The organism is Flavobacterium mesophilum, from assembly GCF_039581405.1.
Lineage (GTDB): Bacteria > Bacteroidota > Bacteroidia > Flavobacteriales > Flavobacteriaceae > Flavobacterium.
Map to the genome: position 1 here is coordinate 288356 of NZ_JBCPXZ010000002.1, position 461373 is coordinate 749728.

Genomic DNA, 461373 nt, shown 5'->3' on the forward strand with positions numbered 1-461373 from the left:
CAAAACATTGTTTTCATGCAGAATTGTATCCGCATCAGATGAAACTGGGCCATTGGCACCTTCCACAATAATTTTGGCACGAATAGCTGCCGCATTTTGTTGCGTAATAACATCTTCTTTTGCAGCCGGAATCAAAACATCAACATCCAAAAGCAATAATTCTTCATGTTTTATGGCAACCGAATTTGGATATCCTTTTATGCTTTTGTTATTTAAATTATAATACAAAATCAATTCAGGAATATTCAGCCCTTCAGGATTATAAAAAGCTTCATTAACATCACTTACAGCCACAATTTTTAATCCTTTTTCAAATAAAAACAAAGCCGAATGCAGGCCAACATTTCCAAAACCTTGAATCGCAACCGTTGATCTGGCAGGTCTCAATTTTAATTTTTGAAGCGCCAATAAAGTGATGATGCTCACGCCTCTCCCTGTTGCTTCTACTCTGCCTAATGATCCGCCAGAATGCAAATGCTTTCCGGTAACTACGGCATGAATTGTTTTGCCATGAACTATTGAAAATTCATCCATCAACCAGCCCATTTCATCTGGACCAGTTCCCATATCTGGAGCCGGAACATCTTTTTCAGGACCAAAAATATCGGATAATGCTTTTGTGTAAGCTCTTGTTATTCTTTCTAATTCGGTTTTAGAAAGTGTTTTTGGGTCACAAATAATACCGCCTTTTGCTCCTCCAAAGGGAATTCCCGTCACAGCCGATTTCCAAGTCATCCACGCCGCTAAAGCTTTCACTTCGTCAAGATTTACGGCGGTATCGTATCGAATTCCTCCTTTTGAAGGTCCTAATGCCGTGTTATGAATTACGCGATATCCTTCAAAATTTTGTTGTTTTCCATTGTCTAATGTTATTGAAAAATTCACCACAATTTGTTTTTCAGGACGCTGCAGTTTCAGCCTTATAGATTCTTCTAAATTTAAAATATCGGCTGCTATATTAAAACGATCAATCATCGATTGAAACGGATTCTGTTTTATAATTTCTGAACTCATCTTTTTAAGTTTTAAAATGTTAGTTTTTGATTTGGGGCATCAAATTAAATTCTCGTGAAATAAAATCGGCAGTAGCTGCAGGTACAACACGGAATTTTCATCAAGCAACAAGGCATCATAATATTAGTGTTTCGATTTGATCTCATATTTATGGTTATTAACAGTTCTAAAAAAAAGCCTTTCATTGGTGCATGAAAGGCTAAAAAAAAAAAATAACTAACAAGTACTTTCTCTATTAACGCCATTTCATCGCATAGTTTGACATGCAGCACATCGTCAAGCTGCACATAAAAGCGATGATATTTAGACTATAGTTTTTCATTGTTGAAGCAAATTTATAAATATATTTTATAAATTCTATCGAATTAGTAGAGTTAATTTCAAAAAATTTTGAAATTATTTTTAAAACACTTGTAAATTAAGGATTTACGGATTAAAAAAAATTAGCTTAATTGCGATAAAACAATAAAAATAATCGCGATTAAAGCCAAAGCAATACCCAGAAAGTTGATTTTTGATAATTTTTCTTTGAAAAAAAGTAGACCAACGACACTTCCTAATACTATTACCCCCATATTCATTCCGGCAAAAACTGTCGATGGATTTTCGGCGAAAGCTTTATGCGCTTTTAAATAAAATAAGATGTTTCCGAAATTAAATATCCCAACCAAAGCTCCAAAAAGAATATTTTTTGATTGAAGTTTTACCTTTTTCAGCACCACATCATAAACAACAATCATCAAAGAAACGGCCAAAGAAATATCAAAAACCATAAATAAAGAAGTTGTGTATGGTAAAGCGGTAAAAAGCGCAATTTGCTTAAAAAGAATATCGATAATTCCGAAACCTAGAAATACTGCCACAGGATAAATCCATTTGTTTTGATCATTTGAAGTTTGCTTTTTCAAAATCAACAATAGTGCTATAAACCCGATTATCAATCCAATGACTTTATAAGAATTAAATTCTTCTTTAAAAATAAGCCAAGCAGCGATTATAGGAATAAAAAGCGACAAACGTTGTGCAGCATCGGTCTTTACGATTCCCATGTGCTTAATTGACGAAAATAGAAACAAAAAAACAATTGGCAACAAAACGCCAACCGCTGCGTAAATACCCCAAGGCGCATCTGTATGAACAACAGTTAAATCCGGACTAAAAGTTAAGTAACAAAGCAATAATGCTGTTACATAATTGAATGTAATAATCTGAATTGCATTAGCTTTATAATTGCGTGTTATTTTGAAGATTACTCCAACAGTGACACTGCACAAAATACTTAAAATAAGAAATAGCATAGAGATAAATTTGGAAAACAAAAATACGATTAAAAAAAGAAACCCGACACGTTTTTGAAACCTGTCGGGTTTAAAGTTTAAAATCTTTAAAAACTATAATTTACTAATATAACTTCCGTACATATCTTTAAATTGATGTCCAGTTGCAAATCGATCTTTGCTTAATTTTTTATATTCTACCAATGCCCATAAGACAAATTCTTTTACGAAGTAAAGATCTTTTTTATCTAATTGTGGCTGATACTTTTTCAATAAAACATCCAAAGGTGCAACTTCATCTAAAATCGCTTTATATTCTTTGTCTGATGCATCATCAAGTAATTCAAATCCGCTTTCTGCAAAAAACCATTCGATCAAATCAGAATATGGCGTTTTTTCTCCTGGCTTTTCTAATTTCTCAATTTTAGGGAAATAATTTGGAAATAAAGTTCGGATTGCTGAGCCAATTAAATATTGCGCCACAACAGCTGCTCCCTCTTGCTCTCCTTCGTAAACCAACTCTACTTTACCTGTGATTGCTGGAATAATTCCCATAAAGTCAGACAAACGTAAAACTGTTTTATCAGCTCCTGATTTTAAAGCGCGACGTTCTGCGGTACTTATCAAGTTCTCAAAAGCCGTGATACTCATTCTGGCACTTACACCACTTTTGTTGTCGATATATTCACTTTCACGAGCTTCAAAACTAATTTGTTCTAAAATATCTCTTGCCAAACTTGGCACATAAACCACTTCGCTTTGACTTTCGTCTAATTTTGCTTCTTGTTCTGTAATTGTTCTTGCAATTTCAACATTTTCAGGATAATGCGTCAAAATCTGAGAACCAATTCTGTCTTTTAAAGGTGTTACAATACTTCCACGATTTGTATAATCTTCTGGATTTGCTGTAAAAACGAATTGCATATCCAATGGCATTCTCAATTTAAATCCGCGGATTTGAATGTCGCCTTCTTGCAAAATATTAAATAAGGCAACTTGAATTCTAGCTTGTAAATCTGGCAATTCATTGATTACGAAAATGCAACGGTTTGCTCTCGGAATCATTCCGAAGTGAATTACGCGATCATCAGCATACGATAATTTCAAATTTGCTGCTTTTATAGGGTCAACATCTCCAATTAAATCGGCAACCGTAACATCTGGAGTGGCTAATTTTTCGAAGAAGCGTTCATTTCTATGCAACCAAGAAATGGGTGTTTCATCGCCTTTTTCAGCGATTAAATCTTTAGCAAAACGCGAAATCGGATTCAAGGGATCATCATTAATTTCTGACCCCGCCACAAACGGAATATATTCATCCAGCAATTCAACCATTTTACGCGCCAAACGCGTTTTTGCCTGTCCGCGAAGTCCTAGTAAATTAATGTTATGACGAGAAAGAATGGCGCGTTCTAATTCTGGAATTACCGTATTTTCAAATCCGTGGACACCTTCAAAAACCGGTTTTCCAGATTTGATTTTCTCACGAAGATTGTTACGTAATTCGTCTTTAATGCTTGTACTTTTATATCCAGAGGCTTTTAACTGACCTAATGTTTTTATATTGTTTATTTCCATTTTATTGAAATATATAATTTTGAATTGATTTTGTTTTTGATGTTGATACCAATATTGTGTCATCTCTGTGTGTTAGACGCACAGCAGTGCGTCTCTACGATATGCGTTGCGTTTATTCAGGCGCAAAGAAACCTTAGCATCTTGGAACCTTAGCAACTTAGAACCTTTTTTTAACGAACTCGTTTCTTCCTATTCGTTTCATAATCCTCAAAAATCATTTCACCAAGACCTTTCAATCCTGTATAAAATGCTTTTCCTTGATTTGCTTCTGTAAAATGATTCACAAAACGTTGTAAATAAGGATCATTAGCAATCATAAAAGTCGTAATCGGGATATGGAGTTTTCTGGCTTGTTGCGCTTGCGTATAACATTTGTCTACAATATATTGATCAAGGCCATTACTGTTCATATAATAGGAACCGTCACGCTCGCGCACGCAACTTGGTTTTCCATCGGTAATCATAAAAATTTGCTTGTTGGTATTCCGTTTTCTGCGTAAAATATCCATTGCAAGTTGAAGTCCGGCAACCGTATTGGTGTGATATGGGCCAACTTGCAAATAAGGCAAATCTTTAATTGGAATCGTCCAAGCATCATTTCCGAAAACCAAGATATCAAGCGTATCTTTTGGATAACGCGTTGTTATTAATTCTGCCAAAGCCATTGCGACTTTTTTGGCCGGAGTGATTCGGTCCTCACCATACAAAATCATACTGTGGCTTATGTCGATCATCAAAACCGTACTCATCTGCGCTTTGTATTGCGTTTCTTCAACAACCAAATCATTTTCGGTAAGCATAAAACTCTCAACGCCATTATTGATTTGAGCATTTCGAAGGCTTTCTGTCAATGAAATTCTTTCTAAACCATCGCCAAAATTAAACTCACGGAATTCCCCCGTATGTTCATCGCCATTTCCGGCATGTTTTGTTTTGTGGTTTCCGTTTCCGGAACGTTTTAAATTTCCGAAAATTTGGTCTAAAGCTTGCTGACGAATCGCTCTTTCTGTTTTTGCCGTGATGCCAAAACCATTTGAGCCGTCTTCTTTAACTTCGTCTTTTATGTAACCTTTCTTTTTTAAATCTTCGATAAAATCATCGATAGTGTAGTTCTCGTCGGTCAGTTTATATTCTTTGTCCAACTCACGAAGCCAGCTGATTGCTTCATCAAAATCCCCCGAAGTATGGGTGATCAGCTCTTTAAAAATGCCAAATAGTTTCTCAAACGGAGACTGAAATGGGGCTTCGTACGACTTAAAATAAAAACCTTTTTTAAATTCGTTTTTCATAATTTTAAAATTACGGTTTTTTAGAATTACGAAAAACGAATCGTTTATTAATTTTTAGTTAAAATATTCAACCAAAATCAAGGGCTAACAGTGTTAGATATAATAATTATTCAAACTTTCCGTCAACGTAATACCATGCATCATTTTCAAATTTAAAAGTCGAAAATTCGTAATGCGTTTGCGGTTTTTGATTGGCGTCTAAAAAATAAGCTTTGAATTCTACTGTATTTTCAGCAAAACTCAAAATTTCTAATTTCTGCCATTTATTTGCCGTCGCCCATTTCAGAATTTCAGCTTTTGAGTAATATTTTCTTTCAGAAATATAAGTGGTTTCCAAAAGATAGTCAGCATTATGCGTCGCGTATGCCGAATATCGCGAACGCATCAAAGCCAATGCTGATGGTGCTTTTTGATTATGCTGAAGATACAATCCGCAACAATTTTCAAAAAGCAATCCTGTGTCGCAAAAACATCTATGACTCGTCATCGACTGCTTCTTCTCCATTTATTTTTACATGAAGCTGATTCAGCAATACTTGATATCTGCTGATTTCCCTTACTTCTTCATCTTCTTCAGCAAAATCAATCATTTCGTCTAAAGTTTCGCTAACTTCAAGCAATTTGTTATTTGCTTCTCTGTCGTTTTTTGCCGCAATTAAATCAATGATTTCTTGCACTCTTGGTTTTAATTCTTCGAATTTACTATTCATTTGTTTTTTTTGTTTCAGGTTTCAGGTTTCAAGTTTCACGTTTCACGTTCGTCGCGTCAACTTGCAACCTGAAACTTGAAACTATATTTTACTCTTCGTTTTTACTTTCGTTGAACTTTTTCATTATTTCTTTAAGCTTTTCTTTGCGCGAAAGCTCAGCTTGTTTTGCTTTTGCTTGGGCTTTGTGCAATTTATCATTGTGCTTTTTGATGTTCCTTTCGTTATTGCGTCCCATATATTTCTCTTTTAATTTCTTCTAAACTTTTTTCTGTAAAAATCAATTCGGTTATGATTTGCTTTCTTAAATCATCAATATCATCATAATCGAAATGTTTTGCCCAAGAGGTAAGTTGTTGCAGATTCCGAACTTGTTTTAATCTTTTTTGGGTTTCAAAACTCGTTCTTAAAATCGCTTTTCCATCATATTCCGGATTATTTTTATGCTGGTAATTCGCTAAATTTTTATCAAAATAAGCCTCAATATAATAGAGTTTCTCTTCGGCGTTATCAGGATAAAATTCGTTCCATTTTGCAAAACCAATTTTCGTTTTCGATTCGGTTTCCGGATCAAGTGCAATCAAGCGCCATTTGCTGTTTGCCAATCTTCCCCAATGGTTCGAAACTCGGTACATTCCCTCTTCTGTATAATAATAAGCGCTTCCAGCTTTGCTTTCGAATTGCTTTTTCAAACCTTCAATTTTATCTGAAAGCACTTCATGAAAAGCACAAAATGTATTTTTAAAAGAATTTGGATGTGGTTTAAAATTTTTCTGCATGTGCAAATATACTCAGATTACCGCGAACTCCCTAAACCAGACCTAAATTGCTTACCTTTGCACTTTAATTATTAAATAAAAAATCATGTCTAAAGATTCACAACAAAAAATGCCGCAAAAAGGAGTTTTTACCGGTATTATCGAAAAAGATGAAAACAACAATTATTTCTGCGGAGAATATCTTTTAGACTATAAAATGGTTCAGAGCAATTTTAAGGTTGGTGATTGGGTTACGATTAAATCTGTAATCGAAAACCCAAGCGACATCAGCTTCAAGCAATATCCTAAAAAATCAAGAAACTTCGATAAGGCGAATCATAAACCAGAATAATTTAGTTTGTTTCACGTTGCTTTTTGGGCTGTTTTTTAACCGCAAAGTGCGCAAAGGTTTACACAAAGCACGCAAATATTTTTCTGCAATAAACTTAATAAAAATGCAAAAGTTCGCAAAGCTGTATAAACACAAAGCTTTGCGAACTTTTTATTTAGCATTCTTAGACTTCCAATTAAAAAGTCTTTGCGTGCTTTGCGGTAAAAAAACATCCCAGTTAACGTTTTAATAAAGTAACTTTTCTGAATATTTTTTGGATGAAAACGGAAAACTTAAAAAAAAGTGTACCTTTGCAAAAAATTTGTCGATTTGAACTAATTAATATCGATTTCAAACTAATAGACAAGTAGTTACCTTTTATTTATGAAAAAAATAGTTGAATACCGTAAGTTACTAAACGTAGAGAAAACTGCAGAGTTAAAAGATTTAAAAACAATTTATCGTAATGCGATGAAAGAATCTCATCCTGATAAATTTGTTGGAAACGAAGCTGGTTTAAAAGAGGCAGAAGAAAAAAGCAAAACGATCATTGAAGCTTACCACTTTTTAGTAAGTATTCACCCTGATACTATCAAACTTAATTTACCTGAATACACAGAAACAATTTCAACTTGCTCTATCACAGATTTCAAATTTGTTGAAGGCCGTTTAATTATTGATTTCTCAAACGGAAGTGTTTACGAATACATCAGTGTACCAAAAGCAACTTATGTGAAAATGGTAAATGCAGATTCTCCAGCTAGATTTGCAAAAAGACATATCTTGAACGCTTTTACTTGGAGAAAGAAAACAAACCAAGAATAGTTTTTACATCAAAAATATACCTAGAAGCACTCTTACAACAGAGTGCTTTTTTTATGCCCAAAAAATGCTAAATTGTTTATTTTCATTCAAAATAAAGAGACAATTAATAGTTTCAAATCATATAAAACCACCAAAACACTTGATTTTAGGGGCTTTAAGACCTAAAAAACTATAACAAAATTTTAGGTTACAAAATTCTTGATGTTCTATATTTTTAAATACTTTTGTTGCACAAATCAATTAACTAATTAATTTTTATAATGAAAAAAATATTTTTTTTACTTACAGCTTCTGTAGCAATTATTTCATGCAGCAAAGTTAAAGACGGAGAGTATCTAATTACAGGAACTGCAACAGGAATTGCAAACGGAAAAACAATCATTCTTCAAGGTCAAGATCCAGTTACAAAAATGACTGTTGCTCTAGATACAGTAAAAGTTGAAAACGGAAAATTTGAAATAAAAGGAAAAGTAGCTGAACCAGCTTTCCATACTTTAATTCTTCAAGATGCTAATGCTCCAATTCCATTTATCTTAGAAACTGGAGAAATTGCAATTGCAATCGATAAAGACAGCATCCACAAATCTAAAATCTCTGGAACTTACAACAACGAAGAGTTTGTAAAATTCCAAGAAGAACTTAACAAAACTTCTAAGAGATTAATGGATTTCCAAAAAAACAACACTGCTAAAATGCAACAAGCTCAACAAGCTCAAGATACAGCAACTATCAACAGCTTGATGAAACAATATATGGAAATTCAAACTGAGGTTCAAAATGACACAAAAAAGAAATATGTTACTTATGCTGAATCTCACCCAAAATCATTCATTTCTGCGTTAATCGTAAAAGGAATGTCTGAAGACCCAACTGCTGATGCTAAAAAAGTGGAAAGCATTTATAACTCTTTAGATGAGTCAGTAAAAAATACTACTCCTGGAAAAGAAGCAAAAACAAAAATTGGTCAAGCAAAATTACCAACTGTAGGTGCATCAGCATCTCCAGTAGGTAGCGCTAAATGAAGAGCAGATTTTTCGGCTCCTAATCCAGAAGGAAAAATGGTTTCGCTTAAAGAAAGTTTAGGCAAAGTGACCATCGTTGATTTTTGGGCTTCATGGTGCGGACCATGCCGCAAAGAAAATCCAAATGTAGTTGCGATTTACAAAGAATTGCATTCAAAAGGATTAAACATTGTTGGTGTATCATTAGATAAAGAAGCGAGCAAGTGGAAAGAAGCTATCGCAAAAGATGGATTAACTTGGACACATGTTTCAAACTTGAAATTTTGGGACGAACCAATTGCAGCGCAATATCATGTTGAATCAATTCCTGCAACTTTTATTCTTGATGCATCAGGAAAAGTAGTAGCTCAGGATTTAAGAGGTCCAGAATTGAGAGCAAAAATTATAGAGCTTTTGGCTAAATAATTCCAAATACTTAGAATAAAAAAATCTCCCTAGTGGAGATTTTTTTTTGCACAACATCTAAATTTTAAATCCAACATTTTTTAAGCTAAAAAAAAATTGGATATAATTTCTTCAAAAGATTTATTTTTTCATCAATAAAAGCAGTGGTTGACGACTTTTTCAAATCGCAAATCAGAGCTGAAATTCACAAATTCAACGAAAGAATATTCTTATTTTTTGAAATAAATAAAAAAAACTTCAAAATAGATGTTTTTTATTTTATTCAATTCCAATGAATTAAAAAATAACTTTAAAATAACTTAAAATTTCCTGCTTTTTTTGTTTGGAAATGTAGAAAGAGTTCCTATCTTTGCCACCGCTTAGAACAACAAAGCACAACAATGCTGAGATCGGGGAGATACTCAAGCGGCCAACGAGGGCAGACTGTAAATCTGCTGTGTGAACTTCGCAGGTTCGAATCCTGCTCTCCCCACAAAAAAGGTAAAGCCTGCAAATCGTAAGATTCGCAGGCTTTTTTGTTTTACTACACTTTTCTTTTTTTAAAACTGCACAAAAAATTATGAAAGAACTTTTTGTTTGTTTTTCACCTAACGATAAACTTTGGTTTATCTCTTAATTTTTAATTAGTACTTTTTCATGGAAGAATGGCCATTTTCTGATTCAGCATGAATTTGATGCTTTTCAGATTTCCCAAAGTATCTTTTTTAACCTCCAGTGGATTGCCTTCTATTTTCTGATAAAGCAAGCGTTCTTTTTTCGAAAGTAATTCCAATGTTTCAAATGAGATTAATTTTCCTGGAATAACAGCACCAATCCAATTTGGGTCTGGCTTTTGGTTCCATGTTATTCGTATAAGCTTCTCGCCTATCCTCATAACAGAATCATTATCCGTAATTCTTTCAATGGCTTTTTGATTTCCGTACAGCACAGATGTGGTCTGTTTTTTAGTATTGATCGAAGAATTAATAACCATCAAACCGGCTACCTTATCTTTTAATTGATCTGGTAAAGAAGCCTCTTCGTTATGAACATTTTGATTTGTTTTATCGGAACATCCTAAAAGGAAAAACAAAGAAATAAGTGTTGTAAAATAATATATTGCTTTCATGTTATTGTTGTATTGGAAGAGTAAATACGTAATCATTTTTTTTCATGGGCTGGTGGCAGTTCATGCATTCTATTACAAAATCAGCCCTTTTCCCATACGGAATTAATTCTGTGGTTTTGAATCGTGCAAATCCCCAGCCATAGGTTTTCTCATACTTCTGATCGTCTTTAATCATATATTCAACTTGCTTAAAAGCTCCCTGGGAAATATTCCCATCTACATCCTCAATTTCATCATACGCCGCTTTTGCTAAAATAGTTCCGTTTGGCCACGGATTTGTTTTTTTATCTTTTATGGCTTTAACTGCAATGTCATTCCCATAAATAATACGCATTGTTCCGTTGTCGAGGCGCTGGGTTGTACTTACTACAGCCCATTTTTTATAATCATCGATATAACCAATTCCGTTAATTGTTTGTGGATTTTTTGTTACGCTTTGCTTTTCCTTTAATGCATTAGTTTGATCTTTTAGAGCATTAATTTTTGCAGTATCTTGAGGAATATTATTCACTCTTAAACTCCAAATGTATTTTTTAAGTACATTCAGATCTTCCTGAGATATTTTCGCTTTTAGATGCACCATCGTATAACTGCTCAACGGCATTGCTCCTTGTGCAATTTGATTGACAGATTCCCAAAGTTTTGCTTTCTGGTCTGCAGGAGCTAATTTGTCCCATTCTGAAAAATTAAGCCCTTGCCTTCCATCTTTGACGTGCTGTGCCACGAGCCAATAAGCTGGAGCAATTTTATCATACCAGGTCAATTGGGTTTCGTTGGAATGGCAATCGTAACAAGAATTTTTAAGAATCGTCTGGACTTCATGCGGCACTTTTAGCTCTCCTGTTACAGGTGGATTTGTAATTTCCGGACGTACGAATTGCATTCCAATTAATAATGCGAGTACAATTACAAGCAAAATTAAAAATGTTTTTTTCCTGTTCTTTTTTTGTTTTTCCATACTGCTTTTTTTAAATCAATTTTATCTTTTTCTAAAAATGAACTTCATTTCTACTTAAGAAAATCAGGAACTAAAAAATATAAATTGTGGTGTTCTGAAATTTTCTAACACAAAGGAAAGCCTGCAGGGCTATTAAGATTAAAGAAAAAAGTGCGAAAGGGAAAAAAAGAACTTAAAAGGGAATAAAAAATAGTTGAACGAATATCGACACATCTTAAAAAAGTCTAATGAATCAATTCTTTTTAATTTTAAAAAATATCTTCTGTAGAATCACCCTTTTCAAATCAGATTATTACTTAAATTTGACTTGCCTATTCAAAAATTTCCCATGAAAAAAGACAAGCTTTATCTTTTTACATTTTTATCATTAGTTCTAATTGTATACATCTGTGGTTATTTCAGCATGAATTATTTGGTCGATTTAAGTACCGAACAGTTTCTGAAAATCCAGATTGAATCCAGTAAAAGAGAAGCCAAAGAAATGGCCAATCTGGTTTCTTATCAAGCACAGCAAATTAATAATCCGAAAGTAATTATTGATAATGTTCAGAAAAGCATTGAAAAAACAGATATGCAAACTGGATTTATATGCATGTTTGACCATATGGGAAAAGAAGTGTGTCATCCAAATCCGGAAAAAATTGGCAGAATGGCCGGCCCCGACGAATCCTATATTTCTAAAACAAATAATGAAATCGATCCTAAGGATTTTTACTCTTATTTAAAAAACAAAACAGAAGGCGGTGGCATCCGAAACTTTAACGATCCAAAGCGAGAATCCGAAATCATTTATTTATATCCTGTAAAAAATACCGAATGGATTATTGCTTCGCATGCCAACCTAAAGAACATCAATGAGCAGGTCAATAATCTGAAGCTTTATTTTATTCTCGTTTATATCGCAACCGGAACACTGATTATTTTATTGTCCTTTTTTATGATTCGCCTTTTCGGAAGCCGTTATGAAAGAAAACTGGAAACTAAAAATGAAGATCTTTTTAATAAAGTGGTAAGCTTGTCCAAACTAAATTATGAGTTAACGAATTACAAATCGAAATTAGAATCTGATTCAACTTTTAAAACTCAGGAAAATGAAACTTCTTCAACAGGCAAAAAGAGGATCTTGACGCATTTGAAAAGCGAAATTGTGACGCTGGAGATTGAGCAAATTGCCTATATCTACATGGAAAATACCATTACCTATGTAAAAGACATAAATGGCAAAACTTCAACCAGCAACAGCAGTTTGGAAGAACTTTTTAGCGAATTAGACAGTACTGTTTTTTTCAGAGCAAACAGACAATTTATTTTATCCATCAAAGCCATTACGAAGATTTTAAAATATGGCAATAATCAGCTGAAAATTGAAGTTGAACCTAAATCTGCAATTGACATTATTATCAGTAAAAATAAAGCCGCTGAATTTAAAGGTTGGCTGAACAGATAATTCCACACGTTGAAGATCGATTGTAAATCGTGGCACTCCCGTTTTTGAAAATTAAAAATGCAGGAAATATGCGGTTTAAAACCTTTTCTAATGCTGCTCCCCCACAAAAATCCTAATCAAATGATTAGGATTTTTTCTGCACTAAATTCAATGATCATAAAAAAACCTGCTTATACAATTTAGCAGGTTTTATATTCAAGCAAGTTAACTCTAGCTCCATTCTGGAAACTGAATTCGATTTAAGTCAAGCTTTTCAATTTCTTTCATATCGGGATTGTCAAGCTTGAAATTAAATATATCTAGATTTTCTACAATATGTGCTTTTTGCGAAGATCTCGGAATAGCGATAATACCGCAGTGATTTAATTTATTTCTTTTTAAAATACACGATCTCATGTAACCTTAAAAAAAAACAATCGTCTCAAATTAGACAACCATCAAAACTATCAAAAGATGAGAACAGTTTATTACATCGCATTTCTATTATTTTTTTTCGGAATTCCGATTTATGCTCAAAATAAAATTTTGATTGATTCAAAACCATCTACAATTTTTATTGAGCAAAGTGACACTAAACAAATCCTAAATTTTGATTTTTTACTTTCAAATCAATCAACAGATACACTGACTTTAGAACGTATTAAAGTTTTGGTTTTTGATAATCAAAATCATTTGATTCACACAAAATTTCTTGATAATAATGGAACTGCTCCCAGTATTTTATTGCTACCTACTCGTAACTGGAATGGCAAGGAAAGCCATTTGGTATTTAATCCTTTTTCATAATTTGATAATTCATTGACTTTGGCGAAATTAGAATTCGAATGGATTTTCAGTGATCCGAAAGAGAATGAAACTATTGTAAAAACTATTATTATACCTAAAAAATATCAACAAAAAATAAATTATAAATTGCCATTAAAAGGTCGAGTGCTTGTGCATGATGCGCATGATTATAATTCACATCATAGAAGATTCGACTATAATTTCGAGCCTATCAAATTGCTGGATTTAAAATCAAATTTCATGCGTTATGCTTATGATTTTGTAATACTTGATTCTAGCAACAATCAATTTAAAAACAACGGAGAAAACAATTCTGATTATTTTGGTTATGGAAATTTAGTCTATGCAACTGCTGATGGAAAAATAATATATGCGACAGGCGATCACAAAGACGATAAAAACTTTAACATCCCTAAGCTTAAAGAAAACCCTTTGGAACTATACGGAAACTGCATTGCAATTGAGCATAAAGATGGTTCAGTTAGTATTTATGGACATTTAAAAGAAAATAGTTTAAAGTGCAAAAAGGGCGATTTGGTAAAAGCTGGACAGGAAATTGCACAAATTGGTGTTTCGGGCAGCTCTTTTTTTCCACATCTTCATTTTGAGATTAGAACTGATATAACTAATGCCGCTGAAGGCCTTCCATCCTATTTTTCGAATATTAATCTAGTAATTGGAAAAACATTTCAAAAAGTAAAATCTGGCTTGGCTGAGTCGGGAAACATTATTGAAACCAAGTAATATCAAGACGCTTATGGAACAGCAATGTCTGGAAAAATTATTTATTATTTAGGGCTGTGTTTTTTTAAGAGAAAACAGAACTGAGCAAACCATTGATTTTGCGATTAGGATTTTTTTTAAAACTTAATGATATTAAAAAAACCTGCTAATCTAATTTTAGCAGGTTTTTTTATTTAATAGCAATCCATTTCTAACGAAAAGGATTTTATATTCAAACTAACTCTAGCTCCACTCTGGAAATTGCGTTTTATTTAAGTCAAGCTTTTCAATTTCTTTCATATCAGCATTGTCAAGCTTGAAATCAAATATATCTAGATTTTCTACAATATGTGCTTTTTGCGAAGATCTCGGAATAGCAACAATACCACGTTGAAAATGCCATCTCAGACTTATTTGCGCAGTAGTCTTGCCGTGTTTTTTAGCAATTTGAGTCAATACTTCATTTGTAAAAAGACCGTTGCGACCTTCTGCAAAAGGCGCCCATGCTTGCATTTGTATATTATGCTGTTTTAATACACTATAATCATTTGTTTGTTGAAAATAAGCATGTGTCTCAATTTGATTTATCACAGGTTTTATCTGAGCATAAGACAGCAAATCTGCCACTTGAGCAGGATCGAAGTTACTTATTCCAATAGCTTTAATTTTTCCGGCTTTATAAAGTTCTTCCATTGCTTTCCAAGATCCTTTCACATCGCCTCTTGGGCGATGTATCAAGTATAAATCAAGATAATCAAGCCCTAGCTTTCTCAAAGTCTCTTCAAAGCCTTTTTTAGCGTTTTCATAACCAGCATCGTCAACCCATAGTTTTGAAGTTACAAAAAGTTTTTTTCTGTCAATTCCGCTTTGTTTTATTCCCTTGCCTACCGCTTCTTCATTTCCATACACTTTTGCAGTGTCAACAAGACGATACCCAGAAGCTAAAGCATCTGCGACTGATCGCTGACATACTTCGCCACTAAGTCCATATGTGCCAAATCCTAGCATTGGCATTTTTAGACCGTTATTCAGCTTAACATCTGGAATATTTGAATCATTTTTATCGATAACATCATTTGCGAATAATTCAGGCATACCAAACGCGCCTAAATAAATTCCGGCTGCCGCAAATTTTACAGTGGTTTGTAAAAATCTGCGTCGGTTGATTTCATTTTTTTGGTTTTGAGAATTCATATCTTTTTGTTTATTAGTCAATTCATAAGAATCAATTAATAAAAGTATATATTATATTTTAAATAAAATACATAATTAAAGACTACGCTCAAAAACTTTATTATTTATAGCATTACGTTTATTTCAATCTAATCTTGTCGCACTAAAAGCGCTTATTTGAAGTGTTCCAAAATCAAAGATTTACACGAAAAAAAAGAGATATCAAAAAAAACATTTTTTTGCTTTTTAATATCTCTACTTAATTATAATTCGTTTTCTAAATATTGACGTTGTTACTAAATGAATTAAAGACTGCGTCAAAAAGATTTTAATTAGTTTTTTCTACATTAAAAAAAACAGCCCTTTATAAAAATTCTGAAATTGAGTTTGAAAAATAGCACTGTTTGCAAAGCTCTTTTCTTGATTTTGTTCCGAATTGCCTGTGAGATGTTGATTTAACTCATTTATAATTTCAGGCCTTGTTTTTGAATTATCTAATACAATCAAGTTGCTAACTTCATCCAAAAAGGACAGACTACTGTATAATTGTTTATTGAAGAGACAAACTAAAACATTTCTCCCTTTTTTATCCAATTTTAAAAAATCCAATAATTCTTTTTTTTCATAAACAACAAAAATGGAACGGTCGTATTTTTTTAATTCATTTTCATTTTTAAGCAAGAACGATTCTTCCGAAAAATCAAATTTATTCTTGAATTGCCTTTTGAACATTTTTAAAAAGACCCCTTTATTATCGTGATTTATTTGGAGTCAAAGTTCCAACACCAACTTGCGAATAAGCTGAAATAGATCCTAAAACAACAAATAAAGGAAGTAATCTATTTTTCATAACTATAATTATTATGTATTTAATTATTTTATAAGGTCTTAAAATTCAAACACCTAGATTTGAAAGTGCAAAGTTCCTCTGAAAGTAGATTTTTTTTTGCCCGTAAAAGTTTTAAAACTTATAGATTAAGGCATAAATCATTTTTAAACACAAAGCGTTAATTTTCAAAACATTATAAGCATTAATAATTACTAGTTTATTTTATAAGATGATACACAGATATATAAAAGCATTTACTTTTATGATAAATAAAAGTTCTAGACAATAAAAGAATTCTTGTGATAGAGTTATCCTTTGGAGCGAAAAAACTATTTTATACCATTAAAAAAGCCAGAAAAATAATTTCTGGCTTTTTTAACTTCTAAATGAATTTTAAAACTTATTCTTTTTGATCTACGAAAACATAAAGTTTCTGAACTTTACCGTTTTCAATCACGAATAAATCCATACCGCTAACAACAGCCGGATTTTCTTTTGAACCAAACTGCCAAAACAATCGAACTATATTATGATTAGTTTCAACAGATTTTGCTGTAAACCTGAAATCAGGATTTTTTGTCTGAAGCTCTACAATAAATTTACTGATATCCTCAATTCCATTTGCGATAAAATGACGGTCTACCATTTCTATATTAGGTGCATAAACTTGATTCAATAAAGCTTTACGTTTTGCCTCATCTTTTTCATTCCAAATTTTAAGATGATTATCTACTATAGCTGTATTCTTTTTAGAATCTAAATCATCGGCAGAAGCTTTTTTAACTGTTGCATTTTTTGGAGACCATAATATTGTTTTAGGATTTGACTTTTCATATCCTTTTCCATTTGGATATGAAACCAATTCCATTTTAGAACCCCAAGGCGTTTCAAAATAAACCCAAGTTTCTCCCGCTGTATCACCAGAAGGCATTGTAAAAGGTTCTCCTAAAATTTTGACACCTTTACTTTTTAAATATTCTACTGAAGCATTTATATCATTTACATAAAAAGCGATGTGCGATGCTCCAATATCATCAGTATTAGGATGTGTTTTACTTCCTTTGTTATCTGCATATTCGAATACTTCAATACTTGCTCCATTTCCAGCATTGATCATTTTTATAGTAACAGCTCCGGTATTAGGATTTATATGATTTAATTTTTTCCAATCAGCGTCAAGCGGAATTGGCCCTAACTGTGTTACTGGTGTAAAACCAAGTACATCATTAAAAAATGTTACCGCTTTATTGAGATTAGGAACATTGATTCCGACATGATCAATTCCCACGATTCCTACACTATTTTGTGCAATTGTTTTTTCTGAAGCAGAAAAAAGTATTAATAAATTAAGCATCGCTGCCGCTGAAGTTTGAACTTTTTTATTTGATTTTTTATGAGTTGTTTTCATGACTATATTTATTATTGTTATTGTTATTGTTATTGTTTAAAATTAATTAGTGTAAGCTGCTACCCATTTAGCTTTAATATTTGCGCGAGCTTCAATAAATTCTTTATCAGTTCCTTGAGCAATGGCATCAAGCGGAAAACGAAGTGGTCTTTCCCCTTTTTTCATACTTACCAATTCTAGAATACCATCAGCAATAGTTTGCGGGTTCATATCGAACTGAGCCATTTTACCAAATAATGCAGTTCCTAAAGCATTGAATTTTTCTGTTGCTCCTTCGCCGTATTCTTCAATAATTGCTGTTTTATCAGCATGAATACCAGCTTTAGAACCATTGTTCATTTCTGTTGGATAAACTCCTGGCTGAATACTTACGTTTTCAATTCCGTAATCTGCAAGTTCATCTTGTAAGCCTTCTGTAAAACTTTCTACCACTAATTTTGATGCGATATACGGAACCATAAAAGGCAATGTGTGGCCGCTTGCTCCCGTTGTAATGTTAATTACAAGTCCGTTTCTCTCTTTTCTCATTGAAGGAAGCACCGCTTGATACATACGAAGAACACTGTAAACGTTTACATCGAACATTCTACGAACCTGATCAATTGAATATCCTTCTAAAAGACCAAAACCGCTTACTGCTGCATTATTAATTAAGACGTCAATTTTTCCGTATTTAATTAATACCTTTTCGATTGCTTTGCTAACTGATGCATCATCTGTAACATCGATATCAACTACTTCAATATTTTCAATTGCTCCTAACTCTTTCGCTGCAGCGGCATTTTTATCGTTTGTGTTGCGCATTCCTGCAATTACTGAATGCCCAGCATTTGCTAATGTGATTGCTGTTAATTTTCCAAAGCCTGTACTTGTTCCTGTAATAAAAATTGTTTTTGACATGATTCTACTATTTAAATGTTTATAATGTTTGTTTCTTTTGAACATTACAAAGTTGCGACGAATGCAAAACCTGTACATTGATTAGAAATAAGTAAAAACTTGATCTAGATCAAGAGTTTGAAGAAGGCATAAAAAAAAGGAGCTTTAAAAGCTCCTTAATATATTATTTCTTTGCCGTCTGTTTTCGAATGCGGCTTAGTGTTTCTGGTGTCATGCCCAAGTATGAGGCAATCATAGTCTGTGGAATTCGAGAAGCAAATCCCGGATATTTATTTACAAAGTTTAAATACTTTTCTTCTGCGGTTAAAGTCAATGAAGCCTGAATTCGGTTTTGAGCTGCTATAAAACTTCTTTGCAGAATATTATTCACCATATTATTTAAAGCCGGAATTTCTCTGCACAGCAATTCAAAATTTTCATGAGTAAACAAAACAAGTTCTGTATCTTCAATGGCATCAATATTAAAACGAGAAGGCTGTTGCATCATTAAGCTTTCGCGATCTCCTGTCCACCAATTTTCGATGCTAAAACTGTTTACGTGTTCGCTTCCTTTTTCGTCAACCGTATAAGTTCGAACACAGCCTTGAGTAATAAAAGCATCATATTTCCATACATCTCCTTCTTGAAGCAGATATTGTCTTTTACGAAGTTTTTTAATAATTGCAAATGATTGAATACGTTCTGATTCTGCTTGAGTCAGTTCCGTTTTTTCTTCTAGATACTTTTGGAATATTTCATACATAGGATGTAAAATTATACAAAAGACCGTGGAAGAGCAAATTTTTGAAGGTCTATAAAATTCTCAGAATTTACAAAGAACCCGCTTTCACAAAAGTCTGCCAGCCACGCATGGTATCAATAAAGCGTTCGCTTAATCCGCCTTGACGAAGATAATCTGCCATTACAGGCAATTGTGGACTATCATATAATGGATTTGCTTTTACTTGCAACGGAAAATCTCGTTGCAAAATAGCGGCACGAGCGATAAGCACAAAATCACAGCCTTCATCTAGAAGTTCTCCTGCGCGTTGTGCACTCATAATTTTTCCTGCTGCGCCTAAACGTACACCTTTACGAGGAAGTTCAGTAAAAACGCTTAACATGGTTTTTCCTTTAAAAGTTCCTTCGCGAACTATTTGGGCAGAATCCCAAAGGGCCAAATCTAAATAATCAATTAATTCTCTATCAAAAATATCGGCGGTAACTTCTCGTAGTTCTTCTAAAAGCAATCCATAACGCTCGATAGACAATCGCCAGCCAATTTGAAAATCAGGGCCGCAAGCTTTTCGAATACCTTCAATAACTTCAATAGTAAAGCGAGCACGATTTTCCAGATTTCCTCCATATTTATCTGTTCGATCATTCAAATTTGGAGACATAAATTCTGAAAGAATCCATCCAAAAGCGCCATGTACTGAAATTCCATTAAATCCTGCCAGTTGTGCCCTTTTTGCGGCGTTAATAAAACTATCCCGAATTCGCTCTACTTCTTCGGTCGTAATTGCTTTAATTCCTTCTACCGTTTTACTTGATGCCGGAGCCGGCATTCCTCCAATAGAAGGTTTTGCACGATGTCCTGCATGATGAAGTTGTACTGCTGATAACGCTCCTCCATCGCGAATAACATCTGCCATTTTTATTAAACCATTCAAATGATCGTCGCTATGGATACCCAATTGTCGTTCAAACGCTATACCGCCCGCTTCGACAGTTGCAGCACTTGTTTGAATTAACCCATACCCGCCTTGAGCAAGTTGTTCCATCCAAAATTGGTCATATATAGATGCGGTGCCATCAAAATCACTTTGCTGACTGGTTAATGGTGCCAGCATAAAACGGTTTCTCATTGCAGGACCATGAAGCAATGTCAGCGGTTTAAATAAATCGGAAACAGCCATTTGTTTAATTTTTTTAAATTTTACTTATTTGAATTATTATTGGATGCAAAGTTGTTCCGATTATCATTGTTGAAAAATGGATGATTTTTACTTTATGATGGACGTTTTGTTATTTGACGAAGAAATTGATATGAAGAAAAAATTCTCCATTATAAAGTAAATTTCATCCATTCTCTAGCGCTCATTACTGCCAGATCTTTGCTTTGTTAATAAAAACAATTCAAAATGAAAAAAACAGCTATTATCATTCTTTCTGATCCGAAAGCGGGTTCAGAAGAAGCAATTGGACGTGTATTTAATGCTTTAGCATCGGCATATGAATTCAAACACGAAGGCGACGATGTAAAAATTATTTTTCAAGGAACAGGTATAAGATGGCCAGAACAACTTGAAAAACCTGAGCATCCTGTTAATGCACTTTATAAAGAAGTAAAAGATCATGTTCATGGTCTTTCTAAAGGATGCGTTGCTGTATTTGGTACCGAAATATCTGGCTATGATTTATTAAACGACAATGCAGTTCCGGGAACGCCTGGTTTGCCGAGTTTTGTTAATCTTAGAAAAGAAGGTTACGATATTTTGATCTTCTAAATCATCTTTAACTGTCCTCTTGTTTTCGGAGAGGACAGTTTTTTGCATTTTATTCAAGAAAAAACAGTCCTGAAAAATGCTTGTTTTTTTGAGTAATTTAGCTTCATCAATATTCCATAAATCAAAAAGAAATTATGCACAAGAATTTTCAATATTACATGCATCAATGTTTGGATCTTGCCAAAACGGCTCTAAAAGCGGGCAATCCTCCTGTAGGAGCGTTGATTGTTTTAGATGAAAAAGTGATTGGCACTGGTATTGAATCGGGCAGATCAACTGGAGACATTACCAATCATGCTGAAATTCTAGCTGTACGTGATGCAGTAAAAAATGGATATTCAGACAAACTGCATCTTGCTCGTATGTACACTACTCACGAACCGTGCATAATGTGCTCGTATATGATTCGTCATCATAAAATCTCCGAAATTATTTATGGCACATCAGTTCCTTATGTAGGCGGTCATACTTCAAAATATACTATTTTATTGGCTGAAGATGTTCCAAAATGGGGAAATAAACCAAAAATAACTGGCGATGTGTGTGTTGAAGAATGCGATGAGCTAAACGCTCAGTTTTTACAATTATTAAGCAAACTTTAGGTAATTATGTTATCGCAGTCCGTATATACGCTCGTTAATCAACAAAACGGAAACTTGTCTTTTAAAGTTTTTGAATTTGACAACAGCAGTTATTTTGATCATATTCAGCGAAATAACTATTTCACTTTAATCATTATTACATCGGGAGAAGGATTGGCCAAAGTTGATCTTTGTGAATATTCGTTTAAAGAAAACACAATGTTTGCTTTTTATCCATATCAACCTTTTATGTTGGCTTCAGAAGGGCCGCTGACTGGGATTTCGATTCAGTTTCATAATGATTTTTTCTGCATATACAGACATCATAAAGAAATTGCATCAAACGGAATTTTATTCAATAATATTTATCAGCAACCTTTTATTCTTCTTAACCAAAGCAATAAAGAAATATTGATGAATATCGTAAAAGAAATTGTTACCGAATTAAAAATGGAAGCTTTACGAAAAGATGAAGTTTTGGTTTCGTATCTAAAGATATTCCTAGTTCTCGCAACTCGAATAAAACTTGACCAACAATCCATTAAATTAGTAAATGCAAATGACAAGCAACTTTTGATGATCCAAAATTTAAGAAATGCAATTGAAGATAATTTTAGAACAAAGCATTCGGCGAGCGAATATGCTGATATGTTGCATGTAACACCTGTTGTTTTGGCTCGCGCCGCAAAAAATCATTTCAACATGACACTTTCGGATTTGATAACAGAAAGAATTATTGTTGAAGCCAAAAGAGAACTGTATTTAACGAATAAAACAGTCAAAGAAATTGCCTATGAACTTGGTTATGATGATGAATATTATTTCAGCAGAGTTTTTAAAGGCAAAACGGATATTTCTCCACAACTTTACAGAGAAACCATTGGCTTTAATAGAGGAGCTTCCTAATTTAGATTTTATAAAGATTCAAAAAAATTAAAAGCTCTTTTTTCAGCATAGGAATACGTGGAATCACGAAGCGGAAATGCGCAATGCCCGCCATATTTTGGTGTTTCCAAATAAACATATCTACTATTCTTGGCAATCGCTCTAGGATAACATCTTTCACCCAAAAAAGGATCGTCAAGCGAATTGATAATTAAAACCGGAGTGGTAATATTTGGAAGTGAAAATTCTGGAGAAACACGCTCATAATAATCCTCACGGCTAGCAAAACCATGAAGTGGCGCTGTAAAATATTGATCGACTTCATCAAAAGACGAGATTTTATCAATTTGATCTCGGTTTACAAAATCAGGAAATTGAGCTGCCTTGTGTTTCAGTTTTCTTTTAATATCAATGGTGAAATTCTTTAGATACACGCGGTTAAAACCTTGTTTAAGTACTTCGGCACTTGTTGCAATATGCGTTGGCACTGAAATTGAAACTCCAGCTTTTATACGATCATCTACTTTTGTCCAGCCTAAATAATTTAAAAGCTGTACGCCACCCATTGAATATCCAATCAAATAAACTTCTTTAAATCCTTTCTTCAAAGCAAATTGTACGACCTCATCAAGATCGTCAACAGCTCCGTGATGATACAATCTTGGCAATCGGTTCATTTCGCCACCACAAGTTCGATTATTCCATGCAAAAATGGAAAAACCTTTATTTTGGAAATAAGCCGCGCAACTATTATTATAAGTCCTACGTGAATCGCCTTCTAAACCATGGCATAAAATCACTGCCTTTTTTGAATCATTTATAATAAAATCGATATTGATAAAATCGCCATCCTTCAATTCAAGCTTCTCTCTAGTATATTCTGGAACCTCAAATTTTTTAAACAAAGCGGCATAAATAGTCGAAACATGCCTATTGCGATGAATAACAGAAGGAGAATTATATTCTGATTGCTCAATTATTGGCATAATAATAAGTTTTGTGGTACTTACTACAAATCTAAGAAATCAATCAATATGTAGTGTATTACTGTCATTTTTTATTTTGTTAATTTAAAAAATGATAATCCAAAAATTAAGAAACAGCTTTTTTGGGGTAGAATTTATTGTTTTTCAAAATAAAGATAATTGGAACCACTGCCATCACGCAATCGGACTTGTGAATTATTAAATTCAAACAGTTTCCAATTCTCGTTCAGTTTTTTAAGCGGATCTGAATTAAAATTCACTTTTAGTTCTCTAACATTATTTTGCAAACTAGTTTCCCATTGACCTGTTTCTGAAGTTGATCCTTTTGTAGCCACTACAGTTTGATCACTTTTAAAAACAAATGAATAACCAGTATATAAAGAAGTTTTTTCTGAATCACTGAAAAAGTACGGTATTTTCCAAGTTCCTTTTGTTATCGCAGCAACAAAATCAAGAGTTACAATATTATTCTCGGGACAATAATCAATTGCATATTTTATTGCATTTTCGAAATCTAGATTATTTGAAATTGTTTTTGTCTGATTATTATAATCAACTATAGAAATTGGATATTTTAAAGAAATATACTGACTCGCATTCAGATTTTTTATGAAATTAAAAAAAGCCTGGTCACTTATAATTGATGTCGAACTTGCGATCTGGTTTGCCGAATTATAGCTATTAATAGTGATAGGATAATTGATATTCAAACCGTTAATCTTTGATAAAAGATCTGGATATTGGTTCCAATAATCGATTAAAGAATTAAAATCGGCTTCATTGGGAATATTTTTCTCGATGTAATTATAATACACCATCGTCACTGGAAAATTAATCTTTACAATATCAGCATCAGAATTGCTTGCATTGATATTATCAATTACCTTTTGATAATCTGCTGCACTGTTTATAGCAATTTGCGTGTTATTGACCGTAACGGTGTAAGGCGGTTTTATGGTACAATAAGTTGACCCATCGATTACATTATCCTGAACCGTTGGCACCATTGCAACTCTTTGCAAATAAGAGGTTAGCGGAGATGAATTTGTAATTGTTCCCTGCGCAGTATTAGTCTGTTCATCCATTTCATTTTGACATGACACTAGGAATAAAACAGCAACTATCGATAAATATTTTTTAAAAGGGAACATACTCATATTTTTACAAATGTAATAAAATTTAAGAAACTGTTTTTCAATAAATTCGGCAGTACAATTTTCAATTTTCATTTATAAAGCACAAATATTACTCGAAAATAACATTCTTGATACCTATATAACAATCAGCTTCTCTTTTACCCTACTTAATGTAAAAACAAATACTTTTGTACTGTACCAAATTGAAATTCTAAATGCCAACTCAAAACGAATCAAACACTTGCGATGAAATTATTTTCTCGTCTTTCTTTAAAAGCCACATTAAAGCGCTTAGAAATTTTCTTTTTTACAAATTTGGCAATATCGATCAAGCAGATGATCTAGCGCAGGAAGCATTTGTAAAACTTTGGCAAAATTGCGCATCGGTGCCACTTGAAAAAGCAAAATCATACATTTATACCATTGCTAACAACAGCAGTCTCAATCAAATTGCGCATCAAAAAGTGGTTTTGAAATATGAGAAAAATTTCAATGGTTCAGATAAAACCAATGAAAGTCCAGAATATCTTTTAGAAGAAAAACAATTTCAATCTAAACTTTTGAAAGCTATTGAAAACTTGAATGAAAAACAGCGTATCGCTTTTTTGATGCATCGAATTGATGGAAAAAAATACAGCGAAATTGCGCAGGATTTAAACATCAGTGTGAAGGCTGTCGAAAAACGAATTCATCTAGCTTTATTAAGCTTGCGCAAAGAAATTGATTTATAAAAGTAGGGTAAACTTAGTTCCAATTGTTTTAATTATAGAATACAAGAAAATGAAAAAGAATCGCTTATTAGCAAAATGGCTTAACAATGATTTGTCTCAGGACGAGTTAGCAGCATTTGAAGCAAGTCCCGATTTTGAAAAATATCAAAAAATTAAAGATTATACAGATCATTTGGCAATGGATGATTTGGATGAAAATGCTATGCTTTCTACTATTCTGAAACAGAAAAAAGCAACTCCGAAAGTGGTTCCATCGTACAAAAAATGGGCGTTTCGAGCAGCCGCTATATTTGTTTTAGCCTTAGGAGTTACATTTGCTTTTAATTTTTTCATGCCTGAAACACATGCAGCTGGTTTTGCAGAGAAAACTTCTTTTACATTACCTGACAATTCTGAAGTGGTACTAAATTCAGGTTCTGAAATAAATTATAAAAAATGGAACTGGGATAGCCATCGAAGCCTTGACTTAAATGGAGAAGCTTATTTTAGAGTTTCTAAAGGAAGACGCTTCGAAGTGCACACACGTTTGGGAAAAGTTACGGTTTTAGGAACGCAATTTAACGTCAAAGCCAGAAAAAATAGATTTGATGTCGTGTGTTATGAAGGACGAGTAAAAGTAAATTACGCTAATACTCAAATAGTTTTGACGCATGGACAAAGTGTTAGTTTTGAAAATCAAAAACAAACCAACATCAGCGTAAATGCATTAAAACCGGAATGGATTGACAATCAAATGTGCTTTTATAAAGAAAATATTCGAAGCTTGTTAGACGAGGTTGAAAGACAATACAACATCAATATAGAATTAAACGCAAAAGACACAACATCATTATTCACAGGAAAATTACCGGCAAAAGACTTAAATATAGCTTTGCAAATTATTAGTACAACTTATCACTTAGAGGCTAAAAAAGTATCAACGAATAAAATAATTTTTGACGAAAAATAAATGGTGCTCCCCAAACAATTTCGTTTTTTGTTTTTTTACTTTTTTTTGGTCCTCACTCTTTGTGCGCAGGGCCAAGGGAAAGTTATGCCCTTTAAAAAAATCATATTCGAAATTGAGCAACAACACCAAGTCAGCTTTAATTATACCGAAGACAATATTGCAGGTCTAGAATTAGTGCCTCCACAAAAAACACTTTCTTTAGAACAAAAACTGGAATATCTTTCTAAAAACACTACTCTTTCTTTTGAAAATATTGGAAATAAATTCATCAATATTTACAAGAAAAATGAAGAATCGCGAATGGTTTGTGGTTATGTTTTTTCTAGTATAGATAAAAAACCTATCGAAAACGCCAATATAAATTTACCCAATAAAACACAAACAAGAACCGATTCAAACGGTTATTTTGAATTCAAAAAAGAAGAAGCAAATACATTTACGATAAGCCACATTGGTTTCGGAACAAAAAAGATTGCTACATCAAATGCTGATTCTAAAAATTGTCTCAAACTTTTTTTAGAGCCCGAAATCACAGAACTTCACGAAATTAAAACCAATGCTATTTTGGCTTCGGGGATTTCGAAAAATGTTGATGGCTCATTCGAAATCAAACCCAAAAAATTTGGAATTCTTCCTGGACTTATTGAGCCAGATGCTTTGCAGACCATGCAACAAATTCCAGGCGTAAACAGTATCGACGAAAGTGTTTCCAGCATCAATGTTCGTGGCGGAACTCATGATCAAAATTTATTCTTGTGGAATGGAATCCGAATGTTTCAAACGGGGCATTTTTTTGGATTAATTTCTGTTTTTAATCCCAATTTGGCACATACGATTTCAATTTATAAAAACGGAAGTTCTGCTTTTTATGGCGAAAGTGTCTCAAGCGTTGTAGCTATTTCCTCAACTCCCGAAACTGCTGAGAAAAACTCTTTTAGCGCCGGAATAAATATGATTAATGCTGATATTTATGCCAAATATAATCTTTCGAAAAAAAGCTATATCGAAATTTCAGCACGCAAATCTATTACTGATTTTGTCGAAACGCCAACCTACAAAGAATATTTCAATAAAGTATTTCAAAACACTACCATTACTGATTTCTCAGATAAACAAAACGTCGATTATCATAGCGATAAAAAATTTGGTTTTTATGATGCAACACTAAAATTTGCTCAAAAAATAGGCAACAAAGATCAAATCATACTGGATTTAATTACGATTAAAGATAATTTAGAGGTTTATCAAAGCGCTACCGTATATGATATTTTCAGATCAGAAAACAACACTTTGCGTCAGCAAAATTATGGCGGAAATTTGGCTTGGAAACGAAACTGGAATCGTTTTAATACCACTAAAATTAATGTTTATAATTCGGCCTACGAACTTTTAGCAAATCAAAACACAACTTTTGGAAATCAAATTGTTATACAGGAAAACAAAGTCAACAATAACGGAATCAATTTAGAAAACAACCACATTATCAATTCTAAATTCATTCTAAATGATGGCTATCAGTTTAACGAGATTGGGGTTACGAATCTTGAAGATGTTACCAATCCTGATTTCTACCGAAAAGTAAAAGATGTTTTAAGAACACATGCTTTGATTTTGGAAGGAAAATACAATGACACGATTTCTAGAGTTTATTTTAAAGCAGGAACCCGACTTAATTATATCGAAAAATTCAAAAAATTCATCGCAGAACCTCGTATTCAATTCAGCTATGGTATTACGAAAGATCTAAATTTAGAATTGTTGGGCGAATTGAAAAGTCAAAATTTGCAACAAATCATTGAATTGCAAAAAGATTATTTCGGAATTGAAAAAAGACGTTGGATTATTTCAAATGACTCCACAATCCCGATCCAAAAAAGCAGACAGCTATCTTTAAATTTATCTTACGAAAAAAAAGGCTGGCTGTTTGATATCGAAAATTTTTATAAAAGAGTTTCAGGAATTACAACTTCCAGTCAAGGTTTTCAGAATCAATTGGAATTCGTAAAAACAACAGGAGATTATGAAATCTGGGGCGCAGAAATGCTCGTTCAGAAAAAAATGAATCACTTTTTGACTTGGTTAAGTTATACGTATAATCATAATAATTATCATTTTATTAATTATGAATATCCTGTGTTCCCAAATAATTTTGAAGTCATGCATACGGCAACTTGGGCAGGAATTTATGAAAAAAACAATTTCAAAATCGCGTTAGGAACAAAATGGACTTCGGGCCGACCAAAAACTTCTCCTGACGATTCTCAAATTGACAACGCAAATCCGGTATTGATTTATAACAAACCTAATAGTAGCAATTTACACACTTTTGCACAGGTTAATTTTTCTTCAACTTATAAATGGGAAACCGATTCCGGAATTCAATACAAATTAGGAGTTTCTATTTTAAATGTCCTAAACAGAAAAAATGAAATCAGCGAATATTATAGAATAAGTTCGTTGACAAATTCTATTGAAGAAGTAGAAACATTTTCGCTTCAAAGAACTCCAAATGTGAGCTTTAGGGTTTCATTTTAATCTTCTTCTTACAAGGCCTGTCTAGAACCTTTGTAATTTTTTTACTTTTTTTTCAAAAAATATCAATTTTTAAGGTAGGGTAATTTCCTGCAATGCTGTTTTACTATTGAATCTTATCAAAATAGTAAAACATGAACCCCTTAAAAAACTTGAAATTATATCCTCTCGGCTATTTTTCGTGCGACAGTTCATAACTCCAGACCATTGAACAAAATGTCCTACAAAATCAAGCCTAAGCCTTGATGCAAAAATTTAAACCAAAAAAACTTTACCAATCAGTAAAGTACAATTTTTCCATTTTAACATAACTTAAATCAAAACAGCAATGAAATTAAGACCAATTAAATTCGCGACAACTATTCTGGCAATCTCAGCATTTTTTTTAAGCTGCAGCAGTGATAATGGTAATGATACAACTACACCTACTCCAACACCAACTCCAGTAACAACAACAGAAATTAATCTTTCAACAAGTGCTACGTTAGGATCTTATCTTTCAGATAAAAGCGGAAGATCGTTGTATTTTTTCGCAACCGATGCAAACGGACAATCTTCATGTACAGGAGGATGCGAGGCTTTTTGGCCTGTATTTTTTGTAGATAATTTAACCACTGAGAAATTAGGAGCTGGATTGACATTATCAGATTTTGCAACAATAACTACTTCTTCGGGTAAAAAACAATTAACCTATAAAGGCTGGCCTTTATATTATTACGCACCAATGTCTGCTGGTGATGGCTATGGCGGTGGTGGCGTAAATACAATCGAAGCTGCAGGAAAAACAACAGGAGACGGAGTTGATGGAACATGGTTTATTGCAAAACCAGATTATTCAATCATGATTGTAAGAAGCCAACTTGTTGGTCATGACGGAAAAAATTACAAACCAGATTATACTGTAGGCGATGGCGCAACTACCTATTTTACAGATGCAAAAGGGTTGACACTATATACTTTCAAAAGCGACAATTTCAAGAAAAATAATTTTACAAAAGCAGATTTTTCGAATAATGCTGTTTGGCCAATTTATGAAACTGACAAAATTGTTGTGCCTTCTATTCTTGACAAATCAAAATTTAGTTCAATCACTGTTTTTGGAAAAGTACAGCTGACTTATAACGGCTGGCCTCTTTATTACTTTGGACAAGATGCTGGCGTGAGAGGCGCTAATAAAGGAATTAGTTTTCCAAGCCCAGGAATTTGGCCTGTTCCTGTAAAAGATATACCACTTGCCATATAAACTAGTACGCCAAGAAATGAATAAAAAAATCAAAATAATTGTCTCGATAGTTTTAGCAATTGGCCTAATCACTTTTTTCGGTTATAACTATGTTATGCATGGTGGCGCAAGGAATTTAGCAAATGAAGAAACAGATTTCACTGTAAGCTCTGCATCAATTACAACCGAATTTATGGACGATTTAGATGCCGCTAATAAAAAATACCTTGAAAATGCAGTAGCAATAAAAGGAAAAATTACGGCAATAAACGCAAAAGAAATAATTCTAGACAATACCATTATCTGCAATTTTAAAAATCAAGATTTATCTATTAAAGAGGGACAAATCGTGACTGTAAAAGGAAGAATTATTGGGTATGATGATTTGATGGGTGAAGTAAAACTAGATCAATGTTTTATAATCAAAAATTAATTAAATGAACGTAAAGTTATTTTTATCCCTGGCATTTTTTCTTTCGGTCATCGGCCATGTATCGGCGCAAGATGATTTGCTGAAAGAATTAGATACTATAAAACCAAAGGAAAAACAGACCGAAACTCTAGCATTCAAAGGATTGCAAATCTGTAACATGCAATCCACAAAACTGACTGCAAAAGGTGAATGGTATGTTTTGATTTCGCATCGTTTTGGCGATTTGACTCAAGGTTTTGAGAATTTCTTTGGTTTAGATGATGCTTATACTAAACTGGGCGCAATTTACGGTGTAACAGATTGGCTTTCAGTTGGAGCATCTAGACAAACTAATAATAAAATTTATGAATTGACATTAAAATACAGATTGAAAACACAGGAAATCGACGGTTTTCCTGTGACAATCGTGGGGTATAATACCATGGATATCAACACGAATTTAAGTACGGATCAATATCCGTACTTAAAATTCAATAATCGATTGGCCTTTACAACCCAGTTGCTAGTGTCAAGACAGTTTTCAGACAAGATTTCACTTGAAGTAAACCCGATTTACATTCATAAAAATCTATACGATGAAACTACTGAACGAAAAGATCAGTTTGTAATGGGATTTGGTGGAAGATATAAATTCACAAAACGATTGAGTATGAATCTTGAATACGCGCCCCGAATAAATGCTCCAGAAAATGATGTCTATCATAACTTGGTTTCGTTAGGATTGGATATTGATACTGGAGGGCATATTTTTCAAATGGTGTTCTCAAACTGCCAAACTATGAATGATGTTTATGTATTTTCTAATGCAACTGGAAAATGGAACGGAGGCAGCATTTACTTCGGATTTAATCTCTACAGAGTTTTTTAAAACTAAAACAAAATTCTATGAAAAAAATAAAAATTTGTCTGATAGTGATTTCCAGCATCTTCATTATCTCTTGTGAATCTAATACGTATAGTGAAATAAGTCCGCCAGCCGGAAACCCAACTTATGTAGCAAACATCGAACATATTATGGAACACAATTGTCTTAGTTGTCATTCTGGAACAGCATCTCAATACCCTAATCTAGAAACCTATGAAGGAGTAAAAAATGCATGCACCAATGCCAATTTAATCTGCAGAATAGAATCAAACAATTGTGGCGAAAGAATGCCTCAAGGAGGAAGTTTGCCTCAAAGTGATATCGATATGATAAAACTTTGGGCAGCAAACGGATTTATAAAAGAATAAGTTAATACGATGAAAAAAATAGCATTCTTGGCAGTATTTATTTTTGTGGGAAACATCGTTTTCTCTCAAAAAGTTATGACCCGAACCGGACAAGTAAAATTTGAAGCATCAGTACCTTCTTTTGAGCCTGTTGCGGCCACAAACAATTCGGTTTCAGCAATTCTTGACAAATCAACTGGAGAATTTGCTGTGCTCGCATTGATAAAAGCGTTCAAATTTGAAATTCCGTTAATGGAAGAACATTTTAATGAAAATTATATGGAGTCATCCGTATATCCAAAAGCAACTTTTAAAGGGAAAATCATAAATTTTGATGCTTCGAAATTAAGCATCTCAAAAAAATATGATGTAGAAGGCGATCTGACCATACATGGTATCACAAAAAAGATTAAAACTAAAATCAGTGTGGTCTTAAAAGAAGGAAAAGTATCTCTCTCAAACAATTTTATCGTTAAAGTACAAGACTATAACATAAAAATACCAAGTCTTGTAAAAAGCAAAGTTTCAGAAAATGTAAACATTGCTCTGGACCTTATTCTTGATGAAAAATAAACTTTTTTTAATCCTAAAACTATACAATTATGAAATCTCTATTTAATTATTCAGCAGTCTTGCTGTTATTATTTATTGGAGTTTCCTGCTCTAGTAATGATGACAATTCAAGCCCTCCTGCTCCAATTATTGTAACGTTCAATGCTACTATGAATGGTGCAAATGAAGTTCCTGCAAATGCTTCAACGGCAACAGGAACAGCTACTTTGAGTTATAATAAAACTACAAAAATCTTTACGGTTACTGTAACGTATTCTGGTTTAACACCAACTATGGGGCATATTCATATGGGAGCCGCTGGAACTAACGGTCCTGTAATTTTCCCTTTCTCTAGTTTAGCATCTCCTATTAGCTACACTAGTGCAGCTTTGACAACTGCTCAGGAAACGGATCTTCTTTCAAATAATTATTATGTAAACTTACACTCTGAAGCTTTTTCAGGAGGCGAAATAAGAGGACAACTCATTACCGATAATCCAGCAGGAAGCGGTGGCGGAAGTGGCGGTGGCGGAGGTTATTAATCGCTCTTTATTGCAATTTATGTTAATTATAAAAGCCTTACTGTTTAGATAGTAAGGCTTTTGTATTTGAATTTATTTTTTTTCAAAGATGGCTTTTATTGTAACTGTGTTTCTAATAATTGTTGCAACATGTTAAGTTCATCATCATCATTTGATTGTTCATTATGATAAACCAACTTTCCTGCAGTATCAATTAAAAAATACTGCGGCATACTACGTACTTCTAAAAGATCTTGAATTCGATTTCCATGAATGTAAATTGGAGAATCCAAAGTTTGTAACCAAGGTAATTCATATTTTTTCAAAGAATTTGACCACCCCTCAATACTTGTTTCTAATGAAATCGAAATCAGCTGTAGCCCTCTAGATTTATATTTTTCATTAAGCATTTTTAATGTTGGAAATTTTTTTATGCACGGCGCGCAACCACTTCCCCAAAAACAAAGAAGCACATATTTTTCACTTTTACAAAATGATGATAATTCATAATTCTCTCCTTTATCAGTCGTAAAAGAGAAATCGGGCAAAACATGACCTACTGTAAGTGAAATCTTTTTATTAATATACTCATTGATTGTTTTACCTAAATCAGTTTCTTTCACATTATTGTCCAATTTATCGTAAATAGTTTTAAGGTTTTCAATCGTAATGGGGTGAAAACCATTTACTATTTCTTTATTAAACATGTATAATGAAAAATAAGAATTAGGAAACGATTCAATAAATTTTATTTTTTTAACCAATAGTTTTTTCCTCAAATCTGAAACAATTGTCCACAGTGAATCCTGATTGTATCCTTTTGTATAACTACGTTTAACATCATAATAAATATTAAAGGCAGTTTTGGCACTATCTTTACTTGGCTTTGTCAAACGTTTATATTCTTCTTGTTCTTTACTAAAAAGAACATTAGAAAAACGAAACTCGTTTAAGCTATCATCATCTTTATTTAGTTTTAAGATATCAATTTTCATATCCTTCGCACCAATAAACAGAAAAATACTTCCTAGATAAACATTGTCTTTTTCAACACTTAAATGAACTGGCTCATATTCTTTTTTTATCTCACCATGAAAATAAAATTTCCCATTTTTCTCTTTTACATTAATAGGTGCAAAAGAAGAATCATCAGAAGAAAGCCTTATATCTGCTCCTTTATATTGAGAAAAAATTGTTCCTGATATCGAAAATTTTTGTTGCGCAATTAAGGGCATACAAAAAAACAGCATCAAAATAATTATTGTTTTTACTTTCATAATTAAAACCCTAGAGTTAAAAAATCGCTTTACTACTTCATCAGCATTATTTATCAGTTAAATCAAAAACCAAAAACGAGTTAACTTTTACATCAACTCGTTTCTGTTTCTAGCTTTCTTTGGGGCATCAAGCTACTTTTTCATTTTATTTCTCAAATTTTACCTTGAGACAAATAGATTTAAATTTTACTTTCATCTGCAACAGCATCTTCCCATTTGTCCCAAACTTTAACACCTGCATCGTAACCATCATAACCGTAATTTTGGCTTAACTGTCCTTTAATGTTAGGCTCGATTGCAAGTCTGTATGGAATTGGCCAATAGTTGTTGCGCTTGTCCATAGTATAGAATTTTACACCTGGTTTAAGAGAAATACCATTTGGATATTTGTTGTAAAGCGTGTAATGAACAATACGTTGCCACCAATAGCTTCCTCCAGTTGCATCTTTCCCAGATTGTTTGTCCCAATTTGCGACACTATAAGTATTACCCCATTCATCAGGTTTTCCACTCATAGCCAAACAGTGCGAAATACGTTTTAACTCCACATTTCTCCATTCTTCCATGTAAAGCTCTCTTCCTCTTTCTGCGCAAATATCTCCAATTGTTACAGTAGTATACATTTGTGTTGCTTTTGCTCTTGCTCTTACAACGTTCACGTCTTGAGCTGCTCCAGTAACATTCCCTTGATAAAAACGAGCTTCGGCACGTAATAAATATGTTTCAGCTAAACGATAAATGTACATATGCGCACTTGCTCCAGCTGTTGCTCCCTGAAAATCATTTGCTGCTGGATTAGCTTCGGCAACAACATCATGATAAAAGATTTTATAATGTGGAAAATCAAACCAATCACGAATAGAATCTTGTGCTAACAGTTTTCCTGTTGCATCTTTCATTCTGAAATTTTGTCCAGCCCATGTCGCACTTCCACCAGCGCCAGGAGCATATTTAAGATCTTCCATATTAACCCAGTTACCTACAGCACTGTTATGTCTAAGATCTTGTTTGTCTTCAACACCATTCACAACCCACATAGGATGTTGCGAATAATAAGAACCACTGATTGTTCCGATACCACGCCCTATTGCTCTTTGGTAATCATATTTTGCATTGTAATTCGTTTTGTCACTCAATGGGAAACGTGGTGCTGCTGTTTTACCATCAGGAGTAATTAAGTTAGCATCGTTCCAGTTTGGTCCGAAAATTCTCATCGAAGCAAATGCTAAAAATGACTGTGCTCCTCCATTTGGTGCTACTAAAATCGCTTCAGTATTAGCCGTGATTACTTTGTTTTCTGGTCTGTGTAAATCCCAAATAACGTTTCTTGTAATTGGCCATGCAGTCGGATTTCCTCCTGGATCAAAAATTCCTAAATTACCTTGTACCAAAGAGTAACCTGATCCATTAATTAAAAGATTAGCTTGTGCCTCAGCATCAGCAAATCTACCAGATGCCAAATAACATTTTATCAATAATTGACGACATGCTCCTTTGCTCACCATACCTACATATCCAATTTTTGATTGCTCTGGAACCCATTGTACAGCTTTCTCCATATCTGCTGTAATCATTTGTATAATGGCTTCTTTTTTAGTAGAGTAATAACTCTGCTTTGGAACTTCCAAAATTTTAGTAATCAATGGTATGTCACCAAATTCATAAACCAGATTAAGGTAGCGATATGCTCTATGGAAATAAGCTTGACCGATATATTTGTTTTTCACTTCCTCAGACAAACTTTTTACACTACCAATATACGTTAATACCGTATTTGCATTCTTGATACCTGTATAAGCTTCTGTCCAAAGGAATCCAAGATAAATCGATTCTCCACTTGGGTCTCTCCTAAAATCTCCAGTAGGAACAATTGTAGCCGCATAATCAGCAATATTGCTTCCTGTATCTGTTTTTCCATATTGCGCCATATCTGAGAAAAGATATTCTGTCCCAATAGGCACACTTACACCTGAAAAACCGTAGTGAATATAGTTATTACGCAACTGTTTATCACATAATGCTAAAGTTGCCTGCAAACCTGCTTCTGTAGAAAATGTCGTTTCTGGCTCATAAAACGAAAGCGGATCAGATTCTAGAAAATCTTTTGAACAAGAACTAGCTAAAACCGCCAATACAGCAATAGGCACCAGTCTTGTAATTTTATTTTTTATATATTTTTTCATTGTTGAATAATTTTAAAGTTGGAAATTAAAACCTAAATTAAACTGTCTTGTAGCCAATCCTCCTGTTTCTGGATCTCCAAAATATTTCCATTCTTTAGAAGCAGACCATGTTGCAGCATTTTGTACTGAAGCATAAATCTTTATATTCTTAATGTGTGCACGATCTAGAAGATCTCTTGGAAGCGTATAAGCTATAGAAATGTTGTCTAAACGAACAAAACTACGGTCATATAATCTTCCTGGTGCAACTGGAGTTCCTGCTGGCCCTTTAGCATCAAGACGCGCCCATTGATTTGTTGGGTTGTCAAGTGTCCAATACGGATTTACATATGGATTGAAGTTGAATTTATACAAACTGGCATCATTGAAAGTGTTCATATAAATTGAACTAAGTGATTTTCCTCCTGCATAAGAATACATACTGATACCTAAATCCCAATTTTTGTAGATCTTGAAATCATTACGCATCGACCATTGAACCGGAGGATTTGAATTTCCTAAAAACTGTTTATCTTTTTCATTATAAACCGCTTTTTTGTAAGCAACACCATCTGCATCTACTGCATCGATATCATCTGCTGTATAGCTGTTTTGAACTTTTGGATCTCCAGGGCGTTGTCCATATCTTTGAGCTTCTTTCCACTCATCTTTTTGCCAAATTCCAGTTACTTTATAATCCCAAATTTGAGAAATCGGTCTTCCGATAAACCATCCATTAGCTGAATCATCACCTTCTTTTTTCCCAATAACATTACCATTTGCATCTTTAATATCTACCATGTTGCCATATAATGAAATGATTTTATTTTCGTTATAAGACACTCCTAATGAAGTACGCCATTCAAAGTTTGGTTTTTTAATATTCAGTGTGCTAATGCTCAATTCAAAACCTTTATTTTGCACCTCTCCAAGGTTGGTTGCAATTGATGAAAATCCAGTGAAACCAGGTAATGATTGGCTCATAATCATATCATGAGTAGATGCTTTGTAAAAATCTAAAGTAGCAGTGATGCGATCATGCAAGAAACCTAAGTCAAGACCAATATTATTTGATGTCGTTTTTTCCCATTCCAAATTAGGATTTGCCATACGATCAAGCGCTAAATACTTAAGCTCAAGTGCTTTTCCTGATGGATCTAAATACCCCATCGTTCCAGTATTTACTAAGTTTGCTAAAGAAATGTACGGATCAGCAAGTGATCTGTTTCCGTTTTTACCCCAAGACAAACGTAATTTACCAGTACTCATAGCATCCCATGTAAACCAGTTTTCATTTTTAAAGGTCCAAGCCACCCCAAAAGAAGGGAAAACTGCATAAGGGTTTGAAGCTCCAAATGCCGAATATCCATCACGACGTACAGTTGCTGTCAACATATAACGGTTATCATATGAGTAGAAAAGTCTTCCCATTAATGCATCTGCAGTTTCATGTGAGTCATAAGATCTAATTGCACTGTTTGCCATTGTTGCTGTGTTCACAAGATGGAAACCTAAAGCATCTGAAGGCTGAATGTTATAAGCATCCATTCCATCTGACCAATAACGACGTTCTTCAGCTTCCTGAACAAAAGTTGCAACGATATGATGTTTTTCTGCAATTGTATAATCCCAAGCTAATGTATTATTCAAGTTGTAATCAAATCTTATAGCACTATTTCTATTTGCTCCTGTAGTAGCTGCAGGCCAGTTTGGATTCTGCGTTGATCTGAAATAACGATCGTGGAAAAATTGATAACGAGGAGCAATGTTAAATGAATACGTAATTCCCAAAGGCAATGTTACCTTTGTATTGAAAATCGCATTTAACGTTGTATATCCTGTCTCTTTTTCAATAAATTGACGCTCGTAGTAGTAATTATAATTCTGCCCAGAAACGTTTTTACCCATTGGTTGTCTTTCATAATTACCATTTGCATCTATAAAAGTTCCGAATGGACTGGTTCTCATCATATTATTATCACCAGCATTTGTGCCTAAAGACGGCGTAACATCTCCATCTGTTCGATCTTGAAAATTAACGTTTGCTCCAAAGTCAAGCCAATCCGTAATTTTAGCATCAACTTTCATATTAGAACGAGCTGATTTGTAATCATTACCCACAATAGCTCCTTCTGAAGTTAAATACCCAAAAGACATGTAATAGTTAACCTTGTCGCCTGCTCCTGAAATACTTAAATTATTGTCATGATTAATCCCTGTTCTAAAAGAACTGTCGCTCCAATCATGCGTTTTGTCCGCTAAGAAATTCGCCATTAACGAAGGATCAAAATTCAATCCTAAACGTGTTCCCCATACTTCTTTACTGCTTTTTCCTACTGTTTGAGAAGCTGGCTGATACGCTAACCATTGTGCTTCGGTAATACCCCATTTTGCTAAATCATTTGGATTTGAAAAATAGCCCGGTTTGCCATTAGCAACTGTTCCCGCTATCCAAGCTTCGTATTGCTTAGTAGTAGGGTTTACACCGTAAGTTTGAGCAGTTTCCCAATCTTCACGATATTTTAAGTATCCTTCTGGAGAATACACACCGCGATAAGCGCTCTTGTTGCTAATTGTTGTGTTTGTAGTAAAACTAACAATTGGCTTACCCGTTTTTCCTTTTTTAGTAGAAATAAGAATAACCCCTGCAGCCGCTCTCGATCCATAAACAGACGCTGCCGAAGCATCTTTTAAAATATCAAGCTGTTGAATATCATCAGGATTGATTTCTGATAGCTCACCATAAAACTGCATTCCGTCTAAAATGATAAGCGGTGAATTATGACTTCCTCCTGTATAAACAGAAGTCTGTCCTCGAATTTGGATACTTCCTCCTCCTTTTGCAGAAGGGTCGTAACCTACTCGCACACCAGGCGTACCTCTTAATACATCTTGAACTGTCTGCGGATTTTGATTTGCCAATCTATCAGGTGTTACCTGAACAATTGCTCCCGTTAAGTCCTTTTTCTTCATTTTACCATAACCCACTACTACAACTTCTTCTAATGAGGTAGTAGCTTTTTTCATTTTTACAGTAATTGAAGCTTCTCCTTTTACGGCAACCTCTGCTGTGACATAGCCTAAATAAGACACAACGATAACTGCATTGTCGTTATCAACCTTTAAAGTAAACTTTCCATCAAAATCTGTTGAAGTACCATTTTTACTCCCTTTTTCTAAAACCGAAACTCCCGGCATCGGCATACCGCTTTCGTCAATAACTATTCCCTTGATGCTTTTTTGTGGAACCACATCGCGAGACTCAGTTGAATTCTTTGCACTAACGGCGTAACCTTGAACTTGAGATAAAGAAAACAATACACAAAGCATCAACATTTTCTTTTTCAAATTAAATCCAGATACACCACTAGGACTTTTTTTAATCCTAATAAAATTTGTCATTTTTGGTTAGTAATTTGTTGGTTAATTAATTAGTTAGTTTGAAAAAATCATTGCATCGACAACACAATCGATAAAATGATTTTACAAAGGCAAATTTGATTAATTAATGGTTTTCACAGGGAGCAATAAAATCCGATTTTGGGTATACTAAAGTCTCGGATCCATATTTTACAAGTGTTTTGTAACCAAAAAATGACATTATTCTAAAATATGATGGAAAAAATTATGGAAGCAATAATTATGATTTTTGAAATTTGAATTTTTGAATTTCTGTTTCTCAAATAATTAATTAGTGATTTATTGTATTATTTTGATATAAAATAAGAATGCATTTTTTATCTATCACAAATTTTTGGTTTCGAATTCCGTATCCATTTAGTTGAAGAAAAAAGAAAGAGAAACATGAAGAGAAAAGAGAAGAAAACAAACAAATTGACGACACTATCTTCTTGACTTTTAAAAATAAAGATAGTTTTACCTCTGAAAGACCTATTGATTCTATTCGTTCAAAAATATTAGGTCAAATTTACAAATCAACATTTAGGCAAACTCAATAATAAATAAACCCTGTAAATTATACTATTTACAGGGTTAAATGTTGATGTGCTTAATTTACTTCAATTAAACACAATATTAAATTTTTAATTTCAAAAAGAGTTACTTTCTGCAACTATAGATTTTGTTTTTATGCTATAAAACGTTTAATGGAGCTATAAAACCAGCTGCCAAAAGCCCTGTCGTGTAGTCCTGCACACCAAAAGTAGACTCTGCATAATTGGTATAATTGTATTTTCTTGCCGTATAAGCCAAGTAGAATTTTAAATTCATATCCTTGAAAGGCATATATTGCACAGTCGGAATCAAACCATAACTGGTTGATAATTTTGAAGGAGCATTTGGATCTGGATTGTCTTTCCAGCCGTGATTACTGTTCATTACTGTTAAAAGCAAATTTATTTTTGGTGTCACCAAATATTCAGCTCTAACCCAGTTTTCAAGATATATTGCTTTTTGTGCCGCGTAAGGATATTGACTGCTAATAATGCTTGATACAATACCTAAGCGATCCAAGCCTTCATTTCGATATTGAAAATCATAGTAGATAACTAATTTATCATTTGGCTTAAATTTATTTCCCAGCGCTATATAATTCATGTGCGCACCTTGAGCTTCATTAAAAAAACTGTAACTGTAGGTTGTTTCAAATTTACCATCAAAAAACTTACCTCTCCAGTTTGCTACTGCAGCCAAAGGAAATTCAGAAGGATTGATATTTGGCGGTGCACTTGCTCCATATTGTTCTTCATAAGTTTTGGTTCTAGAATTCAGAACTTGAACAGTAAAAGAGTGATTACCGTTTTCCAAAGTATGCGATATTCCGGCTCCAACCAAAAAGTTGTCTGCATATTCAATTACATCATTATAGGTCAAAATATCAATTGGGTTAAAGTCGAATTCATATCCCCCCCAATCAGCGCACAACTTACCCAAAGTAAAATTAGTACGTGGGGATAAATCAATTCTAAGAAAAGCCAAATCAACTGCCCTGCTTATATTATCAAGATTACCTGGTACTGGCTCTCTTGTATATCTGTTACGGAATCTGAAATACACTTTGTCATGAATTTTCCCTTTAATCTCAAATCGGAGTTGATCTACATTAAAATGTGATATGTCATGGTTTCCATCTGTAAAATAACTATTGTAAGCCATTCTACTGTTAAAGATAACGTCAACATTTTTAAGAAGCGATTGTTTTGAAACTGGAAGTAAAGGAGTAATCGAATCTAAGTTAACGGTATTACCTTCATTGGTCTGCTTCTTCATTGGGTTTGCTTGTCCAATCGCTGCAATTGGAAAAAAAGCAATTATTACATAAATATAGTATTTTTTCATGCTGAGGGTTTTTAAGTAATAAAAAATTTTGCTGTATTTATTTGTTACTAAGATTGTATGTGAGGGTAGTATTCAGTTAATATCAATAGGTATAACTAAATAAGTGCGATAGTTGCAACATCTGTAAAAATCTGCAATACATATTCGAGTTGCCAAAATGATAATCACTTCTTGGCTCTAAATCTATTTATTGTAAAATGTGAGGGTGACGAATAATAAAAATAAAAGTATCTTTTTTCCTTCCATATTATTATAGATTTGATTAAACATTATTTCACCAGTGCTTAACTATTATAATTTGGGACTTCAAAAAACAGGTAAGTCAATATTTCTAACCGTACTGAAGCATTTATTTTTTTTGAAATATTCTAAATATTAATTTCTTAAGTTCAAAATTAATTGCAATACAAATATACTATTTTTTCTATTAATTTTTTCTAAATAAAAAACACATTGTATTGATTTTTAAACACTTAAGAAATATTATCAAATCTTAATATGACGTTGCTTAAATTTATTGGCAAGAAGCCTATAGTACAAGTAACAATAAATGAAAAAACCGTAGTAAATGTAAATTTTAATTAAAATAACTCGCTCAACAGGAATAGCTAAATAGGTTTCATTTTATAAAATGAAACCTATTTACAAAACAAAAAAATCCAAATCCCAGTTTCCCGGAATTTGGATTTTTAAATATTGGATTCTAAAAAAATCTAGTCTAAAACAAAACTTACACTTACATTAGCTGTAATTTCGATTTCTCCGATTGCTAAAGTTTCATTTGAAGCTCCCATTGAATCTGCAGATTCTTTCATTCGCATTGCAGCATACATCGGTTGCGGACGATAAATTTGTGAATTATCTGTAATTGTAAAAGCTTTTCCAACTTTTTGACCTAATACAGAAACATAATCATCTGCTTTTGCTTTAGCATCTTTCATTGCTAACTTTCTAGCTTCGATTTGCAATTGTGCTTCTTTAGAAGATTCAAAAGTTACTTTATCAATTCTGTTGATTCCTTGTTGCACCAAACCTTCCATTAGCTCATCATATTTAGATAAATCTCTTACAATGATTTCTACAGTTTGCGTAGCATTATAACTCGTTTTCTTTTTCTCATAATCGTACTGAGGATTCAAGGCAACTTGTTTTGTTTTGAAATCTGCTGTTGGGATATTCATCTTTTTGATGAATTTTAAAACAGCATCCATTTTTTCGTCATTTTGTTTTTTGACGTCCTTAGCATTATTCCCTTTTGTTTCCACCGTAGCTGAAACACAAACTTGATCAGGTGCTACTTTTACTTTTCCTTCCCCGTTAACATTGATAAGAGGTATTTGTTTGATTTCTTGGCCGTAAGACATAGTCATAAACATGATTGTTAAAAATAATACTAGTTTTTTCATTTTTGTTATATTTTAAATTATTGATAAGGGCATTCCAAAAGTTGTGCCAACCTTACAATTTTCCCAATTTTGCCATTCCAAAAAGTATAATAATTGGAATTGCCAATAAAACAACCATTAAAGTATTATCCGAAAACAAACTCGGCATTTTTATTAAAGTGATCAAATAACCGCCTATAGCACCTCCAAAGTGTGCTGTATGCCCAATATTGTCATTTTTGGCTTTCATTCCGTAGATTGAATACAATAAATATAAAATTCCAAAAAGATATGCCGGCATCGGAATTACAAAGAATATTCCTAATGTCATGCCTGGATATAATAAAATAGCCGAATACAAAATTCCCGTCACAGCGCCAGATGCACCAACTGCACGATAACTATAATCATTTTTATGAAATAGCATCGTAAGCAGGTTTCCAAAAATCAAACTTCCAAAATAAATCATCGCAAAAGAAATAACTCCAAGACTATCTGTCACCACTGGAGCAAAAATCCAAAGTGTATACATATTAAGAACTAAATGCATAATGTCAACATGCAAAAATCCAGATGAGAGCATTCTTATTTGTTCTCCTGAACGAATACTTCCAATATGAAATTCGTATTTTCTGAAAAAGGCATAATCATTAAAACCTTTATAGCTTATAAGAACATTAGCAACTATAATTCCAATTAAAATGGTATTCATAAAAAATATTTATTGTGAATGGTAAATATAGTCATTCCGCCTTAAACCAAAATATCGGCATCTAATCATTTTTACTTTATATTTGTAAAAAAAAATTACATGCAATTTCTTGTCTATATATTAGCCTATCCATTGCTTTGGCTTATCTCTATACTTCCATTTCGCTTATTTTACTTGTTTTCAGATTTCGTCTATTTTCTGGTATATCACGTTATTGGCTATCGTCGAAAAGTAGTTCGCGAGAACCTGGCTTTGGCTTTGCCTCATTTAAATGATCAAGAAAGAAAGGTTATTGAGAAAAAATTCTACAGTCATATGTGTGATATGTTTTTGGAAATGATCAAAACCATGAGTATTTCGCCAGAAGAAATGGAAAGAAGATTTCAGGTGACTAATCTTGATTTGGTTTTGGATTATGCTAAAAGAGGAAAAAGCGTAATTTTAGTAACTTCTCACTATGCTAGTTATGAATGGCTAATGACAATCAACCTGAAAATTGGTTTTCAAGGAGTTGCTGTTTACAAAAAATTAGCAAATCCATATTTTGACAAACTAGTCCGAAAAATTCGTTCGAAATATAAAACTGAAATGATCGAAACCAGAAAAGCAATTCCAACAATGGCGCAAAATCAGCGTAACGGAACTTTAAGCATGTACGGTTTGGCAAGTGATCAATCTCCCAAATTAGACCGTATTTTTCATTCGATGAAATTTATGGGCGTTGAAGTTCCCGTACACACAGGAGCCGAAATGTTGGCAAAAAAATATAATTTGAGCGTCATATTTGCAGACGTTCAGAAAACGGGAAGAGGCTATTATGAGACAACTTTTGTTCCGATTGCTGACAACCCAAAAGATTATCCTGATTTTAAAATCACAGAAATGTATTTAAAAGAGGTTGAAAGACAAATTCTTGAAAAACCTGAATATTATTTATGGACACACAAACGATGGAAACATCGAGTTCAATCCTAAATTTCAATAAAAATTTTAAAGTCCAAAAAGAAGAAATACTTTTTGGACTTTTTTATTTATTGAAAGTTGAGCAAAACACAAAAACTAGATTTTAAGGCATCGAAATAGATTTTTGATGTGTTTTTGTAATGATTTTTCTTGGATTCAAACAAATGCATATTTAGACAAACAATATACATTTGAAGCTGACTAAAAACGATCCAAAAACCACTACAAAATTAATATCCATGATCAAAAAATTACTTTTTACCTTTTTAATCATTTGTTTTTCGAAATCTGTTTTCGCACAAAAAAGTCCTAAACGAGGTATTGCCTACGGACAAAATAGTACCGCTGATTTAATGGCTCTAAAACCGGGAATTTCATGGTGGTACAATTGGGGAAGGGTTCCAGAAAATGATACAAATGCAAATTATGCCTCTATTGGTATAGAATACGTGCCAATGGCTTGGGGAAAATTAAGCGACAGTGAAGTACAAACTTTTATTGACAATATAAAACCAGGTGCAAAATACTTGCTTGCATTTAATGAGCCCAATTTTACTGATGGTGCTCGTTTAACGCCTCAAGAAGCTGTTAATGCATGGGCAAACGTAGAAAAAATTGCTGCAGCAAAAAACCTAGAAATTGTGAGTGCGTCTCCTGCATACAATGGTCCAAACAATTATGGAGGATACAGCGATCCGGTTGCTTGGCACAATCAATTTTTCCTTTTATGTCCAGATTGCAAAGTTGATTATATCGCGTTCCATACTTATGACGCCACGGCAAGTTCAGTAGTTGGAGTTACAGGGAATCTGAAAACATTTAACCGCCCGATTTGGGTTACCGAATTCGCAAACCGAGTGATTCAAAGCGAAGCTGATAAAATCACTTTTATGCGAAATGTAGTGAGCAGTTTTGAAAATGATCCTGACATCTATAGATATTCTTGGTTTACAGGCCGTGTTCCTCAAGATTGGACTGATATGCAAGAAGGACAATTATTAAGCCCGACGAGTGGTGTTTTAAAACCAATTGGTACGGCATATATCAACGAAAGTTATACCACAAAAAAAATGGACGTTCCGGGAAAAGTCCCTGCAAACAAACATTACCGAAGAAAAGGAACCGGACTACAGGCTTCAGGTGACGTTGGTGGCGGAGAACATGTATCGTCTATTCAAGTGGGCGACTGGAACGAATTTCTATTAAATGTTGCAGATGCTGGAACTTACAATATAACCTTTAGAGTAGCTGCACCTGTCAATAATGGAAAATTCGATATTCTTGTAAATGAAGCTGTCGTAAAAACAGATGAAACTTTTCCTGCAACAGGCGACTGGCAAACTTTTACCAATAAAGATGTAAATGGAGTTTATTTGCCAAAAGGCGAAGTTTATATGAAAATCAAATTCAAATCGGATGGAATGAATTTCAATTATATGAATTTTTCATTGGCGAATCTTGGTGTAAACGATCCTATTGCTGAAAAAGATTTCTTTACGATTTACCCGAATCCAGTTAAAAATCAATCTACGCTTCATATCAAATCGACTACTACAGAATCATTGACTTTAAAAATAATTGATATGAACGGAAAAGTATGTTTCGAATCTAAAGATTACTTTACGAATGAAGACATTAAAATTGGCGAAAAACTTGCTACGGGAGTTTATATCGTAAATGCTTCTTACGGAAATATTCAAAAATCAGTTAAAATCATCAAAAACTAAATAAAATTAACCCAAAAAAAGCCTCTCTTGAAATTTCAAAAGAGGCTTTTTTGTATTAAAATTGACAGCTTACAATCCTGCAATTACTTTTATTTCATCAATAATTCGAAGCGCTAATTTATCAGCTGCTTCTTGCGAAGCTGATTCAGTATAAATACGAATAATTGGCTCAGTGTTAGATTTTCTTAAATGAACCCATTCTTCGGCAAAATCAATTTTCACGCCATCAATTGTCGAAATATCTTCGTTTTTATACTTCTCTGTCATTTGAGTCAAAATTGCATCAACATCAATTTGTGGCGTCAATTCAATTTTGTTTTTACTCATGTAATATTCTGGATAAGAAGCTCTCAATGCAGAAACTGGCATTTTTTTATTTGCTAAATGCGTTAAAAACAAAGCAACTCCAACCAAACTATCTCTTCCATAATGCAATTCTGGGTAGATAATTCCACCGTTTCCTTCTCCACCAATAACGGCATTATTTTTCTTCATTAATTCAACTACATTCACCTCTCCTACTGCGCTTGCCTCATAACTTCCACCGTGCGCTTTAGTAACATCACGCAAAGCACGAGAAGATGACATATTCGAAACCGTGTTTCCTGGAGTTTTGCTCAAAACATAATCTGCGCAAGCAACTAAAGTATATTCTTCACCAAACATTTCACCATCTTCGCTAATAAAAGCTAGACGATCCACATCTGGGTCAACCACAATTCCAAAATCAGCTTTTTCTTTTACAACCAATTCTGAAATATCAGTTAAATGTTCTTTTAAAGGTTCTGGATTGTGAGGAAAATGTCCGTTTGGCTCGCAGTACAATTCTATTACTTCAACGCCCATTAATTTTAGAAGTTTCGGAATAATAATTCCGCCTGAAGAATTCACACCATCAACAACCACTTTAAACTTAGCTTCTTTAACCGCTTCAGCATCAACTAAAGGCAGATTTAAAACTTCATCGATGTGAATATCCATATAAGCGTCATTTGAAATAATTTCGCCTAAACTATCTACATCAGAAAAATCAAAAGCCTCTGCTTCTGCAATTTCAAGAATTTTTGCACCATCGGCACCACTTAAAAATTCGCCTTTTTCATTCAATAATTTTAAGGCATTCCATTGTTTTGGATTGTGAGAAGCCGTTAAAATTATTCCACCATCAGCCTTTTCAAGAGGAACAGCAACTTCTACAGTTGGCGTTGTTGAAAGCCCAAGATCAATTACATCGATTCCTAATCCAATTAAAGTATTTACTACTAGATTATGAATCATTGGCCCAGAAATTCTAGCATCACGGCCAATTACAACAGTTAATTTTTCTTTTGAGGTATTATTTTTTAGAAATGTTCCGTATGCCGATGCAAATTTCACAGCATCAACAGGAGTCAAGTTATCACCAACTTTCCCTCCAATTGTTCCGCGAATTCCGGATATCGATTTTATTAAAGTCATTTTTGCGAGTTAAGGTTATTTTTTACAAATATAAAAAAGTTACTAAGCTTCTGAGGCACTAAGTTGCTAAGATTTTTAAATAACCCTAAAATAACGTGCATTCGCATTTCTTAAATTTTATAACAAATTGATTTAAAAAAGTTTTTATACATTTACTAAATAACTTAGTTTCTAAGCAACTTAGAACCTTAGCATCTTAAAAAAAATGAATTTCCTTGCCCATATATATCTTTCAGGTGATAATGATTTAATAAAAATTGGCAATTTTATGGCCGATGGAATCCGTGGAAAGCAATTTGAAATTTTTCCCGAAGATGTCCAAAAAGGAATTCTTTTGCATCGCTTTATAGACACTTATACCGATTCGCATGATATTTTCAGGCAAAGCACAAAGCGTTTGCACGAAAAATACCATCATTATGCGGGTGTGATTGTTGATATTGTTTACGATCATTTTTTAGCCAAAAACTGGACAAAATATTCTGATGAAAATCTGGAAAGCTTTATCAATAGATTCTATAAATCTTTAGGCGATAATTATTCCATTTTAACTGAAAAAACACAAGGTTTGATGCCGTATATGATTGAACGAAATTGGCTCTTAAGTTATAGGACTGTCGAAGGAATCCATCAAATACTGACACAAATGGACCGCAGATCTAAAAACGTTTCCAAAATGCAATACGCAAGCGAAGAACTAAAAGAATTTTATAACGAATTTGAAGAAGAATTCACTTTGTTTTTTGAAGATCTTCGTTTAAATGCACATCAAAAATTAATCTCACTATAAAACCAAACCGTTTTAATACGACACTCCAATTATGAAAAAAATTTCGTTTTTATTCTTTTTTATATCCATTTACGGTTTTAGTCAGCAAGCAGTTCATCCAACAGGATTTACAGCTTCAAAAGCTATGGTTGTTTCTGCTCGAGAAGAAGCATCAAAAATTGGTGCCGAAATCATGAAAAAAGGTGGAAACGCATTTGATGCTATGGTTGCTACTGAGCTTGCCTTGGCCGTTGCTTATCCATATGCAGGAAATCTTGGCGGAGGCGGATTTATGGTATATCGAAAAGCAAATGGCGAAGTAGGAAGTCTGGATTATCGTGAAAAAGCGCCTCTGGCTGCTTCAAAAAATATGTTTCTGGATAAAGATGGGAATGTAATAAAAGGAAAAAGTACGGAAACAGCTTTGGCAATTGGCGTTCCAGGAACTATTGCTGGTGTTTTTGCAGTGCATAAAAAACTAGGTTCATTGCCAATGTCTGAAATTCTAAAACCTGTAATTGCACTTGCTGAAAGAGGTGTTATTGTCACCAAAAAACAACAAAAACAACTTGAAAACTATCATGATGCCATTGTGAAAGCCAATGGTCCGAATACACTAATGGCCAAAGCATTCAAAGAAAATGATACCATAAAATATCCTGCCCTTGCCAATACTTTGAAAAGAATCCTGAAAAATGGAAGAGATGAATTTTACAAAGGCAAAACAGCTCAAATTCTTGTTGATTATTTAAAGGAAAAAGGCGGAATTGTAACACTAAAAGATTTGGCGCTTTATGAAGCAAAATGGAGAAAACCACTTCAGTTTGATTATAAAGATTTAAAAATAACCTCAATGGCACCACCCAGCAGTGGCGGAATATGTTTGGCACAAATCATGAAAATGGTTGCACCGTTTTATCTTTCAAAAATGGGACATAATTCCGAACAATCCATTCAGGTTATTGTAGAAGCCGAAAGAAGAGCTTATGCTGATAGAAGCCAATTCTTAGGCGATCCTGATTTTGTAAAAATTCCGATTAATGGACTTTTGGCTGATAGCTATTTAAAAGAAAGAATGTCAAATTTTGATTCTCAGAAAGCAACTTTATCATCAGATATAAAAGAAGGAAAAGTGACTTATAGTGAAAGTACCGAAACCACTCACTACTCCATCGTGGATGCGCAAGGAAATGCGGTTGCTGCAACAACCACTATAAATGACGGATTTGGATCAAAATATTATTGTGATGAATTGGGCTTTTTCTTAAACAATGAAATGGACGATTTTAGTGCAAAACCGGGATCTCCAAATATGTTTGGACTAGTTGGAAATGAAGCGAACAGCATTGCACCACAAAAAAGAATGCTAAGTTCGATGACGCCAACTATAGTCGAAAAAAACGGAAAACTTTATATGGTTGTTGGTTCACCAGGTGGTTCTACAATTATAACATCAGTTTTACAAACTATTTTAAATGTTTACGAGTATAATTTGAGCATGCAAGAAGCTGTAAATGCACCGCGTTTTCACCATCAATGGCTGCCAGACTTAATTACTTTTGAACCTAAAGCTTTTAGTGACAAAACATTATCAAATTTAAAAGCAAAGGGATATTTGATTAGTGAAAATACAACTCCTGTAATTGGAAAAGTGGATGCGATTTTGGTTCTTCCTAACAATACGCTCGAAGGAGGTGCCGATTTTCGTGGCGATGACAAGGCCGCTGGATTTTAAACACAAAATATTTACATTAAAAAATAATACAAAATTGAATGTTTAGAGCTAAATTTGCAATCCCCCGTAACTTTGTAGCAAAATTATGATAAAACGACTTTTTCGAAAATTAGAAAGCATTATTGCCTTAGCCCAATCTTTATTGACGCCAAAGCAGTTCATTTTTTTGTCGAGTGTATTAGTCGGTATTTCATGTGCATTTGCTGTAATTGTTTTAAAGACATTTGCGCACAGTGTTTTTTCATTTGCAACTTATATCAACGGGATTCTAAAATTGAGTTTCATCAACAGTATCTTGCCCATAATTGGTATTGTATTGACTGTTTTTGTTATTAAAAAGGTTTTAAACGGAACGATTCAAAAAGGAACCTCACAGATTTTATATGCAGTTGCCAAAAAAGCAAGTATAATTCCGAAAAAACAAATGTATGCGCAGATTGTCACAAGCTCTTTAACCGTAGGTTTAGGAGGTTCTGCCGGATTAGAAAGCCCAATTGTAATTACTGGAGCCGCTTTTGGATCAAATTATGCCCAAAATTACAAACTAGCATACAAAGACCGAACTTTATTAATTGGTTGCGGTGTTGCCGCCGGAATTGCCGCCGCTTTTAATGCTCCAATTGCGGGAGTTCTTTTTGCCATCGAAGTTTTGTTAGTCGATGTAAGTATTTCTGCTTTTACGCCTATCATGATTTCTGCTGCTACAGGTGCGTTAGTTTCTGCGATTGTTTTAGACGAAACGATTCTTCTCTCTTTTAAAAAACAGGAACTATTCAATTATCATAATATTCCATTTTATGTCTTTTTAGGTGTTTTAACCGGTTTTGCGGCGGTATATTATGCCCGTAATTTTCAGCGTGTGGAGCATTATTTTGCTAAAATGGAAATCGGCCCATACAAAAAGGCTCTGATTGGTTCATCGCTTTTAGCTCTGCTTATTTTCGTATTCCCAACCCTATTTGGTGAGGGATATGAAAGCATCAAAACTTTATCTGAAAGCGATCCAGGAAAATTATTAGACAATACCTTATTTGCAGATTTCAGAAATAGCCAATGGGTTTTGCTTTTGTTTGTCGGATGCACAATGATGGTAAAAGTCTTCGCTTCGGGGCTTACATTGGGAAGTGGCGGAAATGGAGGTAATTTTGCTCCTTCTCTATTTTTAGGATCTTATTTAGGTTATTTTTTCTCCAAACTAATAAGCCTAACAGGTTTATCAAATTTGCCAATCAGCAACTTTACTATGGTTGGAATGGCTGGTATTTTGAGCGGCTTATTTCACGCGCCATTGACTGCGATATTCCTTATTGCCGAAATTACAGGAGGTTACGGACTGATGATTCCGCTGATGATTGTTTCGTCAATCAGTTTTGCTATATCAAAACGATTTGAAAAATATTCGCTTGACGTAAAAAATCTAGCCAAAAAAGGTCACGCATTTACCAGCAATAAAGATTCTAATATTTTATCGACATTAGATATTGATGCGATTATTCAATGCGATTATCTTACCGTTCATCCCGACGAAAATCTAACCAAGCTGGTTGATTTAATTTCACATTCAAATCAGGTTGTTTTTCCTGTTGTCAACAACGAAAAAGATTTAGTTGGAGTTGTACATTTTAATGACATTCGTGAGATTATTTTTAATTCCTATCGCGTAAAATACACACAAATTAAAGATGTAATGAAAATTCCAGCGGCAACCATATCTTCGTATGACAGCATGGAAATCGTTATGACGAAATTCGAAAATTCGAAATCGGCATTTTTGCCCGTATTACGAAATGAAAAATACTACGGTATCATTTCAAAATCAATCGCTCTTGAAGCGTATAGAATGAAATTGCGTTCTATGACGATTGAATAAGTTTTTTTTTAGTGGCTTTAAATTAGTAGCTATATTCATATAGAATATATGTTATATTTGGTTTTCATTTTGCGACCAAAAAACAACCAAAACAAAACCAAAACCACTAAAAATGAAAAACCTTTTTATTCTTTTCCTTTTTCTTATCGGATTTACTAACGTTAAAGCACAAGAAGCTGAACTTAATGCTAAAAAGCTTTTTGAAGAATTAGCCGATCAAACCTGCAAATGCATTGACTCTATTTCTACTTACAATCGTCCTAAAAATGATATTAATGCAGATATTACTGATTGTATTAATGTGCGAGTTGGAGCTTATCAATTAGGCCAAAAACTAGCCAACTTAGACCTTTCAAAAACAACAGAGGGTTCCGATGGAAAAAAGAATATCAACATTACAGTAAATTACAATCAAGATTCAAAAGAATTTAAAGAAGTTTATTATAAAATTGAGCGCTACTTAATGGGCAACTGCCCTGCTTTGAAAACCAAAATTGCTTCAAATGACAAAGAAAATGACAATTCTGTTTCAAAGAATGAAGAAGCCCTTAAATACTATGAGTTAGGAATTGATGAGTCTAAAAAGGAAAACTTTAAAGGCGCAATCGAATACTATAAAAAAGCAGTAAAAATTGATCCTAATTTTTCTTTTGCATACGACAATATGGGAATTTGCTACAGAAGATTAGAACAATATGACCAAGCTATAGATGCTTACGAAAAATCTCTTAAAATAGATCCAAACGGATTAATGCCATTGCAAAATATTGCAGTTGCTTACTCTTATAAAAAAGAATACAAAAAAGCAGTAAAAGCATATGAGAGATTGGCTAAAATTGAACCAAACAATCCAGAAGTTTTTTACGGGATTGGACAAATGTATGCTTTTCATTTAAATGACCCTGAACAAGGTTTAGATAACATGTGCAAAGCTTATAATATCTATACTAAGGAAAAATCTGCTTACAGAACTGATGCCGAAAAAATAATTCAAATGATTTATGCTCAAATGAAAAAAGACGGTAAAGAAGCTGATTTTGAAAAAATATTAGCTGCAAATAATATTAGCTCAAAATAACTTAAATCATTTTTAAAGAAACAGTCTCAAATAAAAAACGCTAGTTCATACTAGCGTTTTTTGTTACTATTTGTAACATAAACTTTTGCTATCGAGCACTAAAAGAACAAATCAAAGTGGTAACTTTGCGTTTTTGCTCAAAATTATGTTAGACAAAGACAATACTATTGAAGTTCTTGGTGCAAGAGTTCATAATCTAAAAAATATCGACATATCTATTCCGCGTGAAAAACTGGTGGTTATTACGGGTTTATCAGGTTCGGGAAAATCTTCTTTGGCATTTGATACCATTTATGCCGAAGGACAACGTCGTTATGTAGAGACTTTTTCAGCCTATGCTAGACAATTCCTTGGAGGTTTAGAACGTCCAGACGTTGATAAAATCGACGGACTTTCTCCTGTTATTGCGATTGAACAAAAGACAACCAGCAAAAGTCCACGTTCTACTGTTGGAACAATTACTGAAATTTACGATTTCCTTAGACTACTATACGCGCGTGGCGCTGATGCATACAGTTATAATACAGGCGAAAAAATGGTTTCGTATTCTGATGAGCAAATCAAAGATTTGATTATTCAGGATTATAATGGGAAAAGAATCAATATTCTAGCTCCTGTTATTAAAGCCCGAAAAGGTCATTATGCCGAATTATTCCAGCAAATTACCAAACAAGGATTTTTGAAAGTTCGCGTAAACGGCGAAGTTCAGGATTTGGTTGCGGGGATGAAACTGGACCGTTATAAAACACACGATATTGAGATTGTTGTTGATAGAATGGTAATTGAAGATAATCCTGATACGCAAAAAAGATTATCTGAAAGCATTAATACCGCAATGCATCATGGTGAAGATGTCTTGATAATTTTAGATCAAGATTCTAATGAAGTACGTTATTTCAGTAGGAATTTAATGTGTCCGACAACTGGGATTTCTTACCAAAACCCAGAACCGAATTTGTTTTCGTTCAACTCCCCGAAAGGAGCGTGCCCTCATTGCAACGGATTGGGAACGGTACACGAAATCAATGTCAAAAAGATTATTCCGAATCCAAAATTATCGATTAAAGCGGGTGGTTTTGCACCTCTTGGGGAATATAAATCTTCATGGATTTTCAAGCAATTAGAAACCATTGGAGAAAAATTCGGATTTAAAATCACTGATCCAATTGAAAAAATTCCTGAAGAAGCCATGACCATGATTTTGCATGGTGGAAAAGACAAATTTTCAATCAATTCAAAAGATCTTGGTGTAACGAGAGAATATAAAATTGATTTTGAAGGAATTTCGAATTTCATCAAAAATCAATATGACGAAAGTTCTTCAACAACTTTAAAACGTTGGGCAAAAGATTTCATGGACGAAGTTAATTGTCCTGTTTGCGAAGGATCACGCCTTAAAAAAGAAGCTTTGTTTTTTAGAGTGAATGAAAAAAATATCACTGAATTATGTGATATGGATATTTCAGACTTGACAGCTTGGTTTTTAGATTTAGAAAATCATTTGACTGATAAACAGCTTTTAATTGCTTCTGAAGTCGTAAAAGAGATCAAAGACCGTTTGAACTTCTTGATGAATGTCGGTTTGAATTATTTGGCTTTAAGCCGAAGTTCAAAATCGCTTTCTGGTGGTGAAGCGCAACGTATTCGTTTGGCTACTCAAATTGGTTCGCAATTGGTTGGCGTTTTATACATTTTGGATGAGCCAAGTATTGGTTTGCATCAAAGAGATAATGAGAAACTTATTCAGTCTTTGGAGCAATTGCGTGACATCGGAAACTCAGTAATTGTTGTTGAGCACGACAAAGACATGATCGAAACTGCTGATTATGTAATTGACATTGGGCCAAAAGCTGGAAAATACGGAGGTGAAATCATCAGTATTGGAACTCCAAAAGAAACTTTGGCATCTGATACTATTACCGCTCAATATTTGAATGGTAAAATGAAATTTGACATTCCGAAAGAAAGAAGAAAAGGAAATGGCAAATTCTTGAAACTTACAGGAGCAACAGGAAATAACCTTAAAAATGTTTCGATTGAAATTCCGTTAGGTCAAATGACTTGTGTAACGGGAGTTTCAGGAAGTGGAAAATCAACTTTGATCAATGAAACGCTTTATCCAATTTTAAATGCGTATTATTTTAATGGCGTGAAAAAACCACAACCTTATAAAAAGATTGAAGGTTTAGAGCATATAGACAAAGTAATTGATATTGACCAAAGTCCGATTGGTAGAACGCCACGTTCAAACCCAGCAACGTATACAGAAGTTTTCACCGAAATCAGAAATCTATTTACGATGACTTCTGAAAGTATGATTCGTGGTTACAAAGCAGGACGTTTCAGCTTTAATGTAAAAGGAGGACGTTGCGAAACCTGCGAAGGTTCGGGTGTAAGAACCATCGAAATGAACTTTTTGCCAGACGTTTATGTAGAATGCGAAACGTGTCAAGGTAAACGTTTCAACAGAGAAACTTTAGAAATTCGATACAAAGGAAAATCTATTTCGGATGTTTTGGATATGACGGTTGATGAAGCGGTTCCTTTCTTTGAAAATATCCCGAAGATTTACAGAAAAATCAAAACGATTCAAGATGTTGGTTTAGGATATATTACGCTTGGTCAGCAAAGCACAACACTTTCTGGCGGTGAAGCGCAACGTATTAAACTAGCGGGAGAATTGTCTAAAAAAGATACCGGAAATACATTTTATATTCTGGATGAACCAACAACCGGACTGCATTTTGAAGACATTCGTGTGTTAATGGACGTAATCAATAAATTAGTAGATAAAGGAAATACGATTCTAATAATTGAACACAATATGGATGTAATCAAACTTGCTGATTATATTATCGATATTGGTCCTGAAGGAGGAAAAGGCGGTGGACAACTCGTTGCCAAAGGAACTCCTGAAGAAGTTGCACAAAACAAAAAAAGTTATACTGCTAAGTTTTTGAAAAAAGAATTGGAATAAAAAATACATCTTTGTCAAAGTTTAAAACTTTGACAAAGATTAAATTTAACCTCAATCTTTTTTTTACAAACTACCTATCTGATAATGAATCAAAAACCTCTATTTGATTATTATCATAAGATTACTTTTGGATTATAATTCGTGTTTTCTATAACAATTGTCGAAAAAAGTGTTAATTTAGTATCCGCTTTTTTTGAAAAATTCAAAGTTTAAAACAAAAAAATCTTTCAATTAAACCGAATGTTTATTTGAAACCGGGTGTCTAGCCCTGATAGAAGTGGAAATCCTTTTGCGCCGGAGTTCGGCGGAAAAGATTGCAACGGATAGCAGGAACAAGCTCCTTCTTTTTAATACACAAAAACATCAGCTTAAATAAAATAACAAATTAAAATACCTAAAATGAGATTAGAAGATTTTGATAATGATGAAGATAAAGTAATCCAAGACAGTTTAAAACAAAAAACTTGGAATGAAATTAAAACCAATGACAGCTGGGCAATTTTTAAAATTATGTCTGAGTTTGTAAACGGATACGAGAGCATGGGACGTATTGGCCCGTGTGTTTCTATTTTTGGATCGGCGCGAACAAAACCGGATGATAAATATTATCAATTGGCCGAAAAAATCGCTTTTAAAATCAGTAAAGCTGGCTACGGCGTAATTACGGGAGGAGGCCCGGGAATTATGGAAGCTGGAAATAAAGGTGCACATTTAGGTGGTGGAACTTCAGTAGGTTTAAACATCGAATTGCCTTTTGAACAACATTTCAACCCTTATATTGATCATGACAAAAACCTGAATTTCGATTATTTCTTTGTGAGAAAAGTAATGTTCGTTAAATATTCGCAAGGTTTTGTGGTTATGCCAGGAGGTTTTGGAACCTTGGACGAAATGTTTGAAGCAATCACATTGATTCAGACTAAAAAAATTGGAAAATTCCCAATTATATTGGTTGGAGTTGAATTCTGGTCAGGATTGATTGACTGGGTAAAGACTGTTTTGGTCGAAAAAATGCACACTGTTAGTCCTGAAGATTTGAACTTGTTTAAAATTGTTGACACTGAAGATGAAGTTGTCGAGGCTTTGGACAAATTCTACAAGAAATACGATTTAAGTCCGAATTTCTAATTTTCCGCAACATATAAATCATATAAACAATTTAAGCAACCGCCTTATTGCCAACTTAATTTGCTTATAATATGATTAATTTTTAAGAGCTGTTTTTTAAAACAGCTTTTTTTATGCTATTTTTACAAAAATCCGAAACATTTTTATGCACATAACTTAAGGCATATCTATAATTTTACGCCAATATTTGAAACGATTTTATAAAATTATAATCCTATTATTTGTTTTATTGAGCTCAGTAAAACAATATGCACAACATCAATCTAAGATGGAAGTGGCGGTTAATCTCGACCTTAAAACACTTAATATCAGACAAGATATTACGTATTACAACACTTCAAATGATTCTTTGGATTCAATTGTACTAAATGATTGGAACAATGCTTTTTCGGACAAAAACACACCTTTGGCTCGACGTTTTTCAGATGAATTTTATAGAGGCTTTCATGTCGCCAAACCCGAAGAAAGAGGAAATACCACTATTTTGAATCTGACAGATTCTAATGATTTAGCGCTTGAATGGCAAAGAACGGATAAAAACCCAGATTTTATTATCGTAAAACTAAATCGAAAACTTTATCCTGGCGAAAAAATTGATTTGCACCTAATTTATATTTCCAAAATTCCGAGTGCGAAATTTACACATTATGGCTTTGATCAAAATGGCGGAATGATTTTAAAAAACTGGTTTTTAAGCCCTGCTCGATTTGAAAATCACGATTTTGTAAAAAATAATAATTTCAATCTTGATGATATTGCAAATGCTGTGGTTGATTATCAAGTGGAAATAAAACTTCCTGCCAATTATTTCATTAGTACTGATTTGGATTCGGTTTCAAAAGACGATTCAAATTCATCGTATACAAATTATGTTTTTTCTGGAAACAGCAGAACTGATTTTAATGTTTTTATCGAAAAACAAAACACGTTTAGAAGCTATACAAATAATGATTTAGAAATAGTTTCAGATTTGAAAACGAAAAAATTGAACGAAATTCAAAGAGCAATAATCATCAACAGAGTTGCGACTTTTGCCAATGAATTCATCGGGAAATATCCGCATTCAAAAATCGCAGTTTCGCAGGCAGATTATGACCGAAATCCGTTTTACGGACTAAATCAATTGCCTTCATTTATCAGTCCGTTTTCAGATGAATTCATCTTCGAAATCACTTTTTTGAAAACCTATCTGAGCAACTATTTGAAAAACTCTCTTAAACTGGATCCAAGAAAAGACAATTGGATATACGACGGAATTCAGATTTACACCATGATGAAATACATGGAAGAGCATCATTTAGATCAAAAAATGCTGGGAAGGCTTTCAGACATGAAACTCTTTAATAGCTATAATATCACCAATCTGACTTTTAACGAGCAGTACAGTTATTATTATATGCTGATGGCTCGAAAAAATCTAGACCAGCCATTGGGAGATCCAAAAAATACATTGATCAAATTCAACGAACAAATTGCGAGCAAATACCGTGCAGGCTTAAGTTTAAGTTATTTAGATGATTATCTGAATCACAATATTGTACCAGAAAGTGTACAGGAATTTTATACTTTGAATAAAACACAACAAACAAATCGCTATGATTTTGAAAAAATTCTAACCAAAAACAGTACCAAAAAAATTGACTGGTTTTTTAGGACTATTATCGAATCACGAGATATTATCGATTATAAATTCACTGATGTTTCAAGAACAAAAGACAGTGTTCAGTTTTCCATAAAAAACAAAACGGGAGTGTTTGCTCCTATTCCGGTTTACGGAATCAAGAAAAACGAAGTTGTTTTCAAAGAATGGATTGAACCAAAAAGCAATGATTCTGTTTACCATTTTGATCGAAAAAATGCTGATAAAATAGTATTGAATTACGACAACGAAGTTCCAGAATACAACCAGCGAAACAACTGGAAAAATTTGAAAAACATAGCTATAACAAATCGTCCAATCAAGTTCAATTTTGCAAAAGATTTGGAGGATCCTTACTATAATCAGATTTTATACATTCCGACTTTAACTTATAATTATTATGATGGTATAACGCCTGGGATTCGCTTTCATAACAAAACCATATTAGACAAGCCATTCTTATTTGATATCAATCCGGCTTATTCGATAAAAGCGCAAACTATATCAGGTTCTTCGGCATTTTCTTATAATCAATATTATCGAAACAGCACTTTATATAATGTACGCTATTCCATCAGCCAGAATTACTTTCATTACGCGCCAGATGCGACTTATTTACGATTAAACCCAATGGTGCAATTTCGCATCCGCGAAGAAAACTTTAGAGACAATAGAAAGCAACTTATAATGTTTCGCCAAGTAATTGTAAATCGCGAAGCAAGCGAATATATTACCGATAATTCAAAACCAAATTATTCGGTTTTCAATGCCCGATATTCAAACACCAAAACAGAGCTTGTAAATCATTTTAGCTACATGAATGACATTCAGTTTTCTGGAGATTTCGGAAAACTATCTGGAGAAGTAGAATACAGACGTTTATTTGAAAATAATCATAAATTAAATTTACGCTTATACGCAGGAGCATTTCTTTACAATACAACAAATTCAGATTATTTCAGTTTTGGTTTGGACAGACCTACGGATTACTTGTTTGATTACAACCTTTTTGGTAGATCTGAATCTACTGGATTTTTCAGTCAGCAGTTTGTAATGGCTGAAGGTGGATTTAAATCGCAATTAGAACCATCTTACGCCAACCAATGGATGACCACTATGAATGCAAGTTATGCGATTTGGAATTGGGTTGAAGTATATGGCGATATCGGTTTCTTGAAAAATAAACATCAAAAAGAGTTCTTCGCTTACGATAGTGGGATCCGTTTAAATTTGGTTCCAGATTATTTTGAACTCTATTTTCCAGTCTATTCGAACAATGGATGGGAAATTTCTCAAAGTAAATACAACGAAAAAATACGATTTGTTATCACATTTTCACCAAAAACATTAGTCACACTTTTCACTAGAAAATGGTTCTAATCGAATAAATTTTAAACAAAATGTTGAATTATTTTTACATAAATTGATTTTTTATTGCAAATTACATAAATAAAATACGTAGTTTTTTGATTTTAAATACAAATAATTAAATTATATTTACTTTAAAGAATTATGATTATTGATTGTTTTTAAGTAATTTCGCAGTCTCAACATGACCATTAAAGATTATGATAAAAGAAATGAACAATACTACATTGACATTTGAAGATTTCAAAACTGAGGTATTGAACGACTACAAAGTTGCAGTAACTAGCCGTGAATGTAGTCTTTTAGGTCGTAAAGAAGTATTAACAGGAAAAGCCAAATTTGGGATATTTGGAGACGGAAAAGAAGTACCGCAACTTGCGATGGCAAAAGCCTTCAAAAACGGTGATTTTCGTTCTGGATACTACCGCGATCAAACTTTTATGATGGCGATTGGCGAATTGACTCCTAAACAATTCTTTGCTGGTTTATACGGTCACACCGATTTAGATTTTGATCCAATGTCTGCAGGAAGACAAATGGGCGGACACTTTGTAACGCACAGTTTAAACGAAGACGGATCTTGGAAAGATTTAACAAAACAAAAAAATTCAAGTTCAGATATATCACCTACAGCCGGACAAATGCCGAGATTGTTAGGTTTAGCTCAAGCTTCTAAAATTTACAGAAATGTTGACGGAATTACCATCAAAGATAAATTTACAGTAAATGGAAATGAAGTAGCTTGGGGAACTATTGGAAACGCAAGTACTTCTGAAGGTTTGTTTTTTGAAACAATCAACGCTGCTGGAGTTTTACAAGTTCCAATGGTAATGAGTGTTTGGGATGATGAATACGGAATTTCGGTTCACGCTAAACACCAAACTACAAAAGAGAATATTTCTGAAATTTTAAAAGGATATCAACGCGACGAAGATTCTAAAGGTTATGATATTTTCAGAGTAAAAGGTTGGGATTATGCTGAATTAGTTTCAACATATGAAAGAGCTGGAAAAATTGCTCGCGAAGAACATATTCCGGTTTTGATTCACGTAAACGAATTGACACAACCTCAAGGACACTCTACTTCTGGTTCTCATGAGCGTTACAAAAGCGGAGAAAGATTAGCGTGGGAAAGAGATTTTGACTGTATACGTCAAATGCGTTTATGGATGATTGCCATCAACATAGCATCGCCTGAAGAACTTTCTGAAATTGATTTCCAGTTGAAAAATGAAGTTTTACAAGCTAAAAAAGATGCTTGGAATTCATTCATTAATCCGATTATTGATGAGCAAAATGACCTTTTGGCTTTATTGGAACAAATTGCTGAAGCAAGCGTAAACCATAAGGACAAAATCAGAAAATATATTTCAGAATTAAAAGCTATAAAAGCACCGCTTAAAAAGGAAATTTTGGTTTATGCCAGAAAGATTCTTCGTTTTATTGAAGTTCCAAACAGCAAAATGCTTTTATCAAGCTGGATTACTCGATTCATTAATGAGACTCAGGAAAAATTCAGCAGTAATTTACATTCTGATTCAAATAAAAATGTTTTTTCAGTTGAAAAAGTGCTTCCTGAATATGGAGAAAATGCTAAAGCGGATATTGATGGAAGAATGCTTTTGCGCGATAACTTTGATGCTTTGTTTGCCAAATATCCAGAAACTTTAATTTTTGGGGAAGATGTTGGAAACATTGGCGACGTAAACCAAGGTTTAGAAGGCATGCAAGAAAAATACGGAGAACTTCGTGTTGCCGATGTCGGAATTCGTGAAGCTACAATTATTGGCCAAGGAATTGGAATGGCTTTAAGAGGCTTGCGCCCAATTGCTGAAATTCAATATTTAGATTACTTATTATATGCTATCCAAATCATGAGCGATGATTTGGCTACATTACAATATCGAACTGTTGGAAAACAAAAAGCACCACTAATCATTAGAACTCGTGGACACCGTTTAGAAGGTATCTGGCATTCTGGTTCTCCAATGGGAATGATTATCAATGCAATTCGCGGAATTCACGTTTTGGTTCCAAGAGACATGACGCAAGCGGCTGGATTTTACAATACCCTTTTAGAATGTGACGAACCTGCTTTAGTAATCGAATGTTTGAACGGATATAGATTAAAAGAAAAAGCGCCATTGAATTTTGGTGAATTCAAAACGCCAATTGGTGTTGTTGAAACTATGAAAGAAGGTTCAGATATTACCTTAGTTTCTTACGGTTCAACTTTAAGATTAGTGCAGCAAGCAGCAGTAGAATTATTAGATTTAGGAATTGATTGTGAAGTGATCGATATTCAATCATTACTTCCTTTTGATGTGAATAAAGATATTGTTAAAAGTATAGCGAAAACCAATCGTTTGTTAGTAATTGACGAAGATGTTCCTGGAGGAGCTTCAGCATTCATTTTACAGCAAATCTTGGAAGAGCAAGATGCTTACAAATATTTGGACAGCAAACCACAAACACTTGCTGCAAAAGCCCACAGACCAGCATACGGAACTGATGGTGATTATTTCTCTAAACCATCTGCAGAAGATATTTTTGAGAAAGTTTACAGCATGATGAATGAAGTTAATCCTTCTAAATATCCTGCTTTATACTAAGATTCAGATTTTTTTAGATACTAAAAAAGCTCCCAAAAGGGAGCTTTTTTTTTACTATCAAGTTTGTCATTTCGACGAAGGAGAAATCTCAAGAAACTCCGCAACGTAAATCGCCAATCATTGTAGAGCTACTTGTGGAGATCCCTCGTTCCTCGGGATGACAAGATTGTGGAATTCATTCTTTATCAATTGTCAATTATCAATCGTCAATTTAATCAATTAATTAAATATCTTTCAACATAGCCCTGGCCTTCTCCAAGTCCTCAGCCGTATCAATTCCGATTCCAACATGTGTCGTTTCAACCATTTTAATACGTTTTCCGAATTCCAAATAACGTAATTGCTCCAATTTCTCAGATGCTTCCAAAGATTTCATTGGAAGACTGTAAAAATCCAATAAAGCTTGTTTTCTGAAAGCATAAATTCCGATGTGCTGAAAATATCTTACTCCAACATTTTTTTCTCTTGGATACGGAATTACAGAACGAGAAAAATACAAAGCAAACTGCGATTGATCCACCACAACTTTCACATTATTCGGATTGTTGATTTCATCTTCATCTGTGATTTCACGCATCAGCGAAGCCAAATCTATCTTTTTCTCGTAATCACTTTTAAAAACAGATATAACCTGTTCTAAAGGTCCAGCTTCTGTAAAAGGCTCGTCACCCTGAACATTCACCACAATATCAACATCAAGATTCGCAACTGCTTCGGCAATTCTGTCACTTCCGGATTCGTGCTCTTTCATGCTCATAATTGCTTTTCCGCCATTGGAAACAATTTCGTCAAAAATCAAATCAGAATCAGTTACTACAAAAACATCGTCGAACAATTTTGTTGAAACTGCCGCTTCGTAAGTTCGCAGAATTACTGTTTTACCTCCCAAATCCTGCATCAACTTTGCAGGAAAGCGTGTTGAAGCATATCGCGCCGGAATTACCGCTATTATTTTCATTTTTAAGTCTCTTTAAGTAAAACAAATGTAAGTATTCAAAACTTAGATAAAAAACATAATCGAAACAGATCGTTATAAAACTGATTGGCAGTATTTTAAAAAAGATATTATATTTATAAGAAAAAACCACCATGCAAAAACCATTACTTCTGATCTTCTTCATTTTGAATTTCGCTTTTATAAATTCTGCTTTAAGCCAAAACAATACAAATGCGGTCAATGCTTTTTCAAACCGAGTTTTTGAAGGCGAAGGTTATAATCCTTTGCAAGAATTGAAGTGGAAATTCAAAACAGAAGGCAAGATTTTTTCTTCTCCAATTGTCCAAAATAAAACAATTTATATTGGCAGTGAAGACGGTTATTTGTATGCATTAAATGAAAACGGAAATTTAAAATGGAAATTTAAAACAAATGGCGCAATTCACAGTTCACCGACTTTCTTTAACAACATAATCTATTTTGGAAGTTTTGATGGCTATTATTATGCTGCAAACGCTACAAATGGAAAGGAGATTTGGAAATTCAAAACCAATGGTGAACATTGGTATCAAGAAATTGGAATGTGGGGAATGAAACCAAGCGATATGCTCATGAGTGATTTATGGGATTTTTACTTATCAACTCCGGTTATTTACAAAGACAAAAACACTTCTTTAACAATTTTCGGAAGCAGTGATGGAAATATGTACGCAGTTGATTCAAAAAATGGAACTTTAAAATGGTCTTTTAAAACCAAAAAACCAATTCACAGCAGTCCAGTCATAGAAAAGGAAACTTTATTTTTTGGAGGTTGGGATGGAATTTTCTACGCTTTAGATTGTGAGACCGGAAAAGAAAAATGGCGATTTGCAACGGAAATTAAAATGGGATTTACAGGGATCGAAGCCTCGGCTACGGTTTCAAATGGAATCGTTTATTTTGGAGCGAGAGATCCTTATTTATTTGCTTTAAATGCTGAAACAGGAAAATTGGTTTGGAAATACAATGCCGAAAATTCATGGATTTTAAGTTCTGCAGTTATAAAAGATAATACAATTTATGTTGGAACTTCTGACACGTATGCGTTATTGGCGCTTGACGCGAAAACCGGGCAAGAAAAATACCGATTTAAAGGAAATGGATATATCTATTCTTCGCCAGCTATTTCAGGGAATACGGCTTATTTTGGCGATTTTAGTGGTAACTTTTTTGCCTTAAACTTACTTTCAAATGGAAAAGAATCAGCTTTTGTGGGCACGGAAAGCAGAAAAAAATACGCTCCCGAAATTCTGAACAATAATGTAGTGGACTTTAGCTTCACAGCAAAAAATGCCGATTTGTACATTTATGAAAACAACAAAAAAGTAATGGATGAAATTTACAAATTAGGGCCAATTGTTTCATCACCTTTCATAAGCAATAACACCATTTATTTTGGAAGTGCAGATGGCTATTTGTATGCTTATAATTTAAAAGAGAAATAAAAGTATTTAGCGAATCTCTGCGAAAATCTCAATAAATCTCTGTGGAAAAATTATTATACAAAGTCGCAAAGATTTTCACAGAGATTCGCTAAGCTATAATTACACTATTTTTACTGAGGCAAAAAGCTAAACCAAAACTGTAACACGCAGATAAGTTGCGGGAATTGATGTAGAATTGTTGTCATTACTTTTGTTTTGGCTGTTAACTAATCCTTCAAGCTTAGCATACAAATCTGAAGTTTTTCCGTTTTGTTCAGCGGCCTCAAAAGCATTCATCGTTGGGCCATAGTAATTTTTTAATCGATCTAGCCACTCCGAAGGTGGGAATGCCGCTTTAAACGTAAAGGTATCTCTCTCAAAGGAAATATTTTCTTTAGGAACACCCGCATTTGTAAATCTTTCGATTACATTATCCTCAATTCCCCAAAGCATAGGACTTACAAAACCCTCAGGAGGCGGAGGTGTAAATTCAGAACTAATTTTCAAGATTTGTGCAACCAACGTTGGATCTCCCGGTATCCAATTACCCATAATAACTTTACCTCCAGGTCGCGTGACACGAACCATTTCTTTAGCAACATCAAAAGGTTTTGGAGCAAACATTGCTCCAAAAATGCTCATCGTAACATCGTAAGATTGATTTTTCAATTCATTCAAATCGGTTGCGTCGCCTTCTTGAAATACAATATTATCCAGTCCTTCTTTTTTTGCTCGAAGATTACCCGCTTCAACTAAATTTCTTGCTATATCAACACCTAAAACATTGGCCCCTAATTTTGCCGAAGGTATAGCGGTAGTACCATCACCACAGCCGAGATCTAAAACATTAATATTTTCCTTAATTCCAATTTTGGCAACCAATTCCGCACCACTTTCTCTCATAGATTCTGCAATGCGTGTAAAATCGCCTTTTTCCCATAATGCTTTGTTTGGATTCATCTTTGTTTTATCAGTGATTATAGTGCTGATGCCGCACTCTTACCTAATTTGTAAACATCTTCTATCGTTTTTTAATTTATCACCAGTTAATCACAAAAGGCATTTAAAAAACTACTTAAAAAGAAGACACAAATCAAACAATCAACTGATAAACAATTACTTACACAAAAATAAACAAATTTAGATGAAACATTTTAGTATCTCACCAAATTTATTTTTTGATTGGAAAACAAATACTATTACATTATTTTCACTGAAGTCATGCTCAACGAACCTGCCAAAAGTTTGTCATTAAACAGATCTAATTCATCTGTTTTATCTTTTAAGCCAAGAGTATAAAGCAATGGCAAATAATGATCCGGAGTTGGAACTGCCAATTGGACGGCTTTATTTAGTTTTTCAAAATCAATCAAAGGCTGAAAATTTCCATCTAATAAATAATTATTCACCGTTTCTCGAGCTTCAATTGCCCAATCGTAGCCGTAATTGTCTTTATCAAAATTTCTGAAATCAACCATTCGAAGGTTGTGTACGATGTTGCCGCTTCCAATAATTAAAACGCCTTTGTAACGCAAGACTTGTAATTTTTGAGCTAATTCAAAATGATATTGCCCTGATTTTGTGTAATCGATACTCAACTGAATTACCGGAACATCTGCATTTGGATATAAATGCTTTATTACGCTCCATGCGCCATGATCCAATCCCCAATGCTCGTCTAATTCGACCATTACCGGATCTAAAATTTTCTGTGTTTCTACAGCCAATTCCGGACTTCCTTTTGCAGGATATTGCACATCAAAAAGCGCTTGTGGAAAACCTCCAAAATCATGAATGGTTCTCGGCATTTCCATTGAAGTGACTTTTGTTCCTTTAGTAAACCAATGCGCCGAAACGCATAAAATGGCATTTGGCTGTGGCAAAGTTTTAGCCAGATTGCGAAAACCAGTCACAAACTGATTTTCTTCAATGGCATTCATCGGACTGCCGTGTCCTAAAAAAAGAACTGGCATTTTATCGGTATTCGAAAACGTTGATGAAATCGAATGTAAGTCGTTTAATGTTGTCATTGTTTAAGTTTTAAATCACTTAGTAATTGATCATAACTTTTCAAATTAATAGAATCTCTATCGTAAACTTTAATTACAAATGTTGAATCAGAATTTATTATCCAGAATTCATCTCCTGAATGCCCCGGAAATCTTTCTTTAACTTTAGAATCAATCATTCTTTTCATGTATGAAATTATAGATTTTTTATCCAAATCTGTAAGTTTGATTGTTTTCTGAACAGTTACTTTTTCAATGTTTCTCCCTTTTGAGTCTTGATTGTCACAATCAATATCTGTTTTAGTATAATTCAAAAAATAATCTTTATAATTACCTTCTTTAGCAAATATCTCCAAGTCTTCCTGATGACCACCCCATTCTCCACATTCGCTAAAATGAGATCTAATTTTTAAATTAGATTTTACTCCGGAAGCACCCAAAGAAATTGGATCAAAAAAATCGACCGTTTTTTCACTTAGAACAACTTTACTTTCTTCATGTTTTTTACAAAAACTAAAACTAAATAATAAAATGAGTAATAAAATTCTTTTCATTTTCGCTTTTAAATAAAAATCGTAAATATCTGTGACTAAAATTTATTCTTCAAAGCTCTCGTCTTTAAATCCTATCAAATATAGCTTATTTTTAGCACGTGTCATAGCGGTATAAAGCCATCTGATGTAATCGCGATCAATTCCGTCTGGCAAATACGGCTGTTCAATAAAAACCGTATTCCACTGCCCTCCTTGCGATTTGTGACACGTAATTGCATAAGAGAATTTCACTTGTAATCCGTTGAAATATTCGTTTTCCTTAACCTTTTGGAATCTTTTGTATTTCGTTGGCTCATCTTCATAATCCTTCATTACTTCTTCGTACAAACGATTCGATTCTTCGTAAGTTAATGACGGCGATTCGCTTTTAATAGTATCCAAAATCAAAACCGTCTCAAAAGGAATTTGGTTTGGATAATCGACCATTCTGATTTTCACTTTCGCAAAAGTAAATCCGTATAATTCTTTGATTCCAAACATTTCCAAAACTTCAATTATATCGCCATTGGCAATAAAACCAGCTTCATCAGTTTCCTTTAGCCAGAAATAATTGTTTTTGACCACCATCAAAAAATCACCAACCGAAAGTTCGCTTTCCTTGAATAAAATTCGGCTTCTGATTTGTTCGTTATACTGATTTGCTCTTTTGTTTGATCGTACAATAAAAGCAGTGTCTTCAATACTCCAGTTGCTGTATGCTGTATTTATGGCATCTTGAATATCATAACCATCGGTCAAACGAACGATATCTTTGAACTTTTTTACGTTGAATCTAAATTCGGTTATAAAACTTTCTTTCAGCAATTCTCGCAATTCGGTCGCATTGAATAAAATTCCTGAATTCTCTTCCTGACGCATTACTTCGTCTAATTCAATATGTTCAATTTCTTTATCATAATGAACACCCAAAGTCTGAATATCAAGTGCCGGACTAATATCTAAATTTACTGGTGGCAACTGCGCGGTATCTCCTAAAAGAATCATTTTACAATTGCTTCCAGAATAGACATAATTGATCAAATCATCCAGAAGCGAGCCGCTGTCGAGTGTACTGTCTGAAATCATCGAAGCCTCATCGACGATAAAAACAGTGTTTTTATGTTTGTTGACTTGTTTGGTAAAAGCCACTCCTCCACCCGATGATTTCTTTGGGAAATATATTTTTTTATGAATCGTAAAAGCCGATGTATTTGAATAATTCGAAATCACTTTTGCTGCGCGACCCGTTGGCGCAAGCAAAACAACTTTTTTATTGATTTCTGCAAGATTATTTACAATGGTTGAAATCACCGTTGTTTTTCCTGTTCCGGCGTATCCTTTCAGTACAAAAATGGTATCGTTTTTAGGCTCGGTTAGGAAAATTGCGATTTTCTGAAAAAAAATATCTTGTTTGTAGGTAGGCGCAAAAGGAAATCTTTTTTGTAAAACGCTGTAAAACAATGTTGAATTCATAGAGTAAAATTGTCATACAAAGTTCGGCTTTTTTAATGGCAATTTCAAAAAATCAATTTCAAAAATCAATGGCAATGGCAATGTCAAAAAACCAATAGCCAAATTAAATTAAACCATATAAGTGATATAAGTTCATTTAAAATAAACAGCCTGCTTAAATTTGCTTATATCACTTATATGGTTCATTCAATAAAATAATTAATACTAAGATAACGTGTACCTAACTTTTCTTTAAAATTGTTTTTTGAAATTGCAATTATAATTGTTGCTTTTTAATTTGTAAGTTTGTGGTCGCTTAAATTCTTTCTTGATTCAAAAACAGGTAACGAATTGTAAATCAGATATGTCATTACAAAACACTAACATTACTTCTAAAAATTACAAAAAACTTTCTATTCAGGTTTCTCTGACTGGATTTTCATATTGCTGTTTCGATACTTTAAATAATGTCATTACTTCATATAAAGAAATCAAGTTTGACATTTCAAACAAAAGCACAAAAATTGAAGATTTATTCACGGAAGCTTTCAGAAACAATGCTGAATTGAAGGACATTTATGATGAAGTGATGGTAATTCACAACAACAATCTTTCAACTTTTGTTCCGACAGCTTTGTTTGATGAAGACTATCTTGGAAGTTATTTGCAATACACGACAAAAGTTTTTGCAACAGATTTTTTTACATTTGATGAGATTTCAAATTATCAAATGAATTCGGTTTACATTCCGTACGTGAATATCAACAACTTTTTGATTGATAATGTTGGATCTTTTGACTACAAACATGCGAATAGTATTTTGGTCGAAAAAATATTAGACAATTCAAGAAATAACGACGAAAAGAAAATGGTGGTCAATTTTAATCCTGGCCATTTTGAAGTTATTGTGGTTCAAAACCAAAAGCTTCTGTTTTTCAATTCATTTGAATACCAAACCCCTGAAGATTTCATATATTACCTACTATTTACTGCCGAACAATCGAATTTAAATCCGGAAATTTTTCCACTCGAATTATTGGGCACGATAGACAAAAACGATCCGTTTTATGCCATTGCGTATAAATACATTCGTAATATATCCTTTATGGATGTAAGCACTTTACAGCAAAAAAACAGCTTCTCTTTAACAGAAAATCAAAAACATTATATTTTATTCCAATCATGAGAATCATTTCAGGAAAACACAAAGGACGTCGAATTTCTCCCCCAAAAAACCTTCCTGTAAGACCCACAACTGATATGAGCAAAGAGGCATTATTCAATGTCTTAAATAATCATTTTAGTTTTGATAGCTTAAAGGTTTTGGATTTATTTTCAGGTACCGGAAACATCAGTTATGAATTTGCGTCGCGTGGCAGTGCGCCAATAACGTCTGTTGACGGCGATTTTGGATGCGTGAAATTCATCAAACAAGTTTCATCAGAATATGATTTTGATATTGCTGCAACAAAAAGCGATGTTTTCAAGTTTCTTGAGAACTGCAAAACGTCTTATGATATAGTTTTTGCAGATCCTCCTTACGGATTAGATCAAGCCACTTTTGAAAAAATTGTAACCACAGTTTTTGAAAGAGATTTGCTTCATGAAGACGGAATGATGATTATCGAACATTCAAAATATACTAAATTGGATCATTTGAGTAATTTTTCTTTTCAGAAAAGTTATGGAGGTTCTTATTTCAGTTTCTTCGAATTAAACTCAACTGATGATGATGAAGAACTTCCTGGAGATTCTCCAATAAAAATTACAGAAGAAGACGAAGGATAGTCTTTTTTAAATTTCAAACTTTTAAAATCCCAAATTCCAAAATTGGAACTTGGGATTTTCTATTTTTATCGAATTCGGTTTTCATTTTCATCAACCGATTTTTCCTTGTATTTCGAATCTTTTATTTTTCCGAAAGAATAACGAACAGCAATCGAAATCTCGTGTGCATCAACCAAATATCTGGATTTTGAACTTATATTGTTGATGGAAAAACTTTCACTATAAATCGTTTGTTTTAAAACATCATTAAAATTCAAAGTGCAATTCCAATTTTTGCCCAAACTTTTGACAAGTGACATATCGAAAACAAAATTGGCTTTTCTTTCAAAAACGCCATCATTTTGCGCTGTTGTTCCCCAAAAAGAAAAAACATATGTAAAGTTCTTAGGCAGTTTAAAGGAATGATTTGAATAATAATACAAATACGGTTTTGACGAATGCATTAATGCCGAATGGTCTTCAACTTTGCTTTTTACAAAAATCAAAGAATTTGTCGCTGTCCAGAGTTTATACGTAAACGGAAGTGTAAAATCGATTGTAAAACCGGTTTCTCTTTTAAAGTTAATATCAGTAATCGTCAAAACATTGGTTTCATCATTAAATATAAAACTGGGATTTACGGCGTTTTTGGTTTGATAAAAACTCAACTTAATCGATTTGTCTTGATATTGAAAAGTGCTCGCAATTTCATCTGTAAATGCTGGGCCCAACTTAATGCTGCTTCCATATAAAAAATACGGGTTTATATATGTTGCAATTTGGCTCAATGACGAATATTTTGGTCGCACAATATTTTTCGCATAATTTAAACTGACGCTTTTTGTACTGTCAATTGCAAATGAAAACTGTGCTTTCGGAAATAAATTCGTGTAATTTCGATCAATTGAAGGCAGTAAATCTGATTTGTATTTTGCATAAACATTTGTATTTTCTGCTCGCAATCCAACCGAAAAATCAACTTTTTTAATCTTTCCTGAAAACTGAACATAGGCCGCTAAATTTTCTTCTTTGAAATTATAATTCAACACTTCACTTTCATTTTTTTCATAATCAAAAATATCAGAATCTGAATTCGATTTTGCCTTTAAATACAAACCGCCGTATTCTAAATTCATTTCATTTTTGAACTTTTTCTCCAAGTCAATTCGACCCGAGAAAACATCGACATTAAACTTTTGATCTCTGTTTTGCGACAATTCAAATTCGGTTTCATTAAAATCATTCTCCACCAAACTCCATAAATGCTGATTGAAATTAGAATATTGAAAACCAGCAAAAAGTCGCGTATCAATAAATTTTAATTTCTTGGAATAATTCATAAATGCATTGACAAAATTTTTATTACTCGAGTTATTACTCCAAGTAAAAACATGGTTTTCAACATTCTGATTTTTATTAAAAGTAAAAGTATTGATGTCGAAATTATCATCTCTCAGTTTGCCGTTTACATTCACAGAAAAGTAATCTTCGTTATTTATTTTATAAAACAAACCGCCGCCAAAAACATATTCCTTTACATGCGAATTTGCCGTTACATCATAATCGGAAACAATCGACGCTTGCGGAATTTCATAAGCAATACTGTGGTTTTCCCAAGGATTTCGGCGATTATAATTAAAATTAGCTTTCCATTCTAATTTTCCTTTTTTAAAACTTGAATTGAATCCGAGGTAATTATTGAAATGTTTTTTGAAAGAAGCCACTTCTGATATTTCAGTTCTAAAACTGTCTTTTTTGCTAAATTTTCGAGTAATCAAAATTACAGCGCGACCTTCGGCTTCATATTTTGAAGATGGATTCTGAATAATTTCGATTGTTTTAATATCGGCGACAGTCAAAGCATTCAACTCGTTCATTCCCACTTTTTGATTGTCAATATAAATCAACGGATTTCCTTTACCTACAATCGAAATGTTTTCTCTATTTGAACTAACTAAAACTGTCGGCAATTTTGAAAGCAAATCAACTGGATTTGGAATCGTATTGTAAATCGAATTGGCAACATCAACTTTTATATTTCCGTTTGAATTCGTAAAAGTCTTTTTGTTTTGAGTTACAACAACTTCACTCAACTTTTGAGAAATAGAATCTTTTGGTGTTTCATTTTGAGCTTTGGCAAAAAACGAAAAAAGAAAAAGCAAAAGAGCTAGAATTAGTTTCCACGGCATGTAAATGATATTTAAAACAGTTTGACAATGCAGCAAAAGTGCTTTGAAAAACCAGTTCCGAAAGTTAATTGGAGGTTAATGCTAGGTTAATCTCCATTTTGTATCTCAAAAGCAGTATTTTTGAATCTAGAAAATTGCCCAATGATTTTACGGGTAAAACTGATACGCACTGGTTTTTTATTTCTAGTATTAAAAAAAATCCGTTTTACCCCGTTCAGTCCGCGTTATCTGTGAGCCATAATTTCAAAAAAAACATGAAACAAAGAATCAATTTATTAATCGCATTTTCAGTTGTCGCACTTATTGTTTTGACGACTGTGCAATGCTATTTGGTAAAAACAGCTTACGACTATAAAGTGGCCGAGTTTCATACGCAGATAAAAAATGAAATTGCTCAAATAACCCATAATTATAGTGATATCGATTCGGTTTTGGTTGCTAAAAAAGAAGCGCTTTACAAAAGTCTATCAGAAAATTATATTAAGGGAAAAAACAGTCGTTTGGATGTTAAAAATGCTGTTTTAGAAAAGCAATATCAAAGTGCTTTGACCAATCAAATTCAGCGAAAATTTGAACGAGATCTTCCGTATTTCAAAATTGATTTTGCGATTGTCCTTAATAAATTTATTGTGTACAAAAACGCGCAAAAAGCCGATACCATTTTCTCTGAAAAACCTTTTATCGAAAACAAATTATACGGAAATCTGGCCTCGCTTAATCATGCTTTTTTGGTTCGGAATTATGTTGGCACAACAAACGGAACATTTGAAAACCAAGAATATCAATTGTTGACGGAAGATTCGATGTACGTTTCGGTAATCGATTGGGAAATGATTATTTTAAGACGAATGACTTTTATTTTGATTTTGTCCCTGTTTTCGATTCTTACCTTGATTTCACTATTTGTTATTGCAATCAAAGCTTTGATAAAACAGAAAAAAGTAAGCGATGTAAAAACCGATTTCATCAATAATATTACGCACGAACTCAAAACGCCATTAGCAACTTTAGGCATTTCTACAAAAATTTTGGAGCAGAAACATATTCGTGAAAACGATGAAAATTTCAATTCTATTTTAAGTACAATTTCACGCCAAAACAATCGTCTGCAAAGTTTAATCGATCAGGTTATGGCAAACTCTTTGGCAGAAAATGAAATTGAACTTCAAAAAGAAAAAATTGAAGCAGAAGGTTTTCTGCTTTCTATTGTAAATGACTTTAAAATCGCGTTTCCAAAAATCAATCTAAAAACTGATTTTCAGACTCAAAAAACAATTTTGGCTTTGGATAAATTCCATTTGACCACTGCTTTTTTGAATGTTTTAGAAAATGCTGTAAAATACGGTTCAAGCACAATTACGGTCAAAACAAGAATAATTGAAAAACAATTTTCTATAAGTTTTGAAGACGATGGAATTGGCATTGCCAAAAACAAACAAGCATTTCTTTTTGAAAAATTTTATCGCGTAGAACAGGGAAATCTGCATAATACAAAAGGTTTAGGTTTAGGATTGTATTATGTAGATCAAATCGTAAAAGCGCATCAGGGTTCTGTAAACGTTAGCAGCGATTTAGGAAAAGGAACTCAGTTTACTATTTTATTAAACGTTTAATTCCCTTATTTTGAAAAGATTACTTTTAGCCGAAGACGATTTTGATTTTGCAGCGATTTTAAAACAATATCTTGAATTGAACCAATTTGAAGTGGTTTGGGCCGAAAATGGCGAAATAGCTTTGGATTATTTTAAAACCCAAACTTTTGACATTTGTGTTTTTGATGTTATGATGCCAAAATTGGACGGATTTTCATTGGCCGAAAAAATAATCACTATCAATCCTGAAACGCCATTTATTTTTCTAACAGCAAGAAAATTAAAAGAAGACAAAATCATCGGGCTAAAACTTGGAGCCGACGACTATATTGTAAAACCTTTTGAAGTTGATGAACTGGTTTTGCGTTTGCAAAATATCTTGAAAAGAATTGAACAAAAAAGAAGTCTCGAAGGAAATAATATAATCGAAATTGGTTCCTATATTTTTGACAATGAACGATTAACACTCAACAATAAAAACCACGTGCAACAACTTACAGAGAAAGAAGCGGCACTTATTGAGTATTTGTATCTCAACCATAATCAATTATTAAAACGAGATCAAATTTTGATGTCGGTTTGGAAAAAAGACGATTATTTTTCTGGAAGAAGTATGGATGTTTTTATCAGCAGATTGCGAAAATATTTCAATTCAGATCCGAAAATCAAGATTGAAAGCGTTCGAAATATCGGATTAGAATTTAAGATAGAAAAACCTTGATTACTCAAGGTTTTTCTATTTTTATTTGAGAACTATTTTCCAATAACCCAACCTAAAGTAAAGTTACCTATTGGCACTAATACAGTATCAAATTTATCAAAATTCACTCCTGGTCCAACGCTAAATTCAAGATTGAATTTCCCTTTGTAAGTACGTTGCAATCCCCAAAGCGCGCCTAATGTAAAAGAAGGGACATATTCTCCATATTTCTCATTAGTTGAAATTGACTTAAAATTATAGACTGCATTTCCGGCAATAAAATTCCCTGAGTTAAAAGCTGTTCTTTTTCCTTTTGCTGCTCTTTTTTCTAAATTGTAATAATGACGAAATTGCTCATTAATCATTGGTACAAAATAAAAATTTGATTCGTCATAATAGCTATTGTAGCGATAACCTAACCCTAAACTTGCTTCAGAATATAACGTGTTTTTATCTGAAAAACCGTGCTCGTAAACAAAACCCGGAAACAAAATATTGATTTTAAATTGATTTTTTGCAACCGAAACCGCGGCTTCGTCTTGCGCATGAATTGCCGGAATTACAGCAAAAAATAGTAACAGCAAAAAGTAATTTTTCTTCATATAAGTTTTTGATTAGTTGAAACAAAAATACTCTTTAAAGCATACGATACTGTTAAAAAGAAAATTATTTTCTTACAAAAACAATGGTTAAAATCATATAATTCCGCTAAGTAATTGTATAACAATATTTAAGAGTTTCAATAATAAATTTGTTAAAGAACTTTAAAAACTATTAATCATGAACCTAAAAAGATTTTTCGGAGGATTACTTACAGTCCTTGGAATAATAGGACTTATTTATACAGCAATGATCTTTGCAGATACAAGCGGCGGAACTAGAGATATTAAATCGCTAATCATTTATGGCATCTTGGGAATTGTATTTTTTACATCAGGAATTAGCTTGGTGCGAACTACGAAGGATGAATCATAAGATAAAAAGGGACAAAGTTACAAAGTGACAAAGGTTCAAAGTTTTAAATTCTTTGTCGCTTTGTTACTTTGTCGCTTTGTTACTTTGTTACTGTGTTACTTATTCCTGAGAAACAGTATTTAAATTTAGTTCTGTAAAATCTCTTTCGGTTTTAGAGATTATAATCGTTGCTACTGTATTTCCAATCAAGTTGGTAATCGCTCTCGCTTCGCTCATGAATTTGTCTACGCCAAGCAAGAATGCCAAACCTTCAACGGGGATTTTATGAAGTGCTGTCAATGTTGATGCCAAAACAATAAATCCGCTTCCGGTTACACCTGCGGCACCTTTTGACGTAATCATCAAAATTCCGATTACGGATAAAATTTCGAAGAAACTTAGGTGCACATCGTATAATTGTGCTAAAAAGATCACCGACATCGAAAGGTAAATCGAAGTTCCGTCCAGATTAAAAGAATAACCCGTAGGAATCACCAATCCTACAACCGATTTACTACACCCCATTTTTTCCAATTTTACCATAATACTAGGCAAAGCCGCTTCTGAAGATGAAGTTCCAAGAACTAATAAAAGTTCCTCTTTAATATATTTTAGAATCGAAAGAATACTGATTTTATAATATCTCAGAATGCTTCCTAAAACCAGAAAAACAAACAAAGCCATTGTCAAATAAACGCAAAGCATCAATTTCCCTAACGGAATCAAAGTGGCTAAACCAAATTTACCAATCGTATAAGCCATTCCTCCAAAAGCTCCAATTGGTGCCAAATACATCACATATTTTAAACCCGTGAAAACAACATTCGAAAATCGTTCTAAAACCAAAATCGTTTGTTCTCTTTTTTGATAAAAATTCAGCGCGATGCCACACACGATCGCTGCAACTAAAACCTGTAAAGTGAAATTGGAAAGGAAGAATTTCAACCACGAAAAATGTTCTGCAGTTCCAGAAGTGTATTGACTCGCATCTCCAATTTGCAAACCAGCTTTATTAATTTTTCCAGGCTTGAACAAATAGGCAACTGCAACACCAATTGCCAATGCAACTGTCGAAACGACTTCAAAATAGCCTAAAGCTTTAATTCCAATTCGGCCCACTTTTTTAAGATTTCCCATTCCAGAAATCCCCAAAACAATTGTCAGGAAAATAATTGGACCGATAAAAAGTTTGATGATATCAATAAAACCTTCCCCGATTTTTTTCATTTTCACACCATTTTCAGGCGAAAAATGCCCGAGTAAAATTCCAGCAATAATCGCTATCAAAACCCAGAAAGTAAGGTTTGTAATTACAGTCTGAAAAAGACTTTTTTTGATTTTAGGTGTCGAATTTGGAGCAGAAATATTCATGAAATTCAATTAGATAGTTTCACAAATATATAAAAAAAGCAGACCTGTAAGCCGGATTCTGTTCTTGTCTTATTTTGCAACAAAACAATACCTTATCATTTATCTAGATTGTACATTACTGCACAACTCAAGCTACCTACCCTTCAACAACGGACGAGAAGCCCTTAAATGCTGATATACTTGGTATTTCACCGCATAGAGTTTACCTGGTTTCACTACAGCATTACCTGTACATACTTTCTGTTGCACTTGTCCTTGCCTTATTTCTAAGACCGACGGGTGTTACCCGCTATGCTTCTCTATGGTGTCCGGACTTTCCTCCCTCCCGATAAATCGGGACGACGATAAGGCGGTCTGCGGTGCAAAAGTAGCGATTTATGAATGAACAATAAAAATTTTAAATTTTTCAATTTATGAATTTTATCATAACATTTTAATTTTAAAATAGTTATCTTTAAAATTCCATAATTTTTAAATTCAGTTTATCATGAAAAGAATGTATCATTACGCAACTGTTTCAAAAGCTTTAGATCAATTGAATGAGAAAGGATTTACATGTGATTTTAATCGAAATGCTGACGTGATTAAAAAAAATCCTGAGAAATTTGAAATTGTTCATGTGTATCGATACGAGGGGGAATCAGACCCGGGCGATGAGGCAGTTGTATACGGAATTAAATCTACTTCTGGAAAAAAAGGAGTTTATGTTGCTGGCTTTTCAGCCGATTCAGATCAAGAAACCGCAAAGTTTTTATTTGATTTAAGTATTAGGGGAAGATAAATTTAAAATCCAATCCTGAAACTTTAAAATAAAAATTCCAAATTCCAATTATAAAGCTATACAATTGGAATTTGGAATTTTTTATTGGAATCTTTTCAAATTTTAAACCGTTGGTATTTTCAACTTCCAACCCGGCTGAATCAAATCGGGATTTGAAATAATATCTTTATTTGCTTCGAAGATATCTTGCCAGGAAACTCCGTATGCTTTTCCTATTTTGGAAAGGGAATCACCAATTTCAACTGTATATTCTCTTGAAACACCTTCTTCAACTTCAATATTCAGAACAACATCTGCCGATCTATATTCTGGATCGATTTTTTCATAGGCATTCCACAATTTTTCTTTATCTGCAGCAGAATTTGCTTTACCATCAATATATAAAACATGATCTTGCTCTCTAACTTGTAGATTTGTAATTCCTAATTCAGAAGCCAAATCTGTTACTGCTTGGTATTTGTCTTGTAAACTCATGACTTCCTTATTTAACAATTAACTTATTATCTACTTTTTTAGGCTTCAATTCTTGAATGCTTTGCATCAAAGGCTGTAATTTGCCTTTTTCAATTTCTCCCGAAAGCGTCACAACACCCCCAACAACAGTAGCGCTCACGCCATCATAAGCATCTACTACTTTACTGACTGATTTATCCAAATCGGTATCTGAATTAATGATAACAGTCGCTGCAGCTGGTTCTTCATTGGCACTGGCAATCTGGCAAGTGTTTACAACTGATTTAACTCCTTTTGTAGCTTTTACACTTTTTTCAATATTTTTTTTGAAAATTTCGTCCTCGCAAGTTCCAGTAATCGTGGCTACGCCATCATGTACTGCGACGTGTATATTTGGAGTGTCATTAAGTTTTTCTGCTATCGCTTTTTCAATATCTCCGTCGCTTGGCTTGCAAGATGCCAAAGCCACGCAAAGACTTATCCCTAGTAAAACTGATTTAAATTTCATAATAGTTTCATTTAACAATTAACTATCTAAAATTAAACAGATTACAATTCAAAAGATTATATGATGTTGGTGCGGGATTTATATGTTTTCCAGCAAAAAGCCAATTCCGACTTTACTATCTAACAATTAATTTGTTTACAATTTTTTTTTTTGTCAAATCCTTTATTCTTTTAATCAACTCAGGCAATTGCTCTTTCTTAATAGGCCCAGTAAGCTCAACTGTATAATCATAAACTGTAGCATTAACCCCAGCATAATCCATTACTACATTGCCTATTGCTACATTTAATTCATAATCAAATTTAGTATCAACAGGTTTAGGATTACTTTTTTGAGAAGGTGGAGCTGGCGGTAAAGGAATGTGTGATTCTTTATTCTCTTTCTCTTCTTTTGGATGAAAAATTTGGCAGTTGTTTACAACAGATTTGACTCCTTTAATTTTTTCAACTTTGCGCTGTATGTATTGTTTAAAATCTTCATCAGTAGGTTTGCTTGAAATTGTAACTACGCCCTCTTTTACATCAAAATTTACACCTTTGTAAAGTTTAAATTCTTCAGTAATATCGTTCTTAATTTCTGCGTCCGAACGACCACAAGCAACTAACAAAAGAGTGGTCATTCCTAAAAATATATTTTTTAAATTCATATTGCTCTTATTTTTTATTTCGTAATTAATATTCACAATCTTACGGAATCCTTTTTCTTATAATAAAAAAACATTAAAATTTGATATTTCTAAAGTTATTACTCATGCTGTGAAACATCATTATATTGCCAAAGTACATTTATAATTTTCCATTCTCCATTTGTCTTTACAATGTGCATATAATCAATCCATGTGTCAGCGAGTAATTTAACCGATGCTGTTTTAGCAGAAACATCCAAAAGTTTAACCTCTTTTCTTGGATTCTTTGGAAATTTATCGCCTTTTACATTATACGTCTCCGCCAAAATAATCATATTTTCAGCGAAGAATTCTGAGATATAATCTTTCTGTGCCGTTTTATTTCTAAAAACCGAACGTTTCACCATTCTAGGATGCAGTGCACTTTCCATCAACTTCGGATTTGGAGTATGTTGTGCTTCAATGTAGGCCAATGCTACTTTTTTAATTTCTAAAGTATCTTGAGCGGTTTGTGCTTGAATTTTAACGGAACAAAAAACGATTGCAGTAAGTATTAAATATTTTTTCATGTAAAATGATTTTATAATTTATTATAAACCCTTAACTACCAAGCTTCCCATAACGCTGATAATCCGAAAAATAAAGAACTATTTTCTTTCCGTTTTTCTTATAAGGATAAAACAATTCATAATTACCATCATTCGAACGATAGCGTAATTCATCATTGTCTTTTTCGAAAACACTTTTCAAATAATCTCTTTCCTCTTTAGTGGTCTTATGAATAAATTCTCTTTTCTGAGGTTTTATGGTATCTTTTAAACTTCCTTCGAAATAATCATTGAACCCTAAATAAACCGATGAACCTTTCAATGAATCTTTTACGATTACTGTGACGTTAGGGAAATTTGTATCGGTTCGTGACAAGACACGCAAGATATCAGCCGTTTCTTTTATATAACTTTCAGAAAAATTGTAATTAACCAATTTATCGCTATTCACTTTATTAGCGGCAATAATTGATTCAGCCGAATTGATTAGCAATTTTTCTTTTTTAGCAGTTGTTAAATAATCGCCTCCAAAAAGAATTATGGCTATTAACGGAAATATTAAAATCAAAGTCAAAAATTTCAATTTGCTAGATTTAGTATTTACAGGATCCAAATTATGTTTCTCGGCAATTCTAGTCAAATTAAACATCAAATTAATAATTAGAGACCCCACCATCATAGCAAGAATCCCTAAAATGCTTAAATAAAATGTATCGGTCAAATTTTCTCTAAACACTTTCAATCCAAAAACCTGAATTGTGATAAAAGTAAATACCCAATACACTAATAATAGAATTGAAGTAATCCCAATAACATTGCTTAATCTAACGATCTGCTTTGCGTTCATTTTCTCTAAGTTATATTTTTAAAAATGTTCTTTTGCTTTGCAATAAAAATATTACTTTTTTTCTCATTTCAAACAAAAATTATTTTTTCTTTCTACAATTCAACCACTTAAAAATCTTTCAATTTTTAAATTTTTAAATCATTAAATTATACTCTATATTTGCTATCGAATAAAAAAGAATATGGAGCAATTTGTAGTATCGGCACGTAAATATCGCCCGCAGACCTTTAAGGATGTTGTGGGGCAAAAAGCCATTACCAACACTTTGTTGAATGCTATTGAAACCAATCACTTGGCTTCTGCTCTTTTATTCACAGGACCACGTGGAGTTGGTAAAACGACTTGCGCTCGTATCTTGGCTCGAAAAATAAATCAGCCTGGATATGACGATCCTACTGAAGATTTTGCTTTTAACGTTTTTGAGCTAGATGCTGCTTCAAACAACTCGGTTGATGATATTCGTAATCTTATCGATCAAGTTCGTATCCCGCCACAAACTGGACAATATAAAGTATATATCATTGACGAGGTTCATATGTTGTCTTCGGCCGCTTTTAATGCTTTTCTGAAAACATTAGAAGAACCGCCAAAACATGCTATTTTTATTTTAGCAACAACAGAAAAACACAAAATCCTTCCAACGATTTTATCACGTTGTCAAATTTTTGATTTCAAAAGAATCACCGTAAAAGATGCTAAAGAACATTTAGCTGATGTTGCTGAAAGTCAAGGAATCGTTTTTGAAGACGATGCACTGCACATTATCGCTCAAAAAGCTGATGGTGCTATGCGTGATGCATTGTCTATTTTTGACCGTGTGGTTTCGTATTGTGGCACAAACTTGACGCGTCAAGCCGTAACTGAAAACCTAAACGTTTTAGATTACGAAACGTACATTACCGTAACCGATTTGATTCTGGAAAACAAAATTCCAGAGTTATTGATTGCATACAACGATATTCTAGCAAAAGGTTTTGACGGACATCATTTTATTGCTGGTTTGGCTTCTCACTTTAGAGATTTATTGGTAAGCAAAACCCCTTCAACTATTGCATTGCTTGAAGTTGGAGAGCAAGCACAACAAATGTATGGCGTTCAATCGCAAAAATGTTCACAAGACTTTTTACTAAAAGGAATCGATATTGCAAACGACTGTGATTTAAAATATAAATTGAGTCAAAATCAGCGACTTTTAGTTGAATTATGTTTGATGCAATTAGCCTCTATCAACTTTGATGGAGAAAAAAAAAAGTTGAGCAATTCATAATTCCGCCCACTTATTATAAAAACGGAAGCTTTTCTATAGTTGAAGTTATAACTAAAGAAACTCCAAATACAAAATCCCAAATTCCAAGTTCGGAAACAAATAGCAATGTCAATCCAAATGACAATGCAAATACCGTTGTTGCAAATACTCCAAATACAGCTCCAGTTTCTCCTGAACCTCCAAAAGTTCAAACTCCAGAAACACCTAGAGTAGATTTAAGCGCTCCTCCAAAAGTTTCTGCTTTTTCTCTTGCTAGTATCCGCAAGAAAAAGGAAATGGAACAAAGCGGCAAATCGTATGTTAAGCCTACTTCTGTATTGCCTACAGAAGAATTTAACGAGACCGATATGCGCTTGCATTGGAACAAATATGCAGAACGTTTAGGACAAAAAGGCTTGAAGATCATGGAATCTATCTTGCTAATCAATGATCCTGTTTTAGAAGGAACTAGAATCACTTATGAATTGCCAAACGAAGGTTCAAAATTGGAATTTGAGAGCCAGATGAATGCCTTATTAGGACATTTAAAAGGTCATTTGCACAATCATGATATTACAATTGAAGTAATTGTAAATGAAGAAGCACAAACCAAACGAACTTACAACAATCAAGATCGATATAATCGTTTTGTAGAAATCAACCCAAATATTGAGCTTTTGCGTTCAACATTTGGATTGGATTTAAAAGATTAATTTTTTTTGATCGCCACGAATTACACTAATTTTCACTAATTTTTATTGATGTAGAAACTTTAGCAATTCATGTAAATTTGTGTCATTCATGGCAACTCTTTACCTATTTTTAAGTCCGAAATTATAAACTTTATCTAGCCATTTTTTTCTTTTGTTTTCATCCGAACCTTTTATAATTCCGATGTAACTTACTTTTACTGGTTTTATGCCGCAGAATTGCAAGGTTGATTTTTTCAGCTGATTTACGCTTGGTCTTCCGAAAGACAGTCGGTAAAACCAGCCTGGCTGATCTAAAGTTGTGATGATATGCGCTGTTTTGCCTTTCAACAATTTATCCCACCAAATCGAATTTTCTCTATATTGAAAAGCCATTCCCGGCAAAAATAATCTGTCGATAAATCCTTTTGTGATTGCTGGAAGCCCGCCCCACCAAACAGGATGAATCCACACCAAATGATCGGCTCTTTTGATTTTTTCCCACGATTCGAGTAAATCTGGTTCTAATTCGGTTCTTTTTTGGTAACCAAATTGCAGGTTTGGGTTGAACTTTAAATCGGCTATTGTAATGGTTTCTACTTGTGCGCCCGAAGCTATTGCACCCTTTTTATAAGATTCGGCAATTCCGAAATTGAAACTTTCAGCATTTGGATGTCCATTTATAATCAGTATTTTTTTCATATCTAAGTTTTTATCAAAAATACTATTCGCGGTTTTTCTTTTACAGGACAAATGTCTATAAATCAAAATCTTCATTGCGCTAATTTTTTATCTCTCGCAGATTTAGCAGACAATGCAGATTTAGAAAATAACAATAGATTTACACAGATTTTATACGCAAAACACTTTACAGAAAAAATAGTACAACTTGCGTCTTCTATTAACTAACGTTGGTTTTCCCTACATCGCGATGACAAGCGAGCATAAATAAAATCAGCTCAATCTGTCAAATCTGCGAGAGAATAAAAATTCAAACAACAGCTTTTCTAATTCGGCTTAAATGTCTTGGTGTAATTCCTAAATAGGAAGCTAAATATTGAAGCGGAATAAGTTGTATGTATTTTTGATGATTTTGATACAATTCCTCGTAACGTTGAGCGCCAGATAATTTCTGAAAAGAAACCATTCTTTTATGAAGATTGACAAACTCTAATTCGGTTAATTTTCTTCCCGTTTCTTGCCAATTAAAACTAGACTGATACAGCTTTTCTAAAGCTTTTCGATCTAAAATTTGCAGTTCGGTTTCGGCTAAAGCTTGAATATTTTCCTCCGCTTTTTCTTGGGTAATAAAACTGGCGAACGAAGCCATGAATTCATTTTCAAAAGCAAAACAATTAGTGATCTCGTCTCCTCTATGATTGACAAAAAAAGATCTCAAAATTCCTTTTTTAATGAAGACAACTTCATTGCAAACTTGATTTTCAGCCAATAAAAATTCGCCTTTTTTAAGTGTACGAAATGTAATTAGACTGTCTAAGAGATCTAATTCCTCCGAAGAAAAATCTTGAATAGACTGAAAAACAGCTTTCATGAATTAATCGTTAGAATTAAAAACACGTTCAATTCTTTTATCTGGAATCAGCCATAAAAGCGCCACAGTAAAATAAGCAGCACCAGAGATCCATTCATTATAAAAAGAAGAAATAATGCCGATGACGTACAAAACTGCCGAAGCTTTTCCTTTTAAATCTTTGCCTAGTGCTTTTCTCAAAGGTGAATCCTCACCTTCATTGCACATGATTACATATTGCAAAATAACATAAGCAATGGCACAAAGAAGCAAAATAATTCCGTAAAAGGCCATTGATGCTTTTTCAAAATTATGCTCGCCCATCCAACCAGTTGAAACCGGAATCAATGAAAGCCAAAACAACAAATGCAGATTGCTCCAAAGCACTTTTCCGTTTACTTTGGATAAACCATGAAGCAAATAATGGTGATTGTTCCAGTAAATTCCAACATAAATAAAACTCAAAATATAACTCAGAAATTTAGGAATAAGCGGTTTTAAATCGGCAAACTCATGACCTTCGGGAACTTTTATTTCCAAAATCATAATTGTGATAATAATCGCCAAAACACCATCACTAAAGGCTTCAAGTCTCGTTTTATTCATTTATGTTGCTATAAATATATTATTAAAAAAATGCCACGAATTTCACGAATCCACACTAATTTTCCTTAATAACTAAAAAACAATTGGTGTAGATTCGTGTAATTTGTGGCTTAAAAATTTTAGATTTTACCGTAATACATGGCTTTTACAATTCCGTCAGAAAGTCCAATTTTTGGAACATAAATCTGGCGCGCTCCACTCCATTTCATGGCATTCAAATAAATGCGCGTTGCGTGGATGATAACGTCGGCACGGTCAGAGTTCAAACCTAACTCAGCAATTCTTTGCTCATAAGTTAATGAATTTAAGAACGCATATTGTGAATTGATATAAATGTATGAAAGCGGTTTTTCCTGTTGTTTTCCAGACATTTTAAACAATTTATTGATGTTTCCTCCAGATCCAATCAACGTTACTTCATCATAATCTGCGGTATTGGTCTTAATCCATTTTTCGATTTCGTCCCAAACTACATCGCAAACCATATTATTCAACAAACGCACTGTTCCTGCTTTGAATGATCTTGAATTGATCATTTTTCCATCAGAAAACAGCGTAAACTCAGTACTTCCACCACCAACATCTACAAAAAGATAGGTTTCATCTGTTTTTAGTAAATGGTGTAAATCTGTAGAAGCGATAATTGCTGCTTCTTTTTTTCCATCAATAATTTCGATTTTAATGTCGGCTTTCTTTTTAATCAAGGCCACAACCTCTTTGGCATTGTACGCCTCACGCATTGCCGAAGTAGCAAACGCCATATAGCGCTCCACTTTATGTACTTTCATCAAAAGATTGAATGCTTTCATGGCATCAACCATTCGATCTGTATTTTCTTGTGATATTTCTCCAACGGTAAAGGCATCTTGTCCCAAACGAATTGGCACACGGACAAGCGAACTTTTATTAAACTGCGGTTCTTTGCCTTCTTGTTCTACAACATTCGATATCAGGAGCCTCATGGCATTTGAACCGATATCTATTGCTGCAAATTTTCTAATATTAATCATGCTCACTTATGATTTGAAAAAATTGGTTTTAATTAATTTATTTTTTGAGGAACTGCTTCTGCTACCTCAATTTTGTTTTGGTAATACTTATAGGTTTCAAATTGCGCTCTAAATGGGGCATGATGATTTCGAGGCTTGTATTTGTTATCTAATTTATAGGAATGATATCTCACTTTAACATTCCCTTTCCATGCAATATTAAAATTATCAATCAATTCTTTTTTGATTTCCAGATCATAAATTGGACAGGTAACTTCAACTCTTCCATCAAGATTTCGAGTCATAAAATCAGCTGATGAAATATAAACTTCCGTTAAACCTGCATTTCCAAAAATATAAACTCTCGAATGCTCTAAATAATTATCTACAATACTTATTGCTTCAATATTTTCGCTCATTCCTGGAATACCTGGAATCAAAGAACAAATTCCTCTTACTTGAAGCTGAATTTTCACTCCTGCATTGCTGGCTTCATAAAGTTTATCGATCATTTTAAAATCAGACAAGCTATTCATTTTTAATTTGATGTGTGTTTTTCTGCCTGCAAGTGCGTGCAAAATTTCACGATCAATTAATTTGATGAACTTGGTTCTTGTATAATGTGGCGACACAATTAAATGTTTGTATCTGTGCACTCTATAATTGATGTCGAAGAATTCAAATATTTTAGATGTATCCTTTAAAATTCCTTGATGACAGGTAAAAAGCGTAACATCAGTATAAATTTTCGCAGTCGATTCGTTGAAATTCCCAGTAGAAATAAAGCCGTAGCGGCGTGTTTTTCCTTCTTCTGCTCTTTCGATTACACAAATTTTACTGTGGACTTTCAAGCCTTTAATTCCGAAGATAAGTTCAATTCCTTCCGTCTGCATTTGTTCTGCATAAGAAATATTCGAAGCCTCATCAAAACGTGCCTGAAGTTCGATTTGAACTACAACTTTTTTTCCGTTTTTAGCCGCGTTGATCAACGAACTAATAATCTGTGAATTTTTAGCTAAACGATACAAAGTAATTTTGATGCTCGTAACTTTTGGATCTAAAGCAGCTTCACGCAAAAATTTGGTCAAATATGAAAATGATTGATAAGGCGCATGCACCAAATAATCTTTTTTGCTGATTTTCTCTAAAATACTTCCATCTAAACTTAAACCTGGAACTGGCAAAGGCTCATTTGGTTTATATAATAAATCGTAGCGTCCTAAATTTGGGAAATCCATATAATCGCGGCGGTTGTGATATCTTCCACCCGGAATTATACTATCTGTTTCTACAATTTTCATTTTTTCCAAAAAGAATTGTAGTGTATCTTCTTCGATTAAATTATCATAAATAAAACGAACTGGTTCACCAATTCGACGGTCTTTAACAGAAGAAGAAATTTTTTCCAACATACTTTTACTCAAGTCGCTGTCAATATCTAACTGTGCATCACGAGTAATTTTGATCATATGTGCCGAAACACTTTTAAAATCAAATATATTGAAGATGCTTTTTAGTTTATAACGAATTACATCATCAATTAAGATTACATATTGTTTATCATCTTCTGAAGGAAGAACAACAAAACGATTGATGTTTTTTGGGATTTCGATTAAAGCGTATCGAATTTCATCATTTGCCAATTCTAAACGAACAGCCAAATAACCTAAAGTGTCTTTCAAAACTGGAAAAACCGCTAAATCATTCAAAATGATGGTTACCAATTCCGGACTCAACTTTTGCATATAAAAGTCCTTTAAAAAACATTCCTGCTTTTTTGTAATTTGACTTTCATTAATGATAAAGATGTTTTCAGCTTCTAGTTCGGCTTCAATATTTCCAAGAATACGTAAGCTTTCAGACTGTTGCTGAATTACGATTTCGGTAATATCTTTAATTAATTGATGGGCAGAAATTCCGCCTAAATATTTTTCGCCAGAAATACCAGAGAGGCTTAATCTTCGAATGGCTGCGTACCGAACTCTGAAAAACTCATCTAAATTGTTTGAAAAAATTCCAACAAAACGCAGTCTGTCTAAAAGTGGAACCGTGTTGTCTGCAGCTTCTTGAAGCACTCTCGCATTAAACGCTAACCAACTTTTTTCTCTATCGATATATTTCTGTTCGTACACTTTTTTTATTTTAAATCTTTGGGGAAAATTGTTTTATGTGTCTTGCCTTTATTGAGAGTATCCCAGCTCTCTGTGTCAAACTGAAGAGAGACAAAACCTGAAGTTGGGACATTATCTATAAAAACATCCCCAAATTTATTAACAAAATTTGTAATAGCCTCGTTATGTCCAAAAAGAATAACGCTTTCTAAACTATTATCACACGATTTGATAACTTTTTCGAGTTGCTTGTCATCAAAAGTATAAAGATCGTCTTTGTAAACAATGCTTTCGATGGGGTAAGAAATATTTTGAGCAAAAATAAGAGCCGTTTCCGAAGCGCGTGCAGCAGTACTGCTCCATATAATATAAGTTTTCGGTAAGTATTTTGAAATATTTGAAGACACTTCATGCGCATCTAAAATTCCTCTTTTCATTAAGGGCCTGTCAAAATCTTTTAGAGGCGCTTCCCAGCTTGATTTTGCGTGTCGTATTAAAATTAAGTTTTTCATAAAAGACAATATTTAAAAAAATAAATACATAACGAGAAAACTACTTTCTAAGTTCTAATTTACAAAAGAAATTTTAATACTCCTCTATTTTTTATTTCTGTTAACATTCTAAGAAAATTTTAACAAGAATGCAGAATCCTCAAAACTTTAACAATTGAAAAAATTGACTTTTTTATTTTAACAAAAAAGTGTACTTCATCTATTAAAACTGTCACTTCATCGATATTTTGCAAATTTGTAAAATTTTAACTAAATAATTGATTATTAGCAATTTACATAATTTCAAAAAGTACTTTTTTAATCAAAAAAGGAAGAAAATTGAAGATTTAAAATTGTTAAAATCGGCAAAAAAAAGTTTTTTTTTGAGCAATTTTTAGTCAAAAAAAGGTAGTTAAACGAGTTTTTAGGTTAGTCACAGAGAAAAAAATTTAAATACAAAAACTCTAATATAATTTTGATTCTGTTAAAATTTCATAAATACCACAAAACTAAATCTTAAGTTATGAAAAGTAAATCTACTCTTGAAAAAGCGGTGAAATTTGTAGCAAATTGTAAGTCAATTTTTTCTCTGAGAAAAAATATCTTTCAAAAAAACTTATTTTCATTACTGCTTTGTTTAATCACAACCGTTTCATTTGCGCAATCTGGGTCTTGCAAGGCAACTCTTGGAGTTGAAAAAGACAGATACTACAGCAATGCAGGTGATAATGGGGCTTATTTTACACTGGTATTGACCAATACGGGAAATTCCGATGATGTTTATAATTTAAGTGCTTTAAACATAAACTCGAACTGCGCGAATAATGACGGAAGCAGTACATCTCAAAATGTGAATTTGGTTGCCAGTTTTCTGGACAACAGCAATGTACCAATCACATCTATCTCACTTTCGGCAAATCAAACTGCTACTTTTTCAATTCATTTAACGGTGCCGCAAGGTACGGCATACAACAAATGGAATTGCATGCAAATAACTGCTGCATCATCGAATTGCGCTAATTACACAGTAAGCACTGTTGTACATACGATCGTAAATAATCCTTCTGAAAATTAAATATTCGCTGCAAAAATATTTAGTTGTTTTTCAATTTAAATTCCTATAAAATGAAAAAAACATTACACTTTATCCACTTAATAAAAAAAGCCAGCATAACGTTTTGTATGTTACTTTTTTTATTTTCATCAGCCATCGGTTTTGCACAGACGATCACGCCGACAAAAACAGTTACCGTGGCACCAGGAGTTTGCGGAGCATTGGATGTTGAATTAAAAATTCAAGGTTCTAATCCGGTCGCAAGACCTTTGGAAGTTGTTTTAGTTATTGACGTATCAGGAAGTATGGGAGATGGAAATAACCCTAAACCTCTAGCGTATGCGCAAGATGCTGCTATTGATTTTATCAATAAAATGTTTACTGCCGCCAATAACCCGACAGGAAAAAACAAAGTAGGGATTGTGACATACAGTACAACTGCTACAATTAGAAGATATTTGACTAACAGTTCAGGCCAAGCCGATTTAATATCAGTAATAAACGGATTAAGCGCTAATGGAAGTACCAATATCCAAGATGGTTTGGTAAAAGCCAGAGAAGTGTTAGATCCTACTAGAGCCACATACGATTGCGCCACTGCAAGAAGTGTGGTTTTATTAACCGATGGAGTTCCAAATGTAACAGGAACTGGCGGAAATAGCTGTAGCGGTTCTTGCTTGCCAGCTATTCAAACAGCCGCAAATAATATCAAAACGGTTACTGTTTCAGGAACGACTTATAACAATCAGATTTTTTCTGTTGGACTTTTTGGCGCTATCAGCGGAAGTGATCAAACAAATGCTGAAAATGTGCTTAATACAGTTCAGTCAGGAGGTTCTTTCTTTACAGAAACCGGTGCTGATTTGACAGGAATTTATACTCAAATTTTCACTCAATTATCTTGGGTTGCGAAAGCAATAACTGGAACTCCTTTTGAAAAAGAAACCATAGGGGCTAATTTTACAATTGGATCAGTTTCAGTAACCAAAGGGACTACAACAATTACAGGACAAGAAATTGCTTGGAACATTGATTTCTTAAATGTTGAAACCATTACTTTAAAATACCGATTGACTCCAAAACCAAATACGTGTGGCAGTCAACAAGTGAGCACATCTAAACTTTTCTTCCAAAATGCTGTCTGTGCTAATTCATCGCAAGATATTGTTTCACCAATGACCGATGTTCCATGCCCAATTATTACGGTTGCATCGCAAACAAATGTAAAATGCTTTGGAGGAAATGATGGAGCAATCACAATAAATAACCCAACCGGCGGACAAGGTCCATACACTTTCAAATGGACAAAAAACGGTTCCGACTTTGCTACAACACAAAACATATCCAATTTGAGTGCTGGAACATACAAAGTTAGCGCTACAGATAATAATAATTGTGCAACTGGCATTTTAACTATCGAAATAACACAACCTGCTGGAGCTTTAGCCATTGTTGGATCATCTAAAACAGATGTTCTTTGCTACGGCGCTAGTACTGGAAGTGTAACGGCCGGCACAATATCAAACGCAATTGGAACAGTGACTTATTCTTGGAAAAATTCATCCAACGCTGAAGTTGGCACAACTCCTACAGTATCAAATCTGCCTGCTGGATCTTATACTGTAACAATCACAGATTCTTGTTCTAGTAAAACAGATACTGTAACTATTGGACAACCAGTAGCTGCGTTAACTGCTGCCGTAAATACAAAAGTCGATGTAAACTGCAAAGGCGACACCACAGGTTCGGCTACTGCCTCAGCAACTGGCGGAACTGGAGCTTATTCCTATTCTTGGAATACTGTGCCTGTTCAAACTGGAGCAACTGCAACTGGACTTAAAGCTGGAACATACATCGTAACAGTAACTGATGCAAATCTTTGTACGGATACAGAACAGGTAATCATTGACGAACCAACAAATGCTTTAGTTGCCGCAATAGATTCTCATGTAGATGTAAGCTGTAAAGGCGATGCAACTGGTTCTGCAACGGCTTCGGCTTCTGGTGGAACTGCTGGATACTCTTATTCTTGGAATACTGTTCCTGCTCAAAATACAGCTATTGCAAGCGGACTTAAAGTTGGAACATATACTGTAACTGTAACTGACTCTAAAGGATGTACAGACACTGAAACAGTTACAATCGAGGAACCAACAAATGTCTTGACTGCCGCAATTGATTCTCATGTAGATGTTAATTGTAAAGGTGATGCTACTGGTTCTGCAACAGCTTCGGCTACTGGCGGAACTGCTGGATACTCTTATTCTTGGAATACTGTTCCTGTTCAAAATACTGCTACTGCATCAAACCTTGCTTCAGGAACTTATATCGTAACAGTAACGGATTCAAAAGGATGTACTGATACTGAAACAGTGACAATTGGAGAACCAACAAATGCCTTGACTGCCGCAATCGACTCTCATGTAGACGTAAGCTGTAAAGGCGATGCTACTGGTTCTGCAACAGCTTCGGCTTCTGGCGGAACTGCTGGATATTCTTACTCTTGGAATACTGTTCCTGTTCAAAATACTGCTACTGCATCAAATCTTGCTGCAGGAACTTATATCGTGACAGTAACGGATTCTAAAGGATGTACTGATACAGAAACAGTGACAATCGGAGAGCCAACAAATGCCTTGACTGCCGCAATCGACTCTCATATAGACGTAAGCTGTAAAGGAGATGCTACTGGTTCTGCAACAGCTTCGGCTACTGGTGGAACTGCTGGATACTCTTATTCTTGGAATACTGTTCCTGTTCAGACTGGAGCTACTGCATCAAATCTTATTGCAGGAACTTATATCGTGACAGTAACTGATTCTAAAGGATGTACTGATACTGAAACAGTGACAATTAAAGAACCTGAAAATGCTTTGCTTGCTACAATCGATTCTCATGTGGATGTTAGCTGCAAAGGAGATGCTACTGGTTCTGCAACAGCTTCTGCTACCGGCGGAACTGCTGGATACTCTTATTCTTGGAATACTATTCCTGTTCAAAATACTGCTACTGCATCAAATCTTATTGCAGGAACTTATATCGTAACAGTAACTGATTCTAAAGGATGTACTGATACTGAAACAGTAACAATTAAAGAACCTGAAAATGCTTTGCTTGCTGCAATCGATTCTCATGTGGATGTTAGCTGCAAAGGCGATGCTACGGGTTCTGCAACAGCTTCGGCTACTGGCGGAACTGCTGGATACTCTTATTCTTGGAATACTGTTCCTTCTCAAAATACTGCTACTGCATCAAACCTTCCTGCAGGAACTTATATCGTGACAGTGACAGATTCTAAAGGTTGCACTGATACTGAAACAGTAACAATTAAAGAACCTGAAAATGCTTTGCTTGCTGCAATCGACTCTCATGTGGATGTTAGCTGCAAAGGCGATGCTACTGGTTCTGCAACAGCTTCAGCTACTGGCGGAACTGCTGGATACTCTTACTCTTGGAATACTGTTCCTGTTCAAAATACTGCTACTGCATCAAATCTTCCTGCAGGAACTTATATCGTAACAGTGACTGATTCTAAAGGATGTACTGATACTGAAACAGTGACAATTAAAGAGCCGGAAAATGCTTTGCTTGCTGCAATCGACTCTCATGTGGATGTTAGCTGCAAAGGCGATGCAACTGGTTCTGCAACAGCTTCGGCTACCGGTGGAACTGCTGGATACTCTTACTCTTGGAACACTGTTCCTGTTCAAAATACTGCTACTGCATCAAATCTTGTTGCAGGAACTTACATCGTGACAGTGACTGACGCCAAAGGATGTACTGATACTGAAACAGTGACAATTAAAGAACCTGAAAATGCTTTGCTTGCCGCAATTGACTCTCATGTAGACGTAAGCTGCAAAGGCGATGCTACTGGTTCTGCAACAGCTTCGGCTACTGGCGGAACTGCTGGATATTCTTACTCTTGGAATACTGTTCCTGTTCAAAATACTGCTACTGCATCAAATCTTCCTGCTGGAACTTACATCGTGACAGTGACTGATTCTAAAGGATGTACTGATACTGAAACAGTGACAATCGGAGAACCAACAAATGCCTTGACTGCCGCAATCGATTCTCATGTAGACGTAAGCTGCAAAGGCGATGCTACTGGTTCTGCAACAGCTTCAGCTTCTGGCGGAACTGCTGGATACTCTTATTCTTGGAATACTGTTCCTGTTCAAAATACTGCTACTGCATCAAATCTTCCTGCTGGAACTTATATCGTGACAGTAACGGATTCTAAAGGATGTACCGATACTGAAACAGTAACAATCGGAGAACCAACAAATGCCTTGACTGCCGCAATCGACTCTCATGTAGACGTAAGCTGCAAAGGCGATGCTACTGGTTCTGCAACAGCTTCGGCTACTGGCGGAACTGCTGGATATTCTTATTCTTGGAATACTGTTCCTGTTCAAAATACTGCTACTGCATCAAATCTTCCTGCAGGAACTTATATCGTGACAGTTACTGATTCAAAAGGTTGCACTGATACTGAAACAGTGACAATCGGAGAACCAACAAATGCCTTGACTGCCGCAATCGACTCTCATGTAGATGTAAGCTGCAAAGGCGATGCTACTGGTTCTGCAACAGCTTCGGCTACTGGCGGAACTGCTGGATACTCTTATTCTTGGAATACTGTTCCTGCTCAAAATACTGCTACTGCATCTAATCTTCCTGCAGGAACTTATATCGTGACAGTGACTGACGCCAAAGGATGTACTGATACTGAAACAGTGACAATTAAAGAGCCGGAAAATGCTTTGCTTGCCGCAATCGACTCTCATGTAGATGTAAGCTGCAAAGGTGATGCTACTGGTTCTGCAACGGCTTCGGCTACTGGCGGAACAGCAGGATATTCTTATTCTTGGAATACTGTTCCTACTCAAAATACTGCTACTGCATCAAATCTTGCTGCAGGAACTTATATCGTAACAGTGACTGACGCCAAAGGATGTACTGATACTGAAACAGTGACAATTAAAGAGCCGGAAAATGCTTTGCTTGCCACAATCGACTCTCATGTGGATGTAAGCTGCAAAGGCGATGCTACTGGTTCTGCAACAGCTTCGGCTTCTGGCGGAACAGCAGGATATTCTTATTCTTGGAATACTGTTCCTGTTCAAAATACTGCTACTGCATCTAATCTTGTTGCAGGAACCTATATCGTGACAGTGACTGATTCTAAAGGATGTACCGACACTGAAACAGTGACAATTAAAGAGCCGGAAAATGCTTTGCTTGCCGCAATCGACTCTCATGTGGATGTAAGCTGCAAAGGCGATGCTACTGGTTCTGCAACAGCTTCTGCTACTGGCGGAACTGCTGGATACTCTTATTCTTGGAATACTGTTCCTGTTCAAAATACTGCTACTGCAACTAATCTTGTTGCTGGAACTTATATCGTGACAGTGACTGATTCTAAAGGATGTACTGATACTGAAACAGTGACAATCGGAGAACCAACAAATGCCTTGACTGCCGCAATCGACTCTCATGTAGACGTAAGCTGCAAAGGCGATGCTACTGGTTCTGCAACAGCTTCAGCTACTGGCGGAACTGCTGGATACTCTTACTCTTGGAACACTGTTCCTGTTCAAAATACTGCTACTGCATCTAATCTTGCTGCAGGAACTTATATCGTGACAGTTACTGATTCAAAAGGATGTACTGATACTGAAACAGTAACAATCGGTGAGCCAACTGCAGTCTTGATCTGTTCAGTTGTACAGAACAAAGCCGTTTCATCTAACGGACTAAGTGATGGAGAAGCGACTGTTACGCCGCTTGGAGGAAACGGAGGCTACACTTACTTATGGGACAACAACGAGACTACTCAAAAAGCTCTTGCATTAAGCGCAGGTTCTCATTCTGTAACCGTAACAGATTCTAAAGGATGTAAAACAACTTGTACAGTGACCATCACTGAGCCAAATGTTTTGTCATGCAGCATCACTCAGGACGATCCTGCTAAATGCTACGGAGACAGCAATGGTAAAGCGACTGTAGTAGCTGTAGGCGGAAATGGAGAATATACCTACTTATGGGACAACGGCGAAACTACAGCTCAGGCTATTGGATTGACAGCTGGCACTCATCAAGTGACTGTTACCGACAAATTGGGCTACACAACAAAATGCTCAGTTGAGATCGGCCAGCCACAAGCGGCTCTGACTGCCGCAATCGACTCTCATGTAGACGTAAGCTGTAAAGGGGACGCTACCGGTTCTGCAACAGCTTCTGCAACAGGAGGAAATGGAAACTACTCTTATTCTTGGAATACGGTTCCTGTTCAAAATACTGCTACTGCATCAAACCTTGTTGCAGGAACTTACATCGTGACAGTGACTGACGCCAAAGGATGTACTGACACTGAAACAGTGACAATTAAAGAACCTGAAAATGCTTTGCTTGCTGCAATAGACTCTCATGTAGATGTAAGCTGTAAAGGCGATGCTACTGGTTCTGCAACAGCTTCTGCTACTGGTGGAACTGCTGGATACTCTTATTCTTGGAATACTGTTCCTGTTCAAAATACTGCTACTGCAACTAATCTTGTTTCGGGAACTTATATCGTGACAGTGACTGATTCTAAAGGATGTACTGATACCGAAACAGTGACAATTAAAGAGCCGGAAAATGCTTTGCTTGCCGCAATTGATTCTCATGTAGACGTAAGCTGCAAAGGCGATGCTACTGGTTCTGCAACGGCTTCGGCTACTGGCGGAACTGCTGGATACTCTTACTCTTGGAACACTGTTCCTGTTCAAAATACTGCTACTGCAACTAATCTTGTTGCCGGAACTTATATCGTAACAGTAACGGATTCAAAAGGATGTACTGATACTGAAACAGTGACAATCGGTGAGCCAGCAAATCCTCTAACTGCAACAAAATCTCAAATAAATCCTGGTTGTGGCGGTGCTGCTACAGGATCAGCGACAGTTGTTGCTTCTGGTGGAACTGCTCCATATACCTACTCCTGGAATACAAATCCAGAACAAACTACAGCAACAGCTAGCAATCTAGCTTCTGGAAGTTATACTGTGATAATTACTGATGCTAAAGGCTGTAAACACAGCGAATCATTTGAAATTATTGATGGCGATTCTATCTTGCCAGTAATTGATCCGCTACCAGCAACCTCAACAATCAATTGTCCTGAAGAACCTGTATTTGCACAGGCTACGGCATCAGATTTGAATGGTACGATTTCTTCTTTAACTTATGAAGATACAGTTACTCCTGGAAATTGTCCTGGATCATACACTAAAACAAGAACTTGGACTGCCAAAGATGCTTGTGGAAATATTTCACTACCAGTTAGTCAAACAATAATTGTACAAGATATTACAGCGCCAACTTGGACAACGCAAGCAGCTTCTTTAAATAGAAAAGTAGAATGTAGCGATACAGCAGCTTTAGCTTCGGCTCAAGCCTTATTCCCTACTGCTACTGATGCATGTGATAGCGATGTATCTAATATTGTAAAAGTAAGTGGTCAGTTTGTTGCTTCCGAAGGATGCACAAATGCAGGAACTTACACTAACACTTGGACCGTGAAAGATGAATGTGGCAACACTTCTGAAACTTTTACTCAAGTAATTACAATTGAAGACACAACAGCTCCAACTTGGACAACTGCTCCAGAAGCATTGAATGCGACTCTAGAATGTAGTGATACAGCTGGACTTGCTAATGCTCAAGCAATGTTCCCAACGGCTTCTGACTTATGCGATGCTGATGTTTCTAATATCATTAAAGTAAGCGGTCAATTTGTAGCTTCTGAAGGATGCGGAAATTCTGGAACTTATACTAATACTTGGACCGTGAAAGACGATTGTGGAAACACATCAGCTACTTTCACTCAAATAATTACCATTGAGGATAAAACTGCTCCAATTTGGAATACTGTTGCTGGCACTCTAAACGTAACTTTAGAATGTAGCGACACGGTAGGACTTGCGGCAGCTCAAGCGCAGTTCCCAACAGCTTCTGACTTATGCGATACTGATGTTTCTAATATCATTAAAGTTAGTGGTCAGTTTGTAGCTTCTGAAGGATGCGGAAATTCTGGAACTTATACTAATACTTGGACTGTGAAAGATGATTGTGGCAATATATCACTACCTTTCACTCAGGTGATTATCATCCAGGATACTACTGCTCCTACTTGGACAACACAAACTGCTTCTTTAAACACAACTATAGAATGCAGCAATACAGAAGCTTTGGCATCGGCGCAAGCCTTATTCCCAACAGCAACTGACGCATGTGATACCGATGTTTCAAACATTGTAAAAGTAAGCGGTCAGTTTGTAGCTTCTGAAGGATGCTCAAATGCAGGAACTTACACAAATACATGGACTGTAAAAGACGATTGTGGCAATACTTCTGAAACTTTCACTCAAGTAATCACAATCCAAGATACTACTAAACCTGTATTTAACGGTGAACTTCCTTCTGATATTACTGTTTCTTGCGATGCTGTTCCAGAACCAGCCAACATTCAGGCAACTGACAACTGTGGCGGTGGGGACTTACCAATTGTATTGTCTGAAACTAAAAGTGATATCAAAAATGAATGTGGAACTGAATATACGCTAGCTCGCAAATGGACAACAAGTGACTGCAGTGGAAACACCGCTTCATTTACTCAAATCATCACGGTTAGAGATACAACTCCACCAACAGGAACTGCTCCAGCAGATGTAGCAGGATTACAAAGCACTGCTGAAATTCCAACTGGAAGCCCTAGCGATATAACTGACGCGAAAGATAATTGCAGTGGAAATGTAACAATCACAGTAAGCGATTCTAACAATGGAGCCAACGGCTGCGATGGAAACGCTTATATCCTAACTAGAACTTACACCCTTACTGATTGTGCTGGAAACAAAACAGAATTGGTACAAACCTTTACTGTTGACAATAAAGTATCTGTGTCAGGTGTACCAACAAATGTAAGTTGTCTTGATGGAACTGATGGTTCGATTGCTGTAACTAGCAGTCCAGGCGCAACAGTTGTAATTACAAACGCAAATAACGAAGTGGTTGGAAATACTAATTTACCTGCTGGAACTTATACACTTACTGCAACTGCACCTGTAAATGGTGAAGGCCAAGTTTGTACAGCAACAGCAACGGTTACAATTACACAACCAAATTACAAAGTTAAAGTATCTGGACAGGTTATCAATGTTGACACAAACACTCCAATTGCGAATGTTCCGGTTACATTGATTCCTCAAGGCACTACACCTGGTCCAATTTTAATTCGCATTACTAATGTTAATGGAGAGTATTCATTCTCTGGCATGGTTGCAGGAAGTTATTTGGTTCAAGTTCAAGATGCTAATTTAAATAGTGCTTATCAATTATATCCTGTAAATTCAAGCTTGTTCTTTACGACACTTGAAGAATGTAAATTCCAAGTACATGACTTCTTATACGGAAAATCAAAACTTCCAGTTTTAGGAGATTATGTTTGGTATGATACCAATAGCAACGGAATTCAAGATGAATGGTATGATGCCAACAATGACGGCGTTGTAACTAAAAATATTCCTGACAGCAACGGCGCTATTGACTACAGCCAATGGGAATGGCTTGATTTGAATGGCGACGGAAGCTATGTTGGTCCGCAAAATGCTGGTGAATTAAATGCTGGCGGATTTGGAAACGATAAGAGTGCCAATGTTATTGTGGATGGTCCGAATGGATATCACGATGAAGTAATTGTTGGAATTCAAGGTTTCTGGAGAAACAGACCAGACAGCGAAAATCCTTACGGAGAATACAAAGTTAAACTTGTTAAAGATGCGAACTTAGATGCTGTTGCAGCTGCTTTAGGAGCAACTGGATTAGTAAAAGTGTTGCCAAGTGCAAATACGAACAAAAAAGCAACATCTAAAACTGGCAAAATTCAAATGCACACCGTTTGTACCACAACAAGTGCCGATGGATACATAGTAAATGTAACACCAGAAGATTTAGTTCATTTAGATCTTGACTTTGGAGTTAATTGTAAAGAATTGCAAGATATTGTTGCAAATGATGACAATGCAGGACCATTCCCAGGAGTGAATCACACTACGCCAAATGTAATAAACGTGTTGACAAACGACACACTTGAAGGTCAGCCAATAACTGCTTCAGAAGTAGTGATTACAACAGTAACTCCAAATGAATTTTTACAATTGAATCCTGATGGTTCTGTAGATATTCTGCCAAATGCACCAGCAGGTACATTAACAATGGTATATCAAATTTGTGAAGCTGACCAAACTTCAAATTGTGATACTGCAACAGTAACTATTACAATCGAAGCTCCAGTGATGACTGTTACCGCAACTTCAATTTGTGTGAACGATGTTCCGTATCTTGATTATACTGTAACGAATCTAAACTTTACTCCAATAAATGGTGTAACGATTGCATGGGCAGACAGCAATAACAATGTTGTTACTACAATGACAGACTTGCCATTAAGCGGAAGAGTATTATGGCCAGGAGCTATAGTAGATCAAAACGGAAATGGTGTTGATTGGCCGGGATGGGTTTTCCAAGATAATAAATGGATTGAGGCTCCAGACGGATTTGAAAAACTTCGTCCAACAGTTAACATTACGATCTCTGTAAACCCTAGCGAGACAATTACGGTAAATTATCCGCCAGCTGATCCTTATTGTACTTCAAGACCAACATTTGCAATTGTTGCCAATGACGATACTGCAGGACCAATAAACGGAGTAACCGGTGGAACAAATGTGATCAACGTTTACACTAATGATACTTTAAATGGCTCACCAGTAAATCCAAGTGATGTTACTTTGACAACGGTAACGCCAGATCCTAAAGGAGCTCTGACACTAAATCCTGACGGCTCAATAACTGTAGCGCCAAATACGCCAGCAGGAATTTACACATTGACCTATCAAATTTGTGAAAATGCTGACTTTGGAAACTGCGATACAGCAATCGTAACCGTTACAGTAGGCAAAACTCCAATTGTAGCAAACGACGATAGTTTTACAAATATTGGTTGTGGCCGATTTGGATTAATTGGTAATGTATTGAGCAATGATTTATTGAATCAGTCTCCATTAGCGCTTCAATTAGTAAACTTTAGTTTGCTACCACAAGCCACTGATGTAAAAAGTGATCCAAATATTACAGTAGATGCCTCTGGTAACTTAAATGTAACAAGCTCAACAGTACCTGGAACATATACTTATACGTATCAAATTTGTGAAAAACTAAATCCAGACAATTGCGACACTGGTACAATTACTATAACAGTTGCTCCAAGTGCCGTAGTGAATTTGTCAAGTTCAGCTTGTACAGATGACTCAACTCTTGTTGACTTGCTTGCACTCCTACCTTCTGATACTCCAAGAGATGGAACTTGGGTTGACACAAACGGAACAAATGCACTGCAAGGAAATATTTTAAATCCATTTGGCTTAGCACTTGGCAACTATGTATTTGAATACAAAGTAAGAGATGCCAACTGCCCACGAAGCGTAATGCTAAACATGGAAGTTAATGATGATTGTAAAGTACTGGCTTGTGGCGATGTGGTAGTACATAACGCATTCTCTCCAAACGGAGATGGCATAAATGATGTGTTTGTAATTGACAGTATTGACGAATTGACCTGTTATCCAGGAAACACAGTCGAGATCTATAATCGTTGGGGAATATTAGTCTTTGAAACCACTGACTATAATAATACAACGAATGCGTTTGATGGAACTTCACGAGGAAGAACTACTGTTAACAAATCTGAAGGATTGCCAACAGGAACTTACTTCTACATTGTGACTTACAAATCTTTAGACGGTAATAATGTAATTCAATATAACAAAAAAGACGGATACCTCTATCTTTCAAGATAAACCCAGACTGCTAAGGGCTGATATACATATTATATCAGCCCGATACAGCAGCAAATATTAAAAATCCGGGAATTGAAAGAATAATATCGTGGATTTTTTTAGAGGATTTGATTAATAATTCAATAGTAAAATTGAAATAATAAATATCTACTATGAGAACAAAATTATTTTACTTCGTCATTCTGTTTGTAACTATTGCAGGTCACGCGCAGCAAGATGCTCAATATACGCAATACATGTACAACACAATAAACATAAATCCTGCCTACGCAGGTTCTCGTGGAGCCTTAAGCATTTTTGGACTATATCGTACGCAATGGGTTGGTCTTGATGGTGCGCCAGAAACAAGCAGTTTCTCAGTAAATACTCCTATAAACAATAGTAATTTAGGAATTGGAGGTTCGCTTGTTAATGATAAAATTGGTCCAACAAATGAAAACAATATCTCAGTTGATGTTTCGTATACAGTTCAAACATCTGCTAACTTTAAGCTATCATTTGGTATCAAAGGAACAGCCAATATATTCAATCTGGATGTCAGCAAACTAAATCCAGAAATTTCTGGAGATCCACAATTTCAGGATTTGGATAATAAATTCACTCCAAATGTAGGAGCCGGAGTTTATTGGCACTCTGATAAAGCATATGTTGGATTTTCGATTCCAAATTTTATCGAAACCAATCGCTATGATGATAATGATATTGCCATTTTCAAAGACAAAATCAATTATTATTTAATGGCAGGTTATGTATTTGATTTGGATAAATATCAATATATCAGATTCAAACCCGCAATACTTACTAAAATGGTCGAAGGTGCACCACTTCAAGTAGATCTTTCTGCGAATTTCATGTTCATGGATCGATTTGTTGCCGGTGTTGCTTATAGATGGAGCGCTTCATTAAGCGCTATGGTAGGGTTCCAAATCACAGACGGTCTTTATTTAGGTTACGGTTACGATCGCGAAACCACAAACTTGAATAATTACAATTCAGGATCGCATGAGATATTCCTGCGTTATGAATTCTTTACTAAAAATGGTAAAATCACAACTCCTCGTTTCTTCTAAAAATAAGTACTATGAAAAATTATATTTTCCTTTGCCTAACATTTGTAAGCGTTTTTTCATTGGACAGTTATTCACAGCAGTCAAAAGTAAACTCTGGTGATAAAAAATACAATAATTACGCATATATTGATGCAATAAAGACGTATGAAAAAGTAGCAGATAAAGGATATAAGTCTGAAGAAATGTTCAAGAAACTTGGAAATTCTTATTACTTCAATTCAGATTTTGCAGGTGCTGCTAAATGGTATGGTGAGTTGTTTGCAATGAATTCGAACATAGAACCTGAATACTACTACAGATATGCTCAGTCATTAAAATCAATAGGAGAAACTTCAAAAGCAAATAAAATTCTTGATGAATTTGATGCCAAAAACAAAAACGACAATAGAGCAAGACTGTATAAAGAAGATGTAAACTATCTGGATCAAATCAAAGCCAACTCAGGCCGATATAATATCGAAAATGCTGGTATAAACAGTAAATATTCCGACTATGGATCATTTGTTTACAACAACAAATTATATTTTGCATCAGCAAGAGATACCGGAAATTTTTCGCAAAGAAAACACAAATGGACAGGCGAATACTTTACCAATATTTATGATGCCGATGTAGACCCAGCGACTTATACCGCCTCTAAAGTAAACAAATTCAAAAATGCTTTAAACAGTAAATTCAACGAGGCGACTCCAGTATTTTCAAAAGATGGAAAAACGGCTTACTTCACAAGAAACAATTTTGTAGACGGAAAAAAAGGTAAAGATGCAAATAAAATTACTTTAGTAAAATTATACAAAGCCAATCTTGACAGTAAGGGACAATGGACTAATATAGCACCGCTGTCTTTTACCAGTGACAATTATAGTACTGCGCATCCAGCGTTAAGCCCAGATGGGAAAACACTTTATTTTGCTTCCGATATGCCCGGCAGTATTGGACAATCAGACATTTACAAAGTGAGCATCAATGGAGACGGAAGTTTTGGCAATCCTGAAAATTTAGGAAAAACCATCAATACAGAAGGAAAAGAAACGTTTCCGTTTGTAACGGATGACAACGAAATCTATTTTGCTTCAGATGGTCATCCCGGATTGGGAGGTTTAGATGTTTTTGTTGGGGATATCGATAGCGATGGTAGTATTAGCAATATTCAGAATTTGGGTGCCGACGTCAATTCGCCCAAAGATGATTTTGCCTATTTTATAGATTCGAAAAGCAGACTTGGTTACTTTAGTTCCAATAAAGATGGCGGACTCGGCTCAGACGATATCTATAAATTCTTAGAAACCCGAAGGCTGAAATGTATTCAAGAATTGAGCGGTTTAATAACGGATATTGCAACCAATGAAATTTTGCCTGGAGCAAAAGTTACGTTATACGAAAATCAAGTAATCAAAAACACGACAATAGCAGATGCAACAGGATTATATAAATTTCCAGTTGATTGCAAAAAAACCTATAATGTTCGTGCTGAAAACCAAGATTATGAAACAAAAGAAGTCAGCGTAACAATCGACAAGGTTAGCGGAAAAACCGACTTGCCAATTGCCTTAACCAAACGCATGTGTCGTGTAACAGTTGGTGATGATTTAGGAAAATGTTTCGGTATCAAAATGATTTATTTTGATTTGGACAAATCAAACATCAGACCTGAAGCAGCATTGGATCTAGAAAAAATCCTAGCAGTATTAAACGACTATCCAGCCATGAAACTTGATATTCGTTCACATACAGACAGCCGTGCGTCACACCAATACAATGAAGGTTTGTCTGACCGAAGAGCAAAATCTACAATTCAATGGTTGATCAAAAACGGCATCAAAGCCGATCGTTTAACTGGAAAAGGATATGGAGAAACGCAACTTGTAAACAAATGTTCTGATGGCGTTCCTTGTACAGAGGAAGAACACCAAATGAACAGACGAAGCGAATTTATTATTACGGCACTTTAGTTATTAGTTAAGATTATCATATAATTTTTTTGGAAAAAAAAAGCTGTCTATTTCAGGCAGCTTTTTTTATGCAAAAAAAAATCGTCACAGATTAAAAACCTGCAACGATCACTAAAAACCAACCAGTCTTTAAATTAAATCCTTATATTCTAACGAAAATGTTAGTGTAATATTTTTTACCTGTTTTAGCATCAATAGTAACTGCGAGGCCAAAATGAGTATAATTTCCTTCGATATTTTCCTTATGTCCTGGGCTTTCCAACCAAGCTTTTAAAACCGCTTCAGAAGTTTTATAGTTGTAAGCAACATTCTCACCTACTTTTGTTGCACCTAAAACTTTTGTAATATTTTCAGAACGCGCCACAAAATCATTATGGTCAACCACGTTTTTTTCGATCATGTAATTGTTGTGTTCTTCGCATTTTGCAGAAATATGATTGATTGGCTCTAAAGCATTTAGACCAATACTAACGCGGTAATCGTTAATCAATTTCATGGTTTCTAGTTCTGAATCATTGTACGTGTAGTTCGTAATCAGAACTTCTGTTGAAGTAGTGTTTTCTGTTCCCTCTGCAGTATCAGCAGAACATGCGTTCATTGCAAGTAGTATTGCAATGAACGTCATGATGCGCATTATCTTCTTCATAATCATACAGTAGTTTAATGCTTAAAGGTAAATGTTGGGGCAAATCCTTTAAATTTTTATATTTGAATAAATTGTTTCACTTTTCTTACGCCAAACGTATTCAAATTATCGGTAAACTACAAAATTAATCGACGAAATACACTTAAATTTTATTTTAACATATAAATTTCTTACAATTAAGACGATAATCGCTCAATTTTCCATGAAAAATCAGATTGACTTGTATAACGAATTCTGTCATGAAGCCTATTTGGTCTTCCTTGCCAAAATTCTACTTGTAAGGGAGTTACTAAATAACCACCCCAATTTTCAGGTCGCGGAATTTCTTTTCCTTCAAATTCAGCTTCCAGTTTTTTCAAGTTTTCTTCTAAAAAAGCTCTCGAAGGAATAACCTCACTTTGATTTGAAACTATGGCGCCAAGCTTGCTTCCGTCTGGTCGTGAATCAAAATAGCCATCGGAAATATTTTCAGAAGTCTTTTGCGCAATTCCTTTAATAATAACTTGGCGTTCCATTTCCTGCCAAAAGAAAGACAAGCAGACATTTGGATTTGCTTCTATCGCTTTTCCTTTTTCCGAATTATAATTGGTATAAAATACAAATCCTTCTTCAGAGAATTTCTTCAATAAAACCACGCGAGATTTCGGAAAACCATCCAACCCAATTGTCGAAACGGTCATCGCATTGACTTCTCCGCTTCCGCCAAAATCTTCCACTTCATGAAACCAACGATTAAAAAGATTAATCGGATCTTCTGGAATATTACTTTCTAGTAATTCACTTTTCTCGTATGACCTTCTATAATTACTTAAATCATTCATTTTTAAAACTTTTTTAGTTAAAGTCTCTGCTTTGCAATTTTTCAAAAAATATAATTCGGTTTTAGTAAGATTACATTACAAATCCTTCTTTTCATTCATTTCTTTTTCTTTATTTAATGTCAATCCAATTCCAACCAAAACGTTCCAGATAAAAATCTGTTTTCCGATATTTAATGCTTTATCATCAAGATTAGGATAGTAGAAATTAAAAATCAAGCATGCCAATATACTTAATGTTATAATACTTGTAAATGCAATTTTCTTCTTAGCAAAACCAAATTGAAAATTGAACAAAAACGATATTAAAAAACCGCTAATTACACCTAATATTAAATATGGAGTAATATCATTTATCGAATATGTCAACATTTGCATGGCTGAAATCACATTGAGAGAAAAAATCCATAATAATATATATACCAAACTCAACAATAGTTTTTTATAATCCTGAAATTGTTTTGGTGCTAATCTTGGAATTGTTATTGAAATTCCAAACAAAAAACCAGGTAAAATAGTTAAAAGTACTAATGGAGTCAAGGATGAAAAATCTCTAATTAAATAGGAAAAAAAAATAATCGACAATAATGAGATAATTTTTTTCATAAATCTAATTTTTCATTTTTCTGTAAAATAAATTCATTAAGATCATAATTTACAACTCAAAACTCACTCCGTCATCTGCCAAAAGCACATTCGGAAATATTTCTTCGGCTTCTTGTTTAAAACGTTCCAAACCATCATAGCGTGTAGAATAATGACCTAAAACCAATTGTTTTACATTTGCTCTTAGGGCAATTCTTGCTGCTTCTTTTGCTGTTGAATGCAATGTCTTTTGTGCCAATGAAGCCTCCGATTCTAAAAAGGTAGATTCATGATACAAAACATCAACATTTTCAATTATTGGAATTACGGCTTCATGATAAACCGTATCAGAACAAAAAGCATAACTTTTTGGCGGAGCCGGATCAAAAGTCAATTTTTCATTTTTGACAATAGTTCCGTTATCCAATGTAATATCGCCTCCGTTTTTTATTTTCTGATAATAAGCAACGTGAATATCATATTTCTGAACCGCTTCAACATTCAGTTTTCGTTCGTCTGGCTTTTCTTGAAAAAGATAACCATTTGTATAAACTCGATGTTTTAGCGGAATTGTTTTCACAATAACTTTCTTATCTTCAAAAACCACTTCACTTTCCTTCGATTCTAATTCGTGGAAAAACAAATTATAAGTGGTCCATGATTCCGTCAATTTCAACTGAAGCAGAATTAATTCCTTAATTCCTTTCGGGCCGTAAACATGTAAATCGGTGGTTCTTCCCAAAAGAGAAAAAGTCGAAATCGTGCCTATCAATCCATAAAGATGATCGCCATGAAGATGCGAAATAAAAATGTGATTAATCTTTGAGAATTTAATCTTATTCTTTCGAAGCTGCACTTGAGTTCCTTCACCACAGTCAATCAAAAACAATCTGTTTTTAATTTCTAAAACCTGCGCGGTCGGATTTGTAATAGTTCTGGGAGTTGCGGCATAACAGCCAAGTATCGTTAATTTCATTTACTGATTTTAGATTTTAGATTGCAGATTTTAGATTGACAAAACATTTTAGATTTAGCATTCCGAAATCTAAAATCTAAAATCATAAATCTAAAATTAAAATCCGAGGTCTCTTTCTATTTCTTCCATTTCGATAATATCGTGTGCTTCCAAAAGTGACGGAACAACAACTAATTTATCTGAAATAGCATTAAAATCAAGATCGGAAGCCACAATTACAAATGACTTTTTTGATTTTTTTTGAGTTTTTGAAAGCGGAAGAAAAAGTTTTAGATCATTCTCTGTTATCTCTGAATTTGAAGATAAATCGATGATTATATTATGTTTTTCAAAGGTTTTAATTTGTTGCGTTACTTTTTCCAAGAAAGCGTTTACATCTCCTTGTGTATCTTTAATCGTAACGGTATGTCCTTTTTGATCTACTTTCATTTTATAATTTGTGGGGCTTATAATTTATAAAGCTAATGTACGAAGTTTTTTTATTTGTTCAAAGTTTCAAGTTTCAGGTTAAACGTTTGTCAGGCTGAGCGAAGTCGAAGTCTTTGTTTCCATTAAATTATCTCAACATCGAATTTGTTCTATTATTAAAAATTTTAATAAAATCTTCTAATCTTCCTGCACCAGAACAAGTAAAGCAATAGTTTAAAATTGTTACCTCTTTTTTATTTATAATCTCTTTATAAACGTCTTTTTCTGGACATCCATCATAACCACCAACTTTTCTAATCAAGATTGGATTTCCTTCTAAATAAAATGCTAAAGCTATTTGATCGATTTGTTTATTGAGCCAGTTAATTTCAGTTTCATTAAATTTTAATTCCTCTCTAAACTGATAAACACTTTGTAACCAACCAATACTATTCACATTTAATTTGAAAAATCTATTTTCTGGTTTCGAACTTTCGTCAGCTTTAAAATTCTTAGGTGTTCGATTTATTAAATTATTGTAGACTGTATCGATTTTTATTTTATCTAGATCCTGAGCTTTACATATAAAACTAAAGAGTAAGAATGCTATTTTCAGCGTATTTCTCAAAATAAAATGTTACTGTATTTTAGAAGCCAAAAGATAAATAACCGCCATTCTAATCGCCACACCATTTTCAACCTGATTCAAAATCACTGAATGCTCAGAATCAGCAACTTCAGAAGTAATTTCTACTCCTCTATTGATTGGTCCTGGGTGCATGATTACGATTTCTTTGCTTAACGAATCCAAAAGCGGTTTGTCCACTCCGTATTGTTGTGCGTATTCACGTGTTGATGGGAAGAAATTCACATCCATACGCTCATTTTGTACACGAAGCATATTGGCAACATCACACCATTCTAACGCTTTGCGCAAATTTGGTTCAACCGTAACTCCTAATGATTCAATATATCTCGGAATCAGCGTTTTTGGACCGCAAACTTTAACCTCAGCACCTTGCATTTGCAAAGCGTATATATTTGATAAAGCAACTCTCGAATGCAGAATATCACCTACAATCACCACTTTTTTACCTGCTACATCACCCAGTTTTTCTCTGATCGAATAACTGTCCAATAAAGCTTGCGTTGGGTGTTCGTGCGCACCGTCGCCTGCATTTACGATACTTGCTTTGACATTTTTAGATAAAAAATAAGCCGCTCCGGGATTGGAGTGGCGCATTACAACCATATCCACTTTCATCGAAAGGATATTATTTACAGTATCAATCAAGGTCTCCCCTTTTTTAACCGATGACTGCGCTGCAGAAAAACTGATCACATCAGCAGATAAACGTTTCTGCGCTAATTCAAAAGAGAGTTTGGTTCTGGTACTGTTTTCGAAGAAAATATTGGCAATGGTAATATCTCGTAATGAAGGAACTTTTTTAATTGGTCGATTAATGACTTCTTTAAAATGATCTGCCGTTTCAAAAATCAGGTTAATATCATTCTCGTTGATATATTTGATTCCTAATAAATGATTTACGCTTAATTCTTTCATTGTGTGTGTTTATATATGTTTGTTTAATCTGTTTATTTGTTAAATAGTTAATCGTTGGTTTTTCCGATTAAACAATTAACCGGTTAACCGATTAAACTAATTTGTCACCAAGTGAACAACATCTTCACCATCATTTTCTTTCCAGCTCACAATCACTTTTTCGCCATTAATTGCATCTACCTGACGACCGCGATAATCGGGCTGAATTGGCAAATGACGGCTGAAACGTCTGTCGATTAAAACCAGTAATTCGATTTCTGAAGGTCTTCCAAAAGATTGAATGGCTGTTAATGCAGAACGAATGCTTCGGCCAGTAAACAAAACATCATCTATAAAAATGACTTTTTTGTCTTCGACTATAAAATTGATTTGAGTTTTGTTGGCTTCAAGTGGTTTTTCGGTACGACGAAAATCATCTCTAAAAAAAGTGATATCCAAATAACCCAAAGAAATTTCAGGAACTTGGTATTCATTTTCTAGTATTTGTTTTAAACGTTCAGCTAAAAAAACGCCTCTTGGCTGAATTCCCACTAAAATAGTATTTGAAAAATCAAGATGTTTTTCGATTAACTGACAAGCCAAACGGTGAAGTATGATAGTAACTTCTTTTGAATTAAGTAATACTTTCTGGCTCATAATTAATTGTAATGATTGGTCGGGCAAATATACGAAATCAGATTTTATTTGTTGGGATGTTGGGGTTGGAAATATTATTTCCTAAATAATAAAGTTAAGATTGAAAAAAAAGTCATTATGTTTTTCCATAAAATAATTTTCCTTTAAATTTTTATATTTGAAACAACTATTAGATTTATCAATTTTAAACAAAAAACATGTCAGAAGCAAATGATTCCAAGCAACATTATGAAAGCTTAATTTCATTATTTAAATTTTCCCTCGGTTTATTTTCCTTTTTTGGTGTAGCAATTGGTTATCTAGTTTACAGTGACGGAAAAGAAATGAGGCAAGAATTAAAAGACAGAAAAAAAGAACTAGAAGCAAGTGTTGCTGATATGAAATCTGACTTGGTTCAAAAAGAGAAAATCATGCGAGAAGATTGGATAAAACTTTCCTCACAAATTGACAATCAAGTTAAATCTGCAAAACAAGATGCTATATCAGAAATTGCCAGTGTAAAAATCTCATCAACTAATGAAGCTAGACTGGAAGCTAGAAACAAAATTAATGAAGTATTCAGTAATAAAAATTTTGATGATTTTGTAGCAAAGATTGCAAAAGAAAGAATGGAACCACAAATTGTTAATTTAGTTGATAAAAGACTTAGTCAAAATGAAAAAGAAATAATAAATGAAGCAGTTAATGATATAGAAAGTTTAGACAAAAGCAAATTTATTCTAGCAATTAACTACTTATTGACTAGTCGACAAATTAAATTAACAAACAATCAGATTCAAAAAATCATTAATGCCACAAAATCGATTGAAGATGATTATAAAGCCTCGGTAAAAGCAATATTATTATTTCAAAAATCAGAATTGTCAACAGAATTTTTCAAAGAAGAATTAGCGAGTCAAAATAATGCAAATGAAAATTTAGCAATTCAGTATTTTTCATTTAATAAAATTGATTACGATACGTTTGAAGAAATCATTTATAATGTAATGAAAGAAAATCAAAAGTCAGCTATATATCTTAATTCTATAGAAACTAGTAGAACTCTTAATAAAGACTATACATTGAAATTACTTAACTCAAAAATCTTGATTAATTTATATAAAAATCATCCTGCTGAAGAAGTACAGAGTTCAAAAGAAAATATTTATAGAAACTTAAAAAACAACTTTACTGAAGCTGAAATAAAACAAACACTTTTGTTTAAATAAAAAAAAACTTTAAACAAATTATATAAAAAAGCTTCAAAATGTTCCTAAAACCAAAAAACATATTTCTACTAGATAGCTTTGGAGCTTTGCTTACCACTATCCTACTCTATTTTGTCCTCAGAAATTTCATCGAATTTTTCGGCTTATCTAAAGACGTTTTCGAATATCTTTCATTGCTTGCTTTGATTTTTTTCATTTACTCGATTAGCTGTTATTTTTTAGTCAAACAAAATTGGAAATCGTTTTTAAAAGTAATCTGTACTGCTAATATTATTTATTGTGTTTTGACAATTGGGATTATGATTTATTATTGCCGAAACATTTCTGTATTGGGTATTTCTTATTTTCTAGGTGAAATCATTATTATTGCAGGAATTGTATCTTTAGAGATTAAATTGATATCTAAAAAAAAGAAACTTTAAAGATCATCACAATTATGAAAATTCCTAAGCAAATAAAAATTCAAATCACTGATGAACTAGGGAACAATAATCCGATCGAAAACATACTTTTCGGTTTTAAAATTTTTGAAAGTGAAGATAATTATTACACAACATCCTATTTTAAAACAGATAATTCTGGAAGTATAATTATAGACCAAAATGATTTGATTAACAAATCTGAACTCAAATGGGAAATTGATATCGAAAGCTTTCAAAGTATAAAAACTGAAGTTTTTGTACTTGATGCTAATTCTACTAAAAGCGTGAAAGAAGCTTCTAAAAATTATCAAACGATTACTGCCAACAAGGAATCTATAGAAAAATATTTAAAACTATCTGACTTTAATGACGAGACTATCATTGCTGCTACTAAAGCAATAAATAATAGCGCAAAGGAACAAATGGAAATTTACAATCTTTGTAAAGATTCAATAAATGATATAGTTGAAATCCTGACTGAAAAAATTGAAGATGTATGGATAGACAATACTAATAAAATTTACAAATTCATTATATCAAAAAATCAAATCACATAATCCTTAAATCCTAAAACATTCCCCTAAAAATTCTATAAAACATTCCTCTGATTTTTAAGTAATTTTAAGTCGAATTAAAAAACTCAAAATCATGAGAAAAATAATCGTCATAACTATGATTACCATCGATGGCGTCATGCAAGCACCTGGTGGTCCTGGAGAAGATACTTCGGGCGGTTTTGAATATGGAGGTTGGGCAGCGCCATTTGGAGATGAAGAATATGGCAATGTTGTTCAGGAACAAATGAAGCCAGCTGATATTCTTTTAGGCAGAAAAACATTTGATATTTTTGAAGACTATTGGCCCAAACATGCAGAAAACTGGCCGGGAATTAATGAAGTTACTAAATACGCTTTATCCTCCACCAGAAAAAACTCAGATTGGGAAAACTCGGAATTTCTATCTTCTGTAGAGGACATCAAAAAACTTAAAAATTCAGAAGGCGGAGCTATTAAAGTTTGGGGAAGCGCCACGCTTGTCCAGCTTTTGCTTGAGCATGATTTAGTTGATGAAATTGCACTCCTAATTTACCCGATTATTCTTGGCAAAGGGAAAAAACTATTTAACGATAGTGCAACTCCTTCAGGATTTACCTTGACAGAAAGTACCGTTACACCAAGTGGGATAATTGCTGTAAGTTATAAACGCGCGGGAGATGTAAAGACCGGAACTATTGGAGAATAAAAATGAATTTAATACAAGAGTTGAAATCCAAATCCTAAAACATTTCTCAAAAATTCTATAACACTGTTTCCTGATTCTTGAAGTAATTTTAATTACAAACTTTTAAACATCAGAATCATGCAAAATAAAGTACTAAAATTGTTAATGGTATTTGTAATACTGTTTTCATTTACAAGTTGTGAAGTTATAGGAGACATTTTTAAAGCCGGAATGGGATTCGGGATTTTTATCGTCATTTTTATTGCCGCGATAATTATCTGGATTTTTGCCAAAATGTTCGGCAGTAAATAGTGATCAATAAACAATAAAAAAAATCCCAAATTCCAAGTTTAATCTGGAAATTGGGATTTTTTTTATGGTTGTAGAACTTTGTCAAAGTTTGGAATTTGGAATTTCCAATATTGGAATTTAAAATATTAAAGATTGTACATCTTTTTTCTTTGCTCTTGAATTTTTTCATCATCAAGATATTCGTCAAATGTCATGTAACGATCGATCACTCCGTTTGGTGTCAATTCTACAATTCGGTTACCAACAGTTTGCGCAAACTCGTGGTCATGCGTTGTGAAAATTACAGAACCTTTAAAGTTTTTCAGAGAGTTGTTGAAAGCTGTAATAGACTCCAAATCTAAGTGGTTTGTTGGTTCATCAAGCATTAAAACGTTAGCACGCTCCATCATCATTCTAGAAAGCATACAACGTACTTTTTCTCCTCCTGATAAAACTCTAGATGTTTTTAAAGCTTCTTCTCCAGAGAAAATCATTTTCCCTAAGAAACCTCTAATGAAAACCTCATCACGCTCTTCTTCTGTTTTAGCGTACTGACGTAACCAGTCAACTAAAGTTAAATCATTTTCGAAGTATTTGTGGTTTTCAGCTGGCAAATACGCTTGGTTTGTTGTAATTCCCCAATCGAAAGTTCCAGAATCTGCTTTTTGTTCTCCGTTTAAGATTTCGTAGAAAGCAGTTGTTGCACGTGAATCTTTAGAGAAAAGAACGATTTTATCGCCTTTCGCCATATTCAAATCAACATCTTTGAATAATACTTCACCATCTACAGAAGCAGATAAGTTTTGAACATTCAAAATCTGATCTCCAGCCTCACGATCCTGATCGAAGATAATCGCAGGGTAACGACGGCTTGAAGGTTTGATTTCAGCAATGTTTAATTTCGAAATCATTTTTTTACGAGAAGTAGCTTGTTTCGATTTCGCCACGTTTGCACTAAAACGACGAATAAATTCTTCCAACTCTTGTTTCTTCTCTTCTGCTTTTTTGTTTTGCTGTGCACGTTGTTTTGCCGCTAATTGGCTAGACTCGTACCAGAACGTATAGTTTCCTGAATAGTGATTGATTTTTCCGAAATCAATATCAGAAATATGTGTACAAACCGCATCTAAAAAGTGACGGTCGTGAGATACAACGATTACAGTATTTTCGTAGTTTGCTAAGAAGTTTTCTAACCAAGCGATTGTCTCGAAATCCAAATCGTTGGTAGGCTCATCCATAATCAATACATCAGGATTTCCAAAAAGTGCCTGCGCCAAAAGCACACGTACTTTCATTTTTCCTTCCATATCGCTCATTAAAGTATAATGATCTGCTTCTGTGATCCCTAAGTTAGATAACATCGACGCTGCATCAGAATCGGCATTCCATCCGTTCATTTCTTCAAACTGAACTTGAAGTTCTCCAATTCGATCCGCATTGGCATCATTATAATCTAAATAAAGCTCATCCATTTCTTTTTTAACAGCATACAAAACTTTATTTCCCATTAAAACGGTTTCCAAAACTGTATGTTCGTCGAACATGTTGTGGTTCTGGTTTAAAACCGACATACGTTTTCCTGGCTCTAAATGAATATGACCTGAAGTTGGGTCCATATCACCTGAAATGATTTTTAGAAAAGTAGATTTTCCAGCACCATTGGCTCCAATAACTCCGTAGATGTTTCCGTGAGTGAAAGTTGTATTTACTTCATCAAATAAAACTCTTTTACCAAATTGAACTGATAAATTATTGACTGTTAACATGAATGTCTTTTTAATTAATTTGGTGCAAAAGTAGTGAAAAAGGTTCTAAGTTGCAAAGATGCTAAGGTGCTAAGGTTTTTATTTTAACCATATAAGTAATATAAGTTCATTTAAAACTAAACTTACAATTTAAATGCTCTTAAAAATTACTCAAAATTGCAATTTACACCTTCAAAGACTAAACTTATAATCTCTTATATGAACTTATATGGTTTAAAATTTTACAATCTACTTTCTTTCACTAAAGCGACTTCTAAACTTTCAAAATTTGGAAGCACTTTTGAAATAATTCCTTCTTTGTTGATGATAAAATGTGTTGGGAAAGAATTCAGCTGTAAAGCATTATTCATGTATTCTTTCATGTCTGGAATTACAGAATACGACAGTGGTTTTCTCGCTAAAAACGTTTTTAATTGTTCTGGAGAATCTTCGGCTAGACTCATGAAAATAATGTCTTTTCTGTCTTTGTAATCTTCCACTAATTTGTTTACTTGAGGAAATTCTCTTATGCATGGCGTGCAGTGAATGTACCAGCATTTTATTACGATGATTTTTCCTTTCATCGATTCATTGGTAACCAAATTTCCGTTTAAATCTTTAAATGAAAATTGCGGAAAAGCAGTTCCTTCCATCTTGAAGTTTTTATACGCATCAAAACCAATTTGATTGATCGTTGCTTTTATGCTTGTATCGGTTTTTGGCTGAATTTTGAATAGCTTATAAACGTAAATATTCGCTTCTGATTTCAATCGAATTGGAATGAAATTACCATTTGCCAATTGATCCAAAAAAGCTTCTTTTGAAATTTCTTTTGAAGATGAATCTAAAGCGGTAAAATCTCTAGAAAGCATTATTTTTCTGCTTTGATAAACGGACCAATCTGTGAACGTTTTTTGAATTTGGATGGGATCAACTTCCGAATTTCCGAATTTATTTTGGCTGAAGCCTGAAACAAAAAATAAAAATAAAAATGCAATCGTAAGTACCTTCTTCATGAAATGAGTAATAATTTGAATCCAAAATTACTCAAAATTCTAATGACATTAATAGTATTTTTGAATACTATATGATTGCTCTTTCTTTCGTTTTTCACTTTTAAAAATCATTTTAAAACATAGAATTCCTATTTATAAATGGATTAATCAAAATTTCAAAAAGAAGAAATAAAAAAAACTGGCGATAAAATCACCAGGTTCATAATGCGTTTCTTTAGGCAAAAACCAAATAACAAATTACCTAAAGTCGCATTTATTCGAAATAAAAATTAGCTAAAAAATAAATAACCAAACTCAATTTTAACCGTCCCTTCTTTTTATTTCTATATTTTCAATCATTCTTTAGTTTAAAAAGTTCATTACTTTGAATGATTTTTTGTTTCCTGCTTTATCAGTTACCACAACTAAAAACAATTGTTTTGATGAGAAACTTTGATTATAAAGCAGTATCTCTTTATAATTTTGACTATTTCTGTGACTTACTACATTTTGCCCGAAAACGTTGAATACATCCACCTGAGCGATTTCTTCGTTTTCGCTTGCAACAGATAATGCATTGTTTTTAAAACATGCTATCGTTGTCGTGCTTTTTACAGAAATATCTTCAACTGCTAATGTTTTTGCCGCTGACTGCGAAGCAAAATAAGCAGCATATGCATTTGACAATTCAGATGAATTACCACAAGAAGATGCATCCCAGTTTACAGACCAAGTCATCAAACCTCTTAAAGAAGGATATGGTCCGCCTGGTTGCATAGTATATGTTCTTCCTGAAAAAGTAGTTCCTGTTCTTAAATAATTCATAGCACTAATTCCTTCTGTTGGCGTTAGATAACCACTACCTGCTGCACTTGGACAAGCTGGTAACGCAATAAGAACTTTTGAAGCTGGTAAACCGTCAAAATGCATTCCTGTTGAAGCAATGTTGTATCCTTTTATTACCATGTCGGTTAAGGCTGTTACCATGTTTGCTTTTTTAGCTGTACCATAATATTGGCCGTCTAATCCGTTTTCTCCTCCTGTATTATACAATTGTACAGCTAACAAATCCAATTCATTGCGCAAGTTTTGAATAATTGGAAGGAATGAACCAAAAGTATCTGTATAAGTAGTGTATCCTCCTTGTACATATTGTGTTTCTGGCGCTGCAGTTAATAAGAATCCAGGACCATAATATGCTTTTAACTCTTTACAAGCATCAACTATGTTTTTTAATCTTGGATAAGCAGAAATACCTGCGTATGAAATATCTCTTAAATTTCCTGCGTTAAAATTCATCGATCCACCTTCGAAATCTAAATCAACTCCATCAAATTGATATTCATCAATAATTGCTTTTAGACCATTTACAAAAATATTTTTCTGCGATACATTGTCTAAAACAACATGACCATTTTGACCTCCAATCGAAACGATAACAGGAACTCCGCTATCCCTTAAAGCTTTAATATCATTTTTCAGCAATTGTTTATTGAAAACACCATTGGTCAAATATCTATTGTCATTTGTAGTTAATATTGGTGTATAACCATCACGATTAACTGTTTCTACGAAAGAATAATCAACTACGTTAAACTTGCTTCCTACCATTTGAGAAAAATATAAAAATGGAGCAGACGTATTTTCCCAAGAATGTGCATATCCTAAAATAATTTTAGAAGGAAGCGGAATGAATCTATTAGTGCCTATCGTAGCGATTTTAATGGTATTGTTTAATGTTGTTACAGCAGCTCTATTATCGGTTGCTTTGATTACAACTGGATAATCCTGATAAGCAGATGGCGTAAAATTATAAGTATAGGTATTATTTGTACCTGCTGTCATATTAAATGTACCGCCATTTATTGTAATCGTAACACCTGAAACTGATCCGTCACTATCAGTAGCTGTAACCGAAATTGGCACAACTTGGAAAGAATTTTGATACACGGTAGTATTTGAAGGTGCATTCCAAGTAATTACAGGTAATGTATTTGGGCAGTTTGCACCTGAACAATTTAATGTAAAACTGTATGTTTTTGAATCTGTTGTTCCATTTGATGCGGTAGCTGTAACTGTTAAAGTATGAGAAAGCGAAAACTGATTTCCTACTGGTGTCCAAACCGCTGTATAAGTTCCTGAAGAATTGGTAGCACTCAAGCTTTGTCCATCTAAACTAAATACCACAGATGAAATTGTAGTAGCATCCGAAGCACTTAATCCCACACTCGCAACAAAATTAATTGCTGATCCTAAATTTATAGCAATCGCCGAAGCTGTTGGTGCCGTAATGGTAACCACTGGCTTAGTTGCAACTACCGCTTGTCTATTAAAATTATAAATCGTTGGCGTTGTTGGAACTGCAAAATTGGCTAAGTTATTTGGATAATAAGTCACATCACCATTTTCCCATGAATTTAATTTTAAACTTAAAATTTGCGTATAACCTGCTACAACTGAGTTATCAAAAGCGTAATTTCCTGATGCATCTGTTGTTGCCAGAACACTTTTCCAATTATGTGTATTATCTGTCCATGGTAAAACAATTTCCACTTTTGCACCAGAAACTGGAGTTGTTCCGTTTTTAACTGTTCCGCTTATTAAGTTTGTGGCTGCTGCCAATGCCATTTTTGCCGTTGAGCTTGTATTGAAATTGTAAACAGTTGGAGTTGTTGGAACTGGAAAGTTTGCCAAATTGTTTGGGTAATAATTTACCTCTCCATTTGACCATGTATTTAACTTTAAACTGGTAACTGTTGTATAACCATCTGTAACAGAATTATCAAAACTGTATTTTCCTTGTGCATCTGTCGTTGCGATAACGCTTTTCCAGTTGTGTGTATTATCTGTCCAAGGTAAAACTAATTCTACTTTTGCTCCTGCAACAGGAGTTGTTCCATTCTTTACAGTTCCGCTAATTTTACTTGTCGTTGTTACAACATCTTGTGTAAAATTCAATGTTTTATTAGCGTTCAAATTCGAATAAACCGTTGAAGCTGGAGTAAATGTTTGTCCTGTTAAAGCTGCAGTTACCGTATAATTTCCGCCAGAAGCTAAAGTTAGTGAATAAGCGCCCGTTGAATTAGTTGTTGCCGTAACATTTCCTGCTGTAGAAGCTGCTGTAATGGTTACGCCAGAAACTGGAGTTGTTCCGTTTAGCACTGTTCCGCTTACTGTGTAATTTACAACTGCTGTTCCTTGAGTGAAATTCAACGTTTTGTTGGCATCAATTGCATTGTAAACCGTTGAAGCTGGTGTATACGAAAATCCAGATTTTGCAGCTGAAACTGTAAAGTTTAATCCTGCAGTTAAACCTGCAACGCTATAAACTCCGCTTGTATTTGAAACTGCTGTTAAAGTTGTACTTCCAGAAACTGCAGAAACTGTTACGCCAGAAACTGGAGTTGTTCCGTTAAGGACTGTTCCGCTTACAGTATAAGTTGGCTGTGATCCTTGAATTGTTACTCCTGTCTGATTAACTGTAACATTTGTTAAACTAACCGGCACAAAAGTATAAGAAACTTTTGCCGCTGTTAGTGAATAATTTTGTCCAGAAGTTAAGTTGTTGAATGTAAAGTTTCCTGTTTGAGAAACTACTGTTTGAATCACTACATTAGAAGCATTACGCAATTCAACTGTAACATCCGTAACCAAATTGGCTCCATTTTTTACAGAACCCGCAATGCTTACTGTTCCCGGAACAACACTTCCAAAAGAAGCATCAACCTGAGTTAATAATGAATTTGGAATTGCACCTCTCGTATCTTGAGATAATTCCCAGATCATACCTCCAGCTAAGTTTTTAGATTTTATGTATTGTACTTTTAAATCCATTGATTGTTTATCTTCATAAGAGATAAACTCTTTTGTAGTAGCGTTATATAAATAAGGTACTTTAGTCGTATTATCAAAATAACGAACCCATCCTGCAGATACTGCAGATGCTGTTACCATCATTGTATTTGGATCTAAATAAGCATGTGAATTTGTAACAGGATTTCCAACTAAATCACAAATTTCGATACTTCCTGATTTTTCACAAGCTCCAGAACCATCCCAAGTCCCTGTTGGATTTTGCGGATTTGTACAGCCTCCAACAACGTATCTAGGTGCGGAAACAAATAATCCGTTTGTTGAATTTGCGGCAACGTTATCAAATTTTTTCCCATAGAAAGGCAATCCCATGATTAATTTATTTGCAGGGAAACCAACTACGTTTAAATATTGATTGGTTAATTCGTCTAATGATTCTGATTGCGTTGCGCCATACAACGGATCATTTGGATTTCCGCTTGCATACAAAGGAGCATTGTAACAGGTTTTATCATACCAGTTTCCGCCAAAATCATATCCGAAATAGGTAATATAATCACAGTAAGTCGAAATATCTTCTGTCATACCGTATTGCGATCTATTGTTTGGTCCTAAATACTGTTTAGAAACGTTTCTAACATTGTTTCCTGCGGCAATAGTAATAAGTTTATTTGGCATTGCCTGACGCATGGCTTTTAATAAGTACACCAAGTTTTTGTTGTCATCAGGACTGTACTTTTGCGGAGGAACAGGCGCACCGTTTACTATTTCTGTACCGTCGGTTCCGCCCGAAAGAGGATATTCCCAATCGATATCAAAACCGTCAATAAAAGGGTATGTAGTAATGAAGTTTGCCATATCTGCTGCTAAAGCCGCTCTTGCTACAGGACTTGCAGCAATTGGAGAAAGATCTTGTCCTTTTGTCCAGCCTCCAACAGAAATTAAAATTTTTAAATGCGGATACTTTTCTTTTAATTTCATCAAATCATAAAAGTTTCCTTTTACTGGAGCATCCCATGGAATACCTCCTTCCATATGCTCAAAATCAGCATACGTATCTAAACATTTTAACTTTGTATTCTCTGGATGGGCAGGATCATAGGTTGTCCCATAAAAAGAATAATTCAAATGCGTAATTTTGCTTCCATCAATTTTCGGAACGTTGAAATCCCGTGCATAGATAGACCATTGCGCATAATACCCCACTACCTTTTTTCCGTGGGCTGGTTGAGCCAACGCTAGTAAGGGAAACAATAACAAAAAGAGTAATCTGTAATAATGTTTCATAGTTAATTAATATTAGTTAATAGAAAATAAATAATTGGGCCACAGAAGATACTCTTCTGGGTTTCGCTCAACTGCAGATTGGAGCCCCGCGGTCGATTGGAAATAAACTCAAATTACATTCTATAGATAAATATTACTATTTCTGATTCATTCATAATCATTAGTAAATAGCAGTGATTGATATTTATTTATAATTTTTAAAAAAAATTAATCTTAAATACAAATGATAAATTTGGGACTAATCATCAATCTATACTCTAGTTTTGTCATGTTTTATTGTATTCTTTTATTTGGTTTTTAAAGGTTAATAATTATTTTCATGGCTTATATTTTACAATTTGATTTTGTTATGTAGTCGCACTTTGGAATTACAGTCATAATTATCTCTGCCAGAAAATTGCTGGCAGAGATAAATAAATAAAGCACTAAACAAACACTACTAATTCAAACCAAATTTTCATATTAATTTCTTTAAACCTGCATACACTGCCAACTCAACATCGGCGAAATCTTTTGTGTTGCAATCTTCAATTAACTTTTTCAAATCTTCTGCTTTCAAAGTCGATTTGTTGTCAAGAGACAATAAAACCTGCTCTGAAGCATCGCTTAATTTTTTTGCCAAAGGAAGAATCGGCTGTACTAAAGGCGCGTTTGCACTCAGTTGATTTAATCCTTGATTTAAGGCAATCCATTTTGTCAAAAATGCGGTAACTTTCGCTTTGTTTTCTGGAGTTTTATTTGTTGCATATTGTGTTGCAGCTTCATTAAAAGCAACTGCATCTTTAGCATCGGCTGTACATGCATCTGCAAAAAGTGTCAATGGAGAATACATTTGATATTCTGTTCCTCCTTTGTTTCTTGTATATCCCTTTAATGGTTCACAAACATTCGTGAATTCATTTAAAACACTGATATCTTGATTGTTTGCAATATTTCTTAAGATTACTGCTTTATTACGAATATGCGTCAGCCCCACTTCCTCAAGTCTGAATGAAACAACATCTAAGCGTTTGCGCATGTTTGCAACATCAACAATATCTTCTGCAGACCAAAGTCTTTCAGCAATTGCGGCTGTTCTTGGCCAAACTCTTGAATCAATCGTTTCTGGCGATACAAGTTCTGTCCACATTGTTGCTTCACCACCTAAGATTCTTGCTTTTTCTTCGGCAGTCAAATTAGCTCCTTTTGGCATCGGATCATTCAAATAGTGGCTTTCAACTGGATACATCAAATCGATATAATAGCCGTTTGATAATACTGTTTTATATCCTTTTTTAACCGCATCGATTAAAGATTGTCCGGCAGCCATTCCTTCATTGGCTCCTCTCCACGAATGTATAATGGCTTCTTTTGACATATTTTTTGTCAAAATTTCTTCCCATCCCATTAATTGCTTGCCGTGTTTTTTCAACATTGGCACCAACTGCATGGTAAAATAGGTCTGCAATTCATGATTTGTTGCAAGATTGTGCTTCTTTTTGAATTCTTGAATTTTTGGGTTTGCATCCCAGTCTTTCCCTTCATTTTCATCTCCCCCAATATGAAAATAAGCGCCTGGGAATAATGGGCAAACCTCGTCAAAAATCTCACTTAATAATTGATATGTTTTAGGATTTGAAGGATCTAATGTTGGTGAAAAAATACCTGCATTTCTTTCAATTCCATAGGTACTAATTGCCGTACCTTGAATATTTTTTTCGGAAGTTCCACCAGTCACTGTAATCACTTTGCTGCCAATTTCTGGATAAGCAGTAAGTATTGACGATCCATGACCCGGAACATCTATTTCTGGAACTATTAAAATACCGCGTTCATCAGCATATTTTACGATATTTCTAATTTCCTCTTGTGTGTAATACAATCCGTCTGATGCTTTGTCAATCAGTTTCGGGTGTTTTTTCATTTCAATTCTCCATCCTTGGTCATCAACTAAATGCCAGTGAAAAACATTCATTTTCATTGCTGCCAATCCATCGATGTTTCTTTTGATCACATCAATTGGCTGAAAATGTCTTGAAGCATCAATCATTAATCCTCTCCAAGTAAAACGAGGAAAGTCAGAAATCTGTGAATTCGGAAAATAAAATGATGTATTATTGTTTTGCAACATTTGCAATAAAGTTTCAAGGCCATGCAATGCACCTAAATCGCTTGTTGCGTTGATTGTAATTTTGTTTGGTTTGATATCTAAATGATAACTTTCATCTTCATACAAACCAATTTTTCCGCTTTTAGTACAATTGATTTGAAGTTCTGCTGACGGAACCTCATTTAACTTTGTAATAAAACCTTGAGAGAAAAACATACCAGTCCGTCCATCTAAACGACGCAAAAAACGAGTAACTCCTCCAAAAATTCTTGGATTTGGGTTTCCAGTAATATTTACTTTAAAGTTTTTGTTTAAAGTAAAATTGCCTTCGTTTAAAACAACACTTTGAGGCCAAGGCATTAAATTTAGTTGCTCTTTTTGAACTTGAGCACTAGATGTTAAACCTGCAAATAGTAAGACTAATAAATATTTCATTTTATTGTTTTTGGAAAATGTTATCGCAAGGATAACAATAAATTGATAATAAAAACAAAACTCAGAGTGATTTCTATTGAACCTCACTAATCGCTATAAAATCATTCTGAATTCTGTAATTGATTCGGTCACCGAATCTAAATCCTAATAATCAAAGCGTTTAAAAGCTTCAATCGCTTCGTATTCTGCCAAACCTAATTCATCATACAAAACTGCTGTATTTTTATTTCGGTCTTCTGCTCTCACCCAGAATTCTCTCGAGTCATTTCCTTGAAACATAACACGGTCTTTTTGAGACTGGTGATATAAAATAGCATGACGTTTCAACAATACTTCTGATGGGCTTAGCGGAACTGCCATGTCAATTTCATGAATATCCCATTCGTGCCAAGCTCCTCTGTAAAGCCATAACCAGCAATCATCCATATATTTTTCTGGCTTCAGCTCTTTCATTGCGGCGAAAATTGCATTCAAGCAAACCTCATGTGTTCCGTGCGGATCAGCAAGATCTCCCGCTGCAAATACTTGGTGCGGTTTTATTTTGGCAATAATATCTTTTACGATATCAATATCAACTTGACCAAGCGGATTCTTTTTTACCTGTCCTGTTTCATAAAAAGGAAGATCTAAGAAATGCGTATTTTCATCTTTTAAACCAATATATCTTGTTGCTCCATAAGATTCTCTTCTTCTAATAAGCCCTTTCAATTTTCGAACTTCAAGAGAATCAATTTGGTTTTCTGATTTATTGTTTAGAAAATCTATTACTGCTTTGAAATTGATATCTGTTTTACCTTCTCCAACAAAATCGCTAGCTACTTCAGCAAATTTCAGCGCTTCATCATCTGTAACGGCAATGTTGCCAGAAGTTTGGTAAACAACATGAACATCATGGCCCTGTTTTATCAATTTTGAAAAAGTTCCTCCCATAGAAATCACGTCATCATCTGGATGTGGGCTGAAAAGAATAACTCTCTTTTTAGCAGGATTTGCTCTTTCCGGACGATGTGAATCATCTGTATTAGGCTTCCCTCCAGGCCATCCTGTAATGGTGTGCTGTAACACATTGAACATATTGATATTCAAATCATAAGCAGAACCTTCTTGTGCCAAAAGATCTGACATTCCGTTATTGTTGTAATCGCGGTCTGTCAATTTTAATATCGATTGTTTTGTTTTTTGGCATAACCAAACAATCGCCTTGCTTTTTAATTCTTGTGTCCAAATACATTCACCAACAAGCCAAGGCGTTTTGAAACGAGTCAATTCAGACGCTGCTGATTGATCTAAAACAAAAGTAGCGTTTGGATGATTCTGTAAAAATGTAGCAGGAACTTCTGAGCTAATATCACCTTGAACAGTTCTTTTAATAATATCGGCCTTGTTTTGCCCCCATGCCATCAATACAATACGTTTTGATCTCATGATGGTTGAAACTCCCATAGTGATTGCACGTTTTGGAACATTGTCTATACCATTAAAATCTGATGATGCATCGACTCTAGTGATATGGTCCAAAGTAATAATACGTGTTCCCGAATTAACGTGTGAACCCGGCTCATTAAAACCAACGTGACCTGTACGTCCAATTCCCAATAATTGAAAATCAAGACCTCCAGCCTGTTTGATATTCATTTCATAATCAATACAGTATTGATTCAATTCATCGATTGCAACTGTACCATCTGGAATATTGACATTTTCAGGTTTGATATCAATATGATTAAAAAGATGCTGATGCATGAAATAATGATAGCTCTGATTGTTTTCTTTTGACATTGGATAATACTCATCCAAATTAAAAGTGATTACATTACTGAAACTTAGCCCTTCTTCTCTGTGCATTCTTACTAATTCCTCATACACTTTTATTGGCGAAGAACCCGTTGCCAGACCTAGTACGCAAGATTTGTTTTTTTCCTGCTTCGATCTGATTAACTGAGCAATTTCCTGCGCTACAATGATGGACGCTTCGGCAGAGCTTTTGAAGATCTCGTTGTGAATTTTTTCAAATCTTGTCTCTTCAAATTTACCGGCGCTTTTATAACTGATATCAGGTTTTATTTCTAAAGCACTTTTCATTTTTTTCTTTTTTTGGTATGTACAATTTTGGCTTTTAAAATGGTATAAGCAACTCTCGTTACTTATACCACTTTTCAATTACTAACCAAACTTAAATTCTTTTCGTTTTTTATGTTTTCTTAGAATTTATTAACTCCAGTATCCCACCAAAGTCTTGTTGCTCCAGTATCAGGCCCTCCTAAAAGTTGAACCCCTTGTGCATAACCAGTTGGGTTAGAAGTTTTCTCATTTACATAGAAATTCAATCTTCTTACAAATGTTCCAGCAGGAATTTTTCCTCCTGAGAAGTTGTTTGCTGGCAAGAATAATTTTGGATATCCAGTTCTTCTTGTTTCAGCCCAAGCTTCTTGTCCGTCAGGGAAGATTGCGATCCATTTTTGAGTGATAATTTTTTGTAATTTAACTTCATTTGTAGCTGCATCAGACCATTTTACTGTTACTAAATTTTGAGCTGCAATATTGTTAGCTGCATTTAATGGATCTGTAAAGTTTGCAGGCATTGCCGTATCATCAGCAATATAAGCAGAAGCATCACCAGCACCTAATTGAGCAAATGAAACTGCAATTCCAGCTTCGTAGAATGATTTAGCTGATCCACCAACATTCCATCCTTTTAATGCAGCTTCCGCTTTCAAGAAATAAGATTCAGTTGCAGTAAACCAAGGAATCATATTGTTTTCTACGATTGGTCCAACTTTAGAGAATAAATCTGCTTTTGCAGTTCTATAGTTAGCATCTACGATAGTTCCCATTCTGATACCTTGATAAACTCCTCCAGTACCAGTGTGGAAGAAAGTAGCTCTTCTTGGGTCATTGTAACCATTCATGATTGAAGTGATTGCTCCTCCTGCATTAATATCTGCCCAAGGACCTGTGTACGTTTTAACTGGGTGCTCAGCAAGATAAGCCATGTTATCAGCATTCGAAGTGATTACGCCTAAACCAGTCAAAGCTGCTTCTCCTTCAGCTTTTGCTTTTACAGGATCAATGTTAGAAATACGTAATGCTAAACGTAATCTTAAAGAGTTAGCAAATTTCACCCATTTCTGAATATTTCCACCTGCTGTAGTTCCGTCTGTAGCATCGCCTCCAGCAAAAAATGTTGCACTTGCGTCTGCCGCTTTTGGAGTTAAGATATCAATTGCAGTTTTTAACTCCGCAAAAAACTGATCGTAAACTGCTTTTTGAGAATCGTAAGGAGTTGATCCATCAGCGTTTCCAAAACCTGAATATACGATTGGTCCGTAATAATCTGTAGTTTTATGCATTGCATAAACTTTCAAGATAAGTGACCAAGCATAGAATTGAGGATATTTATCTTTAGTTAATTTCTCAAGGTTATAAGCATTAACCATCTCTTTTTGATACTTCTGAACCCATTCAGCACCATTCCATCCATCTAAAAGAGCGTATGTTGAGTTGTTTGCGTTTCCTTCAAAATCGTGTGGAGTTCCCATGTATCCTGAAAAGATATCGGCATTCAAGTTAAATTGAATATCTCCCTGCCAATCATCAGCAACCAAGATATACATTCCTCTTTGCATCGTTTTAAGAGGTGCTTTTACCTGATTAAAATCTTGCTCTAATTGTTCGTTGCTAAAACCACTATCGTTGGTATTTATATCTTCAAAGTCACCTGTACAGCTACTTAATGCAAGCGCTAAAACCGAACCTAATATTAATAATTTATTTTTCATCTGTGAATTTTTATCGTTAATTAAAATCATTTTTATTGATTTATAAGTTTGCCTTTTCTGGGCTTAATTGTTTGCTATTTTTCATTATTTCTTCATTCAATCAACAAACAAGAATCTTATAACAACCAAAAGGTTTTGTCCTTTTATTATAATTATTTTAGAAAGTTAAATTCAAATTAACACCTATACTTCTTGTTGAAGGCATTCCGAAAATATCAACACCTTGTAATCCTTCTCCAGAGCTTAATGTTACGTTTGGATCAAACGGAGCATCTTTGTAGAAGAAAAATAAGTTTTTACCAACAAGAGAAACATTCACTGCATTAAAAATTGTGCTTTTGCTGAAATCAAATGTATATCCTAAAGAAAGCTCTCCTAGTTTGATATTTGTAGCTTTGTACATATACTCTCCAGTTGCACCAGCTCTATCTCCAACTTGGCTATAGTAATCTTGAGCATTCATTGTAGTTACAGCTGTTCCGTCAGGTTTTACAGCATTTACTTTAACACCACCAGCATCTCTTGCATCACCACTAGCTTTAGAAACTCCATAAGAATCAAGCATTGCTTCTGTCATACTCATTACATTACCACCAAATCTTCCATCAATAAGTATATTTAAGAATACTTTTTTGTATTTGAATGAGTTTGAGAAACCTAACATAAAATCAGGATTTGAACTTCCCATGTCAACCCAGTCCGTTTTTTGGATACGTCCAGCGTCATCAAGTAAAATTTGACCTTGTGCGTTTCTTACAATATCTTTTCCTTGAATTGTTCCAAATGGTTGTCCTTCTTTCATCACATATCTGTAACTATTTGGATCTCCATTAGTCAAGATAACTGTATTCACTTCTCCATTTGCACCTGAACCTAAGTCAAGTACTGTATTTTTGTTTGAAGCATAATTCAATCCAAGATCCCAAGAGAATGTATCTGTTTGAACTGCTTTACCAGTTAATGTGATCTCAAAACCTTTATTTTGAATACTTCCTGCATTAAATGCGTAGTTAGTATATCCTGTAGTATTTGGGATTGGAGCTGGAGCAGTGATTAATTGATTTTTAGTTTCATTATGGTAATAAGTAAAATCAAATCCAATTCTGTTGTTCAAGAATCTCCATTCTGTACCAAATTCATAAGAATTTTGCATTTCAGGCTTTAATGAAGTTCCAGGTTGTGGTCCAACAATTGGAGGTGTAACTTGGCCACCTACTAAAGTATTTACTGGTGAAGTTAAGAAAGGAGAAATATCATTACCAACTTGAGCAAATGAACCTCTAACTTTTGCATAACTAATTGCTTCAGGGAATGATACCATTTGACTTAAGATAGCTGATAAACCTACTGAAGGATAAAAGAAACTTAAATTATCTGTATTAACTAAAGTTGATGACCAGTCGTTTCTTCCTGTCAAATCAAGGTAAATCATGTCTTTGTAACCAATAGTAGCACTTGCAAAAACTGACTGAACTTCTTTTTTACCTCCAATAGTATGAGCATTTTTTTCAGCTGATACAAAGTTACCTGTATTAAACCAGTTCGCATTGATTAATCCATTTTTTTGACCAGAATCACTGATGTAAGCATCATTAATTGTAGATTTTGTAATACTTGTACCAAGGTTAGCGCTGAATGAGAAATCATCACTAAATTTTGTATTGATTGTAGCAATCAAATCACCATATAATTGAGAACTTTCACTATCTGAGTAAATGTATCTTCCTGTAGATGGAGCCAAAGTTTCATTTGTTCCAGCGTACATTCTTTTATCAAAAATGTTGTCAAATTTATTATAACCTCCTCTTGCTTTAATACTTAACCACTCATTTGCTTTATAAGTAATAGCAGCAGAACTAATTAATGATTGATTTTTATCAATTGATTGATTTCTATTTAAAATCCATCCTGGATTTTGAATAATATCAGATGTTTGAGAAGGCCATCTTTGAGTCATTAAGTTTCTCGCAGGATCAAATACTTCAAAATTCTTGTAGTAATCATTGAAATCATTTCCTCTTGGGAATAAATAAACACCAGTTAATGGGTTGAAATATAATCCGTTTGTTGGTTTATTTATAATTTTTTGCTCAGCATAAGATATCGAACCGTCAACAGTTACTTTATTATCAAATAATTTAACGCTTTGACGAAGTGCAATGTTATTTTTCTTAAACTCATTTGTTGGGATAATTCCATCAACTTTAGTATTTGCATAAGTAAGACTAGTTGACATTTTATCAGATCCACCGTTTACAGATATAGAGTTGATCATAGTCAAACCTGTGTTGTAAAAATCTTTTACATGATCAGGAGATTTTTTAGGATCACCCCAAGTTTTGTCAGATGATGGAGCCGCTCCATAGTTAGTTTGAAAGTCAGGTAATGAAACCACGTTATCAACAAATACACTCGCGTTATAATTTGCTGTTACTTTTCCTTCTTTTCCTTTTTTAGTTGTTACCAAGATAACACCATTTGCTCCTTGTGAACCATATAAAGCAGCAGCAGAAGCTCCTTTAAGAACTGTCATAGACTCAATATCATCTGGGTTCATCATTGAAATTGCATCACCACCATCTCTGTTACCTCCAGCTGTATCACCAAAAACTTGATTTGCTTGAGCTGAATTAGAGTTCAACATAGGAATTCCATCAATAACATATAACGGCTGGTTATTTGTTGCAGATGAATTACCACGAATTGTTACTTTAACAGCACCACCAGCACCAGCAGAGCTTTTTCCAACAATTAAACCTGCAACTTTTCCAGATAAGCTGTTCATTAAGTTGGCATCTTTAACTCTTGTTACCTCTTCACCTTTTACCTCTTGCGCTGCATAAGTAAGTGTCTTTTTTGATCTTTTAAGACCTAATGAAGTTACAACAACCTCACTTAACGCATTTGTAGATGCTGTCACCATTTTCACATTGATTGTAGCTGCATCTCCAACAACAACGCTTTGTGATTCAAGACCTACATAGCTAAAAACTAAAGTCTGTCCTTTTTGAGCTTCGATTGTGTACAATCCATCAAAATCGGTAGTAGCTCCTTTTTGACTTCCTTGTACCAAAACAGATGCCCCAGGCAACGGCATTCCGTTAGAATCTGTAATCACACCTTTAACATTTTTTACCTGAGCAAGCGAAACTTGCGCCGTAAAAACAATCATAAAGATTAAGAAAATTTTTTTCATGTTTATTTATTTTGTTAGTTATGACGTAAAATTATTCTTAAGGCATTGTTAAAAAAAATAAATTATACAAACAGCCAAAAACTTTAAACAAACGACATAAAACATTCAATAATACGTTTTGCGAAAACGTTTTCAATCCAATATTTTTCTACTTTTTAAGTATTATTCGGTATTATATTCAACAAATAAGCAGATTTACTGATTATTATAAAATTTATTAATCACCTATAAAACAACACTTTAACCAAAATACATCAGCCCAAATGATTTTGTTTTAACAAAACATTAGAATTTGTTCTTATTATTTATAATTGAATAGTAGTAAAAAACAATATAATTTAGTTACCACACAAACCTGTGGTTTTAATTTTCAGTGCCGTTAACTTTTTATGAATAACTTCTAGAAGTGAATAGTCATCAAAAGAATCTTGTGCAAGTTCCCAAATCATAATCCCACCAGTGTTCTCAACTGCATATTCAACCTTTTTTGAAATCGTCGGTTTTCCGTTATAATATATTTTTCCTAATTCATCAAGATCAGCAAATTGTTTTCCTGCTTCAACAATTTGTGCGTACGTCGAACTTGTAACATTGGGAAATGTAAAATTATAGCCATAAAAAGGTACTCCGAGAGTCAATTTTTCGCTCGGAACATTTTGTTGTTTATGCCAAAAATCAATGCCATTTTTAGCAAAATCAAAAGAACTGTGCTGACCCGGGTTATTTGGCGTCCAAGGCCCAGTACTGTCATAGGCCATAATATTTAAAAAATCAAATGCATTCAAAGCTGTTGCGCTGATATTCTCAAAACGAGTATTATTTGGCAAAGCGGCTGTCATTAGTTTTTTGTGCTCAGCCAGACTCTTTTTTAATTCTATAACAAAACCACTGTAGCCAGTTGTTACAGCATCCCATTCGAGATCAACATCAACACCATCTAAATGGTGCAGTTCTACGAAGTTTATTATATTCTGAATTAAAGCTGGTCTGTTTTCTGGCTTATCAATTAATGAAGACCAATTTGACGCTTGTTCTGCCGAAATTACACCGCCACCCAAAGAAATGCTAATTAAAATATTAGGATTAACAGATTTAGCATAATTAATAAGAGCATCAATATCACCTGTAAAAATGATATTTCCGTCTCGATCAGGATTTCCAAAGGCAACATTGAGATGTGTTAATTTGCAAAACTGAATCGAAGTCATTTTGCTAATATTATCCGAAGATAAATACCCCACTACTCTAGCTGTTTTTGGCTTTAGTTCATCAAAATCAGATTCTTTTTGTGAACTACAACTGTAAACTGACGCTAGTGAGGTTATAAAGAAAAGAATGCCTAATAAGGCCTTATTTTTGATCATAATTCTTAATTTAAACAGATTGTTTTTAATTTTAATTAGATTGAAATAATACCTTATTAGGCATAACTCTATAGTATTTAGGATTTTAATTTTAGTTTACATCCCACCAAACTTTGTTTGTCCATTCATTTTTGCCTCCCATTCTTGACAGAGCCTCTTGGAAATTCGCACCATTTTTTTGTGCTTCATCATTAGGATAGTATAAACGTGTTGGAACAACTCCTCCTGTTTCAGAATCTGGATTTGTGATTGGCAACAATTTAGGGAATCCAGTTCTTCTCCAGTTTGAATACGCTTCAATACTATTCAACAAATAAGTTACCCAAAGCTGTGTTGCAATTTGCTCTTTTTCTTTTCCTGCAACCAAAGGCTTATTATTCAAATAAGTATCTATTGCAGATTGAGTTGGCAGTGCAGCACCGTACATTACAAGATGTCTGATACCAGCCTCAACTCCTTTTCTATAATAATCAGAAGCAGCACCTGACACCCAACCTCTATAAGCGGCTTCGGCCAATAACAACTGTGATTCTGAATAACTAACATGCAAAAAAGGAGTTGTTTTTAATTTTAAATAAGGCTGAATTCCTGAAATTGCTGTAGATCCACCTGGCATGTCCCATTGAAAAACACCTGGAGTATTACCAACATAAAGTTCTTCGCCCGGAGCCGGAGCACCTCCCGCTACACCTCCAGTTTTAGGTGTTGCAAGCATCGTTAACCTTGGGTCGCCATTGTTTCTTAAAAAATCGATCATTAATGAACTAAAGTGATCTCCATTTTCATTTCCGATAAAAGCATATGAAAGTCCGTTTCCTCTAAAGTCAAGCGCACCCGGAGTATCATTAAAAGGATAATCCAAACATTTCATGAAACAGTTATCAGCATTGCTTTGGAAAACACCATTTTGAAATGCCGCTTTTGCTTGTTTTTCAGCTTCTGCTGGACTTACTTCTGAAATTCTCATAGCCAAACGCAAACGCAATGTATTAGCTAATTTTTTCCATTTCGACACATCTCCATTATAAAATTGATCGCCTTTTATGGCACCACCTGCATCATTCAATTGTACAAATGCTTCTTCTAATTCTTTAAAGAAGGCATTATAAATATCTTGTTGCTTATCATATTTAGGAGTCACAATTCCTTTAGAGAATCCTAAACCTGCTTCTGAATAAGGAGCATCTCCATATAAATCTGTGATACGTTGTGCAATCATTACTTTCATAATTTTTGCAACGGCATTCATGTTTACAAGAGTTGGATCATTTGAAGTTTTATCAATAATATCAACTGCACTTTTCAATTCGTTAGCATAACCATTTCTCCACAAAGCCGTTGCGTAATCATCATTTTTCTTGAATTTGCTTCCAAACTCAGTTACGTTCCATGCTCCTGCATAATGCTGCACAAATCCTCCAGAATATATTAAGTTGGCTCTCCATTGATAATATCCATCACCAGACAAACACAATTGAGTAAATGTAAGCTGTCCTGCAGGATTTGCAGATAACGCAACCGGATCTTTTTCCAGTTCGTCAAAGTTTTCCGTACAGCCAACCAGCGTAAATATTGCCAGTAGGGCTATTATTTGTTTAAATTTCATAATTTCTTTTTTTAGAATGTAATTTTAAGATTAAAACCATACGATCTTCTGAATGGCAATGAACCATATTCAAAACCTTGTCCATTTCCTGAAGTGTACATAGATTCTGGATCAATGTTTGGCAAGTCTTTATTGAAAGTGAATAAATTTCTTGCGAAAGCCGAAACATAAATTGAGTTGATTTTTGCTCCGCCAAAAACACTTCTTGGGATTTGATACCCTAAACTTACCTCTCTTAATTTCACATAAGAAGCATCATAAATAAATGGCGCTGGTGTATTATTGAAAACCGAATTCCAGTAATCTTGTGGATTTACAGGAGTGGTATTTTTTACATAAACAGGATTAGCTTCTGTTCCAGTGTTTACTACTCCGTTTGCAACATAACCTGCTGTAGGAATCCAAGTTGCTTGGCTAAAGTTTGGATCATTTGCAACTGCTTGTGCTCTTGCTGCGTTGTAAGCATCTCTTCCTTCTGTAGTAACATCAAGAAGTCCTTTTTGTGCCGCAAGTGAGTTTGTCATTGAGTAAACATCCATTCCGAATTTCATATCAATTAAAAATTGAAGTGTAATTCCTTTATAAGAAAAACGGTTTGTTAAACCTGCTGCCCAGTCAGGAAGTCCTTTTCCTAAAGCAACTTTAGTATCTGTATATTCTGGAAGTCCATTTGCACCAACAATCATTTCTCCCGAAGCCGTTTTTTTGAAATCTTTACCAATAATAGTTCCGTATTGCCCTCCTACTTGCGCAACGATTGCGGCACCAGCCCAACGTGCTTCAGAAATAGTGTAAGTATCAATATCTGGATGCAAAGAGATTATTGAGTTTTTGTTTTTTGAAAAGTTCAAATCAATTCCCCATTCAAAATCTTTGTTTTTGATTGGTGTTCCTGATAAAAAGATCTCGATACCCTCATTACGTAATTTACCCGCATTTACAGAAATATACTCATAACCAGAAGTTGCAGAAGATGGCAAATCAATAGTTTGATCTGAAGTATCTTCACGGTAAACTGTAATATCAGCTTTTAATCTGTTTTTGAAGAAAGCTGTTTCAAGTCCAAACTCAACTCCAGTTTTTGATTGATATGTCAAATTAGGATTTGGTGCAGATGTATTTTTGATGTTCACAACACTTCCTCCGTTATAAGACGAATATGTTGTATAATTTAAAGCATTTTTATAAGCTCCCGGCGCATTTGAAACTTGTGCCCAAGATGCTCTGAATTTTCCATAAGAAAAGGCATCGCTTTTAATATCAAATGCATCAGAGAAGATAAAACCTAATGAAGCACCCGGATAAAAAGCATCTTTATTGATTACACTAAACCAGTCATTTCTTCCGGTAAACTCAGCATACAAATATCCTTTATAATCAAATTTAGCAGAACCATAAATTGAATTTGTTCTTGTTCTAGTATCTTGTGGTGCATTTTCAGTTTGATTAGAGAAATTACTGATGTACTCAGTTCCTGGCTCAATAATATTTGTTCCGAATCTAGAACTTTGCTCTCTTCTAAAATCTCTTCTACCTGTTCCTAAAATTCCTGAAAGGGTTAAATCTTCCGCTAATTTTATATCTGAAAAAGTCGCAATCAAGTCGGTATTCATTTCTGAAACCTTGATATCTTCAAGTCCAAGATAACCTGCATCTCTTCCTGGCCAAGTATTTCCCCAAGCCATAAAGTCTTTTGAACCAAAATCATACGTATCCAAACCTGTTCTAAGGGTTAAAGCTGCCCATTTGTTGAATTGATACGTTCCAGTAACATTACCAGTGAAACGATTTTTTCTAGTTGAATTGTGATTTTCATTTACAACCCAATACGGATTCAATGAATACACATTATTGTTCCATGGATACATTGAGTTATCCTTTGGATTCATTGAATTTGCAAGCCAAGCCTGATCAATGTTTGGCGCTAACCCACTTAAAGAATACCCAACGTTGTTTGGAGAATCTCCTAAACCTGGTCTATTATTTGTATTTTCAACCATGTAATTTACATTTGCATCCAAAGTAAATTTCTCTGATTTCATAGTAGCATTCAAACTTGCATTATTTCTTTCCAAACCAGATTCCGGAATTACGTCATCGTTTTTAAGATTGTTGAATCCAAAACGAACCGTAGCATTATCACTTCCTCCAGAAAGCGCAATCCCGTTTGATGTTGTAACTCCTGTTTTAAAGAAATCCTGAATATTGTTGTCAACTTTAGCATATGGTCTCATAGAACCGTCAAATATTTTGACTTGTTGTCCCACAGCATTTGAAAATTTAGGCCCCCATGCACTTGTAGTATATTGATAAACTTCAGTTGGAGCTTTGTTTGGATCTGGCAAAATTCCGTTTGAGCCTGAACCATACTCACTTTGATAATCACTATATTTAGCGTTTACGCGGTCAAAACTAACACCACTTGTCAATTCTACTTGCAGTTTTCCTTTGCTTCCTTTTTTAGTAGTAATTAAAATTACACCATTTAACGCTCTAGAACCATAAAGCGCTGCAGCAGCTGCACCTTTAAGAACTGTCAAACTTTCAATATCATTAGGATTGATGCTTGAAATACCATCTCCGCTATCTCTGCCATCAAACCATTTGCTTGTTGCAGCTTGATCATTTGACAAACCTGTATTATCAATCGGCACACCATCAACAATATAAAGTGGCTGGTTACTCTCACCTATACTTGATATACCTCTAATAATAACCCTTGTACTTCCGCCCACACCTGTTGCAGGAATCGATACATCAACACCGGCAACTCTACCAGAAAGCGCTGTTGTAACATTAGTAGTGATAGCTTTGTTTAATTGTTCTCCTTTGACATCCTGAACTGCATAACCCAATTCTTTCTTTTGTCTCTTGATACCTAATGCTGTAACCACAACTTCCTGCAAGTTTTGAGTATCTGGCGATAATACAACGTTTAGAGTTGTTGATCCTGCCACTGTTACAGCTTTAGTCTTAATTCCAATATACGAAAAAACAAGCACATCGCCTGGAGATGCTTGAATCGTATAGACTCCGTCAAAATCTGATTGGGTTGCCGTTTTTGTACCTTGAATTATTACACTAACTCCTGGCAACGGTAATCCGTTTTCATCGCTTACCAAACCTTTGATAGTTTTCGCCTGTGCACTTGCGAATTGCGAGGCGAGAAAAATCACAAAGATTAATACAAATTGTTTCATTTTTTCATGGTTTTTTTTAGTTATGCGATAAATTTATTGTTAATTTTAACATAAATAAAACATTTTATACAAACAGCAAAAAACTTTAAACAAACGACACAAATCATTCAACATTATGTTTTACGAAAACGTTATTCTCAAAAAATAAAACATCATTTCACTTTTTTTGCAATTTTTTATTCAAAAGAATTGCGTTTTATCCGCCAATTGTTTAAAGTTGCACTATATTTAAACAATTGCCCAAGAAAAGCTAAACCCCAATAAAACAAGTTGAAGGAAATTCAGAAATTAAAGTTTAATATTAAAATTCAAAATCATATTTGGTTTTGGGGCATCTATTTTACTTTAAACTTTTTAAGATGGGGAGCTTACTTCAATGATTATCCTTATGCTTTCAAATCAAATTCGATTGAATTTGCATTAGTTATTCCTTTAGTATATTTTAATCTATTTGTTTTGGTGCCAAGATTTGTACTAAAACAAAAATACATTCTCTATACACTTTTGCTTTTGGCAAGTTTGTTTGTAATGTATTTGTGCAAAACTGCGCTTACCTATTATATAATATCTGAAAATATCTGGCCTGAAGCCAATAGAGAATACCATCCGTTTGAACTCAATCACATTGTAGCAGTTTGTATTGGAGAATTATACGTTTTAGCTATGGCATCTTCAGTATATCTGACTTTAACTTGGCTTCGCGAACGTGAACGAAACAGATCCTTAAGAGAAAATCAATTCAAGATCAAATTAAAATATCTTGAAAATCAAATACAACCGCATTTTTTCTTCAACACCTTGAATAATTTATATGCATTATCTCTAGAATCTTCAGACAAGGTTCCAGATGTTATTATCAAATTATCTAACTTGATGGAATATGTTTTATATGATGTAAAAGGAACCAAGTTTGTTCCTTTAATTAAAGAAATCGATTATATCCAAAATTACATCGAAATCGAGAAGCTCCGATTTGAAAATGTGGAAGTTACGATAAATCTGGAATCAAATGTTGAAGATGTTGTTGTGCCACCGCTAATCTTCATTTCATTAGTCGAAAACGCCTTTAAGCATGGTGGTTTAAACAATCCAAACCTCAAAATTAAGATCAATTGTAAAGTTATTGACAATAAATTGTTAGATTTTGAAATCCTAAATAATTTTGTAATTTCACAAAATCTAAATCTAAAAGGAGGAATTGGATTAATCAATACAAAAAAGAGATTGAAATTAATTTACAAGAATAATTTCAGTTTAAAACAGGCTACAAAACTGAATTACTATATAATCCGTTTGCAAATACCTATTCGTAATGAAGATTAAATGCGTTTTGATCGACGATGAACCATTAGCTATCAAAGTTCTGCAAAATTATTTTACTAATTTTCCAGATTTTGAAGTTGTTGCTACATTCAATAATTCACTTGAGGCACTTGATTTTTTAAACAGCACGCCTGTTGACGCTGTTTTTTTAGACATCAACATGCCAATGATGACTGGATTTGAATTGATTAGCCTCATTGAAAACAAAACCAAAGTAATTATTACAACTGCTTTTAGAGAATTTGCAGCCGAAAGCTATGACTTAGATGTTTTGGATTATTTAGTGAAACCAATTCCGTTGCCACGATTCATAAAGTGCATCAATAAAATCACAACCGAATATAATCTTAAAAACAATATTAAAGTAGAAGCCACAAAAGGCGATTCTCATATTTTTATCAAGGTCGATAAAAAGATGATGAAAATTAATATTGAAGAAATTCTTTTTGTCGAAGGAATGAAAGAATATATAAAAGTGGTTACTCCTGACAAAACCTATATTACACACAAATCGTTAACATCGTTATCAGAAGAATTGCCTGCTGATCGCTTTTTGCGCATACATAAATCGTATGTAATTGCACTAAACAAGGTAAAATCTATTGAAGGAAACCGTATTCAAATACAATCCTACACTATTCCCATCGGCAGAAATTACAGCAAGGACGTCAAAAACAAAATTCTGGAATAAATCTTATCGCATTTTACATTTTCTAACTAAGTTAAAACTAACACATTGTTGAAAAAATGATGTTGTTTGTTTAAATTTAACATTATTTGTGCCTTTTTATTTTTTTTTGCTATTCGTAACAAATATATTTACGGTCTTCAAAAAACACTATAATAAAAAATTAACCTTATTACAATTATGAGTTCAGAAAATGTACAGACCAAGTGGGGACAATTTATCTCATTGATAATCGTGTTCTTCTTTTGGGGTTTTGTTGGTTCTGCCAATGACATCCTGATACCAGTTTTCAAAAAAGTATTTACTTTATCGCAAGTACAGTCACAATTAGTGGCTTGGGCTTTTTACGCAGCCTACTTTGTTGGTGCAGTAATCTTTTTCATAGTATCTCTAAAAAGAGATGTTTTACAACAATTTGGATACAAAAAAACATTAGCTGCCGGATTGCTTCTTTCTGCAGTTGGTTCATTTTTGTTTATTCCTGCAGCTTCATTTGGTAGCTTCCCTTTCTTCTTAACAGCATTGTTTATCGTGGGGCTTGGCTTTTCAATTCAGCAAATTGTTGCTAATCCATTAGCTATTAAAATGGGAGATCCAGCAACTGGAGCGCACCGTTTGACTTTAGCAGGAGGTATCAACTCATTTGGAACAACAATTGGTGCTATTTTACTTGGAATCGCTTTATTTGGAATGGGAAATAACGAAGGCAAGAAAAAAGACCTTCAATCAATTGAAATCGTACAAAATGATTTCACTAAATTAAAAAATGAAATAGCTGAAAACATAAAAGAAATTTCAAACGACAACATCGATTCAAAAGAAGAGACACAAGCCGCTGCTCTTGCATTGACCGAACAAGTAAACAAAGTTGACGCTCAATTAGCTGAAATTTCAAAAAACTTAAACAATTCTTCAGTTTCTGTAAAACCTTATGTTGCACAATACGAAGTAATTGAAAAAGATGTTGCAAAAATCAAATTGCCACTTGAAGTTGTAAAATCTAAATTACATTTAGTAAAATTCCCTTTTACAATCTTAGGATTTGCATTCATTATTGTTGCAATTTTTATGTATTTCTCTAAAATCGAAGATCCTGCTAAAATTGCAGAAGACGAAGTAGTAGAAAGTAAACACAGTAAATTCAGCATTTTTGACTATCCTCAATTATACCTTGGAATGTTAGGAATCTTTATTTATGTTGGAACTGAAGTTACCATCATTAGTAATCTTCCAGCTTTATTAAAAACTAGCGAATTCGGAAGTGTCCTTGAGGATGCTATTGCGCCTTTTATAGCATTATACTGGGGAAGTTTAATGATTGGACGCTGGAATGGTGGTGTAAATGTTTTCAACACTTCTAATCTTGTAAATACAGCTTTAAAATTCATCGTTCCTGCTTTAGCATTTGGAGTAATCATTGGCGCTAATATTTTTGCTGCACATGACGTTTCTTCATTCTATATTTACCCACTTTGGATCTTATTGTTTATCGCAGTAAGTTTTGTAGGAGGTAAAAATGCTGGAAAAACATTGATGCTTTTCGGATTATCAGGAATCACAATGATGATTGCTGGATTAGTTTGGCCAGATCCTTCAATAGCTAAATTCTTCTTTATCTCTGGAGGTTTATTCTTATCTATTATGTGGCCATCAATCTTCGATTTAGCGATTGCAGGTTTAGGAAAAAACACTGGAAAAGCTTCATCTTTCTTGATTATGATGATTCTTGGAGGAGGAGTTATTCCATTAATCCAAGGAAGTATTTGTGACTTAGACGCTACAAATCCAAATGGAATTTTCGGAATGTCATATACACACTTCTCATATGTAGTACCACTTATTGGTTTTGCTTACTTAGCGTTTTATGGTTTCTATTGCCCGAAAATCTTGAAAAAACAAGGCATCAGCCACGTTGAAGGTGGCGGTGGCGGACACTAATATTTAAAAATATCAATATAAAAAAACTCCCATTTGAATAAAATGGGAGTTTTTTTATATATAAATCTTTGAGTCTTTGAACCTCTGAACCTTTGCAACTTTATTTAGCATTAATAATATTACTCAAATTCTTCTTGAAAATCGCTCTATTTTGCTCAGAGATCTTATAAACAACCTCTTTATCAGCATAAACGATAACCTTATCAATATTAGCCGCTAAAAGACCATTGGGATCTTTTATTTTCAAAGTACAGGCCCCATCAAAAAAGCCGTCATCTTCAATTATTTTTCTAGCTTCTATAACAGTTCCATCTGTCAATACTGCCGAAATTTTCATTTCTTTATTTAAAGTCTTTGAATAAAAACCATCCATAACCAGCATTAATCGGTATGAATTTTTCATTTCCGGCCCTTTAAATTCATGGCGTGTAATATTATAACGCAGTCCTTTTGCCAAAACCGGAAATTTTACCGTACAATCCAGCTCATAAGTAGCCACATCGCCTGCATCATTAACACTTGTCAAAACCTTAGCTGCTTGAGCATTTATTGATAAACTAGCAGCAAAAAACGAAACCAGAACCAGAATAATTTTCATAAGCTTTTTTATTTATATGTTTAGATAAAAATAAAAAAAAAATCGCCTTTTTCAACAGAAAAAGACGATTTAATATTTATAAAAGACTGATTATTACTTATTTCCTTTTTCGAAGTCAGCAACAAACTGCGCTAATCCGATATCTGTCAAAGGATGTTTCAATAATCCAGCAATTGCAGATAATGGTCCAGTCATAACATCAGCACCAATTTTTGCACAGTTTACAATATGCATAGTGTGACGTACTGAAGCAGCCAAAATTTGAGTCTCATAACCGTAGTTATCGTAGATTTCTCTAATTTCTTGAATCAAGTTCAAACCATCCGTAGAAACATCATCTAAACGTCCAATAAAAGGAGAAACATAAGTTGCACCTGCTTTAGCAGCTAATAAAGCTTGTCCTGCAGAAAATACAAGAGTTACATTTGTTTTGATTCCTTTATCAGAAAAATATTTTGCAGCCATAACACCTTCTTTTGTCATAGGCAATTTCACTACGATTTGATCGTGTAATTCAGCTAATTCTTCACCTTCTTTGATCATTCCATCGTAATCTAATGCATTTACCTCTGCACTCACATCACCTTCAACAAGATTACAGATATCAACATAATGCTTCAAAATGTTGTTTTTTCCGGTAATTCCTTCTTTTGCCATCAATGATGGATTAGTGGTTACACCATCTAAAACACCTAAAGCCTGCGCTTCTTTAATTTGAGCTAAGTTAGCTGTATCAATAAAAAATTTCATAATCTATATATTTATAATTGTGTGTTGAAAAATTCGGTGCAAAATTACGAAATCAATGCCAATAACAGTTTTAAAATTTAAATCAATTTAACAATTATGTTTGAAATCTTGCTATTTGACTGAATTTTTATGGTTCAAAATGATTATATGTGTCAATAAGAAAATATTTCCCAATAGCAATTGAATATTTAGAATCTATATTTAGCTCCAATTGCCAAATCAATTCGCCATAGATTTTCATAATCATCTTTACCTAGATTATCGGTCCACGTGCTACCATCTGCATATTCATACTTTAGTTTTTTCAAGACCCCTCCTACAAAGCTAACTTGCGGTCCAACTAGAAAATGAGGCGTTATTCTAAAATGATATCCCATTCCGCCAATCATTCCTAAATTTCCACCTGTAATTTTCACCGGAAAGCCTGCTACACCAGATTTATTTTGATACCCCATATATCCTAATGCAATCTCCAGATTAGCTTCACCCACTCTCGCATGCTGATCTTCGGTAAGCAAAAAAGAAGGTCCAATAAACGAAATTGTAATATCATCACTAAAGTCTCCTTGAATAGTGGTTGATCCATCGCCCAAAGTAATTTTCTGATCATAAATTGTTCCTGACGATTTGTACACATTATATTTCACTCCATATCCAGCTTTCCCATCTTTAACATAATAAGCAGTTACGTCATAACTTAAACCAGATTTTAATTTTTTAAAATAATCCTTTTGTTCCGAAGTTAATCCATCAGGTGACGAGGCAACTCTAAAACTCGGACCTACATTTGCCGTCAACAAAAAACCTGATTTTTGAGGACTTTTATAATTAGCCGAATTAGCATAAACAGACTCGTTTTGGGAAATTTTTGAAGCAGAATCCACACGAGCAGAATCTATAGTGATTACAGTTTTATCTAAAAATGTATTCTCATCGATTCTTAAGAGGTCTGCCTTAATTCTGTGGCAAGTACTTCCCATCATATGTGGAAATAAATGTTCCGTAATCAATATTGCATTAGCACCATTTTTTCTTGCCTCAATTTTTGCTTTTTCAAGCATAGTATCAAAATCACAATTAGTTGTAAAACCAGTATCTCCAATATTAGTAGTTCCAATTTTATCAAAATTCGCCGGAAGCTCGGATTTATCATTATAAACAACAACTTTATTCTCTTCGCTTAATTTTTCATGTTTTTCACTGACAGAAGTCCTAATTTTTGGAGAACAAGAACAAAAAGCAATAGATACAAAAAGTAAAAGATATTTCATTTAGGGGTATTTTATAATTTATAGTGATTCATTAACATTTTTTCGTAAACCTTGTCTGGCAGAGCACGTTTCAAAACAATCGAAAACTTCTGCATAAAAACGCCAACTTTATAATGCACGTTGGGCTTTTTGGTTTGTATGATTTTATAAATTGCTTCAGCCATTTCATTTGGATTGCTTCCCGCATCAACATGCTCGTTCATTGTCGCCAATGTATCACCGTAAACTTTCTCGTAAGCCGAACCTTTTATTACTGGAGCATGAAAGCGACCTGCTGCGATGTTGGTAGCAAAATCACCAGGAGCAACATTTGTAATTTCAATTCCAAATTGCTTTACCTCCATTCTCAATCCTTCGGTAATCAATTCCAAAGCACCTTTTGAAGCCGAATAAACGCTTCTGTAAGGCAATCCCATATAAGCCGCGATTGAAGTAATATTAATAATAAGTCCCGATTTCTGTTCGCGCATTTGCGGCAAAACAGCTTTCATAACCTCGATTGGACCAAAAAAATTGGTTTCAAAATTATTTTTGATTTCCTCCATCGGAATTTCCTCCAAAGGTCCCGTAATTCCAACTCCAGCATTGTTGATCACAATATCCAATCTTCCAGAAATTTCTAAAACTTTAGCTACTGCACTTTTTATAGAATCCGAATTTCTAACATCTAAAGCTACAAGCGGAAAAATAGAATTAAGTACTTTTTCTGGATTTCGGCTTGTTCCATAAACGACATAGCCTTTTTTATGCAAAAACTCACCTATTGATTTACCAATCCCTGAAGATCCTCCGGTAATTAAAACGACTTTATTCATTTTTCTATGTTAGATGTTAAATGTTATAAGTTAAACGCATTCTGTCAGCAAAAAGAAAATAAAAAAGTCAAATTCATCTAACTTCTCACTTGTAACTTCTTACTTTACACAGGACCAAAAATAAAAAAAAATCTTCCCGAAGGAAGATTAGATTTATATGAATTCTAAAAAAAGAATTTTTATAACGAAAAAAAAAAAAAAAAAGGCAAGCGACCTACATCGCACCGCTCAACCACGTACCCTTGCTATGTTCCCATCCTGGGGGAGTCTGCAGGAGCTGGTCGTGTAGGACTTGCCGGTGCAAATATACAATCTTTTTATATTTTTGCAAGAGCTTTGTTGCTATAAAAATATCGTCGTATATTGGCTTATTCAAAATTTAAACTATGAAAAAATATAACTTCCTAGCTGTCATTTTATTAGGAATCACATTTATTGGATGTGGAGAAAAAAATAAAGGTGAAAATTCTTTATTTAATATTGATGATGCTGCTTTTCCGGCTCATTTTACCCCAAAAGAAGCAGTTTCAATTGGAGTTTTGAACCCAAAATCAAAAGAAATTGACAGTATTGCCTACTTTGTTAACGACAAAAGAGTGGGAAGTACAAAAGGTGCAGAAAAATTCAAATTTGAATTAAAAGGTCAAAAATTGGGCTACCAATATCTGAAAGCTACTGTTTATTTTGGAGGAGATTCTTCTGACGCTACTAAGAGAATCGAATTAGTTTCGGACATCACACCTAAATTATTAAAATACAAAATCATAAATACTTATCCTCACGATAAAAAATCTTTTACAGAAGGATTGGAGTTTTACAAAGACACTCTTTACGAGAGCACGGGACAAAACGGAACTTCTTACCTAAGAAAATACGATTACAAAACTGGAAAAGTTTTCAAACAAATTGATCTTGACCAAAAATACTTCGGGGAAGGAATCACTTTCATCAATGGTAAATTGTACCAACTGACTTGGCAGGAAAAAACTGGTTTTATATATGATGCGAATACTTTGAAACTAGAAAAAACCTTTACATATGATAAAGATATTGAAGGTTGGGGAATGACAAATGATGGGAAATACATCTACCAAACTGATAAAACAGAAAAAATCTGGAAAATGGATCCCGCAACACAAAAAATGCTAGATTATATCAATGTGTATTCTGGAGCAGATAAAATCAAAGCGATTAATGAATTAGAATGGATTGATGGCAAAATCTACACAAATGTTTGGTTAAAAGATGCTATTGCAGTAGTAAATCCTGAATCTGGTTCAGTTGAAGGAATTCTCGACATGTCAGGTCTAAGAAAATTTATGCCCGAAATCACAAAAGATGATGTTTTAAACGGAATCGCATATAATCCTAAAACGAAAACCATTTTTGTAACCGGTAAAAACTGGACCAAAATGTTTGAAATAACGGTTTCAGAATAAATCAAGCACAAATATTTTACGAATTTCACAAGTTTTCATCTCTTCATAAATGAAAATTTGTGAAATTTGTGTTTTACAACACTATCTAATAATGATTACATTAATAACAAACATACAAGAGTTATTACAGGTTCGCGAAACTTCAATCTACAAAGTTTCTGGTTCTGAAATGGCAATACTTCCATCAATAAAAAATGCTTTTTTAATTCTAAAAGACAATCTTATAGAAGATTTTGGAGCAATGGAAAACCTGCCAAAAATCAATGCCGATAAAATTATCGATGCAACTGGAAAAGTTATTCTTCCTACTTGGTGCGACAGCCACACTCATATTGTATATGCCGGAAACCGCGAACAAGAATTTGTGGATCGCATTAACGGACTTACGTATGAAGAAATTGCAAATCGTGGTGGCGGTATTTTAAATTCGGCTAAAAAGCTGAATGAAACTTCAGAAGAAGAAATCTATGAGCAATCAAAAATTCGTTTAGAAGAAGTAATGCATTTAGGAACCGGGGCCGTTGAGATAAAATCAGGCTATGGACTAACAATTGAAGGTGAACTAAAAATGCTTCGTGTTATTAAAAAATTAGCAGAAAAATATCCCATTACAATTAAAGCTACATTTTTAGGCGCCCACGCTTTTCCTGCACATTACAAAGAAAACAAAGCTGGATATATTGACGAAATCATTACTAAAATGCTTCCGGAAATTGCTAAAAACAATTTAGCCGAATATATTGACATATTCTGCGAAAGCGGTTATTTTTCAGTTGAAGAAACAGAAAAAATCATGCAAGCGGGAATTGATTTCGGCTTAAAGCCAAAAATTCATGTCAATCAATTCAATTCAATTGGTGGCATTCAGTCTGGTATTAAATTTAAAGCACTTTCAGTAGACCATCTTGAAGTAATGAACCCAGAAGATATTGAGGCTTTAAAAGACTCAGAAACAATGCCTGTAGCCTTGCCTTCTTGTTCTTATTTCCTAAGCATTCCATATACGCCAGCGCGCGAAATGATAAAAGCAGGCCTTCCATTGGCATTAGCCACAGATTTTAATCCTGGCTCTACTCCATCTGGAAATATGAATTTTGTTGTGGCTACAGCTTGCATCAAAATGAAAATGACGCCAGAAGAAGCCATCAACGCAGCAACAATCAATGGCGCTTATGCAATGGGACTTTCAGAAACGCACGGAAGTATTACCAAAGGAAAAAAAGCAAATTTAATCCTCACGAAACCAATTTCTTCGTACTACCAAATCCCATACGCTTTTGGAAGCAATTTGATTGAAAGCGTTTTCTTAGAAGGAAAAATTTTAGAATAAAAAATCCATAAAAAAAGGTCTGTGAAAACTCACAGACCTTTAATATCAAAGTGGTATTATTATCCCTGACGGCAATTATCTTAAGCTGAAACTAGTTTTAGAAACTAATTCATCATTATCAAAAACATTGATAAAGTAAGTTCCTTTTGCAAAATCTTTACCTGGAAGATCTTCACTAACCTGTACAGTTTTATTTTCATATTTTACTGTAGTTTTGAAGCTGTAAGTTAAAGAGTTATCACCAAAACTTTCTGTTTTCTTTTCACCTAAAACATTGTTTTTAGCATCGATAACCTGAATATAATATGTTTTATCTCCAGATTTAGCGATTTGGTTTTCAGCGATCGTAAAGCTAACTTTCAAAATGTCTGCACGGCTTGCTTTGTCTGTTTCGATTTGTTTTCCAGAACTTTTCAATTTGTAAGCTGCAGTTTTTGTGTTCAAAATAGATAATTTAGAACCTTTTTCAACAGTTTTAGCAAGCTCTTCGTTTTGACCAACTAATACTTCATTGTATTTTTTAGATTCTCCTAAAACTACAATAGTACTATCTCTTTGAGTAGTCAAAACACCATTTTGTTTTTTCAGCTCATCATTTTCAGCAACTAAAGTTTTCATTTTAGCCTGCATCGCCTGAACTTGAGATTTATATTTAGAAACATCTCCTTTTGATTTATTCAAATCATCCATAAGAGCTACTACTTTATCTCTTTCCTGAATCAATTCATCAGACATTGAAGTATTCTCAGCGATTGCAGCATCATAAGTTGCTTTTAATTCTTGTAAATCCTTCATAACAGATTCTTTTTCTGTCATTGTAGTGGTAAGTTCAGTTTTAACCACTTCTGTATCAGAAGATAATTTAAAAATATACACTAAACTACCAATCAGTAGGACTGCTAAAACCGCTATTACCGCTTTTAGACTTGAGTTGTTGTTCTTTGGGTTTTCCATATTTAATAATTTTCTTTATTAACAAATTTAAGAATTAATATATCGTAATAACGTAAGTTGGGACAATTATATTATTTTTGGACAATATTTTTTTTATATGGAGAAATTAATTCCTTTTACTGTTAATGATTTAGCAAAAGTCACAAATCACCGAAGCGGCGAAATTAAATTCGGCGAGAAAATGATTGTCATCCCGAAAGAGGCTGACATAGTAAAATTTATGACTGAAAGTGAAGCTAAATATGTACTATTAGGAATTCCTGAAGATATTGGTGTGCGCGCAAACTACGGTCGACCAGGAACTGCATCAGCATGGGAAAATGCTATAAAAAGCATTGCCAATATCCAACACAATCGTTTTTCAAAAGGAAGCCAAATCATTGTTTTAGGACAAATCAATGTGGCACAAGAAATGCGCGATGTCGAAAATCTTGATTTTAATGATATCGACGATCGATCAAAACTAAGCCAGCTTGTTGAAAAAATTGACAAAGAAGTTTCTCATATTATTTTTACAATCATAAAAGCAGGAAAAACTCCGATCATCATTGGCGGAGGCCATAATAATGCTTACGGAAATATTAAAGGTTCGGCTCTTGCCAAAGGAAAACCAATCAATGCGATAAACTTTGACGCACACTCTGATTTTAGAATTTTAGAAGGACGTCATAGCGGAAACGGATTTTCATATGCGTATGAAGAAGGCTTCCTGAAAAAATACTTCATTTTCGGACTGCACGAAAATTATACTTCAAAAAGCGTTTTGGATATCATCAAAAAACTAGAAGATCGCGTTCGTTATAATACGTATGATAGTGTCAATATCAGAAAGGAAAAAGATTTCAACCGCGAAATGGCTTTGGCTTTAGGATTTATCCAAAATGATTCTTTCGGAATTGAGATTGATTTAGACGCTATTCCGAATATCGCCAGCAGCGCTATGACGATCAGTGGTTTTTCTGTAGAAGAATTGCGCCAGTTTGTTTCTTTCTTTGGACAACATAAAAATGCCACTTACTTGCATATTTGTGAAGGAGCACCCGATTTAGCCGATTCTCCAAACAACAATTTGATTGGAAAATTAATCGGTTATCTCATCACCGATTTCATCAAAGCAAACAACGAAAAAGAAAGATCAAACTGAACTTCAACGGGCTTAAAACCACACATTTCCCAAATAATACAAGAATCAAATAAAGGATTGACCGAATAAACCTATCTTTGCACTGAATTTTTAGTCATTTTGACTAAATTCTTAACACTTAAGATATGTTATTCGAAGATTTACCACTTTCAAAAAGTATACAAAAAGCCGTATTTGAAGAAGGCTACCTAAATCCTACTCCTATTCAGGAACAATCTATTCCGATCATTTTGTCAGGAAGAGATTTGATTGGTTGCGCACAAACAGGTACAGGAAAAACAGCAGCATTTGCAATCCCTATCATACATCAATTACACCGAATTGTAGGTTCATCAAAAAAAGCCAAACAAATTCGCGCACTTGTCGTGACGCCAACACGTGAACTTGCAGTGCAAATTGGCGAAAGTTTTGACACTTATGGCAAATACACCAATTTAACACAATTAACAATCTTTGGAGGCGTTTCGCAAAATCCACAAGTTGAAACCTTAAAAAAAGGTGTCGATATTTTAGTTGCCACTCCAGGAAGATTGCTTGATTTGCATAAACAAGGATTTCTTGATTTTGACCACTTGCATACTTTAGTTCTGGACGAAGCCGATCAAATGCTGGATATGGGCTTTATAAACGATGTCAAAAAAATTGTAAAGCTTACGCCAAAAAACCGTCAGACTTTATTATTCTCTGCAACGATGCCTATTGCTATTCGTGAATTGGCTGAAATGTTTTTAAAAGATCCTGAAAAAGTGGAAGTTTCGCCTGTGTCATCAACAGCAGAAAATGTAGAACAACGCATTTATTTTGTTGACAAAACCGAAAAAAGAAATTTGCTTTATCATTTGATTAAAGAAGAGAATTTATCAAATGTGCTGGTTTTTTCAAGAACAAAACATGGCGCTGACAATGTTGTAAAAGCACTTCGCAAAAAAGATATTCCAGCAGAAGCTATCCACGGAGATAAATCGCAAAATGCGAGACAACGCGTTTTGGATGCCTTTAAAAATAAAGAAGTCGGCGTTTTAGTTGCTACAGATATTGCGGCGCGCGGAATCGACATTGAACAACTTCCTTATGTAATCAATTTTGACTTGCCAAATATCCCTGAAACATATGTTCACCGAATTGGCCGTACTGGACGTGCCGGAAATGGCGGAATTGCAATTTCATTTTGTGGCAAAGACGAACATCCTTACTGGAAAGATATTCAAAAATTGATAAAAGTAGATGTAAAAACAATTACAGATCACCCATATCAATGGCATTCTGGAAGTCCTGAACCGGGAGAAAAACCTAAAAACTCTAATAGAAGCGGTGGCGCTCACAAATCGAGAAAATCAAATACTTCTAAGAAAAATAAAAAACGCTGGTATTAACCAGCGTTTATTGTTTCATGTATTAAGTAATTTACAATCTTAAAGAGTTTTACCGGCTCAAAAGGCTTGATAATAATATCATTCATTCCTGACGAAAGTGCTTCATCTGTTATTTCATCCTTATCAAAAGCAGTCAACGCCACAATAGGCGTTTTTATGCCTTTTAAACGAATTCTTTTTGTAGTTTCAAAACCATTCATTAAAGGCATGTTTATATCCATTAGAATAAGATCAAAATCTTCTTTTTCTAATATCTCCAAAGCACCGAAGCCATCATCAACTACTTTACAGGTGTAATTATTTTTTTCAATGATCTTTTTTGTAACCATCTGATTGATCAAATTATCTTCGACAACCAAAATTTTAAAGATATCATTTGAGGTCAAATCAACCTCAATATCATCTATAATCTCTTTAGTTCGCTGTGGATCATGCTCAAACGGAATTATAAATGAAAAAGATGTTCCTTGCCCAATATCACTTTCCAGCGTGATACTACTGCCAAAAAGCCCTAGTAATCGTTTTACAATACTCAATCCTAAGCCCGTTCCTTGATAATCTTCTTCTTTTCTACCGACTTGAACAAACTTCTCAAAAATTTTGCCTTGATCCACAGTCGCAATTCCAACTCCGTTATCTTTGATCAAAAAGTCTAAGAAATAATTTTTGCCTTCAATTTTAGCAAGATCGACCTTAACTTCTACTTCTCCATCTTTTGTAAACTTTAAAGCGTTGCTTACTAAGTTCATTAAAATTTGTGCCAATCGTAATTTATCTCCAATTAAATATTCAGGTATATCTGGATCAACGTACACATTAATTTTATTGTTGTTTTTTTGAGATAAAAAAGAAAGAGAATTTTTGATTACTGTTATTTCGTCTGAAATATTAAAAGTCAAATTTTCAAGAACAACTTTGTTTTCTTCAATTTTATTAATCTGTAAAATATCATTTACCAGCGACAATAAATATCTGGCCGAAAATTTAAGCGAACTTAAGTGCTGGCTTCTAGACAACTCCTTATGCTCTTCTAAAAGCATGTTTGTAATTCCGACCACTCCATACAATGGTGTGCGTAATTCATGGCTTATCGTTGAAATAAACTGTGTTTTAAGCAACGAGGCTTCTTCCGCAATTTCTTTGGCTTGCAAAAGCTCGATATTTGCCTTTTTCTTTAAACGGATATTTTTAATTAAAGTAATGATTAACAATAACAAAATCAAAGAAATAATGATAAACAATACTACAATTATTCTCGATTTTTTTAAACTGTGATATTGTTCTATTTTTTCGCTTTCAATTTTATCTATTTGTCTTTTATACTCATCTAATTCGCGATTAAAACCTGCAGTAGACGCTTTTTTTACTTTTTCTTTATTTGTTATTTCATCTTTAATTCGGTTGTAAATAACAAGGTTTTTATACGCATTTTCAAATTCGCCTATACTATTTAAAAATTTTGAATACTCTTGGTGCGCATAGAGCAAATCTGTAATTTCATCACTCGATTTATCGTAAGAGGAAATCGCTTTTAAAAAGAATCTATTTGCCCTTTCGTTATTCTTTTCATGGCCCCAATACATTCCGTTAAGAAAATTTAGCGCAATATCATCTGACTTTCCTTTTAAATCATTTTGATGTTCATTAATGTAATTCAGATAAGGCAAACCTTCACTATAATTTCCAATCTTGAAATAAGACCAAACTATATTCAGATTTGTAATAGCAACTTCTTTAGCATATTTTTTATCCTTGCCAAATTTCAATGATTCTTTATAATACTTAATTCCATCAGTATACATTTTCTTTTCAAAAAAGTACAAATTACCTAGATTGCTGGTAACCATCATTCTCATACTAATAATATTAGAACGTTTTGCGTAGAATAAGGCTTTTTTATAAAAGAAGGCTGCTTTATCAATTTCTCCTAATTCATGAAAATTGATAGCGATTATATTGTAATTTCTTGAAATTAAAGTGTCATTTTTGAGATCAAATGAATATTTCAAGGCCATTCCAGATTTCTCTAAAGATTTTTCGTAGTTGGCATTATCTAAGTAGTCACAGGCCTGTTTTGTTAAATCAGTAATTTTCACCATTGATGCAGCATTGCTCTGAGCCGTCAACTCATAGCAAAATATATTTAGGAAAATTAAAAAAATAGAACAAAATCTATGATAAAGCATAATTTGGGGAATCTTTATTTCGAATATTTATCATTACAATAATACGAAATAAAAGTATTACTTAATTGCTAAAGATTCCATAATCAGTTTTTTATATTTTATGCCATATAATTTTTCGAAAGTCTTTAAAAAAGCTCGCAATGATTCATTTATTTATAAAATAGAATGGGTAGCACATCTCATTATTAAGATTTTTTTTAAAAATTTTCAGCAAAATATTACAAGAAATAAAAAATAATACTATTTTTAACAAAATTAAAGACACAAGCCCCAAGTGTTTTAAGAGATTGGAGCATTAAAATCAAAATTATGTTAGAAAACTTTGAAAAATTCGCAGAAACAGAAAGATTGACAAAAGCGCAACAAAAAGCAATAACAGGTGGCGACGCCCCAGATCAGGAAAGCGACGAAAGCAGAAAAGGAAAAGTAGCAGCAAAATAAATTCTTTTTGCTTTTATTTTCCTTCACTCAAAGAAGCGAATAAAATGAAAAAGCCGAGAAAAATAATTTTCTCGGCTTTTATTTTTTTTCTAAATAACGCTTTATTCGATATTTAAACGCTCTTCTTTATTGCTTTCCCATTGTCCAACAACAGAAGTTGCCAATGCATTTCCTAAAACGTTTGTAGCGCTTCTGAACATATCACAGAAATGATCAATAGGCAAAATCAATGCAATTCCTTCAACAGGGATATCAAACATACCACATGTAGCAGCAACAACCACTAAACTTGCCCTCGGCACACCTGCAATTCCTTTACTTGTAAGCATTAAAACTAAAAGCATTACCATTTGTGTTGGAATATCCAAATGAACTCCATAAAACTGAGCAATGAAGATGCTGGCGAATGTCATATACATCATACTTCCGTCTAAGTTGAATGAATATCCAAGCGGCAACATGAAAGAAACAATTTTATCTTTTACACCAAAATCCTCCAATTCTTCAGTCAATTTTGGAAATACTGCTTCACTACTTGTTGTTCCAAAAGCAATCGCTAATGGTCCAATAATACGTCTTAACAATTCGGTCATTCTTCCTTTTAAGAAAATATAACCTACACCGATCAAGACAACCCACAAAGTACTGATACCAACTAAAAATGATCCGAAGAATTTAAAATACGTTATTACTAATTCTTCAGCGTCTCTAATAGCAAAAACTCCTGCAATGGCACCAAACACTCCAATCGGAGCAAAGTTCATTACATAATTCACCATTTTCAAAACAATATGCGAAGCTTTATCTAACGCATTAATTACTGGCTTCACAGGACTTCCGATAGAAGCCGCCGCTAATCCAAAAAAGATAGAGAATATTACAATCTGAAGGATTTCATTTGTTGCCATTGCCTCAAAAAGACTTTTTGGAACAATATGCTCAACAAAATTCTCAACAGAAAGCGTTTTTGTTTTACCAGTTACTTCTGTCGCAGCCGCCATATCAACATGGTCTAACTTCAAACCTACTCCTGGTTCTAGAACATTTACATAAAATAAACCAATCAACAATGATATAAATGATGCCGTAAAAAACCATCCAAGAGCTTTCCCTCCAACTCTACCAACTGTCTTAATATCTCCAAGCTTGGCAATTCCTACTACCAATGTAGTGAACACTAAAGGCGAGATAATCATTTGCACCAATCTAATAAAGATGGTTGCCAACATTTTAATTTTACTGCTGAAAGATTGCGCTCCTTCAGGAGAAAGTGTTGCGTGCAATATAATTCCCAAAGTCGCACCTAGTACCATTGCAACTATAATCTGGCCTGTTAATCCTGAAAGAAATGATTTTTTTTTAGTTTCTGTAACTTGCATTAATTTGTTTGTTTTAAATTAAAATATTAAGACCCTCACTGTCTTAACTTTTATTAATATGTTTTGTTGATTAAATAAAAATCAGCCAAAACAATTGCGGCCATTGCCTCAACAATTGGCACCGCACGAGGTACAACACAAGGATCATGGCGTCCTTTGCCCGTCATTGGTGTAATATTTCCTTTATTATCTAATGAATCTTGTGTCTGCATGATAGTCGCAACAGGTTTGAAAGCTACTCTAAAGTAAATATCCATTCCGTTGCTGATTCCGCCCTGAATTCCTCCAGAAAGATTTGTTTTTGTAGTTCCGTCAGGATTGTACAAATCATTGTGTTCGCTTCCTTTCATTTCTGATCCAGAAAAACCACTTCCGTATTCAAAACCTTTTACCGCATTTATTGAAAGCATTGCTTTTCCTAATTCGGCATGCAATTTATCAAAAACTGGCTCTCCTAACCCAACAGGAACATTTTGAATCACACATGAAACAACGCCACCAACTGTATCGCCTTGCTTGCGGATATCACGGATATATTCTTCCATAATCGCCGCCGATTTCTCATCTGGACAACGAACAGGATTACTTTCTATTTTCGAAAAATCTAAATCTTGATAAGGCGTATCCAAATGAATTGGGCCTACAGAAGAAACGTAAGCATTAATTTTAATTTCAGGAAGCATTTGTTTTGCGATTGCTCCTGCAACTACACGACTTGCAGTTTCACGTGCAGAACTTCTTCCACCACCTCTGTAATCGCGAAAACCATATTTTTGGTCATATACGTAATCAGCGTGGCTTGGTCTGTAATTATCTTTGATATGAGAATAATCGTCAGATTTTTGATTGGTATTCGGAATGATAAACCCAATTGGAGTTCCAGTAGTTTTTCCTTCAAAAATTCCAGATAGAAACTGAACTGCATCTGGTTCTTTACGTTGTGTTACAATTGCCGATTGCCCCGGTTTTCTGCGAGCCATTTCAACTTCAATTGCTTCAAAATCCAATTGAATTCCTGATGGACAACCATCAATAATACCGCCTAAAGCCTCACCGTGCGACTCGCCAAATGTTGTAATTCTATATAATGTGCCGTAGCTATTTCCTGCCATGTTTTTAGTTTTAGCAAATGTAAGTTTTATGAATTAAATTAAAAAATATAAAATTGTGATTATTAATTTAAGGTTAACGAGTTTAAAAATCATAATTTGTTAAAATTGACCTTTATTTGATAACCTTTTGATAAAATAAATCCAGCATTTCTTTCTTTTATTTGTTAAACTTCAAATCACGAAAAATTGAAAAAGAGAAATGTTGAACTGGTTGTTATTTCAGATGTTCATTTAGGGACTTATGGAAGTCACGCCAAGGAACTAAACAACTATTTATCAAGCATAAAACCTAAAACATTAGTTTTAAACGGAGACATAATTGACGCTTGGCAATTCAGAAAATCCTACTTTCCTAAGTCTCATTTAAGAGTTATTCAACGCATTATCGGAATGGCTTCTAAAGGAACAAAAGTCTATTACATTACCGGAAATCACGATGAAATTCTTCGGAAATTCACCGACATGAATATGGGAAATTTTTCATTAGTCGATAAATTAGTTTTGGAATTAGATGACAAAAAAGCTTGGATTTTTCATGGTGACGTTTTCGATGCTTCGGTGCAACATTCAAAATGGATTGCAAAATTGGGCGGGTTAGGCTACGATTATTTGATTCTTTCCAATCGTTTTGCAAATTGGTGTTTGTCAAAATTAGGGCGCGAACCTTACTCTTTTTCTAAAAAAATAAAAGCCAGTGTTAAAAAGGCAGTAAAATTTATTTCAGATTTTGAAACCACGGCAACCGATTTAGCAATCGAAAAAAAATACGATTATGTAATCTGTGGACATATACATGAGCCAAAAATCATCACTAAGGAAAATCGCCACGGATCTACTTTATATTTAAATTCAGGCGACTGGGTCGAAAATCTGACCGCATTGGAATATCATAAAAAGCGTTGGAAACTTTATTCTTATGCCGAAAGCAATTTTACAGAAGAAGAAAATTTATTTGAAATGGAAGACAATTTGACTTCACAATTATTGATTTCCATCATGGAAAAAAAATAGCTTTCAAACAAGTAATTTTCAGTAAAATAGCCTCTACAAACCCTTCAAACAAAGGTTTATTTCAAAAAAATGTAAATTATATAACAATTTTCAAAAATGTTATACGTTCTCTATTGAGTTGTAGTTATACATTTGAAATAAATTAATTGAATCATTTTTATGAAAAAAATCATTTTATCAGCCCTTATGCTATTAGGTTTAGCATTTACGGCTCATTCACAAGACATTGCAAAAAACGCGTTAGGTTTGCGTTTAGGTGACAATAACGGTTTTGGAGGAGAAGTATCTTATCAAAGAGGTTTAAATCAAAAAAACAGACTTGAATTTGATTTAGGCTGGAGAAACAGTAGCGACGTTGATGCCATTAAAGGTGTTGCTCTTTATCAATGGGTTTGGAATATAGACGGAGGTTTTAACTGGTACGCTGGTGTTGGTGGCGGTTTAGCTGCTTGGGACCACGATTATTACAACAATAACGTAAAATACAATGACAGCGGAACGTATGTTTTTGCTGCAGGAGATATCGGAATCGAATATGGTTTTAAAGAAGTGCCAATCCTATTATCTTTAGATGCAAGACCTGAGATTGGCTCTGGATACTATGACGATGACAACTTCGGATTTGATGTTGGTTTAGGAATCAAATTCAAATTCTAAATAAAAATAAAAAATAATTGTAGAAAAAAACCTGTCGTTTTAATTGCGACAGGTTTTTTTTATGCTTTCAATCGAAAGGCTTCGACTCCGCGCAGCCGGTCATTTAACTTTTCACTTCTAACTTATTACTTTATAATAATCTCTTTTTTAGAGTGAATTTTCACTACCGTATAAGGATATGAAACCACCTGCATTACCATAGCATCTGGCGCTGGGTTATTTTCTTTAACCGTGATAATAATATTCTTATCTGTTTCCTCTACTTTTTCAACACCAATAGAATAACCGCTAGTGTTTTTTTCACCCATATTCAAAATAACATAATTTGAATTGTTGATGTCAGCCTGCTTCATTTTACTGGATAAAAGCGGATCATTTTCAAGCATTTTAATTTCGTTAGGCTCTGTCAAAATTTCAAAAAATTTGATATTTCCTCCTCCATTTGATTGCTCGGTCAAAACTTCATACAAGGCCGTTGAGCCCGAAGTTTTCTTTGCACCACAGGAAATCAAAACAAAAACTGCTAAAACTGAAATTACCTTTTTCATGCTGTAAATTATTTAGATTGGTATCTTACTCTTTATAATCGTCAATTGCTTTTTGATACAGCGCTTCGTATTTTGGAAGTATATTTTTAATATCAAATTTCTTAGCCACTTCCAACGCATTCTTTTTAAACTCTTTCAGCGTAGCATCGTCTTTCAGAATTTTGATTGCATTTGCCGCCATTTCCTCAACATTTCCAACATTGCTCAAATATCCAGAAACTCCATCAAAATTCACCTCAGGCAAACCTCCTGAATTACTAGAAATCACCGGAACACCAAGAGCCATTGCTTCTAAAGCCGCCAAACCAAAACTTTCCGTTTCAGACGGAAGCAAAAACAAATCGGTCATGCACAAAATCTTGTCAATTTCGTTACTGTTCCCAAAGAAAATCACCTTGTCGTAAATCCCTAACTCCATACACAAAACTTCGGCTTTTTCCTTTTCAGGACCATCACCTACCATCATCAATTTAGCCGGCATTTCTTTCTGGATATTATAGAAAATCTTAATGATATCCGGAATACGTTTTACCTTTCTAAAGTTACTAATATGAGTTACAATACGCTCATTTGCTTTCGCCATCACATAACGATGACAAGGCGCTTCAGGATCTTTTACCACTTTATCCAATTCGATAAAATTTGGGATCACCTTAATCTTATTTTTGATTTTGAACAACTTCAAAGTATCATCTTTCAAACTCTGCGAAACTGAAGTCACATAATCCGACTTATTGATACTAAACGTTACCGCAGGTTTATAAAACGGATGATTTCCAACAAGCGTAATATCCGTTCCGTGAAGCGTCGTAATCATCGGAAGATTGATTCCTTCATTTTTTAGCATTTGCTTCGCCATATACCCCGCGTAAGCATGCGGAATTGCGTAATGCACGTGCAAAACTTCAATTTTATACAGTTTCACCATATCGACCAACTTACTCGATAAGGCCAATTCATAAGGTTGGTAATGAAAAAGTGGATATTCCGGAACATTAACTTCGTGATAATGCACATTCGGATTCAAAAGGGCCAATCTAACTGGTTGGCTATAAGTTATAAAATGTATTTCGTGTCCTCGTCTGGCTAATTCAAGACCTAACTCAGTGGCTACTACCCCACTACCGCCAAACGTTGGATAACAAACTATTGCTATTTTCATGTATTAAATTTAATTCTACGAAAATACTCAAAAATCACGTTTAATTGGCCGTTTCATTTGTTAGATTTTTGTAAATATCAGAGATTGCACAGTATTAGACTTTTACGATTCAAAAGACAAAATGCATCATAATTTCTTTTAGGAGCAGAAAAATTTGTTTTCATGAGAAGTATCGTCCCGCTGTCCGCTATATCTTTTATGGTCCCGATAGCTATCGGGACCATAAAAGGATGCCGCTTCCATCGGGGCTAGATGAGATGGTTTTGTTTTCAAAAGAAACCAATCAAAACCGCCATCTTTGTCAAAGTTCAAAACTTTGACAAAGATTCAATCAAAACAATAAACCCGACAGGTTTTAAAAACCTGTCGCGTTTCAAACTTCTAATTTCAGACATGAAACTTGAAACCAGACTATTAAAAAATCAATTTTAAAGCTTAATCAGACGGATGCAAACCCGAAAACATTTCCCCAACAAAATAGTCCAGTACAAAAAATATAATTACCGTTAACACAAAAAGCGATAGTACTATTTTCAATTTTTTATTATTCATTTGCAATAAAGATTAACTAAAAACAACAGTTTAAAACCTGAAACCACAAAAAAAAGGCACGAAACTTAAATTTCATGCCTTTCAAATATACTATAAATTTCTCTTAGAAAAATCTGCTGTGCCAGCTATCGGCCGCAGGAACTTCCCAAGATTCATTAAACTCTTCGATATTATTTACAAGATTATTAAAAACAATCGTATTCTCAGAAACCGATTTATCTTTAACCATCTTTTTAAAATCAATTAACGGTTTGTGTGCAATATGTTCGCCAAGCTTAAAAGTAACATTCATTTTGTCAAGCAAATCAACATTATATTTTTTCTCCAAGCTTTGAATAAATTCAACCGAGCTATCTATAGAACAGCCAGTTGCCGCCTGCACATCTTGATTTACTGCCAATATGATAAAACGGTTGTATTTCAGCAAAAACGAAGCTTCTAAGCTTGTTCCATGCGCTGCCCATTGTTCCACAAAAGCTTTTAAATCAGTTTCAATTTCAGAAAACTCTTCCTCAGAAAATTTTCTGTTCGATTGGTAAATCCAGACTCTAGATTCACCTGGCAAATTTTCAAAAGGTATATACATCTTAAATTTTGTTTTTGTTTGTTTTTGTTCAAGTTTCAAGTTAACAAACCTTAGCCCCTTAGCATCTTAGAAACTTAGAACCTTAATTATTACAGATCTTGCGCATTTGCAATTAACTCTGCGACATCCATTACTTTTACTTCACCTTCCTTATGCGCATGTTTAATTCCATCCGTCAACATGGTATTACAGAAAGGGCAACCAGCTGCGATAATATCCGGTTTCGTTTCTAAAGCATCTTCCGTACGCAAAACGTTTACTTCTTTGTTTCCTGGCTCAGCATCTTTAAACATTTGTGCACCACCAGCTCCACAGCATAATCCATTTGCTTTAGAACGTTTCATTTCAACCAATTCAACATCTAGCTTCTGAATTAAATCTCTCGGTGCTTCGTAAACTTTATTTGCTCTTCCCAAATAACAAGGGTCGTGGAAAGTGATTTTTTTTCCTTTAAACTGACCGCCTTCAACGGTCAATCTTCCTTCATCAATTAATGACTTTAAAAATTCTGTATGGTGAATCACTTCGTAATTTCCACCCAATTCAGGATATTCATTTTTCAAAGTATTAAAACAATGCGGACAAGCCGTAACGATCTTTTTTGCTTCGTATGCATTTAAAACCTCGATATTCATCATGGCTTGCATTTGGAACAAAAATTCATTTCCGGCACGTTTTGCAGGATCTCCAGTACAACTCTCTTCAGTACCTAAAACTGCAAACGAAACATTCGTACGATTTAAAATACGAACAAATGCTTTGGTAATTTTTTTTGCTCTATCATCAAAACTTCCCGCGCAACCTACCCAAAATAAAACTTCTGGTTGTGTTCCTTGGGCTAGCATTTCAGCCATTGTTGGCACTACTAAACTTTCTGACATTTCTCTCTCTTTTGTTTAAAGTTTAAAGTTCAAAGTTTCATGTTTTATTCTGAAATCTGAAATCTTAATTTATTCTGAGAATATTATTAATTCTCGTTTTTCCAATTCAAACGGTCTTGTTGGCTGTATTGCCAAGGCGCACCGTTGTTTTCAATATTAGTCATCATTGCATTTAGTGACATTGGAGCAGCACTTTGTTCCATCACTAAATAACGACGCATGTCCATAATAATAGAAAGCGGACTAATATTTACAGGACATTCTTCAACGCAGGCATTGCATGAAGTACAAGCCCATAGTTCTTCTGGAGTGATATAATCGTTTAAAAGTGATTTGTTGTCTGGAACGAAAACACCCTTATTAGCATCAATATTTTTCCCAACTTCCGTCAAACGATCTCTTGTATCCATCATAATTTTACGAGGAGACAATTTTTTTCCAGTTTGATTTGCCGGGCAAGATGAAGTACATCTTCCGCATTCTGTACATGTATAAGCATTCAAAAGTTGCACCCAGTTCAAATCCTGAACATCGCTTGCTCCAAATTTAGCTGGAGCTGCATTTTCATCAACTGGCGCTGCCGCAAACGGATCTGCATTTGGATCCATCATCAACTTCACTTCTTTTGTAACTGATTCTAGATTATCAAACTGACCCTCTGGTTTCAAATTCGCAAAATACGTATTTGGGAAAGCCAAAAGAATATGCAAATGTTTTGAGAAGTATAAATAATTCATAAAAACCAAAATACCCACGATATGCAACCACCAAAATACTTCGAATAACAATCCAACCAATTCATTTGATGTACCATTAAAAATTGGTGCGATAAACTGGCTTATAGGATAGCTTCCTGCTTTATGAAAATGAGAATATCCTCCTGGAACATTCTGCAAATGCAAATCAGAAGCATTCATTAATAAAAACAGAATCATCAAAACTGTTTCGAAGTACAAAATATAATTCGCATCGCTTTTTGGAAAACCAGTCAAATCCTTGCTTACGAAACGTTTTAAACGAATCACATTTCTTCTGATCCAAAAAGTTACAACCGCAATAATTACAAGTATTGCCAAAATTTCAAATGAGGCAATCAAAACATCATACACTACCCCTAAATAAGGAGCAAAAATTCTATGTGTTCCAAAAAGCCCATCAATAATAATTTCAAGCAATTCGATATTAATAATAACGAAACCAACATATACAAAAACATGAAGGATTCCGGCAACAGGGCGTCTCACCATTTTTGATTGTCCAAGAGCAATCAATGCCATGTTTTTCCAACGAGCTTTAGGATTATCTTTTCTATCTACGTCAACTCCTAAATTAATGTTTCGGATGATTTTTTTTACGCTCGCTGTAAAAAAACCAAAACCTACTACAAGAAGTATGGCGAATAAAATATTATCTAAATAACTCATTTATGATTATTTTTTAGTAGTTGAATTAGTGTCTTCCGTTGGTGCTACATATGGTTTGTTTTTCTTTCCAAAAAGAGAAACATTCACATAACGAGTTGGGTAAAGGCGAAGATCCTGCAACAATAATTCAAGCTCTTTTGAAGTTTTCGCTAAATTATTATACAAAGCATCATCATTTAATATTTTTCCAGCAGTTCCTTTTCCAGAATTTAAATTCGCCATCAATAAATCAACTTTAGCCAAAGTCTGATTTAAATTACGAACTGTTTTTCCTAAATCAGCTTTATTTAAAGAATCAGAAATTTTGCTGAAGTTGCCTGACATTTTATTCAAGTTTGTCACAACTCCATTAATCTGACCTTTATTAGTATCTAAAATAGAGTTAAGACTCCCTCCAGCTTTATGAAACTGCGCCATAGTTTGGCTTAATTCAGCAATAGTCTTCTTTAAATTTTCCTGTGTATTTTTATCTAAAGTATTGTTTAACCCAGTAACCAGATTATCAATATTCACAAGCATTTTCTCTAGTTTTGCCTGAATTGGTTCCAATTTCCCTCCTAAAGATTCTGTCAAACCTAATTCAACAGTTCCTGCTAATGTTTGTCCGTCTTCTGCAGGAGTTTTATCTGCAAAATTTGGTACAATTTTAATTTGTTTTCCAGCAATCAAACTTGGAGAATACAAAGTTGCAGTACTTGTTTTTGAAATTGGAAAATCTGTTTTAAGCTGCAATTCAACTAATAGTTTTCCTGTTGTTTCATTGATTGTAATTTTATTTACTTTACCAATTGCAAGTCCGTTTATGGTAACAGGTGCTGACGGTGCCAAATCCTCAACATTATCATACTCAACAAATAATGTTTTGTAATTTGTAAAAAGATCTCTGCCTTTTAAAAAACTGTAGCCCCAAATAAATAATAAAATTGACGCGATGACTAAAATAGCCGTTTTAATTTCTCTTGTTAGTTTCAAAATTCTAAGTGTTTGTACAAAATTAATATAAATATTCGAACTTGTGACGATTATTTAGTAGCGTCTTGAATACTGATTTTCTCTCCATCTTTAGTTGCAGTTAAAAAAGCCGCGCCATAACCTTTACTCTTAGCTTCTTGCAAATATTTTTTCGCTGCTTCGTAATCTGATGTTTCTTGATAGAAATATTTGTAAATATTATTTTCATAAAGCATCGTCACATTTTTCAAACCTTTAAAATTCTTAGGTTCTAATGGAGTCTTCTTTATACTTGCAATAAGTTGTACTTTATAAAAAGTTCCTTTAACGGCACTTTTCGCAGCAGCTGAAGGCTCAGCTGGCTTAGTTTTTTTTGGTGTCGAAGTATCTTTTGCAGGTCTGACATCAGACATTTCAGGAACTCCATTGCCAAAATATTCACTCTTATAACTTAAGATTGCTTCTGCAATTGCTTTTGCAATATCATTTTGCCCTTCTTCTGAGTTCAAGATATTTCCTTCTGTAGGATTCGAAACAAAACCTGTTTCCACTAATACTCTTGGCATATATGCTTTATGAAGTACCATAAATGGCGCTTGTTTTACACCACCTTGTCTAATTTTTTTTCCAAGTCGGTCAAAATTATCTTCGATTTTTGTTGCCAACGAAATGCTGTTATCCAAATATTCTTCTTGCATTAATGTCATACCAATCATTGATTCAGGAGAATTTGGGTCGTAACCTTCATATTTACGCTTATAATCTTTTTCTAGTGTAATTACCGAGTTCTCTTTTTTCGCTGCTTCAAGATTCGACGCAACTTTACTTAAACCCATTACATATGTTTCTGTTCCGTCAGCTGCTGTATTTTTGTTTGCATTACAGTGAATCGACACGAAAATATTAGAATTGGCTCTGTTTGCGATGTTGGCTCTTTCAACCAAATCAATAAAAACATCTGTTTTACGCGTATAAATCACATCAACATTTGGGCTCGCTTCTAATATTTTTCCAACTTTAAGCACAATTGCCAAAGCAATATTTTTTTCAATTCGGCCACTATAAACAGCTCCGAAGTCATGATCACCGTGTCCGGCATCAAGTGTTACTTTAAAAACATTTGCCTGACTGTAAGCACAAAACGAAATTATAGTTAGAAAAAAACTAAATAATAGCCTAGTTTTGTTAAATATATTCATAAATCTAAAAGTTAATTTTAATAATATGCAACTCCTATAATTTTCACAATTGATTATTTTTGCCAAAAAATTATATGTAAGTTTGACATGTCAAAAAACAAGCCATACTTTTACAAAAATAGCATTTAAACCTTTGCACACAAACTTATTTAATATCGTTTTATTATCATTTCTCCTAACTTTAGGATGTGGTAAAGTATATTCGCAAGATATAAAACCGAAAAAAAAATCGTTACCAACTGTAAAACAAACAGATAAAGCTACAACTGCTAAAACTGATACAGCAAAACCAACAGACAAATCTGCAGCTGTTAAAGTTGATACGGTAAAAATCGACAGTATCAAGCCTGCAAAGACTTTTCTGGATGGCAAAGTAAATTACAAAGCAAAAGATTACGCAGTAATAGACAAAAAAAAGAAACTGCTTACGCTTTATAATGAGGCAGAACTATATTATAAGGATGTAGAATTAAAATCTGGAATCATTGTTTTGGATTACGGCAAGGATGAAGTTTATGCAGGAAGAATAAAGGACTCTGCTGGAGTTCTTATTCAATATCCAAATTTCAAACAGGGATCAAACGAAGTACAGCCTGATTCGATTCGATTTAATTTCAAAACTAAAAAAGCGTTAATTTTTAATTCCCGAACAGAACAAGGCGAATTTAAGATCAAAGCGGCAGTCACGAAAAAAGAAAACGATTCAGTTTACTTTTTAAGAGGCGCACGTTTTACAACATCGACAGATGTAGACAATCCGGAATATTATTTTCAAACCAACAAAGTAAAATTTGTTCCAGGAAAAAAAGTAGTTACAGGCATAACAAACATGGTAATTGCAGACGTTCCTACTCCACTAGCATTGCCATTCGCTTATTTTCCGATGAGCCAAGAAAAAAGTGTTTCAGGTATTATCATTCCTAGTTATAATGATTCAAACACGAGAGGATTTTCTTTGCAAAATATGGGATATTATTTTGCCTTGAGCGACAATTACGACTTAACCGTCTTAGCTGATTATTATACCAATGGAAGTTACGCCCTTCGTTTTGAATCAGCGTATGCCGAAAGGTACAAATACCGAGGCAACCTAAATATTCGTTATGAAAATTTAATTAGCAGCGAAAGAGGCTACCCTGACTATTCAAAACAAAAAATCTACAACATTCAGTGGTCGCACTCTAAAGACACAAAATCAAACCCAAATTCAACGTTTTCTGCTTCGGTGAACATGGGTAGTAGTAAATATTTCAAACAATCTATTAATCAGGCGAATATTGGCTCAAATCTGAACAACACTTTGAGTTCGTCTATTTCATACAACAAAACTTTTAATACAATTCCGCAAGCCCGAATTGCCTTAACAGCTACACATTCGCAAAATACGCAGACCGAAGTTATCAATATGACTTTGCCTTCGCTTCAAGCAAGTATTGACCGTATTTATCCTTTTGTTGGAAAAGATGGCGTGAAAAAAGGTTTTATAAAGAACATCAACTTGCAATACAACTTAAGCGGAAAAAACAGTTTCGTGACAACCGATTCGCTATTCTTTAAACCGCAAATGTTTAAAGATGCTCAAATTGGAATGCAACATACAATCCCATTAAGCACAAACTTTAAGCTGTTCAAATATTTCAGTGCCGGAATGGCGACAAATTACCAAGAAACTTGGGTAACCAAAACCATTCATAAAGATTATGATGATGCACAAAGCAAAGTTGTTACTTCAACCGTAAATGGTTTTGACGCTTTTAGAACGTATAATTTCAGCTCGAATTTAGGAACTACAATTTACGGTACTTTTAATTTTGGCTCCGATAAAAGAATCCAATCTATTCGTCACGTCATGCGCCCATCGATTACGTACGCATACACGCCTAGTTTTGAAAAATACTACGATACTTATGCTGTTGATGCTTCAGGACGAATTACATCACAATACACGCGTTTTGAAGGCGGTGTTTATGGCGCGCCAGGAAAAGAGAATTCAAACATTGTAGGTTTTGCATTAAGCAACACTTTTGAAGCCAAAGTAAGAGATAAAGACAGCACAAAAACAGAACCTAAAAAGATCATGCTGTTGAACAACTTGAACTTCAGCACAAGCTATAATTTCAATGCAGATGGCAAACAAACTCTTGCATGGCAACCGGTACTTGTATCTGGAGGAACGCAATTTTTTGACAATAAAATGAATGTCAATTTCGGAGCTACATTAGACCCTTACGCAATTGACAATTCTGGAGCAAGAATAGATAAATACAACATCGATAACGGAGGAAGTTTGTTCAGAATGACAAGCGCAAACGTTACTTTGAATTATTCATTCTCTAACAAAGGAGGCGAAAAAGAAAAGACCAATTCGCAGAGTCAGCGAAATGGAGGTCGAAATGATGATTTGTTTGGAACTAACACTGACTTGACCGACAGCCGAAACAGTCAATTCGCTAACGAAAAGGATGATGACAAGGATGTTATCAGCGAATTTTTCAATTCAAAAATCCCTTGGGATATGACAATGGCCTATTCGCTTACATATTCGAACGTAAATCGTGAAAATAAAATCTCAGGAAACTCAATCATGATTTCTGCCAATATGGATATTACACCAAAATGGAAAGGCGGGGTTTCGACTGGATATGATTTTGTCCAAAAAGGAGTTACCTTTACTCAATTCCGTTTTGAAAGAGATTTATTAAGCTGGAGAATGGCATTTAACTGGCAACCTCTTGGAACAAATTCTAACTGGAACTTCTTCATCGGAATTAAATCTGGTATGTTGAGTGACATCAAATGGAACAAACGAAGCGTTTCAAATCGATAATTTTTTTTTTAAGTCATAAAGTCAAAAGTCGTAAAGTCGAAGGTTCGCCTTTCAAATTATGTGAAAAGTTTATGACTTATAGCTTATAGCAAAAAAATCAAACTTATACTTTTAATAAAATAATTGATCATGAAAAAAATCATCTTTACCGAAAAAGCTCCGGCTCCAATCGGGCCGTATAACCAAGCCGTTTTATCAGGAAACACCCTTTATGCTTCTGGACAAATTGCGATCAATCCAGCTTCAGGAGAACTTGTAACTGACAACATCAATGACGAAACAAAACAAGTAATGGAGAATATTGCAGCAATTCTAGAAGCTGCAGGCATGACATTTGAAAACGTTGTCAAATCAACGATCTTCATTATGGATATGAATAACTTTGGTGCAATTAATACAGTTTACGGATCTTATTTTAACGAAAAAACCGCTCCAGCACGTGAAACGGTTCAAGTGGCATGTTTGCCAAAAAATGTAAATGTTGAGATTTCTATAATTGCAGTGCAATAGCATCTAATAATAATTGTGCCGTTGCTTCATTTGTTGCCAGCGGCACATTATGCACATCGCAAACACGAATCAGCATATTGATATCGGCTTCATGCGGATGACTTGACAAAGGATCTTTAAAAAAGAAAACCATTTGCGTAATTCCTTCCGCTACTCTACCTGCAATTTGCGCATCACCACCAAGAGGACCAGAAAGCATTCTCTGTGTCTTAAATCCAGCAGCTTCAGCTTTTCCTCCCGTAGTTCCGGTACCAATCAGCCTTATTTTTTCATTGTGCAAAACAGCTTCATTTTTAATCAAAAAATCAATTAAATCAGCTTTTTTACCGTCGTGAGCAATAATTGCAATTTCCATAAATCCAGAACTATTGATTAGCAACATGATAAGCAATTAAACCATCAATTGGTCTTCTTAATACATTTCCTAATTTAAGTTCGTATTTATCGAAAGTTTCTTGCAATTCATCTTTCAAATAAAACGCAATAGAACCAACAAAATGCACAGGAACTTCTTTACAGTTATCAAACTGTTTGATGTAGTTTTTAACGAAAGACTTCATTCCTTTGAAAATAATTTTTCTGCAGAATTCAGTGTCTTTATGTTTGATTAAAAACTTTGCATAAGTTGCTAAATACGCGTTTGGATTTGGTTCTTTATACAATTTGTTTTTAATAAAATCAGGATCAACGTCGTACTCTTTTTCAAGTTCAACAGCCAATTCTTTAGGCATTTTATTAAAATAATATTTTCTGATCAATTCTTTCCCGAAAACATTTCCACTACAATCATCCATTACGATATAACCTAATGACTGAACTTTTTGATGCAATACTTTTCCATCAAAATAGCTGCAGTTAGAACCAGTTCCAAGAATCGAAACAATAGCTTCTTCACCTTTAGGAGTCGTTGCATAAACAGCTGCATAAGTATCTTCCTGAACGTCTACAATTGCGTTAGAAAAATATTCCTGAAAGACTTGTTTTAAATATTCTTTCATTCTGTCTGTTCCACATCCTGCTCCGTAAAAGAACAAATGAGAAGCATTCTTTTTATTTTGTAAAATATCAAAACGGTCATTTAATCTTTCGATGATTTCAGGACCATCAAGAATTTCAGGGTTTAACCCTAAAGTTTGTGTCGTGAATAATACTTTTCCATTATCATCTATTGCAATCCAGTCTGCTTTAGTAGATCCACTATCAACTATTAATTTCATTTTATTTTTTTTGTTTTTGAGTTAGTTTTTCTTCATTTAAATAAAAAGTGTATTTTTTACATTAATTAAAGACGTAACAAAATAAGAAAATCCCGTTACTTTGAGATAACGGGATTTTGCACAAATATATAATATTATTTTAAACCTGCGATATGCACAGATAAATCGATCAATTTGCTAGAGTATCCGTACTCATTATCGTACCAAGATACTAATTTGAAGAACGTTGAGTTCAAACCAATTCCTGCAGTAGCATCAACGATAGATGTTCTTTTGTCAGAAATGAAATCTTGAGAAACAACAGCATCTTCAGTATATCCTAAGATACCTTTTAATTCGTTTTCAGAAGCTTTTTTCAAAACTGCCATAATTTCTTCGTATGAAGTTTCTTTAGCTAGCTTTACAGTTAAATCTACTGTAGAAACGTCAGCAGTAGGAACACGGAAAGCCATACCAGTTAATTTTCCATTTAATGATGGAATAACTTTACCAACTGCTTTTGCAGCACCTGTTGAAGAAGGAATGATATTGATTGCAGCAGCACGTCCACCTCTCCAGTCTTTTCTAGAAGGTCCGTCAGCAGTCATTTGAGTTGAAGTTGTTGCGTGAACAGTAGTCATTAAACCTTCAACGATTCCAAAATTATCATTGATAACTTTAGCTAATGGAGCTAAACAGTTTGTAGTACAAGAAGCGTTAGAAACAACTAAGTCAGAAGCTTTTGCAGTTTCGTGGTTTACTCCCATTACAAACATTGGAGCATCAGCAGATGGAGCAGAAATGATAACTTTTTTAGCTCCTCCTTTTAAGTGTTCGCTTGCAGTTTCGATAGTTGTGAAGATACCAGTACATTCAGCAACTACATCAACATCAACTTCGTTCCATTTTAAGTCAGCTGGATTTCTCTCAGCAGTGATACGGATGTTTCTTCCGTTTACATATAATTTTCCTTCTTTAACTTCAACAGTTCCGTTAAAACGACCGTGAACTGAATCATATTTCAATAAGTAAGCTAAGTGATCTACGTCTAATAAATCATTGATTGCTACAACCTCTACATTATCTCTATTGAAAGACTCTCTAAAAACGATTCTTCCGATACGTCCAAATCCGTTTATTCCTAATTTTACTTTTGACATTTTACTAAATTTTTTGCTTTTGTTTTTATTACACTAATTTAAAAGTCTAATTTCCTCACAATAAACTTTCTTTCCTTTTTAAACTTTTATTTATTAGGTCGACATAATGTCAGACACTCTTAATAATTCTCTATCAATTTCTGATTTTCCTTTAATTGCCTGTTCAAGCGGCGTTAAAACCACTTTATCCTCTTTAAGACCAACCATATAGTTTGATTTCCCTTCTAATAAAGATTCTACAGCTTTTACACCTAAACGGCTCGCCAAAACACGGTCAAAACAAGATGGAGAACCACCACGTTGCATGTGTCCTAAAACAGAAACTCTTACGTCATACTCAGGCAAATTAGCTTCAACGTAATCTTTTAATTCGAATACATTTTTACCAATTTTATCGCCTTCTGCAATAACAACTATACTTGATGATTTTCCTGAAGCTTTACTTTTTTGAAGTGAATCTAGCAATCTGTCTAGACCTAAATCTTCTTCAGGAATAAGGATTTCCTCAGCACCTGCTCCAATACCAGCATTAAGAGCAATATGCCCAGCATCTCTACCCATAACCTCTACAAAAAACAGACGGTTATGTGAACTTGCTGTATCTCTGATTTTATCTATAGAATCTACAACTGTATTTAAAGCTGTATCATAGCCTAAAGTGTGGCTTGTTCCATAAATATCATTATCAATTGTACCTGGAATTCCAATTACTGGAAAATCGTACTCTGAATTAAAAATCAAACCTCCGGTAAAACTTCCGTCACCACCAATCACCACTAGAGCATCAACTCCAGCTTTCAAAAGGTTTTCGTGAGCTTTTTTTCTACCTTCCGGTGTTCTAAAGTCAACAGAACGAGCCGATTTCAAGATCGTTCCTCCTTTATTTACAATATTGTTTACGCTTCGAGGGCCCATTTCTTTAAAATCACCTTCGATCATTCCTTGATACCCTCTATAAATTCCTATGCATTCTATATTATGATAAGCGCATGTTCGAACAACTGATCGTATTGCAGCATTCATTCCTGGCGAGTCTCCTCCTGAGGTAAGAACACCAACTTTTTTTATTGTTTTTGGCATTATTTAAGTATTAAGTTGTAAAATTAGCAAACATTCGGCACTTTTCAGGCTATGTTTATCATAAATTAATAAAATATGTTAAATTCAAACGTTTTCGTTAATAAGTTTTTTGGTAGCAAAAAATTCATTTAAAATAATAAAAGGCACTTATTTTAATTAAATCCTTAAAATTAACAATACATTAATGAAGTGTTACAAAATTGCAAAAGTGCGCTTTGTTTTAAAAAGTTTTTGGACCGCTAAATTTAAGCATAAAAAAAACCATTACGCGAATAATGGTTTATAATTTGATTTTATTTAACAATGTGTTAAAAATCGTCGTTATCAGGAATCAATCCTTGATTGTTGTTTACTGGAGGTGGTGGTTTCTTTTCTTCTTCCTTTTTCTCAGGTTTCTTTTTATTCTTTTCCGCATCCTTTTTATTTGTAAAATTGATGTAATCTGGATTTAAATACGAATCCTGTACATCATCAGACGAACCTTTTTTAATGGTACGCTCCAATTTATGGCTCTTAAATAATTTATTTACCAATTCGCTGAACGTATCAAAATCAACTTCATACGAAATACCCACACCTTGCGTATAACCAATTCCTTGTCCTATATAATTAATGTCGTTTTCTTTATTGAATAATCTAAGATTCATCGAGCCGTCTTCATTAACTCGGTATAAAATTTCAATATCACCAACAATAGCCGATTCATTTACTCCTCCAACTGGCACTCCGACTTTTCCATTGATCGAAATTTTTTCATTAATCTGCGATGAAATATTGGCTACAAATTGTCCATCTGCCTCCTGCCCGATTCGTTTATCTGCAGAAATGAAATTCAAATCAATATTTACTTTATCATTATCCGACTTAATAATACCTCCTAACAAACTTGCAGCAGTTTCAGCAAATGTTCCAGACAAATCGCTTTGATTGAATCCGTCTGGACTCATGAACGATCCTGTTGAAAGCAAATACAAAGCTTGTGTTTGACGTACATCTTTGTCATCGAGCTTATATTGAATTTCCGATTTTAAAACACTGCTCACCGACGGAAACTGAATATCAAAATTAGGATCCGGGCTTGTCAAATCTCCTCTCAAACCGATAACAACCTCTACAGGAACCTTTTTATTAAAAGATGAATTCTCTAATAATACAGCAGGATTTGCTGACGTTCTATAAACGGCTTCCAAATTAAGCTGAGCTTTCATTGGGTTTCCTTCCCAAATAATAGAACCTCCTTTTTTAACCGCGAATTTTTTATCAATTAAACCACCGTATTTAAAGTTATATGTTCCTTCATATGCCTGGAAATCCCCCCACATATTAAATTTACCCAGCGTATTGATTTTAAACAATAAAGATCCATACCCTTTTCCTTTCATTCCATGACCGGAATTTCGGTCTAAGATTACTTCAACTTCAGCATCTGGTGTAATATCAAAATCAAACTCCAATTCAAGGCCGTTATAATTTTTTGTTTTTTCAACAATACCATTAGCCAAATTGTATTTTTCTTTGGGCGTCACAAAATGTATCCAGCTGCTTTCCCCAACACTTTGTGCGTTGCTTATTGGAATTTTGATTTCTGTTCCTTTTTCAGATTTCGCGTCAACTTTAATAAACAATCCTTCTGTCGGGCCTTTGATGCTTGCTGTTCCGTTTATAAATGCAGTTCCAAAATAGGCTGCATCTTCACTGTCTTTGGTGTCAAGTGCCAATAATCTTTTTGAAGTTACCGTTAGATCCAATTTCCAGTCACCAAAATTATGATGCTCAATTGTTCCATTCAGCAAACCTTTTGTTTTGTATTTGGTATCCGTTAACTGATTATTTCTAAACAAGAATTTTTCATCCGTCAAATCAATTACTGTTCGATCACTTAATTCATAATCTGTATTCAAATACGGAATTGTCATTCCTGCTTTTTCGACATAAAGCCTTCCGTTGATTTCTGGTTTTTTCAAATTTCCAACAACAGATGCATTTCCTGAAACGGAACCACGAACATTTGAAATTACTTCACCACCAACAGGTCCCAAAGTAGCTAAATTAAACCCTTCCATTTTCAAATTAATATCCAAAAATGTTTCTTTGTTTTCAATTGCAAAAGTTCCGTTTGCCTTAAATGATTCAGTAAACCCATTTTGAATTGATGAGTTTATAGTAAACTTTCTAAAAGTCTCATCTCCTGAAATATCAAAATTCAATGTTCCCAATTCGGTTTTATTCATATTAAGATGATCAATCTTAATAGAAGCCGTAGGTTGATAAACATTTTTATTTTGCTTATAATTCACATTCCCGTTCAAATTTCCATTAAAAACAAATTTGGAATTATAAGGTGTGATTTTATTGATGTCGACATCTTCAAAATTGAGGACAAGATCTTTATAATCTGTTCCTTTAATAACCCCATTCAAATCAATTTTTTGACTTTCATGCGATAGAACGATATTGTCAAAATTAAAGTTTTTAAAATGCTGGTCTATAATGATCTGATTGTCTTTCTCTGACTTTTCATTCAAATACCATATATAGTCTTTGAACTTCATTTCAGATTTCTTGATCCCTACAATGTTATTTTTGTTTTTATCGATGGTATGAAACAAATCCAGATTGAAATAATCTTCGCCTTTGTCACCACCTTTAAATTCTGAACGCACATACAACGTATCTTTTGCTGTAACATTAATTAAATTAAAATCACGTATTTTATAATAAGGTGTCTTTATACTATCTAATTCAACATAAGCATTATAAAGTGCGTTTTTATTATCAATATTGATACGAATATTATCAAATGTGTTTTTATCCGCAGTAATCTTTTGTGATTTGAATCTGAATTTGAACTCCTGCAAATCGGCATCAATTTTACCGCGCACCACTGTTGACGAATCAATATTAATTTCCGGATAAAGCATTTCGACTACTTTATCATACACATGGAAATTAAAACGCAAAAACTGTCCTTTTCTAACTTTATAAGGTTTGTAATTGGTATACAAACTTCCAACTGAATTCATCACCAATTTATCCAGCTGATCAAAACGGAATTTACCCACAATTTTTCCGTTGACAACATCCGACGAATTAACCATTATGGTTCTAAGTCCTTCAGCATCAAAACTAGAATTGACAGTTACATCATCAAAGGCATATGTATTTTTTGGATTCTTATACACTGCATCCTTAATGAAAATATTTCCTTGAAGATTTTCAATTGAATTTCCTGAAACCTGAACAACAGCATCTCCTGTGAAAGTAGAAATAGAATCTGACACATATTTCAATTTGCGCAAATCGGCGTTTTCTACATTAATATGAAAGTCATATCTATTTTCGCGTTTACTCAAATCAACCAAACCATCAAAAGTCAAACTTAAGTTTGGATCGTTTACCGAAACTTCTCCTTTATAGTAAGGAAGCTTGAAATTTCCATTAATGGTTATATTATTATAGGTGTATTTATTGTAATCCAGTTTTACAATATCTCCTTTTATAATGGTATTCAAATATTTTTCAGTAAAACCAACTCCGTCAACATCAACATCTAAAGTTGTCATACCGATATCTTTTCGGCCTAGCAATGCTCCAACATTAAAGTTGTCCAAAATAATATTGCCCGAATAAGATGCCTTATCAATGAAATCCATATTATTCAAATGCAAATCAGCTTCTCCATTTCCTAAATCTGTCGCCACTTTAAATTTGGCTTCCAAATCAGTTGTCGAAACTTTTGTTTTACCCACAATATTAAACTTCCCAATTCTTTGAAGTTCTTTCGGAAGTCTTTTTCCAAGCACATTTGGCAACAAGACCACCAGATTATCATAACTAGAAGTCAATTTATCGAATTTTCCTTCCATTGAAAATTTCTGCATTTTGTCTCCTAAAAGGTTTTTGAAATTGATATTTCCAACAATTCTCGAACCGTTAGTATCACTCAATCTCAATTTATGCAGATTCAAATTATTTAGCGGTCCATTTAGTTTTGTTCGGATTCTAAAACGCTGATTTTTACCCAATCCGTCATAAAAATAACGAATATCATTTGAAGCAATAGAAGCAGAATCAATAGCCACATCAAACTTTACTTTATCTGTAAAATGCAGAAAATCCTCTACTTTATATCTTAAAATTGCCTGCCCATAAAGCGTTGATCTCTTTGTTTTTATCGCAAGATTTTCAACTTTGATTTGCTTTTTGGTATAACTGAATTTCCCTGCAAAATTAGAAACATACAAACCGCGGTGATCTTGAAATGAAAACCTATGGATATTTGTATTTACATCAGGGCCGTATAATTTAAACTCGCTTATGTACGCGTTTAGTTTAGTAAACTCAAGAAATTTTGGGATTCTTTTGTTTTCATCGACAACAGAGAAAAATCCTTTTGAGATATAGGCATTTCTGGCCGTAAGCAGAAAATGTTTCTTTGATTTTGAAGGTTTTCCGGTTTCAAATAGCTTGACGAATTTATTAATATTGTTTTCGTCTTCATTTTTGTAGGTTTTCAAATTAAAAATCAAACCTGTCAATCGAAGATCACCAAAAATCAAATCGCCATCCATCAATCGTTTAAAACTCAAAATATCGGTCGTAATAATATCAGAAGCAATCATTACTTTTTTATGATGATCTAAAATCAAGACATCTTTAAGTTTTACACCTCCAAAAATATTAATTGCCACTCTGCCCACTGTAATATTCGCATTAAAATCTTCTCTCAAAGATTCTGTGGCATATCTGGCAATTTTTGTTTGTACGACAGGCAAAGACAGTATGATAGCAAGCGCTAACAAAAGTAAGATCAACCCAATTAGGGTTCTGGATACTATTTTCTTTACTTTTTTGATAGCTGCTTTAATTTTAGTTTTCTTTTAAATTTGTTTTGCACAGACAAAGTACGGCAGTTTTTGATAAAAATTCTTTAATTTTGGCTTCTCCTTTTACGATCAAAGAAATCAAAAATTTGATTTGTCAAATATAATTCAAAATTTGTGCCTTTATATGCAAAATTCAGAGGTTTTTATTCTTGCCATTGAAAGTTCCTGCGATGATACTGCGGCTGCCGTTCTACATAACGACAAAGTACTTTCAAATGTTGTTGCCAATCAGTTAATTCACAATCAATATGGCGGTGTAGTTCCAGAATTGGCTTCAAGAGCGCATCAGCAGAACATTGTTCCGGTAATTGACGCAGCACTTCGCAAAGCAAATATACAAAAAGAACAGCTAAGCGCCATTGCTTTTACGCAAGGTCCAGGCTTGATGGGATCACTGTTGGTGGGCGGTTCTTTCAGTAAATCATTATCATTAGCTTTAAATATTCCGCTTATTGCGGTCAATCATATGCATGCTCATATTTTGGCGCATTTTATTGACGAAGATGGCTATGACAAACCTGAATTTCCGTTTTTAGCTTTGACAATCAGTGGAGGACATACGCAAATTGTTAAAGTAAACAGTTTTTTTGATATGGAAATCATTGGCGAAACTACTGATGATGCCGTTGGAGAAGCTTTCGATAAAAGTGCCAAAATCCTTGGGCTTCCTTATCCAGGCGGACCTTTGATTGATAAATATGCCAAAGAAGGAAACCCGAAAGCTTTTCAGTTTACAAAACCAAAAGTTCCCGGATTAGATTTTAGTTTCTCGGGGTTGAAAACAGCAGTTTTATATTTTATTCAGAAAAACAAACAAGAAAACCCAAATTTCATCGAAGAAAACCTGAATGACATTTGTGCTTCTATCCAACATACCATTATTGAAATTTTAATGGATAAACTAAAATTAGCTGTAAAAGAAACCGGAATTACGCAGGTTGCAATTGGCGGAGGAGTTTCAGCAAATTCAGGAATTAGAACTACGTTGAAAGAAAGCGAAGGCAAATACGGCTGGAAAACTTTTATTCCGAAATTCGAATACACTACAGACAACGCCGCAATGATTGGAATTGTGGGTTATCAAAAATATTTATCAAATCGTTTTGAAGACGCTTCTGTTGTTTCAAAAGCGCGAATTCAGTTTTAATTATGCAGTTATTTTTCAATCCCGACATTGACGAAACAACCGAAAGTTTTTCTTTTGATAAAGAAGAAAGCCGTCATATTATAAAGGTTTTACGCAAAAAAGATTCAGATATTCTGCATGTTACAAATGGAAACGGATTATTATTTGAAACCGAAATTACGTTGGCTTCAGACAATAAATGTATCGTGGATGTTCTTTCGATTCAGAAATCGCCTGAACCAAAATTCCGCTTGCATTTGGCTGTTGCTCCAACTAAAATGAATGATCGTTTTGAGTGGTTTTTAGAAAAAGCAACTGAAATTGGCATTCAAGAAATTACGCCTATTTTTTGCGATCGATCTGAAAGAAAAGCGATAAATCCGGAGCGTTTTGAAAAAATCATTCTTTCGGCAATGAAACAATCAAACGAAACATTTTTGCCAAAATTAAACCCTGCGATTTCATTTAAGGATTTCATCAAACAAAAAAATACAGGCTTGCAATTCATAGCGCACTGTGAAGAAACCGATAAAAAATCATTAAAAGAAAGCTTGGCGCCAAATGAAAACGTAACCTTATTAATTGGCCCCGAAGGTGATTTTTCTGAAAAAGAAATTGCATTGGCAATCGAAAATAATTTCAAACCCGTTACGTTAGGAAATACACGTTTACGTACAGAAACCGCAGCTGTTGTGGCTTGCCATAGTGTTGTGTTTTTTAATGAATAAATAAACTAATAGGCAAAGTTTGTCATTTCGACGAAGGAGAAATCACACTCGATTTGACAAAGATTGGCGACAAACTATAAGGAGATTTCTCCTTCGTCGAAATGACAAAACAAACGATAGATGAAAAGATATTTTTACTTATTATTACTTTTTTCGAGTTTCACTTTTTCACAAGAAATTGCTTTGTTGAAATACAGCGGTGGCGGTGACTGGTATGCCAATCCAACTTCATTGCCAAACTTGATTCGTTTTTGTAATTCGAACATCAATACACGCATCAAAGCAAAACCTTCAACAGTTGAACCTAGTAATCCTGACCTTCTTTCCTATCCTTTTGTTCATATGACTGGACACGGAAATGTAGTTTTCAGCGATTCAGATGTAACCAATTTGAGGAATTATTTGACATCTGGCGGTTTTCTTCATATTGACGACAATTACGGAATGGATCAATATATTCGAAAAGAAATAAAAAAAATATTTCCGAATAATGATTTGATTGAAATTCCGGCAAATCATCCTATTTTTCAAAAACCATTTCCTTTCCCAAATGGATTGCCAAAAATTCACGAACATGATGGCACGCGCGCACAAGCATTTGGAATTTTTGTGGAAAACAAATTGGTTCTTTTATATACCTACGAATGTGATTTAGGCGATGGATGGGAAGATCCAGAAGTTCATAACGATCCCGCAAATGTTCGCGACAAAGCTTTAAAAATGGGCGCCAACATTATCAATTATATTTTTACTAATTAAGTGATTAGCAGTTAGTAACTAGTGATTAGTTATTTAGTTGATAAATAATTAAGTCTTTTCACTATTGACTAGTTACTATTCACTAATTACTTTTTACTTTTTACTTTTTACTTTTCACAAACAACAAATGCAACTCACTCATTACGACAATCAATTTGAAAGAAAAACGTTTCCGATAACATTAGTTTGCGATCACATTTACTTTCAACAGAATATTGGTTCTTTATTCAGAATTTCTGAAGCTTTTGGAGTTGAAAACATTATTTTTTTCGGAAAAGACATTCCGCTGACACCTCGCAAAATCAATAAAACTTCACGAAGCACTCATCTTCATGTGGCTCATTCCATAATTGAAGATTTTACTGAACTTCAATCTTTTCTATTGGATAATGATTTTGAAATTATTTCACTTGAAATCACATCTAATAGTAAACCTCTAAAAGAAGTTAGCATTCCAAAAGATAGAAAAATAGCACTCTTAATTGGAAGCGAAATCAACGGAATATCTGAAGAACTTCTAAAACTTTCTCATCAAGTTGTGCACATCAATATGTTTGGAAAAAACAGTAGCATGAATGTTGTCCAAGCTGCAAGTATTGCACTTTATGAGATTACTTCTTTGTAAAAAACACTTTAAAATCGTTTTTTCTTACTTACGTCACAAATTTTACTGATTTAGCAGACACAAAAAACATCGTTAAACTGCAAATAATCAAGACGAAATGCGTTAAAAAAACAAAAAAGAAAGAAAATACTTCATAATAATTTTTGTTAAATTTTTGTAGGAACCAAGCTGTACGGGCTGTTGCAAAATTCTGACAAATAAATCATTATAAAAATTTGGCTACAAAATGATTTTGTTATAAAATTGCGTTATAAATAACCAAATTTAATTTTTTATAACAAAAACCCAAACAATTATGAAAAAGATTTTTATTACCGCAGTTGCAGCGTTAATGCTGTTTTCTTGTCAAAATGACCAAACTGAAGGAGCTAATGCAGATGCAAGTGCTGCAGCACGTCGTTCTTGTGCTTCACAAGACGTATTGGAAGCGCAATTAAAAGCTGACCCAATGCAGGCCATCAGAATGAATCAAATTGAAGCTTTTACAAACGAACAATTGCTTAAAGGTTTTTCAGGCCGTTTAGTAAATGGCAAAATTGAAATTCCTGTTGTTGTAAACGTTTTATACAAAACAACTGCACAAAACATTTCGAATGCACAAATCCAATCTCAAATCGATGTTTTAAACAAAGATTTCAATGCCCTAAACTCAGATTACAACAGCGTTCCGGCTTTATTTGCAGGAGTTAAAGCTAACATCGGAATTACATTTGTACTTGATCAAGTAATCCGAAAATCAACTACCAAAACATCTTGGGGAACAAATGACGCTATGAAAAAAACAGCTCAAGGCGGTATTGCACCAACATCTCCAACTACAAAACTTAACTTATGGTCTTGCGCTATTGGCGGCGGAATTCTTGGTTATGCGCAATTTCCTGGAGGAGCTTCTGCAACTGATGGAGTTGTAATTGATTCTCGTTATTTCGGTTTATCTGGCGCTGCAAATGCTCCATTTAACTTAGGAAGAACAGCAACTCACGAAGTTGGACACTGGATGAATTTACGTCACATTTGGGGAGATGCAACTTGCGGAAGCGATTTAGTATCAGACACTCCAACGCATAATGATGCAAACTACGGTGTACCAGCATATCCACATTATAGCACTTGTTCTGGAACTCCAGTTGAGATGACTATGAATTATATGGATTATGTTGATGACAACGCAATGTATATGTTCTCTACAGGCCAAAAGAACAGAATGATGGCGATTTTTGCTACTGGCGGACCTAGAGCAGCTTTTGCCCAATAATCCAAACAAAATATACAATTAAAGCGAGATTTTTACATCTCGCTTTTTTTATGCCTCATAAATTTTTAAAAGCTTTTTCCTATATTTATGGTCTAAAACTTAACTATGATCACTCCAAAAATCATTTCGAACGGAATTTTAAGAGCCTTGGCAACTATTCTGGCAATTGCTGCCGTTTTGTACTTTTTATATGAAATACAAACTGTAATTGTTTACCTCTGTATTTCATTAATTCTCTGTTTGATCGCAAATCCTTTAGTGCAGTTTTTGAGAAGCAAATTAAAATTCAGCAATTCATTGGCGGCAACCACAACAATTATTCTTTTTATATTATTAATGGTTGGTTTCATTCTTTTGTTTGTCCCTCTAATTATTTCCCAAGCCAATAATTTATCCTTATTAGATACAAATCATTTGCAATCACAATTCATAGAGACAGAAAAAAGTATCGAAAACTATTTCAATATCGAGCATGTTGATTTAAACCAAATGCTGAATGATCCAAAAATCACATCGGCGTTGGATTTTAATTATTTTACAAGCTTTATAAATTCAATTATGAGTTTTATGGCCGATATGGGAATGGGATTAGTTTCTGTTTTCTTTATTACTTTTTTCTTCATTAAAGATCAAGAAGCTTTTAAAATTCAAGCTCGAAGAATTCTTCCCGATACAAACGAAGACAAGATCTTGAATTCAATTACAAAAATAAATCACTTGTTGACACGCTATTTTATTGGTTTGCTTTTGCAATTAACAGTTGTCTTTTTCCTATACCTTATCGTATTGATTATCTTCGGGAATAAAAATGCTTTTGTAATTGCATTTTTATGTGCCATTTTAAACGTAATTCCATACATCGGACCAATTATTGGAACTATTCTCGCAGCTATTTTAACTATGATAAGCTTGATTGGAAAAGATTTTCAGTCAGAAATCTTGCCCACCACTATTTACGTCGTAATTGGTTTCTTGCTGGTTCAAGCCATTGATAATAACATCAGCCAACCTATAATTTCGTCAAAAAGCGTAAATTCGCATCCTCTGGAAATATTCCTGATTACTTTAATCAGTGGAATTACTTTTGGAATTGTCGGAATGATTATCGCAATTCCGGTTTATACGATGCTGAAAGTGATTTTAAAAGAGTTTTTTCCAGACAACAAAATCGTCTCCGTATTAACTGAAAGAATTTAGCTTTGAACACAATTATTTTGCACCAAAACATTCAAGATTTTATATCCAAAAATGTTGGTGCTCCGATTTCAAAACTGGCACTTCAAAAGAATCCTTTTCCTGAAGTAGACTGGATTTTGATTTTAAACCAAATTGAAGCCAAAACAAAAGCTAAAGACAAACTGCCTACTTGGTTTAAAACTGAAAACATTATTTATCCGAGCAAGGTTTCTGTTGAACAAACTTCTTCTGAAAAAACAGCGGCATACAAAGCTTCTTTAATTTCAGGAAAAACTTTAATTGACTTGACTGGCGGTTTTGGAGTTGACGATTATTATTTCTCACAAAAATTTGAATCTGTAACGCATTGTGAAATCAATGCCGATTTATCTGAAATTGTAAAACATAATTTGCAGCAATTAGGGGTCAAAAACTGTTTTTACTACGCCGATGATTCAGCTAATATTTTAAAAGAATCAGACCAAAAATGGGATTGGATTTACATTGACCCTTCTCGAAGAAATGATGCAAAAGGCAAGGTTTTTATGCTAAAAGACTGTTTGCCGAATGTGCCAGATTCTTTGGATTTTTATTTCGAAAAAAGTGATTCTATTTTAATAAAAACAGCTCCACTTTTGGATATTTCTGCAGGTTTATCTGAATTGAAATTTGTAAAAAACATTCACATCATTGCGCTTGAAAACGAAGTGAAAGAATTGCTTTTTGAAATTCACAATAACTATGCAGGAGCAATTACAATTAAAACGGCTAATATCTTAAAAGAAAAAACAGAAATTTTTGAATTTGTTTTAGGTGATGAAACGGAATTTCCTTCTTATGAATTGCCACAAAAATATGTGTATGAACCGAATTCGGCGATTATGAAATCTGGCGGATTTGACGAAGTGAGTTCTTTCTTCAAAATAGACAAACTTCATAAACATTCTCATTTGTATACTTCAGAAGATTTGATTGATTTTCCGGGCAGAACTTTCAAGATCGAAAAAGTGATTCCGTACAGCAAAAATGAGATGAAAACGGAACTTTCAAATCAGCAGGCAAACATCACTACTCGAAATTTTCCTGATACAGTAGAAAACATCCGAAAAAAATGGAAAATAAAAAATGGAGGCAATTTGTATTGTTTTTTTACAACTGATGTAAAAGATAACAAAATAGTTTTAATTTGCACCAAAATAATCTAAACAATGAAACACCTAATTACACTAACTCTTTTTTTATTAACCTTTACTGCATTTGCCCAAAAACCATGTGAATACAGTGTAAATGTAAATGACTCCATTGGGTCTTACAAAGTAACAAACGAATACTTGATCAGTGAAAAAAACTTTGGAGGAAGCTCTAGTTATGTTTTCTTTTCATTGGCGCAAACTGATGGGCTTCCGACACTTAACTTGCAACTAATTCAAAAAAGCAAAGACTTTATAAAAGCAAATTGTTTTGATAAAAATTCACGTGTTTTTTTACAACTTCAAAATGGAAAAGTAGTTACATTAATGCACATTAATCAAGAAAACTGCGGTACTTTAATTCACGATAGTGGTTTTGACAATCGTGTGAATACCGGAATTTTCATGTTTGTGAAAGACAATTACGAAGAGCTTAAAAAATCGCCAGTAACAATGATGCGAATCAAATATTTGACTGATACCGAAGATTATATCGTAAAAAGTGAAATAACATCTGAAATGAATCAAAAAGTGTACAATCCTGATACTTATTTTATTCAGAACATTCGATGCGTTGAATAATTACTCGCATTTCCAGTTTTGATCTGATACTTTATCATTCAAACCTGTTTTTAGATTATAATGCCACCATTCTGAATCAAATGAATTGAAACCGTTTTTGATCATTATTTTTTTCAAAAACTTTCTATTTGCTTTCACTTCTTTTGAAAGTTCAGTGTAATTATGGCTGGCTTCGATTCCGAAAAAATCAAAAGGAGTTCCCATATCAACTTCTTTTCCATTGGCATCAACTAGTGAAATATCAACGGCTCCTCCTCTATTGTGGATGGAGCCTTTTTTTGGGTCAGCCACATATTTTGGGTTCGAAACAATGGCCCACATTCTTTTTTGGATCGATAATGGCCTGTAACAATCATAAAGTTTGATTTTGAAGCCTTTCTTTTTAAAATCATTATTTGCTGCAATTAGCGCTTTGACCGTTTTTATTCTCAAAACACATTCGGCACAATCATAAACTTTTGCTTTTAGAAAATTATCTTCTGTCGCGTATTTCATATCATACACAAAATCTTTATTGAAATCCTTCAAATTGACAAAAGTAGTATCGGGAATTTCTTGTTTTGCAGGACTTTCATAAACTTCATTTTGGGCATTTGAAGAAATATTCCAAAAAAGAAAACCAGCAAAAAACAAGATTTTTACAAATTGCGACATAGCGTTTGAGATTTAAAAAAATGAAATTAAACAATATTTCAAAACTTTCAAATGAGAAATCGCTTTCTTTTTTAAATAAAAAATTGAGGTTTTTTCATTAAATTAGCTAAACAAGACTTTACAAATCAATTAGTTAATTCAAAAGAGATATACTATGAGCAAAAAAAATGAATATTTTTTTATAGTTGCATTGAGTTGTTTTGCAATTGTATCCTGTAAAAAAGAAAATATAAAAAGCGTCCCCACTACTGACTCCACTTCAATAAGAACCGAAGCATTAAAAACAGACAGTACAGTTTTGAATCCAGCTGATTCGCTGTATGCTTTAGTAGATAAAAGTGTAATTGGAACTCAATTCCTAACAAAAAGCGCACTTGCTCCAAGATTAAAAACCTTATTAGGAACCGATTATGATAAAATGGTAAAAAACTGGAATACAGAGACTCCTTTTGAAAAACAAGAAAACATTGTACATGCTTGGGGATGCAAACAGCATGACTGTAATTCCTATTCTTATGACATTTTTATTGATGTAAAAAACAACAAGATCAATGTCTACAAATTTGCAAAATCAAAAATGACGATTTTTAAAGAAGATAATTTCGATATCGAAATCAAAGATGCTTTTTTGAAAGATCTAAACACAAAGAAAAGCAATGCGAATGTTAAAGAAGAATGATTTAGTATTTCAGTCGCAGTTTTCAGTTTACGAACATTTTTTGTTCCGACCGAAAACTGCGACTGAATGCTAAATATTATATTTCTCCGGTCATCAGAATATTCTCTTGAATCCCTTTATCTTTCAACATTCTGAAATGAGAGCGTATCGCATGATAAAATGGATATGATGTATACGGAAGATCGTATTCTTCTGCATAACGCATAATAATTGGTGTGATATAAGGATAATACGTATGCGCAACACCAGGAAACAAATGATGTGCAACGTGATGTGTAAAGCCTCCATATAAAAAGTTCGCCAATTTGCTATTTGTACTGAAATCCTTAGTTACAATCATTTGGTGCGCAGCCCAAGTTGCAGAAAGATTTCCGTTTTCATCCGTTTGCGGGAAATGTGCATCTTCATCAACATGAGTAGATACAAGCGCTACAACTCCAAGAACACTTCCGCATAAATGCATTGCGATCCATCCCCAAAAAACAATATACCAAGGTTGATCCAAAAGAAACATCGGGATAAAAAGTATGTAAATCATATTAATGATTTTGGCTGCAAACAACCTATAAACTTCTCGCGTTGGGATTTTCTCGACAACTTTTTTTACATAATTATTTTTTGTTCCAAAGAAATCCTTAAAATCACGAATATAAATCCAATTCAAACTATAAAGCGGATAAATAAACCACATATAAATATGTTGGTATTTATGATAATTAAATAGCGGACTACTTGGAAAAATCCTAATGATATCGCTTTGTTTGATATCAATATCCCAATCTTGGACATTTGGATAAGCGTGATGAAGATTAATGTGGCGGCGTGACCAAAGCCAATGATTGCTACCAAAAAGCTCCAAAACATACATAAAATACTCATTGTATTTTTGCTTTTTAAACAGCGCTCCGTGCGCAGCATCATGAAACGCATTTATAAAAAGTACGATCATGGTAAAACCGCACAAAATATAAAAGAGAAATAATAACGGAGTACTGTTTCCGAACAGCAAAATACAGGCATAAAATAAAAAAAAGAGAAATACAAGTCCGATAGACTTGATAATGTTAAGCGTATACAATGATGAATTTTGCAAAACAGTTTCGTTTACTTCAGTACGTAACTTTTTAAAAAAATCATCATTACCCGCTTTGACGTAAACTGGGCGTTTTAATTTTTCCATAGGATTTGATTTTGCTGAATTTGTCATACCAAATTTAATAAAAAAAAGTTAAAAGACGCTAAAACAAAGCTTTACAATTCAAAAAAAGTAAGAAAAATCAATTTCTGAAAAAAGGATAAAAAAAGTCCGAATTGTTCGCAAAAAGCACAACAAAAACACATCATTTTTTTTATTCCTGCATTTAAATTCTTAGCAGAAATAAGCCGCAACTTAAAGTTCTTGATTTTTTTAAAGAATTTTAAAAAGCACGTCAAATTTTCACTTTTTCGTATTTTGCTTAAAAGTTATTTGAAAACAATCCATTTTGATAAAAAAAACAACCATGCTAAAATTAAAATGCACTTTGATAGTTTTGTTTCTTTCTTTTTCAGCTTACTGCAAAACTATTATTCATGTAAATCAAGTTGGCTTTGATCCCAAAAGCCCAAAAATTGCTATTATCGAATATTACAAAAATCTTTTAAATTCAACTTTTGATGTTGTAGATGCCGAATCCGGAAAAACAGTTTTTACTTCAAAAATTGGAAAAGCAGAAAGTGTTGACGATTGGAAACTCAGCAAATTTTATTACAAAGCCGATTTTTCATCTTTTCAAAAACCCGGTAATTATAAAATCACTTTCAAAATTGCAGATCAAATTTACACCTCAGCACGTTTTGAAATTGAAGAAAATATATTAGCAAAGAAAACTATTTCTGCTATTGTACATTATTACAATAAACAAAGAGCAAACACGCCAGAAGAACTCGAAGCAGACAAAAATATGTTGCTATTTGGAAGCACAAAAAAAGTGGATGTTCATGGAGGATGGTGCGACGCATCAGGAGATGTAAGCAAATATTTTTCGCATTTGGCCTACGCCAATTTTGTATCGCCACAACAAACGCCATTAGTAACATGGTCGCTTATCAATACATCTGAGACCATTCCAAAAAAACTACAACAATGGAAAATTAAAGATTCACTAGATAATGAAGCGATTTGGGGAGCTGATTATATGATGCGTTGTCTTTCTGACAAAGATTATTTTTATATGATTGTTTTCAGCTATTTCGATAAAAATCCTTCCGCTAGACGAATTGTGGGATTAAAAGCTAATAGTGTTACTACAGATGAATATCAGTCGGCTTTTCGCGAAGGCGCAGGAATGGCAATTGCTTCTCTTGCCAGAATTTCACAATGGAAAAAAAGTGGTGATTTTAGCTCAAAACAATATTTAGAAGGTGCAAAAAGAGCTTACAAACATCTTTTATTAAACAACACAAAATATGATGATGACGGAAAAGAAAACATCATAGATGACTATTGTGCTTTAATGGCTGCAACAGAACTTTGGATTGCAACAAATGAAAATTTCTATCGAGATGAAGCCAGAAAATGGGCACACAATCTTGAAAACCGAATGACAGATAAAGGTTGGTTTAGAAGCAACGACGGAAATCGTCCTTTTTGGCACGCAGCAGATGCTGGTTTACCTGTTGTGGCCTTGACACGTTATTTGAAAAAAGAAAAGGACAAAAAAGAAAGATTAGAAGCAACAACTGTGATCAAAAAAGCATTGGATTATAATTTGTCAGTTACAAATAATACCAACAATCCTTTTGGCTATGCAAGACAGAGTTTTCTATTTAACGGACAAGTAAAAGACGGATTTTTTATTCCGCACGAAAATGAAACTGGCTGGTGGTGGCAAGGCGAAAACGCGCGTTTAGCCTCACTTGCAACTGCCGCAATCGAGGGCGCGAAAGTTACCTCTCTTCAAAAAAATGACAGCACAAAAAAATCACTCGATATTTTCGCTTCACAGCAATTATCTTGGATTTTGGGATGCAACCCTTATTCTGTTTGCTTTTTGTATCAATTTGGAGAAACAAATGTTCCTTACATGCATTCTAATTATGGCCATGGATCTGAAAAAGGGGGAATTTCAAACGGAATTACCGCAAAAGAAGGCAATGCCGATGGATCTGGAATTGATTTTAATATGGATGTTGACGGAAATGACGAATGGCGCTGGACAGAACAATGGATTCCGCATTCAGCATGGTTTTTACAAGCTATAACGGCTATGGTCGAAAATTAAAAAACAGAAACTTAAATGAAAAATTCAATTATAATTGTCGCTTTACTTCTTGCAACCTTTTTATTTCAGACCAATTGCAATGCTCAAAAATCAAAAAAGACAAGATTTAAGGCTTTAGTTTTATATGAAAATGGCGGACATCATTTAGCGTTCACAAAAGCGGCAAAACCTTGGCTGAACAAACTCGCAATTGACAGCAGTTTTACAATTGATTATATTGAAAACACCAAAACAATTAATGAAAAGCTTTTAAAAGAATACCAAGTCTTTATACAGCTTGATTACCCGCCTTACACTTGGAGCGACGAATCGATGCAGGCTTTTCAGAAATACATGAACAGCGGGAAAGGCGGATGGGTAGGTTTGCATCATGCGACCTTGCTTGGAGAATTTGACGGATATCCAATATGGAAATGGTTTTCTGATTTTATGGGCGGAATCAAATTTGTCAATTACATTCCGGATTTTGCGAATGGCAAAGTAACTATTGAAGACAAATCACATCCGGTAACAAAAGGAATTCCATCTGATTTTTGGATAAAAAAAGAGGAATGGTACACTTATGACAAAAGCCCACGGCCGAATGTTCATGTTTTGGCTTCAGTTGACGAATCGACTTATGAGCCCGATTCACAAATAAAAATGGGCGATCATCCTGTGGTTTGGACAAATGATCATTTCAAATCAAGAAATGTTTACATTTTTATGGGACATTCTCCAGAATTATTTGAAAATGAAGCTTACACTACATTACTCAAAAATGCTATTTTTTGGGCTGTTGCCAAAAAATAAAAAACGGCCGATCAATTTGATCGGCCGTTTTTTTGAATTAATAATTAATATCTTTTATTACTTAACAAGTTCAATATCTGACAATTTCCACGTTTTGTCAAACCAAGGCTGTAACGGGCCATACAATCTAAAAATGGTAAACCAGCTTTTCCCAGGAATCGTCTGAATCCAGTTTTTAGAGTTTTGTGGTTTTGAAGGGCCTAAATAAATATCTACAGTTCCATCGGCATTTTTCTCAATATTGGTTTGACTGGACAAACTTGGAAATTGCTGATCCGTCTGAAGCATAGAACGCGTTTGTGGATCGTATAAAACAATAGACCAAAAATCTTTTACAGGAACATTTGCCGGAACATGAAATCGATATGTTTTTCCTCCATCAAACGGAGTTCCTTTTGAATCAAAATTTGTAGAAGCATATTGCGAACCTATTCCTGCCATAGCAACTGCCATTGCAGGCGTATTTACAGTCGCTGCATAGTAGAAAAAAGTTCTCGCATCAAAATTTCTTCCTCCGCCTTTTATCATCCATTCATAACTTCCTCCTATAAAAGGTGTATTCCAATGACGATCAGGATAAATAATACTTCCTTCTAAACGGGAACGAAAATCAATTGAACGCGCTGTCGCATTACCTACGGCAACAGCATCAACTAATATTTTTTTCATTCTTTCATCAGGAGCAAATGGTTTACCTTTTTTAAGTCCAATGGCGTTGAACAATCCCATCATATCTGGACCATATGAATCTATAGGCTCTTCTTGAACAATCTGATTTACTTCTTCAAAAAAAGTATAATCATTAGAATGTATCGTATGCATTTCGTGTCCTGAAACCTCTTTGAACTTTGCTGGATGTGGTTTTCCTGCTTCCGCTAATGGGTAAATCCTCATAATACTTTTAATGCTTTCTACAGCCGCTTTGGTAGAACCATCTTTCATAAATCCTCGTCCTATTACGAGATTTCCATAAGTAGGCGATTTATAAGCATAATATCCTTTCGGAATGTCGCCTTTATAATCGGGAGGCAGAATAAGATATTTTCCTCCTTTTCCTTTATCTGGCCCCGCATTTCCTAAGTCAATAACGTATCGAAACCAAAAGTCATTTACAACCCCCAAAACATTCGGCGGACTTTCAACAACGATTGGTCCATTTTTAAGATCAATCCATGATAAATAATAAATGCTTTCGGTATTTGCTGTCAAAAACAATGATTTCGAATCCATTAAATTCTGAAATAAAGCTATGGTGCCATCAACAGCGCCTTCATCTCTGCATCCTTGTCTTAACGCCACCATTGAAGCCCCAGGAATACCATTTAAGAAAACCTCAATTCCTCTGCTAAAATCAATTTGATCGTACACTTTTTTCGTTGTTTCTTCTGTTGGAATTCCGTCAAAAAAAGTAAGTTCACCTATTCTTGTATTTACAGAATTTGGAGTAATTATACTCTTCGGAATTTCTGTAGTCATTTTATATTTCTGCTGTGCTGCGCCAATAAAAATTACGCATACTGAGAAAACTATACTTAATTTTATTTTTTTGCTTTTCATAAATCCGTGGTGTTAACTAAACTGTTTTTTCAAAATCAATTTACTTCTTCAAAATCTCCCGGTTTCCATGATCCGTTAAATGCGGCAGCTTCTGGACCGTAAATTCGGATGTAAGCAAACCATCCCTTTCCCGGAATCGTTTCAATCCATTGTCCTTCTTTTCCAGCAGGAGCTTTTGGTCCAAAGTATAAATCGACTTCTTTGCCGCTAATTTTATCTTTTAATTCAAATAATGAACGAAGAGCTGCTTTGTTTTGACCTGTAACTACTTGACTTCTTGTCTCGGCATCATAAATTGTAACTGACCAAAACAATTTAGCTGGAACTGGAGTTGGAATAGTTAACTTATAGGTTTTCGCACCATCAACATATTTTCCAGAATTATCTTTAAGACCTAACCAATAAAGTGAACCCGAACCTTCTTTACGTCTAAACATTGCCGGAGAAGCACCAATTGCTTGATAAAACCACGTTTCTCGAGCATCGATATCAACATAATTTTGGGTATCAAAATCTCCATTTTCAGAACGAAGTCCAACCCATTCCCATTGACGATCTTTCCATACTACACGATCCGCTCTTCTATCCGCGAAAGATTGGACACGCATTTGCGCGTTCGCTATTTTTGCTGCTTTTTCAAGTATTGCTTTTAAACGAGCATCTGGATTAAAAGGTTTTCCTTTTACAATACCCAAAACCGCAAGCTCACCATAATAATCGCGATATCCGTCGTAAGAAGGCTCGCTATCAATAACTTGTTTTAAAATCTCCCAATATTTAAACTTTGTTTCATATTCTAAAGGAGTTGTATTTTGCGGTTTTCCCGATAATTCAAGCCAAGTTGGATCTTTCCAGTCAGCAGGTTTATTGAGTGGATAAACTTTAACTGTTTTAAGACGTTCAAGAGCCGCTTTAACATCGCCCGCAACAGGAAGCGAACGCACTCCAACAGTTAAATTATTAGACGAAGAATGCCATACATTATAGCCTACAGGAACAGTTCCTTTATACCCAAAAGGAAGAATCAAATGTTTCCCTCCTTTTCCCGCATCAGGTCCCGGAATTCCCATATCTGCTACCCAACGTTGATTAACATCCATAGCCACTACAATCAGAGGACCAGCTGGAACATCAACAACCATAGGCCCTTTAGATAAATCTAATATAACCGGAGCATAAGGCGTATCTGAATTAAGTGTATATCCTGTTTGTCCCGGTTTTGTATCTAATGTTCCAAATACAGAATTAGCTTTAACTCCTATTTCAAGATTTCCTAAACCAATCGCAGCTCCTGAAACCGTTGGATAGAAAAATTTATAGGTTTGAATGGCACGATTTAAGTCGGCGTCATCGTATGCTTTTTGTATCGTTGCTTCTGTCGGATAACCTCCAACAAACTCATAATCATCTGTTTTTGAAGAAATCGAAGATGTATTTTCAGTCGTTGCATCGCTTTCTTTTTTGCATGCCGTAAATACCAACAACACACAGAGATTCAGAAATACCTTTTTCATAGTATCAAACTTTAGGGTTAATATTTGTTTATTTTTCCCAAAGTTATCTTACTAAGCTATTTTTCTGACAAAAGACAATATCAATTATGTTTCAGATTACAATCTGCAACCATTTTTTTAGAAATGAACGGAGAATTTGGAAGGTTTAGATGAATACTCGAAAAAACACACCAATAAAAAATTTAAAATAAAAAGCTGAATCCCTTGTTCGATTTTGAGGAGAAACCATCTTCAAACTTTTTAATTTCATTTAAAAGATATGTTTCGTATTGACTTCTCATGAAATCCCTGAAAATTTGAATATTATCTTCTTTTCTTGTATCAATTAATGCTTGAATATATTCTTGCTTATCTTCACTATTTACAATTGCCAATGGAAGATCATAAAATGCTTGAATATAATTCATAAACAATCGCGAAGTTCTTCCATTACCATCATAAAAAGGATGGATGCTTACAAGGTTAAAATGTGCATCGAATGACAAATATAACTTTTCATCAACTGTCAAGTTATTATTCATTTTATCATTTGTTAATTTCACCAATTCATTTGTTAATCTTTCTACCTTATCATAATTTGGGAAGTAAGAAACTCCAGCCGTAACGTTGCCTTTTCTAAACATTCCTTTACTAGCATCAACTTCGCCCAAGATAGTACTATAAATTCCTCCTGTACTTTTCATAACATGAGCGTTAATCTCTTTTATTAACTCAGCTGTAATTGGCGCTTTGTTTCTTGCTTTATCAATAATAAAATGGAGTGCTTTAAAATGATCTGTAACCATCAAAGTATCGTTTACAGGCTTTCCTTTTGGAGTTAAACCGTCATCTAACAAAATTTGAGTTTCTAATTCTGTCAAAGTTGACCCTTCGATTTTTGTTGAATGGTGGCTTATCGAAATCAAATTGAATTTCTCATAATGCAATACATCAGTAATTCCTAAACTTTTATATTTTGATATAAGGGATTCCATTGATTCGTGGTATTAGAAAAGTTGAACATAAAAATACAATTCTAAAATCAATTAGCTAAATAACTTATCAAAAATCATTACTAAAATTGAACAAAGATTGCACAAAACAAAAAAGCCACTCAATTTGAGTGGCTTTTCGTGAACGCAGAAGGATTCGAACCTTCGACCGCCTGCTTAGAAGGCAGGTGCTCTATCCAGCTGAGCTATGCGTCCATTTCTTTTTAAACTTATGGCAAAGTTTTGTCGGGGTGGCAGGATTCGAACCTGCGGCCTCCTGCTCCCAAAGCAGGCGCGATAACCGGGCTACGCTACACCCCGAAGGCAAAATTAAGCGGAGAGACAGGGACTCGAACCCTGGCGACGGTTACCCGTCGACAGATTAGCAATCTGCTCCATTACCGCTCTGGCACCTCTCCTTGCTCAAGGAATTGCTTCCCGTTTTGCGGTTGCAAATGTAGAACAACATTCCATATCTCACAAGCTTTTTTTCGCTTTTTTTTATTTTTTTTCAATCTTTTTTTTAAAACACTTCACAATCAAATAAATAGAATTAACAAAAAATTGACCTTAAATTTAAATTCGGCCCTATTCAATACAAAATTTGAAATTATTCAAATAAAGAGTAAATTTGCTTTATTAACTATTATACACAGAAAATGAACAAAAGAGTTGTTATCGTTTCTGCCGTTAGAACACCTATCGGAAGTTTCATGGGAGGGTTATCTACCGTACCTGCACCAAAATTAGGCGCTGCCGCTATTAAAGGCGCCCTTCAAAAAATTAACCTTGACCCAAAATTAGTTGATGAAGTTTTTATGGGGAATGTAATTCAGGCAGGCGTTGGACAAGCTCCAGCACGTCAAGCAGCGCTTTTTGCTGGTTTGTCTGAAGAAGTTGCTGCAACGACAGTAAACAAAGTATGTGCATCTGGAATGAAAGCCGTAATGTTTGCTGCACAAGCAATTGCCTGTGGAGACGCTGAAATTGTTGTAGCGGGCGGAATGGAAAGCATGAGCTTGATTCCTCACTATGTACAAATGCGTGCCGGAAACAAATTTGGCCCTGCAACTATGTTGGACGGAATGCAAAAAGATGGTTTGACAGATGCTTACGATAACAACGCAATGGGAGTTTGCGCTGATTTATGTGCAACTGAATACAACATCAGTCGAGAAGAACAAGACGCATTTGCAATTCAATCTTATGAAAGAAGCGCAAAAGCTTGGGATGCTGGAAAATTCGATAATGAAGTTGTTCCTGTTGAAGTACCTCAAAGACGTGGCGAACCGATTATCTTTTCAAAAGACGAAGAATACACTAATGTTAAATTAGATAAAATCCCTTCTCTTAGCCCAGTTTTCACTAAAGACGGAACTGTAACCGCTGCAAACGCTTCAACAATTAATGACGGAGCTGCCGCTTTAGTTTTAATGTCTGAAGAAAAAGCAAACGCTTTAGGATTAAAACCTCTAGCTTACATAAAAGGCTATGCAGATGCTGCTCAAGAACCAAAATGGTTTACAACAAGTCCAGCAAAAGCATTACCGAAAGCTTTAAACAAAGCAGGAATTTCAATTTCAGATGTTGATTTCTTCGAATTTAACGAAGCTTTCTCTGTAGTTGGATTAGCCAATGCAAAAATATTAAACCTTGATAACGAAAAAGTAAACGTAAACGGTGGTGCTGTTTCTTTAGGACATCCTCTTGGAGCTTCAGGAGCACGTATCATTGTAACTTTGCTTAATGTTTTAGAACAAAACAATGCAAAAACCGGAGCGGCTGCAATTTGCAACGGCGGTGGTGGTGCATCAGCAATTGTTATCGAAAGAGCTTAAAACAATATCACAAAAAATCAGGAGTTATTTACGGCTCCTGATTTTTCAACTTATAAATTTCCTTAAATGTTTGGAATTTGCAATCTAGCCATAGTACCCGTTCGAGCTGAAGCTAGCGACAGGAGTGAAATCGTCACACAACTTTTATTTGGCGAACATATCGAAATTTTAGAACGCTATAATCAGTGGGCTAAAATACGAATTCAGTATGACGATTATGTTGGCTGGGTAGATTCAAAACAATATCAGGAAATCACCAAAGAGCAATTCAATCAGTTGAGCAAAGAGGCGATCATCTTAAATGCCGACTTAATTGATTACATAACAGCTCCAAATAATTTACTGCTTCCCATTCCGCTTGGAGCTTCTTTGTCTTTTTTAAATAACAGCGAAATCAATACATCAAATTTTGATTTTGAAGGAACAAAAACCAGCGGTATCAAACCTAAAAGCGCTCTAATAAATACGGCTTTCATGTATTTAAACGCGCCTTACTTATGGGGTGGAAAAACACCTTTTGGCATTGATTGTTCGGGCTTTACGCAAATGGTTTACAAACTAAATGGCTACAAAATTCACCGTGATGCTTCACAACAAGCGCTTGAAGGCGAGCCTTTGAGTTTTATTGAAGAAAGTGAAGTTGGAGATTTGGCCTTTTTTGATAATGACGAAGGAAATATCATTCACGTTGGAATCATAATGGAAAACAATTACATCATTCACGCAAGTGGAAAAGTTCGTATTGACCGTTTAGATCACACCGGAATTTACAATCCTGAAACAAACAAACATACGCACAAACTTCGTGTGATTAAGAAGATTATCTAAAATGGCTTTTTTTCTCTCGCAGATCGGGCAGATTTATATAAAAAATCCATTTTAAACGGCTTAAATCACTAAAATCTGCGTGAAATAAAATCCAGTTTAAATCCGCATCATCCTTGTGACATCAATCAAGCACTCAATCGAATTGTCTTTCTAAACTCAGACGGACTATTCCCTTTTTGTTTTTTGAAGAACTTATTAAAGTGGCTTTCATCTGTGAAACCAAACTCATACGCAATTTCATTTATACGCTTATCGCTGAATTGCAAACGATGTTCAATCAGTTTCGTTTTGTAATTGCTGATATATTGCTGCATCGTTTCACTCGCATGTTTCTTAAAATAACGCCCTAAATACGTATTCGAAATTCCGAAATAATCACTTATGTATTCCGCTTTAATCTTTTCTGGATAATAAATATTGTTCTGAATATATTGCAGAATATCCATCGCTTTAGCTTCACAACCCATATTTACCTGTTCCGGAAGATATTTAGCAATATTTCTAGCCACAATAATAATCAGCGTATTTACCAATTGCTGAATCAATTCCTTGTTATAAATATCTTTGTCAACATATTCGCGAATAATAGCTTCCACCATCACTTTCACCAGACATTTATCGGCATCATTTTTTAAAATACAACCCGGTTGATGATTTGCATTCTGTAGAATATATTCCAATCGCTGAATATTTTCATTCTGCAGACTCGAATTTTTCAAATAAATATCATTAAATCTCAAAAAGAAAAACTTCGTTTTGGTTTCGATCGTAAAATTATGACAATCCTCAGGAGTCAATAAAAACATATGTCCTGCATCGTATTCAAAAATATTTTTATTGATGCATTGTCTTCCAGTTCCTCCTAAAATATAAACCAATTCGAAAAAATTATGACGATCTCCAACATCTGGGTATTCATTTAGCGTCTCAAAAGAAACTGTAAAAGGCTCATATAAATTTTCTTTTTTCATAATTCCATTTATTTGAAGATGCAAATTTACATAAAAAACACAAATATATACCAAATTAGAATCGTAAAAACGGTATAATTTTGCCTCATCAATTTTAAACGAAAAAAATCATTATCATGGAATATAGAAAATTAGGCAACTCAGAATTGGAATTATCAACCATCACTTACGGTGCTTTTGCCATTGGCGGAACCATGTGGGGCGGAACAGAAAAGAAAGATTCAATCGACTCGATTCACGCTTCAATCGACCACGGCGTAACTACAATTGACACTGCTCCTTTTTACGGATTTGGCTTAAGCGAGGAAATGATTGGAGAAGCTATTAAAAGTCAAGATCGTTCTAAAGTTCAATTACTTACAAAGTTTGGTTTAGTTTGGGACGGAAGCAACAACGGAAAAGGCGATTTCTTTTTCGACGCTGACGATAACGGCAAAAAAGTGCCGATTTACAAATATTCATCAAAAGCAAACGTCATTAAAGAAGTTGAAGAAAGCTTAAAACGTCTTCAAACTGATTATATCGATTTACTGCAAATTCACTGGCCAGATTCGACAACACCAATTTCTGAAACAATGGAAGCTGCAGAAAGTTTAATTCAGCAAGGAAAAATCAGAGCTTTCGGAGTAAGCAATTACAATGTTGCACAAATTCAGGAAGCGCAAAAAACAATTCAAGTAGCTTCAAACCAAGTGGCATACAGCATGTTAAATCGTTCAATCGAAACCGATTTAATTCCGTTTACAGTTGCAGAAAACATCGGAATTATTGCTTACAGCCCGATGGAAAGAGGTTTATTGACCGGGAAATATTTCACAGACAGCAAATTAAAGGAAAATGACCACAGAAATGGTTATTTCGGAAAATTCGATTTGCAACAAGTAAAAACCTTAATCGAAGAATTGAGTTCATTAGCACATTCAAAACACATTTCGATTTCGCAATTGGTTTTACGCTGGACTTCTTTACAAAAAGGAATTGCAATAGTTTTAGCGGGAGCAAGAAACGCAGAACAAGCCATTTCAAATGCCAAAACAATGGATTTCGATTTATCGGCTTCTGAATTGGAGTTTATCAATCAGGCAATTGCTAAAATAAAATAATATAATATTTAAACACATAGAAACATAGATTCGCCTTGTCTACAAAAGCGTTTCACTTGCATAATCACGCATAGCCCACACGATATTGTCATTCCGAGGGACGAGGAATCTTCGTAAGTGGCTCCGTACTGAATGTCGCCAATCTTTGTAGAGTTACTCGTGAAGATTCCTCGTCCCTCGGAATGACAAAATTGTGGAAACTATCTGTTAGAAACTAATTTCTTTCTTACTCCCTTTCCCATAAGGAAAAATCTATGTTCTATGCATTAAAAACAAATCTCAATAATTAAAAATGAAAAAGATATTTATAATTAATGGCGGACAAAAATTCGCACATTCAGGAGGAAAATTCAATAAAACCGTTCAGGATTGGACCGTTGAATTTCTTTCTAAAAACAACAATTACGAAATCAAAACAACTCACGTAGAAGACGAAATCGATCTTCAAAAAGAAGTAGAAAAATTCGTTTGGGCAGATTTAATTATCTATCATACACCTGTTTGGTGGTTTCAATTGCCAAACCTTTTCAAGAAATATATCGATGATGTTTTCACACAAGGACACAACAACGGAATCTACAAAAGCGACGGAAGAAGTCGCGTAAATCCAGACATCAATTACGGAACTGGGGGACTTTTACACGGCCGTAAATATATGCTAACTACAAGCTGGAATGCCCCTGCAACGGCTTTTACACTTCCAGGTGAATTTTTCGAAGAAACTTCTGTTGATGATGGGCCAATGTTTGGTTTCCACAAAATGAATAAATTCACAGGAATGGAAAAAGTAAACGGATTTCATTTTCATGATGTTGAAAAAGGTGCAACACCAGAAAATATTATTACCTTTAAAGAACAGTATACCAAACATTTAGAAGAAACCTTTAAAACTTTATAATTATGATCTCCATTACCGCAATCATTAAAAGTAAAAAAGAAAATCTTATAGAAGTTCAAAATATGATCACACATTTGGTTTCCGAAACGAGAAAAGAAGAAGCCTGTATTCGTTATGATCTGCATACAACCGATAATGTTTTTATTATCTGGGAAGAATGGAAAGATCAAATTGGACTTGATTTACACAACAATCAGCCGTATTTAGTCGATTTTATTTCAAAAAGCGAGACTTTACTTTCTGCTCCTGTCCAGGTTTACAAAACAGCACAAATTTTATAATTAAACCAAATGAAAGCATTATTCACAAATACATACGAATCAGATTTTGTAACAACAGAAACTGAAAAACCAGCTCCTAAAAAAGGAGAAGTCCTAGTAAAAATTCATGCAAGTGGTGTTAACCCAATCGACAATAAAATCAGATTAGGGCTCTCGCCTTATGCTTCACCTATATTGCCTGCCATTTTAGGCACTGATCTTGCCGGAGTAATCGAAGAAATTGGCGAAGGCGTAACCGATTTTATAGTTGGAGATGAAGTTTACGGACTTGCCGGTGGCGTTCTCGGACTTCAAGGAACTTTAGCCGAATACACCGCAGTAGACGCTTCTTTATTAGCAAAAAAACCAAAAAACTTAAGCATGAAAGAAGCTGCAGGAGTCCCTTTAGTTTTACTGACTGCTTGGGAAGGCTTGATCGACCGCGCAAAAGTAAAAGAAGGTGATAAAGTTTTAGTGCACGCTGGTGCAGGTGGTGTTGGCCATATGGTAGTACAACTTGCAAAAATCTTTGGGGCAGAGGTTTACGCTACTGTCTCTTCTCAAAAAGCTGATATTGTAAAATCTTACGGCGCAACTCCTATTGATAAAAACGCAACGGTTGATGAATATGTAAATCAATACACAAACGGAAAAGGTTTTGATATTATTTACGATACTATTGGCGGTCAAGCATTTGATGATTCGCTAAAAGCAATTCACCATTACGGACAAATAAGCAGCTGTTATGCTTTTGGTACACATACATTAGCTCCAGGATCGCTTCGTAATGCAAGCATTCATGGCGTTTTCGTTTTACGTCCTATGATTAGTGGCGAAGGAAGGAAACATCATGGGGAAATCCTTAAACAAACCGCACAATTCATTGAAGAAGGAAAATTAAAACCATTGATTGATCCGAGAAATTTCACTTTAGAAAATGCAATTGACGCTCATAAAGCGGTCAGCGACGGATCATCAAATGGCAAAATTGTTATAGATATAACTTAATTATCGCAAATAATTATTCAGAAAAAAGCTAAATTGCCTCTCATTCAGAAACATAAAACTATGAGTCATTATCATCTTGCCGAAATTAATATTGCCAAAATGAAAGGAGTCGACATCAACGACCCAATAATGAAAGAATTTGTAGACAATATAGACGCTGTAAACACTTTAGCTGAAGAAAGCGAAGGTTTTGTTTGGAGATTAAAAGACGACACAAACGGTTATAACGCGACAAGTTTAAATCCATACAATGACGAACAAATCATTATAAATGTATCAGTCTGGGAAAATATCGAAACATTGGAACATTATATGTACAAAACTTTTCACAGCGAATTTTTAAGACGCCGAAAAGAATGGTTTCAGAAATTCGGAAAAGCGCATACTGCAATGTGGTGGATTCCAAAAGGAGAAATCCCAACAATGGAGGAAGCCGTTGAAAAATTAGATTACTTGCAGAAAAATGGTCCATCAGAATTAGTTTTTGATCTGAGAAACAAATTTCCGACGCCTAAATTCTCAAAGCAAGAAAATGAGTAGCCGTTGGTTTTAACCAACGGATAAAAATAAGCTCCAAAGGCTTTAGCCAAAATCAATGCAGATTTGGCTAAAGCCTTTTTGTATTCCAAGATTAAAACCGTTGGTTAAAACCAACGGCAATTCAATATTTTAAAAAACTTATTTAATTCCTCCAAAAGCTCCGAAACACATGTTTTTGTGTAAAATTTCAACTTTTGAAAAACCTACTTTTTTCATCAAATCCAATTGATAATTCGTAGATCTTGGCGTGTCTTCTTTTTCGATATAATCCAAAACTTTTTGACGATACTCCGCCCCTCCTATTCCTTCCAAATATTCGCCATAACGCTGCCAAGTGTATTCATTCAACAATTCTGTATCCTGTGTGATTAAATCAGAAATCATTAAACAACCACCTGGTTTTAATAATTTGAATAATTTAGTGAAAGTCGTTTCCCAATCGTTATCATCTCTTAAATGATGCAAAACTGCTCCAGCTAAAATAATATCAAAACTTCCTTCTTCTAAAGCTACTTCGCGAATATCGCCTTGCTTTATTTCGACTTTGCCATTTGTTACTGCAGAAACTCTTTCAAAAGCTCGATTCAACATCGGCAAACTCAAATCGACCAAAGTGCAGTTTAAATTCGGTACTTTAGACAACATCATTAAAGTGTAATTTCCTGCTCCACAGCCCACATCTAAAACGTTTTTAGCATTTGGGACAATTCGTTTTGAAGCTTCTGTTATTAATTCTAAAGAAATAGTAGCATCAATTGTAGCCACTTGTCCGGTTTCTAAATTTGAAAATCGTTCGACATCATTGTCGAATCGTTCTTTGATTTCTTCAATAGTTGATTTTTTCATGGTCTTTGTTTTTTTGATTTTTTAATCTCTCGCAGATTAAGCAGATTGAGCGAATCTTTTGCTATTATATGATCGGATATTATTATGATTAAGATGATATTTTATCTAAAATCAATAATCTGCTTTATCTGCCAAATCTGCGAGAGAAATATTTTGTTTTTTCAAAACTACTTCTTTCATAAATACTTTAAAAATACTATTTTTATCAATAAATAATACTTTAAAAGTATCATGGAATTACGTCACCTAAAATATTTTCTGGCAGTAGCCGAAGAACTGAACTTCACCAAAGCTTCAGAAAAACTATTTATTTCGCAACCACCGTTAAGCCGACAAATAGCTGAATTGGAAGAAGAACTTCAAGCAAAACTTTTCATTCGAAATAATAAAAAAGTAGAATTGACCGAAGCTGGAAAATATTTTAAAGAAGAAGTTATGGCCATTTTCCAAAATTTGGAAAGCATTTCTGTCAAAACAAAAAAGATTGCAGAGAATGTTTCGGGCGAATTTAGAATTGCTTATATCAGTTCGATTTATTCTGCTGTTATTTCCGATTTGATAAAACATTTAAAAGCACAATTTCCGTATGTCAATTTCAAACTTTTCGAAATTTCTACCACCAAACAAATCGATGCGTTAGAACAAGGAAAAATCGAAATGGGAATTATCAGATCGCCTATTCATTCACCAAAAATAAAATCGCATTTATGGTTTAAAGATGGATTTTCTTTGGTTTACAATAAAAACGCCTTTCAGATAAAATCAGAAAATGAGATTTTAGAACTGAAAGATGAAACGTTTGTTTTCTTCAATAAAGATTACGCACCACATTATCATGAAGTTTTATTAGAACTTTGTGCTTTTTATGGCTTTACGCCGAAAATTATTCATGAAGCGAACAATATTAATTCTATAGTTCAATTAGTCAAAAACGGGTTGGGAATTTCGATCGTACCGTCAAATATTGCGAAGAATAATCAGGATTTGGAGATTGGTTTTATTGAATTGAAAAAAGTCAATTTATATACAAATGTATCGTTGATTACTTCAAAAGATGATCATTCTGAAATCACACAATCTGCTGTTGATTTTTTATTGCCACAAAGGCGTTAAGACGCAAAGTTTTTTTTGCCACAGATTAAAAGATTTAAAGGATTTGTTTCACGCAGATTTTGCAGATTTTGGCAGATTTTACAGATTTTTATTTTAAATAATCTGCCTGATCTGCTTAAATCTAATAAAATCTGCGTAAAAAAAATCATTTTTAATCTCCTAATCTGTGGCCATAAAAAAAAATCGTTACAATTTAGTACAGAAATCCACATCAGAAAAACAGAACTTTTAAATACCTTAGCAAACTATAATAAAAATTAATACAAAATGGCTGAACAATCTTCAATTCAGTGTCCAAACTGCGGAACTCCTATCGATGTCAATGATGTTTTGAAACATCAATTGGAAGATAGCATCCGTAAAGAATTTCAACAAAAAGCAAACGTACAAAACCGTGAATTAGAGCTTAAAAACGAGCAATTGGAAAAAGCCAAATCCGAATTTGAAGCGAAGAAAAAACAGGAAAACGAACTTTTTGCTGAACGTTTGGAGCGCGAGAAAAAGACAGCTGAAAAAGAAATTTCAGAAAAATTAAAAGCAAAACTGGAAGAAGAAAATAAAGATCGTTTATTATTGATGGAAAAAGAACTCTCTGAAAAATCAGAAAAAATCAGGGAATTGAATAAAATGGAAGGTGAAATCGCAAAATTACAACGCGAAAAACTGGAAATGAAAGAAGCGATTCAAGCCGAAGCCGAAAAGCAATTAAATGCGCAATTGACTTTGGAACGCGAAAAAATCAGAAAACAGGAAGACGATAAAAACGAATTGAAATTCAAAGAACTTCAGAAACAGCTTGAAGAACAAAAAAAGCTGACTGAAGAAATGAAACGCAAACAAGAACAAGGTTCAATGCAACTACAAGGCGAAGTAATGGAATTAGCCATTGAAGAATGGCTAGCCAATAACTTCCCACTTGACAGTATTGACGAAATTAAAAAAGGTGCCAATGGTGCCGATTGTCTTCAAGTGGTAAACACGAGAGAACACCAAAATTGCGGTTCTATTTATTATGAAAGTAAAAGAACAAAAGCGTTTCAGCCTTCTTGGATAGAGAAATTCAAAAACGATATTAGAACCAAAAGGGCTAACATTGGAGTTTTGGTAACCGAAGTTATGCCCTCAGGAATGGACCGAATGGGAATGCGCGACGGAATCTGGATTTGTACATACGAAGAATTTAAAGGTTTAAGTGCCGTTTTGCGTCAGTCTTTAATTCAAATTAATCAAGCGGTTCAAGCGCAGGAAAATAAAGGCGATAAAATGTCGATGTTGTACGATTTCTTAACAAGCAACGAATTCCGTTTGCAGATTGAAGGAATTGTAGAAGGTTTCACTCAAATGCAAAGCGACTTGGATTCTGAGAAAAGAGCCATGCAGAGAATCTGGAAACAACGCGAAAAACAAATCGAAAAAGTAGTTCACAATACTTTAGGAATGTACGGTTCGATTCGTGGAATTGCTGGAAATGCGGTTCAAAGTGTAAAAGCTTTGGAATTGGATTTTATTGAAGGGGAAGAAGAATTGGAAAATGACGAACCTAAAGAATTGTTTGAATAACTATCTACATCAAGTTTGTCATTTCGACGAAGGAGACCCGAGCGATAGCGAACAGGCGAAGCAAATCTCCGTAAGTAGCTCCGTGCAGAATGTTGCCAATCTTTGTAGAGTTTCTTGCGGAGATTTCTCCTTCGTCGAAATGACAAAACTATTTGGAAAACTTGAAACTTTAAACTTTAAACCTGACCCGAGGCTAAAAGCCGAACGGATGAAGTAAACAAAATAAACAAAACCTTTAATCCACCTTCTTAAAAACAATCAATTTCCCCGAAGGATTCGACAAAGTCAATTGATTATTTCCAATAGAATAGGTTGTTGTACTTTGTAAAGCTTTCAAAAATTCTCCTTCTTTATTTCCTTGCGGACAAGCCATTAAAGTAGAAACGACTTTAGTAAAGCGCAAAACATCTTTTTCGAAAAAGATTTGTCCAGTTATAGAATTACATCCGCCGTATCCCATAAATTTATTTTCAGCCGAATTGATCTCGATTCGCGGAAATTCCTTTTGAAAATCGGTTGCAAAAACTTTATAGCCATTTAATTCTTCCAAAACCCAAATATCGTGAAGCCTATAATCGGTCAGATATTTTCCGCATCCGCTTAATTTTTTCGTTTCTAATTCTGAATTATTCTTGATTTCAACCTTTACACTATATGGTGAAATTGCCCCAGACATCGAATCTTGACAATCTAATTGCTGAATTGTAATCGTCGCTGAAGCATTTTCATTACTTACTTTATACATTTTCACGTTGGCATCCATCGCTCTAATCGCATCGACTGCAGGAAAAATGATTTTTTCTTTTCCTGGAATTAATGATGTAAAGACAATCTCCTCATTCCCCATTTTAATTTCCCAAAACGGTTCATTTCCAGTTCCTTTAAAATAATATTTTAAATCTTCTTCCGTCGAAATTGTTGAACTTGTTCCGCTAGATTCTTTGTTTGCTGTTGTCTTACAGCCTATCATTAAAATTGATAATAACAATATTGAAAGTATTTTTTTCATGACATCTCAGTTTAAAAAAGTGTTTCTTTTAAAAAACACCTATAAAATTCTTATGAATTTACGACATTTTTTTGAAACGCTTATTTAGAATCCTTTCAAATTTAAAAAAACTAAGTAGCTAAAAAATCAATCAAAACCCGCACTACGTATAAGATTAAGACAAAATACGTAGTCATCAAAACATATCTACTACTTAAAAAATATCTAGTTTACGTATTTTCATAAGTATAAATACTTATATTTGCGTAGTAATACTTAATTAAAGAAATCATGATTAGAGTAATAGTAGTTGGAAACGGCATGGTTGGTTATAAATTTTGCGAAAAGTTTGTTGCAAAATCAGGACAAGAAAAGTATCAAATCACAGTATTTGGAGAAGAGCCAAGACGCGCTTACGACCGCGTTCACTTAAGCGAGTACTTTGGAGGAAAAACGGCAGACGATCTATCACTGTCAACTACTGAATGGTACGAGCAAAACAATATTATTCTAAACACATCTGAGTTAATTACAGATATTAATCGTGATGTAAAAACAATACATACGCACTTAGGCAAAACACATACGTACGACTACTTAGTTTTAGCAACAGGTTCTTCAGCTTTTGTACCACCAATTGAAGGTGTAGAAAAAGAAGGTGTTTTTGTTTACAGAACCATCGAAGATTTAGATGCAATTATGGCATACGCCAAAAAAATAAAACAAAAAGGTGCTACTGAAGCTGCAGTTTTAGGTGGAGGTTTATTAGGACTAGAAGCTGCGAAAGCAGTTCGCGATTTAGGATTGAATCCGCATGTGGTGGAATTTGCGCCGCGTTTGATGCCGAGACAATTGGATCAAGGCGCGAGCGATATGCTTCAATCTAAAATAGAAGAATTAAACATCGGAATTCATCTTAACAAAGCAACACAATATATTGACGGAAAGGAAAGTATAACAGGAATGATGTTTGCAAACGACGAATTGTTAAAAGTAGACATGTTGGTTATATCTGCTGGAATTAAACCTCGCGACGAACTAGCAAGAGTTTCGGGACTTGAAGTTGGCGTAAGAGGTGGAATTGTGGTAAACAATCAAATGCGAACATCAGATCCTTCTATTTTTGCAATTGGCGAGGCGGCGCTTTACAATCATAACATTTACGGACTTGTTGCGCCAGGTTACGAAATGGCCGATGTAGCTGCCGAGCAAATCTTAAATGGTGATAAAACCATGAGAGAAACCATCGATATGTCAACACAATTGAAATTGATTGGTGTTGAAGTTGCGAGTTTTGGTGATCCTTTCATTGAAAATAATGACGTAACTGCTATTATTTACGAAAACAAATTAAGTGGCGTTTACAAAAGAATCAACGTTACCAAAGATTCAAAAAAATTGTTAGGCGGAATTCTAGTTGGAGATTCTAGCGATTACGGTTCGCTTTTCCAGATTTACATTAACGAAATGGCATTGCCTAAAAATCCAGAAGACTTGATTTTAGGTTCTCGCGACGATTCTGAAGGATCTTCTTTAGGAAGCGTGATGGATTTGCCAGACACAGCTGTAATCTGTTCTTGCGAAAACGTTACTAAAGGTTCTATCTGCTGCAAAATTTTAGATGAATCTTGCGCTACACTTTCTGATGTTGTAAAAGCAACAAAAGCAACTTCTGGTTGTGGAGGCTGTAAACCAATGGTTTCTGATTTAGTAAAAGCAACGCAAAAATCTTTAGGAAAAGAAGTAAAAGAAGTGATTTGCGAGCATTTCAGTTATACACGTCAAGAGTTATTCGATTTGGTAAAAATCAACAAATATGAGAATTTCTACGATGTTTTAGATCATCACGGAAAAGGCGACGGATGCGAAGTGTGCAAACCTGTTGTTGCTTCAATTTTCTCAAGTATTTACAACGATACTGCTAACAAACACGTAACCACTCAAGATACAAACGATCGATTTTTGGCGAATATCCAACGAAATGGAACCTATTCTGTTGTTCCTAGAGTTGCTGGAGGTGAAATTACTGCAGAGAAATTAATCGTAATCGGTGAAGTAGCAAAACAATTCGATTTGTACACTAAAATTACTGGAGCACAAAGAGTTGATTTATTCGGAGCGCATTTAAGTGATTTGCCAAAAATCTGGAAAATCTTAATCGAAAATGGTTTTGAAAGCGGTCATGCTTACGGAAAATCGCTTCGTGCTGTAAAAAGCTGTGTTGGAAATGCATGGTGCCGTTACGGAATGGACGACAGCGCCGGATTTGCAATCGAACTAGAAAACAGATACAAAGGAATTCGTTCTCCTCATAAATTAAAAGGTGGTGTTTCTGCTTGTATTCGCGAATGCGCTGAAGCACGTGGAAAAGATTTCGGATTAATTGCTGTTGAAGGCGGATGGAATCTATATATCTGCGGAAATGGTGGAGCGAATCCAAAACATGCGGTTTTATTGGCTGAGAAAATCGACAAAGAAACTGTAATCAAATATATGGATCGTTTCTTAATGTATTACATCAGAACAGCTGGTCCACTTATTAGAACTTCAACTTGGTTAGAAAAATTAGACGGCGGTTTAGAATATTTGAAACAAGTAATTATCGAAGATAGTTTAGGAATCTGCGAAACTTTAGAAGCTGAAATGCAAACTTTGGTAAACACTTTCGAATGCGAATGGAAACAAGTTTTAGAAAAACCAAGATTATTGAAACGTTTCAGCCATTTTGTAAACTCTGATGAGAAAGATGACAACATCGCTTTTGTACCGTTAAGAGATCAAAAAATGCCAAAAGCTTGGTCATAAACATAAAATTGAACACATAGAGACATAGATTTTGCTCTTTCATAAAAAGGCAATATTTCTCCAAAAACAGAAATAATTTTCTTTTGACAATTCTTTTTTCAAACCTTAAGTCTATGTCTCTATACGTTCAAAATAAAACCATAAAAACAAAAATATTAAACACATAGAATCATAGAATTAACTGCACCTAAAAAAAGGCGTTTCATTTAATTTTCTATTTCTCAAACAAAAAACAAAAAACAAAAAACCTATGCTTCTATGTGTTTCAAAATATAATAAGCTCCAAAAAAAAAGAAAAAAATAATTAAACGTTTGCTGTCCTTCTTACCCTCTTTTTTACTGCGCCATCAAAACTCTCTTGATTGTAAAAAGAGGGCTAAGAAACAGGAACAAAAACTTAATCAAAATGGAAGAAATCTTAAATCAATACGAAACAGTTCACGCGAGCGACGCAACAATTTGGTTCAAAGCTGGTAAAGTAGAAGATTTTCCAACCAACCGAGGCGGCTGCATCAAATACAAAAACAAACAAATTGCGATTTTCAATTTCGCACGCCGTGACGCATGGTACGCTTGCCAAAATGCGTGTCCGCACAAAATGGAAATGGTTCTTTCAAGAGGAATGACAGGTTCTGCAGATGATATTCCGAAAATTGCGTGCCCGATGCATAAAAAAACATTTTCTCTTGTAGATGGTTCAAATTTAAACGGTGAAGATTACAGCATTGCGACTTACCCAGTTAAAATTGTAGAAGACGAAGTTTTTGTTGGGTTTGTTGATTAGACTTTTTTTTTAAGATGTAAAGAAGAAAGAAGCAAGAGACAAGATTTGAAAAACTTTGTGTAATCTTTCTTCTTGTTTCTTGCTTCTCACTTTCGACTTTCCACTTTCCCACTAATTTCCGTATCTTTGAAATCTATTAACCGACCAAAATGACTACACCTTTTCAAAAAGCAAGTGAATGGATTGATGCTGAAAATGCTCAGGATCCAAACATTGAATTAGACCAAAACACCGAATATCCAAAAGAACTATTGTATTCGAACAGGATGTACGAAAAACTAATGCAGTTTGAACCAAATGCATCACAAGAAGTTCAGATTGCTTCAAAAGCACAACACATCTGCCGTTGGAAAGTAGCTCGCGAATCGTACCCAATGGATCGTGTAGGTTATTTAAAATGGCGAGAAGAGCTAAAAAAATTCCACGCAAAAACTACTGCAGGAATATTAGAAAAAGCTGGTTACGACCAAACTTTCATCGATCGTGTTTCTTTCTTAATTGAAAAAAAACTGCTTAAAAAAGATGCCGAAACCCAATTACTAGAAGATGTAATTTGTTTGGTATTTTTAGATTATTACTTAGAACCTTTCGTTCACAAACATGATGAAGAAAAGCTGAAAAACATCATCAAGAAAACTTGGGATAAAATGTCTGACAAAGGACATCAGGAAGCTTTAAAAATCAAATATTCTGAAGAAAACTTAAACCTAATCAAAGCTTCTTTAGGATTGTAAAAAGATATGAAGAAAAGCAATCAGGAAGCTGCAGAAAAAATCACTTTCAAAAATTTACGACGACTGTATTTTTTTGCGCTTCTTACTATTGCCTTAACCATAATTGTTAGCCAGTTTCTGGTTCAATACAATCTGAATCAGCAGTTAAGCGATTCTAAAATCATTAATTTTTCTGGAAAACAGAGAATGTTGAGTCAGAAAATCGTCAAAGAAGTACTGATTTTACATTACGTTTCTGATTCGGCTACAGCCAAAAAAACTTCGCACTTAAAAGAAGTTTTAGAACTGTGGAAGAAAAACCAAAATGCATTAGAAAACGGAAATGACAGCTTAGCTTTCCCACATCAAAAAAGCGAAACGCTCAATAAATTGTATCTTGAAATCAATCCGATTTTCAATAAAATTGCAGAGACAACAGATTCTTTTTTACTGAATTTACAACAGAAAAAATCAGTTTCTGAAAATCAAAAACTGGTTCAAACCATTTTAGAAAACGAAGGCATTTTCCTTTCTAAAATGAATCAGATTGTAACGCAATACGATCTTGAAGCGCACGAAAAAGTAACTGAACAACGCCGAATCGAATATTGGATTTTCGGTTTTACATTACTGGTTCTGCTTTTAGAATTCTTCTTCATTTTCAAACCAACCAACAAGAAAATCGAAAGGTTAATTGCCAAGCTTTTATCTTCTGAAAAGAAAGCTTTAAAATTGGCATACGACACCGAAATCATTAGTGAAATCAAAGAAAACTCGGTAAAAGAATTAAAATCGCTCAACTACGCGATGGAAAATACTTTATTGTATTGCCGAATTTCGCCAGACGGTTCGATCATTCATATCGGAGAAAAATTTGCCAAACTATTAAATTACACTAAGTTTTCATCCAACAAAAAATTCTCTGAAGTTTTAACCGAAGATGAAAAAGAACAAGTCAATTTTGACCGTTTGATTTTCGAAAAACAGCGTAGTGGCTGGCAGGGCGAAATCAAAATCATAAATAAAGACGAAAAAGAAATCTGGCTCGATTTGTCGATGGTTCCTGTAATGATCAAAAAAGATGAACTCGAACTTTTGATTGTCTGCTTCAACATCACAGAACGTAAAAAAGCACAACGTGAAGTCGAACGTTTGAACCTTGAAAACACAACCGAAAAAATCAATCAGCAAAAGATTATTTCAAGTAAAATTGTTGAAAATCAGGAAAACGAACAAAACCGAATTGCCAAAGAAATCCACGACGGAATTGGCCAAATGCTTACGGGTTTAAAGTTTAGTTTAGAAAGCATCAATCTGGATGACCGTGAAAAATCAGAACAAAAAATTGAGTATTTAAAGAAACTTTCTTTGGATATCATTAAAGGCGTGCGAACGGCGACTTTCAACTTAATGCCACCAGAATTAAGCGATCACGGAATCGTTTCGTCTCTTTCAAAACTAACACAGGAACTTTCCAAATTAACTGGAAAAGAAATCCTTTTCTACAACAAAACCGATTTTGATCAGCGTTTAGATTCTTTAATCGAAATCAATATTTATCGCCTTACGCAAGAAGCGATTAACAACGCCATAAAATATGCAGAATCGTCGCATATTATTGTGCAACTTTCACACAGCGACACGCTTTTGAGCGTTATTGTAGACGATAATGGAAAAGGTTTCGACGTGAATTCGGTCCACAAAAAACGCAACAGTGAATCCGGAATGGGACTTTTATTTATGAAGGAAAGAATCCAATACATTAATGGACGCGTGTTTATGAATTCTATTCCTGGCGAGGGAACTAGGATTACTTTTAATATCCCCATTTTGAAATGAGATAATTGAGATAATGTGTCAATTAGATAATTACTTAAAATGACGTTTAAATTAATAAGGGCGAGCCAGCATTAGAAAAAGTGGGCAAACAAACTTTGTCTATATTCGCCCACTTTTTCTAATGCTGTCGGGCTATCCGCGCTACTTCGGTAGCTTGCTCCTATCCCTCTCGCGGGCAAGCGTTTTCAAAAGACGTTTTCGTTTATTTATTTACAAAAACGATCCAAATCAATTGCTTTCAGCTTTAGCTGGAGGTCAGCAAACAAACATTAAAAGGCTTTAGCCAAACTCGCAAATTTGGTTAAAGCCCTTTGTCTTAACTGCAAAACCTCCAGCTAAAGCTGGAGGCAATTGAGAACCTAACTTTGACAAAGTTGAACGCCACAGCTTTTGGAATTTGGAATTTCCAACATTAGAAATTTTAATATTGGAATTTAAAATCAAAAAAAGTACGTATATTAGCGTCTTCTTTATAGATGAATATACGTAAAAATTTAGAATCTAAATTAAGTAAATTATGAGTAATATCATTCGCGTAGTATTAGCAGATGACCATGTTTTTGTTAGAGACGGAATCAAATCTTTACTGGAAAACGAAGCAAACATTGAGGTTGTGGGCGAAGCTATTGACGGTGCAGATGCGCTTGAAGTCGTTGCGTCAACAAAACCTGATTTACTTATAGTAGATATTCGTATGCCTAACTTAACCGGTATTGAGGTAGTAGAAAAACTTAGAAGCGAAAATAACAGTGTAAAAATTATCATGCTTTCGATGCACGAATCGGAGGAATATGTTTTGAAATCTATTAAAGCTGGAGCCGATGGATATCTATTGAAAGGCTCAAGCAAAGAAGAATTCTTAAAAGCATTACATAGTGTTTCTGCTGGAGGAAAATATTTCAGTGGCGACATCTCTTCTATTTTGATTGGGCAATTGACAAATTCATCAACATCATTAGAACCTAAACAAACTTTAGGAGAAGAAATGATGATTACCAAAAGAGAGAAAGAAATACTTACGCTTTTATTATCCGGAAAAGGAAACAAAGAAATTGCGGAAGCTTTAGACATTAGCAAGCGTACGGCCGAAGTTCACCGTTTCAATCTAATGAAAAAACTGAAAGTGAAAAACCTAATGGAGCTTTCTAATAAAGCGACTGAGTATTCGTTAATATGAGAAAACTACTGAAATATTCTTTTATAATTTTCATTCTAAGTATAAAAATATATTCTCAAAACTACTCTGTAGAATATTCCGATTCTATTCCAAAAAAATGGAAATACTTTGAACTAAACCAGATTGAAAAGGCTATTGTAGTTGACCATACTCTAATCCAAGTACTTTGTGGAGCGATGACCTTTGCCTCTGTTACCATTGTCAAAAACAACAAAGGAGAAATCTTTAGGGTTTTGGATTTATGCAATTCAAAAAAATTTGCGCCAAATGAAGACGTGCTTTTATCTCCAGAAAAAACACCTTCATTTAATGTTTATTTCCCCAAGAAATACGTAGTTTCAACAAATGGCAATAAAGTTATTCAAGAAAGCAATTATGATGAAACTATTTCACAAACCACTTGGGCTTCAATTGAAAAAAATACGCATTAAATACGTATAAATACGTAAATATTTTTAAAAAACTGCGTTTTAGCAGGTTTTTACTAAGTTATAGTACTTACTTTTACATAAAAATAATAAGTACTATGAAAAATACAAACTCACTATCGCAATCACACAAAATTTTATTTTTGAACACATTGGCATTTACAGTGTGTTTTGCCTGCTGGACTTTAAACGGGGTTTTAGTAACCTTTTTAGTTGATAACGGAATTTTCCATTGGGATGTAATTCAAGTTGGATGGCTTTTGGGTATTCCAATTTTAACGGGATCAATCATGCGTTTGCCAATCGGAATCTTGACGGATAAATTTGGCGGAAAATATGTTTTTTCACTTTTATTATTGCTTTGTTCAATTCCGCTCTTCCTTCTTCCCTATGCTGACAGTTTCGCCATGTTTGCTTTACTAAGCTTTTTATTCGGAATGGTTGGGACAAGTTTCGCTGTCGGAATTGGTTACACTTCAATCTGGTATCCAAAAGAATGGCAAGGGCGTGCGCTTGGAATCTTCGGAATGGGAAATGCTGGCGCAGCAATTACAACCTTTTTAGCACCTTCATTATTAAACCATTTTTCAATTGACGATCCGCAAAACGGCTGGAAAGTGCTTCCTGTTATTTATGCTATTTCATTAGTAGTAATTGGTGTAGCCTTTTTGATTTTCGCTCAAAATAAAAAAATAGAAAGCAGTGGCAAATCGGTTTCACAAATGCTTACGCCTTTAAAATCAGAAAGAGTTTGGCGTTTTGGAGCTTACTATTTCTTAGTTTTTGGATGCTTTGTAGCCTATTCTCAGTGGTTATTACCGAACTTTATGAACGTTTACCAAACCAGTTTAGTTATGGGAGGTTTATTTGCAACGATGTTCAGTTTACCTTCTGGAGTAATTAGAGCTTTCGGAGGTTACTTATCAGATAAATTTGGGGCTAGAAAAGTGATGTATTGGGTTTTGAGTTCTTCTGTGATTTTGAGCGCTTTGTTATCAATCCCAAAAATGGAAATCACGACTTCTGGACCTGGAATCCTAGCGGCTAAAAAGGGTGTTGTAAACGAAATCAGCAACAAAACCGTAAAGGTTGGCGATAAAGAGTATCCAATTGCACAAAAAATAGCTACCACAAATGAAAGCACTATTTTTCCAACCACTTCAAGCTGGCAAGATGTTGTTGTATCTCACAATCAAAGTGTTGCCAAAAAAGAATTAATTGCAAAAGGTGTTACGGTAATTAAGTTTGATGCCAATATGTGGGTGTTCTTGGTTTTAGTAATTCTAATTGGAATTTCTTGGGGAATTGGAAAAGCGGCAGTTTACAAACATATTCCAGAATATTTCCCGAATGAAGTTGGCGTAGTTGGCGGAATGGTTGGAATGATTGGAGGTTTAGGCGGCTTCTTTGGTCCAATTATCTTCGGATATTTATTGACTGCAACGGGAATTTGGTCAAGCTCATGGATCTTTATTTTAATCTTTTCAACTGTATGTTTAGTTTGGATGCATTACACTATAACACAACTATCTAAGAAAAAAGAAATTAAAATGAAAAAAGTGAAATTAGAGCCTGCATATTAGACTTAGATTAAAAAAAAATTAGAAACCTGATTTTAATCATAAAAGAAAACAGCTTTTTCTTATAAATTTACCTTTTATAAAACCATACCAATTTTATGAAAAAACTTAAACTAATTTTAATACTTATTGTAGGATTAAGCTTTGAAATTCAAGCTCAGGAATTAGATGTAAATCTGCAAATCAGACCGCGTTTTGAATATCGTAATGGCTACAAAACACTTTTACCTTACGGTCAAGAAGGCACCTCGCAAATTTCACAACGTTCTCGTTTAAACTTTAATTACAAACAAGAAGATTTAATTTTAAAATTAACTTTACAAAATACCAGAACTTGGGGCGATGTAGCACCAACAGCAGTTGCTGATAAAAATGGAGTTGCTGTTTTTGAAGCTTGGGCACAATATAATTTTACGGAAAAATGGAGCGCAAGATTAGGACGCCAAGTACTTTCTTATGACAATCAACGTATTTTGGGAGAACAAGATTGGGGTCAGCAAGCACAAAGCCATGATGCGTTAACGTTTACTTTTCATACAGAAACTCAAAAATTAGATTTTGGAGGCGCTTACAATTCAACTGCTGAAAATGTGGTACAGACTCCGTATACAGTTGCTAGTTACAAAGCGTTGCAATATGCTTGGTATCATAATCAATTCAATACTGATTTAGGTTTGAGCTTCTTATTGCTTAACACAGGTTACGAATATGCAAATGCGCAATCAAAATTATTAGTTGATTACAAACAAACTTTTGGGCCGTATTTAACTTATAAAAAAGGTAAAATCGACACTAACTTTTGGTTGTACGGACAAACTGGAAAAAGTACTGATTTGCAAGTAAGTGCCTGGAATGCCGCAGCTAATTTTGGATACAACATAACAGATGCCTTCAAAGCTGGCTTAGGTTATGAGTTTTTATCAGGAAAAGCTACAAATGACGCAAGTACAGTAATTAAATCGTTCAATCCAATTTTTGGAACCAACCACGGATTCAACGGTTACATGGATTATTTTTATGTTGGAAATCACTTAAATAGTGTCGGTTTACAAGACGCTTTCTTAAAATTAAATTACAATGTAAACAAATGGCAGTTTGCTTTAATGCCACATGTATTTTTAGCTGCCGCTGATGTGGTTACGCCTGTAAATGAAAAATTAGATTCCTATTTAGGAACTGAGGTTGACGTTACTTTTGGTTACAATTTCAAAAAAGATATCACAGTAACAGGTGGTTATTCTCAAATGTTCGGTTCAAGTACTTTAGAATTTATTAAAAACGGAGATGCAAACCACACCAATAATTGGGCTTGGTTGATGATTTCTGTGAATCCTAGAATTTTTACTTATAAAAAATAATTTTTCATTAAAATTAACTTCTAAAAATTACCCTTTTCTAAAATCGGAAAAGGGTAATTTTTTTTTTGAGTTACAAAATCGTTTTATATAGTTTAATTATTTATATTTGAATCGATTAAGAACCCCAAATTCTATCCAAATGAAACCATTTTTAAAATTATCTATGCTAACCTTTTTGGTTACCCAATCAGGTATTGCCCAAAAATTCAATGATGCCTTGATTTCGCAAGGCTCAGAAATTAATTTTGCAAAAACGCAAAAGAGAGGCATTAAGAAAAACAACATTGTTTATTATGTTGAAAATGATTTGCAAACCATTTCTGCTTACAAAAGAAAGAAATTGAAATGGCAAACCAATGTTATTTCCATTTGCGGAAATCCTAAAAAAGGAAATCCTGAAATACGATACGTTGGTTATAATGCAGACAAACTACTTATCGTGATGGGAAAACATCATTTTGCAGAAATTGACATTAATTGTGGTACGACAAGACTTGTTGGTTAAGAATAAAAACTATGATTAAAATACAGCTTTAATTTGCCTTTTTTCAGAATTGAGAAAAGGCATTTTTTTTATGCGTATAGACTTTTTTAATCCTTTTTAAGCTAAATTTGATTTTAGGTATTCAAAAAATTAGCAACCTATTTTCTTTTTAAACATAATATGAAATTTAAAAACAGTCTGATTTTAGTTTCCTCTATAATTGTATTTTTCCTGATTGGACTCTTCTATGATATGCAATATAGAATTCTAACACGAACAATTGTTTATAAACTTTCTAATTACAATTTAGATTATTATGGAGGAAAAGAATTTAGATTTTTCGTTCCTGATTTAGGATTTATTTTAACACTCGTCCCTTTAGGCCTATTCTTCACTATCAAACATTTAAAATCAAAAAAAACAGGCTTCATTTCGGTTCTAGCATTTATAGTTTTTTTATTTTTATTTTATCTTATATTTTGTTTTTTAGAATCACAAATTATAAAATATACCACAGTAATTGACAGCAAAGGTATTTATCATTATCACTATAGCAATTTGAATTATAGATTGATAGCTTTTTTTAGCATTGTTTTCTCACTAAGCACAAACTTTTTAATTTTCAAAATTTTAAAAAAGCAAGGTAACTCAATTTCAGAATAATGAAACTCATCGCTTGGAATTGCAATATGGCATTCAGAAAAAAAGCTCAATACATTCAAGCTTTCAATCCTGATATTGCCGTAATTTCAGAGTGTGAAAGTCCTGAAAAACTGAAATTCTCAGGCGACACACAATTACCTTCAGACATTCTTTGGTACGGAGCAAATCCAAACAAAGGAATCGGCGTTTTTTCTTATGGCGATTATCGTTTTCGGCTTTTAGATTGCCATAATCCTGATTTTAAAAATATTCTTCCAATTGCGGTCACGGGTGGGGAAATTGACTTTACAATGTTCGCGATTTGGGCCAATAATCCAGCAGACAAAGATGGCGCTTATGTAACTCAAATTTGGAAGGCGATTAATTATTATGAAGATTTGATTCAAGAAACCAAAACCATTTTAATTGGAGATTTCAACAGCAACTCAATTTGGGACAAACCGCGACGAGAAGGAAATCACACCACAGTAGTAAATAAATTAGCCGAAAAGAAAATTTTCAGCACGTATCATAAATACTTCAATCAAATTCAAGGCAAAGAAGAGCACCCGACTTGGTATTTGTACCGCCATGAAAACAAACCGTATCATCTTGATTATTGTTTTGCTTCAAATGATTTTATTGAGGCTTTAGAAGATGTTGAAATCGGAAGTTATCAAGATTGGACGATGCATAGTGATCATAAACCTTTAATCATTAAATTTACTTTATAATTTGAGGTCTGTAATTTAAAAACATACCGGACCTTCAAATCAATAATACCATATGACGAAACTCGCATCCTTACTATTTATTACGTTTATCATACTATTTACAAGCTGTAAAAAAGAAATTTCAGACCTGGAATTTGAAAAAAACGTAATGACTGAAATTTTTCCCGATTTAATAAATTCAGCCTGTGATGATTATAGACTTTTTAGTTTTCCGCCACCTCTATATGGAAAAATAATATTTGACGATAATGGTAATAAAATTGGGATTGATACAACAAACGCAAAAGCAAATTACGAACGAGAACTATTAGAACGAGAATCTAGAATAGCTCAAATTGAAAAAGATACTTCAAAATTAACTGTTGCTTTTGACCCTATTTTAAAATACGATCGAGAAGATTTAACAGAATATTTTAAAACACATTTTAAAAACGCAAAGGCTTTAATTCCAAAAGAAAAGAAAGACAGTGTATATGTATTTGAATACAAGAACATCAAGCTTCCAAATAAATTTAAATTAAGAGATATTTCGCGATTCCCAAAAGGGAGAGAAATCTGGAAGCCTAAATACCCTTTTGTTTTTAGCGGCGTTGTCTATTTCACAAGAATCCAATTTGATCAAGACAAAAAATTTGGAATTTTAAATGGTAGCTTTACATGTGGCAGACATTGTGGGCAAGGATTCAGAATCTTTATAAAAAAAGTGAACGAAAAATGGATTATAGATGAAATCGAAGGCACTTGGGTTTCTTAAATATTTAATTTTAAAACTTAAACCAACTTAAAAATAATGAACAACACTTGGACTCAAAGATGGAACGACCGTTACAAAACCGAAGAATTTGCATACGGCGAAGAACCCAACAATTACTTAAAAGAACAAATTGAAAAATTAGAAACCGGAGCCATTCTTTTTCCCGCTGAAGGCGAAGGACGAAATGCCGTTTTTGCCGCAAAATTGGGCTGGGAAGTTTCGGCTTTTGACATTAGCGAAGAAGGTAGAAACAAAGCGCTTCTTTTAGCAAAGAACAATACTGTTTCAATCGATTATCAAGTCGGAGAATTGGAAACTCTAGATTTTCAAGAAAACCAATTTGATGCCATTGCTTTAATTTATGCTCATTTTCCTGCGGTAATAAAATCTGAAATACACAAACAGCTAAATCAACTTTTGAGAAAAGGCGGTATAATTATTTTTGAAGCTTTCAGCAAAAAGCATTTGGAATATGTTACCAAAAACGAAAAAGTTGGCGGACCAAAAGACATCGAATCCTTATTTTCAATCGAAGAAATAAAAGCCGATTTTCATAATTATGAAATCATCGAATTAGAAGAAAAAGAAATCGAACTCAACGAAGGTTTATTTCATAACGGAACTGGTTCTGTAATTCGTTTTGTGGGAAGAAAAAAATAAAAAAATCATGAGAAAAAAAATACTACTTCTTTTTCTATTCATATCCATTAAAAGTTTTGCTCAAGATAACCAAAAACTTACGAATAAAGATGTTTATTCTGAAAACGGACTGATTCATAGAGTAAGCAACGATTCTCTTTTTTCAGGCTCGATAGAATATCACAGATGGACGAATGGCATTTTACTCGCAAAAGATGACTTTCAAGATGGATACATAATACTAAACACCCAATATTATGTTAAAGACAAAAAAGGAATTCCTAGCAGAAAAACATATTACTATGAACACCAGTATTTTAAAAAGAAAAAACAAGACAAATTAGATTTTGACGGAAGCATATATTCTTCTATTTATTTTGATGAAAATGGAAACAAAATTTTAGAAGAATATTATTCTGAAGGTAAATTAATTTACAGTTGTCAATATAAAGACGGAAAGAAAAATGGAAAAGAATTCTGTACATCAAAAACTGGAGAAGAATTGAATTTCACTTATGAAAATGGTAAAAAAATCAAATAATTGACTGGTCTTTATGTTCAAAAAATCATTAAAAATATTACTTGGAATAATTGTCATTTCGTTATTCTTAATGTCTTATTTATTAAGTGATTTCAATCCTATTTACAAAAATGAAGAGTTTGTTAATCTTAAATATAAAATAAAAGATGCTCAGAAAGAAGATTTCAAATCAATTATTGACATTCATAATAAAATATTTAAAAAGATAAAAGAATCTGACTGTCCCTGTCAAGATGCTGTGAATAGTATTGGCCCTAGTCCATACAGACATGGATATTCATTAACCAAATCACTATATGACCTAAAAATAAAAAAGGATTTCACTCAAAATGAATGCCTTAAATTTGTTTTAGTAAACTATGATTTTGGATATCGAAAAATTGGAATAAAAACTGCCTCAAAATTTTTCTTTAATAAGAACATTGAAGAACTTAATGAAAAAGAAAAAATAACATTAATTGCAATGCTTAAAAATTCTTCTTTGTATAATCCGATTCGAAATAAAGAAGGGGTAAAAAATCGTGTTTATCTACTTGAAAAAATTTTGCACGATCAAAACAAGTAATATTGAGTATTACGACGTGCAAAACCTTTGAATCTTTGCCCCTAAATCAAAAATATTTATGCTCCATAATCTCAGATCGAAGCGCTGAAACTTCTAAAATCCCAACACGCTTTCCTTCTGTTTTAATCAAAGCTTCTTTTTTGAGACTTGATAAAATACGAATCGCCTGTTCCTCAGTAGTTCCTGCAAAATCTGCGATTTCCTTTCGCGAAAGCTCAATATCAATCAAACCATTCGTTTGTCCGAATTTGCGATGAATATAAAGCAGCAAATCAATCACGCGTTCGCGAACATTCATGTGCGCAATTTTTCGGATATTATTTTCGCTTTTATTCAATTCTTCGGCATAAAATAACATTAGAGCATACGTAAATTCGGGAACGTGCATTAAAATTTCCTGCATCGTTTCGTTGCTGAAATTACACAAAACAGTATCTTCCAGCGCATAAGCACCAATCAAATAACGTTTGCTCGTTCCGAAACCGCGGAAACCTATAATGTCCCCATTCGTAGTTAAACGAACAATCTGTTCCCGACCGTTAATTCCTGTTTTTACCGTTTTGGCTTTTCCCTTGCAAATAAAATAAAGTCCTTGCAAAGGCGCACCTTCGGTAATAAACTGATCCGACTTTTTACAGATTATATTTTGTTTTTTAGAAATGTAATTAGCCATCTGCTCTAAATGCAAGTGTTTCTTGATGAAACAATTCTCATTTGTACAGGAATAACATACTGCTTGTTCTTCTTTCATGAGTTCTAATTTTTAGCAGATTAAAAACTAATTTGTTGTTCCTCATTTATTTTCATCAAAAATAAAAAAATAAATTCAAAAATTAAGTATTAATACGTAAAAATACTTATTTTTGCATAAGTACTTTTCTTAAAGTAAGACCATTCAATAAAAGTAGTACCTCTAAATAGAACACTAAATGCAAACTACGAAGATCAAAACTACCTGTTCCTACTGCGGCGTTGGCTGCGGCATAATCGTAACCAACGATGCCAAAAACGGCGTAATGGTAGAAGGCGACAAAGATCATTCTGTAAACAAAGGAATGTTGTGTTCTAAAGGAATGAACCTGCATTACGTAGTAAACGATACTTCAGACCGAATTTTATATCCAGAAATGCGCGGAAGCAAATCCTATCCGTTGGAACGCGTAAGCTGGGATACCGCTCTTGATCGTGCTGCGGCTGTTTTTTCTTCAATCATAAAAAAGCACGGACCAGACAGCGTTGGATTTTATATTTCTGGACAATGTTTGACTGAGGAATATTATTTAGTTAACAAGCTTGTAAAAGGTTTTTTGAAAACTAATAATATCGACACCAATTCCAGACTTTGCATGAGTTCTGCAGTTGTGGGTTACAAAAAAACTTTCGGAGAAGATTCTGTTCCGATTGCTTACGATGACATTGAATTAGCAGATACATTTCTGATTACAGGAGCAAATCCGGCGTGGTGTCACCCTATTCTTTTCAGAAGATTAGAAAAACACAAAGAGAAAAATCCGAAAACCAAAATAATTTGCATCGATCCAAGACGAACAGATACCGCTGTTTTCTCCGATTTACATTTACAAATTATTCCGGGTTCAGACATTATTTTATATCATGCCATTGCTAGACGTATCATCGAAAAAGGTTATGTCGATCATGATTTCGTTAAAAATCACGCTGAAAATTTCAAAGAATATAAAGATTTAGTCTTAGGAACTTCCCTTGAAAAAGCTTCCAAACTTTGTGGCATCTCTGTTAACGACATTAAACTTGCTGCTGATATTATAGGAAAAGCAAAAGGTTTTATTTCGCTTTGGGCAATGGGATTGAATCAAAGTGCGGTTGGTGTGGATAAAAACACAGCACTGCTGAATTTATCTTTATTAACGGGACAAGTTGGAAAACCGGGTTCTGGACCATTTTCATTAACAGGTCAGCCGAACGCAATGGGCGGACGCGAAGTTGGAGGAATGGCGACACTTTTGGCAGCGCACAAAGACATTGCTAATCCTACGCATCGAAAAGAAGTAGCCGACTTTTGGGGAGTCGACGAAATTTCAGATAAACCCGGTTTAACAGCAACAGAAATGTTTGAAGCTTTAGAATCTGGAAAGATGAAAGCGGTTTGGATTATTTGCACAAATCCGTTAGTGAGTTTGCCCGATTCTAGAAGAGCCGAAAAAGCGCTTCAAAATGCCAAATTTGTAGTTGTTCAAGATATTTCGCATAATGCAGATACAGCCAAATTCGCCGATTTATTATTGCCTGCTGCAGGATGGTTGGAAAAAGAAGGAACGATGACCAATTCTGAGCGTCGTATTTCTTACCTTCCAAAAGGAATCAATGCACCGGGAGAAGCACTTCCGGATATCGAAATCTTGATTCGCTTCGCTAAAAAAATGAATTTCAACGGATTCAATTTCAACAATGCCGAAGAAGTTTACAAAGAGCATTGCGCACTTACCAAAAACACCAACATCGATATTTCATTTTTAAATTATAATCGTTTAAAAAGTGAAGGCACTTTTCAATGGCCAGTTCCAGATTATAATCATCCAGGAACGCCACGGTTATTTACAGATAAAAAATTCTACACGCCTTCTGGAAAAGCGATTTTTAATCTTCCGGTTTCTATTGAAAATACATCAGTGCAGCCAAATGACGAATTCCCTTTTATTTTAACAACTGGGCGAATTCGCGATCAATGGCATACAATGACAAAAACGGGAAAAGTTTCAAGATTATTAACGCATATTCCAAGTCCGGTTTTAGAAATAAATCCGATTGACGCTTATAAAAACGATATCAAAAATGGTGATATTGTTACTGTTACCAGCAAAAATGGAGAAGTTCGCGTAAAAGCAAAAGTCACAGATTCAATCAAAGAAAAAGTTGTTTTCTTGCCAATGCACTGGGGAAAACAACTTGAAAATGATTTGAACAGAACAAATAATCTAACGAATACTGTTGTTGATCCAATTTCAAAAGAACCTGATTTCAAGTTTACAACGGTTTCGATTAAAAAATATGTAAAACCATTTCAGAAAATTGCAATTGTCGGTGCTGGAGCGGCTTCTTTCCGATTCATTCAAAACTATCGTGAATTCAACACAACCGACGAAATTATTGTTTTTTCAAACGAAGTAAATCCGTTTTACAACCGCGTTTTGCTTCCTGAATACATGACGGGAGAATTCAGTTGGGAACAACTTTTAAAAGTCAAAGATGGTGAAGCTTTCAGCAAACTGAAAATTACAATGAAAGCTGGCGTTGCTATTGATAAAATAGACACAAAACTAAAAACGATTAAAGATAGTCAAGGCGACACACATTCCTTCGATTCGCTGATTATGGCAACCGGAAGCCGTCCTTTTGTTCCAGAAAATGCGCAACTTCATCTTCCTGGCCGATTTACGGTTAGAAAAAAAGAAGATGCTGATCGTTTGAAAAAACATCTAGATAGCACCAATCTTCCGCCAGAAGAACAACATGTTGTCATTATTGGTGGTGGATTATTAGGATTAGAATTGGCGGCCGCTTTAAAACATAAAAAAGTAAAAACCACTATCGTTCAGCGTGCTTCTCGTTTGATGGAACGTCAATTAGACCGAATTTCAAGCAAATTACTTGCTGAAGAAGTACAGCTTCGTGATATTCAAATTTATTTTGATAATGAAGTCAGCACCGTTTTCGAAACTGATAATCCTAACGAAATCGAAATTGCTCTAAAAAGCGGTAAAATCATCACGGCAAATGCCATTGTTTATACAATTGGAACTATTCCGAATATCGAAATTGCACGCGAAAGTGGCTTAGCTTGCGGACGCGGTGTGAAAGTGAATCAGTATTTACAGACTTCAAATCCAGATATTTTTGCAATTGGAGAAATAGCCGAATTCAATAATAAACTTTTCGGAATCACATCTGCCGCCGAAGAACAAGCGGATATTTTGGCAAACTTCCTTGCTGGTGATATCAGTAGTTACTATAAAGGTTCAATTTTAATGAATATTCTAAAATTAGAAGATATCAACCTTTGCAGCATTGGCGATATTGAAATCCCAGAAAATGATGATTCGTACGAAGAAATTGTTTTTGCCGATTTGAAAAAACGTTATTACAAAAAATGTATCGTAAAAGACGATCTTTTAGTCGGTGCCATTTTAATGGGCGATAAAAACGAGTTTGCCGAATTCAAAACGATGATTGAAAGCAAAATCGAATTATCAGACAAACGAAATACGCTTTTAAGAGGAAGCTCAAGCGCAAAACCAGTTTTAGGAAAACTGGTATGTTCTTGCAGTCAAGTTGGCGCTGGAAACATCGAGGAAACGATAAAAAGCGGTGTTAACGATTTCACCGAATTATGCAAAAATACAGGCGCAGGTTTAGGTTGCGGAAGCTGTAAAACAGAAGTAAAAGAGATATTGGCGAAGTGTAAATAGTTTTTTTGTTTCAGGTTTCAGGTTGTTGGAACGTGAAACCTGAAACCTGAAACAAAGAAAACCTGAAACTAAACAAAAATGGAACTAACAAGATTAATAGTAAAAGGAGGCGTTATTTCGCCGGGAGAGCTTCGAGAAATTGTGAATATGGCAATGGATCAAGGCTTGGATTCGATTTCGTTTGGATCGAGACAAGACATTATTTTCCCTAAAGGTTTTAAGGATTTTGACAAAGAAGATTTTGGCAAGTTTCACTTTGTTTATCCCGATCAAAAAAGCGGGAACAATATTGTTTCTTCCTATGTTTCGACTGATATTTTCAGAAATACAAATTGGCTTACAGGAAACCGTTTTTTATATGTTTTAGAAGAATTTAAAGAACAGCCAAAACTTAAAGTTAACTTGACCGATCCAAAACAGCAATTGGTTCCTTTGTTCACTGGACATTTGAATTTCATCGCTTCAGAACATGAGGATTACTGGTATTTATACATTCGTCTCCCAAAATGGGAAAAAATGGAAGTTTACCCAGTTTTGATTTACAGCTGGGATTTGGCCAAAATATATTACGAAATCGAAAAAATCGTTGAAGAAGGTTCTGTCGATATCGAAATGCTTTTCACTTTGGTTAGCGAGGCTTTGGACACCAATAACAGAACAATTGATAAACCGTTAAATATTCCATTTTATCCATTCCCATATTATGAAGGAATGAACAGAATGGGAATTGATCAATACTGGCTGGGACTATATTGGAGAAACAATCTTTACGATTTAGATTTCCTGAAAGAAATGTGCGATTTGTGTTTTGAATGCAAAATCGGGAAAATCTGTATTACACCTTGGAAATCATTTATCGTTAAAGGAATTCCGAAAGACAGAAAACTGGAATGGGAAAAATTCTTAGGCAAACGCGGTATCAACGTCCGCCATTCTTTATTGGAATTAAACTGGCATTTACCTGTTGCAATGGAATGGGCTTTGAATCTAAAAACGTTTTTGGTTCGTACGCTTGATCAATTTGACATCAGTACTTACGGATTAAATTTCGGAATTTCAGAATACAATCGCGATGGACATTATTTCACATCGATTGTCATCGAAAAAAATGAACTTCCAGCTGCTTTAGAATCCATCAAAATACGAGATACTTATAATGTATTATTTGCGAAAAACTTCGATCCGAATACGCGTGAATACATTGTGCATTCACAGGATATTGACAAACTGGAGCTTCCAACCATTTTAATTGAACTAAGTCGAAAATATTTCAATGAACTTGGGAATACTTCATCAGAAACAGCTGAGAATCCGCAGAAAAAAGAAAAACCACAAGTCGACATTTACCAATGCCAAGAATGTTTGACACTTTATAATCCAGAATACGGTGATGAAAGTCAAGGAATTCCAAAAGGCATTTTATTCACTGATTTATCTGAAACCTATTGCTGTTCCCTTTGCGAAGCGCCAAAAAGTAATTTCAGGATTTTGGAATTGGTAAAAAATTAATTGATTTCAATATTTATTAGGAGCTATTCCCGCTGTCCTTCCAAATCTTTTGTGTCTCGTTAAAGAAACGAGACACAAAAGGATTTTCCCTCCCATCGGGGCTAGGGCACCTATTTTCAACAGAAGTTCTTCGTTTATCCGTTTTATTATACAGCAAATTCTTCCATTTTTTCATGTAGAATTGTTAAGAGATTTCAGTTTAAAATTTCAGCAAAAACACTAAACAATTAAGCATCAGTAATTTAATTTTAAAAAAAAGAGAAAAGCTTAACATTAGGGAGCTTGTTTTATAATTATCTTTACTTAACTGAAACTTAACAATTTAGTTACATTGTTATTAAAAACTCATCCAAAAGCACATTTATATGGAAAACAAACCAGAAGAAACTACACCTGAGAAAATTGATTCTCCAGCAGTAGAAACCGCAAAAACAGTTGCTGAAAAACCTGCAAGTACTCCTGCTGCAAAAGCACCCGTTCGTAAACCTGCAGCGCCAAAAACGACTACAACTGCAAAACCTGCTGCTTCGACAACAGCAAAACCAGCTACAACTGCCAAACCAGCTGCAGCAAGAACAACTGCTACAAAAGCGCCAGCAAAACCAGCAGCAAAAACACCAGCTCCTACTGCAACAGTAAAACCTGCAGTAAGAAGAACTCCAGCAAAAAAAGTATTAACTCCTGTAGTAAAACCGGCGGCTATTGAGCCAGTACCGGCAGCAAAAGAAGAAGCTTCAACAGAAGTTACTGCTGAAGAAACAGCTAAAACGAAGTCTAACGATAAAAAAGCTAAAAAGGTGAAAGATAAGGAAAAAGATAAGGCTAAAAAGAAAGCAGCAAAACTGAAAGAAAAAGCCAAAAAAGATAAAAAGAAAGAGAAAGCTAAAAAAGCAAAACAAAAAGCTGCCGCTAAGAAAAAAGAAAAAGCTAAAAAAGCGAAAGACAAAGCAAAAGCTAAAAAAATTGCAAAAAAGAAAGCTAAAGCTCAGAAAAAGGCAAAAGCTAAAAAGAAAAAATAATTGAGAAAAGGTTTAACGTTTAGTTAAGCCTTTTTTTGTTACTAAGAGTCATTGCGAGAAACGAAGCAACCACACTAACAATTTATAGATGTTTCTCATTTTTGTCATCCTGACGAAGAAAAAAGATTATCCGCCAATCGCAATCATACTGCGATTGTCAAAGTGAAGCGCAGGATCATCCATTTCAGAAACGCTAACCATTCCTGCACGAACTTTCTTTTTATTTTGAATAGATTCAGAAATCAAATCTGTAATTGATTCTCCATTTCTAAAAGCAGTCAATAAATCGGTTTCTGAATTGGAGAAAAGGCAATTTTTTATTTTTCCGTCAGCCGTCAAGCGGATGCGATTGCAACTGTCACAAAACGGATTAGTAATCGAACTTATGATTCCGAAATCGCCTTGAAAATCTTTTATTTTGTAGTTTCTTGACGTGAAGTTTTTTTCGTCTTCTAGTTTTTGAATTTCATCAGATGAAAAACAGTTTTCAACTAATTCTAAAATCTCTTTCTGTGAAACCATTTTGCTTCTGTCCCATTCGTTTCCTGCAAACGGCATAAACTCGATAAAACGAACAGAAATTGGCAGAAACTGCGTCAGTTTTACAAAATCAACAATTTCGTTATCATTGAAACCTTTCATTAAAACCACATTCACTTTTACATGAAAATCATTATTTAAAAGCAAATGCAAATTATCAATTACTTTCTCAAACTGATTTCTGAGCGTTATAGAATGAAATTTTGAAGAAACCAACGTATCTAAACTCAAATTGATTTTTTTGACGTTAAATCGCTTTAATACGTCTATATGACGGTCAATTAAGATTCCGTTTGTAGTTATAGAAAGTGAAACCTCTAATGCCGCTAATTTTGAAACGATTTCCGGAAAATCTTTTCGAAGCAAAGGTTCTCCTCCTGTTAATCGAATTTTGTCAACACCATTTTTTACGAAAGTTTGGGCAATAGCAAAAATCTCATCGGCCGTCATTAAACTGGCTTTTGGAGATAACGCGATTCCGTCAGCCGGCATGCAATACGTACAACGCAGGTTGCATTTTTCCAGCAGCGAAATGCGCAAATAATTGTGTTTGCGCCCAAAACCATCCTTCAAAATAGTGTTAGAGGCTGTCATGATTTTTTCCTTTTAAAATATGAAAAACGTGCATTACATGCGGAAAAACGGCGTCCATCGATTCTCTTACTCCGTTTGTTGAGCCCGGAAGAGCCAAAACTAACGTTTTTCCTAAAGTTCCTGCAACGCTTCTAGAAAGCATGGCATACGGCATTCTTTGTTGTCCGTAACTGCGTATTGCTTCTTCGATTCCTGGAATTCTGCTTTCTAACAATGGCTCCAAAGCTTCTGGTGTGACATCTCTTGGAGACAATCCTGTTCCACCCGTAAAAATCACTAACTGATTTTCCTTGGCGAAAGCCTTAGTTTTTTCCTGAATAATATCCAATTCATCTGGAATGATTTCGTAATGCGAAGTTTCTACTCCGTATGAATCTAATTTTTCAACAATTGTTTTTCCAGAACGATCTTCCTTATCGCCAGCAAAAATCGAATCAGAACAAACGAAAACTGCAGCTTTAATTACATTCGGGAATCTATTTTTGAAAGACGATTTTCCGCCTTCTTTATTAATTAATTTGATGGTTGAAATCTCGATTTCTTTATCAATCGGTTTCAGCATATCATACATTGTCAGCGCAACAATCGATGCGCCGTGCATGGCTTCAACCTCAACCCCAGTTTTGTAAACGGTTTTTACTTTGAAAATAATATGAATGTCTAAACCTTCAATATTATATTCTACAGCAGTAAATTCAATTGGAAGCGGGTGACAATCCGGAATAGACAAATGCGTGTTTTTAACCGCAAACAGCCCTGCCGTTTTTGCCATTTCCAACACGTTTCCTTTAGGCACTAAATTGTTCACAACGGCATCAATTGTTTCTTGTTTGCTGACTTTGACAATTGCGGTTGCGGTTGCGACTCTTAAAGTGCTTATTTTATGCGTAATATCTACCATTTTAATTTCTTAGGTATTTTGTTTCCAAGTGAAGGTATCGTTTTCAAACATTTCTTTCCCAAAAATAGGCACATCGGTTTTGATCCAGTTTACAATGGCTTCTGTCGCTTCATAAACTTGTTTGCGGCGCGTTGCCGAAACAAAAACGAACAAACAGATTTCGCCTGCTTTTACAACGCCCAAACTGTGGTAAATGTGCATGCAAGTCAAATCAAATTTTGCAAAAGCTTTTTCTCGAATCGCATACAATGCTTCGTTTGCCATGTCCTTATAAGCTGAATAATCAATTGCCACGACTGTATTATCATGAATCACATCAGCACGAACTTGTCCTAAGAAAATATTGTGTGCTCCAATTGTGTGTTTGGATTGATGTTTAGCGATCGATTCTGCTATAAATTCTGGAGAAATCGGTCCTTCTACAAATACATTTTTACTCATTTCTATATTTTTTTCCGCCACGAATTCACGAATTATCACGCCAATAATTTGTGTAATTCACATTTCACGAATTAATCCAATACTTTGCGTATAGATTTTAAAAAATAAAATTCGTGAATTCGTGGCTATTCTTTTTTTCCTCTAATAAATTTCGCATTGCTAAAGCGCCACCAAAAATACTTTTTACATTTTCAAATTGATTTTTCTGAAGCAATTCAACAGCAATTTTACTTCTAATTCCGGATTGACAGAAGACGTAAATAACTTGATTTTTATTTAGATTTTTAATTTCGCCTTCTAAATTTAAAAGCGGAATCTGAATGCTGTTTTTAAATTTTATTTTTGGAGATTCATCTTCATTTCGAACATCCAAAAACAAAATATCCTCATTTTCTATTTCATCCAAAAGAAGCTCAAACTTTATTTCTTCAATTTGATTTTCACCTGAATTATATCTTTTTTCAAAATCTTCTTTAGTTAATTCTAAAGTTGAACTTTTGTCAAAATCATATTTCTGCTGTTCGTTCTTTAGAATATTATAAACCAATATTTTTCCGCTTAAAACTTCTCTAATTCCGAGAATCATTTTAATGACTTCATTGGCTTGAAGCATTCCAATTATTCCAACCGAAACTCCTACTACGCCGGCATCTTCACAATTTAAAGCATTCGAATTTTCATCCGGATATAAACATCTGTATGTTGGACCGTTTTGAAAATTGAAAACCGAAACTTGTCCTTGAAACCTGAAAATCGATCCGTAAACCATTGGTTTATTGGTTATCAAACAAGCATCGTTTATTAAATATTTTATCGAAATATTATCTGTCGCGTCAACAATGATATCATATTTTTCAAATAACGAAATGGCATTTTTTCCAGATAATTTCTCCGAAAAAGCAGTTACTTTTATTTCTGGATTCAAATCTGAAAGCAACAATTTTGCTTCTTCAGCTTTTGATTTTCCAACAGCTGAAGTTTTGTAAATAACTTGACGATGCAAATTCGAAACGTCAATTACATCATCATCCACAATTCCGATTTCGCCAACTCCAGCGCCAGCCAAATAAGGTAAAATTGACGCACCCAAACCTCCTGCTCCAATTACCAAAACTTTTGATTTTGATAATTTTAGCTGGCCTTCTGCTCCTATTTCAGGAAGAATGGTTTGTCGGTTATATCGTGTTGATTCTTTCATTACTCTTACCTTGTTAGGTATAATTTCTAACACATAGAAACATAGTTTTTTGCAAATTAAAAAAGGCGTTTCACTCATTTAAATGCACATAGATTATCTATGTGTGAAACTTGTTTCTTTTATTCTCTTTTTTCAACACAAAAAACTATGTTTCTATGTGTTAAGATATTTTTTCATTTCACATTAACCACCAGCAAATGGTGGCAACAAAGCCACAATATCGGCAGTCTGTAAAGTGTAATCTGAAGCTTTTGAAACAATTTTTTGATTTACTGCAACACTGAAAGTCAGCGATTCAAACTCATATTTTTCGTTTAAATCCTGCAAAAGTTTTTGCAATGACAATTCTTCTGAAAAAGATAATTTTTCGAATTCGCATTTTGTTTTTTCAGCAACAGCTCCAAAATATTTAACCTCAATCATTCTTATAAATTTAAATTCTGAAAAATGAATTCATCATCAAAATGTTCTTGAAAATACTCGGTCAATTTTGATGCGTTTTTCACCACTTCGCCAATTACAATAATTGCCGGTGATGAAATATTTTTTTCGGATACCAATTTAGTAATTGTGTTTATAGTTCCAATCACTTTTTGTTCCGAATTTTTAGTCCCGTTTTGAATAATGGCAATTGGCAAATCATCCGTTCTATTTTCTTGATAAATTGAAATGATTTCGTCCAATTTATGCATTCCCATCAAAATCACCACAGTCGCCGCCGATTTTGATGCCAAATGGATATCTTTTGACAATTCATGATTCGAAGTTGTTCCTGTTATTACCCAAAAACTTTCTGCAATTTTACGTTGTGTCAAACTAATTCCCGCCGAAGCTGGAACACCCAAAGCTGACGAAATTCCCGGAACAACTGCAGTTTCTAAACCAAATTTAACAGCATAATCTATTTCTTCGCTTCCTCTTCCAAAAACAAAAGAGTCACCGCCTTTTAATCGAACCACATGAGCGTAACGATTTGCCATAGAAACAATCAAATCGTTGATTTGATCTTGTGTGTAAGCGTGGCAACCCAAACGTTTTCCAACAAAAACAATTTCTGCCTTTGTTGCATATTCTAATAATTCTTCATTTACTAACGCATCGTACAAAACTACATCGGCACTTTGTAAAGCCTTAATTGCTTTTAGCGTAATCAATTCAACGTCACCTGGACCTGCACCTACAATCGTTAATTTTGGTGTTTTAAAATTTTGCATAATCTTCAAGTTAAATTGATATTCAGATCGTTTAATTCGTCGGCCGAATTAATATTGGTTAAAGGAAAGTTTTCACTTTCTTCAATATTGATGATTTGATGCGGAATATTGGCAAACAAATTCATCATTTTCAAATCGTCGTTATCAATTGCGCCTTTGATAACAGGCAATATTTTTTTAGAATAAATTCCGATTAACGGATGCAATCTGCTTTCAGAAGCAAAAACCGTGATTTCGGCTTCTGTATTATGTTTTGAAATTAATTCTTGCAATAATTCGGTTGAAATCAACGGAATATCACAGCTTAATATCAAATTAAATTCGGTTTCAGAATGTGATAATGCCGTGAAAATTCCGCCTAACGGGCCTTTTTCTGCAATCAAATCTGGAATTTTTTCATATTCCAAATAATCATATTCTTTTGATGCCGTAATCAATTTTATATTATTTGTAATCGGCAAAATCGCCTGAATAATATGCTCAATAAATGGCTTTTCCTGAAACAAAACCAGTCCTTTTTCTGACTGCATTCTGGTGCTTTTTCCTCCGCAAAGAATAAATACTGTTGTTTCCATTTTTCTTTTGTTTATTTCGTCAGTTCGGCTTTCAACCTCGGGTCAGGTTTAAAGTTTCAAGTTGAAATGCGAAAAAATTTTAACCGCAAAGTGCGCTAAGATCTTTTATGCATCGTTAACTTTAATAAGTTCGCAAAGCTGGATCTACAAAACTTTATCAACACAAAGCTTTGCGAACTTTGCTGTTTTCAATACAACCACTTAGCTACAAAACCTTTGCGTACTTTGCGGTTAAATCTCATTTCAAGGAAAAATCAATTTAACGCTTGCCATTAAAATCACTGTTCCTAAAACCATTTTTAATGTTCTGTTCGAAAAAGAACCGCTTCCATAAAATCCGCCTAGCATTCCGCCTATAACTGCAATCGGAACTAAATAAAAACTATCCATCGGGATTGTTTTTCCGCCTAAAAAGAATCCTAGCATTCCGGCAAATGAATTCACAAAAATGAACAAACTCGAAATCGCCGCTGATTCCTTAACCGAAGCCCATCCTAAAAACAATAGAATTGGACTTAAGATTATTCCACCGCCAATTCCCAGCATTCCAGATAATAATCCGATGGCGAAACCAATTGCTAAGGCAAACGGAAGGTTTATTTTTACTTCTTCTTTTTCTTTAAAATTAAATACGCCGAACAATCGCAGCGCTGCAAAAACCAATACAATTCCTAAAACTATTTTATAAATCGCATTGTCTAATGTTACAAAACCTCCAATAAACGCCGCCGGAATTGAAGCAATCGCAAACGGATAAAAGAGCTTTGGCTTGAAATAATTATTTCGATAATAAAACAAAAACGAAATACTCGAAACAAACAAATTCAATAATAAAGCCGATGGTTTCATCACTGAAACCGGAAAAGCAAAAATGCTCATCAAAGCCAAATATCCCGAAGCTCCGCCGTGCCCCACACTTGAATATAAAAATGCAATTACAATTAAGGCAAAACTGAATAATAGTATATTTTCGGAACTTAGGAGATTCATTTTTTGTTTTTTTGTTTTTTTGTTTACTTCGTCTGTTCGGCTTTCAGCCTCGGGTCAGGTTTAAAGTTTCAAGTTTACCGGCTATATGTTTTTATTTATACAGCGATTTTCATCTTTAACCTCAAAATTGTATTCTTTACTCTTTCTTCTATTTTCTAGAAAAGTCTAATCAATTGGCAATAATGTCACTGATTGTCCTTTTACATAATTTTCTATATTCTCTGGAACGATTAGCAAACTGTTTGCAACGGCAAATGTGTTTAGCATTGCGGAGCTTTGACCGTCTAAAACCGTAACAGTTGTTTCGTCGTATTTTGCTTTTAAAAACAATGTTTTTCCAGTGGTGTTCTTAATTGCTGAATTTAATTTTCGAACCACTTTTGGTTTATGAATTTCTAAAAATCCCATTCTGTTTTTCATAGCTGGTGCCACATAAATGTAAAAATTTGTTAGTGACGAAGCCGGATTTCCTGGAAGTGCAAAAACTAACGTTTCATTTTTTTTGCCAAAAAACATTGGTTTTCCCGGTTTTTGGTTGATTTTGTAGAAAAGCTCTTTTACATCATTTTGCAATAAAGCTTCTTTTACAAAATCATAATCTCCAACAGAAATGCCTCCCGAAATCAGAACAATATCATATTTTTTCAAAATCTCTTTTAAAGATTTTTTAGTTGCTTTCAGATTATCTTTTACGCGATAAACTTTCGTTTTTTTAATTCCGATAGTTTGAAGTGCTGCTTCAAGCATAGCCGAGTTACTTTCAAATATTTTTCCTTTTTTCAGTTTTTCTCCCGGTTGAACTAATTCATTCCCAGTAACTAAAATGGCAACTTTGGGTTTCTTATAAACTTCAATTTCTGTAATTCCCAAACAAGCCAAAAATCCAATTGCTGCGGGTGTCATTAAAGTATTGGCTTCAAAAACTACCTCATCTTTCCGAATTTGTTCTCCTATTGGGCGAACATTTGCTAATTTTTCTGGCATTGTGGCAATCAAAATTGAATCTTTATTTGCCATGACATGTTCTTGCATTACCACTGTATCTGCATGATCGGGAACATGAGCACCTGTAAAAATTCTAATCGCTTCTGTTGCTTTTAATTTTATATCCGAATGATCTCCTGCCTGAGAAATCCCCACAATATCATATTGATGTCGAATGCTGTGCGCAAAAGCATATCCATCCATTGCCGACTGACGAAACGGCGGCATATTGATTGGCGAAATCACTTTTTTAGCCAAAACATAGCCTAATGCCTTATTAACCGCAATTCGTTTGGTGGGCATTTTAGTACTATTTGCTTCGATAATCCCTATGGCTTCTTCAACTTTGATCATTTTGGTATATATATTAAAAGCAAAAAATACTTATTACAAATATAAGTACTTTTACTTAGTTTTAATCATTAAAAATCTTAATCTTTAAAAAAATATAAATTTAGCGTAATTAATGCAATTAGATTCAGAAAAAATCAAAATTGCTTTTTCAAATTAAGGATTTCATTTTTTCTTCTTTGGAAAATTTCCTTGTGGAAGGTAATAAAGCCACGAAAATCCGATAAAAAATAGAATTGCCGAAGCTATAAAAGCCGGAATTAAAATTTCTTTATTGTTGTCTAATGCATTATTTAATGAGGCATACAAAAGCCAAATTTGAATACTGACATTTAAAATAAGAATAAATATCAATGTTGAAAGTATGTTGTTCAGTTTATTAGGATTTACTCTGTTCTGACTTCTTCTAAAGGTACTCATAATTCAAAATTTAAATTAGCTTTCTTTTTTCTCAATCAGCGCTTTTACAAAAACAGCATTTTCTTTAAAAAACACTTCCAATTGCGGTAAAGCTCTCGGTGGAGGTCCAGCAATTACATCACCCGTCATAGCATCAAATGAACCTTCGTGGCAAGGACAAAATATAATTCCGGTTCCGGGTTTGTAAAATACAGAACAGGAAAGATGGGTACATTTTTGTTCGTAAGCTCTAAATTCGCCGTTCTCAAGATGGATTAAAATATACGGAATTGTACTTCCTTCCAAAACAAAACCTCGCGTTCCGCCAACAGGAACATCTTCTTTATTGCAGATAAAATGTTCACCTTGAACTTCTTCTTTTGGCAGTAAAAAAGCTTTTGCCGTTACAAAACCGCTTCCAATCATTAAACCGCCAGAAACAAACGTCAAGAATTTAGCAAAATCACGCCGACTGACTTGAGTCGATTCCTGCTTTTTGATTGGAAAATCTTTTTTCCAGTTTTTATTTAAATTATCTTCTTTTGACATGATCCGAATTTAATAGATTCTTAATTCTGTACTGCCTTTTGGCATCATGATATTGACTTTTGTGGTTACTTTTTCTTGTCCAAAAATGAAATTGTTGACTGGAGTGCTATTCGGTCTCATTTCTTCAATTTGTTCTCTGGTTCCAAAAAACAAAGCGCCACTTGGACAAACTGTTGCGCACATTGGCTTTTTACCCACGCTTGTTCGGTCATAGCACATATTGCATTTCATCATCAAATCATAATCTTCATTTTTCTTCGGAACTCCAAAAGGACAAGCCATAACACAATTCGAACAGCCAATACATCTTTCTGTACTTGCAGTGTGAACAATCCCGAATTCATCCTGCGAAATTGCATCTGCCGGACAAACATTCGCACAAACCGGATCTTCGCAATGCATGCAAACCTGAACAGTGGTTTGAATTGTCGATGCACGATCTACATAATTCACGCTGATTAAAGTTTGCTGGCCGTTTGTTTCACATTCGGCGCAAGCCATTTCACATGCTTTACAGCCAATGCAGCGTTGCATATCTACAAAAAATTCTTCGTTCGTATTAAAATTAGTTAAATTCATAATTTCGTTTTTATAGATTAAACACTTGCATAAGCTTCAGATTCTTTAGACGGTGGTGCAATAGTTCCCTGCGGAAATAATTGACAAGCGCAGACTTTGAACTCCGGAATTTTAGAAATTGGGTCCAAAGTTCCCGGTGTCAATTGATTAGCCGATTTATGTCCCGGCCAGTGATACGGAATAAAAACAGTATCTTTTCTAATGGTTTCTACAATATTGGCAGGAAAAATTCCTTCTCCTCTACGCGTTACCACTCGAACTAATTCACGTTGTTTGATGTTGTATTTCGCAGCCATTTCGGGATGTACCTCAACCATTGGTTCTGGAAATTGATCTACTAATTTCCCAATTCTTCGTGTTTGTGTTCCGCTTAAATATTGTGAAACTACGCGTCCGGTTGTCAAAGTAATTGGATATTCATCATCTGTAACTTCGCCTGGAAGTTTATATGGCGCTGGATTAAAATGCGCTTTTCCGTCTGGTGTTTTAAACTTTTTATCTTCCCATAATCTTGGTGTTCCCGGATGATCTTCTGTTGGGCAAGGCCAAAAAACACCCATATTTTCTTCGACTTTTTTATAGGTAATTCCGAAATAATCTGCTGTCCCTCCTTTTGAAGCCACACGTAATTCGTTGAAAATTTCTTCGCTGTTATTGTACGTGAATTTATCTTCTTCGCCTAATCTTTTGGCAATTTCCAATAATATCGAAGTATCGGTTCTAGCTTCACCCGGAGGCGTAACTGCCTGCCTGATGCGAATTACGCGACCTTCTGCCGAAGTTGTTGTTCCTTCCTCTTCTTCTTGTAAAGATCCTGCCAAAACAATATCAGCATGTCTTGCGGTTTCATTTAAAAAGAAATCGATACAGACGTAAAACTCTAATTTTTCTAAAGCGGCACGTACATAATTATTGTTTGGAAGCGAAACCAATGGATTGAAACAAATCGAAATCAAGCCTTTTATTTCGTCTCTATGAATGGCTTCAATTATTTCATAGGCTGTTAATCCTTTATGAGGCAAATCCTCTTCCTTAATTCCCCAAACTTCAGAAATATATTTGCGATGTTCTGGATTTTCGATATCTCTATTTCCTGGCAATTGATCACATTTATGTCCATGTTCCCTTCCTCCTTGACCATTTCCTTGTCCAGTAATGGTTCCGTAGCCACAATATGGTCTTCCAATTCTTCCGGTTGCTAAAACCAGATTAATACAGCCCAAAACATTATCAACACCTTTTGAATGATGTTCGATGCCTCGCGCGTGCAATAAAAAACTTGTTTTTGCCTTTCCCCATAATTCGGCTGCCGCTTTTATTTTATTTTTATCAATTCCGGTCACTTCTTCTGCCCATTCTAAGGTATAGTCTTTTACGGTATCAATCGTTTCCTGAAATCCTGAAGTGTAATTATCAATAAAATCATGATCGAGCATATCGTGGTCAACGAGATATTTTAACATTGCACCATATAAAGCAGAATCTGTTCCGGGTCTTACATCGAGATGAATATCGGCCGTTCGCGCAAGCGGAATCATTCTTGGATCAATCACAATCAATTTTGCACCTCGATCACGAGCTTTCCAAATCCAATGTGTCAGCGTTGGGAAAGTTTCGCTGATGTTTGCTCCAGTAACAATAATTACTTCGGCATATTCTAAATCAGAATAATTGTTTGAAGCTCGGTCTAAACCAAAAGCTTTTTTATTTCCGGCTCCCGCGCTCACCATACAAAGTCTTCCGTTATAATCCAGATTTCTTGTTTTTAATGCAACACGTGCAAATTTTCCAACCAAATAACTTTTTTCATTCGTAAGCGAAACTCCAGATAACATTGAAAATGCATGCTTTCCGTATTTCTCCTGAATTCGTTTTATTTCAGAAATGGTTTTATCCATCGCATTATCCCAGGAAATTTTTTCAAAGCCTTTTCCTTCCACTCTTTGAATTGGATGCAAAAGTCTGTCTGGATGATTGTTTTGCAAATAACGCTGTACTCCTTTTGGGCACAAACGACCTTCGTTAAAAGGAAATTCCATCCATGGCTCAAAACCAACCACTTTATTTTCTTTCACCATTAATTGAATGCCACATTGCATGCCGCAGAAACAACAATGCGTTTTTACAACCTCATCTGGTTCGTCTCTTCCTTCGTAACCGTCAACGGGCGCGTAGTTTTTATGTGGGCCGAATACGTCTATGATTTTCTCTAATGATACGGGTAGTTTTGCCATTTTTTTTGTTGTTTTTGTTTCAAGTTTCAGGTTTCAAGTTGCCACGCGAACGTGAAACTTGAAACCTAAAACTTGAAACTAGTTTTTTTTGACGTTCCTATTCACAACTTGAAACCTGAAACCTGAAACTTTTTAACTAAAATATTATCCAAATAAATTACCGCCTTCTAATCGGGCTTTTAAATGTGCTTGTGCTAAGCGTGATCTTTTTCCTTCAGGGCTTAAATCTAAATGTGACGTTCCATCTTCATGGGTGAAATCGAAACCTAGTTTTTCAGTTACAATTTTTAAATCGTCGATATGCAATTGAGTGGCGAATTCTTCTCCTGTATGCGGGCAGACAGCCATTCCTTTTTTGATTCCTTCTTTTTTGTAAATATGTGCGCCAATTTGTGCCGGACGCTGAATGATATGGAAGAATTTTCCAAACGGAATCCAAATCAAAAACATGATTACGGTTACGGCGTGAATTACGGCAAGAAAATCATACGCAAAACCTTTCATGAATTGATACGAATACGTCAGACATAATCCTGTTACTGAAATCGCAATCAGCAAAATAAGCGGCAACAAATCGCCTTCAAATGTTTGTGTAGCAATCAATCCGGGATTTGTTAATCTTCTTCTTAAATAATAAACCGAACCAATGATTACGAGCCATGATGACCAGTTTAAAGCATGGAAAGTCAAGAACGCTAAAAACGAATCAATTTTAAAATCCATTATAGTGAAGCCGAAGAAATGCGCTTCGTAAATCGAAATGGAATTTGGTGCCAAAGTAAAGTGAATCCATCCAAAAGTAAGCGGAATGGTTATGGCAAAAGCCGACAAACATCCAATTGCAATACAAAAATGTGCAAACCAGCGCCATTTGCTTCTCGGATAAATGAATCTTTGAACTACAATATTCTGTACCGATTCTTTTCCTAAAAACCATAAATGTGAAAATACTTTTCCGCTAAAAAGCAATTGCATGCTTCTTTTAAAATACATCCATGTTGGTGGTCTTTGCAACCAAACTGTGTAGCGATAAACTATTCCGAAAAAAGCAAAAACAGTTCCGAATAAATAGGTAATCAATGCCGCATCAAAGTTTTGCAATTTTCTTGAGCCGTAAAATACAAGTACAATCGTAAGTATCGAAACCGCTGTAGCGACCAGCAAAGCTTTAGTATTAAACGTTTTATTTTTCATCTTAAATTGAATTTAAAGCGTGGTTCTTAATAAAAATTGCTCTAACACATAGAAACATAGCTTTTAAAACTAAAGAAGGCGTTTCACTTATTGCAATACACATAGTAAACTATTTGCAAACTATATTTTACTTTCTGGCATTTTTTTGGTTTAAAAACCTATGCCTCTATGTGTTTAAAAGCGATTTTTTTAATGTTTTCGATCCATATCTTTTGCATATTCTGGCGATTTCTCTTTCATCAAATTCACCACAACGCGATGCATCCAGATTAAGCAAATTAGCGAAACGGCTAAAATGAACATCCACGAACTGGTCCAGAAACCAGTTGAAGTCAAGAGATAACCAAAAATAATCGGGCCAAAAAATCCACCAAGACCTCCAAGCGCACCAACCATTCCGCCCACTACTCCAACTTCATTCGGGAAATAATCTGGGATGTGTTTATAAACTGCGGCAGAACCAATTCCCCACGCAGAACCAATCAGAATAACTAAAACCAAGTAAATCCACATATTGGCTTCAAAATGAATTTGCGTAATTCCTTCGGCCAATAAATCTTTCTTTTGAACTTCTTGATTTTGTTTTACAACCACTTCTTGCCATGAAGTTTTTGAAGGAAGAAATTTGCTGTGTTGGGCATTTTTATCTTCTTGTGTTATCGGATAGGTTTTATCCCCAATCACAACTTTATCTGATGAAACTTCTGTAACTGTTCCCGCTTTTACAGCAGTAATTCCAGAGCCCGATGTCGTGATATCCATTTTAGGAAACATCAATAAAAAACTTAAAACAACCGAAGAACTTAAAACCCAATACATAACTTTTCTCGCACCGAATCGATCTGATAAAAATCCGCCATAAGCTCTAATTACTCCTGAAGGCAAACTGAATATGGCAGCGAAAATTCCACCCATAACCAAAGTCGTATGATATACATTCAAGAAATTAGGCAACAACCATTGTGAGAAAGTCACAAATGAACCAAAAACAAGAAAATAATATAACCCAAAGCGCCAAACTCTGACACTTTTTAATGGTTTGAAAACTTGCTTTAAAGTTTTTGGAGCGGCTTCAATTTTTTTATTTTTTGTAAAAATTAGAAAGACAATTCCCATTGCCAACAAAACACTAGCGTAGATAACTGGAAGCCATTTCCAGCCGTTTTCGGGATCACTTTCTGAAAATTTAGTCAATAATGACGGTGCTAAAAAAGTGGTTAACGCAGCCCCCGAATTTCCCATTCCGAAAATCCCTAATGCTGTTCCCTGCCATTCTTTTGGATAAAATAATGAAGTGTATCCAACTCCGACTGCAAAACTGGTTCCCACCATTCCGAAGAGAAAACTCAAAATCGCAAACGTCCAAAAATTGTAAGCAAATGGAAGTAAAAACAACGGAATAGAACTTAAAATCAATAAACACGAAAAAACAGGTTTTCCTCCAAATTTATCGGTCAAAATCCCCATTGGCAATCGCATTACCGAACCTGTTAAAACTGGGATTCCGAGCAACCAACCAATCTCGACGACACTCCATTCAAAAATACCTCTGTCATTTAAAAAAGTTACTAAAACTCCGTTTAACGTCCAGCAAGCAAAACAAATTATAAATGCTAACGTATTGAAAAAAAGAACGCGATGTGATTGGGAAAGATCAGACATAGAAAAATAGTGTTAGAATTATTACTTAAAAATTTAACCTATAAATCAATATTCCAGAACACAATGAACTGTTGTTTTTCTGGCAAAAACTAAAATTAGGAAAAAATTGATTAAAACACTAATTATAAACAAGATAACCGATAAAAGGTAATTATTAAATAACATTCCGAAGCTATTATAAAATTGAACTAAAAAAGCTTTTGAGAAGTTTTCAAGCTGTTTTTCATTCCTTTACAGGTTTTTCGGAACAGAAAAAAACAGCAATTTAAATGTAAAATACTACAATTTTTATCTTTTAAAGAAAAATCTTTAACATTTTCCTATTCCAATTAAAAAACATAAACAATTAAAATACAATACTTTAAGACCGAATTAAAGACACTAAAAATGAAATCAAGAAGAGTTTTTCAAAAAAAGTCATCTAAATTTTTGGTTTTTATTATATTAAAATTAACTTTGTCTATAGGATTAGTAGAGTTTAAAATTATATTTGAAACTAAAAAAACTATATTTTGAAAACAACCGAAAGCATATCGTATTACATTCTTCCTAAAAAATATACTTATAACACTTTTTGTTATATGTGCTTTTGTTGTTAATTCCTAACAATTACTTATTCGTTTTACCTATTGGTTTTTAAAATCTAGAAAAACGAAATCAAACTTCACCTCAAGATTACTTTTATTGAAAATACAATGATCTGATTGTTGCTTAACCAGCGGCAAAAGGGTTTTGATTATAACTATATTTTTAAAAAGAAAATGACTAACAACTAAAAAAAATCAAGATGAAAAATATGCAAAGCTGTTGCTGTAAATAAAAAAAGCCATTTCTGCGGCAACAGAAATGGCGAGGCTTAAAGAACATTTATCACTAAATCAAGGACACTATAGAGGGTTGAAAATTCAACGCTCAGGGCGCCTTGTTAATTACTTAAACCATTACAAAGAAATGAAAAATAATTTAAAGATATACTCTATATTATTTCTCCTGCTTCTGACGGCGGGAATTAATGCCCAAAATACAACGCCCCTCATTCAATCAAAACTTGACGGAACTGTTGTCGATGCTATTACAAATCAACCGATTATAGGTGCATCAGTAATTATTAAAGGTACAACTCATGGAGTTCAGACTGATGCTGAAGGAAAATTTTATTTTCAAACCGGCCAAAAATTTCCTTATACTTTAATTGTATCCTACATTGGTTATAAAAAAGCCGAAGTAATTGTTGACAAAAACCCAGTAATCATCAACTTAAAAGAGGAACGCCAAGAATTAGATGAGCTTGTAGTTGTTGGTTATGGATCACAGAAAAGAAAAGATATTACAGGTTCTGTTGCATCTGTTCCAAAAGCGAATTTATCTCAAGTTACTTCTTCCGCAGACAACCTCCTTCGTGGTGCAATTCCAGGTGTGGTAGTTACGCAAAGTTCAGGACGTCCTGGCGCATCATCAAGCGTGCGTATTCGCGGAGGAAACTCCATTACCGCTGGTAACGAACCACTTTATGTACTTGACGGAATTTTGATTTACAATGACAACAATAATAGTACTGCAGGTGTCGCAAATGCGGGTGCGACGGTAAACGTGCTTTCGACAATAAATCCAGCTGATATCGAATCGATTGAAGTTTTGAAAGACGCTTCGGCTACCGCAATTTATGGATCTCGTGGTGCAAATGGTGTTGTAATTATTACAACCAAAAAAGGCACAAAAGGTCAGGATAACATTTCGTATCAAGGTTATTTTGGATTCCAAAATGTTTCAAAAAAATTAAACTTAATGAACGCTAGTCAATGGGCAAGCTTGCGTAATGACGTTCAGGCGAGTATTGGTCAAGCTCCTTCTTTTTCTGATGCTCAGATAGAAGCCCTTAAAACTTCTGGTGGATACGATTGGCAATCAGCTGTATTTAGAACAGCTGCTCCTATTCAAAACCATCAATTGACTTTTTCTGGCGGAGATGAACGTTCTCGATACACCATTTCTGCAGGTTATTTTGATCAAGACGGAATTGTAATCGCAACTGATTTTAAACGAATTTCCCTTCGCGCTAATTACGAAAGAAATTATTCTCAGAACTTTAAATTCGGCGTCAATGCAAATTACACCAATTCAATCGCGAACGGAATTGGAACAAATGGCGGCGCAAGTGCAGGAAGACAGCCAAATCCGCTGGTAGTTGCGTTATACCAACCACCAGTAGTTCCGATCAAAAACGAAGATGGAAGCTACAATTTGACCAATAATCCGTATGCCACAGCAGTTAATGGCATTATCCCGAATCCGATTAATGATTTAGAAAACACTACAAACGAAACCAAGATTAACAGAATTTTGACCAGTTTGTTTGGTGAATATAAAATCACTAAAAAATTGACTGCTAAAGTTGCTGTGAGCGGTGACGTAATCGATACAAAACAAAATTATTACGCTCCTTCAACTACAACTTCGGGAGCGGGAGTTAAAGGTTTAGCTTCTGTTGGAGATCGATTGGTAAGTTCTGTTTTAAACGAAAATACGCTGAATTACAATACTAATTTTGGAGATGATCACAAATTCTCAGCTTTAGGAGGTTATACACTTCAATACACAAAAGGTGAGGTTGTAAATGCAGGAGCTCAAACTTTTGTAAATGATGCCAATACCTACAATGCATTGCAAGATGGTGTTCCGGTAAAACCATACAGCGATGCGTTTGAAAGTGTTTTAAAATCTTGGTTGGCAAGAGTCAATTATTCATATAGAGGAAAATACAACTTTACGCTTTCTGGCCGCGCCGATGGTTCATCAAGATTTGGTTCTGAGTCACTTTGGGGTTATTTCCCATCAGCAGGATTTTCTTGGAACATTACCGACGAAGATTTTGCCAAAAACATCAAAGGTGTAACCGAAGCCAAATTAAGAATTACAGCGGGTACAACAGGAAATCAAGAAATTGGAAATTATCTTTCGCTTGCTTCGATGGGGTCTGTAAACTATTCTTTTGGAGGAACTACTTATACAGGATTAGCCCCTACTCGATTAGCAAATCCGGATTTGAAATGGGAAAAAACAAATCAATATAACATTGGTTTAGATTTATCCTTATTGGATAGAAAAATCAATCTTGTTTTTGATGCTTATATCAAACAGACAAAAGATTTATTAATTAATGTTCCGGTACCATTGACTTCAGGATATGCAACTGTTCTTCAAAATATTGGAGGCGTTGAAAATAAAGGTTTTGAAGTTGGTTTGATCACAGAAAACATCAAAACAGAAAATTTTGCTTGGAATTCGAACTTGGTTTTCTCAACCAATAAAAATAAAGTAACTGCCATAGGAAATGGTGTTGACCAATTCTTTCCTGTAGTTCCAAACGGATCTTTATTGCAACAACAACCCGTAATTGTAAAAGTTGGTTTGCCACTTGGAACTTTCTGGGGATACCGAACAAACGGAATTTTCCAAACTCAAGAAGAAGTTAATACACAACCAAAAATCAATAGTTTGGCCAATACTAAAGTTGGAGACAGAAAATATGTTGACACAAATGGTGATGGCGTAATTACAGCATTGGACAAAGGCAATCTTGGATCATCTCAACCAAAATTTGTTGGAAGTTTCAGCAACACCATTTCGTACAATGATTTCGATTTGAATTTCTCTTTCCAAGGCGCTTATGGCGGAAAAGTATTCAATGCTTTGAATCAGCAATTAGAAATTTCAACACTTGGAACTAATGCAGCCGAAACATTAGTGGACAGATGGACTCCAACAAACCCAAGCAATGAAATTCCGAGAGCCTCAAGTTCTCCATTAGGAATTGTTTCAGAGCGTTATGTGGAAGATGCCTCTTTCTTAAGATTAAAATTAATCACTCTTGGTTACACTTTGCCAAAAAGCGTTTCGAAAAAATTGGGAACAAAAAGCGTGAAGTTTTACATCTCAGCCGAAAACTTAATTACATGGACAAAATACACTGGCTATGATCCAGAGGTAAGTTCATACGAACAAAACAATTTATATCCGGGAATTGATTTTGGTTCTTATCCAAACTCAAAAACATTCATCTCGGGCTTGAACGTAACATTCTAAGTAAAAAAATATCACATGAAAAAGATCATTACAACATTCCTTATAAGTGCCGGACTATTGGTATCGTGCACCGATTTAGAGGTAACACCTACTTCTTTTGTAACCGAAGACAATTACTTTAAAACGCAAGATGATGCTGTAGCGAGTGTAACTGCTGTTTATGCTTCATTGAGCTTAGATCCAGGCGAGCAAAGTTTATTCGGGAGAAACCTTTATTTCTTGACCGACATGGCTTCAGATTATGCGGCTGCAGGAGTTTCGGCAACAAATCCTCAAGTTAGAGCATTAAGCAGTTTGACGCACGATGCAACTTCTGATCGCGTTCAAGTGGCATGGAGACAAATTTATGCTGGAATCAACAGAGCCAATGTTTCGATTGATAATGTTCCAAAAGTAGCTGGAACCGAAGCAGTAAAAACAAGATTAGTCAACGAAGCAAAATTCATACGAGGATTACTTTATTTTCAAGCTGTTCGTTTATGGGGCGGTGTTCCAATTGTTTTGCACGAACCAACTTCTATTGATTTAGAAAGCTTAAAATCAAAAAGAAGAACAGTTGACGAAGTTTATGCTCAGATTATTTCAGATTTAAAAGATGCTGAAAGCTTGCCATCTACCTATCCTGCCGCAGATGCTGGGCGTGCAACTTCTGGTGCCGCAAAAGCAATTTTGGCAAAAGTATATTTGACAAGAAAAGATTGGCCAAATGCCATTGCAAAAGCGAGAGAAGTAATCAATGGAGGTTACGGTTATGCTTTGTTTGAAAATTTCCAAGATATTTTCACCAAAACAAAAAAGAACGGAAAAGAGCATATTTTCTCTGTTCAATTTGAGCCGAATCAAGCTGGAAACGGATCAAGCGGAAGTACTTTTCAAGCCACTTCATTTACAGGATTTACTGCTACGGAACCTGCTGATATTATCTCAGACGTTGCGTTGTTCTACGATATTTATGCTGCTGGAGATACTCGAAGAGATGTAACTTATGCCAAACAATTATTAAATCCTGCAACTGGAACTTTATATACTTTTCCGAAACCAATTTTTAGAAAATACTTAGATATAAGCAATTTGGCAACTCCAGCCAATGTTGCCATCAACTTTCCGGTTATACGTTATGCTGACATTTTATTGTCTTTGGCAGAAGCGATAAATGAGCAAGGTGGGCCAACTGCAGAAGCTTATGAATTAATCAATCAAGTTAGAAGAAGAGCTTTTGCAAAACCAATTACAACGCCAGACCCAACAGTAGATTTAATTGGATTGACACAAACCACTTTCAGAGCTGCAATTCAAGAAGAACGCAAAAAAGAATTTGTTCAGGAAGGGCAACGCTGGTACGATTTAGTACGATGGGGAACTTTAGTTACGGAAGTGAAAAAAGTAACGGCTAAAAACTCGGTTTCAGAAAGAAACAATCTATATCCGATTCCGCAAAGCGAAAGAAATATTGATCCAGTTGGATTGCCACAAAATCCTGGATATTAATACCGAATGATATTTAAACACATAGAAACATAGATTTTAAATTATCAAGGAAGGCAAAAGAGAAACCCGTTTCTCCACACATAGTTGCTATGTGAATTGAAATAAGTAAAACGCCTTTTTACCACAAAGAATATCTATGATTCTATGTGTTAAAAATATGAAGCATTATTTAGAACCATATAACTAATAAACTATAGAAAAATGAAAAATTTAAATTTTAATACAGCATTCAAAAGTCCGAAAAAAGGGCTTTTGATTACTGCTATCCTAATTGCACAGTTAGGATTAGCTCAAGAGAAACAAGAATTCAAAGGTACAATTGGTAAAACTTTAGCCGATTCAAAAGAATATTGGCCAGAGCCAGTAACTGCTCCGAAAGGCGCTCCAAATATTGTTTGGATTTTATTAGACGATGTTGGATTTGGAGCTTCAAGTGCTTTTGGAGGTTTGATCAGTACACCAACTTTTGAAAACTTAGCAAATAACGGTTTGCGTTATACTAATTTCCATACAACAGCAATTTGTGCTCCAACTCGTGCTGCTTTATTGACTGGAAGAAATTCGGGAAGAGTTCACGTAAGCGGCTTTTCGCATACTATTTTATCGGCAGGATTTCCAGGTTGGGATGGAAGAATTCCTTCGGATAAAGGAACAATTGCAGAGATTCTTCGTGAGAACGGCTACAATACTTTTGCAGTTGGAAAATATGGCGTTACGCCAGATGAAGAAGCTTCAGATGCCGGTCCGTTTGACAGATGGCCAACCGGAAAAGGTTTCGATCATTTCTACGGATTCTTAGGTTCACAAACCGATCAATACAATCCTGATTTAGTCGAAGATCAAGTTCACATTAAACCAGACGGACGCCATTTGAATGAATTGATTACAGACAAAGCAATCAGCTACATTCAAAAACAACAAAAAGCAGCGCCGGGAAAACCATTTTTCTTGTACTATGCGCCGGGAGCCGTTCACGCACCTCATCAAGTGGCTGAAAAATGGAGTGATCAATACAAAGGCAAATTTGACGAAGGTTATGATGTTTACCGCGAAAAAGTATTGGCAAACCAAAAGAAATTAGGCATATTCCCTCAAAACTCAGTACTTCCAGAACGCAATCCGTTGATTACAGAATGGAAAAAACTTAGTCCAGATCAAAAGAAAGTTTACGCAAGATTCATGGAAGTTTACGCAGGATTCTTGACTTATACGGATTATGAAATTGGAAGAGTAGTGAATTATCTAAAAGAAAGCGGTCAGCTTGACAATACTTTAATATTTGTTGCCATTGGTGATAATGGAGCGAGCAAAGAAGGAACTTTACAAGGAACGATCAACCAAAGTTTGTTTTCTCAAGGAACATCTGACGAGCAAAATCTTCAAAGCAACTTGAACAATATTGGCGAAATTGGAACTGCGAAAGGTTTGAATACCAATTATCCTCTTGGATGGGCGCAGGCAACAAATGTTCCATTCAAAAACTGGAAACAAGACGCACAATCGGAAGGTGGAACTCGTAATCCGTTGATTGTTTTTTATCCAAATGGAATTAAGGACAAGGGGGGCATCAGAAACCAATACAGCCACGTAACGGATCTTTTACCAACAACTTTAGATATTGTTGGAATCAAAGCACCTGAATACATCAAAAATATCAAACAAGATATTATTCAAGGTTCAACTTTCAAAGCTTCTCTAGACAATCCAAAAGCTGCATCATTGCATACAGTTCAATATTACTACATCTTTGGAAACAGAGCTATTTATAAAGATGGATGGAAAGCTGGAGCGGCGCATTTGCCAGATTCATTTGCTGTGAAAAAATCTTTAGGAAGCAACCAAAAACCAGCAGAAAGTAATTTTGATGCTGATGTTTGGGAACTTTACAACCTAAACGAAGATTTCAACGAACGCAATAATCTTGCTGCAAAATATCCTGAAAAATTAGCCGAGCTTAAAAAACTGTTTGATGAACAAGCTAAAGAAAACAATGTTTATCCGTTGATCGACTGGCAGGATGTTTACAATAGAAGAATTCACAATACAGGAGCTGACAAAAACAAAACCGTTTCGGATTTAATCAAACAGGCTACAAAACCTGGAGGAGGTTCAAATTAAGCATCGTCAACCCTATTAAATAAATTTATCAGAGCTATTAAGCAACTTGATGGCTCTGATATTAAATTAAGAAAAGTAAAATTTTAAATTAAATTCTATTAATTCCATAGAATTATTAGTTAATCATTTATTTTTACAATTACACACTCTAAATCAAACCTATATGAAACGAGTAGATTATCAAATCATAGGAAAAAAAATTGTCGTTGGGGCAATTTTGTTTTTAGTCCCACTAGCCATTTTAGCTGGCGGATTAGCAATAATTAATCAATTTTTAAAATAAAAAAAATCATGGCAACAGTACAAAACTCAAAATTAACAAGAGACTTGACGATTAGTTTCTTTATTTATTCTTTGCCGGTGTTGGCAATCTATCTTTATTTTAAATTAAGCAACAATCTGGTTGCCGAATCGCATATCACGATTCCGGCATTTTTAAAATTTGCAGAACCCGCTTTTGCAAACATCAGAACCTGGGGATTAACGGTCTTTATGATTGTATTGGGAATTATCGAATTTGCCGCAGGTTTATATGACGATCAATGGACGGGCGAGGAACGCAAAATTGACATTGTTTCCTTTTTAGCTCCGAAGCTGCTTTTACCTCCAATTATCGCCTTTTTCAGTTTGACAGCTTTACCTTATTTGATTCCGAATTTAGCTAATTCACTTTCATGGGTTCCTTTTTGGGGCGGTTTTTTCTTGATTGCCATTGCCGATGATTTGACGCAATATTGGTATCATAGATTGCACCACCAAGTTCCTTTTTTATGGCGTTTTCATAGAACACATCACTCTGCTCCATACATGGGAATGGCGATGGCTTCTAGACAAAACTTTATTTACACCGTTTTCTTTTCCCAAATTTATTTGACTGCGACATTGACGTATTTAGGTTTAGGACTTCCGGCTCTGTTTGTTTTGGTTATTAAAAGTTTCATCACTTTGGGCGCGCATTCAAGCATTGCTTGGGACAAACCATTCTACAAATACAAAGTTTTACATCCAATTGCGTGGGTCCTAGAAAGATTAATTTCGACTCCGGCAACGCATCATGCTCATCATGCAGATACAAGCGGTGACGGTGTGGGGCATTTCAAAGGGAACTTCGGAAATATGTTCTTCATTTGGGATATCATTTTCGGAACTGGATTAATCACTAGAAAATTTCCAGAATCATACGGAATGAAATCATACAAACAAGAAGAATGGTATGCACAATTTCTTTGGCCAATATTCAAATCTAAAAAAGAAGGAAGCGCTTTGGCCGAGGGTGTTTTATCTGTTCCATCAAAACCAAAAGCCGTCGAAGAAGTACAATCTCCAGTATTAGAGCAAGTTTAGCCTTAGAAAAAGATGAAAAACAAAACTTTCAAAAATAGTTTAACAGCAATTGTATTTCTTATCTCAATTGCTGTTTTTTCGCAAAATAAAAGCGGAAATACTTTGACTTTGGATTCTTTTTATTCGAAAATCCAAACCCAAAAAAATCCGCAGATTATTGATGCGCGAGGTCCCGATGAATTTGCTTTGAATCATATCATTGGCGCAATCAATTTCAACTTAGAATCAACTGATTACAATAAAAAAATTGCTAAATTAGACAAAACAAAACCTGTATTTATTTATTCTATTGGAGCTGGAAGAAGTGTTCAATTAGAAAAAGAATTGCTTAAAATAGGATTTTCAGAAGCCTATAGTTTGGAAGGTGGCATTGCAAATTGGATTGGAAGTGGAAAGCCTTATTTTACTAATTCCAAAAGCAAGTTAACATTAGCTGAATACAACAAAATTGTTACTGAAAATAATACCGTTTTGGTTGACATTGGTTCTGTTTACTGCGGTGCCTGCAAAAAAGTAAAACCAATTTTAGAAACGATAAAAGCTCAATATGGCTCAAATTTAAAAATTGTAGAAATTGATTTGGAAGACAATACTCAAATCATTGCCGATTTAAAAACTATTAAAGTTTTTCCAACATTGCTTCTTTATCAAAAAGGAAAAATCATTCTGAAAAAAGAAGGCTTCGAAAATTTAAAAAATGATGTTGATGTAGCACTTGCTCAAAATAACAACTAAAATTATGGCTTCAAAAAAAATTAAAAAGATCGTTTTACCAATTTTAATTGTTCTTTTACTCTTGGCATTATTTTTATTCTGGCCCATCAATACGAATGGAACTTTAATAAAACCAGATGAAAAATTACTCAAAGGAAAAACAGCATTTTTATCTCAAAAAGACACTTCGACTCTTGAAAAAAAAACGAACATCATTATCCTACTTGCTGATGATTTAGGGAAATATGATATTTCGCTTTATGGCGGAAAAACAACATCAACACCTCAAATCGATTCATTGGCGGCTTCTGGGGTTACTTTTACAGATGGATACGTTTCGGCGCCTATTTGCTCGCCGTCTCGTGCTGGACTGCTTACAGGACGTTATCAAGAACGTTTTGGGCACGAATATCAGCCAGGCGATCGTTATCCCAAAAATAATTTGGAATATTACGGTTTCAAATATTTAATCAATACTGACGGTTGGCGATTAAATCCGAAAATCAATTATCCAAATGCTGCGTCAATCGCTACACAAGGTTTGCCACAATCTGAAATCACTTTTGCTGATTTGGCTAAAAAGGAAGGTTACAGTACGGCCATAATCGGCAAATGGCATTTAGGACACAACAAGGGATTTTTTCCTTTAGACCGTGGTTTCGATTATCATTATGGATTTTATCAAGCATTTTCATTGTATGTTCCCCAAGATGACAATCCAGATATTATCAATCATCACCACACAGATTTTACCGATAAAACCATTTGGGGAAATGGGCGCGTTGGAATTGGACAAATTCGACGAGATACGACAATCATTCAGGAAAAGACCTATTTAACCGAAAAATTTGCTGAAGAAGCAGAAGCTTTCATCGATAAAAATAAAACAAAACCTTTCTTGCTATATGTTCCGTTTAATGCGCCGCACACGCCATTCCAAGTTCGCAAAAAATATTACGATCGTTTTCCGAATGTAAAAGACGAAAACAAACGTGTTTATTTTGCTATGATTAGTGCTTTAGATGATGCCATTGGACGAATCAGGGAAAAAGTCAAAAAAGAAGGTTTGGAAGAAAACACCATCATCATTTTTGCCAGTGACAACGGTGGCGCCGATTATACTTTTGCTACAACCAACGCTCCATTAAAAGGCGGTAAATTCTCACATTTTGAGGGCGGAATCAATGTTCCGTTTGCGCTTTCGTGGAAAGGAAAAATCAAACCTCATACTATTTACAAAACCCCGGTTAGTACTTTGGATATTTTTAGTACAATTGCTGCCGTAACACATTCTGGCTTACCAAAAGATCGCATTTATGATGGCGTTAATTTAATTGATGTTGTAAACAATAAAAAAGAAGCGCACAAAACATTATACTGGCGTTCTGGAGACGCAAAAGCGATCCGAAGCGGTGATTGGAAATTAATCATCAGCGGAAAAACACATGAAGAATGGCTGTATAATTTAGCCAATGACAAATCTGAAACTACAGATTTAGCTTCAAAAAATCCAGCAAAAGTACAAGAACTCAAAACAGCTTTGCAAACTTGGGAAAAAGGTTTGGTTCAACCGCTTTGGCCTAATTTGACTTACTATGAGTTTGATTTTGGAAAGCAAAAATATTTTGTGGACTTGTAGAATTCTTTTAAAATCAATCCCCTCACTAATCAAAACTTAATTTCACCATTCAATAAAATATTCTATTTAAAATATCACATGAAATATCAAAACATCTTAGAAACAATAGGGAATACTCCTCACATTCGATTAAATAACCTTTTCAAGTCACATGAAGTTTGGATTAAATTAGAAAAATCAAATCCGGGATCCAGCATTAAAGATCGAATTGCTTTAGCCATGATTGAAGATGCCGAGCGAAAAGGCCTTATCAATAAAGACACTGTTATTATTGAACCAACTTCTGGAAATACCGGAATCGGACTTTCATTAGTCGCCGCGGTAAAAGGTTACAAAGCCATAATCGTTATGCCTGAATCAATGAGTATCGAACGTCGCAGAATCCTAAATGCTTATGGCGCCGAATTTATTTTGACACCGAGAGAAAAAGGAACTTCTGGAGCTGTCGAAAGAGCAAAAGAATTAGCTTCGACCATAAAAAACTCTTATCTTCCTTCACAATTTACCAATAAGGCAAATGTTGAAATACATGAAAAAACAACAGCTCTAGAAATTTTAGCCGATTTTCCAGATGGTATTGACTATCTAATTACCGGAGTTGGAACTGGTGGGCATATTACAGGAGTTTCCAAAATACTGAAACAACATTTTCCAAATCTGCAGACATTTGCCGTTGAACCAGCTTTGTCTCCTGTTTTAAGTGGTGGTATTCCCTCTCCTCATCCGTTTCAAGGAATTGGGGCAGGTTTTATTCCCGAGGTTTTTAATCGTGAGTATGTAGATCAAATTATAACTATTGACAAAAACGAATCCTACAATTTTACAAAAAGAATCGCCAAAGAAGAAGGAATATTTGCCGGAATCTCAACTGGGGCTGCACTTGCGGCAATTTCCAAAAAACTGAAAAATATTCCCGAAAATGCCGTTATTCTAACCTTCAATTATGATACAGGCGAGAGATATTTATCAGTAGATGAATTGTTTGATTAAAAATTAAAAAAACCGCAATCCTTTCAAAAAAATAATTACTTTTTTTGATATTTTGAGTAATTATACCCCAAGCGACTGTTTTTCTGAACAGTCGCTTTTTTTACGTTAAATTTGACACAAACAGAAATATATTTCACAAATTGTTACAAAAAGTATATTTTTAAGTTTAATTTATGTTAATTCACTTCATTTATCACACAAAACAAAAAGATTTGATTAAAAATTAATCAATTTATTACATCCTTTTTTACAAAATCAGGTTTTTAAAAGCTTAATTGTTACAAATAATACAAAAATAACCAATAATGTTATATTTAATGTTAAAAATAGGCTTTTGCTTAACATTAATTTAAGATATTTGAAAGAACTAATTTAAACACAATAAAAAATGAAAATTAATTTAAAGCATTTTTTGTGGCTGATGCTCGTGTTAAGCGTGCAAATAGCTGTGGCTCAAGGAGGGTCAATTTCTGGTACGGTGACGGACAATAAAGGTGTTCCAATTCCGGGAGTGAATATTGTACTAAAAGGAACAAGTGTTAGTACTCAAACTGATTTTGATGGAAATTTTAAAATTCAAGCGAATGCAGGTGATGTTTTAGTAGCTAGTTATGTTAGTTTCGCTACTGTTGAAGTAAAAGCTTCAAATGCTATGACAATTAAAATGGTGGAAACTCAAAATGAGTTGGAAGCTGTTCTTGTTGTTGGTTACGGTACACAATCAAAAAAGAATTTAACTGATAATATTGCTCGTGTAACTGCAAAAGATATTCAGCAAGTGCCTGTTGCAAACGTGCAGAATGCTTTGGTAGGTAAATTAGCCGGAGTACAGATTACACAAACGAATGGTAAAGTTGAAGGAGGAATGAATATTAGAGTTCGTGGAGCTGCTAGTATTAGTGCGAGCACACAACCTTTATATGTTTTAGATGGTATTCCACTTATCACTGATGACGAGTCTAGCAATGGAGCTCCAACCAATCCATTGTTGACATTAAGTCCAAATGAAATCGAATCGATTGATGTTTTAAAAGATGCCTCTTCTTCTGCAATTTATGGAGCTCGTGGAGCTAACGGAGTTGTAATCATTACCACTAAAAAAGGAAAAGAAGGCAAAGGAAATTTCTCTTTAAACTTCTCTCAAGGTATTAGTGAAGCTACTCACACCAAAAAATTCCTAAATGCAAAACAATATGTAGAATTGTTGCAGGAAGCTGGACGAAATGTAGATGATTTAGAATCTGTAGAAGATGAATTAGAATATTTATCTCAAGGAACTGATTGGAGAAACGGAGAAATTGATACAAACTGGCAAGATATTGCTTTAAGAACTGGTTATACTACTGATGCAGATTTTTCTGTTTCTGGAGGTGATGACAGAACAAAATATTTCTTTTCAGGAGCTTATAATAATACTACAGGTATTGTTGACAGCAATAGCTTAGAAAGAGTAACAGCGAGATCAAATGTTTCTCATAAAGTTTCAGATTTTTTCACAGCTGGAATGAACATTGGTTTTTCTAGATCTCTTATTCACAGAGTTCAAGATGACAATTCATTCTCTACTCCAATGCAAGCGGTGGCTCAAGCTCCAATTTCGCAAGCAAGATTAGAAGACGGCACTCCAAATCCAAATACGGAGTATGTAAACTATTTATTAGCAAAAGACAATACTTCTTGGAAAACTATTATGAGAAGAGTTACAGGAAAAATATTTGGTGAATTAAAACTTGCAAAAGGCTTGAAATTCAACTCCGATTTTGCTTATGACTTATTGACTCAAACCGAAGATTACTGGCAAGGTAAAAATGCTCCTTTCATGGCAACTGACGGAGCGGTTTTTGCAACCTCTGTTAATACAGAAAGCTATATTTTCAGTAATTATTTTACATACGATCATACCTTTGGTGAAAACCATACTATAAATGCGGTTGCGGGTATGGAATTCAATAAATACAACAGAAGATACCAAGATGTAAACAGTATTTATTTTCCAAATGACAGTTTTCATACTGTTAATGGTGGAGCTGAAGTTAATGAAGGACATGGAAGCGAAACTGATTATGCCTTTGTTTCGCAATTTGGTCGTTTCAATTATAGCTTCAAAAACAAATATCTTTTCAAGGCAAGTATCCGTCGTGATGGATCATCTCGTTTTGGAAAAAATGAGCGTTATGCTGTTTTTCCAGCGTTTTCAGCAGGATGGGTGATGTCACAAGAGGAATTCTTAAAAGATAATACTGTTGTAAGTTATTTAAAATTAAAAGCAAGCTGGGGTCAGGTTGGAAATGCTGAAGTTGGTAATTTTGCGTCACGACAATTATATAGCCCTAATTCATACAACTTAAAATCTGGATTGACTTTCAGCCAAGCTGGAAATGATAATTTGACTTGGGAAAAATCTTCTCAAACAGATGTTGGTGTTGAGGTTGGATTCCTAAACAAAATTAATTTAGAAGTCGATTACTACGACAAACGTACAGATGGTCTTCTTTTTGCAAAACCTTTGGCTTTGAGTTCTGGTGCTACATCGATCAATACAAATATTGGAGAAATAAAAAGCAGCGGATTCGAATTTACTTTGAACACAAAAAATATTGAAACAGAAAAATTCAAATGGACTACTAGTTTCAATCTAACAACAAACGAGTCAAAAGTAAAATCGTTGCCAAACAACAATACTGATGTTATTTCAGATTATAACATCAATCGTGTTGGAGAAAACATTTCATCTTTTTATCTAGTAGAATATGCTGGTGTTGATCCAACAAACGGAGACGCTCTATTTGTGAAAAACACAGTAAATGCAGATGGGAGTCTTGACAAAAGCACAACTAACGATTACAGTGAAGCAAAAAGAATTGTAGCTGGAAATCCTTTCCCTACTTTAATGTCGGGATTGACGAATACGATGAATTATAAAAATTTCGATTTTAACTTCACATTTCAAGGAGAATGGGGAGCAAGTATCTATAATTCAGCTGGACAATATCAATCTACAGCTGCTGATTATTTTGACAACCAAACAGCAGATCAGTTAAATCGTTGGCAAAATCCAGGTGATATTACAAATGTGCCTCAAGCACGATTTGGAGGTTCAAATGGAACACAGGAATCTACTCGTTACTTAGACAAAGCAGATTTTATCCGTTTACGTAATGTTACATTAGGGTATTCATTACCTAAAGAAACAGTACAAAAAGCAGGAATGAGCAGTTTAAGAATTTATTTTACAGCTGTAAACTTGCTTACTTTTACAGGTTATGAAGGAACAGATCCAGAAGCAAGAAGAGATGACTCAGGAATTGGGGAAGATTTTTACTCAGCGCCACCTGCAAAAACTATGGCAATTGGAGTAAATATTAATTTTTAAAAATGATCAAAATGAAAGCAAATAAATTAATCTTACTTATAATTTTCGCAGTCTTTTTTACGAGCTGTGAAGACCAACTAAACTTAGATCCTAAGCAGGCTGAAGATGCATCGGTTACATTAAGTACCGAGGGCGGCGTTACCAATGTATTAACAGGAACTTATGCGCTTGCAGCAAATGGAAATGCATATGGCGGACGAGTTTTGCTTTATGCTGATTTACTTGGCGTAACAGGTTCATTAGCTACTACCGACTTAAGATGGCGTGGAAGTTATGCCGAACTTCGTCAAATGTATCTTAAAACAATGCAAGCTAACAACGTAATTATTGAAGGAACATATTCAAGACTTTATTCGATTATCAATGCATCAAATACGGTTATTGAAAACATCGACAAAGTAAAAGATCCAGACAAACAAGCTATTATGATTGGAGAAGCTAACTTTTTAAAATCATTAGCGTATTTTGATTTAGTTCGTTTTTTTGCAAAACCTTATGTAAGCGGACAGCCAAATACACAATTAGGAGTTGTAATTAGACCAAATGCTATTTATGATTTTAGTGTTGATCTTTCAAAAGAAAGAAGCACGGTTGATGAAGTGTACAAAGTAATCATCGATGGATTAAATTTAGCGTATACAAACCTTCCTGCTGAAAATAGTTTTTATGCCGACAAATATTCTGCAAAAGCATTATTAGCAAGAGTTTATCTGCAACAAGGAAATTATGCAGCAGCAAGAGATGCGGCGAACGACGTAATTGAAAACAGCGGCCATACATTATCTCTAAAATACGCTGATGCTTTCAACCACGATGCAGACAAATCAGAAGATGTTTTTGCGATTCAAATTACAAAACAAACAGGATTGAATGATCTGGTGACTTTTTATGCTTCTGAAGGAAATGGAGGCCGTGGTGGAGATTTCACCATTAGAGATGCTTATTTGGAAAAATTCAGTGATCCTGATGATAGAGCTGTTTTTAATTATATAAATGAAGACAACGGTAGACTTTTGACTTCTAAATTTACAGATCAATTTGGTGATGTGCCAATGATTCGTTTAGCCGAAATGTATTTGATTAGAGCTGAAGCGAATTTGCGTTTAGGAACTGCTACTGGAGATACTCCATTAAACGACATCAACCTTATTCGTACAAGAGCAAACGCTGACGAATTGCTAACAGTAACTGTCGATGACATTTTATTAGAGCGTCAATTAGAATTAGGAATGGAAGGATTTTTAATTCACGACATCCGCAGAACAAAACAATCAATCGACATCAGTGCTGATGGCGACGGTTCTGAAATGATTTCGTATGATGCAAACAGATTGGTCTTCCCTATCCCACTAAAAGAAATGGATGCCAACAAAAAAATCACTCAAAATCCAGGTTACGGAAGCTAGTCCTAAACCTTATAAAACAAAAAAACCATTCGTTTAAGCGAATGGTTTTTTTTATTTTATAAATTCAAAGTAAAAAACTCAGAACCTTAGCATCTTAGTATCTCAGAATCTTTTTATCTAAACTCCTTCAAAGATTTCTCAATAATCTCAAGACATTCCTGAATTTGAGCTTCAGTCATTACCAATGGTGGCGCAAATCTAATTTTATTTCCATGAGTTGGTTTTGCCAACAATCCGTTATCTCTGAATTTCAAGCAGATTTCCCAAGCTAAATCAGACTCTTCATCACTATTAATTACAATCGCATTCAAAAGTCCTTTACCGCGAACCAACTTAATCAAATCATTTCTTTCTGCAATTTCGTTTAATCCTTTTCTCAAAATTGCGCCAAGATATTCTGCATTTTCAGCTAGTTTTTCTTCTTTAACAACTTCAAGCGCTGCAATTGCAACCGCTGCCGCAACAGGATTCCCTCCAAAAGTAGATCCGTGTTGTCCAGGCTTGATAACATTCATGATTTCGTTGTTCGTCAAAACTGCTGAAACCGGATAAACACCTCCAGAAATTGCTTTTCCTAAAATCAAAACATCTGGTTGTACATTTTCGTGGTGAACTGCTAAAAGTTTTCCTGTACGCGCAATTCCGGTTTGAACTTCATCCGCAATAAACAAAACATTATGTTTTTCGCACAACGCTTTTGCTTTCGCCAAATAGCCTTCTGACGGAACATACACTCCAGCCTCACCTTGAATTGGCTCTACTAAAAAACCAGCAATATTTTTTGATGATTCTAAAGCTTTTTCAAGAGCTTCAAGATTATCGTATTCAATTTTTATAAATCCGTCTGTAAAAGGTCCGAAGTTTTTACGAGCCGTTTCATCATTCGAAAATGAAATAATCGTAGTCGTTCTTCCATGAAAATTGTTTTCGCACACAATTACTTGCGCTTGATTTTCAGGAATTCCTTTTACTTCATAAGCCCATTTTCTGCATATTTTAAGTGCGGTTTCTACAGCCTCTGCACCAGTATTCATTGGCAGTACTTTATCAAAACCAAAATAATTAGTTACATATTCTTCGTAATTTCCTAGTTTATCATTATAAAAAGCACGCGAAGTAAGCGTCAGTTTTTGCGCCTGATCAATCATTGCTTTTACAATTTTTGGGTGACAATGTCCTTGGTTTACCGCAGAATAAGCCGATAAAAAGTCAAAATATTTTTTTCCATCAACATCCCATACATATACACCTTCTCCTCTTTCTAAAACCACAGGAAGCGGATGATAATTATGAGCTCCGTATTTATTCTCTTTTTCTATCAAAACTTCAGATTTTGATGAAAGTGTATTTTCTGTATGTACCATAATATGTTATTTTTCAAATACAAAAATATTAAAAATTATCAAATACGAGGCATAAAAACGTAATTTAACTCTAAAAAGAAACCAAACAAGTCAAAATTAATTTTCTGAACTTATTTTAAAATCAAATTAAAACACGCTCAAAAAAGTCTAATTTGCTCACTTATTCAAAAAAATGGTTACTTTTATAAATCAAAAAAAGATTTAAACCCAATTTTAAGGAATGGATATTTTAGACGAATTCGACATCAACATATTAAAAGAATTGGAAAAAGACGGAAGAATGGCTTTTTCTGCCATTGCAACCAATTTGAAAATTTCAAATACGATGGTGCATCAGCGTGTAAACCGAATGATCGAGCAAGGTGTCATTGGGGGCATAAAACCTATTATACAAGAAAAAAATATCGGCTTCGACTGGGCTTCTTTCACCGGAATAACTTTAAACAAGGATTCTGATTCTGATCGAATCATCGAAGAAATGAAAAAGATTCCTGAAATTACCGAATGTTATTATGTCACCGGTTCTTTTACACTCTACATCAAAATTGTAGCAAAGAACCACGAGCATATGCGAAAAATCCTTTACGAAAAAATCGACAACATTCCCGGTATTTCAAAAACCGATTCAATTATTGAATTGGGCTGTGCTTTCAAGAGAAACATCTCACTCTAAAATCTATAAGTAAAAATGCGTTTGCAAATACTGCTTCTCCTTGCTTTGTCGTTTTGTAGATCGTTGCTGTTTTCGCAGAATGCAGTTCCGAATCCGTCAAAAAGTGATTTTGCCGGAACACTATCTTTTCTTGCTTCCGATTGGATGGAAGGGCGTGGCGCAACACAAAAAGGCGGTTTTATGGCTTCAGAATATATCGCATCAATGATGAGTTTATATCAACTGAAACCTTATAATTCAAATTCAGATTATTTTCAAGATTTTAAAATTCAAGAACATACCGTCAAAAAAGCAATATTTCAAATAAAAAAAGGAAAAGAATCAATTTCACTTTCACCAGAAACTGATTTTCGAGTAACGCCAATTACAAAATCTCTTCAAGAAGAAGCACAAGTTATTTTTGCGGGCTACGGATTAAGTGTTCCAAACGAGAATTATGACGATTATAAAAATCAAGATGTCAAAAATAAAATTGTCGTAGTTTTAAAAGGTTTTCCGAGTCATAAAGACACAACTTCAATTGTATATCAGAAATTCAAAAAACAATTTCCAGAAGAAAATAATTTAGAAGAAAACAAACTGCAAACTGCCATAAACAAAGGTGCAATTGCATTAATTATCATAGATTCTAAAGAAAATTTCAAGCAAAAGTCAAAAGAAGATGAAGTTTTTCATTCTTTGGAAACAGTTTCAAATTTGTCAATTCCAATTTTCAAAATAAGCAAATCGTCTGCTGAAAAACTTTTCGCGGAAAGTAAAATTTCATTGGAAACATTCGAAAAAAAAGCTGCAAAATTACAGCCTACTTCTACCCTTCTAAAAAATACTAAAATCAATTTTTCTATCGAATTGCAAACTGAAACTTTTCCTGTTCGAAATGTTTTGGGAATGATTCAGGGAAAAGACACCACAAAAATGGTCATTATTGGAGCGCATTATGATCATTTAGGAATCATTAAAGATTCAATTTATAATGGTGCTGATGACAATGCTTCGGGGGCTTCAGGAATGCTGGCTTTGGCAAAAAAATGGTCGGAATCTAAAACAAAACCGCCTTATAATATGATTTTTGCTTCGTGGACAGCCGAAGAAATGGGGCTTTTAGGAAGCGAATATTTTGTTCAGAATTTTGACTTCTCAAAACAAAAAATACTTTTGTCCATCAATATGGACATGATTTCTCGAAGTGCACCGGAAGATAAAGCACATCGAGTTTTGAGCATCGGAACTGAAAAAGAAAATGAAAACCTGCGGAAAATGGCGAGCGAAATCAATGCTAAACTTCAAAATCCGTTTGCTTTGGATTTATGGGAAACCAATGGCCATTCCGGGAGCGATTATGCTTCTTTTACCGCAAAGGGAATTCCAATTATGACTTTTTTCAGCGGTTTTCACGACGATTATCACTCACCAAACGACAAAGCATCAAAAGTAGATTTCGACAAAGTAAAAGACGTGCTTTTTATTGTCAATAATTCACTTTTAAAATTTTTAGAAAATCAGAATAACTAATTCAAATCAATTATGAAAAACCAGTTTCTTTCTAAATTACCGTTTCAAAAATTTGCATTGACTTTATTGCTGATGACAACTTGTTTGCTTCAAGCTCAAAATTCAAAGGGAAAATTATTCATAATTGGTGGAGGTGATCGTTCTGATGATTTGATGAAGCAAGTTTTGGCTGTAGCCGAATTAGGGAAAAAAGATTATATCGTAGTTTTGCCAATGTCGAGCGAAGAACCGGATAGTTCGTTTATTTTCTTCAAAACACAAATGGTAAAATTGACGCAAAATCCAATTGTAATGTTGAATTTCAACAAGGAAACAGCTCAAAACAAAAAACTGACTGATTCTGTTCAAAAAGCAAAATTGATTTTCATAAGCGGAGGCGACCAAAGTCGTTTCATGTCTGTGGTTCACAATACGCCTATCAAAACAGCAATTCAAAAAGCATATGAAAACGGAAGTACGATTTCTGGAACCAGTGCTGGAGCGGCGGTCATGTCTGAAAAAATGATTACTGGAAATCAGAAATTAGAAAAAGAGTATTCGGGAACTTTTGACAATATTCGCTACAATAATCTTGAAACTGCTGAAGGTCTGGGATTATTAAAAACAGCTGTTATTGATCAACATTTTTTAAAAAGAAACAGGTACAACAGATTAATTTCTGCTTTAGTTGAATTTCCAGATTTAACGGGAATCGGCATTGATGAAGCCACAGCAATTATTGTTCGAAATAATGAAGTTGAAGTTGCGGGAGAAAGCGAAGTCATTGTTGTTCGCAATCCAAAAGGAATTCAAAAATCCAAAAAAAACAATCTTGTATCTATCGAAAACCTGCAAATGAGCATTTATACTGCGGGACAAAAATTTAAAATAAAATAAGCATGCACAATTATTCTAAAATACTGAAATCATTCTTTTTCATTTGTTTGAGTTTTCAAATTTCGGCACAAAAAATCAATACAAAAGAAGTTGCCCGATTAGAGAAACTAGCCAAACAAGTGACTATAATTCGAGATAATTGGGGCATCCCACACGTTTATGGAAAAACGGATGCAGATGCTGTTTTTGGATTATTGTATGCACAATGCGAAGATGATTTTAAAAGAATCGAAATGAATTATATCGAAAAACTAGGGCGTCTTTCTGAAATAAAAGGACAATCGGTTTTATATAATGATTTGGAAATTAAACTTTTGATTGACACAAATGAAGCCAAAGCCGATTACAAAAAAGCACCAGAATGGCTAAAAAAACTTTTAAATAGTTATGCTGATGCTATCAACTTCTATTTGTACAAACATCCAGAAGTAAAACCGGCTTTGTTGACACATTTTGAACCTTGGTTTCCATTGCTTTGGACAGACGGAAGTATTGGTGCCATTAGTACCGCTGATCTTTCTACAGCCGAATTGAAAGCTTTTTATTCTGGAAATAATGATAAAGTGGCTTATGTCGAAAGAGAAAAATACGTTCAAACCGGTTCAAACGGATTTGCATTTGCGCCATCTAAAACTTCTGACGGAAATGCTATTTTATATATAAATCCGCATACCACTTTTTACTTCAGACCTGAAGTTCAAATTGCGAGCGAAGAAGGTTTGAATGTTTACGGCGCTGTAACTTGGGGGCAATTCTTTATTTATCAAGGCTTCAATGAAAATTGTGGCTGGATGCATACGTCATCAAATGTAGACGTTGCTGATATGTATGCCGAAAAAATTGTCGATAAAAAAGGCAAATTGTTTTACGAATTTGACAATAAACTTTTGCCTGTAATTGAAAAAGAAATCACCATCAATTATACTGAAAACGGAAAATTGATTCCGAAAAAATTCAAAACCTATTTTACCAACAACGGCCCGATTATGGCGAAGCGTGACGGAAAATGGATCAGCTTGAAATCGAATAACAGATCGATGACCAGTTTGATTCAAAGCTGGGTACGAACAAAATCAAAGAGTTTTGACGATTACAAAAAAGCAATGGATTTGAAGGCAAATACCTCAAACAATACAGTTTATGCAGATAGTAAAGGTAATATTGCTTATTGGCATGGTAATTTTATCCCGATTCGAGATAAAAAATTAAACTGGGCAAAAGTTGTTGACGGCTCAACTTCGGCAACACAATGGAAAGGTCTTCATGATGTAGATGAAACTGTTCATGTTTACAATCCGGCAAACGGCTGGCTTCAAAATTGCAACTCTACTCCATTTTCTGTTGCTGGAGAAAACAGTCCTAAAAAAGCAGACTATATCCCGTACATGGCTCCCGATGGAGAAAATTTCAGAGGCGTTAATGCTGTTCGCATTTTCAGCAAAGGAAGCAATTACACTTTAGATAAAGTAATTGCTGATGGATACGATTCTAAATTATCCATTTTTGAAATCCTGATTCCGAGTTTAGTGGATGTTTTTGAAAAGAATATAAAACCCGAATCACCAGAATATGCATCTCTAAAAGAACCGATTGCAATGCTGAAAAATTGGGATTATTATGCCAAAGAAAATTCGGTTGCAACTACATTAGCAGTAGAATGGGCTTATAAATTAAACCCAATTATTTTAAAAGCTTATGTTGATGAAGGCGAAAAAGATCAAGTTGAAAACACGAAGAATTTTGCAGAAAACGCTACAGTCGAGCAGATGATTCCACAGTTGCAGACTGTATTAAAGGAATTGGAAACAAAATTTGGTACGTGGCAAGTAGCTTGGGGTGAAATTAATCGTTTTCAGCGTTCTAGCGGTGATATTGATTTAAAATATGACGACAACAAACCAAGTTTACCAATTGGTTACGGCCCTGGTTCGTGGGGAAGTTTGCCTTCCTTCAAAAGCAGTTATCAAAATGGATCTAAAAAACGTTACGGCTACAATGGAAACAGTTTTATCTGTGCAGTTGAATTTGGTCCAAAAATAAAAGCAAAATCATTGCTTGCGGGCGGAAATAGTGGCGACGCAAATTCAAAACATTTCACCGATCAAGCCGAAATGTACCAAAAAGGAAAATTTAAAGATGTTTTGTTTTACAAGGACGATGTCATTAAAAATGCCGAAAAAACCTATCATCCGGGAGAATAATTTCGGTTAAAAATCACTTTTCAAAAACCTTGGAAGAACTTTCTTTCGAGGTTTTTTTATAAGAGAATATTTCTGATATTTGTTTAAAATTGTAAAACAAATGAAAAATCCACTTCTCTTTATCTTTGCTACCATACTGTTTTCTAACACTATAAGCGCACAATTAAAATCCGTAAAATATTCCGACGGAAATCAGGCATTAAATGGCTTATCTATAAAAGCTGCTAAAAAAAGCAGTAATAATCCTGGCATCTTATTGCTTCCAGCATGGCTTGGAATCGACACCGCTTCTAAAAAATATGCAGAAGATTTATCGAAATTAGGCTACCATGTTTTTATCGCTGATATTTATGGCGAAGGCAATTATCCTAAAAACACTTCAGAAGCTGGAAAGCAAGCTGGTTTCTACAAAACTAACTATGAAGCTTATCAAAAAAGAATCAATCTTGCCTTACAGGAATTAATTAAATCTGGTGCAAATGCAGACAATATTGTCGTTATCGGCTATTGCTTTGGTGGGACTGGAGTTCTTGAAGCTGCACGTGGACATTTAAATGTAAAAGGAGTTGTTTCGTTTCATGGAGGTTTAGGAAAAGATGCTTCGAGAAAAATAGAACCTATTACAACTAAAGTTTTGGTTTGCCATGGTGCTGATGACCCTTACGTTTCTAAAGATGAAGTTCTTGCTTTTCAACAAGAAATGCGTGATTCAAAAGCCGATTGGCAAATGATTTATTATGCAAATTCTGTTCACTCATTTACAAATCCAGAAGCAGGAAATGACAATTCAAAAGGCGCCGCTTATAATGCTGTAGCCGCAAAAAGATCTTTTGATCATTTGCTTCTTTTCTTGAATGAAGTGCTGAAAAAATAAGCCCAAAACAAACCAAAAAACACCAAATCAACTAAATAAACCAATGTCACACAACAAAATTAGAGAAGACAAAACCTGTTTGAACTGCAGGCATGTAGTCGAGCAAAAGTTTTGTCCAAACTGCGGACAGGAAAACAGCGATACGCGCAAAACTTTCCATCATTTATTTGTTCATTTTTTTGAAGATTTAACGCATTATGAAAATGCATTTTGGAAAACAATCAAAAACTTGCTTGTAAAGCCATCTACTTTAACTAAGGAATATCTTTCTGGAAAAAGGCTTTCTTATCTTGCTCCGGTACGTCTTTATATTTTTATAAGCTTTATTACCTTTTTATTGATTGCAATGTTTCCAAATAAGGTGAGTGAAGAAATAAATAAAAGTGAAAATCAATTTGTTTCGCAAACCTCTAAAAAGGACAAAAAAGACAAAAAAGTAGTCCAGACTTTTGACAGCAAAAGCCATTTTGAGTTAAAATCGATGCGGGAAATCGACTCGATCCAGAAATATGGAAAAGAAGACGAAAAATTATCTGATTTCTCTTATTGGATCTATGAAAAAGCAGTACATGTGACTGAAAAAAACACCAAAAAAGAAATTATAGAAAAATTCATTGAGTCTTTCATTCATAATATTCCGAAAATACTTTTTATTATAATGCCATTTTTTGCCTTTTTTCTATGGATCTTCCACAGCAAAAAAAGATGGTATTATTTTGATCACGGAATTTTCACACTTCATTATTTTTCTTTTTTACTCTTAATATTTCTCATTCTATTTATAATCAACAAAATAGGCGGCATATTTGAAGGAAACGGCCCAATTACAGTAATAGTTAATCTCATCAACTTTGTTGGGATTATTTGGATGTGCTACTATTTTTATCCTGCGCATCACCGATTTTACGGGGAAAGTCGCTTTGTCTCATTTGTTAAAAGTGTTTTCCTCTTTATTATAAATTCGTTTTTTATTCTATTTTTACTGACATTCTATGTTCTTTACATATTCATAAATTTACACTAACAAAAAATGAAAAAAATTGTAATTCTGTTATTAATTGCTTCGGCGTTTTCATGTAAAAATGCGCAGTCTGTTGCTTCAAAAGACAACTCAGACCCAACAAAATACATGAATTCGATCACAGCAAAAGACTTAAAAAAAATGCTTTATGTTGTTGCCTCTGATGAAATGGAAGGTCGCGAAACTGGTTCGAAAGGACAAAAGAAAGCGGGACTTTACATGATCGAGCAATACAAAAAAAATAAAATTTCGTTCCCAAAAGGAGCAACTGATTACTATCAGCATATTCCGGCATCGTTTTTAAATGCAAGACGCAATGAAAACTTGCCAGATTCAGAAAACATTTGGGCTTACATTGAGGGATCAGAAAAACCAAATGAAGTTTTGGTTATTTCAGCTCACTATGACCACGTAGGTATTAAAGACGGAGAAGTATACAATGGAGCTGATGATGATGGTTCTGGAACTGTTGCCGTTATGGAAATCGCAAAAGCTTTCGCAAAAGCTAAAAAAGAAGGACACGGACCAAAACGTTCTATCTTATTCCTTCACGTAACTGGAGAAGAACACGGTTTACACGGATCTCGTTTCTATTCTGAAAATCCATTATTCCCAATTGCCAACACAATTACAGACATCAATATTGATATGATTGGACGTCGTGATGTTGAGCATACCAATACAAATAATTATGTTTATGTAATTGGAGCGGACAGATTATCAAGCGAATTGCACAATACGGTTGTAGCTCAAAATGACAAATACGTGAAAATGAACTTAGATTTCAAATTCAACGATCCTAAAGATCCTAATCATTTTTACGAGCGTTCTGACCATTACAACTTTGCAAAACATGGTATTCCATCTGTTTTCTTCTTCAACGGAGTTCACGCAGATTACCATGGAAAAGACGATACTCCAGAAAAAATTGAGTATGATGCTTTAGCAAAAAGAGCACAATTAGCTTTTGTTGTAGCTTGGGATTTAGCAAATAGAGAAAATAGACCTGTAGTTGATAAGAAATAAGGTTCTAAGTTGCTAAGCTACTAAGATGCTAAGTTTACATACTAAACTTAAATATAATTCATAAAAAAGGGATGAGTAAAACTCATCCCTTTTTTATATTCACTCCTAAGAGAAAACTTAGAATCTTAGCATCTTAGTCCCTTAGTATCTTTTTCCTTTAGTCATTCATCGAAATCAAAAACTCTTCGTTGTTTCTGGTTTTCTTGAAGCGGTCGTTTACGAAGTCCATAGATTCTACCGGGTTCATATCGGATAGATATTTACGCATAATCCACATTCTTTGTAATGTTTTTTCGTCCAATAACAAATCATCACGACGTGTACTTGATGATGTAAGATCGATTGCAGGGAAAATACGTTTATTGGCTATCTTACGATCTAATTGTAATTCCATGTTACCAGTTCCTTTAAACTCTTCGAAGATTACTTCATCCATTTTAGAACCCGTTTCAGTCAATGCAGTTGCGATGATACTTAACGAACCTCCGTTTTCAACATTTCTAGCTGCTCCAAAGAAACGTTTTGGTTTTTGCAATGCATTAGCATCAACACCTCCACTTAATACTTTTCCAGATGCTGGTTGAACTGTATTGTACGCACGCGCTAAACGTGTAATCGAATCCAAAAGAATTACTACATCGTGACCACACTCTACTAAACGTTTTGATTTTTCAAGAACGATATTCGCAATTTTCACGTGTTCTTGTGGTTCTCTGTCAAAAGTTGAAGCGATAACTTCTCCACGAACACTTCTTTGCATATCAGTAACCTCTTCAGGACGTTCATCGATCAACAAAACGATCAAATAAACTTCTGGATGATTTGCAGCGATTGCATTTGCAATATCTTTCAAAAGCATTGTTTTACCCGTTTTAGGCTGTGCAACGATCATTCCACGTTGTCCTTTTCCTATTGGAGAAAACAAATCGATAATACGAGTTGATATAGAACTGCCTTTTTCGGCTAATTTAAATTTTTCTGAAGGGAAAACTGGTGTCAAATGTTCAAAAGAAACTCTATCACGAACAACTTGAGGATCGTGACCATTAATTTTAAGTACACGAACTAAAGGGAAAAACTTTTCGCCTTCTTTAGGAGGACGAACCACTCCTTTTACTGTATCTCCAGTTTTCAAACCAAATAATCTGATCTGTGAAGTTGATAAATAAATATCATCTGGAGAAGCTAAATAATTATAATCTGATGAACGCAAGAAACCGTAACCATCTGGCATCATTTCAAGAACACCTTCACTTTCAATAATTCCGTCAAATTCAAAGTCAGAATCTCTGAAATTATTATTCTTTTTATTTTTATGATTTGGATTTTGATTTCCGTTATTCCCATTTCCGTTACCATTCCCATTTTGGTTTGGATTCTGATTCGGATTTTGGTTAGGGTTTTGATTTTTATTTTGATTCGGATTTACCTTTTTTGCTTGAGGCGTAGCTTCTGTTTTTTCTGCAACAACAGGAGTTTCAGCACTTTCTTCGGCAACCACCTCTTTTTCAGCATTTTTGACTGCTTCTTTTTCCTTTTGCAGCGCTACTTTTTTCTCGTATGCAGACTTATTAAATTTTACAATTTTAGGTTCTTTTTTATCTGCAACAGGTTTTTCCTCATTACTTTCCTGAACTTTAGCCGCAGTTTGATTTTTTGCATTAGCCTGAATTTTTGGTTTTGCAGCTACAGGAATTTCCTTTTTCTCTGGAGTTTCCTCTTCTTTATCAAATTCTAAAACAGGAGCGTTTTTAGGAGCTGCAGTCTTTTTTGCAGGAGCTATCCTCGCTCTTTTTGGTTTTTCATCTGCAATTTCTTTTTCAGCCACAGGAGGTGCTGGCGGCGCTGTAGTCGCTTCTTGGTGTGCTAAAATCTGAGTGATTAAAGTCTCTTTTTTAACACCATTAAACTTTATAGTTTTAGCCAACTTAGCTATTTCTTGAAGCTCAGAAAGCTTCATTTCTTTTAATGCAGAAATATCAAACATGAATGTTCTATGAATTTAATTATTTTAAAGGAAATACTGTAAAAAGTAGGTAGACAAATTTTTTCAATTGACCGCAGTATGAAGTGCTTACGGTATTTTGATGCAATAATACGAATAAATTTTAATCATACAATAGTATTTTAGAAAAAGAAAATATATTTTTGTAAAACAATTTCAAGTTATGTTACAACGAATTCAAACCGTATATTTAATTTTAACCTTTGTTATTACAGGGGTTTTAATGTTTTTTATACCGCTTTGGTCAATAAACGGCAAACCTTTTTACTTTATGCAGGATCAGGTTTACACTGTATTATTAGGATTAAGCACAATGTTGACTATTATCAGCATTATATCATTCAAAAAGAGACAAAATCAGTTTGTGATGAACAGACTGAACATAATATTAAATTTAATTTTATTAGGATTATTTGTATATCGATCACTAAATTTATCTGGAGGGAATGCTACAGCTGCCCCTGAGAAAGGTATTGGGATGTTTCTTCCAATTGTTGCTATCGTGTTATTAGTTTTAGCTAATAAGGCCATCAAAAAGGACGAAGATCTTGTAAAATCTGTAGATCGTTTGAGATAAACCTATAAACTTAATTTTTTGTGCGAAGAAGAACCCGAATTTTTATTCGGGTTTTTTTTATGTCTTATATTATTATAAATCAGGCTTAATGAGTCTATTCTAAAGGTAATCTTCAGGATAAATTTGCATTTTCAAATTCAAATAATCATGAGACCCAAAATAAGGATTCATCTTGCCGATGATCATCAAGTACTTATTGATGGTTTAACCAATTTATTGCATACTGTCGAAAATTTCGAAGTTGTAGGCAATTCTTTAAATGGCAACACCGTTTACCACGAGGTGATTCAAAATAATGCTGATATTTTGATCCTGGACATTAGCATGCCAGAAAAAGATGGCATCAAAGTTCTACAAGAATTTCACGAGCAAAAAAGCCAATGCAAAATCATCATTCTTTCTAGTTATGATGATTTAAAAATCATTAAGGAAGTCATGAAGCTCAATGCAAAAGGGTATTTGACAAAAAAATGCGCAGGCGAAAATATTATCGAAGCCATTCATGCAGTCTATCAAGGGCAGGAATATTTTAGCGATGCTGTGCGAGAAAAAATATTCAACAGTTTTACCCAAAACATTCCGAAATTAAATAAAAATGCTCATGTTGAAAATCCGATTTTAAGTCCACGAGAAATCGAAATAATCACTTTGATATCACTGGAATACAGCGGTAAAGAAATTAGCGAAAAACTTTTCATCAGCACCAATACGGTTGAAACACATCGCAAAAATATCATGAAAAAACTACAGATAAAAAATACGATAGGCCTTGTTAAGTATGCTTTAAAAAACAATTTGATCAATCCGTAACTTCTTGAATTAAAAATCGGTTTAAATCTATTTTATGATGCGTCTTTTAAAAATAGTAATCTTGCTTTTTGTTTTTCATTTTTTTAATGGAAATCCTCTTTATTGCCAGCAACATGAAATTCAAAAAGAAAACATTTCTCAATTTCAAGAACCAAAAACAAATACTGCCGAGCTACATAAATTTGATCAGTTAAGAAACAAAAAGGTTGTTAGCCTGTCTATTGTCTTGATCGTAATCGTATTTTTCCTGTTTTATTTTTTTTATCAGAACAACAAATTGAAGCAAAAAATAAAACGAAAAGATATCAAGCAAAAAATCTTGCTGAATGTTATTAATTCAGGAATTGACAGCCAAGAAATTGAACGAAAAAAAATTGCTTCATTCCTGCATGACAATGTAAATTCCTTACTGTCTTCCGCTGGATTACACTTAAATACATTTACCGCTCAAAACAACATACAATCTGAAGAAATCAAGAAAGCAAAAGCTATTTTAACCGAAGCACACGATCTTTTGCGCGATATATCACATGAACTTGTTCCGAGTCTTTTGGTTCGATTTGGCTTAATCTATGCATTGGAAGATTTATGCGAACGAAATTCGAACAGTACAATTGATTTTGCATTTTCAAGCAAAATTTCAACCAACAAAAGATATACGGAGAAATTCGAAATGAAAATCTATTTTATTGTTTCAGAACTCTTCAGCAACATTATAAAACACAGCAATGCCACTAAAGCCGAAATATTTTTAAGTGAAGCTCACAATAATTTCAAAATCAAAATACAGGATGACGGAATAGGCTTTAATGCAAAAAAAACAAATGAATCTGAAGGTTTTGGCTTAAACCGAATAAGAGCTCGTGTTAAAAAATTCAAAGGAGATTTTGATATCGTTTCTAAAGTACATCAAGGCACCACAATTAAAATAAAAATTCCGTTGCCGCATTAAAAGCATTACTTTTTCCCAATTTCAATGATTTCCAAATCTTTTATTTTATCATCATCAATGACAAACCGAAGCATCGTACGCATTTGATGAAAACCACTTTTTCCTGCGGCCCCCGGATTCATGTGCAATAAATTATTCTTTTTATCGAACATCACTTTCAAGATATGTGAATGTCCGCAGATAAACAATTTAGGTGGATTCAGAGTCATTTCTTCTCTAATATTCGGATTATATTTTCCGGGATAACCGCCAATGTGTGTAATCCAAACTGAAACATTCTCACACATAAATCGGTTATTTAATGGAAATTCCAATCTTGCTTTTGCGTCGTCAATATTTCCGTAAACAGCCCTTAAAGGTTTTATCTTTTTGATGGTGTCAGTTACACTCAAATCACCAATATCTCCGGCATGCCAAACTTCATCAGCTTGCGCTACATATTTCAAAATCGTATCATCAATATGGCTGTGAGTGTCTGAAAGGAGAAGGATTTTGGTCATTTTTTTTAAAGGGGCAAAGGTTCTGAGGCGCTAAGGTACAAAGGATTTTCTTTTTAGAGACAAAGGTTCAAAGTAACAAAGTGACAAAGTTTTTTTTTCTATTGAAAAATTTAAAGTAAAAATCCGATTTGCTTTCGCAAAATCGGATTTTAAATATACTGCTATTTAGACCTAACAGGTTTTAAAAACCTGTTAGGTCTTTCTCAAAAAAAATTATTGTTTTTTAGGATTTTTAACGTCTTTCAATTCTTTGGTATCCATCATTTCCATTAGCTTTAAACCTAACAAACCACTGATAGAACCGTCAGAACCACCGTTTCCTGTAATCAATACATCCGGAATTACTTTGATGTTTCCTTTACCAATTTCTTCTGTAACTTTATAACGAGTAAAGTTGTCTCCACCCATTGCACTTACCTGAAGTTGATATGCTTCGGCAGTTGATTTACCAATTGCCATAATTTTCTCCGCTTCAGCCAAACCAGTTTTTGAGATTTTTTCCGCTTCGGCACTAGCATTTAATCTTGTTGCTTCTGCCTGTGCTCCTGCTCGTGCTTTTGTCGCTTCTGCTTCTGCACTAGCACGCATTTTTGTTGCTTCTGCTTCTGCATTTACATTCAGCTTCAAACTTGTAGCATCCCCTTCTGCTTTTTTAACCGTTGCATCGGCAGTTCTTTGTGCGATTTCAACACTTTGTGAAGCGCGAACAATTTCTTTCTGCATATCAGCAATTGCCGTTTCTTTTTCCATACCTTGACGCTGTTCTTGCGCCATTCTTTGTGTTTGATATGTTTTTTGCTCTTCTTCGGCTAATTTTCTGTCAGTCAAAGTTTTCATCAAAGAATCTGGCGGAACAATATCTCCAATCAAAGTATCAACCGCATTTACGTTATACTCATCAAGAACTAACTTAATGTGATTTTTAGCTGATTCTTGACGTTCCTTTCTCGTTGTCAAGAAAGAAATCACATCACTATCTTGGGCCGAGTTTCTGAAATAGTTACCAATTGTTGGCTCTAAAACCTGAGAAACCAAGTTGTTCATACTTCCAAAACGAGCAATTACTTTCGGCGCTTCGGCAGCCGGAACGTGAATGATTTGCGCCACGTCTAGATTAAATGGGAAACCATCTTTTGAACGAACTGTAATTGTAGAAAGATTTTTATCCAAATCGTGTGATTCACTTCTTGCATTTGCCCAGTTCAAAACCAAGTTTGTTGTTGGAACAGCTTCCAGTTTAGTTGTGTATTTATTCAAAGCATATTTTCCTGGTCCAAAAGGCTCCATCCAAACGCCTCGTTGTCCTTTTGAAACAATATTTCCATGTTTGAAAGTGTCTCCCGTGACGTCTTGACCATCCTCTCCAATATATGAAATCACAACACCTACATAACCAATTGGCACATCTGTCATCGGGTTTTGCTCAATTTGAACTCCCCAAGTATTAATATAGTAAGACCCCGCTAACATCACTTGAGGTTGTAAACCACGGTTTCCTCCTTGTTCTAAAAACTTGTCAAAATCCTGAAAATTATTGTGGTCATTTACAAACTTTCCTGCAATTTGCCCTTGCGGAATTGGCTCTCCATCGAGTGCAGTAACAATACCAATCATGTTTTCGTAAATCTTGATTTGGTCAGCAACTACAATTTCAAACAAAAACGTGTTGATACGATACGATCCTGTTGTAATAAAAGCAGTCTGACGACCTTTTTGCCCTCCATTATTCAAGAAGGAAGTCGCGTCCTGAAAATTATCGCTTTCCACTCTTCTTGCCAAAATACGTCCGGTTGGAATTTCCTTTCCATCCTTACTTAAAACCAATCCAATTTTCCCTTCTGGAATAATAGTAAATCCGGTCATATCGATTGAATATTGCCAGATCCACATTCCCCAATACAAACCTGGAGCAAGCGTTTGTGCTTGATAACCTGCTTCTCCTTTAGTAGCAATAATTCTACCATCTGGAAGCGACCTATCAGCACCAAATAAAACGAATTTTTTGGTCACTAAACCAATTTTATCCTCAGGAACAATCACCATTCCGAAGAAAACACGTAAAATAAATTTGTAAAATAGAAAGGCAAATAAAATTAAAATTATCCACCAATAAGAAGTAATTTCATTCATAGTTTTTGATATTTAGTGTCACAAACTTAAGAGAAATATTTCCTGTTAAAATGAAAAATTTTAAAAATTAACTTTTGCAGTTTCCTACCAAAAAATGTTAAAAAAATATTTGTTTTCCATCGTTGGAATTTCAATTTTCTGACACGATTTTTTGCTGTGTCAACTGTGGTTTGCATTTTGTGTTTTAACAGTTCCTAGGGCAGGTTCAAAGGCTCAGAGTAACAAAGGGACATAGATTTTGTTTTTTTGATTTTTGATTAAACGTATTTTTTATTGAGAAAAAATTTCTAATCTACTTCAGTGCGTCTCTACTAAGCAAATCAAACGAAAAACTTTGAGCCTTTGCATCTTTGTTACTTTGTTCCTAAAAAGAAAAAACCTTTGTACCTTTGTCACTCTGAACCTTTGAACCTCTACAGTGAGATATTTTATTCAATTTGCATACAACGGAACACCTTATAATGGATGGCAATTTCAGCCAAACGCACCTTCTGTTCAGGAAACTTTAAACAAAGCGATTTCGGTTTTATTAAATACACCTATAAATGTTATGGGAGCCGGACGCACGGACACTGGTGTTCATGCTACGGAAATGTATGGCCATTTTGATGTAGAAAATCCATTAGATGTTCCCGTTTTAGTGCATAAACTAAATTCATTTTTACCAAAAGATATTGCTGTTTTCGATATTATATTGGTACATGATGATGCACATTGCCGATTTGATGCCACTAAACGCACTTATGAATATCACATCAATACTGTTAAAAATCCATTTTTGCAGGAACTGAGCTGGTATGTAAGTCAAAAATTAGATGTAGCTTTGATGAATGAAGCTGCGCAAATTTTACTGAAGCATACCGATTTTCAGTGTTTCTCAAAAGTTAATACGGATGTAAACACTTTTGATTGCACGGTTTTTGAGGCTTATTGGAAAAATGAAAATAACAAACTGATTTTTACTATCTCAGCAAACCGATTTTTGCGAAATATGGTTCGGGCGATTGTGGGCACATTAATCAATATTGGTCTTCATAAAATTACGCTGACTGATTTTGAAAACATTATTGCCAGCAAAAGCAGAGAAAAAGCAGGATTTTCAGTTCCAGCACATGGTCTTTATTTGACAAAAATTAATTACGAATATTTATAGCTTTAGGCTATAGGCAATAAGCTTTACACTTGTTCCTACTCCCTATTGTTAATAGCTTATAGCCTAAAGCTTACAGCTAAGCAACTAAAAATAAATGAAAGCAAAAGCATTTGATACCGGCTTATTCAAACGAATTTTAAAATATACTAAACCTTATAAATGGCGCTATTACGGCGTTATTGTTTTTGCTATTTCGCTGTCTATTTTTGCGGCGCTTCGCCCCTATTTATTAAAACAAACTGTCGATGGTTATATCAAAACACATGATAAACATGGTTTGCTGATGTACATTATCTTGATGGGACTTGTACTTTTAATGGAAGTTTTTTCACAATTCTATTTTGTTTACTGGGCTAACTGGCTTGGACAGGATATTGTAAAAGATATCCGAACCAAACTTTTCAAGCATATTTTGAGTTTCAGAATGAAATATTTTGATTTGGTTCCGGTTGGGCAATTGGTTACCAGATCTGTTTCTGATATTGAATCGATTGCACGTATTTTCAGTCAAGGTCTTTTTATGATTATTAGTGATTTGATGAAAATGCTGGTGGTTTTGCTTTTCATGTTTTATATGAATTGGAAACTTACTTGGATTGTTGTTGTGGCAATGCCAATTCTGGTTTATGTCACCCGAATTTTTCAGCGTAAAATGCAAGTTGCTTTTGAAGAAGTGCGCACGCAGATTGCCAATATGAACTCTTTTGTTCAAGAGCGTGTGACCGGAATGAAGATTGTACAGCTTTTTAACCGAGAAAAAATTGAGGCTGAAAAATTCAGAGAAATCAACGACAAACACAGAGTTGCTTGGATTAAAACCATTTTATACAACTCGATATTTTTCCCAATTGCTGATATTATTTCCTCAATAACTTTAGGAGTTGTAGTTGTTTTTGGCGGATTCAAAATTTTGAATGGCGATCACTTTACTACTTTCGGAGACTTATTCTCTTATACGATGTTCATCGGAATGCTGTTTAACCCGCTTCGTCAGATTGCTGATAAATTCAATGAGATGCAATTAGGAATGATTGCCGCCAATCGTGTTTTTGATATTATTGACACTCAAGATCATATTCAGGACACTGGTACAATTGAAGCTCCTGTTTTTAGTGGCAGTATTGAATTTAAAGAGGTACGCTTTAGTTATATTCCCGAAGAAGAAGTTATTAAAGGAATTGATTTATCTGTTGATTCGGGACAAACAATTGCGATTGTAGGTTCGACTGGAGCAGGAAAATCGACTATTATCAATTTACTGAATCGTTTCTACGAAATTAATAGCGGAACTATTTATATCGACGGACATAATATTGAAAACTACACATTAGCTTCTTTACGAAAACAAATTGCGGTAGTTTTACAAGATGTATTTTTGTTTGCCGATACGATTTACAACAACATTACTTTACACAATCCAGAAATTACTCGTGAAAAGGTATTAGAAGCTGCAAAAAAAATTGGCGTTCACGATTTCATAATGAGCTTGCCCGATAATTATGATTTTGATGTAAAAGAGCGCGGTGTAATGCTTTCATCTGGACAACGTCAATTAATCGCCTTTTTGCGTTCGTATGTGAGTAATCCGAGTATTTTGATTTTGGATGAAGCGACTTCGTCTATTGATACGTATTCTGAAGAATTGATTCAACGTGCAACTGAAACGATTACTAAAGGAAGAACCTCAATTATCATTGCCCATCGATTGGCAACAATTGTAAATGCCGATAAAATTGTAGTAATGGATAAAGGCCTTATTGTAGAGCAAGGAACGCATCAAGAATTGCTTAACAAAACCGATGGTTATTACAAAAACCTGTATGATTCGCAATTTTCGGTTGCAAATTAGGCCTCAAAATGCTAAAAAAACATTTATAAACGTTAAATCAGCGTTATAGAAATCATAAAACTGCTTCTCAGCACCAGCTCTTTAACATTTCGTTTTTGGTTTATTCTTTATCTTTGAGACTATAGAAATCAAATGTAAAAGAAAATGCCACAAAATAGATTTTACCCAGAAGAACAGTTCAAAGAAATAGAAATAAATGCCTCATTACAACTAAAATACGCCATTTCAAATAGAGGTCGATTAATAAGTTTTACAGACGAAATTGAAAATGGCCGAATCCTAAAAGGAGGTCTGAGCGATGGTTATCCAACTTTCAGATTCAAGGTTAAAAAAGATGATAAAATTGTAAACAAATATCTTTTTCTCTACAAATTAGTTGCTCAATATTTCATCCCAAAACAATCGGAAGATCAGACTTATGTTCTCCATTTGGATTATAACCGAAGCAATGATGATGCTAGCAATTTGCGCTGGGCTACAAAACAAGAAATGATGGCGCACAGTCGAAAAAGTCCAAGAGTGATTCAAGCGAAAAAAAACTTGATCGAACACAACTTAAAAGCAGACGGAAGAAAATTGACCACTACAAAAGTGATGCTGATCAAGAAAATTTTAGCAAGACCTGAACAAAAAACACGCTTGAAAATGATTGCCAAACAATTCGGCGTAAGTGAAATGCAGATCCGCAGAATTGCAAGCGGCGAAAACTGGGGACACGTTAAAGTTTAATTATTAATTGATAATTCATAATTGACAATTGATAACTCATAATTTATAAAAGCCACAGATTATACAGATGAACATTGATTTTAAAAATCATTCTAATCCGAATAATCTGTGGCTTATTTTTTTTAAAAGCGACTAATTACTAATCACTTTTAACTAGTCACTTTTCACTAAATTTCAAAATTCACTTCATAATTCACAATTTGCAATTCACAATTCCTTAAGTTTCTGTGAAAAGAATAAAATCAGAGTGTCTTAAAATAAATTTTGAGGTGTTGATTTAAAATAAATCCTTAAATTCGCAATCACAAATAACAAAAAAAGAAAATCGACAAATGAGTTTCGGAATATAATCCTCATTTTCGGTAATAAATACTAAAAACCAAAAAAATGAAATACGACGTTATTGTTTTAGGAAGTGGTCCTGGTGGATATGTAACAGCAATCAGAGCTTCTCAATTAGGCTTTAAAGTAGCTGTAGTTGAAAAAGAAAACCTAGGAGGTGTATGCTTGAACTGGGGTTGTATCCCAACAAAAGCATTATTAAAATCAGCACAGGTTTTTGATTATCTAAAACACGCTTCTGATTACGGATTAAAAGTTTCTGAATTCGATAAAGATTTCCCTGCAGTTGTACAACGCAGCCGTGGTGTAGCAGAAGGAATGAGCAAAGGAGTTCAGTTCTTGATGAAAAAAAACAAAATTGACGTTATTGAAGGTTTTGGAAAACTAAAACCAGGAAAAAAACTTGACGTTACAGATAAAGACAATAAAGTTACTGAATACAGCGCTGATCACATTATCATCGCTACTGGTGCTCGCTCTCGTGAGTTACCTAACTTACCTCAAGATGGTGTAAAAGTAATTGGGTACCGTCAAGCAATGACTTTGCCAACACAACCAAAATCTATGATTATTGTGGGTTCTGGAGCAATTGGAGTTGAGTTTGCTCACTTCTATAACTCTATGGGAACTGATGTTACAATTGTAGAATTCATGCCAAATGTAGTTCCAGTAGAAGACGAAGATATCTCAAAACAATTTGAGCGTTCTTTGAAAAAAGCTGGAATTAAAGTAATGACTAACTCTTCTGTTGAGCGTATCGACACAACTGGTGCAGGTGTAAAAGCATTTGTTAAAACAGCAAAAGGAGAAGAAGTTCTTGAAGCTGACATCGTACTTTCTGCAGTTGGAATCAAAACTAACATTGAAAATATTGGTTTAGAAGAAGTTGGAATCGCTGTTGACAGAGATAAAATCTTAGTAAATGCTTACAACGCAACTAATATCCCTGGTTACTACGCAATTGGAGACGTTACTCCAGGTCAAGCTTTAGCTCACGTTGCTTCTGCTGAAGGAATTAACTGTGTTGAAAAAATTGCTGGTATGCACGTTGAGCCAATCGATTACGGAAACGTTCCTGGTTGTACGTATGCAACTCCAGAAATCGCTTCTGTTGGTTTAACTGAAAAACAAGCTAAAGAAAAAGGTTACGAATTAAAAATTGGTAAATTCCCATTCTCAGCTTCAGGAAAAGCAAAAGCAGCTGGAACTCCAGACGGATTTGTAAAAGTAATCTTTGATGCTAAATATGGAGAATGGTTAGGATGCCACATGATTGGTGCTGGTGTTACAGATATGATTGCTGAAGCAGTTGTAGCTCGTAAACTAGAAACTACTGGTCACGAAATCTTAAAATCGATCCACCCTCACCCAACTATGAGCGAGGCTGTTATGGAAGCTGTTGCTGATGCTTACGGCGAAGTAATTCACTTGTAAAAATATACAATGTAAAGGCTCAAATGTCTTTACGGAGTTATATATAATTTTCAATTTATAAAATCCGATTTGTGAAAACAGATCGGATTTTTTTGTTTTAAAAAGCTTAATTTAGCAAATGCTGAAATGTATTTTAAATCCAAATTAGCTTCAGTATTCAGAAAAATTGTGCGTAATAAAATCTAAATTATGAATACAGCCATTCAAGATTATAATGATTCGCAAAGCAGTTCTGACAAGGAAATTTGCGACCAATTAGCGTTGATAATTGATGAAAATCTGCCGGATGCGGAAAACAAAATCTGGCATGCGCATCCTGTTTGGTTTCTGGACGGAAACCCAATTGTAGGTTACAGTAAATTAAAAGGTTCTGTTAGATTGCTTTTCTGGAGTGGACAATCTTTTGAAGAAGACAAACTGCAAAACGAAGGTTCTTTTAAAGCTGCCGAAATGCGTTACACAAATGCCGACCAAATAAACAAACAAGATCTGAAAAGATGGCTCAAAAAAAGCACAGAAATTCAGTGGGATTATAAAAACATTGTCAAACGAAAAGGAGTCTTGCTTAGACTTAAATAACAACTAAAAAACAACTACAACTCAAAATGAAATTTTTACCCCTAATCGCCTTTATTTTAATTACCTCTACAAGCTTTTCACAAACAAAAATGCGTCCATTAAACGAACTTATCGACAAAACTGATTCAGGCTGGAAATCGGTTAAAGAAATTGCAAGCACTGCAAAAAACAAAATAGAAATTCTTCCTGTTGATTCACAAAAAGCAAATGATGCATTGTATCACACGCAAATAGGCACAAACACGACAATGGGTGCTGTTATTTACAAAACTGGCGGTATTTTGGTCGATAACGGCTGGATTAGAATTCTAGGTTCTGGAAGTACAAAATTAAATCGCAGTCTTCCGGATTGGAACAAAGGAAAATCGTTTAAAGAATTTGGCGAAGTTCCGGGTTATTTATTAATCGCAGATGATGCTTTAGGCGGATTTTATATTTTAAACGGTGGCGCACTTGGAGCTGATGTTGGAAAAGTATATTATTTTTCACCCGACAATCTACAATTTGAGCCTCTTGACATAAATTATCCACAATTTTTGGATTTCTGTTTCAACAATGATCTTGAGAAATATTACGAAGGAAGCAGATGGGAAAAATGGAAAGATGAAGTTGCTGGATTAAAAGGTGATCAAGTTTTTAACTTTTATCCTTTTTTATGGACAAAAGAAGGAAGCGACATTAATAAAGTGAGCAGAAAAATAATTCCTATTGAAGAACAATACAGCTTGAATATTGACTTGAGAAAACAAATGGGATTATAATATAAATTAAAAAAATAACACTTTAATTTTCAGTTTTTTAATCTTATTTTTACTACTGACATACGGTTGTCAAAAGGTGATTTTATCTTTATAAAGTAAATTAAAAAATTATGGAAACTAAAGATGGAAAATTAGCCGTTTATGCGCCAACGCGACAAGATTGGCGCAATTGGCTTGACGAAAATAGCCAAATTGAAAAATCAGTGTGGCTCATTTTATATCACAAAAAAAGTAAAACACCTAGTGTCAATTTAATTGAAGCTACTGAAGAAGCGCTTTGTTTTGGCTGGATTGACAGTCTATGCAAAAAACGCGATGCCGAAAGTTATTATCTTACTTTTTCACACCGAAATCCAAAAACAAGCAAATGGAGCAAGCCAAATATTGAAAGAGCAGAACGACTAATTGCACAAAATTTAATGACCGAACACGGTCAAAAATTAATTGATATTGCAAAAGAACAAGGAAAATGGATTGTTGATACCACAGAAAAATAATTATTTCTAATATAACCAAAAACTTTCTAACCATGCTAAAACAAATTCTCCTAATCTTGCTTTTCAGTTTCGGATTCAATTCTTATGCCCAAGGACTTGAATTCAAAGCTCCCGATTACAACCAAATTGAAAAAGAAATAAAGGATAAAAAATCGGCATTTTATTATCCAAATCTGATGGAGCGTTTAACAAAAAATGATACACTCATGACGCAGGATGATTTCAGATATTTGTATTTTGGTTATGTTTTCCAACCCAAATACAATGCTTTCTGGAGATCCCCTGATGAGAAAAAACTTCGAGAATATTACAGTAAAGAAAAGTTAGAAACTGCAGATTATGACGAAATCATTAAATTAGCCAATCATACACTGGCCGATTTTCCTTTTGATCTACAACAGCTTAATTATCTGGCTTATATTTATCACTTGAAAGGCGATGACGAATCGGCTAAAATCACTTCATACAAATTTCACAATATCATGAACGCCATTCTATCTTCAGGCGATGGCAAAAAATGCGAAACAGGTTTTCATGTTTTATTAGTCGATCATGAATATGTGATGCTACATCTTTTTGAACTCGAATCAAAAGGACAATCATTAATTGGAAACTGTGATTATCTCAGCTTTGAAAAAGGAAAATACAATGTTGACGGCGTGTATTTCAACATTGAAAAAATGCTCGAAAACGAGGCCAAATCATTGAAGTAAAATCTTAAAATGGAATGACGATAACTGAAATCAGAAAAAATGATTACGAACCTTTGAAAAAATTATTTTTGGAGGAACGAAAAAACACTTTTTCATGGCTTGACCAATCCGAATTTCAATTGGATGATTTTGAAAAATTGACTCACGGCGAACTTATCTTGACAGCGCTGATTGATGACGTTCCGGTTGGGTTTATCTCTATATGGATGCCTAACAATTTCATTCATCATTTGTATGTTTCTCACGAACATCAAGGAAAAAATATTGGAACAGAATTATTAAAAGTGGCTGTTAAAAAAACAACTTTTCCACTCACATTAAAATGCCTTGAAAAAAACAAAAAAGCCGTGGATTTTTATAGCCAAAAAGGTTTTGTTGAAAAAGAAAAAGGAATGTCTGAACACGGAACTTATATTTTATTTGAGCTGAAAGAAAACATAAATTAAAACCAAAACTACAACCTACCAAAAAATGAATTTAACCGAATTACCGATTGATCTTAAAAAACAAATTGAAAATGAAACCATGGATTTTGCCGTAAAAGCAGCACGGAAATATCCGCTTAAAAAAGCATTAGGCAACTTGACTATTGGAATATTGATGTGTGCTTTTATGAGCCTTTTTATACATGCTTTTTTTGGTCCATTATTCAAAAATGAAGAAGGCAATTTTGATCCTAATATAATAGAAAGGGTAAATTGGGGTGACTTAAGTGAATTAACATTTCCCGGTGGTATCATCTGTTTATTGACACTTGCGGGATTGTTCGTAACATTCAATTCTATAGCTATGTTTTTTCAAAAAGGAAGCTATTTTGTTGGAACATCAACTAGACTGATTCAATTTAGAAATGGAAGAACTACCAGTACAGATTGGGAACAATTTACAGGTAGCATCAAAATCAAAGCTAAAAATAACTTTGGCGAAATTGAATTTGAATTGCGAACTGGAAAACTAGAAGGCAGAAAAAATCAACCTGATAAATTTGTTCCAGATATTATTTATGTCATTGGAATTAACAATGTATATGATATCGAAAAAAAATGCAGAATCAGAATCAAAGAAAATGATCCAACTCCTGCGGTTGTTTTAAATTAAAATTAATAAAGAAGTTTAAAGACTTTCAATTTTCATAAAATGATTAAACTCTCAAATTATTCAATAATCTTATTTGCTATTTTATCTTGCTTATTTTCCTGCAAAAACACCCCAAAAAACATAATCGATGATGCAAATTTTGATCGTGATCATGCAGCAATACATGAAGAAATGGACAAAATTTCAGCTGAATTTGGCAAATTCAGAAAAGAATTGATTTTGTTATATGCAGAAGGAGAAAAAAATCCAGAACTGGCACTTACTAAAGCCGACACTTTGTTAGACATTTATAATACAACAAAAGAAAAGTACAAATCACAAATCAAACAAAATGTAACAACTAGCATAAATTATTTAAAAGCAGAACTCTATTATAAATTAGGCAATTACGAACAATCTATAAAGGAATTAAAAAAAGAAAAATACGATTCAGGCGAACACGCAGCTGCTCTCGCTGCCAATTATGTGAAACTAAAAGAATTTGACAAAGCGAAATATTACGTTGAAAAAATTGGTCCTGGATTTTACATTTACGATTATGCACTAGGAAATTATTATGAAAGCATTGACAATAAAAGTGAAGCCTTAAAAATTTATAGCGCCATAAAAGCAAATAAAGAAATCAAACATTATGCGTATTATCCTTTGGCTGTTGCAAGGTATGATGAACTCAAAAAGGAAAAACCGCAATTGCTAAATGAGATTTATTTTCCCACCCAAAACCCTAGTTTTGAAATTGCAGATTCTGATAATGAAAATAGAACCAAAATTTTCGACATGGTATTTGCCTTACCTGAAGCTAAAAATAAAGGTGTTTCGATAGTTGAATCACCGCAAACCAATGATAAAGATTATTATTTGATTAAGGTTGGTAAAAATGCTGGATATATTACTGATGACATGATTGTTGAGTTCACTCTTTACATTTATCCAAAAGACTTTACAATGAAATACTATGACGAAAAAAATAATCGTTTGATGACCATTGAAGAATGGAGAAACTCGAGATAAACGGAATAAAAAATTAAAAAAAAGGCAAAAAAATCTATAAAAAAACTAAAAACCAAAAAATGAGCACCTTAACCAAAAAAGATATTGACAAACCCATGGGAGGTTTATTCTTTATGATTATAAATACTTCTATTTGGGCTTTTATTGCCGAATATTATTTAGAAAATAAAGATTTGCGTCTTGTGGGCGTTTTACTAGGAACAATTATAATGAGTTTTTTATTCTTTTATCTAAAGTTTACAAAAGCACAAAAAAGTCTTCCCGAAAGCACGATTAAAAAAACAGAAGAAGAAAAGAAAAGTGAAAAATGGTTTCTAATCATTTTTGGCCTTGAAGGTTTAGGAATTTTGGTCGCAAAAAACATTTTAATGAATATCAATCACGATGAATTATTCATTTGCTTTTTTGTGTTGATTGTTGGCTTGCATTTTTTTCCGCTAGGAAAAATATTTAAACGAACTTTTGATCTCTATATCGGCACATGGACTTGTTTATTTGCGTTTCTTGGTATTTATTTAATCACGCAAAAAATCACAACTGTAAATTTTGCAAACGTCATTGTTAGTCTAGGTTGTGCTTTTGCTACAATTTCTTATGGTTTCAGAATGATTATAGAAGGAAGGAAATTGCTTTTGAAAGAAATAAAATAATCAACATAAAAACATTGTAACGCAACCTTTTAGCAAAATCATCATCTTTAAATAAACCAATATAAATTTAAACCGATGAAAAAAATTTTTACTCTTCTTTTTATTCTTTTTGCTTTTGTAAGTTGCAGCAATGACGATGACGATGCAAATCCTGTTGCTGGAAACTGGAAACTAATTTTTTCGAGCAGTTTAGATAAAGGATTTGAAAATCTTTCTACTAAAAATGTTATTTACCAATTTGACAACAAATCGACCTTAACCATTAATACTGATGGAGTACTTGAAAAGCATCAATATCGATACGAAATTGGTTATTTGTCGGGAGGTTATGATTCCAATGAAAAAAGAATTCCGCTAGTCATTATTGATAATACAAAATGGACTTATTCTATCTCTGCAAAGGGTGAAATGGTTTTAAACACATCGTATTTTGATGGTCCTATATTGACTTTTACAAAACAATAAGTTTTCTAAAAGTTTATAATTCAAATAAAAAAGCTCTTCAAAATTATTTCTGAAGAGCTTTTTTATTAGTTGACTAAAAACAGTGAATTACTGAATAAAAGGATTCCGTTTTCCCAAAAACCTCTGAAAAGCGGATTATCTATCATATAAATCACGCTTCCGTCGCCTTTTTTATCGACCGCAAAAGTTACGGTTTCAGGAAGTTTTTTCTTGATATCGTTTCCAACAAAACCATAACTCAAAAAGTTTTTAGGAATATAAGCCACATTGATTGCGCTTTTTAAAAGCGAAAACGATCTTTCGTTGGTTTTCAAACTATAATACGTATTTCCAAGGCCAAATGCCATTGGATAGGTTTTATCCAATTTATTCTCGATAATCGCGCCCGGAATTGTCCCTGAAATTTCTCTTCGCTCGGATCCTTCGAAGTCTAAAAAGCGTTTTTTAAGCTCGATTTCTTTTTCTTCTTTTTCCGATTTTTCTTTGTCTTCTTTGCTCGCAAATTGGCTTAAAGCATAACCTTCACGATCTTGAAACAACGAAATGGCACTGCTCATCGCAATTACTTTTCCGCCATTTTTAACCCAATCATCAATTTGCTTTTTCTGATCTTCAGAAAAATCATAAGAACCATCAGAAAGTATCAACGTATTGTAATTGTATAATTTAACACGATTGAAATTACTGGTTTCAACTATACTTACCGGATATTTCACCACTTCGTCTAAATAATGCCAATTGGCGCCAAACTCAGTCGAAACAATTCCTTTTCCAGAAAGCATCAAGATTTTTGGCGCTTTTAACAGAACAAAATTTTCACCGCCGATATCTTTTGAATTGGTTGAAAATCCAGTTGTAATAAAACTATAATCCGATTTGATTTTGATGATTTCGCTGACTGTTTTTTCAAAATCAGCAATTTTTGGATTGTCAGCACGGCTAATAATCAAACCGCCAGGCTCAATTGTCAAAGTTCCAAAAACGGCTTTTTTCATTGCAGAACGCACCTTTACGTTTGCCTGATGTAATAATGAAAGCACCTGAGCTGAAGTTCTGCTGTTCCAAGGCACATAAAATGCGTACACACTTGCTGGAATGTTTTTTTGAGCAATTTCAATTTGAGCTTTTGTTTTTACTGAAACCGCATTTTTTACGGCATAACCTTCAATTCCGTATGCCAATGGCAATGTCCAAGCTGTAATGTCGTAAGATAAACTATCATTAAGCTTTTGGTTTGGTTCAAATAAAACTTGTGCCAAAACTGATCTTGGCTGATCTGCTTTTATAATCAAATCATTGGGCTCAATCTTGAAACTTTCACTTTTTTTGTTTTGATAATGAAATCCAGAAGCGCTTGTAGAAGCATCTGCATAACTGAATTCGATATCATTTTTTTTCAGCATCTCTGTCAATTGTTCCAGTTTTGCATTACTTTTTAGAACATAGGTGTTGAAAACGCCCTTTGCTTTTTTGCGCGCATTTGCATGAAAATCTCTAAAACCTTTCAACAGCACATCTTTTTGCGAAGCTGCACTTTCTACAACTGTCAACACTGCTGTCGCGTGATGTGTCAAACGATCTTTTATGGTTACGTTTGTGCCGTTTTCCATTGTAATTTCTCGTCCTGCTCCTATTCCGCCTTGCTCTAATGTCAACCCGACAGCACCATTGTAAGTTGGATAGGTGTCGCCATAACTTGGATAAAACAAATCAAATCGTTCTCTGGTGTTGTACATCCAGTTTTGTTTGTCGAATTTCTGCGAAATATTTTTCCCCAAAACAATATGAAAATCTTTTTGATACTGCTCAATGAATTCATGCAAAGGTTCTGCTGCCGGCGGAAAAAAGTAGGGTGAATTATAACTCATTTCATGCACATCGGTATGTACTTGAGGCATCCATTGGTTATACACTTTTATGCGCTGTTGCGATTCGGCTTGCGTTTGCCATGCCCAATCGCGATTTAAATCGAAAAGGTAATGATTGAATCTTCCGCCTGGCCATTCTTCCATATGTTCTCTGTCATATAAACCCGGATGGTTTTTCTTTCCTGAAATTTCGCGAAGCCAATTTCCATAACGGGAATACCCATCAGGATTGATGCATGGATCCAGAATTACGACTGTATTTTTAAGCCATTTTTTAGTTTCTTCGTTTGTTGGATTCAAAAGCTCGTAGGCAACTGTCAATGCGCTTTCGGTTCCGGCAAACTCATTTCCGTGAACATTAAAGCTCAACCACACAATAATTTTATCCTGTACCGTTGCCGATTTTGAATCTGAAAGCCCAATCGAAGCCAAATTATTCAAACGGATTTGTTCCAAATTTTTCAGATTTTCTGCATCAGAAATGAAATACAAATTCAGATCACGTTGTTCATTTGTTAGTCCGTACTGTTGCTTTTTTATCAAAGCCGAATTTTCAGTCAGATACTTAAAATAATCTTCAACTTGATGGTAATAACTGATTTGTTTGCCATAATTCGGAATAAACTCTGAAGGTGATTTTAATTGCGCCAAAGCAGAAACCGAAACTGTTAGAAGGAATAATACAGCATAAAAGTTTTTTATCATAGTGGAAAATGGTTTGCAGTTGGTTAAAAATAAGAATTATCTTTAACTAATTTAAAATTCTAAACAAATATTAGTAAAATGGATAAATCATTACAAAATGAAAACTTTTAAAATTCACCTTTATGAATATTCTCATTGTTTATGCACACCCGAGTAAAAAATCCTATACTTTTCAAGTTTTAGAACGATTGAAATCAGCAATTTTAAAACAAAATTGGAATCTTGAAATTTCAGATTTATACGCTTCAAATTTCATCAGTGATATGTCTGAAGACGAATATGAAAGAGAAGGTTTTGCAAAACTTGATCTTCCTATTTCAGAAGACGTTTTGAAAGAACATAAAAAAATCGAAAATGCCGATTGCATTATTTTTCTGTATCCAGTGTGGTGGAGTGATTGTCCTGCAAAATTAAAAGGCTGGTTTGACCGGGTTTATTCCGTTGGATACGCTTATGGACAAACCGAATCTTTTCCGAAAATGAAAATTATTCCGCACGGAATTGCAATTTGCACCGCAGGACATCCAAATGATTTTTTAAACGAAATTGGAATTGCACAAAGCATGGAAAAAATCATGCTAGAAGACCGACTTGGAAAACGTTTTGAAAATAAGGAAATGCTTATTTTGGGCGGCACTTTAGAATTAGAAAAGGTAATGGAAAATCACTTTTTGCAGATTGAGAAAATTGTAAGTAAACTTTCTAATTAAATTAATTACTTTGGATCTCAAAAAAACAATTACGATTTAATATGGCAGTACAAAAAAAAGTATTAGAGCAAAAAACAGATAAAGAATTAGAACAATACATTCAGCCTGAAACGAGATTTGTACCGCAAGCCACAAAATGTGCGTTCGAAATTCTCAAAGCAAGAGGCAGAATTTTTTCACAAGAAGAAATAGACGCTATTCATTTATTAATAAATAGACCCGAAGAAAAAGAAACAAAAAAAATACGGCCAATACATGAAAATCATATAAAAGCCTCAAATTTTATTTTTATTTCACTTGCTCTTGGATTGGTGAATTTCTTTTTAGCATTAAAATATTACCCAAATCAAGCTATTTTTTCTGCTCTTGTAGCTTTCATTCTTGTTGGACTTCTAGCCTATTTAATTCGACAAGGACGTAATTTAAAAATTTTACTGGCAGTGTTATTCGGTCTTGGATTATTTGGTTCAATTCCAACCTTAATTTCTGACTTAACATATTTCCCTTTAAACGGGCTTTTAAGTCTTGGCCAACAAATATTGCAACTTTTGGCTATCATTTTTTTATTTATGATTCCAAAGAAATTTGAAAGCATAAAAACGAACGAATTTGAATTATGGCTTTCTGCGGAAAATGTAGAAGAAACTAAAAAAACAAACTAATGACAATCGAAGAAATCATCGACATTCAAATGCACGCTTTCAACAACAGATCAATTGAAGAAATGATGCCATTATATACTGATGATGTCAAAATCTATAATTTTTCTGATCATCAATTGACTGTTGATGGAAAGGAAAACTGTGAAGAAATGTTTAGCAAACTTTTTGAACAATCACCAAATTTATATGCCGAAATCATAAAAACAATCTTTTTCGATACAAAAGCAATTGTTCACGAATATGTTTCTGGCCGAAATGGGGACGACATTAAAAAAGAACAAGTCGTAATTTTTGAAATCCAAAACCAAAAAATCAGCAGAATGGATATTATGCGATCCTAACTTGTCTGAAACTCCCCTTTCTTTTGTCTATTAAGCACCCTAACAAATTGATTATTAGGAAGTAAATTTGTAATACAAACCTTTAAATTATTTAAAATGAGTACTACAGATTTTACCACAACCATAAAAGTCGATCAATCTCCAGCGGCAGTTTTTAATGCAATTACAAATGTCCGAGGCTGGTGGTCTGAAGAAATAGAAGGAAATACAGCAAAGCTAAATGATGAATTTGATTATCATTATGAAGATGTTCATCGTTGCAAAGTAAAATTAATTGAAGTTGTTCCGAATCAAAAAGTCGTTTGGCTGGTTGAAGAAAACTATTTTAAGTTCACCGAAGACAAAACAGAATGGACTGGTACCAAACCTACTTTTGAAATCACTGAAAAAGATGGAAAAACAGAGCTAAAATTTACGCATTTTGGTTTAACCTCAGAATATGAATGCTTTGAGATTTGCAGGGGCGCTTGGACAAACTACATTCAAAACAGTCTTAAAAAACTGATTGAAACCGGAAAAGGCGAACCAAATGCAACAGGAAAACCACAAACTGAAAACGAAAAAAGGCTATCTTCAAAATAATTTTATAAATTAGTGATTCTAAAAATCCTAATTATATGAACCCCATTGTAAGAAATACTCTGGCAGTCCTTGCCGGAATCGTTGTTGGAAGTATTGTCAATATGAGTATAATTTTATTAAGTGGTTCTATTATTCCGCTTCCAGAAGGTGCTGACAATAGCACAATGGAAAGTCTAAAATCAACAATACATTTGTTTGAAGCCAAACATTATCTTTTTCCTTTTTTGGCACATGCTATTGGAACATTTGTTGGCGCAATCACAACCGCATTACTAGCATTTAATCATAAAAAGAAACTTGCGCTGCTTATTGGCGCATTCTTTTTATTTGGTGGTATCGTAAGCGTTTGTTCATTGCCTTCACCAGTTTGGTTTACAATCGTCGATTTAGTTTTTGCTTATATTCCAATGGCATATCTAGCTTTGAAATTGCTTTGCCACAAAGGAAAAATTCAAAAAAATGAATAACGAATCACCTAAATAGATTTCTCTAGAACTTTCTCAGCAACTTAAAAAAAGACTACAGTATTCGTAGATTTGGCTAAAGTCATTCGCTAAATGATGTACAACTTTGTAACATCAAAAAAATAGCGATATGAAAATTATAATCACGGGTTCTTTAGGGAACATCAGCAAGCCATTAACCCAAGAGTTAGTGCAAAAAGGGCATTCAGTAACCGTAATTGCCAGCAGCACTGAAAGACAATCGGAAATTGAATTATTGGGTGCTTCGGTGGCAATAGGTTCAGTAAATGACGCAGCCTTTTTAACGAAAACTTTTACCGGAGCAGATGCGGTTTACTGCATGATTCCACGTGCGAATTACTTCGATCCAAATCTTGATCTAGATGCTTTTACACGTCAAATCGGGGACAATTACGCCGAAGCCATTACTAAATCGGGTTTAAAACGAGTAGTGTTTTTAAGCAGTATTGGAGCACATTTAAAAGAGAATTCAGGAATTATTCAGCGTTACAACGAAATTGAAGCTGTTTTAAATCAGCTTTCAGATGTTGCGATTACTTTCATGCGTCCAACTTCATTTTATTACAATCTGCTTCCTTATGCTTTCATGATCAAATCACTGGGAAGTATAAATGCAAATTATGGCGCCGACAAAACAATTCCGTGGGTTTCTCCAAACGACATTGCCGAAGCAATTGCTGATGAAATCACAACGCCGCTTGACGGGAAAAAAGTCCGTTATGTAGCAAGTGAAGAGCTTACAGGTGACGAAACTGCTCTTATTTTAGGAAAGGCAATTGGAATTCCAGATTTAAAATGGAATTTAATCAGCGACGAAGAAACTTTACAAGGATTAGTTGCTGCTGGAATGCAACCTAAAATTGCACAAGGTTTGGTTGAAATGTATGCCGCACTTTACAACGGAACTCTTGGCGAAGATTATTCCCGTAATAAACCTTCTGAAATGGGAAAAACAAAATTGGTAGATTATGCTTCGGAATTTGCTTCATTTTACAATCAAAAATAAGTAACTTTAGCTATGGCAAACCAACAACCTCTTAGATTCAAAACGATAAGCGAATTCCATAAATTTCGGGATTTGTCTAAACCTGAACATCCTTTAGTAAGCGTTTATAATTTTGAAGATTTGAAATATCTTAACGAAGAAGAACCGAAAAGCCTGATTCTTGATTTCTATTCTATTGCCCTAAAAAGAAATGCCAATGCAAAAATGCGTTATGGCCAGCAAGAATATGATTTTAATGAAGGTGTATTAATATTTATTTCGCCAGGACAAGTTTTTTCTATAGAAGGAAATGCCGAAATGCAACACACAGGATGGTCACTATTGATCCATCCTGATTTTTTATGGAATACGCCGCTTGCGCAGAAAATCAAACAATACGAATATTTTGGTTATGCCGTCAATGAAGCACTGCATCTTTCTGAAAAAGAAGAAAATATGCTCGTTGATATCATCAAAAATATTCAAATGGAATACCAGTCCAATATTGATAAATTCAGCCAAGATGTTATTATTGCCCAAATCGAACTGTTTCTTACCTATGCCGAACGATTCTATAATCGACAATTTATTACCCGAAAAATAAGCAGTCACCAGATTCTTGCACGTCTTGAAAAACTTTTGGAAGATTATTTTAATGATATCGATTTAACTTCAAAAGGACTCCCAACGGTACACTATATTGCTGAAAATTTAAACGTATCACCCAATTATTTAAGTGGATTACTAAAACTTCATACGGGCCAAAGCACGCAACAGCATATTCACAACAAATTAATTGAAAAAGCCAAAGAAAAACTTTCGACAACCCAATTGTCCATTAGTGAAATTGCTTTTGAGCTGGGTTTTGAACACCAGCAATCTTTTAGTAAATTATTTAAAACAAAGACAAGCATATCGCCTTTAGAATTTAGACAGTCTTTCAATTAAAATTTCTCAATTATCTAGAAAATTCTAATGGCATTTAATTAAAAACCTGCTTCCAAATTTCTTAACTTAGTTCACTTTTACATTTGAAGATCATGACTAAGAAAGAAATTGCTCGAGACTTCCTAAAACTTGCCGCAAACGGACATTCACACGAAGCTTTTCGTTTGCATGTGGGCAAAAAATTCAAACATCACAACGCTTATTTTAAAGGCGATGCCGATACTCTAATGCTGGCCATGGAAGAATCGGCACGAACAAACCCGAATAAGATTTTCAAAATTCATCATATTTTAGAAGATGAAAACCTTGTCGCTGTACATTCTCATTTAAAACAAAATTCAAAAGATATTGGTTTTGCGGTAGTTCACATCTTAAAATTCAAAGAGGACAAAATAATTGAACTCTGGGATTTAGGTCAGCCTATTCCAACGGAAACTATTAATGAAAACGGAATGTTTTGATTTAATTGTTAATTGTAAATTATTTTTTCTCAAGCCAAACCAATAAACTATCAACCTTATAATGAATTCATTTTTTAGATTTTCTTCCTTTTTATCCTTGTTTTTTATTCTTTCAAGCTGTCATTCTTCTGCTCAAAAAAAAGATAATTACACTGCTAAAATCGACAGTTTAATTCAAAATACTTCCCCCGTTTTTAATGGTGCAATTCTGATTTCAAAAAACGGAAAACCATTGTATGCTAAAGCAAAAGGCTTCTCCAATTTTGAAACCAAAACACCTTTGAAATTAGACACTCAATTCGAAATCATGTCAAACAGCAAACAAATTACCGCCGTTTTGATTTTATTGGAAGTCGAAAAAGGTAAAATCGATTTGAACGCCCCAATCAAAAAATATTTGCCAGAGCTTACACAAACTTGGGCAGATTCGGTTACGGTTCATCAGCTTTTAAATCATTCGCATGGAATTATTGATCTGCAAAAACCACTGGCTTTCAAACCCGGAATGCAATTTAAATACGGTAATCTAAACTTTAGTTTGTTAGGCAAAATTGTGGAATTCAGTACAAAAAAAACTTATACAGAAGTTGCAAATTCCCTTTTTAAGAAATTAAAAATGAAAAATACCTTTTGCTATGCTAAAGACAAAACTCAAAATCTGGCAACTGGACATTACAATAATAAAAACACGCTGACAACGGTTAAAGAAAGCATGATCAACAATGAAAATTTAGGAGCAGATGGCATACTTTCAACCGTTGAAGATTTGACTATTTGGGACAATAATCTCCATAAAGGAAAAATTCTAAAACCAGAATCGTATAAATTGCTTACCGCAAATACCATTTTATCTCAACACAATTTCTTCGGGAAAGAAAAAGAACCTTATGGTTATGGCATCCGAATTATTGAAAAAGAGCCCTTTAAATATATTGGCCATACAGGACTTGGCGACGGATTTTCTTCCGTAAATTTGTATTTCCCAGAAAGTGATGTTAGTATGGTTATTTTGGAAAATCAGATGAATGAGGATTCTGAATTGTTTTATATTTCTGAATTTAAAATCAAAAACATTTTATTTAAAAGCGATTTATTACTCAAAAAATAATTGAAATGGCAAAGAATAAAACCTCCGAAACCGAAAGCAGTGTCATCGATTTTATCCAGACGGTTGATGATGAAACCAAAAGAAATGATGCTTTTGAACTTGTGAAAATCATGCAGAAAACAACTGGTTTTGAACCTAAAATGTGGGGACCGAGCATTATTGGTTTTGGAAGTTATCATTACAAATACGCCAGCGGTCATGAAGGCGATGCGCCACTTGCCGCATTTTCTCCAAGGAAGGCAGCGATTTCGCTTTACTTTTCTTTAGATCCTGAAAACAGAGAAAAATTACTTGCGAAATTCGGGAAATTTAAACCTTCAAAAGGTTGTATTTATGTCAAAAAACTTGCTGATATTGACCTTGCCATTTTAAAAGAAATGACTGTTCTTTCAGTTGAAAATCTAACTAAATTATATCCTCCACAATAAAAAATGATTCTAACTATAATAATTATTCTTGCTTTAGTATTAGCATTTTATTTGTTTTTACAACATCCACAATTCGGGAAAGCGCCCTCTGGTGAGCATTTGGCTTTAATTCAGAAATCGCCTCAATATAAAAACGGAAAATTCGAAAATCAGAGTTTCACTCCAGATCTTGCTGAAGGTGCAAGCATGACGGGCGTTCTACTCGAATTTTTCTTCAAAAAAGTAGATCGAAAAACACCAACTGATTTGATTCCGTCAATAAAAACAAATTTGAAAGAACTGCCTCTGGACAAAGATGTTTTGATTTGGTTTGGACATTCCTCTTATTTCATTCAACTTGAAGGAAAACGTTTTTTGATTGATCCTGTTTTTAGCGGAAACGCCTCTCCTATTCCAGGAACTACAAAATCATTTAAAGGAACCGATATTTACACCGTTGATGATCTTCCAGAAATTGATTATTTGTTGATGACACACGATCATTACGATCATTTAGATTATAAAACGATTTTGAAATTAAAGCCGAAAATCAAAAAAGTGATTACAGCACTCGGCGTTGGTTCTCATTTTGAATTTTGGGGTTTTAATCCTGAAATTATCACCGAAAAAGATTGGAACGAAAAAATAGAATTGGATCAAAATTTAATGCTTTACACGGCACCATCAAGGCATTTTTCGGGTAGAGCTTTTAAACGTTGTAATACACTGTGGACGTCTTTCATTTTGGAAACTAAAGATTTCAGAATGTATCTTGGCGGAGACAGCGGTTATGATATTCATTTTGCAGAAATCGGGCAAAAATTTGGAACTTTTGACATCGTCTTGCTTGACAATGGCCAGTACAACAAAAATTGGAAATACATCCACAACATGCCCGAAGATGTAATTCAAGCCATGAAAGACTTAAATGCAAAAAGGGCTTTTCCAGTTCATTCTTCGAAATTTGCCTTGTCATTGCATTCTTGGGACGAACCATTGAAAAAAGTGACGGAATTGAATAATTTGTCTGAAAATCCAATTCCGTTAATTACGCCAATGATTGGAGAAGTAGTCGAATTAAAAAACGAAAATCAGGAATTTCAACAATGGTGGAAAACCATAAATTAAATCCTCAAAAATTGAGACATGAATACTTCAGAATTAATAATCCGAAATGCTGATCCATCAGAATTTGAAGAAATTGGAAAGCTTTTAATTCGCGTTTATTCGGCTTTGGAAGGTTTTCCAAAAGAAGATGAACAACCCAATTATTATAAAATGCTGGCCAATATTGGCAATTTCACTCAATATCCTGAAACGGAACTATTAGTAGCTCTTGATGACAATACTATTGTTGGAGCTGTGGTTTATTTTAATGATATGCAATATTACGGTTCTGGAGGTATTGCAACTCAAGAAAAGGATTCGGCTGGATTTCGTTTGTTGGGAGTTGATTCTAACGCAAGAGGAAAAGGAATTGGAAAACTACTTACTTTGGAATGCATCAAAAAAGCAACTGAAAACAACCGAAAACAAGTCATTATTCATTCTACTTTCGCCATGAAAACCGCTTGGGGAATGTATGAAAATATCGGATTCAAAAGATATGAAATTTTGGATTTTATGCAAGGAGAGCTTCCCGTATTTGGTTTTAGATTTACTCTTGATTCATAAAATAATATCAAAAAAAATAAAAAATTGAAACTAAAAAACAACCTTTTAATTGTTGCTTTTCTGGCAACTTTTAATCTTTTTGCCCAAAACACTTATGTTTTTCTGGGTTCATACAATCGTGATAAATCAGCTGAAGCCATTCAGATTTATCAGTTGGATACTTTAAAAGGAAAATTAACAAAATTTGCTTCAGCGAAAAACATTATAAATCCCTCCTATTTGACCGTTTCTCCAAATGGAAAATATGTTTACGCTTGCACCGATACCAAAACACCAAACGCTGGAAGTATCAGCAGTTTTGAATTTAATCCTGCAAATAAAAGCCTGACTTTTTTAAACAGTCAAAGAAGCGGTGGTGAAAATCCGGTTTACGTAACGGTTCACAAAAGTGGCAAATGGATTGCCAATGCTAATTATACTGAAGGCAGTGTTTCTGTTTTTCCAATTTTGGAAAATGGCAAAATCGACTCCATTGCACAAAATTTTCAATACATGGACGGAAGCACGCACAAAGAAAGACAAACGCGTTCACATGTACATTCTGCGATATTTTCGCCTCAGTTTGATTATTTGTTTTTACCTGATTTAGGAGCCGATAAAATTCGTTGTTATGCTTTTGATGCCAATCAGAAAAAGCCTTTAATCGAAACTCAAAATCCATTTACAAAAACTGATTTAGAAGCTGGACCAAGACATTTTACTTTTCATCCGAATCAGAAATTTGGGTATTGTATTGAGGAAATGGCAGGGCAAATAAGCGTTTATAAATATGAAAACGGTGTTCTGAATAAAATTCAACGAATTGCAACACATCCGGATAAAATAAAAGAAGGTTTTGAAAGCTCAGACATTCACATTTCTCCTGACGGAAAATTTCTGTACGCCACAAACCGCGGAAAAGAAAACAATATTGCCATTTTTACAATTGATGAAAACGGAATGCTAAAAAACATTGGTTATCAATCGACTTTAGGTAAACATCCACGAGTTTTTGCCCTTGATGAAAGCGGTAAATTTTTAGTCGCAACAAATGTAAATACAGGAAACGTAGTTGTTTTTAAAAGAAATGAAAAAACTGGTCTTCTAAAAAAAGTAGGGAAAGAAGTTAAAATGGAAAATGTTTCCTGCGTACAGATTAGAAAAATTTAAAAAATGCGACAGTCAAACTTCAATTTACAGCCTGATTTTCTAGAAAATGAAATTTTAAAATTAATTCCACTAGAAGAAAATCATTTTGAAGAACTTTACAAAGTAGCTTCAGATCCTTTGGTTTGGGAACAGCATCCGAATAAAAATCGCTACGAAAGAGACGTATTTCAAAACTTTTTTGAAGGTGCTATTGAAAGCAAAGGCGCTTTTTTAATTTTAGATAAAACCACAAATGAAATTGCCGGAAGCACAAGATTTTATGATTACGAACCCGAAAATAATAGCATTTTTATTGGTTATACTTTTTACGGAAGAAACTTTTGGGGAACTGGTTTTAATCCACAAGTAAAAAAAATAATGCTCGATTATGCTTTTCAATTTGTTGATAAAGTACGATTTCATATTGGAGCAGAAAATTATAGATCTCAAAAAGCAATTGAAAAATTGGGCGCCGAAAAAATAGACGAAATCAATGTTGCGTATTACAATGAGCCTTCACGACATAACTTTGTATACGAAATAAGAAAAAAATAAAAATAAACCATCTTTCTTCTTGCATCTTTTAAAATCTAAAAAAAAATGAAAAATATAACCGTCTTCTGCGGATCTAGTTTTGGTACCGATGAAATATTTAGAGAACAGGCTGAATTGCTCGGAAAAACTTTGTCCAAACAAAATATCGGACTGGTTTACGGCGGTGCAAACGTAGGTTTGATGGGCGCTGTCGCGGATGGCGCACTGAGCGAAAACGGAACCGTAATTGGCGTTCTTCCAAATTTTCTCCGATCTAAAGAAATTGCACACTTAGGCTTGACCGAATTAATTGTCGTAGAAAGCATGCACGAACGCAAAACCAAAATGAATGATTTATGCGATGGCGTAATTGCACTTCCAGGTGGTTTTGGCACATTAGAGGAACTTTTTGAAATGCTTACTTGGTCACAATTAGGACTTCATAAAAAGCCAATTGCGATCTTAAACGTAAACGGTTTTTACGATTCGTTGATTCAATTAACGGAAACAATGGTTGAAAAAGGTTTGCTGAAAAACGCCAATCAAAAAATGCTTTTGGTAAGTGACAATATTGATGATTTATTAGAAAAAATGAAAAATTATATGCCACCTACAGTTGGTAAATGGATTGACAAAGATAAAGTGTAGACCATTTTCTCTTTAAATACCAAAGCTTTACAAATTTCATGTAAAGCTTTTTTTTTCGGAGAACTATATTTCTTAAATTAGTAATCCCAAAAAAAATGTTTCAGAATTAGATATAATGAGATGAAAACAGAAAACAACAAATTTGCGAGAGCCGAAATGCTAATCAGGAAACCTGTTTCAGAAGTTTTTCAGGCTTTTATAGATCCCGAAATCACACGTAAATTTTGGTTTACAAAAGGTTCCGGAAAATTAGAAGAAAACCAAAAAACGGAGTGGACTTGGGAAATGTATGGTTTTTCGTTGACGGTAACGACATTAGTATTGCAGGAAAATAAAAAAATTGTAATTGAATGGGGAAATCCTGATGAAATCACTTTAGTGGAATGGGTTTTTAGTCCGCTGAATGAAAATGAAACTTTTGTGAGTATTACAAATTCTGGATTTCACGGAGATTCAGACAAGATAATCGATCAGGTTCGCAATTCTACTGAAGGTTTTACTTTGGTTTTAGCTGGTGCGAAAGCGTATTTAGAACATAATCTAAAGCTGAATTTAGTTTTAGATCGATTCCCGAAAGGACTTGCATAAATATTTTTAACCACAAAGAACGCAAAGATTTACGCAAAGTTCGCAAAGTTTTTTAAATCAAAATTCACAAAGCTTTGTATTCATGAAGCTTTGTGAACTTAGTATAGATAATATTTAGATTCACAATTAAAAAATACCTTAGCGTACTTTGTGGTAAAATCAACTTGAAACAGAAAATCATGGACGTCAAAAAATCAGAAAATATCGACGAGTACATTGGCGGATTTCCGAATGAAGTTCAGGAAATTTTGGAAAAAATCAGAATGACGATTCAAAAAGCGGCGCCAGAGGCGAAAGAAAAAATCAGTTATTCGATGCCAGCTTTTGAACAAAACGGAATCGTGGTTTATTTTGCTGCTTTTAAAAACCATATTGGCCTTTACGCATTGCCAAGCGGACATGAAATGTTTAAAGAAGAACTTTCAAAATACAAATCAGGAAAAGGCTCTGTGCAATTTCCTTTAAAAGATAAAATGCCTTATGATTTGATTACCCGAATTGTAAAATTCAGAGTAAAAGAAAATCTTGAAAAAGTGAAAAAGAAATAAAATTAAATGAATTTAACCGAACATTACAACCAACTTTACAAGACATCATCTGAAGTTATTTCGGCTGGGGATTATTCGATCGATTCTGAGCTTAAAAACGAATCAGATTCTCGATTTGGAATCACATTGCTTATTCGCCCAAACGACGAAATAAAAGCCAATATCAAGTTTTTTTTGAATGAATTGAAAGAAGCTGAACCAGAACAATATTTCTATCCAGATTCAGATATTCATATTACAGTAATGTCGATTATTTCTTGCTCTACAGCTTTTAAATTAGATCAAATTTCACCAAACGATTATATTCAGCTTATCTGCAAAAGCATGGTGGATGCTGATAAAATAAAAATTCACTTTAAAGGTATTACAGCGTCGCCTTCTGCAATAATGATTCAAGGATTCCCGACAGATGAAACTTTGAATAATTTCAGAAACAAACTTCGTGAGAATTTTAAAAACTCAGATTTACAACAAAGCATCGACAGCCGCTATACCATTTCGACAGCGCATTCAACTGTTATGCGCTTTCAAGAACCGCTTAAAAATCCAAAGAAATTAATTGAGATTACAGATAAATTTCGTGATTTTGATTTTGGAGAATTTGCCGTAGAAAACCTTGAATTGGTTTATAATGATTGGTATCAAACCGAAAAAAATACGCGCGTTTTAGGGAATTTTGGTTTGAGGTAAATTAATTAGCCCCGACTCGAGCGATAGCGAACAGGCGAAGCAATTGACGAATTTTATATGTAAAAAAAATTCGTGAATTCGGGGCGAAAATCTATTTTTTGAATACTCCAAAATGCCACAAAACTCCCGATGGATCAAGGAGAAAGCATTCACTTCCCCAATCTAAATGTTTAATCGGAATCAATTTTACACCTTCGTATTTTTCAGGAAGATTCAAAGCTGCAATTTCATTATAATAGCGTTCTACGTCATCAACTTCTAGAAAGATCATGGTGTTTTCAATCCATTCTTTTGCATAATAATCTTGAAGATAAAACGCAGTATTTTCGCTTTTAAAAACTGAAAAATTGTGCGCTATAACAAACTCTTCAAAACCTAAATCACGATAAAAACTTCGTGATATTTCGAAATTTTTGGATCCTATAAATGGACGAATGGATTTTATATTATGGTTCATTTTCTTGACATTTATTAAACTATCCTTTCTTCAAAATATTCCCTAAACCTCTACCAATCTGCTCAATAGCTTCAAGACCTTTTGTCAATGGAGTTGCAGTAAAATCTTCGTAGGCATCCATTGAGCTTTCTTGTCGATCGTCTTGCGGATAAACCAAAAGAATATTATTATCAGCAAAGAATTTATCAAATTTTTGAGGCAGTCGATCAAAAATAGACTGATACGAAACCGAGCCTTTTCTAGATAAGTTGAAAACAATAAAATCAGTAGGTTTTATTTCATCTGAAATTGCTTCGAAATTATCCCATTCCATGACGCTTTTAAAACCAAATTTAGCGTTCAATCTCAAAGTATTTGCAATTTCTTGAATCGTTTGGTGCGTTTTATAATCAGCATAAAGCACAATCGGAATGCTTAATTCTTGTGATAATCTACAGATTTTCTGCAATAAAAGATGAAAACCAATTCCTCTTTCAGAAAATGGCGGACAGATGAAAACGAGTCTTTTTTCTTCAACAAAATTAGTTGGGAATCTGCAGATGAATAAACTCTTATCGACATTATTGATAATAGAATCGACATTTTCACCGAAAATTTTATCCAAGAAACCTGTTTTTTGTGGCCAGCCAATGATCACAATATCCGACATGATTTCTTTAGAAGTTCTAGCAATACCACTCGCCGGATTATGATCAATTCGGGCAATCGTATTGATTTTCACCTCTGAAGCAGATGCTTGAATAACAAATTTATCAGCTGCTTTTTTATACTTCAAAATACTTTTTTCGGCCTGATCATTATTCGGAACAATCGTCAATAATGTAATCGGATTTGAAGATTTTTTATCTTTAATCAAAAGCGCAAAATCTAATAAACCAGTCGCCGCCGAGCTTTTTGCAAGCGGAATCAAAATATGTTCATCTTCAATTTGGTCTTTTCCTGCATCTTCATGCGAGATTTCTTCTTCGCAAATCGCTATTTTTTTCGCCGCTTTTTCAGTTGCGAAAGACGCTACAATACAAGTTATCAGAATCAGAATAATAGTTCCGTTTAGAATATTTTCATCTAGAATTTTGGCTTTATAACCAACTAAAATTACTGCCAAAGTTGCCGCCGCGTGTGCACTGCTCAATCCGAAGATCAACTGTCTTTCTGTTTTGGTATATCTAAAAACAATTTGAGTAAAAAAAGCGGCGGTCCATTTTCCAAAAATTGCTACGACACTCAGAGTTGCTGCTACAATTAAAGCTGTTGGTCCGCTTAAAATTACGCTGACATCAACCAGCATTCCAACAGAAATCAGGAAAAACGGGATAAACAATGCGTTTCCAATAAATTCAATTCGGTTCATCAAAGCTGATGAGTGAGGAATCAACGGATTCAATGCCAAACCGGCAACGAAAGCGCCAATAATAGGCTCCACTCCTGCTACTTCGGCCAAAAAGGCAGCAAAGAAAACAACAGAAAGAACAAAAATATAATGGGCATGTTTTTCACTTTCTAATTTCTTGAAAAACCATTTTGCAACTCTCGGAATAACCAAAAACATAATGGCTGAAAAAATCGCCAATGAAACCGTAAGCTTTATCCAAAAAGCTTGATTCAAACTTCCTTGGCTGCTTCCCATAATAACTGCCAGAATAATCAAAACAGCAGTATCCGTCAAAATTGTTCCTCCAACTGTTATGGCAACGGCTTGATTTTTTGCAATCCCCAATTTGCTTACTATCGGATACGCTACTAAGGTATGCGTTGCAAACATGCTCGCCGTTAAAAAACTCGCATTAAATTCGTAATGAAGTAGATAATAGCAAACCGGAAAGCCTATTGAAAGCGGAATAATAAAAGTGAAAAATCCGAATAGCAAACTTTTGTTTCGGTTGGCTTTGAACTCGTTCATATCCAGTTCCAAACCAGCAATAAACATGATGTACAAAAGCCCAATGGTCGAAAATAAATTAACTGCTGAGTTTTTTTCTAAAAGATGCAAACCATGTGGTCCAATAATAACTCCAGAAATAATCAATCCGATGATTCCAGGAATATTGATTTTTTTTAATAAAATGGGCGAAAGCAGAATTATTAAAAGTATTAAAGAAAAAATCAATACTGGATTCGTGAGCGGTAATTCGAATTCGTGTAAAAAATGCCTGAAAAATTCTATCATATTGTAATTTTATGCTTTGTGGTATTGTAATCGTAAAAAGACATTTTTCAGAATTAAAATAAAATCCTTTGAAGCGGTTTCGTAATTATACCAAACAAATTAAGCGGTTTTAGTAAAAGGCTCTCTACAAAAATACCGAAAAATAGCCAACTTTCTACGCAAACTGCATATTAAACAATTAAATTTATTTTGTTGCCAAATTATTAAAATTTAATACCATTTTTAACAAAAGTGCAACATTAACGATCAAAATATAACTATCGTTGCATTATTCAATTATCTTTGTAATAACAAAATTGAAACAATGGAAGAATGTATCTCTGTTTTTGATATGCTTAAAATTGGTGTTGGACCTTCATCCTCACATACTTTGGGTCCTTGGAGAGCCGCAGAACGTTTTTTGGAAGAGCTGAAAAACGAATCTATTTTAGACCAAATCAAGCGCGTAAAAGTCGATTTGTACGGCTCGCTTTCTTTAACCGGAAAGGGTCACGCCACAGATTTGGCTGTAATGCTCGGTTTGAGCGGTCAAGATCCTGAATATATTCCAGTTGAAAATATTGCTGGAATTATTAAAAATATTGAAGACAAAAACGAAATCATTTTGGCTAATCAATATACGATTCCGTTTTATTTTCTTCAAGACATTGTTTTCAATAAAGACTTTCTTCCTTTTCATGCAAATGGATTAAAATTTACTGCCTATAAAAATGATGATTCAGAATACGAATCGACTTTTTATTCAATTGGCGGTGGTTTTGTTGTGAAAGAAGAACGCGAAAATGCCAAAATCAAAGAAGTCATTAAATGTGCTTTTCCTTTTCCAATTCAAAATGCAGTTGAACTTTTAAATTATACGATTTCTGAAAACAAATCGATTTCTGAGATTGTTTATGAAAATGAAAAATCAATGCGTTCTGAAGACGAAATTCATTCAGAGCTGATGCGTATTTGGAATACGATGTTGGAATGCATGTACATTGGTTGTCATTCAGAAGGCATTCTACCTGGTGGACTTCACGTTCGAAGAAGGGCTTTTGATATGCACCAAAATTTAATTGGATTATCAAATTATACAGATCCCCAATCTTGGCTGGAAGAAATCAGAAAAACCGAAGTTAAATTCCGCCAAATCCTAAAATGGGTAAGTTGTTTTGCATTGGCAGTTAATGAAGTAAATGCTTCTTTAGGACGTGTCGTTACAGCCCCAACAAACGGAAGCGCAGGTGTTATTCCGGCAGTTTTAATGTATTATATGGTAATTGAAAACCACAATGCAGGCGAAAAAGAAATCAAACAATTCTTGATGGTTGCTGGAGAAATTGGAAGTATTTTCAAAAAAGGTTCTACGATTTCAGCGGCAATGGGAGGTTGTCAAGCCGAAATTGGTGTTTCGTCATCGATGGCTGCAGCGGCACTTTGCGAATTAATGGGCGGTACTCCTGCACAAGTTTTAATGGCTGCCGAAATTGCAATGGAACATCATTTGGGTTTAACTTGTGACCCAATTGGTGGTTTAGTTCAGATTCCGTGTATTGAAAGAAATACAATGGGCGCCATAAAAGCCATAAATGCAGCAGAATTAGCTCTTGAAACTGATTCTAAAAATGCTAAAGTTCCGTTAGACAAAGTAATCAATACGATGTGGGAAACGGCAAAAGATATGAATTCGAAATACAAAGAAACCTCAGAAGGCGGATTGGCAATTGCCGTTAATATGGCTGATTGTTAGAATATATTACTTAATTTTGCAAACAAAAATATCACGTTTTAAAAGTCTAATTTGCTTTTAAAATCATTATAAAACTAAAACTTACTCATATAATGTCAGTTGCTAAAAAAGATTATAAAAGAATCACTACCAAATCGTTAATTGAAATGAAAAGCAATGGAGAGAAAATCTCTATGCTTACTGCATATGATTTCACAATGGCTAAAATTGTTGATACGGCAGGTGTCGATGTGATTTTAGTGGGAGATTCTGCTTCAAATGTGATGGCGGGTCACGAAACTACTTTGCCAATTACTTTAGACCAGATGATTTATCATGCTTCATCTGTTGTTCGCGCTGTCGAAAGAGCTTTAGTTGTAGTAGATTTGCCTTTTGGAAGCTACCAATCTGACCCTAAAGAAGCTTTACGTTCTTCTATCAGAATCATGAAAGAAAGTGGCGGACATGCTGTAAAATTAGAAGGTGGAAAAGAAATCAAAGAATCAATCAAAAAAATATTAAACGCCGGAATTCCTGTTATGGGACATTTGGGTTTGACTCCTCAATCTATATATAAATTCGGAACTTATAGTGTAAGAGCTAAAGAAGATGAAGAAGCTGAAAAATTAATTGAAGATGCAAAAATGCTTGAAAAAGTAGGATGTTTTGCAGTAGTTCTTGAAAAAATCCCAGCTGAACTTGCGAAAAAAGTAGCTGATAGCATTTCGATTCCTGTTATAGGAATTGGTGCCGGTGGCGGTGTTGACGGTCAAGTTTTGGTTATTCACGATATGTTAGGAATGAACAATGAATTCAGTCCGCGTTTCTTGCGTCGTTATTTGAATCTTTATGAAGAAATGACAAACGCAATTGGTCAATATGCTACTGATGTGAAATCAAAAGATTTCCCTAACGAGAAAGAACAATACTAAAAGATTCTAAGTTGCTAAGGTTCTAAGATACTAAGTTTTTAGGCCTATAGGAACAAAGGTTTATAAATTAATTGCCTCCAGCTTTTGCTGGAGGTTCTTTTTAAAACAACATCAAAGGCTTTAGCCAAAATTCTCTACATAATTCGAAATTCTCATTATGAAAATTCTTTCTAATAAAGACAACTTGCAGATTTTACACGAAGACAATCATATTATTGTGATCAACAAACGCGTGGGCGATATTGTGCAAGGAGATAAAACTGGCGACAAACCTTTATCTGATGTTGTAAAAGAATACATAAAAGAGAAATACAATAAACCTGGCGATGTTTTCTTGGGTGTAATTCATCGTTTGGACAGACCAACAACTGGAATTGTTGTTTTTGCTAGAACAAGCAAAGCGTTGTCACGAATGAATGAATTATTCAGCAATCGTGAAACAAAAAAAACGTATTGGGCGGTTGTAAAAAACAAACCAAATGAAGCTTCTGCCAAATTGGTGCATTACCTAAAAAGAAACGAAAAAAACAATACTTCAAAAGCACATTTAAAAGAAGTTCCTGATAGCAAACTGGCAAGTCTGGATTACAAAATTATTAAAGAACTTCAGAATTATACTGCTCTAGAAATCAATCTTCATACAGGGCGTCATCATCAAATTAGAGCGCAACTTTCTGCAATTGGCTCTCCAATAAAAGGTGATTTAAAATATGGCGCTGATCGCAGCAATCCTGATGGAGGAATTCATTTGCACGCGAGAAAACTGGTTTTTACGCACCCAGTCTCGAAAGAAAATATCACAATTATCGCTCCTACTCCAGATGAAACAATTTGGAATGCCGTTTGATTTTTTATGATATAATTGTTAATTTTTTAAATTTTATCGATTAACTTGCATAGCCATAAAAAACAAGCTGATCATAAAATGGACTACAAAAACGACATCGGATACAGAAAAGAAACGCTTAAAAAGTTGTTGTATAACATTCAAAAAAGCGAAGATTTGATTGTTCAAGCTTTATACGATGATTTCAAAAAGCCAGAATTTGAAGCTGTTTTAACCGAAACAAATTATGTTATTTCGGAATTAAAGGATACTATTAAAAATATTTATGCTTGGGCAAAACCCAAAAACATTTTCCCATCGCTTCTTAATTTTCCATCTACTGATTACATCTACAAAGAACCTTACGGAAAAGTTTTAGTTATTGCACCTTGGAATTATCCGTTTCAATTGGCTTTATGCCCTTTGGTTGCAGCAGTTGCAGCAGGAAACAGAGTCGTTTTAAAACCTTCAGAACTTACCCCTCACACATCTGCAATTATTGCAAAAATTATTTCTAAAACATTTCATGTCAAACATGTAGAAGTAGTCGAAGGTGGTGTTGAAGCCTCAAACAAATTGCTCGCAAAACGCTGGGATTATATCTTTTTTACAGGAAGTGTTTCTGTTGGAAAAATTGTTGCAAAAGCGGCTGCCGAAAATCTGACTCCAGTTACATTAGAATTAGGCGGAAAAAACCCGTGTATTATCGATGAAACCGCTAATTTAAAATTGGCTGCAAAACGAATTGTTTGGGGAAAATTCATCAATGCCGGCCAAACGTGCATTGCCCCAGATTATATTTTGATTCAGAAAAACATGAAAGTAAATTTTATTACTTTTTTGATTGACGAAATCTTAAATGCCTACGGAAAAAAAATAGACAAATCTCCCGATTTTGCCCGCATTATCAATACCAAAAACTGGTTACGTCTGGACAGTATGATTGAACGTGAAAAAGTAATTTTTGGAGGAGAAACAGATGCTGAGAAATTATACATTTCACCTACATTGATTGAAGAACCAGCATTAGATAGTCCTGTAATGAGAGAAGAGATTTTCGGACCTATTTTGCCAATTCTAACTTATGAAAATGAAGCCGATATTGAAAACGTAGTTAGTCGATATGAAAAACCTTTGGCTTTTTATGTTTTTAGCGAAAATAATCCTTTTGCAAAAAAACTAATCACAACCTACTCATTCGGAGGTGGATGTATTAATGATACCGTGGTTCATTTCTCTAATAAAAGACTCCCTTTTGGTGGTGTTGGACATAGTGGAATTGGCGCTTATCATGGGCAACTGAGTTTTGATATATTCTCGCATCACAAATCTGTAGTAAAAAAAGCAAACTGGCTCGATCTCCCTATGCGATATGCTCCTTATAAGGATAAACTGACTTCTCTTAAACGATTACTAGACTGGCTTTAAGCTTAAAAAAAATGTCTTTGTTAATTTTGTAGAATATCATATGTAATTGATTAAAAATACTATATTTACGTCTCATAAATGACCGTAAATTCTAAAAGTACAAACAATTCCATACCAAAATGAAATCTACACTTGCCAAAATCGAAAACATTAAAAACAATGGCTACACAATAGATTTTTCTACTGTTTTTGATCATGCTTTCGAAAACTTTAAAAAAATAACACTTTACTCAGCACTGATTATATTAGTTTTCTCTTTTATAGCCGGAATTGTCGCAATGCTGGTTATAGGAAATATTTACGGTTTTGAAAATCTACCGAAATTGATTGAAGAGAGCTTAAAGCCTTCAAAATTAACTTTAGAGGAAGCCCTAATTTCTACCATTGGAATTTCTTTGTTAAGTGCCATTCTAGCGCCATTTGGAGCTGGTTTTTACAAAATGGCTGATGCAGCAGACAAAAACAATGAATTCAAGGCTTCGTTTATGTTCAGCTATTATAAAACACCTTATTTCGCTCCATTATTCGCTTCAACTTTGATTATCACGGCAGTCAATAACGCAATTGCAAACACACTTGAAAGTACTGGCTTCATATTCATTGGAGTAGCAATTTCGATCGCTATAAACTTTTTTATGTTTTTTACCATTCCATTAATTGTTTTTGGAAATTTAAAAGCAGTAGACGCAATTAAAGGAAGCATCACAGTGGTAAGCAAAAATCCTTTAATGATTTTTGGTGTGTTTATCATCGGAATCATAGGCTCAATCGTTGGTGTATTTGCCTGCGGAGTTGGTATGTTATTTACTTATGTTTTTAATACGTCCATGAGTTACGCAACGTATTATGACATTTTTGATATGGAACAAGAAGAAGATTCAATTGACTCTATTGGTCAATCGGATCAAATATGAAACTGACTTTCTGAACAAAAAAAGAGCCTGACCTACTCTTTCAGAATTTCGGAAATGCTATTAACTAAACCGTACATTCCCAAATTTTATGGTAGAAAACTACAGTTTTTATAGTACATTGAATTCAGGAATTGCTTTTATAGGCAATACCCTGAAATCAATTATAACAAACTGGTTTGTTTTCAGTCCGGAGGTCATTTTCTATAATAATCCAAAGCTTATTATTTTAGGGCTTTCGTTATTTGCTTTTTTAGGAATCTTGATTTATCAATTTTTCCGAATCAAAGCCAGAATTGGTTATTTCATTCAGAAGAAAAAAGAAACCGACACACTAACTAAAGAATACCAGCTTTATATTCTCTTTTTCGGCATTGCTGTCGTTGTTATTGAGATTATCAATGAAATTTTCAAGATAAGACCAAAAAGCCTTTTGGTAGTAAATTTAATCATTGGCTTCAGTGTATTGGTTGTATATGTACTTACTGATAAGATCAAATATTTTCGCGACCGAATTCAGAATATTTTTATTGTTTCCTTCTTTTTCTACATCGCTTATGTAATGCGAAATATCATTTATCTTCCTGGTGATGTTTTGCCTATTATTACTTTTTTAATATCCTTTTTCTTTTCCTATAGCGTTTTAAAACCTATAAAAATATATTGGTCATTTGTAGCGCTAACTTTTCTTTATTTAATCACGACAGTCCTTTTTCAATTGATTCCGATAAAATCATCGGTTTTGTTGATCAATTTTAGCATCGTGATTTTTATTGTAAACCAAGTAAAATATGCTGTTTTACAAAACAATAAAGACAATTACCGATTTACTAATGAAATTGTTCACAAAGGAAATTCGCTTACAATTGCAACAAATGAAAATGGAGAATTGCTGTTTTGCAGCGAAACAATCACCTCGATTTTAGGCTATCATCCAGATGATGTTATGGCGTTGGAATTTTGGAAAGTTACCGAAGATTCAGAATTCAACAAAGATAATTATTATAAAAACTACATCGACAACAAGCTTTACATCAGGAAATTAAAAAGCAAAAACGGTGAATACAAATACATTCAGTGGAAAGACAAAAAGTTTTCTGAAGATCTGATTATTAGTATTGGACAAGACGTTACGGAACAAATTATCGTTCAAGACCAATATAAAAACCTGATTCAGACTGCTACCGATATTATTTTTGAAATCAGCCTCAAAGGTCATTTTACATTCATCAATGAATTTGGTTATTCAATTTTAGGATATACCGAAAAAGAAGTTATGCTACAACATTATTCGAATTTCATTCATGAAGATTACATTCGAAATGCTGTTGAATTTTATGAGAATTTAGAACAAAACGAGCTTAATTATCCGACAATTGAAATTCCGATTTTGAAGAAAAATGGAGAGGAATTATGGATTTCCCAAAAAGTAATAGTTCGCAAAAATGATTTAGGAATCACAACTGGTTTTGCTGGGATTGCAAGAGATATTACCGAATTAAAAAATGTTGAAAACGAGAAAAAAAGACGTTTAGAAAAAATTGAATCTTATAACAATTCAACCAAAAAGCTTTCTACAACAAATTTTACCGATTACGACAATATGGAAACCGTAATTGATTATGTGATCAAAGAAGCGGCCTTAGTATCAAATGCCAATAGAGTCAGTTTTTGGAAATTCTCAAACGATGTTATCACTTGCAAAAACCTATTTAGCCTTGACAATCAAACTTTAAGCGACAAAAATATTCTGGATAAAGAATCTTACCCAATTTATTTTGAAACTCTTAAAAACAAAGCCATCATAAATGCCCCTGACGTTTTTGACAAATTAGAAACATCAGAATTTCAAGAAGTTTACTTTACTAAAAACAAAATAAAATCAATGCTGGATGTTCCAATTTTTCTTAACGGACAATTGGCTGGAGTTGCTTGTTTTGAAAGTACCGGCGAAAAAAGAGAATGGGACAACGAAGATATCAATTATGCCAGAACGATTTCAGATGTAATTTCGCTGGCTATTTCTTCGCAAATGAGGCTTAAAGCCGAGAAAAAACTGGAATTAAAAACTGATTTGCTTTCAGCAATGGCACTTTGTACAGAAAAATTCTTATTGACAAAAGGCCCACAAAAAATGTTTCAGGAAACCTATGACATTATTGGAAAAGCCTCTAAAGCGGATCATATTTTTTATTACGAAAAAGATTTTGAAACTAATACCATTAGCCAGCAATATAAATGGTCGAGAGAAGGTGTTGTACATCAAATAACAGAACTTCAAAAGTTTACAGATGATAATCTGAAAGAAATTATTTCACATTCCCAAAGCAAAAGGGTTTTGAGCATGCTGACTAAAAATCTGGAAGAAACGTTTTTTAAGAAACTACTTGTTGCAAACGAAATCAAATCAATTTTGATTCTTCCAATATTTTCAAATGATGTTTTTTCAGGTTTTATTGGTTTTGATGATTGTACCAAAGAACGAAGATGGACTGATGATGAAATTTACATTTATCAAACATTAGCTAATAATATTTCATCGGCTTTAGAACGACATCGAAATCAGGCTAAAATCAAGGAAAGTGAAGATGCAATTAAAGCCAAAGAACTTGCTGAAGCCGCAAATAAATCAAAATCTGATTTCTTAGCCAATATGTCGCACGAAATCCGAACTCCATTGAATGGAATTATCGGATTTACACATTTATTGATGAAAACAAATCTTGAAGAAATTCAAGAAAAATACATGACCACCATTAATCAATCTGCACATTCGTTGCTTGAGATTATTAATGACATTCTGGATTTCTCAAAAATTGAAGCAGGAAAACTGGAGCTTTATATTGATTTATACGATTTGCAAAAAATTCTGGGACAAATATTTGATTTGATTATTTACGAGTCCAATCAAAAAAACCTGTTACTTGAACTTAATGTTGATCCAAATGTTCCGAAATACATCTGGACTGATATTGTTCGTCTAAAACAAATTTTGATCAATTTGCTTTCAAATGCTGTAAAATTTACCAATGAAGGATCAATTAAATTAAATGTTTCGGTAATTGATCACAAATTCGAGGATCAATATCTGATTCGTTTTTCGGTTATTGATACCGGAATTGGGATATTGGAAAAAAATCAGAAAAAGATTTTTAAAGCATTTTCACAAGAAGATAGTTCAACAACGAGGAAATTTGGAGGAACTGGCTTAGGGCTTACAATTTCAAACCAATTATTAGCGTTAATGGAAAGTCGTTTGCAGCTGAAAAGCAAAATCGACCAAGGAAGCACCTTTTATTTTGATTTGAATTTGAAAACAAGCGAAAATACAGTGAGCGAAAAATTAAAAGCGCTTTCAAACGGACATGAGCCCGAATATGTTTTAAGTTACAATTCAAATGTCAAAAAAATAACCATTCTGATTGTTGAAGACAATAAAGTGAATATGTTGCTTTTGAAAACCATTGTCAAAAACCTCAATATGAATTCGATTATTTTTGAATGCGAAAATGGTTATGAAGCTGTCAAACAAATTGAAAATATAAATCCGGATTTAGTTTTCATGGACATCCAAATGCCAATTATGAATGGCTATGAGGCTACAAAAGCGATTAGAGTAACCGAAACCGGCAAAAATGTTCCTATTATCGCTGTAACTGCAGGCGCCGAAAAAGAGGAAAAAAACAAATGCATTGCAGCCGGAATGAACGATTACATTTCAAAACCTATCATTAGAGGTACTGTAGAAGAAGCATTAAGAAAATGGTTAAAATAATTAAAAACTAAATCGGCCTTACTGCCTTAAAATTGCTAAAAAATATATAAATTCGTATTAATAAAAACATAATAAGTTTAAATCTAGCACACTATGAAATGGCAAGGCAGAAGGCAAAGTGATAATGTTGAAGACCGCAGAGGTATATCTGGCGGAAAAGTCGCTATTGGCGGTGGAGTAATTGGAATCATTATTTTGCTGTTAAATGTTTTTGGTGGCGAAACGGGGCAAGCTGTAGGATCTGCATTGGAACAAATGCAAGGTGGCCAGCAAACCCAAACTGAAGCTGCAGCACCGCTAAGCAAAGAAGATGAGGAAATGGGCAACTTTGTTCGTGTTGTTTTGGCAGACAATGAAGACATTTGGAGCAAGATTTTCGAAGAGCATGGAATGACTTATGAAAAACCAAAATTAGTTCTTTTTAGAGGTTCTGTTCAAACTGCCTGTGGTGGAGCATCTTCGGCTTCAGGACCATTTTACTGTCCTGGCGATCATAAAGTTTATATGGATCTTGGTTTTTTTGAAGAACTTAAAACAAAATTTGGTGCCAAGGGTGGCGATTTTGCCATTGCATACGTTATAGCGCATGAAGTGGGCCATCATATTCAAACCTTATTGGGAACCTCGGCAAAAATGCGACAGGCACAAGAAGGAAAAAGTGAAGCAGAAGCAAATAAGCTTTCTGTTGCCTTAGAACTTCAAGCTGATTTTTATGCTGGCGTTTGGGCACATTATAATCAAGAAAATTTAGATCCTGATGATATTGACGAAGCATTAAGTGCCGCAAATGCAGTTGGAGACGACGCCATTCAAAGCAAAATGCAAGGGCACGTAGTTCCAGATTCTTTCACGCATGGCTCATCAGAACAAAGGATGTACTGGTTTAAAAAAGGCTTCAAAACCGGTGATATTAAACAAGGAACAACCTTTGAAGAAATTTGATAATACATAAACCAAATATAATAACCGCAGAAAAGCATGACTTATGTCGTGCTTTTTTTGTTTACACCATATAAGTAATATAAGTTCATTTAAACCATTTAAGTATGTTTGTCATTCCGACAAAGGTTGCGTGGAGTAGATTTAAAATGAACTTATATTACTTATATGGTTCAAAAAAATACAAGCACAAAAAAAGCCTTGAATTTCTTCAAGGCTTTCTATCTGGGTGGCTGACCGGGTTCGAACCGGCGACCCGCGGCACCACAAACCGCTACTCTAACCAGCTGAGCTACAACCACCATTTTTCTGCTTAGCGAGTGCAAATATAGAACAAAGGTTCAGTTCTGCAAAGAAAAAAATGAAAAATTTTCATAAAAATTAAATCAAATTTTCTAAGCTATTGACTGCCAAACACCTTTCAACTGTAAAACCTTCTGCAAAATCTTTCCCAACTAGTCTTCCTAGGTCCTGCGCACGATAATTTAAGCTTTCAAAAAAGTTTTTGCTCGTAATTGGCGTTGCTGGCTCATTTGAATTTGGGTCATAAAATTGGGTTTTATATGCCATAATCGCTTCAATTTTCTTTTCTTCAAATCCTGTAATGTCAACTACGAAATCTGGAGTAATATTTTTCCACTGAATATAATGATATACTACTTTTGGTCTCCAAGCTTCTTGTGGCTCTCCATCGATCGAGGTTTCAATTTTCATTAAGCCTGAAAGAAAACAAGCATCAGAAACTAATTTGCTTCCTTTTCCGTGATCAATATGGCGATCGTCAATAGCATTGCACAATACAATTTCTGGTTTATATTTTCGGATCATCTTTATGACCTCTAATTGATGTTTTTCATCATTTACGAAAAAACCGTCGCGCATGGCTAAATTCTCACGAACCAAAACTCCTAAAATATTTGCTGCATCTTTTGCTTCCTGATCTCTAATTTCTGCCGTACCACGCGTTCCTAATTCGCCACGCGTCAAATCAACAATCCCTACTTTTTTCCCAAGGGAAACTTCTTTTAAAATGGTTCCAGCACAACCTAATTCTACGTCGTCTGGATGTGCGCCAAAGGCTAATATGTCTAATTTCATGTTGTTTTTTGTTTGTTTTGTTTCAGGTTTTAAGTTTCAGGTTTTCTATGCGATATGTCAGGCTGAGCGATGTCGAAGCCCTTTGTGCCCTTCGACTTCGCTCAGGGTGACACTGCTAAAAAACAGAAACTTTAAACTTATTTTTATTTTTCAATTCAGGCATACGTCCCAATTAGCAACTTGAAACATGAAACCTGAAACTTTAAACTATTTTTTCAAAACTCTTTTCATCGTCATTGATTTATTGACGCTTTCCTCCCATTCTTTTTCAGGAATACTTTCTTTTGTGATGCCACAGCCCATGTACAAAATCGCCTTTTCGTCTTGAATCTGCATGCATCGTAAATTTACAAATAAATCAGAACTTGTATTATTTCCTGCAAAAGTGCTATTTAATTCGCCTAAGAAACCGGTATAGAAAGTCCTGTCGTACTTTTCATTTTCTAAAATAAAAGCTTTTGATTTCTTTTTTGGAAGCCCGCAAACAGCTGGCGTTGGATGTAAAGTATCAATTACTTCTTCTAAAGTAGAATTGTCTTTCAAAACTCCAGAAATATCTGTTTTGATATGCCAAATCGATCCGGCTTTTAAGCTGTAAGGTTCAGAAACCACAACCGAAGCGGTAAATTCGCAAAGTCTTTTCACAATAAAATCAGTTACAAATTGCTGTTCGTCTTTTTCCTTTTGTTGCCAAACAATTTCGGTTTGCATATTATCTTTCTGCGTTCCAGCCAAAGCCATTGTTTCAAAAACATTATCGTTTGCTTTTAACAATTTCTCAGGAGTCGCTCCCATCCAAAGTCCAATTTTAGGATGAAAGAAACAATAACAAAAAGTTGCAGGATACAGCTGAACCAAATGCTGAAACGTTTCGATAAAATCGAATGCCGCCAAAGGCACTTCTTCACTTCGTGATAAAACTACTTTTTTGAATTCTTCATTTTTAATAGCTTGAATTCCTTGTGCAACTAAATATTCATATTGAAATTTAGCTTCAGGATCAAAACTCAAATCGTCGATTTCGATTGGATCGAATGAAGTTATTTCTTTATTTGCAGTAATAATTTCCGATTCATTTTCCGGAATCAGGATTAATTGCTTTTCATCAAAAGAAGCGAAAACAAATCCTTTTTCGCTATAATCAGAAACAGTGTTTAAGTCATTATTTTGCTGTAAAATCCCAATGTAGTTTTCTGAATTGGGTTTTGAATAAAGTACAAAAGGTAAATTTTGTTCTTTATGATTTTTTATTTTTAAGAAAAATGGATTCATAATTTATTCACTTTTCTTTCTATCCAAAACCATATTCGTCAATTTGCAAAGCGAAACCAAATTTCCTTCTTCATCGGTGATTTTAATTTCCCAAAGATGCAAACTTCTTCCTTTGTGAATGATTCTGGCTGTTCCGAAAACATAACCTTCACGAATACTTTTTAGATGATTTGCCGAAATTTCGATACCTCTTACCTCCTGCTCTTTCGGATTGATAAAAAAGAAAGAAGCCGCACTCCCGACACTTTCTGCTAAAGCTACAGAAGCGCCTCCATGCAATAATCCCATTGGCTGGTGAACACTTGGATTTACAGGCATTTTTGCAGTTAAAAAATCTTCTCCGGCATCGATATATTCAATTTTTAGCGTTTCCATTAATGTGTTTTTTGAAAACTCATTGCAGCGCGCTAAAATCTGCTCTTTTGTATAATTCATTAAAATAAACTTTAAAAACGTAAAATTAAAGAAAGATAATGACACAAAGTGAAAAATCCCATTCGAAAATTAAAAATCAACTTCAAAGCTGTAGGTTTTTTGTTATTTTTACAAAAAAAGAATTCAAATGCGTCACTACTTTGCACTCTCTATTATTGGTTTAATTCTAGTTTTCAGCTCTTGTCGAACTGACTTTGAAACTGTTGCCAGTACAGGAGATTTAAAGTTTTCTAAAGACACCGTTTATTTGGATACTGTTTTTAAAAACATCGGTTCGAGCACTTATCAATTGAAAGTGTATAACCGAAGTAAAAACGATATTTCGATTCCGATTATTCAATTAAAAAAAGGTCTAAGTTCTAAATACCGAATGACGGTTGACGGAATGGTTGGCAATAACGGAAAGATTTTTAAAGATGTTACACTTTTAGCAAAAGACAGTCTTTACATTTTCATTGAAACTACTGCCGATATTACAGATGCTAATCCAACCGATTTTTTATATACAGATGAAATTCAATTTGACAGCGGCGACAATCTTCAAAAAGTTGCTTTGGTTACTTTAATTCAGGACGCTGTGTTTTTATATCCAAATCAAAATCCTGACGGAACAAAAGAAAAAATTAAAATTGACGGCAAAGATGTTGACGGATTTTATTTAAGCGAAAATGATCCTGTAAACGGCAACGAGCTACTTTTCACGAAACAAAAACCATACGTAATTTACGGTTACGCAGGAGTTCCCGAAAATAAAACCATAAGTTTTGAAGCAGGTGCCAGAGTTCATTTTCATGTCAATTCTGGATTGTATGTTGCGAAAAATGCTTCGCTTCAAATTAACGGCGCAGTTTCAACAACTGATAAACTGGAAAACGAAGTTGTTTTTGAAGGTGACCGTTTAGAATCGCTTTACTCCGATATTCCTGGACAATGGAATTCGGTTATTCTTGAAAACCAAAGCGGAACGCATTCCATCAATCATTTGACATTAAAAAATGCCGTAACTGGTCTTGAAATCAGAAATACTGCAAATACAATTCAAATCAAAAACAGTCAGTTTTATAATTTTGTCGAACACGGAATTTTAGCAAAAAACGGCAAAATCAACGGAGAAAATTTGGTCATAAATTACGCTGGAATAGCTAGTTTATCTTGTGTTTATGGTGGGAATTATAGTTTTATGCATTGTACTTTTAATAACAATTGGCAAAACAGTTCTCATTTTGCAGTGAATTTGAGCAATAGTTTGACTGGCGCAACTCCAGAAACGAATCCGCTGACGCAGGCGACTTTCAACAATTGCATTATTTACGGATCTAATTTTAATGAATTCAATTTAAGCAAAAATGCCAATGCCCCTTTTGTGTATCAATTGAATAACTGCTTATTGAAATTCAATAGTTCAAGCACAGATCCAAATTATCAATTCAAAACCGACACGCAACATTACACCAATATTATTCTGAACGAAAACCCTAAATTTTACAATGTTTCTCAAAACAAATTCAACATTGATAAAACTTCTGCCGCTTTCGCGAAAGGGAATCAGGCGTATATAATTCCTACTGATATTTTAGGAATTACGAGAACTTCCCCACCAGATTTGGGTGCTTATCAAAGTAAAGATTTCCCGAAACCTTAGCTTGCCACAAATACACTAAGGCGTAAAGATCTTTAAATAACCTAAAAACAAACTTTGTGTCTTAGCGACTTTGCGAGATTAAAAACTTCTTGACTTAGCATCCTGGTGATAAAAAAATCCCGCGTAAGAAAATATATCCAAAATTAAACTTCTCATAACATTTTGAATTCAAAAAAGTAGTAGTTTTGTTACAATACAAAAACCAAAACATTTAAAACCAACACTTTAAACCTGTTTAGTTTTTGTATTTCAAACCAAATCTTAAAACTATTATTTATGAGAAAAAACTACTTTTTACTGTTATTAGCGTTTACCACAATTGGTTTTGCCCAAATTCCTTCTGGATATTACAGCACCGCAACTGGAACAGGTTACACTTTAAAAACACAATTGTACAACATTATTAAAGGCCATACCGATAATGGTTATGCTGGATTGTACACCACTTATCAAACTTCTGACGTTGATAATTTTTACGAAAACGACGGAACGGTTTTAGACATGTATTCTGAAAATCCTTCTGGAACAGATCCGTACAATTATTCAACTGGAACGACGCAAAGATGTGGCAGTTATTCCGTTGAAGGCGATTGCTACAATAGAGAACATATCATTCCACAGTCGGTTTTTAATGAGCAGTCGCCAATGGTTGCTGATGCGCATTTTATCACACCAACTGACGGAAAAGTAAACGGAATGCGTTCTAATTATCCGCATGGAAATGTCAGTTCAGCAACCTATACTTCACAAAACGGAAGCAAACTAGGTTCTAGCGCGGTTTCTGGTTATTCAGGAACGGTTTTCGAACCAATCAATGATTTTAAAGGTGACATCGCTAGAATGTATTTCTACTTTGCCACGCGATACGAAAATACAGTTGCTGGTTATTCTTATGCTATGTTTAATGGTACAAGCAACCAAGTTTTTACGACAGCTTTCTTAAATATGCTTTTGGCTTGGCACGCGCAAGATCCTGTGAGTGCGAGAGAAATTGCGAGAAACAATGCCGTTTATGCACGCCAAAACAATAGAAATCCGTTTATTGATCATCCAGAATATGTCAATCAAATTTGGGGAGGAACACCTTCTGGAGATACTCAATCACCAACTGCTCCAACAAGCTTAGCTTCGACTACCAAAACTTCCACTTCAATTTCGCTTAGCTGGACGGCTTCTACAGATAATGTTGCTGTGACAGGATATGACGTTTATGCCAATAGCGTTTTAAAAACTACTGTTTCAGGAACAACAGCTACAATTACAGGATTAACAGCTTCTACAGCTTATTCTATTTATGTAAAAGCAAAAGATACGGCAGGAAATACGTCTGCTTCGAGCAATACCATTTCAGTTACAACCAACAGCAGTGGCACCGGAACTGCAACCGATTTGCTTTTCTCTGAATACATTGAAGGTTCTGGAAATAATAAAGCTTTAGAAATTGCAAACAACACTGGAAGTTCAGTTAATTTATCCGCTTATACGATTAAAAAACAAACAAACGGCGCTGGTTCTTGGAGTACAGGATTAGTTTTAAGCGGTACATTAACAACAGGAAGCAAATTTGTAATTGTAAACAGCTCTATTTCTTCAACCTGCTTTTTGACAAGTGCAGCCAATATTTCAACAACTGCAACTGAATTGACTTTCAATGGAAATGATGCTGTAGGTTTATTCAAAAATGGTGTTTTAATTGATATTATCGGAACTTTTAACGGCGGAACAGCCAATTTCGCGATTGATGTAACTTTAAGAAGAAAATCGGCAGTAACTTCTCCTAGCACAACTTTCAATTTGAGCGCGCAATGGGATTCTTTTACAACCGATACTTGCAACAATTTGGCTAGCAAAAAAGCACAACCTGCAGCAATTGAAGATGAAGACGAAATTATTGCTGATTCAAACGAAATTTCAATTTACCCAAATCCTTCTGATGGAAATTTCAATATTACATTGGGCAACTCAGGCCTTCCATATTCAATTGAAATTCTCTCATTTTCTGGACAAAAGGTTTTTGAGCAACAAAACACAACTTCTTCTGAAGTTTCGGCGCAAAATTTATCTTCAGGAATCTACTTTGTAAAAATAACAACAAAAGAAAAAACAGTCTTCAAAAAGGTGATTATTAAATAAAAATTAGATTTTCGTCAACTAAAAAAGCGGCTAATTGCCGCTTTTTTCATATTATGCGAAAGAATTTTCTTTAAAACCATTTTTTGGTCAAATGCCAAGATTCGTAAATTTTGCAAATCCGTTTTGTCAAACATTCTGAAATTGCACTGTTTTACTTTTATTTTTTTTCCTTCTAAAAGTTTAATATTACAGCACATATCAAAAAAGAAATTTTAATAAATCTTTAAATTTCACGGAAGACCGAAACCATTTGATTTTGCGTCTTTTTGGTAGAAAAAATGCAAGAAAAAAGCAATTTCATTTTTTTTGAAAAGAGATGGTTTCCAAATTTGCGCTTACTATTTATTTACATTAAATTTGCAGCTCAATACAACAAACTACACAAATGATCCATTTCTTTGAAAACCAAAGCAAAACTGTTTTTGCAGTACAAACGCAAAACGAAATTTCAGCTCAAGACATTTCAAAATTAAACTGGCTTTTTGCCGACGCGAGTAAAATCGAAAAATCAGCATTGCCTGGTTACTTCGTTGGTCCGCGCGCTACTATGATTACACCTTGGAGTACAAATGCTGTAGAAATTACTCAAAATATGGGTATTTCAGGTATTATCAGAATCGAAGAATTTCATCCAGCAACGGCTGATTTCAATGATTTTGATCCGATGCTTTCTCAAAAATTCAACGAATTAGATCAAGAAATCTTCACTATCAACATTCAGCCAGAACCAATTTTGGAGATTGATGATATTGCAACTTACAACAAAGTTGAAGGTTTAGCTTTAAGCGAAGAAGAAGTTGAATACTTAAACAATCTTTCGACTAAACTTGGAAGAAAATTAACTGATTCTGAAATCTTTGCTTTCTCTCAAGCGAATTCAGAACACTGTCGTCACAAAATTTTCAACGGAACTTTTGTTATCGATGGCGAAGAAAAAGAGACTTCTCTTTTCAAATTAATTAAAAAAACATCTCAGGAAAATCCTAACGATATTGTTTCTGCTTACAAAGACAACGTTGCTTTTGTAAAAGGACCAAAAGTGCAGCAATTTGCACCGAAATCGGCTGACAAACCTGATTTTTACGAAATAAAAGAATTTGATTCTGTTTTATCTTTAAAAGCCGAAACACATAATTTCCCAACAACTGTTGAGCCTTTCAACGGTGCTGCAACTGGATCTGGAGGAGAAATCCGTGACCGTTTAGCAGGAGGACAAGGTTCTTTGCCATTAGCTGGAACTGCTGTTTACATGACTTCATATTCTCGTTTGAACAACGACAGAAAATGGGAAAATGCAGTTGAAGAAAGAAAATGGTTGTACCAAACTCCAATGGATATTTTGATCAAAGCTTCAAACGGAGCTTCTGATTTCGGAAATAAATTTGGACAACCGCTTATTACAGGTTCTGTTTTAACTTTCGAACACGAAGAAGAAAACAGAAAAATTGGTTACGATAAAGTAATCATGCAGGCAGGTGGAATTGGTTACGGAAAATTAAATCAAGCTATCAAAAACAAACCACAAGAAGGCGATAAAATCGTTATCCTTGGAGGTGAAAACTATAGAATTGGAATGGGTGGTGCTGCGGTTTCTTCTGCAGATACAGGGGCTTTCGGTTCAGGAATTGAGTTGAATGCGATTCAGCGTTCAAATCCAGAAATGCAAAAACGTGCTGCAAATGCAATTCGTGGATTAGTAGAAAGCGACAATAATCCAATTGTTTCGATTCACGATCACGGTGCGGGCGGACACTTAAACTGTCTTTCTGAGTTAGTGGAAGAAACTGGAGGTTTGATCGATTTAGACAAATTGCCTGTTGGAGACCCTACTCTTTCTGCAAAAGAAATTATCGGTAACGAATCTCAAGAAAGAATGGGATTGGTTATTGGTCAAAAAGATATCGACACCTTACAGAGAATCGCTGACAGAGAGCGTTCTCCAATGTACGAGGTTGGAGATGTAACGGGAGATCACCGTTTTACTTTCGAATCAAAATCTAACGGTTCTAAACCAATGGATTATGCTTTAGAAGATTTCTTTGGAAGTTCTCCAAAAACAATTATGACAGATAAAAAAGTAGACCGTAAATATGCTAATGTTGCTTACAATACAGCAGATTTTGAAAGCTACTTAAAAGACGTTTTACGTTTAGAAGCTGTTGCTTCAAAAGACTGGTTGACAAACAAAGTTGACCGTTGTGTTGGAGGAAGAGTTGCGAAACAGCAAAATGCAGGTCCGTTACAATTGCCATTGAACAACGTTGGTGTAATGGCTTTGGATTATTTAGGAAAAGAAGGAATCGCAACTTCTATCGGGCATGCTCCTATCGCGGCTTTGATTGATCCAGTTGCGGGATCTAGAAATGCCATTGCAGAATCGTTATCAAACATTATCTGGGCTCCAATTAAAGATCAGTTAAAAGGAGTTTCATTATCTGCAAACTGGATGTGGGCTTGTAAAAACGAAGGTGAAGATGCTCGTTTGTACGCTGCTGTTGAAGGATGTTCTGAATTTGCAATTGAATTGGGAATCAACATTCCGACAGGAAAAGATTCACTTTCAATGAAACAAAAATATCCAAATGATGAAGTAATTGCGCCGGGAACGGTTATTATTTCAGCTGCTGGAAACTGTACAGATATTAGAAAAGTAGTTGAGCCAGTTTTACAGAAAAACGGAGAATCAATTTATTATATCAATTTGTCTCAAGATGATTTCAAATTAGGAGGTTCGTCTTTTGCACAAATCAGAAATACAATTGGAAACGAAACTTCAACTATTAAAGATTCGGCTTTCTTTAAAAATGCATTTAATACAGTTCAGGAATTAATAGGCGAAAGCCAAATCCTAGCGGGTCACGATATCGGAAGCGGTGGTTTGATCACTACTATATTAGAAATGTGTTTTGCTGATGTAAATCTTGGAGCTAAAATTGATTTCAGCGCTTTCGCAGAAAAAGATTTATTGAAAATCCTTTTCGCAGAAAACATCGGAATCGTATTCCAGGCAAAATCTGATTCGGCTGTTGAATCTAAATTAAAAGCGACTAACATTGAATTCTTTAAAATTGGTTCAGTTCAAGAAACTGCAACTTTAGAAGTTGGCACTTATAAATTGGATATTCCAACTTACAGAGATGTTTGGTTTGAAACTTCTTATTTATTAGATCAAAAACAATCTAAAAATGGAACTGCAAAAGCACGTTTCGAAAACTATAAAAATCAAGTTTTAAATTATACTTTCCCAACACATTTCACAGGAAAGAAACCAGAAATCGACAACTCTAAACCAAGACCAAAAGCAGCTATTATCCGTGAAAAAGGAAGTAATTCTGAACGTGAAATGGCAAATGCGATGTACTTGGCTGGATTTGACGTAAAAGACGTTCACATGACGGATTTAATTTCTGGACGTGAAACTTTAGAAGACATTCAGTTCATTGGAGCTGTTGGAGGATTCTCTAACTCTGACGTTTTAGGTTCTGCTAAAGGTTGGGCTGGAGCTTTCTTATACAACGAAAAAGCAAAAACAGCTTTAGATAATTTCTTCAAAAGAGAAGACACTTTATCTGTTGGAATCTGTAACGGATGTCAGTTGTTTATGGAATTGGAAGTAATTAATCCAGAACACGAAGTGCATGGAAAAATGCACCATAACGAAAGTCAGAAACACGAAAGTATCTTTACTTCTGTAACAGTTCAAGAAAACAATTCGGTTATGTTGTCGACTTTGGCAGGAAGCACTTTAGGAGTTTGGGTTTCTCACGGAGAAGGTAAATTCAAATTGCCTTACGCAGAAGACCAATACAACATTGTTTCTAAATATGCTTACGAAGGATATCCAGCAAACCCGAACGGTTCTGACTACAACACAGCAATGATGTGTGACAAAACTGGAAGACACTTGGTTATGATGCCTCACATTGAGCGTTCGACTTTCCAATGGAACTGGGCGCATTATCCAAAAGACAGAAATGACGAGGTTACGCCTTGGCACGAAGCTTTTGTCAATGCAAGAAAATGGATTGAGAAAAACTAAGAAATATATTTTACTAAAAGCGCCCGATAAATTCGGGCGCTTTTTTTTAAATAGCCAACAATTCACGAATTTTCATTAACCCCATTTATACAAATAAAAATCCGTGAATTCGTGGCGAAAAAAATCCCCCTCGGTGCTATCCTTATAATTGGGGCATTTCTCTAATTTCTAAAAGCAGAAGCAACACCAGTCACAACATTGGATGCGCCAAATGCAAACAATCCAGAAGTTACAGCAGTCTGACCCGCAAAAAATTGATTGTCGAGTATTGCATTGCTAAAAAAGGTTCCCCCGGCAACTCCAGCAATTAATCCGATTCCGATAATTGCAATTGTCCACCAAGGCTCGGGATCTGGCGGTGGCGGCGGATTCTTAAAAAAGCGTTTCCACCAACCTGGATACTTAGTACCACACCATCCCATCGCTAAATAAAAAGCAGTTTCCATATCTTTCCGATTTAAGTAATGCCTAAATAATTATTTTGACATTTGTATTTGGTAGGATAAAAGTATTGCTCTTTTAAAACCTATTTTAATACTTTTTCCTGTTTTTTAAAGGGGAAAAACACCCTTTTTTAATTCCTTAAACGAATCCTTAAAGTAGAATAAGACTAATTTAATAATATCTTAAGACCTTTTGAAAAGCTTCATTTGATGAGATAAATATCTTTGTCTCATGAAAAAAATGATGCAAAATTTATCCGCCCTTATCTTCTTATTTTTAATGAGCCAATTTTCTTTTGGCCAAACAAACCCTTCCATCAAAGGAAATGTTTCTGATGGAAAACTGCCTGTAGAATTTGTAGATGTCCTTTTGAAAAAAGTAACAGACTCCACTAAAGTGGCAAGTTTTGCTGTAACTGATGCTTCTGGAAATTTTGCTTTAGAAAATGTAAATTCAGGAGAATATCAATTGCAATTCAAATTAATTGGCTTCAAAACTTTCACACAGCGAATCAAAGTTTTAAACAATTCAATTTCTGTGGGAAATATCGTTTTGAAAAATGACACTAATTTATTGAATGATGTTGTTGTTACTTCTCAAAAAAAACAAATTCAAAAAACAGAAGGAGGATTTGTATTTAATGCCGCTTCAAATATTTCTCAAACTGGAGGAACTGCCACCGATATGCTAAAAAGCATTCCAACCATAGCCGTTGATGCTGAAGGTGCTATAACGTTAAGAGGAAAATCACCAATGATCTTGATTAACGGCAAAAATTCGACTATTACCAATATGGATCAAATTGCGGCGAGCAGTATCGAAAGCATTGAAGTAATCAGCAATCCGACGGCGAAATATGATGCAAATGCCGAAAGTGGTATCATCAACATCAAACTTAAAAAGAACAATCAAAGCGGTTTAAATGGAGCTGTTGTTCTGGGCGCGGGTTTTGGTGCGAAAGGAAGAATGAACAGTTCAGTTCTTTTAAATAATAAAACAGACAAATGGAATATTGGTTTAGGCTACGATAATCGTTTTGCAGGCAGAACCAAAGAAGTAAACAGCCAAAGAACAAATTATTTTGTTGATGATGAACACTACATCAATCAGCACCGAAATGACGAACGTACCGAAGGCTTGCAGAATCTAAAATTCAATGTTGATTTTACGCCAAATGAAAGAAACAGTTTTTCATTTGAAGCGATTGGAAATATGGAAAGTCAAGATAATGACGAAACATTGTATACTCAAGTAAACACCAATACCAATGATTTCTATTCCAAAAACAAAAGACATTCTTTAGAATTAGAACGCTCAAAAGTAGCCGAATTTGCCTTCAATTATGACCGAAAATTCGATGACAGCCGAAAATCTTTAAATGCAAGCATCACTTCTTCATTTAATCACGATCGCGAAAATACCGATATCGACACATACAATTACGATCAATATAATCAGCAAATTGGCGATGTTTTGTGGCAACGTACGCACAATTATGAACATGAAAATATCACTAACGCTATTTTAAATTATGCTGTGCCACTTTCAACAAAAACAATGCTTGAAACAGGTTACAAAGGAACTTACCGCTTTTTTAATTCGGAATTTCAAACGGCAACTTTAATCAATGGCGATTATGTTGTAAATCCAATCGCGAGCAATACTTTTGATTATAATGAGCAAATAAATGCTTTTTACGGCATGCTGAATTCGTCTATTGGTACTATCGAAAATCCAAAATGGAAATACAATTTGGGGTTGCGTGCTGAACAAGTTTCAAACAGCGGCGAAACGGAGAAAAAGACCGATAATTTTTCGAACAACTATATCAAATTCTTTCCTTCGGCTTCATTACAGTTAAATCTGGCTTCTGATGAATCTTTAAAAATTGGCTACAGCAAACGCATCAACCGACCAGATCTGGACGAATTGAATCCGTTTGTGGATATTACAGATGCTTTGAATCCGCATAGTGGAAATCCATATTTGCAACCAGAAATTATTCACATTGCCGAAATGGGTTACAATCATGATTGGGATAAATATTCGTTTTCTACAAATGCTTTTTATAGAAATGCGACAAATACCATCAGACAATATGCAGAACTTCAAGATAATGGCGTAGTTTTATTAATGCCTAAAAACATCGGAAGTATGATTACGTATGGTTTAGAAACTATTTTCACGCTGAAACCCGTTAGTTTTTATGATGCTAATATCAGTTTGACTGCTTTTCAGCAAAATATAAATGCGTCAAATTTGGGCGAAGATATTGTCAGCAATGCTTTCAGCTGGTACGGAAAAGTGATCAATAATTTTGTTCCTTGGAAAGGTGGAAAATTACAGCTTATTGGAAATTACAATTCGGCTGTGGCAACGCCTCAAGGAAAACGAATTCCGGTTTACAATGTTGATATGGGCTTTCAGCAAAAACTCGGAAAAGGAAATGCACGTTTGGGGTTAACTGTAACCGATATGTTCAACACGCTTGAAAGCGGCTACAAAAATAACACAGCGCTTTTTTATAACCAAAGAACTAATAAATCAGACACTCGTGCCTTGATGGTTACTTTTGCTTACACTTTTAAATCTGACTTTAAAGAAAAACTATTAGAAAATCAGTTTTCAACTGAATAAATGATACAGAAAATAAAAATCTGAAAAAAACTCATTCTTGTAATTGGGATTCCGTTTTTCTATGGAAATTTGAACTATATTCGCCAAAAAGTTCCTGTCACAGAATTTTTTAAGAATCCCAAAAACACTTAATCTACATAGAATGAAAGCAATTCGTTTATTATTTTTTACCGTATTATTTTTTACCGCAAAATCCTATTCACAAGTTGAAGTGAACCCAATCACTTACAGAGATAAAGAGCGTTTTATTACGACGACTATTGGTTATCCTGCGCCTGGAACTTATGCACCAGCAGGAAAAAAAGAACCTGTTATCATTTTAAATCCAGATGGAACTGGTGTTTACCAGTATGAAGATTTAAGCAAAAAAAAGATCAACTGGGGAATTGAATGTACAGAAGAAGGTATTCCTGTTTTTAAAGAAGGCTTCAATAGTGCATCATATACGCTTTGGTACAGAACAAATGATAGCGAGGAATGGAACTACACTCAGTTTTCTATTCATTTTGCGAAGAAAAAAATGTTCATTATGGGCGAAAGAGTGAAAGATTACGAAGACTATAACGACCTTGGAAAAAACGCATCAAATAGATAATTTGTAATTTTTTCGAAAATTTACTACAAAAAAGAAAACGTTTTCGTTGATTTTTAAGAGTCCCTATAAATTTTCCCATAAAATTCCACAAAATTAAAAATTATACCTATTTTTTATTTAATTTGCGATAAAATTCAATATAATAAACATGGTTTCAATCACGCGCCTTTTTGATTTTCCCTATTATCAACAAGAAACTTACAACCTTCCGGTTGCCTTAGCAACGAAAAAAAACGGAGTCTGGGAAAAAACATCTAGCCAGGAATATATTGCAAAAGCAAATGCGGTTTCTAGAGCATTATTGCGCATGGGCATCCAGAAAGATGACAAAATTGCCTTGATTACCTCAAACAATCGCACAGAGTGGAATATTATGGATATTGGTATTCTGCAGACTGGTGCGCAGACTGTGCCAATTTACCCAACGATTTCTGAAGAAGATTACGAATATATATTGAATCACAGCGGTAGTATGTACTGCTTTGTTTCTGATGAAGAAGTACTTCACAAAGTAAACCTCATCAAAGCAAATGTACCGACTTTAAAAGAGGTTTATTCTTTTAATGAAATTCCGGGTTGCAAACACTGGACCGATTTGCTTTTAGCTGGTGAAGACGAAAGCAACCAAAGCGAAGTTGAAGGTAGAAAAGACAGCATTCAAACAGATGATTTAGCGACCATTATTTATACTTCTGGAACAACTGGAAGACCAAAAGGCGTTATGCTTTCGCACAAAAACATTGTGTCGAATGTATTGGACAGCGCGCCAAGAATTCCGTTTGATCCAGGGAAAAGCACTGCATTGAGCTTCTTGCCTATTTGCCACATTTTTGAAAGAATGATTTTGTACATCTATCAATATTATGGTGTTTCGGTTTATTTTGGAGAATCAATTGATAAAATCAGTGATAATCTGAAAGAAGTTCGTCCAACTGTAATTACAGCTGTACCAAGGCTTTTAGAGAAAGTTTATGATAAAATTTACGCAAAAGGAGCTGAATTGACTGGCATCAAGAAAAAACTATTTTTCTGGGCTATTGATTTAGGTTTGAAATACGAACCATACGGAGCAAATGGTGCTTGGTATGAATTCCAATTAAAAATTGCCCGCAAATTGATTTTCAGCAAATGGAAAGAAGGTTTGGGAGGAAATTTAGATTTAATGGTTTCTGGAAGTGCAGCGCTACAGCCACGTTTGACTAGAGTTTTTGCTGCTGCAGAAATTCCGGTTATGGAAGGTTATGGTTTATCTGAAACTTCTCCGGTAATTGCGGTGAACGACCAAAGAAACAGAGGTTTCAAGATTGGAACTGTTGGAAAAGTAATTCGCAACGTTGAAGTTAAAATTGCCGAAGACGGTGAAATTCTTTGCAAAGGACCAAACGTAATGTTAGGTTATTTTAAAGATCCAGAAAAAACAGCTGAAGCTTTGCAAGACGGTTATTTCCATACGGGCGATATTGGAGAAATTGACAGTGAAGGTTTCTTAAAAATCACCGACCGTAAAAAAGAAATGTTCAAGACTTCTGGAGGTAAATATATTGCACCGCAAATTATTGAAAATGCTATGAAACAATCGCGTTTTATTGAGCAGATTATGGTAATTGGTGATGGCGAAAAAATGCCTGGTGCTTTTATTCAGCCGAATTTTGAATTTGTAAAAGAATGGGCGAAAATCCACAAAATAGCTTTAGGGAAATCTGATGCCGAAATTTCTTCAAATCCTGAAGTGATTAAACGTATTGGCGAAGAAGTAGACAGCATCAACGAGAAATTTGGAAACTGGGAAAAAGTAAAACGCTTTGAACTGACACCAGATGTTTGGTCAATTGATGGCGGACAACTTACTCCTACGCTAAAATTAAAGCGTAAAATCATTAAAGAAATCTACAAAGATCTTTACGCAAAAATCTACGATCATAATTAAATCAAAATAATTTAAACCAAAGAAAAAGGCTGTCTTTATTGAGACAGCCTTTTTTAATTTTATTTGGTTTTATATAATTCTTCCCGAACTTTAATCGTTGTTGTTTGCAACCTCCATCAAACCACTACTCTAGCAACGTGAATGAGGGATTCGCTTATGTTAACTTATAAAGTTTCAAAGTTCTCTGTTACCAATAAAATGTTTTGTAGGCAACAAATGTATGTTTTTCATTGAGCAAAAGAAAGAAAAAAACTCACCTTAACAATAAATTTATTTTGACCAGTTTTTTAAAATCTTGTCTTCAAAATATTTAGATTTTAAAATCTTTCGTTTCTCTTCCCCTACCTTTTCAATATTATTTGGAATTGAAAATAATTTCTCTCTTGTTTCTTCGTCTATTTCATCTCTTTCATTTACTAATTTTTCTATTACTAAATACGAAATAAAAAATCTGAAACTTCTTAATTCGCTTGTAATCTCAGATAATAACCAAATTCCTGCCTTCTCTATTATCATCTTTACAATTAAATCGGGATATAGCATTTTATACAAATCATTAAAGATTAAATCTTTCCCAAAATAGTCGAAAATTTCCTCCTTATGATAGTTTAATTGCAATACTTCGATTTCCTCTGCAATAATTTTTAAAAAAACTTCATAATCGTTTCTTTTTTTGTAAGCATAAATTAAATTTATTATCATCTCTGAAGTTCCCTTTACATTTATTGAACCTCTCGAAATATTATAAATTATAATATACGTCAAATAATTAATATTTTTTGAATTCAAACATATTTTACGCCATAATAGAAAATTTTCAGGTCTTCTCCTATAAATATTATGATTTATAAAAGCTTTTATACAAATATCGAAATGCGGTTCGATTTCATAAAACAGAATACGATTGATTATTTTTGCCCAAAAATCTGAAACGTAGTTTGGTCTTAAATATTCAAGTTCATAGGGTTGTACATAAATAATTTGTAAACAACTATGAATTAATTCTTCAGACAATATTTCAAATACTTTTACAGGTTTTAATAAATAAAAATTAATATCTCCTACAATTTTAATTTCAATTTCTTTAGGAATTTCATCCTCCAACAAAAGCATTGCTTTAATCCATACAACATCATTTCTCTTCGAATCTATTAGATTTAAAATTATATCTTTTTCATATCTATTTAATTTGTCCCAATGCTTTATTGTTAATTTTAAATTATATAAACAGAAAATAGAATTTTTATTTGACAATATCCTTTCTATTAGATTTTCTCTTATTTTGAAATTATCATTAGTGAATGAAATTAATTCATCACTAATAGCCATTTCATAATCGGATAACTCTATATTAGCTTGAATTCTCAATTCTATCCTATTTAACCAAGTTTCAAATACTTTAATTCCATTATGCAAGGTCAAATATTTCATCGCTGTCTCCATTGTCGCACCATATCTTCCATAATTCAGAGAAATATTTGGAGGCAAACTTTTAGAAAAAACAGGAAAAATTTGTGCCCAAACATTCCATAGCTCAATCGTTTCTTCCTTTGAAAAAAATTCCCAGTCAATACACTCTCCAGAGTAGTCTATAGAAAATGTGGTCATTAAATCATTTGCTCTTATTGAAATTTCTTGTCTTTGGAATAACTTTTTAAGGTCTTTAAAAATTATTGTTTTTATTTCATCTATCTGTTTATTCCAACTTAAAAAACTTCCCCATATCCCATAAAAAGAAACCGTAGGATGTTCATCACTAAAGATCTTTTTGATTAGATAAATTTCGTCTACATTTATTTTTGATAAAAAAAATAGTTTTGCGACTTGCTTCCTTATAAAAACCTCCTCGTGTTTTAAAAGTGAATTTATTATATTATGATCAAATTTAGTGTAGACTTTACTGAGGCTAACAATTTTATGATAATTAATATAACGCCAAATATCAAATAAATTTACATGCTGATTATTTAATACTTTATTCTCAATTTCCTCTATTTCTTTTGGCGATATTTTATCAACAAACAAATTTCTTAAATCATCATCTCTCTTGCTTAAGAAAGGCACTTCATCATTAAACCATTTTATTGAACTTGAATCAGTATTTCCTCTATTGACAATATTGATAATTTTATTCTTTTGATCTTCATTATTAATATCTTCAATTATGTTTATAAGATTAATTGAAGAATAATCTTCAACTGCAGGAAAAATTGATTTATTTGATAAAAACATTAAATCCTTAATCTCATCTTTAAAATTTGAATCTATTGTACGGTAAATCCAAGTTAATAATTTACAAGCAATTAATGTAGTTACTGGACTTATACAAACTATCGCTTTTTTTAAATATCCAATATTTTCTTTTTGCTCTTGACTACTTCTTCTAAAGAACAATTTTTTTCCAGCTTCAAAATAATTAGGATGAGAAAAAAAATATTTATTATTTTCAAATTTAATAAATCCTCTTTCTTCAAAATATGAAATACTTGCCTTAAAGCCTTTTTTTAACTTATTCGTCTCTAAATATTTTGGAAACTTATTTTTACCTTTCTTAAATTGAAAAACTTTAGATTCTTTAAAAACGGAATATTTATTTTGATCCTCAGATAAAATATACTTTAAATCTTCGGCATTTATTCCAGTACTATTACTACAACATATTGACATAACCGCAAGAATTTTTGATTCTTTGTTATTTTCTTTTAGTACATCATTTGCTATATCAGTAGAATTATGTCGAGCTATACTAATTAATTCAGAAATGCTTTTTACTTTTAATTTATTTAAATCATATCTCGAAAGATAATCTAATTGTCCAACTTGAATTTTATGTTCAGTTTCTCCTAAAATATATTCTCCAACAATATTTTTTATTTCATTATTGACACTTTGTGCATTTGAAAATTTTTCCCAAAAATCTAATATTAGTTTGTTATCATATTCGGTTAAGTCTAATACGTTTTCAACAATATTGCAACTATCAAATGCTTCCTCTAAAATTTCTATTCTACTAGTAACAATTATTTTATGGTTTAATGATAAATGTTTGACAAGATTAATAATTTTATTTTTGACATCATGAGATTCCTTTTTTGGTTTTATATGCCCAAATGGGTCTTCAAAAATTAAAATCTTATCATCTATTTTATTTTGATTGAAAAAATTTTCAACTTGAAAAAAATCAGTTGAAATTGGTATTGAAGTATATCCTATATCTATAAAATTATTAGCAATTTTTTTTGCTAATTCCGTTTTGCCACATTGTGAAATTCCTGTTAATAATAATAAATTTGATTTTTCTAAAATATCTACTGCCTGTGCTTCTTCTTTTCTATCAATATTATTTTCAGATATTGAATATCTATTTGTCCTTAATTTTAAAATTAAATTTTTAAATAATGGAATAATATCTTCTTTTGCATCTCTACCTTGCTTTACAATTTCTAATAGTCTCAGATATAAATTATCAGAAAGCGATTGAGGTACTGAAAATTTTTTATTTAAACATTTTAAAACTTCATTATCAATCTTTTCTTCTCCTATTTGTTCCCAAATCAAAGTATTATTTATTAATGTCTCAATATCTGATTTGTTTAATTTATTTGAAATATCAATACAGAATGTTTTTCTTTTAATTTCTAGTGGAGTATCTTTAAATTTTATTCCCTTTAATTCCTTTTTCAATTTCGAAATAACTTCTTTTGAAATACTATTCTCATTAGAATCAATCGAAGGAAACTCTTTCAAAAACATTAATATTTCATCATTGCATCGAGATCGAGTAATAAACAAACATTTTGACTTTTTATCTTTAACTCTTAATAATAAATTATTAGTGCTACTCCTTTCTTGAAAATGGGACAACCATTCAATAATTTTTGAGAAATCAATATTATTTCTTTCTCTCTTAATTTGTATCTCTAAATGATTGTTATTTTCATCAATAAAAGTAATATCCTCACTTCCAATCTTCTCAACATAAAGTTGAGATTTAAAATCATTACAATGCAAAAGCCCAAATAAAACAGTTACTTTATATTGATATTCATAGCCTTTAACGCCTTCAGTTGCTACACTCATTTTAGATTGAATTAAGAAGTTTTTTAAATCTTTACACAAATCTAATTAACAAATAAAAAACCACAAACTCACAAAATAAATTTGCAAATCTGTGATCAATAAAGAATTCAAATTCTAACTTAAATCCCAAAAAAAGCTCTTAGCATTCCTCGTCGTTTCCTCCGCAACTTTATTCAAAGCAATTCCTTTAAACTGTGCGATTGTTCCCGCTACATAAGGCAGAAAAGACGGTTCGCATCGTCGTTCGTGGTATTTCTTTAAAAGGCTGTTCGGGACGTTTTTAGGAAGCATAAAGGGCGCATCGGTTTCAATCATCATTCGGTCGAGCGGTACGTACTGAATCACTTCTTTTAAAGGACTGAAACGTTTGGCATCTGAAATCGCTCCAGTAAAACCCAGATAAAATCCGTTATCGAGATAGGTTTTGGCTTCTTGCAGACTTCCTGTAAAACAATGCACAACGCCTTTTGGCAGTTTCGGCAGATAGTCTTTTGTGATATTCATAAAAGAACTAAAAGCGCTTCTCTCGTGCAAAAACAAAGGTTTCTGAACTTCAATCGCCAATTCTAACTGGGCTCTATAACATTCTTCCTGTTTGTTTCGGGGCGAAAAATCACGATCAAAATCGAGTCCGCATTCGCCAACAGAAACCACGTGTTTCTGCTGTAATAATTTTTTTAGTTTCGAAATGCTCTGCGCATCAAAACTCTTCGCATCATGAGGGTGAATTCCTGCCGTCGCATACAATACGCCTGGGTATTGTCGCGCAATCTTTGCGGATTCTTCGCTATTTCGTACGCTTGTGCCCGTGAGTATCATTTGCGATACGTCGGCGTCGACGGCGTCTTGTACAACATCGTCTGTGTCGTTTTGGAATTGTTTGTTGGTTAGGTTGATTCCTATGTCTATGTATTTCATTTTTTTTTAAAGTTACAAAGGCTCAAAGGGACAGAGGGACAAAGGTTTCTTCTCTTTGAGCGTTAATATTTTATTTTTTTGCCACTATGGCGTTATTTTAATCTCGCAATCCCGATAGCTATCGGGAGCTGAGTCGCTAAGTTTTTTGTTTCACGCAGATTTAAAAAGATTTAAGCTGATCGGCGCAGATTATTTTTCAAAAAATCTAATTAAATCTGCTAGAATCTGCCGAATCTGCGTGAAACAAATTTTGCGCAATATTTGTCATTCTTAGGAACGAAGACACGAGCGATAGCAAACTGGCGAAGCAATCTTCGTAAGTAGCTCCGTAACGTATTTCCCAATCTTTGTAGAGTTTCTCGTGAAGATTCTTCGTTCCTCAGAATGACATAAAATGAGGAAAAACCTTTGTCACTTTGTTACTTTGTCCCGATGGCTATCGGGATTGCCCCTAAAAAAGAAGAACTAATCTTCTCGGCTTCCGTCATCTGCCATTCTCACTAATTTTGGCGTAAACTTCGCTACAACATCAACTAAATCTTGTTGGGCTTCCATGACTTGATTGATATCTTTATACGCCATTGGAGCTTCGTCTAGTCCGGCACCGATAAGCGTAACGCCATGATCTTTCAAGATGGATTTCATCTCGGTTTGTGTAATGTTTTTTATGGCTTGCGTTCTGCTCATTTGTCTTCCTGCTCCATGCGAAGCGGAGTTTATTGCATTTTCTTGGCCTTTTCCTCTCACCAAAAATCCTGGCGCGGTCATACTTCCTGGAATGATTCCCATAACGCCTTTTCCGGCTGGAGTTGCACCTTTTCTATGTACGATCACTTCTTCGCCGTCCCAGATTTCTTTCCAAGCGAAATTATGGTGGTTTTCGACTTTGGCTAAAATCGTTGCGCCTAAAGCTCTTTCCATTTTGTTATGGATAATCTCGTGACAAGCCGAAGCGTAATCTCCCGCCAAATTCATCGCCAGCCAATATTCCTGACCTAATTGTGAGTTCATATCCAAATAGGCTAAGTTTTTCGCCACTTCTGGAAGTTTACATTCGTCTTTGGCAATTTTGGTGTAATGTCCAGCGATTGTTGCGCCCATGCCGCGTGAACCAGAATGCGTCAATAAAGCGACATATTTTCCTTTTGGAATATTCAAAATAGCATCGTCTTTAGAAAATTCCATGATTCCGAATTCCACAAAATGGTTTCCACCACCGGAAGATCCTAATTGCGACCAAGCTTTATCTTTCAAATTCTTCACAAACGGATTCATATTGAAAGTCTCGTTCTCCAAAACCGCATGATCTGATTTGTATTGACCGTGAAATCCATGACCTGCTCCAAAAATAGAATTCGCGATTAACTCTCTTTTGAATTTAGCTTCGTTTTCAAAATAAAAATCTTCTGGAATATCATAAACAGACAAAGCCATTCTACACCCAATATCGACACCTACACCATACGGAATAATTGCGTTTTTAGTCGCTAAAACGCCGCCAATTGGCAATCCGTAACCTTGATGTGCGTCTGGCATTAAAGCGCCTGCAACGGTTACTGGAAGTTTCATGGCAACCTCCATTTGCTTTCTGGCACCGTCTTCGATATGATCTAATCCGTAAGCCGAATACGCATTCGGATTTTGGTTTAAAGCAATGAAATCTTCTGGTTTTTCATTCGATTTTTCGATTAAAGCAACAGCCAATTTACTGAACACTTTATCGTCTATATAATTTTCTGGAGCTTCCAAAACGTTTTTATAATTCTCGATCATTTCTTCTCGTGTGAATCCGTTTCTTTTGCTATTTATTTTTAAGGCAATCCCAACTATTTTTCCTTCAGGAAATCCTAATTCTAATATATCTGTACCGTTTATTTGTGTTTTCATTTTTTTTCTTTTTAAGGGACAAAGGTCCATAGGTGCAAAGGTTTTATACTGCTGCGCAGTTTTTTTGCGTAGTTTATTTATTTCTCACAAAGTCGCTGAGTCGCGAAGTTTTTTTATTTCACGCAGATTTAAAAAGATTTAAGCAAATCGGCGCAGATTATTTAAAAAAAATCTAATTAAATCTGCTAGAATCTGCCAAATCTGCGTGAAATAAAGTTTGTGATTTGCTTCGCCTGTTCGCTATCGCTCGGGTCTCCTTACCTCGAAATGACAAAGCTGTGTGTTGTAACTTTGCAATGAACTTATGTTTTATACATTCTTATTTTTTTAAATTAATAATTTTAAAGAGGCAACTTTTAGGAATGGTTTAATTTTCTTTGGAACGAAGGAACCATTTCCTGACGACACTCTTTTTTTAAGAGCAATAGCTTATAAGTGATAATTTAGGATTCGAACCTAATAAATCAACCGACGAAGTAGCACTTATACACGGCATCTTAATTTTTTGAAAAAGTAATAATTGACAAGAGCTTTTGATTCCCTAAACGAAGTAACTCTATGCACACGACATTTTTCAGTTTTAAAAAAGAAGTAAAAAGCAATAAGAGAATTGGGCGGGGCATGTCTGTGCCAGAGTCGAACTGGATAGCCTTGCTGCTTTTACAACTTCGCTATTCCTCCCCAAAATGGTGACGAAGTATCTCTCATTTACGACATTCTTTTTTTATTTTTTAAACAAGGCAACAAACGAAAAGTGAAATTTTACGAGCTCTATCCTCTGAGCTACATTTCCTTTTTTAATTTTTTATTTGCGGAAATGACGGGATTCGAACCCGCGACCACGTCGTTAACAGCGAAGTAACACTTATCTACGACACTTGTTTTTTATTTTCAATGAACTTTTTCTTTTTACAAATATTCAAATACTGCTACGCAATTATTCTGCGCAGCAGATTTAAATTTACAATTCTATTCGGTTAATGTAATTCAATGCACTGCTTTTATCTTCTAAAGCATGCAAAACATCAAACACTTTATCTGACCAACCTGCTATTAAATACACATCGTTTTTTTGGATATTTATTGGCTGTTGACCGTAACCTGCCAAATCAAATAAATACAATTTAGCATTTGGTGCCATCTTTTTATAATTATCCCAAGATTTGCTAAAAGTATGATTGGTTTGGTTGCTGTTCCACATTTGAACATCAGTAAACAACATTACTTTATCCACAACTTCTTTTCGGTTTATTAAATCCTCAATAACCAAATGACCGTTTGTAGAATAACCAACTTCACCTTCACGTTTGTAATATTCGTTTACATTCGACAAAATGCTTCGTTTCGGCATATTGATTATTTTCCAAAAATCACCAAACATACCGCTTATCACATTTTGACAACGGCTTTGCATTAACATACCCAACATCAAACCAATATCATAAAGCATTACTTTACTTTTTGGTGAAATTGTTTTTTGCATCGAACCCGAAACATCGCAAGCAATCACAACGGAAGTATTTATGTCAAAACCTTTTATGTTTTGAGCACTTATAGCTACAGCATCTTCTAACGCATCTAAAACCATAGTTGTGTACTTGAAATTTAATTCTTTCACTTCTCGGTAAGCTGCTAAAAATCGGAAAGGCAATTGTTTTGAATTCAAAACTGCTTTTTCATTCGAAAGATACTCGCATACTTTCATTACATGAAAACCTGAAACATTTGCTTCTAATATATTTCGCAAGTTTCGAAGTAAAGCCATATAACCCAATTTATTGCTATCGATCAATTCTTGCCACTTTTGAGTCAATGCTTTTTGTTTTTCAAACTCATTATAAAATTTGATTTGACCCAATTGCGACAACTCAGTTTCCCAAGTATAAGGTGTTGCTAAAGTATCGTTTACAATTTTGTTAAACAATTCTTGTTGCGCTTCGTCTTTTGCTTTTGGATGAATCAAAAACAAAGCATCTTTTAATTTTACAATACCATTTCGATTGTATTTTGCAAATTGGTATTCATCAAATTTATTGAAAGAAACAGCCAAACCTTTTTGAACTTGTTTTGACAAACGATTTAATTTTTTAACGCCATTTCGATCATTTGCTATTTGGTAATAAGCCAATAATTCTGTGATTTCATCAGCGCGCTGAATTACGTTTGTAATCATTTTGCTAATTAATGAATCGCCTGAATATATTTTTGCCAATTCCACCACCAAAACCAATGGCACAGAACGCATATGCATTTCGTTACGAGCATAAACTGCAAGCTTAGCCACAAATACTGGATTACATTTTTGGATCAAACTTTTGATTCGCTCCAAACGAGTGGTATCTTTTTCATAAAATGAAACACTCAAACTTGTTGTTACAACTGCTGCGTATAATTCGTATTCTGCTGTTAATGGAAAAGCTTTGGCATTTTCGTGATTAACTATGGTAGATTTTTCTTTTGATAAAAAATTGAATTTCATAATTTCTGGTTTTTAAAATTAGACAATTGGTTATTGTTTTATTTCTTGAACAAAGATTTCTAAACTACTGCGCAATTATTTTGCGCAGTAAAAAAGAAATTTTAAATTTGAGTAAAAAACAAGATGAATCTGAATAAAATCTACGCCGATTTACTTCTGAATATTGGTTTTAATGAAAATGAAATTCAGAAAAACTGGACTGGTTTAGAAAAGGCATACTCCAATAAATCAAGACATTATCATAATCTCACGCATTTAGAAGAAATGATTGCCAGTTTTGAAATCTATCGCGATCGTCTTGAAAATCCGAATGAAATATTATTTTCTATTTTTTATCATGATTTTGTTTATTCAGCTTCGAAGAAAGATAATGAATTGAAAAGTGCGGAATTTGCTTTGTCGATTTTAGATGAAAATCATACTTTAAACAAACAATTAGTTTTTGATGCGATTTGTGCTACACAACTTCACATACACAATGAAAACGAAGATATTAATTGGCTAATTGATTTCGATTTGAAAATCCTTTCAAAAGACTGGGACGATTATAAAATCTATTTTGAACAAATACGAAAAGAATATCGCATTTATCCTGATTTTCTATACAAACCTGGGCGCGCGAAAGCGTTGAAACATTTTCTGGAATATGAATTTATTTTTCAGACGAATGAGTTTAGGAATTTGTATGAAGAGAAAGCGAGAAGAAATATTGAAAAAGAAATAAGTCATTTAGAAAGTAAAAAATAATCTCGCAAAGTCGCTAAGACGCAAAGTTTTTTTGTTTCACGCAGATTAAAAATGATTTAGGCAGATTCAGCAGATTATTTGAAAAATAAAAATCTTTTTAGATCTGCTCAAATCTGTAAAATCAGCGTGAAACAAATCTCAATAATCTTTAAATTAAAAAACTTTACGCCTTCGCTCCCGATAACAATCGGGATTGCGAGCAAAAAACACACAAAGCATGTCACAAAACAAAAATGCCTTAATTCGGTACAAAATAATCGACAAATGTCTGCAGAATAAATACCGACAATGGACTTTGGAAGATTTGATCGAATGTTGTTCTGAAGCTTTATCAGAATATGAAGGCCGTGATATTCCTATTAGCAAACGAACGATTCAAATGGATATTCAGTTGATGCGAAGTGAAAAACTCGGTTATAATGCTCCAATCGTGGTTTACGATAAAAAGTATTATAAATATGAAGACGATGATTTCACTATAACAGATATTCCATTAACGGAAACGGATATGAATGTTTTGACGGAAACCGTTTCGATGTTGAAGCAGTTCAAAGATTTTTCTCTTTTTAATGACGTTTCCGATATTTTACAACGATTAGAAGATAAAATCTATGCCGAAAAATCGCATACCAAACCTGTTATCTATTTGGATAAAAACGAAAAATTAAAAGGGCTACATTATTTAGATGAAATTTATCAGGCAATCATTAAAAAGGTAGCACTTGTAATTACGTATAAATCTTTTAAATCACGAGAAGAAACGAAATTCCACTTTCATCCTTTTATATTAAAGGAATTTAATAATCGCTGGTTTTTGATTGGAAAGAAAAAAGCTTCTCAACCTATTACTAATTTAGCTTTGGACAGAATTGTTTCTATAGACTACGATTTTAACCTTCCTTATATAGAAGAGGATTTTGATGCTGAAGCGTATTATAAGAACATAATTGGCGTGACTGTGAATTCGGGTTTACAACCACGGCGAATTGAACTTTGGGTTGATGCTAAAAATGCGCCCTACGTACTCACGAAACCATTGCATTCGTCACAGCGTTTGATTAAAGAAAATGACGACCAAAGCATTATCGTACATATTTTTCTTTTGCCCAATTATGAAATGGAACGAATTCTTTTAGGCTTTGGAGATGGAATCGAAATACTCCGACCCGAAAACTTGCGAAACCGTATGAAAATGATTCTACAAAACGCTTTAAGCAAATATGAAACAGAAAATAAAACCGAAATAAATCCATAATTCATTACATAATACTGAATTAAAGCTATTTTTAAAATGAGAAACCTATTTTTAAACCACCAAAAATGTTAAAACCTCAAAAAAGAATAGTATATTTCAGTTAAAATTTAACCACAAAACACTGAAAACCAAAGACATTTTTTAATTAACCAAAAATTTATTTAAAAATAATATGCATGCATAGTATTTTTTAATTATATTTGAAATCGATATAGTTACTATGAAAGATAAAACGATAGATTATATTTTGAGAGCTACATGGCAAGCTGTTTCAAGAATGTATAACGAAGAAGCTGCGAAGTACGATGCCACAATGGCAACCGGATTTGCGCTTTTGAGTATGGATAAGGAAGAAGGAACGCCATCAACCGCTTTAGGTCCGAGAATGGGCATGGAAGCAACGAGCTTGACCAGAACATTAAAATCTATGGAAGAAAAAGGTTTGATTGTTCGCAAAAAAAATCCAAGTGACGGAAGAGGCGTTTTGATCTACCTGACAGAATTTGGAAAAGAGAAAAGAGATTTATCAAAAAATACAGTTCTGAAGTTTAATGAAACGGTAAGAAAACATGTTTCAGACGAAAAGCTGAATCATTTTATTGAAGTTGCTGAAATCATCAACGAATTAATTCAGGACAAAAACATATTTAATCAAACAGAAAACGCAGAAAACGAATAGCATTTCGCAAGACAAGAAATAATTCGAAAACTGCAAAAAACAAACAAGTAACAAATTATGAAACGCACAATTAAAAAAGTTGCTGTAATTGGATCCGGAATTATGGGTTCAGGAATAGCTTGTCATTTTGCCAATATTGGTGTTGAAGTTTTACTGCTTGACATCGTTCCTCGCGAGTTGACAGAAGCTGAAGCTAAAAAAGGATTAACTCTTGAAAGTAAAGCCGTTCGCAACCGTGTGGTAAATGACCATTTGGCGAACTCATTAAAATCGAAACCCTCTCCTATTTACAGTCAGAAATTCGCAAGCCGAATCACAACTGGAAATACGACAGATGATATGGCAAAAATTGCTAATGTTGACTGGATTATCGAGGTTGTAGTGGAGCGTTTGGATATCAAGAAATTGGTTTTTGAACAAATTGAGAAATTCCGCAAACCGGGAACTTTGGTTACTTCTAATACTTCTGGTATTCCAATTCACTTTATGAGCGAAGGAAGAAGCGAAGATTTCCAACAACACTTCTGCGGAACGCACTTTTTTAACCCTGCGCGTTACTTAAAATTATTTGAAATTATTCCTGGTCCAAAAACTTCAAATGAAGTATTGGATTTCTTAAACGAATACGGTTCTAAATTCTTAGGAAAAACTTCGGTTGTTGCTAAAGATACTCCAGCATTTATTGGAAACAGAATTGGTATTTACGGAATTCAGAGTTTATTCCATTTAGTTAAAGAAATGGGATTAACGATTGAAGAAGTTGATAAATTGACTGGACCAGTTATTGGACGTCCTAAATCGGCTACTTTCCGTACAGTTGACGTTGTTGGTTTAGATACTTTGGTGCATGTTGCCAATGGTATTTATGAAAACTGCCCAACTGACGAACAACACGAATTGTTTAAACTTCCTGATTTCATCAACAAAATGATGGAAAATAATTGGCTAGGAAGCAAAACTGGACAAGGTTTCTATAAAAAAGTAGATAAAGATATTCTTTCTTTAGACTTAGATACATTAGAATACCGCGCTGCAAAAAAAGCAAATTTTGCCACTTTAGAATTAACTAAAACTATCGATAAACCTATTAATCGTTTTAAAGTTTTAGTAAAAGGTACTGACAAAGCGGGAGAATTCTACCGTAAGAGTTTCGCTGGAATGTTTGCTTATGTTTCAAACAGAATTCCTGAAATCTCAGACGAATTATACAAAATTGACGACGCTATGAAAGCTGGTTTTGGATGGGAAAATGGTCCATTCGAAATCTGGGATGCTATTGGCGTTGCAAAAGGAATCGAAATCATGAAAGCAGAAGGTTTAGAGCCTGCTGCATGGGTAAACGAAATGCTGGCTTCTGGAAGCGACAGTTTCTATACTGTTAAAGAAGGTGCTACTTATTTCTATAACCTTCCAACAAAATCTCAGGTAAAAGTTCCTGGACAAGATTCTTTCATTATCCTAAACAACATCCGCGAAAGCAAAAAAGTTTGGAGCAACAGTGGAGCAATTATCCAAGATTTAGGAGACGGAATCTTAAACTTAGAATTCCAATCTAAAATGAATACTATTGGTGGTGATGTACTTTCTGCAATCAATAAAGCAATTGAATTAGCTGAAAAAGAGCATCAAGGTTTGGTTATTGGAAACCAGGCTGCGAATTTCTCTGTTGGAGCTAATATCGGAATGATTTTCATGATGGCGGTTGAGCAAGAATACGACGAATTGAATATGGCAATTAAATTGTTCCAAGATACAATGATGCGTGTTCGTTATTCTTCAATTCCAGTAATTGTTGCGCCTCACGGAATGACTTTTGGTGGTGGATGCGAAATGAGCTTACATGCTGATAAAGTAGTTGCTGCTGCAGAAACTTATATGGGATTAGTTGAATTTGGTGTTGGAGTTATCCCTGGTGGTGGTGGTTCTAAAGAATTGACTTTAAGAGCTTCAGATTTATTCCGTAAAAATGACGTGGAATTAAACGTTCTTCAAGAGTATTTCTTGACTATTGCTATGGCAAAAGTTTCAACTTCTGGTTATGAAGCTTTCGACACAGGCCTTTTACAACATGGTAAAGATATTATCGTAGTAAACAAAGACCGTCAGATTGCTGAAGCTAAAAAACATGCGTTGTTAATGGCTGAAGCTGGTTACACACAGCCAATCAGAAGAAACGATATTAAAGTTCTAGGAAAACAAGCTTTAGGAATGTTCTTAGTTGGAACGGATCAAATGGAAGCTGGAAAATACATCTCTGAACACGACAAGAAAATCGCCAACAAACTGGCTTACGTAATGGCTGGTGGTGATTTATCTGAAGCAACTTTAGTTTCTGAACAATACTTATTAGATATCGAACGTGAAGCTTTCTTGAGTTTATGTACAGAGCGTAAGACTTTGGAGAGAATTCAGTATATGTTAACTAAAGGAAAACCACTTCGTAATTAGAAAATAGAACAAAGAGAATAGAATATAGATTTCAAGACTTAGCAAAGTCTATTTTCTATACTCTATCTTCTATACTCTTAAAAAACAAAAACAAATGAAAACAGCATATATAGTAAAAGCATATAGAACAGCAGTTGGAAAAGCTCCAAAAGGTGTTTTTAGATTTAAAAGACCTGATGAATTAGCTGCTGAAACCATTCAGTTTATGATGAATGAACTGCCTGATTTTGACAAAAAACGTATTGACGACGTTATGGTTGGAAATGCGATGCCAGAAGCAGAACAAGGACTTAACGTTGGTCGTTTGATCTCTTTAATGGGATTAAAAGTAGAAGACGTTCCTGGTGTTACAGTAAACCGTTACTGTGCATCTGGATTAGAAACTATCGGAATGGCAACGGCTAAAATCCAATCTGGAATGGCAGATTGTATCATTGCTGGTGGTGCAGAAAGCATGAGTTATATTCCGATGGGAGGTTACAAACCAACTCCGGATTATAAAGTTGCCGCTGCAGGTCACGAAGATTACTACTGGGGAATGGGTTTAACTGCCGAAGCGGTTGCTAAACAATACAATGTTTCTAGAGAAGATCAAGATGAGTTTGCTTACAATTCTCACATGAAAGCTTTAAAAGCACAAGCAGAAGGAAAATTCGATAAACAAATCGTTCCAATTACTGTTGAGCAGACTTTCATCAATGAAAACGGTAAAAAAGAAACGAAATCATACGTAGTGAATAAAGACGAAGGACCAAGAGCTGGAACTTCTAAAGAAGCTTTAGCTGGTTTAAGACCCGTTTTTGCTGCTGACGGAAGTGTAACTGCTGGTAACTCTTCTCAAATGAGCGACGGTGCTGCTTTCGTTTTAATTATGAGCGAAGACATGGTAAAAGAATTAAATCTTGAGCCAATTGCACGTCTAGTAAACTTTGCTTCTTCTGGTGTTGAGCCAAGAATTATGGGTATCGGACCTGTAAAAGCTATTCCGAAAGCTTTGAAACAAGCAGGATTAACTTTGAACGATATTGAATTAATTGAATTAAACGAGGCTTTCGCTTCACAAGCTTTAGCGGTATCTCGCGAATTAGGTTTAAATCCGGATATCGTAAACGTAAACGGTGGAGCAATTTCATTAGGACACCCTCTAGGTTGTACTGGTGCTAAACTTTCTGTTCAGTTATTTGATGAAATGAAACGTCGTGGCAACAAATACGGAATTGTGAGCATGTGTGTAGGTACTGGACAAGGTTCTGCTGGAATCTACGAAGTTCTTTAAAAAAGAGAATAGAATATAGAATAAAGAGAATAGATGTTTTCTTTGAGAATAAAGAGATAGACTTTTAGAAATTATATAAAAGTTTTAAAAAACAAATAAAATAGTAATATTCTTACTTTTTATTTTATTAACTTGACTCAAAAAAACATGAGACATAATTATAAGAACTTAAAGATTTGGAAGATCGGAATTGCAATTGCCAATGAAATTTCAGACATATTAATAGAATTTCCAAAACACGAACGATACGATTTGAGTTCTCAAATAAGCAGATGTTCGGTTTCGATGCCTAGTAATATTGCTGAAGGATCTTCAAGAACTGATAAGTCTTTCAGTCACTTTTTAGACATTTCTCTAGGCTCTTCATTTGAACTAATTACACAATTATTGATTGCTAAGCATAGAAAATATATAAACGAGATACAATTTAACCAATTAGAAATTAAAATAGAAGAATTCCAAAGAATGACAATGGGTTTTCAAAACGGACTAAAGTAAAGTCTATTTTCTATACTCTATATTCTATTTTCTTTCATAAAAAAACAAAAACAAAATGGCAGATACAATCGAAAAAAACGTGACTCGTGGTGGTCAGTTTTTGGTTAAAGAAACAAAATGTGAGGACATCTTCACACCAGAAGATTTCTCAGAAGAGCAGTTAATGATGCGTGACTCTGTAAAAGAGTTCGTAGACAAAGAATTATGGGCGCATAAAGATCGTTTTGAAAAGAAAGATTACGCTTATACCGAATCTTCAATGCGTAAAGCAGGTGAATTGGGACTTTTAGGAGTTGCGGTTCCGGAAGAATACGGCGGATTAGGAATGGGATTCGTTTCTACAATGTTGGTTTGTGACTACATTTCTGGAGCAACTGGATCTTTTTCTACAGCTTTTGGTGCACATACCGGAATTGGAACTATGCCAATTACACTTTACGGAACTGAGGAACAAAAGAAAAAATACGTTCCGAAATTAGCTTCTGGAGAATGGTTCGGCGCTTACTGTTTAACTGAGCCAGGCGCAGGGTCTGATGCTAACTCAGGAAAAACAAAAGCAGTTTTATCTGAAGATGGAAAATACTATTCTATTACAGGTCAAAAAATGTGGATTTCGAATGCAGGTTTCTGCAGCGTTTTCATCGTTTTTGCTCGTATTGGAGATGATAAAAATATTACAGGTTTCATCGTAGAAAACGACCCTTCAAACGGAATTTCTATGAATGAAGAAGAGCATAAATTAGGAATCCGTGCTTCTTCTACTCGTCAGGTTTTCTTCAACGAAACAAAAGTTCCGGTTGAAAACATGTTATCTGAAAGAGGAAACGGTTTCAAAATTGCAATGAATGCTTTGAACGTTGGACGTATTAAATTGGCTGCAGCTTGTTTAGATGCACAAAGAAGAGTTACTTCTGGCGCTGTAAAATATGCTAACGAAAGAATTCAGTTCAATACTTCTATTTCATCTTTTGGAGCTATCCGTTCTAAATTGGCTGAAATGGCAACTAATGCTTACGCTGGAGAAAGTGCTTCTTACCGTGCTGCAAAAGACATCGAAGACAGAATCGCTGCTCGTGAAGCGGAAGGAACTTCTCACCAAGAAGCAGAATTGAAAGGTGTTGAAGAATATGCTATCGAGTGCTCTATCTTGAAAGTTGCAGTTTCTGAGGATGTTCAAAACTGTTCTGACGAAGGAATTCAAGTTTTTGGTGGAATGGGATTCTCTGAGGACACTCCAATGGAAAGCGCTTGGAGAGATGCTCGTATCGCTCGTATCTACGAAGGTACAAACGAAATCAACAGAATGCTTTCTGTAGGTATGTTAATCAAAAAAGCAATGAAAGGACACGTTGATTTACTTGGGCCAGCAATGAAAGTTCAAGAAGAATTAATGGGAATTCCATCTTTTGATACTCCAGATTTCTCTGAATTATTCTCAGAAGAAAAAGTAATCGTGGCAAACTTGAAAAAAGTTTTCTTGATGGTTGCTGGTAGCGCTGTTCAAAAATATGGTCCAGATTTAGATTCTCACCAACAGTTATTAATGGCTGCTGCTGATATCTTGATCGAAATCTACATGGCTGAAAGTACTATCTTGAGAACTGAGAAATTAGCTAAATCTCAAGGTGAAGATAAAGTACAAGAGCAAATTGCAATGGCAAAATTATACTTGTACAAAGCTGTAGATATCGTAAACTTGAGAGGAAAAGAAGGAATTGCTTCATTCTCTGAAGGAGACGAACAACGTATGATGTTAATGGGACTTAAACGTTTCACTAAATATACTAATCTTCCAAACGTAGTAGCGTTGAGAGAAAAAATTGCAGAAAAATTGGTTGCAGAAAACACTTACTGCTTCTAATTCAAAAATAGTTTTTAGCTTTTAATTTGTTTAAGCCCGCGCAAGTCCGAAAATGCGCGGGCTTATTTTTTATTTTCATCTGAAAGACAGAACCTAAAAACGCAATATTTTTGCAGTAATTTGCAAATAATTCGTTAAAATTCAAATTAAAACGTTTTAGTATAGTTAAATATTGAATACATTACAGTATATTTAGCATTCTAAAAAACTAAAACATGAAACAACTTAACCTAATTACAATTTTGTTTTTTCTGGTGTTATCCACAAATTCATTTGCACAGAAAAACAAAAAACTAGACATTATCGCTTATTATACAGGCGATTCTAATCTTATTGATCAGTATGAGGTCAACAAATTGGATCAAATTATATTCAGTTTTTGCCATTTGAGAGATGGAAAATTAAGCGTTGATTCTCCAAAAGATTCTTTAACGATTAAACACTTAGTTTCTTTAAAAGCAAAAAATCCGCAATTAAAAATTGTTCTTTCACTTGGTGGATGGGGAGGTTGCGAACCTTGTTCTGCTGCTTTTTCAACTGCTGAAGGTCGTGTGAAATTTGCAAAATCAGTAAAGGAAGTAAGCGATTATTTTAAAGTTGACGGATTGGATTTAGATTGGGAATACCCTTCAATCGAAGGCCTTCCGGGACATTTATATCAAGCCGCTGACAAACCAAATTTTACGGATCTGCTTAAAATTTTACGTTCAACATTAGGAAAAAAATACGAGCTAAGTTTTGCTGCGGGAGGTTTTCAAAAATGTTTGGATGAATCAATCGACTGGAAAGGTGTTGCGCCATACGTTAATAGAATTAATATCATGAGTTATGATTTAGTAAACGGATATTCTAAAGTTACGGGACATCACACGCCATTATACAGCACAAATCCAAAAGAAGAATCAACTGACAGAGCGGTTACGTACTTATTAAAACAAGGCGTTCCAGCAGAAAAATTAGTTATTGGTGGTGCATTTTACACCAGAACTTGGAAAAATGTTGCGAATGTAAATAATGGATTATATCAATCAGGAGAACATACCGACGGAACTTCATTTAGAGATTTTTCTACAACTTTGACCGAAGCAAATGGATGGAAATATTTCTGGGATGATAAAGCAAAAGCGCCATACTGGTACAACGAAAAAGACAAAAAATTTGCAACTGGCGACGATTTAGTTTCTATAAAAGCAAAAACGGAATATGCAAAATCTAAAAAATTAGGCGGAATTATGTTTTGGGAACTTCCATTAGATAAATTCCGTGACGGAATGGTGAATGCTATTTATGAAGTAAAAACAGGTAAATAACATCCTTATAAAATAAAAAAAACGGCAGCTATTTTTTGAATAACTGCCGTTTTTTATTTGGGAAAATTATTTATTGCACTTTTGTTTTATCCAATTCTCCAATAAACGGAATCGCTTCTAAAATCTCCGATTTAATAATAGTCTGTAAATAAACTTCCAACTGAATAAATTTCGCCGCATTTATAGCTCCAATCGCTTTCTTAGCCTGATTATAGGTTTTCTCATATAGTTTTTCATATGCAATATGATTTTTCAATGTTCCTTTTGCTAATTCATCTGCTTTAGCATCTGTTAAAGTTTCATAATTGGCTGCATAATCATTCAGAAGCTGAAACTTGGTTTGTCCTAAAGCTTTACGCTCGGTTTCATACTTATCATAAACTGCGGCAAAAGCGGTCGCTTGCGAATCAGACAAATTCATATACTGCTTCACTAAATCACTTTTTGATTTTCCATAAATACTTTGCAAAACATCAACATCTTCCTTAAATGAAGATTGAGCATAAGATGAAAACGTGGCAAGAGCCATAATAAAAATAAGACTTAATTTTTTCATAGTTTTTGATTTTAAATTTGTTCCTAAATAATTATGCACATTAAAACTTTATTATTTTCAAGACATTACGTTAAAAAAAAGAATATTGATAGACTGCTGATAAAGCATAATAATCCAAACCATTATTGGTAAAAGCCCCAGCATGATATTGAAATCGGATAGACTGCCCTTTTGCGATAGGTGTTGAAAACGTCCCTCCTATCCTCCAGTTATCTATTTGACTTGCTTCGGGAACACCATCAATTATTGTTTTTCCACCAAAGAACCACGTTGTATTAAAACCAACCCACATGTTGTTTTTAAAATAATAACTTGCATGCGCTTGCAGACTATACGTAGGTTTTTGTTCCATTTTTTTCCCTAAAAAATCATTGTTGTCCGTATAAAACCAAACTCCTCCATATGCCTCTGCGTATACATGGGCAAATCGTTTAGAAACACCAATTTCGGGTTTTACTCCCCAACGGTTTGTGCCTATATTCACTCGTTTGTCTTCATAATATCTTCCTGTCGGAATTGAAGTCACCAAACTGACCCCTAATATTGTTTTTTGCTGAAAAGATCTGAACTCACTTTTATCAAGCGCTGGCGAACCTAACAAATTTACACCAAAGCGCACTTTTGTGTCGGCAAAACCGGTTCTTGAACCAGTGACCAAATCGCCAGCAACATTTGCTGAACCATCCATAAAAGTAAATGGAAGCGAAACCTGAATACGTGCTAATTTGTTCGCCAAACCAAACGTTCTAACATAACTAGCTGCAACATTGTGACTTTGAATTTTAAAATCGGAAATAGGTAATGATGGCTCAGTAACCACGTTTCCATCCATGAATACGTAACCTAATGCGGCTACATTTAATTTTTTTGGCACATTAGCATACGCTCTTGGCTCTAGATCTTGGCTATAACTCATCATATTGAATAAAAATAGCACAGCACAGAAGTATTTTTTTGGCATAAATTAAAGAATTGGCGATACAATCAAGTTATAACTCTTAATTTTTAATTTCATTTGTTTTTGGCGGATGTATTTCACCATCGTAAGAAATTGAACCTCTATTATTACTAGTAATCGAAAGTGAAGCGCTTCCGTCAAAAAATATGGTAAACAAGAGATCAAAAACATCATCTTTCCCTTTCACAGTTGATCTAACAATAATCTTTTTTTTGCTTTTTTCTATTTTGGTATTCTCAGGAACGCCTTCAAATTTAATTCCGCCATCACCTCCATAAGCAACATTATATGCACGTCCAAAAAACGGAAGATCGCAAGTAGTCTTGGTTTCATTAAAATCCAAAAAATACGTATTGTAGTCTAGATTCAAAAGCCTTCCTCCTTGTGGAGTTGCTTTTTGCGCTTCATAAGCAAAATTTTTAGAATCAATTAAAGCTTCTATTTCTTTTTGTTTTTGCAGTTCACGTTCTGCTTTAAGCTCTTTTTTAGATTTTTCCTGCGCTAAAACAGAGAAACTAAAAAAACAGGATAACACTAATAAAATGGATAATTTAGGTGACATAAAATATAAATTTAATAGAGTTAAAATAGAGTAATTTTTATTTTTTGGTAAATCGCATCATCGCGATATCTCCAGAAATAAAGTTTAAAGTTTTTCCGTCATCAGTAATATCATAAGACGTTATTTTTTGAAGCGTGCTCATGAAAACTTGCTCGCCTTGCCCATCCATGCACATCATTTTTGTGACTGCCATTGGCTGTGTGAAATCAATTTTATTTCCATCAACAGCCAATTTTCCATTAAATGAATTACAGCTGTTGTTTCCTGAAACATGACTTTCTTTTGTATTGAAATTGATGGTTGGTTTTTTATTTGGATACAAACCATCAAAAGCTATTCGCGGGCCGGAAATATAATTAAGTTCCCAATTTCCATCTAATTTAGAAACCGAATCTGTTTTTTGACATTTGCAAGAAATTAGCACAGCACCCAAAAAAACAAGTATAAAAAAAAATCTTCATCATAACGTTAGGCATTAAAAATTAATGTATTATAAAACGAGACTTGGGAAATTTTTCGTTAAAAAGCTATACGAATTTAAGCAATATTTTTGTGTTCTGTACTCAAAGTGTCATTAAATTACGCTTAATAGTTTTAGATTTATTTAACTTTTAGAGTCAATTTTATCGCCTTTTTTATGTTAAATTTACTTAATTATTAATTTAAATGCCTCTCATATGAAAAAAGCAATTGTTTCTTTCGCTATAATTACAGCCTTAATTATTGGTTGTAAGACTAATACAAAATCAAATGATGCCAAAACTTTGACTGTAAATCTGGAGCCAAAAAGCAACAGTACCGTTAGCGGAACTGCCACTTTTACGGAGAAAAACGGAAAAGTAACTTTTACAGCTAAAGTTGCGGGATTACAACCTGGAGTTCACGCGATCCACATTCATGAAAAATCTGATTGTTCTGCAGCTGATGGAAGTTCTGCAGGTGGACACTGGAATCCAACTTTCAAAAAACACGGAAAATGGGGAGTTGGCGAATACCATAAAGGTGATATCGGAAACTTTACTGCTGATGCAAAAGGAAACGGAACAATCACTTTGACTACAGACGAATGGTGTGTAGGCTGTGGTGATGCAACCAAAGATGTTTTAGGAAAAGGATTGATTGTACATCAAGGAACAGATGACTTCACGACGCAACCAACTGGAAATGCAGGCGGTAGAGTTGCTTGTGCAGGAATCATCAAATAATAAAAAATTGCAATAACCACTATTTTTTCACAAAATCTAGTGGTTATTTCATTTTAAATGAATTCTAAGACAAGAAAAAAAATTAGCTTTGCATTTTCAAATTAAAGTTAATGATCAACGCATCGGCACCAGGCTGGATAGATAAGTTTTTTAGCGAACAAAAGTTTTCAGAAGCTATTCCTTTTGAAACCACTGATTCCTTTTACTTTAAAGTAAGAGAAACTGGCTTTATATACGGTCATATCATTTCTATCGATTCACAAATTCCTATTCCGATAAAAGGCTGGTTCAAGACTGAGATTTCAAAAGTTGCGTTATTAAATACTTTATATCATGTGTTTTGTTTGGAAAAAAGAAATTCTGAACCAAACAATTTTATTTCTGAAGCTTTAAAATTCTACAATCAAATGAATCCGGAAGGGTTTAATTTGTTTAAAATTTTACTTCCAAAAGACACTCCTTCTCTTTCATTAGAAAATATAATTGACCAAAGAGTTCAAACAAACGATAGTATCATCAGCAAAAACTTTTCGCATTTAGTTACGAATGCTTTGCTTTTTATCGATGTTTTGGCTTTTCGACAATATTTGGAACACGGTTCAATTCCTGAAAAGTATTTAAAACGTATTGAAGAAACCGTTTTAGGTATTGTGGGACTTGCTTTAAAAACAAAAACCGTCAAATCACAACATGACGATTTATTGATAAAGCTTTTTGAAGCATCAATTCGCTATTCTAAATTCTCAAAAGTTACTGTTGAAACACTAGAAACATTGTCTTTAGATTATTTCACAAATACTTTAGAACATTATTATTTGATCGATATGGCTGGAATGGCTTTATGGAGCGATGGTGTTGTAGAGAATGAAGAGGCTTACTTTTTATATTCTTTAGGCTCGACAATGGGTGTTGATGATGATTTTGTAACCAAAAGCATAGCAACGACAAACACCTTCATAACGACTCATAAAAAGAAAATTCCGTATTTCAATTATTCCAATCCTGTAAAACATTTTTACGACCAAATGACGCACACGGTTGTAAAACTGATTATTAGAAATAAAAACCGATTGGTAAAAGAAATCGTTCAAAGTAAAGAATTAATGGTGCTTTTGGCTTATTCCACAACAAGAGATTTGGATGCCAAAGAAAAGAAAAAAGTAAAAAAACAGCTTTTGGACATCTGTAAAACGATTCCATCGTTGACAATCTTTTTACTTCCTGGTGGCAGTTTGTTGTTGCCAATCTTGATAAAGTTTATCCCAACAATGCTTCCGTCAGCTTTTAATGAAAATCTAGACGAAAACGAATAAAAAAAATCGCCCTTTTGAGGCGATTTTTTTTTATTGTAATCTTATAAATCTAACTGATAAACATCATCAAGCTCTGCATTTGAACTGATTGTAACATTCAAATCGGTTACGAAACCAGAATTCAGTCCGTACACCCAACCGTGAAGCATCAAGTCTTGACCATTTGCCCAAGCTCCTTGAACTATTGAAGTTTTAGCTAAATTATAAACTTGCTCTTTAGCATTGATTTCAACAAAAGTATTGAAACGCTCCGTTTCATCTTCAATTGAATTTAGGTATTTATCATGCAAACGGTATTCATCCTTAATATGACGAATCCAGTTGTCGATAATCCCAACAGATTGATTGCCCATTGCTGCTTTCACACCACCACATCCGTAGTGTCCACAAACAATAATATGCTTAATTTTCAAAACATTTACCGCGTAGTCTAGTACACTCAACATGTTCATATCAGAGTGAACAACCATGTTTGCAATATTTCTGTGTACAAAAACTTCACCTGGTTTTGCGCCAACAATTTCGTTTGCAGGAACACGACTGTCAGAACATCCAATCCATAATAATGGTGGTTGTTGTCCCTTAGCTAAATCAGCGAAATAATTCGGATCTTTTGCTAATGAAGTTTCAACCCACTTCTTATTATTTTCTAATAACTGCTCATAAAATTTTCTCATTTTTTTTATTTTTTGAAGGTATTTCTATTGCTTAAGTGCATCAAAAAAGAATTTATGTAAAGTTACCTAAATTTTGACATTTCCTGTGTCATAGAAATACTTTAATTTTTGTTATTTGTTTTAAAACTCCTCTTTTATGGTTTCTTTTTTCACCAAAGCTCTTTTGGCAACGTCATAATAATGCTCAATTGTAACATGATTATTGTTCTCTGGCGTATTTTCCAGCTCGTATGCCTCTTTAAAACCTTTCAGTTTTACTTTGATGTTTTCGTCGATAGCACGTGTTTCTTTAAACTCACGAATCAAATCTAAAACATCATGGGCAATGTACTCCGTATCATGGGCATTGATCACTACTTTTGAGTTTTCAGGAATCTCGCTTAAAGTTTGTTTGATTGCCGCTTTATTCAAGAAAGAAACTTCTTGAGCTAAATCGATATGAATAATGTCACCATCTTCATATTCTTCTTTTTTGAAAATATAAGCTCTTTTTAAATTACCTCTCAATACAAAAATGATACTGATGATAATTCCCAACGCAACCCCTTTCAGCAAATCTGTAGCAACAACAAAGACTAATGTTGCTATAAAAGGCACAAATTGATATTTGCCCTTTTCCCAGAAATGCATGAAAGTTGCTGGTTTAGCTAATTTATAACCTACTAAAATTAAAACTGTAGCCAAAGTTGCTAATGGAATCTTATTTAAAATTGCCGGAATCGACAAAACACTGATCAATAAAAAGAACCCGTGGATAATGGTTGACATTTTAGATTTTGCACCTGCATTATTGTTTGCAGATGATCTAACCACTACAGATGTCATTGGCAAACCACCTAAAAGTGAACTAATTACATTACCAATTCCTTGTGCGCGAAGCTCCACATTGGTATCTGTATAACGTTTTTGAACATCCATTCTATCCGAAGCTTCGATGCATAATAATGTTTCGATAGAAGCAACAATAGCAATCGTAACCCCCACAACCCACACTTGCGGATTTGTTACAGCACTAAATTTTGGAAGAATCAAAATCGATTTGAAATCATCAAAAGATTTCGGAACAGGCAACGAAACCAAATGTTCTTTTGCAATTGCCAACGAACTTCCTGAAGAAATAAAAACTTCATTAAGCACTACTCCCAAAATAACTGCAACCAAAGCGCCCGGAACTAATTTCAAGCTTTTCAAAAATGGCACTTTATCCCAAGCAAGCAATATCGCAAGTGAAACAGCCGAAATTACAACAGCACCTAATTGAATATGATTAATCACGTCAAATAAAAATGAAAACGAATTGCTTCCATCATTTTGAATAAAAGCTTGATCACCCTCAAAATCAGCATCGTAACCAAAAGCGTGTGGCAATTGTTTTAAAATGATAATGATACCGATACCCGCTAACATTCCTTCGATTACATTCGTTGGAAAATAATTTGATATACTTCCGGCCTTCAAAAACCCTAATGCTAATTGAATTAATCCCGCGATAAAAACGGACAACAAAAACACATCAAAAGCACCAAAATCAGTAATAGCGGTTAAAATAATTGCTGTTAATCCAGCAGCAGGACCTGAAACGCTAATATGGGATTGGCTTAAGTAACCTACTACTATACCACCAACAACACCTGCGATAATTCCAGAAAATAAAGGCGCTCCAGAAGCCATTGCTATACCTAAGCATAATGGAAGAGCCACCAAAAAAACCACCAAACCTGAGGCAAAATCAGATTTTAGGTTAGCAAAAAGATTGATTTTTTTTGTCATAACACAATACTAAAAAATTATTCATTAAAGATTGACCGCATTTATGCAAATGCAGTTCAGTTCAAATAATCGGAAGTATTATGCCAAGTTAGGGGGTGGAGCAAAAATGCTCGGCGAAATATTGTCTAGCTTTACAATATTTTCAGATACGATAATTTTTTTTTCAATGTAAACTGGCATTATCACTTCATGCTGAAGTATTGCTGGATAAACAGCAGCCTTAAGTTCTTTGTGTGAGTGCTCTTCTTCAGAAAAACTGAAAAACATAGACGTATCATTGCTTTTCTTCAATAGCGTCACCACAGTTGGTGTTGCTAAGAAAGCAATAAATATGAATAATAATATGCGAGCCACTAATTTCATTGAAGCAAAAATAGCGTTAAAGAAATAAAATCAAAGTTTTTTTTATAGAAATTTAACATTAACAAAAAAGCAGAACCACTTTTTTCAGACGTTCTGCTTTTAATTCATTAAAATACAAATACTTAAATTGTTTCTTCAAGCCATGCATTCATCATCCAGATTGTTTTTTCTTGTTCTGCAATAAAATCACTCATCATAGAATTTGTTCCTTCATCATTGATTTCTCCAGATTTATTTAAGATTTCTCTCTCGATTTTTAACAAATCTGATAACGAATGAACAATCAATTGAACGGCTTTCTCATCGTTAGAAATATTTTTTCCAACGGTCAATTTATTGTGCTTGATATAGTCCTCGAATGTATGCAAAGGGGTACCGCCAATGGTCAAAACCCTTTCGGCTATCATATCGATTTTAAGTTGTGAATCTGTATACAATTCTTCAAATTTTACATGAAGATCAAAAAACCGCTTTCCGCGAATATTCCAATGAATTCCTCTCAAATTTTGATAATATACTTGAAAATTGGACAATAAAACATTCAATTCTTTTACAAGCAATTCTGATTCTTTAACTGGTAATCCTAAAATATTTGTTTTCATAATCTATTTTTTACACTAATTTACTACAAATTTAAAGTAAGTTTCATGAAAATAATATAAATAAAAATTATATTTTCTTATTTTTGCATCAAAAATTACTATCAATATGACTATAACTCAATTGCAATATGTGTTAGCTGTTGCCGAACATAAAAACTTTACTCTTGCCGCCGAAAAGTGTTTCGTAACACAACCTACTTTAAGCATGCAGATACAAAAAATTGAAGAAGAACTTAATATTTTGATTTTTGACCGAAGCAAGAAGCCAATCCAGCTTACAGATATTGGACAAAAAATAGTAAGCCAAGCTAAAAACATCGTAAACGAAGCCGATCGAATCAAAGATATTGTGGAACAGCAAAAAGGTTTTATTGGTGGCGAATTCCGTTTGGGAATTATCCCGACGATTATGCCTACGCTGTTGCCAATGTTTTTGAATAATTTCATTAAAAAATATCCTAAGGTTAAGCTTTTAATTGAAGAGCTTAATACAGAAGAAATTATAGTGAAATTAAAAAACGGTCATCTAGACGCTGCAATTGCTGCAACACCGCTTGAAGATGAAAAAATAAAGGAAATCGTTTTATACTTTGAGCCATTTGTGGCTTATATTCCAGAACATCATGCCAGTTTTGAAAAGCAAGAAATTGAAGTTGCCGACTTAAATCTAAATGAAATTCTCCTTTTGCAAGACGGCCATTGCTTTAGAGACGGAATTTTAAATCTATGCAAAAGTGTTTCTGACATCGACCAGACCAATTTTCAGATTCAGAGCGGAAGCTTTGAAACTTTAATAAAATTGGCAGACGAAGGCCTTGGTACAACATTACTTCCGTATTTGCACACTTTGGATTTGAAAGAATCCGACAAACTGAAACTACGAAACTTTAAGGAACCAAAACCTGCTCGAGAAGTAAGTTTGATTTACCCTAAAAGCGAATTAAAAATGCAAATCATTGATGCGCTCCGATCTACAATTGCTGGCGTTGTGAAAGGCGCAATTGTTTTTCAGAATGTTCAAATCATCAGTCCGCTGCAAAAAAGCAATAAATAAAAAAGGAGCCAAATTGGCTCCTTTTTTTATACTTTTATCAGTAGTAGACTTTGTTTTAATTCTGGTTTCTCGATTACAAAACTCAACAACCATTCTTGCAATTGTTCCATTTCGTAAGGTAACAGTGTTTTGATAGCTTTTTCTAACTCTTTGCAGAAAAGTACCGGATCGAAACTAACTCTCTCAAGTATTGATTTCGTGTAATCAAACATCATTTTTGACATAATAAAATAAGATTTTTGGGGTTATCTAATTTTTTAAACTCGCACCAAATTTAAACAAATAACCTTTATAACGACTCTTTTTAACTATTTTTTTTAAAAACTTTAATAACGAATACGTTTTCTTAAAACATATAACTCAATCTAGAACAATTCTAGATAGTTCGATTAAGCGTTTTTAAAAGCGCGAAACATTTCTCGTTTTCCTGGAGGACCAGCCAATTTTTCGACAGTAAACCCAACCGAAATCATATTTCTTTTAACAACTCCGCGAGCTGCGTATGTAACTAAAACGCCCTTTGGTTTTAAACTATTGTACATTTTTTGAAATATTTCTTCGCTCCAAAGCTCCGGTTGCACCCGAAATCCGAAGGCGTCAAAGTAAATCAAATCAAAAGTTTCAAAATCGTCGATTTCATGAAAAAATTGTTTCCTTTTGGTTAACGAGAACGTGCCGCTAAGTTCGGTTTTCTCGTTCCATTCACTTTTATGCATTTTTTCAAAAATGTTGTCAAATTCCAATGCCTCTAGTTCTTCAACATAATTCATTCCTAAAACTTCTTCTGCTTTTATCGGATACGCCTCTACTCCAACATAATCAATATTCTGTTGCTTTTTTTCTGATTCCAAAAAAGTAATAAAAGCATTCAAACCAGTTCCAAAACCAATTTCTAAAATTGACACCGAATTATTCTCAAATAAGGAAAGTCCGTTTTTAATAAAAACATGTTTTGCTTCTTGTATTGCACCATGTTTTGAATGATAACTTTCGTTCCATTCTTCTAAATGAATTGTGGTTGAGCCATCTAGCGTTTTAATTATTTCTCTTTTCACGATTTTCGAATTTTATAATGGTGTTTTACTGATTTTCAGTCTGTTTTATTGATCAAATTTAGTCAAAACTAATGCGTAAAGCCTTAAAAAACCGCACTTTTTTCATAAATTCTTTATAAAACTTACTTAAAATTTTAGGTTTATTACAAGATAAATAAATCTCAGTTAAACACAGGAATTAATGCAGTTTTGCCAAGGAAATTATATATTTTTCCGTAATTTTGCATTCAACAAAAAACTATTCTTCAGCAGATCACTACGTTAGAAAATCATCTGTTGAGAATTCAATTCGATAAAACTTTACATAATTATGAGTACAACTCAAACAAGCAAAATTGAAATCAGAAAAGCTACTTCTTCTAAGATAAGTTCTGTAGACTTTGAAAACTTAAGCTTTGGTGCTGTATTTACAGACCATTTATTTGAATGTGATTACAAAAATGGACAATGGCAGACTCCGGTCATTAAGCCTTATGCGCCAATTTTAATGGATCCTTCATCAAAAGTCTTTCATTATGGTCAAGCTATTTTTGAAGGAATGAAAGCTTATAAAGATGAAAATAATGATGTTTGGTTGTTTAGACCTGATGAAAACTACAAACGTTTCAACAGTTCCGCTGTTCGTATGGCTATGCCAGAAGTTCCAGAAGATATTTTCATGGAAGGTTTGAATGAATTATTAAAAATCGACCAAGAATGGATTCAAAGAGGAAACGGAGCTAGTATGTACATCCGTCCTTTTATGATTGCTACAGGACCTGGAGTTATCGCAAATCCTTCTGACGAATATAAATTTATGATCTTACTTTCTCCTGCAAAAGCATATTATGGAGGCGAAGTAAAAGTAATCATTGCTGAACATTATAGTAGAGCTGCAAATGGCGGAATTGGTGCTGCAAAAGCTGCCGGAAACTATGCTGCTCAATTCTACCCAACGAACTTGGCAAACAAAGATGGTTTCCAACAAGTTATTTGGACTGATGATGCAACGCACACAAAATTAGAAGAAGCGGGAACAATGAACGTTTTCTTCAGAATTAATGACACTTTATTGACTGCTCCAACAAGCGAAAGAATTTTAGATGGTGTTACTAGAAAAAGTTTGATCGCTATGGCTGAAAAAGAAGGTCTTAATGTAGAAGTTCGCCCAGTTATTGTTTCAGAATTAGTTGAAGCTGCTAAAAACGGATCTTTGAAAGAAATTTTCGGAGCTGGAACTGCTGCAGTAATCAGCGTTATCAAAGGATTCTCTTATAAAGATGAGTATTTTGAAATGGCTCCTGTTGAAAATTCATATGCTTCTTTCTTGAAAGAAAAATTAACTAGTCTTCAAAACAAACTTTCTGAAGACACTTACGGATGGACAGTTAAAGTACAATAATCCAAAACCGCAATAAATAAAGAAACCCGATAGATTTTTAAAATTTATCGGGTTTTGTATTTTTATATTAACACATAGAAACATAGATTTTAAATTATACGGAAAAGCCCGCTAAAAAGAAACTAGTTTCTTAACACATAGCTATGTGCATTTGACAAAAGTGAAACGCCTTTTTTCACGCACTCAATAGCTATGACTCTATGTGTTTTTTAAAAAAAACTATAACAATTTGGAAAAATCAGGCTTGAAATAATTCGGGCCTTTCATTACTTTTCCATCTTCGCGATAAATTGGTTGGCCGTCTTCACCAAGTTTGCTCATGTTACTGCGTTGGATTTCATCAAAAACCGCTTCAATTTTATCCTGAAGTCCGTGTTCGATAATCGTTCCGCATAAAATATACATCATATCGCCAAGAGCATCGGCAATTTCAACAATATCATTATTTTGAACCGCTTCTAGATATTCTTCATTTTCCTCTTTCATCAAATTATAACGAAGCAACTTTTTTGTTGCTCCCAAATCAGCAATTGGCGACTGACTGTGACCTATTTTAAAAGCAGTATGAAATTCAGTTACTGCATCCAGTTGTTTCTTCATGTTTTTAATTGATTAAATGAATTGGCAAATTAGTAACAATTCGTATACAATTCTCTAAATTTGCCAAAAATAATTTTAACTATGTTTAGTCAAGGACAAATAATATTCGGAATCTGCTTTTTTATTGCTTTTGTAATCGTTATGATATTTGCATATCGAAAAGATTTGGCGCTTCATAAAATATTTTACAAAGGAAATTACAAGGTTCTGCTTGTATTTTTACTTTTCATTGTGCTTTTATTTGTGATCAAAATCTTTTTCAAAAGATAAATATCGAATCCCGATTTTCACTTCCATAAAATAAATTTTAAAAATTATAATTAAGCGACTCCAAAAACGTTTAATTTGAATATTTTTTTGATCAAAATAATTTATAAAGTGTACTTTTATCGCGATGCTATTTTTAGTGTGACGAGTAATAAAAATTTATAACTTTACGACACCAAACAATCTACCCAAATGAAGATTCTAAAATATTTATTTCTTTTATCATTATTAAGCTTAGTTGCTCTTACTGTTTTTGTTGCTACTCAAAAAGGTATTTTTTCTGTAGAAAGAAGCAAGGTGATTAATTCTCCAAAAGCGACAGTTTACAACTACATCAATGATTTTAGAAACTATGAAGATTTTGAATCTTGGGCGATAGAAGATTCTTCATTAAATTTCACTTTTCCAAACAAAACAGCCGGAAATGGAGCTTCATTTTACTGGACAGGAACAGAAGGTGCCGGAAATGCGATCACTTTAAAAACAAAAGACGGCGAAAGTATTCAGCAAAAAATGAAATATGACGGTACAGAAGCTGATGTAAATTGGACTTTCAAAGATACTTTGGCAGGAAAAACAAAAGTTACTTGGAAGGCAAAAGGAACAATGAGTTTTTTGTTTAAAATTTATACGGCTTTAAACGGTGGTTCTGATAAAGTTATCGGAACGATTTACGAAAAGAGCTTAGCAAACATTGACAAAAATCTTGATTACGAAACTAAAACGTATAATATAAAAGTTGACGGTGTGGTTCAAAAAACAGAAACACCATACATCAAACAAACTTTTACAAGTGAAATTTCTAAAGTAGCTAAAAATGCAAGAATCGTTATTCCAAAACTTATTAAGTTTAGCGAAACAAATGCTTTACAAACTACCGGAAAACCTTTCATTATTTACCATACTTACGACACCAAAACTGGATTAGCTAAAATTTCGATTTGTTTGCCAATAAATAAAGATATTTCAATCAGCTCTGGAAGCGATATTTTATCTGGCAAATTAAATGGATTTGAAGCCGTAAAAACAACTTTGACAGGTGATTATTCACATACAGCTGAAGCTATCGGTAAAAGCACGGCATACATCAACAATCAAAAAATTATTCCAGATTTAAGCTGGTCACATTTAGAAGTATTGACTGTAAGCAAATTAGACACAAAAAGTCCGTCTAAATTACTTACTGAAATTTATTTCCCAACAAAACCAAAAGTTGTTCCAGTAACAGCTCCGGTTGCTGATCCATACAATACTCAAACAGATCCATCAGCAGCAAACACAACAACTCCAGATCCAGCAGTTGCTAATCCCAATCCAGCAACGACGACGCCTGTTGTGAAAAAACCTGCAAAACCAAAACCGGCAGCCCCAAAACCGGAAAAACCTACAACTACACCAGAAGAAGATGAATTCTAAAATAAAGGATATTAAGCCTTTAGCTTAAAATTCATTCTAATAGGATAAATGAAGAAGCTTGACAGACGAGAAGGAATTTATACAACAATTATTAAATCCTAAAACGCAAAACGCAGCGTTTCAAAAACTCTTGTCTGATTATCAAAAACCATTGTATTCTCATATTCGAAACATTGTTTTGGATCACGATGATACCGATGATGTTTTGCAAAACACTTTTGTAAAAGTTTTTCAGTATTTAAAAAATTTTAAAGGCGAAAGCAAGCTTTTTTCTTGGATGTACCGAATTGCAACAAATGAAGCTTTGACATTTTTAAATCAAAAAGCAAAACTAAGCGGTCTCACATCAGAAGCTTTGCAGACAAAAACAATAGAAAATTTAAAATCTGATGTTTATTTTGATGGAGATGAAATTCAAATCAAACTTCAAAAAGCCATTGTCACTTTGCCTGAAAAACAACAATTAGTTTTTAAAATGAAATATTTTGAAGAATTGAAGTATGAGGAAATTGCTGAAATTTTAGGAACTTCAGTGGGGGCTTTAAAGGCATCTTATCATCATGCCGTAAAAAAAATTGAATTATATGTTACATCAAATTAAACCTTTTGTAAAAAAAACTATCTTATAGACATTATGAAAGCATTTAAATTAGAAAACGAACCGAAAATCAAATCTGGATTTAAAACTCCGGAGCATTATTTTGATGATTTGTCGGCAAAAGTTTTACAGCAGATTAAAGAAAAAGAAGTAAAAGTAATACCTTTTTACAGACGCAAAAACGTAATTTCAATTGCCGCGGCCGCAGTAATTGTTTTTGCACTGATGATTCCTATAGTTAATAATTATAATGACACTTCTAAAGAACTTGACGAAGCTACTTTAGAAACCTATTTATCATATCAGTCGAATTTGAATCAATATGACCTGATTCAGAATTTAGACACTAAAGACATTCAAAAACTGAATAAAAATGTTGCTATTGAAGATGAAACTCTTGAAGACATCCTAGCATCAAATCCAAACATCGAACACTTAATTTCTGAATAAAAAACAAAACTTAAAAGATGAAGATCAAAAATATACTGCCGATAATTTTCTTCCTTGTAAGCTTTTCATTTTATGCCCAAGGAGGAAAAATAGATGAAAAACGTGAAAAGATAAAAGCTTACAAAGTTTCTTTTTTAACAACTGAACTAGAGCTTACCCCTACAGAAGCTGAAAAATTTTGGCCTATTTATAATGCCTATGATGACAGACAATTTGAATTAAGGCATCAAAAAATGAAAGCGTACATGGAACGCTTAGATGATGACAACATTAATTCAATTTCAGAAAAAGAGGCTGCAGTTGTACTTGCGCAAATGGAAAGCACAGACAAAGAATTATATCTTTTGCGCGAAAAATACAATGCAAACCTAAAAAAGATTCTTTCGGCAAAGAAAATATTGAAGCTTAAAAAATCTGAAGACGACTTTAACCGAAAATTGCTAAAACAGTATCGCGACAAAGCCGCAAAAGATAAAGATTAAATAAAATACAACAGCGACAAGCCCCCTATATAATAATACTTACTTTATTATTTAGGGGGCTTGTTATTTTTAAAAAATTGATTTTTATATAAAAGTAATTCGGATTAATTTATTGTAACCTGCAGCTATTGCTGTATTCTTGTTGACAAATCGAATTGTAAAAAGCTTAGAATCGTCTGAAAGCTGTTTCCAAGTTGCACCACCATCTTGAGAATATTGGATACCGGAAGCGCCAACACAAACAAGTTCTCTAGCATTACTTCCAGGAACATATTGAATGCAAGATGCATATCCAAAACCTTGATTCTGGCCAATCAATTCCCAAGTTTTACCACCATCTTTAGTGCAAATTTTATTATCTGAATTTTTGTCTGGAAATTCATAATCTCCTCCAGCTGCGAATCCGTGTTTCGCATCGTAAAAATCTGCAGTAAAAATACCCGTCATTGCTTTCCCTTGAACAATTGGAGTATCTACTACTTTCCAAGTTTTTGCTTTATCTGGAGAATAAAAAACACGCGATTTTTTCCCGCCAGAAACCAACCATGTATCATTTCCTTTTATGACGATATTTGTATTACTTGCTGCAAAAGCGGCTTCACCTTGTGTAATTGTAGGCAATTTATCTGAAAGCAGTTTTGTCCAAGTTTCGCCTCCGTCGCGAGTAACAATCATTGAAAAAGTATCTTCTGTAGGATCTCCAATTGCGATTCCTTCTTTATCATTCCAGAATTGCATGCTATCGTAAAATACTTTCGAGTTAACCTCTTTGTAAACTAATTTTACTTTTCTGGTCTTCTTGTCAACTTGATACAACAGTGCAGGATTTGCAACACTTAATAAAAAGACGCTTTTTGAATTTTGCGCTATGCTTCTAAACTCTAAATTAAGTGTGTCTCGATAAATATGATCCTCAAATTTTTCTCTTTTATCCAAATCAAAACAGCCAAAGCGAGAATTATCTGCTCCATACCAAATCTTATTATTATCAATAGCAATTGCTCTAATACTGATTTTATCTTGAAACAAAACTTCCGTTTGCATTGAAACAAAACCTCCTGTAACAGGCTTTTCTTCATTGTTTTTCAATGCCTTAAAAGACACCAGCAAAACAAATAAACTAAAAAATAATATTAATTTTCTCATGTAGGTTAAGATTAAGTATTTGCTAAAATACAACTAATTATAACATATAAAATAGCTTTTGTTTTTTTTGATGATAATATTTATTCACACTCCGTTTTGTCCAATCAGAATACGAGACAACCCAACAGAACCAAACACACTAACAATGAAGCACTTAAAACAAACCAACATACGAAATATCTTTTTGGCACAGTAATTGGATATTCGCTAACAACTAATTTTTTTAATATTATTTGCCATGAAAGCGAAACTATTTATACTAGCATTTTTAGCCATCGGACTAAGTTCTTGTTCTGCACAAAACCAAGCCACTGTTTATGCAAAAAATTCAGACATCAGTGACAACTTAGATTTAAGAGCGGTTGCTTCTATGTTTGGGGAATCAGCAAATCTTCAAGATTTCGAAAGAAGATTAAATGATCCAAAATATCAAATATCAAACCTTGACTTAAACGGAGATGACCAAGTTGATTATTTACGTGTTATTGAATCTGTAGAGAACAGAACTCACGTTGTAATTATTCAAGCTGTTTTAGATCGTGACGTTTATCAAGACGTTGCAACAATTGATGTAGAAAGAGACAATTACAATAAAGTTAGCGTTCAAGTTGTTGGAAACACTTATTTGTACGGTGCAAACTATATTTATGAGCCTGTTTATAATGTAGTCCCAGTAATTTATAGCTCATTTTGGGTTACAAACTACAGACCTTATTGCTCAACTTTTTATTGGGGTTATTATCCAACATATTACACTGCATGGAGACCTTACCCAGTTTACAGATACAGAAATAATATAAATATTTGCATCAACGCAAACTACAGCTATAACTATGTAAATTACAGAAGAAGTTATGTGGCACCAACGATCTACGCATCAAGACGTACTTATGGCTATGAAAGGATGAGACCTAACTATAGTTTTGCTGAAAGACACAGCAATGTAAGCAACAGATATGATTTGGATCAAAGAAGAGTAACTAGCAGACCTTATACTTCGCCTCAAAATAATGGCAATCCGGTTAGATCTAGTGCAGGAAGACCACAGTATGGAGATAATAGAGTGTCAGACAGAAGTTATGGTTCTGATAGAAATTCAGACAGAAATTACAATAATTCTAGCCGTCCGTCGATGAGTAATAGAGAAAGTTCTGCCCCAGCTGCGACTCCTTCAAGACCAGATTACAGCAGAAACAACTCAAACAACTCAAACAACAGAAATTACAGTGATAGATCAGCATCACAAAATAATGATGCACCTAGAAGTTATTCTGAAAACAGAAGAGGTTCTATGAATAATTCAAACAGCGACAGACCAGCTCCAGCCCAAAGAAGCGAGCCTTCAAGAAATTATTCTGAAAACAGAGGAAATTCTGAAAACAGATCGTACAGTTCAAGACCTCAAAATGCACAACGTTCTGAAGCACCTAGAATGAGCCAAGAATCAAGAGGCGGACAACCACAAAGAGAAAGTGGATCAAGAGGCGGTAATAATTACAACAGAAGAGGCTAATAACAAAATCACATTTCTAAATAAAAAAAAGGGCACAATTTACCGATTGTGCTTTTTTTTATCTTTTTATTTATAATTGCTGCTAATTTATTTTAAAACAGTAAATTTGCAACCGTCTTTTATAAAAACACACATGAGCGCAGCGCATAAAAACTTACACAGTAAGTTGTCTATTGGTGGTCTATTGATCACATTAGGAATTATTTATGGAGATATTGGTACTTCTCCATTGTATGTAATGAAAGCCATTCTTGGTGATTACGCGATAAATTCAGATATTGTTTTAGGAGGTATTTCCTGCGTTTTTTGGACTTTAACGCTACAAACTACAATAAAATATGTACTTATAACCTTAAGTGCTGACAATCATGGTGAAGGTGGAATTTTTGCTCTTTATGCTTTAGTTAAAAAAACAAAAATCCAATGGCTCATCGTGCCCGCCATAATTGGAGGTAGCGCATTACTTGCAGACGGAATCATTACACCTCCCATTTCAATTTCATCAGCAGTTGAAGGAATCAGGGCTTTCTATCCTACAATGGAAACCCAAACCATTATCTATATTGTAATTACAATCCTAGTTATTCTGTTTACCATTCAACAATTTGGAACAAAATTAGTTGGTAAATTTTTCGCACCAATGATGCTGATTTGGTTCGCAATGCTTGGAACTTTGGGGGCAATTCAAATTTTTTACCATCCAGAAGTAATCAAAGCGATAAATCCTTATTACGCTTATCATTTATTATCAATTCACCCTGACGGATTTTTTGTATTAGGTTTCGTATTCCTTTGTACAACTGGAGCTGAAGCTTTGTATTCAGACATGGGACACTGCGGCAGAAAAAACATCAGAATAAGCTGGATTTTCGTAAAAGCAACCTTAGTTTTAAACTATTTTGGTCAAGCGGCTTATTTGATTCATCATGAAGGAAGTACATTGCAACAATTAGGTGGTGAAAACGGAAACCCATTTTACTTGATTATGCCTCATTGGTTTCTTCCATTCGGAATTGTAGTAGCAACTTTAGCTGCAGTAATTGCATCTCAAGCACTTATTAGTGGTTCATTCACTTTGATCAACGAAGCAATGCGTTTGAATTTCTGGCCAAAAGTAAAAATCAAATATCCTACTGAAGTTAAAGGACAATTATATATTCCGTCGATCAACTGGTTGTTACTTTTTGGTTGTATTGGAATTGTATTGCACTTTGAAAAATCAGGCAATATGGAGCACGCTTATGGTCTTGCCATCATTTTATGTATGATCATGACCACAATTTTGCTGAATTATTATTTAATCATGAAACGTGTAAAACTATATTTCATGGTGCCTTTGATCACAATTTATTTATTGATTGAGTTCAGTTTCTTATTTGCTAATATTACCAAATTTGCAGAAGGTGGTTATGTAACTTTGATTATTGCGATGCTTTTGATTTCGATTATGACGATCTGGTATTTAGCTAAGAAAATCAACAAAAACTACACTAAAGTTATCAAAATCGAAGATTACAAAAAAGTATTGGTCGAATTGAGCAAGGATTTATCTATTCCAAAATACGCAACGCATTTGGTTTATATGACCAATGCAAATCGTACTGATGAATTAGAGGAAAAAGTAATTTATTCGATTTTGCAAAAACGTCCAAAAAGAGCTGATATTTATTGGTTTGTACACGTAAATGTTCTTGCTGAGCCGTATAAAACAGAATATAAAGTAACTGAAATCGCTAAAGACGACATCTACAGAATTGACTTTAACTTAGGATTTAGAGAACCTACAAAAATCAATTTAATGTTTAGAGAAGTTATTCGTGACATGGTAAAACGCGGTGAAGTGGACATTACGAGCCGATACGAATCATTGAACAAAAACAATATTATTGGAGATTTCAAATTTGTATTATCTGAGAAATTCCTATCAAATGACAATGATTTAAGATGGCACGAAAATATTATCATGAACTCTTATTTCTTTATCAAAAAACTGAGTTTGTCTGAAGAAAGAGCATTTGGTTTAGATAGTAGTTCGGTTAAAATTGAAAAATTCCCAATGGTGCTTCACGCTCCAGAAAACATTGGATTGACGCGAATTATCAAAAATTAATTTTTTACAAAATATTTCCAAAAAACACTCTTTTAAACTTTATCAGAGTGTTTTTTTTCTTTTCAAATGAAAGTCAAATGAACAATCAGAATTAAAAATTTAACTTTCAATCAATTAATAGTACCTTTGCAACTCAAATTATCAAAATGAGATTACACAGAAATTTAGTTTATACTACCATCGATTCTTTAAATGCGATTTTCAACGAAGGAGAATATGCAGACAAAGTGGTAGCTAGAGCATTAAAAAAAGACAAACGTTGGGGAAGTTCTGACAGGAAGTTTGTTGCTGAAACCATATACGAAATTGTTCGCTGGAAACGTCTGTACGCAGAAATCGCTGAAGTAAAAGAACCTTACGACAGAGATAACTTGTGGAGAATGTTTGCAGTTTGGGCTGTTTTAAGGGGATATCCAATTCCAGATTGGAGACAATTAGAAGGAACTCCTGAAAGAAAAATAAAAGGACGTTTTGACGAACTTTCAAAAGTTAGAGCTTTAAAAGAATCTATTCCAGATTGGATGGATGAATTGGGCGTAAAAGAATTAGGCGAAAAAGTTTGGGCAAAAGAAATTGCTGCTCAAAACCAACCGGCTAAAGTAATTTTAAGAACTAACACACTTAAAGGAACTAAAGAAAGTTTAAGAAACACGTTGATGGATTTGAATATTGAAACAGAATATTTGAAAGATCAGCCAGAAGCTTTGGTTTTAAAAGAAAGAGCAAATGTGTTCTTGACAGACGCTTTTAAACAAGGTTTGTTTGAAGTTCAGGATGCGAACTCACAATTAGTTGCTGGTTTCTTAGATGTTCAGCCAGGAATGCGTGTTGTTGATACGTGCGCTGGAGCGGGCGGAAAAACTTTGCACATGGCTTCTTTAATGAACAACAAAGGACAATTGATTGCAATGGATTTGTATGAAAGCAAATTGAAGCAATTAAAATTAAGAGCAAAAAGAAATGGCGCTTTTAATATTGAATACCGAATTATCGACAGCACAAAAGTGATCAAAAAATTACACGAAAAAGCTGATCGTGTTTTGATCGACGCACCTTGTAGCGGACTTGGAGTTTTGAAAAGAAATCCGGATTCAAAATGGAAATTACAACCTGAATTTATTGATAATATTCGTAAAGTTCAGAGTGAGGTTTTAGAAAGCTATTCCAAAATTGTAAAACCAGGCGGAAAATTAGTTTATGCAACTTGCTCTGTTTTGCCTTCAGAAAACCAAGAACAGGTTGAAAAATTCCTAAAAACTGAAATTGGACAGCAATTCAAATTTATTGAAGACCGAAAAATGCTGGCTTCTGAATCTGGTTTTGATGGTTTTTATATGGCGCTTTTAGAACGTAAAAAATAAATTTCAATACAAAAAATCCCAAATTCCAATCTAAAAAAGGAATTTTCAATACTAAAAAATCCAAATTCCAATTACTCTTGGAATTTGGATTTTTTATTTTATATCGCTGTTCAACTTTGTCAAAGTTTTGGAATTTAAGATTGTAAACTCGGCTTACGAAGCAATTTTCCGTTTTCATTTTCCTTAAATTTCGGAACAAAAACAATTTCTTTTGGTTTCTCAAATTTTCCTAAAACATCAAAAAAATCAGGAGCAAAATCTTGTTTTTCGCCTTCGATTACCAAAATCAACTTTTCGCCTAAAACAGAATCTGGAACTCCAGTAACAAAAAAACGGTTTGGAATTTTGCCAACTAATTTCGCTTCAATCTGCTCAGGAATCAGCTTCACTCCTCCACTATTGATTACATTGTCAATTCTTCCCAAAAAAACAAATTGCTTATCGTTTATCAGTTCAACCAAATCATTGGTTACAATTGGTTCATCAGAAATAGATGAAACATAAATTACCAGACAACCACGATCATCTTTTTCAATTTTTACATTTGGCAAAATCGAAAAAGCGCTTTCTCCAACCTTTTTGGCCGCAATATGCGTAATGGTTTCGGTCATACCATACGTTTCATATATTTCACCATTCAGTTTTAATAATTCTGCTTCAAGAGCCGAATCAATTTTAGCACCTCCAATGATTAGCTTTTTTACATTTTTAAGTTTCTCAATTGAATTTTGAACCTGCAACGGAACCATTGCCACAAAATCATACTTTTCGGAATTAAAGGCTAAAGGCTCTGTACTCGGAGCTTTCACATCAATATCAAGCCCCAAAATCAAGCTTCTCACAAGCATCATTTTTCCAGCAATAAATTGCGTCGGCAAACACAACAACGCTCTATCTCCAGGCTCTAAACCAAAAAAATCACCCGTCGCTAAAGCTGACTGAATCATAGCTTGCTTTTCTAATCTGACTAATTTTGGAAGACCAGTGGTTCCAGAAGTCGTCATTTCGATATAATCTTTATTATCAAACCAGTCCAAAAGAAATTCACCTATAGCACGCTCATATATATCACCTTCTTTTATAAAACTATATCCAACGCGGCATAAATCTTTTGCGTTTAAATGATATCCGTTGATTTTAAAATAATTATGTACATTTTTATGCGTTAACTGTGTCATGATTATTAAATTAAAAGATTCTTAAATATTTATGTTACCAGTCAATTTTTCTTTCCAATTTGTCCATTTGTACTTCTTGCTGAAAATAAGCAACAGTATAGGATAAACAATTACAACAGGCAATATCACATCAAGTCCTGCCGAAGGTTCAGACATATCTTTGAAAATAGAATGCGTTTGAAAAACAGTCCAATCTGACGTGACAAGCAAGGCTCCAGTCAAATTATTCGCTGCATGAAAACCGAGAGCCAATTCTATTCCTTCGTCCATAAGGGTTATAACACCCAAAAACAAGCCCGTTCCAATATAGTAAACCATGATTATATAGCCCATTTTTGCAACTTCTGGATTAAAAACATGCATTGATCCAAAAATAAGAGAAGTCATCATTAAGGGAAACCATCTGTTTTTCGCCAAATTAGCGAAACCCTGCATCAAATAACCTCTAAAAACATATTCTTCAGTACTAGTTTGTATTGGAATGAGCAATGTGGCTATTACAACTAAAATCAAAAACGGAACTAACTTAAAATTCCAGATAAATTTCTCAGGATCTTTTAAATAAACAATCCAAAAACTCAAACCTGAAAAAATAGCCCAAATAATAAATGAAAACAAAATTCGACCCCAATCTACTTTTTTTCTTGATGTTGTAACCGACAAAAGTGTTTGCTTATGAAGATATTTTATTACCAGATATACTCCCGCAAACGCAAATACAAAAGAAATCATAACGAGAAACAACGTCAAATTTGGCTCAAATACTTTCAAAACTGCATCTTCCTTTGTTGGAATTTCTGTTTTATTTTTCAAACTGTTATAAAGAACTGCAACCGAAAGGGGAATTTGGCCAACAAACGAGGCAGTTATAATAATAACTGACCCGATGAGATACAGAAAAAATTTATTATGAGGTTTAATTCCTTGTTCTAAAAACATTTATATATAATTTTAAAATGAGAATTCAGTTTGATAAGTAAATAGTACTTTTGGAACTGCGAAAATACCTATTTTTTGCGTCAACTATCTTACAATATCTAAATATAACAAAATGATACAAATTTACCATAATCCTAGATGCGGAAAATCAAGAAGCTGCCTGGCTTTTATTGATCAATCAAAACAAGAGTTTGAAATCATTCCTTATTTGACCGAAACACCCACCTTTGACGAGTTAAAAGAATTGCTTAAAAAATTAAGCTTGGAACCTATTCAATTAGTTCGCGTTAAAGAAAATGTCTGGACTGAAAATTATAAAGGAAAAGAACTTAGCAACGATGAAATTATTCAAGCAATGGTCGAAAATCCCATTTTAATTGAAAGACCAATTGTTGTTAAAGACGGAAAAGCCATCATTGGCAGAGATCTTGATTTAGTAGCTGATTTTTTAGATTAATTACAAATTAATCAAATTAACATTTTTTTGTGATTTTCATTTTAAACCTGGAGCCATATTTGGTGTCTAAAGAGCAAATGAAACCAAAAATAAAATGAAGAAAATCAAATTTGCTGTATTGCTTGTTCTTTTTTTTACAAGTTTTTACAACTATGCACAACAGGCGCCTCCTGGTAAAAACAAGGTAAAAGTTACTGGAAAAGTTTTTGAAAAGGTTAGCAAACAACCACTTGAATACGCTACAATTTCGCTAATGGCACCAAACGACACAAAAGTTGTTGCTGGTGGAATCACTAATCCAAAAGGTGAATTCGAAGTAGCAGTAGCACCTGGAACTTATGACATCAAAGTAGAATTCATTTCGTTTAAAGCAACAGAAATTAAAGGAAAAAACATTTCTGGAGATACTAACTTAGGTATTGTAAACTTATCAGAAGATGCAGCACAATTGAATGAAGTTGTAGTTCGCGCAGAAAAATCGACTGTCGAAATAAAACTAGATAAAAAAGTTTACAGTGTTGGTCAAGACATGATGGTAAAAGGTGGAACTGTAAGTGATGTTCTTGACAATGTACCATCTGTTTCTGTCGATACTGAAGGAAATGTAAGTTTAAGAGGAAGCGACAACATTAGAATATTAATTGATGGACGTCCTTCAAATGCAATCAATATTGCTGAAGCTTTACGTCAGCTTCCTGCTGATGCGATTGACAAAGTAGAAGTTATCACAAACCCATCTGCACGTTATGATGCTGAAGGTGGATCTGGATTAATCAATATCATTCTTAAAAAAGGTAAAAACCAAGGTTTCAACGGAACTTTTATTGCTTCAGGCGGTATCCCTGAAACGTATGGTTTAAGCGGTAATTTGAACTACAAAACTGAAAAATTAAATTACTTTACCACTTTAGGATACAACCACAGAACAAATGAAGGTGCTGGTTTAACGAACACTGAATATTTGAATGCTGACGGAACTTATAAAGGATTTTTAGATGAAGATCGTGATACTAAAAGATCTTCTGATGGTTTTAACGGAAGAGCCGGTATCGAATGGACTGTAGCGCCAAACACCTATTGGACAAATGCCATTAACTACCAAAAAAATTCAGGCGACACGAGAGATTTGATTAATTACTATAATTATGATGCCGCTCATGCTTTTACAGGAACTTCTTTCCGATTGAACAATGGAGATACTGGAAGTCAAAACGTAGAATATACTTCTAATTTGATCAAAAACTTCAACGACAAAGGACACAAACTTACTGCCGACTTATCGATTTCAAAAAATGATGACGACAGCAACAGTACCATTACAGCTTCTCCAAACTATAATACTACTTTAAACAATCAAGTTCAAAAGCAGGTATTATTTCAAGCAGATTATGTCTTGCCATTAGGAAAAGGAAGCCAATTTGAGGCTGGTTATAAAGGAAGTTTTGGAGATTTGAACAACGAATATTTCGTAACAGACGAAAACGGCGCTAAAGATCCAAATCTATCAAATACATTAGAATACAAAGAAAACATCAATGCACTTTATACGCAATATGGTTTCAAAGTAAATAAATTCTCTTACTTATTTGGTCTTCGTTGGGAGGATACAAATATTCATGTGAATTTATTAGAGACAAATGATTTCAATACTAAAAAATACAACAACTTATTTCCAAGTGCATTTATTAGTTATGAACTTTCAGACCAAAGCAGTTTTTCAGCTAGTTACAGCAAGCGTTTAACAAGACCAAGAGGACGTTTTATGAACCCAGCGGTAAACTATTCTAGTAATATCAATATTTTCCAAGGAAATCCTGATCTTGACCCTTCATTGACTGACAAATATGATATCGGATATATTAAACGTTGGAACAAATTAACATTCAATACTTCTGCTTATTTTGAGGATACAAAAGATGTTTTCAGTTTTGTACGTACGCCAAACGGAAATGTAGTAAACGGCATTCCAGTTATCTTAAACCGTCCAATCAACCTTGGAAAAGAGCAAAAATTTGGTTTTGAATTTACTTTAAACTATACGCCGTTTAAAATCTGGAGAATCAACAGTAACTTCAACTTTTACAACGTAAAAACAACTGGAGACAATACTTATATTGACTACAACGGAAATACAGTTGTACAAAACCTTGACAATCAAGCTACCACTTGGTTTGCTAGAATCAACTCAAAATTGACTTTGCCATACAAAATCGATTGGCAGTTAAGCGGAAACTACAACGGTTCGCAAAAAACGGCTCAAGGGAAAAACTTAGACATGTTTGGTATGAATACAGCATTCAGCAAAGATGTCTTAAAAGACAAAGCGACAATCGCATTCAACATCAGCGATATTTTCAACTCAAGAATTATGAGATCATATACTTATCTTCAAAATTCTACAACACTTGAAAGCCAAACTGCTTATAGCGAAATGCAATTCCGTAAACGTCAGTTCAACTTATCGTTTACATACCGTTTCAACAAACCAAAAGGAGAAAGAGACAAAAATGCCGCTCCAAAAGAAGGCGATGGCGGAGGAGAATTCCCTGGATAATATTGATTAAATTCCAATAATTAAAATCCAAATTCCAATCTCGCTGAGATAAAATCCAAAATTAAAAATCCAAATTCCAATTTAAAAACTGGAATTTGGATTTTTTTTTTAATCTGACTACCCTTTATTCATCAACAAACCCGACAGGTTTTAAAAACCTATCGGGTTTGTTCGTTTATTTGAAAATTTGAATTTTGGAATTTGGAATTTGAATTTTGGAATTTTGGAATTTTGGAATTTTGGAATTTTGGAATTTTCCTTTTTTTTGGAACAAAAAAAAAAGGACTCACAATTTGTGGTCCTTTTTTATGAAATCAATTAATATTTAACTGACTGTTCTTCTTGACTTCTTTTAGCTCTTTTTTCTTTGAACATTTCCCAGCTAGCTCCCGTAACCCAATAAGATACGAAACCAACCAAGAAAAACATTAACCAAAACCCTATAGTTAGTATGGTTAAGAAAAGTAAAAAGCCTAAGTACTGTGAAAATTCAAACATGTTTTCCGGAATTTTTGAATGTTACGACAAATGTAGGGTATAAATTCTTCCTCAGCAATAAAATCTAAATCAATTTTCGTTAAATAACATTTATGCGTATATTTATACTCATTTTAAATAAGCTTTTTTTTGAATACAAAACCCTTTAAATAAAGACCTCTCAGAAATGCATAAGATTTTCCAGGAGCTGATTCCTGCTGTCCGCTATATCTTTTGTACTGAACCCCAGCACAAAAGGATGCCGCTTCCATCAGGGCTAGGGTACTCATTTTCAAAAGAAGTTTCAATATTTAACATATCACAAATAACATTTTACATACAACATAATGAAATATAGAATAGAAAAAGACACCATGGGCGAAGTTCAAGTCCCAGCCGATAAATATTGGGGTGCGCAAACAGAACGTTCTAGAAACAATTTTAAAATAGGAAATCCCGCTTCGATGCCCAAAGAAATCATTGAAGGTTTTGCTTATCTAAAAAAAGCAGCAGCTTATGCCAATTATGATTTAGGCGTTTTACCAGTCGAGAAAAGAGACGCAATTGGGGCAGTTTGCGACGAAATTTTAGCAGGAAAGTTAGATGACCAATTCCCTTTAGTAATTTGGCAAACCGGTTCAGGAACGCAAAGCAATATGAACGTTAATGAAGTAATTGCCAATCGTGCTCAAGTTTTGAAAGGTTTTGAAATTGGCGAAGGCGAGCAATTCATCAAAGCAAATGACGATGTAAACAAATCCCAATCATCAAACGACACCTTCCCTACCGGAATGCATATTGCCGCTTATAAAATGGTCGTAGAAACCACCATTCCTGGAGTTGAAAAACTACATGCTACATTAGTAAAAAAAGCAAACGAATTTAAAGACGTTGTAAAAATTGGTCGCACGCACTTAATGGATGCCACGCCTTTGACACTCGGACAAGAAATTTCAGGTTATGCCGCACAATTGGCCTTCGGATTAAAAGCTTTAAAAAACACTTTATCTCATTTATCTGAAATCGCTTTAGGCGGAACCGCAGTTGGAACAGGATTGAATACGCCAAAAGGCTACGATGTAAAAGTTGCTGAATACATAGCAAAATTCACCAATCATCCTTTCATAACTGCTGAAAACAAATTTGAAGCTTTGGCTTCTCATGATGCAATTGTTGAATCACACGGCGCCTTAAAACAATTGGCTGTTTCATTAAATAAAATTGCTAATGATGTCAGAATGTTGGCTTCAGGACCTCGTTCTGGAATTGGCGAAATTCACATTCCTGAAAACGAACCGGGATCATCTATCATGCCTGGAAAAGTAAATCCAACACAATGCGAAGCCTTGACAATGGTTTGTGCTCAAATCATTGGAAACGATATGGCAATTGCTGTTGGAGGTATGCAAGGACACTACGAACTGAATGTTTTCAAACCCGTTATGGCAGCAAACTTTTTGCAATCAGCTAGATTGTTAGGCGACGCCTGTATTTCATTTGACGAACATTGCGCTCAAGGGATCGAACCAAATTACAAACGCATCAAAGAATTAGTTGACAATTCATTAATGCTGGTTACGGCTTTAAACACCAAAATTGGATATTACAAAGCCGCCGAAATCGCGCAAACCGCTCACAAAAACGGAACAACTTTAAAAGACGAAGCAGTTCGTTTAGGTTATGTTACAGCCGAAGATTTTGATGCGTGGGTAAAACCGGAAGATATGGTTTAATTTAAAATTATGAGTTATGAATTATAAGTTATGAGTTGCTTCTGCTTATCTATTTATAAAACAAAAAGGCAGAAACTAAACGGTTTCTGCCTTTTTTATTTCTATTCATGAGCACAAACTTATAATTCATAACTCATAATTTATAATTTATTTCCCGTCTACATAATCCTGCAAATAGCTAAATCTTTCTGTCAATTTACCGTTTTCAGTGATTTTGGCGCGTTTTAAAATTCCATCTTTGTCTCCGTTGAAGAAAGCCGGAATTACGTGTTCCATAAATTGTTCCCCAAAACCTTCACTGGCATCTTTCGGAATTTCGCAAGGCAAATTATCAACCGCCATAACTGCAACTGCCGCAGGATGGAAAAAATCTACTTCTCTATCTTCTAAAGGAAAATAACCATACAAAGGTTCTGCAATGGTTGACGAACGAACAGTACAAGCAATTGGACCATTCACATCACAAGAAATATCGGCAACAACTTTTAACTTGCAGTCGCTTGCATTAAGCATTTCTTTAGTCAAAATCATTGGTGCATTATTAGCATGAAAATGGCCAGCAAAATAAATATCTGATACTTTAGTAAATCTTTCAAAATCTGATACATATTCTTCTGGATGCGTGACAAAATCTACAAAATCCAAAACTTGACCGTCTTTTCTTTTGTTATATTCTAAAACATCTAATTGTACATAAACCGCTTGCGCGTATTTCTTCGTCAAATAATTATCGACTGTAATTTCTTTTATTTTAATAGCATCCAGAATTTCTTTTGCACCGCTTCCTACTTTTCCAGTTCCCGTAACAACAAATTTCAGCGCTGGCATTGTAATTCGTTTTAAATGCTTTATCAAATCGTCTTTTCCTGAAAGAGTTTCTGCTTTTGGCAATTTAAATAATTCAAATTTAATTCCGAAAGCTCGAATTCCGTTGTAAACACCAACCATTCCAGCATATTTTCCAAAACCAATCAAACGATGATCATGTTCATTTACAATCGTTTCGTGATCGTATAAGTCAATGTTTTTTTCTAAAATAGCTTGGAGTAATTTTCGGTTATGCGGTTGCTTTTTTATTGTATGAGAAAAAAAGAAATAAGCTTTATTTGGAATTAAATTCTCAACAGGTACTTCTTTTACACCAAATAAAACATCACAGTCAGAGACGTCATCTTTTACAGTAATCCCCATGCTTTTATATTGAAGATCCGAAAAAATCCTTATGTCTGAGCTTTCCACTTCTATGACAGCATCATGATACTGCTGTTTCAGTTTTGCTAATTCATCTGGAGCAAATACTACGCGTCGATCTGGTGGGTTTTTTCTTTCTTTTATAATTCCAAATTTCATTTATATAAATTTAAAGCTTTTAATAATATAACTTTTTACACTGTATTTGTTTCAAATATAACAAAATTAGTTAAAGTTTTGTTCAAAAATTACAATTTAGAATATTTAAAAACCGTTGAAAGCTGAATAACAATCGACTAACTAAAATTTTAGTTAAAAATATGTTAACAGAAGCTTTTGTGGTTATCAAAAATTCAAAAACATAAATATTGAATTCTATATATTTGTTTTTAAAGAATGATGAAAATGAGTTTCCTTAAAATGACAAAGATACCACAAATACTTTTTTTAATATTAGTTTTAAGTTCATGTGGTAATGATAAAAAAACGAATATCGACACTGCAACGGCAGTAGAAGATACAATGCCGAGGATGAAGCCGTTAGGCCCAGAAAAAAGACTTTCACAAGCATATATAAATTCCGTACAAGGCAGAATTAATCACTTTTACAATAAAAACTGGCCCAATAATAGCATGAACGGAAGTTTCTTGGTAGCAAGAAATGGGCAAATTATTTTTGAACGATACAACGGTTACGCTAATAAAAACGAAGGCACGAAAATTACTGCCGAAACTCCTGTACAAATTGCATCTGTGAGTAAAGTCTTGACGGCAACTGCGGTTTTAAAATTGGTTAATGCCGGAAAACTTGATTTGGATCAAAAAGTAAATACGATTTTAAAAACTTTTCCGTACGAAGATTGTACGGTGCGAATGCTTTTAAGTCATCGTACTGGAATGCGTAATTATGCCTATTTCACTGATCACGATAAATCGGTTTGGGACAGACACAATCAATTGACAAATAAAGATATTCTTGATATTTTGGCAACAAAAGACATTGGTCTTGAAGCCAAAACCGGAACACGTTTCGGCTATTGCAACACCAATTATGCAATGTTAGCCCTTATTATCGAAAAAATTACAGGTTTAAAATACAAAGAGGCAATGTCTGAAATAATTTTCAAACCGCTTGGAATGACGCATACTTATGTTTTTGATGACGACAAAGACAGAAAAAAAATCGTGCCGTCGTATAAAGGAAATGGTGCTGAAATTGGTTTTGATTATTTAGATAATGTTTACGGAGACAAAAATGTTTTCTCAACTGTACGCGATCTTTTAAAATTTGACCGAGCAAGACAATCCCCAGATTTCTTGAAACCGGCTTTATTAAAACAAGTTTATACGGGTTACAGCAATGAGCGCAAAGGAACTAAAAACTACGGTTTAGGAATCCGAATGATAAATTGGGAAACGGGACAAAATTTTTATTTCCACAATGGTTGGTGGCACGGAAACACTTCATCTTACATTACGTTAATGAAAGAAAATGTAACGATAATTGCGTTGTCAAATAAAATGACTAGAAACACTTATGCGGTTCGCAAACTAGCTCCAATTTTTGGTGATTATCCGTTTAATTTCAAAGACGAAGAATAAAATTAAGTCGTAAAGTCAAAAGTAGAAAGTCTTAAAGCATTGGCTAGCATTTACCTTGTTCTTTTTAAATATCTAATTTAGAAAAATAAAAGACATAACAGTGTGCAAGTATTTGACTTTAAAAAACTTTACAACTTGTGACTTTACAACTTTCGACCTTATGACTTTTGACTGTCTAATTTTTCTGAAAATTTTAGCTAAAAGTAATTTCAAATAGCATACATTTGCAAACTTATTTTTTGGGGTCGACTGGTTTTGACAGCGAGTCGAATTGAACAGTAAGCACGTCGAGCATTGAGACCTTGCTCGTAAATATAAGATCTCGAACTTTTACACGGCGAAAATAATTACGCTTTAGCTGCTTAATCCGAATCATAGTACGATTGCGCCACGTCTCTACAAGGTAGGGAAGCTGGATTCTCCTGGAAAGCCTTGGTTTGTGGCGTTCCGTTCAGGGGAACCGTAAAAATAAACCTAGATTTCTATGAGCTTCGGGTAGATTTCGAAAATTAAGAAGATAAGTGTTGGGTGGTTGTTTCTGGCCTAGCTCAACATCGAAAATCCAATCAGGAAATAAGCGTGTAGAAAGCTCTTTAGTTGCTTGTTTGGACCCGGGTTCGATTCCCGGCGACTCCACATAAAAAGGGAAGATATTTAATTATATCTTCCCTTTTTTCATTTAATTCGCAATATCATTCAAAATAAGTTGGATTACCTAAAGAAGGTTACTTATGAACCTACATATAAACAAGCATTAAAATTAGTTTTAAACCAAAATTCAAATATTGAGTTAGAACATCCATGGCTTGCCAAAACACTCAATTTCATTCCTTTAAAAAATAAAATTCAGTAAAAAACCTCCTACAATTAGGGGAAATACCCCCTTGCTCCAATTGTTTCATACTTTTAATTTAGCTGTACAATTCATGGCCAGAATTTAATTCGGAGTAAGTCGAAAATCCAAGAAAGAGTAGACGTAATTTTATTCGTAATAAAATGGAAACTTTAGAAGAACAATTCAAAAACATGCATCTTCTTAATCGAGATGAACGCTTGAAATTACTCAGTAAAATAGATATAATTCGTCCAGAAATCCTAAAGCCTTTTTTTCCTGGACGATGGCTTTGGAAACGCTGTAATCTAAAAGTTTTAGTTGTAACAGATGGTGGTTTGGATTTTGGTACGGGAGCATTTGGATTATCTGAATTTTTAACCACTTTTAATGAACTGCAAAGATCTACTTGGTATAACTACCAAATAACACTTGGTCACAGAAATCCTACCCCTTTTTCAAATCCTAATCCATTGGTTGTAAACACTATTCCAAGTTTTAATTTTGTTTCAAGTGTAACGCTTGCTAATTTTGACCAGGTGTGGTTGTTTGGTATCAATTCGGGATCAGGTTTACCATCTAATGAATTAGTCGCGGTTGAAACTTATATGAATAATGGCGGTGGATTATTTGCTACAGGTGATCATGGGACTTTAGGTTCAGCTTTGTGCAGCAATATACCTAGAGTGAAAGACATGAGACATTGGGCCGATTTTGGCGCAAACGAAGTGGGCATGACCCAGGCACGCAGAAACGATACAAACCGACCAAAAGCAGGTGATGCTACTTCTTTATATTTTGATAACCAATCGGACAACATACCTCAAAATATTTCCGTAAAAATATTTGGCACAGGCCTGCCACATCCTTTACTATCCATCAAAAAAAGTATCAGACCATCTGGATTGATTGATATTATGCCAGATCACCCGCATGAAGGCGAATGCAAACCTGAAACATCATTTACAGTTAATGGGGTCACTGTTGCTACTCAAAATATTGCAACATCTCATGTTTTAGGAGGCAGCACTACCGGAGGTGGCGGAAAAGCACTAACTATTCCTCATTCCTTTTCTTCTATTGCTGTATGGGATGGCCGTTTGGCAAAAGTGGGCCGTATCGTAGTCGATTCAACCTGGCATCATTTTGTAAATGTCAATCTTAACGGGTCTGAATCTTATTTTAACGGAGATGATATACCCGGTTTACAGTCTGGTTTAACAACGGCTGATTTTAAGGTTATTAGACAATATTATATGAATATTGCGCTTTGGATTACCAGAAACAAAGCATTTTTATGTCTGAGAAGATATGTGTGGTATTACCTTTTAAAAGATTCACAACTTATAGAAGCAAGTTTGAATTACCCAATTGAAAAAAGAGAAAATATATCAATTGCAGATTTAAACAGTATTGGAGCCTTGGCAGAAGAAATTTTATCTGAAAAATATAGTCCGGCATTTGCCAGAGATTTTTTAATTGAAGCTCTTGAACTAGTAAATCCAAATCTAGCTTCTAAATTAAATATATGGAAACCTGATAGTCCCGAAGAAATTAGAAAAAAAGATGACAAATATTATCAACCGTGGGTAAACCTAGATTTTATGTTACATACTGCAATCGGAGCTGGGTTTATCGCATTAAGAGATGACAAATTTATTTCTGATGAAAACGCAACTGAAAAAAATCTAGATAGTATAATCGATGTTTTCAATAAGGGAGTACAATTTGGTTTTGATAAATCTGTACAAAATCTAGGAACAAGCATTAATTCTTTGACCAATGAATTAAACATCAGAATTTAATAACTGTCATCTAAAATTACAAATTTGTATGAATGGATTTTCTTGGAAAGCCTTGTTCTGTGGCGTTCCGTTCAGGGGAACCGTAAAAATAAAACCTAGATTTCTATGAGCTTCGGGTAGATTTCGAAGAAGATAAGTGTTGCGTGGTTGCTTCTGGCCTAGCTCAACATCGAAAATCCGATCAGGAAATAAACGTGTAGAAAGCTCTTTAGTAGCATGTTTGGCCCCAGGTTTGATTCCTGGCGACTCGACAAAAAAGGGAAGATATTTAGATATATCCTCCCCTTTTTTTTATTCTGTAAAAAAACGTTTTATTGATAAATTACCATTCAGATAACTTATTTAACACCAGCATTCTCCAGTTTCGTAGCCGTCTACAACTGTTTGACATCCACGTCTGCATTTTGGCAGTGGTGCAACATATCCTCCTTTTGTGTTTTTTTGCTCTTTTTTAGTTAATTTCTGAGCACCTTGTAATTTAAGAATGTTTTCTAACATAATTTTCGGTTTTAAATTTAGTTAATAACCAACCTTTTAAAGACATTTGGTCTTATGTCTATTCTTGCGCAAGAATTTTTTTGATACTTTTATATTCTAGAAGTTTTAATATTTTTCTCAGATAATCCTAATACATCTTTACAATATTAAAACTTCACTTACAAACATAAATAATAACAACAAAATATTCTTACGGAAAACCTCATTATATTAAAATTTAACATTTCTAAATAAATAACAAATATAATTCAAAATTGAAAACACTATAAATCTCTTACTTTTTAAACCACACTTCAAAATAAAAGTCAGTCTCGAAAACTTCCGAAACTGACTTTGCGTAACATTTAAATTAGGAACGCTTCGCTTCTACTCTTTCCCTATCAATATTTCCAGACCAAAACATCAGCAGTTTTTATAGATTCAGTTCCAAAAATAATTTTCGAACCTTTTGGCAAATTGAAGTTATAAGGCTTATCAGAATAATTAACCGCTATTCCAAAACCATCGCGATAATCCACCATAACGCCTTCTGGATAATCTTCTATAGGAACGTTTTGCTGTTTATACAATTTTCTGATTACTTGTTTTTCTAAATCGCCATTTTTAGAATCTGTACCAATGTAGGTCACGGTTCCTTTTCCTAATTTATGCGAAACAACCGATGCTGTACCTGCGTAGAAATCACCTTGGTAAGTCGCCCAGATTTCTGTTCCTTTATCCGGTTTTAATAAATCGCCCCAACTTGTCCACGCAAATTCTTGGTTTTCAAATTTAATAGCACCCGGAGAATGAGGCATTAATAAATCATATGATTCTATTTGAGAACCAATCAAACTCCAAATCGGCTCATAAAATTTGGCTTCCCAAAGATGTCCTTGACGATTTTGAATTCCAGATCGGCAACTCATGATTAGATTTCCGCCATTTTTTGCGTACAAGGTTAATTTATCAATCATTTTTTGATCGATCATTTGATAAGCTGGTACGATCAAGAAAGGATATCTTGAAAAATCTGTTGTATCTCTAACAAAATCAACCGGTGCACCAATTGACTTTGAAGCTTTATAATATTTTAAAAAGTGGTTAACCGTATTCCATTCTCTGGTCTGTTTGTTCAATTCAATTCCCATCACATTATCAGAATTAAACAAAATTCCGGTTTTGCGTTTTAGATAATAATCTGGTAATGCTGCCTTGGGGTCATAATTTTTTCGAAGTGTTTCTATTTCTTTTATAAATTGACTGAATTCTAGTCCGCCAGGCGTTGGTGTTACGCCATCTGTACCAACGATGCCATAATGATATTGCTCATAACCGTACAAAGGAGCACGGAAACGATACGTACATTCGAATTTACTTCCTCCCGCAAAAACATGCCACAGCCACATACGAACACTGCCTGGCAAAGGTTGCGGATTAATACTTCCCCAGTTTACTTGCCCTGGCTGTAATTCCATACAACCATACATTCCTTTTAATGGTCTGAAAAAATCATTTGCCATTCCAATAGCAGCATAATCCCCCAAACGATATCCATTTTTCCCAATTCCCATACTTCCGCCATAAACCATATAACGAGTATAGCAGTCAAAATCAAACTCTTTGCTCGTACCAACAAAACTCTCTTCGTAAACAGGTCTGTAATTAGAAGTAATCCATTGATCTTTGCTTGCATATTTGCGAATCACAACGGCTTGAGAATCCAGAAAAGTAGCCGTTTCTTCATCAGCAAATCTATAGTGATCTAACTGCGAATGTAAATTCATTCCCCATTCTTTATGTAAAGGGATATTTATTTCACTGAAATCAGAATAAATACCACTCCAAAAACTATTTCCCCAAGCTTTATTAAGAGCGTCGATATTCTGATATTTTTCCTTTAGCCAATTGCGGTAACGTTGTTGCGCATCTGCTCCATAATCCAGAAAGCGCGCTGGTTCGTTGTCTATTTGCCAGCCTATGATATTTTTGTTATTCCCATATTTTTTTGCCAATTGTTCGACCATTTTTAAAGAATAACTTCTATAATAATTGCTCGAAAATGTGGCATGTTGTCTAGAACCGTGATCCGTTTTAGTGCCGTCCTCATAAGTAACAAGCACATCAGGATGCTTTCGCACTAGCCAAACCGGAGGCGTTGCTGTAGAAGTACACATCACAATTTTCAGTTTGTATTTTGCTGCAATTGCTACTGCTTTATCAAGCCATTTAAAATCGTAAACGCCTTCTTGTGGTTCTAATTGTGCCCACGCAAATTCAGCGAAATGAGTAAACTCAAAACCCATTTCTGCAATTTTTTTCAAATCTCGATCCCATTGATTTTCATCCCAATGCTCGGGATAATAATAAACTCCTACAGTAGTCAGATCTTTTTTGGGAAAGTACTTTTCAAACTTTTGAGCATTTGAACTCATATAAACCATTACAATCAAAAAAGTTAGCACGTATTTTTTGAACATTTGTCTTTTTATAATCTGCTTCATTTTTATTTTGGATTTATTATTTCTATTCGCAATACAAACTGAAGTGTTAAACATACACTTATTTTTATTGAAGAGCAAATTTACTTTATTAAAATGTAAACAAGAATTTAGTTAAGTCATTTTTAAATTTTGCACATTTAGATCTTAATAGTTATATCCCCGTGAAAGACAAATTCTCTTGCAATGATGAAAATCGAATAATCATTAAAGTGACATAAAATCAAAAAAGCCTGTAAACTAAAAGTTCACAGGCTTTTTCATAGTAAAAAGATTTTATTCTAATCTAGAAAACAGACAAGTTTTATTCCCTAGCCATTTTCACTTTGAATTCATGTTCTACATTTTCATAGGCATCATTACTGACATCATATATTACTTTTATAATCTTTCCTCCTTTAAAATCAAAGTTTGCTTTGTAAAGTTTGCTAACAGGATCTCCGCTATCACGCCCAACGCATAAGCCCTCGCCAGAAAGAGAGTAATGTCCAGCCTGTGTTCGGAATGCTTTTTCTTCTACCACTTTTCCATCGACATAAAGTTTCATTGTTCCTAAAGTTTCGTTCTTTTCACTCATTTTTTCTTTTACGAACTCAACGCCAACTATATGATTTCCTGTCGCCGGCAAAGTTGTACTCAAAACCTGTTCTGGAGCAAGACCCAAGAAATTATATACATAATAAAGCTTGCCATCTTTTACAAACAAACTATAACCTCCAAAACGAGATCCTTGTGATACAATCACACCTTTGGTATCTTTTGCAAAATCAGTTTCAGCCAAAATCTTAAACGAACGTCCTAATGTTGGCGCTGCTGATGCCTCCGGAACTTCAGTTGTGCCCGGAAAATATATAAACCTGCCGTCAGCTGGAACTTCTTTATGATATTCCAATTTATGGAATTCTGTAACAGAAAGATCATTAAGAGGAAGTACATTGTTTTTCTTAGCTTCTTCTAGCCATATTTTTTCCAATTCTTTTACTTTATCTGGATATTTTGCAGCCAAATCTTGTGACTCTGAACGGTCTTTATCGACATTGTATAATTCCCATTTATCCTTATCAAAATTTCCAAGATTAACAGGAAGAGCACCATGAACTGAAGTAGCTTTCCATCCATCTTTCCACAATCCTCTCGTGCCCGTCATTTCGTAGTATTGCACTTTTTTAGTCGTTGGCGCCTTAACATTGTCAAAACTGTATTTCATCGACACTCCTGCAAGTGGTGTTTGTTTTACTCCGTCGACAACATCAGGCATTGTTACACCGCAGGCTTCTAAAATGGTTGGTACAATATCTGTACTATGATGATATTGATCTCTGATTTCTCCTTTTGCCTTAATTCCTTTTGGCCAACAAATTACTAATGGATCTGCTGTACCGCCACTATATCCTGAATATCTTTTGAACATTTTAAAAGGAGTTGAAAAAGCGACTGCCCATCCTGTTGGGTAATGATTGTAGGTATCTTGTGAGCCCAATTTATCAATCATGCTTAAATTAACCTTCATGTCATCTGGATAAGCATTAAAGAAATTATTCTCGTTAACAGAACCATTTGGAGACCCCTCGCCAGATGCACCATTATCAGCACAATACATAATCAGCGTATTATCAAACTGTCCAGAATCTTTTAGGTATTTAACCACCCTTCCAACTTGAGCATCTGTAAACTCCGAATATGCGGCGTAAACTTCTGCCATTCGGCTGAATAATTTCTTTTCCTCAGCTGAAAGTGTATTCCATGGACGTACCTGATCTGCTTCTGAAAAAGTACCTTTTGGCATCGGATTTAAAGGTGTCAAATTGGTTCCTTTAGGAACAATCCCTTTATCGATCATACGCTTAAGCACCCAATCTCTATAAGCTTCATATCCATCATCAAATTTACCTTTGTATTTCGCTATATAATCTGCAGGCGCGTGATGTGGCGCATGATTTGCCCCAGGATTAAGCCACATAAACCATGGTTTTTCAGGTTTAGATTGTTTAGAATCTTGAATATAGGCAATTGCTTTATCCGCCAAATCAATACTTAAATGATAACCTTCCTCAGGCTGATAGGGCTGTTCTATGAAGTGGTTGTCTTCAATTAAACTTGGATACCACTGATTGGTTTCACCACCTATGAAACCATAAAAACGATCAAATCCAAGTCCTAAAGGCCATCTATCTTTAGAAGAAGCCATATCTAGGGCATCCACTGGTACATTATGATTTTTACCTATCCAAAAAGTACTCCATCCTGCTTTACGCAAGACCGTTGCCAAAGTTGCATTTTCGGCTGGAATATGTCCGCTGTAGCCTGGGAAACCAACTGCCGATTCCGAGATAGTTCCAAATCCATTTTGATGATGATTTCTTCCAGTCAAAAAAGTGGAACGCGTTGGCGAACAAACCGAAGTTGTATGCCATTGCGTGTAAGTAAGTCCGTTTTTGGCAAGTTCATCCATTGTTGGCATATTTATACGTCCGCCGTAAGGAGACCAAGCAGCAAAACCAGTATCATCATATAATACTATTAAAACATTTGGAGCATCTTTTGGAGCTTTAGTTTCTAGAAAAACAGGCCAATCTCCCTTGGAATCACGAATATCTAATTTAATATCACCTTTGAAATTTGGAGGGGAATTTTGGGCTAAAAGTATGCTTGAAAACATACACAAAATAGTAATCACTTTTAATTTTGTTTTCATAACTCTGTAATTTGATTTAAACATGGTTGAAATTTAAATTTTGAAATATAATTCTTACAAAATTACTTTTTTTTAATTAAAATGTATTAAACCAATTAAATTAATTATGTTCCAAATTATAAAATGAAACCCCTATTTTCTAGGTAAAACGTCAGCATTCCTTCCAAAAACACTTGCAACATTTGTTATAATTCGCATTCATTTCAAAATCTTTGTTTCAAAACTCAAAAGCCACCAATAAATTTGGGCAGTTTCCTATTTTAAAATTATCTTTGTCACCATGAACAGAAAAAGTTGTCTTCCTCCTCCAAGATTTTAATAGTATCTCTAATTTAACGGAGCATACTTTCGGCGCAGTTGCCGAATGATATTTTATGCTTATTTGATAATATTAAAATCAGCCATTTTTGGCACAAAAAATTCATGAAAAATTCTTATTTCTTATTACATCTAGCCGTATTTTTGGCTGGATTCACTGGTGTATTTGGTAAACTGATAACGCTTAATGAAGGTTTATTGACCTTCTATCGTGTTCTCTTTTCAGCGATAATATTATTTATCCTGACCCGATTTTTAAAAATTGGAAATAATACTACAAACTCCGAAAAAAAATCAATTGGCAAAGTTGGAATATTAATTACCGTTCACTGGGTATTTTTTTATGCCAGCATCAAATATTCAAACATTTCTATTGGCGTAATTTGTTATTGTTTGACTAGCTTTTTTACAGCGATTTTTAAACCTTTAATCGATAAAACGAATTTCAAGTTTACCGAATTACTGCTAAGTACTTTGACTTTAGCAGGAATCAGTCTGATATTCCATTTTGATGCATCATATCAATTGGGAATTATTCTTGGCGTAATTTCTTCGGCTTTTGCTGCGCTTTACACCATTTATAATGAGCGTTTGGTTCAGTTTTATGATAGTAGGCTTATTAATTATTACCAAATGTTTTCGGGGTCGATTTTTCTAATCATTTTATTGCCGGCTTATTTATACTTTTTTCCTGTAGAAACTATTTTTCCTAATTTAAAAGACACCATTTATCTTCTTTTATTGGCCTTATTCTGCACAGTTGGACTTTATGTTTTATTTGCCGAAGTATTAAAAAAGATTCCCGCTTTTACGGTAAATCTGACTTTCAATCTAGAACCGATTTATGCGATTGTGATTGCTTTTCTTTTTTTCAATGAAAGTAAATCGGTAAACGCTTCTTTTTATGTGGGGATACTTTTTATTATAAGTTCTGTTGCATTGCAATCTTATGCTTCATCAAAAACTACGCTTAAATAGGACCAGTTGACAAACTCAATATTGATATTAATTGCCTCCAGCTTCAGCTGGAGGTTTAATAATCATTGTCAATTTGGCTTTAGCCTAAAAAAGCAAATTTGGCTAAGGCCTTAACAAATTTCATTTTAATTTCTCCAGCTGAAGCTGGAGGCAATTGATTGATATAAATCAAAAAAGCCTGAAAAATCAAGATTTTTCAGGCTTTTTACTTCTAAAAATATATAATTTCAATTGCTACATTTGAAATTTATCGGCGTATAAAAACTATTTTATATCAAACCAAAGCTTTGTAGTCAGCAAATCTTTTCCTTGATTTGCTACTGCCGCTTGATAACTGTCTCCGTTTAAAGATTGCTCTGTTCCTGGATAAAAGAAACGAGAAGGAATTTGGCCATCTAAAACGGTTGCCGGACCCGCTTTTAAAACTGGATAATCCAATCTTCTCCACTCTGTAAAAGCGTCAAGACCTTGTCCGTAAAAAGCGATCCATTTTTGTGTTCCAATTGATTTTGCATAATTTGAAGCATCATATTTCACAGTGGCTTGATTCAAATAATTTGAAATCGCAGTGGCATCTGTAATTCCGAATTGAACAAAAGAAGCCGTAATTGCATTTTTATAATACTGTTCTGCATCTCCAGAAATGTAACCACGAGCTACAGCTTCTGCAAGATTAAATAATGTTTCAGAATACGAAGCAATTACTGCAGGCGACGATGAAGTTAAAAAGTAAGTTCCCGGCTTTGATGTTTTGGCAAAACCTTGGCTGTTGGCATCACTATTTGACAATCCATTTGCTCCTCCCACATATTTACCTACGCTCGCATCTGATGGCAATTGTGCATAAACCGGCAAACGCGGATCTGATAATTCATATAATTTATCCACCATTGTTTTTGAAATACGGAAATCATCACGCGTTTCAAACCAAGCCGAAGCCGGATTTTGCTGTGGAGAAGTAATATAAGTGAACTTGAAAGTCTCGGCATTACTGCTGATTAATCCTCCTGCATCGCTTGTCGCATCAATTGCAGCTTGTTTTGCCAAAGCTGGTTCTCTGTCTGAGATTCTCAATGCAATTCGCAAACGAAGTGAATTCACAAATTTTTTCCATTTTGCAATATCCCCTTTGTAAACCAAATCACCTGTTACAGTTCCGTTTGATGCATTTAATAATGCTTGTGCTTGCTTCAAATCTTCAAGCAATCCCGTATAAACTTCTTTTTGTGTATTATAAGCCGGAGTTACTTTTAAGCCTGCTTCTTTATAAGGAATATTTCCATAAGCATCTGTCAATAACAAAAATGTCCATGAACGCAATGTCAACGCAATTCCTTTATAATTTGAATTGGCCTGATCTGCTGGGAAATTGATAATTGTATTCAAATCCGTTACCAATGTCGCGTATCCCGTATTCCATAAAGAGGTGAAAGAGGTATTTGAAACATCGTATCGATCTGGCTCTGTATATTGGATTTTTGCCCAATGTTGTACAAACAACAAAGACGAGTTGAAGTTATTGGCGTCTCCCCAATACAAATCGGCTCCCTGTTTTAATGTTCCTGTTAGCAAATATGGCGCTAAAGGCGTTTCCGTTGCATTTGGATTTTTGTTGATATCATCCAAAGTATCATCATTGCAAGAACTCAGCGTCAATGCAAATAGTGTCGTATATAATAGTTTTTTCAGCATGATTCCGAGTTTTTAAAATTTAAGATTAACGTTAAGGCTAAAATTTCTAGTTGTAGGCAAGGCTAAACTTTCTAGTCCTTGTGCATTTCCTGTGTTGAAAGCCGTTTCTGGATCAATGTTTGGCACTTCTTTGTAAATAAAGAATAAGTTACGCCCTGCTGCAGTGATACTCGCTCCGTCTAATCCTAGTTTCTTAACCAATTTTTTATCGACATTATAAGTCAATCTAATTTCTCTAAGTTTTACATAAGTTGAACTGTAGATATAAGCTTCACTGATATTGTATGACGCTTTGTAATATTCCTGCGCACTGATTACTTTATTATTTGGCGTTCCATCTGCAAAGACACCGCTAAAGATCATTCCGTCATCATACACTGTAGCGCCACCTGGAGCAACACCGCCAGTGACCAAAGTTTTTGGGTTTGAAGTATTATTTCCTGGGTAATAATAGCTTAATCCGCCATTTTCAGCGCCACGACCCGGAAGTGTTTGTGCCAATACACCTGTATAATTTCCTGTTCTGTTTGTTCCAGAAAACAGTTCACCTCCTACACTTGCATCAACTAAAACTGAAAGTTCAAGGTTTTTATATGTAAACGTGTTTGTTGCGCCTGCTAAATAATCTGGAGTATAGTGCCCCAAAACTCTTTTTGTTGGATCTGCTTTTGGCAATCCGTTTGCTCCTACTACAATATTTCCGCTTGCATCACGCTCGTATGCTGTTCCGTAAAGTGCACCGTAAGCCTGCCCAACTGATGCCAACACATCAACACCTCCTGATGAACCAATAGTATAGTTTTGTATTTTTTGATCGTAATCCAAAATTTCAACTTTGCTGGTATTTTTAGAATAATTTACGCCAATATTCCATTTGAAATCTTTCGTTTGGATTGGCGTTCCATCCAATTGAAGTTCAATACCATGATTGTTTATTTTTCCAGCATTGATCAATTGCGAATTATAACCGCTTGAAGCTGTTGTTTTGATTTCCAAAATCTGATCAAAGCTGTTTGTATTGTAATAAGCTGCATCAAAACGGAATCTGTTTTTCCAGAAAGCTGCTTCTAAACCAACTTCACTTGAACGTGTTGTTTCTGGCTTCAAATTCTCATTCAATTTTTTCTGAGAAGAAGTCTGAATCGGATTTCCGTCGAATGCCGTTTGGAAATTATAAACCGTTGACAATTGGTACGGATCTGCATCGTTTCCTACTTCAGACCAACCACCGCGTACTTTTAAGAAATCAAGCGTGTTGCTTTTGATTTTTAAAGCATCTGTCAATACCACACTACCATTAATAGAAGGATAGAAATAAGAACGGTTATTGCTTGGCAATGTCGATGACCAATCGTTACGAGCGGTCACATTCAAAAATGCATAATTTCTGAAACCCAATTGCGCCGAAGCATAAGCACTATAAACTCTCAATCTCGAATAAGAATTTGATGAAGTCAACGGATCACGTGAATTCGTCAAGGTATATAAATCTGGCACAGCCAAACGTGGCGCTTTTTGATAATTGTTTGCATCACTATGGTTACGAACGTTGAATCCTGCAAGTGCATCTAAGCTAAAATCGTCATTCAGATTTTTTGTGTATTGAAAAATACCTTCTGTATTTCTTTCATCTACTGTATATCCGTCTTCAGCATAAGATCCAAAAGGAGTTCCGTTTGTACCATATTTAATCGTGTATTTTCTTCTATCATTATAATAATCAACTCCAGTGCGGAATCTAAAATTAAGTCCGTCGATAATTTTTGCATCTAAATGAATATCTCCTATTAAACGATTACGTTGCTGACTTGTAGTGTTGTAATACGCATTCCAATACGGATTGCTGTAGTAGCTGTTGTTCCAATTTCTTGTCCAATCATTATTAAGTTCATTAATATCAACTTGACGGCCAAACCAAAGGAATTGCAACATAACTCCCGCCGCACGTCCGCCTGATGGTCCGCCTGGAAGTTGTGGTGCATCGGTAACAATATAGTTCGCATTCACTCCTACTTTTATGTTTTTAGAGATTTCGTAATTGGTATTAATGGTGAAATTAGTCTTATTGATTTCACTATTAGGCACGGTTCCCAATTGTTTTTGATTGTTTACTCCCAAACGAAAATCTGACTTTTCATCTGATTTCGCTACAGAAACACTATTATCATAAGTAAGTCCTGTATTAAAAAAGTCTTTCACGTTATTTGGATGTGCAACAAAAGGCACTGCCTCACCATTCGAATAAAATTGCGGAATAAGTCGCCCGTCTAATTTTGGCCCCCAGCTTTCATCCACTCCATCATTCACACCGCCTCCTTTACCATCAACATAACTGAATTTTCCATTTGAACCTTGACCGTATGAATTTTGAAAAGCTGGTAAAGTACTCACTTGAGAAATTGTAATTCCTGAGCTTACACTAATTCCTAATCCTTTTTGATTTTTACCTGATTTTGTCGTAATCAAAACAACACCATGTGCAGCGCGCGATCCGTAAAGTGCCGCCGCATTTGGTCCTTTTAATACTGTCAAGGTTTCAATATCCTGCGGATTCAAATCGGCGATTGCATTTCTAAAATCACGAGTTGCACCACCAAAATTCAATTGTGAGTTATCAACCGGAACTCCATCGACCACAAATAAGGGCTGATTGTTTCCTGCAATCGAAGTTTCCCCACGAATAATAATACGTGAAGACCCCATATCTCCTTGTGAATTCGTGATACGAACTCCGGCTAATTTACCAGTAAGACTGTTTAAGAAGTTTGTTTCTTTTGTATTGGCTAAATCTTTTCCTTTTAGCGACTGAGTAGTATATCCTAAAGATTTTTTCTCTTTTGTAATTCCAAGTGCAGTTACAACAACTTCTGACAACGCATTTTGTTCTTGTTCCAAATCGATCACAACAGCATTTTTCTGAACAACAACTTCTGCTTTTTTATAACCTAAATAACTTATTATTAAAGTATACGGGAATTTCTGTCCAGTCTGGAAGAAAAACTTACCATCTAAATCGGTTACCACTCCGTGTGTTGTACCTTTTATGTTTACCGAAGCGCCAATTACAGGCTCTTTTGTAACAGCATCAACAACTGTTCCTTCGAGTTTTGACTGGATTAACGGTTTCGTCTCTTGTGCCTTAACTACTATGGAAATCAAGAAAATACACAACAGTATATATCTATTTAATTTTTTTTTCATTACTTTGTTTTAGTTTAATAAAAAGGTGAGTCGAGAACGGATTTACTCCATTTTCGCTTTCCTTCTAGAGATGACAATTTCTTTTAAGCTTCACCATTTCTGCTGCAACAGAAATGGTTTTTTCTTTTTAGCTGCACATTCGTTTTTTCATTTTTTTCTTTTTTTATTTTGGATTAGTATTTATTTGGTATTTATCAAATTAAATCCGCTCTCACCAAGTTTTTTTTGATCAAAATTTTACTTAAATTAAGAGTGAAGATTTTCGCGAAGACTATTCTTAAAACGCAAAAAGCCCGAAATATCTAGCTCTAACAAATAATTTGTAGTTTTATTTTTTAAACTCTACTAATTTGATAGAACAAAAGTAAATTAAAATACTGAACATAAAAATTTTAAGAGTTCTTTTTGCAAAAAAAATGTTAACTAAGAAAATCAATCTAGGATAATTCACTAAAAACAAGAGAGTTACTAAAACGAAGAAATTTGGGTCTATATCGGAATTTTCTTAAAACGAAAAGTAATAAACTGGAAAAACAACGCTCTTAATTGAATTTTTCTATTGCACTCTAAAAGGAATAAAGTTCCGAAATCGAAATAGTTATTCCTTTTGCGATAACCGTGTTTTTAACACATAAAAAGTATCACAATAAAGACCAAAAGTGAACGATTTTACTCCTCCTTTTTCAGCATTTTTCTCTAACTTTGCGATCATCATTTTAAAATAAGTGATATAAAATAAACTTTGTTTTTCTGCAAAACATTGAATCAAAAACCGTTAGCGATTTTTCCTTATTTTTTTTGCAGCAAACATTCTTCTAATAATTTAGTTAATTGAAAACTATGAACAAATTTGATTTTGGAATTGTAGGATTAGGTGTAATGGGCCGAAACTTACTTTTAAATATTGCAAGCCATAATTTTGCGGCTGCAGGTTTAGATTTAGACACAGAAAAAGTCAATTCTCTTCAGCAAGAAGCCGATGAAAACCAAACGATTGAAGCGACTACCGATGTAAAACATTTTGTAGAGCTTATTCAACAACCAAGAGCGATTATGTTATTGGTTCCTGCGGGAAAACCGGTTGACAGTGCAATTGCAAGCTTACTTCCTCATTTAGATAAAGGAGATATCATCATCGACGGTGGAAACACTTATTTTACAGATACTGACAGAAGATTTTTAGAATTATCTGAAAAAGGAATCCACTTTTTCGGAATGGGAATTTCTGGTGGTGAAAAAGGAGCACGTTTAGGTCCTGCAATGATGCCGGGAGGTGATCAAAAAGCATACGAAAGACTTCGCCCTATTTTTGAAGCAATTGCAGCAAAAGTAGATGGCGAACCTTGTGTAGAATATTTAGGAAACGGTTCTGCTGGAAACTATGTAAAAATGGTTCACAACGGAATTGAATACGGAATCATGCAGTTGATTTCTGAGGTTTATGACTTAATGAAAAGAGGTTATAATTTGGATGATGAAACAATTCAGAAAACTTTTGCTGAGTGGAATCAAACAGATGATTTAAGATCATATTTAATTGAAATTACTGGAAACATCTTGAAACAAAAAGATGAAGACGGAACGCAATTAATCAATAAAATCTCAGATTGGGCAAGATCTAAAGGTACAGGAAAGTGGACTTCGCAAAACGCAATGGATTTACAAGTTCCAGTTCCGACAATTGACGCTGCTGTGAACATGCGCGACATGTCTAAAACAAAACCAGAAAGAATTGAAGCGGCTAAAAAATTAGTTTGGAACGCTGGTGAAACCAATGTTTCTCAAAGCGAAGCAATCGCAGCTTTAAAATCGGCTATGTATTTTTCTATCGTGGTGACTTACGCTCAAGGTTTAGCACAACTTCACACCGCTTCAAAAGAATACAACTACGGATTAAATCTAGAAACTGTTGCTAAAATCTGGCGTGGCGGATGTATCATTCGTGCTACAATTTTAGAAGATTTCAGAAAAGCATACGTTACAAAAGCAGATTTGCCAAACTTACTTTTAGATGGCGGAATTGCTTCAAAATTAGTAGAAAACCAAGCAGGAATGAGAGCGGTTATTCAGTTTGCAGTTCAAAAAGGATTACCTGTTTCAGGATTAATGAACTCGTTAGCTTATTTTGATGCTTACCGTTCTGCTAATCTTCCAACCAATTTAATTCAAGCACAACGTGATTATTTTGGAGCACACACTTACGAGCGTATCGACAAAGAAGGTGTTTTCCACACACAATGGGCTGAATAAGCAACTTAAAGCAACACAACTACACACAATGACTAAAAATAAACTAAAGAATCCAACAATCATTGTTATTTTTGGAGGAACCGGAGATTTGGCAAAGAGAAAGCTCTTTCCCGCATTTCAAAATCTGTACCTTGACGGACGTATGTCTGAAAAGTTTCAGATTATTGCTCTTGGAAGAGCAGAAAAAACCAATGAGGATTTTCGCGCTTATGTAGCAGAAAATCTAGGTCTGTTTTCAAGAAAAAAAGGAATTGATGATCCAGAAACTGAAAAATTCCTTTCACATATAACCTATCATAGTCTTGATATTGACAAAGAAGAATCGTACATCAGCTTAAACGAGAAAATCAACAATTTCGATTTATCTTTTGGCGAGCGCGCAAATCGTCTTTTTTATCTTTCGATTACACCTTCTTTCATTTCAACGATTTCAGACAATATCAAGAAAATTGGACTTGCGGCAAATCCAAAACAAGATCGTATTATTATTGAAAAGCCTTTTGGTTACGATAAAACTTCTGCAATTGCACTTAATGAAATGCTTTCAGAAACTTTCAAAGAAGAGCAGATTTACAGAATCGATCATTATTTAGGAAAAGAAACGGTTCAGAATATTTTGGCTTTCCGTTTTGGAAACTCAATGTTCGAGCCTTTATGGAGCCGTAATTTTATTGACTTCGTGCAAATTACCGTTGCAGAAGAAGTGGGCGTTGAAGAACGAGGCGGATTCTACGAAGGTGTTGGGGCTTTAAAAGATATGATTCAAAACCACTTGCTTCAGATTTTATGTATGACGGCTATGGAAGCGCCTGCTTCTTTAAACGCAGATGACATTCGTAATCGTAAAGCAGACGTTTTGAAATCAATTCGTCGTATCAAACCAGAAGAAGTGGATCATTATATTGTACGTGGCCAATATGGTCCTGGCGAAATAAAAGGCGTTCCAGTTCCGGGTTATCGTCAAGACAAAGGCATTGCTCCTGATTCGCTTACGGAAACGTATGTAGCAATGAAGATTTATCTGGACAACTGGAGATGGCAAGGAATTCCGTTCTATTTGCGTTCAGGAAAAAGAATGGAAGAAAAACAATCTTCAATCATTATTCAGTTTAAACCAGTGCCGCATTCTTCATTTTCTTATGGAAAAGAAGGCAGTACTCCAAACCGATTGATTATCAACATTCAACCTTCAATGGACATTAAACTGCAATTTATGACCAAAAAACCAGGTTTGTCAATGTCTTTAAGACCTGCAGAAATGGTTTTTGATTATTTTGCATGTTCAACAATGTCGCCAGAAGCTTATGAAACATTAATTGCAGACGCCTTGGCAGGAGATCCAACTTTATTTATGCGTTGGGATCAGGTAGAAGAAGCTTGGGACGCAATTGATACGATTCAGCAAGTTTGGAAAACTACGGCACCAACCAATTTCCCAAATTACAAAGCAGGAAGCTGGGGACCAGAAGAAGCCGACGAATTATTGGCAAGACAAGGACACAAATGGATCCCGAATACACAAACAAAAGAAGAAGTTTTAAATGATACAGATTTACAATAACACAGAAGAAATTAATACTACAGCAACCGATCTAATTGTAGAAAGTGCGCAAAAAGCCATTTCGACAAAAGGAAAATTTACTCTAGTACTTACGGGAGGTTCTTCTCCTGCAGGGATTTACAAATTACTAGCTTCTGATGCTTATAAAAACAAAATTGACTGGAGCAAAGTTTATATTTTTTGGGGAGATGAAAGATGGGTTCCATTAAATGATGATTTGAGTAATGCGAAAATGTCTTATTCAACCTTATTGAGCCACGTTCCTATTCCGCAAGAAAACATTTTTGAAATGTACAAAGATGGCGTAACTCCTGAGGAATATGCTGCTACTTATGAGCAATCTGTGAGAAGTATTTTAGGTGAAGAAGGAAAATTCGATCTTATCTTATTGGGTATGGGAGATGACGGACATACGGCTTCTCTTTTCCCGGGCGAAGCTGTTTTGGAAGAGCAAACAAAATGGGTTGACGCTTATTATTTGGCTCCACAGAAAATGTACCGTATCACGCTTACTGCGCCATTAATTAACAAAGCAGAAAAAATCGTGGTGGTGGCTTTTGGAGAGAAAAAAACACATGCTTTAAAAGAAGTTACAACTGGAACTTATAATCCAACTTTATATCCAATGCAATTAATCAAACCAGTTTCTGGTGAATTATTGTTTTTGGTTGACAAAGCTGCAGCAGGAACAAATTAGGATTTTATTCCTGTAAATACAATTTAAAAAATCGCAATTGTCTATTTTATAGATAATTGCGATTTTTTTATGTATTTTAGTAGACAAAAAAATGCAATCCAACCAAAAGTTTCATTAAATCTGCTTTTATGAATGAATTGCGAAAACATATTGAAGAAATTACGCCTTTAACCAATGAAGAATTTGACTATATAAAGACTTTTTTTAGAGAAAAGAAAGTAAAAAAACATCAATACCTGCTCCAAGATGGAGATAAAGTAACTTCTGAATATTGGATTATTAAAGGTGTTTTTCGTGCCTTTTATATTGACAAAGAAGGGAAAGAACATATTTTACAATTTGCTCTCGAAAATTGGTGGCTCTCCGATTACAATGCTTTTTTTAGCCAAAAGGAATCCAATATCAATATTGTCTGTATGGATGATGCTGAAATTTTGTGTCTGACACTTTCTAACCGTCAACAATTGGCAGCAGAATTACATAAAATGGAGCATTTTTTCAGAATGAAATTGACCAGTGGTTATTCAGCACAACAACGGAGAATTATTTCGCTACTTTCCAACAATCCGAAAAAACGGTATGAAGAATTTGCAAATCTTTATCCGAACATAATGCAAAAAATTCCCAAAAAATATATTGCAGAATATCTCGGCGTTAGCAGGGAAACTTTAAGCCGACTCTATTCCAGCAACGATCGTCAACAACTTTAAGCGTGATTTTCATCACGCTTTTTTTATGCTTTTACTTCTTGATCAAAAATCATTCTTAACCAAAGTCAATGATTTTAAACAAATTACGAATCTACATTTGCCCCGTAATCAACATTGATTCAATCTGAATTCCAACAAACATTGGGCTTTCAAAAGACTCTATTCAAAACTGTGATTCAAATCACACTTTTAAAGTGAGTTCGCTCAACCTCCAGGTTCTAGATATGGAGGAAATTTGTCTCAGATACAAAGCCAATTATTGATTACAAAATTTTATTTAACGAGTAGATTCAAAAATTAAAAAGTAAAATTATGAAAACAACAGCTTATAAATCAATCACTAAAAAAGGCCTCACCATTGCAACATCAATTTTTCTAATGACTGTAAGCAATTCAAAAGCCCAAAACGCTGTCAAAATAAAAACGAATGTTTTGACAGAAGCAACTTCAAAAATGACACTATTTGAAGTTAAAAATGAACAATTAACTTCTTTCAAAAAAGCATTGTCTGATTATGTTTCAACTGCTTTAGCTTCAAAAAATAATATTATGGCAGAAGCTTTTTACGAACAAGACAATTCTAATATTTTATGGCTAATTGAAAGATGGAGCGACAAAAAACAATTCGAAGATTTTAGCAAAAATACGCAATCAAAATCATTAGAAGCATTGGCTAAAAAAGCAGTTCTAAAAACAAAAACCTATCACATTAATGATCTTGAGCCTTTGACAAAAGAGCAATGGCGCAAAACTTCGAAAAAAGAGGATAATCAACTTGTTGTGATGTTATTTGTAGATGCTAAAAAAGGCACTGAACAAAACTTTAAAGACACGTATCATATTGCTATGCCTCAATTTCGAAGTGAACCAGGAGTTGTAACCTATCAGCTTTCACAAATTGAAGGAGATGAAACGCAATTTGTAACCTACGAAAAATTCAGAAGCAATGACGCTTTTCAATATCACCTCAACTTCCCTCCTATCAAGCCTGTAATTGAATATTTAGAAACAAGCATCAAAAAACCTCCTTTTCAAAACGGACTGCATAATCTAATCGAATTTGCTCCGCTGACAAGAGAATAATTAGAAAACAATTTATAAAACACAATTATCAATATTTTAAAATTTAGAAACCATGAAAAATTTAAAACAAGTTATCGCTGCAGGCCTAGTAGGCACAGCATTAAACGTAGAAGCACAAGTTAATCACGAATTGAACGTAATGAATCAATTAGCAACGCCATCGCACGTATCTGTGATGCCCGTATCACAATTATTGAATGCCCCGGGCAATGAAGCCTTAAGAGATTTCTTTTTCACTCCGGTAAAAGACAAAACGGTTTTGAAAGGCAAAAAAATCGCTGTACTTGCTGCAGATGGTTTTGAAGAAATTGAACTTACTGGACCTGTTTGGTATTTTAGAGAACTTGGCGCACAAGTTGATGTTATTGCTCCAAAATTCAATCCAGCACCAGCCAGATATGGCTTAAGCACTCCTGAAATGGCAAAAACACATATTATGGCCATTCAATATTTACAGCCTACTGGCTGGCTTAAATTTGACCGAACTGCTGACCAAATTAAAGTAAGCGATTATGATGCCGTATTTATTCCGGGTGGGGCTTGGAATCCAGACAACCTTCGTTATGACAAAGATGTGATCAAATTTATTCAGGATTTCAACAAATCAGGAAAATTGATTGCGGCTATATGTCACGCGCCAGTTGTTTTGGCTTCGGCCAATATTCTTAAAGGAAGAAAACTTACTGGATATTGGAACATTCAAGTTGATTTGAAAAATGCTGGAGGAATTGTTTCTGATCAACCTGTTGTTGTTGATTCAAACATTATCACAAGCAGACACCCAATTGATGTAGCTGATTTTTCTAAAGCTGTTGCAGGTTGGCTAGCTAAAAAATAATTGTAAATCGGCGGAAGGTGAATTCATCTTCCGTCGTTAAATTCAAATTACTTGCCAATCATTCTTTTACGAAGTCTGCTTAATGATTCGGGCTTAATCCCGATATACGATGAAAGCTGATTTTGGGAAACCAATTGAAAAAGATAAGGTTCTTTTTTTAAGATGGTTTTGTACCGTTCTTCAGGCGTTTGAAAATGCAACATTTCTTGTCTTTCGATAATAATAAGATACGCATATTCGGCAATCAATCTTCCAAATTTTGACCAATTGGGACAACTGTGATAGAGCTTTTCCACTGCTTCATATTCCAACGCAATTACTTTAGAATCTTCCATTGCTCTGCAACTATAATGCGCGGTTCTCTGAGTAATAAAACTCGCGAAATCAACTAAAAAATCATTTGGTTTTGCAAATCTGCTATTGATTTCGTTTCCTCTATAATCGACATAAAACATTCTGAAAAAACCACTTTCAATAAAATAAATATGACGGCAAATTTCGCCTTGCTGTAAAAGATCAGTATCCTTTTTCACTTCGATTCGATTAATTATCGGAAGCATTAAATCATACTCTTCATCAGACATTGGAACAAATGATGTAATTACGTTCTTAAGCGAATCCATATAATTGATTTTAAGAGAAATAAGTTGCTTAAAATTAGATTTAATTCTGCTAAATACAAAATTGCTTTCATTAAATCGTAAAGTTCGTTCTTAACCAAAGTCAATGGCATATACAAAATTACGAAGCTAACTTTGTCATGTAAATAAATTGAAAATCAAATATTTAATTAAAAACATTCTATTACTAATAATTCAAAAAACTTAATCATGAAAACTACATTCAACATCGAAACAAAAGCAAGCAAAAATTCAAAACTAGGATTCAGAATCCATCTTCTTGCATTTTTATTGGCAACTCCAATTGTGTTTATTATCTGGTATTTAACAGATACTACTTATCCTTGGCCACTTTGGTCAACAGCTTCATGGGCTATCGGAATTGTTTTTCACTACTTGGGCGTATTCGTATTCAAAAATAACAACACTAAATACTATCGTCATGGAAACATTTAATCGCATTGTAACAGGTCATGATAATGACGGCAAAGCTGTTATTTTATCAAATGAAATTCCGTCACGAACTTATATGGTTGGCGGACCAAATGGAGCTAAATTCCATGAAATTTGGAATACCAAACAAACGCCAGCCTTAATTGACAAAGTATCTGGAGATCCAGAAGAAACAGCACTTATTTTAGGTCCGCCGAAACAGGGTACACGAATTAGAGTGATCGATTTTCCGCCAGAAAGTGATGAAATCCGAAATCTTACTGCAGCACAAGCTGTCGAGCATTTTAAAACCATGAAAGGCGAGCACGCTTCAAAAGCGGATGAAAATGCGCCTCACCCCTTAATGCACAAAACTGAAACTATTGATTACGGAATTGTTCTAGAAGGCGAATTGACACTAATTGTCGATCGTGGCGAAACTACTGCAAAAGCGGGAGATATAATCATACAACGAGGCACAAATCATGCTTGGAGCAACAAATCAGGAAAACCATGTCGAGTAGTTTTTGTACTGATTGATGGACAATTTGAAGAAAATCTTCGCTAAAATCTTAAAACCAACTGTTATGCGAGTACATCCTATAAAACCAGAAACTATGAACGCTGAAGTTCGTTATGTCCATGATGAAGTTTATAAACTCATTACACACAGTCAAGGTCCTGTCGAAATGACAAACAGCGATGGCGCTTTAACCGGACCATTTCCTCCAATGCTTGCTTTTCCGCAATTTGGCATTCCGGCTTTGAGTTTTGTTCGTTCTTTAGACAATCATGCAACGCTTCCTAAAAAAGTGAGAGAAGTAGCAATTTTAACCGTCGGTGCGGCGTTTGGAGCACGATTTGAGCTTTATGCACATGAAATTATGGCAAAACATTTTGGATTTTCTTTAGAAGCTGTTGCGTCATTAGCATCCGGAATTCGTCCATCTGAATTAAATCAAGAAGAAAACATCGCATATGAAATGGCTTCTACTTTAACAAAAGGAAAAATTGCTCCCGATTCATTATACCATTTTGCAACAGAAATATTAGGAAAAGATGGTGTTGCCGAACTTATATTCTTAATAGGCGCTTACACACTACTTGCAACTGTCTTAAATGGTTTTGATGTTCCCGCACCTTAAATCAATTGAGCAAAATCATATTTCTTTCAAAATTTAAAAAGCCTTAAAGAATATTCTTCAAGGCTTTTTAAATTATTATAAAATATTTTTAATTCAAGTTCAAAATTGCATCGAGTTCAAGAATAGTGGTTCCTGACGGAAGTTTCTTTGGCGCGATTGCCAGTTTTTCAGCCAAAAATGCTGTAGAAATTGGTTTTAGATTTTTAAATAGTCCGATTGCATTGAAGAACTTAATCACTTTGACAGAAATTTTCTCTCCCAAGCGATCTGTGTTTTCTCTAATTAGCGGTCCAGGCCTGAAAACCAAATATTGCTCAAAGTGAAGCTCGGCTATAAAATCTTCTAATTGTCCTTTCATTTTGGAATAAAACACACTGCTTTTAGCAGAAGCGCCATACGAAGAAACCAAAACAAAAGACTTAATAGCATTTTCTTTAGCAATGCTGGCAAATGCAGCCGGAATATCGAAATCGATTTTCCATTGATTTTCTTTTGAGCCCGCCACTTTCAAAGTCGTTCCAAGGCAAGAAAAAAGAACATCTCCCGTAATCAAATTCTTAAACTGATCAATTTTAGAAAAGTCAACAATATGTTCTGTAAGTTTTGGATGTGTTTTACCAATGGATCGCCTCACAAAAATGGAAACCGAACTATAATCATTGTTCTTCAAAAGCACTTCAACCAGCTCTTTTCCAGTTGCACCCGTAGCTCCAATTAGTATTGCTTTCATATTATAGTTTTAAGAATTACATTTCTCCCTGCTAAAACCATTTTATGCTGAAGAAATTCTTCATAAAAATAAACAAAAAAAAACTGCTTAAAAAAGCAGTTTTAAAAACTTTAGATTTTAAAGTGAATTAATATAACCTTCAACCTAGTATAATAAAAAAAATTCCCCCTTTTTTTATTTATTACTTAGTTTGGCGAATACGCGAACTTAGTTTCCAGATACATTTCTTCAAAATCAATTCCAGAAAAATTTAAAGTTTTTAAAAAGTGTTTAACTTTATTTTTTGCCAATTTGTTTGATCCTGTGTAAAACAATTCATTGCTTTCGTGCTTTTTATGCGTTGGCGCAGGAATATCAGAATCTACAATATTGTGTATTTTAACGACATGTGCTTCTGGTAATAAAGAAGCTATAATTTCGCCAGATGATTTCATATTCAAACTTGGCTCTAAACATTCTAAACTGTAAATTGGATTGTTTGCGTGCACCAAAATTTTTTCTGTCATATCTGGCAAATCAGACAAAAAAAGCTGAATATCTTCCCGTGGGATAAACAACACGAGCATTTTTGCTTTTGCAGCTTCGCGTCGGCTAACTAATTTTACCTTCCCATCCATCATTTGAACAAGATCCCGCATGTGGCTGTTGCTGCGTGTATGGCTGATTAATACTTGGTGTCCTGATTTGGCTGCTCGTGCTGCTAAATCCATTGTTGTTCTGCAAACTCCTATAAATCCAATTTTCATATCTTTTTATTTTTTAATCTACTTCGATTCCATAAAAAAATTCTTAAATCATAAAAGTAAAATGTTAACACTACAAATATAAATCTATATTGTAATCGATTGATTTGTAATAGCGTACCAATAAACCTACATTTTTGTAGATTTAAAACTACAAACTGCAGATTATAAATTTTGTTTGTTATGTTTGTGTGTACAAATCTGATCGCACAAATGACGTTATCTACTACTTTTCGTTATTGCTGTTTTTTCCTGCTGCTTACCGTGGCTAAAGGTTTCTGCCAAGAAAACTACGCGTTTAGATGGTACACTGCCGATAATAATGAATTACCTCAAAGCAGTATAAAAGCCATAGTTGCAGATAAATACAATTTTATTTGGATGACTACAGAAAATGGAATTGTTCGATATGACGGCAATACTTTTACGGCATACAATTCTTCAAATACAAATCTGCAAGGAAGTCGTTTTACCGATATTTTTGGAAGTATTCAAAAAGACAGTTTACTCTGTTATAACGAAGGAAAAAAAGAACTCGCCCTTATTACTGGCCGAAAAGTCAAGATTTTTAATAAAAAGGGACCTTCTGCTAATATCATCTGGAAAGGCCAGCATTCTTATTCACACGATGGTTTGCCCTCATACCTTTCAATTGATCCGACACAGCAATTTTGCATCAAATTACCAAACGGAAATACTTTTTTTATTAATAGCGAAGAAGTAGAACTCTGTAATGCTAAAATGAAAAGCATTTATAAAATCGCTTATAAAAATGTTTCGGTTTATAACTTTTTCCCTATTGGGAATGATCTTTTTTATTTAAAGGCTGATGGAAGTTATGATTGTTTTGCACAAAATAAAAGATTTTCAGGCAAACTGAATATTGATCCTTCTGCAAAAAATCCTAAAATCTACTGGAACATTACAACAAAACAAATTTTTATTTCAGTAAAAAATAAAATATACCGCCTAAAAGATGAAAATGGTAGGCTATCTGCAAAATTTATTGTTGAATTCAAAGATTTTGAAAACAGCAACATCGTCTCCGTTTTTTATGACCAAGCCAATCAAAAACTTTATTTAGGAAGCAATACAAATGGTTTATGCATTATAAGTTTTCCTGCTTTTAAATCAGTAAAAAAAGATCCAACAAAAGCAGAAGTATATTATGCTGCGCAAACTTTCACAGACAGCACTGTTGTTACGCCAAGTGGACTGATATTCAATAATAAGAAACTGCTAGACAGTCTTCCTTTTGGAAAAACTGTTGATTTAGTTGAAAGAATAAACATTGCAGAAGATGATGAGAAAAACATCTGGATTTCTAGAATTTTGAACATAAAATGCTATTTAAAAAGCACCAACTACAAAAAGCATATTAACTATAAATTTAATCAGAACCCGAAAACATTATTTAAAGATAATGAGAATACTATTTGGATTAGTTTAGGCAACAGCGAATTAACCAAAGCAAAATTGTATTCCATCAAAAATGGAAAAATTTCACTGGTTGCTATTTTTAAAAACAACATCAATTTTATAGCACAATATGATGATGATACACTCTATCTTGGCAGTGAAAAAGGACTTTTTACATTTAACAAAAGATCTAGAAAGCTTTCCTTTATAAAGAAATCTGAAGGAATAAACGTAAGAAGCATTTTCTTTGATAGTGAAAAAAAGATATGGCTGACCACCTACGAAAAAGGCTTTTTTCTGTATGAAAACAATATTTTTCACTCTTTCCCAAAAGACGAAGACAATTATTTGAGTTCCTCACATGCTATTGTAGAAGACAAAAATGGTTTTTTCTGGATTCCGACTAATAAGGGACTTTTTCAGATCTCTCGCAAAACGTTGCTGGAATACAGCAAGAAAAAATCGGGTGCCATTTACTTTCATCAATACAACAAATCAGATGGTTTTTTGACCAACGAATTCAATGGCGGATGCCAGCCAAATAGCAATTTTCTTAAAAACAACAATATTGTTCTGCCTTCTATAAATGGTTTGGTTTTCTTTAATCCAAATAAAGTTATGCCGTTGCTTCCGGGCAAACAGCTCTATATAGACCGTGTAATTGTAGATCAAAAAGCGCAACAGCCAAATGATACCATTGTTTTGCCGAACAGTTTTCAAAGGGTTAGCATTTTAATTGCTTATCCGTATTATGGCAATCCTGAAAATCTGCATATTGAAGCAAAACTTGAAAAAAATGCTAACAGCCGTTGGGAACGTATAAAAAATGAACGATCCATCTCGTTTACTACTTTGCCTCCTGGTGAATATAAGCTGATGATCAGAAGCTTGTCTGGATTTGATTCTAAATATGTTTACAAGAAAATTTTATTAAAAGTTCCTGCTAAATTCTATCAAACTGCATGGTTTACGATCCTGACTTATGTTTTGCTTATCGGATTTATAATTTCGCTATGGTACATCCGATTGTATTATATAAAAAGAAAAAATGAAAAGCTGAAAGAGGTTATTGATATAAAAACAAAAAAGCTGGCAACAACGGTCAAAAAACTGCAAAAGACAAAAAGTACCCTGAAACAAGAAATCAAACAACAGGAAACCTTAGTCAAAAGCATTAGTCATGATATCAAAAGTCCTTTGAAATTCTTGACCAATTCAATCACGCATTTATTTGAAAATGAAACCATTCAAGAAGATGCGCAACTAAAAAAACACGTAGGAACAATCAAAATGTCAACTACGCAATTGTATGAATATGTTGAAAATCTGATTAAGTACTCTTCTATTTTTATTGAAGGAAAAAAACTCGAAGACGACTGCTATTCATTGTATAATTTGATTGAAGAAAAAATTGACATTTTTGAAAAAATAGCCGAAGCCGAAAATATAGAAGTAATCAATAGTGTTGATCCAAAACTTCGCATCAGGACAAACAAAAAAGCATTGTCGATCATTATTCATAATCTGGTGGATAATGCCATAAAAAATACGCAAAACGGACGTGTCGAATTATTTTCAGGAACTAAGGATAATATCTTATTGCTCACTATTATCGACAATGGAAAAGGAATGAGCAAAGAACTCATTCAGTATTACCTCGATTTTTACAAAAATCCGATCGTAAAAAACTATCATTTAGGATTACACATGATTATTGAACTTCTGCTGATTATTCAGGGAAATATCAATATTACCAGCACGGAAGGAAAAGGAACCGCTATTGAAATTATGGTCGAATACGACTAATAGTCATAGGTTTTGAAAAGATTAATCAGTTCAACCAAATTTGTGATTTTAAGTTTTTCAAAAAGTCGGGCTTTGTAGGTACTCACGGTAGACATATGAATGTTGAGCATGTTTGAAATTTCAAGATTTCCGTTACCGTTGATCAGCATTTCGGCAATTTGAAGTTCTCTTTTAGAAAGACTGTCTAATGGGTTTTTAGCTTTTTTGTTTACTCTTGTTTCTAGCAATTTGCTTACAAGTTCTGGAGAAACATAAGTCGAAGTTTCAAAAACAGAATTAATTGCAAATATCATTTTTTCTTCGCTGCAAAGCTTATTCAAATAGCCGTTTGCTCCTGCAGAAATATAAGGCAAAGCATATTGATCTTCTTCGTGAGCTGAAAACACCAAAATTCTTGTGGCGGGCTGAATCGCTTTAATATCAGCAATCATTCCGGTATTTTTTCCACCTGGAATATTGATATCTAAAAGCACCATACAGATTGGTTTTTCTCTTAAAATCGCGAGCGCTTCAAAGAAATTTTCAGCATGTGAAATTTCTACATTTTCGATTTGTTTTTCTAAAACCATTGCTACGCCATTTCGCACTACCAAATGATCGTCAACTATTAAAATTTGCTTCATACAAAAAAGAATTCGTATCAAATTAACACACTATTTTTTAAACTATTAAATTTTTATCGAAAAACTTTTCTGCAGAATCAAAAGCACAAAAAAAGGAATAGCAAATTCACTATTCCTTTTCTATATTTTTCAAAAATCTAACTTTAAAAAGTTACAAGTTTCACACCCAATGTAAACCATCGCGATGGCAATGGCACCGCTCCTACTTCATAATAAGTGGTGTTAAATATATTTTGGGCATCTAAGAAGATGGTGAATTTATTTATTGACTGACTTACTCTAAAATCATTAATCCAGTAAGATGGTCCTGTAATTCTTTCGTTAAAACGTGTTGCAAACAAAACAGAGAAATCTTTAAATTGATAATCGATTGTATTTGTAATTTGATGTTTCAAAGAAGAAATCAAATATTTTGAATAAATTTCTGTTCGCGAACTTTTAAATTCCGAATCCAAATACGTGTACGCTAGAAGAATGTTCAATCTTGAATCTTTAGAAAAATCAAATCTGTACGTACTACGCAAATTGATTCCGTTTGTATTCAAATCTCCTGTGTTTTGGCTTTGCCAAGGCACTGTTGTCGCATTACGCATCCAATCAATATAATTATCGATTTTTCTATAGAAATAATTCGCATTGAAACTCAAGGCTTTTTTATTGTATTTGAAACCAATTTCGCTTTGAAAAGCATTTTCTGAATCTAAATCTGGATTTCCAATATTTCCAGTTTGTTTCAAATACAAGTCTGTAAATGATGGAATTCTCTGGCTTGTCCCAACATTTCCAATAATTTTAAATGCATCTGTAATGGCATAACTCGCATCAATTCCAGGGTAAATCTGCCATTTATAATCGGAATTGTAATTTAAGTATGTTCCGATATTTACATCTAATTTTTCAGAAAAACTTGTTCGATATTCAGCATAAAGCCCAACATTTTCACGATCGTGATCTCCAATATTTGACGAATGAATGTCTTCGTTTCTGAATTCAGCCCCAAAACCAATTTCTCCTTTTGCTAATTTAACCGTCGAATTCAATTCTCCAGCAATCGAATTGGTATAATGCTGGCTTCTTCCGACAGCCAAATTAGAGTTTCCTAAATAACGATAATCATCATAATTGTATCTATAAGTAACTCTCGGCATAATTTTCCAACTCTCCGTAATTTGATGCGTTGACTGAATATTTGCAAAAGTGGTCTGAACAATTTCTGTCGAATTTTTATCCCCAGGAGCCGCGTAAAATCCGTTAGCACCAAATCCGTTATTAATATAACCAGCCGAACCTAAAATTTGATTCTTATCATTAATCTGAACATTTCCTTGATAGAAAATTTTATTGTTTTCGAATGCTGTGTTGTAGCGGTAACCATTGCTTTTGTCATGAGAAGCAAAAATCAAATGTTGTTGTTTTTCTTTTCCTAAAACAGCTCCTGCCTGAATTCCAGTTCCATAAAAAGTATCTCCAGAATCTTGAGTGTCTTTCTCAAAATTTGAACCTGCATAAGTGCTCACTAAAAATCCAGAATCTGTTGGCTTTTTAGTTATAATGTTGATCGCTCCAGTTAAACTGTTAATTCCATAAATTCTTGCTGCCGGCCCGCGAACCACTTCAATTCTTTCAATAACTTCTACTGGAAGTGGCAAATTAAGCATATTGTGAGCTGTTTGAGAATCAATCACTTTTGCTCCGTTTAAAAGAACTACAGTTTGCTCGAAACTTCCGCCATCTACACTAATATCGGCTTGTGTTCCAAATGGTCCTCTTTGACGGATATCAACTCCGTTGGCGTATTGCAATACCTCCTGAAGTGTTCTTCCTGGAAGTTTTTTAATCGTTTCACTAGAGATAATGTAAACATTCCTATTTTGTTTTGAAATTGGAGTATTGAAACGATTCTCATTAATTATAACTTCATCCATTTGATTGATGGAATCCTTCTTAGTCTGTGCGTAAAAATTGGTACAAATTACTGTTAGTACAGCAATATAGATTTTCTTCATTTTTGGTTTGGTAATTTTTTGCAAAAGTAACACCTTATTATACGACGTACAAGCCCTAAATAGTTGCAAAAAAAAAGGAATAGCTATTATGCTATTCCCTTTTTTCAATTTAACCTTGGGTAACAATAAATAAAAATTAATTAAAACTATTTTTAAAATTTGAAATTCCACTTTGGAGCCAGCCAAAATAATCCTCAATATCAGGATTATATGCCGAAGTTTCATTCAAAGTTTCGCCTTCATTATTTACCAATACATAAAAAGGCTGCGCATTGGTTTTATAGGTTACAGTTTGGAATTCACTCCATTTCTGCCCGATATATTTTATTTTCTTTCCTGTCAATTCAGAAACAACTTGTTCGTTTTGAGGCAATTCTCTTTTATCATCAACATAAAGTGAGATCAGTACTACATCTTCTTTCAAAACCTTAAGCACTTTTTGATCCGACCAAACATTATCTTCCATTTTTCGGCAATTTACACAAGCATGCCCTGTGAAGTCAATCATAACGGGCTTGCGCATTTTTTTGGCGTAGGCCATTCCCAAATCATAATCGGTAAAAGCGATAATGTTGTGCGGACCAAATTCAGCTCCTTCTGGCAGTTTTGAAGTCAATTCATCAGAGTTTGTTCCTAAACCATTCGGGATTTCACTATAGTTTAACGGTGGCGGAAAACCACTTATCAGTTTTAATGGCGCTCCCCAAATACCGGGAATCAAATAAATAGTGAACGATAAAACAACAATTCCAAGACTTAATCTTCCCACACTGATATGTGACAACGGACTGTCATGTGGTAATTGAATTTTTCCAAACAAATACAAACTCAGTACTGCAAAAATGGCAATCCAAATCGCGAGAAAAGTTTCTCTTTCCAACCAATGTAATTGCAGAACCAAATCAGCATTAGATAAAAATTTAAAAGCCAAAGCCAATTCTAAAAAGCCTAAAAAAACTTTTACTGAATTCAACCATCCACCCGATTTTGGCAGTGAATTCAGCCAACCCGGAAAAGCTGCAAACAAAGTAAAAGGCAAAGCCAAAGCCAAAGAAAAACCGAACATTCCCATAAAAGGTGCAATACCGCCTCTTGAAGCCGCTTCGACCAATAACGTTCCTACAATTGGACCAGTGCATGAAAAAGACACAATTGCCAAGGCCAAAGCCATAAACAAAATTCCGACAATGCCTCCTCGATCTGCTTGGCTGTCTACTTTATTTGCCAATGAATTTGGAAGCATGATTTCAAATGCTCCCAAAAATGAAATGGCAAAAACAACTAGAAGCACGAAGAAAATCAAATTAAACCAAACATTTGTTGAAAGCGCATTTAACGAATCAGCGCCAAAAGCCCAGGTCACTACCGCACCAAGAAAAATATAAATTGTGATAATAAAAATGCCGTAAAAAATCGCTTTCCTGATTCCTTGTGATTTGGTTTTGCTCTGTTTCGTAAAAAAACTTACCGTCATTGGAATCATTGGAAAAACACATGGCGTTAACAAAGCGGCAAAACCAGAGAAAAACGACAAAATAAAAATTGTCCATAAACTATCTAATTCGGCTTTATTAAGCTTTTTGTGAACCACTTTTTTTGCCGGTAAAACTGTTTTTTCCTGAACACCAATTTCTGTTTTAACTTCTGTCGATGCTGAATCTGTTCTTATTTTTTCTTCAACAACTTCAACTGGAGCAATTTCTTTTGTGGCAATTTTGCTTACAGTTGGATTTACACTAAATTCAAGTTCGTCATAACTCGGTGGCAAGCAATTTTCATCATTGCAAACCATATATTCAACCTCAGCTTTTATTTTAAAAGGTTTATTTCCAATATTTTTTATACGCTGTCTAAATGTGGTTTCTTTCTCAAAAAACTTGATCGACATTTTAAAAACAGGATCATTGATCGTTTTTCCTTTTTCTTCTTTTACGTTTCCAACCAATTGAAAATCGGGGGTTTTAGTAAAAGTAAAATGAGTTGGAATTGGTCCGCCATCTGAAACTTCTTGGCTGTATAAATGCCAGCCAGCTTCTAAAGATGCTTTTGCATGCAATTCGTATTCAGTGTCTGAAATTTTTTCGACACTGGTTTTCCACTTGATGGGATTGTATATCTGAGCCTTTACCATTATTGTAAACAACAACAGCAGACTCACTAAAAATATGTTCTTGTTCATGGATAAAATTTTAGAAAAAAGAGGGCTGAATAGCAAAAAACAACCCCCTCGTAAATTCCGATATTGCAATTAATAATGCTTACTAATTCAAAATATCAATTGATTACGGAAGTACAAATTAAATTCTAGTAATTAAAAAAGTTTCAGATTATTTTAAGGGTTTGAAAACAACTTCCATCGAATCAGCTTTATCTAAAAGTGAAGTTGCAAACTCCTGAATATCTTTTGCAGTGATGCTTTTTACGATATCAACATAATTTTTAGGATCATTCATATCGTAATCGTTCTCAAAATAATTGTAAATCAAGTTCATGCTGTAACTATTAAAGTTTTTGCTGTCTTCTCTTGATTTCAAATAATTAGTTCTGGTTTTCTCGACATCTTCTGTAGTAATTTCTCCTTTTTTGATTTTATCAATTTCCTGATAAACAATTGGCAACAAATGTTCTACTTTATCAGCGTCACAATCAAAATTAATTTGAAGACTTGCCTTTGAAATTGGAAGCTTATCAACACTTGCTTTTACACCCGCGCCATACGTTCCGCCTTCTTTTTCACGAAGACTTTCGGTATAACGCAAAGTCAAGATATCACCCAAATAAGAAGCTAGAATTCTGTTTTTTTGAGTAAACGCACAATCCTTTAAAAATGCAATACGAACGGAGCTTTTTGGTGTTTCCATTTTAATGAAAACATCGTGATCGATTTTATTTGAAACCCATTTCGGAACTTCATTTTTAAATTTTTCTTTGCGTTTGATTCCGTTTATGCTCGCAATATATTTTTCCAATAACGGTTTTAAAACTTCAGGTGTAACATCTCCAACAATATAAAATTCAAAATTAGAAACATCGGCAAAACGATCCTGATAAAACGCTTTCATTTTATCAAAAGACAAATCATCAATGTATTTTTGATTGAATGGCTGTACTCTTGGATTATTTTTTCCGTAAACGACAGCTGATAAACTATCTTCCATTTTCGCATTTATGTCGTTTGCTCTGTTTTTCAACAAATTTTCCAATCGTTGTTTCATAAGCGCATACATTTGATTATCAAATCTTGGCTGAACAAAACGCAAATGAACCAATTGCATCATCGTTTCGATATCTTTTACATTTGCAGAACCCGAAACCATTTCTTTAAGAGAGCTGATGCTTACCGAAGAATTTGCAATTTTTCCTTTTAAAACCTTTTCTAAATCAACATTTGAAAGTTCACCAACTCCAGACATCATTGCCAAAACTGTTGCACGGCCAATTGAAGGAAGATCTTGCGGTGCATATAAAGAAGTTCCGCCTAGACTTTCCGCTTTAAGCTCTACTTCCTTTTTGTTTTTATCTGCAAATTTATAATGCACTTTTACACCATTGCTTAACACAAAAGTTGTGGCATCAATCGCAGTTTCCTTTTTCTCAGAAACGATTTTTCCTGAATTGATTTTCAGATTTCCTAAAAGTGTTTTTCCTTCAAAAGTATCTACATAAGCTTGTATTGAAGCATCATTTTCAGCTTTTTGGATGATATCAAAAGCTTTTTCCTGATTCAGATTTTGTTCGCCTTCAACACCTGTTACAGTAATAACTCGGTTTTGTTTTGTATATAATTTGGCTATTTGATCCTGAAGAATTTTGCTGTCCAGGTTTTTCAAAATCTCTTTTGTCATTTCGAATTCAGCTTTCGGATCGGCGATTACTTCGTGATCCAAATAATCGTCTTTTACCATTCCGATTACTTGTTTATGCGAAATCTCGTTTAGTTTTTCCAAGTAATTTTCATAGCCCGAAATGATTTCTTTAGCTGCTCTTTCGATTTCTCCTTTTGAAAAACCAAATTTATAGGCGCGAATCCATTCGTTCATCACTGCAGCAAAAGCTTCAGCTTGTTTTTCTGGTTTTGGTGAAACGCTCAAAATCCAGATATCATTTAAACGCGTGTAATTTTGGTAACCAATTTGTGCGCCTTTGAATGGACATTCTTGTTTTTGTGCCAATTCCGCCAAACGATTATTCAAAATTGAAAAAGCAATGCTTCTTTGGGTTGATTTTTCTAAATCGGCGTACGTATTCGTTGTTTTTTCTGCTTCATGACGAATCATAAAACTAAGATTAGAAGCCGAAATCTCTTTGTCTAAAGCCAATTTGAATGTTGGTTCTGCTTTCTCCGGAATAGCGATTTCGAAACGTTTCTTCGGATTTTGTGGCGTCGGAATATCGGCAAAAAGCTTTTTGATTTTCGCTTCAACTTCATCCGAATTAATATCACCAACAATAGCGATTGCCTGCAAATCTGGACGATACCAATCTTTATAAAAATCTTTTAATGCTTGATATTTGAAATTTTTGATAATATCCATATCCCCAATTGGCATACGGTCAGCATACAAACAATTGTTGTAATAATATGGCGCTAATTGTTCGTAAATTCTAGCGCGAGCATTTTGTCTCGTACGCCATTCTTCAGTAATTACACCGCGCTCAGCGTCAATTTCTTCATTTGTTAACGATAAAAAATTAGACCAATCGTGCAACACCAATAAACAAGTATCAACCACACTTCCATCTTTTGACGGAATATTGTCTAAGTTGTAAACCGTCTCGTCTGTACTCGTATAAGCGTTGATATTTTTTCCAAAAACGGCACCTTGTTTCTGAAGCGTGTTCAAAATGCCTTTTCCTTCAAAATGTTTGGTTCCGTTAAACGCCATATGCTCCAGAAAATGCGCCAAACCTTTTTGTTGGTCATTTTCTAAAATCGATCCCACATTCTGAATAATGTAATAACTGGCCGTATTTTTATTGACATCCGTTGGGTAAATATAATACGTCATGCCGTTTGGTAGCACACCTTTTTTTATTTTTTGGTTGACCGCAATTGGGTCTGTTGATTTAAAATTCTGTGCTTGCGACGAGCTTATGAAACCTGTCAGAAGCAGAAGAACTATAATTGTTTTTTTCATTTGTTTTTTGTTTGATGTTTAAATTTAAACACATAGAAACATAGCATTAGCTATCTATAAAAGGCGTTTCACTTTTTTAAATTCACATAGTTGCTATGTGAAAATCTTAATTCTAAAATTACCTCTCTTTATATTTTAATCTATGTTTCTATGTGTTAAATGTTTTATTGATTTGCTTGTCTAGCTCTTCAATAATTTATCCAACTGCACTCTCAATTCAGGATTTGACGGACGAAGTGCATCGGCATTGATGATATTTCCTTTTGTATCGAACAATAAAAATCTTGGAATCGCATTTACGTCATAGTTTTTAGCTACATCTGAACCAAAATCTTTGTCTGCCATCAACTGAATTCCTTTTAATTGTTCTTTGGTTACGAAATCTTTCCATTTTTGTGCGTCTTTTGGTTTATCCAATGAAAGGCTCACAAACACAATATTTTTTCCATGATAATCCTCCTCGATCTTTTTCATGTGCGGAATCTCCGCTTTACAAGGTCCGCACCAAGTTGCCCATAAATCAATATAAACATATTTTCCTTTAAAATCTGAAAAAGAAACTGGTTTGTCGTTGATGTCGTTATAGGTAAAATCCAATCCTTTTTGACCAACATTTTTATGCAGTACTTTTTCGTATTCTATTAAAAATGCTTTGCTTTCATTAGAAATCATATAAGGTTTGATTGACGGCGCAATATTTTCATATTCTTCAATTTTCATTCTTGAGGTCGCTACTGCATCGCGCAAATAAACATCTTTTAAAGCCGGATCTGTAATATGTGTAATCGCTTCAGCCAGATCCAAACGTTTTGGTGGCGGATTTACACCACTATTCATGCTCACATAAAAGAAATAATTTGACATTAAAGATAGACCATTTGCCAATTTTAGCAAATCTGAATCTGTAAACTTTTTGTCTGTCTGCCATGTTTTGATAACCGCTGGACGATCATCTTTATCAGGAAAAGCGCTTCTTGGCATTCTGAAAAAAGTATACGTCAATTCTTCAACATCGGTTGCAACCGCTAATTTTAATAATTTATTGAATGTTGCATCTTTTGTTTTGATTGATTTTGAAAATTCATCGGCTTTTGCCACACCTTTATCAATCCAAGGATAAAAATCGACATACGTTAAATTAGTCGCAAGTCTTGAAAACGGCGCAAATTCATTGTAGATTTCATTTGCTTTTTGCACCAAAGCATTTTGCCCAACATTCTTACCGCTTAAAACATAATTCTCTTTATTGATCAAAAGGCTGATGTCTAATTTTGGTTCTAAATACAAACGGATCAATTGGTTTCGGCTTTTCATCTGACCGTAATCTACATAGTAAAAACCAGCTGCTGAAACTGGCACCATAAAGCCAAATTCCCCAAGTGTGTTGACTTTCGCAGTTGCAGCAACCGCTGGTTTTCCTTCTTCGACATTATAAAGCGTAACTTCTTTTGCTTTAAAATCTGGTATTGAAACTGTTCCTTTAATAACTGCATATTCCGAAAAATTTGCAGCAAAACTCATTTGAACTACAGCGCAGATCAAAATGAAATTTAAAATGTGTTTTTTCATATTTTTTTGTTTTTTGTTGATGTTTATAGTGAAATTCGCATCGATTGATCACCTTGTTCGATGATGAAATCTTTGCTTTCTTTTGATTCTCTTAATTTTTTGAGGTTTTCTGGTTTCAATAAATCTTTGGCTTCAAAATCATTTATTTGAGTGACTTTAGCGCCTTCTTTTACTTTCTTTAGATCTTCATTTTGCTGATCGATTATTCTTTTTACCAGTAAATTTTGGTTTTCATCAAAATCCAAATCAAATCCGCCTAAATAAAAAGAAGACATTTTTTTGAAGTTTTTATTGGGTTCCAAATACACTGTTTTATGCAAAAGATCAATTGTGAAATTGAAACGTTTTATTAAATCGATTCCCAGAGATCCATCGGCGAAAGCCCAGCTTTTATTGGCTTCGTCATATTCCTGCAAGGCAATGGTTACGTTTGAAAAGTTATTTCCGTTTATCGCTATATTTGGAATCGCGCCACCCACAATTTTAGTTTGTTTTCCTAAACTGTAATTCACAGAAGTATATTCGGTTTTCAAGCTCGCTTTCAAATTATTTTTATGATTAAAAGGTCCATAAGCAATTAAATCATAACCTGCTCCAGTATCAAAAGTGAAACTGCCTTCGACTGTTTTTTTATCTTCAAAAGTCAGATTCATTTTTACCACCGGAAGTCCCGATTTATAATCAAAAACAAAGGGTTTTGCTTTGCCCCAATAATTGAAATTTCCGAAGTTGTACAAATCAATTGTCATTGTATCAAAATTGACCGACGTAATAAAATTGCGAAGCAGATTAGCGCCAAATAAGCCATCGTAAACACCGTGTTTCGGAAAAATGACCAAACCTTGACTTTTCAAAACTTGATCGCCAATATAAATTGTATTATCTGCCGAATACTGCACTTGCTGACTTCCGCCGACCACAGAAGCCGATTTGCTTTTCGTAACCACAACTCCTGCTTTGTACGCACTATCAGGATTCAACGCCATTCCGTCTGCGCCTGTGTCGAAAAGCATTAAAAATTCGCGATCGGCTTTGTTTAATTTTATTTTAATGGCGATTCCGTTTTCAATAATTTCAAACGGAATACTTGCCACTTTTTTAACCTCAGCATTTCGATCGACTTTATACAAACCATCGAAAAAGGTTAAATACAAAATTTTATTTTCCGAATTAAAAACAATTTGTGATGGCTTTTTTTCCTTTCCATTAAAACAAAAATCAACCAAAACAAAAGTTTCATTTTTAATCGTTACAGATTTCCCAATCTGAATAGAATCTAGCGCCGGAAAAGCTTTGAAAATTCCGTTCAAATAAAATTCATTTGAAGAGGAATCTCCTACTCCAACCGTAAATTCTGGTGCTAGAAGACTTTTTATACTATTAAAATCTTTCTGCTGAAAAGCCTGCTCAAATGCTTTTATGCTTTCTTGAACTTTCTTTTGCTGTGCATAATTGATACAGCTGAAAATCGTCAGTGCGAACACTAATAGCTTTTTCATCTTACTTTTGTAAAGTATATGGATTATTGGATGCTGGTTTTTGAACACCGAAATCTTTTAATAGAATGCCTTCGTATTTTGTCCAATCCTGAGCAGAGTAAATAGGTTTAACCTCTTCCAATAATTTTTTGAATGAAGCTAAATCGTTTGTTTTTTCAAACTCTTTTCGTTTACGTTGCAAAATGGTAAACACATGATTTTCAACACTAGATTTCCCATAATCTTTTTCAAACTGGTTTACATTTTTCAGAAAAAAATCGTCGTATTGTCTTCCAATTCTTAAACCTGTAATAATTACAAAAGGAACTTCGGCCAATAAAGAAGGTTGCGCTTTTAAGTAAGCATCGGCAGTTTCAAAAGAAACATTTCGTTTGTTTGCCAAATAAGCCTGTGCATAAAATTCTGGATAATCTTTTTCCTGAATTTGCGGACTGTACTTCTTAAATATTCCTTTTTTAGCTGAATCTTTAGCATTTTGAAGTAAAGCTGTAAATTGTTCTACACTTTGAAATCCTGTTTCGATGTCAATTACTTTTCCTTCTGCATTCAGAAATAAAAAAGTTGGAAAACCAGTAACGCCGTATTTCATACATAATCTTTTGCCAATTTCCTCTTTCAAAATATCTGATTTGAAAGTCACGAAATCTGCACTTAAGGCACTTGCAACTGTAGGGTCAGGAAATACATCTTTGTCCATTTGTGCGCACGGCATACAACCTGTAAAATACAAATCGACAAAAATTAACTTTTTCTCCTTTTGTGCTTGTTTTTTCGCCAATTCCCAGCTTTCATCAACTGGATTTGTCTGTGCATTTAAGGCAATAGAAGAGCTGGCAAGCAGCAAAACTGCACTTGCGATTTTAAAAAAACGTCTCATAAAATGTGGTTTTAGAAACCGAATGAAGAATGAAATTTCATCCTCATTCGGTTTTATTTTTAGGTTAAATTATCTACGGCGAAATGCAACATCAACAATTTTGCACAAACCCTCGTATTTGTTTGTTAATATTAAATCACCATTTACCGGTGGAACTGTATACAACTCCATTGTACCTGATGTTCCGTAACTTCCAACAATCAGTTTTTTATCGGCATCTCTGGCATTACTAACAAAACCAATATAAGTAACTTCTTCGGTTCCTTTGTTTATCATCAATTTAGCCGATTGTGTTCCGTTATCGTATTCATAGACTTTTCCGCCAACGGCATAGAATAAATATCCTGATTCTGGACTCACAGCAAATTTTGTTGCTTTATCAAAATCGGGAGCATTTAAAATTTCTTTATAATAGCTTTGAATTAAACCTTTAGAAAAACGCAGTAAACTATATTTCTTTGTCGTAGTATTTTTTAACACTGCAAAGTTTTCTAAATCATTAAAATTTGACGTTGTCATATAGATCAAATCAGAGTTGGTGTTACTCCAATCCAAAACTGTTTCGCTAGGAACTACCGGCGGCATTTCAGAACAATTTCCTTTTGAATAACTGAAACGTACAAAACGACGTGCATTTTGATCAAAGAAAACAGGCGTTCCTGTGGAACCACGATTCTCCGCAATAAAAGGTGCTGCGTAGAATGTTTTTGTTCCTGTTTCCATTATATTTTGTGGCAGACCGTATTTTATATTGAAAGCACGGTAGAAATAATAAATATCTCCTTTACTGTAAAGGAAATTTTCGCCTCCTGTAGGCGATTTCATGAAGTCAACCCCGAAATTTGTCGACATTGCACCTCCCACACTTTCATATGCGATATTTTGTGATTGTGTCCATCCAAAAGAATCCGGATCAAGTCTAGCCGTACCATTTTCGGTTGTTGTCACATAAACACCGTAAGCCGCAGAAGCTGATATTGCATTGCTGAAACAAGAAACATCTACAGCTTTTCCAGTTAATTTCAATGCCGAACCTGCCGCATCCAGAACATCTGTAATAATACGAGGCTGCGTGACACCAGGTATTATAGAAATCATGTCTAAACGTGCTTTATCATTTACGTCACCAACAACAAGCCAGCCTTCATAAATAGCAGAAACTACATTTAAAACAAATGGTTTTTGTTGCCATACAACCCCAGTAACATTGTCCTTAACAAAGTAATAGACATTATATTTACCAGGAGCTAATTTTACCGTAGTATCAAAATTTTTAGTAGTCGCAATAATTGTTTTCGACTCTAACAAAAGTTTAGCCGGATTAAGCGCTACCCATTCAAAACTATAACGATCAGGATTTGTGCTGTCGTCTAGAGTTGCATTTAGATTTGGGGTAATTTTGAAATTATCTCCTGTATAAACGGTGTACGCTTCTTCAATGCCTGTTGCGGCAATTTCATTAATTGCATTGTAGTCATAATTTCCTTCGTCTTGTGCGCAGCTATAGCATAAAACCAGCATCAGGGACAAAATAAATTGAATCTTTATATTTTTTAACATAATGTTCTATTTTAAAAATTTACTAAATGATTTTTAAGGAAAGATCATTTCTTTTCCGTCTTCTTCATAAATAATATTGCCCGAAGCTTTTTGGTCAGCCAAATAGCGTTTCATAAAAGCCTGATAATAGACAAAATCAGCAATTGCAAGACCAGGAGAACCCAGTTTCTGATTAAAAATAGTCGGATCCAGATTCATTAAATTACACATCAAGAAAAATTTCTTTGCCGAGAAAACTCCTAAATACGGCGCATACCAACCTATTGGTTGCGTCAATTTATCATCAAAAGAAAGTTTGAACTTAATAAAACTAATTGTTTTGTGAGTCAGCACATTAACCTCCTTACTTTTCATATTGGTGTTAAAGGATTCGTTTTCTTCTAAATTCAAAATCAGTAAAAGACCATTCTTTTTCATGTCTGCAGTTCTAAAAACAGTCACGGGAAGATCATTTACAATCTTGCCAGCAGGTATTGTAAAATTTTCAGGAATTTTAAAATGAGTCCCTGCAATTGCAGTACTTTTAGGATCGACAACCACTTTTACCTTTCTGTCGACATCACTCATTTTTCCCTGAACGTAAACTGGAATATTATAAACTTTCCCTGCAACTTCAGGTTTTTCCAAAGCAAATGTGAATCCTATACTATCTGTTATAGTTGTAGTCGCACCATCAGAAATTCCGAAAACTGCAGGAGCAAAATAAATACTGTCAGTTCCTGAGTACGTTGCAATTTCTTCATGATCACAGGAACTAAAGCCTATAAATGTTAAAAACAATATGCTAAAAATCAATATTTTTTTCATGTTACTTCGTTTTAAATTATTGGAAATTAACTTCGATGTCCGGCAATGGCACTACGTATTGAAGCGCTCCCATAGTGATGTTTCCAGAAGTCGCAGAACCGTTAGGAACCGTAGCACTGTTGATTCTTTTATAATAATAAAACAACTGTCCTTCGCCAATAAATTCTTTTTTGTATTCTTTTGTAACTTCTGTCGTTATGTTTGCAGTTGCTGCCAAATTCGACAATCCGCGGTTAAAACGAAGTGTATTTAAAAATCCAATCCCATCTGCCGCTACAGGAGCTGTTTCTGCAGCAATCAAATATATTTCTGAAAGTCTGATCATAGGGATCTGTAAACGGAACAACTTATCTTTATCGACTACATCTTCATATTTATAAAACGTTTTTTGCGTTTTTCCGCCCACGATAGGAACTTTCCAGCTTGGCAAACTTCTGTAATCGTTATCATTTGATTCAAAAACTGCTGTTAATCTGCTTAATATTGGAGCATAAATTATTGCATCTCCTAAATTATAATCAAATAGCGCTTTTTGTTTTGAATACAATTTATAATCGCTTAAAGCGAAAAAATTCTCAGAAGAAAAAATTCGATCTGGATTTGAAGCATTTGTTGCTTCAGAAAATGGAGTCCATGGAAAAAAGGTTGTCGATTTAGTAAAATTGATAATTTCATTTGCCACTTTAGAAGCTCCCACTTTATCTCCTGAATACAATAATACACGTGCTTTTAGACATTTTACCGCCAAATAATTCATTCGCAAACCTCTGTTGGCAGAGTAATAAGGATTTCCATCAAAATCAGAAGTTGCCATGTATTTTCCTGAAGTAAGAATAGGGTCTTTTTGCAACAATTCTAAAGCACTATCTAAATCGGCAAGAATTTTAGCCACAACATCTTTTGCCGGAAGTATCGGTTGATTTGCAGTAACTGCTGAATCATAATACGGAATCGCCGAAAGATCAGGACTTACTTTATAAATTGGTCCGTACAAACGCAACATATCAAAATGAAGCATTGCTCGTATTCCTATAGTTTCTCCTTTTAAAAGATTTGCTTTTTCTTGTGATACAATACTGCTATGTTCGTCCATGCTTTCCAAAAACTTATTGGCATACAAAATCGTTTTGTATCCTGCTTCCCAAATACTAGAAAACCTTGCTTTAGGAAATGCTTCTGTATAAGAATATGCAGCAATTTTATTATTATTAGTACTGCTTGACATATTATATTGTTGCCCCAAGATTTCAACTGCATCCATTGTAAGTTGGCGTCCATAAAGATCATCAGAAACCAAACTTAAATAAAGTCCGTTGTGTACATTTTGCATTCCGGCTTCATTTTCAAATATTTGAGATTCTAAAATTTTATCCTGAGGTTGTACATCCAAAAAGTCACTGCAGCCTGCAGCCGAGAATGTAATCAGGATTACTAATGCTATTTTATTAAAATACTGTTTCATTATTACTGTATTAAAATGATACGTTTAGACTTAAAGAAAAAATTCTTGAAAAAGGATACTCGATTCCACGTTCTGCTTTTATAGAAGAAACTCTGAAAAACTCATTTGCGTAAGCATTGAATCCTAAACCAGCTAATCCTGATTTGTTAAGCCATGCTCTATTTGTTACGCGATATCCTAAACGAAGTGATTCGCCTGAGATATAATCATCTTTTTGAATGAATCTTGAAGAAATTGGAGTATTGTTTGTCAAACTAATGGCTTTAAATTGTGCCAATTGTCCTGGAGTTGTCCAGCGGTCTGTAAAAGCTCTGGCATCTTGATTGTCAAAAATATTGCTTGAACTGATGTTTTCAACTTTATCATATAAAGCAGTATTAAATCGGTCAGCCCCAAAACTGTAACGAATAAATAATCCTAAACTAAAATTTTTATAATTAACGCTTGTAGAAAATACCCCAGTTGCAATTTCTCTTGAATTACCCATAATTCTTTCATCACTTTTATCTAAAATGAAAGTAGTTTCACCATTTTTCTTCAAGAAAACTTCTTTTCCAGTAGCTGGATCGATTCCTAAAGAAGGTACTGCCCAAAGATCATTTGTACTTGCTCCGTCATAATATCTTGTCAGGCTCGTTGTTTTTTTGGCTGCATCATTCAATGAAGCAAGAGCATTGTTAAAACCTCCTAATTCATTTTCGTTTGTAGTTGCCGTTAATCCAACTCCCCAATAAAAATTAGCTTTTGTATTGTTGATAAACGTATAATTAGCTTTAAGCTCTAAACCTCGTGTAGTAATGTAACCAATGTTTAGCGGATAAGCGGTAACTCCCGTTGAAGCCGCAAGATCGATTGCAACAATTTGAGGAGAAGTCTGACGTCTATATGCTCCCAAAGTAGCTGTTAACTTGTTTCTAAACATTCCCAAATCTAATCCTACCGACAAATCTTTTGTTTTTTGAGGCTCCAAATTGACATTGGCCAACTGCGAAACATTTAATCCCGCACCAAAAATATTAGTACTAGGATCGTACGTATAAATGTCATGAGATGCAAATCCTACAAGATTTTGATTTCCTGTCTGACCAAAGTTGGCACGCAGTTTTAGGATATTTACAATATCTTCATTCATCTTAAACTCATAGTTCAAATTCCATCCAATACCAATACCGTAATAAGGTGAGTATTTTTTATTTGTTCCAAAGTTTGTTGCTCCAGAAATTGTATGAGTTAAATCAAGCAGATATTTTCGGTTATAAGCATAGTTTAATTGATTCGTCAAATCTACGCTTCGAACAGTTTCACTATAACTGCCCGGTTGTGAATTTAATTCAAATCCAAAAGCAAAATTTGGATTACCTGCAACTCCTAATGGAAATCCTCTTAAAACAGAACTATAAGAAGAATATCTCGTTTCTAAGGCAGAAGCTCTTAAAGTATAATTAACCGAATGAACATTATTAAAAACATTTGAATAGGTTCCTCCAATATTACCATTCCATTTATTGGTCAGAAAATCACTTCTTTTATAACTTCCTTTTTCTGTTGGCGTGTTATTAATGAATTGTGTGTCATCTGGCGAGATAAACTTTGTTCCTGTTGTCTGCAATCTCGAAACCGAAATTGCGGCCGTAGTTTTGATATGAGGATTAACATCATAATTTACTGCAAAGTTATTTGTGAAGTTGAAATCAACTCCTTTATCAAAGCTATTTAAACGAACATTGTACAAAGGATTTACAGCTTGATTTACATAATCATTTACAATTCGGTTTCCAACTGGAACAGAAGTTCCATCTAAATAACGTGTTACGACACCATCTTCATTATATTTTGGATAATAAGGACTTGCTTTTGCCCAGATAGAAAAGTCGCCATAAGGAGATTCTTGATTATTTCCTCCAGAAACAAAAAAGTTGTTGTTAAAACTTAATTTGTTTTTTCTATAAATCAGGTTTGCATTATATCCCCATGTATTATGCTCAGAACCTTTCATAGTTCCTGACAAAGTCTTATAATTTCCTGCAAGATTAAATCTAAATTCATCTGATCCTCCTCCAATGGTCAAACTGTGTCCCGAAGTGATTCCCATTTGAATAGGTTCGTTCAACCAGTACGTATCGACACCGCGACGCACATTTGCTAAACGTTGATTGTAGATTTCGTCCCATTTATATTGAGTAGCATAGTCACCAAGACGCGGTACTATGTATGCTCTTGAAAGTCTTTCAAATTCTAATTTTTGCTCGGCATTCATTAAATTATAAACACTTAAATCTGCCAGCTCATAAGATGAATTATATACATAGGATACTTGTAATTTTCCTGCAACAGGCTTATTCGTTTCAATAACGACAACTCCGTTTGCAGAACGTGATCCGTATAAAGCTGTCGAAGCTGCATCTTTTAAAAGAGTGATGCTGGCGATTCTATTGATATCTAAATCGACAACCTGCTGCAAAGTTGTTGGAAAACCATCCAAAATAAACAAAGGCTGATTCGGATCTTCTTTAAATTGATCGTTTACCTGATTTGTCGTCAAACTCGTCTGCCCCCTCACCTCGATTGTTGGCAAAACATTTGGGTTTGATCCCGCTATATTATTATTCAAAACAATAAAAGACGGATCTATGGTTTTTAAGGCCTGAACCACATTTTGTGTAGAAACTTGTCTCAATTCTTCACCTTTATAGGTAGAAACAGCTCCTGTAATAAGTTCTTTTTTACGCACTGTCACCCCAGTATTTATGACAACACCGCCAAGTTCTTTAGTTTCCTGAACCAAAGAAATATTAATCAGCTTTCTTTTGTTTACCGCTACAACCTGCGCTCTGTGTCCAATATAAGTAAACAAAATTTGTCCGTCTTCAGGAGCAGTTATTGTATATTTTCCATCAAAATCAGTTTGTACAGCAACATTGCTGTTTCTAACTTTTATGTTTACGCCCGGAAGCGGTTCATTTTTATCATTGGTAACTGTACCTTTAATTTCAATCATTTTTGACTGAAAAACTACTGGATTCTCTTTGGGCAATTTTCTAACCAAAATCGTGTTTCCGTTTGACAAACTAAAATCGAAATCTTTATTAGGAAAGCTCGCTTCTAATAAATCATTTACTCTGATTTTACCTTTTTTAAGATGTACTTTGGGTAGTTTTTTAAATAAATCTTCCTGATAAATAAAAGTATAGTCTGTTTGCTGCTTTATAATATCAAAAACTTCGTCAACAGTTACCGTTTTATCAGCTGCAATAACAATTTTTGTGTTTTGCGAAAATACATTTGCGGGAGAAAAACCAAAAATTGCAGTACAAAACAAGAATATGAAAGTTCTCATAATGTTAATAATTAGTCGTTTTCTAAAATAGAAAAGAACGTCGGTTAATTTAAATTTCATAAATTTACATGTTAATTGGTTGGTCGGTTGTTAAATGATTAATTGATTAATACACAGAAAGGGATGAAGTGCGGTACGGTGAGAGGTCTGAACTTTAATCCCTTTTCTTTTTATTTTATAATAATCTTATTGTCTTTTTTCTCATAGGCATTAATAAAATTAATATTCTTGATTGTCGTTAATATGTCTTCTAATTTTTGATTTTTATTCAATACGCCATTAAATCTCACATTTCCAAGTGCTGGATCAGCAAACTCAATATCAACATCATACCATCTTGACAACACTTTTGCAATATCTTTAAGAGGCATTCCTTTAAAAACAAACAATCCTTTTCTCCACGAAATTTCATTATAAACATCAACTTCAGCAATTGAGATACTTCCGTTAGGACTGCTTATTTTCGATTGTTGGTCTGGCGCCAAAATTTCTTTATTGCTTGAATTGCTTACCGCAACTTTTCCTTTTACTAATGTGGTATAAATTGCCGTTTCGTCTTTATAAGCTTTGATATTAAATTCGGTTCCAATAACTTCAACATTTTGTCCTTGGGTTTTGACTTTAAATCTTGAACCTTTATGTTTTGTGCTTGGCGAAACTTCAAAATAAGCTTCTCCGTAAACCAATTCGACTTGTCTAGTTTCTCCATCGACAAAAGCAACTGGGTATTTTAATTGTGATTCTGAGTTCAGCCAAACTTTTGTGCTATCTGCCAATTGAACAAAAAACTGTCCTCCTCTCGGAATCGTTAAAAAGTTATTTGCGATTGCAGCAGTTTTGCCATTTTTTGAATCGTATATTAATTTTTCTCCATTACTAGAAACATTTCCTTGATTGTAAGATTCCCCTTTTTTCAATTCAATAACAGATCCATCTCCTAAAGTCAATGTTGCCTTATCACTTCCAATCAAAATATTTTTATGGGCTACAACCGGAATATTTTGTCTTGAATTTTTTCCTGTATTGAATAACAACGAAATGGAAATCAGCATTGCAACTGAAGCCGCAACTGCAACTTTAAAACTTGTTCTTGAATAAAATGGTCGTAACGAAATTACTTTTGTTTCTTCAGATTTTATTGTTTTCTGAATCCGATGAAGCATTTTACTTTGAATTTCTTCTTTTGGTCCTAACGCATCATCCCATTCTTCAGAAGTTTGAAAACTTTCGTAAAAATGCAACAACTGCTTATTCTCCTCCCGATTCGTATCACCAGAAAGATATCGGTTTAATAACGTTAAGAATTCTTCTTTTTTCATTTTTTTAATTATTAATGCAGGAGTATATGAGGTAAGTATCTAAAAAGACATTTACCCCCTAGTCCAAATTGTATTTTTTTTTGATTTTTTTTAATCTTTTAAGAAAAGCCCCGCCAGAAACTAGAAAATTCAATGCTTTAGGCTTATAATCGGCAATCATTTTTTGTTTTCTTTTAAAGATTTTCAGAAAGCCATAAAATCATCGCCGTTCCTAATGAGCTTCCCATTGACAAACGAATGGTATGAAGCGCTTTTGTAATATGATTTTCAACTGTTTTAGTTGAAATATTCAGACGTTCAGCAATTTCTTTATGACTGAGCTGTTCTTCTCGGCTCAATTTATACACAGCTTGGCATTTCTCTGGAAGTGTTTCGATAATCAAATTAAGCTGTTGCACCAATTCTTCGTGCATCAATTGAGTTTCTGGCGTTGTATATTGAAAACGTTTTTCTAAATCATCAAAAAGTTCGACCTTGATTTTGTCTTTATTCTTTTTTAAATGATTGAAAACTTGATAACGTGCGCAGGCATACATATAGCCTTTTAAAGAAATATGGATTTCTAACTTTTCGCGATTGTGCCAAATGTTCATAAAGATATCCTGAATAATATCTTCGCACAACTCTTTATCTTTTATGATATTGTAGGCCGAAATAAAAAGCGCCTGCCAAAATGTATTGTACAATTCCGTCAATGCCGATTCATCTCCAGAGCGAAGACGATCAATTAAAATTTTATCTTGATTTGTGGATAACAACGGTAATTTTTGGCTTTAGGGAAATTGAATAATTCGCAACAAACTTAATAATATTATCCAATAATCCTAATTTGCTCGAGCACAGAACAGTCATTCAACATTATTCAAATAATTCTGCAAAAAACTCGAATCCCTATAAATTTGATAATTTCATAAACTGAAAAGCCATAAAAAATTGACTTTATATAATTTTTCACTCTTTAAAAACGGATTTTACAAACCGCTCTTTGTTAAGATAAAATCATTTTTTTATTAATAATAGCCAAAATACCGTAGCCAATTTCTTAGATCGCAAATTGAAGTAAAAGCGACTTTTAGAAATTAGTAAAAAAAGTTTTACTATAATTTTAGGCACATTTTTACACACTTTTAAGCAAAAAAAAAATCGGAAGAAACTTCCGATTTTAGATTTTTATGATTCACAACTGCTGCAGGTAACCAAACTTGTAACTAATTCTTTTGAAACACTCTGGCTTCTTTGATAATACAAACTCTTGATTCCGAGTTGCCAAGATTCTATCATTAAACGATTTACTTCTTTAATTGGCAATTCTGCTGGAATATTAAGGTTTAAGCTTTGTCCTTGATCTACAAATTTTTGACGAATTGCGGCTTGTTGCACAATTTCCAGCTGACTGATTTCTTTGAAAGTTTTAAACACATCTTTTTCAGTCTGTGTAAGCTGTTCCATATGCTGAACGCTTCCACCATTCAGCATAATTCCACGCCAAACTTCTTCATTGTCCAAACCTTTTTCTTCAAGCAGTTTTTTCAAATATTTATTCTTGCGCATGAAATTTCCTTTGCTCAAACCCGCTTTGTAATAATTACTGCTAAACGGCTCAATTCCTGGAGAAGTCTGCCCTAAAATTGCCGAAGATGATGTTGTTGGCGCGATCGCCATAGTAGTCGTATTTCTTCTTCCGTAACCTTTCAGTAATTCTGGTTCGCCATAAATTCGGGCTAAATCCTGCGTTGCTTTATCTGCTTTTTCACTGATGTGTTTGAAAATTTCTGTCGTTTTCATTTTGGCTTCTAAACCTTCAAACGGAATCCTATTTTTTTGCAAATAAGAATGCCATCCTAAAACGCCTAAACCTAGGGCACGATGTCTTTTTGCAAATTTATTGGCTGCAGAAAGGTAATAATTGCCTTCCGTTTTTTCGATGAATTCCTGCAATACAGCATCCAAGAAAAAGATAGCCAATTTCACGGCTTCGGTATCTTTCCATTCATCGTAAAGCTCCAAATTCATTGACGAAAGACAACAAATAAAGGATTCGTCAAAATCAGATGGAAGCATAATTTCGCTGCACAAATTACTTGCATTAATACGTAAGTTTTTGTCTTTATAAACTTGTGGTTTGTTTTTGTTTACGTTGTCACTGAAGAAAATATAAGGCAATCCTTTTTGCTGACGGCTTTCTAAAACCTTTGCCCAAACTTGACGTTTTTCGATATCGCCATCAATCATTTCCTGCATCCAATAATCAGGAACACAAATTCCGGTAAATAAATTCTGGATTGGATTTCCGATGCTTTTTATCTTTAAAAATTCCTCAATATCTGGATGATCAACGTCTAAATATGCTGCAAATGCGCCACGACGCACGCCACCTTGCGAAATCGTATCCATAGCAGTATCGAACAGCTTCATAAAACTTACGGCACCACTACTTTTTCCGTTGTCTGTTACAGCACTTCCTCTTCCGCGCATTTCTCCAAAATAACCCGAAGTTCCGCCGCCAATTTTGGTCTGCATAATAACTTCTCCAAGCTTGTGTGTAATACCTTCAATTTTATCCGGAATGTGAACATTGAAACATGAAATTGGCAAACCACGTTCTGTACCCATATTTGCCCAAACTGGCGAACTGATGCTCATCCAGCCACGTTCAATCATTTCTACAAAAGATTCCTTTAGTTCTGGTTTATAAAGTCGGCGAGCAGCTGCCGTGCAAATTCTATCAATTGCACCTTCAACCGTTTCACCTTTTAAAAGATAACCGCGATTCAGGATTTGTTCACTTTCTGAATTTTTCCACCACATTTTATTTCCAGCCTCGCTCATCGGTTGGCTTGCTTCATTTATATCTATTATATTCATCATTTTATGCTTTTAGAACAAATCATTTGCCGTTATACTCTTATCATGTTTTGTATATTCTACAGGTCTTTTCGCAAAGAAATCATCTAAACTGTTTGCAAAAACTTCTTCTTCAAACCACAACATTGCTTTATACTCTTCTGCCGAAACATCAAATACGGTTGGAATTCCAATTTGTTTCAAACTTTCGTCTAAACGGAATTTCATGAAATTAACTAAATCCGTTTTATTGATACTTTCGATTTCACCATCTTCAAAAATCCAATCTAAAATATCCGATTCAACATCGATCGAATGTTTAACGGTATCTCTAATTGCTAATAAAGTTGCATCATCAAAATAATCTGGAAATTCCTCACGGATTTTATTAATGATAAAAATGCCTCCATTTGCATGAATTTGCTCATCAATTGAAGTCCACGCAATAATATTGCTGACATTTTTCATGTAGCCTTTGAATCTTGTAAACGAAAGCAAAATCGCAAACTGACTGAAAAGCGAAACATTTTCAATCAAAATACTGAACAAAATCAGCGAAACCATATATTTTTTATTGTCCTGCGAACGTGTATCTTTTAAAACATTTGAAAGATAATCCACACGCTTACGGATTACAGGAACGTCTAATAATTTCTCAAATTCGTCATTGTACCCTAAAACTTCAAGCAAACGCGAATAGGCTTCAGAATGCCTGAATTCGCACTCGGCAAAAGTAGTTCCGAGGCCGTTAAATTCTGGTTTTGGGAAATGCTCATAAATGTTTCCCCAAAAACTTTTTACCGCAACTTCAATCTGTGCAATTGCCAACAAACTGTTTTTGATCGCTGTTTTTTCAGCTGGCGACAAATGCGAATGAAAATCCTGTGTATCAGCAGTAAAATCGACCTCTGTATGAACCCAGTACGCTTTGTTTATCGCTTCAGTAAATTGTAGTACCTCCGGGTATTCAAAGGGCTTGTAATTGATTCTTTTATCGAAAATAGACATAATATAAAATAATTAAATGGTGGATAATATGTTATTCGAAATGCCGATTTGGGAGGTATTTTAGCATCTCGATACTTACAAATTTAAGCCAGCCTTTTTTGTTTTTCTTTCCTTTTGATGTTAAAAATCGTGGCAATTATCAACAAGAAAAAATGGCATTTTTTAGGAGTTAAAAAAGTATTTATCAACAGCCTTTTTCAATTTCATAATGCTCGAAAAATCAGTTATTTAAAAAGAATCTAAATAAAGTTGTCAACAGGAAAAAACGTTTTTAATCTTCAATCGAAAAAAACAGTTATCAACAGCAAAGTCAAAAATGAACAAAATTTCATCTAAAAAACTGTTACAAAAAATGGCTTTGGAAGTCTCATTTTAAGATTCAAAAAGTTTAACGTTCAAAAAAAACGAATTGACAAAATCAAACTAATTATTTAATTTTAAACAATTTATAAAATTTAAGAATTGTTTAAAGACTAATTTCTGAATCTGCGGAAAGAAATGAAAACCAGTTTTTTCTCTTAAACAATTCTCAAAATACACCAACTTCAAATGACAACAGATATTATCGAATTGAATGACTTTATTGTTTTAATAGAACAATCGAACACGACAAAAACCATAGTTCAAAAATGCGAAATAGATGGCGACGCAGTTGGTTTTGCTTTTTACGGATCTGGAAATGTTGAGTTGGAAATCAAACACAATAATCAGACGAAATATTTGACAAATACGACCGGTTTGGCAATTTGTTTTTTCGGAAATCAGAAAGTTGAATTCTCACATAAAATTGAACCGGATAAACCTTTACAATCGATCAGTATTTTTACCAAACTAAAGCATTTGAATTCGCTTCCTTTAGCCGAAAAAGAAATTTTTGAAAAGCAGTTACCCGAATTACTAAATCCGAAAGAACATTTTGTAAAAGGACCATCATATTATATGACTTTAGACATGCAATTGGCAGTTCAAAAAATCTTCAATACAACTTACACCGGTAATACCAGATTATTGTTTTTAAAAAGTCAGGTCAACGAACTTTTGGCTCATTTCTTTGCGCTTTTAAGTACCGATGCCAAAATTGACTTTTCAGAAATTGACAAAAACAAATTATACAAAGCGAAAGAAATTGTAACCACACATTATTCTAAACCTCCATCAATTACGCAATTATCAAAAATGGTAGGTTTGAACAGCAACAAACTCAAAAAGAATTTTAAAGAACTTTTTGGGATTCCAGTTTTCAAATATGTTCAGGAAGAACGACTTCATAAAGCGTACGAATTACTCCGCGAAAGCGAAAAAACAGTTCAAGAAGCGGCTTGGGATGTGGGTTATGAAAGTCTGAGTTCGTTTTCGAATGCTTTTCATAAAAAATTCGGAATGCGTCCAAACGAAGTTCGGCTTCAATTCCTTTCAAACAAATCATAATTCTTTTGCGACAAATGATTGATTTTTAATCTAATCAACTTTGTATCAGTAATTAATTTAAAAACTATTGATATGAGCAAAAAGAAAATTTTAGTCTTGGGTTCTAATGGGAAAACTGGACGCAGAGTAATCGAAAGATTGAAAAATAATCCTGAAGTAGAAATTCGTCTAGGTTCTCGATCTGAAAAAATTCCTTTTGATTGGGAAAATCCTCAAACTTGGGAAAATGTTCTACAAGGCGTTGAAATCGTTTACATCACCTTTCAGCCTGATTTAGCAATTCCTTCAGCAGTTGAAACCATTCAAGAATTCACCGTTTTGGCAACAAAATTAGGCGTTCAAAAAATGGTTTTATTATCGGGAAGAGGCGAAAAAGAAGCGCAGCTTTGCGAAGAAATCGTAAAAGAAAATGCCAAAAACTGGACAATCGTTCGTGCAAGTTGGTTCAATCAAAACTTTAGCGAAAGCATATTTTTGGAACCTATTTTAGCCGGAATTGTGGCTTTGCCAAGAGCCGAAGCTTTAGAGCCTTTTACAGATGCGGATGATATTGCCGATGTGGTTTTGGAATCACTTTTAAACGACAAACACAATGGAAAAACATATGAATTAACCGGCCCAAGATTACTGACTTTCAAAGAAGCCGTAAATACAATTGCCGAAGCAAGCGGACGAAATATTGCTTTTCAAGGTTTATCATTGGAAGAATATTCAAAAATGCTTCGCGAATTTCAAGTTCCTGAAGATCATATTTGGCTTGCGAATTATCTTTTCGAACAAGTTTTGGATGGAAGAAATTCGCATATCACTTCTGACATTGAAAAAGTCTTAGGCCGAAAAGCAAAAGATTTTTCCGCTTACGCGAAAGAAACTGCCCAAACCGGAATTTGGAATTCTTAAACTCTGAAAGATGAATTATTTTAGAGTCGCTTTATCGGGTTTATTGGTTTGGATTTTGGTCAGTATTTCGTTTTACATTTTAGATCAAATTCCGCTTATAAAAGATTTCTTTTGGGTTCAATCCATAATTGTGATGTTTGGAATATTCTTTTTCGGAATATTTGGAGCTAAAATCTATTACAGAAAAACTCCAAAAACGAATGGACTGCAACTCGGAATTGCAATGTCGGCAACCGCCTTGATTTTAGATGTTTTGATTACGGTTCCTTTTGTAGAAATCCCAAACGGAAGAAGTTATTTTAGCTTTTTTAATAGTCCGGTTTTATGGCTTTTGGCAACTATAAATGCTGTGTCTGTTTATTTTTATTGGAAGAAAAAACAAAACATTTGAATTTAAAAACGAAATTAGGAACATTGCCGATGGTTTCAACCATTGTGGGACGCAATGATAACATTCGCTTAGTCTCCCAAGGTTAAAACCTTGGGCTATGTTGAAATAAAACACAAAAGCTTGTTCTAACGAACAAGCTTTTGTTTATTTCTAATAATTGAAATTAAAGATTCGCATCTTTTACTTTGGCTTTTGCCAATTGGCTCACTCTGTAAATCAGAAATACACTGAACAAAGTAACAACCGCAACCACATAACCCAAAATAGGATAATTCTCCAAAGGCGAAGTTTTTGTCTGCTGATGCACTATAAATCCAGCAGAAACAGCACCAATTCCTCCTGCAATTTGTTGCAATGATGACGTTATAGACATATAGGCACCACGATCCTGCATCTCAGGAATTGCAGTGTTTAATGTTGTTGCCGGAATCATTCGGCTCATGATTCCCATGAATAAAATCATGTTCAAAACGACAATTTGCCAAAGCGGAATAGGACTTAAATTGGTATAAATCAAAATCATAATTATAGACAAAAATGATCCTGCCGCAAACAATTTGAACTTGCTTACTTTATCACTCAATTTCCCTATAAGTGGCATAATAAACAATACTGAAAGTCCGGTAAAGAAAAATACCATCGGTAATTCTTCTTGGCTGATATGAATATTATTGACTAAATATGCACTTCCAAAAGGCTGCAACATAAAACCTCCAACGGAAAGAAAAGCAATTGCCATAAACCCAACCTGATATTGTCTGTTGCTTAAGGTGTGCCAAAGGTGTAAAAATGGACTTTTGTCTGACTGCAACTCCAAGTGTTTTGTAATCGCAGGCAATTGCGTTAAAACTGCTACAAGAATTAACAATCCTAAAACGGCGATCATAATAAAAGTCGAATGCCAGCCCCAGTGATTAGCAAAAAATAGTCCGGCTGGGATTCCAAGAATTTGACTTGATGCGTATGCCATTTGAATAAATCCCATTACGCGACCTCTTTGCTGAATAACAAATAAATCGGTTACGATAGCCAACGAAATAGAACCAATTACACCTCCAAAAAGTCCTGTAAAAATTCTTGCCATTAACAACATATGATAACTTGTCGAAAAGGCACAAAAAATAGTTCCAATAATAAATCCGATATAGAAGAAAATCAACAGTTTTTTTCGGTCGAATTTATCTGCAAAACCTGCTGCTAAAAGTCCAGAAATTCCGGCACTGAAAGCATAAGCAGAAACCGCAAAACCAAAATCTGAAGTCGTCATGCTTAATTTTTTCATTAACATATCTCCTAACGGAGAAATTACGACAAAGTCTAAGATTACAGTAAATTGCAAAAGTGCCAAAATGGCGATGATAAATTTTTGATGTAAGGTGAAAGCCGTGCTTTCTATAGTAGTTTTTTCCACTTTAATAATTTGTATTTTTTACGATAATTCTTGGCAAGCGTGGCCAAAATCGCGGATTAATTTTATAATTTCTTCTGGTTTCAATGTCTCCGAAACCACACGAAGAACGCAATCAACGTCTTCACAATCAATACTCCACTCTTGAATTTGTGGGTGATTGCTCAAAATTTGATGTGCAATAGAACTAGAATTTATAGTTCCGATATTGGTTTTAAAAATATGTATTGTGTTTAAATCTGTTTCCATAATTTTTCATGGTTTAAGGCCTTTCACGGTTACTTGAAAAGCTTCTTTCATAATTTCTTTAGTAAGCACAAATGGTTTTCCTCCCATACTTTTACGTTCCGCATGCATGTTCAGCAGCGTATAAAGAGGTCCGTAAGCCACACTCCAAAACGCTTCAAAATTCATTGGAAGAAGTTCTTTATTTTGCAGCGAATTATTGATGAACTGGGTCATGATGGCTCTGAAATCTGAAAATTCTTTTATCGAATCCAAAATGATTTCTCCATGTGGCGAATGTTTGATGATTTCAAAAAATGCAACTTCTTTAGGGTATTTCATTGCAAAGTTGGCGCGGTTTTCCCATTGTTTCCACAAACCTTCTTCGAATGGCATTTCTGGCGAAAAGTCTTTTATGGTGCTTTTAAAAAACTTCAGTGCCATTTTAGCTCCTATTTTTTGAATCAAATCATCTTTGTCAGCATAATAAATATAGAGCGTACCAACAGAAATTGAACAGGCTTTCGCCAATTTATTCATACTGAAACCTTGAAATCCTTCCTGCACAATTTGGTCAATCGCCATTTCAATGACCAATTTTTCTTTGTCAATATCTCTAATTCTCATAGCTGATTTTTTTTTTTTACAAAGATAAAATAATAAATGAATGAACATTCTTTTATTTATTATTTTTTTTCATCTAAATTAAAATCCATAAAAAAAGTCTGCAAAACCCAGCGTTTTACAGACTTCAAAAAAACTAAACAAATAAATTAAGTTGTAAATTCCAAATCTCAAATTCCAAATTCCAACCAGTATTGTCCCTCTGAGCGAACTCGAAGAGCAACATAGCTCATAACTTCTAACTCATAATTATATCACTTTTTACTTTTCACCAAAGAAACATCATCTATAAAACAAAAAGATTTTGCTTTTCCATCGGCAAGAAAACCAACTTCAGCCTTTCCTCCTTTTACTTTTATATCTTTTATGACAATGGTTTTCCAATCGGTATTTTCTTCTTTTACAACAAATTGAAATTTCTTTCCGCCAGTTTCGGCATAGATTTCAAGGTTATTAAAACCTTTGCTGTTTTTTACTTTCGCGGTCAAGGTATAAAGTCCGTCCTCTAGTTTTACATACGGTGATGATTCTATTTTTTGGAAAATTTTTCGTTTGAAATCAATTTTATCACTGATATTCAAGCTCTTTTCTCCAATGACTGTTTTTCTTTCTAACTCTGTATTAAAATGATTCAAAACAGGTGAAGTTACAGTATCCAAACTTATTTTATTCCCTTCAATAACTTCAGTTGCCCAACCTGTCATCTGAATCTGCAATGGTTTTACAGGACTCGGAATATGTCTACGATCGGCTTCAAAACTTCCGTTTCTGACATAATTGTTTTCATCATCAACTTTCCATTTTCCTGTTTTAGCATCCAAATTCCAAGCGCTAAGCGAATTAAAATATGGTTCACTTCCATTAAACGATATTGGGCACCATTGGTTATAACCCAAACCGTTTCCAGCAAAATCAGCCCAACGATCGCCACAATACACAATAGTTTCCTGTTGTGTTCCTTTTACAGAAAAGAAAAATCCAGTTTGCGAAACGTGAGCAAAATCTTCCTCAGCGCCTTTTGTAATCAGCATATCATTTGTTGGGCGATATGGACCACGAATATCATCGGCAACTAAATAATAAGCGAAAGACGAATCCCAACCGTAAATATTTGAAGCATACATATAATACTTGTTTTTGTATTTAAACATGCAGTTTCCTTCTCGGCTTTCACCTTTAAAAATTTCGGTACAGTCTAAAAGGTTTACTTTTCCGTCTTTTATTCCAATTTCAGAAACATAAATCTTGTTTCTTCCTTTTCCGTACGAATAAATCAAATACGATTTTCCAGTGTCTTCGTCAGTAAAAACGGTTTGGTCGCCAGTATTGCTGGTTCCAATCATTTTTTCCATATTTATTTTTTGATGCCAAGTAAACTGACCTGTAGGCGAATCGGAAAGAGTGATCAAAACTTCGCTTCCATGCTGTACAAATAGCGCGTATTTATTAATTTCCTTTACAAAAGCGACACCTAAACGCCCTACCCAGGTCTTCCCTGATTTATTTACTTCGTCTTTTGTCAAAACATTTGCTTCAAGTGTCCAATTAACCAAATCATCTGAACTGTAACACGTAACAGCTTCAAAATTATTGACATTAAGCGTGACAGACGGATCAGCACGATAAATATCGGCCTCAGCATAATGAACGCCATACCAAAAATATTTTTGCTTTCCTGTTTTCGGATCTGGAAATTTAAATATGCCGCCTCCTTGACTGTTTAATGGGAGTCCCTCTTTGGTATTCCAGAAAACATCATTTTTGATGGTACGATTCTGGGCTATCATTTTTTGTGATATTCCAAAAGAGAATAATGCAAGAGCAATACTAAAGGAATACCATTTTTGAATTTTCATAATTTAGTACGGTTAGTTAGTTCGTAATAAAATTATTGAATCAGTATAAAGTTTGCGTCATGTACTATCCTGTTTAGTAATAGATATTTAAGATTATGGCAGATTTTGAATTGTCTATAATTTTTTCCAATCTTTTAAAAAAAACTTCATTTACCATAGGACAACCGTGGCTTCGGGAAATATAATGATCTTGTTCCTCCTCCGGAACTGCAGAATAGGAATGCAAAACCACAGCTCTTTTTAACGCGTTATTGTTACTTTCATCTAAGCCGTTTAATTTATACGATTTTCCAAAAGTTCCAAAATATGATTTCCCGATCGCATAGCATCCTAGAGAAGTTGCATTTGAATTGGGTTCATTGCTGAATTTAAGATTTCCTGGAATTCCGGTTTCTGATCCGCAACCATGAGCAACGAGTCCTTCGTCCAAAATCTTGTCGTGCTCCAAATCATAAACAAAAAATCTGTTTTTGCCTGATTTGATTTTCATATCAACAAAAAAGGCAATTTTACTATTATATGAATTACTGGTTTTGATTTTTTCTTTTACTCCAGCAAGCTGTATGTTGAATCGCTCAATAGCGGTTTCCGTCCAATTTTCTTTTCCTGATATTGTTTTGAAATTCCCCAAAATTGATACGGAAAGAAATACGATTAAATTGAAAATTTTCATAAAAGTGGCATTAAAAATTTATCCCAAACAACTTTTCAGAAAAATTGTTTTTTTACGATGCAAATTTACTTTGCCACTTCATTACAAATTAGACAGTAAACGACTTAAAAACAATATAATAAGTTTTAATTTCCAACTAAAACAAGCCCAATATTCCCTTAAAGAATCATCAAAATGAGCGTCATTGCTGGGCTTTTCGATTTCATCTCATTTTTGAAAGGATCGTCTTTTAAAGTCCAAAACTAAAACACTGACTTAAAGCTGTTTATAATAAGAATTTTAAGATTAATGCTTTTTTATCTGCTTAATATTGTATAACTTGCATATAGCAAATAAAAAATCTACACATTATGAAAAAAATTCTATTCTCTATTTTAGTAGTTGCGATTAGTATAATGTATCAGCCGATTTTTTCCCAAACCGAGGATACCGAACCTGCTTTAGGACTGCCCGGTGACAACTTAGATCTTTATGCTGTTCTGAGTCTTTTTCAAAAATCAAAAACAATTGAGGAATTTGAAAAAAAATTAAACCTAAAAGAAACAGGGATCAACAATCTGGATCTGAATTTGGACAAAAAAGTAGATTTTATAAAAGTAGTAACAAAAAAGGAAGGCAATTCCTTTACTTTTATACTTCAAGTCAATGTGAGTAAAGACGAAACTCAAGATGTTGCGATAATCTTAGTATCAAAAGATAAAAACGGAAAAGTGTCGCTTCAAATGGTTGGAGATGAAGATCTTTATGGCAAGAACTACATCATTGAGCCCAAGAAAGATGTTCCTGCCCAGACAGCAAATCCAGCATATAAAGGCGAAAATCCTGTAACTACAAGTACTCCAGCAACAACCGTAATTGTTGAGCAGGCACCAATTGTACAGTATGTGTATTCACCAGCTTATGTACCTTATTATCCACCTTACTATTATGGATATTATCCGCCTTATTTTGCCGCTTTTACGGTACTAGCGGTTGGAATTTATCGCCACAATCATTGGTATCATGGTGGGCATTATGGCTATCACGGAGGTCATTATGGCGGGCATAACAATATTGTGATCAACAATAATAATCGAAACAGCATTAATCATTATAACAACAACAGATCTCGATCGAACACTGTAGCACGAAATAATTCTGGCGGTCGTTATGGCAATAGCGTTTCAAATCGTGCAACAAATACGGGCGTTTCCAACAGAGCTGGAACAGGATCAAATCGTCCTTCGGCAGGAACTTCAGACAGAGGTGCATCAGCAAATCGCCCATCAGCGGGAACATCTGATAGAAGTTCAAATAGAGGTTCATCAGCAAATCGCCCATCGGCCGGAACTTCAGACAGAAGCTTCTCGTCACCATCAAATCGCAGTTCTTCTAATTTTAGTTCTGGAGGCGGAAGAACAAGATCAGGCGGCGGAGGTTTTAGCGGCGGAGGCGGCTTTGGCGGCGGAGGCGGACGCAGACGCTAATCGAAATATAGAGACATAAAAAAAGATCGGATGTGAAATTTACATCCGATCTTTTTTTATTTTTATGTCTAAATTTATTTATTGATCTGAAACGCTCATATCTCTTACACAAACATATTTTCCGTCTCTTTTTACAAACACACTCATATAGTTTCCAGTATTTATAATAGTTTTGGTAGAATCTGTCACTTCAAAAGCACCTGTTTCTACTACTTGATTCCCATCATCTGATACAAAAATTTCACCCGTTTTAAATGCAATCTGATCTGATTTTGAACCAATATTGGCTTTTAAAAACTCTATAATATTAGCTTTTCCAATTAAAGGCATGTGGTTTTGATAGTAGCTAATTGCATCATCTGCATAATAGCCTACACTCGTAAGTTCGCCCGAATTATAGATTCTGGCAAAGTCATCTTCCTTAGCTTGGATTTCCTTTTTTATGGCTTCTTTATCAACCACAACAGGTTCTTCTTTTTTCGTATTGCAGGCAAAGATAGAAGTTAAAACACCTAACAATAAAATTCCTTTTAAAAGATTGTTTTTCATATATTTAAGGATTTAAAACTATTCCTTAAAAGTACTTATAAAAATTAAAATATCAAGTTATTTCCGATAAAAATATTATTCAGTTATGATAAAGATTTTAAAAACATTTCACTATATTTAAATGAAACTGAACAGATTAAGGCAATTCATGCTTTTATGGTAATGTTTTTGACAGAATTATAAGAAGTTATTCAGACAATGTTGATTCTTTGTCAAAAAAATAGCCCTATATTGCAAGAGAAAAAGCTTATCATTAAGAATAAACCAAAGGCTAATTTTATAAAAAAGCGTTTTAAATTTAATTTTACCCCAATTTAAAAATGAATAAAAACCATTACAATATTTTACTTGCAGATGATGACGACGACGATTGCTCTTTTTTTAGAGAAGCACTTGACGAATTAAACCTTCCTGTAACTCTTGTAACTGTACATGATGGCGTACAATTAATGGATTATTTAAGAGCGCATTCACCTAAAGAGTTGCCTGATATTCTTTTTCTTGATTTAAATATGCCTCGAAAAAATGGCCACGAATGTCTCAAAGAAATTAAGGAAATTCCGGAATTTGATACGCTTCCTGTGATTATTTTTTCTACTTCATTAGATATTGAAATTGTCGATTTGATGTACCAAAAAGGTGCTACACATTATATCAGAAAACCTGGCGAATTTTCTAAACTAAAGGCTGTAATCAGCAATGCTTTGTCAACCACCGTCGAAAATAATCTAAAACAGCCTGCAAGAGAACAATTTGTTCTTCAGCCGTAATCTTTTCAGGGATGAACCTTACAAACAAGGAATATTATTTTCTAGCCGATGGTGGTGAAATGGGCCAATCAATACGATCCAAAGATTGGAGCAAAACCGCTTTAGGAAATCCTGATGTATGGCCTCAAAGTCTGCAGACAATGGTTTCGGTAATGCTCAATAACCCTATTGGAATGTATATTGCTTGGGGAGATGATCATACGCAATTGTATAATGATGCCTTTCGTCCTATTTTAGGCTCAACAAAACATCCTCAAGCTTTAGGAATCAGCTCAAAAGAAACATTTTCGGAAATCTGGGATACTATCGGGCCAATGTTCGAAGATGTCATGAATGGAAATGCTGTTAGTTATGCCGACCTAAAATTGGTCTTAAATCGGAATGGATTCGATGAAGAATGTTATTTCAATTTTTCATATACGCCAATTAAAACCGAACACGGAAATGTTGGTGGCATATTGGTTACTGTTGTTGAAACGACTGAAAAAACTGAGCAAATTTTAACTAAAACCAAAGTCCAAGAAAGCGAGCAAAAAATAAGACAGATTGTAGAAAATGCTCCTTTCCCAATTGGTGTTTATGTTGGAAAAGAACAACGCATCGAGCTTGCCAATCAATCCATTATGGATGTTTGGGGAAAAGGGAATGATGTTGTTGGAAAATTATATACAGAGATTCTTCCTGAACTCAACAATCAATCGGTTTTTGAGCAAGTAAATCAGGTTTTTGAAACAGGTGAAGCTTTTCATAATAAAAATGCTCGTATTGACATTACCATGAATGGCAAACTCGAAAGCTTTTATTTCAATTACAGTTTTACGCCTCTTTATGATACAAATGGAAATATTTATGGCGTCATGAACACCGCCGCAGAAGTTACCGATTTGCATCTTGCCACAAAAAAAATAGAAGAAGCCGACAAGCGTTTTCGTGATACCGTAAAACAAGCTCCAATAGGAATTACCATTTTGCGTGGTCCTAATTATATGGTCGAAATGGCCAATGAAGCGTACTTAAAAATTGTTGATCGCGAAGAAGAAACTTTTGTTGGCAGACCGCTTTTTGATTCGCTTCCAGAGGTGGAAGAAAGCGTAAATAAACTTTTATCTGATGTATTGACAACTGGAATTCCGTTTCATGGAAATGAAGTTCCGATTCCATTAAATCGTTACGGAAAACTTGACATTTCTTATTTTGATTTTCTTTATAATCCGTTACGAGAAGAAAATGGCGAAATCTCAGGAATTATTGTCACTGTTACTGAAGTAAGCGAAAAAGTCGAAGCACGAAAAAAAATCGAGCTCAACGAAGAAAGGCTTAAAATTATTGTTGAAGCCAGTGAACTTGGCACTTGGGAACTCAATTTAAAAGAAAATAAAATTCATTATTCGCAACGCTACTTCGAAATCCTTACAGGACATAAAGACGTTTTAGAAATGAAGCATGAGCAATTGCTCACTTTTGTGCATCCAGACGATTTGCATATTCGAAACCAAGCTTATATTGAAGCACTTACTACAGGAATAATCAATTATGAATTACGAGTAATTTGGCACGACAAATCGATTCATTGGCTTGAAGCCAAAGGAAAAGTGTTTTTTGATCCACAAAATAATCCGGAAAAATTACTTGGTACTATAAGAGATATTACTGAAGAAAAAAATCACCAGCAGAATTTGGAAGAAAGCGAAAAGCGTTTTCGATCTTTAACTGAAAGTATTCCGCAGTTAATTTGGGAAACAGATGAAAAAGGAAATTCACTGTTTGTTTCTGGAAAGTGGGCTGAATATACTGGAATACAGAACGAAAAACAAACTTGGAGAAGCATGATTCATCCTGATGATTTCGATGAAAACATGCGGGTTTGGAGTCATAGTCTTGCCACAGGCGAAATATACCGATGCGACGTGCGAATCAAAAGACACGATGGCATTTACAGATGGCATACCGTAATTGGCGAACCGGTTTTAAATGAAGAAAATAAAATCATCAAATGGGTTGGCGCTTTTACAGATATTCACACTGAAAAAGCCTTTACAAACGAGCTAGAGCAACAAGTAACCGCAAGGACCAAAGAATTGAGCCTAATGAATGAATCGCTTCAAAAAAGCGAAGAACGTTATCATTTGATGGTTGAAGAAGTTCAGGATTATGCCATTTTGTACCTCAACCACGAAGGTATTGTTGAAAACTGGAATTTAGGTGCCGAAAAAATTAAAGGATATAAAGCTGAAGAAATTATCGGCAAAAGCTTTTCTCAGTTTTACACCGAAGCTGATCGAAAAAATAATCTTCCTCAGAAGTTATTGAATCTCGCAATTGAAAAGGGAAAATCAAGCCACGAAGGATGGCGTGTTCGAAAGGACAAAACGCTTTTTTGGGCCAATGTAACGCTTACGGCTATTCACAACAAAAACAACCAGATTATAGGTTTCTCAAAAATGACTCATGACTTGACTGAGAAAAAAAGCGCCGATGACAAACTAAAAATGAATGCTTTAGAACTTGAGCACAAAAATGCAGAACTTGAAAAAATGAATCAAGAACTGCAGTCTTTCGCCTATATTTCAAGTCATGATTTGCAAGAACCGTTGCGAAAAATCCAAACTTTTGCTACACAGATTATGGAAAAAGAATCTGAGAATTTGTCGGATTATGGAAAAGATAAATTCAAGAGAATGCAAAATGCGGCGCAGCGAATGCAGACTTTAATCAATGATTTGCTTTCGTATTCTAGAACCAATGCTCAGGAAAGGGTTTTTGAAAAAATAGATTTAGGGAAAATCGTAGCCGAAGTCAAAGAAGATTTAAAAGAAGAAATTGAGCAAAAAAACGCTAAAATCGAAAGTTTAGAAAACTGTGAAGCCAATATTATTCCGTTTCAATTCAGACAGCTTTTGTATAATTTAGTCAGCAATTCTCTTAAATTTTCAAACCCTGAAAATCCAATTGTGATCAAAATCAATAGCGAAATTGCAAAAGGTTCGGATTTGAAAAATGAAAAATTAGCATCCGAAAGTAAGTATTGCCATATCAGAATTGAAGATAACGGAATTGGTTTTGAACAACAATACAGTTCAAAAATCTTTGAAGTTTTTCAGCGTCTTCACGGAAAACTCGAATATACAGGAACCGGAATTGGATTGGCAATCGTGAAAAAAATCGTTGACAATCATAACGGAATTATTACGGCAACAGGCGAACTAAATAAAGGGGCCATTTTCGACATTTATATTCCCGCAACATAAAATCAAAAAGCAGAATTTCTTAAACCGAAATGCTGCTTTTTTTCTTCAAAATATTAATTACTTAACTACACTTCCTTCAAAAGGCGAAGCCGGCAAATTCTCTTTGTTATACAAATTTGCCTCAACAGGATTATCTGCCCAAGCATAACGGACTTGGACTGGCTTATCAATATTTTCACTCCAGATTTTGACTTTATTTCCTTCAATCATGGCGCTTGCCCAAACAAACTTACCATCGCTTCCAGCAATTTCGAATCCTTTCAAACGGTCGCTATTTTTAATTATCAAACCGCTTCCTGTATCTGTAAAAGACAAAATCAACTGATTCCCTTTTCGTTCCGCCGATTTGAAAAGCGGTCCAGAAGCAACAATATTCTTTTCACCATAAGCAATTTTTTCAGCTTGGAGCGCTAATCTTTTCCCGACATCATATTTGTTCAGCGGATGAATATCATTCCATTCGCCAAGATCAATTGTTACGGCCATTCCAGTATTTGGAACTGCTAAAGTATTTTTTTGCTGTTGACGCAAAGCCGCCCAATTACTTTCTGCAGGCTCTGTTTTTGGTTCCATAAAATTAGTCAACTGCACAATCAAAAACGGAAAATCGCCTTGCTTCCAGGCTACGCGCCAACTTGAAATCAAAGTTTCCATCAACGCGCCATATTCTTGCGGTTTTTTAGTACTCGATTCTCCTTGATACCAAAGTGCGCCTTTTATAGCATAATTTGTCAGCGGCGCAATCATCGAATTGTACAATCCTACTGGTTTCCATCTTATGAAAGTTGCACCCGGCAAAGGTTTCATTGCAGCTCCTAATTTAAATTTCCACGGACCTTTCAAATCAATTGAATCTTTATCCAAAACCAATTGATAGGGTTTATCTTCAACAAAACCGCCTTTTCCCGAATTATTGATTACACGAATAGCAATTTCATTTTTTCCCTCTTTCAAAAACTTTGGATCAAAAGCATATTTCCTTGGCGGATACAAATAAGAAGTGGTTCCAACGAAATTCCCGTTTACATAAACCGAATCGGCATCGACAATTCGGCCTAAAATCAATTTTGCCGAAGTCGCTTTTAGATTTGACAAATCAACTTCTTTTCTGAACCAAACTGCGCCATTTATTTTTCCTAAAGTATGATCGGCCCAATAACCTGGAATATTCATTTCTGGCCAATCTATATCATCTAAATCTGCTTTTGACCATTGCTTTTTCAAACCTTCATCTTGACGATTAACATCTGCATACCATTCGGTGCTAATTTTTTTGTCATTTGCTTCGATTTGCGCTCCTAAAGTCCCATCTTTAAATTTTTGATATTCAGCATCGTATTCAGGAAATTTCTTCACAGCATCGGCGCTAAGCCATGATTCTGCAGGAGAACCACCCAAAGCGCTATTGATCAACCCAATTGGCACTTTATATTTTGCATAAATTTCACTTGCAAAAAAATATCCGACTGCCGTAAAATTCAAAATATTGGTTGGATTTACTGCTTTCCATTCGCCTGACGACAAATCCGAATTTTCTTTTGCAAAATCATATTGATCCGGCACTAAAAATTGTCTTATTTCCGAATTATTTGCATTTGTTACAATATCTCGGTATTTATCTTTTACGCGGTCCATTGGCAATTCCATATTCGATTGTCCCGAGCAAAGCCAAACATCGCCAAACAAAACATCTTTTAAGATAATTGTATTACTAGCCGATAAAGTCATTTCAAAAGGTCCTCCCGCTTTTTGAGCAGGCAAGGTAATTACCCAATTTCCATCCTGAGAAGCTGTAGCTTCAAACTTTTTTTTATTAAAGGAAAGCTCGACTTTTTCATTTGGCTCCGCCCAGCCCCATATTTTCACCGGAATATCGCGCTGTAAAATCATTCCGTCACTAATCAATCTCGGAAGTTTTATTTGAGAATAAACAGCACTGCAAAGAAGCGCACTGATAAAAATTAGTAGTTTTTTCATTTTCAAAATTTTATTTTCTGATGTATGCTGAAATCTTTTTAAAGATAATCTATATCGTATTACTAACTAAAGTTTTTTATTTAACACATAGAAACATAGAGCTTTTTTAATTTGAAAAAAGAAAATAGAAAGAAACTAGTTTCTAACACATAGCTATGTGAATGTATGCAAGTAAAACGCCTTTTAAAGCTTAGCTAATTCTATGGCTCTATGTGTTTAAAAAACATTCTTCCCTTTTCATTTGACATCAAAAAGCCGAGAGGGCTCAACTCTCGGCTTTTTTTATAAAACAATTTTATCTGCAGTTTTAACCAATTCTTAAAATAAACACTTACTTACAACTTTACTAACTTAATTGGCTGCTTAAATTTGTTTTATCATATGAATTTGGACAAACAAAAACTTCATTTCTTAGTACCCCGGATTCTGATATGCCGCTTTTTCAGCATCCGTCATAATCATGGCATCAAATTGATTTTGAGGGATCGGGCGTAAATAGTGGTAGGTCTTAATATCTCTGGCAACAGTGATCGGTGTGTGATTTCCGTATGCAGGTCCACAAATTTGGTATGAACTTGAAAGTTCTGTCCACTTTTGCGTACGAAGCAAATCGTACCAACGATATCCTTCACCAAAATATTCGCGAGAACGTTCTGCCAAAATATAATTGATATCAATAGTTGCAGGTGTTGCTGCCACCATTGCTGCGCTGTTATCTGCTGATTTTGCTACATTTCCATTGTTGTCAAATCTCCATTTTCCTGCACGAGCTCTTAAAACGTTTACCAATTCCCTAGCGCTTTTTCCACCTTGAGGCGTTGCTCCCATTACATTTGCTTCAGCTGCAATTAAATACAGTTCTGATAATTTTGCAATATTGAAAGGACGTGTACTTGCTCCATTTGGAGAACCAAGTCCAGTTCCATTATCTGTACGATACGTTCCTAATTTCCATAAACCTGGGTAAATGATTCTGCTGATGCCACTTGGCGCAATAACAAAATCAGATCTTCCTGGCAATACTCCTGCTCCAACTGCTCCACCTTCTGGTCCGTTTCCTGCCGCATAAACAATCGATGGATTTTCAGCATTCAAAAATGAAAGTATTGCACCGCCTGGAGCAACTGGCAATCCATTGGCATTATTTAAAGTTGGTGTCGTAATTCCAGCTTTATTCCAGTTTCCGCGATATACTGTTGTAAATGTACCATCGTAACGAGAATCGTTTGTTTTATCAGCAAATGTATTTGCGATTGCACCGATAGTAGGACACATACGAATAAATGGACGTCCTAAATGTTGCTCTGCTTCACGTTGCACTGAACTTACTCCCGAACTTCTGATAACGGTATAATTTGGTGTCATCATCCAAACTGCAAAGTTTTCTGGAGCATTTCCATTTGAAAACGTAAGACTGCTGGCATTGTAAAATTCACTTTTTTCTGTGTGATCAGCATATAATAGAATTTCGCTGTTGCGATCATTGCTTCCTAAATTTACATCATAGTAAGTTGGTTGCAAAGCAAATGCACCGTGGCTATCAATTGCCGTTGCTGCCACATCGTATGCTTTTTGGAAATACCAAGCAGCATCATGTCCGTCTGGGTCAACACGAGAAGTTTCTGGGTAAGTTGGGATATTATTTGGATTTTTCAACCACCATGCATAAGTCAAATAGGCTTTAGCCAAATACAATCTAGCTACTGTTTTTGTCACACCGCCTTTTACTCTTCCCGCATCTGGCAATTCATTTACTGCTGTTACTAAATCAGGGAAAATCGCTTTTGTATATACTTGTGGCACCGTATTTCTAACAGAAAATCTTGAAGGGCTAGTATTGAATTTAAGTTCTCCTGCTCCCAAATCTAATGGCACTCCACCAAAAGTTTGAACTAATAAAAAGTAATCAAACGCACGGAAGAATCTAGCTTCAGAAATCATCGCATTTGAAACCGTTCCAATTGCTGTAGCATTCTCTATAATTCCGCTTGCAGTATTAATATTGATAAAGGCTGGTCCCCACAAAGCATCCGTACGGCTTGATGAAGGCGTAATTGATCCTACGCCAGAAAGGTCCATATCTTTGAAATTGGCATCAGCACTTTGCGCATACGTTACCTCATCTGTTCCTGTTTCGGTCGTATTGTAGTAGTAACCTTGTCCATAGATGTAACGCAAGTGCGCATACATAGACGTCAATCCTCCAACAACTCCTTTTTCTGTTTTGAAATATTCAGGTGTGTAAACACTTCGAGGTTCTTCTTCTAAAACATTCGTGCATGCTCCCAGGAACAGCGTTAACATTGCTGTTGCCATAAAAGTTTTTATTTGTATCGGTTTCATTGTTATCTTTTTTAAAATGTTAAATTAAGGCCAAGCAAGAAGGTACGTGTAGAAGGAGTATTAGTTCCTAATGTCAGCAAACGTCTTTTGTAAAAATCAGTTACTGCTGCATTTTCGTTACCGTAAGAGTTGGTTTCAGGATCCATTCCAGTTTCTTTATGGTATGGCGAGTAGATTACGAATGGGTTTTGCACGGTGCAGTACAAACGGAATCTGTCAACTCCCAAATCCTTAATAAATTTTTCAGTAATATTATAACCAAGAGTAATGGTGCGAATTTTAACATAAGATGCATCAAAATATCCTAAAGTAGAACCGTATTTTGGGTTGTCATTACTTGAAATTCCGCCTGGTCTTGGATATTTTGCGTCTGTGTTATCTGGTGTCCAATAATCCACTTTTACGTTTCCTCTACGTCCGCTCAACATATTTAAATAACCTGTTGAAGAATAAAGTGTACTGATCAAAACTCCTCCACTTTGGAAAGCACCTACTACACTCAAATCTAAGTTTTTATACGCTACGCGAGTATTGAAACCACCTAAGAAATCAGGATTTACATCAATAATTTGTCTATCTGCTGGTCCAATTTGTCTTGTTGGTGTACCATCTGCATTAAAATCTCCAGTATATTTCACTTTAATCATGCCCACATTTCCACCTGGCTCATATTTAGTAAGATTTGCATCTTCTTGTTGCCAAAGTCCGATTTTTTGATAATCAAAGATTACATCAATTGGATGTCCAACAAACCACCAGTTGTTTTCATCTCTCGTTTGTCCTGAAGACAATGCTACCAATTTATTTTTGTTAGAATAAAAGTTCACACCAACATCCCAAGACCAACCTTGTGGATTGTCGAATATTGCTCCGTTCAGCGTAAACTCATAACCTTTGTTTTGAGTTTGTCCGATATTTGCTGTATAACTTCCTACACCTGCTGTTGGAGGCAAACCTACACTTAAAAGAATATCTTTTGTATCTGTAACATAATACTCTGCAGTACCTGTTAATCTATTTTTGAAAAAACCAAAATCGATTCCGTAATTCATTGTCGTTGAATATTCCCAACCTAAATCTGGATTTGGCAATGTCGATACATAATAACCTGTCGCATTTGTTTCTCCAAAATTGTATGGTCTTGAAGCCAAACTTCCAAGTGTAGAATAAGGTGCAACTGCTTGGTTAGAAGTTTCTCCATAACCTACACGTAATTTTAATTGGTCTAACCAACTAACATCTTGCATAAAAGATTCATTTTTAGCGTTCCATCCAGCAGATACAGCAGGATAAGTGTGCCATTGATGGCCTTTTGCTAGTCTAGAAGAAGCATCAGATCTCACTGTCGCTGTAAGCATATAGCGATTGTCATAAGAGTACATTGCACGTGCCATATATGAAATCAATCCACTTTGCTGATAATCTTGATTGTCCGGATTAACTGAAATCTCTCCTGCTGCTCTTCCTAAATTGTAAAATTGAAAAGCGTCTGAAGGAATGTCTTTAGCATTTACTTGTGATTTGTTGTATGTAGTTTGTTCTGATGAATACATAGCTACTGCATTCACTTGATGCTTTCCAAAAGTGCGATCGTATGTAAGTAAATTTTGGATAGCCCAGTTTGTATTTAGCGTATTTGTAACAGAAGCTGTAGAAACCGTAGTTGGATTAATACTGAATACTCCTTCTCCCGTATATTGACCACCGTTAGTCGTACGGAAATTACCACCTAAATCGATATGAAATTTCAAACCTTCAACACCTGGAATTTTAACCTCAGCAAATAAAGTGTTATATGAACTATAAGCTTTTGTCTGGTCAATCCATTTGTCTCCTAAATTATTTATTGTTCCTCTTGTATATACCCAGTTTTCATCTAAAGGCATCTTAACCGTTCTTTTCAAAGAACCATCTGGATTATAAGGATTCGAAATAGAAGTGGTACTCAAACTGTTATATAAGCTGAAATTTCCACCATTTGAAATCGAATAATTATTATTTGTAGTAAAACCTACTCTGAAATAGTTCCCTATCGCCTGATCTACAGCACCTCTTAACGTTATACGGCTGTAATCTTGCCCAGGCACAACTGCTTCTTCTTTATAATAACTAGTGCCAAAATTGTAGTTACCGCCTTCAGTTCCGCCCGAAACGCCAACATCATGGTTGGTTACTAAGCCTGCACCAAAAATTAAATCTTGCCAATCTGTATTTACATTATCAGCTTCATCTGCTCCGTTTGTGTAAAGTGGCGCAGTTGAACCAGGCAAAGTAGCTATTTTACGCAAAGCAACAAATTCAGGTCCGTTCATCATTGGAAATTTGGCGAAAATAGTTTTCAAACCGCTATAAGTATTATACGAGAACTTAGCTTTTTGTCCTTTCACTCCTTTATTAGTTGTGATCAAGATAACACCATTAGCTCCACGAGATCCATAAATAGCAGTTGCTGAAGCATCTTTTAAGATATCAATACTTTTAATATTATCTGGGCTGATATCACCAATTGATCCTGCAAATGGTATTCCGTCTAAAACAACAAGCGGATTATTATCTGCCGTTAAAGAGCGTGTTCCTCTAATACGAATTTGCATTTCAGCACCCGGTTTAGATGATGTCTGCGACATTTGAACTCCGGCTAAACGGCCTTGCAAAGCCTGCGTAACGTTGGCCGATGGCACTTCACGCATTATATCTCCTTTAATAGAACCAACCGAACCAGTAACAGCTTCTTTTCGTTGGGTACCATAACCAATTACGACAACTTCTTGTAGATTGTTTTGGCTTTCTTCTAAAACTGCATTTATTTTAGTTTTTCCTGCAACAGGAATTTCTTTGTCTTTTAGTCCTAAAAAACTAAATACTAAAACTCCATTAGCTGGAACATTAATAGTATAATTTCCGTCAAAACCTGTCGCAACACTAGTTTTAGTGCCTTTAACAGTCACATTTGCACCTGGAATTGGTCCATTTGCATCAGAAACAACTCCCGTTACTGTACTCTGTGCTACTGCACCCACAGAAAACAGAAACATCAGGGATAAAAACCCCAAACATTTCAGGAGCTTTGATTTGCTTTTCATTGTAAAAAAGTCGGTCATAAAAATTGATTTAGATAATTAATATTATGGTTTAGTTAGTTGAAATAGAAATAACAAAATCATGTCTTTTAAGAAGTAAAAAAGTCCACTATTTTGCATTTGTTTAACAAATATAAATAAAATTTCAAATCACACAACCGGTTGTGTATTATTTTTTTATTCATGCCAAAAAAAATACCTTAAAATTTTAAGTCATAAATAATTTAAAAGCCAAATAATTAAACATTCAACAATGAACAATGCTTTTTAACCTAACATACAAACCGAAGTTTATCGTTTTTTGTTAAAGTCTATTAATTCTTTAAAAGTCAATAAAACAGCAGTTTTACGCTTCGTACTAGATACTTAAATAAGTGTAATTAATACAATTAAAAAAGAATAATCCTAACCAAATCTGTAGCATTTAACCCATTGAGAAATACAATTGAGGCATTTTGTCCTTTACGCAAAAAAAAGAAGTCATTTTTACACAATCGCTTGCATAAAACATAAAAAAAAGCCCCTTTATTTTAAAAGGAGCTTTTGAATTCATTGAAATTTTCATTAAACAGAAAATGCAAAAATCATTTCGTTTAAATAGGTTTCATTTTCTCTTAAAATAGAATTTGGAAAATGCTTTTTATTTGGCGCATCAGGAAAATTTTGAGGCTCAAAACAAATTGCTGGAAGCGCCTCATATTGATTTGAAAAAGGCAAATCTGGAAATTTTTGTGGAGTATAAACAACCATTGCGGGCTGATTGGAATAAATATCCATCTTGATGCCACTTTCTGCAGAAAACAAAGAAGCTTTTAAAGCTGTATCATTGAACACAAATGTATCGTCAAAGCCTTTAAAACCCTCTCTTTTGATTTTAGCTTTTTTATTCAAATCAAAAACAGTCCCTTCCGAATTATTCAGTTTTCCGGTCGGAATCAATTGTGAATCAACATCTAAATAAAAATCACTGTTGATTTGAAGTTCATGATCCAGAATAGAACCTTTTCCGTTTAAATTCAAATAAACATGACTGGTCAGGTTTATTGGAGTTGCCTGATCTGTTGTTGCCTGATACGTTATTTTCACTTCGTTTTTAGGCGTTAACTCAAAAATGGCTTCAACATTCAGATTTCCAGGATATCCTTCTTCAAGATGTTTGCTTTCATATGAAAACACTACACGATTTTCAGCCACTTCTTGTACGGACCAAAATTTCTTAAAAAAGCCATTTTCACCTCCATGCAAATGAACTCCATCTTGATGTTCAATTTTATAAACAGCATCATCAATTGCAAATTGGCCACCAGATATTCTTCCTGCATACCTTCCGATACTGTTTCCTAGAAAGAGTTTTACATTTGAATATGGCGCTTCAAGATAATTTGAAGCTTCTTTTAAGCCTGCCGCAACATCAAAGATTTCACCTTTTGCATTTTTCACTTTCAAATCAATGACGGTAGCGCCAAAATTGGAAATTGTCATTTCCAGCGCCTTATTATTTTTAATTGTAATTACTTCTAGCTTTTCCATTTTGCAATTGATAGGTTTCTGAAATCTTATAAATTCATCTTTTTAGCATCTTCTATAAATTGGTTCAAACCAATATCGGTAAGAGGATGTTTCAACAAACCTTTAATTGCTGATAATGGTCCCGTCATTACATCTGAACCAACCTTAGCACAATTAATTACGTGCATGGTATGACGCACAGACGCTGAAAGAATTTGTGTATTGAAAGCGTAATTATCATAAATTTCTCTGATTTCAGCAATAAGATGCATTCCGTCTGTCGAAACATCATCTAATCTTCCTAAAAATGGAGAAACATAAGTCGCACCTGCTTTTGCCGCCAAAAGCGCTTGACCAGCTGAGAATACAAGAGTCACATTTGTTCTGATTCCTTTATCCGAAAAATATTTGCAAGCTTTAACTCCGTCAGCAATCATTGGTAATTTGACCACAATCTGCGGATGCAAAGCGGCAAGTTCCTCTCCTTCTCTGATCATTCCGTCAAAATCTGTTGAGATTACTTCAGCAGAAACATCACCATCTACAATATTGCAGATGTCTAAATAATGCTTTAAAATATTGGCTTTACCTGTAATTCCTTCTTTTGCCATTAACGACGGATTTGTAGTTACGCCGTCTAAAACGCCTAAAGCTTGCGCTTCTTTAATATCATTTAAATTTGCTGTGTCAATAAAAAATTTCATTTGTTTTGGTTTTTAAGTTAATAGAGTTCATTAAGATATTCCATATTTTCAATTCATTCACGAATCGTCAATACAGATAAAATGGTTTTATATTTTAATTTGAAATAAAAAGCAAAAGAAATTGCTTTGAGAAGACAGAAGAAAGCTATCTTTTTGAATCTGAAATTAATATATGACCGTCAGCGCTTCAATCATCCAACGGTCATAATCACTAATTAATAAAGTTTTCTCTGGCGCATCAACTAACCTTTAAATATGCACCAGAGAAGAAAAACTACAAAAAACAATCTTGAGTCCGGTTTCAAAAATTCCTTCAAAACCGGAAATTATTTTTCTTTATTCAATGCTGTTTTACAGCACCTTAATCAATTAAATATATTGATTGATAATATTTTCAAACAATTCTTGTTTACCGCTTTGAAGATTTAATTCTCCATTTTCGTGAGCGATAGTGTAAAGATCTTTAAGACCTAATTTTCCATCAGCGAAATCTTTACCTTTTCCAGAATCGAATGAGCTATATCTTTCTTTTCTTAATTTCTCGTATGGAGAAGAAGAAATGATTTTATCAGCTGTCAATAAAGCTCTTGCGAAAGTATCAGCTCCACCAATGTGCGCTAAGAAAACATCTTCTAAATCTGTAGAATTTCTTCTGATTTTAGCATCAAAATTAACTCCACCACCTTGCAATCCGCCAGCTTTTAAGAAAACCAACATTGCTTCAGTCGTTTCTTGAATGTTATTTGGAAATTGGTCTGTATCCCATCCGTTTTGGTAATCTCCTCTGTTTGCATCGATACTTCCTAACATTCCCGCTTTTGCAGCCACTTCTAATTCGTGTTGGAAAGTATGTTGTGCCAATGTAGCGTGGTTTACCTCAATGTTGATTTTGAAATCTTTGTCTAAACCGTATTGTTTTAAGAATCCAATTGCAGTTGCAGAGTCAAAATCGTATTGATGCTTAGATGGTTCCATTGGTTTTGGCTCAATAAAGAAAGTTCCTTTAAAACCTTGCGCTCTGGCGTAGTCTCTAGACATCGCTAAGAATTGCGCCATGTGGTCTAATTCTCTTCCCATATCTGTATTTAAAAGAGACATATAACCTTCTCTACCTCCCCAGAATACGTAGTTTTCTCCTCCTAAAGCGATAGTTGCATCCAAAGCTAATTTTACTTGTCCTCCAGCTCTTGCGACAACATTAAAATCAGGATTTGTAGCCGCTCCGTTCATGAATCTTGGGTTTGAGAAACAGTTTGAAGTTCCCCAAAGTAATTTAATTCCAGATTCTGCTTTTTTCTGTTTTAAATACTCTGTAATGAATGCCAAACGTTTTTCTGATTCTGCGAAAGTTGGCCCTTCGTTAATCAAATCGTAATCGTGGAAACAGAAATAATCGAATCCCATTTTACTAATGAATTCAAAAGCAGCATCTGCTTTATCCTTAGCAGCCTGATACGGATCTGATGATGCATCCCAAGCAAAATTTTGAGTTCCTGGCCCGAACGGATCGCCGCCTTGTCCGCAGAAAGTATGCCAGTAAGCAATAGCAAATTTAAAGTGCTCACGCATTGTTTTTCCAGCTACAACTTGGTCTGGATTGTAATATTTAAACGCCAAAGGATTGTCAGATTCTTTTCCTTCAAACTTAATTTGGCCGATACCTTTGTAGTATTCTTTATCTCCTAAAGTTATCATTGTATTTTATTTAGTTGTTAATATTAATTCTAATTCTTGTTTCCATTTTTTATAAGCCGTTTCGTATTCCTCTTTATTTTTTAGAGGCAAAAAGGTCATTACGTGATCGTTTGTTGTAATTCCTGAACCAAACTTTTCAAAATCACCGTCTGTCAAGCCTACTGCTCGCGCCGCTCCTACTGCTCCGGTTGTATTGTAAATTTCGATTTCATGACCAATTAATGTTGCCACAGTATTCGAGAAAATCTCAGAACGGAAAAGATTATCATTTCCGGCTCTAATGACATTAATCGTTGCATTATCATCTTTCAGGCATTCCATTCCGTACACAAAAGAAAATGCAATGGCTTCTAAAGATGCTCTGAATAAATGCGCGTTGGTATGAATATTAAAATTCAGGTTTAAAATATGAGACCCGATATTTTTGTTATTGAACATTCTTTCAGCTCCATTCCCAAACGGAATTACAACCAATCCTTGCGAACCTACATTGATCTGAGATGCTTTTTCATTCATTTCTTCATACGACTCATTTCCAATATTGTTTCGCATCCATCGGTATTGAATTCCCGCTCCATTTATATTCAGCAGTTTTCCAACTCTCGGATTTGATTCGGTATAGTTTACATGAACAAAGTTGTTGACACGAGTACTTTTTCCCGAATTTGTTTCTGTAACGGCATAAAAAACGCCTGATGTTCCACCTGTTGCTGCCACTTCTCCCGGACGAAGCACATTTAATGACAACGCATTATTTGGTTGATCTCCCGCTCTATACACAATCGGAATTCCTGCTGGAAGACCTGATTCTTGCGAAGCTTTCTCCGTAACAACACCTTGATTCGTAAAATTCTCTACAATTTTTGGAGTCAACGACTGATCGAGTCCGTAGTAATCCAAAAGCCAATCGGCTACTTTATTTTCTTTATAATCCCAAAGCATTCCTTCAGACAAACCGTTTTTGGTTGTCGTTACTTCGCCTGTCAATTTCAAAGCGATGTAATCTCCAGGAAGCATGTATTTATCAATTTTGCTGTAAACTGCTGGTTCGTTTTCTTTAACCCATTTCAGTTTCGAAGCAGTAAAATTTCCAGGCGAATTCAATAAATGCGACATACATTTTTCTTCTCCAATTTCGGCGAAAGCCTTGTTTCCAATTTCAACCGCACGGCTGTCGCACCAGATAATTGAATTTCGCAACGGAGCGCCTTGTTTATCTACAATCACTAATCCGTGCATTTGGTACGAAATACCAATTCCCTGAATTTTAGAAGCGTCGATATTAGCTTCTTTAATGGCTCTTTTTGTTGCCGTACAAATGTATTGCCACCACATTTCTGG

General features: G+C 34.3%; 374 protein-coding genes, 5 tRNA genes, 3 other RNA genes and 1 pseudogene (2 of these 383 only partly in view). 202 read left to right on the forward strand and 181 right to left on the reverse strand.

Going from position 1 to position 461373, the window contains the following annotated elements:
- The 8 genes from AAYQ19_RS05740 to AAYQ19_RS05775 form a co-directional block, all read right to left on the reverse strand.
- A protein-coding gene (locus tag AAYQ19_RS05740) for a Glu/Leu/Phe/Val family dehydrogenase (protein ID WP_343534829.1) crosses the window boundary here: on the reverse strand, positions 1 to 1014 show its 5' portion. 273 nt of this gene lie to the left of the window's left edge; 1014 of the gene's 1287 nt are visible here — the first part of the coding sequence; it begins with the start codon at positions 1012 to 1014; its stop codon lies beyond the left edge, outside the window.
- A 443-nt stretch (positions 1015 to 1457) separates the two neighbouring features.
- On the reverse strand, positions 1458 to 2312 hold the full coding sequence (locus AAYQ19_RS05745) for an EamA family transporter (RefSeq protein ID WP_343534830.1): 855 nt from the start codon (positions 2310 to 2312) through the stop codon (positions 1458 to 1460).
- A 93-nt stretch (positions 2313 to 2405) separates the two neighbouring features.
- Positions 2406 to 3869: an AAA family ATPase gene (locus tag AAYQ19_RS05750; RefSeq protein WP_343534832.1), complete on the reverse strand. Its 1464-nt coding sequence runs from the start codon at positions 3867 to 3869 to the stop codon at positions 2406 to 2408.
- A gap of 170 nt (positions 3870 to 4039) precedes the next feature.
- Positions 4040 to 5158 carry a vWA domain-containing protein gene (locus AAYQ19_RS05755; RefSeq protein ID WP_343534834.1) on the reverse strand — a complete coding sequence of 373 codons (1119 nt, stop codon included), beginning with the start codon at positions 5156 to 5158 and terminating at the stop codon, positions 4040 to 4042.
- Positions 5159 to 5264: 106 nt separating this feature from the next.
- Positions 5265 to 5645, reverse strand: a complete 381-nt coding sequence (locus AAYQ19_RS05760; RefSeq protein WP_343535900.1) for a YchJ family protein — start codon at positions 5643 to 5645, stop codon at positions 5265 to 5267.
- Positions 5632 to 5868 (reverse strand): hypothetical protein, encoded by a 237-nt coding sequence (locus AAYQ19_RS05765; protein ID WP_343534835.1) that lies wholly within the window; start codon positions 5866 to 5868, stop codon positions 5632 to 5634. The genes AAYQ19_RS05760 and AAYQ19_RS05765 overlap by 14 nt, the downstream gene beginning before the upstream one ends.
- 88 nt (positions 5869 to 5956) lie before the next feature.
- Entirely contained in the window at positions 5957 to 6103 is a 147-nt protein-coding gene (locus tag AAYQ19_RS05770) for a hypothetical protein (RefSeq protein ID WP_343534837.1), read from the reverse strand.
- On the reverse strand, positions 6090 to 6644 hold the full coding sequence (locus AAYQ19_RS05775) for a hypothetical protein (protein WP_343534838.1): 555 nt from the start codon (positions 6642 to 6644) through the stop codon (positions 6090 to 6092). Before AAYQ19_RS05775 ends, AAYQ19_RS05770 begins: the two co-directional genes overlap by 14 nt.
- Before the next feature lie 85 nt (positions 6645 to 6729).
- Here AAYQ19_RS05775 and AAYQ19_RS05780 point away from each other — a divergent pair, with 85 nt between their 5' ends.
- From AAYQ19_RS05780 to AAYQ19_RS05800, 5 genes and pseudogenes are all read left to right on the forward strand, one after another.
- Complete coding sequence (locus AAYQ19_RS05780; RefSeq protein WP_343534840.1) at positions 6730 to 6975, forward strand: hypothetical protein; 246 nt, start codon at positions 6730 to 6732, stop codon at positions 6973 to 6975.
- A gap of 363 nt (positions 6976 to 7338) precedes the next feature.
- Positions 7339 to 7779 carry a KTSC domain-containing protein gene (locus AAYQ19_RS05785; RefSeq protein ID WP_111366992.1) on the forward strand — a complete coding sequence of 147 codons (441 nt, stop codon included), beginning with the start codon at positions 7339 to 7341 and terminating at the stop codon, positions 7777 to 7779.
- Positions 7780 to 8039: 260 nt separating this feature from the next.
- Entirely contained in the window at positions 8040 to 8801 is a 762-nt protein-coding gene (locus AAYQ19_RS05790; RefSeq protein WP_343534848.1) for a DUF4369 domain-containing protein, read from the forward strand.
- Between the two features lie 18 nt (positions 8802 to 8819).
- A pseudogene (locus AAYQ19_RS05795) lies at positions 8820 to 9206 on the forward strand (peroxiredoxin family protein); the annotation flags it as partial.
- A 391-nt stretch (positions 9207 to 9597) separates the two neighbouring features.
- Positions 9598 to 9678: transfer RNA gene (locus tag AAYQ19_RS05800), tRNA-Tyr, on the forward strand.
- Positions 9679 to 9840: 162 nt separating this feature from the next.
- Here the strand turns inward: AAYQ19_RS05800 and AAYQ19_RS05805 are convergent.
- Complete coding sequence (locus tag AAYQ19_RS05805; RefSeq protein ID WP_343534850.1) at positions 9841 to 10314, reverse strand: hypothetical protein; 474 nt, start codon at positions 10312 to 10314, stop codon at positions 9841 to 9843.
- Position 10315: 1 nt separating this feature from the next.
- On the reverse strand, positions 10316 to 11272 hold the full coding sequence (locus AAYQ19_RS05810) for a heme-binding domain-containing protein (protein ID WP_343534852.1): 957 nt from the start codon (positions 11270 to 11272) through the stop codon (positions 10316 to 10318).
- A 328-nt stretch (positions 11273 to 11600) separates the two neighbouring features.
- Between AAYQ19_RS05810 and AAYQ19_RS05815 the strand changes: the two genes are divergently transcribed.
- Positions 11601 to 12719 (forward strand): LytR/AlgR family response regulator transcription factor, encoded by a 1119-nt coding sequence (locus AAYQ19_RS05815; RefSeq protein ID WP_343534854.1) that lies wholly within the window; start codon positions 11601 to 11603, stop codon positions 12717 to 12719.
- A 210-nt stretch (positions 12720 to 12929) separates the two neighbouring features.
- On the opposite strand, the gene AAYQ19_RS05820 is transcribed toward AAYQ19_RS05815, so the two are convergent.
- On the reverse strand, positions 12930 to 13115 hold the full coding sequence (locus AAYQ19_RS05820; protein ID WP_343534856.1) for a hypothetical protein: 186 nt from the start codon (positions 13113 to 13115) through the stop codon (positions 12930 to 12932).
- 57 nt (positions 13116 to 13172) lie between these two features.
- Between AAYQ19_RS05820 and AAYQ19_RS05825 the strand changes: the two genes are divergently transcribed.
- Both AAYQ19_RS05825 and AAYQ19_RS05830 read left to right on the forward strand, forming a co-directional pair.
- A complete protein-coding gene (locus tag AAYQ19_RS05825) occupies positions 13173 to 13505 on the forward strand; it encodes a hypothetical protein (RefSeq protein ID WP_343534858.1) in 333 nt (110 codons plus the stop codon).
- An 18-nt stretch (positions 13506 to 13523) separates the two neighbouring features.
- Positions 13524 to 14249 carry a M23 family metallopeptidase gene (locus AAYQ19_RS05830; RefSeq protein ID WP_343534860.1) on the forward strand — a complete coding sequence of 242 codons (726 nt, stop codon included), beginning with the start codon at positions 13524 to 13526 and terminating at the stop codon, positions 14247 to 14249.
- A 222-nt stretch (positions 14250 to 14471) separates the two neighbouring features.
- On the opposite strand, the gene AAYQ19_RS05835 is transcribed toward AAYQ19_RS05830, so the two are convergent.
- From AAYQ19_RS05835 to AAYQ19_RS05860, 6 genes are all read right to left on the reverse strand, one after another.
- The gene (locus AAYQ19_RS05835; RefSeq protein ID WP_343534862.1) at positions 14472 to 15422 is read right to left on the reverse strand and encodes an aldo/keto reductase; all 951 of its coding nucleotides are present in this window, start codon (positions 15420 to 15422) and stop codon (positions 14472 to 14474) included.
- Positions 15423 to 15743: 321 nt separating this feature from the next.
- On the reverse strand, positions 15744 to 16082 hold the full coding sequence (locus tag AAYQ19_RS05840; protein WP_343534864.1) for a hypothetical protein: 339 nt from the start codon (positions 16080 to 16082) through the stop codon (positions 15744 to 15746).
- Positions 16083 to 16630: 548 nt separating this feature from the next.
- The gene (locus AAYQ19_RS05845; protein WP_343534865.1) at positions 16631 to 17638 is read right to left on the reverse strand and encodes a VOC family protein; all 1008 of its coding nucleotides are present in this window, start codon (positions 17636 to 17638) and stop codon (positions 16631 to 16633) included.
- Between the two features lie 42 nt (positions 17639 to 17680).
- Complete coding sequence (locus AAYQ19_RS05850) at positions 17681 to 18538, reverse strand: SDR family oxidoreductase (protein WP_343534867.1); 858 nt, start codon at positions 18536 to 18538, stop codon at positions 17681 to 17683.
- 163 nt (positions 18539 to 18701) lie between these two features.
- On the reverse strand, positions 18702 to 19280 hold the full coding sequence (locus AAYQ19_RS05855) for a Crp/Fnr family transcriptional regulator (protein WP_343534869.1): 579 nt from the start codon (positions 19278 to 19280) through the stop codon (positions 18702 to 18704).
- Between the two features lie 67 nt (positions 19281 to 19347).
- Positions 19348 to 20436: an NADH:flavin oxidoreductase gene (locus AAYQ19_RS05860; protein ID WP_343534870.1), complete on the reverse strand. Its 1089-nt coding sequence runs from the start codon at positions 20434 to 20436 to the stop codon at positions 19348 to 19350.
- 225 nt (positions 20437 to 20661) lie between these two features.
- Here AAYQ19_RS05860 and AAYQ19_RS05865 point away from each other — a divergent pair, with 225 nt between their 5' ends.
- The 3 genes from AAYQ19_RS05865 to AAYQ19_RS05875 all read left to right on the forward strand — a co-directional run bounded on the left by AAYQ19_RS05865 (position 20662) and on the right by AAYQ19_RS05875 (position 22514).
- Positions 20662 to 21027 carry a DsrE family protein gene (locus tag AAYQ19_RS05865; protein ID WP_343534872.1) on the forward strand — a complete coding sequence of 122 codons (366 nt, stop codon included), beginning with the start codon at positions 20662 to 20664 and terminating at the stop codon, positions 21025 to 21027.
- 134 nt (positions 21028 to 21161) lie between these two features.
- Positions 21162 to 21629 carry a nucleoside deaminase gene (locus tag AAYQ19_RS05870; protein ID WP_343534874.1) on the forward strand — a complete coding sequence of 156 codons (468 nt, stop codon included), beginning with the start codon at positions 21162 to 21164 and terminating at the stop codon, positions 21627 to 21629.
- 6 nt (positions 21630 to 21635) lie between these two features.
- Positions 21636 to 22514 (forward strand): helix-turn-helix domain-containing protein, encoded by an 879-nt coding sequence (locus AAYQ19_RS05875; protein ID WP_343534875.1) that lies wholly within the window; start codon positions 21636 to 21638, stop codon positions 22512 to 22514.
- A gap of 8 nt (positions 22515 to 22522) precedes the next feature.
- On the opposite strand, the gene AAYQ19_RS05880 is transcribed toward AAYQ19_RS05875, so the two are convergent.
- Both AAYQ19_RS05880 and AAYQ19_RS05885 read right to left on the reverse strand, forming a co-directional pair.
- Positions 22523 to 23479 carry a YheT family hydrolase gene (locus AAYQ19_RS05880; protein ID WP_343534877.1) on the reverse strand — a complete coding sequence of 319 codons (957 nt, stop codon included), beginning with the start codon at positions 23477 to 23479 and terminating at the stop codon, positions 22523 to 22525.
- 134 nt (positions 23480 to 23613) lie between these two features.
- Entirely contained in the window at positions 23614 to 24564 is a 951-nt protein-coding gene (locus AAYQ19_RS05885) for a hypothetical protein (protein WP_343534879.1), read from the reverse strand.
- 266 nt (positions 24565 to 24830) lie between these two features.
- Here AAYQ19_RS05885 and AAYQ19_RS05890 point away from each other — a divergent pair, with 266 nt between their 5' ends.
- The 9 genes from AAYQ19_RS05890 (at position 24831) to AAYQ19_RS05930 (ending at position 32788) form a co-directional block, all read left to right on the forward strand.
- Positions 24831 to 25346, forward strand: a complete 516-nt coding sequence (locus AAYQ19_RS05890) for an RNA polymerase sigma factor (protein ID WP_343534881.1) — start codon at positions 24831 to 24833, stop codon at positions 25344 to 25346.
- A 49-nt stretch (positions 25347 to 25395) separates the two neighbouring features.
- A complete protein-coding gene (locus tag AAYQ19_RS05895; RefSeq protein WP_343534883.1) occupies positions 25396 to 26295 on the forward strand; it encodes a FecR family protein in 900 nt (299 codons plus the stop codon).
- 84 nt (positions 26296 to 26379) lie between these two features.
- Positions 26380 to 28830: a TonB-dependent receptor gene (locus AAYQ19_RS05900; RefSeq protein WP_343534885.1), complete on the forward strand. Its 2451-nt coding sequence runs from the start codon at positions 26380 to 26382 to the stop codon at positions 28828 to 28830.
- 325 nt (positions 28831 to 29155) lie between these two features.
- The gene (locus AAYQ19_RS05905; protein ID WP_343534887.1) at positions 29156 to 30070 is read left to right on the forward strand and encodes a COG4315 family predicted lipoprotein; all 915 of its coding nucleotides are present in this window, start codon (positions 29156 to 29158) and stop codon (positions 30068 to 30070) included.
- Between the two features lie 16 nt (positions 30071 to 30086).
- Entirely contained in the window at positions 30087 to 30482 is a 396-nt protein-coding gene (locus tag AAYQ19_RS05910) for an OB-fold protein (RefSeq protein ID WP_343534889.1), read from the forward strand.
- A 4-nt stretch (positions 30483 to 30486) separates the two neighbouring features.
- Positions 30487 to 31350, forward strand: coding sequence for a DUF5777 family beta-barrel protein (locus AAYQ19_RS05915; RefSeq protein WP_343534891.1), 864 nt, complete (start codon positions 30487 to 30489; stop codon positions 31348 to 31350).
- 17 nt (positions 31351 to 31367) lie between these two features.
- Complete coding sequence (locus AAYQ19_RS05920) at positions 31368 to 31715, forward strand: c-type cytochrome (protein WP_343534893.1); 348 nt, start codon at positions 31368 to 31370, stop codon at positions 31713 to 31715.
- 9 nt (positions 31716 to 31724) lie between these two features.
- Entirely contained in the window at positions 31725 to 32267 is a 543-nt protein-coding gene (locus tag AAYQ19_RS05925) for a YceI family protein (RefSeq protein ID WP_343534895.1), read from the forward strand.
- A 29-nt stretch (positions 32268 to 32296) separates the two neighbouring features.
- Positions 32297 to 32788 (forward strand): CHRD domain-containing protein, encoded by a 492-nt coding sequence (locus AAYQ19_RS05930; protein ID WP_343534897.1) that lies wholly within the window; start codon positions 32297 to 32299, stop codon positions 32786 to 32788.
- Between the two features lie 95 nt (positions 32789 to 32883).
- Here the strand turns inward: AAYQ19_RS05930 and AAYQ19_RS05935 are convergent, their stop codons facing one another.
- From AAYQ19_RS05935 to AAYQ19_RS05960, 6 genes are all read right to left on the reverse strand, one after another.
- Positions 32884 to 34044, reverse strand: a complete 1161-nt coding sequence (locus AAYQ19_RS05935) for a TlpA family protein disulfide reductase (RefSeq protein ID WP_343534899.1) — start codon at positions 34042 to 34044, stop codon at positions 32884 to 32886.
- 179 nt (positions 34045 to 34223) lie between these two features.
- A complete protein-coding gene (locus AAYQ19_RS05940; RefSeq protein ID WP_343534901.1) occupies positions 34224 to 36227 on the reverse strand; it encodes a RagB/SusD family nutrient uptake outer membrane protein in 2004 nt (667 codons plus the stop codon).
- A gap of 12 nt (positions 36228 to 36239) precedes the next feature.
- Complete coding sequence (locus AAYQ19_RS05945) at positions 36240 to 39608, reverse strand: SusC/RagA family TonB-linked outer membrane protein (RefSeq protein ID WP_343534903.1); 3369 nt, start codon at positions 39606 to 39608, stop codon at positions 36240 to 36242.
- Between the two features lie 690 nt (positions 39609 to 40298).
- On the reverse strand, positions 40299 to 41504 hold the full coding sequence (locus AAYQ19_RS05950; RefSeq protein WP_343534905.1) for a porin: 1206 nt from the start codon (positions 41502 to 41504) through the stop codon (positions 40299 to 40301).
- 713 nt (positions 41505 to 42217) lie between these two features.
- Positions 42218 to 42910: an SIMPL domain-containing protein gene (locus AAYQ19_RS05955; protein ID WP_343534907.1), complete on the reverse strand. Its 693-nt coding sequence runs from the start codon at positions 42908 to 42910 to the stop codon at positions 42218 to 42220.
- A gap of 52 nt (positions 42911 to 42962) precedes the next feature.
- Positions 42963 to 43601 (reverse strand): rhomboid family intramembrane serine protease, encoded by a 639-nt coding sequence (locus AAYQ19_RS05960; protein WP_343534909.1) that lies wholly within the window; start codon positions 43599 to 43601, stop codon positions 42963 to 42965.
- Positions 43602 to 43700: 99 nt separating this feature from the next.
- On the opposite strand from AAYQ19_RS05960, the gene AAYQ19_RS05965 reads away from it, so the two are divergent.
- Both AAYQ19_RS05965 and AAYQ19_RS05970 read left to right on the forward strand, forming a co-directional pair.
- Entirely contained in the window at positions 43701 to 44576 is an 876-nt protein-coding gene (locus AAYQ19_RS05965) for a lysophospholipid acyltransferase family protein (protein ID WP_343534911.1), read from the forward strand.
- Positions 44577 to 44803: 227 nt separating this feature from the next.
- Complete coding sequence (locus AAYQ19_RS05970) at positions 44804 to 46291, forward strand: glycosyl hydrolase (RefSeq protein WP_343534913.1); 1488 nt, start codon at positions 44804 to 44806, stop codon at positions 46289 to 46291.
- 69 nt (positions 46292 to 46360) lie between these two features.
- On the opposite strand, the gene glmM is transcribed toward AAYQ19_RS05970, so the two are convergent.
- The gene (glmM, locus tag AAYQ19_RS05975) at positions 46361 to 47749 is read right to left on the reverse strand and encodes a phosphoglucosamine mutase (protein ID WP_343534915.1); all 1389 of its coding nucleotides are present in this window, start codon (positions 47747 to 47749) and stop codon (positions 46361 to 46363) included.
- A gap of 205 nt (positions 47750 to 47954) precedes the next feature.
- Here glmM and AAYQ19_RS05980 point away from each other — a divergent pair, with 205 nt between their 5' ends.
- The 8 genes from AAYQ19_RS05980 (at position 47955) to AAYQ19_RS06015 (ending at position 62925) form a co-directional block, all read left to right on the forward strand.
- On the forward strand, positions 47955 to 48539 hold the full coding sequence (locus AAYQ19_RS05980; RefSeq protein ID WP_343534917.1) for an acyl carrier protein phosphodiesterase: 585 nt from the start codon (positions 47955 to 47957) through the stop codon (positions 48537 to 48539).
- Positions 48540 to 48570: 31 nt separating this feature from the next.
- The gene (ggt, locus tag AAYQ19_RS05985) at positions 48571 to 50253 is read left to right on the forward strand and encodes a gamma-glutamyltransferase (protein ID WP_343534919.1); all 1683 of its coding nucleotides are present in this window, start codon (positions 48571 to 48573) and stop codon (positions 50251 to 50253) included.
- A gap of 85 nt (positions 50254 to 50338) precedes the next feature.
- Complete coding sequence (locus AAYQ19_RS05990) at positions 50339 to 52123, forward strand: chloride channel protein (RefSeq protein WP_343534921.1); 1785 nt, start codon at positions 50339 to 50341, stop codon at positions 52121 to 52123.
- Positions 52124 to 52235: 112 nt separating this feature from the next.
- Positions 52236 to 53201: a tetratricopeptide repeat protein gene (locus AAYQ19_RS05995; RefSeq protein ID WP_343534923.1), complete on the forward strand. Its 966-nt coding sequence runs from the start codon at positions 52236 to 52238 to the stop codon at positions 53199 to 53201.
- Positions 53202 to 53346: 145 nt separating this feature from the next.
- On the forward strand, positions 53347 to 56178 hold the full coding sequence (uvrA, locus tag AAYQ19_RS06000) for an excinuclease ABC subunit UvrA (protein WP_343534926.1): 2832 nt from the start codon (positions 53347 to 53349) through the stop codon (positions 56176 to 56178).
- Positions 56179 to 56577: 399 nt separating this feature from the next.
- Positions 56578 to 57306, forward strand: coding sequence for an LOG family protein (locus AAYQ19_RS06005; protein ID WP_343534928.1), 729 nt, complete (start codon positions 56578 to 56580; stop codon positions 57304 to 57306).
- A 268-nt stretch (positions 57307 to 57574) separates the two neighbouring features.
- Positions 57575 to 60325, forward strand: coding sequence for a gluzincin family metallopeptidase (locus AAYQ19_RS06010; protein ID WP_343535901.1), 2751 nt, complete (start codon positions 57575 to 57577; stop codon positions 60323 to 60325).
- Positions 60326 to 60513: 188 nt separating this feature from the next.
- Entirely contained in the window at positions 60514 to 62925 is a 2412-nt protein-coding gene (locus AAYQ19_RS06015) for an alpha-ketoacid dehydrogenase subunit alpha/beta (RefSeq protein ID WP_343534930.1), read from the forward strand.
- Between the two features lie 223 nt (positions 62926 to 63148).
- Here AAYQ19_RS06015 and kdsB read toward each other — a convergent pair whose 3' ends face one another.
- Positions 63149 to 63883 carry a 3-deoxy-manno-octulosonate cytidylyltransferase gene (kdsB, locus tag AAYQ19_RS06020; protein WP_343534932.1) on the reverse strand — a complete coding sequence of 245 codons (735 nt, stop codon included), beginning with the start codon at positions 63881 to 63883 and terminating at the stop codon, positions 63149 to 63151.
- Between the two features lie 131 nt (positions 63884 to 64014).
- Between kdsB and AAYQ19_RS06025 the strand changes: the two genes are divergently transcribed.
- On the forward strand, positions 64015 to 65346 hold the full coding sequence (locus AAYQ19_RS06025; protein WP_343534934.1) for an outer membrane protein assembly factor BamB family protein: 1332 nt from the start codon (positions 64015 to 64017) through the stop codon (positions 65344 to 65346).
- A 126-nt stretch (positions 65347 to 65472) separates the two neighbouring features.
- On the opposite strand, the gene AAYQ19_RS06030 is transcribed toward AAYQ19_RS06025, so the two are convergent.
- From AAYQ19_RS06030 to AAYQ19_RS06045, 4 genes are all read right to left on the reverse strand, one after another.
- A complete protein-coding gene (locus tag AAYQ19_RS06030; RefSeq protein WP_343534936.1) occupies positions 65473 to 66285 on the reverse strand; it encodes a class I SAM-dependent methyltransferase in 813 nt (270 codons plus the stop codon).
- 239 nt (positions 66286 to 66524) lie between these two features.
- Positions 66525 to 67355: a 4,5-DOPA-extradiol-dioxygenase gene (gene ygiD, locus AAYQ19_RS06035; RefSeq protein WP_343534938.1), complete on the reverse strand. Its 831-nt coding sequence runs from the start codon at positions 67353 to 67355 to the stop codon at positions 66525 to 66527.
- A complete protein-coding gene (locus AAYQ19_RS06040; protein WP_343534940.1) occupies positions 67352 to 67888 on the reverse strand; it encodes a hypothetical protein in 537 nt (178 codons plus the stop codon). Before AAYQ19_RS06040 ends, ygiD begins: the two co-directional genes overlap by 4 nt.
- Before the next feature lie 42 nt (positions 67889 to 67930).
- The gene (locus tag AAYQ19_RS06045) at positions 67931 to 69340 is read right to left on the reverse strand and encodes an ATP-dependent DNA helicase (RefSeq protein ID WP_343534942.1); all 1410 of its coding nucleotides are present in this window, start codon (positions 69338 to 69340) and stop codon (positions 67931 to 67933) included.
- A 343-nt stretch (positions 69341 to 69683) separates the two neighbouring features.
- Here AAYQ19_RS06045 and AAYQ19_RS06050 point away from each other — a divergent pair, with 343 nt between their 5' ends.
- Positions 69684 to 70505 carry a DUF3822 family protein gene (locus AAYQ19_RS06050; RefSeq protein WP_343534944.1) on the forward strand — a complete coding sequence of 274 codons (822 nt, stop codon included), beginning with the start codon at positions 69684 to 69686 and terminating at the stop codon, positions 70503 to 70505.
- Entirely contained in the window at positions 70502 to 71107 is a 606-nt protein-coding gene (locus tag AAYQ19_RS06055) for an RsmD family RNA methyltransferase (protein ID WP_343534946.1), read from the forward strand. Before AAYQ19_RS06050 ends, AAYQ19_RS06055 begins: the two co-directional genes overlap by 4 nt.
- Positions 71108 to 71172: 65 nt before the next feature.
- Here the strand turns inward: AAYQ19_RS06055 and AAYQ19_RS06060 are convergent, their stop codons facing one another.
- Positions 71173 to 73275: a TonB-dependent receptor domain-containing protein gene (locus AAYQ19_RS06060; RefSeq protein ID WP_343534948.1), complete on the reverse strand. Its 2103-nt coding sequence runs from the start codon at positions 73273 to 73275 to the stop codon at positions 71173 to 71175.
- A 254-nt stretch (positions 73276 to 73529) separates the two neighbouring features.
- On the opposite strand from AAYQ19_RS06060, the gene AAYQ19_RS06065 reads away from it, so the two are divergent.
- Positions 73530 to 74888, forward strand: a complete 1359-nt coding sequence (locus AAYQ19_RS06065; RefSeq protein WP_343534950.1) for a sensor histidine kinase — start codon at positions 73530 to 73532, stop codon at positions 74886 to 74888.
- A 10-nt stretch (positions 74889 to 74898) separates the two neighbouring features.
- On the forward strand, positions 74899 to 75588 hold the full coding sequence (locus AAYQ19_RS06070; RefSeq protein ID WP_343534952.1) for a response regulator transcription factor: 690 nt from the start codon (positions 74899 to 74901) through the stop codon (positions 75586 to 75588).
- Positions 75589 to 75620: 32 nt separating this feature from the next.
- Here AAYQ19_RS06070 and AAYQ19_RS06075 read toward each other — a convergent pair whose 3' ends face one another.
- Complete coding sequence (locus tag AAYQ19_RS06075) at positions 75621 to 76169, reverse strand: hypothetical protein (RefSeq protein ID WP_343534954.1); 549 nt, start codon at positions 76167 to 76169, stop codon at positions 75621 to 75623.
- Positions 76170 to 76347: 178 nt separating this feature from the next.
- On the opposite strand from AAYQ19_RS06075, the gene AAYQ19_RS06080 reads away from it, so the two are divergent.
- Positions 76348 to 76542, forward strand: a complete 195-nt coding sequence (locus AAYQ19_RS06080; protein ID WP_320568005.1) for a hypothetical protein — start codon at positions 76348 to 76350, stop codon at positions 76540 to 76542.
- A gap of 99 nt (positions 76543 to 76641) precedes the next feature.
- On the opposite strand, the gene AAYQ19_RS06085 is transcribed toward AAYQ19_RS06080, so the two are convergent.
- Together AAYQ19_RS06085 and rnpB are read right to left on the reverse strand one after the other, a co-directional pair.
- A complete protein-coding gene (locus tag AAYQ19_RS06085) occupies positions 76642 to 77892 on the reverse strand; it encodes a cation:dicarboxylate symporter family transporter (RefSeq protein WP_343534958.1) in 1251 nt (416 codons plus the stop codon).
- A 31-nt stretch (positions 77893 to 77923) separates the two neighbouring features.
- Positions 77924 to 78253, reverse strand: an RNA gene (gene rnpB, locus AAYQ19_RS06090) — RNase P RNA component class A.
- A 126-nt stretch (positions 78254 to 78379) separates the two neighbouring features.
- Between rnpB and AAYQ19_RS06095 the strand changes: the two genes are divergently transcribed.
- Complete coding sequence (locus AAYQ19_RS06095; RefSeq protein WP_132989012.1) at positions 78380 to 78673, forward strand: SH3 domain-containing protein; 294 nt, start codon at positions 78380 to 78382, stop codon at positions 78671 to 78673.
- Positions 78674 to 78775: 102 nt separating this feature from the next.
- Here the strand turns inward: AAYQ19_RS06095 and AAYQ19_RS06100 are convergent, their stop codons facing one another.
- The 5 genes from AAYQ19_RS06100 to AAYQ19_RS06120 form a co-directional block, all read right to left on the reverse strand.
- Positions 78776 to 79147 (reverse strand): LysM peptidoglycan-binding domain-containing protein, encoded by a 372-nt coding sequence (locus tag AAYQ19_RS06100; protein WP_343534964.1) that lies wholly within the window; start codon positions 79145 to 79147, stop codon positions 78776 to 78778.
- A gap of 7 nt (positions 79148 to 79154) precedes the next feature.
- Complete coding sequence (locus tag AAYQ19_RS06105; RefSeq protein ID WP_343534966.1) at positions 79155 to 79634, reverse strand: BON domain-containing protein; 480 nt, start codon at positions 79632 to 79634, stop codon at positions 79155 to 79157.
- A gap of 115 nt (positions 79635 to 79749) precedes the next feature.
- Entirely contained in the window at positions 79750 to 80280 is a 531-nt protein-coding gene (locus AAYQ19_RS06110) for a BON domain-containing protein (RefSeq protein WP_343534968.1), read from the reverse strand.
- Between the two features lie 98 nt (positions 80281 to 80378).
- The gene (locus AAYQ19_RS06115) at positions 80379 to 80828 is read right to left on the reverse strand and encodes a nuclear transport factor 2 family protein (protein WP_343534970.1); all 450 of its coding nucleotides are present in this window, start codon (positions 80826 to 80828) and stop codon (positions 80379 to 80381) included.
- A gap of 31 nt (positions 80829 to 80859) precedes the next feature.
- Positions 80860 to 81654 carry a hypothetical protein gene (locus AAYQ19_RS06120; protein ID WP_343534972.1) on the reverse strand — a complete coding sequence of 265 codons (795 nt, stop codon included), beginning with the start codon at positions 81652 to 81654 and terminating at the stop codon, positions 80860 to 80862.
- A 181-nt stretch (positions 81655 to 81835) separates the two neighbouring features.
- Here AAYQ19_RS06120 and dnaX point away from each other — a divergent pair, with 181 nt between their 5' ends.
- Positions 81836 to 82921, forward strand: a complete 1086-nt coding sequence (gene dnaX / locus AAYQ19_RS06125) for a DNA polymerase III subunit gamma/tau (protein ID WP_132989018.1) — start codon at positions 81836 to 81838, stop codon at positions 82919 to 82921.
- A gap of 275 nt (positions 82922 to 83196) precedes the next feature.
- Positions 83197 to 83613, forward strand: coding sequence for a DUF8439 domain-containing protein (locus AAYQ19_RS06130; protein WP_343534976.1), 417 nt, complete (start codon positions 83197 to 83199; stop codon positions 83611 to 83613).
- A gap of 99 nt (positions 83614 to 83712) precedes the next feature.
- Here the strand turns inward: AAYQ19_RS06130 and AAYQ19_RS06135 are convergent, their stop codons facing one another.
- From AAYQ19_RS06135 to AAYQ19_RS06160, 6 genes are all read right to left on the reverse strand, one after another.
- Entirely contained in the window at positions 83713 to 84291 is a 579-nt protein-coding gene (locus AAYQ19_RS06135) for an NAD(P)H-dependent oxidoreductase (protein WP_343534978.1), read from the reverse strand.
- A 289-nt stretch (positions 84292 to 84580) separates the two neighbouring features.
- Positions 84581 to 85141, reverse strand: coding sequence for a Crp/Fnr family transcriptional regulator (locus AAYQ19_RS06140; RefSeq protein WP_343534980.1), 561 nt, complete (start codon positions 85139 to 85141; stop codon positions 84581 to 84583).
- Positions 85142 to 85144: 3 nt separating this feature from the next.
- Entirely contained in the window at positions 85145 to 85726 is a 582-nt protein-coding gene (locus AAYQ19_RS06145; RefSeq protein WP_343534982.1) for a TMEM175 family protein, read from the reverse strand.
- A gap of 119 nt (positions 85727 to 85845) precedes the next feature.
- The gene (locus AAYQ19_RS06150) at positions 85846 to 86736 is read right to left on the reverse strand and encodes a Ppx/GppA phosphatase family protein (RefSeq protein WP_035650761.1); all 891 of its coding nucleotides are present in this window, start codon (positions 86734 to 86736) and stop codon (positions 85846 to 85848) included.
- A 32-nt stretch (positions 86737 to 86768) separates the two neighbouring features.
- Complete coding sequence (ppk1, locus tag AAYQ19_RS06155) at positions 86769 to 88847, reverse strand: polyphosphate kinase 1 (protein ID WP_343534988.1); 2079 nt, start codon at positions 88845 to 88847, stop codon at positions 86769 to 86771.
- Positions 88848 to 88852: 5 nt separating this feature from the next.
- Entirely contained in the window at positions 88853 to 89338 is a 486-nt protein-coding gene (locus AAYQ19_RS06160) for a SixA phosphatase family protein (protein ID WP_343534990.1), read from the reverse strand.
- Between the two features lie 502 nt (positions 89339 to 89840).
- Between AAYQ19_RS06160 and AAYQ19_RS06165 the strand changes: the two genes are divergently transcribed.
- From AAYQ19_RS06165 to AAYQ19_RS06180, 4 genes are all read left to right on the forward strand, one after another.
- Entirely contained in the window at positions 89841 to 90392 is a 552-nt protein-coding gene (locus AAYQ19_RS06165) for an Fn3-like domain-containing protein (RefSeq protein WP_343534992.1), read from the forward strand.
- 50 nt (positions 90393 to 90442) lie between these two features.
- Positions 90443 to 102277 carry an HYR-like domain-containing protein gene (locus tag AAYQ19_RS06170; protein WP_343534994.1) on the forward strand — a complete coding sequence of 3945 codons (11835 nt, stop codon included), beginning with the start codon at positions 90443 to 90445 and terminating at the stop codon, positions 102275 to 102277.
- A gap of 152 nt (positions 102278 to 102429) precedes the next feature.
- Positions 102430 to 103347 (forward strand): PorP/SprF family type IX secretion system membrane protein, encoded by a 918-nt coding sequence (locus tag AAYQ19_RS06175; protein ID WP_343534996.1) that lies wholly within the window; start codon positions 102430 to 102432, stop codon positions 103345 to 103347.
- Between the two features lie 11 nt (positions 103348 to 103358).
- Positions 103359 to 105299, forward strand: a complete 1941-nt coding sequence (locus tag AAYQ19_RS06180; protein WP_343534998.1) for an OmpA family protein — start codon at positions 103359 to 103361, stop codon at positions 105297 to 105299.
- 142 nt (positions 105300 to 105441) lie between these two features.
- Here AAYQ19_RS06180 and AAYQ19_RS06185 read toward each other — a convergent pair whose 3' ends face one another.
- The 8 genes from AAYQ19_RS06185 to pyrR form a co-directional block, all read right to left on the reverse strand.
- On the reverse strand, positions 105442 to 105945 hold the full coding sequence (locus tag AAYQ19_RS06185) for a CAP domain-containing protein (RefSeq protein WP_343535000.1): 504 nt from the start codon (positions 105943 to 105945) through the stop codon (positions 105442 to 105444).
- Between the two features lie 176 nt (positions 105946 to 106121).
- Positions 106122 to 106766, reverse strand: a complete 645-nt coding sequence (gene pdxH, locus AAYQ19_RS06190) for a pyridoxamine 5'-phosphate oxidase (protein ID WP_343535002.1) — start codon at positions 106764 to 106766, stop codon at positions 106122 to 106124.
- A 75-nt stretch (positions 106767 to 106841) separates the two neighbouring features.
- Positions 106842 to 107369 carry a hypothetical protein gene (locus AAYQ19_RS06195; RefSeq protein ID WP_343535004.1) on the reverse strand — a complete coding sequence of 176 codons (528 nt, stop codon included), beginning with the start codon at positions 107367 to 107369 and terminating at the stop codon, positions 106842 to 106844.
- A gap of 49 nt (positions 107370 to 107418) precedes the next feature.
- Entirely contained in the window at positions 107419 to 108324 is a 906-nt protein-coding gene (locus tag AAYQ19_RS06200) for a ribonuclease Z (protein WP_343535006.1), read from the reverse strand.
- A gap of 96 nt (positions 108325 to 108420) precedes the next feature.
- Positions 108421 to 108753, reverse strand: coding sequence for a ribonuclease Z (locus AAYQ19_RS06205; RefSeq protein ID WP_343535008.1), 333 nt, complete (start codon positions 108751 to 108753; stop codon positions 108421 to 108423).
- 127 nt (positions 108754 to 108880) lie between these two features.
- The gene (locus tag AAYQ19_RS06210) at positions 108881 to 109360 is read right to left on the reverse strand and encodes a hypothetical protein (RefSeq protein WP_343535010.1); all 480 of its coding nucleotides are present in this window, start codon (positions 109358 to 109360) and stop codon (positions 108881 to 108883) included.
- 9 nt (positions 109361 to 109369) lie between these two features.
- Positions 109370 to 110296, reverse strand: a complete 927-nt coding sequence (locus tag AAYQ19_RS06215) for an aspartate carbamoyltransferase catalytic subunit (protein WP_343535012.1) — start codon at positions 110294 to 110296, stop codon at positions 109370 to 109372.
- Between the two features lie 96 nt (positions 110297 to 110392).
- On the reverse strand, positions 110393 to 110932 hold the full coding sequence (gene pyrR / locus AAYQ19_RS06220) for a bifunctional pyr operon transcriptional regulator/uracil phosphoribosyltransferase PyrR (RefSeq protein WP_144219125.1): 540 nt from the start codon (positions 110930 to 110932) through the stop codon (positions 110393 to 110395).
- A gap of 197 nt (positions 110933 to 111129) precedes the next feature.
- Here pyrR and AAYQ19_RS06225 point away from each other — a divergent pair, with 197 nt between their 5' ends.
- From AAYQ19_RS06225 to AAYQ19_RS06240, 4 genes are all read left to right on the forward strand, one after another.
- The gene (locus AAYQ19_RS06225) at positions 111130 to 112140 is read left to right on the forward strand and encodes a hypothetical protein (protein WP_343535018.1); all 1011 of its coding nucleotides are present in this window, start codon (positions 111130 to 111132) and stop codon (positions 112138 to 112140) included.
- Positions 112141 to 112576: 436 nt separating this feature from the next.
- A complete protein-coding gene (locus tag AAYQ19_RS06230; protein ID WP_343535020.1) occupies positions 112577 to 113119 on the forward strand; it encodes a hypothetical protein in 543 nt (180 codons plus the stop codon).
- A gap of 91 nt (positions 113120 to 113210) precedes the next feature.
- Positions 113211 to 113804: a dihydrofolate reductase family protein gene (locus AAYQ19_RS06235; protein WP_343535022.1), complete on the forward strand. Its 594-nt coding sequence runs from the start codon at positions 113211 to 113213 to the stop codon at positions 113802 to 113804.
- A gap of 117 nt (positions 113805 to 113921) precedes the next feature.
- Entirely contained in the window at positions 113922 to 114095 is a 174-nt protein-coding gene (locus AAYQ19_RS06240) for a hypothetical protein (RefSeq protein ID WP_343535024.1), read from the forward strand.
- Between the two features lie 125 nt (positions 114096 to 114220).
- On the opposite strand, the gene AAYQ19_RS06245 is transcribed toward AAYQ19_RS06240, so the two are convergent.
- The 10 genes from AAYQ19_RS06245 to AAYQ19_RS06290 form a co-directional block, all read right to left on the reverse strand.
- Entirely contained in the window at positions 114221 to 115840 is a 1620-nt protein-coding gene (locus AAYQ19_RS06245) for an ABC-F family ATP-binding cassette domain-containing protein (RefSeq protein WP_343535026.1), read from the reverse strand.
- A gap of 221 nt (positions 115841 to 116061) precedes the next feature.
- Positions 116062 to 116835: a TlpA family protein disulfide reductase gene (locus tag AAYQ19_RS06250; RefSeq protein ID WP_343535028.1), complete on the reverse strand. Its 774-nt coding sequence runs from the start codon at positions 116833 to 116835 to the stop codon at positions 116062 to 116064.
- Positions 116836 to 117177: 342 nt separating this feature from the next.
- Entirely contained in the window at positions 117178 to 121914 is a 4737-nt protein-coding gene (gene chiA, locus AAYQ19_RS06255) for a T9SS-translocated chitinase ChiA (protein ID WP_343535030.1), read from the reverse strand.
- A 457-nt stretch (positions 121915 to 122371) separates the two neighbouring features.
- Positions 122372 to 124438 carry a beta-N-acetylhexosaminidase gene (locus tag AAYQ19_RS06260; protein ID WP_343535032.1) on the reverse strand — a complete coding sequence of 689 codons (2067 nt, stop codon included), beginning with the start codon at positions 124436 to 124438 and terminating at the stop codon, positions 122372 to 122374.
- A gap of 144 nt (positions 124439 to 124582) precedes the next feature.
- Positions 124583 to 126520, reverse strand: a complete 1938-nt coding sequence (gene nagB / locus AAYQ19_RS06265) for a glucosamine-6-phosphate deaminase (RefSeq protein WP_343535034.1) — start codon at positions 126518 to 126520, stop codon at positions 124583 to 124585.
- A 119-nt stretch (positions 126521 to 126639) separates the two neighbouring features.
- A complete protein-coding gene (locus AAYQ19_RS06270) occupies positions 126640 to 128217 on the reverse strand; it encodes a RagB/SusD family nutrient uptake outer membrane protein (RefSeq protein WP_343535036.1) in 1578 nt (525 codons plus the stop codon).
- Positions 128218 to 128374: 157 nt separating this feature from the next.
- Complete coding sequence (locus AAYQ19_RS06275) at positions 128375 to 131413, reverse strand: SusC/RagA family TonB-linked outer membrane protein (RefSeq protein WP_343535038.1); 3039 nt, start codon at positions 131411 to 131413, stop codon at positions 128375 to 128377.
- A 338-nt stretch (positions 131414 to 131751) separates the two neighbouring features.
- Entirely contained in the window at positions 131752 to 132777 is a 1026-nt protein-coding gene (locus AAYQ19_RS06280) for a glycosyl hydrolase family 18 protein (RefSeq protein ID WP_343535040.1), read from the reverse strand.
- 91 nt (positions 132778 to 132868) lie between these two features.
- On the reverse strand, positions 132869 to 134383 hold the full coding sequence (locus AAYQ19_RS06285) for a SusD/RagB family nutrient-binding outer membrane lipoprotein (protein WP_343535042.1): 1515 nt from the start codon (positions 134381 to 134383) through the stop codon (positions 132869 to 132871).
- A gap of 11 nt (positions 134384 to 134394) precedes the next feature.
- Positions 134395 to 137583 (reverse strand): SusC/RagA family TonB-linked outer membrane protein, encoded by a 3189-nt coding sequence (locus AAYQ19_RS06290; protein ID WP_343535044.1) that lies wholly within the window; start codon positions 137581 to 137583, stop codon positions 134395 to 134397.
- A 270-nt stretch (positions 137584 to 137853) separates the two neighbouring features.
- On the opposite strand from AAYQ19_RS06290, the gene AAYQ19_RS06295 reads away from it, so the two are divergent.
- The 3 genes from AAYQ19_RS06295 to AAYQ19_RS06305 all read left to right on the forward strand — a co-directional run bounded on the left by AAYQ19_RS06295 (position 137854) and on the right by AAYQ19_RS06305 (position 141532).
- A complete protein-coding gene (locus tag AAYQ19_RS06295) occupies positions 137854 to 138906 on the forward strand; it encodes a sensor histidine kinase (protein WP_343535046.1) in 1053 nt (350 codons plus the stop codon).
- A complete protein-coding gene (locus tag AAYQ19_RS06300) occupies positions 138896 to 139597 on the forward strand; it encodes a LytR/AlgR family response regulator transcription factor (RefSeq protein WP_132988046.1) in 702 nt (233 codons plus the stop codon). The genes AAYQ19_RS06295 and AAYQ19_RS06300 overlap by 11 nt, the downstream gene beginning before the upstream one ends.
- A gap of 177 nt (positions 139598 to 139774) precedes the next feature.
- Positions 139775 to 141532 (forward strand): MFS transporter, encoded by a 1758-nt coding sequence (locus tag AAYQ19_RS06305; RefSeq protein WP_343535051.1) that lies wholly within the window; start codon positions 139775 to 139777, stop codon positions 141530 to 141532.
- 100 nt (positions 141533 to 141632) lie between these two features.
- Here AAYQ19_RS06305 and AAYQ19_RS06310 read toward each other — a convergent pair whose 3' ends face one another.
- From AAYQ19_RS06310 to ffs, 5 genes are all read right to left on the reverse strand, one after another.
- Complete coding sequence (locus AAYQ19_RS06310) at positions 141633 to 142130, reverse strand: hypothetical protein (protein WP_343535053.1); 498 nt, start codon at positions 142128 to 142130, stop codon at positions 141633 to 141635.
- Between the two features lie 93 nt (positions 142131 to 142223).
- Positions 142224 to 142880, reverse strand: coding sequence for a fructose-6-phosphate aldolase (gene fsa, locus AAYQ19_RS06315; RefSeq protein ID WP_115888487.1), 657 nt, complete (start codon positions 142878 to 142880; stop codon positions 142224 to 142226).
- A 188-nt stretch (positions 142881 to 143068) separates the two neighbouring features.
- Positions 143069 to 144151, reverse strand: coding sequence for a hypothetical protein (locus AAYQ19_RS06320; RefSeq protein ID WP_343535060.1), 1083 nt, complete (start codon positions 144149 to 144151; stop codon positions 143069 to 143071).
- 11 nt (positions 144152 to 144162) lie between these two features.
- Positions 144163 to 144966 (reverse strand): SDR family oxidoreductase, encoded by an 804-nt coding sequence (locus tag AAYQ19_RS06325; RefSeq protein WP_343535062.1) that lies wholly within the window; start codon positions 144964 to 144966, stop codon positions 144163 to 144165.
- Between the two features lie 200 nt (positions 144967 to 145166).
- An RNA gene (gene ffs / locus AAYQ19_RS06330) (signal recognition particle sRNA small type) lies at positions 145167 to 145264 on the reverse strand.
- An 88-nt stretch (positions 145265 to 145352) separates the two neighbouring features.
- On the opposite strand from ffs, the gene AAYQ19_RS06335 reads away from it, so the two are divergent.
- Positions 145353 to 146405: a glutaminyl-peptide cyclotransferase gene (locus AAYQ19_RS06335; protein WP_343535064.1), complete on the forward strand. Its 1053-nt coding sequence runs from the start codon at positions 145353 to 145355 to the stop codon at positions 146403 to 146405.
- Positions 146406 to 146496: 91 nt separating this feature from the next.
- Entirely contained in the window at positions 146497 to 147735 is a 1239-nt protein-coding gene (gene hutI / locus AAYQ19_RS06340; protein WP_343535066.1) for an imidazolonepropionase, read from the forward strand.
- 75 nt (positions 147736 to 147810) lie between these two features.
- Here hutI and AAYQ19_RS06345 read toward each other — a convergent pair whose 3' ends face one another.
- Positions 147811 to 148689 (reverse strand): DUF8428 domain-containing protein, encoded by an 879-nt coding sequence (locus tag AAYQ19_RS06345; RefSeq protein WP_343535068.1) that lies wholly within the window; start codon positions 148687 to 148689, stop codon positions 147811 to 147813.
- Between the two features lie 97 nt (positions 148690 to 148786).
- Between AAYQ19_RS06345 and AAYQ19_RS06350 the strand changes: the two genes are divergently transcribed.
- Together AAYQ19_RS06350 and AAYQ19_RS06355 are read left to right on the forward strand one after the other, a co-directional pair.
- Entirely contained in the window at positions 148787 to 149833 is a 1047-nt protein-coding gene (locus tag AAYQ19_RS06350; RefSeq protein WP_343535070.1) for a formimidoylglutamase, read from the forward strand.
- Positions 149834 to 149958: 125 nt separating this feature from the next.
- On the forward strand, positions 149959 to 151206 hold the full coding sequence (locus AAYQ19_RS06355) for a DEAD/DEAH box helicase (RefSeq protein ID WP_343535072.1): 1248 nt from the start codon (positions 149959 to 149961) through the stop codon (positions 151204 to 151206).
- On the opposite strand, the gene AAYQ19_RS06360 is transcribed toward AAYQ19_RS06355, so the two are convergent.
- Positions 151203 to 153305: a response regulator gene (locus AAYQ19_RS06360; RefSeq protein WP_343535074.1), complete on the reverse strand. Its 2103-nt coding sequence runs from the start codon at positions 153303 to 153305 to the stop codon at positions 151203 to 151205. The two genes, AAYQ19_RS06355 and AAYQ19_RS06360, sit on opposite strands and share 4 nt — an antisense overlap.
- 396 nt (positions 153306 to 153701) lie before the next feature.
- On the opposite strand from AAYQ19_RS06360, the gene AAYQ19_RS06365 reads away from it, so the two are divergent.
- Positions 153702 to 153833: a hypothetical protein gene (locus AAYQ19_RS06365; RefSeq protein ID WP_343535077.1), complete on the forward strand. Its 132-nt coding sequence runs from the start codon at positions 153702 to 153704 to the stop codon at positions 153831 to 153833.
- A gap of 101 nt (positions 153834 to 153934) precedes the next feature.
- Here AAYQ19_RS06365 and AAYQ19_RS06370 read toward each other — a convergent pair whose 3' ends face one another.
- Together AAYQ19_RS06370 and aroC are read right to left on the reverse strand one after the other, a co-directional pair.
- Positions 153935 to 155212 carry a dicarboxylate/amino acid:cation symporter gene (locus AAYQ19_RS06370; protein ID WP_343535079.1) on the reverse strand — a complete coding sequence of 426 codons (1278 nt, stop codon included), beginning with the start codon at positions 155210 to 155212 and terminating at the stop codon, positions 153935 to 153937.
- A 53-nt stretch (positions 155213 to 155265) separates the two neighbouring features.
- Positions 155266 to 156324, reverse strand: coding sequence for a chorismate synthase (aroC, locus tag AAYQ19_RS06375; RefSeq protein WP_343535081.1), 1059 nt, complete (start codon positions 156322 to 156324; stop codon positions 155266 to 155268).
- 186 nt (positions 156325 to 156510) lie between these two features.
- Here aroC and AAYQ19_RS06380 point away from each other — a divergent pair, with 186 nt between their 5' ends.
- Together AAYQ19_RS06380 and AAYQ19_RS06385 are read left to right on the forward strand one after the other, a co-directional pair.
- Positions 156511 to 157335, forward strand: a complete 825-nt coding sequence (locus AAYQ19_RS06380; RefSeq protein ID WP_343535083.1) for a UDP-2,3-diacylglucosamine diphosphatase — start codon at positions 156511 to 156513, stop codon at positions 157333 to 157335.
- A gap of 159 nt (positions 157336 to 157494) precedes the next feature.
- Positions 157495 to 157992: a hypothetical protein gene (locus AAYQ19_RS06385; RefSeq protein ID WP_343535085.1), complete on the forward strand. Its 498-nt coding sequence runs from the start codon at positions 157495 to 157497 to the stop codon at positions 157990 to 157992.
- Between the two features lie 125 nt (positions 157993 to 158117).
- Here AAYQ19_RS06385 and AAYQ19_RS06390 read toward each other — a convergent pair whose 3' ends face one another.
- From AAYQ19_RS06390 to AAYQ19_RS06420, 7 genes are all read right to left on the reverse strand, one after another.
- Complete coding sequence (locus AAYQ19_RS06390; RefSeq protein WP_343535087.1) at positions 158118 to 158540, reverse strand: protease complex subunit PrcB family protein; 423 nt, start codon at positions 158538 to 158540, stop codon at positions 158118 to 158120.
- Between the two features lie 25 nt (positions 158541 to 158565).
- Positions 158566 to 159702 (reverse strand): N-acetyl-alpha-D-glucosaminyl L-malate synthase BshA, encoded by a 1137-nt coding sequence (bshA, locus tag AAYQ19_RS06395; RefSeq protein ID WP_343535088.1) that lies wholly within the window; start codon positions 159700 to 159702, stop codon positions 158566 to 158568.
- Positions 159703 to 160357: 655 nt separating this feature from the next.
- Positions 160358 to 160840 carry a hypothetical protein gene (locus AAYQ19_RS06400; RefSeq protein ID WP_057116491.1) on the reverse strand — a complete coding sequence of 161 codons (483 nt, stop codon included), beginning with the start codon at positions 160838 to 160840 and terminating at the stop codon, positions 160358 to 160360.
- An 89-nt stretch (positions 160841 to 160929) separates the two neighbouring features.
- Positions 160930 to 161721 (reverse strand): (Fe-S)-binding protein, encoded by a 792-nt coding sequence (locus AAYQ19_RS06405; RefSeq protein WP_132988069.1) that lies wholly within the window; start codon positions 161719 to 161721, stop codon positions 160930 to 160932.
- An 86-nt stretch (positions 161722 to 161807) separates the two neighbouring features.
- Positions 161808 to 163145 (reverse strand): 4Fe-4S dicluster domain-containing protein, encoded by a 1338-nt coding sequence (locus tag AAYQ19_RS06410; RefSeq protein ID WP_343535101.1) that lies wholly within the window; start codon positions 163143 to 163145, stop codon positions 161808 to 161810.
- Positions 163146 to 163151: 6 nt separating this feature from the next.
- Positions 163152 to 164117, reverse strand: coding sequence for an MlaD family protein (locus AAYQ19_RS06415; protein ID WP_343535103.1), 966 nt, complete (start codon positions 164115 to 164117; stop codon positions 163152 to 163154).
- A gap of 50 nt (positions 164118 to 164167) precedes the next feature.
- Positions 164168 to 165295 (reverse strand): N-acetylmuramoyl-L-alanine amidase family protein, encoded by a 1128-nt coding sequence (locus AAYQ19_RS06420; protein ID WP_343535105.1) that lies wholly within the window; start codon positions 165293 to 165295, stop codon positions 164168 to 164170.
- A gap of 82 nt (positions 165296 to 165377) precedes the next feature.
- Between AAYQ19_RS06420 and AAYQ19_RS06425 the strand changes: the two genes are divergently transcribed.
- Both AAYQ19_RS06425 and AAYQ19_RS06430 read left to right on the forward strand, forming a co-directional pair.
- The gene (locus AAYQ19_RS06425; protein WP_343535107.1) at positions 165378 to 168122 is read left to right on the forward strand and encodes a putative LPS assembly protein LptD; all 2745 of its coding nucleotides are present in this window, start codon (positions 165378 to 165380) and stop codon (positions 168120 to 168122) included.
- 129 nt (positions 168123 to 168251) lie between these two features.
- A complete protein-coding gene (locus AAYQ19_RS06430) occupies positions 168252 to 168632 on the forward strand; it encodes a RidA family protein (protein ID WP_132988074.1) in 381 nt (126 codons plus the stop codon).
- Here the strand turns inward: AAYQ19_RS06430 and AAYQ19_RS06435 are convergent.
- From AAYQ19_RS06435 to AAYQ19_RS06455, 5 genes are all read right to left on the reverse strand, one after another.
- A complete protein-coding gene (locus AAYQ19_RS06435) occupies positions 168613 to 168987 on the reverse strand; it encodes a methylglyoxal synthase (protein WP_053470300.1) in 375 nt (124 codons plus the stop codon). The two genes, AAYQ19_RS06430 and AAYQ19_RS06435, sit on opposite strands and share 20 nt — an antisense overlap.
- A 10-nt stretch (positions 168988 to 168997) precedes the next feature.
- The gene (locus tag AAYQ19_RS06440; RefSeq protein WP_343535109.1) at positions 168998 to 169849 is read right to left on the reverse strand and encodes an N-acetylglucosamine kinase; all 852 of its coding nucleotides are present in this window, start codon (positions 169847 to 169849) and stop codon (positions 168998 to 169000) included.
- A gap of 134 nt (positions 169850 to 169983) precedes the next feature.
- Positions 169984 to 170988, reverse strand: coding sequence for a type I glyceraldehyde-3-phosphate dehydrogenase (gene gap, locus AAYQ19_RS06445; protein ID WP_026730156.1), 1005 nt, complete (start codon positions 170986 to 170988; stop codon positions 169984 to 169986).
- A gap of 93 nt (positions 170989 to 171081) precedes the next feature.
- Positions 171082 to 172068, reverse strand: coding sequence for a 6-phosphofructokinase (gene pfkA / locus AAYQ19_RS06450; RefSeq protein WP_026730157.1), 987 nt, complete (start codon positions 172066 to 172068; stop codon positions 171082 to 171084).
- 308 nt (positions 172069 to 172376) lie between these two features.
- On the reverse strand, positions 172377 to 176882 hold the full coding sequence (locus tag AAYQ19_RS06455; RefSeq protein ID WP_343535115.1) for a translocation/assembly module TamB domain-containing protein: 4506 nt from the start codon (positions 176880 to 176882) through the stop codon (positions 172377 to 172379).
- Positions 176883 to 177078: 196 nt separating this feature from the next.
- On the opposite strand from AAYQ19_RS06455, the gene tsaD reads away from it, so the two are divergent.
- The 8 genes from tsaD (at position 177079) to AAYQ19_RS06495 (ending at position 184395) form a co-directional block, all read left to right on the forward strand.
- On the forward strand, positions 177079 to 178101 hold the full coding sequence (tsaD, locus tag AAYQ19_RS06460; RefSeq protein ID WP_343535116.1) for a tRNA (adenosine(37)-N6)-threonylcarbamoyltransferase complex transferase subunit TsaD: 1023 nt from the start codon (positions 177079 to 177081) through the stop codon (positions 178099 to 178101).
- Positions 178102 to 178103: 2 nt separating this feature from the next.
- Positions 178104 to 178808, forward strand: coding sequence for a 16S rRNA (uracil(1498)-N(3))-methyltransferase (locus tag AAYQ19_RS06465; protein ID WP_343535118.1), 705 nt, complete (start codon positions 178104 to 178106; stop codon positions 178806 to 178808).
- A gap of 120 nt (positions 178809 to 178928) precedes the next feature.
- Complete coding sequence (locus AAYQ19_RS06470) at positions 178929 to 179567, forward strand: DUF4159 domain-containing protein (RefSeq protein WP_343535120.1); 639 nt, start codon at positions 178929 to 178931, stop codon at positions 179565 to 179567.
- 127 nt (positions 179568 to 179694) lie between these two features.
- On the forward strand, positions 179695 to 180192 hold the full coding sequence (locus AAYQ19_RS06475; protein ID WP_343535122.1) for a TrmH family RNA methyltransferase: 498 nt from the start codon (positions 179695 to 179697) through the stop codon (positions 180190 to 180192).
- A 295-nt stretch (positions 180193 to 180487) separates the two neighbouring features.
- A complete protein-coding gene (locus AAYQ19_RS06480; RefSeq protein ID WP_343535124.1) occupies positions 180488 to 181447 on the forward strand; it encodes a zinc metalloprotease in 960 nt (319 codons plus the stop codon).
- 105 nt (positions 181448 to 181552) lie between these two features.
- On the forward strand, positions 181553 to 182644 hold the full coding sequence (locus AAYQ19_RS06485) for an AI-2E family transporter (protein WP_343535126.1): 1092 nt from the start codon (positions 181553 to 181555) through the stop codon (positions 182642 to 182644).
- Positions 182645 to 182646: 2 nt separating this feature from the next.
- The gene (locus AAYQ19_RS06490) at positions 182647 to 183828 is read left to right on the forward strand and encodes a class I SAM-dependent methyltransferase (RefSeq protein WP_343535129.1); all 1182 of its coding nucleotides are present in this window, start codon (positions 182647 to 182649) and stop codon (positions 183826 to 183828) included.
- A gap of 3 nt (positions 183829 to 183831) precedes the next feature.
- Positions 183832 to 184395, forward strand: a complete 564-nt coding sequence (locus AAYQ19_RS06495; RefSeq protein ID WP_343535131.1) for a hypothetical protein — start codon at positions 183832 to 183834, stop codon at positions 184393 to 184395.
- On the opposite strand, the gene AAYQ19_RS06500 is transcribed toward AAYQ19_RS06495, so the two are convergent.
- Positions 184396 to 185049: a M15 family metallopeptidase gene (locus AAYQ19_RS06500; protein ID WP_343535133.1), complete on the reverse strand. Its 654-nt coding sequence runs from the start codon at positions 185047 to 185049 to the stop codon at positions 184396 to 184398.
- Positions 185050 to 185203: 154 nt separating this feature from the next.
- On the opposite strand from AAYQ19_RS06500, the gene AAYQ19_RS06505 reads away from it, so the two are divergent.
- Positions 185204 to 185728, forward strand: a complete 525-nt coding sequence (locus tag AAYQ19_RS06505) for an Ivy family c-type lysozyme inhibitor (RefSeq protein WP_343535135.1) — start codon at positions 185204 to 185206, stop codon at positions 185726 to 185728.
- Positions 185729 to 185804: 76 nt separating this feature from the next.
- Here AAYQ19_RS06505 and AAYQ19_RS06510 read toward each other — a convergent pair whose 3' ends face one another.
- Entirely contained in the window at positions 185805 to 186908 is a 1104-nt protein-coding gene (locus AAYQ19_RS06510; protein WP_343535137.1) for a fatty acid desaturase family protein, read from the reverse strand.
- 322 nt (positions 186909 to 187230) lie between these two features.
- Between AAYQ19_RS06510 and AAYQ19_RS06515 the strand changes: the two genes are divergently transcribed.
- Together AAYQ19_RS06515 and AAYQ19_RS06520 are read left to right on the forward strand one after the other, a co-directional pair.
- Complete coding sequence (locus tag AAYQ19_RS06515; protein ID WP_343535139.1) at positions 187231 to 188991, forward strand: glycoside hydrolase family 9 protein; 1761 nt, start codon at positions 187231 to 187233, stop codon at positions 188989 to 188991.
- Between the two features lie 15 nt (positions 188992 to 189006).
- Positions 189007 to 189783 carry a ThuA domain-containing protein gene (locus AAYQ19_RS06520; RefSeq protein ID WP_343535141.1) on the forward strand — a complete coding sequence of 259 codons (777 nt, stop codon included), beginning with the start codon at positions 189007 to 189009 and terminating at the stop codon, positions 189781 to 189783.
- 57 nt (positions 189784 to 189840) lie between these two features.
- On the opposite strand, the gene AAYQ19_RS06525 is transcribed toward AAYQ19_RS06520, so the two are convergent.
- From AAYQ19_RS06525 to AAYQ19_RS06550, 6 genes are all read right to left on the reverse strand, one after another.
- The gene (locus AAYQ19_RS06525; RefSeq protein ID WP_343535142.1) at positions 189841 to 191340 is read right to left on the reverse strand and encodes a DUF1254 domain-containing protein; all 1500 of its coding nucleotides are present in this window, start codon (positions 191338 to 191340) and stop codon (positions 189841 to 189843) included.
- A 35-nt stretch (positions 191341 to 191375) separates the two neighbouring features.
- Positions 191376 to 192854, reverse strand: a complete 1479-nt coding sequence (locus AAYQ19_RS06530) for a DUF1254 domain-containing protein (RefSeq protein WP_343535143.1) — start codon at positions 192852 to 192854, stop codon at positions 191376 to 191378.
- Between the two features lie 182 nt (positions 192855 to 193036).
- Complete coding sequence (locus AAYQ19_RS06535; RefSeq protein ID WP_343535145.1) at positions 193037 to 193828, reverse strand: Fic family protein; 792 nt, start codon at positions 193826 to 193828, stop codon at positions 193037 to 193039.
- 139 nt (positions 193829 to 193967) lie between these two features.
- Positions 193968 to 194041, reverse strand: a tRNA-Arg gene (locus tag AAYQ19_RS06540).
- Between the two features lie 30 nt (positions 194042 to 194071).
- Positions 194072 to 194146 (reverse strand) — tRNA-Pro (locus AAYQ19_RS06545).
- 14 nt (positions 194147 to 194160) lie between these two features.
- Positions 194161 to 194244 (reverse strand) — tRNA-Ser (locus tag AAYQ19_RS06550).
- 240 nt (positions 194245 to 194484) lie between these two features.
- Here AAYQ19_RS06550 and AAYQ19_RS06555 point away from each other — a divergent pair.
- Together AAYQ19_RS06555 and AAYQ19_RS06560 are read left to right on the forward strand one after the other, a co-directional pair.
- The gene (locus AAYQ19_RS06555; RefSeq protein WP_343535147.1) at positions 194485 to 195663 is read left to right on the forward strand and encodes an acetyl-CoA C-acyltransferase; all 1179 of its coding nucleotides are present in this window, start codon (positions 194485 to 194487) and stop codon (positions 195661 to 195663) included.
- A gap of 66 nt (positions 195664 to 195729) precedes the next feature.
- Entirely contained in the window at positions 195730 to 196491 is a 762-nt protein-coding gene (locus AAYQ19_RS06560; RefSeq protein ID WP_343535149.1) for a C40 family peptidase, read from the forward strand.
- A gap of 125 nt (positions 196492 to 196616) precedes the next feature.
- Here the strand turns inward: AAYQ19_RS06560 and AAYQ19_RS06565 are convergent, their stop codons facing one another.
- Positions 196617 to 197462: an AraC family transcriptional regulator gene (locus AAYQ19_RS06565; protein ID WP_343535151.1), complete on the reverse strand. Its 846-nt coding sequence runs from the start codon at positions 197460 to 197462 to the stop codon at positions 196617 to 196619.
- 116 nt (positions 197463 to 197578) lie between these two features.
- On the opposite strand from AAYQ19_RS06565, the gene AAYQ19_RS06570 reads away from it, so the two are divergent.
- The 5 genes from AAYQ19_RS06570 to AAYQ19_RS06590 all read left to right on the forward strand — a co-directional run bounded on the left by AAYQ19_RS06570 (position 197579) and on the right by AAYQ19_RS06590 (position 201271).
- Positions 197579 to 198565 carry an aldo/keto reductase gene (locus tag AAYQ19_RS06570; RefSeq protein WP_343535153.1) on the forward strand — a complete coding sequence of 329 codons (987 nt, stop codon included), beginning with the start codon at positions 197579 to 197581 and terminating at the stop codon, positions 198563 to 198565.
- A 292-nt stretch (positions 198566 to 198857) separates the two neighbouring features.
- Positions 198858 to 199463, forward strand: coding sequence for an NAD(P)H-dependent oxidoreductase (locus AAYQ19_RS06575; RefSeq protein ID WP_343535154.1), 606 nt, complete (start codon positions 198858 to 198860; stop codon positions 199461 to 199463).
- Positions 199464 to 199465: 2 nt separating this feature from the next.
- Entirely contained in the window at positions 199466 to 199744 is a 279-nt protein-coding gene (locus AAYQ19_RS06580; RefSeq protein WP_343535155.1) for a putative quinol monooxygenase, read from the forward strand.
- A gap of 9 nt (positions 199745 to 199753) precedes the next feature.
- Positions 199754 to 200731, forward strand: coding sequence for a zinc-dependent alcohol dehydrogenase family protein (locus AAYQ19_RS06585; RefSeq protein ID WP_343535156.1), 978 nt, complete (start codon positions 199754 to 199756; stop codon positions 200729 to 200731).
- A 60-nt stretch (positions 200732 to 200791) separates the two neighbouring features.
- A complete protein-coding gene (locus tag AAYQ19_RS06590) occupies positions 200792 to 201271 on the forward strand; it encodes a DUF3291 domain-containing protein (RefSeq protein WP_343535158.1) in 480 nt (159 codons plus the stop codon).
- 138 nt (positions 201272 to 201409) lie between these two features.
- Here the strand turns inward: AAYQ19_RS06590 and AAYQ19_RS06595 are convergent, their stop codons facing one another.
- Entirely contained in the window at positions 201410 to 202117 is a 708-nt protein-coding gene (locus tag AAYQ19_RS06595; RefSeq protein WP_343535160.1) for a class I SAM-dependent methyltransferase, read from the reverse strand.
- Between the two features lie 231 nt (positions 202118 to 202348).
- Here AAYQ19_RS06595 and AAYQ19_RS06600 point away from each other — a divergent pair, with 231 nt between their 5' ends.
- On the forward strand, positions 202349 to 203230 hold the full coding sequence (locus AAYQ19_RS06600; protein WP_343535162.1) for a LysR family transcriptional regulator: 882 nt from the start codon (positions 202349 to 202351) through the stop codon (positions 203228 to 203230).
- A 267-nt stretch (positions 203231 to 203497) separates the two neighbouring features.
- Positions 203498 to 204790, forward strand: a complete 1293-nt coding sequence (locus AAYQ19_RS06605) for a DUF2130 domain-containing protein (RefSeq protein ID WP_343535164.1) — start codon at positions 203498 to 203500, stop codon at positions 204788 to 204790.
- Between the two features lie 235 nt (positions 204791 to 205025).
- On the opposite strand, the gene AAYQ19_RS06610 is transcribed toward AAYQ19_RS06605, so the two are convergent.
- Positions 205026 to 205799, reverse strand: a complete 774-nt coding sequence (locus AAYQ19_RS06610) for an META domain-containing protein (protein ID WP_343535167.1) — start codon at positions 205797 to 205799, stop codon at positions 205026 to 205028.
- A 270-nt stretch (positions 205800 to 206069) separates the two neighbouring features.
- Here AAYQ19_RS06610 and nirB point away from each other — a divergent pair, with 270 nt between their 5' ends.
- The 14 genes from nirB to AAYQ19_RS06680 all read left to right on the forward strand — a co-directional run bounded on the left by nirB (position 206070) and on the right by AAYQ19_RS06680 (position 220821).
- Positions 206070 to 208583, forward strand: coding sequence for a nitrite reductase large subunit NirB (nirB, locus tag AAYQ19_RS06615; protein ID WP_343535168.1), 2514 nt, complete (start codon positions 206070 to 206072; stop codon positions 208581 to 208583).
- Between the two features lie 406 nt (positions 208584 to 208989).
- Positions 208990 to 209367, forward strand: coding sequence for a nitrite reductase small subunit NirD (nirD, locus tag AAYQ19_RS06620; RefSeq protein ID WP_343535169.1), 378 nt, complete (start codon positions 208990 to 208992; stop codon positions 209365 to 209367).
- A 149-nt stretch (positions 209368 to 209516) separates the two neighbouring features.
- Complete coding sequence (locus AAYQ19_RS06625; protein ID WP_343535170.1) at positions 209517 to 210101, forward strand: DUF4202 domain-containing protein; 585 nt, start codon at positions 209517 to 209519, stop codon at positions 210099 to 210101.
- Positions 210102 to 210107: 6 nt separating this feature from the next.
- Complete coding sequence (locus tag AAYQ19_RS06630) at positions 210108 to 211919, forward strand: PAS domain-containing sensor histidine kinase (RefSeq protein WP_343535172.1); 1812 nt, start codon at positions 210108 to 210110, stop codon at positions 211917 to 211919.
- A gap of 517 nt (positions 211920 to 212436) precedes the next feature.
- A complete protein-coding gene (locus tag AAYQ19_RS06635; protein WP_343535174.1) occupies positions 212437 to 213096 on the forward strand; it encodes a response regulator in 660 nt (219 codons plus the stop codon).
- Positions 213093 to 213527 carry a hypothetical protein gene (locus AAYQ19_RS06640; protein ID WP_343535176.1) on the forward strand — a complete coding sequence of 145 codons (435 nt, stop codon included), beginning with the start codon at positions 213093 to 213095 and terminating at the stop codon, positions 213525 to 213527. The genes AAYQ19_RS06635 and AAYQ19_RS06640 overlap by 4 nt, the downstream gene beginning before the upstream one ends.
- 95 nt (positions 213528 to 213622) lie before the next feature.
- The gene (locus tag AAYQ19_RS06645; protein ID WP_343535178.1) at positions 213623 to 215107 is read left to right on the forward strand and encodes an MFS transporter; all 1485 of its coding nucleotides are present in this window, start codon (positions 213623 to 213625) and stop codon (positions 215105 to 215107) included.
- A 95-nt stretch (positions 215108 to 215202) separates the two neighbouring features.
- Entirely contained in the window at positions 215203 to 216462 is a 1260-nt protein-coding gene (locus AAYQ19_RS06650; RefSeq protein WP_343535180.1) for an alginate export family protein, read from the forward strand.
- 139 nt (positions 216463 to 216601) lie between these two features.
- On the forward strand, positions 216602 to 216967 hold the full coding sequence (locus AAYQ19_RS06655) for a hypothetical protein (protein WP_343535181.1): 366 nt from the start codon (positions 216602 to 216604) through the stop codon (positions 216965 to 216967).
- Positions 216968 to 217608: 641 nt separating this feature from the next.
- Positions 217609 to 218322 (forward strand): endonuclease/exonuclease/phosphatase family protein, encoded by a 714-nt coding sequence (locus AAYQ19_RS06660; protein ID WP_343535182.1) that lies wholly within the window; start codon positions 217609 to 217611, stop codon positions 218320 to 218322.
- Positions 218323 to 218470: 148 nt separating this feature from the next.
- The gene (locus AAYQ19_RS06665) at positions 218471 to 219076 is read left to right on the forward strand and encodes a hypothetical protein (protein WP_343535184.1); all 606 of its coding nucleotides are present in this window, start codon (positions 218471 to 218473) and stop codon (positions 219074 to 219076) included.
- A gap of 36 nt (positions 219077 to 219112) precedes the next feature.
- A complete protein-coding gene (locus AAYQ19_RS06670) occupies positions 219113 to 219736 on the forward strand; it encodes a class I SAM-dependent methyltransferase (RefSeq protein ID WP_343535186.1) in 624 nt (207 codons plus the stop codon).
- 7 nt (positions 219737 to 219743) lie between these two features.
- Entirely contained in the window at positions 219744 to 220256 is a 513-nt protein-coding gene (locus AAYQ19_RS06675) for an ABC transporter permease (RefSeq protein WP_343535188.1), read from the forward strand.
- Positions 220257 to 220269: 13 nt separating this feature from the next.
- A complete protein-coding gene (locus tag AAYQ19_RS06680) occupies positions 220270 to 220821 on the forward strand; it encodes a transglycosylase domain-containing protein (protein ID WP_343535190.1) in 552 nt (183 codons plus the stop codon).
- A gap of 46 nt (positions 220822 to 220867) precedes the next feature.
- Here AAYQ19_RS06680 and AAYQ19_RS06685 read toward each other — a convergent pair whose 3' ends face one another.
- A complete protein-coding gene (locus AAYQ19_RS06685) occupies positions 220868 to 221572 on the reverse strand; it encodes a Crp/Fnr family transcriptional regulator (protein WP_343535192.1) in 705 nt (234 codons plus the stop codon).
- Between the two features lie 178 nt (positions 221573 to 221750).
- On the opposite strand from AAYQ19_RS06685, the gene AAYQ19_RS06690 reads away from it, so the two are divergent.
- The 3 genes from AAYQ19_RS06690 to AAYQ19_RS06700 all read left to right on the forward strand — a co-directional run bounded on the left by AAYQ19_RS06690 (position 221751) and on the right by AAYQ19_RS06700 (position 227794).
- Entirely contained in the window at positions 221751 to 225266 is a 3516-nt protein-coding gene (locus AAYQ19_RS06690) for a molybdopterin-dependent oxidoreductase (protein ID WP_343535194.1), read from the forward strand.
- Positions 225267 to 225344: 78 nt separating this feature from the next.
- Positions 225345 to 226775 (forward strand): rubredoxin, encoded by a 1431-nt coding sequence (locus tag AAYQ19_RS06695; RefSeq protein WP_343535196.1) that lies wholly within the window; start codon positions 225345 to 225347, stop codon positions 226773 to 226775.
- Positions 226776 to 227140: 365 nt separating this feature from the next.
- The gene (locus AAYQ19_RS06700; protein ID WP_343535198.1) at positions 227141 to 227794 is read left to right on the forward strand and encodes a hypothetical protein; all 654 of its coding nucleotides are present in this window, start codon (positions 227141 to 227143) and stop codon (positions 227792 to 227794) included.
- Between the two features lie 126 nt (positions 227795 to 227920).
- Here AAYQ19_RS06700 and moaA read toward each other — a convergent pair whose 3' ends face one another.
- The 15 genes from moaA to AAYQ19_RS06775 all read right to left on the reverse strand — a co-directional run bounded on the left by moaA (position 227921) and on the right by AAYQ19_RS06775 (position 242199).
- Positions 227921 to 228928: a GTP 3',8-cyclase MoaA gene (moaA, locus tag AAYQ19_RS06705; RefSeq protein ID WP_343535200.1), complete on the reverse strand. Its 1008-nt coding sequence runs from the start codon at positions 228926 to 228928 to the stop codon at positions 227921 to 227923.
- On the reverse strand, positions 228915 to 229829 hold the full coding sequence (gene moaCB, locus AAYQ19_RS06710; protein WP_343535202.1) for a bifunctional molybdenum cofactor biosynthesis protein MoaC/MoaB: 915 nt from the start codon (positions 229827 to 229829) through the stop codon (positions 228915 to 228917). Before moaCB ends, moaA begins: the two co-directional genes overlap by 14 nt.
- 9 nt (positions 229830 to 229838) lie before the next feature.
- Positions 229839 to 230270, reverse strand: coding sequence for a molybdenum cofactor biosynthesis protein MoaE (locus AAYQ19_RS06715; protein ID WP_066034044.1), 432 nt, complete (start codon positions 230268 to 230270; stop codon positions 229839 to 229841).
- A 97-nt stretch (positions 230271 to 230367) separates the two neighbouring features.
- Positions 230368 to 231468: a ThiF family adenylyltransferase gene (locus AAYQ19_RS06720; protein WP_343535229.1), complete on the reverse strand. Its 1101-nt coding sequence runs from the start codon at positions 231466 to 231468 to the stop codon at positions 230368 to 230370.
- A 183-nt stretch (positions 231469 to 231651) separates the two neighbouring features.
- Entirely contained in the window at positions 231652 to 231891 is a 240-nt protein-coding gene (locus AAYQ19_RS06725) for a MoaD/ThiS family protein (RefSeq protein WP_343535231.1), read from the reverse strand.
- A gap of 2 nt (positions 231892 to 231893) precedes the next feature.
- Complete coding sequence (gene cobA / locus AAYQ19_RS06730; RefSeq protein ID WP_343535233.1) at positions 231894 to 232682, reverse strand: uroporphyrinogen-III C-methyltransferase; 789 nt, start codon at positions 232680 to 232682, stop codon at positions 231894 to 231896.
- A gap of 5 nt (positions 232683 to 232687) precedes the next feature.
- Positions 232688 to 233257, reverse strand: coding sequence for a molybdenum cofactor guanylyltransferase (locus AAYQ19_RS06735; protein WP_343535235.1), 570 nt, complete (start codon positions 233255 to 233257; stop codon positions 232688 to 232690).
- Positions 233258 to 233500: 243 nt separating this feature from the next.
- Positions 233501 to 234247: a sulfite exporter TauE/SafE family protein gene (locus tag AAYQ19_RS06740; protein WP_343535237.1), complete on the reverse strand. Its 747-nt coding sequence runs from the start codon at positions 234245 to 234247 to the stop codon at positions 233501 to 233503.
- A 165-nt stretch (positions 234248 to 234412) separates the two neighbouring features.
- Complete coding sequence (locus tag AAYQ19_RS06745; RefSeq protein ID WP_343535239.1) at positions 234413 to 235585, reverse strand: molybdopterin molybdotransferase MoeA; 1173 nt, start codon at positions 235583 to 235585, stop codon at positions 234413 to 234415.
- A 162-nt stretch (positions 235586 to 235747) separates the two neighbouring features.
- Positions 235748 to 236002, reverse strand: a complete 255-nt coding sequence (locus AAYQ19_RS06750) for a DUF6755 family protein (RefSeq protein ID WP_343535241.1) — start codon at positions 236000 to 236002, stop codon at positions 235748 to 235750.
- Between the two features lie 15 nt (positions 236003 to 236017).
- A complete protein-coding gene (locus tag AAYQ19_RS06755; RefSeq protein ID WP_343535243.1) occupies positions 236018 to 236530 on the reverse strand; it encodes a QcrA and Rieske domain-containing protein in 513 nt (170 codons plus the stop codon).
- A 9-nt stretch (positions 236531 to 236539) separates the two neighbouring features.
- Positions 236540 to 237109, reverse strand: coding sequence for a 4Fe-4S dicluster domain-containing protein (locus AAYQ19_RS06760; RefSeq protein WP_343535245.1), 570 nt, complete (start codon positions 237107 to 237109; stop codon positions 236540 to 236542).
- 17 nt (positions 237110 to 237126) lie between these two features.
- The gene (locus AAYQ19_RS06765) at positions 237127 to 239343 is read right to left on the reverse strand and encodes a molybdopterin oxidoreductase family protein (RefSeq protein WP_343535247.1); all 2217 of its coding nucleotides are present in this window, start codon (positions 239341 to 239343) and stop codon (positions 237127 to 237129) included.
- A 144-nt stretch (positions 239344 to 239487) separates the two neighbouring features.
- A complete protein-coding gene (locus AAYQ19_RS06770) occupies positions 239488 to 240537 on the reverse strand; it encodes an MFS transporter (protein ID WP_343535249.1) in 1050 nt (349 codons plus the stop codon).
- Between the two features lie 189 nt (positions 240538 to 240726).
- Positions 240727 to 242199, reverse strand: a complete 1473-nt coding sequence (locus AAYQ19_RS06775; RefSeq protein ID WP_343535251.1) for an MFS transporter — start codon at positions 242197 to 242199, stop codon at positions 240727 to 240729.
- A gap of 951 nt (positions 242200 to 243150) precedes the next feature.
- Between AAYQ19_RS06775 and AAYQ19_RS06780 the strand changes: the two genes are divergently transcribed.
- The 9 genes from AAYQ19_RS06780 to AAYQ19_RS06820 all read left to right on the forward strand — a co-directional run bounded on the left by AAYQ19_RS06780 (position 243151) and on the right by AAYQ19_RS06820 (position 259354).
- Entirely contained in the window at positions 243151 to 246282 is a 3132-nt protein-coding gene (locus tag AAYQ19_RS06780) for a SusC/RagA family TonB-linked outer membrane protein (protein WP_343535253.1), read from the forward strand.
- Between the two features lie 15 nt (positions 246283 to 246297).
- Positions 246298 to 247770, forward strand: a complete 1473-nt coding sequence (locus AAYQ19_RS06785; protein ID WP_343535255.1) for a RagB/SusD family nutrient uptake outer membrane protein — start codon at positions 246298 to 246300, stop codon at positions 247768 to 247770.
- Between the two features lie 201 nt (positions 247771 to 247971).
- Positions 247972 to 249888: an arylsulfatase gene (locus AAYQ19_RS06790; protein WP_343535257.1), complete on the forward strand. Its 1917-nt coding sequence runs from the start codon at positions 247972 to 247974 to the stop codon at positions 249886 to 249888.
- 291 nt (positions 249889 to 250179) lie between these two features.
- Complete coding sequence (locus AAYQ19_RS06795; protein ID WP_343535259.1) at positions 250180 to 251232, forward strand: sterol desaturase family protein; 1053 nt, start codon at positions 250180 to 250182, stop codon at positions 251230 to 251232.
- A gap of 12 nt (positions 251233 to 251244) precedes the next feature.
- On the forward strand, positions 251245 to 251967 hold the full coding sequence (locus AAYQ19_RS06800; protein WP_343535261.1) for a rhodanese-like domain-containing protein: 723 nt from the start codon (positions 251245 to 251247) through the stop codon (positions 251965 to 251967).
- A 4-nt stretch (positions 251968 to 251971) separates the two neighbouring features.
- Positions 251972 to 253585, forward strand: a complete 1614-nt coding sequence (locus tag AAYQ19_RS06805) for a sulfatase-like hydrolase/transferase (protein ID WP_343535263.1) — start codon at positions 251972 to 251974, stop codon at positions 253583 to 253585.
- A 78-nt stretch (positions 253586 to 253663) separates the two neighbouring features.
- Entirely contained in the window at positions 253664 to 254575 is a 912-nt protein-coding gene (cysK, locus tag AAYQ19_RS06810; RefSeq protein ID WP_343535265.1) for a cysteine synthase A, read from the forward strand.
- Positions 254576 to 254963: 388 nt separating this feature from the next.
- A complete protein-coding gene (locus tag AAYQ19_RS06815) occupies positions 254964 to 257948 on the forward strand; it encodes a SusC/RagA family TonB-linked outer membrane protein (protein WP_343535267.1) in 2985 nt (994 codons plus the stop codon).
- An 11-nt stretch (positions 257949 to 257959) separates the two neighbouring features.
- Positions 257960 to 259354: a RagB/SusD family nutrient uptake outer membrane protein gene (locus tag AAYQ19_RS06820; protein ID WP_343535269.1), complete on the forward strand. Its 1395-nt coding sequence runs from the start codon at positions 257960 to 257962 to the stop codon at positions 259352 to 259354.
- Between the two features lie 113 nt (positions 259355 to 259467).
- Here the strand turns inward: AAYQ19_RS06820 and rocD are convergent, their stop codons facing one another.
- Entirely contained in the window at positions 259468 to 260718 is a 1251-nt protein-coding gene (gene rocD / locus AAYQ19_RS06825; protein WP_343535271.1) for an ornithine--oxo-acid transaminase, read from the reverse strand.
- 220 nt (positions 260719 to 260938) lie between these two features.
- On the opposite strand from rocD, the gene AAYQ19_RS06830 reads away from it, so the two are divergent.
- The 7 genes from AAYQ19_RS06830 (at position 260939) to AAYQ19_RS06860 (ending at position 268901) form a co-directional block, all read left to right on the forward strand.
- Entirely contained in the window at positions 260939 to 261391 is a 453-nt protein-coding gene (locus AAYQ19_RS06830; RefSeq protein ID WP_343535273.1) for an Lrp/AsnC family transcriptional regulator, read from the forward strand.
- A 15-nt stretch (positions 261392 to 261406) separates the two neighbouring features.
- Complete coding sequence (locus AAYQ19_RS06835; protein WP_343535275.1) at positions 261407 to 262903, forward strand: M20/M25/M40 family metallo-hydrolase; 1497 nt, start codon at positions 261407 to 261409, stop codon at positions 262901 to 262903.
- Between the two features lie 12 nt (positions 262904 to 262915).
- On the forward strand, positions 262916 to 263779 hold the full coding sequence (locus AAYQ19_RS06840) for a cyanophycinase (RefSeq protein WP_343535277.1): 864 nt from the start codon (positions 262916 to 262918) through the stop codon (positions 263777 to 263779).
- A 2-nt stretch (positions 263780 to 263781) separates the two neighbouring features.
- Positions 263782 to 265980, forward strand: coding sequence for a penicillin acylase family protein (locus tag AAYQ19_RS06845; RefSeq protein ID WP_343535279.1), 2199 nt, complete (start codon positions 263782 to 263784; stop codon positions 265978 to 265980).
- A gap of 100 nt (positions 265981 to 266080) precedes the next feature.
- Positions 266081 to 266854: a dienelactone hydrolase family protein gene (locus tag AAYQ19_RS06850; RefSeq protein ID WP_343535281.1), complete on the forward strand. Its 774-nt coding sequence runs from the start codon at positions 266081 to 266083 to the stop codon at positions 266852 to 266854.
- A gap of 43 nt (positions 266855 to 266897) precedes the next feature.
- Positions 266898 to 267878: a DUF3667 domain-containing protein gene (locus tag AAYQ19_RS06855; RefSeq protein ID WP_343535283.1), complete on the forward strand. Its 981-nt coding sequence runs from the start codon at positions 266898 to 266900 to the stop codon at positions 267876 to 267878.
- 6 nt (positions 267879 to 267884) lie between these two features.
- Positions 267885 to 268901, forward strand: a complete 1017-nt coding sequence (locus AAYQ19_RS06860; RefSeq protein ID WP_343535285.1) for a M28 family peptidase — start codon at positions 267885 to 267887, stop codon at positions 268899 to 268901.
- A gap of 157 nt (positions 268902 to 269058) precedes the next feature.
- Here AAYQ19_RS06860 and rho read toward each other — a convergent pair whose 3' ends face one another.
- Positions 269059 to 270888, reverse strand: a complete 1830-nt coding sequence (gene rho / locus AAYQ19_RS06865; RefSeq protein ID WP_343535287.1) for a transcription termination factor Rho — start codon at positions 270886 to 270888, stop codon at positions 269059 to 269061.
- 181 nt (positions 270889 to 271069) lie between these two features.
- Between rho and AAYQ19_RS06870 the strand changes: the two genes are divergently transcribed.
- The 3 genes from AAYQ19_RS06870 to AAYQ19_RS06880 all read left to right on the forward strand — a co-directional run bounded on the left by AAYQ19_RS06870 (position 271070) and on the right by AAYQ19_RS06880 (position 273245).
- The gene (locus tag AAYQ19_RS06870) at positions 271070 to 271483 is read left to right on the forward strand and encodes a DUF4293 domain-containing protein (RefSeq protein ID WP_343535289.1); all 414 of its coding nucleotides are present in this window, start codon (positions 271070 to 271072) and stop codon (positions 271481 to 271483) included.
- Between the two features lie 147 nt (positions 271484 to 271630).
- Positions 271631 to 272293, forward strand: a complete 663-nt coding sequence (locus AAYQ19_RS06875; RefSeq protein ID WP_343535291.1) for a response regulator — start codon at positions 271631 to 271633, stop codon at positions 272291 to 272293.
- Between the two features lie 277 nt (positions 272294 to 272570).
- Positions 272571 to 273245 carry a sensor histidine kinase gene (locus AAYQ19_RS06880; protein WP_343535293.1) on the forward strand — a complete coding sequence of 225 codons (675 nt, stop codon included), beginning with the start codon at positions 272571 to 272573 and terminating at the stop codon, positions 273243 to 273245.
- A gap of 5 nt (positions 273246 to 273250) precedes the next feature.
- Here AAYQ19_RS06880 and AAYQ19_RS06885 read toward each other — a convergent pair whose 3' ends face one another.
- Both AAYQ19_RS06885 and AAYQ19_RS06890 read right to left on the reverse strand, forming a co-directional pair.
- Entirely contained in the window at positions 273251 to 273745 is a 495-nt protein-coding gene (locus tag AAYQ19_RS06885) for a metallophosphoesterase family protein (protein WP_343535295.1), read from the reverse strand.
- A gap of 213 nt (positions 273746 to 273958) precedes the next feature.
- Positions 273959 to 275875, reverse strand: a complete 1917-nt coding sequence (locus AAYQ19_RS06890; RefSeq protein WP_343535297.1) for an SPFH domain-containing protein — start codon at positions 275873 to 275875, stop codon at positions 273959 to 273961.
- Between the two features lie 418 nt (positions 275876 to 276293).
- Between AAYQ19_RS06890 and truA the strand changes: the two genes are divergently transcribed.
- The 13 genes from truA to AAYQ19_RS06955 all read left to right on the forward strand — a co-directional run bounded on the left by truA (position 276294) and on the right by AAYQ19_RS06955 (position 287156).
- Positions 276294 to 277028, forward strand: a complete 735-nt coding sequence (truA, locus tag AAYQ19_RS06895) for a tRNA pseudouridine(38-40) synthase TruA (RefSeq protein WP_343535299.1) — start codon at positions 276294 to 276296, stop codon at positions 277026 to 277028.
- Positions 277029 to 277122: 94 nt separating this feature from the next.
- The gene (locus AAYQ19_RS06900; protein WP_343535302.1) at positions 277123 to 278877 is read left to right on the forward strand and encodes an ABC transporter ATP-binding protein; all 1755 of its coding nucleotides are present in this window, start codon (positions 277123 to 277125) and stop codon (positions 278875 to 278877) included.
- A gap of 144 nt (positions 278878 to 279021) precedes the next feature.
- The gene (locus AAYQ19_RS06905) at positions 279022 to 279606 is read left to right on the forward strand and encodes an NUMOD4 domain-containing protein (RefSeq protein WP_343535303.1); all 585 of its coding nucleotides are present in this window, start codon (positions 279022 to 279024) and stop codon (positions 279604 to 279606) included.
- Positions 279607 to 279993: 387 nt separating this feature from the next.
- Positions 279994 to 281382, forward strand: coding sequence for a dihydrolipoyl dehydrogenase (lpdA, locus tag AAYQ19_RS06910; protein ID WP_343535305.1), 1389 nt, complete (start codon positions 279994 to 279996; stop codon positions 281380 to 281382).
- 189 nt (positions 281383 to 281571) lie between these two features.
- Positions 281572 to 281961: a DUF1801 domain-containing protein gene (locus AAYQ19_RS06915; protein ID WP_343535307.1), complete on the forward strand. Its 390-nt coding sequence runs from the start codon at positions 281572 to 281574 to the stop codon at positions 281959 to 281961.
- 26 nt (positions 281962 to 281987) lie between these two features.
- A complete protein-coding gene (locus tag AAYQ19_RS06920) occupies positions 281988 to 282722 on the forward strand; it encodes a DUF2625 domain-containing protein (protein ID WP_343535309.1) in 735 nt (244 codons plus the stop codon).
- A 110-nt stretch (positions 282723 to 282832) separates the two neighbouring features.
- A complete protein-coding gene (locus AAYQ19_RS06925; protein WP_343535311.1) occupies positions 282833 to 283219 on the forward strand; it encodes a YdeI/OmpD-associated family protein in 387 nt (128 codons plus the stop codon).
- A 32-nt stretch (positions 283220 to 283251) separates the two neighbouring features.
- A complete protein-coding gene (locus AAYQ19_RS06930; protein WP_343535313.1) occupies positions 283252 to 283932 on the forward strand; it encodes a DUF4919 domain-containing protein in 681 nt (226 codons plus the stop codon).
- Positions 283933 to 283946: 14 nt separating this feature from the next.
- Positions 283947 to 284378 (forward strand): GNAT family N-acetyltransferase, encoded by a 432-nt coding sequence (locus AAYQ19_RS06935; RefSeq protein WP_343535316.1) that lies wholly within the window; start codon positions 283947 to 283949, stop codon positions 284376 to 284378.
- Positions 284379 to 284403: 25 nt separating this feature from the next.
- Positions 284404 to 285030, forward strand: coding sequence for a hypothetical protein (locus AAYQ19_RS06940; protein WP_343535318.1), 627 nt, complete (start codon positions 284404 to 284406; stop codon positions 285028 to 285030).
- Positions 285031 to 285201: 171 nt separating this feature from the next.
- Positions 285202 to 286041: a tetratricopeptide repeat protein gene (locus AAYQ19_RS06945; RefSeq protein WP_343535320.1), complete on the forward strand. Its 840-nt coding sequence runs from the start codon at positions 285202 to 285204 to the stop codon at positions 286039 to 286041.
- Between the two features lie 59 nt (positions 286042 to 286100).
- On the forward strand, positions 286101 to 286691 hold the full coding sequence (locus AAYQ19_RS06950) for a hypothetical protein (protein ID WP_343535322.1): 591 nt from the start codon (positions 286101 to 286103) through the stop codon (positions 286689 to 286691).
- Positions 286692 to 286766: 75 nt separating this feature from the next.
- The gene (locus AAYQ19_RS06955; RefSeq protein ID WP_343535324.1) at positions 286767 to 287156 is read left to right on the forward strand and encodes a hypothetical protein; all 390 of its coding nucleotides are present in this window, start codon (positions 286767 to 286769) and stop codon (positions 287154 to 287156) included.
- Between the two features lie 65 nt (positions 287157 to 287221).
- Here the strand turns inward: AAYQ19_RS06955 and AAYQ19_RS06960 are convergent, their stop codons facing one another.
- Positions 287222 to 289729 carry a M14 family zinc carboxypeptidase gene (locus AAYQ19_RS06960; protein ID WP_343535326.1) on the reverse strand — a complete coding sequence of 836 codons (2508 nt, stop codon included), beginning with the start codon at positions 289727 to 289729 and terminating at the stop codon, positions 287222 to 287224.
- Positions 289730 to 289851: 122 nt separating this feature from the next.
- On the opposite strand from AAYQ19_RS06960, the gene AAYQ19_RS06965 reads away from it, so the two are divergent.
- The 18 genes from AAYQ19_RS06965 (at position 289852) to AAYQ19_RS07050 (ending at position 302228) form a co-directional block, all read left to right on the forward strand.
- Complete coding sequence (locus AAYQ19_RS06965) at positions 289852 to 290439, forward strand: NAD(P)H-dependent oxidoreductase (protein WP_343535328.1); 588 nt, start codon at positions 289852 to 289854, stop codon at positions 290437 to 290439.
- 41 nt (positions 290440 to 290480) lie between these two features.
- Entirely contained in the window at positions 290481 to 291101 is a 621-nt protein-coding gene (locus AAYQ19_RS06970; RefSeq protein ID WP_343535330.1) for a hypothetical protein, read from the forward strand.
- Entirely contained in the window at positions 291101 to 291442 is a 342-nt protein-coding gene (locus tag AAYQ19_RS06975; protein ID WP_343535332.1) for a nuclear transport factor 2 family protein, read from the forward strand. Before AAYQ19_RS06970 ends, AAYQ19_RS06975 begins: the two co-directional genes overlap by 1 nt.
- 96 nt (positions 291443 to 291538) lie before the next feature.
- Positions 291539 to 292024: an SRPBCC family protein gene (locus AAYQ19_RS06980; protein ID WP_343535334.1), complete on the forward strand. Its 486-nt coding sequence runs from the start codon at positions 291539 to 291541 to the stop codon at positions 292022 to 292024.
- A gap of 35 nt (positions 292025 to 292059) precedes the next feature.
- A complete protein-coding gene (locus tag AAYQ19_RS06985; protein ID WP_343535336.1) occupies positions 292060 to 292491 on the forward strand; it encodes a hypothetical protein in 432 nt (143 codons plus the stop codon).
- Positions 292492 to 292618: 127 nt separating this feature from the next.
- Complete coding sequence (locus AAYQ19_RS06990; protein ID WP_343535338.1) at positions 292619 to 293515, forward strand: SDR family oxidoreductase; 897 nt, start codon at positions 292619 to 292621, stop codon at positions 293513 to 293515.
- Between the two features lie 12 nt (positions 293516 to 293527).
- Complete coding sequence (locus AAYQ19_RS06995) at positions 293528 to 294442, forward strand: helix-turn-helix domain-containing protein (protein WP_343535340.1); 915 nt, start codon at positions 293528 to 293530, stop codon at positions 294440 to 294442.
- A 92-nt stretch (positions 294443 to 294534) separates the two neighbouring features.
- Complete coding sequence (locus AAYQ19_RS07000; protein WP_343535342.1) at positions 294535 to 294903, forward strand: nuclear transport factor 2 family protein; 369 nt, start codon at positions 294535 to 294537, stop codon at positions 294901 to 294903.
- A gap of 61 nt (positions 294904 to 294964) precedes the next feature.
- Positions 294965 to 296011 carry a serine hydrolase domain-containing protein gene (locus AAYQ19_RS07005; protein WP_343535344.1) on the forward strand — a complete coding sequence of 349 codons (1047 nt, stop codon included), beginning with the start codon at positions 294965 to 294967 and terminating at the stop codon, positions 296009 to 296011.
- A gap of 5 nt (positions 296012 to 296016) precedes the next feature.
- Complete coding sequence (locus AAYQ19_RS07010; RefSeq protein ID WP_343535346.1) at positions 296017 to 296439, forward strand: DUF1801 domain-containing protein; 423 nt, start codon at positions 296017 to 296019, stop codon at positions 296437 to 296439.
- A gap of 3 nt (positions 296440 to 296442) precedes the next feature.
- Positions 296443 to 297546, forward strand: a complete 1104-nt coding sequence (locus tag AAYQ19_RS07015) for an MBL fold metallo-hydrolase (RefSeq protein WP_343535348.1) — start codon at positions 296443 to 296445, stop codon at positions 297544 to 297546.
- A gap of 18 nt (positions 297547 to 297564) precedes the next feature.
- Positions 297565 to 298092, forward strand: a complete 528-nt coding sequence (locus tag AAYQ19_RS07020; protein ID WP_343535350.1) for a GNAT family N-acetyltransferase — start codon at positions 297565 to 297567, stop codon at positions 298090 to 298092.
- 24 nt (positions 298093 to 298116) lie between these two features.
- Entirely contained in the window at positions 298117 to 299241 is a 1125-nt protein-coding gene (locus AAYQ19_RS07025) for a lactonase family protein (RefSeq protein ID WP_343535352.1), read from the forward strand.
- 3 nt (positions 299242 to 299244) lie between these two features.
- On the forward strand, positions 299245 to 299775 hold the full coding sequence (locus AAYQ19_RS07030; protein WP_343535354.1) for a GNAT family N-acetyltransferase: 531 nt from the start codon (positions 299245 to 299247) through the stop codon (positions 299773 to 299775).
- A 45-nt stretch (positions 299776 to 299820) separates the two neighbouring features.
- Positions 299821 to 300402 carry an LOG family protein gene (locus AAYQ19_RS07035; RefSeq protein ID WP_343535356.1) on the forward strand — a complete coding sequence of 194 codons (582 nt, stop codon included), beginning with the start codon at positions 299821 to 299823 and terminating at the stop codon, positions 300400 to 300402.
- A 120-nt stretch (positions 300403 to 300522) separates the two neighbouring features.
- Positions 300523 to 300990, forward strand: coding sequence for an SRPBCC family protein (locus tag AAYQ19_RS07040; protein WP_343535358.1), 468 nt, complete (start codon positions 300523 to 300525; stop codon positions 300988 to 300990).
- Between the two features lie 179 nt (positions 300991 to 301169).
- Positions 301170 to 301538, forward strand: a complete 369-nt coding sequence (locus tag AAYQ19_RS07045) for an iron chaperone (RefSeq protein ID WP_343535360.1) — start codon at positions 301170 to 301172, stop codon at positions 301536 to 301538.
- A 6-nt stretch (positions 301539 to 301544) separates the two neighbouring features.
- Entirely contained in the window at positions 301545 to 302228 is a 684-nt protein-coding gene (locus tag AAYQ19_RS07050) for a 2'-5' RNA ligase family protein (RefSeq protein ID WP_343535362.1), read from the forward strand.
- Positions 302229 to 302319: 91 nt separating this feature from the next.
- On the opposite strand, the gene AAYQ19_RS07055 is transcribed toward AAYQ19_RS07050, so the two are convergent.
- Together AAYQ19_RS07055 and AAYQ19_RS07060 are read right to left on the reverse strand one after the other, a co-directional pair.
- On the reverse strand, positions 302320 to 302685 hold the full coding sequence (locus tag AAYQ19_RS07055; protein ID WP_343535363.1) for a VOC family protein: 366 nt from the start codon (positions 302683 to 302685) through the stop codon (positions 302320 to 302322).
- A 19-nt stretch (positions 302686 to 302704) separates the two neighbouring features.
- Positions 302705 to 304852 carry a cation:proton antiporter gene (locus AAYQ19_RS07060; RefSeq protein ID WP_343535365.1) on the reverse strand — a complete coding sequence of 716 codons (2148 nt, stop codon included), beginning with the start codon at positions 304850 to 304852 and terminating at the stop codon, positions 302705 to 302707.
- Between the two features lie 304 nt (positions 304853 to 305156).
- Between AAYQ19_RS07060 and AAYQ19_RS07065 the strand changes: the two genes are divergently transcribed.
- The 7 genes from AAYQ19_RS07065 to ypfJ all read left to right on the forward strand — a co-directional run bounded on the left by AAYQ19_RS07065 (position 305157) and on the right by ypfJ (position 315377).
- Positions 305157 to 306584 (forward strand): L-serine ammonia-lyase, encoded by a 1428-nt coding sequence (locus AAYQ19_RS07065; protein WP_343535367.1) that lies wholly within the window; start codon positions 305157 to 305159, stop codon positions 306582 to 306584.
- Between the two features lie 92 nt (positions 306585 to 306676).
- Entirely contained in the window at positions 306677 to 307495 is an 819-nt protein-coding gene (panB, locus tag AAYQ19_RS07070) for a 3-methyl-2-oxobutanoate hydroxymethyltransferase (RefSeq protein ID WP_343535369.1), read from the forward strand.
- A gap of 157 nt (positions 307496 to 307652) precedes the next feature.
- Positions 307653 to 308342, forward strand: a complete 690-nt coding sequence (locus AAYQ19_RS07075; protein ID WP_343535371.1) for an RluA family pseudouridine synthase — start codon at positions 307653 to 307655, stop codon at positions 308340 to 308342.
- Positions 308343 to 308420: 78 nt separating this feature from the next.
- A complete protein-coding gene (locus AAYQ19_RS07080; protein ID WP_343535373.1) occupies positions 308421 to 309749 on the forward strand; it encodes an aldehyde dehydrogenase in 1329 nt (442 codons plus the stop codon).
- A gap of 119 nt (positions 309750 to 309868) precedes the next feature.
- Entirely contained in the window at positions 309869 to 310663 is a 795-nt protein-coding gene (locus AAYQ19_RS07085; protein ID WP_343535375.1) for a hypothetical protein, read from the forward strand.
- 88 nt (positions 310664 to 310751) lie between these two features.
- Positions 310752 to 314435 (forward strand): response regulator, encoded by a 3684-nt coding sequence (locus tag AAYQ19_RS07090; RefSeq protein WP_343535378.1) that lies wholly within the window; start codon positions 310752 to 310754, stop codon positions 314433 to 314435.
- Between the two features lie 93 nt (positions 314436 to 314528).
- The gene (gene ypfJ / locus AAYQ19_RS07095; RefSeq protein ID WP_343535380.1) at positions 314529 to 315377 is read left to right on the forward strand and encodes a KPN_02809 family neutral zinc metallopeptidase; all 849 of its coding nucleotides are present in this window, start codon (positions 314529 to 314531) and stop codon (positions 315375 to 315377) included.
- A 225-nt stretch (positions 315378 to 315602) separates the two neighbouring features.
- Here the strand turns inward: ypfJ and AAYQ19_RS07100 are convergent.
- From AAYQ19_RS07100 to AAYQ19_RS07115, 4 genes are all read right to left on the reverse strand, one after another.
- Positions 315603 to 315676 (reverse strand) — tRNA-His (locus AAYQ19_RS07100).
- Positions 315677 to 315755: 79 nt separating this feature from the next.
- The gene (bshB1, locus tag AAYQ19_RS07105; protein WP_343535382.1) at positions 315756 to 316472 is read right to left on the reverse strand and encodes a bacillithiol biosynthesis deacetylase BshB1; all 717 of its coding nucleotides are present in this window, start codon (positions 316470 to 316472) and stop codon (positions 315756 to 315758) included.
- A gap of 207 nt (positions 316473 to 316679) precedes the next feature.
- Positions 316680 to 317744, reverse strand: a complete 1065-nt coding sequence (locus tag AAYQ19_RS07110; RefSeq protein WP_343535384.1) for a chorismate-binding protein — start codon at positions 317742 to 317744, stop codon at positions 316680 to 316682.
- A gap of 3 nt (positions 317745 to 317747) precedes the next feature.
- Positions 317748 to 318179 (reverse strand): PaaI family thioesterase, encoded by a 432-nt coding sequence (locus AAYQ19_RS07115; protein WP_012026684.1) that lies wholly within the window; start codon positions 318177 to 318179, stop codon positions 317748 to 317750.
- Positions 318180 to 318306: 127 nt separating this feature from the next.
- On the opposite strand from AAYQ19_RS07115, the gene AAYQ19_RS07120 reads away from it, so the two are divergent.
- The 3 genes from AAYQ19_RS07120 (at position 318307) to purL (ending at position 325993) form a co-directional block, all read left to right on the forward strand.
- The gene (locus AAYQ19_RS07120) at positions 318307 to 319821 is read left to right on the forward strand and encodes a hypothetical protein (protein WP_343535402.1); all 1515 of its coding nucleotides are present in this window, start codon (positions 318307 to 318309) and stop codon (positions 319819 to 319821) included.
- A 276-nt stretch (positions 319822 to 320097) separates the two neighbouring features.
- A complete protein-coding gene (locus AAYQ19_RS07125; RefSeq protein ID WP_343535404.1) occupies positions 320098 to 321954 on the forward strand; it encodes an endonuclease in 1857 nt (618 codons plus the stop codon).
- A gap of 385 nt (positions 321955 to 322339) precedes the next feature.
- Positions 322340 to 325993 (forward strand): phosphoribosylformylglycinamidine synthase, encoded by a 3654-nt coding sequence (purL, locus tag AAYQ19_RS07130; RefSeq protein WP_343535406.1) that lies wholly within the window; start codon positions 322340 to 322342, stop codon positions 325991 to 325993.
- Between the two features lie 161 nt (positions 325994 to 326154).
- Here the strand turns inward: purL and AAYQ19_RS07135 are convergent, their stop codons facing one another.
- Complete coding sequence (locus AAYQ19_RS07135) at positions 326155 to 326439, reverse strand: hypothetical protein (protein ID WP_343535408.1); 285 nt, start codon at positions 326437 to 326439, stop codon at positions 326155 to 326157.
- A 277-nt stretch (positions 326440 to 326716) separates the two neighbouring features.
- Between AAYQ19_RS07135 and AAYQ19_RS07140 the strand changes: the two genes are divergently transcribed.
- The 3 genes from AAYQ19_RS07140 to AAYQ19_RS07150 all read left to right on the forward strand — a co-directional run bounded on the left by AAYQ19_RS07140 (position 326717) and on the right by AAYQ19_RS07150 (position 331596).
- A complete protein-coding gene (locus AAYQ19_RS07140) occupies positions 326717 to 329074 on the forward strand; it encodes a TonB-dependent receptor domain-containing protein (protein WP_343535410.1) in 2358 nt (785 codons plus the stop codon).
- A gap of 142 nt (positions 329075 to 329216) precedes the next feature.
- Positions 329217 to 329669 (forward strand): hypothetical protein, encoded by a 453-nt coding sequence (locus AAYQ19_RS07145; RefSeq protein WP_343535412.1) that lies wholly within the window; start codon positions 329217 to 329219, stop codon positions 329667 to 329669.
- Between the two features lie 148 nt (positions 329670 to 329817).
- Positions 329818 to 331596, forward strand: coding sequence for an AMP-dependent synthetase/ligase (locus tag AAYQ19_RS07150; RefSeq protein WP_343535414.1), 1779 nt, complete (start codon positions 329818 to 329820; stop codon positions 331594 to 331596).
- A 270-nt stretch (positions 331597 to 331866) separates the two neighbouring features.
- Here the strand turns inward: AAYQ19_RS07150 and AAYQ19_RS07155 are convergent, their stop codons facing one another.
- From AAYQ19_RS07155 to AAYQ19_RS07170, 4 genes are all read right to left on the reverse strand, one after another.
- The gene (locus AAYQ19_RS07155) at positions 331867 to 335676 is read right to left on the reverse strand and encodes an nSTAND3 domain-containing NTPase (protein ID WP_343535416.1); all 3810 of its coding nucleotides are present in this window, start codon (positions 335674 to 335676) and stop codon (positions 331867 to 331869) included.
- Positions 335677 to 335790: 114 nt separating this feature from the next.
- Complete coding sequence (locus AAYQ19_RS07160) at positions 335791 to 336594, reverse strand: TatD family hydrolase (protein WP_343535418.1); 804 nt, start codon at positions 336592 to 336594, stop codon at positions 335791 to 335793.
- 465 nt (positions 336595 to 337059) lie between these two features.
- Positions 337060 to 338481, reverse strand: coding sequence for an RtcB family protein (locus AAYQ19_RS07165; protein ID WP_343535420.1), 1422 nt, complete (start codon positions 338479 to 338481; stop codon positions 337060 to 337062).
- Positions 338482 to 339442: 961 nt separating this feature from the next.
- A complete protein-coding gene (locus AAYQ19_RS07170) occupies positions 339443 to 340960 on the reverse strand; it encodes a TROVE domain-containing protein (protein ID WP_343535422.1) in 1518 nt (505 codons plus the stop codon).
- A gap of 123 nt (positions 340961 to 341083) precedes the next feature.
- Between AAYQ19_RS07170 and AAYQ19_RS07175 the strand changes: the two genes are divergently transcribed.
- From AAYQ19_RS07175 to AAYQ19_RS07210, 8 genes are all read left to right on the forward strand, one after another.
- Positions 341084 to 341707 carry an HD domain-containing protein gene (locus AAYQ19_RS07175; RefSeq protein WP_343535424.1) on the forward strand — a complete coding sequence of 208 codons (624 nt, stop codon included), beginning with the start codon at positions 341084 to 341086 and terminating at the stop codon, positions 341705 to 341707.
- A gap of 217 nt (positions 341708 to 341924) precedes the next feature.
- Positions 341925 to 342962, forward strand: coding sequence for a helix-turn-helix transcriptional regulator (locus tag AAYQ19_RS07180; protein ID WP_343535425.1), 1038 nt, complete (start codon positions 341925 to 341927; stop codon positions 342960 to 342962).
- A gap of 220 nt (positions 342963 to 343182) precedes the next feature.
- Positions 343183 to 343641 (forward strand): MarR family winged helix-turn-helix transcriptional regulator, encoded by a 459-nt coding sequence (locus AAYQ19_RS07185; protein ID WP_160782212.1) that lies wholly within the window; start codon positions 343183 to 343185, stop codon positions 343639 to 343641.
- Positions 343642 to 343698: 57 nt separating this feature from the next.
- A complete protein-coding gene (locus AAYQ19_RS07190; protein WP_343535432.1) occupies positions 343699 to 346089 on the forward strand; it encodes a 3-hydroxyacyl-CoA dehydrogenase/enoyl-CoA hydratase family protein in 2391 nt (796 codons plus the stop codon).
- A 94-nt stretch (positions 346090 to 346183) separates the two neighbouring features.
- Positions 346184 to 347365, forward strand: coding sequence for a thiolase family protein (locus AAYQ19_RS07195; RefSeq protein ID WP_343535434.1), 1182 nt, complete (start codon positions 346184 to 346186; stop codon positions 347363 to 347365).
- A gap of 147 nt (positions 347366 to 347512) precedes the next feature.
- The gene (locus AAYQ19_RS07200; protein ID WP_207295241.1) at positions 347513 to 347863 is read left to right on the forward strand and encodes a four helix bundle protein; all 351 of its coding nucleotides are present in this window, start codon (positions 347513 to 347515) and stop codon (positions 347861 to 347863) included.
- Positions 347864 to 347918: 55 nt separating this feature from the next.
- Entirely contained in the window at positions 347919 to 349724 is a 1806-nt protein-coding gene (locus AAYQ19_RS07205; RefSeq protein ID WP_343535438.1) for an acyl-CoA dehydrogenase FadE, read from the forward strand.
- A gap of 215 nt (positions 349725 to 349939) precedes the next feature.
- Positions 349940 to 351034: a glycoside hydrolase family 18 protein gene (locus AAYQ19_RS07210; protein WP_343535440.1), complete on the forward strand. Its 1095-nt coding sequence runs from the start codon at positions 349940 to 349942 to the stop codon at positions 351032 to 351034.
- A 70-nt stretch (positions 351035 to 351104) separates the two neighbouring features.
- On the opposite strand, the gene AAYQ19_RS07215 is transcribed toward AAYQ19_RS07210, so the two are convergent.
- The 4 genes from AAYQ19_RS07215 to AAYQ19_RS07230 form a co-directional block, all read right to left on the reverse strand.
- Positions 351105 to 351590 carry a hypothetical protein gene (locus AAYQ19_RS07215; RefSeq protein ID WP_343535442.1) on the reverse strand — a complete coding sequence of 162 codons (486 nt, stop codon included), beginning with the start codon at positions 351588 to 351590 and terminating at the stop codon, positions 351105 to 351107.
- 70 nt (positions 351591 to 351660) lie between these two features.
- Complete coding sequence (locus tag AAYQ19_RS07220) at positions 351661 to 352551, reverse strand: transporter (protein WP_343535444.1); 891 nt, start codon at positions 352549 to 352551, stop codon at positions 351661 to 351663.
- Positions 352552 to 352588: 37 nt separating this feature from the next.
- Complete coding sequence (locus tag AAYQ19_RS07225) at positions 352589 to 353110, reverse strand: DUF4251 domain-containing protein (protein ID WP_343535446.1); 522 nt, start codon at positions 353108 to 353110, stop codon at positions 352589 to 352591.
- A gap of 37 nt (positions 353111 to 353147) precedes the next feature.
- On the reverse strand, positions 353148 to 353534 hold the full coding sequence (locus tag AAYQ19_RS07230) for an META domain-containing protein (protein WP_445709686.1): 387 nt from the start codon (positions 353532 to 353534) through the stop codon (positions 353148 to 353150).
- Between the two features lie 253 nt (positions 353535 to 353787).
- Here AAYQ19_RS07230 and AAYQ19_RS07235 point away from each other — a divergent pair, with 253 nt between their 5' ends.
- Both AAYQ19_RS07235 and AAYQ19_RS07240 read left to right on the forward strand, forming a co-directional pair.
- On the forward strand, positions 353788 to 354315 hold the full coding sequence (locus AAYQ19_RS07235) for a superoxide dismutase family protein (protein WP_343535450.1): 528 nt from the start codon (positions 353788 to 353790) through the stop codon (positions 354313 to 354315).
- 110 nt (positions 354316 to 354425) lie between these two features.
- A complete protein-coding gene (locus AAYQ19_RS07240; protein WP_343535452.1) occupies positions 354426 to 355628 on the forward strand; it encodes an LETM1-related biofilm-associated protein in 1203 nt (400 codons plus the stop codon).
- A gap of 41 nt (positions 355629 to 355669) precedes the next feature.
- On the opposite strand, the gene can is transcribed toward AAYQ19_RS07240, so the two are convergent.
- The 4 genes from can to AAYQ19_RS07260 form a co-directional block, all read right to left on the reverse strand.
- Positions 355670 to 356305: a carbonate dehydratase gene (gene can / locus AAYQ19_RS07245; RefSeq protein WP_343535454.1), complete on the reverse strand. Its 636-nt coding sequence runs from the start codon at positions 356303 to 356305 to the stop codon at positions 355670 to 355672.
- Between the two features lie 120 nt (positions 356306 to 356425).
- The gene (locus AAYQ19_RS07250; RefSeq protein WP_343535456.1) at positions 356426 to 358075 is read right to left on the reverse strand and encodes a SulP family inorganic anion transporter; all 1650 of its coding nucleotides are present in this window, start codon (positions 358073 to 358075) and stop codon (positions 356426 to 356428) included.
- A 78-nt stretch (positions 358076 to 358153) separates the two neighbouring features.
- The gene (locus AAYQ19_RS07255; RefSeq protein ID WP_343535458.1) at positions 358154 to 358438 is read right to left on the reverse strand and encodes a hypothetical protein; all 285 of its coding nucleotides are present in this window, start codon (positions 358436 to 358438) and stop codon (positions 358154 to 358156) included.
- A 122-nt stretch (positions 358439 to 358560) separates the two neighbouring features.
- The gene (locus AAYQ19_RS07260; protein WP_343535461.1) at positions 358561 to 359040 is read right to left on the reverse strand and encodes a Dps family protein; all 480 of its coding nucleotides are present in this window, start codon (positions 359038 to 359040) and stop codon (positions 358561 to 358563) included.
- Positions 359041 to 359146: 106 nt separating this feature from the next.
- Here AAYQ19_RS07260 and AAYQ19_RS07265 point away from each other — a divergent pair, with 106 nt between their 5' ends.
- Positions 359147 to 360094: a LysR substrate-binding domain-containing protein gene (locus AAYQ19_RS07265; protein WP_343535463.1), complete on the forward strand. Its 948-nt coding sequence runs from the start codon at positions 359147 to 359149 to the stop codon at positions 360092 to 360094.
- 26 nt (positions 360095 to 360120) lie between these two features.
- Here the strand turns inward: AAYQ19_RS07265 and AAYQ19_RS07270 are convergent, their stop codons facing one another.
- Together AAYQ19_RS07270 and mnmC2 are read right to left on the reverse strand one after the other, a co-directional pair.
- On the reverse strand, positions 360121 to 360318 hold the full coding sequence (locus AAYQ19_RS07270; RefSeq protein ID WP_026730370.1) for a hypothetical protein: 198 nt from the start codon (positions 360316 to 360318) through the stop codon (positions 360121 to 360123).
- 165 nt (positions 360319 to 360483) lie between these two features.
- A complete protein-coding gene (gene mnmC2 / locus AAYQ19_RS07275) occupies positions 360484 to 361149 on the reverse strand; it encodes a tRNA (5-methylaminomethyl-2-thiouridine)(34)-methyltransferase MnmC2 (RefSeq protein ID WP_343535466.1) in 666 nt (221 codons plus the stop codon).
- Positions 361150 to 361459: 310 nt separating this feature from the next.
- Here mnmC2 and AAYQ19_RS07280 point away from each other — a divergent pair, with 310 nt between their 5' ends.
- On the forward strand, positions 361460 to 362530 hold the full coding sequence (locus AAYQ19_RS07280; protein WP_343535469.1) for a branched-chain amino acid aminotransferase: 1071 nt from the start codon (positions 361460 to 361462) through the stop codon (positions 362528 to 362530).
- Between the two features lie 219 nt (positions 362531 to 362749).
- On the opposite strand, the gene AAYQ19_RS07285 is transcribed toward AAYQ19_RS07280, so the two are convergent.
- A complete protein-coding gene (locus tag AAYQ19_RS07285; RefSeq protein ID WP_026730373.1) occupies positions 362750 to 363130 on the reverse strand; it encodes a pyrophosphohydrolase domain-containing protein in 381 nt (126 codons plus the stop codon).
- An 81-nt stretch (positions 363131 to 363211) separates the two neighbouring features.
- Between AAYQ19_RS07285 and AAYQ19_RS07290 the strand changes: the two genes are divergently transcribed.
- The 5 genes from AAYQ19_RS07290 to AAYQ19_RS07310 all read left to right on the forward strand — a co-directional run bounded on the left by AAYQ19_RS07290 (position 363212) and on the right by AAYQ19_RS07310 (position 366343).
- On the forward strand, positions 363212 to 363400 hold the full coding sequence (locus AAYQ19_RS07290; protein ID WP_343535472.1) for a hypothetical protein: 189 nt from the start codon (positions 363212 to 363214) through the stop codon (positions 363398 to 363400).
- A 189-nt stretch (positions 363401 to 363589) separates the two neighbouring features.
- Positions 363590 to 364813, forward strand: a complete 1224-nt coding sequence (locus AAYQ19_RS07295) for an SRPBCC family protein (RefSeq protein WP_343535474.1) — start codon at positions 363590 to 363592, stop codon at positions 364811 to 364813.
- Between the two features lie 58 nt (positions 364814 to 364871).
- The gene (locus tag AAYQ19_RS07300) at positions 364872 to 365414 is read left to right on the forward strand and encodes an RNA polymerase sigma factor (protein WP_343535476.1); all 543 of its coding nucleotides are present in this window, start codon (positions 364872 to 364874) and stop codon (positions 365412 to 365414) included.
- A 33-nt stretch (positions 365415 to 365447) separates the two neighbouring features.
- The gene (locus AAYQ19_RS07305) at positions 365448 to 365861 is read left to right on the forward strand and encodes a hypothetical protein (protein WP_343535478.1); all 414 of its coding nucleotides are present in this window, start codon (positions 365448 to 365450) and stop codon (positions 365859 to 365861) included.
- 17 nt (positions 365862 to 365878) lie between these two features.
- Entirely contained in the window at positions 365879 to 366343 is a 465-nt protein-coding gene (locus AAYQ19_RS07310; protein ID WP_343535480.1) for a sensor of ECF-type sigma factor, read from the forward strand.
- An 84-nt stretch (positions 366344 to 366427) separates the two neighbouring features.
- Here AAYQ19_RS07310 and AAYQ19_RS07315 read toward each other — a convergent pair whose 3' ends face one another.
- Positions 366428 to 367489 (reverse strand): sialidase family protein, encoded by a 1062-nt coding sequence (locus AAYQ19_RS07315; RefSeq protein ID WP_343535482.1) that lies wholly within the window; start codon positions 367487 to 367489, stop codon positions 366428 to 366430.
- 238 nt (positions 367490 to 367727) lie between these two features.
- Between AAYQ19_RS07315 and AAYQ19_RS07320 the strand changes: the two genes are divergently transcribed.
- The 3 genes from AAYQ19_RS07320 to AAYQ19_RS07330 all read left to right on the forward strand — a co-directional run bounded on the left by AAYQ19_RS07320 (position 367728) and on the right by AAYQ19_RS07330 (position 372473).
- On the forward strand, positions 367728 to 369002 hold the full coding sequence (locus AAYQ19_RS07320) for a hypothetical protein (RefSeq protein WP_343535484.1): 1275 nt from the start codon (positions 367728 to 367730) through the stop codon (positions 369000 to 369002).
- 133 nt (positions 369003 to 369135) lie between these two features.
- Positions 369136 to 371112, forward strand: a complete 1977-nt coding sequence (locus AAYQ19_RS07325) for a KUP/HAK/KT family potassium transporter (protein ID WP_343535486.1) — start codon at positions 369136 to 369138, stop codon at positions 371110 to 371112.
- Positions 371113 to 371258: 146 nt separating this feature from the next.
- Positions 371259 to 372473 (forward strand): RsmB/NOP family class I SAM-dependent RNA methyltransferase, encoded by a 1215-nt coding sequence (locus AAYQ19_RS07330; protein ID WP_343535488.1) that lies wholly within the window; start codon positions 371259 to 371261, stop codon positions 372471 to 372473.
- A gap of 134 nt (positions 372474 to 372607) precedes the next feature.
- Here AAYQ19_RS07330 and AAYQ19_RS07335 read toward each other — a convergent pair whose 3' ends face one another.
- Positions 372608 to 373651, reverse strand: a complete 1044-nt coding sequence (locus tag AAYQ19_RS07335) for an AMP-binding protein (RefSeq protein WP_343535490.1) — start codon at positions 373649 to 373651, stop codon at positions 372608 to 372610.
- Positions 373652 to 373672: 21 nt separating this feature from the next.
- The gene (locus AAYQ19_RS07340; protein WP_343535492.1) at positions 373673 to 374590 is read right to left on the reverse strand and encodes a CPBP family intramembrane glutamic endopeptidase; all 918 of its coding nucleotides are present in this window, start codon (positions 374588 to 374590) and stop codon (positions 373673 to 373675) included.
- A 112-nt stretch (positions 374591 to 374702) separates the two neighbouring features.
- On the opposite strand from AAYQ19_RS07340, the gene arsC reads away from it, so the two are divergent.
- Positions 374703 to 375047 carry an arsenate reductase (glutaredoxin) gene (arsC, locus tag AAYQ19_RS07345; RefSeq protein WP_343535494.1) on the forward strand — a complete coding sequence of 115 codons (345 nt, stop codon included), beginning with the start codon at positions 374703 to 374705 and terminating at the stop codon, positions 375045 to 375047.
- Positions 375048 to 375141: 94 nt separating this feature from the next.
- Positions 375142 to 377601 carry a TonB-dependent receptor gene (locus AAYQ19_RS07350; protein WP_343535495.1) on the forward strand — a complete coding sequence of 820 codons (2460 nt, stop codon included), beginning with the start codon at positions 375142 to 375144 and terminating at the stop codon, positions 377599 to 377601.
- A 318-nt stretch (positions 377602 to 377919) separates the two neighbouring features.
- On the opposite strand, the gene AAYQ19_RS07355 is transcribed toward AAYQ19_RS07350, so the two are convergent.
- Entirely contained in the window at positions 377920 to 378099 is a 180-nt protein-coding gene (locus AAYQ19_RS07355; protein WP_343535496.1) for a hypothetical protein, read from the reverse strand.
- A 113-nt stretch (positions 378100 to 378212) separates the two neighbouring features.
- Entirely contained in the window at positions 378213 to 378368 is a 156-nt protein-coding gene (locus AAYQ19_RS07360) for a hypothetical protein (protein WP_343535497.1), read from the reverse strand.
- Positions 378369 to 378425: 57 nt separating this feature from the next.
- Here AAYQ19_RS07360 and fumC point away from each other — a divergent pair, with 57 nt between their 5' ends.
- Positions 378426 to 379811 (forward strand): class II fumarate hydratase, encoded by a 1386-nt coding sequence (gene fumC, locus AAYQ19_RS07365; RefSeq protein WP_343535499.1) that lies wholly within the window; start codon positions 378426 to 378428, stop codon positions 379809 to 379811.
- Positions 379812 to 379958: 147 nt separating this feature from the next.
- Here fumC and AAYQ19_RS07370 read toward each other — a convergent pair whose 3' ends face one another.
- Positions 379959 to 381161, reverse strand: coding sequence for an NAD(P)-dependent oxidoreductase (locus tag AAYQ19_RS07370; protein ID WP_343535501.1), 1203 nt, complete (start codon positions 381159 to 381161; stop codon positions 379959 to 379961).
- Between the two features lie 240 nt (positions 381162 to 381401).
- On the opposite strand from AAYQ19_RS07370, the gene AAYQ19_RS07375 reads away from it, so the two are divergent.
- From AAYQ19_RS07375 to AAYQ19_RS07385, 3 genes are all read left to right on the forward strand, one after another.
- Positions 381402 to 382604, forward strand: a complete 1203-nt coding sequence (locus tag AAYQ19_RS07375) for a serine hydrolase domain-containing protein (protein ID WP_343535902.1) — start codon at positions 381402 to 381404, stop codon at positions 382602 to 382604.
- A gap of 241 nt (positions 382605 to 382845) precedes the next feature.
- Positions 382846 to 383243, forward strand: a transfer-messenger RNA (tmRNA) gene (ssrA, locus tag AAYQ19_RS07380).
- A 414-nt stretch (positions 383244 to 383657) separates the two neighbouring features.
- Positions 383658 to 385241 carry a hypothetical protein gene (locus AAYQ19_RS07385; RefSeq protein WP_343535503.1) on the forward strand — a complete coding sequence of 528 codons (1584 nt, stop codon included), beginning with the start codon at positions 383658 to 383660 and terminating at the stop codon, positions 385239 to 385241.
- Between the two features lie 342 nt (positions 385242 to 385583).
- Here the strand turns inward: AAYQ19_RS07385 and AAYQ19_RS07390 are convergent, their stop codons facing one another.
- The 3 genes from AAYQ19_RS07390 to AAYQ19_RS07400 form a co-directional block, all read right to left on the reverse strand.
- On the reverse strand, positions 385584 to 385739 hold the full coding sequence (locus tag AAYQ19_RS07390; RefSeq protein ID WP_343535505.1) for a hypothetical protein: 156 nt from the start codon (positions 385737 to 385739) through the stop codon (positions 385584 to 385586).
- A gap of 380 nt (positions 385740 to 386119) precedes the next feature.
- Positions 386120 to 388222, reverse strand: coding sequence for a beta-galactosidase (locus AAYQ19_RS07395; RefSeq protein WP_343535507.1), 2103 nt, complete (start codon positions 388220 to 388222; stop codon positions 386120 to 386122).
- A 301-nt stretch (positions 388223 to 388523) separates the two neighbouring features.
- Positions 388524 to 390914 carry an arylsulfatase gene (locus tag AAYQ19_RS07400; protein ID WP_343535509.1) on the reverse strand — a complete coding sequence of 797 codons (2391 nt, stop codon included), beginning with the start codon at positions 390912 to 390914 and terminating at the stop codon, positions 388524 to 388526.
- 423 nt (positions 390915 to 391337) lie between these two features.
- Between AAYQ19_RS07400 and AAYQ19_RS07405 the strand changes: the two genes are divergently transcribed.
- Complete coding sequence (locus tag AAYQ19_RS07405; protein ID WP_343535511.1) at positions 391338 to 392210, forward strand: DMT family transporter; 873 nt, start codon at positions 391338 to 391340, stop codon at positions 392208 to 392210.
- A gap of 264 nt (positions 392211 to 392474) precedes the next feature.
- Here the strand turns inward: AAYQ19_RS07405 and AAYQ19_RS07410 are convergent, their stop codons facing one another.
- Positions 392475 to 393902, reverse strand: coding sequence for a SusD/RagB family nutrient-binding outer membrane lipoprotein (locus AAYQ19_RS07410; protein ID WP_343535513.1), 1428 nt, complete (start codon positions 393900 to 393902; stop codon positions 392475 to 392477).
- Between the two features lie 12 nt (positions 393903 to 393914).
- Positions 393915 to 397103 (reverse strand): SusC/RagA family TonB-linked outer membrane protein, encoded by a 3189-nt coding sequence (locus tag AAYQ19_RS07415; RefSeq protein WP_343535514.1) that lies wholly within the window; start codon positions 397101 to 397103, stop codon positions 393915 to 393917.
- A gap of 840 nt (positions 397104 to 397943) precedes the next feature.
- On the opposite strand from AAYQ19_RS07415, the gene gnd reads away from it, so the two are divergent.
- The 6 genes from gnd (at position 397944) to AAYQ19_RS07445 (ending at position 404242) form a co-directional block, all read left to right on the forward strand.
- Positions 397944 to 399353 (forward strand): NADP-dependent phosphogluconate dehydrogenase, encoded by a 1410-nt coding sequence (gene gnd / locus AAYQ19_RS07420; RefSeq protein WP_343535516.1) that lies wholly within the window; start codon positions 397944 to 397946, stop codon positions 399351 to 399353.
- A 28-nt stretch (positions 399354 to 399381) separates the two neighbouring features.
- On the forward strand, positions 399382 to 400914 hold the full coding sequence (gene zwf / locus AAYQ19_RS07425) for a glucose-6-phosphate dehydrogenase (RefSeq protein WP_343535518.1): 1533 nt from the start codon (positions 399382 to 399384) through the stop codon (positions 400912 to 400914).
- The gene (gene pgl, locus AAYQ19_RS07430; RefSeq protein WP_343535520.1) at positions 400895 to 401611 is read left to right on the forward strand and encodes a 6-phosphogluconolactonase; all 717 of its coding nucleotides are present in this window, start codon (positions 400895 to 400897) and stop codon (positions 401609 to 401611) included. The genes zwf and pgl overlap by 20 nt, the downstream gene beginning before the upstream one ends.
- Positions 401612 to 401739: 128 nt before the next feature.
- Positions 401740 to 402321 (forward strand): Crp/Fnr family transcriptional regulator, encoded by a 582-nt coding sequence (locus AAYQ19_RS07435; RefSeq protein ID WP_343535522.1) that lies wholly within the window; start codon positions 401740 to 401742, stop codon positions 402319 to 402321.
- 312 nt (positions 402322 to 402633) lie between these two features.
- Positions 402634 to 403404 (forward strand): putative quinol monooxygenase, encoded by a 771-nt coding sequence (locus AAYQ19_RS07440; protein WP_343535524.1) that lies wholly within the window; start codon positions 402634 to 402636, stop codon positions 403402 to 403404.
- Positions 403405 to 403456: 52 nt separating this feature from the next.
- Positions 403457 to 404242: a DJ-1/PfpI/YhbO family deglycase/protease gene (locus AAYQ19_RS07445; protein WP_343535526.1), complete on the forward strand. Its 786-nt coding sequence runs from the start codon at positions 403457 to 403459 to the stop codon at positions 404240 to 404242.
- A 47-nt stretch (positions 404243 to 404289) separates the two neighbouring features.
- Here the strand turns inward: AAYQ19_RS07445 and AAYQ19_RS07450 are convergent, their stop codons facing one another.
- On the reverse strand, positions 404290 to 404865 hold the full coding sequence (locus tag AAYQ19_RS07450; protein ID WP_343535527.1) for a Crp/Fnr family transcriptional regulator: 576 nt from the start codon (positions 404863 to 404865) through the stop codon (positions 404290 to 404292).
- A 207-nt stretch (positions 404866 to 405072) separates the two neighbouring features.
- Here AAYQ19_RS07450 and AAYQ19_RS07455 point away from each other — a divergent pair, with 207 nt between their 5' ends.
- From AAYQ19_RS07455 to AAYQ19_RS07465, 3 genes are read left to right on the forward strand one after another with little or no spacing between them, the layout of a single operon-like run.
- On the forward strand, positions 405073 to 405318 hold the full coding sequence (locus AAYQ19_RS07455; RefSeq protein ID WP_343535529.1) for a 2TM domain-containing protein: 246 nt from the start codon (positions 405073 to 405075) through the stop codon (positions 405316 to 405318).
- Entirely contained in the window at positions 405305 to 405862 is a 558-nt protein-coding gene (locus AAYQ19_RS07460) for a cupin domain-containing protein (RefSeq protein ID WP_343535531.1), read from the forward strand. The genes AAYQ19_RS07455 and AAYQ19_RS07460 overlap by 14 nt, the downstream gene beginning before the upstream one ends.
- A 19-nt stretch (positions 405863 to 405881) precedes the next feature.
- Positions 405882 to 406439 (forward strand): carboxymuconolactone decarboxylase family protein, encoded by a 558-nt coding sequence (locus tag AAYQ19_RS07465; RefSeq protein WP_343535533.1) that lies wholly within the window; start codon positions 405882 to 405884, stop codon positions 406437 to 406439.
- Positions 406440 to 406527: 88 nt separating this feature from the next.
- On the opposite strand, the gene AAYQ19_RS07470 is transcribed toward AAYQ19_RS07465, so the two are convergent.
- Together AAYQ19_RS07470 and AAYQ19_RS07475 are read right to left on the reverse strand one after the other, a co-directional pair.
- Entirely contained in the window at positions 406528 to 407169 is a 642-nt protein-coding gene (locus AAYQ19_RS07470) for an NAD(P)H-binding protein (RefSeq protein ID WP_343535535.1), read from the reverse strand.
- 185 nt (positions 407170 to 407354) lie between these two features.
- A complete protein-coding gene (locus tag AAYQ19_RS07475; protein WP_343535536.1) occupies positions 407355 to 407915 on the reverse strand; it encodes an NAD(P)-binding domain-containing protein in 561 nt (186 codons plus the stop codon).
- 180 nt (positions 407916 to 408095) lie between these two features.
- Here AAYQ19_RS07475 and AAYQ19_RS07480 point away from each other — a divergent pair, with 180 nt between their 5' ends.
- The gene (locus AAYQ19_RS07480; RefSeq protein ID WP_343535538.1) at positions 408096 to 411137 is read left to right on the forward strand and encodes a sensor histidine kinase; all 3042 of its coding nucleotides are present in this window, start codon (positions 408096 to 408098) and stop codon (positions 411135 to 411137) included.
- Here AAYQ19_RS07480 and AAYQ19_RS07485 read toward each other — a convergent pair.
- From AAYQ19_RS07485 to AAYQ19_RS07555, 15 genes are all read right to left on the reverse strand, one after another.
- Entirely contained in the window at positions 411134 to 411760 is a 627-nt protein-coding gene (locus AAYQ19_RS07485) for a response regulator (protein WP_343535540.1), read from the reverse strand. The genes AAYQ19_RS07480 and AAYQ19_RS07485 overlap by 4 nt on opposite strands.
- Positions 411761 to 411903: 143 nt before the next feature.
- Positions 411904 to 413766 carry a TonB-dependent receptor plug domain-containing protein gene (locus AAYQ19_RS07490; protein ID WP_343535542.1) on the reverse strand — a complete coding sequence of 621 codons (1863 nt, stop codon included), beginning with the start codon at positions 413764 to 413766 and terminating at the stop codon, positions 411904 to 411906.
- A gap of 136 nt (positions 413767 to 413902) precedes the next feature.
- Entirely contained in the window at positions 413903 to 415945 is a 2043-nt protein-coding gene (locus AAYQ19_RS07495; RefSeq protein WP_343535544.1) for a protein-disulfide reductase DsbD family protein, read from the reverse strand.
- Between the two features lie 148 nt (positions 415946 to 416093).
- Positions 416094 to 418904, reverse strand: coding sequence for a M16 family metallopeptidase (locus tag AAYQ19_RS07500; protein ID WP_343535546.1), 2811 nt, complete (start codon positions 418902 to 418904; stop codon positions 416094 to 416096).
- Between the two features lie 180 nt (positions 418905 to 419084).
- Entirely contained in the window at positions 419085 to 420473 is a 1389-nt protein-coding gene (locus tag AAYQ19_RS07505; protein WP_343535549.1) for a TlpA family protein disulfide reductase, read from the reverse strand.
- 23 nt (positions 420474 to 420496) lie between these two features.
- Positions 420497 to 421972 (reverse strand): retropepsin-like aspartic protease, encoded by a 1476-nt coding sequence (locus AAYQ19_RS07510; protein ID WP_343535551.1) that lies wholly within the window; start codon positions 421970 to 421972, stop codon positions 420497 to 420499.
- A gap of 1 nt (position 421973) precedes the next feature.
- On the reverse strand, positions 421974 to 422849 hold the full coding sequence (locus tag AAYQ19_RS07515) for a thioredoxin family protein (protein WP_343535553.1): 876 nt from the start codon (positions 422847 to 422849) through the stop codon (positions 421974 to 421976).
- Between the two features lie 69 nt (positions 422850 to 422918).
- The gene (locus AAYQ19_RS07520) at positions 422919 to 424409 is read right to left on the reverse strand and encodes a PKD-like family lipoprotein (protein ID WP_343535555.1); all 1491 of its coding nucleotides are present in this window, start codon (positions 424407 to 424409) and stop codon (positions 422919 to 422921) included.
- Between the two features lie 33 nt (positions 424410 to 424442).
- Positions 424443 to 425216: a DUF4843 domain-containing protein gene (locus AAYQ19_RS07525; RefSeq protein WP_343535557.1), complete on the reverse strand. Its 774-nt coding sequence runs from the start codon at positions 425214 to 425216 to the stop codon at positions 424443 to 424445.
- Positions 425217 to 425232: 16 nt separating this feature from the next.
- Positions 425233 to 426678: a RagB/SusD family nutrient uptake outer membrane protein gene (locus AAYQ19_RS07530; RefSeq protein WP_343535559.1), complete on the reverse strand. Its 1446-nt coding sequence runs from the start codon at positions 426676 to 426678 to the stop codon at positions 425233 to 425235.
- 10 nt (positions 426679 to 426688) lie between these two features.
- Entirely contained in the window at positions 426689 to 430015 is a 3327-nt protein-coding gene (locus AAYQ19_RS07535; protein ID WP_343535561.1) for a SusC/RagA family TonB-linked outer membrane protein, read from the reverse strand.
- Positions 430016 to 430185: 170 nt separating this feature from the next.
- Positions 430186 to 431334: a FecR family protein gene (locus tag AAYQ19_RS07540; protein WP_343535563.1), complete on the reverse strand. Its 1149-nt coding sequence runs from the start codon at positions 431332 to 431334 to the stop codon at positions 430186 to 430188.
- A 173-nt stretch (positions 431335 to 431507) separates the two neighbouring features.
- Positions 431508 to 432092, reverse strand: a complete 585-nt coding sequence (locus AAYQ19_RS07545; RefSeq protein ID WP_343535565.1) for an RNA polymerase sigma-70 factor — start codon at positions 432090 to 432092, stop codon at positions 431508 to 431510.
- 412 nt (positions 432093 to 432504) lie between these two features.
- Entirely contained in the window at positions 432505 to 434199 is a 1695-nt protein-coding gene (locus AAYQ19_RS07550) for a ribonucleoside-diphosphate reductase subunit alpha (RefSeq protein WP_445709687.1), read from the reverse strand.
- 12 nt (positions 434200 to 434211) lie between these two features.
- On the reverse strand, positions 434212 to 435186 hold the full coding sequence (locus tag AAYQ19_RS07555) for a ribonucleotide-diphosphate reductase subunit beta (RefSeq protein WP_343535567.1): 975 nt from the start codon (positions 435184 to 435186) through the stop codon (positions 434212 to 434214).
- A 549-nt stretch (positions 435187 to 435735) separates the two neighbouring features.
- Between AAYQ19_RS07555 and AAYQ19_RS07560 the strand changes: the two genes are divergently transcribed.
- From AAYQ19_RS07560 to AAYQ19_RS07570, 3 genes are all read left to right on the forward strand, one after another.
- Complete coding sequence (locus tag AAYQ19_RS07560; RefSeq protein WP_343535568.1) at positions 435736 to 436614, forward strand: helix-turn-helix domain-containing protein; 879 nt, start codon at positions 435736 to 435738, stop codon at positions 436612 to 436614.
- Positions 436615 to 436686: 72 nt separating this feature from the next.
- The gene (locus tag AAYQ19_RS07565) at positions 436687 to 437514 is read left to right on the forward strand and encodes a Rossmann-fold NAD(P)-binding domain-containing protein (protein WP_343535570.1); all 828 of its coding nucleotides are present in this window, start codon (positions 436687 to 436689) and stop codon (positions 437512 to 437514) included.
- A 10-nt stretch (positions 437515 to 437524) separates the two neighbouring features.
- Positions 437525 to 437905 (forward strand): DUF5367 family protein, encoded by a 381-nt coding sequence (locus tag AAYQ19_RS07570; protein ID WP_343535572.1) that lies wholly within the window; start codon positions 437525 to 437527, stop codon positions 437903 to 437905.
- A gap of 163 nt (positions 437906 to 438068) precedes the next feature.
- On the opposite strand, the gene AAYQ19_RS07575 is transcribed toward AAYQ19_RS07570, so the two are convergent.
- The 5 genes from AAYQ19_RS07575 to AAYQ19_RS07595 form a co-directional block, all read right to left on the reverse strand.
- Positions 438069 to 439316, reverse strand: a complete 1248-nt coding sequence (locus tag AAYQ19_RS07575; protein ID WP_343535574.1) for an MFS transporter — start codon at positions 439314 to 439316, stop codon at positions 438069 to 438071.
- A gap of 18 nt (positions 439317 to 439334) precedes the next feature.
- On the reverse strand, positions 439335 to 439562 hold the full coding sequence (locus tag AAYQ19_RS07580) for a hypothetical protein (protein ID WP_343535576.1): 228 nt from the start codon (positions 439560 to 439562) through the stop codon (positions 439335 to 439337).
- A 6-nt stretch (positions 439563 to 439568) separates the two neighbouring features.
- Positions 439569 to 440165 carry a TetR/AcrR family transcriptional regulator gene (locus tag AAYQ19_RS07585; protein ID WP_343535578.1) on the reverse strand — a complete coding sequence of 199 codons (597 nt, stop codon included), beginning with the start codon at positions 440163 to 440165 and terminating at the stop codon, positions 439569 to 439571.
- A gap of 251 nt (positions 440166 to 440416) precedes the next feature.
- Positions 440417 to 442018: a family 43 glycosylhydrolase gene (locus AAYQ19_RS07590; RefSeq protein ID WP_343535580.1), complete on the reverse strand. Its 1602-nt coding sequence runs from the start codon at positions 442016 to 442018 to the stop codon at positions 440417 to 440419.
- Between the two features lie 73 nt (positions 442019 to 442091).
- Positions 442092 to 442691, reverse strand: coding sequence for a murein L,D-transpeptidase catalytic domain-containing protein (locus AAYQ19_RS07595; RefSeq protein ID WP_343535582.1), 600 nt, complete (start codon positions 442689 to 442691; stop codon positions 442092 to 442094).
- A gap of 350 nt (positions 442692 to 443041) precedes the next feature.
- Between AAYQ19_RS07595 and AAYQ19_RS07600 the strand changes: the two genes are divergently transcribed.
- Positions 443042 to 444157 (forward strand): hypothetical protein, encoded by a 1116-nt coding sequence (locus AAYQ19_RS07600; RefSeq protein WP_343535584.1) that lies wholly within the window; start codon positions 443042 to 443044, stop codon positions 444155 to 444157.
- A 78-nt stretch (positions 444158 to 444235) separates the two neighbouring features.
- On the opposite strand, the gene AAYQ19_RS07605 is transcribed toward AAYQ19_RS07600, so the two are convergent.
- Positions 444236 to 444706, reverse strand: a complete 471-nt coding sequence (locus AAYQ19_RS07605; protein WP_343535586.1) for a YybH family protein — start codon at positions 444704 to 444706, stop codon at positions 444236 to 444238.
- 320 nt (positions 444707 to 445026) lie between these two features.
- Between AAYQ19_RS07605 and AAYQ19_RS07610 the strand changes: the two genes are divergently transcribed.
- Positions 445027 to 445476, forward strand: coding sequence for a response regulator (locus AAYQ19_RS07610; RefSeq protein WP_343535588.1), 450 nt, complete (start codon positions 445027 to 445029; stop codon positions 445474 to 445476).
- 11 nt (positions 445477 to 445487) lie between these two features.
- Positions 445488 to 448724 carry a PAS domain-containing sensor histidine kinase gene (locus tag AAYQ19_RS07615; RefSeq protein WP_343535590.1) on the forward strand — a complete coding sequence of 1079 codons (3237 nt, stop codon included), beginning with the start codon at positions 445488 to 445490 and terminating at the stop codon, positions 448722 to 448724.
- A gap of 57 nt (positions 448725 to 448781) precedes the next feature.
- Here the strand turns inward: AAYQ19_RS07615 and AAYQ19_RS07620 are convergent, their stop codons facing one another.
- The 7 genes from AAYQ19_RS07620 to AAYQ19_RS07650 all read right to left on the reverse strand — a co-directional run.
- A complete protein-coding gene (locus tag AAYQ19_RS07620) occupies positions 448782 to 450701 on the reverse strand; it encodes a sialate O-acetylesterase (protein WP_343535592.1) in 1920 nt (639 codons plus the stop codon).
- Between the two features lie 411 nt (positions 450702 to 451112).
- Positions 451113 to 453044, reverse strand: coding sequence for a RagB/SusD family nutrient uptake outer membrane protein (locus tag AAYQ19_RS07625; RefSeq protein WP_343535594.1), 1932 nt, complete (start codon positions 453042 to 453044; stop codon positions 451113 to 451115).
- Positions 453045 to 453055: 11 nt separating this feature from the next.
- Positions 453056 to 456145 carry a SusC/RagA family TonB-linked outer membrane protein gene (locus tag AAYQ19_RS07630; protein ID WP_343535596.1) on the reverse strand — a complete coding sequence of 1030 codons (3090 nt, stop codon included), beginning with the start codon at positions 456143 to 456145 and terminating at the stop codon, positions 453056 to 453058.
- Positions 456146 to 456688: 543 nt separating this feature from the next.
- Positions 456689 to 457654 (reverse strand): aldose epimerase family protein, encoded by a 966-nt coding sequence (locus AAYQ19_RS07635; protein WP_343535598.1) that lies wholly within the window; start codon positions 457652 to 457654, stop codon positions 456689 to 456691.
- Between the two features lie 26 nt (positions 457655 to 457680).
- Positions 457681 to 458337, reverse strand: a complete 657-nt coding sequence (gene fsa, locus AAYQ19_RS07640) for a fructose-6-phosphate aldolase (RefSeq protein ID WP_343535600.1) — start codon at positions 458335 to 458337, stop codon at positions 457681 to 457683.
- Between the two features lie 369 nt (positions 458338 to 458706).
- The gene (gene xylA / locus AAYQ19_RS07645) at positions 458707 to 460032 is read right to left on the reverse strand and encodes a xylose isomerase (protein ID WP_343535603.1); all 1326 of its coding nucleotides are present in this window, start codon (positions 460030 to 460032) and stop codon (positions 458707 to 458709) included.
- Positions 460033 to 460038: 6 nt separating this feature from the next.
- On the reverse strand, positions 460039 to 461373 hold the 3' portion of the coding sequence (locus AAYQ19_RS07650; protein ID WP_343535605.1) for a xylulokinase. It continues 147 nt past the right edge of the window; the window shows 1335 of its 1482 coding nt (coding positions 148-1482); the start codon falls outside the window, past its right edge — the gene reads right to left on this strand; its stop codon occupies positions 460039 to 460041.

Coding starts and splice junctions, on each gene's coding strand:
- AAYQ19_RS05745 (WP_343534830.1), bottom strand. CDS start 2,312: ATGCTATTTCTTATTTTAAGTATTTTGTGCAGTGTCACTGTTGGAGTA.
- AAYQ19_RS05750 (WP_343534832.1), bottom strand. CDS start 3,869: ATGGAAATAAACAATATAAAAACATTAGGTCAGTTAAAAGCCTCTGGA.
- AAYQ19_RS05755 (WP_343534834.1), bottom strand. CDS start 5,158: ATGAAAAACGAATTTAAAAAAGGTTTTTATTTTAAGTCGTACGAAGCC.
- AAYQ19_RS05760 (WP_343535900.1), bottom strand. CDS start 5,645: ATGACGAGTCATAGATGTTTTTGCGACACAGGATTGCTTTTTGAAAAT.
- AAYQ19_RS05765 (WP_343534835.1), bottom strand. CDS start 5,868: ATGAATAGTAAATTCGAAGAATTAAAACCAAGAGTGCAAGAAATCATT.
- AAYQ19_RS05770 (WP_343534837.1), bottom strand. CDS start 6,103: ATGGGACGCAATAACGAAAGGAACATCAAAAAGCACAATGATAAATTG.
- AAYQ19_RS05775 (WP_343534838.1), bottom strand. CDS start 6,644: ATGCAGAAAAATTTTAAACCACATCCAAATTCTTTTAAAAATACATTT.
- AAYQ19_RS05780 (WP_343534840.1), top strand. CDS start 6,730: ATGTCTAAAGATTCACAACAAAAAATGCCGCAAAAAGGAGTTTTTACC.
- AAYQ19_RS05785 (WP_111366992.1), top strand. CDS start 7,339: ATGAAAAAAATAGTTGAATACCGTAAGTTACTAAACGTAGAGAAAACT.
- AAYQ19_RS05790 (WP_343534848.1), top strand. CDS start 8,040: ATGAAAAAAATATTTTTTTTACTTACAGCTTCTGTAGCAATTATTTCA.
- AAYQ19_RS05805 (WP_343534850.1), bottom strand. CDS start 10,314: ATGAAAGCAATATATTATTTTACAACACTTATTTCTTTGTTTTTCCTT.
- AAYQ19_RS05810 (WP_343534852.1), bottom strand. CDS start 11,272: ATGGAAAAACAAAAAAAGAACAGGAAAAAAACATTTTTAATTTTGCTT.
- AAYQ19_RS05815 (WP_343534854.1), top strand. CDS start 11,601: ATGAAAAAAGACAAGCTTTATCTTTTTACATTTTTATCATTAGTTCTA.
- AAYQ19_RS05820 (WP_343534856.1), bottom strand. CDS start 13,115: ATGAGATCGTGTATTTTAAAAAGAAATAAATTAAATCACTGCGGTATT.
- AAYQ19_RS05825 (WP_343534858.1), top strand. CDS start 13,173: ATGAGAACAGTTTATTACATCGCATTTCTATTATTTTTTTTCGGAATT.
- AAYQ19_RS05835 (WP_343534862.1), bottom strand. CDS start 15,422: ATGAATTCTCAAAACCAAAAAAATGAAATCAACCGACGCAGATTTTTA.
- AAYQ19_RS05845 (WP_343534865.1), bottom strand. CDS start 17,638: ATGAAAACAACTCATAAAAAATCAAATAAAAAAGTTCAAACTTCAGCG.
- AAYQ19_RS05850 (WP_343534867.1), bottom strand. CDS start 18,538: ATGTCAAAAACAATTTTTATTACAGGAACAAGTACAGGCTTTGGAAAA.
- AAYQ19_RS05855 (WP_343534869.1), bottom strand. CDS start 19,280: ATGTATGAAATATTCCAAAAGTATCTAGAAGAAAAAACGGAACTGACT.
- AAYQ19_RS05860 (WP_343534870.1), bottom strand. CDS start 20,436: ATGGCTGTTTCCGATTTATTTAAACCGCTGACATTGCTTCATGGTCCT.
- AAYQ19_RS05865 (WP_343534872.1), top strand. CDS start 20,662: ATGAAAAAAACAGCTATTATCATTCTTTCTGATCCGAAAGCGGGTTCA.
- AAYQ19_RS05870 (WP_343534874.1), top strand. CDS start 21,162: ATGCACAAGAATTTTCAATATTACATGCATCAATGTTTGGATCTTGCC.
- AAYQ19_RS05875 (WP_343534875.1), top strand. CDS start 21,636: ATGTTATCGCAGTCCGTATATACGCTCGTTAATCAACAAAACGGAAAC.
- AAYQ19_RS05880 (WP_343534877.1), bottom strand. CDS start 23,479: ATGCCAATAATTGAGCAATCAGAATATAATTCTCCTTCTGTTATTCAT.
- AAYQ19_RS05885 (WP_343534879.1), bottom strand. CDS start 24,564: ATGGATGAACAGACTAATACTGCGCAGGGAACAATTACAAATTCATCT.
- AAYQ19_RS05890 (WP_343534881.1), top strand. CDS start 24,831: ATGCCAACTCAAAACGAATCAAACACTTGCGATGAAATTATTTTCTCG.
- AAYQ19_RS05895 (WP_343534883.1), top strand. CDS start 25,396: ATGAAAAAGAATCGCTTATTAGCAAAATGGCTTAACAATGATTTGTCT.
- AAYQ19_RS05900 (WP_343534885.1), top strand. CDS start 26,380: ATGCCCTTTAAAAAAATCATATTCGAAATTGAGCAACAACACCAAGTC.
- AAYQ19_RS05905 (WP_343534887.1), top strand. CDS start 29,156: ATGAAATTAAGACCAATTAAATTCGCGACAACTATTCTGGCAATCTCA.
- AAYQ19_RS05910 (WP_343534889.1), top strand. CDS start 30,087: ATGAATAAAAAAATCAAAATAATTGTCTCGATAGTTTTAGCAATTGGC.
- AAYQ19_RS05915 (WP_343534891.1), top strand. CDS start 30,487: ATGAACGTAAAGTTATTTTTATCCCTGGCATTTTTTCTTTCGGTCATC.
- AAYQ19_RS05920 (WP_343534893.1), top strand. CDS start 31,368: ATGAAAAAAATAAAAATTTGTCTGATAGTGATTTCCAGCATCTTCATT.
- AAYQ19_RS05925 (WP_343534895.1), top strand. CDS start 31,725: ATGAAAAAAATAGCATTCTTGGCAGTATTTATTTTTGTGGGAAACATC.
- AAYQ19_RS05930 (WP_343534897.1), top strand. CDS start 32,297: ATGAAATCTCTATTTAATTATTCAGCAGTCTTGCTGTTATTATTTATT.
- AAYQ19_RS05935 (WP_343534899.1), bottom strand. CDS start 34,044: ATGAAAGTAAAAACAATAATTATTTTGATGCTGTTTTTTTGTATGCCC.
- AAYQ19_RS05940 (WP_343534901.1), bottom strand. CDS start 36,227: ATGAAAAAATATATAAAAAATAAAATTACAAGACTGGTGCCTATTGCT.
- AAYQ19_RS05945 (WP_343534903.1), bottom strand. CDS start 39,608: ATGACAAATTTTATTAGGATTAAAAAAAGTCCTAGTGGTGTATCTGGA.
- AAYQ19_RS05950 (WP_343534905.1), bottom strand. CDS start 41,504: ATGAAAAAATACTATATTTATGTAATAATTGCTTTTTTTCCAATTGCA.
- AAYQ19_RS05955 (WP_343534907.1), bottom strand. CDS start 42,910: ATGAAAAAACTAGTATTATTTTTAACAATCATGTTTATGACTATGTCT.
- AAYQ19_RS05960 (WP_343534909.1), bottom strand. CDS start 43,601: ATGAATACCATTTTAATTGGAATTATAGTTGCTAATGTTCTTATAAGC.
- AAYQ19_RS05965 (WP_343534911.1), top strand. CDS start 43,701: ATGCAATTTCTTGTCTATATATTAGCCTATCCATTGCTTTGGCTTATC.
- AAYQ19_RS05970 (WP_343534913.1), top strand. CDS start 44,804: ATGATCAAAAAATTACTTTTTACCTTTTTAATCATTTGTTTTTCGAAA.
- glmM (WP_343534915.1), bottom strand. CDS start 47,749: ATGACTTTAATAAAATCGATATCCGGAATTCGCGGAACAATTGGAGGG.
- AAYQ19_RS05980 (WP_343534917.1), top strand. CDS start 47,955: ATGAATTTCCTTGCCCATATATATCTTTCAGGTGATAATGATTTAATA.
- ggt (WP_343534919.1), top strand. CDS start 48,571: ATGAAAAAAATTTCGTTTTTATTCTTTTTTATATCCATTTACGGTTTT.
- AAYQ19_RS05990 (WP_343534921.1), top strand. CDS start 50,339: ATGATAAAACGACTTTTTCGAAAATTAGAAAGCATTATTGCCTTAGCC.
- AAYQ19_RS05995 (WP_343534923.1), top strand. CDS start 52,236: ATGAAAAACCTTTTTATTCTTTTCCTTTTTCTTATCGGATTTACTAAC.
- uvrA (WP_343534926.1), top strand. CDS start 53,347: ATGTTAGACAAAGACAATACTATTGAAGTTCTTGGTGCAAGAGTTCAT.
- AAYQ19_RS06005 (WP_343534928.1), top strand. CDS start 56,578: ATGAGATTAGAAGATTTTGATAATGATGAAGATAAAGTAATCCAAGAC.
- AAYQ19_RS06010 (WP_343535901.1), top strand. CDS start 57,575: ATGGAAGTGGCGGTTAATCTCGACCTTAAAACACTTAATATCAGACAA.
- AAYQ19_RS06015 (WP_343534930.1), top strand. CDS start 60,514: ATGATAAAAGAAATGAACAATACTACATTGACATTTGAAGATTTCAAA.
- kdsB (WP_343534932.1), bottom strand. CDS start 63,883: ATGAAAATAATAGCGGTAATTCCGGCGCGATATGCTTCAACACGCTTT.
- AAYQ19_RS06025 (WP_343534934.1), top strand. CDS start 64,015: ATGCAAAAACCATTACTTCTGATCTTCTTCATTTTGAATTTCGCTTTT.
- AAYQ19_RS06030 (WP_343534936.1), bottom strand. CDS start 66,285: ATGAATCCAAACAAAGCATTATGGGAAAAAGGCGATTTTACACGCATT.
- ygiD (WP_343534938.1), bottom strand. CDS start 67,355: ATGACAACATTAAACGACTTACATTCGATTTCATCAACGTTTTCGAAT.
- AAYQ19_RS06040 (WP_343534940.1), bottom strand. CDS start 67,888: ATGAAAAGAATTTTATTACTCATTTTATTATTTAGTTTTAGTTTTTGT.
- AAYQ19_RS06045 (WP_343534942.1), bottom strand. CDS start 69,340: ATGAATTCAACATTGTTTTACAGCGTTTTACAAAAAAGATTTCCTTTT.
- AAYQ19_RS06050 (WP_343534944.1), top strand. CDS start 69,684: ATGTCATTACAAAACACTAACATTACTTCTAAAAATTACAAAAAACTT.
- AAYQ19_RS06055 (WP_343534946.1), top strand. CDS start 70,502: ATGAGAATCATTTCAGGAAAACACAAAGGACGTCGAATTTCTCCCCCA.
- AAYQ19_RS06060 (WP_343534948.1), bottom strand. CDS start 73,275: ATGCCGTGGAAACTAATTCTAGCTCTTTTGCTTTTTCTTTTTTCGTTT.
- AAYQ19_RS06065 (WP_343534950.1), top strand. CDS start 73,530: ATGAAACAAAGAATCAATTTATTAATCGCATTTTCAGTTGTCGCACTT.
- AAYQ19_RS06075 (WP_343534954.1), bottom strand. CDS start 76,169: ATGAAGAAAAATTACTTTTTGCTGTTACTATTTTTTGCTGTAATTCCG.
- AAYQ19_RS06080 (WP_320568005.1), top strand. CDS start 76,348: ATGAACCTAAAAAGATTTTTCGGAGGATTACTTACAGTCCTTGGAATA.
- AAYQ19_RS06085 (WP_343534958.1), bottom strand. CDS start 77,892: ATGAATATTTCTGCTCCAAATTCGACACCTAAAATCAAAAAAAGTCTT.
- AAYQ19_RS06095 (WP_132989012.1), top strand. CDS start 78,380: ATGAAAAGAATGTATCATTACGCAACTGTTTCAAAAGCTTTAGATCAA.
- AAYQ19_RS06100 (WP_343534964.1), bottom strand. CDS start 79,147: ATGAGTTTACAAGACAAATACCAAGCAGTAACAGATTTGGCTTCTGAA.
- AAYQ19_RS06105 (WP_343534966.1), bottom strand. CDS start 79,634: ATGAAATTTAAATCAGTTTTACTAGGGATAAGTCTTTGCGTGGCTTTG.
- AAYQ19_RS06110 (WP_343534968.1), bottom strand. CDS start 80,280: ATGAATTTAAAAAATATATTTTTAGGAATGACCACTCTTTTGTTAGTT.
- AAYQ19_RS06115 (WP_343534970.1), bottom strand. CDS start 80,828: ATGAAAAAATATTTAATACTTACTGCAATCGTTTTTTGTTCCGTTAAA.
- AAYQ19_RS06120 (WP_343534972.1), bottom strand. CDS start 81,654: ATGAACGCAAAGCAGATCGTTAGATTAAGCAATGTTATTGGGATTACT.
- dnaX (WP_132989018.1), top strand. CDS start 81,836: ATGGAGCAATTTGTAGTATCGGCACGTAAATATCGCCCGCAGACCTTT.
- AAYQ19_RS06130 (WP_343534976.1), top strand. CDS start 83,197: ATGGAACAAAGCGGCAAATCGTATGTTAAGCCTACTTCTGTATTGCCT.
- AAYQ19_RS06135 (WP_343534978.1), bottom strand. CDS start 84,291: ATGAAAAAAATACTGATTATAAATGGACATCCAAATGCTGAAAGTTTC.
- AAYQ19_RS06140 (WP_343534980.1), bottom strand. CDS start 85,141: ATGAAAGCTGTTTTTCAGTCTATTCAAGATTTTTCTTCGGAGGAATTA.
- AAYQ19_RS06145 (WP_343534982.1), bottom strand. CDS start 85,726: ATGAATAAAACGAGACTTGAAGCCTTTAGTGATGGTGTTTTGGCGATT.
- AAYQ19_RS06150 (WP_035650761.1), bottom strand. CDS start 86,736: ATGATTAATATTAGAAAATTTGCAGCAATAGATATCGGTTCAAATGCC.
- AAYQ19_RS06160 (WP_343534990.1), bottom strand. CDS start 89,338: ATGAAAAACTTAATTTTAATACGACACGCAAAATCAAGCTGGGAAGCG.
- AAYQ19_RS06165 (WP_343534992.1), top strand. CDS start 89,841: ATGAAAAGTAAATCTACTCTTGAAAAAGCGGTGAAATTTGTAGCAAAT.
- AAYQ19_RS06170 (WP_343534994.1), top strand. CDS start 90,443: ATGAAAAAAACATTACACTTTATCCACTTAATAAAAAAAGCCAGCATA.
- AAYQ19_RS06175 (WP_343534996.1), top strand. CDS start 102,430: ATGAGAACAAAATTATTTTACTTCGTCATTCTGTTTGTAACTATTGCA.
- AAYQ19_RS06180 (WP_343534998.1), top strand. CDS start 103,359: ATGAAAAATTATATTTTCCTTTGCCTAACATTTGTAAGCGTTTTTTCA.
- AAYQ19_RS06185 (WP_343535000.1), bottom strand. CDS start 105,945: ATGAAGAAGATAATGCGCATCATGACGTTCATTGCAATACTACTTGCA.
- pdxH (WP_343535002.1), bottom strand. CDS start 106,766: ATGAATGATTTAAGTAATTATAGAAGGTCATACGAGAAAAGTGAATTA.
- AAYQ19_RS06195 (WP_343535004.1), bottom strand. CDS start 107,369: ATGAAAAAAATTATCTCATTATTGTCGATTATTTTTTTTTCCTATTTA.
- AAYQ19_RS06200 (WP_343535006.1), bottom strand. CDS start 108,324: ATGAAATTAACGATACTTGGCTGTTATGCCGCAACTCCCAGAACTATT.
- AAYQ19_RS06205 (WP_343535008.1), bottom strand. CDS start 108,753: ATGAAAGTAGATCAAAAAGGACATACCGTTACGATTAAAGATACACAA.
- AAYQ19_RS06215 (WP_343535012.1), bottom strand. CDS start 110,296: ATGAAAGAATTAAGCGTAAATCATTTATTAGGAATCAAATATATCAAC.
- pyrR (WP_144219125.1), bottom strand. CDS start 110,932: ATGAGCCAGAAAGTATTACTTAATTCAAAAGAAGTTACTATCATACTT.
- AAYQ19_RS06225 (WP_343535018.1), top strand. CDS start 111,130: ATGTCAGAAGCAAATGATTCCAAGCAACATTATGAAAGCTTAATTTCA.
- AAYQ19_RS06230 (WP_343535020.1), top strand. CDS start 112,577: ATGAAAATTCCTAAGCAAATAAAAATTCAAATCACTGATGAACTAGGG.
- AAYQ19_RS06235 (WP_343535022.1), top strand. CDS start 113,211: ATGAGAAAAATAATCGTCATAACTATGATTACCATCGATGGCGTCATG.
- AAYQ19_RS06240 (WP_343535024.1), top strand. CDS start 113,922: ATGCAAAATAAAGTACTAAAATTGTTAATGGTATTTGTAATACTGTTT.
- AAYQ19_RS06245 (WP_343535026.1), bottom strand. CDS start 115,840: ATGTTAACAGTCAATAATTTATCAGTTCAATTTGGTAAAAGAGTTTTA.
- AAYQ19_RS06250 (WP_343535028.1), bottom strand. CDS start 116,835: ATGAAGAAGGTACTTACGATTGCATTTTTATTTTTATTTTTTGTTTCA.
- chiA (WP_343535030.1), bottom strand. CDS start 121,914: ATGAAACATTATTACAGATTACTCTTTTTGTTATTGTTTCCCTTACTA.
- AAYQ19_RS06260 (WP_343535032.1), bottom strand. CDS start 124,438: ATGAAATATTTATTAGTCTTACTATTTGCAGGTTTAACATCTAGTGCT.
- nagB (WP_343535034.1), bottom strand. CDS start 126,520: ATGAAAAGTGCTTTAGAAATAAAACCTGATATCAGTTATAAAAGCGCC.
- AAYQ19_RS06270 (WP_343535036.1), bottom strand. CDS start 128,217: ATGAAAAATAAATTATTAATATTAGGTTCGGTTTTAGCGCTTGCATTA.
- AAYQ19_RS06275 (WP_343535038.1), bottom strand. CDS start 131,413: ATGAAAAAAATTTTCTTAATCTTTATGATTGTTTTTACGGCGCAAGTT.
- AAYQ19_RS06280 (WP_343535040.1), bottom strand. CDS start 132,777: ATGATCAAAAATAAGGCCTTATTAGGCATTCTTTTCTTTATAACCTCA.
- AAYQ19_RS06285 (WP_343535042.1), bottom strand. CDS start 134,383: ATGAAATTTAAACAAATAATAGCCCTACTGGCAATATTTACGCTGGTT.
- AAYQ19_RS06290 (WP_343535044.1), bottom strand. CDS start 137,583: ATGAAACAATTTGTATTAATCTTTGTGATTTTTCTCGCCTCGCAATTC.
- AAYQ19_RS06300 (WP_132988046.1), top strand. CDS start 138,896: ATGAAGATTAAATGCGTTTTGATCGACGATGAACCATTAGCTATCAAA.
- AAYQ19_RS06305 (WP_343535051.1), top strand. CDS start 139,775: ATGAGTTCAGAAAATGTACAGACCAAGTGGGGACAATTTATCTCATTG.
- AAYQ19_RS06310 (WP_343535053.1), bottom strand. CDS start 142,130: ATGAAAATTATTCTGGTTCTGGTTTCGTTTTTTGCTGCTAGTTTATCA.
- fsa (WP_115888487.1), bottom strand. CDS start 142,880: ATGAAATTTTTTATTGATACAGCTAACTTAGCTCAAATTAAAGAAGCG.
- AAYQ19_RS06320 (WP_343535060.1), bottom strand. CDS start 144,151: ATGAAATATCTTTTACTTTTTGTATCTATTGCTTTTTGTTCTTGTTCT.
- AAYQ19_RS06325 (WP_343535062.1), bottom strand. CDS start 144,966: ATGAATAAAGTCGTTTTAATTACCGGAGGATCTTCAGGGATTGGTAAA.
- AAYQ19_RS06335 (WP_343535064.1), top strand. CDS start 145,353: ATGAAAAAATATAACTTCCTAGCTGTCATTTTATTAGGAATCACATTT.
- hutI (WP_343535066.1), top strand. CDS start 146,497: ATGATTACATTAATAACAAACATACAAGAGTTATTACAGGTTCGCGAA.
- AAYQ19_RS06345 (WP_343535068.1), bottom strand. CDS start 148,689: ATGGAAAACCCAAAGAACAACAACTCAAGTCTAAAAGCGGTAATAGCG.
- AAYQ19_RS06350 (WP_343535070.1), top strand. CDS start 148,787: ATGGAGAAATTAATTCCTTTTACTGTTAATGATTTAGCAAAAGTCACA.
- AAYQ19_RS06355 (WP_343535072.1), top strand. CDS start 149,959: ATGTTATTCGAAGATTTACCACTTTCAAAAAGTATACAAAAAGCCGTA.
- AAYQ19_RS06360 (WP_343535074.1), bottom strand. CDS start 153,305: ATGGTGAAAATTACTGATTTAACAAAACAGGCCTGTGACTACTTAGAT.
- AAYQ19_RS06365 (WP_343535077.1), top strand. CDS start 153,702: ATGTTAGAAAACTTTGAAAAATTCGCAGAAACAGAAAGATTGACAAAA.
- AAYQ19_RS06370 (WP_343535079.1), bottom strand. CDS start 155,212: ATGCAAGTTACAGAAACTAAAAAAAAATCATTTCTTTCAGGATTAACA.
- aroC (WP_343535081.1), bottom strand. CDS start 156,324: ATGGCAGGAAATAGCTACGGCACATTATATAGAATTACAACATTTGGC.
- AAYQ19_RS06385 (WP_343535085.1), top strand. CDS start 157,495: ATGAAAAAAATCATTTTATCAGCCCTTATGCTATTAGGTTTAGCATTT.
- AAYQ19_RS06390 (WP_343535087.1), bottom strand. CDS start 158,540: ATGAAAAAGGTAATTTCAGTTTTAGCAGTTTTTGTTTTGATTTCCTGT.
- bshA (WP_343535088.1), bottom strand. CDS start 159,702: ATGAAAATAGCAATAGTTTGTTATCCAACGTTTGGCGGTAGTGGGGTA.
- AAYQ19_RS06400 (WP_057116491.1), bottom strand. CDS start 160,840: ATGTATATACCTTTTGAAAATTTGCCAGGTGAATCTAGAGTCTGGATT.
- AAYQ19_RS06405 (WP_132988069.1), bottom strand. CDS start 161,721: ATGTCAGAAAGTTTAGTAGTGCCAACAATGGCTGAAATGCTAGCCCAA.
- AAYQ19_RS06410 (WP_343535101.1), bottom strand. CDS start 163,145: ATGAGTTATTTAGATAATATTTTATTCGCCATACTTCTTGTAGTAGGT.
- AAYQ19_RS06420 (WP_343535105.1), bottom strand. CDS start 165,295: ATGAATATATTTAACAAAACTAGGCTATTATTTAGTTTTTTTCTAACT.
- AAYQ19_RS06430 (WP_132988074.1), top strand. CDS start 168,252: ATGAAAAAAATCATCTTTACCGAAAAAGCTCCGGCTCCAATCGGGCCG.
- AAYQ19_RS06435 (WP_053470300.1), bottom strand. CDS start 168,987: ATGGAAATTGCAATTATTGCTCACGACGGTAAAAAAGCTGATTTAATT.
- AAYQ19_RS06440 (WP_343535109.1), bottom strand. CDS start 169,849: ATGAAATTAATAGTTGATAGTGGATCTACTAAAGCAGACTGGATTGCA.
- gap (WP_026730156.1), bottom strand. CDS start 170,988: ATGTCAAAAGTAAAATTAGGAATAAACGGATTTGGACGTATCGGAAGA.
- pfkA (WP_026730157.1), bottom strand. CDS start 172,068: ATGCCAAAAACAATAAAAAAAGTTGGTGTTCTTACCTCAGGAGGAGAC.
- tsaD (WP_343535116.1), top strand. CDS start 177,079: ATGCAAAATTCAGAGGTTTTTATTCTTGCCATTGAAAGTTCCTGCGAT.
- AAYQ19_RS06465 (WP_343535118.1), top strand. CDS start 178,104: ATGCAGTTATTTTTCAATCCCGACATTGACGAAACAACCGAAAGTTTT.
- AAYQ19_RS06470 (WP_343535120.1), top strand. CDS start 178,929: ATGAAAAGATATTTTTACTTATTATTACTTTTTTCGAGTTTCACTTTT.
- AAYQ19_RS06475 (WP_343535122.1), top strand. CDS start 179,695: ATGCAACTCACTCATTACGACAATCAATTTGAAAGAAAAACGTTTCCG.
- AAYQ19_RS06480 (WP_343535124.1), top strand. CDS start 180,488: ATGAAAAAGATTTTTATTACCGCAGTTGCAGCGTTAATGCTGTTTTCT.
- AAYQ19_RS06485 (WP_343535126.1), top strand. CDS start 181,553: ATGATCACTCCAAAAATCATTTCGAACGGAATTTTAAGAGCCTTGGCA.
- AAYQ19_RS06495 (WP_343535131.1), top strand. CDS start 183,832: ATGAAACACCTAATTACACTAACTCTTTTTTTATTAACCTTTACTGCA.
- AAYQ19_RS06500 (WP_343535133.1), bottom strand. CDS start 185,049: ATGTCGCAATTTGTAAAAATCTTGTTTTTTGCTGGTTTTCTTTTTTGG.
- AAYQ19_RS06505 (WP_343535135.1), top strand. CDS start 185,204: ATGAGCAAAAAAAATGAATATTTTTTTATAGTTGCATTGAGTTGTTTT.
- AAYQ19_RS06510 (WP_343535137.1), bottom strand. CDS start 186,908: ATGGAAAAATTAAAACGCCCAGTTTACGTCAAAGCGGGTAATGATGAT.
- AAYQ19_RS06515 (WP_343535139.1), top strand. CDS start 187,231: ATGCTAAAATTAAAATGCACTTTGATAGTTTTGTTTCTTTCTTTTTCA.
- AAYQ19_RS06520 (WP_343535141.1), top strand. CDS start 189,007: ATGAAAAATTCAATTATAATTGTCGCTTTACTTCTTGCAACCTTTTTA.
- AAYQ19_RS06525 (WP_343535142.1), bottom strand. CDS start 191,340: ATGAAAAGCAAAAAAATAAAATTAAGTATAGTTTTCTCAGTATGCGTA.
- AAYQ19_RS06530 (WP_343535143.1), bottom strand. CDS start 192,854: ATGAAAAAGGTATTTCTGAATCTCTGTGTGTTGTTGGTATTTACGGCA.
- AAYQ19_RS06535 (WP_343535145.1), bottom strand. CDS start 193,828: ATGGAATCCCTTATATCAAAATATAAAAGTTTAGGAATTACTGATGTA.
- AAYQ19_RS06555 (WP_343535147.1), top strand. CDS start 194,485: ATGAACAAAAGAGTTGTTATCGTTTCTGCCGTTAGAACACCTATCGGA.
- AAYQ19_RS06560 (WP_343535149.1), top strand. CDS start 195,730: ATGTTTGGAATTTGCAATCTAGCCATAGTACCCGTTCGAGCTGAAGCT.
- AAYQ19_RS06565 (WP_343535151.1), bottom strand. CDS start 197,462: ATGAAAAAAGAAAATTTATATGAGCCTTTTACAGTTTCTTTTGAGACG.
- AAYQ19_RS06570 (WP_343535153.1), top strand. CDS start 197,579: ATGGAATATAGAAAATTAGGCAACTCAGAATTGGAATTATCAACCATC.
- AAYQ19_RS06575 (WP_343535154.1), top strand. CDS start 198,858: ATGAAAAAGATATTTATAATTAATGGCGGACAAAAATTCGCACATTCA.
- AAYQ19_RS06580 (WP_343535155.1), top strand. CDS start 199,466: ATGATCTCCATTACCGCAATCATTAAAAGTAAAAAAGAAAATCTTATA.
- AAYQ19_RS06585 (WP_343535156.1), top strand. CDS start 199,754: ATGAAAGCATTATTCACAAATACATACGAATCAGATTTTGTAACAACA.
- AAYQ19_RS06590 (WP_343535158.1), top strand. CDS start 200,792: ATGAGTCATTATCATCTTGCCGAAATTAATATTGCCAAAATGAAAGGA.
- AAYQ19_RS06595 (WP_343535160.1), bottom strand. CDS start 202,117: ATGAAAAAATCAACTATTGAAGAAATCAAAGAACGATTCGACAATGAT.
- AAYQ19_RS06600 (WP_343535162.1), top strand. CDS start 202,349: ATGGAATTACGTCACCTAAAATATTTTCTGGCAGTAGCCGAAGAACTG.
- AAYQ19_RS06605 (WP_343535164.1), top strand. CDS start 203,498: ATGGCTGAACAATCTTCAATTCAGTGTCCAAACTGCGGAACTCCTATC.
- AAYQ19_RS06610 (WP_343535167.1), bottom strand. CDS start 205,799: ATGAAAAAAATACTTTCAATATTGTTATTATCAATTTTAATGATAGGC.
- nirB (WP_343535168.1), top strand. CDS start 206,070: ATGATTAGAGTAATAGTAGTTGGAAACGGCATGGTTGGTTATAAATTT.
- nirD (WP_343535169.1), top strand. CDS start 208,990: ATGGAAGAAATCTTAAATCAATACGAAACAGTTCACGCGAGCGACGCA.
- AAYQ19_RS06625 (WP_343535170.1), top strand. CDS start 209,517: ATGACTACACCTTTTCAAAAAGCAAGTGAATGGATTGATGCTGAAAAT.
- AAYQ19_RS06630 (WP_343535172.1), top strand. CDS start 210,108: ATGAAGAAAAGCAATCAGGAAGCTGCAGAAAAAATCACTTTCAAAAAT.
- AAYQ19_RS06635 (WP_343535174.1), top strand. CDS start 212,437: ATGAGTAATATCATTCGCGTAGTATTAGCAGATGACCATGTTTTTGTT.
- AAYQ19_RS06640 (WP_343535176.1), top strand. CDS start 213,093: ATGAGAAAACTACTGAAATATTCTTTTATAATTTTCATTCTAAGTATA.
- AAYQ19_RS06645 (WP_343535178.1), top strand. CDS start 213,623: ATGAAAAATACAAACTCACTATCGCAATCACACAAAATTTTATTTTTG.
- AAYQ19_RS06650 (WP_343535180.1), top strand. CDS start 215,203: ATGAAAAAACTTAAACTAATTTTAATACTTATTGTAGGATTAAGCTTT.
- AAYQ19_RS06655 (WP_343535181.1), top strand. CDS start 216,602: ATGAAACCATTTTTAAAATTATCTATGCTAACCTTTTTGGTTACCCAA.
- AAYQ19_RS06660 (WP_343535182.1), top strand. CDS start 217,609: ATGAAACTCATCGCTTGGAATTGCAATATGGCATTCAGAAAAAAAGCT.
- AAYQ19_RS06665 (WP_343535184.1), top strand. CDS start 218,471: ATGACTGAAATTTTTCCCGATTTAATAAATTCAGCCTGTGATGATTAT.
- AAYQ19_RS06670 (WP_343535186.1), top strand. CDS start 219,113: ATGAACAACACTTGGACTCAAAGATGGAACGACCGTTACAAAACCGAA.
- AAYQ19_RS06675 (WP_343535188.1), top strand. CDS start 219,744: ATGAGAAAAAAAATACTACTTCTTTTTCTATTCATATCCATTAAAAGT.
- AAYQ19_RS06680 (WP_343535190.1), top strand. CDS start 220,270: ATGTTCAAAAAATCATTAAAAATATTACTTGGAATAATTGTCATTTCG.
- AAYQ19_RS06685 (WP_343535192.1), bottom strand. CDS start 221,572: ATGAAAGAAGAACAAGCAGTATGTTATTCCTGTACAAATGAGAATTGT.
- AAYQ19_RS06690 (WP_343535194.1), top strand. CDS start 221,751: ATGCAAACTACGAAGATCAAAACTACCTGTTCCTACTGCGGCGTTGGC.
- AAYQ19_RS06695 (WP_343535196.1), top strand. CDS start 225,345: ATGGAACTAACAAGATTAATAGTAAAAGGAGGCGTTATTTCGCCGGGA.
- AAYQ19_RS06700 (WP_343535198.1), top strand. CDS start 227,141: ATGGAAAACAAACCAGAAGAAACTACACCTGAGAAAATTGATTCTCCA.
- moaA (WP_343535200.1), bottom strand. CDS start 228,928: ATGACAGCCTCTAACACTATTTTGAAGGATGGTTTTGGGCGCAAACAC.
- moaCB (WP_343535202.1), bottom strand. CDS start 229,829: ATGGTAGATATTACGCATAAAATAAGCACTTTAAGAGTCGCAACCGCA.
- AAYQ19_RS06715 (WP_066034044.1), bottom strand. CDS start 230,270: ATGAGTAAAAATGTATTTGTAGAAGGACCGATTTCTCCAGAATTTATA.
- AAYQ19_RS06720 (WP_343535229.1), bottom strand. CDS start 231,468: ATGAAAGAATCAACACGATATAACCGACAAACCATTCTTCCTGAAATA.
- AAYQ19_RS06725 (WP_343535231.1), bottom strand. CDS start 231,891: ATGATTGAGGTTAAATATTTTGGAGCTGTTGCTGAAAAAACAAAATGC.
- cobA (WP_343535233.1), bottom strand. CDS start 232,682: ATGCAAAATTTTAAAACACCAAAATTAACGATTGTAGGTGCAGGTCCA.
- AAYQ19_RS06735 (WP_343535235.1), bottom strand. CDS start 233,257: ATGGAAACAACAGTATTTATTCTTTGCGGAGGAAAAAGCACCAGAATG.
- AAYQ19_RS06740 (WP_343535237.1), bottom strand. CDS start 234,247: ATGAATCTCCTAAGTTCCGAAAATATACTATTATTCAGTTTTGCCTTA.
- AAYQ19_RS06745 (WP_343535239.1), bottom strand. CDS start 235,585: ATGATCAAAGTTGAAGAAGCCATAGGGATTATCGAAGCAAATAGTACT.
- AAYQ19_RS06750 (WP_343535241.1), bottom strand. CDS start 236,002: ATGAGTACCTTTAGAAGAAGTCAGAACAGAGTAAATCCTAATAAACTG.
- AAYQ19_RS06755 (WP_343535243.1), bottom strand. CDS start 236,530: ATGTCAAAAGAAGATAATTTAAATAAAAACTGGAAAAAAGATTTTCCA.
- AAYQ19_RS06760 (WP_343535245.1), bottom strand. CDS start 237,109: ATGAATTTAACTAATTTTAATACGAACGAAGAATTTTTTGTAGATATG.
- AAYQ19_RS06765 (WP_343535247.1), bottom strand. CDS start 239,343: ATGGCAAAACTACCCGTATCATTAGAGAAAATCATAGACGTATTCGGC.
- AAYQ19_RS06770 (WP_343535249.1), bottom strand. CDS start 240,537: ATGAAAAATAAAACGTTTAATACTAAAGCTTTGCTGGTCGCTACAGCG.
- AAYQ19_RS06775 (WP_343535251.1), bottom strand. CDS start 242,199: ATGTCTGATCTTTCCCAATCACATCGCGTTCTTTTTTTCAATACGTTA.
- AAYQ19_RS06780 (WP_343535253.1), top strand. CDS start 243,151: ATGAAAAATAATTTAAAGATATACTCTATATTATTTCTCCTGCTTCTG.
- AAYQ19_RS06785 (WP_343535255.1), top strand. CDS start 246,298: ATGAAAAAGATCATTACAACATTCCTTATAAGTGCCGGACTATTGGTA.
- AAYQ19_RS06790 (WP_343535257.1), top strand. CDS start 247,972: ATGAAAAATTTAAATTTTAATACAGCATTCAAAAGTCCGAAAAAAGGG.
- AAYQ19_RS06795 (WP_343535259.1), top strand. CDS start 250,180: ATGGCAACAGTACAAAACTCAAAATTAACAAGAGACTTGACGATTAGT.
- AAYQ19_RS06800 (WP_343535261.1), top strand. CDS start 251,245: ATGAAAAACAAAACTTTCAAAAATAGTTTAACAGCAATTGTATTTCTT.
- AAYQ19_RS06805 (WP_343535263.1), top strand. CDS start 251,972: ATGGCTTCAAAAAAAATTAAAAAGATCGTTTTACCAATTTTAATTGTT.
- cysK (WP_343535265.1), top strand. CDS start 253,664: ATGAAATATCAAAACATCTTAGAAACAATAGGGAATACTCCTCACATT.
- AAYQ19_RS06815 (WP_343535267.1), top strand. CDS start 254,964: ATGAAAATTAATTTAAAGCATTTTTTGTGGCTGATGCTCGTGTTAAGC.
- AAYQ19_RS06820 (WP_343535269.1), top strand. CDS start 257,960: ATGAAAGCAAATAAATTAATCTTACTTATAATTTTCGCAGTCTTTTTT.
- rocD (WP_343535271.1), bottom strand. CDS start 260,718: ATGGTACATACAGAAAATACACTTTCATCAAAATCTGAAGTTTTGATA.
- AAYQ19_RS06830 (WP_343535273.1), top strand. CDS start 260,939: ATGGATATTTTAGACGAATTCGACATCAACATATTAAAAGAATTGGAA.
- AAYQ19_RS06835 (WP_343535275.1), top strand. CDS start 261,407: ATGCGTTTGCAAATACTGCTTCTCCTTGCTTTGTCGTTTTGTAGATCG.
- AAYQ19_RS06840 (WP_343535277.1), top strand. CDS start 262,916: ATGAAAAACCAGTTTCTTTCTAAATTACCGTTTCAAAAATTTGCATTG.
- AAYQ19_RS06845 (WP_343535279.1), top strand. CDS start 263,782: ATGCACAATTATTCTAAAATACTGAAATCATTCTTTTTCATTTGTTTG.
- AAYQ19_RS06850 (WP_343535281.1), top strand. CDS start 266,081: ATGAAAAATCCACTTCTCTTTATCTTTGCTACCATACTGTTTTCTAAC.
- AAYQ19_RS06855 (WP_343535283.1), top strand. CDS start 266,898: ATGTCACACAACAAAATTAGAGAAGACAAAACCTGTTTGAACTGCAGG.
- AAYQ19_RS06860 (WP_343535285.1), top strand. CDS start 267,885: ATGAAAAAAATTGTAATTCTGTTATTAATTGCTTCGGCGTTTTCATGT.
- rho (WP_343535287.1), bottom strand. CDS start 270,888: ATGTTTGATATTTCTGCATTAAAAGAAATGAAGCTTTCTGAGCTTCAA.
- AAYQ19_RS06870 (WP_343535289.1), top strand. CDS start 271,070: ATGTTACAACGAATTCAAACCGTATATTTAATTTTAACCTTTGTTATT.
- AAYQ19_RS06875 (WP_343535291.1), top strand. CDS start 271,631: ATGAGACCCAAAATAAGGATTCATCTTGCCGATGATCATCAAGTACTT.
- AAYQ19_RS06885 (WP_343535295.1), bottom strand. CDS start 273,745: ATGACCAAAATCCTTCTCCTTTCAGACACTCACAGCCATATTGATGAT.
- AAYQ19_RS06890 (WP_343535297.1), bottom strand. CDS start 275,875: ATGAATGAAATTACTTCTTATTGGTGGATAATTTTAATTTTATTTGCC.
- AAYQ19_RS06900 (WP_343535302.1), top strand. CDS start 277,123: ATGAAAGCAAAAGCATTTGATACCGGCTTATTCAAACGAATTTTAAAA.
- AAYQ19_RS06905 (WP_343535303.1), top strand. CDS start 279,022: ATGCCACAAAATAGATTTTACCCAGAAGAACAGTTCAAAGAAATAGAA.
- lpdA (WP_343535305.1), top strand. CDS start 279,994: ATGAAATACGACGTTATTGTTTTAGGAAGTGGTCCTGGTGGATATGTA.
- AAYQ19_RS06915 (WP_343535307.1), top strand. CDS start 281,572: ATGAATACAGCCATTCAAGATTATAATGATTCGCAAAGCAGTTCTGAC.
- AAYQ19_RS06920 (WP_343535309.1), top strand. CDS start 281,988: ATGAAATTTTTACCCCTAATCGCCTTTATTTTAATTACCTCTACAAGC.
- AAYQ19_RS06925 (WP_343535311.1), top strand. CDS start 282,833: ATGGAAACTAAAGATGGAAAATTAGCCGTTTATGCGCCAACGCGACAA.
- AAYQ19_RS06930 (WP_343535313.1), top strand. CDS start 283,252: ATGCTAAAACAAATTCTCCTAATCTTGCTTTTCAGTTTCGGATTCAAT.
- AAYQ19_RS06935 (WP_343535316.1), top strand. CDS start 283,947: ATGACGATAACTGAAATCAGAAAAAATGATTACGAACCTTTGAAAAAA.
- AAYQ19_RS06940 (WP_343535318.1), top strand. CDS start 284,404: ATGAATTTAACCGAATTACCGATTGATCTTAAAAAACAAATTGAAAAT.
- AAYQ19_RS06945 (WP_343535320.1), top strand. CDS start 285,202: ATGGACAAAATTTCAGCTGAATTTGGCAAATTCAGAAAAGAATTGATT.
- AAYQ19_RS06950 (WP_343535322.1), top strand. CDS start 286,101: ATGAGCACCTTAACCAAAAAAGATATTGACAAACCCATGGGAGGTTTA.
- AAYQ19_RS06955 (WP_343535324.1), top strand. CDS start 286,767: ATGAAAAAAATTTTTACTCTTCTTTTTATTCTTTTTGCTTTTGTAAGT.
- AAYQ19_RS06960 (WP_343535326.1), bottom strand. CDS start 289,729: ATGATAAAAAACTTTTATGCTGTATTATTCCTTCTAACAGTTTCGGTT.
- AAYQ19_RS06965 (WP_343535328.1), top strand. CDS start 289,852: ATGAATATTCTCATTGTTTATGCACACCCGAGTAAAAAATCCTATACT.
- AAYQ19_RS06970 (WP_343535330.1), top strand. CDS start 290,481: ATGGCAGTACAAAAAAAAGTATTAGAGCAAAAAACAGATAAAGAATTA.
- AAYQ19_RS06975 (WP_343535332.1), top strand. CDS start 291,101: ATGACAATCGAAGAAATCATCGACATTCAAATGCACGCTTTCAACAAC.
- AAYQ19_RS06980 (WP_343535334.1), top strand. CDS start 291,539: ATGAGTACTACAGATTTTACCACAACCATAAAAGTCGATCAATCTCCA.
- AAYQ19_RS06985 (WP_343535336.1), top strand. CDS start 292,060: ATGAACCCCATTGTAAGAAATACTCTGGCAGTCCTTGCCGGAATCGTT.
- AAYQ19_RS06990 (WP_343535338.1), top strand. CDS start 292,619: ATGAAAATTATAATCACGGGTTCTTTAGGGAACATCAGCAAGCCATTA.
- AAYQ19_RS06995 (WP_343535340.1), top strand. CDS start 293,528: ATGGCAAACCAACAACCTCTTAGATTCAAAACGATAAGCGAATTCCAT.
- AAYQ19_RS07000 (WP_343535342.1), top strand. CDS start 294,535: ATGACTAAGAAAGAAATTGCTCGAGACTTCCTAAAACTTGCCGCAAAC.
- AAYQ19_RS07005 (WP_343535344.1), top strand. CDS start 294,965: ATGAATTCATTTTTTAGATTTTCTTCCTTTTTATCCTTGTTTTTTATT.
- AAYQ19_RS07010 (WP_343535346.1), top strand. CDS start 296,017: ATGGCAAAGAATAAAACCTCCGAAACCGAAAGCAGTGTCATCGATTTT.
- AAYQ19_RS07015 (WP_343535348.1), top strand. CDS start 296,443: ATGATTCTAACTATAATAATTATTCTTGCTTTAGTATTAGCATTTTAT.
- AAYQ19_RS07020 (WP_343535350.1), top strand. CDS start 297,565: ATGAATACTTCAGAATTAATAATCCGAAATGCTGATCCATCAGAATTT.
- AAYQ19_RS07030 (WP_343535354.1), top strand. CDS start 299,245: ATGCGACAGTCAAACTTCAATTTACAGCCTGATTTTCTAGAAAATGAA.
- AAYQ19_RS07035 (WP_343535356.1), top strand. CDS start 299,821: ATGAAAAATATAACCGTCTTCTGCGGATCTAGTTTTGGTACCGATGAA.
- AAYQ19_RS07040 (WP_343535358.1), top strand. CDS start 300,523: ATGAAAACAGAAAACAACAAATTTGCGAGAGCCGAAATGCTAATCAGG.
- AAYQ19_RS07045 (WP_343535360.1), top strand. CDS start 301,170: ATGGACGTCAAAAAATCAGAAAATATCGACGAGTACATTGGCGGATTT.
- AAYQ19_RS07050 (WP_343535362.1), top strand. CDS start 301,545: ATGAATTTAACCGAACATTACAACCAACTTTACAAGACATCATCTGAA.
- AAYQ19_RS07055 (WP_343535363.1), bottom strand. CDS start 302,685: ATGAACCATAATATAAAATCCATTCGTCCATTTATAGGATCCAAAAAT.
- AAYQ19_RS07060 (WP_343535365.1), bottom strand. CDS start 304,852: ATGATAGAATTTTTCAGGCATTTTTTACACGAATTCGAATTACCGCTC.
- AAYQ19_RS07065 (WP_343535367.1), top strand. CDS start 305,157: ATGGAAGAATGTATCTCTGTTTTTGATATGCTTAAAATTGGTGTTGGA.
- panB (WP_343535369.1), top strand. CDS start 306,677: ATGTCAGTTGCTAAAAAAGATTATAAAAGAATCACTACCAAATCGTTA.
- AAYQ19_RS07075 (WP_343535371.1), top strand. CDS start 307,653: ATGAAAATTCTTTCTAATAAAGACAACTTGCAGATTTTACACGAAGAC.
- AAYQ19_RS07080 (WP_343535373.1), top strand. CDS start 308,421: ATGGACTACAAAAACGACATCGGATACAGAAAAGAAACGCTTAAAAAG.
- AAYQ19_RS07085 (WP_343535375.1), top strand. CDS start 309,869: ATGAAATCTACACTTGCCAAAATCGAAAACATTAAAAACAATGGCTAC.
- AAYQ19_RS07090 (WP_343535378.1), top strand. CDS start 310,752: ATGGTAGAAAACTACAGTTTTTATAGTACATTGAATTCAGGAATTGCT.
- ypfJ (WP_343535380.1), top strand. CDS start 314,529: ATGAAATGGCAAGGCAGAAGGCAAAGTGATAATGTTGAAGACCGCAGA.
- bshB1 (WP_343535382.1), bottom strand. CDS start 316,472: ATGAAATTAGACATATTAGCCTTTGGCGCACATCCAGACGACGTAGAA.
- AAYQ19_RS07110 (WP_343535384.1), bottom strand. CDS start 317,744: ATGAATCCATTTTTCTTAAAAATAAAAAATCATAAAGAACAAAATTTA.
- AAYQ19_RS07115 (WP_012026684.1), bottom strand. CDS start 318,179: ATGAATTATACAAAAGAGCAGATTTTAGCGCGCTGCAATGAGTTTTCA.
- AAYQ19_RS07120 (WP_343535402.1), top strand. CDS start 318,307: ATGCGTCACTACTTTGCACTCTCTATTATTGGTTTAATTCTAGTTTTC.
- AAYQ19_RS07125 (WP_343535404.1), top strand. CDS start 320,098: ATGAGAAAAAACTACTTTTTACTGTTATTAGCGTTTACCACAATTGGT.
- purL (WP_343535406.1), top strand. CDS start 322,340: ATGATCCATTTCTTTGAAAACCAAAGCAAAACTGTTTTTGCAGTACAA.
- AAYQ19_RS07135 (WP_343535408.1), bottom strand. CDS start 326,439: ATGGAAACTGCTTTTTATTTAGCGATGGGATGGTGTGGTACTAAGTAT.
- AAYQ19_RS07140 (WP_343535410.1), top strand. CDS start 326,717: ATGAGCCAATTTTCTTTTGGCCAAACAAACCCTTCCATCAAAGGAAAT.
- AAYQ19_RS07145 (WP_343535412.1), top strand. CDS start 329,217: ATGAAAGCAATTCGTTTATTATTTTTTACCGTATTATTTTTTACCGCA.
- AAYQ19_RS07150 (WP_343535414.1), top strand. CDS start 329,818: ATGGTTTCAATCACGCGCCTTTTTGATTTTCCCTATTATCAACAAGAA.
- AAYQ19_RS07155 (WP_343535416.1), bottom strand. CDS start 335,676: ATGAGTGTAGCAACTGAAGGCGTTAAAGGCTATGAATATCAATATAAA.
- AAYQ19_RS07160 (WP_343535418.1), bottom strand. CDS start 336,594: ATGAAATACATAGACATAGGAATCAACCTAACCAACAAACAATTCCAA.
- AAYQ19_RS07165 (WP_343535420.1), bottom strand. CDS start 338,481: ATGAAAACACAAATAAACGGTACAGATATATTAGAATTAGGATTTCCT.
- AAYQ19_RS07170 (WP_343535422.1), bottom strand. CDS start 340,960: ATGAAATTCAATTTTTTATCAAAAGAAAAATCTACCATAGTTAATCAC.
- AAYQ19_RS07175 (WP_343535424.1), top strand. CDS start 341,084: ATGAATCTGAATAAAATCTACGCCGATTTACTTCTGAATATTGGTTTT.
- AAYQ19_RS07180 (WP_343535425.1), top strand. CDS start 341,925: ATGTCACAAAACAAAAATGCCTTAATTCGGTACAAAATAATCGACAAA.
- AAYQ19_RS07185 (WP_160782212.1), top strand. CDS start 343,183: ATGAAAGATAAAACGATAGATTATATTTTGAGAGCTACATGGCAAGCT.
- AAYQ19_RS07190 (WP_343535432.1), top strand. CDS start 343,699: ATGAAACGCACAATTAAAAAAGTTGCTGTAATTGGATCCGGAATTATG.
- AAYQ19_RS07195 (WP_343535434.1), top strand. CDS start 346,184: ATGAAAACAGCATATATAGTAAAAGCATATAGAACAGCAGTTGGAAAA.
- AAYQ19_RS07200 (WP_207295241.1), top strand. CDS start 347,513: ATGAGACATAATTATAAGAACTTAAAGATTTGGAAGATCGGAATTGCA.
- AAYQ19_RS07205 (WP_343535438.1), top strand. CDS start 347,919: ATGGCAGATACAATCGAAAAAAACGTGACTCGTGGTGGTCAGTTTTTG.
- AAYQ19_RS07210 (WP_343535440.1), top strand. CDS start 349,940: ATGAAACAACTTAACCTAATTACAATTTTGTTTTTTCTGGTGTTATCC.
- AAYQ19_RS07215 (WP_343535442.1), bottom strand. CDS start 351,590: ATGAAAAAATTAAGTCTTATTTTTATTATGGCTCTTGCCACGTTTTCA.
- AAYQ19_RS07220 (WP_343535444.1), bottom strand. CDS start 352,551: ATGCCAAAAAAATACTTCTGTGCTGTGCTATTTTTATTCAATATGATG.
- AAYQ19_RS07225 (WP_343535446.1), bottom strand. CDS start 353,110: ATGTCACCTAAATTATCCATTTTATTAGTGTTATCCTGTTTTTTTAGT.
- AAYQ19_RS07235 (WP_343535450.1), top strand. CDS start 353,788: ATGAAAAAAGCAATTGTTTCTTTCGCTATAATTACAGCCTTAATTATT.
- AAYQ19_RS07240 (WP_343535452.1), top strand. CDS start 354,426: ATGATCAACGCATCGGCACCAGGCTGGATAGATAAGTTTTTTAGCGAA.
- can (WP_343535454.1), bottom strand. CDS start 356,305: ATGAGAAAATTTTATGAGCAGTTATTAGAAAATAATAAGAAGTGGGTT.
- AAYQ19_RS07250 (WP_343535456.1), bottom strand. CDS start 358,075: ATGACAAAAAAAATCAATCTTTTTGCTAACCTAAAATCTGATTTTGCC.
- AAYQ19_RS07255 (WP_343535458.1), bottom strand. CDS start 358,438: ATGAAATTAGTGGCTCGCATATTATTATTCATATTTATTGCTTTCTTA.
- AAYQ19_RS07260 (WP_343535461.1), bottom strand. CDS start 359,040: ATGAAAACAAATATTTTAGGATTACCAGTTAAAGAATCAGAATTGCTT.
- AAYQ19_RS07265 (WP_343535463.1), top strand. CDS start 359,147: ATGACTATAACTCAATTGCAATATGTGTTAGCTGTTGCCGAACATAAA.
- AAYQ19_RS07270 (WP_026730370.1), bottom strand. CDS start 360,318: ATGTCAAAAATGATGTTTGATTACACGAAATCAATACTTGAGAGAGTT.
- AAYQ19_RS07280 (WP_343535469.1), top strand. CDS start 361,460: ATGAGTACAACTCAAACAAGCAAAATTGAAATCAGAAAAGCTACTTCT.
- AAYQ19_RS07285 (WP_026730373.1), bottom strand. CDS start 363,130: ATGAAGAAACAACTGGATGCAGTAACTGAATTTCATACTGCTTTTAAA.
- AAYQ19_RS07290 (WP_343535472.1), top strand. CDS start 363,212: ATGTTTAGTCAAGGACAAATAATATTCGGAATCTGCTTTTTTATTGCT.
- AAYQ19_RS07295 (WP_343535474.1), top strand. CDS start 363,590: ATGAAGATTCTAAAATATTTATTTCTTTTATCATTATTAAGCTTAGTT.
- AAYQ19_RS07305 (WP_343535478.1), top strand. CDS start 365,448: ATGAAAGCATTTAAATTAGAAAACGAACCGAAAATCAAATCTGGATTT.
- AAYQ19_RS07310 (WP_343535480.1), top strand. CDS start 365,879: ATGAAGATCAAAAATATACTGCCGATAATTTTCTTCCTTGTAAGCTTT.
- AAYQ19_RS07315 (WP_343535482.1), bottom strand. CDS start 367,489: ATGAGAAAATTAATATTATTTTTTAGTTTATTTGTTTTGCTGGTGTCT.
- AAYQ19_RS07320 (WP_343535484.1), top strand. CDS start 367,728: ATGAAAGCGAAACTATTTATACTAGCATTTTTAGCCATCGGACTAAGT.
- AAYQ19_RS07325 (WP_343535486.1), top strand. CDS start 369,136: ATGAGCGCAGCGCATAAAAACTTACACAGTAAGTTGTCTATTGGTGGT.
- AAYQ19_RS07330 (WP_343535488.1), top strand. CDS start 371,259: ATGAGATTACACAGAAATTTAGTTTATACTACCATCGATTCTTTAAAT.
- AAYQ19_RS07335 (WP_343535490.1), bottom strand. CDS start 373,651: ATGACACAGTTAACGCATAAAAATGTACATAATTATTTTAAAATCAAC.
- AAYQ19_RS07340 (WP_343535492.1), bottom strand. CDS start 374,590: ATGTTTTTAGAACAAGGAATTAAACCTCATAATAAATTTTTTCTGTAT.
- arsC (WP_343535494.1), top strand. CDS start 374,703: ATGATACAAATTTACCATAATCCTAGATGCGGAAAATCAAGAAGCTGC.
- AAYQ19_RS07350 (WP_343535495.1), top strand. CDS start 375,142: ATGAAGAAAATCAAATTTGCTGTATTGCTTGTTCTTTTTTTTACAAGT.
- AAYQ19_RS07355 (WP_343535496.1), bottom strand. CDS start 378,099: ATGTTTGAATTTTCACAGTACTTAGGCTTTTTACTTTTCTTAACCATA.
- AAYQ19_RS07360 (WP_343535497.1), bottom strand. CDS start 378,368: ATGAGTACCCTAGCCCTGATGGAAGCGGCATCCTTTTGTGCTGGGGTT.
- fumC (WP_343535499.1), top strand. CDS start 378,426: ATGAAATATAGAATAGAAAAAGACACCATGGGCGAAGTTCAAGTCCCA.
- AAYQ19_RS07370 (WP_343535501.1), bottom strand. CDS start 381,161: ATGAAATTTGGAATTATAAAAGAAAGAAAAAACCCACCAGATCGACGC.
- AAYQ19_RS07375 (WP_343535902.1), top strand. CDS start 381,402: ATGAAAATGAGTTTCCTTAAAATGACAAAGATACCACAAATACTTTTT.
- AAYQ19_RS07390 (WP_343535505.1), bottom strand. CDS start 385,739: ATGTTAGAAAACATTCTTAAATTACAAGGTGCTCAGAAATTAACTAAA.
- AAYQ19_RS07395 (WP_343535507.1), bottom strand. CDS start 388,222: ATGAAGCAGATTATAAAAAGACAAATGTTCAAAAAATACGTGCTAACT.
- AAYQ19_RS07400 (WP_343535509.1), bottom strand. CDS start 390,914: ATGAAAACAAAATTAAAAGTGATTACTATTTTGTGTATGTTTTCAAGC.
- AAYQ19_RS07405 (WP_343535511.1), top strand. CDS start 391,338: ATGAAAAATTCTTATTTCTTATTACATCTAGCCGTATTTTTGGCTGGA.
- AAYQ19_RS07410 (WP_343535513.1), bottom strand. CDS start 393,902: ATGCTGAAAAAACTATTATATACGACACTATTTGCATTGACGCTGAGT.
- AAYQ19_RS07415 (WP_343535514.1), bottom strand. CDS start 397,103: ATGAAAAAAAAATTAAATAGATATATACTGTTGTGTATTTTCTTGATT.
- gnd (WP_343535516.1), top strand. CDS start 397,944: ATGAACAAATTTGATTTTGGAATTGTAGGATTAGGTGTAATGGGCCGA.
- zwf (WP_343535518.1), top strand. CDS start 399,382: ATGACTAAAAATAAACTAAAGAATCCAACAATCATTGTTATTTTTGGA.
- pgl (WP_343535520.1), top strand. CDS start 400,895: ATGATACAGATTTACAATAACACAGAAGAAATTAATACTACAGCAACC.
- AAYQ19_RS07435 (WP_343535522.1), top strand. CDS start 401,740: ATGAATGAATTGCGAAAACATATTGAAGAAATTACGCCTTTAACCAAT.
- AAYQ19_RS07440 (WP_343535524.1), top strand. CDS start 402,634: ATGAAAACAACAGCTTATAAATCAATCACTAAAAAAGGCCTCACCATT.
- AAYQ19_RS07445 (WP_343535526.1), top strand. CDS start 403,457: ATGAAAAATTTAAAACAAGTTATCGCTGCAGGCCTAGTAGGCACAGCA.
- AAYQ19_RS07450 (WP_343535527.1), bottom strand. CDS start 404,865: ATGGATTCGCTTAAGAACGTAATTACATCATTTGTTCCAATGTCTGAT.
- AAYQ19_RS07455 (WP_343535529.1), top strand. CDS start 405,073: ATGAAAACTACATTCAACATCGAAACAAAAGCAAGCAAAAATTCAAAA.
- AAYQ19_RS07460 (WP_343535531.1), top strand. CDS start 405,305: ATGGAAACATTTAATCGCATTGTAACAGGTCATGATAATGACGGCAAA.
- AAYQ19_RS07465 (WP_343535533.1), top strand. CDS start 405,882: ATGCGAGTACATCCTATAAAACCAGAAACTATGAACGCTGAAGTTCGT.
- AAYQ19_RS07470 (WP_343535535.1), bottom strand. CDS start 407,169: ATGAAAGCAATACTAATTGGAGCTACGGGTGCAACTGGAAAAGAGCTG.
- AAYQ19_RS07475 (WP_343535536.1), bottom strand. CDS start 407,915: ATGAAAATTGGATTTATAGGAGTTTGCAGAACAACAATGGATTTAGCA.
- AAYQ19_RS07480 (WP_343535538.1), top strand. CDS start 408,096: ATGTTTGTGTGTACAAATCTGATCGCACAAATGACGTTATCTACTACT.
- AAYQ19_RS07485 (WP_343535540.1), bottom strand. CDS start 411,760: ATGAAGCAAATTTTAATAGTTGACGATCATTTGGTAGTGCGAAATGGC.
- AAYQ19_RS07490 (WP_343535542.1), bottom strand. CDS start 413,766: ATGAAGAAAATCTATATTGCTGTACTAACAGTAATTTGTACCAATTTT.
- AAYQ19_RS07495 (WP_343535544.1), bottom strand. CDS start 415,945: ATGAACAAGAACATATTTTTAGTGAGTCTGCTGTTGTTGTTTACAATA.
- AAYQ19_RS07500 (WP_343535546.1), bottom strand. CDS start 418,904: ATGAAAAAAACAATTATAGTTCTTCTGCTTCTGACAGGTTTCATAAGC.
- AAYQ19_RS07505 (WP_343535549.1), bottom strand. CDS start 420,473: ATGAAAAAACACATTTTAAATTTCATTTTGATCTGCGCTGTAGTTCAA.
- AAYQ19_RS07510 (WP_343535551.1), bottom strand. CDS start 421,972: ATGAAAAAGCTATTAGTGTTCGCACTGACGATTTTCAGCTGTATCAAT.
- AAYQ19_RS07515 (WP_343535553.1), bottom strand. CDS start 422,849: ATGAGACGTTTTTTTAAAATCGCAAGTGCAGTTTTGCTGCTTGCCAGC.
- AAYQ19_RS07520 (WP_343535555.1), bottom strand. CDS start 424,409: ATGTTAAAAAATATAAAGATTCAATTTATTTTGTCCCTGATGCTGGTT.
- AAYQ19_RS07525 (WP_343535557.1), bottom strand. CDS start 425,216: ATGAAAAAAATATTGATTTTTAGCATATTGTTTTTAACATTTATAGGC.
- AAYQ19_RS07530 (WP_343535559.1), bottom strand. CDS start 426,678: ATGAAACAGTATTTTAATAAAATAGCATTAGTAATCCTGATTACATTC.
- AAYQ19_RS07535 (WP_343535561.1), bottom strand. CDS start 430,015: ATGAGAACTTTCATATTCTTGTTTTGTACTGCAATTTTTGGTTTTTCT.
- AAYQ19_RS07540 (WP_343535563.1), bottom strand. CDS start 431,334: ATGAAAAAAGAAGAATTCTTAACGTTATTAAACCGATATCTTTCTGGT.
- AAYQ19_RS07550 (WP_445709687.1), bottom strand. CDS start 434,199: ATGAATATAATAGATATAAATGAAGCAAGCCAACCGATGAGCGAGGCT.
- AAYQ19_RS07555 (WP_343535567.1), bottom strand. CDS start 435,186: ATGTCTATTTTCGATAAAAGAATCAATTACAAGCCCTTTGAATACCCG.
- AAYQ19_RS07560 (WP_343535568.1), top strand. CDS start 435,736: ATGACAACAGATATTATCGAATTGAATGACTTTATTGTTTTAATAGAA.
- AAYQ19_RS07565 (WP_343535570.1), top strand. CDS start 436,687: ATGAGCAAAAAGAAAATTTTAGTCTTGGGTTCTAATGGGAAAACTGGA.
- AAYQ19_RS07570 (WP_343535572.1), top strand. CDS start 437,525: ATGAATTATTTTAGAGTCGCTTTATCGGGTTTATTGGTTTGGATTTTG.
- AAYQ19_RS07580 (WP_343535576.1), bottom strand. CDS start 439,562: ATGGAAACAGATTTAAACACAATACATATTTTTAAAACCAATATCGGA.
- AAYQ19_RS07585 (WP_343535578.1), bottom strand. CDS start 440,165: ATGAGAATTAGAGATATTGACAAAGAAAAATTGGTCATTGAAATGGCG.
- AAYQ19_RS07590 (WP_343535580.1), bottom strand. CDS start 442,018: ATGAAAATTCAAAAATGGTATTCCTTTAGTATTGCTCTTGCATTATTC.
- AAYQ19_RS07595 (WP_343535582.1), bottom strand. CDS start 442,691: ATGAAAATTTTCAATTTAATCGTATTTCTTTCCGTATCAATTTTGGGG.
- AAYQ19_RS07600 (WP_343535584.1), top strand. CDS start 443,042: ATGAAAAAAATTCTATTCTCTATTTTAGTAGTTGCGATTAGTATAATG.
- AAYQ19_RS07605 (WP_343535586.1), bottom strand. CDS start 444,706: ATGAAAAACAATCTTTTAAAAGGAATTTTATTGTTAGGTGTTTTAACT.
- AAYQ19_RS07610 (WP_343535588.1), top strand. CDS start 445,027: ATGAATAAAAACCATTACAATATTTTACTTGCAGATGATGACGACGAC.
- AAYQ19_RS07615 (WP_343535590.1), top strand. CDS start 445,488: ATGAACCTTACAAACAAGGAATATTATTTTCTAGCCGATGGTGGTGAA.
- AAYQ19_RS07620 (WP_343535592.1), bottom strand. CDS start 450,701: ATGAAAAAACTACTAATTTTTATCAGTGCGCTTCTTTGCAGTGCTGTT.
- AAYQ19_RS07625 (WP_343535594.1), bottom strand. CDS start 453,044: ATGAAACCGATACAAATAAAAACTTTTATGGCAACAGCAATGTTAACG.
- AAYQ19_RS07630 (WP_343535596.1), bottom strand. CDS start 456,145: ATGACCGACTTTTTTACAATGAAAAGCAAATCAAAGCTCCTGAAATGT.
- AAYQ19_RS07635 (WP_343535598.1), bottom strand. CDS start 457,654: ATGGAAAAGCTAGAAGTAATTACAATTAAAAATAATAAGGCGCTGGAA.
- fsa (WP_343535600.1), bottom strand. CDS start 458,337: ATGAAATTTTTTATTGACACAGCAAATTTAAATGATATTAAAGAAGCG.
- xylA (WP_343535603.1), bottom strand. CDS start 460,032: ATGATAACTTTAGGAGATAAAGAATACTACAAAGGTATCGGCCAAATT.